Below are 461,373 nucleotides of genomic sequence, written 5' to 3'. Positions count from 1 at the left end.
CACCCCGCCGGCGCCCTCGACCACCAGCGGGCCATCCAGCTGCGGCAGCGCCAGGTGAGCCGGGTCGATCTCAACCCCTTCGGCCTCGGCCGACAGATGCGGCGAGGCGGGCAGTTGCAACCGGTAGCCCTCAGCCAGGACTGTGCCAGCAGACAGGCGCGCGACGAACTCGCTGTCGGTTTCCTCTTCCAGGCCCGACTGCACCGGTTTCCAGTAACTGGCCTGCAGCGCCTGAACCAAACCGGCAGAGAAAACAGTTTTGCCAATGCCAGTGTCCGTTCCGGTCACCACCAGTGTCTGGCTAACAGCCCTCATGCCACCTGCTCCAGACCCGCTGGCTGTTGCTGCAAACGCGCAAGCTCTGGCGCCAGTCTTTCAAACAGCTCGGTGATAATGCCTTTGGTCAGGGTGCCGGCCAGCGAGATCCGCAGCCGCGAAGTGCCCTTGGGCACTGTCGGCGGGCGAATGCCACGCACGTCAAAGCCCTGCCCCTGCAGATGCTCGGCCAGCGCCATGGTCCGCCTGTCATCGCCAATCACCACCGGCAGGATCTGGCTTTGAAAGCCGGTGATACCGCAGAGCCGCGCCGCCTCGCTGTGGGCATGGGTGATATGGTCCCAGGCCCGGTTGCGCCGCTCAGGATTCTGCGCCAGATCCCGCAGCGCCACCCGCACCAGCGCCGCATTCAGCGGCGAAGGCGCGGTGGCAAAGATAAAGCCGCGCCCACGATTGATCAGGAAATCAATCAACACCTGGGCGCCGCAGATCAAGGCCCCGGAAACGCCCAGCCCCTTGCCGCAGGTGTGCAGCGTCAGCACAGCAGGGTTCTGGGCATAGTCATGCGCCAGCCCGCGCCCCAGATCGCCAAACAGACCGGTTGCATGGGCCTCATCCACCACCAGAACCGCCCCTTCGCGCCCGGCCAATGCGGCAAATTCCGCCAGCGGTGCCAGAGTGCCCTCCATGGAATAGACCGACTCGATGGCGATCCAGACCTGGCCGGCGCCACCTGCCGCGCGCCACTGGGCGATCTGCGCCGCCGCATCGCTGGGGTCATTGTGGCTGAATTTACGCGTCTCCGCCCGCCCCAGCCGCATACCATCATGGGTGCTGGCATGGATCAGCGCATCATTCAGCACCAGGTCGCCGCGCTGCGGCAGGGTGGAAAAAATCGCCTGATTGGCATTAAAACCGCCGCCCATGAACAGCGCCGCCTCACTGCCAAAAAACGCCGCCGCCTCGGCTTCGAGCAGGGCGTGCTCATCAGCATTGCCGCGCAACAGCCGCGAGCCACCGGCGCCAACCGGCACCCCCCGCTCCAAAGCCTCCAGCGCCGCTGTTTTCAGGGTCTGGCTCTGCGCCAACCCAAGGTAGTCGTTGGAGGAAAAGTCGTGCCCGGCGCGGGGGATCAAGCGGCGAAATCGCCCCTGATCCCGCAGCTCCTGCAGCCCGGCGGCATGTCGCGGAAAACCCTGGCTCATGCCGAGACCACTTCGCCGTTTTCGGCGGCGCTGACCGCGCATGTTTTGCTCTGGTTTTCGCTATGGCTGCCGTCGCAACCCACGCCCATGGCGGTGATGCCCAGACGATCAAACAGCATCTGGTCTTTGTCCTCTTCGGGGTTGTCGGCGGTCAGCAGGGTGTCGCCCACAAAGATCGAATTGGCCCCGGCAAAGAAACACATGGCCTGCAGCTCATCCGACATGTCACTGCGCCCAGCGGAGAGGCGCACGTGGGATTTTGGCATCAGGATCCGGGCCAGGGCGATGGTGCGGACAAACTCAATTGGGTCCAGCTTGGCCACATCGGCCAGCGGCGTGTCTGGCATCGGGATCAGCATGTTGACCGGCACCGAATCCGGGTGTTCCTCCAGCGTCGCCAGTGCCAGGATCATGTCGATACGGTCCATCTGCTGCTCACCCATGCCGACAATGCCCCCAGCGCAGACCTTCATCCCCGCCTCGCGCACCCGGTTCAGGGTGTCAATCCGGTCGGCAAAGGTGCGGGTGGTGATGATTTCGGAATAGTAGCGTTCCGAGGTGTCGATATTGTGGTTGTAATAGTCCAGCCCCGCATCACGCAGGCGAAAGACCTGACTGTCATCCAGCATGCCCAGGGTCATGCAGGTCTCCATCCCCAGATCTTTCACGCCCTCGATCATGGCCTCAAGCGCGGCCATGTCGCGATCCTTGGGCGAACGCCAGGCCGCCCCCATGCAATAGCGCGTGGCGCCGCCTGCCTTGGCCTTGCGCGCCTCGGCAATCACCCGCTCCACCTCGATCAGTTTGCTGGCTGACAGCTTGGCGCCGTTGCGGGCCGACTGCGAACAATAGGCGCAATCCTCGGCGCAGCCGCCTGTCTTAATGCTCAGCAGTTTGGATTTTTGCACCTGATTGGGATCATAGTGCTGACGGTGCACCGACTGCGCCTCAAACAACAGATCCATGAAGGGCTTGTTGTAGATCTCTTCCGCCTCGGCGCGGGTCCAGTCGTTTCGAATAGGGGCAGCGTCCAGCATGGGCTCTCCTGAGGGTCACAGTGTTGCGTTTGAGCGGCCCTGAGGCGCGCTATATTTTTATAGATAATAATCACAGGAGCGCAAAGAAAATATGTTGCAGCGCGGCATTACCGGCAACAGATAGGTATATAAGCTTGTTATTGCTTAGTTATTTTTATCTATCAAAATTCATGTTGACGGCAACCCATCACCTCCCCTAGGTCTTAACCCACGCAGGGGAGTCCCACCGAGGGGACTGAGAGGCTGACAGGGCAGAGCAATCTGACCGGCGACGCGACCCTTAGAACCTGACCCAGTTGACACTGGCGTAGGAAGCTAGGACGCGCCGCCAACGGGCTTTTGCCTCTTTGGTTCTGCGCCCGAACCGGGAGGACCGTAGATCCTCCCCGCGCCTCCCTGCCATGCCTCATCTGGTGACTTTTTTGAGTATTGGCTCGAGGAGCACCAAAATGAACGTAAGCCCGCCAAAGATCACCCCAAAGGTGACAACAGGCGCCCTGCCTGCATCGCGCAAGATCTATGTGCCCGGCGAGATCCACGCCGATATTCGCGTGCCTATGCGCGAGATTTCCACCCATCCCACCGCAGGTGAGGCGCCGCTGCCGGTCTACGACAGCTCTGGCCCCTATACCGATCCCGACCAGCAAACCGACATCCGTCAGGGCCTCGCGCAGCTGCGCCGCAGCTGGATTCTGGCGCGGGGGGACGTTGAGGAATACCAGGGCCGCGAGATCACCGATGCGGACAATGGTTTTGTCGCAGGCGACCGCCTGACGCCGGAGTTCCCGGTCAAACCCGCGCCGCTGCGCGCCAAGGACGGCAAGGCGGTGACCCAGCTGGCCTATGCCCGCGCCGGCATCATCACGCCAGAGATGGAATTCATTGCCATCCGCGAAAACCAACTGCGCGAGACCTCACCCTGCCACCGCGACGGCAATGACTTTGGCGCCAATATCCCCGATTATGTGACGCCGGAATTTGTCCGCCAGGAGGTCGCCGAAGGCCGCGCCATCATCCCGGCCAATATCAACCACCCCGAGATCGAGCCGATGATCATCGGCCGCAATTTCCTGGTGAAGATCAACGCCAATATGGGCACCTCGGCGGTTTCCTCCTCGATGGAAGAGGAAGTGGACAAGCTGGTCTGGTCGATCCGCTGGGGCGCGGATACGGTGATGGACCTGTCCACCGGCCGCAACATCCACAACACCCGCGAATGGATCATTCGCAACTCTCCCGTCCCCATCGGCACCGTGCCGATGTATCAGGCGCTGGAAAAGGTGAACGGCATTGCCGAAGACCTGACCTGGGAAGTGTTCCGCGACACCTTGATCGAACAGGCGGAACAGGGGGTTGATTACTTTACCATCCATGCCGGCGTACGGCTGCATATGGTGCCAATGACGGTAGAGCGCGTCACCGGGATTGTGTCGCGCGGTGGCTCGATCATGGCCAAATGGTGCCTGCATCACCACAAGGAGAGCTTTCTCTACGAGCACTTTGAGGAAATCTGCGACATCTGCCGCAAATACGATGTCTCCTTCAGCCTTGGCGATGGCTTGCGCCCCGGATCAATTGCCGACGCCAACGACGAAGCGCAATTTGCCGAGCTGGAAACCCTGGGCGAGCTGACCAAGATCGCCTGGGCCAAGGATTGCCAGGTGATGATCGAAGGCCCGGGCCATGTGGCCATGCACAAGATCAAGGAAAACATGGACAAGCAGCTGGAGTGCTGCGACGAGGCGCCCTTTTACACCCTGGGGCCGCTGACCACCGATATCGCGCCGGGCTATGACCATATTACCTCGGGCATTGGGGCGGCGATGATTGGCTGGTTTGGCTGCGCCATGCTCTGCTATGTGACCCCCAAGGAACACCTGGGCCTGCCCGACCGCGACGACGTCAAGGTTGGTGTGATCACCTACAAAATCGCCGCCCATGCCGCCGATCTGGCCAAGGGCATGCCCGGCGCCCAGCGCCGGGACGATGCGCTGAGCCGCGCCCGGTTTGAATTCCGCTGGGAGGATCAGTTCAACCTGTCGCTGGACCCGGATACTGCCCGGGACTACCACGACCAGACCCTGCCAAAAGAGGCCCATAAGGTGGCGCATTTCTGCTCCATGTGCGGGCCGAAATTCTGCTCGATGCGGATCAGCCACGACATCCGCGCCGAAGCCCAGAAGGAAGGCATGGAGGCCATGGCCGCCAAGTTCCGCGAAGGCGGTGAGCTTTATGTGCCTGCCCCAGCTGACAAAGCGCTGGAACCGGGCGCATGATCACCATCGCGGGGGCGGGGCTTGCCGGCCTCGCCACCGCTTACGAGCTGTTGCAACGCGGTGCCAAGGTGACGCTGTTTGAACGCGGGCCAGGCCCGGGTGCGGCCAGTGTGGCGCGCTTTGCCGGCGGTATGTTGGCGCCCTTTTGCGAAGGCGAAAGCGCCGAAGAAGAGGTTGTCAGCCTCGGCAGCCGCGCCTGTGACTGGTGGGCCAAGATCACACCGGTGCATCGGCGCGGCACGCTGGTGGTTGCGCCTGCCCGCGACCGGGCCGAACTCAGCCGTTTTGCCCAACGCACCCGGGGCCACCAGCTGCTGGGCGGCAGTGATATCGCCGAACTGGAACCCGCCCTGGCAGGTCGCTTTGCCGGTGGCTTGTTCTACAAGGACGAAGCCCATCTCGATCCGCGCCGCGCGCTGGTTGACCTTGGCACCGCCGTAGAAACTCTCGGCGGACAAATTCGCTATGACACCCCGGCTCCACCGCGCGTGGATCTGGACTGCACCGGCATGGCCGCCGCCCTGCCAGACCTGCGCCCGGTGCGCGGCGAAATGGCGCTGCTGCACTGCCAGGGGGTCGAGATCAACCGCACCCTGCGACTGCTGCACCCGCGCATTCCCTTGTATCTGGTGCCGCGGGGCGACCAGCATTTTATGATCGGTGCCACCATGATTGAAAGCGCATCCACCCGCGCGCCCAGTCTACGATCGGTCAATGAGTTGCTCAGCGCTGCTTTTGCGCTGCACCCCACCTTTGGCGAGGCCAGCGTGGTTGAGCTCGGCGCTGGTCTGCGCCCCGCCTTTGCCGACAACCTGCCCCGCCTGAGCGAACAGGACGGCGTGCTGCACCTCAACGGGCTGTACCGCCACGGCTTTCTTCTGGCACCAGCCATGGCGCGCCGTGCCGCCCAACGGTTGCGGCCACAGCCCGCAGACCTCTTGCCCCTGGAGACCTCTGGATGAACATTACCGTAAACGCCAAGCCGCATGACATCTCTGCCACCACGCTGGACGCCGCCCTGCACGAGCTGGGCCTGACCAGCCCGGCACTGGCCACCGCACTGAACGGCAGCTTTGTTTCGCGTGCGAAACGTGTTGATACCCCGTTAACCGAAGGCGACCGGATCGAAGTTCTGGCGCCGATGCAGGGAGGCTGAGCAATGCAGTTTTACGGCATCACGCTCAGCTCTCGGCTGTTTCTGGGCACCGCGCAATACCCCTCCCCCAAGGTGCTCTGTGAGGCGATTGCCGCCAGCGGTACCGAGGTCATCACCCTGTCCCTGCGCCGCGAAACCAGCGATGGTGCCGGCACCGGGTTCTGGCAGATGCTGCGCCAGACCGGCGCTCGTATCCTGCCCAATACCGCCGGCTGTCACAGCGTGCAGGAGGCGGTGACCACCGCTCAGATGGCGCGCGAGATCTTTGACACCGACTGGATCAAGCTCGAGGTCATTGGCCATGCCGACAGCCTGCAACCGGATGTCTTTGGCCTGGTGGAGGCCGCAAGGATCCTTAGCGACGATGGCTTTAAGGTCTTTCCCTACACCACCGAAGATCTGGTGGTGGGCGAGCATCTGCTGCAGGCGGGTTGCGAGGTCCTGATGCCCTGGGGGGCGCCGATTGGATCTGGCCAGGGGCTGCGCAATCCCGATGGGCTGCGGGCCATGCGGGCGCATTTCCCGGACACGCCCTTGGTGGTGGATGCCGGCATTGGCCGCCCCTCGGATGCGGCGGCGGCGATGGAGCTGGGGCTGGATGCGGTGCTGCTGAACACGGCGGTGGCCAAGGCCGGGGACCCGGTCGGGATGGCCCGCGCCATGGCCCAGGCGGTGGCAGCCGGTCAGGCCGGCTATCAGGCAGAACCCATGCCGCGCCGCGACATGGCTGTGCCCTCGACCCCGGTTTTGGGACTGGCAGAGCTGACATGAAGGACGATCAGGCAATGGAACGGTTTTATCTCATCGTCGGCCACGTGGGCCGGCTGGAATTGCTCGTGCCGCAGGGGGCCAGATTGGTGCAGCTGCGGATCAAGGACGCCTCCGAAGCCGAACTGCGCCGCCAAATCGCCCGCGCCCGTGATTTCTGCGCCGTGCACGGCGCGCAATTGGTGGTCAATGATCACTGGCAGATCGCGCTGGATCTGAACTGCAGCTTTGTGCACCTAGGTCAGGAGGACATGGAAACCGCCGATTTTGCCGCGCTCAACCGTGCCGGGGTGCGCTATGGGCTGTCCACCCATGACGAAGCAGAACTGGAGCGGGCGCTGCGCCATGATCCCGCCTATGTGGCGCTGGGGCCGGTCTATCCGACCCTGCTGAAGAAAATGAAATGGGGGCCGCAGGGGCTGGACCGCGTCAGCCGCTGGAAACAGATCGCGGGGCAAACCCCGCTGGTGGCCATCGGCGGCCTAACGCCCGAGCGCCTGCCCGGAGTGTTTGCTGCCGGCGCCGATAGTGCAGCGGTGGTGACGGATATCCAGCAGGCGCCAGACCCGGAAGCGCGTTGCCGCCAATGGGCAGAGGCCTGCGCCTGATGTCGCGCTACGCCCGCCAAATGGCCCTGCCCGAGGTCGGAACTGCCGGTCAGGCACGGCTGGCACGCGCCCATGTGCTGGTGGTGGGCGTTGGCGGGCTGGGCGCGCCGGTGTTGCAGTATCTTGCCGGTGCCGGTGTCGGGCAGCTCACCCTGCTGGACCCAGACCGGGTGGAGGAGAGCAATCTGCACCGTCAGGTGCTGTTTACCATGGCCGATATCGGCCAGCCCAAAGTCACCGCGGCGCAGGCGCATCTGATGGCCAGAAACCCAGGCCTGACAGTGCACCCCCTCGCCGAGGCTCTGAGCGCGGCAAATGTGGCGCGGTATCTGGGCGACAGGGATCTGGGCCACGGGGATCTGGGCCACGGGGATCTGGGCCACGGGGATCTGGGCGCGGTGGATCTGGGCGCGGTGGATCTGGTGGTGGATGCGGCGGATAGTTTTGCCACCTCCTATATCCTGTCGGATGCCTGTCTGGCGCGGGGCTTGCCGCTGATCTCGGCCTCGGTGCTGGCGCAACGGGGCTATGTCGGTGGCTTTTGTGGCGCGGCGCCCTCGCTGCGCGCCCTGTTTCCAGAGCTGCCAGAAAGTGCCGCCAGCTGCGCCAGTGCCGGGGTGATGGGACCGGTGGTGGGCGCCATTGGCGCGCTTCAGGCACAGATGGCGCTTAAGACCCTGCTGGGCCACAGCCCCGCGCCGCTGGGCCGGGTGATGCAGGTAGACATGGCAGACCTGACCCTGAGCAGTTTTGACTTTAGCTCTGCCTGCGAACCCGCAGATCCCCTGCGGTTCACCAGCCCCGAGCTGATCCCGGCGCAGGCCCAAGTGATAGATCTGCGCCCCGTTGAAGAAGCGCCCCAGCCTGCTGTCACCGGGGCGCGGCGCTGCCTGCCCGATGACCTGATTGCTGCAAATAGCATCGCCGCGGCCCCGGCCCCTGCCAGGCTTGAGCCCGGGCTGCCAACAGTTCTGTGTTGCCGATCCGGCGTCCGGGCATGGCGCACGGGGCGCGCGCTACAGGCTCAGGGTTTTAACCAGATTGAAATTCTCGCCGTTGGTGACCCCGCATGAGCCGCATTCTGGTGGTGGCCGGCACCGACAGCAGCGGCGGTGCCGGCCTGAGCCGCGATGTGGCCATGGCCCAAAGCCTGGGCTGTTCGGTTGCACCGGTGGTGACTGCCGTCACGGTGCAGACCAACTCGGCGCTGATTGCCACCCAGCCAATCCCACCGCAGATTATCGCAGATCAGGTCACAGCCGCCTTTGATCCGGCGGGACAGATCCCACGCGCCATCAAGATTGGCATGATCGGCACCCCAGAAGCAGCCCGGAGCCTGGCACAAGCGCTGCCCGCCCAGGTGCCAATTGTGCTGGATCCCGTCCTAAAAAGCTCCTCTGGCGGCGACCTGATGTCTTTGGAAGCCCTGACGCCCCTGCTGCCAAAAGTGACGGTGTTGACCCCCAATCTGGAGGAAAGCGCCCGGCTTGCCGGCACCTGCCACCGCCCCCAGGATCCGCCAGAACTGGCCGAATTGAAAATGCGGGCGCAACGTATTTTGGCGTCAGGTGTGGCTGCGGTATTGATCAAGGGTGGACATGGCCAGGGCACCCACAGCACGGATCATTTATTTACCGCTGACAACCATCAGATGTTTTCAGCCCCACGTCTGCCCAGAAGCAAGCGCGGCACCGGCTGCAGCCTGGCAACCGCTCTCGCCTGTGCGCTGGCGCAGGGCGCATCTGTGGCAGAAGCCTGCGCCCAGGCCAAGGCGCAGATGACCCTTTGGTTGAGCAATCCAGGTTAAGCCAGAAGCCCCATTATCGCGGCAAAATCCCAGGATCAGCCGGATTGGCCGTTATTTTCGTCCTGGCCAATGCGCAGCATGGTCAGGGTGCGCAACAAAACCGATTTACTGATAGGTTTTTGCAGAAAATAATCCATCCCCGCAGCCAGACAGGCCTCGCGGTCGGATTCAAAGGCATTGGCGGTCAGCGCAACAATCACTGGCTGCTCGATCTCAAGAGCGCGAATTTCCCGAGTTGCCGCAAGCCCGTCCAGCTCGGGCATGGACATATCCATCAAAATGATATCCGGCGCCATTTCCTCCTGACACAGGGTAACCGCCTGTCGGCCATTATGGGCTTCGCTCAGGGTGATGCCCAGATCGGCCAGATACTTGCGGACCAGCAAACGGTTGGTCCTGTTGTCCTCTGCCAGCAAAACCCGGCAGCCTGCCAAAGCTGCAGTGTCCATCATGGTCTCAACCCGAGAGGCGCCGCTGGAATTGACCGCCTTGGCCAGTTGAACTTTCAAGCGAAAGCACGAGCCCTTTTCCTTGAGACGACACAGATCAATGCCGCCTCCCATGCGCTTGGCCAGGATGCTGGAAATCGTCAATCCGAGCCCAGTGCCGCCAAAGGCCCGCGTGGTGGCCGCATCCGCCTGCTTGAAGCGATCAAAAATATATTCGGCCTGGTGGTCTGAGATACCAATGCCTGTATCATCCACCGCAATCACCAGATTGTAGGGGTCGTCTGCGCGGCAGGTGACGCTGATGTCCACGCCGCCCTCAGAGGTGAATTTCACCGCATTGCCGATAAGGTTCACCAGAATTTGCCGCAAACGGCCATCGTCACCATGCACCCGTTCCGGCAGGTTGTCCGCAAAACTCACCGACACCCAAAGGCCTTTTTCCCGGGCTTTGGGCCGCAACAGATTGACCGCGCCAGCCACACAGTTTTGCAGATCAAAATCAATCGGACTGATCGCCAGGCGCCCCGCTTCGAGACGCGACAGGTCAAGAATATCGTTGATGATTTTAAGCAGCGCGTTGGAGGAATCCTGAATGGTGCTCAGATATTGTCTTTCCTCCGGGCCCAGATCGAACTCCGACATCAGCTCCGCCATGCCCAGAATGCCATTCATCGGCGTGCGGATCTCATGGGACATGTTGGCCAGGAATTCCGATTTGGCGCGATCGGCACTTTCAGCCGCGATCTTGGCATCATTCAGATCATTGTTGCGCTGCAACAGCGCCGTATTTGCCTCGATCAGCTTTTCGCGCAGTTGCACGTCCTGGGTCACATCCAGATTGACCCCGACCATCCGCAGCCAGCCATCGCTATCGGCATAGGCGGTTCCCATACTGCGGATATGGCGCACCTCCCGGCTGGGCAAAATGATGCGGTATTCCGATCTGTAGCTGCCCCCGACGTGACAGGCATTGCGGAATTCAAGAACCGTCTTCTTATGATCGTCGGGGTGCAGGCAACTCTCCCAGGTGTCAATCGACAGCGGATCATTGAGCTTGAACCCATAGATTTCGCGCAGGTTTGGATCCCAGACGGTTGTACTGTTCTTGGTATTCAGCTCCCAAATGCCGATCTTTGAAATATCCACCGCAATCTCAAGCCGCCGCGACAGGGTCTCCAACTGCCGTTCGCGCCGCTTCAAGGTTCGAATGGCATCGCGCCGTGCTACCGACAGACGACTGATCAAATAGATTGGCACGACAATAAATCCGCCGGCAATAAAAACCAACAGGCGCCATGGCCAGGGATTGGCCCTGCTGGCCGACCACCCTCCCTTGGGGCGCGCTGCAATCTGCCAGGATCCGACCGGCAGCGGGATATCCAAAAGGACCGGGTTATCGGTAAAAACGGATGGGTCGCCAAAAAACTGCGCCCCCGTAACCCCGGTGCCGTCCCGTCCCCGTATGGCAACGTCGATGCCCAAGTCGGGCGACTTGAACCCATGTGCCTCATACAGGCCTTCGACCCGCATGACGGAGGACAAAATCCCCCAGAACCGGCGGTTTTCCCCAGTTCCGACAAAGACCGGAAAGCGGCCAATAAAGGCCTCTCCGCCCTGCACCAACTGGACCGGACCCGCCAAAACCACTGCGCCGCTGTCGCGGACTTTATAGGCAGCCTCTCGCTGGCCGGCGTTTTGGTTGTAATCCAGTCCCAGGGCCGTCTCGTTGCCGTGCAACGGGTAGATCATCGAAACCACAAGATCCGGCGCCGCTGCAACATGGCTAATGCCCGATTGCGTGCCCATCACCTTTTCACTCAGTTGCGAGAACCTCTCCTGAGACATGTCCGGCTCGGTGGACAACACTGCAACCAGCCCGCGCACCAGCTGAAGATCCGCATTGAGCGCCCCTTCAAGACTGACCTGCAGCTCGTTGACTTCGCGGCGCACATCGGCCCGCAGGGCTTGATAATGAATCGTGTTGTTTTGTTGTTCTGAATAGTAGCCCGCAGCCAGAACCATGACGAGGGCGACCAGAACCGGGATATGGGCCCGTCTCACTAGCCCGCCAATGGGTTTTGCAGAAGAACCTCTCACGGAACAGACACCACTCAACCTTACCCATTTTGGCCCTTCATAGAAAAGACCAAACCAATTCACCATTATCTATCGTTCGTCATGCAAGCTGCCGCACAGATGTTCATATCTGCTTAAAAACGCTTCCATTCAACGAAATTCTTTACTGACCTAATCCTACTGCAACATTTACATGTCACAAAAAGCAGCCCGTTTATCAGGTGAATTCATCACCACCCCCCCTGCGGCCATTGCCCCGACCGGCCCCTAGTGGCGCTGGATGTCCAGGCTGGCGCGCAGCCCCTGGCTGCCCTGATCGAACTGCAGCTTGCCGCCATGCTGTTCTGCGACGGTGGCAACGATGGTCAGCCCCAGGCCAAACCCGTCAATGGCAGAGCTGTTGGCACCGCGCTGAAACGGGGCCAGAACCTCCTGAATCTCGGCCACGGTCAATTCAGATCCCTCGTCCTCAACCGTGATCACCGCCCGCTCCGCGCTCGCCTCCAGCCGCACCACGGCGCGGCGACCGTATTTCAGGGCATTGTCCACCAGATTGGTCAGGGCGCGCTGCAACAGGATGGGCCGCGCCGTCACCAGCACCCGACGCGCATCCGGCAAGGCGCCCTGCCCCGCGCGGGCTGAAAACAGCGACTGCGCCCCCTGAACCACCTCGGGCTGCATCCGCACATAGCTCACTGGCTTGTCCAGATCCTGATAATCCGCCACCAGCGCCTCCACCAGCGCGGTGAGCGAGATCTGGCGCGGCACTTCCAGGCTGAGTTCCGAGCGGGTATAGGTCAGCACGCTTTCGATCATGCCGGTCATACTGTCGATATCCGCCTCCAGCTTGCGGCGCAGGGTCTGGTCCTGGATCAGTGCCGCCCGCAGGCGCAAGCGGGTGGCCGGCGTGCCCAGATCATGGCTGACCGCCGACAGAACCGTGGCGCGTTTTTCGATCTGCGCCCGTGCTCCGGCCAGATGATCATTCACCGCCGCGACAATCTCCTGCAGCTCTGCCGGGCCGGGGGCGGAGTAGCTATCCGGCCCCCCCAGCACCCGCGGCTGACGCAGCAGCCGGGCAAAGGCACCAAACCGCGCCGAGGTTTCGCCACTTTGGCTGAGCACAATCGCCAGCCCCACCGCAGCCAGGATCACCGCCAGCAGGCGCAGATCCGTCGGCGCCGCCTGACAGCCCCAGTAGGAAGCCCCCTCGACCTGCCGCCAGCCCCTGTCGCCATATTGGGCAAAGACCAGCGGATCGCTGCAATGGCGTGCCAACAGGCGGGTGACCGCCCCCAGCTGCTGCGCCGCCGTTTGCCGGGGCGCGGTTTGCAGATCGGCAACCCCGTAGCGCAGGCGATCTGACACAATCATCAACCGCAACACCGTGCCGGTGCTTGCCCCCATGCCAGGCCCAAAACCTGACCCCAACCCCAACGCCCGCCCTGTTTCCCCCAAGATCGAGATCTCGGTAACAAAACCGCCGCCCGGCACCTCGGGGCGTTGACCGCGCGGATGGTCGTTGGCCACGTCTGACTGCAGCGACAGAGCCTGGATCTGCAGTCCTGCGGGCGCAGGCGCATTGCCCTGCAGGGCCTGATACAGCAACACCCCCGCCATCTGGCTGCGGGCCAGATGCTGCTCCCAGGCGCGGGATGATTGCAGCCACAGGAATGCCGCCCCCAGGCCAATGGCAAAGCCGCCAAAGATCCACAGGCGCGCCTGGGTTTTCAGATCCCAGATGCGGCTCACGCGGTCTGCTCTTCCGCCACATCCACGGCCAGGACATAGCCAATGCCGCGCGCGGTGCGCAGCATCTGCGGATCTTTGGGGTCGCTTTCGATCTTGGAGCGCAGCCGCCCCACCAACATGTCGATTGCCCGCCCGGAGCCGTCGGGCTCTGCACTGCTGCCACTGCTGCCACTGGCAAAACCTTCCAGCAGGCCCGCCTGGATTTCCTCGCGTTTCAACGGAATATGCGGGTTGGCCAGAAACACCTTGAGCAGGCTGGTCTCCCGCTGCGACAGCGCCACCTGAAACCCCTGCGGCGAGAGCACCTCGTCGCGTTTGCCGTCATAGGTCCAACCGGCAAAGCGAAACAGCGCCAGCCGCCGCCGATGCACCAGCGAGGCACTGCGGTTGGCCCGCTGCAAAACCGCCCGCACCCGCGCCAGCAGCAGATCCGGGTTAAAAGGCTTTGCCACATAGTCATCCGCCCCGACCTCATACCCCGCCATGCGCTGGTGATCCTGAGACAGCGCCGAGACCAGAATGATCGGCACATCCTGTTCGCTGCGCAAGCGGGCACAGATCTCGACGCCGCTTTCCGATCCCAGCATCACATCCAACAGGATCAGATCCACCCGCCCCGCCTGCATCAGCGCCCGGATCTCCGCCTCATTTTCGGCGGCATGGGCGATAAAGCCGTTTTGCTGCAAAAACTGGGTCAGCATGGCACGGGTCTCCGCATCATCATCCACCACCATAAGCCGGGGTATCGTCATAGCCTCTTACTGCCTCTTACTCTCTCTGCCTTTGCCTGCCAGACTGCCCCATTTTTGCGGCCAAAGGTACAGCTAGGTAACAAGTTGTAACGGAAGTGACGGATTTCTGCGCTCTGACCACTGCAGTGGTCGGCTCAACCATTGCGACAGCCCCCTCCGTCAGCGCAGGCTAGGGCAATACCGTCGCCTTCAGTGGCGGCATCTGCGCCACTGCATCTTGGAGGAAGAGGTGGCGTAGTTCAAAGGGGCTGGTTGAGCTCTTGACGATTTTAGGGAGGAAGACAAAATGAAAAGATCCGTATTTACGGCCGCGTCCACGCTGGCGGTTGTCGCTGCATCCGCAGTATCCATGGCCCAGGCCGGTCCGGAGGCAGAGGTGCTGCATTGGTGGACATCGGGCGGGGAAGCCAAATCCGTCGCCGTTTTGCAGCAGGAATTTTCCGCCAATGGCGGCACCTGGACCGATATGCCAGTGGCAGGCGGTGGTGGCGATGCCGCCATGACCGCACTGCGGGCGCGGGTTCTGTCCGGCAATGCCCCCACTGCGGTGCAGCTGAAAGGCCCCGCCATTCAGGAATGGTACGAAGAGGGCGTTCTCGCTGATATCTCAGAGGTGGCCGAGGCCGAGGGCTGGGACAAGGTGCTGCCAGCCTCCATTGCGGCCCATATGAAATGCGAAGGCCAGTGGTGCGCCGCGCCGGTGAATGTGCACCGGGTGGACTGGCTGTGGGCCAATGCCGAAATCCTCGCGGCCAATGACATTGCGATGCCAACCAGCTGGGACGACTTTAACGCCGCCGCAGACAAGCTGATGGCGGCCGGAGTGATCCCGCTGGCTCATGGTGGCCAGGCCTGGCAGGATGCCACGGTATTTGAAGTTGTCGCCCTTGGCCTTCTGGGCCCGGATGGGTTCCACCAGGCCTTTGTCGATCTGGACCCTGAAATGCTGGGGTCGGATAAGATGGTCGCGGTTTTTGACCAGATGCGCAAAATGCGCGGTTATGTGGACAGCAATTTCCCCGGTCGCGACTGGAACCTTGCCACCTCGATGGTGATGAACGGCGAAGCGGCATTTCAGATCATGGGCGATTGGGCCAAGGGCGAATTCCTTGCTGCTGGCAAGGTACCGGGTGAGGATTTCCTCTGCGCCTCGGCACCGGGGGAAGGCTTTCTCTATAATGTTGACAGCTTTGCCATGTTTGATGTCAGCGGCGACGACAAACAGCAGGGTCAGGCCCTACTGGCCAAGCTGATCGTCGGCCAGAATTTCCAGAAGGTCTTTAACCTCAACAAGGGCTCGATCCCGGCACGGGTTGATGTTGCCATGGACGATTTTGACTCCTGTGCGCACCTGTCATCGGCGGAGATGACCACCAGCTCCAAAGACGGCTCCCTGCTGCCCAGCTATGCCCATGGCATGGCGATGCGCGGCGCCCAATCCGGGGCGATCACCGATGTGGTTACCGCGCATTTCAATTCCGACATGTCCTCGGCTGAGGCGGTTGAAATGCTGGTCGCCGCAGTGGAAAACTCGCTGTAATATCACCCGACCAAACGACCCGCTCCACTCACATGAGCCGTTCCGCCCGGGCAATTTTGCCAGGGCGGGACAAAACATAAAGGCACGATCCAATGCGCGCATGGCTGGAACGCCAGATCCCCAAGATGGTACTGGCCCCTTCGTTTGTGGCGATCCTCATCTTTGTTTATGGCTTCATCGCCTGGACAGCCTGGATCTCTCTGACCCGTTCAAAACTACTGCCCAAATACGATCTCTATGGGGTCATCCAGTATAAGCGGCTGTTTGCAGCACCGCGCTGGGACACCGCCATGGACAACCTGTTCCTGTTTGGCGCGCTATTCATCTGCATTTCCATGGCACTGGGACTGCTGTTGGCAATCCTGCTGGACCAGCGCATCCGCGTCGAAGGCGTGCTGCGCACCATCTATCTGTACCCCATGGCCCTGTCGATGATCGTCACCGGCACCGCCTGGAAATGGATCATGAACCCCGGCCTGGGGATCGAGGCCATGGTGCGGAGCTGGGGCTATGAGGGCTTTCGCTTCAACTGGGTAATTGACCCCGATATGGCGATTTATGCGGTGGTGATTGCCGGCGTCTGGCAGGCCTCTGGCTTTGTCATGGCGCTGTTTCTGGCCGGGCTGCGCAGCGTCGATGGGGAGATCATCAAGGCGGCGCAGATTGATGGCATTCCCGGCTGGCGGATCTATTCGGCCATTATCCTGCCCTCGATGGCACCGATCTTTCTGTCGGCCTTTATCGTGCTGGCCCATCTGGCGATCAAGAGCTTTGATCTGGTGGTCGCCCTCACCGGGGGTGGCCCTGGCTATGCCACCGATCTGCCCGCAACCTATATGTATGCCATGGCCTTTTCGCGTGGCGACATTGGTCAGGCGGCGAGTTCCGCCATGGTGATGATGGGCGTGGTCTTTGCCATTGTTGTTCCCTATCTCTATTCCGAACTGAGGGCGAAACATGTCTGATTTTTCTGCCGCTCCTGCCGTGTCACCACCCCTGCGCCCGGGGCAAATTGCCCTGCGCTGGCTGCTGTTTTCCCTGCTGGGCCTGTTTGCGCTGTTCTACCTGATGCCGCTTTTTGTCATGCTGACCACCTCGCTCAAAAGCCTGGAAGAAATCCGCAGTGGCAGCCTGGTGGCGCTGCCCCGCGAAGTCACGTTTGACGCCTGGCGCACCGCCTGGTCCGAGGCCTGCACCGGCATTCAATGCGAAGGCCTGCGCCCCTATTTCTGGAACTCGGTACTGCTGGCGGTGCCAGCTGTGTTGATCTCGACCTTTCTGGGCGCCGCCAACGGCTATATCATCGCCCAGTGGAATTTTCGCGGCGCCAATCTGATCTTCTCGGCGATGTTGTTTGGCTGCTTCATCCCCTTTCAGGTGGTGCTGCTGCCCATGGCCCGGATGCTGGGGCTGATGGGGCTGGCGGGGACAATTCCGGGGCTGATCTTTGCCCATGTGGTCTACGGTATCGGCTTTACCACACTGTTTTTCCGCAACTTCTACGTCACCATCCCCGGTGATCTGGTGAAAGCGGCCAAGGTTGACGGCGCCGGGTTCTTTCGCATCTTCTGGTCGATATTCCTGCCGCTGAGCCTGCCGATTATCGTCGTCACAGTGATCTGGCAGTTCACCCAGATCTGGAATGATTTCCTGTTTGGCGTTAGCTTTAGCCAGGCGGGCACCCAGCCGGTGACTGTGGCGCTGAACAATATCGTCAACTCCACCACTGGCGTCAAAGAATACAACGTCGACATGGCCGCCGCGATCATTGCCGGTCTCCCCACCCTGTTGGTCTATGTGGTTGCAGGAAAATACTTTATTCGCGGCCTCACCGCCGGCTCTGTAAAAGGCTAATGCTATGACCCCGATCCTGGACATCCAGTCCCTCAGCAAAAACTACGGCGCGGTGGAAATCCTCAAGGAGGTCAATGTCGCCATCAACCCCGGCGATTTTCTGGTGCTTGTCGGCCCCTCGGGCTGCGGCAAATCCACCCTGCTCAATTGCATCGCCGGGCTGGAGCCGATCTCAGGCGGGTCGATCCGCATTGGCGGGCGCGACATGACCCAGGTCAGCCCCAAAGACCGCGATATCGCCATGGTGTTCCAGTCCTATGCGCTCTACCCCACCATGACGGTGGCCAAAAACATCACCTTTGGCATGAAGGTGCGCGGCATAGATGCTGCCACCCAGGCCCGCAAACTGGCCGAGGTGGCGCAGCAGTTGCAGATTGAGCCGCTGCTGGATCGTCGCCCCGGCCAGCTGTCAGGCGGCCAACGGCAAAGGGTGGCCATGGGGCGCGCCCTGGTGCGCGATCCAAAACTGTTCCTGTTTGACGAGCCGCTGTCGAACCTGGATGCCAAGCTGCGGGTCAGTATGCGATCAGAAATCAAGAAACTGCACCAGAACCTGGGCGCTACCATGGTCTATGTCACCCATGACCAGATCGAGGCGATGACCCTGGCCACCAAAATTGTGGTGATGAAGGGCGGCGTGGTGCAGCAGATCGGCACCCCAGCCGAGATCTATAACCACCCGGCCAATCTGTTTGTCGCCGATTTCATGGGCTCGCCCGCGATGAACCTGATCCCGGCGCGCACCCAACGGGCAGGCAGTGGCATCCAGATCGAAATCGCCCGCCCCGAGGGCGCCCCGATGGTGCTGCAAAGCCCGCATTCGCAAGACCTGCCTGAGGATGTCATCCTGGGCCTGCGCCCCGAAGATATCGCCGAAGCCGGGTTCCGCAGCGGTGCATCGGTTCAGGCCGCCCAGTGCCGCATTGATCTGGTGGAACCGGCCGGCGCCGACACCTATGTGGTCTCGGAATTGGGGGGCAAACAGGTCACCGCACGGCTGCATGCCGAAACCAAAGCCCAGCCTGGCACCCTGCTGGATCTGGCCTTTGATCTCGGTAAGGTGTCCTTCTTTGCGCCGGATACCGGCGAGCGGTTGAACTAGATGCGGCGTCTGGTTGCGGATCTTGGCGGCACCAATTGCCGTCTGGCGCTGAGCACGGCAGCAGGCCAGCCTTTGCAGGCGGTGCAGAGCTACCGGAACGAAGATTTTGCCAGCTTTTCAGATCTGCTGGAGCGCTATCTCAGGGATACAGAGCAGACCGCGATTACCGAGATGGTGATTGCGGTTGCCGGTCCGGTCAATGGATCTGCGGGGGACCAACATGCCCAGGTAACCAATCGCGGCTGGGATCTCTCCTCACGGGATCTGTCCCAGGACATGGGCAATATTGCGGTCTGTTTGCTAAATGATCTCAGCGCATTGGGGCATAGTCTTGCTGAGCTGTCGGAACACGACCTGGCTGAGATCCAGCCACTAAGCACGGCAGATCCCCAGGGGCAAAAGCTGGTCATCGGGATCGGCACCGGGTTTAATGTCAGCCCGGTGATTGCCACGGATCACGGCGTTGTCAGTCTGAAATCTGAATTTGGCCATGTCGCCTTGCCGCTGGATCTGTATCAGGCGCTGCAGGCGCAGATCGGCGCCAGAGCCACTGATTTTACCACCATAGAGTGCTGCTTTTCCGGCCGTGGCTTTGCGGCGCTCTATGCGGCCTGGGCACCGGAGGCCCCGCCGCTGCACAATGCCGCTGCGATCATGGCAGCCGCCTCTCACAATGATAGCGTCGCGGCCTTTACCGGGTTCTACGCAGAACTCCTGGCGCTGCTGAGCCGCAACCTCATCAAGGGGTTTTTGCCCCGTGGCGGGCTGTATTTTGCCGGAACCCTGGCCCGGAATCTGCTGACGAGCCCTGCCAAATCCGCCTTTGTGCGGGCCTATGGGCGGCCAGATCCCCAGTTCCCAGACCTGACCGCCCCGGTGTTTTGCATCCTTGATGACGGCGCTGCCTTGAAAGGCTGCGCCGGGGTTGCGCTGCCAAACCGGTGATCTCTGGCCTCCTGACCTGCATAAACCAGCCGGGGTGCCGCTACACCGCTGCCAACTACCCCACCGCCTGCTCTGCCTGTGCCCCTTGCTCTGCCCGTGGCCCTTGCTCAGCCTGCGCCCCCTGCTCAGCCTGTAACCCCTGCTCTGCCTGCGCCAGCCAGAACAACAGGTCGGGGGTGCAGTCTTTGGTGTCTTTTGCAGGTGCCAACAAAGACAAGGCCCTGTGAAACTTCCCTTGCTTGGCCAGGCAAATCCCCAAGGCAATAGAGATATCCGATCGGGTTGCACCAAGTTTATTGGCGTGCACCAACACCGCCGTTGCCTCGTCCATGCGGTCCACCTGCTGCAGGAGCTCCGCATAGATCACCTCAAGCTCACGTATCCGCTTACCGGCCAAATGAGTGCTGGCACTGGCGCGCGCTATCTCGACCTCTGCCAGCGCCGCCTGCGGGTCCTGCAACCGCAGCAACGCCTGCGCCCGTGCCCCGTGCCAGGCCAGAGCAGGAACCCCCTTGGGTGGCAGCAAGTCAGCAGTCTCGATCCAATCCGCCAGCATATCAGTGCACTCTTTCCCCATATCCAAGGCCAGCTGATCGGCAACCAAGGCCGCCCAGGGGTGGTTGGGGTGCTCTCGACTGATCCCACAGATCAGATCCAGGGCTGCCTCCGGCTCACCTTTGGCCAAAAGATGCGAGACCCGGCGCCGGTCTGCGGCTCCCGGCTGAGGCGCAACAATACAGTCCGGCGGTTGCTGCCCCAACACGGCCTGCAGGGTTGCTGCCGCCTGTTGATGCAGCATTTCGTCATGTGTGGCGGGCACCATATGAACGGCAACCTCGCCCTCGACAAAATCCTCCCAGCCTTGAGCGATCATGGCCAGCGACAGCAGGCCAGGACGATCCCCGCGTACCAGTGTCATATCGCCCGCCCAGGGGGCAAAAACATGGGCACGCCGCCGTTTTTCAGCCCGAATAGCCTCCCCGCCCCAGGTCGGATCCACCGGCCACAGTCTGCGAAACACCGGCCCATGATCGATAACCGTCAGGCTGGCAGGCGCAAACCCCAGCGCTGCAAGCTGGCGCGCGGTTTCAAATGCCTCGGCGCCGCCATAGGAAAACCCGGTCAGATGCAGCTTGGCCTCGGGATAGCTGTGATCCAGAACCCTGGCATAATAGCGCGTGTGATCCGCAAAGCTGCGCGGGGTGGCCAAGGCCGCAGCCACAGGTCTTTGCATCAAATAGCAGTTCAGGTCTTGGGGCGCCTGGGCCATCATATCCGTCAGATTTGGCCCTGTCGGCACCAGGCCGGGCAAAAAGACAAGCGGGTCAGGTCCACTGCCTGCTTTGGTGCAGACCAGGGCTTGGTGCAAATCCAGCGGCGCCGTCTTTGCCAACAGCGCCTGCAACCCTCTGGGGGTCGGGCTGGCAAAGGCCTCTGCCACCGGCAGGTGACAGCTGGTCAGCTCGCGGATGCGGGCAAGCAGGGTAATCAAGCGCAGCGAATTACCGCCGGCTGCAAAAAAGTCCTGATCGTCACTGGCGGGCGGCTGCCCCAGAGCCTGTTGCCATCCTTGCAATATGGCCGGGGCCAGCTCCGCCCTGATGCCCCCTTCTGCACCGCCTTGCCCGCAGCAGTCAGCGTTCAATTCTGGGGCATCTGCCGCATTCCGGGATGTAAAACGGCTCGCAAAGAGCGTCTTGGCACGACGCTGCAGCGCTCTGCGGTCCAGTTTGCCCGAGGAGGTCAGCGGCAGCGCATCACACTGGGCCACCAGCCCCGGAACCCAGGCCGAGGGCAGATTGGCCTGCAAGTAGCGGCGCACCGCAGTCTCTGTTGCGGCCTTTTGCGGGAGGTAAAAAGCGACCAGGATGGATTTATCGTTGATCGTGGCGGCAAACACCGCAGCGCCCGTCGCATAGTCGCTGGCCACCAGGAGATTTTCAATCTCCCCCGGTTCCACCCGCTGGCCGCTGATTTTCAACTGATCATCCAACCGCCCCGCGTAGCTGAGCGTCCCATCCCCGCGCAACCGGCCCTGATCTCCGGTGCGGTACCAGCGCTCAGGCTCTGCCCCCAGACTGGTGGCCAGCGGGAAGCTCTGCGCTGTGCGCGCAGGGGATTTGTAATAGCCGGTTGCAACCCCGGCGCCGGCGATCCAGATCTCCCCCAGACGTCCCGGCCAGACAGGCTGGCCCGAAGGATCAACCACCGCAAGACGATAGCCGGGAAAGGGTTGGCCAATCGGCGATCCAACCGGGAGTATGGAACTGTCGCCCGTGGTCTGTGGCAAGACTTCCTGCCAGGTGGAAAACACCGTGGCTTCGGTCGGCCCATAGACATTGTACAGCCGCCCCACCCGGGGCAGGATCTGCGCCGCTAACCTTGGGGGCAGCGCCTCTCCTCCTGCCAACGCCGTGAGCTGCGGCATGTCGGGCAGACCGGCCTGCAACAGCATCCGCCACAAAGAGGGCGTGGCAAAGAAATGATGCGGAGCGGTGTCGCGCAGGCACTCAACAATATGCCAGGGATCCCGGCGCAGATCTTCTTCGATCATCACCAGTTCGCCGCCGGTTCCCAGCGGCAGCAGCACCTCATAAATAATACTGTCAAAGGTGGTGGCGCTGGTCGACAGCAGCCGATCACCAGAACGCGGCGCAAACACCTGGCCCACCGCAGCCAGGTAATTGGCCAAAGCCCGATGCGGGACCGCCACGCCTTTTGGTGTGCCGGTCGAGCCAGAGGTGAACATGACATAGGCCAAATCTTCGGGGGCCAAATCTTCGGGAGCCAAACTCTCGGGCGCCAAATCTGCAAAGGGGGCAGCGGCTTTGGCGGCCTCCTCCGGTTTGAGCGCAGGGAGTTCAAGGGCCTGCGCCAAATCGGCCTGTGCGATCAGATGTTTGGGCGCCGCCTGTTGCAGGATCCGTTTCAGCCGCTCCGGCGGATCCTGCGGCGACAGGGGCACAAAGGCGCGCCCGGCCCGCAAAATCCCGATAAGCGCAGCGACAAAATCCGCCCCCCGGGGCAAAGCCAGCGCCACCAGATCACCCACAGATCCCGGGGCCTGCACAAGTGTCCGCGCCCAGGCGGCGCTGGCACGGTCAAGATCCCCGTAGCTCCAGCGCAGCTCGCCACAGCGCAGGGCGGGCTGGTCCCCATAGTGATCAAAGGCGCGGGCCAGCAGCTCTCCCACCGGCGGGCTTGGGGCGACGGCGTCACAGGAAAGCACCCGCGAACGCCCCTCCCGGGCTCTGACCTGACGCAGCAGCGCCTCAATTGGGGCCTTGGGGTCCTGCAGCCCGGCGTCCAGCGTCGCTGTGATCAATTCGACAATCCGGGCGGCAGTGGCGGCGGTAAACCGGGCGGCATTCCAGGCCAGCTCCCCCGCGCAGCCCTGCGGTGTTTTTTCCAGATTCAAAGCCAGGGGAAAGGGCGTCGCCTGGTTCGGAACAGGCCGGTAGTGAACCTCGCAGCCAGGCAACAGCAGGTTGCGGGTTGAAAACCCACGATAGTTCAACACCGCCTGAAAGCGCAGTGCCGGGGCCTGCATCTGCTCTGCCGCCACAGCGCCCCCCTGGGGGATGCCCTGCGCCAGAGCCTGCTCCAGGGTCTGCGCCAAAGCAGCCTGTTCCGCCTTACAGACCTGCGCAAACGCCGCCCCCTGCGCCAGGGGGGTGCGAATGGGCAGGGTATCGACAAAGGCGCCAAGCATCCGCTGAACCCCCGGCCCATTGCGGGTCATGGCGGTATTGCCCAGGTAAAAGTCGCGCTGGCCAGACATCTCAAACAGCGCAAGTCGAAAGGCTGCCAGCAGCACAGATATGGGCGAGACATGCAGGGATTCCGCCAGCGCCTCAAGGGCAGACCAGGTCTGCGCGCCGATCTGCAGCGGCGTGCTTTTGCCACCATAGGAAGGCTGTGTCGGCGGGGCAAAGTCAAAGGGCAGCGACAGCTCTGGCAGCGGTGCCAATGCGGCCGCGTTCTGCGCGACAGCCGCCCCCTGGGGCCGCTGTTGCAGATCTCGGGCGTAATCGGCAAAATCATAGGGGGGGCGATCCGCTTTCCCGCTGAGATTTGCACCAGTATTTGCACCAGATTTTGCACTGGAAGACTGCCCATAGAGCTGCCCCAGCTCCTCGCAGAACTGCCCCACTGACCAGCCATCCATGATCGCGTGGTGATAGACCAGATGCAGCAGCCAGACCTGATCGCCAACCCGGTAGGCCCGCAGACGCAACAGCGGGTCGGCGCCCAGATCAAAAGCCCGCAGGCTTTCGGTGGCCATGATCGCCTCAGCCTTCTTTTCCGCCTCGCCACAAGATGGCATGTCGCCAGGCTGGCGCAGATCGACCTGGGCAAAATCAGGGTCTTTCTGTTCCGAAATCGCCATCTGCAAAGCGCCGTCGCGCAGGTGCAGGCCGCAGCGCAGGCAGTCGTGCTTTTCAGTAAGGGCAATAAGCGCCTGATGGCATCTGTCTGGCTCAAAATCGCCGTCAATGCGCCAGGAACGGCTGACGTTTGCAACCCCGCAGCCAGGCGCCAGCTGATCCATGCACCAGAACCCCTGCTGCACCTTCGGCGCGGTCACCAACAGGTCGCCGGGGGGGCGGCGACGCGGACCCTTTGCCGTGGCTTTGGACCGGCTCAACAGTCGGCGACGCAGGGAGGCCCGCAGAGAAGTCATTTCAATCGCCATCCCTGACCCCGTCTATTTTTGGTTGCGGCACGTCAAAGACTTGCCCCATCGGAACCGAAATCACCGTTGGGCCTTTGGCGTTCAGCGCCTCAGCCATCGCCCTTTGAAGGTCCTGTTGTGACCGCGCGGTGATACCCCTGACACCCCAGCCCTGGGCAATTTTGGCGTAGTCCACCGCAGCGCCGTAGCGGAGGACATCCGGGCTGTCTGCCGCCAGCCAATTGTCCTGAAAGCCGCGCCCATTGATGCCCCCATTGTCAGCCACCACAATGACCAGTTTGGCCATGCACCGCTGGGCGGTTTCCAGCTCGCTTGCCGCCAGGGCAAAGCCCACATCGCCCACCAGCGCGACAACCGGACGCCCCTGGCTGTGGGGGTGGTCCTGCACCTGCAGCGCACTGCCCAGCGCAAAGGGAATGCCCAACCCGATGGTGCCATTCTGCCCCGGCGTCATCCGGGAAAAAGCCTGCTGCACCGGCCAGAAATTATGACCACTGGAAAGCGCAAGTCCGCTGTCCAGGAGTGTCACCGCATGCTCAGGCACCCAGCGTGCCAGCTGCACGCAAAGCTGGTTCATCCGGCCTGCCTCGCGGGCCGTTGCCCCCTGCTGGTGCAGTTTGGCAAACCCGCGCTGATGGGCCTGGGCCAGATCAGCGACCCAGCCCGCGCGGCCGGGGGCTGGCGTGGCGGCCTGAAGCAGGGCCAGCAGATCGTCAAACCGGGGCGCAAGCTGCGCAACTGTCACCTGATCGCCCAGCGCACTGCCGGCGCCAAAGCGCCAATCCAAATCCGCGCCACACAGCACCAAATGATCGCAGTTTTTCAACGCCTCGTCCTTGGCCAGGAACAGGCTCAGCCGATGCCCGTCCGGCAGAATGCCCCGCGCCATATCGGTGGCCAGCACCGGCAGCTGCAACTGTTCCAGCACGGCCTGCAGCGCCCCGCGTCGCTCTGGCGTCAGTGTAGAATGCCAGCGCAGGTCTTCGCCCAGGATCAAAACCGGTCTTTTGGCATGGTCGAGCTGCGCAGAGACACCAATCGGCTGGGCTGGTTTGCTGTGTCGCAGTGCCACAGGCGCGTCGTGGTGACGGGCGTTCAGCACAGTCGGACCCACCTCGACAAAGACCGGCCCGCAGGGCTCGGTCTGCGCCTGTTCAAGCGCCCGTGTGATCCCCGCAAAAAGCCCGTCGCGATCGCGCAGCTGCATCACAGCCTTGCAACAGGGCGCAACCGCCCTGGCCCCGTCAAAGTTTTGGAACATGCCAAAGCTTTGGAACATGGCCCCGCCCTGATCGCCGCCCGCCTCAGCGGGGGCTGCCTGCGCCTGCGACGGCTCAACCACCCCGCCAATCAACAGCATCGGCCAGTGATTACTCTTGGCATCCGACAGGCTGGTAATGCAGTTGGTCACCCCCGGACTGGGCGAACATATCGCCACCGCGCAGAGCTTGCCTGCTTGGAAATTATGCGCCAGGGCGGCACTTAGCGCACCAAACTGGCTGCGGCAGCCAATCACCGTCAGCCCGGTGTCAACACAGGCCCCCAGCGTGGCGTACATCGGATTGCCCGGCAGGGAATAGACATGGGTGATCCCGCCGGATTTGAGCGCCGCAGCGATGGCCAGATGGCCATTGGGAGCAAGGCGGCGAGCGAGCCCCTGGCGCAGGGCGCCTTGCCGCCTCTCGCGGCCACCCCCGCCTGTTGTTGCCCCAGCCGCGTCTTTCACACCGTCTTTCACACCGTCTTTCATACCGTCTTGCACACCGGAGCGTCAGCGTCAGGCGCGGCCAAACCACTCAAGGCCTGCTCCAGCTGCGCAATCTCCTGCTCAGACAGCAGCCCCAGCACGTATTCCGACAGGCCACTTGGTGTCGGGTGGCGAAAGATCACCGTTGGCGGGATGTAACAGCCCAGCAGCTCGCCCAGTGTGACCGAGAGCTGCACCCCAAGAATGGAATTGCCACCGCAGTTGAAGAAATTATCATCCAGCCCCATACGCTCCAGGTTGAGAACCTCGGCGGTGAATTCGCACAGGATGATCTCTACCGCACTGCAAGGCGCCCGAAAGCCACTGGTGAAATGCGACTGCAACGCCTGCCACATCTGCAGCCGCTGCCGTTTGCCCGTCGCCCCGACGGGAATGGCATCGACCACTGCGATCTGGCTGGGGACCTTGTAGTCGATCAGCCGGGCAAACAATTGGGTGCGGATTGCCTCCGGGGTGAGATCTGCGTCGTCGCCCAGGCAGACTGCCGCCACAAGATCCTCACCAAGGCTTTGATGTGGTTGCGCAAAAACCACTGCATCGGTGATGCCGTCGATTTCGAGCAGAGCCTCGTCGATTTCGCGCGGAGAGATCTTTTGCCCGCCGCGATTGACCAGCTCCTTGCACCGCCCGGTGAGGGTCAGGTAGCCCTCATCGTCCAGCTGCCCCAGATCACCGGTCCAGAAACCGCCCTGCTGGAAGGCTTCGCTATTGGCCTGTGGGTTTTCCAGGTATCCCGGCGTCACCCCGCCGCCCTGGATCACCACATTGCCTACGGTGCCCGCCGCCAGGGGCTGGCCCGCATCATCCAGAATGGCAATGCTGGTGCCCCGCGCCAGGCCCACTGTGCCGGGTTTGCGTGTTCCGGGCGGCAGCGGGTTGGAGGCGATCTGGTGGCTGGCCTCGGTCATGCCATAAGCCTCGATGACCGGGACCCCAAGACAGCGCTCCAGCCGGGCGATGACCGACGCGGGCAAAGGTGCCGAAGAGGAGCGCATAAAGCGCAGCCTGTGCGACAGCGGCGCCGATCGCTTTTCCAGGTGCTGGATCAAGACCAGATGCATGGTCGGAACCGCAGAAAACCAGGTGGCCTTGTGGCGTATCAGATGGTCGACAAACCGCTCTGGCTGGAATTTTCCACCCAGGACAACGCGGCCCCCCGAAACCAGCGCGGCCCCGAGGCAGGCCATCAATCCATGGATATGAAACAGCGGCATGGCGCAGAGCGAGGTATCCTGATCGCTCAGCTCCAGCGACTGGGCGATATTGCCGCAGGAGATCGCCAGATTCTCCTGGCTCAGCTGCACCATCTTGGGGCGCGCCGTGGTGCCGGAGGTATGCAGGATAAGCCCCGCTGCGCCGGGCTCAGACATGGCTGGCAGATCGGACCCCGGCGGGGGGGACTGAAACAGCGCGTCATCAAGCGTCAGGCTGGCAAGACCCGCAGCGGCAACTGCGGCATGGGCTGCGGCGCTGGCGCCCTCTCCCAACAGCACCAATCCCGGCTTGAGATCCTTGAGATAAAACAGAAATTCTTCGGTGGTGTAGTCAGGGTTCAAAGGCGCCGCCACATGGGCGTGCAGGCAGGCCAGAAACCCCAGCGTTGCATGCCGGGCCAGCGGAGCAATGATGGCCACAGGAGCAGCCGGCGCGCAGCCCGTAGCGCCGATGCGCAAAATGACCTGATCCAGTGCCGCAAGACAGCGCCCGCCGGTCAAGGGGCCCATCTCGTCGCAAATCAGCGCAGGCTGGTCCATGCGCTGCAAAAGCCCAGCGCGCAATTGTGCTCCAAAATGTACCACAGCCCCCCCAAATTTAACGATGCAATGCCGCAGGACGAAGAAATAAATTGAATAAAATTCTCCTATTCGCCGTACCTTGAAAAATCAAGAGATCCGTTCCTAAACCCGTGTTTTGTGTTAACTTTGGTTAACAACTGGGCCGGGATGGTCATAGTTGCGCCAGTTGATCTACTGTTCTTTTGCAGGGCCTGCGCCGATCTTTCGCTGCATCAGCCATTCAAAAAGCCCCGGCGACACTCGATTGATGATCGAGGACAATCGCGCCACCCGCCCCACGGGGATGACGCTTTTACCCCGCTTCAGCCCCTTAAGGATCTCTGCAGCGGCCTCTTCGGGGGTCATGTAATCCACCCCGTCCACCGCCGACCCTGGGCGGGCAATGCCATTGGTTTTGGCCTCGGACCGGCCAATATTGGTCGCCACAAAACTGGGCGCGGCGATTGCCACCCGGACCCCGTATGGCTTTTCTTCGCAGCGCAGGGATTTGAAGAACCCCTCCAGCGCGTGTTTGCTGGCGGCATAGGCGGTGCGGTGCAACAGCGGGCTAAACCCGGCAACCGATGAGATCGCCAGATGGGTGCCCTTGGCCCGGCGCAGGTCCTTGAGCAGGGCCTGGGCCATTTCCGTGGCCGCAAAGTAATTGATATCAAACACTTTGCGATGCGCCTCTGGGCTCAGATCGGCGCAGGCGCCAATCCAGGTGATGCCCGCATTATAGACCACCAGATCAATTGAGCCCTGATCGTCACGGATCTGCTCACACAGCGCGCCCATGGCGGCGGCATAGGTCAGATCACAGCCAATGATTTGCCGCCCCTTCACTGCAGGCAGGGCCGCAAGCGCAGGTCCCGGCAAGTCGATCAAAACTGTAGACCAGCCCGCCTGCCGCAACCCGGCATCCAGGGCCAGGCCCAGCCCCCCTGCTCCGCCGGTGATAATAGCCGTTTTGTTGTGGTTCCCGTTTGTCATCACAGCCCCGCCGCCTTTTGCCACAACGCAAAAACCTCGGCGCTGGTCAGATCCGGCACATAGCCAAACCGCGTCTTCAGGGCGCTGTTATCCAGCACCGGACGATATTGCAGGAACCGCACCTGAGCCGGACCATAGCGCGACAGTTTCAAAGGATGAGCGATGGCCAGCGCCACCTTAAGCCCCCAGGCCGGCAGGCGCAGCACTGGTTTATTCATCGCCCGCGCCAGATCCGAAACCCCCAGCGCCCCGTCGCCGGCCACGTTGAAGATCCCCGGCGGCCCCTCTGCCACTGCCCGTTTCAGAATCCGTGCCAGATCGCGGGTCCAGATAAAAACAAAGGGACTGTCACAGCCCGCAATGGCCAGCAGGCGTGGTTTGTGAAACAGCGCGGTGATTTGGTTCTCCAGCCCCGCCCCCAGAACGGTCCCAACCCGCAGCACCACCTGCTCCAACGCAGGGGTCTCGGCGCGGGCTGTCGCCAGCATTTCTTCGACCTGGCGCTTATGGTCCGAATAGGCGAACTCGCGGTTGCCCCGGACGGGATCGCTCTCAGTCAGTGGCTGCGCATTGTCCGCATGATAGCCATAGGCCGCCCCGGAAGAGGTCACCACCAGACGTTTGACCCCGTGGCTCACACAGGCCGCCAACACATTACGCGAGCCAACCACATCGACCGCCTGGGCAAAATCACGCGTCGTTGGCGCAACAATGGAGGCCAGATGGATCACCACATCCGGGCGCTCTTGCCCGATCAGCCGATCAGGATCATCGCCGCGCACATCCAGCGGTTCAAACCGGATCCCCGCAGGCAGAACTGCCGGCGACCGTATATCTGTCGCCACCACCTCATAGGGGCTGCCCGCGTCCTGCGCCAACGCGTGCAGCAGGGCCGAGCCAACATCTCCTGCCGCGCCAGTGATCAGAACCTTTGTCATCGTCTTGCCTCCCGCCGGGACATGATTTGGGCCAGGCAGAGACCGGACACCGCGTGCCAAATCCCCCAAAGTGCCGCCACCACGGCCATGCCGCCCAGACCGTTAAAAAAGCCAAAGATCAGCACCAGCCCCAGGCCCGAGTTCTGAATGCCGGTCTCGATGGTGATGGCACGCCGATCATAGTCGCTCAGCCCCGCCAGCGAAGCGGTGCCATAGCCCGCAGCCAGCGCGATGGCGTTATGCAGCACCACCAGCCCGCCCACAAAAGGCGCAAACTGCAGAAAGAAGGCCCAATTCGCCGCAAGCGCCAGCACCACAAAGGCCAGAAAGATCAGCATCGACAGGTTCTGCATTGGCCGCCGCACCCGGTCGGCCAATGCCGGGCGGCGACTGTTGAGAAAGATCCCCAGCACCAGCGGCAGCACCAACATCAGCGACACCGTTATCGCAATCTGCACCGGGTCAATCTCCACCCGGTTCAAAATCTCTCGCGTCGGCGCGTAAAGCTGGCCCCAAAAGGCGATGTTGAGCGGGGTGATAAGGATCGCCCCAACGGTGGCAAAGGCGGTCATCGACACCGACAGCGCCGCGTTACCCCCGGCCCGATGGGTGATGAAGTTTGAGATATTGCCACCCGGACAGGCGGCAACCAGGATCAGCCCCAGCGCAATAGAGGCCCGAGGCTCCACAATAAGCACCAGCAAAAAGCTCAGCGCGGGCAGCACGATAAACTGCGAAATCAACCCGGTCACTACAGGTTTGGGAGCCCGTGCCAGTCGGGCAAAGTCGCTGGGCTTGAGATCCAGCGCGATGGAAAACATCACGATGGCAAGAATGGCGTTCATCACCATCAAGCTGGCACCGCTGAAGTTCAGAACAACTGTATCAAGATCGGTCATGCCCGCCCCCCGGTCAGGGCCGCGATCCAGCCGGTGACGGCCTTGCGGTAGGTTGCCTTGTCCACGTAATAGGCCATACGCGCCAGTTTCAGGTAGTTCATGCCGCCGGTTGCCCGCTCAAACCCTGCGGATTTTTCCCGTTTCAGCTGCGCCGCCCCCGCAGAGCCATCCCGCAGCCCCTTGATATAGCGCGCCACCATTTCCGCCTGTTCATGGCGCCCCTGCCAGCCCAGCCCCGAGGCCTCGACCATGCCCAGCATAAACAGATCGTCGCGTTTGGGATGCATGCAATTGAGGTAGAGATGTGGTGCCGCGCCTTGCCAGTTCAGCAGCTCTTTGTCGATAAAAGGGTAGTGCAGCAAATAACCGGTGGCGGTCAGGATCATGTCATACTCCGCCTGTGAGCCATCGGTAAAATGCACCGTTTTGCCATCGATATGGTCGATATCAGGGCGCACAGTCAGGTCGCCGTGGCCCGCATGAAACAGGATCAGCGAATTCACCACCGGGTGGCTCTCATAGAGCGCATAATCCGGTTTGGGAAAGCCGTATTTCTGCGGATCGCCAACAAACCATTTCAGGATCATCCCATCGACCCGGCGCTTTAGCCACATCGGCAGGCGAATGGCACCGCCCATGGTATCCGCCGGCTTGCCAAAGACGTATTTGGGCACAAAATAGTATCCGCGCCGCATCGAGATATCGCAGCTCACCCCGTGATGAATGGCATCCACGGCAATGTCGCAACCGGAATTCCCAGCCCCGACAATCAACACCCGCTTGTCGGCAAACTGGCGCGGGTCGCGGTACTGGGCCGAATGGATCTGCTCCCCGTCAAAGTGACCTCTGAAGCTGGGTAGATTGGGTTCTGCCAGAGTGCCATTGGCGATCAATACGCCGGCAAAGACCGCGCTGTGCTCCTGCCCCTCGCCATCGCGCCAGGTCACGCGCCAGCCATCGCCGCTGCCCCCCAGGGGATCACAGGACAGCACCTGACAGTTAAAAGCGTAGTCTTTGTAGAGATCATAGTGACGGGCAAAATCGCAAAAATAGCGGCGCATTTCCCAGTGCGAGGGGTATTCAGCAACATCTTCGGCCATTGGAAAGTCGTGAAATTGAGTCATCTTTTTGGACGAAATCAAATGCGCGGTTTCATACATGGTCGATTGCGGCGCATCGATGTCCCACAGCCCCCCCACGTCCGAATGCAGCTCGAACCCCTGAAAGGGAATGCCCTGTTCTTTCAACAGTTTTGCCATGGCCAGCCCCATGGGCCCCGCCCCAATCAGTGCAAACCTATCCGCCGCGACGCTTTCTTGCGCCGCGCTTGTCTGTGCCGTCATCATTTTTCCTCCCTGGTGCGCCATCAGGCGCTCTTTTAGATTGAACGACCGTTAAAATTAGGGCAAGATATTTCTGCCATGACCGAAAAAGTGAAAGAAAATCAACGACAACGTGCGCCGAGCAAGCGCTCTTTGGCGACTCGTGAGCGCATTTTTGATGCCGCAGAGCAGCTGTTTTCAGAGCGTGGGTTTGAAGGGGCTTCGATTCGTGACATCGCCCGCGCCGCCGATGTGCAGGGGGCCCTGGTCAATCATCACGGCGGCAGCAAAGAGGCGCTGTTTGCCACTGTGGTCACCCGGCGGGCGCAGGAACTGGCCCGGCTCAGACAAGATGCCCTGGCCTTAGCCAAAACCGAAGGTCCGCTCACCCTGCGCCGGATTCTGACCTGCTTTATTGCGCCTTTCATCGACAAGACCCTGAACGGCGGCGCCGCCTGGTCGGCCTATGGTCGGCTGATCGCCCATGTCTCGTCGGATGTGCGCTGGCAGCATATTGCGCAGAGCTGTTTTGACCCAACCGTCAGGGTCTTTCTTGCGGAGATTGCAGCAATCCTGCCCGAGAGCTCGCAGCAAAAGATCAGCACCCATTTTGTCTTTATGGTCTCTGCAATGCTGTCCCTTTGCACCTCGCGCTGGCGAATTGCAGGCCTCGCAGACAGCGAACCCCCGCAGGATGCAGCCAGGGACCTGGCTACGGATCTCACCGCGCACTTGTTGGCCTTTTGCGAGGCGGGATTTAGATCCTAGGGCCAGGCACCCGGCCCCACACAACGCGCCAGTGTCAGTACGAGAACCTGTGCAAGAACCCGCGCCTAAACGGCCATTGCCGCCTGTTCCGTCCAAACATGGTCCAGCGCCAGCAACCTGCGCTGAACCCGGCCTGGGTAGTCGGTGACAATGCCATCAACGCCCAAAGCAATCATCCGGTCGATGTCTGCCATCTCATTCACCGTCCAGACCGCAACCCGCAGGCCCAGGGCATGTGCCCGCGCCACCTGCGCCGCGGTCACATCCAGGTAATAGGGGCACCACAGCGCGCCACCTGCCTGTGCCACCAGGTCAGGCGGGCTGGCGTCGGCCTCAGTCAGACCGGGGATCGCAGGGGTGGCGTGATCTTCGCCGATATCCGCTGCATTTTGCGGCATCTGCGTGAGAAAAGAGGTCGGCATTTCAGGTGCCTGGCGGGCACATTCCGCCAAAAGCGCCCAGTCAAAGCTGTGCATCAAGGTGCGCTGCGTCAGCCCCAGGGCGCGAACGTCAGCCACCACCGCCGCCACAACGGCGGCGCGGGCCGAGGCATCCTGTAGTGTCTCAGGGTCGGATTTGATCTCCAGCATCAGATGCACATCCTGATAGCCCGGCTGGGCAATCAAGGCACAGAGATCGCTGAGACGTGGAATGCGAGCGCCATAGAGAAAAGCTTGATCGGGAAAGCGCTGGCCGTATTCGCTGCGGCCATCCAGCCCGCCCACATCCATCTCGGCCAGATAGGCCCAATCCAGATCTGACACCCTGGGCTCTGCCCCCTGCAGCCAGTTGCCGGCCCCGTCCCGCACGATCGAGCCCGTCAGGCTGTGATTATGGGTGATCACCGGCACCCCGTCGCGGCTCATCACCACGTCGAATTCCAACAGGCGCACCCCACAGTTCAGGGTAAAGGCAAAGCCCTCCATGGTGTTTTCCGGCATCACACCGCGCGCACCGCGATGCCCGATCACCCGGATCAGACCATCGCCACCGGTAAAGGCCGCCAGCTGGGGGAACTGCATCACGCCTCCAGCCGTTTTTCGGTCTTGGGATCAAACAGGTGCAGCAGCTCTGGTGCGGCAGAAAACCGATGCTGCGCACCGGTCTGGGTAGACACATGCCCCGAAACCGAGGCCACCATGGCGTGGGTGGTGCCGCTGAGCATACCATGCAACAGCGTATTGGCGCCCAGTTGTTCAACCATATCCACATCAATGGCAATGGGGCCGTCTTCATCCGCCACCAGGTGCTCTGGGCGAATGCCCAACAAAACCGACCCCGCCTGTGCCTGTGCCTCAGACAGCTGCGGCGCCGCAAGTTTGGCGCCATTTGGCAGCCCCATGCCGTCGGCCTCAACCGTGGCGGGGATAAAGTTCATCGCCGGACTGCCAATGAAACCGGCCACAAAGACCGACGCCGGGCGGTCATACAGCTCAATCGGGGTGCCGAATTGTTCCACATAGCCACCATTCAACACCATCAGGCGATCGCCCAGGGTCATCGCCTCGACCTGATCATGGGTCACATAGATCGAGGTCACGCCAAGGCGCTGCTGCAGTTTGCGGATTTCCAGCCGCATCTGCACCCGCAGTTTGGCATCCAGGTTCGACAGGGGTTCGTCAAACAGGAACACCTGCGGATCGCGCACGATGGCCCGCCCCATGGCAACCCGCTGACGCTGGCCACCGGACAATTGCCGGGGTTTGCGGTCAAGGTACTGACGGATTTCCAGAATATCGGCGGCCTCTTCAACACGCTGATTGATCTCAGCCTTGGAGAGTTTGCGGATCTTCAGCCCGTAAGCCATGTTTTCACGCACGCTCATATGCGGATAAAGCGCGTAGTTCTGGAACACCATGGCGATATCGCGCTTTGATGGCTCCAGCTCATTCACCCGCCGCCCCGCAATTGCGATCTCGCCAGAGGTAACAGTCTCCAGCCCCGCCACCATGCGCAGCAGGGTGGATTTGCCGCAGCCCGAGGGGCCAACGATGACGATGAATTCGCCATCTTTGATCTCGCCCTCAACATGGTGCAGCACTTCGGTGGGACCATAGGATTTGGTCAGGTCGGTCAGTTTAATTTCAGCCATTGAGGGGCGTCCTATTTATCGGTTTCCGTCAAGCCCTGCACAAAGAGCTTTTGCATCGAGATGACGACAAAGATCGGTGGGATCATCGCCAAAAGGGCGGTCGTCATGATGATATTCCATTGCGGGCTTTGCTCGGCCGCCTCCAGCATCTGTTTGATCGACATGACGATGGTGGTCATCGAGGTATCCGTGGTGATCAGCAGCGGCCAAAGGTACTGGTTCCAGCCAAAGATGAAGAGGATCACAAACAGCGCCGCGATATTGGTGCGCGACAGCGGCAGCAGGATATCCCAGAAGAACCGCATCGGCCCTGCCCCATCAATGCGCGCACTTTCCAGCATCTCATCCGGCACCGTCAGGAACACCTGACGGAACATGAATGTTGCCGTCGCAGAGGCAATCAGCGGGATCGACAGCCCCCAATAGCTGTTCAGCATGCCAAGGTTGGCCACCACCTCAAAGGTGGGCAGGATCCGCACCTCAACCGGCAGCATCAGGGTGATGAAGATCATCCAGAAACAGGTCATACGGAAGGGAAAGCGGAAATAGACGATGGCAAAGGCCGAAAGCAGCGAGATGGCGATCTTGCCCAGCGCAATCATCATCGCCATGGCCAGACTGTTGAACAACATCAGCCAGACCGGCGCGCCTTCGCTGCCGCTCAGCCCAGAGCCAAACAGCGTCTGTTTCAGATTGTCCCACAAATGCGTTCCCGGCCACAGGGGCAGCGGCACCTGGTTCATACGGAACTGATCATGGGTGGCGGCGACAAAGGTGATCCAGATCGGCAAGGCAATGGCGATGACGCCAAGCACCAGCACAAAATGGGTGAGCAATGCGGTAAGTGGACGATTTTCAACCATCAGTATTCCACCTTTCTTTCAACATAGCGGAATTGGACAACGGTCATGGCAATGACCAGCACCATCAGGATCACCGACTGCGCCGCAGAACCGCCGAGATCAAGACCCACAAAGCCATCGTTGAAGACCTTGTAGACAAGGATCGTGGTAGAGGAGCCAGGCCCGCCTTGGGTCACGGCATGGATGATGCCGAAGGTTTCAAAGAAGGCGTAGACCATGTTGATGACCAGCAGGAAAAACGTGGTGGGCGAGATCAGCGGCAGGATGATGGAAAAGAACCTGCGCCCCGGCCCGGCGCCATCAATGGCGGCGGCCTCGATGACACTGTTCGGGATCGATTGCATGGCGGCGAGATAGAACAAAAAGTTATAGGCCACCTGTTTCCAGGCGGCAGCCATGACCACCAGCGCCATGGCCTGATTGCCGTTCAGGTAGTGGTTCCAGTCGATGCCGAAAAAGTCCAGAAAATAGGGAAAGATCCCCAGTGTCGGGTTGAACATAAACACCCACAGCGCCCCGGCCAGAACCGGCGCAACCGCATAGGGCCAGATCAGCAGGGTGCGGTACATCATGGCGCCGCGCACCACCCGCTGGGCAAATCCTGCCAGGATCAGCGCCACCCCCATGGACAGCGCCGCCACCAAGAGCGAGAAAATGGCCGTCCGCCAAAAGGCATCCAGATAATGCTGGTCCCCCCAAAGAGCCTGGAAGTTCTCAAACCAGACAAATTCGGACCCCAGGCCAAAGGCATCCTCAATGAGAAACGACTGATACATCGCCTGGCTGGCGGGCCAGATAAAGAAAACCAGCGTAATCGCCAGCTGCGGTGCCACCAGCAGATAGGGCAGTGGCGAAGAAGGAAAATGGACGCGTTTCAGCATGGAGTGCCCCGTGTAGTGCCCGGTAGAGAGTGGTGCCCGGTAGAGATGCGCCGCTTGCAGCAGCGCGCAAAACGAGACCATGCCGCCCGAGGGGCGGCATGGCTCAGATCATCACGCAGTGCTTATTTCGCGGAGCGTTCGAACTTGCGCAGCAGGGTGTTGCCACGCTCGGCCGCTGCATTCAGCGCGTCGGTTGCAGACTTGTCGCCTGCCCAAAGGGCTTCCAGCTCTTCGTTGATCACGTCACGCACCTGAACAAAGTTGCCAAAGCGCAGGCCGCGGCTGTTCGGGGTTGGTGTGTTCAGGCTCAGCTGTTTGATGGCGATGTCGGTGCCGGGGTTGGCTTCATAGAACCCCTGCTCCTTGGACAGCTCATAGGCGGCTGTGGTGATCGGCACATAGCCGGTTTCCTGGTGCCACCAGGCCTGCACTTCTGGCGAAGACAGGTAGGTCAGGAACTTGGCAGTGCCTTTGTACTCTTCGTCCTCGTGACCGGCCAGAACCCACAGGGTTGCGCCACCGATAACAGAGTTCTGCGGTGCATCGGCCAGGTTGGTGTCCAGCGGCAGCATGGTCTGACCAAATTCAAAACCGGCCTGGCTTTTCATCGAGCCATAATAGGCAGAGGAGTTCATCCACATGCCGCATTCACCATTGGTGAACATCGGCAGGCTGTCGCCGCGACGGCCACCGTATTTGAACAGGTTGCCTTCGGTCATCGAGGCAATGTCGTCCAGACGGGCAGCAACCGCAGGGTTGTTGAAGTTGAACTCAGTGTCGAAACCGGCAAAGCCGTTTTCCTTGGTACCCATTTCCATGTTGTGCCAAGCCGAGAAGTTCTCGATCATCACCCAGGACTGCCAGCCAAAGGAGACACCGCATTCCATGCCGTTGTCGACCAGTTTTTGTGCCGCAACCTTCACATCATCCCAGGTTTCTGGAACCGATGCACCCGCCGCGTCCAGCGCGTCTTTGTTGTACCACATGACCGGGGTGGAGCTGTTGAAAGGCATCGACAGCAGCTCACCTTCGGGGGTCTCATAGTAGGACACAACCGCAGGCAGGAAGGCGTCGCCATCAAAGGGCTCGCCGGCGTCTTTCATCAGCTGCTCGACAGGATAGATCGCGCCCTTGGCTGCCATCATGGTGGCGGTGCCGACTTCAAAAACCTGCACGATCTGCGGGTGTTCTTTGGCACGGAAGGCCGCAATCGCGGCAGTCATGGTTTCGGTATAGTTGCCCTTGTAGACAGGAACGACCTTGTAGTCGCTCTGCGTGGCGTTGAAATCTTCGGCGATTTTGTTGACGCGTTCGCCATTGGCACCGCCCATAGCGTGCCACCACTGAACCTCGGTTTCGGCAAAGGCAACACCAGCGGTCGAGGCCAGGATGGCCGACGTGCAAAGAAGTGATTTGATAGACATATGAGATCTCCCCGTTCATCTGATGCCCAAAGAGTGAGCAGAAACAGGCATAATGCAAGTGAAAGTTTTTTGACATCAGGCATAACACAATGTTATGAATAGCCTCAGATATTCCGTAAATTTGAGGCTAAGCCATTGAAATTCAAGCTGAGGCAGTTGGAGGCTTTTCAGGCCGTTGCGCAGACGGGGTCGGTCACCCGTGCTGCAAAAACTTTGGGCATCTCACAACCCGCCACCAGTCGGCTCTTGTCAGACTTTTCCAACTCGGTCGCGATCGAGCTGTTCCAGCGCAAGGACGGCATGCTGATTCCCACCAGCGAAGCGCGCTATCTGCTGTCCGAAGTTGGCCGGGTCTTTGACAGTCTGCGCCATCTAGAAGAACTCAACCGTGACTTGACGGATCGAACAGCCGGGCATCTGCGGATCGCCTGCCTGCCGGGCTTTGCCAGCTCTCATCTCCCCAAACTGCTCGCCAAGTTTCTGCAGCAACGTCCGGGGGTGAATCTCACGCTTGAGCCGGACCGCCCGGAGCGGATCCTGGAGTGGATCATAGGCGAACAATATGACTGTGGCATAACAGATGGGTTCACGGGCCATCCAGCCGTTGAGCACATTGATATTGCGATCAAAACGGTCTGTATTTTTCCACGCGGTCACCGGCTGGCCAAGCTGGAGCAGATCTCGCCGATGGATCTGGCGGATGAAAAAATCATTCACGCCCGCAAAGGCAGCCCGTTCTTCAACAGCCTGTCGCAGGCCTTTGCCGACCATGGTGTTCTGTTGAATTCCTGGGTCGAGGTCCGCCAGTTCTCAACCGCTTGCCTGATGGTGGCCGAAGGTCAGGGGGTCTCCGTTGTCAGCGCCCTGGACGCCGATCAGTTCAAATCAAAAAACGTCCAGTCCAGACCCTTTGACCCCGAGATCTCTCACTGGCTGTCCATTCTGCGGCCTGTCTCTGGCAGCAGGTCGCTGCTGTCGCTGGACTTTGTCGATACCTTCTTGGAAAGCCTGCAGCCCTATATCGCCGAGACCGCGTCGCGCTAGCCCACGGGCGCCCAGCCTATAGCCTAGGACGCCGCGTCGGGGGTGTCTGGGTTGGGAGTGCCTGGGTCGGAGTTATCTGGGCAGGGGCTATCTTGGAGGGTTGCGGCATCAGGGGAAAGCGCCTGCATGTCGCGCCACAGGCGGTTCAGCGTCGGTTTGCTGTTCTCCTTGTCCCGGTAAAGCCGGATCTCCAGCGCGTGGCAGTGTTGCGGGCCACCAACGATCTGCATCCGCCCCTCTGCCAGCTCTTCCTTGCACAGCTCCCGTGGCAGCCAGCCCAGGCCAAAGCCCTCGAGCACCATTGCCTTGACAGAATTGGCCAGCGCGCTTTGGTTCACCACCAGCATCTTGGGGCCGTCAGCATTTTGCCGCAGGGCGTGTTCCACCACCGAGCGCAGCGCCGAAACCGTCCCGTAGGACAACAGCGACACTGGTTTCTTGGGGGGGGCGTCAAAATGGTGCAACGGCCCTTCCGGCCCGGTCTTGGACACCGGCACAAAGCTGTCTTTGGTCAAGGTGATATAGTCACAATTCCCCAGCGCCAGCGGCGCCAGCGCATCCATGGACGGGTGCCAATAGGTCAGGATCACATCGCAATAGCGCTGCTGCAGGGCGGATACAAACTGATCCGCCGCCCAGCCGGTGGAGTTCAAGTCAATCTCCAAGCCCCCCTCATCGACCATCGGGGCGATGTGGGTTTTGTAATGGGTCATATACAGCGACTGGGAGGTGGCAAAACGAATGACATTTTCGCCAGCCGCATCAATGATCTGGCAGCGTTCCAGCGTCTCGTCATAGGTGCGCAGCATCACCCGCGACTGGGCGAGAAACACCTCCCCCGCCGGGGTCAGCGACAGCGGCAGGGTTTGGCGATTGATCAGCTTGACGCCAAACTCCTCTTCCAGCGCCCGAATGCGCCGAGAGAAGGCCGGTTGGCTGACATTGCGCTCTTCCGCCGCGCGCGAGAAATTCTTCTGCGCGACCAAAGCCTCAAAGTCTCTGAGCCAGGCTATGTCCACTGTGTCATTCCGTTCTGCGCCGTTTTGACCCTAGCCGTCCAGCCGGTCTTCTTCGACGGCATGGCAGGCCACCAGGGCGCCGTCTGGCTGCAGCTGGGGACGAGGTTTTTCATTCTGGCACCGGCTATTGGCATGGGCACAGCGACTTTCAAACGGGCATCCCTGGGGCAGGTTGATCGGTGTCGGAATTTCGCCACGCAATCGGATGTGGTTGGGATGGTCGTCTTTTAACTGCGGAACCGCCGAAAGCAAAGCACGGGTATAGGGGTGCTTGGGGTTCTCAAACAGTGTCGCCGTGTCCGACAGCTCACAGACCGAGCCCAGATAGAGCACCGCAACCTTGGTGCCAAAGTGCTGCACCACGCTCAGATCATGGGTGATGAACAGATAGGTGAGGCCGCGCTGGTCCTTGGCCTCCAGCATCAGGTTCAGCACCTGCGCCTGGATCGACACATCCAGCGCCGAAATGGGTTCATCGGCGATAATGAATTCGGGATCCACCGTCAAAGCCCGTGCAATGGCAATCCGCTGGCGCTGACCGCCAGAGAATTCATGGGGGTAACGCCCAGCCCAACTGGGATCCACACCCACCGAGCGCATCACCTCCGCCACCTTGTCGCGCACCTCGCCCCTGGACAGGGCAGGATTGTGATAGCGCACGGGTTCCTCCAGCGCCTGCTGGATGGTCATGCGTGGGTTCAGCGATGCATAGGGGTTCTGAAAGATCATCTGCATCTTTTTGCGCAGCGGCATCATTGCCCGGCGCGAGCGATTATCAATGCGCTCCCCTGCATAGTGGATCTCACCACCGCTGGGCGTCAGCAGGCCTGCAATCAACCGGGCCACGGTGGATTTACCACAGCCGCTTTCCCCCACCACACAGAGCGCCTCTCCGGCGGCGACCTCCAGCGAGATATTGTTGACGGCATGGACTTCGCGCTTTTCCTGAACCAGCTTGCCGCCCTTGAATTTCAGGGTTTCCAGAAAGCCACGGTCCAGCTCAAAGCGCTTTTCCAGGTTGTCGATCTTCAACAGGGGCTGAGGCGTCGTCATCAGTTCATCTCCTCAGCTTTGTCGCTGTGCAACCGGTTGACCTCGTGGCAGGCCACCTGAACATGGGTGTATTGCACCGGCTTTGGCGCCTCGGTGCGGCAGTGATCCTGCACATATTCGCAGCGCGGACTAAAGGGGCAGCCCTTGGGGATTGAGGTCAGCGAGGGCATATTGCCCGGGATCTGTTTCAACCGTTGGCCGGGTTTGGTCTGCTGCGGCAGCGCGTTGATCAGCCCCTGGGTATAGGGGTGCTGTGGGTCGTTGATGATCTCGCGGGTGCGGCCAGCTTCGATGATGCGCCCGGCATACATCACCAGGGTGCGTTCGGTCATCTGGCTGACCACGCCCAGGTCATGGGTGATCAGGATCAGGCCTACCTTGTTGGAGTCGCACAGCTCCAGCAACAGCTCCATGATGTCGGCCTGAATGGTCACATCCAACGCCGTTGTCGGCTCATCGGCGATGATCAGCTGCGGATCCAGCAGCAGGGCAATGGCGATGATGATCCGCTGGCGCATACCCCCCGACAGCTCGTGCGGGTATTGATCCAGACGCTCCTCTGGCGACGGGATATAGACCTCCCGCAGCTTCACGATGGCGATCTGTTCCGCCTCCGCCTTGCTGAGCTTGCGGTGCGCCATCAGCGTTTCCACCATCTGCTGGCCAATGGTCAGCACCGGGTTCAGCGTCACCATCGGATCCTGAAAGATCATCGCCATCTGATTGCCGCGAATGCCGCGCATCTTGGCCTCGGACATCTCGGCGATGTCGTCGCCCTGAAACAGGATCTGGCCACTGTCAATAAAGCCAGGGCGGCTGAGCAGGTTCATCAGGGCAAAACCGGTGATGGATTTGCCCGCGCCGGATTCCCCGACGATGCCCAGGCGTTCGCCCTTGGCCAGATCAAAACTGATCTGATTGAGAGCGGTTACGGTATTGTCGCGCATGGCGAATTTAACGCTCAGGTCGCGCACGGAAAGCAAGGACATTGCGCTTATCCCTTATACAGTTTGGGGTTCAGGGCATCCCGTAGCCAGTCGCCCAACAGATTGATCACCAGCACCAGAACCACCAGCACGATGCCGGGAATGGCGGTGATCCACCAGCTTCCCGAAAAGATATAGTCAAAGCCGGAAGAGATCAGCGATCCCAGCGACGGCTGGCTGGGCGGCATGCCAAGGCCAAGGAAGGACAAGGACGCCTCGGAAATGATCGCATTGGCCACCTGCACGGTGGAGATCACAAAGATCGGTGACAGCGAGTTGGGCAGGATATGGCGCACCATGATGCGCAGCGGGCCAAAGCCCAGCACCCGGGCGCTGTCGACATATTCCTTTTTCTTCTCGGCCAGAACGGTGGCCCGCACCGTACGGGCATATTGCGGCCACTCCGCCACGCCAATCACCGCAATCAGGAAATAGATCGCATACTGGTTGAAGGTCTCAGAGCCAAACATCGCCTGGGTCACCGCCAGAAAGATGATCGCCACCATCAGGGTGGAAAACGACAGCTGGATATCGGCCAACCGCATCAGCAGGCTGTCGATCCGCCCGCCCACATAGCCGGCAATCAACCCGATCGAGATACCAAGGAAAGCCTGCAGCCCCACCGCACAGATGCCAATCAACAGCGACAGGCGCGTACCATAGAGGATAGTCGACCACAGATCGCGGCCCTGATCATCGGTGCCCAGCATGAACTGCGCATCAGCCCCATCGACCCAGACGGGGGGATATTCGCTGTTCATAATGTCGATCTGCCCCGGATCATAGGGATCAAAGGGCGCAATCAGCGGCGCGCAAAACGACATCACCGCAATCACCATAAAGACGGCCAGCGACACCATGGCAACCGGGTTGCGCCGGAAGCTATAGCCGATATTGGAGTTCCAGATCTGCGCCCAGCGCGATGGTTCGGCGGTGGTATTCAGGCTGCTCATGCGCCCATCCTCGCAAGATTGACGGTGGGATTGACCAGCCCGTAGATCAGGTCAACGATTGTATTGGTGACAACAAAGATAAAGCCAACAACGATGAGATAGGCGACGATCAGCGGGGTATCGACACGGTTCACCGCCTCCAGGAACATGAAGCCCATGCCCGGCCACTGAAACACGGTCTCGGTCAGGATGGTATAGGCCACCATGGTGCCGATCTGCACCCCGCCGACGGTGATCACCGGCAGCAAAGTATTCTTCAGCGCGTGCACAAAATAGATCCGCCAGGGCCGGATACCCTTGGCTTTGGCGTATTTCACATATTCGCTCTGCAGCACTTCCATCATCTCGGCCCGGATCAGGCGGACAAACAGCGGCAACATGATCGAGGCCAGCGCGATCGAGGGCAGCAGGATATGCATCCAGCCATCCACCGTGGCAAAATTGGTGTCCCAAGAGCCAAAGACATGCACCACGTCCCCGCGCCCATAAGAGGGAAACCAGCCGTATTCGACTGAAAACACATAGATCATCAGGATCGCGGTCAAAAACACCGGGATCGAAATACCAATGATCGAAATCCCCATAACCAGACGGCTGATGATCGTATTGGGATAGATGGCGGTATAGACGCCCACCGGGATCGACAGGCCGATGATGATGACAGCGGCGCCCAGGACCAGCTCCATGGTGGCGGGCAGCTTTTTCAGGATCACATCCAGCGCCGGCTCTTTGAAGAAATAGCTGGTGCCCAGATCACCCTGCAGCGCATTGCCGGCAAAGCGCAGATATTGGGTGAGGAAACTGTCGTTCAGCCCCAACTCGTCGCGCAGCTCCTGGCGAACCTCTTCGCTGACGGATTGTCCGACAAGCTCTCGCAGCGGATCACCAAGGTTATCCTGAATGGCAAAACCGATCAGCGAGATGACAAACATCACCGCGATGGCCTGGAACACGCGTTTCACAAGGTAAGCAAACATGCTTTGGCACCTTCCTGGGGCAATTGGTAGTGGGGTCGTTCGGCCTGGAACGAAGAAGAGGGCCTGAGACAAATGGCAAAGGGCATCAAACCTCGCCTCCCTGTGCAGTCAGGAAGCATACCCTTGGCAAACTGTCTTGGAAAGAAGCCGGAACAGGTCACAATGACCCGCCCCGGCTGAAAGTTGGAACGTTCCTTAATCGACGACAAGGTCACCAAAGTAAGGGAAGTTCAGCGCGTTCACGATGGATTCAGCGTGAACACCTTTGCGCGCACCCCAAGCGAGGTTCTGCCAGTGCAGCGGGATGAAAGCGGCCTCGTCATAGAGGATGGTTTCCATCTGCTGCAGCAGCTCGGCGCGTTTTTCAGAATCGGTTTCCGAATTGGCCTTGGCCATCAGCATGTCAGCTTCTTCGTTGCAGTAGTTGCCCGAGTTATACTGCCCATTGCCGGTTTCTTCATTGAAGCAATGGCTCAGGAACTGGTGGAAGTTGGCCGAGTCTTCGGTATCCGAGTGCCAGCCGATCATCATCATATCTGCTGCGCGCTCGTCAAAGGCGGGCCAGTACTGGGCCTTTGGCATGGTCTGCAGGTCAACCTTGATATTGATCTTTGCCAGCATCGAGGCAACCGCCTGAGCGATCTTGTCGTCGTTCACATAGCGGTTGTTGGGCGCCATCATGGTCAGCTCAAACCCGTCGGCATAGCCCGCTTCGGCCATCAGTTCCTTGGCCTTGGCAACGTCAAAACGTGGGGTCAGATCAGCATTGTGACCCAGATAGCCAGCCGGGCTTGCCTGGGCGCCAACGGTGCCAAAGCCACGCATGATGCGATCGACGATACCAGCATTGTTGACGGCATAGTCGATGGCCTTACGGACGCGGGCATCTTTCAGCGCTTCGACACGGTCCTGGTTCATCTGGAAGGTGATGATCCGGGTGCCGGGCATGGTGATCAGGTTGGTGCCTTCGTTTTCGTCAACACGGGCCAGATCGGTGGGCGGAACCGGCGCGATGAAATCAACATCGCCAGACAGCAGGGCGGCCACACGGGTGGGGCTTTCCTTGATCGGGGTCAGGATGATCTGATCCACGTTGCCAGCGGTTTCGGTATCCCAGTAGCCGTCAAAACGGTCAAAGACCATCTTTACGCCCTGCTCCCGCGAGGTGACCACAAAGGGGCCGGTGCCGGAGACATTGCGCGAGGCGAAGCTATCGCCGTGCTTGACCAGCTCAGCGCGATCCTTGCCGTCGTCAGTGGTGCCCGAATAGAATTTGCTGTCCATCGGGAAGATATAGGTCACCGTGTGCAGCACCAGCGGATAGGGCTCCGAGGTGATCAGATCAAAGGTATTATCGTCGATCACCTTCACATCGGTGAACAGGCTGAAGATCCCCTTGAAGTCGGGGCTTTCTTTCAGGCGGTCAAAGGTCCAGTCGACATCCGCTGCGGTCAGCATGTTGCCAGAGTGGAACTTTACACCTTCGCGCAGGTGAAACCGCGTGGTGTTTTCGTCGATCTGCTCCCAGCTGGTTGCCAGACGGGGCTCAAACTGCAGGTCCTGGGTCCAGCGGACCAGCGGGTCAAAAGACATATGCGAGAACTGCAGCGTGCCCCCGGACAGTTGCTCATGTGGGTCCAGTGACACCGGATCGGCGTCATAGGCGACTTTGACTGTGACTTCGGCCTGAGCCACGGCGCCAAAGGCGAGCGACATCACACCAGCCGCAGCGATGCGGATAAATTGGTTCATTCTTCCCTCCATGTCGGACGCCTTGGTTGGCCTCCTGAAACAGTGAGAGATACCTAAGCCATGGCGCCCAACAGGGGCCAATGCCAATTTCAAATCACCCATGCAAATCCGGAATAGAGCGCATATCGCGCAGGCGCCAAACAGCAAACAGCGCCCTGCATACCACGATGCAAAGCGCTGTTCTGAATAGGCTATACCCCAAACAGGACGATGTGCCCCCTGCCTGCCCCCGGCGTCTGCGTTGGCCGATCTACCGCTAGACTGAGACCTTCGGCAGCACCTCTTCGCGGCTGGTGCTGGCCTTATCACCGTCAAAGATCACCTCGCCCCGGCGCAGCACCACGATGTGATCTGCCAGCTCATAGGCAAAATCAAAATACTGCTCCACCAGCACAATGGCCATGTCGCCGCGATCGCGCAGCAGCCGGATCACTTCGCCGATCTGCTGGATCACATTGGGCTGAATGCCCTCGGTTGGCTCATCCAGAAGCAAGAGTTTGGGCCGGGTGATCAGCGCCCGTGCAATGGCCAGTTGCTGCTGTTGCCCACCGGACAAATCGCCCCCGCGCCGATCAATGAAATCCTTCAGGATCGGGAACAAATCAAACAGCTCATCCGGGATGTGATGGTCGGATTTGGGCAGACAGGAAAACCCGGTTTCCATGTTTTCGCGCACCGTGAGCTGCGGAAAAATCTCGCGCCCCTGCGGCACCACGGCGACGCCTTTTTGCGCCAATTTATGCGCGGGCATCGCAGGTAGTTCTTCGCCATCCAGAACCATGCGCCCGCCCGAGCGCAGATGCTGGCCACAGATCGCCCGGATCAGGCTGGTTTTGCCCACCCCATTGGTGCCCATTACACAGGTCACCGCACCCGCCTTGGCCTCTAGCGAGACCCCATGCAGGATTTGGGAGTGACCATAATGCAGGGTGAAATCGTCGAGTGTCAGCATCTCTCAGCGCCCCAAATATACATCAATGACCTGGCTGTTTGCGGTCACGTGATCCAAAGAGCCTTCCGCCAGAACCGCCCCCTCGTGCAAGACCGTGACGCGGCAATCCAGCCTGCGCACAAACTCCATGTCGTGTTCCACCACCACAACAGCGCGGGTTTTGGCGGCCTCCACCAGAATGGCAGTGGTTTGCTCGCGCTCAGCCGGGGTCATGCCAGCGGCCGGTTCATCCACCAGTAACAGGCGCGGCTCTTGCGCCAGCAACATGCCAATTTCCAACCACTGTTTCTGCCCGTGGCTCAGCTCGCCGGATTTACGCCCCAGCGCATCTGACAGGCCAATCTCAGTGGCCAGTTCATCAACCCGCGCCAGGTCGGCGGCGGTGGCGCGATAAAACATCACCGCAAAAGGGCTACGGTTGGAGCGCAGCGCCATCAGCAGATTTTCCAGCACCGTCTGGTCCTCAAACACCGTGGGTTTCTGGAACTTGCGCCCAACGCCCTCACGGGCAATGCGGGCCTCGCTCATCCCCAAAAGCGAGATATTGCGCTCGCCCCATGTCACCCTGCCCTCGTCTGGTTTGGTCTTGCCGGTGACGATATCCATGAAGGTGGTTTTGCCCGCCCCATTTGGACCGATGATCGCCCGCATTTCCGCCTGACCAATGGCAAAGCTGAGGTTGTTGATTGCCTTGAACCCATCAAAGCTGACGGAGACACCAGAGACTTCCAGAAGCATGCTCATTCATTCGCCTCCTTTTCGCGCAGGGCGCCGGCGCCCGGTCCCAGATCGGCACCGTGACGGTCGGGTCGACGCCGCTCGCTCCACAAATCAACCAGCCCACCAATGCCGCGTGGCGCAAACAGCGTCACCAGAACAAAGCTGAGTCCCAGCACAATGAGCCACCAATCGACCCATTTCAGGGTATAAAAGCCAAGATTCACATCCGGTGCCTGACCGCCGGTAAACCAGGACGACACCAGGCTGACAAAGATGGCGCCGATCACCGCACCGTACAGGCGGCCTCGGCCACCAATGGCCACCCAGACCGCCAGATAGATCGAGGCAACAGGAGCAATTTCCGCCGGGTTGATAATCCCCGCCTGCGGATAATACAGCGCCCCGGCGATACCTGCGATAATGGCGGTGACAGTAAAGATGAACAGCTTGTAGCCCTCGACCGAGTAACCAAGAAAGCGCACCCGCGCCTCGTTGTCGCGAATGCCACGCAGCACCGAGCCAAACTTGCCCGAGACAATCCAGGCGGCAAACAGATAGCCCAACGCCAGGGCCGCCGCCGAGGCCCAGAAAAACCAGATCGACATGGTGGCCTGTGGCACATGATCCAGCCCCGGCAGGTTCTGCAGGCCTGACAGCCCATTGTTGCCGCGCAAGCCGCTATCGTTTTGAAACAGATACAGCGCCAGCCCCAGGGTCATCGCCTGGGTCAGGATCGACAGATACACACCGGTAACGCGCGAGCGGAAGGCCAGCCAGCCAAAGACCAGCGCCAGCACACCCGGCACCGCCACCACCAGCACAAGCTGCAGCAGCAGACTGTCAGCAAACATCCAGATCAGAGGGAACTCGCTGGATCCCACCACGCCGAAGATCTGATTGCCAATGGCATCGACAACCTCGCTCTCGGTGGCGGGGATCGGGGCCTCGGCCAGCGACGAGACAACAATCGCTTGCGTGCGGGCATACATCAGCCACATGCCGATCATGTAGCCGCCCAGGCCAAAGAAGGCAAAATGGCCCAGCGACAGGATACCCGTGTAGCCCCAGACCAGATCCATCGCCACCGCCACCAGGGCCAGACACAGCGTCTTACCCAGGGTTTTGACAAAGCTGGTGGAGATCACCCCGGCCCCTGCCCCTTCGGCCAACAGGGTCACGCCCAGCACGAACAGGGCCAGCACAGCCAGAAACACCAGGGTCGAGGGGTTACGTTTGAAGAAAGTGTCGGACATCGCTTAATCTCCCGCCGCCCGGCCTTTGAGGGCGATGATCCCTCGTGGGCGAAATTGAATGAAGACGATGATAAAGACGATCATATAGGTCTGTGCGGCCAGTGTGTTTGACGGGTTCAGCCACTCGACTGTATAGGGCGGTTGCAAATTAGGCCACGGTAGCGCCGGTATTTTGCCGGGGCGGGCGGCGCAAAAGTCGTCCACTTTTGCTCTCACTGTCTTTGCAGGGAGGGCCGGAGGATTTTCACCGTGGAAGTATATTTAGCCGTGCGCCGCGCGCATTTCGATGAGGGGCGCAGCAAACGTTCGATCGCCCGTGATTTTGGCCTTGCCCGTGGAACGGTCGACAAGATGTGCGCGTATTCGTCTCCCCCTGGTTACCGCCGGAGCCAGAAAGTTCGGCGCCCGAAGTTGGAAGCCTTCACCGATACAATTGACCAATGGCTTCTGGAGGATCAGAACCGTCCGAAGAAGCAACGCCATACGGCGAAGCGGATCTTTGAACGGCTCCGTGAGGAAGAAGGCTTTACCGGCGGTTATACGACCGTGAAGGACTATGTTCGGGGGCATCGTCAAAAAGCGCGGGAGATGTTCATTCCACTCGCCCATCCTCCGGGTCACGGGCAGGCCGATTTCGGTGAGGCCGTTGTCATCCTGGGGGGCGTGGAACAGAAGATCCACTTTTTTGCCTTTGACCTGCCCTACAGCGATGCATGCTATGTGCGGGCCTATCATGCGGCGACAACAGAAGCCTGGATGGACGGGCATGTTCACGCCTTTGAGTTCTTCGGGCGCGTGCCGCTCTCGGTGGTCTATGACAATGACAGCTGCCTTGTTGCGAAGATCGAAGCCGGAGGGCGGCGTCGGCGGACGCAGATGTTCACGGAGATGTTGTCACACTACCTTTTTGATGATCGCTACGGCCGCCCGGGCAAGGGGAACGATAAAGGCAATGTCGAAGGTCTGGTGGGCTGGTCCCGGCGCAACCTGATGGTGCCGCTGCCGGAATTCCCTGATCTGGACAGCTTCAATGTCTGGCTCGAAGAACAATGTCTGACACGGCAGTCGGCTGTCTTGCATGGGCACCGGGAGACGATCGGGGAACGGCTGAAGCGGGATCTGGCTGCCATGTCGCCACTCCCTGCAATGCCTTACCAAGCCTGCCACAAGGCAACGGGCCGGGTCAGCTCCCAATCTCTGGTGCGCTACAAATCCAATGATTACTCGGTTCCCAGCACCTATGGCTTACGGGAGGTGACGATCCGTGCGTTTGTGGATGTGGTCGAAATCGGCTGTGGTGGTGGGGTCATCGCCCGTCACGCCCGCTGCTACGAGCGCGAACAAATGATCTTCGACCCTGTGCATTACTTTGCCCTTCTGGAGACGAAGCCCGGGGCCTTGGACCAAGCCGCCCCTTTGGTCGATTGGGAGATGCCCGACGAGCTGCAAACCCTGCGTCGCCTAATGGAAGCGAGACATGCCCGCCAAGGGCGCCGAGAGTTCATTCAGGTGCTTCGGCTCCTGGAAAGCTTTGATCTGCCGACTTTGTGCGCGGCGGTGCGGGTGGCGTTGCAAAAGCGGGCGATCGCCTTTGATGCGATCAAGCATCTGGTCCTGTGCCAAGTGGAGCGCCGCCCCGCTCGGCTCGATCTGTCCCTCTACCCCTATCTTCCCCGGACTGCGGTTCAGACGACAAAAGCCGCGAGTTACATGGCGCTCCTGTCGGAGGGAGCCGCATGACGGAAGTCCCGGACCTTCTGCTGGCCCATCACCTCAAGAAGCTCAAACTGCCCACCGTATTGCGCGAATACGAGAAGCAGGCGCGACAGTGCGCCGCCGAGGGGAAGGATCACATCCAGTTCCTCCACAGATTGATCGAATTGGAACTCATCGATCGGGAGCGGCGTATGGTGGAGCGACGGGTCAAGGCGGCGAAGTTCCCGGCGCCCAAAAGTCTGGACAGTTTCGACTTCCAGGCAATCCCCGCCCTGAACAAAGCCAGGGTGTTGGACCTCGCCCGTTGCGGATGGATCGAGCGGCGCGAGAACGTGATCGCTCTGGGGCCAAGTGGCACGGGCAAAACGCATGTCGCTCTTGGCCTTGGACTGGCCGCTTGTCAGAAAGGGATACCGGTTCGCTTCACCACCGCGGCGGCTCTTGTCCATGAGCTGATTGAGGCCAGTGACGAGAAACGGCTCCTGCGCCTGCAAAAGCAGATGCTGGCACCCAAGCTGCTGATCATTGATGAATTAGGCTTCGTGCCATTGAGCAAAACCGGCGCAGAACTCCTCTTCGAACTGATCTCGCAGAGATACGAACGCGCCTCGACATTGATCACCAGCAACCTCCCCTTCGAGGAATGGACTGAAACGCTCGGATCAGAACGTCTCACCGGCGCACTTCTTGATCGGCTCACCCATCATGTCTCCATTCTCGAGATGAACGGTGAAAGCTACCGCCTCGCACAGAGCCGAAAAACAACCCAGAACAACTGATCAGGAATTGCCCCTCACGGGGCAATGCGCCCGGGAACCCGCTTGCTATGTGAGGAGCCGCAGGTCCCCGGGCGCCTCTAAAATCAAACAAACGGCTCAATCCAAACTGGCCTACTTTTACGCCGCCCTAATGGACCAATTTTGCGCCGCCCTTGACAACTCGACGCCTTTTTGGAAAAAGCCAATCATGGTGGCCCCTGCCAGGGTGCCCCAGATATTGCCAACGCCGCCAACAACCACGGTCATAAAGCTCTGCACGATGTAGTCCGAGCCGAGCTCTGACGTAACCTTGGCAAACAGCCCGATGGCGACGCCCGCGATGCCGGCAATGCCGGACCCCAGCCCAAAGGTGAGCATATTCACCCGCTCCGGGTTGATCCCCATGGAGCCGGCCATGGCCCGGTTCTGCGTCACCGCACGGGTTTCCAGCCCCAGCCGGGTGCGCCGCATGATGAACAGGAACACGCCCAGAAAGATCAGGGCCAGCATGAAGATGGCGATGCGAATATAGCTGATCGACACCACATCGTTGATGATCCAGGCACCATCCAGCCAGCCCGGCGCGGTCAGCGGACGCGCCTGGGTGCCAAAGATATTCTTGGCCAGCTGCTGCAGCGCAATCGAGATGCCAAAGGTGGCCAGCAGGGTCTCTAGCGGGCGATTGTAGAGCCAGCGAATAACCAGCCGCTCCATCGCCACCCCGGCAGCAAAGGTCACCGCAAAGGCCAGCGGCACCGCCACCAGGATCGACACCGTATGGTTGGGGATCACCTGCTGCACCACATAGCCGGTATAGGCGCCCATCATGATGAATTCCCCATGGGCCATATTGATCACCCCCATCACCCCAAAGGTAATGGCCAGACCAATGGCGGCAAGGAAATAGATCGAGGCCAGCGACAGCGCATCCAGCGTCAGGTCCACCGTCTGACCAATCGCCACCTGGGTGGAAATGCTCTTGAGCGCCTCCTGCGCTGCACTGGTAATAGCCGCCGCAGGTTCATCGTAGATTTCGGCAAACACATGCGCGTTCAGGCTCTGGGTGATTTGTTCAGCACTGACCAGCGCCGGGGCCAGTTTGGCCGCAACCAGCGCCCCATAGGCACGTGTCCGCGCGTCCTCTTGGTTCAACTGCGCCAACGGCACCCCGCCGACCCGGCCGCCGTCGATATGGGCTGCCAGCGTGGTGCGGATCTCATCACTTGAAACACGGGCCGGGGCCAGTTTGGCCGCAACCAACAGGTCGTAGGCCGCATCCTGTGTCAGCGCATCCTGCCCCGGTTCCACCCGGCGCGCGACATTCAAACCCGCAGGGATATCCCCGGCAAAGGCGCGCAGCTGGGTCGAAACCAGCGGGTTCAGCGTCGCCCGCACATCCAGCCCCAGATCCCCGGACAGGGATTGAATAGTGGCGACGCGGCGGGTCTCATCCGTGTCATAGGCAATGGTCAAAAGCTGCTCAATGCGGGTTTTTCGCGCTTTCAGAACCGGATCTGTCTCGCCGGGGATCGAGGCGCGCAGCGGCGCCAGCAGCGCGCCAGCGGGGGCGCGCTCAATGGCCAGCAATGCTTCCTGGCGGCGGGAAGGATCCGGGTCCGACAGCTGAAACTGCACCAAGGCGGTGGCGATCAGAGCCCGAATGCCGCTGTTGGGTTTGATCTGTTTCAGATCCGATTTGGCCGCATCCCCGATGGCCTCTCCGGTATCAAAATCAAACAGGCGATAGCTTTTGCTTTCCAGCTTTTCGCCGCGAAAGAACAGCCCGTCAGACTTACGCATCCACAGGGCCTTGACCTGCCAGGCCTGCAGCACGGCCTGCGCCTGGGGCAGCCCGCTGTCAGCGATCGCTGCAATCGCCGGGGCAATTGTCTTGCGGGAACTCTTCAGGATCAGCGCGCTTTGCTCTTGTAAGAGGCTCTGCATTGCTGCCGGTTGCGTCAAATTTGTCTGGGGGGAGACCTGCTGCGCCAGGGCAGCGAGGCTCGATAGAAGGACCAGAAGGCCCGCCAAAAAGGAAGTTCTCATGATGCTGGTGCCTTCAATGTCCCGCAGAGCCGAGGGGCCCTGCGGGACTGTTACGATCAGTAGTTCGAGTTCAGCTGAACGCAGGTTTTGGTTTCGGTGTTATACATGCCGCAACCGATGTCTTTCCAATCAGACATCAAGACCGCACTGTCAGGCAGGAAGTCGGTCCAGGCATCGCCGGGGACTTCGGTGGTCTGGCTGATGATGTCAAACTGGCCGTCTTCCTGGATTTCACCAATCAGCACTGGCTTGGCCAGGTGGTGGTTGGGCAACATCACAGCAGTGCCGCCGGTCAGGTTGGGGAATTCCTGCCCATACATGGCCGTCCGCACCGCATCCACATCGGCGGTTTTTGCCGCTTCCACCGCGTTCACCCACATGTTGAAGCCAATGTAATGGGCTTCCATCGGGTCATTGGTGACGCGCTCGTCGCCCATGGTGGTTTTCCAGGAGTCGATAAAGGCGGTGTTGGCCTCGCTTTCAGCCGACTGGAAGTAGTTCCAGGCCGCCAGGTGGCCCACCAGGTTCGAGGTATCCAGACCCGACAGCTCTTCTTCGCCAACCGAGAAGGCAACCACGGGGATGTCATCCGCCGAAATACCGGCAGCGGCCAGTTCTTTGTAGAAACCGATGTTGGCGTCGCCATTGATGGTGGAAATCACCCCAACCTTTTTGCCGTCTGCGGCCAGCGCCACAACATCTGCAACGATCTTGGACCAGTCAGAGTGACCAAAGGGGGTGTAGTTCACAAAGATGTCTTCGCTGGCGATGCCCTTGGACTGCAGATAGCTTTCCAGAATGTTGTTGGTGGTGCGGGGGTAGACATAATCGGTCCCCAACAGGGCAAATTTTTCAACACCCAGCTCTTCGAGGAAGTAATCCGTCGCCGGGATCGCCTGCTGGTTGGGCGCCGCACCAGTGTAGAACACGTTCTTGGAGCTTTCTTCGCCCTCATACTGCACCGGGTAGAACAGCAATCCGTTCAGCTCTTCGATCACCGGCAGAACCGATTTGCGGCTGACGCTGGTCCAGTTGCCAAAGATCACATCCACATCATGCACCGTCAGCAACTCGCGCGCCTTTTCGGCAAACAGCGGCCAGTCGGAGGCCGGATCGACAACAACGGCTTCCAGCTCACAGCCCATGACACCGCCGGCAGCGTTCTGCTGGTCAATCAGCATCAACATGGTGTCTTTCAGCGTGGTCTCGGAAATCGCCATGGTTCCGGACAGAGAATGCAGCACGCCCACTTTATACGTGCAATCCGCTGCCAGAGCTGGCGTGCTGAGGGCGGCGACAGCAGCTGTGGCTGCCAAAGTGGTTTTTAGATTGATCATGTTTATCTCCCGGCGGAGGGGGGTCGGGGGTGCTTGCGTCAACGCGCCTCTTTCCGTACCCAGTCCCCGCAACCTTTGTTGCACCCGTGTGACGGCCGGTCAGAGCTGCAATTCGTCTGGTCGTCACACACCCTTCAAAAACAATTGCTCCTGGCAGGCACATACAGTGCTTCTGCATCGCAGCAATTGAAGCAACGTGCGGCGCCGAGTTTTCCCGCGCCATACTGTAAATTGATCAAAAATTGGGCTGTACGGCGCTCTGCGCGCTAAAAAACAGGCAATGCGTTTTTCAAAAGCGGAATTTTGCAAGTTTTTGTGGAGCCTCCGATCGAAACTGCCGAAAAAAAAGGCAACCGACTTGCGGCTGACATGCTGCTGTCGCCCGAAAGATCCGGCCTGAAGATCTGGCCAAAGGATCTGACCCGATAAAGGAGACCGGCATTACTCTGACCGCCGACATATCGCAGCAAGCCGCCCGGCCTGTGCCCCCTGCCCGCCCCAGCCAACCGCGGGCGCAGGGCGCTGTTGACCTTACGGTCAAGCAGACGTCGCGGGGGTCGGTGCTGCGGGGGCTGCGGCAGTCTGGCTCGTTCAGGTGTTTGTTTCCACGAATAAAAACCACAAGCCTCGAGGCGGTTCTGATCAATACGGCCGGTGGCATCACCGGCGGCGATGACATGCGGATCACTGCCGGTGTCGGGGCCGGTGCTGCCTTAACTCTGACCACCCAGACGGCTGAACGCGCCTATCACGCCCAGCCCGGTGAAGTGGGGCAGCTGCAGACCAAACTGAACGTCGCCGCAGGGAGCCATGTGAACTGGCTGCCACAGGAAACCATTCTGTTCCAAAGCTGCGCCCTGTCACGCCACCTTGACGTGGAACTCGCCCCGGATGCCACCGCCCTGCTGGTGGAGCCGCTGGTCTTTGGCCGCCTGGCCATGGGAGAAACGGTGACACAGGGGCGCTTTCATGACCGGATTGTGCTGCGCCGCAATGGCACCGAGCTCTACCGCGACGCCATGCGCTTTGACGGTGACATGCAGGCACAGCTGGACCGCCCGCATGTGGCCGCCGGGGCCCGGGCGCTGGTCTCGGTGATCTATGTGGCGCCGGATGCCCGCGGCCAGCTGGCCCCCTTGCGGGCCATGTTGCCACCCCAGGCCGGGGCCTCGGTGATTGGGGATGACCTGTTGCTGCTGCGCATTCTCGCGGCTGACGCCTATGAGCTGCGCCGCAGCCTGATCCCGATCCTGAACCGCCTGACACAGAACTGCCCACCACAGAACCGCCTGACACAGGGCACCCTTCCCCGATGCTGGATGATCTGACATGAACCTGACCCCCCGAGAAAAAGACAAACTGCTGATCGCCATGGCCGCCGAGGTGGCCCGCCGCCGCCTGGCGCGCGGCGTCAAGCTGAACCACCCCGAGGCCATCGCCCTGATCACCGATGCGGTGGTCGAGGGCGCCCGTGACGGCCGTTCCGTCGCTGACATGATGGAGGCCGGCGCCGAGGTCATCAGCCGCGACCAATGCATGGAGGGCATCGCCGAGATGATCCATGACGTGCAGGTCGAAGCCACCTTTCCCGACGGCACCAAGCTGGTGACCGTTCACAACCCCATTCGCTAATGTCCCATTTGGAGAAGCCCAAGATGAAACGACTGCTTGCTCTCACCCCAGCCCTCACCCTCACCGCTGGTCCTGCATTGGCCCATCTAGATCCGACCGAGCATGGTTCATTTGTTGCGGGCATGAGCCACCCGGTGTTTGGCGCAGACCATATCCTGGCCATGGTCGCCGTTGGACTGTGGGCGGTGATGCTGGCCGGCAGGTCAGAGGACCGTCGCGCCTTGGCAGCGCTGCCGGTCGCCTTTGTCGCTGCGATGGCTGCGGGCTTTCTGCTGGCAATGGCGGGTGTTGGCCTGCTTTTCGTGGAGCCGATGATCCTCGCCTCTGTGTTGGTCCTTGGCGGTCTCTGCGCACTGGCGCTGCGCCTGCCGCTGACAGGCGCTGTTGGCGTGACCGCGCTTTTTGGCATGTTTCACGGTCACGCCCATGGGGCCGAACTGGGAAGCGCTGAGGCGCTGCCCTATCTGGCCGGTTTCGCCATCGCGACCGCGCTGCTGCACGCTGTGGGTGTTCTGGGCGGGCTTGGCCTCGCACAGCGCGCACCGCTGGCCACCCGCCTTCTGGGCGGATTGGTCGCCGCAGCAGGCACCACACTGATGATTGCAGGCTGAGGAGGGAAAAAGCCATGATCCCCGGAGAAATCATCCCCGCCGCAGGCGATCTGACCCTGAATGCAGACCGTGAGGCGGTAACGCTGATGGTGGCGAACACCGGCGACCGCCCGGTGCAGGTTGGCTCGCACTACCATTTTGCCGAAGCCAACCCAGCGCTGGAGTTCGACCGCGAGACCGCCCATGGCCATCGCCTGGACATTGCAGCGGGCACCGCCGTGCGGTTTGAACCCGGCCAGCGCCGCGAGGTGCAGCTGGTGCCCTTTTCCGGTGCCCGGCAGGTCTTTGGCTTCAACCAAAAGATCATGGGCGCGCTCTGACCGCTGCTGCCCCCTCTCAGGCGCGTGCCACTGCGCTCTACACCAAACTGTTTTGCTGAGGTTTCAACCCCATGCCCACCCAGATTTCCCGTGCCGATTACGCCGCCATGTTTGGCCCGACCACCGGCGACAAGCTGCGCCTTGCCGATACGGACCTGATCATCGAGGTCGAGCGCGACCTGACCGCCGAGCGCGCCTCGGGCTCAGGAAATGCGCCGCTCTATGGCGAAGAGGTCAAATTTGGCGGCGGCAAGGTGATCCGCGATGGCATGGGGCAATCCCAGGTGACCCGCGCCGCCGGCGCGGTGGACACGGTGATCACCAATGCGCTGATCATCGACCACACCGGTATCTACAAGGCCGACGTGGGGCTGCGGGACGGGCGCATTGCCAAGATCGGCAAGGCAGGCAACCCTGATACCCAGCCCGGAGTGGATGTCATCGTTGGCCCCGGCACCGAGGTCATCGCTGGCGAGGGCCGCATCCTGACCGCAGGGGGATTTGACAGCCATATCCATTTCATCTGCCCACAACAGATCGAAGACGCGCTGCATTCCGGCCTCACCACCATGCTGGGCGGTGGCACCGGGCCAGCCCATGGCACCCTGGCCACCACCTGCACCCCCGGCCCATGGCACATTGGCCGCATGTTGCAATCAGCCGATGCCTTTCCCATGAATCTGGCCTTTGCCGGCAAGGGCAACGCCGCGCTGCCCGCCGCCCTGGAAGAGCAGGTTTTGGGCGGCGCCTGCGCCTTGAAACTACATGAGGACTGGGGCTCGACCCCGGCCGCCATCGACTGCTGCCTGTCGGTGGCAGACGCCTGGGACGTGCAGGTGATGATCCATACGGATACCCTGAATGAAAGCGGCTTTGTCGAACATACCGTCGACGCCATCAAGGGCCGCACCATCCATGCCTTTCACACCGAAGGCGCCGGTGGCGGCCATGCGCCGGATATCATCAAAATCTGCGGCGAAGAGCACGTTCTGCCCTCCTCGACCAACCCGACGCGCCCCTTCACCGTGAACACGCTGGAGGAACATCTGGACATGCTGATGGTTTGCCACCATCTGGACAAATCCATTCCCGAAGACGTCGCCTTTGCCGAAAGCCGCATCCGCCGCGAAACCATCGCCGCCGAAGACATCCTGCACGACATGGGCGCGTTCAGCATCATCGCCTCCGACAGCCAGGCCATGGGCCGGGTGGGCGAAGTCCTGATCCGCACCTGGCAAACCGCTGATAAGATGAAAAAACAGCGTGGCCGCCTGGCGGAGGAAACCGGCGACAACGACAATTACCGGGTGCGACGCTACATCGCCAAATACACCATCAACCCGGCCATTGCCCATGGGATATCCCATGAAATCGGCAGCCTGGAAGAGGGCAAACGCGCCGATCTGGTGCTGTGGAACCCAGCATTTTTTGGCGTCAAACCCGAAATGGTGTTGCTGGGGGGCTCTATCGTGATGGCACAGATGGGCGATCCCAATGCCTCAATCCCGACGCCACAGCCGGTATATTCCCGGCCGATGTTTGGCGCCTTTGGCCGCGCCGTGGAAAACGCGGCTGTTACCTTTGTCTCTGCGGCCGCGCAGGACGCTGGCATCGGCCAGAACCTGGGGTTGGCGAAACAAACAGTGGCGGTGCAAAACACCCGCAACATCGGCAAGAAAGATCTGCTGCTGAACACCGCCACCCCGGTGATGGAGGTGAACCCCGAAACCTATGAGGTGCGCGCCGATGGGGAGCTGCTGACCTGCCAGCCCGCCGAAGTGCTGCCCATGGCACAACGCTATTTCATGTTCTGAGGAGGCCACAATGGACCTGCCAACCGCCCGCGAAGTGATCCACAGCCACCATGGCGACGACCAGGTGACGCTCACCTATGATGCACGGTTTTTGCGCCGCAAGGTTTTGACCGCCACCTCTGGGGCGCAGTTCCTGGTGGATCTGGCGCAGACGTCCTCTGTGGGTGGTGGGGATGCGTTCAAGCTCTCTGACGGGCGGCTGATTGAGGTCATCCCCGCCACTGAAACCCTGCTGGAAGTCACCGGCGATCTGCCCCGGCTCGCCTGGCATATCGGCAACCGCCATACCCCCTGCCAGGTCGAAGACAACAGGCTGCTGATCCAGATGGACCATGTGCTGCGCGATATGCTGGAAAAACTGGGCGCTGATCTGCGCGAGGTCGAGGCACCCTTTACCCCCGAAGGCGGGGCCTATGGCCACGGACGCACCCATGGTCACAGCCACTAGCGCCCAGATCCTCACCCTCAGCCAATGGCTGTCACCGGCCTATCCGGTAGGCGCCTTTGCCTACAGTCACGGCCTGGAAGCGGCTGCGGACCAGGGCTGGCTCCGCGATGGCAGCGATCTGGAGGCCTGGTTGCAAGAGGTGCTGGAGCATGGCGCCGGGCGTTCGGATGCGCTGTTTCTGGCCGCCGCCTGGCACGCGAATGCGGCCGCTGATCTGGTCGCTGACCTGGCCGCGATCGACGCCACCGCCTGTGCCTTTGCGGCGTCACAGGAACGGCTGTTGGAAACCCGCCAGCAAGGCCGCAGTTTTGGCCTTGTGACCGAGGCGATCTGGGGGGCGCAGCTTGCCGGGCTCACCTATCCGGTGGCACTGGGGGCGGCGGCGGCGGCTGAGGGCCTGCCGCTGGAGCTGACCCAGGTGATGTATCTGCAGGATTTTCTGTCCAATCTGGTCGCGGCGGGCCAGCGGCTGCTGCCGGTGGGCCAGACCGAGGGGCAGCAGATCCTGCAGCGGCTCAGCTGCCGCCTGCCCGCCATTGCGGACCAGACCTGCGATGGCGATCTGAGCCAACTGTCAGCCACCGCCTTTCTGGCCGATATCGCCGCGATGAAACACGAAACTCAACGATCAAGGATATTTCGCACATGACGAGCCCCAATGGCCCTCTTCGTATTGGCATCGGCGGACCGGTTGGCGCCGGCAAGACCACGCTGACCGCAGCCCTGGCCGAAACCCTGCGGGACAAGCTTTCCATTGGTGTGATCACCAATGATATCTACACGCAGGAAGACGCCGAGGCGCTGGTGCGCATGCAGGTACTGCCCTCGGACCGGATCATCGGGGTGGAAACCGGCGGCTGTCCGCACACCGCGATCCGCGAAGATGCCTCGATCAATCTGGCAGCGGTGGCTGAAATGGTCGACCGCCACCCGGAGGTCGAGGTCGTGCTGATCGAAAGCGGCGGTGATAACCTGTCGGCCACCTTCAGCCCCGAGCTGGCGGATCTTACCATCTATGTGATCGACGTGGCCGCGGGCGAAGAAATCCCCCGCAAGGGCGGCCCGGCGGTGACCCGTTCGGACATTCTGGTGATCAACAAGACCGATCTGGCCCCCCATGTGGGCGCCAGTCTGGAGGTGATGGAGCGCGACGCCGCCCGCATGCGTCAGGGGTTGCCGACCTATTTCACCAACCTGAAGGCCCGCGTCGGTGTCGATGAGGTCTGGCAAGAGATCCGCAACATCGGCGGCCTGCCCTCGGCGGCGTAGTACCCCGCCATATGCGCAGCTGACCCAACGTGACACTGGTGCTGAGCGACAAAGGAGGTCAGCCTGTGAGACAGGACACAGCACCACTGGGTCAGGAGGCCAGCATGTTTACCGTACATCATCTCAACAACTCACGTTCGCAGCGGGTTCTTTGGCTGCTGGAGGAACTGGGCCTGCCCTATGAGATTGAACACTATCAGCGCGATAGCGTGACCAATCTGGCGCCCCCTGCCCTGCTCGCCAAACACCCCTTGGGGAAATCCCCCATGCTAGAGGTAGACGGGCGGATCATCACCGAAAGCGGCGCAATTGTTGACTATCTCTGCGCCGGCTTTGGGCCGCAACTGGTGCCCGACCGCGACACCGACGCCTATATCAGCCATCTGGAGCTGATGCATTTTGCCGAAGGCTCTGCGATGACGCCCATCCTGTTGCAGCTTTATGTGGGCAAACTGGGCGAAGCAGGCGCGCCGCTGGCACCGCGTATCACCCAACAACTGGAAAGCCACTTTGTTTATATGGAGAGCCTGCTGCGTCCCTCTGGGCATTTTGTTCAGGATGAGCTGTCCGCCGCAGATATCATGCTGAGCTTTCCCGCCGAAATCGCCATCGCCCAGGGCCAGGGGAAAAACCTGCCAAAACTGGCGGGCTTTGTGGCCAGTATGCAGGCGCGGCCGGCCTATCAGCGGGCGCTTGAAAAAGGCGGCGCCTACGCCTTTGCCTAGGGTCGGGACCGATTGTTTCTGAGCTCCAAGCCCTGGTGTGCCGGGCCTGCTTGGGGCTCGGCTTCCTGCCTTTCATCTCTGGCCACAGTAGTCCCCGGAATCCGGGAGACTGCACTACCGTGCACTCTGACCCTGCGTTTGGCCAATTTGCGCCAGCACTCGCAAAAGTTGTGACCAACCCCTTAGCCGGTCAGCTGACCCGGCACTTCAGATTCTGCTGATCCGGTTCGCCCAATCATCCCCGACGCCCATGCGCTCTGTGTCACTGGCACCGCCAAACGATCTAACGGCTCTGGCAGGTTTCGCCCCCTCACCCGCGTCTATAATTTGAACACAAAGCCTGGAATGAACACGAGGGGCTGAACCGGGCAAACCTAGCGCGGCGGGTCAGGCACAGGGGCAGCCCAGCCGCCGTGCAAAACACGGCCCCCTCCTGCCGGGTCTTGCGGCTAAATCAATTTGCCCACCCGTGTACCAGCCTGTCGTGCAACAGATTTAGCCTCCCTGCGAGGGTTCCCAGCAGGTCGCTGTCTACGGGGTATCTGGTCAAACGGAACCGATCTGCACTGCGCAAACATTTCTGCGCGGCCACCACAAACCGTCGCGTGGAAAAATTCTTCCTTTGGTTTTATTCAATTACCACTTTACCCGCAGCCTTGCTGCACTGCCCATTGATGCTTTTTGCACGAGGTGGCCCCCCATCAGGATCCTCAACAAAGCGCGTGGTTGCGATTGACGGGCTTGATCATGGGGCACCCAAAGGGCAACACTTAACGAAAGATGGAAACACGGTCCTGCTTTCGGTGCGAGGTATTTCTACCACCCTGTGCCGATTAAGGGACCACTCACCTTTTAATCCTACGCTGCGCGCAGGAGTTCGTGTCTATTTTAAGGGGTTGTTAACGGTTGCTACCGGCGCTTGGTTTGCCAAACAAGGAACGATGTGAAGGACACCGCAAGGACAATGCGAATGTTGAAATTATCACCAGACCTTAAGGCTTCGGTGTGCGCCCAAAACCAGCTGGTCCGCGAAGACATGCCGTCTCGGTTTGCTTCGATCACCGTCATTTCGCTCTTGTCGCTCTACTACCTTCCGTTTCAGACGGTTTGCTTTTTCTATGTCGCCATCGCCCTCATCGAACTTGTCGGATTGTATGTGTATAACAAGCTAAGGCGCAAGGTGACTCTCGCCGGGGTTGTTCTTTTTTCCCTCTCAGCCTTCGTTGGCATCTTGCTTTTCAATGCCATCCCGATCCTGCTTTTCCTGGAACCCGACGCCTTTCCCAAACTCGCTGGTGCCATGTTATTGGTGATCGCGCTCAATCACAGCGTGGTGGCCCGCTCTGAGTGGATGTTCTTTGGCCTGCTGACCGCTTTGCCAATCATTTGCGCTGTCGGATATATGATTGTCAGTTTTCTTCACTCCTTTGCCAGTCCGGTTGAGATTGGCATCGCCGTTGTCATTCTGGTGCTTGGGGCGGGCTATGTCGCCCACAGCATGCGGGCGCTTAACAAAATGACCGATCGTCTGCGCCAAGCCCTGAGCGCCGCTGAAGCCGGAAGCCGTGCCAAGAGCAGTTTTCTCGCCGCCATGAGCCATGAGATCCGCACCCCGCTGAACGCGATTTGCGGCATGGCAGAACTCATCGACGAAGAGGACACAGATCCAAAAACAAAACAGGAGCGCAGCCTGTTGCTGCGGCAATCCGCCCAGGCGCTGACTGGTATTTTGAACGATGTTCTTGACCATGCCAAAGTGGAATCCGGTCATATCGAAATCAATGTCACCGCAGCCTCGCCCCAGGTTGAAATCACCAGTGCGGTAGAGATGTTTCGGGCCCCTGCCCGGGCCAAGGGCCTGCAGTTCAGCCTGAATTTTAGCGAGGATCTGCCACGCTACGCTGAATTTGATGCCTTGAGACTACGGCAAGTGATTGGAAACCTGGTGTCCAATGCAGTCAAATTTACCGAGACGGGGCATATCAAGGTTCAGGTGTCATCGCAGCAGGTTGATGCGACCTGCGTTCTGACCGTCCAGGTTTCGGATACCGGGCGTGGGATCGCCGCAAATCAGATCCCTCATCTTTTTGCTGAGTTTTATCGGGCCGTGGATAAAAACGCGCCAACGGTCCCGGGCACCGGCCTTGGGCTTTCGATTGCGCGTCGGTTCGCCCGGATGATGGGGGGAGACATTTCAGTTCGTTCTGTTCTCAAGGCGGGAAGCTGTTTTTCTTTTACCAGTCAGCTCAAAATCCTGGAAGAGCCACAATCCCCGCCGGAGTTTCCCAACGCCAAACACATCACAGACGACCCGCAAGCGCTTGACCACGATCTAGGCGTCAAATCCATATTGCTTGTCGATGACACCCAGTCCAATCGCATGGTTGTGCGCTCCTTTCTGAAAAAGAGCAATGTCGAGATTATCGAGGCCGAAGATGGCGCCAAAGCATTGAAATGCCTCGAACAGCGCCCTGTGGACCTTGTTTTGCTGGACATGAAAATGCCAATCATGGATGGTGAAGAAACCTTGTTGGAAATGGCGCGGCGCGGCGGCCGAATTGCTGCAACGCCGGTGATCATGCTCACCGCCAATGCCGCAACCGAAGATCGCCAACGGTTCCTTGCGCTTGGGGCCTTGGGCTATATCGCCAAGCCCGTAAAGAAATCGGTCCTGTTGTCTGAGATCCGCAGCGTTTCAGCCGTCAGCCATGAGGCAAAAACCGCGCTTTAAACCGCTGACATCCCGCCTCAGGGCCTCATAAATCTTAAAATGACCCTATGTAAGTTAATGTAATATTTACGATTGCCTGTAAAAGTTGTTTTAAATTTTAGCAAATCCCCAAGACTGAGTCTTGAGAGATTCTAACAAATGGGTAGGCACCCAAATGCAATCGACAGAGATCACCTTTGATAACTTGGGTGAAACCGGTACATTATTCACGGCGCTTCTGCGCGCACGGTATCATCACTTCATCGAAACGCGCGGTTGGAAACTTCCCAATACGCGCGGGCTCGAATTTGACCAGTATGACACCCCGGAAAGCATCTATTGTACCATACATGATGCGGTGGATGCCCCCTCCTCGAACGGCATCGCGATGTGCCATGGTGGTTATTCAACCACCACCAAAGAGAAAGGGAGCACCCATGGAAGAAGATATCATCATTGGCGTTGATCTGGCAAAGAACGTTTTCCAGCTGCACGGCGCGCGCCGGGATGGACAGGTTGTGTTTCGGAAGAAATTGAGCCGACCACAATTTGCCAAGTTTTGCGCCGAACATCCACGCAGCCTTTTCGCCATGGAAGCCTGCGCGACAGCCCATTATTGGGCACGCGAACTGATGTCGTTGGGTCATGAAGTGAGGCTCATTCCACCGATCTATGTCAAGCCATTCGTAAAGCGCCACAAGAATGATGCGGCAGATGCGGAGGCCATCACCGAAGCTGCGCTGCGGCCCAACATGTCCTTTGTCGTGCCAAAATCCGCTGAAACCCAGGCACTGACCATGATGATGCGCACACGGGACCAGCTGTTGGAGCAACGCACTGCAACCGTGAACGCCTTGCGCGGCCATCTTGCGGAATTCGGGCTGATTGCACCTGTTGGGTTGAAGAATGTTGAGCGGCTCCGGGAGCTGGTCGATGTCCATCCTGATCTTCCGGAACTGGTCGTGACGATGGCCAAGTTGCATTTCAACCGCATCGACCAGCTCTCGGAAGAGGTCGATACGCTCACCGGGCGGATCAAGAGCCATTGCGCCGACAGTCCAAAGGCACGACGGTTGCAAACCATGCCCGGCATTGGGCCGATTGCCGCGATGGTGATCGAAGCGTTTGCGCCAGACATGAAGTGCTTTGAAAAAGGGCGGGACTTCGCGGCTTGGCTTGGTTTGGTCCCCAAACAGCATTCGACGGGAGGCAAAACCCGACTTGGACAGACCAGTAAAATGGGTCAAAAGGACATTCGCCGCGCGCTGATTATCGGCGCGATGAGCTGCATTGCCGCCGCCGCGCGGCGCGGCAAACGCTGCCATCCTTGGCTACAAGACAAGCTGGACCGCAAACCAAAGATGGTGGCCGCTGTGGCACTCGCCAATAGAATGGCCCGCCAGATTTGGGCGATGATCACCAGAGAACAAGGCTACCAGTCAAATCAGGAGGTGGCCGCATAAGCTTCTGTCCCGCTTGCATTAAGTGGGCAGATGGCAAGGAATGCTCTGAAGTGATGGACGTCGATTGAACAGATCCTGATTGGAAAGCCAGATAGGGGTAGGGCGCTTACAGCCCGCGGAATCGAATTGGACCCAATCAGCGAACTGACCATCATGGCCCGCGGCGCGTAAAAGCCGCAACACGAGGCCGAATACACGACCGCAATCAAATCGCTGGAAATCAGCTCAGGAAATCCTTGCAAAACCGGGGGCATCCATACATGATGGGCTGACCGTTTATGGCGGCCTGCGGGTGACGCCCACTACCGCCCATAACATCAACGCCAGCTACATGCTGCGCGATGCGCAGCTTGGCCTGTTACCGGATATGCCGACGAACCTTCTTGACGAACCTGCACCACAGGATCCCGGCACATGGGAGGTCAGCAGAGTTTTTGTGACCGATACCCTGAGCAGCCGGGACCGAATGCGGGTGAGAAGTGAAATCGGCTTGGCCCTCGCCCGTTTGGCAGAGACCTGGAAGTTTGACTCCTATATCTGCCTGACCTCTGTCGCTGCAGGCTTGCTCATGCGCCGCACGGGTCTCACAATTTCGCCGGCAGGCCCGCGCCTCGAAGTCGGTGGCGAAACCTGCCAAGCCTATCACCTGAAGGTGGACGCCAAGAACGTGCGTAGCCACGCAGCCTGATCTATCCACCCCAGATTTCTCCGCTCCAGATTTCTCCTGTCCTGGGCGTAAAACGAGCCCCGCAGCCCTGTCGCAGCGTTGCGCACATCGTTTGGTGCCATTGGATACATGGCTGTTCTCAGTGGAAATCCCGACTTGGGAACAACCGCTTTGCCTGCTCGCGCGGGTGACGGGCGGAGGTTTTGTAGCCTCCTCTGGGGGCGCCGTCCGCCTGGGGCTGGGTGATGCCCACCGCGTCATCGAGAGGGTGACCCAACTCAGAAAGCCGGTGGGAGAGGTCCTCGATATGATCGGCGATGAGATGCACAACGATGCCTTCACGCTCCAACCGGCCTGTCACCCGCAAAAGCCGCCCCCCCATGACCACCCGCCGAAAGCGTTTATAGACCTTGGACCAGATCACCACATTGGAGACGCCAGTTTCATCCTCAAGGGTCAGGAAAATCACGCCAGACGCGGTGCCGGGGCGTTGGCGTGTAATGACGAGGCCGCAAACACTTGTGCGTTTCAGGGGGGCCTCGGGCAAACGGTCATGGGGCGTCAGATCGGGGATCATCGGGCGCAACAGCTCCATCGGGTGGGCGCGTAACGTGAGCCGCATGGAGACATAGTCTTCGACAACTTCTTCTCCCAGATGCATGTTGGGCAGATGCACCTGGGGCTCGTGAATGCCCTCTCCGTCCATTGGATTGGCAAAAAGCGGCAGTGGTTTAGCGGCGCGGATCGCCCGGACCTGCCACAGGGCATCACGCCGTGTCAGCCCCATGCCGATAAACCCATCCGCCTCTGCCAGCCGTTCCAATACCGAGGGCGCAACCCCCGCACGCAGCCAGACGCTTTCGGGGTCCTGATAGCCGTTGCCCCGCGCCGCCCTGATCCACCCCGCATCCTCCTTGCGAAACCCTTTGATCTGGCGAAACCCAAGGCGCAGCGCCAGCGCCCCATCGGCGCGCCGTTCCAGACTGTTGTCCCACTCGGAGTAATTGACGCAGACCGGTCGCACCTCGACGCCATGATCGCGCAGATCACGCACGATCTGGGCGGGTGCATAAAACCCCATCGGTTGGGAATTCAGCAGCGCGCAGGCAAACACCGCCGGATGATGGCATTTGAACCACGAGGAGACATAGGTCAGCATGGCAAACGCAGCCGCGTGGCTTTCGGGAAATCCGTAGTCAGCAAAGCCCTCGATCTGCGTAAAACAGGCCTCGGCCACCTCTTGCGGATAGCCGTTGTCCAACATGCCCTGCACAAACCGGTCGCGATGCTCACCGATGGTGCCCATACGCCGAAACGACGCCAAAGAGCGGCGCAGTTTGTCGGCCTCTTCCGCCGTGTAACCCGCGCCGACCACCGCGATCTGCATCGCCTGTTCCTGAAACAGCGGCACCCCAAGGGTTTTGCGGGTTACCTCTGCAAGTGCGGGACCAAAGGGTTCGGGGGCCTCTAGCCCCTGCCGCCTGCGGATATAGGGTTTGACCATGCCCCCCTGGATCGGGCCGGGGCGCACAATAGCGACCTCAATCACCAGATCATAAAATGTCGCGGGTTTCATCCGGGGTAAAAAATTCATCTGCGCCCGGCTTTCCACCTGAAACACCCCCACCGCATCCGCCCGCTGCAGCATCTCATAGGTGGCACGATCCTCCTGCGGCACGGTGTCAAGAGCCAGCTGCCGCCCCTCGAACTCCGCCAAAAGATCAAAACAATTATGCAGGCAGGTGAGCATCCCGAGAGAGAGCACATCGATCTTCAGGATGCCCAGCGCATCAATGTCATCCTTGTCCCACTCAATCACGGTGCGATCCTCCATCGCGGCATTCTCGATGGGGCATAGCGCGTCGAGCCGCTCATGGGTGATGATGAACCCGCCGACATGCTGGGACAGGTGACGCGGAAAACCGATGATCTCGCCAATGAGTTTGAGCGTCTGCGCCAGCCGCAGATCCGTCGGGTCCAGACCCAGCGCTCTGACCCGGTCCATGTCCACCCCCGCATTGGTCATGCCCCAGATATCGCCCGACAGCCGCGCCGTCAGGTCCTGGGACAGGCCCATGACCTTGCCCACCTCGCGGATTGCAGCGCGGGTGCGAAAGTGGATCACCGTGGCACAAAGCCCCGCACGGTGTCGGCCGTATTTCTCATAGATCCACTGGATCACCTCTTCGCGGCGCTCATGTTCGAAATCCACGTCGATGTCGGGCGGCTCGCCACGGTATCGGGAGATGAAGCGTTCAAACACCATGCCGATCATGTCCGGGCTGACATCGGTGATGCCCAGCAGGTAACAAATAATGGAATTGGCCGCCGAGCCCCGGCCCTGACACAAAATGCCACGCGCGCGGGCTTCCTGCACGATATCATGCACCGTCAGGAAATAGGGCGCGTACCCCAGCTCACCAATCACCGACAGCTCCTTTTGCATCAACTGGTGCACCCGCGCCGAGGTACCCTCCGGATAGCGCCGGCGCAGCCCTTCCTGGGCCAGGCGCGTGAGCCGGGCCTGCGCGGATTCACCTTCGGACATCTCGTCGGGGTATTCATAGCTCAGGTCCGACAAATCAAACCCACAGCGCGCGGCAATTTCCAGCGTCCGCTTCAGCGCCGCCGGATGCCGCTGATAGAGCCGCGCCATGTCGCCAGCACCTTTGAGACGGCGCTCGGCATTGGGCAGGGCCTTGGTGCCGATCTGGTCAATCGGGACGCCGTCGCGCAGGCAGGTGAGCACATCCGCGAGCTGTCGGCGTTTGCCGTGATGCATCAGCACATCCCCCACCGCCACCATCGGCGCAGAACAGCGTAGCGCCATGGCAGCACAAGCATCGAACCAGGCCTGATCGGAGCCGTCATAGCGCGGCGGCGCAGCAAAAAAGACCGCGCCGGGAAACCGCCGCCCCAGTCGCTGCACCGGCTCCTGCGCGCGGCTCAGATCCGCAGGCGGCAGGGCAATGAGGATCATCCCCAGGCAGCCCGCCTCCAAGTCTTGCAGATCCAGGTGACACTCCGCCTTGTCGGCCCGCCGCTTGCCAAGGGTCAAAAGCCGCGACAGGCGGCGGTAGGCGGCACGGTCTGTGGGCAGAGCCAGCCAGTCCACCGGGCAATCCCGCAGCACCAGACGGCTGCCGACGATCAGTTTCGGCAGATGCGGTGCTTGGGATGTATGGGGCACCTGAGGCAAGGGCAAATCCTGCGGCTGCCCGACCTGTTGGCGCGAACAGGCATCCACCTGATGCGACGAGCGCACCCGCAAGCTCTGACTCGCCTCGTCGCGCAGGGTTTTCAACGCTGAATAGGCCCGCACCACGCCAGCCAGCGTGTTGCGGTCAGTGATGGCGATGGCTTCCAGACCCAGCTCCGCCGCGCGCAGCACCAATTCCTCCGGATGCGAGGCACCGGTGAGAAAGGTGAAATTTGTTGTCACACACAGCTCCGCATAGCCCGCCTTGTCACGGTGCCAGAGCATGGGGTCAAAGCGGCGGGCCTCCCCCTGCCCCTTGTCACGCCCCCCCTGGGTCATGTGAATTCACCCTGTGCAAACCAGCCCGGGTTCTGCGGGGTATAAAACAGCCAGAGCCGCCGCCCTTCGCGGGTGTCCACCTGCCAATAATCACGCAGGCCCGTGCGCCAGGTGTCATCCGAGAGCCACCATTCCGGCGCGATCCGTTCGGGGCCGATGGCACGGCCCGTTGTGAGCCGCATCCGCCGCCAGCGAAACTGAACCGGGGGCTGTGGTCCACGGGCCGCGATCGGCTCGGGGGGGAACAGGCACAGCGGGCGCGGACGCGGTGCGACCCAACCAGTCTCGGGCTTGCTAAAGGCAGCGGGCGCAATGGAAAAGGCGCGTTCGGGGATATGGCTGTCGGCGGGCAGGAAGCGCTGGATATTCTCCAACCCAATCCGGGTGCCGATGCGGGTGATCAGATCGTTGAGTTGGTCGGGAGAGCTCTGGCCGCTGCCAATCTGTTGGGCGGGGAGCGGCTCGATCAGCGTCGCCTCAATCCGCATTTGGTCGATCCCGAACCCGGCGTCGACCTCGCCCACGCCGCGCTCAAACAGCGGCAAAATACGGCTCGGGTCGCGCATCGGCGCGGCCAGGCGCAGCTCGACCTGCTGGTGCCCCTGATCAACCCGCCGCAGGGTGAGACAAAGGCGGCGCGCGCCCATTTCCTGGGCTTTGAGCTTGTCGCACAGCGGCCTGAGCAGCCGTGCGGTGATGCCCATCACGTCCTCGGTCAGGCCAATCGGGTCAGGCAGGCTCATCCGTGTGGCAAACTGCGGCGCCACGCTTTCGGGCATGATCGGCTCAGAGACATGCCCCATCGCCTGATCCAGCCGCAGCATCAGGTCGGGGCCAAACCGACGGGCCAGCGGAGCGCGGGCCGCCACAGTGAGATCGCCGATACAACGCAGACCAAGACGTTGCAGCGCCGTGACCATCTGATCGTCAATCCGCAACGCAGCAACGGGCAAATCGGTGAGCGTGCTCTGTGCCGCGCCGTAATGTGCCCGCGCCCAGGCCGCGCCACGGCTCTCCCCCAGCCCAAGGCGCAGCTCCAATCCCGCACGGCTGGCCCGCGCCCGCATATCAGCCAGCATCATAGGCTCACCGCCCCAAAGATGGGTCGCGCCGCTGACATCAAGCACCAGACCATCCACCCCCTCATAGCCCACCCAGGGGCAATAGCGCGTCGCCCAGCGGCGCAGGCTGGCAAGGAAAGCCCTGTCGAGATCAGGACGGGCCGGCTGGCTGATCAGATCGGGGCAAAAGGCGCGCGCATCAGCAAAGCTCATCCCGCGGCCCAGGCCGGCCTGTTCCGCCGCCCGATTGAGGCAATAAATCCGTTCGGTATTCTTGGCCTTCAGCGTCAGCGCAAAAGCCCCGTCCACCGGGCGCGCCCGCAGAACCCGGTCGCTCGCCAACCGGGGAAACCACATCGAGACGACTCGTTTGCTGATCCCATCGCACATGCCAGGCTCCCAATGTTCCTGATTTGTTCTTGGTAATTTCCCAGCGCTTCAGAGTCGAGTCTTCTTGTTCAAAATCAAAAACCGGACGGGCGTGCCAGCGGGTTTCCGCAGCATTCGACCCCATGCCTTCCGGGATAATGCACAGCCCCGTCGTACCCCCCGCCTTGGCCGCCAATTGCAACCGCCGCCCCTCGCGCAGATCCAGCGGACGGGTTATTTCGAGCACCACATGGGGCAGCGCCCCGTCTTTGAGACCCTCTTCGGCCACCGCAAGCGCGTCCAGCTGATCCTTGGGGCGGGCCAGCAACATCTGCGCCGGATCAAAGAGCGGCAGCATCCCCTGTGGCGTCAGGGTCTCGGACAGCCACGCTTGCCGGATCCAAAGCACAGGCCCCCGTGCGGCCAGCACCGCAAACCCCATGGCTCCGGCCCCGCAGACCTCATGGACGCGGGCACGGCGCAGGGGAAAAACATTGTGAAACTCGACTCGCATGAATGCGAACATAAAGGGAACAAATGGGCACATCAATAACCCTGCTCTGGTGCAACAAAGTCGCCCAGTCCGCCACCTGCAGTGCCGCGCGCCAAAACCTCACCATGCGACTGTTCTCAAGCGATCCGCTTTGAACTCGCTTCTTGACAGAGCGGACAATGCCGGACTAAGTCGTGAGCATTCTGGTCCGGCTGGGAGATCACCCGGATAATAGGGAACACGGTGAGGTGTAGCCAATAGGCGCCTAATCCGTGACTGCCCCCGCAACTGTGAGCGGAGAGCAATGCTGCAAAATGCCACTGCCCCAATAGGGCGGGAAGGCGCAGCAAAGCCTCGACCCGCAAGTCAGGAGACCTGCCAGAATGATCACCCTATCCCGGTGCGGGGCGCGCTGTAGATAACGGTTTTCCGTAGTGGTGGCGTTTTCACCGTCTGCGGAGGCACGTCCTCTCAAAGGCTCTCATTTTGAACGAGCTGTCCGCTATGGGCAGCTGCTTGGCCTGTGCTTTGACACCAGGCCGGGAGGAATTGAACTATGCGCAAGGCACGCCTGTCCTTGGCTGCGGCTCTGGTCGCGACCCCCGCTATTGCATTGGCCCAAGACTCTGAGGTCATCGACCTGGGCGAAATCATCATTTCTGGTGGCTTCACGCCTATTGAGGCACAAAGATACGGCCGCTCGGCCTCGGTTCTCACCAGCGAAGAGATCCAGGAACGCGGCATCACTACCGTCCAGGACGCCCTGCGGGCAGTGCCCGGCCTGATGGTCAATGGCTCCGGTGACAGTTTCACTCAAATCCGCATTCGCGGCGGCGAAGCCAACCACACCCTGATCCTGATTGATGGTGTTGAAGCCTCTGGCGGCGATAGCGAATACATCCTGTCCGGTCTGGACACCGCCAATATCGAACGCATTGAGGTCCTGCGGGGTCCACAATCAGTGTTTTATGGCTCCAACGCCTCGGCTGGGGTGATCAACATCATTACCAAGACCGGCGGCATCGGCACCGAATACGGTGGCAGCGCCGAGGTTGGATCTGACGGCTACCGCGCCTCTGCACGGGTATCCACACGCTCTGAGCGTGGTGGCATCTCTTTCAGCCTGGCCCATGACCAAGACGATGGCTACGACACCTCCGGCGATGGCGGCGAAGAAGATGGCATTCGTCGCACGACGCTTCAGCTGAAAGGCGACTACCTAGTCACGGAACGATTGAAACTCGGCTTCAACCTGCGCAGCTCGGACGAACACTACGACAGCGACAGCACCTCCGCCATCGCAACCGATGCGGCCGGTTATGTGGTGGACGATCCAACCCAATTCAGCGAGCGGGACGAGAGCCTGGCGCAGGTCTATGCCGAGTTAGACACCTTGGGGGGGCGTTTGAAACATCGCCTGTCTTTGGAGCGCACCGATTTTGACAGCGCCAGCAATGGTGGCACCCCAACCGAGACCACGACAGAAGCAGCCAAATATCTGCTGAGCTTTGGTCTGGATGGGCAGCCTGTTGATCAGGCCAATCACCAACTGAACGCGATGCTGGAATGGGAAGAGGATTCCAGCAGCAGCAACCCGCTTTATGCGCGCCGCACCAACTCATTCGCCTTGGAGTACCGTGGCAGCTTTGCCAATGGCCTGGATCTGCAACTTGGCGTGCGGCGCGACAATAACAGCGCCTTTGAGGATGCAACCAGCTGGACCGCCAGCGCCTCATATACTTTTGCGGGCAGTGGCATCCGCCTGCATGGCTCGGCGGGGACAGGCGTGGTTAACCCCTCCTATTTCGAACTCTTTGCCAATGTGACGTATGGCACAACCACCTATCTCGGCAATCCGAACCTGAAACCGGAAGAAAACCGCAGTTTCGACATCGGTGTCGAGGTCCCATTCCTGCAGGGGCGCGGGCTGGTTGACGTGACCTACTTTGACGAGACCCTGACCGGTGAGATCGAAAACTATGTGGTAAACCCCACCACCAGATCCTACCGCAACCAGGCAGGTGACAGTGACCGAAAGGGCGTTGAGCTCGCCGCCAGTCTCGACGCCACAGACACCCTCGACTTGCGTCTGACCTACACCTATCTGGACGCCAGCAATCCCGATGGCTCAGTTGAAGTGCGCCGCCCGGAACATGAGCTGCTGCTGAGCGCCACCCTGCAGGCCTTTAATGGCCGTGGCTCCGTAACGGCTGACCTCCGCCATGTGGCCGGCAATTGGGACAGCCAGTTCTTTGGCTCCTACGCCACCGCCCAACTACCAGACTACACCACCGTGGATCTATCGGCCCAGTATGAGCTAACAAACAACGTGGTATTGACAGGCCGTGTCACCAACCTGTTTGACGAGGATTACGCGGATGTCTGGGGCTATGCCAAACGGGGCCGTGCCGCCTATATCGGCGTAAAGGCCTCGTTCTGATCCATGCGCAAACTGCCTGGCATAGCACTGGCCCTGTTTTGGGCCGCCACTGGCGCCTTTGCCGGGCCCGCGCGCGTGGTTTCAATGAACCTCTGCACGGATCAGCTGGCCATGCTGCTGGCGGCCCCCGGGCAGCTGGCCTCGGTTTCCTATATCGCGCGCGACAAGCGTGCCTCGGCCATGGCGGACACAGCCATGGCCTATCCGGTCAATCATGGTCAGGCAGAAGAAATCTACCTGATCAAGCCCGATCTGGTCATCGCCGGTGCCTATTCAACACGGGCAACAACCGACATGCTACAACGTCTTGGCGTGCGCGTTGAGGTCTTCCAACCCGCCAACTCCCTACAGGATGTACGCAATCGCATCCGCGAAATGGGCGAGGTCTTGCAGCGACAGAAGGCCGCCGCAGACCTGCTGTCGGAGTTTGACAGGCAGCTAACAGACCTGCTGCCCGGGCCCGGGCCGCAGCCGCGTGCCGCGCTCTATGCTGCCAACAGCTACACCTCTGGGCCCAAAACCCTGGCCGGACAAATCCTGGCGTCCGCAGGGCTCAGCAATATTGCTGCCGAACTTGGCTATGAGCGCTCTGGAAAGCTCCCCCTGGAAGTGCTGGCCATGGCGCAACCCGATCTTCTGGTGACGACCTCCCCCTATCCGCGTGCCTCGCGCAGTGAAGAAAACCTAGCCCACCCCGTGGTGCGGCAACTGATCGCCCAAAGTGCCTCTGGACAGATGCGTGATGCGGATTGGGTCTGCGGCACGCCGCATGTGCTGCGTGCCATCGAAAAGCTGGCTCAGGAACGCCGCCATTTGCTGGAAAAGGAAACCCTGCAATGACACGATTGATACTGTCGCTTTTGACTGCTGTTGTGGCCTTGTTCCTGGTGTCACTTTCCTTGGGGCCTGCCGATGTGAGCCTGGGCGAAAGCCTGGCTGCGCTGTTCGACGACAGCTACGGCCCCTTGACCTTGGTGATGCAGGAAATCCGCCTGCCCCGCGCCATTCTGGCCGTTGTCATTGGTGGCGGACTTGGCCTGACCGGAGCCGCAATGCAAGGCTATCTGCGCAATCCGCTGGCGGAACCTGGTCTGATCGGTGTCTCCTCCTCTGCGGCCCTGGGCGCGGTGCTGGCGATCAACACCGGGCTGGCGGCAGCGCTGCCCCTGGGCCTGCCGCTGGCGGCCCTGGCGGGTGCCCTCGCAGGTGTTTTCCTGGTTATGTCCCTGGCCGGACCACAGGGCGGGTCGCTGTCGCTGATCCTGGCTGGCATTGCGATTTCAGCCCTGGCAGGCGCGCTCACGGCGCTGGTGCTGAACCTGTCGCCCAATCCCTTTGCTGCAAATGAGATCGTGTTCTGGATGATGGGCTCCCTGGCCGACCGCTCGATGGTGCATGTCTGGCTGGTGCTGCCCTTCGTGGGTGTTGGCATCGCGATCCTGCTGACATTGGCGCGCGGCCTGGATGCGCTGACGCTGGGGGAGGACGCGGCGCAGACCCTGGGGATGAACCTGAACCGGCTGCGGCTCTTGCTGGTCATCGGCACCGCCAGCATTATTGGTGGCGCTACAGCGGTTGCCGGGGCCATCGGCTTTATCGGTCTGGTGGTGCCGCATATCCTGCGCCCCTTTGTGGGGGGGCAACCCTCACGGCTGCTCTGGGCCTCGGGCCTAGGCGGCGCGGTCATGCTGCAGCTGGCGGATATCGCCGTGCGGGTAATTCTGCCCGCGCGCGACCTGAAACTCGGCGTGGTCACCGCTTTGGTGGGGGCGCCGTTGTTTCTGCATCTGATCTACAAGACCCGGAAGGGCCTGGCATGAGCTTGCTATCCGTTCAGAACCTGTCTGTGACATTGCGCAACCGCCCGGTGCTTCAGGATGTGTCCTTCGACATCAAACCGGGTGAGTTTGTGGGCCTGCTTGGCCCCAATGGCACCGGCAAGACCAGCCTGATGCGCGCCGCCCTTGGGTTGCTCCCCGCAACCGGGCACAGCTCACTCGCCGAGATGAGCACCTCAGAGCGTGCCAGGGCGGTGTCCTGGATGCCGCAATCGCGCGAGATTGCCTGGCCGCTCCCGGTGGAAAAGCTGGTCGCCCTTGGCCGCTTGCCACATCTCCCCCAAGGGCTGCGACTGCCCGCCGCCGACCAGGCACTAATCGATCAGGCGATCAGTCGGATGGGGCTGGAGTGCTTCCGCCAGCGCGCCGCCTCGCGGTTGTCCGGTGGCGAACAGGCGCGCGCCCTGATTGCCCGCGCCCTGGCCCAGGATACACCGCTGTTGATGGCGGATGAGCCCGCCGCCGGGCTGGACCCGGCGCATCAGATTTCCACCATGGAGGTCTTTGCCGCGCTTGCCGACGAGGGCCGCTCGGCCCTGGTGTCCCTGCATGATCTGGGATTGGCCGCCCGCCACTGCACCCGGCTGATCCTGCTGGCAGAAGGGGGCATTCTAGCTGATGGCACGCCGGCCCAGGTGCTGACGCCGGATCTGATGGCCCGCGCTTTTGGCATTTCGGTCTGGCATCAAAACACTGCCGAGGGCCCTGTGTTTCAGCCGCTGGAGGTGCTGTGATGGGCCGCGTCACACTGCAACGCCCCTGGATCGAGTTTGATCTAGGCGCTGACATGCAGGTGCTGAGCTGGGCGGTAAACCGTCCGGGTTTTGCCACTGCCCGCCACATTCTCTGGCGTGAGGTCCGCAACCGCGATCTGCCTCCCGAGCTGGAAGTTGAGGAGTGGTTCGCAAGCGAGCTATCCGCGCGCGGCAGCCAAGACGCAGTCGCCTTTCTGACCTCGCGCGATGTGCGCCACTATTGTGAGGCCATGGCGGAGGTGGAAGGCATATCTGCCCATGCCGTTGCTACCGTTGGCCTTTCCAATGCCGAGCGTGTGGGCAGCCGGGTGGATTACTCTGACCGCAACTGGGGCACCATCAATGTGGCATTGCACCTGTCTGAAGGGCTGAGCCAAACCGGGCTGATCGAAGCCATGAGCATTGCCGTTCAAGCCCGCACCGCCGCCGTGATGGAGGCCGCTATTGACCTGCCCAGCGGAACCGCAACGGGCACCGGCACCGATTGTCTCGCCGTCGCAGCCCCCGCCGGAGCGACCCCCTATGCCGGGCTTCACACCGCCATTGGCGAAGCGGTCGGAAAGGCCGTCTACCAGGCCGTCCATCGCGGCGCTCTGGACTGGAAATCAACCAACAGCAGGAGAGCAGAACATGCCTGAGCTTCAACAGATCTTGAAAACCGCACTGACGCAAGAAGACTGCGGCTGGAACATGGGGTCCTTTGGGGCCATTGGCGAATTCCACCATGTCTGTCAGTTACACCTGTTCTTTTCCGTGAGTCACAGCTGAATTTTTCCGCTGCGCGCAGGCTCTCCGACTTAAGGCCTTTAAGCCTCTGTATTTAAATGGTAAATTTTGCAGCACGGGGCAATTATGCCACGTTTGGAGCTTGGCTCATTGGAAGAGGTCGGTCAGATGCGCTTCGACATCGGTTCTTAGGTAAATCCTTCCAAAGGCCTGTCCCTGTGGCGCAAAAGGCTGAAGCCCAGAAGAATTGATTCTCGCAAGTAAGGTGTTTCGGTGCAGACCTGTTTCCTCAACTAAGCTTGTCAGGCTAATAAAACGACGATGGAATTCTTCTATGTCTGCAGGAGACAGATAGTAGCCCTTCCGACCGTTCTCCGGTCGAGTAATTTCTCTTGAGGGCGAATGTCCGCTGGCAAGGAATGAATGAAACACACCTTTATCTCGAACACCCAAAGTCCGCGCAAACTGTGCAGCAGGGATCAAGCCTGTTTCATCTATATGTGATGACACCCGGGAAGATTGAATGACTTTAGTGGCTTTCATTCCATCGATTTCACGCTTCAAAACGACGATACCGTGATACTCACGGGGTCCAGGCAGCAATCCGGCGCTAAGTTTTCCTTCTTGAATGGCCTCAATAATCGCCCGAACAGTTAGACCTGACCGCTTCTTGGCCTGCTGTATGGTTTCCCATAGAGCGTCGTCAACTGATACGACGTCGGTATAGCTGAGGAGGTGGTCTAGGAATTCAATACCATCTTGTGGCAGGAACGGTGATTTGACGGATGCAATTCCAGTGTGAGTGCGCAGAAGGCCCTCTTCTTCTAAAGTACGTAATTCATGCCTAGTGGCACCTATTATCTTCCTCATCTCGATCGGCCCTATCAAAGTCGGCAGTTTCGACAGAAGACTCTCGTATTTTTGCGCGTCGAAGAGCTTGTGAATGGCTGGTCTGGCATCGTTTGCCTCCAATGCCCCGGCTTCCACCAAGAATTGTTCCAATAGGGCTTGCCCTATGCCTGTTTCTTTTGCAGCCGATCGAAGAGAATGAAAACGTCTTTGGGGAATGGCCTCACCAAGCAAAATAGTGCCACTGGGAAATGCCCAGTTTCCCAAAATGCAGTTCCTTAAAAGCTGCCGAAAGGACACAAAGCTGTCATCATCCGAATACTCCCGCGACAGCCTCGAATACAATGCTCCGAAGGCTTTGTAGGGTTGATCTTTCTCGCCGGATGCATTCGCAGCCAAGGCATTAAGAGCCTTACGAATTTCGTCCTCACCCTTGCTTGCGACCTCAAATCCTGCCGCATATGCGGCGTGTTGTTCAATTTCGTAATCTCCACTTTTGTCGTCACTGGCTTTGTTTGACAATTGGTGGCCCAGTAAACTGCAGAATGTGGTTGCCGCGAAAAGCGTCTGTGTTGCGAGCCACGTCTGATCCTCGCCGGTTTGAAGACGGAGCGCGAGCCAACGATCAAATTCGGTCGGCTGAATTTCAGGTTGATCAAGGCGACCATTCACAATGGCGTCTTTCACCTCTCTTAGCCTCTGACTGATATCATAGCGCGCGCCGGGTCGATTTTCCTGCCATAGTTGGATTAAGGGCTGCCGATGTTTGATACAGACTTGTACTGCTTGGAACTGCCAGTCCCCACGCATCACCATTTCCCCGACTGGATCAGCTTTGTTTTGTGCTGCATCCTCCCTAAGACAGACTGGACACCCCCTGACTATTGGATTGCGGATAGCTCGAGAGACGATTATCTCGCCCCGATAAGACATGCGAACGTTTCCGGCTTTTTGCCCCGTCCAGGAGAGTAAGTTTTGTCGATCGAAACCGCTCAATCCCGCTAGGTCGAAAAGACGTTCGAGGGCCTCCGGATTTTGGTCGATGATTTTCCTCTGGGCAAACCCCATATCTACCGCGAAATCAGCACTTCTGAGGCCGTTGATCGCGGCCATTCGAGCAAGAAATGAAGGAATGGTTTCTCGATTTTTGGGCGCAACTCGGAGAGGTAGGGGTGGGTTCATCGGTTTCTTTCAAGGCAACTTGAACACACTGCCAGCAGGAGTGTGAAGAGTCGAGGCGCGGTGATCGTGAAATAAGAACGGACCCATAGATGCGGCGTGGCATCCGCACGTCCTCTGGGACCTCGGTTCCGCAAAAACAACCCGGAGCGCCGTTCGGTTCCCGCGCGGCAGATGGGCGGTATCAGCCCTAAGGGGACCCATCTTTACGCAGACCCTCCCCGGTGCAGTATCTGAAAGGCGGGAGGGGAGGTGTGAATTCGCTGCGCTTGCGATGGCACACTGTCAAACACATGAAAGCGGCCATTCTGGGCTTAGGTTCAACACCCTGCCATTCCGCACCATCCACTAAGGTCAGCAATGCGCAGGAAACGGACGGAACAGGTAGACCCAATTAGTCGGAAATTGTGTTTAGGTGGGAGCACCCTTGCCAACGCATTGAACCAAAGGTGTATTATTGGCAGGTGTCAAATACTCAAGTATAGTTCAAGCAGCTCAACTATAGACTAGGAGGTCTTTTGTCTTATCGCGAACTAGGATTTAGCTCGGACCCTTTCAGCAACAAGGCGCTTCAACAAGATGATCTCAGTGAGAGGTTAATGGTGGATCGCGAAAGTGAAGTGAGTAAGCTTCTCCGAAGAATCCAAGAATCCAGCAAAATTCCGACCATAGAAGGTCAAAATGGCGTCGGTAAGACAAGTGTCTTGAACATAGCCCTTCATCGAGCCTTTTCTCGATCGAAAAGCAACAAGGATGAGCCATTGCTCATTCCATGCCGCTGCTCGTTCCAAATTGGCAAAGATAAGAGCGCTGAAGATTTCTTGGATGAGCTTTACCTTCAGGTTGCCCTTACCCTGATTGAACAGGAAGATAGCCTCCGCGCCCCACCTGGATACAGCAAGGCGCCAAATGAGAAAAGAATTAAAGCGTATATCGATAGTCCGATAATAAAAAGTTTCACCGCAACAATTATGGGAAACGGGGGAGGCTACAACGCGGCTCCGAATGCCAGCAAGGGTTGGGACAAAGTAGGTTTTAGAGCCGCTGTTGAAGATTGGCTTCGCCTGCTGTTTCCTTCAGCTGAGACCGGCGCTGTTGTTTGTGTTCTTGATAATCTTGAGCTTCTTCACTCTTCGAAGTCTGCCAGAGAAGTTATCGAAACGCTAAGGGATACCGCATTTTCAATTGATGGGCTCAAGTGGATTTTATGCGGCTCTTCGGGAGTCGTGCGTGGCATTGCGGCGTCACCGAGATTGGTCGGCTGGTTGCACAAGCCTCTAAATATTCAGGAGCTCAGCGACACAGTCGGTGGAGAGGTTTACGATAAAAGGGTCAAAGGATTTCGCATAAAAGAAGATGCCGAGCTGCCCTTGACGCGCGCTAACTTTATAACACTCTTTGACATGTTCAATGGTAATACAAGATTTGCACTAGACGAAGCTGGTGAATTTTGCACATGGGCGTTTGATGAGCTTGAGGATGCTGGTAGAATAGCGAGCGACGCTTTTGAAAGATGGATGAGTGAAGAGTTGGAAGCAAATCATGCTGAAATCTTTGTATACTTTGAAGGGAGAGATGAGGAGGTATTTGAAGCGATCTGTCAGGTGGAGATTTTTACTCCTGGAGAACATGAGAGCTTAGGCGTAAGCGATAAGCGCGAATTCCTGAATATTTTGGATAAATTCGTAAAGTTCGGCCTCATCGTTTCAAGTTTGGATCAGGATGCACCAGAGGACGCTGTATTTGAGATTACCCCAAAAGCGCTAAAGCTACAGTATTTTTTGGCTCAATAACTTTCGGGAAAATGGTGGATACGCTTCGCCAATGAAAGTCAGCTACGGGCTGACACCGGTCATTCGCCCTGCGTGTGATGACAAGCAAGGGGCGATCACATTTCAAGCAGGACGACTTTTGAAGGGCTTTGTTCTATGGCCGAAGCCCTGAAGCTTCCCGCCGAAATCCTCTGCAAACACCGTGGCAAACCAAAGATAGCACTTGATTGCGCCCGCCGACCAGGCAGGGCATCATCGGTCGGTAATTAGCATAAGACGGCCTGCCTATGTCCAAAAAATCCCTCAATCAAGCCAACCTCGAGAAACTTGGCGCCGCAAAACTGGCCGCGCTTGTGATGGACTTGGTCCAAGGGAATGCTGCTCTGCAACGCCAGGCGCGCATGGAGTTGAGCGCCGCTCAAGGGCCGAAGGAAGTGGCTTCCGATATTCGCAAACGGTTCGCCTCCCTTCGACGGTCTACAAGCTATGTCGACTGGCGCAAACAAAAAGCGCTGTCCAAGGATCTCAGCAGCCTTCTGAACATGATCGAAACCACGATTTCTCCTGTCGATGCGGATGAGGCGTTTGAGTTGCTCTGGTCTTTCCTTCTTCTGGCGCCTTCCATTCACGAACGCACGGACGACAGCAATGGGACAATCGGGGGGATCATGGGCGACGCGGTAGATCAAATCGCAACGATCTCGCCCAGGATTTCCACCAAAGGTGCTTCCCTCGCTGAGCGTATGCTCGATGCGATCGTGGATTCTGGCTATGGGGAATTTGACGGGATTATTCCTGCCCTGTCAGATGCCTTGGGCCAAGACGGGCTGGAACACCTCAAAGCCCTGGTGAATGCCTGGGCAGAAACCCCGCTAACCCGTGATGAGTTGGACCGGTATCGGGGATATGGCTTTTCCTCCAACCCAGAGGACAGCATTCGCCGAAACCGGGACCTGACCCGTTCCGTCATCCTTGCCGACATCGCCGACGCGCAAGGCGATGTCGATGCCTATATGGCACGATACACACCAGAGCAGCTGACCTATGGAACCATTGCACCTGATGTGGCGCGCAGGCTCCTTGAGGCAGGGCGAGCCCAAGAGGCCTATGACCTGATCCTCAGCGCCCGTGCGGCTGAAGATGGGAAACCCTTCCGGATGTTCCGCTACGATCTGGACGTGGTCTACGAAAACTGCCTTGAAACCCTTGGATTGCGGGATGACCTCAAATCCCATCTCTGGGATACATTCGAGCAAACCCTGAGCGCAGCAAGCCTTCGGAAATACCTGAAACTGTTGCCCGACTTCGACGACATTGAGGCTGAGGACAAAGCATTAAATCTGGCGGAGGCTTATCCGTCCCTTGGCGGTGCAATCAATTTCTTGATCGAATGGCCGGCTCAGGATCGGGCGGCAAAGACCGTGTTGTCCAGGGCGGCGGACCTTAACGGGGATTCCTATCATACCCTTACGAAAGCGGCTGATGCATTGGAAGCGGACCATCCCCTTGCCGCAACGCTGATGCGCCGTGCCATGGTTCAGGACACACTGGATGGTGGAAAATACAAACGATACCGGTATGCCGCCCGCCATCTGGCGGAATGCCAGTCCGCAGATGCGGCCATTGAGGATTACGGCGATATCCCTACGCATGACACCTTCGTGAAATCTCTTCGCGACAAACACGGGCGTAAATACGGGTTCTGGTCCCTGGTTGACGAGTGAGGCCGATCACTCGGCCAGCTCAGCCAGGAAATCATCAATAGGAACTGCCTTCATCCCTGCTCGCCTCGGTCCATCAATATCCGCCGAAGTCGTGTCCCCGACGAACATGATGCGATCTGGGGTGAGACCTGATGCGTCTGCCACCAATGCATAGATTGCTGGATCAGGCTTCATGCAGCCCACCTGGCAAGACAAGACGCGGAATTTTGGCTCCAGATCTGCAAATTGCTTCAATACAAGCATGTATTCGGGGCTGAGGTTGCTGCATATGCCATAAGGGATCGGCAGCTCACGAAGAGCCGCCAACACCCCTGGTCTTAGCCGTGCCGATATCACTTCACGGGCGATCGCAAACTGAGCTTCTAAAAGATGAGCGATCGTTGCGCCGCCCTCGATTTCCTCGTTGATTTCCGCAAGCGACAACCCGGTGGTCATCGTAAGCCGACGAAACCTATCGACCTTCTGGCGCGGCATGCGGCGCAGCATCGACGCGAAGGGGCGCCGACGATCCGTGATCTCGATTAAGGTGCCGAACAGATCGAAGCAGATACAGTCGATCCCCTTGAGCATTTGGTCTGTTTTCAAAGGCTGTCACTCGCATCTGTCTTGAAGGTCGACCCTATTCGACGCAAGATAGAAGCCCACGGGAGTGCCCGTCCGTTGCGTGTCCGCAGCAAGTCTCTATCGATAAGCTTTCTGCTCATAAGTGTCGGTATGGATATCATGACTTGTCGGCCAGTCTTGGACTGATACAGTAAGACCATAATCTGGTTGCATATTGAATCTGTGCGCATAGGAGGCAGGGTGAACGACGGCAATAGCCCAATCAAGTGGTCAATTGAACAAAGGTTGACGTTCATCGAGTTTCGCCTGCTGTGGGAAGGGCGCGTGAACCGCAGTGATCTTATGCGTCAGTTCAGTATATCCAAAAACCAGGCAGCACTCGACCTTGGGCAGTATCTGACACAGGCGCCCGGCAACATGGAATACAACCGACTCAGCAAGACATACGAACCCACTGACCGTTTTTCTCCGCAATTTTTAGAGCAAGATACCACGTCTCTCATGAGCGTTTTCAGGTCTCCTGACACTATTAAACTACCCCGCTGACACGGGTTCGTCAAAGATATAGCCTGTGCAAGCGCTGGAGACGGTGGCCGAACCGATGATTGTCATGCTCTCATCCGCGGATTGGTTACCGCCTGACCAAATTCGATACGGGTTACCTCTCTCTAAGAACGGATATGTTTCCCAACGTAGTCCGAGGATTTCCCTATCAATGGCCACCGTCTCCAGCGTACTGCACAGGCAGTATGAGCCGCCGCATTACGCGGGCAACGGCGTCTTGCGTGCGATGTCCCACATAAAGCCCGCGAGTTCGCGCGCGATGGCTGCGAGCACGCGCGGCTGAGGTTTGCCAGTGTTCGACAGATGGCGGAACCGCTTGCAAAGCCGCGTCTGCGCCTTCCAGCCGATGTCCTTGATCTCCTGTGGCAGATGCGCTGAACGCTTCAGGAACGGCTGCCCCTCCTTGGGTGGGTGGCGATAGGACCATCCCGCTTCGACAAGCATCGTACGGGCTAAGGCGTTCCCAGTCTTTGTCAGGCGCCCGCGCCGCGTCGTGTTGCCGCTGGAATGCTCGCTTGGGACCAACCCGAGCCAGGCCATAAGCTGGCGTGGATTTTCAAAGCGGGTGATGTCGCCAATCTCTGCAACCACGGTCGCTGCGATGATCGTGTTCACGCCGCGCAATGCGCGAAGGCCATCGACGACAGGGGCGAAGCGCCACGTCTGAACCGCTTCATCGATCGCTTGATCCAGCGTCGCAACGCGGGTCTCCGCTTGGTCGACAGCCCGCTTCAACTCCTCGAAGGCCAGCTGCTGGTGCGAGAAGCGGAAGCGGCGGAGTTCGGCCAGCCAACGGCGGTGGCGCTTCGTCCAGTAACTGCCATTCTCGTATCGCAACCCATGCCGAAGCAGGAAGCTGAGCAGTTGCTGCTTAGCCACCTTCACGGCATCCATCGCCTGCTTGCGGGTGCGGATCAGGTCGCGCATGGCTTCCTGCTCCTCATCCGGCGTCCAGATCGCCGTCAGCTCACCGGCGCGCCACAGCCGTGCCAGCATTTCAGCGTCCCGACGATCAGTCTTCACCCGATCCCCGGCCTTGCGAGGGATCATCGCAGGCGCGACAACCGCGCATTCAAACCCGAGCTTGGTGAGATGACGATGCAGACCGTAGCCGCAGGGGCCCGCCTCGTAACAAAAGCTCGGCGTACTTCCCGCAGCCGCCAGCTGCTTGGTTAGCCGCAAAACAGAATCTGAAGTATGCGCGATCGTTCCGAAAAACCGGATCTCACCACCGCGACCATCCTCCGCAACCGCAACCACAATCGTGTCTTTGTGGACGTCCAGCCCAACGTAAGTGGTTTTGTTCATTTGCATTCTCCTTTCGAACTACTTCGTGTTCGTCAGGAAACCACACTTGCGGCCCGCGCGCCGCAAAACGCTCATCTGGTCTTATTTTACCCAACTTCGGTCCGTCTCCGAAGGCATTGTCGCGCGCGAAAACTCTTGGATCGGCCTGTTTCCGGATTTGGGGTCCTTTCCTATTCCGATGCGTGGCGTGCCAGTAGCGGTCTTGCAGAACGTTTTGCGTGCCATCCGCAGCGAGACTTCAATCGAGATCAGCTATCAGTCTCTGTCCCGTCCTGACCCCGTTTGGCGGTGGATCGCACCGCATGCGATCGGGTATGACGGATTTCGCTGGCATGTCCGCGCTTGGTGCGAAATCGATAACGTCTTCAAAGACTTTCTGTTTTCGAGGATCCGCGACATTCGCGGCACGCATCCGGCTGCAGTCAAGAGTGCTGAGGATGTCGACTGGCACAGCTATGTTGAAATGGTCATTGGCCCCCATCCGGATTTTTCAGATAGTCAGAAGGCGGTGATTGCAGATGATTATGGCATGGTAGATGGCCGCATTCTTCTCACCGTTCGCAAAGCTCTTCTTTACTACGCCTTGAAGCGATTTGGTTTAGATATGGATCCATCGACACGTCGCCCGGCAGATCAGCAGATCGTGCTGCTCAACCGCACTGAACTGTTTCCTTCCTCCAATATACAGACTGGACCCAAATGACCTCGGATTTGACACTTCCTAAAATTGACAAGGATGTGCTGCGTCGCCTTCAGGTGCGCGCAGCCGTAAATGACCGCAGTCTACAAGCGGAAATCCTCGACATTCTGACGACTGCCGCCAATGAAGATCTGCCAGCGGAAGCCGTCATGCGGGCAATCACTCAAACTACATCTCACACCGTTACCGACTGATCGAAAAGACCCCCTCAGATGACCACATTGGAAGACATCAAGCCTGGAGCTCTGATCAACGGCATTGTCCCTGACAAGCCGGTCGAAGTGGTGACCTCTCAATGGGTTGGTGCCAATACATTAACCGTCATCTTTCGGGACCGAGACAGCGGGGTTGCCGAGCGAACGTTGTTTCGGGATGATGAGGCTCGACTTTCTGTTGCAGCTACAGGCCGAAATTGGTCGTTTGAGGCAGATGGGGAACTCCTGCGCTTGGTGACCGAGGCGACCCGGATCCAACTGGCCCATCATTTTGACCCTTATCTTGCGATTCATACCAGCCGGGTGATGCCGTTGCCGCATCAGATTTCTGCCGTCTATGGAGAAATGCTACCGCGTCAGCCGCTTCGATTTCTTTTGGCCGATGATCCGGGGGCAGGAAAGACGATTATGGCAGGCCTGTTGATCCGGGAAATGGCCGCGCGCAGCGATCTTGACCGATGCCTGATTGTCGCCCCTGGAAGCTTGGTCGAGCAATGGCAAGACGAATTGGGTAATAAGTTTGGTCTTGAGTTTGAAATCCTGACCAGAGACATGATCGAAGCCTCTCGGTCCGGCAATGTGTTCAGCGAAAAGCATCGGCTGATTGCTAGGCTGGACGTATTGTCTCGAAATGAGGATCTGCAGCAGAAATTACTTGATGCCGATGAGTGGGATTTGATCATTGGCGACGAAGCACACCGTATGTCGGCTACCTATTTTGGCAATGAAGCCAAATATACCAAGCGCTACCAATTGGGCCAGTTGCTCGGGAAGGTTTGCCGCCATTACCTTCTGATGTCAGCGACACCTCACAATGGCAAGGAAGCCGATTTCCAGCTGTTTATGGCCCTGCTGGACGGCGATCGGTTTGAAGGCAAACCCCGCGACGGTGTTCATAGTGCCAATGCCGAGGACATGATGCGTCGCCTCACGAAGGAAGAATTGCTGCGTTTTGATGGACGCCCGCTCTTTCCAGAACGCCGTGCTTATACCATCAAGTACGACCTCTCCTCGCAGGAGGTTTTGCTTTATGATGCCGTGACCGAATATGTTCGGGAAGAGATGAACAGGGTTGCACGGTTCGCAGAAACCGATGGTCGCAAAAAGAACAATGTAGGCTTTGCGTTGCAGATTTTGCAACGCCGGCTCGCCTCATCTCCTGCCGCAATTTACCAATCTCTGAAGCGTCGCCGCGAGAGGCTGGAAGCTGAGCTGAGCGAGGTAATGTTGCAGGGACGGGCACAGGGTCTGCGCGGCGCCTATGAGGATGTCATCCCTGACGATTTCGACGAGATGGAAGAATATGATCCTGCAGAACTGGATCAGGTCGAAGATACTCTGTCGGCTTCTGCCACAACAGCTGAAAATGCTGAACAGCTCAAAATTGAAATCGCCACACTGCAAGGTCTGGAGGCTCAGGCATTCGAGGTTCTTAAATCCGGGGAAGACACCAAATGGACCCAGCTTGACCGTATTCTTGATGACGAATTGATGCGGGACGAAGATGGCAATCGACGCAAACTGATTATCTTCACCGAACCCAAAGACACGTTGTTTGAGAACGGCGGTGCAAAATTAGACCACGGTAGCGCCGCCATATTGGCGGTGCGGGCGGCGTAAAAGTCGTCCACTTTTTCCCTTCTTGCGGCCGCAGGGAGGGCGAGGAGATTTACACCGTGGAACTTTACAGGAAGGTCAGGCTGGCGCGCAGCGAGGGTATGAGCCAGCGGGAGCTGGCGCGTCATTTCAACATATCGCGCGACAGCGTTCGCAAGATGTTGGCGTTCTCAACGCCGCCTGGATACCGGCGCACGAAGGAGATCAAGCGTCCGAAGCTTGATGGATTTACGGAGATCATCGACGGCTGGCTTGAAGGGGACAAGAATGTGCCCCGCAAGCAGCGCCACACGGCGAAGCGGATCCACGAGCGGCTCAAGGCGGAGCACGAGTTCACTGGCGGCTATACGATCATCAAAGACTACGTTCGGCAGCGTGAACGGCGCAGCCGTGAGATGTTCGTGCCTCTGGCACATCCGCCGGGCCATGGGCAGGCCGATTTTGGCGAAGCGGTCGTTGTGATCGGAGGCGTTGAGCAAAAGGCCCACTTCTTCGTCCTGGATTTGCCGCACAGCGATGCCTACTTCGTGCGGGCCTACCCGGCGGCCACGGCGGAGGCCTGGATGGACGGACATGTGCATGCCTTTGCCTTCTTTGGCAGGGTGCCGCAGTCGGTGCTTTATGACAATGACCGCTGCCTAGTCTCGAAGATCCAGCCGGATGGTACCCGGGTACGCGCCAAGCTGTTCAGCGGGTTGCTGTCACACTACCTGTTCCGAGATCGCTACGGACGGCCCGGCAAAGGGAATGATAAGGGGAATGTTGAGGGAATGGTGGGCTATGCTCGCCGTAACCACATGGTGCCGATCCCCCACTTCCCGGACTGGGAGAGCTTCAACGCTTATCTCGAAGAGCAGTGCCGCGCCCGTCAGGGCGACATCTTGCGGGGACATACGGAGACGATCGGCGTGCGCTTGCAACGGGATCAGGCCGAGATGCGCCCCTTGCCAGCCGCTCCCTTTGAGGCCTGCGCACAAGCCAACGGTCGGGTGAACTCCCAATCTTTGGTCCGCTACGACACCAACGATTACTCGGTCCCCGTGGCCTACGGCCATCAGGATGTCTGGGTGCGGGCCTATGTCGATCAGGTGGTGATTGGCTGCCGTGGAGACGTGATCGCGCGCCATCCGCGATGCTACGCGCGCGAGGACATGGTGTTCGATCCGATCCACTACCTCCCGCTCATCGAACGCAAGATCAATGCTTTGGATCAGGCCGCGCCCCTCGCGGAATGGGACTTGCCCGAAGAGTTCGACACGCTGCGCCGTTTGATGGAAGCGCGCATGCTAAAGATCGGTCGTCGCGAATATGTGCAGGTCCTGCGCTTGCTGGAAAGCTTCGGCATGGATGACCTGCACGTCGCCGTAAAGCAGGCCCTGAAGATGGGCGCGGTCGGCTTTGATGCCGTGAAGCATCTGGTGCTGTGCCAGGTCGAGAAGCGTCCACCACGGCTCGATCTCGACGTGTACCCCTACCTGCCACGGGCGCAGGTCGAGACGACATCAGCGGCCAGCTACATGTCCCTGATGTCGGAGGCTGCGGAATGACCCATGTCCCCGAGATCCTGCTGGAACATCATCTCAAGACGCTGAAGCTTCCGACGTTCCTGCGCGAGTATCAGAAAGTTGCGCGCCAATGCGCTGCCGAGGGCTTGGACCACGTCCAGTTCCTGACGCGCTTGGTCGAACTGGAGCTGATCGATCGCGAGCGACGGATGGTCGAGCGCCGCATCAAGGCGGCCAAGTTCCCGGCCACCAAAAGCCTCGACAGCTTCGACTTCAAGGCGATCCCCAAACTGAACAAGATGCAAGTGCTGGAGCTGGCGCGCTGCGACTGGATCGAGCGGCGTGAGAACGTGATCGCCCTTGGCCCAAGCGGCACGGGCAAAACCCATGTCGCCCTCGGCCTGGGGCTTGCCGCTTGCCAGAAAGGGATGACGGTCAGCTTCACCACCGCCGCAGCCTTGGTCAACGAACTGATGGAAGCGCGTGACGAGCGCCGCCTGCTTCGGGTTCAAAAACAGATGGCCAACGTAAAACTGCTGATCATCGACGAATTGGGCTTTGTCCCTCTCTCCAAAACCGGGGCCGAGTTGCTCTTTGAATTGATCTCGCAACGCTACGAGCGTGGGGCCACGCTGATCACCAGCAACTTGCCCTTCGATGAATGGACGGAAACCTTCGGCACCGAGCGCCTCACCGGCGCGCTTCTCGACCGGTTGACCCACCACGTCAACATCCTCGAGATGAATGGCGAGAGCTATCGCCTGGCTCAGAGCCAAGCGCGAAAAGCCACCAAAACCCCCTGATCGAAAATCCATGGCTTGGCCCTCACGGGCCAAGACGGCCAGTCAACCGCCAGCTATTTGGGGAGCGCGGTTGACTGGCCGCCTGCGCTCTGCGCACCCGTCACGCACAACACCAAAGTGGCCTACTTTTGCGCCGCCCAATGGTCTGATTTTACTCCGCCGTTGACAGAAAGCGTTCTCGCTCAGTCGATCCAGACCCGCGTTTTGCGCGGACGGTACCCTATTGCCGATCGAAAGAAAGGATCCCAGCCTTGATCTTGAATATTTGGAAAACCAAGACACCTGCGCCCGTCGCCCAAGCGATGCCCTCGCCTGCAAGACAAGGAGGGGGTCGTGTCTGAGACCGATACACTGATCCCGGGCTCTGCAAAGCTTCGGGAATATTTCGAACAGAAACTGCAGCGTGACTGGAATGGCGCGCGCCCCGGCAAGGATCCGTCCCGCAAACCGCCCGCTGTCGCAGCCACGCCGGACGACGCCCTTCATGGGCTGATGATCCTTCGATTGTACCGCGCCATGCACGATGCCGGGCTGGAAAGTCTGGACGTGCCAGCTGGCTTCATCCTCGAGATTGCCGGGGCGACAGAACCCGATCGCGACCGGCTGTTCGTCCTTTTGCCGGATATGGACCTGTGGCCGGAAAATGCCGAGCCGGCGATCGTGACCGAGCGATCAGCCGGGGGGCGGCCGGGGTTTCACAAAATGGTGGATCGACGCCTATTGGAGGGCGCGGCTGTCATTGCGCTTTCGGCCCGGCGGGAAAGCCTGGCCTCAGAGCAATCATCCTTGGTCTTGTCCGCGCTCACTCTGCCAGCCGTCAATAGCAGGATGATTGCTGAGGTCCTGCGCCAGATTCATGCGGCCAGCCATGTCGAGGTTTCGCTCAAAGACAGGGAGATTGCGAAGCTATCCGCCACGCAGCTTATTCCAGTTTTCGCGGCGCCGGATGTCAAACAGGCGATTGAGCAGCTGCAGCTCGTTCTTCAGACTGCCCGGCCCAAGCTGCATGGGTCACTCGATGATGTCTACGGCCAACCTGAAGCCGTGTCAGCGATGCGGCAGGTCATTGTCGACATCGAAGAGTGGCAGGCCGGTCGGTTGGACTGGCAGGAGGTCACAAAAAGTTTTCTGTTGCTTGGGCCACCGGGCACCGGGAAAACCCTGATTGCAACAGCATTTGCCGGATCGGCCGGAGTTGGTTTCGTTAAGACGAGCTACTCGGACTGCCAGAAAAATGGGCACCAAGGCGATATGCTCAAGGCCCTCAATAATGCGGCTGAAGAAGCCATTCTGAAGGCCCCTGCAGTCTTCTTTGTCGACGAAATTGATAGCTTCTACAACCGTGACAACAGCGAGAACGGTTACATCATTGGAGTGGTCAATGGTCTTCTGACATTGATTGACGAGCTGTCGGCAACGCCAGGCGTCATTTTGATCGCCGCCAGCAATGATCGTGATCGCATCGATCCAGCTGTCGTCAGGCCAGGACGCTTCGACAAACATATTTTTGTCAGGCCACTCGATCGCGATGGCGTCCGTCATTTCTTGCTAAAAGAGCTTGGCGGGGTTTTGGATGAAAGCGCCACCTCAGGGTTTGTCGACCAGCTTGCTGGCGCCACCGGTGCGCAACTGACCGCTCTGGTGCGGGATGCAAAGACCCGAGCGCGCGCATCCCGCCGACCGCTTGATTTCTCTGACATTCAGGCAGCGGCTGACGTCATGCTGCCGACCCTCGGCCTCGATCACGTCTGGCGGATCGCGGTGCATGAAGCTGGGCACCTTCTTGCTGGTCATCTCCTCGGCCTTCCTGTCGCGCGCCAAGTGCGCGTCACCGCTCGCGGGGGGCATGTTCTGATCCCGGAAGTTGCCGTCGAAACGAAAGAAACTGTCGAAGCACGGATGTCAGTGCAATTTGCCGGTTTTGCAGCCGAGTGCATCTTGCTTGAAAAACCCTCTTTCGGAGCGGGCGGCTCAATGGTCAGTGATATCGCGCAGGCAACAAAACTTGCGATACGCTCTGAGGTCAGCCACGGCCTTGGCAAAGACATCTCATGGCGTGATGGCAGGACGCCTTTGGACCTGTTGCCAAAGCCCATTCAGAGACGTGTTGAGGCCGTTCTACAGAACGCAAGGACGGCAGCTTTCGAGCTTTTGCAGGCCAACAAGCCTGCACTTTTGGCTCTCGCCAAGATTTTGGAACAAAGGCGTGAATTGGATGGGGCGGACATTATCGACGTTCTTTATGAAGCAATGGGGCGTCAGCATGACAATTGACGAGCAACCATTCGATCCCCTTTGGCCTTTGCAAGATGAAATTCGCTTGGTCCGCAGTCTGCTTGGATCAGGTGGGGGTGGTAACGACAACCCAGCAATCGAGCTCGGCCGATGCTTGCGTTTCATAGTCAATGAGTACAGACTTGACGCGCGACGCGACCGGGCAGAGCCCCCGACGTTGCTGGATATTCTGGACACCCTGGAAGGGCTCAGCACGACGCCGCCAGCGGCAGACGTCCTCGCAAACGCGCCGCTGCTGGAGGACTGGTCCCCCGGCAGCGGGGTTGACGGCTGTGCCCGCCTATATGGCAGCGTGACAGGCCATCCGCGTCTGCGTGACGGTGCCAGGATCTTTACATCGCCTTACCTAAGGCTCGATTGCAAGAATGGCTGGGCGCGCAGTTGGAGCCGGTTTTATCGACTCGGGACATACAATCGCAGCTTTATGGGCGAGTTGATCCTCGACGAGGTTTTAGACCCGCATACGCGGTCGATTGAAATCCCGACAAGGTGACGACTTGAAGGGGATGAGTGATCTTTCCCTGCATTGCGAGGGGCCTGTATGCGTGGAGCATTGGGGGGGCAAAGTGCGAATGACACGTGGCCACGCAACGCAGCAATGACGGGTGAAGTGAAAGGCGTTTTTTCGCAACAGGTAATTTTCCGTAGGTGCCAGGAGGAGGGATAGCCTCGAAGTCCTTACACTGCCTTGTCCCACCTGCGAATGCTTCACTCAGGAACTGTTTTTCGCTTATGAGAACAACATGAGCGGATTGACTGAGTTTGAAGTCGCGCGGCTGCGCTGGATGGAACTGAATTTACGGCTTCCGGACGCCGGGGTGCTGAACACTTTTCCAGATGAGTTGGCTTGCCATGCTCGCCTTGTTGAAATCAGGTGGCCTAACGGCGTTCATTGCCCGAGGTGTCATGAAGAGTTCATCGGTTTTCTTGAAGGTCGGCAAACGTTTCACTGCCAGACCTGTCTTTTCCAGTTTACGTCAAAGTCTTACAGCTTACTTCATCGCAGCCGCGTCAGTTTGACGAACTGGTTCCAAGCGACCGAGACGATCATCCAAGCGTATTCGCATGATGCGATGGGCGTATCGTTGACTGGTAAATCCCTTGCCAGCCAGTTGGGGATTTCTTACGCGGCCACGTGTCGCTTACGGGGCCTGATTATGGGCGACATCGCGAAACACGGCCATGACAGCCTGATTGCCCGCTGTATCTGCATCGAATCAATTTCTAGTCCAGAAGGGCTTTCCGAGGGGTCGGAGGCATATTTTCTTTGGATCCACGACCAATATACGCTCCGGTCAGAACGGCTGCGCAATTTCTGAGCTCATTCTTTGCGCTTTTTCGCATCCCGTTTTGACCGCGCGGTAGGCCCTCCCTGCATGCGAAAATATGCGACTATTGAGTTAACGAGATTCTCTATCCACAGATATCCGACATCAAGAGGGCTATTTCGCCCCAAATCTTGTTCCAGTTTGAGCGGAACCTCGATATTTTGTGGATGACACAAATGCGAAAAAAAAGGGAGACACGCTGCAGGCATTCAATCGCACCATCGGCATTTTTGCGAATAAAAAAATCGCTGAAATAATTTCCAATAGACCGAAAAACCCTATTACAATCAAATGCTTGCAAAGCAAGTCCGGATCGGACATCCAGTTTATCAATAATCAAAAAAGACCCAAATCAAGCCTCGTACGGGAGCCGACAAAGAACAGAAGAAACAGCAGAAAAGAAAACGCACGTCACTGACGTGACGCGCGCAAAGTCGGGGCAGATACCGCCCGTAGATCACTTGCCAAAAAGGGCCATGGCAAGCGCGGAACTCCCCGAAATCAGATGAAACAAGTCGGAACCATGATTCCGGCAACGGAGAGATTATGGCCGAAAAGGACAACAGCACGGCTCAGATAGAGAGAGAAAAATGGAATGCGTTCGGGAACGTGAGCGTTATTGACGGCGTCGATCCTGAAGCGGGCGAGTTCAAAATCTTCCCGTCCCCTGATCTCAATGTGGGGTACGAGGGATTGGACCAAATCCTTCCTTATGATGGGCTGCGCAACACAGTACATCGGAGCCATTGGTCAAAAACCGGAAAGCTTTCTGGTCGTACCGAGGACGATGATAACCTGCCACGTCCCGTCGGCTTCGAAAGCAGCTTGGAGCGATCAACGGCGATCTCTTGCTTAATCCATCCAAATACATGGGGTCTAAAATGCCAGCCGCTAAAGGTCATTTTCGATAAGCCAATCGATGAGGTGAAGTCTAATACCCTCGATTTCTTACTGACCCGCAAAGACGGTTCGAAAACGTACATGTTTGTACGCAACGAAGACAGCCTGGGGCACCCGAGGACTGCATTGATCTGCGAGGCAATTCGTGAAAAATTGCCCACCGGTGTTGGCTTCGCTCAAATTTCCGAAGCAGCTTATCCGGCACCAGAGCGCGGAAACCTTGAGAGGAAACTCATTGCCAAACGCGTTCCAGATGCTGAGGCCGATCAACGTCTGGCGGAAGTCCTCCAGGACCTTAGAAATTCAGATTGCTTCACCGTAGAAGAGCTTGTTGTGCGTTGCCGGATGGGGCCGCGTCTAGCGGATGACGGACGTGCTTTTGACGCAGTTCTCCGGGCGATTGCAGACAGAAAACTGGCCGCTTCTAGGTTTGAAACAACCGACTATCCAACGATCTTACGGTGGCCGGAATGAGAGCTATGCGGGAGTTTGGGTGATGGCGTGATTTGAAGGGCGGCGTATTGTGGCGGTGTAAAAGCCAGCCAGAACCTCACAAGGAGCAATACGCCATGAAGAACGATACAGACATTCTGCCATTTCGCCAATCGGATTCGATCACAGATCCATTGACCGAGCTTGCGCGGGAAGGGGCGCGGCGCATGCTGGCGGAGGCATTGAAAGCCGAAGCTGATGCTTTTGTCGCCAGTTTCGCCGATGACCGACTGGAGGATGGCCGCCAACGGATTGTGCGGCATGGATTTGGACCAGAACGTCAGATCCAGACGGGGATTGGCGCACTGGATGTGCAGCGACCGAAGGTGCGCGACCGGAAGGCGACCCCTGATGCAGCCTCAAAAGTCCGCTTCACGTCGAACATATTGCCCAAATGGGCGCGCCGCTCGGTCAGTCTGGATGCGCTTTTGCCGGTGCTTTACCTGAAAGGTATCTCAACCGGCGATTTCCAGGAGGCGCTGTCAGCCATTTTAGGGGCTGATGCACCCAACCTGTCGCCCAGCGTACTGGCCCGCCTGACAGCGGGTTGGCAGACAGATTATGACAGCTGGGCGCAGCGAGATCTATCGGCTCGTCACTACGTCTACATCTGGGCGGATGGTGTCTATCTTCAGGCGCGGATGGAAGAAAATGCCGAGTGTATGTTGGTGATCATTGGCGCGACACCGGAGGGTAAGAAGGAACTGCTCGGCTTTCAGGTCGGCCTTCGAGAGAGCACGCAGAGCTGGCACGAGTTGCTGACTGACATCAAGAAGCGCGGACTGTCCGTCGCGCCCGAGATCGCGGTTGGCGATGGGGCCATGGGCTTCTGGAACGCGCTGGATAAGGCGTTTCCAAGCACAAAACACCAGAGATGCTGGGTACATAAGGTGAAAAATGTGCTGAACTATTTTCCCAAGCAAATGGGACCCGGCGTGAAGTCGGATCTGGACAACATTCAGCACGCCGACACCCGTGCTGCCGCAATATTTGCCTTGGATACTTTCAAAGACAAATATGGCGTGAAATACGAAAAAGGTGTGGCCTGTCTGATCAAGGACAAGGACGCGATGCTGGCATTCTTCGACTTCCCGGCCGAGCATTGGGGCCATCTGCGCACCTCGAATCCCATCGAGAGCGTCTTCGCAACGGTGCGGCATAGAACGGTGCGCACCAAAGGCGCACTCTCGCAAAAGACCGCAAAACTGATGGTCTTCACCCTCATCCAGTCCGCATCGAAAACATGGCTGCGCCTCAAAGGCAGAAATCAGTTGCCAAAAGTCATCGAAGGAATCAAATTCAACGACGGCGTCGAAGTGAAGAATGACGCCAAAAACCGCGCCGCCTGATGACGCGCGTCACCCAAATTCAAGCATAGCTCCCGGAATGAATGCTGTCGTCCAATCATTTCATTTTCAACCGGGCACCTTGATCGCCTACGACGGTTATCAAGTGGTTGTCGTCGGAGCGGTCAAAGGAGGGGTTACTGTCCGCGATAGGTTTGTTGGTAGGGACGAAAAGCCCCAATACATGGTCATCACGGACGAGAAGATCCACGAACTTTTGACTCGCTTGGATGTCGAGATTGATCAGGATTTCAGCGCAGAAGCCCCCTCAATCGCAGAAACTATGGTTGGGCACCATGCCCAAGTCTCTTTTGAAAACCGCTCAGCGAAAGACAAGCGAGCTGCGTACCAACGTGAAGCTTGGTGCCTAGCCGCCAGGGCGGTTCTGAAAGGAGAGCCTGCCACTTACACCGAAAAGCAAATCCAGGATAACTACGATGAAATCAAAGCGCGTGCTACTGATCGGCAACGATTGAACGCACTAGGTTCAACCACCAAGAACGGAGAATTCAAAGCACGTGGTTGGGGGGCTAAGTCGATCAGCAATTACTGCCGGACTTACTTCGAGGTGCCGTACGCAAAACGGCATCCGCGGCTGTTGATCAGCAAACCACCTGTCAATAAAGGGCGTCTGCAAATGAGCCTCGCCTGCAGTGATCTTTTGGATCAATGTTGTCAGGCCTATCTCAACACAGCACAGCCTTCGAAAACATCCATATACGAGCTGGTAAAGAAAAAGTTTGCGGCGGCACAGAAGCAGAGCGCCCAGAATGGCCGCAACCAAAATTTCACGGTGCCCCACAAAAACACGGTTTTCAAGCGACTGAATAAATTTTCAAAGCTGCAGTTGGTGGTTGGACGGGAAGGCTACCAGGCTGCCCAGAAACAATTTTCACCGACACAACATGGTGTACGCGCCCTCAAGCCCGGTGAAATGATCGAACTCGACTTCTGGCAGGGCGATGTGTTCACATTCAGCAAACAAAGTAAATTCTGGGGCATTCTGACGCCAGATGTCCAAAAACTGCTCAAAGACGGAAAGCGGCGCGGCAAGAAAAAACAGCGGCAAAGGCTGTGGATCTGCATTGCTGTAGACGTGGCAACACGCGTGGTCCTCGGTGCAGGAATGGCCGAAAAGCCAAATTCGGCAACGGTCATTGATGTTCTTGACCAAATTATGCGCGACAAGACCGATATCGGTCGATTGGCGGGATGCACTTCGGTTTGGTCGCAACGTTGTGGTATCGGAACGATCATCGTGGATACCGGGCCAGAATTTTTTAATGACGAGGTGCAGGAAGCTATCCTTGCCGCTGGCGGCTCATTCATCTTTGGCCGCGCCGGCGTTCCAATGGACAAGCCTTTCGTCGAGCGGTTCTTTGGTGGGCTAAGGACAACGCTGGCAGACGAACTGCCGGGCAAGACCGGGTATTCTCACACCTGTCTCGCAGCATATGATAAAGAAGGTATGGCTGTCTTCAATGCAGAGGAATTTCGGCATCTGTTGATCCGGCATCTTGTCGATCACTATCATTTAGAGGTGCATGATGGGCTCTTGGGCAAGCGTCCAATCGATGCTTGGAGGGATGCTCAGAAATACCGTGCCGTGCCACCTCCACCTTTGCGCGTGCGGCGCAATGCGACGGGCTTGAAGCTGACGCGCATGCTTACAAAAGAGGGAGTTCGTATATGCGGTATCCCATTCGGCGATGCCTCGCTCTTCCCAAAGCATATCAGTCAAGGCAAGCGATTGGTCGAAGTTCGACTCGACCCAAACGATTTACGTGAAATCAGTATCAAGATTGATGGCCAGACAGTGCATCTTGAAAATCAGCGTAAAGATCTCGCACATCACACGATGCGTACATTGATGGCGGCCATAAAGGAGATGACGGCAACAAATCCCAAAGGAGCTATGCTTGAATTTGGGTGACGCGCGTCATCAGGCGGCGCGGTTTTTGGCGTCATTCTTCACTTCGACGCCGTCGTTGAATTTGATTCCTTCGATGACTTTTGGCAACTGATTTCTGCCTTTGAGGCGCAGCCATGTTTTCGATGCGGACTGGATGAGGGTGAAGACCATCAGTTTTGCGGTCTTTTGCGAGAGTGCGCCTTTGGTGCGCACCGTTCTATGCCGCACCGTTGCGAAGACGCTCTCGATGGGATTCGAGGTGCGCAGATGGCCCCAATGCTCGGCCGGGAAGTCGAAGAATGCCAGCATCGCGTCCTTGTCCTTGATCAGACAGGCCACACCTTTTTCGTATTTCACGCCATATTTGTCTTTGAAAGTATCCAAGGCAAATATTGCGGCAGCACGGGTGTCGGCGTGCTGAATGTTGTCCAGATCCGACTTCACGCCGGGTCCCATTTGCTTGGGAAAATAGTTCAGCACATTTTTCACCTTATGTACCCAGCATCTCTGGTGTTTTGTGCTTGGAAACGCCTTATCCAGCGCGTTCCAGAAGCCCATGGCCCCATCGCCAACCGCGATCTCGGGCGCGACGGACAGTCCGCGCTTCTTGATGTCAGTCAGCAACTCGTGCCAGCTCTGCGTGCTCTCTCGAAGGCCGACCTGAAAGCCGAGCAGTTCCTTCTTACCCTCCGGTGTCGCGCCAATGATCACCAACATACACTCGGCATTTTCTTCCATCCGCGCCTGAAGATAGACACCATCCGCCCAGATGTAGACGTAGTGACGAGCCGATAGATCTCGCTGCGCCCAGCTGTCATAATCTGTCTGCCAACCCGCTGTCAGGCGGGCCAGTACGCTGGGCGACAGGTTGGGTGCATCAGCCCCTAAAATGGCTGACAGCGCCTCCTGGAAATCGCCGGTTGAGATACCTTTCAGGTAAAGCACCGGCAAAAGCGCATCCAGACTGACCGAGCGGCGCGCCCATTTGGGCAATATGTTCGACGTGAAGCGGACTTTTGAGGCTGCATCAGGGGTCGCCTTCCGGTCGCGCACCTTCGGTCGCTGCACATCCAGTGCGCCAATCCCCGTCTGGATCTGACGTTCTGGTCCAAATCCATGCCGCACAATCCGTTGGCGGCCATCCTCCAGTCGGTCATCGGCGAAACTGGCGACAAAAGCATCAGCTTCGGCTTTCAATGCCTCCGCCAGCATGCGCCGCGCCCCTTCCCGCGCAAGCTCGGTCAATGGATCTGTGATCGAATCCGATTGGCGAAATGGCAGAATGTCTGTATCGTTCTTCATGGCGTATTGCTCCTTGTGAGGTTCTGGCTGGCTTTTACACCGCCACAATACGCCGCCCTTCAAATCACGCCATCACCCAAACTCCCGCATAGCTCATCCCAAAGACCGTAAGTTCTATGAATATGTCTTGGCCAAACACGCAAATTGGCAGTCGGAGAAAATCCGAGTGGGAATTGAGAAGCATGGGCTGCCTTCTACGGACATCACCGTCGAAAAGATCAACTGGTTTGAAACCACTCACTGCTTGCGGCTTCAGATCATGGCCAATCCCGAGAAAGCTATGTCCGCCGACATTGACGCGGTGCTCGAAGGAAAAACCGGCAAGGGTATTTTTACCCCCGAGGATATTCACCGCGAGAAGGCCGAGGCGGCTCGTCTGAGCCCTGCTGATAAATGTGATGATGAGCTTCAGCCAGAGAGTGTTTCGACCGCCGATGTGCCAGAGGAAACTGCCAATGATATGGGCGCCTCGTCTGGAAATAAAAACCGGAAGGCGACCGGTTCATCACCTAAGAAGGTGCAGCCTAAGCCCGAAATGTCCTCGCAGGGACGATTTACAGGACCTCCTAAAGGAAAGGGAAAGTTTAAATGACCGCAACGACGACCACGACCGTAATGTCACGCAAGCAACGCAATGTCTTTCTTAAGTCCCAGTATTTTGAAATGCCACGAGCGGGCAAGCTTGACGAGCTGATTGAAGAACTTGCTGATGATTTCGACGCCGGAAAATTGACTGGTGAACGCTTCGAGGGCGCAGGTATCGTCGTGATTGGCGAAAGTGCATCAGGCAAATCGAAAGAAATCGACGAGGCAATAAAGCGGCTAAAGACGAAGCTGCCGAAGATGGAGTGCGGGTTGGAGAATCGCATTCTGCAAGAGGCATTAGTTGGGGAAACGACCTGGAAAGCGCTGGGATTGCAGCTTCTTGAAAAACTTGGATATCCGCTTGCTGCCAGTCGGACAGAACATGAAATCTGGTCACGCGTTCGAAGCCAATTGAAAGGCCAAGGCATTTGGCTTGTTCACATCGATGAATGCGAGACTGTGCCGAATTTTGTGCCTGACGCGTTTTTTTACGCCATTGGGAAGCGGTCTTCGAACATGATGGCAAGCTGACTTCTGACAGCGTGCCATTCGCGCACCGAACGCTTCCATTCGGTGGATGTAGCATTGAGCGCCAGATAGATCAATTTCGCTGCTGCCTCATCGCTTGGGAAGTGACCGCGGGTTCGGACGGCGCGCCGGATCTTCGAATTCAATGCCTCAATGGAATTCGTGGTGTAGATCAGCCTGCGCACCTCGGGCGGGTAGTCGAGGAACGGGATCACCTCGTTCCAGGCCCGGCGCCAGCTCGGTGCGATGGCCGGATACCGCCTAGCCAGATCGCTCTCCTCGAACTCTGCCAGAGCGGCCTCGGCCGCGTCGGCATCCACCGCCGTGTAGATCGTCTTTAGCGCCGTGGCGACGGCCTTGCGGTCCTTGTAGCTGGCAAAGCTCATGGAATGGCGCAGCAGGTGAACGATGCAGGTCTGGACCTGGGTCTGGGGAAAGGCCGCTTCGATGGCCTGCGGGAAGCCCTTCAGCCCATCCACGACGGCGATCAGGATGTCCTGGACGCCCCGGTTGCGCAGATCGTTCAGGACCTTGGCCCAGAACTTTGCGCCCTCATTGGCCTGGAACCACAGGCCCAGAACGTCGCGTGTGCCGTCGGGCAGAACCGCGAGGGCCACGAAGACCGCCTTGTTCGAGACGGCTCCATCGCTGCGGATATTGACCCGGATCGCGTCCATGAAGATGATCGGATAGCAGGGTTCCAGAGGGCGGTTCTGCCAGGCGGTGACCTCCTCCATGACCGCGTCGGTAATCGCGGAAATCAGGCTGGGCGAGGCTTCGATGCCATAGATTTCCTCGATATGCCCCTGGATCTCGCGGGTCGTCATGCCCCGGGCATACATGCTGATGATCTTGCGATCGAACTCGGGAAAGCGGCGCTGATACTTAGCGATCAGCATCGGATCGAAGGTGCCGTTCCGGTCGCGGGGGATGTCCAGAACGACCTTGCCGCTGTCGGTGGTCACGGTCTTCTGACTGCTGCCATTGCGCCGATTGGCCGGCTGATTATACCCCTCAGGGGCTTCCTCGGCGCGTTCTTCACCGAGATGGACGTCCATCTCCGTGCTCAGTGCCCGTTCCGCCAGCGCCTTTGTCAGCTCGGACAGAATGCCGTCCTTGCCAAACAAATCACCAGGCGCGCGGCCTTCCATCAATCGGTCCAAGATCTCTTTATCGATGCTCATACGTGGGTCTCCTCTTCGAGCAGTTACCACGTCAGCGCACAAAATTCAGGATAGTCCCATGAATGCCAGCATATGTTTGAAACGCTCGGCGAAACGGAAACCAAAAAGGTCATCAACTCCCTCAAGACGTTTATGAAGCATCGGGACTGGCCGGTTGCACTCATCCTGAGCGGCATTCCTAAATTGCTCGATAAAGTCAACCTCGACCCGCAGTTCAGAAACTTAATGACGCCCTTCACGCTTGCTCCGTTGGATCGCAACTCAGACGACCTCTACGAGATAGATACGGTCGTGTATTCCCTCGGAGAGGCGCTCGGAATTGATGTCGACGCCCTGCGTGATACGGACGTTTATCAGAGGATATCCTTCGGTCACGAGGATCTTTACGGCAAAATTTTCAGATTCATTTTTTACGTATTCAAGAAGTTGCCAGAAGATGAAGCCACGCTTACGATCGACCATCTTGCTGAAGCATACGAGAAGTACACTGGGTGCACCCCGGGTCATAATGTTTTCATCCGTGATGACTACATGGAGTGTAATGTCAAAGAGCTGATGGCTGGCATGGATGAGTGAGGCCTGCGGGCGACCTTTGACCAAATCCGGACAGCCCGTGCTTTCGCACATATCCAATGCGTTCGATCCTCTAGCTCAAGCATTGGTGTTTCGGGCCCAGTTTTGAAACGAGCCCCCTTTCTAAAAATTTTATTCGCCTTCGCCTGCCTATTGGAACTTCATTGTGACGTTCAGTTGGCGGCAATGACTGAAGCTTGCGTGCCTTAACAACGCGAACTGAGCTGGCCGTTTTGTGCTTGCTTTGACTATCAGTTCGATCTTTTCGAAAATACGTCATCTGAAGACTGATTGCCCTCATAAACAGGAGGGCATTGTGCTACTAGAAACCGGTCAATTTTTTTCGCAAACTTGCATCCAGAGAAAGCTCGTCGTATTCTACATCTGCGAAAAAAGATTTTTTGCGTGACTGGTTTTTTAAGAAAAAAACAGGTGGAACGCGGAAAAACTGAGGGGTGACTCAAATTAGATTTCCCTTTAAAATCAACAGGCAAAAATTGGGTCACGGAAAAGAACAGGTGTAACTGACAATGTCTATGGCGATCCGGCGCCAACCGACCATGCCGGGCTGATGCAGCTCACCAGTCGCGGCGGCGTCCGTATTGACAGACTGGAGGGGGTGCGCCCGGTGGCCTATGAAACCCTCAGCCCCAAACCTCATCGCTGGACCCAGGCGGTCTCGCTGTGCCTGCCCACAGAGGATGCGGCAATGCACCAGCGCGACGTGTTGACAGCGCTTGGCCCAGACACCGACGCCCTGCGCATGGAGGATCGCAGTGCCGAGCTCTTTGATATGGGGCTGGGCCAGTATCAGGCTGATTTTTGTATCCGTACTGCCGACCCCGAGCTTTTGGCAGTGCTGAACCAAAACGCGGGGCGGTCGCTTTTTGAACAGGGCAATCCGGCGCTGGGGGCCATTCTGAAAGCCCATCCACATCGCGTGGTGCTGACCCAGATCGGTCGCGTCGAAGTCTATCAGATGATCGGCGGCCCCGACACCGGCGGCAAATCTCCTGAAGGGCCACACACACATGTGCTGCCCAAGCTCCTGAAAGCCGATCGCACCCATTCCGCCAACACGCCTATCCCCGAGGGCTGGGTGCCCTGCTGCGGTGTACATCCCGAAAACCCGGTCATTGGGCGCCTTGGCGAGGACAAGCCCTTCAACCGTACCGCCTTTGACGCGTTTCAACAGCTGCTGGGCGACTGGGGCGCCCAAGATTACTGTCAGGGGAAAGCTGCGGTTTGGCAGTTGCTGCAGTCAGGAACCCCTGCTGACCGCGCCCAAGAGCCACAAAGCCGCGAAGGCCGGGCTGGCTGGCGCAATGGGATCCGTCAGTGGCACGTGCTGCAGGGATCCAACAGCCTGACAGAGGACTATGCCGCACAGTTTGACCGGGGTGCCGATCAGGCCGACCCGGAAAACCCAGGTCACTAAACTAGGTCACTCACGGAGAGCACGATGTCCTTTGCCCCTCTTTTTGAATTCATGGCGCGCGGTGGCCCTGCCCTTTGGGTGATCGCGGCTCTCTCGGTCCTCACCCTTTCCCTCTTGCTGTGGCGGGTGGCAGAGCTGATGCAAGCAGGCCTTTGGCGCAGATCACAGGCTGAAGCCTGGCTCGACCTCTGGCGCAGGGGCAACGCAGCCCCAAACAGCGCCGCGCGCACGCCACGGGATCGGGTGACGCAGGCTGCGATGCAGGCCGTTTTGACGCCGGCGTTCAGCACCGAGATGGCGGAAAAGGAAGTCACACGCATTGCCAAGGGGGAACTGGCCGTCCTGCGCCGGGGGCTGCGCCCATTGGAATTGATCGCCACCATTGCGCCTCTGGTCGGCTTGCTCGGGACTGTTTTGGGCATGATCGGAGCCTTCCAGGCTCTACAGGACAGCGGCAACGGTGCCGACCCATCGGTGCTGGCCGGCGGGATCTGGGAGGCGCTATTGACCACCGCTGCCGGCATGGCCGTGGCCATTCCCGCTTCGGCGCTCGTGTCCTGGGTTGAGGGTCTGACTGAGCGCGAACAGGCCGCCATGGAAGACATTGCGACCCGTGTTTTCACCAGTTCGGCCACCCGACCGATCCTGCATCAGGCTGCTGAATGACACTGATTTTTGGAACACCACGGGCCAAAAGACGCCTGAGTCTTGCGCCGATGATCGACGTGGTTTTCCTGCTCTTGGTGTTTTTCATGCTGGCCTCGCAGTTCGGCCACGACCGAGCGGTGCCGCTGGCAATGGCGGGCGGGAGCGCCGCCTATTCTGGCCCGCCGCGTCTGGTTCTGGTGACAGCTGACGGGCTGCGGCTGAACGGAATTCCGGTGCAAACCGAAGCCTTGGTAGAACAGATGTCCAAGCTCACCCGTGAGAAATCGGATGCAATCCTCCTGCAACCTGACGCCAGCGCCTCGCTGCAGCAGCTGATGGATGCGGCCGAAGCGCTAACAGGGGCCGGGTTTACCCAGCTCGTGGTCATGGAGTAAGGGCGATGGATTTCTCGCGCCCCCAAAAGCGGCAAACAGGTGAGCCGATCCTGCCGATGATCAATGTGGTCTTTCTGCTGCTGATCTTTTTCCTGCTGTCGTCACAGATCGCCCCACGCGCGCCCTTTGCGGTGGCGCCACCGCAGCTGGAAACTGGTCAGCCCTCTGGCTCAGAAGCCTTGCTGTTCATGGCAGCGGATGGCCGTCTACATTTTTCCGGTGCGCAAGCCGAAGACGCCATGACCGCTGTTTTGGAGCAGGCTTCGGAACTGGAAACCCTCTCCCTCCGTGCTGATGCCAAAGTGCCGGCCAGAGAGGTGGTCCTCCTGATCTCCAAGTTGCGCGATGCTGGCATCCGATCTGTTACTCTCAGAGGGACCAGGCCATGAGTCGACCGGCCCTGTTTCCCATTTGCCTGGGCACAGCCTTGGCGCTGCATATTTTGCCCTTTCTGGTGCTGGACAACGGCGGTTCAAGAGCGGCGGGTTCTGGCAGTGGCGGCAGTGGTCAGGTCACATTGGCTGCAGCCTCTCAGCAACTCGTGCAACAAGCCAAGCAATGGAACCGCCCGCCGGATGTCCCGGATGTTTCCCCGGCAATTGCCACTCCTGAAGTGGCAAGCCAACCCCAGTTTGCAACGCCCCCTGCGCGCCCTGAGGCGCCCTTTCCCGTATCCCATCTTTCCCCGCCTTCGCCCCCACGTCCGGCAACGCCCTTCGCAGATGCAAGCCCGACCTCTTCGGCGTCTCCATCGCCGCCAGCAAAGCCCATCGCACCAGAAAAACCTACGATCACAGCATCAGCGGCCCGCCAGCAAGAGCAAGCTAAAGGCAAACAGCAGCAAGAGATCAAGGGAGATGCAGGGGCGCAGGCCACCACAACCGGTGATCCGAGCCGCGCCACCACCAATCTAAAAAACCGCTGGGGGGCTGCCATCATTGCACGCATTCAGCGGCAGAAACGCCCTCCGCGCGGGGGCGGACGGGGCACAGTCCGCTTAAATATCTCGGTTTCAACCAAGGGACGTCTGATTGCGGTTTCCCTCGCCCAAAGCTCTGGCCACGCTGCAATAGACCAGGCAGCATTGGGGGCGGTTCGAAAAGCCCGCTTACCGCGTTCTCCCAAAGCGATTTCTCCAGGAAATTACAGCTTCACCTTCCGCATGGTCTTCACCGACTGAGAAATACAGTTGCTAGTCACCCTCCTTACGTCGCTTCGGTACCATCGCGAATGACAATCACGCCACGGCCAGTGGTTTTCTTGCGGTGCGCTCCTCGCGCGGGGCTCGGGCACTCTGCTTGGGTTGCGAGGGGGCTTGGGGACCAAGTGTCGTTCCTTTGGGTCAGGAGCCAAGGGAACGAGCCTGTTTCCTGACCTCACGAATGGGGTCATTTATGCGCCCATCCCCCCAAAGCACGACCTTTGGGCTAAGCATGTAAAAGCCTATGCTAAGCCAGCGAAGCCGAAGTTGAGCACTTTTCCGAACGCGGCGCTTCAGAAAGTGGTCGCGTTCGCGGGGGAGGCAACCCATCGCGCAGATGCAGCGACGGCAGGCGTCCCAGTGGTCTTTGTGCTATCAGATGACGGAACGTAACCCGATATTGGAGCAATTCGTGCCTATTGTGGAGACCGGCTTTGCTCCTAAAAACCTACAACTGTAATACCAACAGTCCCAGTAATTCTGCCCAGGGGGGGCGCGGGCAAGGTCATGCGGCTCAAACGGCGTGATAGCGCCAAGGAAGAGGCGTGACACAGCACTCAAGGACACCAAAATGACACCATTCATTTTCAACACCACCAAATCTCTGGTTTTTGAAACCGGCGCATCGGCACGCCTTTCTGAGGTGGCAGGACAAACGCTGGGTAAATCGGTCTTGCTGGTGACAGATCCCGGACTGCGCCAGCTGGGGCTTGCGGATCCCGCCATCGCCTCACTTGAAGCCGCCGGACACAGCGTTGCGGTTTTTGACAAAGTAGAGGCCGACCCGTCGCGTGACACGCTACTGCAGGCGGTGGAGTTTGGACGCGAAGCCGGGGCGACCGGTGTCTTGGGCTTTGGCGGTGGTTCATCCCTTGATGTGGCGAAACTGGTGGCGCTGTTGCTGGGGTCGGGTGAGGATCTGGACGAAGCCTGGGGTGTTGCCCAGGCCAAGGGCCCACGCCTGCCGCTGGTTCTGGTGCCCACCACCGCTGGAACCGGGTCCGAGGTTACGCCGGTCTCGATCATCACGGTGGGGGCCGAGGAAAAGCGCGGCGTCTCTTCACCGGTCATCCTGCCGGATATTGCGGTGCTGGATGCAGACCTGACTGTGGGTCTGCCCGCCCATATTACCGCCGCCACCGGTGTCGACGCGATGGTACACGCGATCGAAGCCTATGCGTCAAAATCGGCCAACAACAACCCTCTGTCCAAAATGCTGGCGCGCGAAGCCCTGCGCCTGCTTGGCGCCAACATCGAAACCGCCGTATTCAATGGTCAGGACAAAGATGCACGCGGCGCCATGTTGCTGGGCTCGATGCTGGCAGGTCAGGCCTTTGCCAACTCGCCGGTGGCTGCGGTACACGCGCTGGCCTATCCCATCGGCGGCACCTTCCACATCCCACATGGGTTGTCGAACGCCCTGGTTCTGCCTCATGTGCTGCGCTTTAACGCGCCCGACGCCCATATGCTCTATGCTGAGATTGCCGCAGACGCCTTTCCACAGATCGCCGCGATCGAAGGCAGCCAGGCACGCTGTGCCGCCTTCATTGACGCACTGGCAGATCTGTCCAAACATCTGGGCATGAAAACCCGCCTGCGGGACGTGGATATCCCCAAAGAGGCCATCGCCAAAATGGCATCGGATTCGATGGTCCAGCAGCGTCTTCTGGTCAATAACCCCCGCGAGGTCACCGAAAGGGACGCATACAACATCTACGAGGCCGCCTGGTGATGGGAGACAAGGCACCGATCACCACCCGCGCGGATTACCCCGCGTTCTATCCGCTGCAAACCCGCTGGATGGATAATGACGTCTATGGCCACATGAACAATGTGGTCCATTATTCTCTCTTTGACACTGCGGTGAATGGATGGCTCATCGAACGCGGTCTGTTGGACCCGCGCAATTCTGGAACCTATGGCCTGGTGGTTGAAACAGGTTGTAAGTACTATTCAGAAATGGGGTTTCCCGATAAGGTAACAGCCGGTCTGCGGGTGGCCCGGCTGGGCTCCAGCTCAATCAAATACGAAGTCGCCCTATTCCGCAATGACGAGACCACGGCCACCGCCGAGGGGTTTTTTGTCCATGTCTATGTCAATCGCAAAACCCACCGTCCGGCACCAATCGAAAGCCACCGCCGGGTTGCATTCCAAAGTCTGATGAAAGACGACACCTGATACACCTTTGACCCTCTGCTGACCATCTGCGCGCCCCTGTGCTTTGGCTGGCAAGGCGCAGACCAAGGGGCTGAACAGTGCGCGACACTGGACTGCGGCCTTCGCACTGCTGCTCCCTCCCCCTCCAAATTTCGCTGCAAATCTGTCGCAATGACCGGCTTGCACGCGGCAAGCTGCGCGCTTGGGCTGTGTGCCCAGTGTGATCGCCAGACTTTGCAATAGTCACAACCTGCGCTTCGCGGACCTTTGCACCGGGGACAGCGGCGCCCCCAAGACTCCAAGCACAAAAAGGGCTGCGCCGTGGCGCAGCGGTGCCTGACATTTTCTGGGCTGGACCACGCAAAGGCCAGGCAGAGACCGCAGGCTCATGGGGGCTATTTTGACGCGCTCTATACGCACATTTTGGAGCTGACACCGACCAGGCCCAGATCATGAGGTAAAAATGTAAGCGGCTGTGAAATATACCTTTTTCGAACCTGTCGGCATAAACTTACCGTAAATCATTTTGGTTCAGTACTCGAAAAATATCACAATGAGAATCTCCGGGGAAATCAAAAGCTAAGATGGAAAAACAAATTTTTGAACGAACATTCCGGTTGCTGATCGCCGGGGGGATGATGATATCGGCCATGGTGCCGACGTAAGGGCAGGCTTTTACCGACTCTGATTTCAAGTACTCAGTAACCCAGTTTGGAAAATGCCAGGTTCTGGAACGCATTCAACCGAACACACCGTTCGCCGGCGTATACGTGGCCAATAGTAGCGGCAGCCCTTTGGAGATAGCCGGGGGGGGGTATTGGTATAATGGCTACAAAAATTCTTCGTATCCAAGCATTTCAGAGGCCACTCTTGCAACATGTCTAGAAACCTCAGCCTCAAATTTTACAAACCTGCAGCAGACTGGGGCTGACGTCAGTTTTGCAGATGATACATACATCGGGTTCTCCTTTACGCTGACCCAAGCCAACACGTACTTCACAGCTGGGAACTTCGAGTTTTCTTCAGCGGCCACATCAATCCCGGCACCTCCTGACACCACGGCCCCGATCCTGAGCGCACCATCCGCCCAGAATCGCCCGACGGACGCAGGCCTCACGACTGCCTCTTTTGACGTAACGTCGCTCGGCTCCGTTAGTGACAACGTCGATAGCAGCCTCTCAATCACTTATAAGGTCGGCTCTACGATACTCACCGGTGCCTATGTTTTCCCGCTGGGGGCCACCACGGTGACCATGGATGCGCAGGACAGTGCAGGCAACAATGCCACGCAACAGAGCTTTACCGTAAGGGTGGAAGATGGTGAGGCTCCAGTTTTAACCGGCCCCTCGACAGCACCGACTGCCAACACCGACAGCGGTAAAGCGACCGCCTCCATCGATGTGACAGGCCTTGGGTCGGTCAGCGATAATGTCGATAGCAGCATCACGATCACCTATAAGGTGGGCGCCACCCCCCTGACCGGCGCGTTTGATTTTCCGGTGGGGGCCACCACCGTGACCATGGATGCGCAGGACGCCGCAGGCAATAACGCCACGCAACAGAGCTTTAGCGTCACCGTCAGCGATAATGAGGTCCCTGTTCTGACCGCCCCGAGCGCACAGGTCGCCGATACCGATAGTGGTAAAGCAACCGCCTCTATCGACGTAACCAGCCTTGGGTCTGTCAGCGATAATGTGGATAGCACTCTGAGCATCACCTACAAGGTCGGCGCCACCACATTGACCGGCGCCTATGACTTCCCGCTGGGGGCGACCACGGTGACCATGGATGCGCAGGACAGTGCAGGCAATGACGCGGTCCAGGTCAACTTTACTGTGACCGTCAGTGACGCAGGGGGGCCAGTGTTGGTCGCGCCGAGCGCGCAGACGGCAAACGCCGAACCCGGCAAAAGCACCGCCTCCATCGATGTAACCAGCCTTGGGTCGGTCAGCGATAATGTGGATAGCACTCTGAGCATCATCTACAAGGTCGGCGCCACCACATTGACCGGTGCCTATGACTTCCCCGTGGGAGTGACAACGGTGACCATGGATGCGGCCGACAGCGCGGGCAATGACGCCACCCAGGTCAGCTTTACCGTGACCGTCAGTGACGTGGATGTACCAGTGCTGACCGCGCCAAGCGCACAGACCGCGGATACCGACGACGGCGCCAATACTGCATCCTTGGATGTGACCAGCCTTGGGTCGGTCAGCGACAACGTCGATAGCAATCTCGCAATCACCTACAAGGTGGGCGCCACCACCTTGACGGGGGCCTTTGATTTCCCCGTCGGTGAGACCACCGTCACCATGGATGCCACCGACAGCGCCGGCAATAACGCGGTCCAGGTGAGCTTTACCGTGACTGTCACCGATGTTTCTGCACCGCCTGTACCAACAGTGGCCGATGTAACGGTCAACGCTGACCGCACACTGACCGTCACCGGAACCACGGAACCGGCTGCGATCGTCACCGTCACCTTTCCCGATGGCAGCACCGCCACAACTGTCGCCTCTGGCGGACTGGGATCTCCCCTGCGCGCCGCAGCGCCCGTAAACGGTGCCAGCCTGGCCCAGCCCACGGGCAGTTTCTCGGTGGTGTCGGCCGCGCCGCAACCCAGCGGCAACGTCACGGTCACAGCAACCGACGCCAGCGGCAACACCTCAGGCTCCAGCCTGACAGTGGTTGATACAACTGCGCCCGATGTGGTGATCAGCGGCGGGCCAGAACGCTTGGAACGCAATGCGAGCTTTGACGTCACCATCACCTTTAGCGAGACCGTGACCGGCTTTGCGGCAAACGACATCACCGCATCCAATGGCTCCGTCACCGCCCTCACCGGCAGCGGCGCGGTCTATACCGCAACAATTGCTTCGACTGGCGCTGGCAGCGTGAGCCTCTCTGTTGCGGCAGGCGCAGCGGCGGATGCGGCGGGCAATGTCACCACCGCCTCCAACACGCTGGTGATTGCAGATACCACGGTGGAAGAAACCCAAAAGACCATCGCCAGCTTTATGTATAACCGCGCCAATCAGCTGATCGCCAATCAGCCCGACCTGACCGGCTTTCTGAGCGGCACCGGCGACAGCGCCGATGGCAGCCTGAATATGGCGGTCAACGACATCACCAAGCGCTTTGCTACTCTCAGGAAGGCTTTAAGGATAGAGAGACCGGGTCTGGTGTTTCACTCCACTCGCAAGTGGTTCATCACCCAATGCGAGCGTACCGGTGTCCCTGAGCACTTCACAGCGTCCCTAGTTGGGCATAAGTCCGCTCGATCAGAGAATGGGATCACTTACAGTATCTATTCTGCGGGTATCAGCGATGAGCAGAAGCGGGACATCGTCGACCAGATCAGGTTGCCAGCGAGTTTATCCCCATGAGCCGGATACCGGACATCGAAGCATTCGAAGAGAGGGCCGCTATCGCTGAGTACGATGGCGGTCTTTCTCGTTCTAAAGCTGAGGATCTGGCTGCCCGAGGACAGGGCTTCAAAGACGCCGAAGCCTACTGGCAGTGGCTGGCTGACTACGTAGTGACCAAGAAGATCCCCTAGCGAAGAACAACAAAAATCAACCTCATCCAGGCATCCTTTCGTGACGCCTGGATGGGGAAATCACCCTTAAAATCAACCAAAAGTTGTATCTTTTCATATCAATAGGTTAGCAATAGGGGCCGTTAAAGATAACAGAGCATCTGCAGAGATCGTCTCTCGTATCCACTGAAAGTGGGCTCACTTTGGCCCACAGTCCAATCCCCCAGTAAATCAATTTAGCGCGACAGCCATAACAGTGGTTTTCGCGACCGAAAGGAATGCAAACATGAATGCACTTAACCAAGAGCAGCAGTTAGTAGCTGAAGCCATCAAGAATATTCAAGCCGGAGGCCGATTGGTCGTTTCCGGGCGAGCTGGTAGCGGCAAAACCTATGCAATCGCTAACTCTGTCGCAGGGCGAAAAGTGCTGTATAGGGCGGTTGCAAATTAGGCCACGGTAGCGCCGGTATTTTGCCGGGGCGGGCGGCGCAAAAGTCGTCCACTTTTGCTCTCACTGTCTTTGCAGGGAGGGCCGGAGGATTTTCACCGTGGAAGTATATTTAGCCGTGCGCCGCGCGCATTTCGATGAGGGGCGCAGCAAACGTTCGATCGCCCGTGATTTTGGCCTTGCCCGTGGAACGGTCGACAAGATGTGCGCGTATTCGTCTCCCCCTGGTTACCGCCGGAGCCAGAAAGTTCGGCGCCCGAAGTTGGAAGCCTTCACCGATACAATTGACCAATGGCTTCTGGAGGATCAGAACCGTCCGAAGAAGCAACGCCATACGGCGAAGCGGATCTTTGAACGGCTCCGTGAGGAAGAAGGCTTTACCGGCGGTTATACGACCGTGAAGGACTATGTTCGGGGGCATCGTCAAAAAGCGCGGGAGATGTTCATTCCACTCGCCCATCCTCCGGGTCACGGGCAGGCCGATTTCGGTGAGGCCGTTGTCATCCTGGGGGGCGTGGAACAGAAGATCCACTTTTTTGCCTTTGACCTGCCCTACAGCGATGCATGCTATGTGCGGGCCTATCATGCGGCGACAACAGAAGCCTGGATGGACGGGCATGTTCACGCCTTTGAGTTCTTCGGGCGCGTGCCGCTCTCGGTGGTCTATGACAATGACAGCTGCCTTGTTGCGAAGATCGAAGCCGGAGGGCGGCGTCGGCGGACGCAGATGTTCACGGAGATGTTGTCACACTACCTTTTTGATGATCGCTACGGCCGCCCGGGCAAGGGGAACGATAAAGGCAATGTCGAAGGTCTGGTGGGCTGGTCCCGGCGCAACCTGATGGTGCCGCTGCCGGAATTCCCTGATCTGGACAGCTTCAATGTCTGGCTCGAAGAACAATGTCTGACACGGCAGTCGGCTGTCTTGCATGGGCACCGGGAGACGATCGGGGAACGGCTGAAGCGGGATCTGGCTGCCATGTCGCCACTCCCTGCAATGCCTTACCAAGCCTGCCACAAGGCAACGGGCCGGGTCAGCTCCCAATCTCTGGTGCGCTACAAATCCAATGATTACTCGGTTCCCAGCACCTATGGCTTACGGGAGGTGACGATCCGTGCGTTTGTGGATGTGGTCGAAATCGGCTGTGGTGGTGGGGTCATCGCCCGTCACGCCCGCTGCTACGAGCGCGAACAAATGATCTTCGACCCTGTGCATTACTTTGCCCTTCTGGAGACGAAGCCCGGGGCCTTGGACCAAGCCGCCCCTTTGGTCGATTGGGAGATGCCCGACGAGCTGCAAACCCTGCGTCGCCTAATGGAAGCGAGACATGCCCGCCAAGGGCGCCGAGAGTTCATTCAGGTGCTTCGGCTCCTGGAAAGCTTTGATCTGCCGACTTTGTGCGCGGCGGTGCGGGTGGCGTTGCAAAAGCGGGCGATCGCCTTTGATGCGATCAAGCATCTGGTCCTGTGCCAAGTGGAGCGCCGCCCCGCTCGGCTCGATCTGTCCCTCTACCCCTATCTTCCCCGGACTGCGGTTCAGACGACAAAAGCCGCGAGTTACATGGCGCTCCTGTCGGAGGGAGCCGCATGACGGAAGTCCCGGACCTTCTGCTGGCCCATCACCTCAAGAAGCTCAAACTGCCCACCGTATTGCGCGAATACGAGAAGCAGGCGCGACAGTGCGCCGCCGAGGGGAAGGATCACATCCAGTTCCTCCACAGATTGATCGAATTGGAACTCATCGATCGGGAGCGGCGTATGGTGGAGCGACGGGTCAAGGCGGCGAAGTTCCCGGCGCCCAAAAGTCTGGACAGTTTCGACTTCCAGGCAATCCCCGCCCTGAACAAAGCCAGGGTGTTGGACCTCGCCCGTTGCGGATGGATCGAGCGGCGCGAGAACGTGATCGCTCTGGGGCCAAGTGGCACGGGCAAAACGCATGTCGCTCTTGGCCTTGGACTGGCCGCTTGTCAGAAAGGGATACCGGTTCGCTTCACCACCGCGGCGGCTCTTGTCCATGAGCTGATTGAGGCCAGTGACGAGAAACGGCTCCTGCGCCTGCAAAAGCAGATGCTGGCACCCAAGCTGCTGATCATTGATGAATTAGGCTTCGTGCCATTGAGCAAAACCGGCGCAGAACTCCTCTTCGAACTGATCTCGCAGAGATACGAACGCGCCTCGACATTGATCACCAGCAACCTCCCCTTCGAGGAATGGACTGAAACGCTCGGATCAGAACGTCTCACCGGCGCACTTCTTGATCGGCTCACCCATCATGTCTCCATTCTCGAGATGAACGGTGAAAGCTACCGCCTCGCACAGAGCCGAAAAACAACCCAGAACAACTGATCAGGAATTGCCCCTCACGGGGCAATGCGCCCGGGAACCCGCTTGCTATGTGAGGAGCCGCAGGTCCCCGGGCGCCTCTAAAATCAAACAAACGGCTCAATCCAAACTGGCCTACTTTTACGCCGCCCTAATGGACCAATTTTGCGCCGCCCTTGACAGGTGCCCCGGTTCTCCGGCACCCCGTTCATTGCCATTTCCCAAGAAACGCCAAGATCCTCTGCAGCGATGCGGAAGCGCTGCGACTTGAAGGCATTGCCACCATCAAACACGATGAGTTCCGGCGTGCCAAACATATCCCAGGGCGTCAACGCTTCGGCGGCGTTGCTCCAGGCCCCCTTGTTAGTCGTAATCATCTGGAGAAGTTGTACAGCTGCCTCTGCATTTGGCTTACGGCTCAATACCATGCCAACGATGCAACGGGTTGCGTAGCAAATCGCTGCCGTCAGGGTCCAGCGGTCTTTTTTCTTGCGCTTTTTTGCACCGACCTCGTTCTCCGATCCATCGACGTAAAGTCCAAGCGATAGCTTTTCCTCATCTGTCAAAAGCGAATAGATCTCGCTCTTAGTCAACAGCGTCATGACATCAACCGTCCATTCGTCGATCTCAACACGCTCAAGCGGACGTGTGACATCAAGGCCGTTGGTGACAGGGCGGAACTTCTTGCGCGCGGCTTCTTCTCCATTACGTGCGACTTCCACCCGAAACGGATCAAGACCACGAATGGCGCGGCGGACGGTTTCGCGGCAGGGAATGGGCAGCGCCTGCAAACCTGTTTCGGCGCGTTCCTCGTTACGGTCACGAAAAGCCAATTCCACATTTTCGGCGATTTGCTTGATTGTTGGCTTATCGCGGGAGAGGTACCCACGCACCTCCTTCATCATCAGACTGATCTCTTCGGGGCCCATACGGCGGCCACCGATGCCGCGCAGCGACATCTCGTCGACCAGACCCAGCATGCCAAACTCGGCATAATCGGCGAGCCACCGGCGGAGCGTGCGTGGAGCTATGCTTGAATTTGGGTGACGCGCGTCATCAGGCGGCGCGGTTTTTGGCGTCATTCTTCACTTCGACGCCGTCGTTGAATTTGATTCCTTCGATGACTTTTGGCAACTGATTTCTGCCTTTGAGGCGCAGCCATGTTTTCGATGCGGACTGGATGAGGGTGAAGACCATCAGTTTTGCGGTCTTTTGCGAGAGTGCGCCTTTGGTGCGCACCGTTCTATGCCGCACCGTTGCGAAGACGCTCTCGATGGGATTCGAGGTGCGCAGATGGCCCCAATGCTCGGCCGGGAAGTCGAAGAATGCCAGCATCGCGTCCTTGTCCTTGATCAGACAGGCCACACCTTTTTCGTATTTCACGCCATATTTGTCTTTGAAAGTATCCAAGGCAAATATTGCGGCAGCACGGGTGTCGGCGTGCTGAATGTTGTCCAGATCCGACTTCACGCCGGGTCCCATTTGCTTGGGAAAATAGTTCAGCACATTTTTCACCTTATGTACCCAGCATCTCTGGTGTTTTGTGCTTGGAAACGCCTTATCCAGCGCGTTCCAGAAGCCCATGGCCCCATCGCCAACCGCGATCTCGGGCGCGACGGACAGTCCGCGCTTCTTGATGTCAGTCAGCAACTCGTGCCAGCTCTGCGTGCTCTCTCGAAGGCCGACCTGAAAGCCGAGCAGTTCCTTCTTACCCTCCGGTGTCGCGCCAATGATCACCAACATACACTCGGCATTTTCTTCCATCCGCGCCTGAAGATAGACACCATCCGCCCAGATGTAGACGTAGTGACGAGCCGATAGATCTCGCTGCGCCCAGCTGTCATAATCTGTCTGCCAACCCGCTGTCAGGCGGGCCAGTACGCTGGGCGACAGGTTGGGTGCATCAGCCCCTAAAATGGCTGACAGCGCCTCCTGGAAATCGCCGGTTGAGATACCTTTCAGGTAAAGCACCGGCAAAAGCGCATCCAGACTGACCGAGCGGCGCGCCCATTTGGGCAATATGTTCGACGTGAAGCGGACTTTTGAGGCTGCATCAGGGGTCGCCTTCCGGTCGCGCACCTTCGGTCGCTGCACATCCAGTGCGCCAATCCCCGTCTGGATCTGACGTTCTGGTCCAAATCCATGCCGCACAATCCGTTGGCGGCCATCCTCCAGTCGGTCATCGGCGAAACTGGCGACAAAAGCATCAGCTTCGGCTTTCAATGCCTCCGCCAGCATGCGCCGCGCCCCTTCCCGCGCAAGCTCGGTCAATGGATCTGTGATCGAATCCGATTGGCGAAATGGCAGAATGTCTGTATCGTTCTTCATGGCGTATTGCTCCTTGTGAGGTTCTGGCTGGCTTTTACACCGCCACAATACGCCGCCCTTCAAATCACGCCATCACCCAAACTCCCGCATAGCTCGCGTGCGTGCGCTCGGAGGCACACTGAAGTCTTCCGAGGGTTTGCCTTTTAGGTTCCCATTATCTGCCAACTCCGAGGCGCGCCCCATCAGCTCATACATACGTGCCTTGATGCAGCTGTCGGTGATCTTGAAGGACGGATCCTCACGGCGGAGATCGTAAAATGCCTCGCAATACGCCTCCTTTTTGGTGACGCGGCGGCGCGGCGCCCCCATCAGGCCGCTGATGGAAACCTCACGGCGCATTTGGCGTTTTTGCGCCGCCATTGGATTGTAATAGTCACGCTCGACGCGAATCCGGCCAACAGAGCCAAGACGGGCCAGTTCTTGGTGAGAGTATTGCTTGGCCAGTTCAGGACCATCATCGCGGAGAAACACATACCCGACCTCGGTGCGCGTGTGCACCTTGTAGGCAATGCCCTCAATTTTGATGCGATCATATGTGCCAAAGACAAAGCTGGCGTTTTCTGTCGAAAATGAGAGATCCATTTTGAAATCCTTTCGTAGGTATCTCGAGCGGCCACGGCCGCGATTTTTGGAAGGGGTGATCAGACCAGAGTGCTCTGAAGCCGCGAAGGCGGCAGGGTATCAGGCATACGGGTGCACCATGCGATCTGAGACGTGCCGAAAAACCGCTCGATCATTCCGCGGTCGGAGGGCAAGGCTGCGCGCGTAAACTGCCCACCGTGTTCAGGGGAAATGCGATCGACTGCGCTGAATTGATGCCAATGCGTCTTGGTCATTGTGGTTCCTTTTCTTGGCCGTAAAGCTTGGAAGGCCGCGTATTTTTGGGGGGCGGTTGCGCCTGCCCGGCGTCTCCGGACAGGCATGGAGTGCGCAGCGGTTACGCGGCTTTCTCGACCTTGAAGCTGAGAATAGTCCGAGTTTCGCTGCAGAAAGTCGTGTGCACGATCAGACGCACCCTCTTTGCAACCTGCGTTTTCCCGCCGCGGCGAGCATCGGGGGAAAACAGGGCTGCGAGGTCGGCTTGCCACTGATCAATTTCAACGCGTTCCAAATGATGCTGGGAACGATGTCCCTTTGCAGTCGGGCGGAACTTCTTGTCTGCGGCAGCAGCCCCATTGCGGGCCCGTTCAACCTCATAGGGGTCCAAAGACCGGATGGCGCGGCGCACCGTTTCCCAGCTGGGAGGAACAAGGCCTGTCCGCCCTACTGCCGCAGGTTGGCAGTTGCGACGGTGAAATGCCTTGCAGACAGCCTCATGGATCATGTGGGCCGACGGTTTGGCAGGGGAGAGATAGCCCTGCACCTCCTGCATCATCAGGTCATGTGCTTCCAGAATTGGGTTCGAATGTGTCGAGGTGTTGGTCATGATTAAAACTCCTTCGCTTTGAAAACTTGCGATGTGTGGGCGATCCGCTCGTGGCGGACCATTTCGAGGTGGCCGGAACGGATCAGGCGAACCAGGGCGCGGAAGCCCATCCCCTCCAACCCTGTGGCAGAGACGAGATCATCCAGAGTGCAGACGCCCGTCATGCGACCGACAACATCCGCTGCGACGGGATCGGCAAAGAGATCAGGACGGCGCACCGCGAGAAACTGGCGGGCATTGTGCCATTCGACCGGGCAGACATCCTCTTCGGTGAAGAGACGCAGGTCATCGAGAACACCCTGAGCAACGGCCTGTGTCTTGATCCGGGCGAGTTTCAATTGGTATTCGGGGCCCGCATGGGCTGTCGGGCGCACAGCGTATCCGATGACCTGGCCATTCGCCTGTGTCTGGACGAGATCGATCCAATGCGGCACCAATTGCTTGCCTGGTGCGTTGTTCGGATTGATCCACTTGAAGAGCACCTGCTCGACGAGAGAGACCGTCTCCGGACGGGCGTGAAGGATCAGCGTGGCCTTGCGCTCCAGGTTGCTTTCCTGGCCCATGCGACGCTCAGGGCCATCACCCCCCGGTCCATCACCGAGGACCAAGCCCCCGGTGAAATGATGTGTGGAGCCAACTTGGGTGTCGCGATTGCCCTTGCTGAATGCGGGGAGGCGAATGCCCCCTGCTGGGTACGGATGAGACATGGGGATGCCCTCTTGAGTTTTGCAAAACCGAGGCCCGGGCATTCGGGCATCGGGAGGGGTCTTCGGCGGTGCTCTGGACAATCCGGGTCCGGTCACGTCCCGGGCTTAAGCGGCACGTTGCACTGAGAAGATCCGATGTGGAGGGCGGGGAGATCCTTGAAGCCGAGAGCCGTTTCGGCTATGGCTTTAGATGTCTCTGGTGGATCACTCCGCCTCGTAGAACGCTTGTCCTGTTGGCGCAGGACAGGCGTTTTTCTTTTTAGGTCGTCATGGTCAGGTCCTCCTCTTCGGTCCAGGTCAGGGTTTGCCCTTGGGCTTGCGGCGATTTCTTAGCCCCTGAGTCAGTGCTCTGGAAGCCGCTCTTCAGGGATGGAAATTCTTCGTGAAATCCTGTATCGCGCGAGGGATGTTTGCGAAAAATCAAAGCCTTAAAGGATCCTCTACACAAAGCATCATCACCTGGCGGCAGGCACATGTTGTGGCAATCACCCTGATCTCGAGTGGCGTCAGATGTAGGACACAAGATTGTCTTGCCATCGTCGCACAGCACCAAATGAAGCCGAAAATTTTCGCACTTTTGTTCCTGAGCCCCTTCGGGAATCGATTTTCCAAGTCCGGCGCGCAACTGCGACGGTTTGACACACGTCAACCGCTGCCCTTTGGGATCGACGACATCAAAATCCGAAAAACCCGCGCCCTCTGGTGAGCGAAATTCACGAATCGAGCACAAAGATTGCGCGCTGGAAAACAGCGATTGATGGGAATCTGTGTGGGTCGGACAAGCCATCTTTCTTCCTCAAGGCATGCACAGGCTCCTTGCCCATGCGGTTATTCAAGTTTGAGGATAGATACGATGCGTCTGTAGTCGGACCGCACATCCCCCGTACCAGGTTGAGACCGGTGGGGCAGACTGTCAGCTCTCCAAAGTCTGGGGAGGCGACAGTCGACCCGGGTCAGGTCAACCTATTATTCGCGCTATTCGCGATACGGGGACGATATGTGCGTAAGTCATCATGGGAGGCAGATTACCGAAAACAGCTGACTTTTTGCAATCAGATCAGACGGCACCGTTAGCACGGCAGGCAGAAAGCGTGGCCGTCAAAACACAGTTTTCGAAATAAGAATTGGCAATACTTGCAGGACCTTGCACAGCCATGGCAGATTTTCCCTATCGGGCTTGGGTATGCCCACCTCCTCCCCGATAGGGAATTTGTTTGGGTTTCCGAAAAGCAATAATTTGCGCCTTTTTTCGGTCGTTTTGGAAAATGCTGCGCCAGAACACAAAGTCCTTGACATGTTTTGTGTGACTTCTTGCCAGATGGCGCCGCGAAAATACTCAGCGAACGTGGACGAAGCATATCGTCAAGCCTCCGAGGCCCTCTCTTGGAAGGTCAACACACCGCCATGACGCACCAGCCACCAAAGGCAGCAATGCGCAGATAGTAAACGTTGCAAAGTCGGTTACCGACGGCGGCCATTGAAACGCGACCGGCCCAATCCGGACCTTCATCAGTACATCCGATGCCGCGGTGCAGCTTCGGCAAAGCCGGCATTGGCATCCTACGCACTGCGTTCCACCAAGTAGTGACGAGGGTCCTTTGTCCTTACCGCCCCAGCGGCTAATTTCGAGGTGCTGAAACGCCTGCGGTGAACTGGCCTAACACTATTCAAGTTGACCTGGATGCCCCGCCACGACGGTCAGCATGCCGAGCAGAATCTGCATACACATTTAATTTGGAGCGTGATAAGCTTTCGTCATGATTAAAAGCACTACACTCAAGAGATCGGCAACCACCGGACGCTTCGTGACCAAGCCGCTAGGCAAGGGCAAAGCCACGAAGTTTGCCAAGGTCGAGGGTGTTACGACCAGCTCAAAATCGGCCATGACACTCAAGACTTATTCCGATCGTGGGCTCAAAGGCGACGCACTTCGCTCGGCGATTACCGGTTCCTTTACGATGAAAAAAGGGAAATGAGCCGGTACGACGTCGGAGAGGATCCCCTCTGTTATCCCGGCACTGGCGTTCTACGGAATAAGGCAGACCTGACAGATCAGGATGAGAGCTATGCTTGAATTTGGGTGACGCGCGTCATCAGGCGGCGCGGTTTTTGGCGTCATTCTTCACTTCGACGCCGTCGTTGAATTTGATTCCTTCGATGACTTTTGGCAACTGATTTCTGCCTTTGAGGCGCAGCCATGTTTTCGATGCGGACTGGATGAGGGTGAAGACCATCAGTTTTGCGGTCTTTTGCGAGAGTGCGCCTTTGGTGCGCACCGTTCTATGCCGCACCGTTGCGAAGACGCTCTCGATGGGATTCGAGGTGCGCAGATGGCCCCAATGCTCGGCCGGGAAGTCGAAGAATGCCAGCATCGCGTCCTTGTCCTTGATCAGACAGGCCACACCTTTTTCGTATTTCACGCCATATTTGTCTTTGAAAGTATCCAAGGCAAATATTGCGGCAGCACGGGTGTCGGCGTGCTGAATGTTGTCCAGATCCGACTTCACGCCGGGTCCCATTTGCTTGGGAAAATAGTTCAGCACATTTTTCACCTTATGTACCCAGCATCTCTGGTGTTTTGTGCTTGGAAACGCCTTATCCAGCGCGTTCCAGAAGCCCATGGCCCCATCGCCAACCGCGATCTCGGGCGCGACGGACAGTCCGCGCTTCTTGATGTCAGTCAGCAACTCGTGCCAGCTCTGCGTGCTCTCTCGAAGGCCGACCTGAAAGCCGAGCAGTTCCTTCTTACCCTCCGGTGTCGCGCCAATGATCACCAACATACACTCGGCATTTTCTTCCATCCGCGCCTGAAGATAGACACCATCCGCCCAGATGTAGACGTAGTGACGAGCCGATAGATCTCGCTGCGCCCAGCTGTCATAATCTGTCTGCCAACCCGCTGTCAGGCGGGCCAGTACGCTGGGCGACAGGTTGGGTGCATCAGCCCCTAAAATGGCTGACAGCGCCTCCTGGAAATCGCCGGTTGAGATACCTTTCAGGTAAAGCACCGGCAAAAGCGCATCCAGACTGACCGAGCGGCGCGCCCATTTGGGCAATATGTTCGACGTGAAGCGGACTTTTGAGGCTGCATCAGGGGTCGCCTTCCGGTCGCGCACCTTCGGTCGCTGCACATCCAGTGCGCCAATCCCCGTCTGGATCTGACGTTCTGGTCCAAATCCATGCCGCACAATCCGTTGGCGGCCATCCTCCAGTCGGTCATCGGCGAAACTGGCGACAAAAGCATCAGCTTCGGCTTTCAATGCCTCCGCCAGCATGCGCCGCGCCCCTTCCCGCGCAAGCTCGGTCAATGGATCTGTGATCGAATCCGATTGGCGAAATGGCAGAATGTCTGTATCGTTCTTCATGGCGTATTGCTCCTTGTGAGGTTCTGGCTGGCTTTTACACCGCCACAATACGCCGCCCTTCAAATCACGCCATCACCCAAACTCCCGCATAGCTCTCAGGATGAGCTTGATCAGTTCGAGCAACTGATGTTCTTGACCAGGTCCGAGGAACCCGTGCCCGAAGGTGCGCTCGACTATGCCCACTACCGGGCGATCCATCACCATTTTTTCCAAGACGTCTACAGCTGGGCGGGACAGACAAGACAAATTCGCACCGCCAAGGGCGGAAATTGGTTCTGCTATCCTGAGTACATCGACAATGAGATGAACCGGATTTTTCGCGAACTCAGCGAAGAAAACCATCTGTCCGACACGAACAGTATTCAGGACTTCGCTGCGCGTGCGGCCCATTACATCGCCGATATTAATGCTGTCCACCCGTTCCGGGAGGGCAATGGTCGTTGCCAGCTCACTTTGCTCGATATTCTCATGCAGGTCGCAGGGTTTGAGATGATCGAGGACAGGATCGATGAGGAGGAGTTCATGGATGCCATGATAGCAAGCTTTGCCGGAGACGAAACCCCGCTGGTGAATGCCATTATCAAGATGGCAGGCTGACGTGGACGATTTGTGGCGCATGTTGTTCCACAATCGTGGCCCCCCCACCGTCCACCCTTGCGCTTCGTGCAAAACAATAACCGAGAGCTATCGTCACCGTAGAAACGGCCCTTGGAAGTTCGCTGCGTCTTGAGTGAATGACTGCTAACGGTGAGGTTTCTAAAATATAGGGCGTAATTCTTGTCATTGACGTTCTAGGGCTTGTTGACGTTCACCTGATTTGAATGATTGTTGCTGCAATTGAGATGAAAGCGGCGAAGCTCTGATCTGTTTTGCATGACCGCAGCGCAATGCCCCTGTTTTCCTTGAGCTTCCCAAAGTAATTCTCGATCAGGTGCCGCCATTTGTATGTTTCCTTGTCGAAGTTTGCGGGGAAACGCCGGTTCGATTTTGGAGGGATGACAGGGGTTATGTCCTGCTTTTCGAGAGCATACCGCAGCCAGTCGGCGTCCAAAGCGCGGTCAGCAAGCAGGTGGTCGGCACAGAGCCGCTCGATCAAATCCGGCACGGCGCGCAGGTCATGCGCTTGCCCGGGCATCAGCCTGAAGTCGACGAGGTTGCCCAAACTGTCGGTCAGCGCCAATATTTTGGTGGTGATACCGCCGCGCGAGCGCCCTATGGCCTGGCTGAGAGTCCCCCTTTAGCGCCCTGGCCCGAGCGGTGGACCTTGACGATAGAGCCATCGATCATCGCGTATTCGAGATCGGGGGCAGAAGATAACGCTCTAAACATGTTGTAAAATACATCGGCTTTGACCCAACGCCGGAAGCGTTTGAAGACTGAGTTCCAATGCCCAAACTCGGCAGGCAATTCACGCCACTGAGCGCCTGTCCGCACAATCCATAAGACCGCTTCCATGAACAACCGCGCATCGCCTCCGGTCTGGCCAGGATCAGTGTGCTTGCCAAGGCAGAAGGGTTCGATGATCGCCCAATGGGCGTCGGTCAGGGCACGTCGGGTCAAGGCTGCTCTCTTATGTTTGCAACCTTGAATCAGAACTCATGCCAATTGGAAATCCTGAACGTCAACAGCCCCTAGCGAATACGAATGATTGAACAAAAAACCGCTGCCACCTGAAAAACACTGCATATAGAGTAATTTTAAAGAGCGTCTCTTAATAAAATACCACATCTGGTACTTGAAAACCGTGCATCGGCTTCACATCTGACAACGAGCATTTGAAAATCAATGAGGCAAATAATGTCGGCTCAAAAACTTACTTTTTTTTCGTGCGACAACGGAGACGCCTCCCTTATTGAGGCCCACGGCTGGGTCATCATGACGGACGTAAATTATCGTGCCGACGCCAGTGACGAGGACAGCGACACGCTGGATTTCGCGCCCAAAGTCAGAAGCGCTTGCAATGACGATAAGCTGGATATTTTTGTTCTGACCCATCCTGACGAGGATCACCTCAGTGGCTTTGGCGACATCTTCCATTTGGGCAAACCAGAAGACCGCGACAGTGACCCAGACGAAGGCGATGTTCTGATACTGGTAGACGAGATTTGGTGTAGCGAATACTCCGCCAACCCAAACTACACGACAGACAAATCTGTCAAGGGCGGCGCAAAATTGGTCCATTAGGGCGGCGTAAAAGTAGGCCAGTTTGGATTGAGCCGTTTGTTTGATTTTAGAGGCGCCCGGGGACCTGCGGCTCCTCACATAGCAAGCGGGTTCCCGGGCGCATTGCCCCGTGAGGGGCAATTCCTGATCAGTTGTTCTGGGTTGTTTTTCGGCTCTGTGCGAGGCGGTAGCTTTCACCGTTCATCTCGGAGCTATGCGGGAGTTTGGGTGATGGCGTGATTTGAAGGGCGGCGTATTGTGGCGGTGTAAAAGCCAGCCAGAACCTCACAAGGAGCAATACGCCATGAAGAACGATACAGACATTCTGCCATTTCGCCAATCGGATTCGATCACAGATCCATTGACCGAGCTTGCGCGGGAAGGGGCGCGGCGCATGCTGGCGGAGGCATTGAAAGCCGAAGCTGATGCTTTTGTCGCCAGTTTCGCCGATGACCGACTGGAGGATGGCCGCCAACGGATTGTGCGGCATGGATTTGGACCAGAACGTCAGATCCAGACGGGGATTGGCGCACTGGATGTGCAGCGACCGAAGGTGCGCGACCGGAAGGCGACCCCTGATGCAGCCTCAAAAGTCCGCTTCACGTCGAACATATTGCCCAAATGGGCGCGCCGCTCGGTCAGTCTGGATGCGCTTTTGCCGGTGCTTTACCTGAAAGGTATCTCAACCGGCGATTTCCAGGAGGCGCTGTCAGCCATTTTAGGGGCTGATGCACCCAACCTGTCGCCCAGCGTACTGGCCCGCCTGACAGCGGGTTGGCAGACAGATTATGACAGCTGGGCGCAGCGAGATCTATCGGCTCGTCACTACGTCTACATCTGGGCGGATGGTGTCTATCTTCAGGCGCGGATGGAAGAAAATGCCGAGTGTATGTTGGTGATCATTGGCGCGACACCGGAGGGTAAGAAGGAACTGCTCGGCTTTCAGGTCGGCCTTCGAGAGAGCACGCAGAGCTGGCACGAGTTGCTGACTGACATCAAGAAGCGCGGACTGTCCGTCGCGCCCGAGATCGCGGTTGGCGATGGGGCCATGGGCTTCTGGAACGCGCTGGATAAGGCGTTTCCAAGCACAAAACACCAGAGATGCTGGGTACATAAGGTGAAAAATGTGCTGAACTATTTTCCCAAGCAAATGGGACCCGGCGTGAAGTCGGATCTGGACAACATTCAGCACGCCGACACCCGTGCTGCCGCAATATTTGCCTTGGATACTTTCAAAGACAAATATGGCGTGAAATACGAAAAAGGTGTGGCCTGTCTGATCAAGGACAAGGACGCGATGCTGGCATTCTTCGACTTCCCGGCCGAGCATTGGGGCCATCTGCGCACCTCGAATCCCATCGAGAGCGTCTTCGCAACGGTGCGGCATAGAACGGTGCGCACCAAAGGCGCACTCTCGCAAAAGACCGCAAAACTGATGGTCTTCACCCTCATCCAGTCCGCATCGAAAACATGGCTGCGCCTCAAAGGCAGAAATCAGTTGCCAAAAGTCATCGAAGGAATCAAATTCAACGACGGCGTCGAAGTGAAGAATGACGCCAAAAACCGCGCCGCCTGATGACGCGCGTCACCCAAATTCAAGCATAGCTCCATCTCGAGAATGGAGACATGATGGGTGAGCCGATCAAGAAGTGCGCCGGTGAGACGTTCTGATCCGAGCGTTTCAGTCCATTCCTCGAAGGGGAGGTTGCTGGTGATCAATGTCGAGGCGCGTTCGTATCTCTGCGAGATCAGTTCGAAGAGGAGTTCTGCGCCGGTTTTGCTCAATGGCACGAAGCCTAATTCATCAATGATCAGCAGCTTGGGTGCCAGCATCTGCTTTTGCAGGCGCAGGAGCCGTTTCTCGTCACTGGCCTCAATCAGCTCATGGACAAGAGCCGCCGCGGTGGTGAAGCGAACCGGTATCCCTTTCTGACAAGCGGCCAGTCCAAGGCCAAGAGCGACATGCGTTTTGCCCGTGCCACTTGGCCCCAGAGCGATCACGTTCTCGCGCCGCTCGATCCATCCGCAACGGGCGAGGTCCAACACCCTGGCTTTGTTCAGGGCGGGGATTGCCTGGAAGTCGAAACTGTCCAGACTTTTGGGCGCCGGGAACTTCGCCGCCTTGACCCGTCGCTCCACCATACGCCGCTCCCGATCGATGAGTTCCAATTCGATCAATCTGTGGAGGAACTGGATGTGATCCTTCCCCTCGGCGGCGCACTGTCGCGCCTGCTTCTCGTATTCGCGCAATACGGTGGGCAGTTTGAGCTTCTTGAGGTGATGGGCCAGCAGAAGGTCCGGGACTTCCGTCATGCGGCTCCCTCCGACAGGAGCGCCATGTAACTCGCGGCTTTTGTCGTCTGAACCGCAGTCCGGGGAAGATAGGGGTAGAGGGACAGATCGAGCCGAGCGGGGCGGCGCTCCACTTGGCACAGGACCAGATGCTTGATCGCATCAAAGGCGATCGCCCGCTTTTGCAACGCCACCCGCACCGCCGCGCACAAAGTCGGCAGATCAAAGCTTTCCAGGAGCCGAAGCACCTGAATGAACTCTCGGCGCCCTTGGCGGGCATGTCTCGCTTCCATTAGGCGACGCAGGGTTTGCAGCTCGTCGGGCATCTCCCAATCGACCAAAGGGGCGGCTTGGTCCAAGGCCCCGGGCTTCGTCTCCAGAAGGGCAAAGTAATGCACAGGGTCGAAGATCATTTGTTCGCGCTCGTAGCAGCGGGCGTGACGGGCGATGACCCCACCACCACAGCCGATTTCGACCACATCCACAAACGCACGGATCGTCACCTCCCGTAAGCCATAGGTGCTGGGAACCGAGTAATCATTGGATTTGTAGCGCACCAGAGATTGGGAGCTGACCCGGCCCGTTGCCTTGTGGCAGGCTTGGTAAGGCATTGCAGGGAGTGGCGACATGGCAGCCAGATCCCGCTTCAGCCGTTCCCCGATCGTCTCCCGGTGCCCATGCAAGACAGCCGACTGCCGTGTCAGACATTGTTCTTCGAGCCAGACATTGAAGCTGTCCAGATCAGGGAATTCCGGCAGCGGCACCATCAGGTTGCGCCGGGACCAGCCCACCAGACCTTCGACATTGCCTTTATCGTTCCCCTTGCCCGGGCGGCCGTAGCGATCATCAAAAAGGTAGTGTGACAACATCTCCGTGAACATCTGCGTCCGCCGACGCCGCCCTCCGGCTTCGATCTTCGCAACAAGGCAGCTGTCATTGTCATAGACCACCGAGAGCGGCACGCGCCCGAAGAACTCAAAGGCGTGAACATGCCCGTCCATCCAGGCTTCTGTTGTCGCCGCATGATAGGCCCGCACATAGCATGCATCGCTGTAGGGCAGGTCAAAGGCAAAAAAGTGGATCTTCTGTTCCACGCCCCCCAGGATGACAACGGCCTCACCGAAATCGGCCTGCCCGTGACCCGGAGGATGGGCGAGTGGAATGAACATCTCCCGCGCTTTTTGACGATGCCCCCGAACATAGTCCTTCACGGTCGTATAACCGCCGGTAAAGCCTTCTTCCTCACGGAGCCGTTCAAAGATCCGCTTCGCCGTATGGCGTTGCTTCTTCGGACGGTTCTGATCCTCCAGAAGCCATTGGTCAATTGTATCGGTGAAGGCTTCCAACTTCGGGCGCCGAACTTTCTGGCTCCGGCGGTAACCAGGGGGAGACGAATACGCGCACATCTTGTCGACCGTTCCACGGGCAAGGCCAAAATCACGGGCGATCGAACGTTTGCTGCGCCCCTCATCGAAATGCGCGCGGCGCACGGCTAAATATACTTCCACGGTGAAAATCCTCCGGCCCTCCCTGCAAAGACAGTGAGAGCAAAAGTGGACGACTTTTGCGCCGCCCGCCCCGGCAAAATACCGGCGCTACCGTGGCCTAATTTGCAACCGCCCTATACACCCAGCCTATTTTGTTGAAAAACTCCGCAGCCTAAAAAGCGGCTCGCAAATTTGGAACACCATTCTCTCATGCGGCCTTCCCGCAAACTATGTTTGGCAAGGGCGGCTTTCGCAGGAAAGCGTTCTGCCGATTTACCCTTACTTGGCCGGACACCGACTTTTTCGATAAAATCAGCCCTATTGGGACATTCATTCTGCAATTGCATCGGATATCCCGTTCTGCAGGTCGGGCGGAACAACAGACCTTCGCTGCGAGGTGATCGGAAGGTCTGCTTTTGAAGTTATCATTGTCGTGTTTGAGGCCGGCGGTGCCGTGCTGTCTGCGGAGGCAGCAGAGCCATGAAGCTTTGCGGAAGGGTGCTGTCCTCATGCTAGGGGATTCGGTTACTCTGGTCACACGCCAACAATTACTTGTTTGTGGTGCAGTAGTTGCAGACGCTCTGGAAAGCCTGCCATGGCACGGACCGGTCAACGGCGTCAGAAAATCAATTGCGTAACAGAGCGAACCAATCATTTGACAACATTGCGGTTAGGGCAATTCCGGTTTTGGCGGCGGCACGCGCATCGTTCCAGATTGTTCGCCAGGGCATCCGTCCGGAAGTTCCAGACAGTCGCACTTGTCTTTGATTGGGGCCGCAGCTTCAGGGCCGAGTTCCGCGAGAACATTACCCTCGTGTTCGCGGCACTCAGCCAGTGTGAGACCATCGAGACCGCCAATTGTCGGAATCTTCGCACAGGCGGATCGAATAACTGAGGCGTCGACGTCTGGCAGGTTGGCGAGCCGCCGCAATTCTTCCATTTCAACGGCCGTCTGACAAGCATCGTGAACTTCAAGAGCGGTCACGCTGACGATGGTCAGGGCGCCGACAACAGGTACGCTTTCGAGTGGCATGGACGCGAGGTTGCGAGCGGCGTTGACGCCCGAGCGTTGAACGATCCGGTTGGTAAGGCTGTCGATACGCTTGACCGTTGTGTTCGGCAAGCGAGGTCTTTTGCGCAGGTCTTCGAGTTTGCCTGTCACCACTTCCATGCGTTGGCGGGATTGATCCAGTTCGATCGTGGTTGACTTGAGACGCGATTTTGACAGAGTGAGTTCATCCGCAAACTTGGTTGCCTTGCGTTTTTCCACGTCCAAGTCCTCCTGAAGTTGCTTAATGCGCACCTCGCTTGCCTCAATATCTATGTCGAGTTGGGCCACGCGTTGGCGCTCGACATCCAGTTCGCGGCGTAGACTTTCCGAACGAAAACGGGCGGCTATTTTCTCGGCTTCCAGCTTGGCCGCACGCCGTTGGGCGGCTTTTTCACCGGCCCGTGTCGTGGCAAATTCCGAAGCCGCAGCCAACGCTGGTTGAATCGCAAGCCGTTGAGCTGCGGTCAGCATCATGTTGGCCAGGGGCGCAAAGGCAAAGGTCAGCAGGTTGAAGCCAATCGCGCAGACCACGACAAGCAGGACAACCGTGGTTCTTGTCAGTCTGAAAAGGTGTCTCAGTCCTGCGAGCATTGTTCGTGCACACTCCAGTAAGTCTCGTCTTTTTTCAGGGCGGGATTGAAGTCATGACCGGTCAACGCCGTAGTCCCCGTCTTCGAAGAATGACAGGGATCTTCCGAATGAGACAGCATGAGCGTAAAGACCTCGGGGTTGTTCGTGTAGTAGGCGGCCGAGATCAATGGGGTCACATCGTCATCGCGATCGGCATCGACATCGGCACCCGCAGCGATCAACCTCTGCGCAATGGAGAATTCGTTAGATTTATTCTTCGAAACGACATGAAGGGCGGTGTTCCCAGCGAAGTCTGTCTCTTCAACGCTGGCGCCTGCTTTCAACAGGACGTCGATTTCGGCAAGGCCCGCACCGACAGCGGCCCGTTGCAACGGTTTACGCCCCTCGCTGTCGCTGGAGTTCACATCGGCACCACCTGCCAAGAGGGCGGCGAGAATCTGTGCAGCTTGTGAGCGATCAGCTGCCAAGTGTAGAGCGGTATCGGCGCAGGTGCGTGGGTAAAAGCATGTGTCTGGCGGTATGTGCTTATCTACCTCGCTGCCCCAGACCAGCAGGAAGGATATCACGGAGCCCTGCATTGAATCCCTGGCGGCGACGTGCAGCGGCGTAAGCCCGTCTGCGGTGGTCAGGGAAGCATCCGCGCCTGATCTCAGCAAAAAAAGAACGGTCTCGGGTGCTGCTACCGCGGCTGCAAGGTGAAGTGGGGATTCACCGATGTCCGTACGTTCTGTCATGCTGCGGCCTGCAGCTAGGCAGCCTTGGGCGGCATCGGGCTTGGCAGTTTTCCAGAAATCAGTGACCAGCCAGTCAGGGCATTCCTCACTGAAGGCTGCGGTCGAATAGGGGAAAGTTGCAAGCAATGCAGGCAAGAACAGCCGTCTGTAATGCATGTATTATTTCCAATGATCGTCGAGTTGGTGAACTGACCCTGTGGCGCAAGCTGATATATTGTCAACTGGGATTTCCGGATTGGCATGGCTTTGTTGCACAAATGGGGTTAGGGATTCCCTGTGTGAATCCAGTGTGGTAGCTGGCGAGTATGAGTAGTTGGTCCCCTACGAAGTACAAGGCTTGGAACTGGCCTTCGTACAACACAGCGCTGAAGCAGCGCGGTTCGCTATCGATCTGGTTTGATCCCGAGGTGACCTGGTACGCGGCACCGACCGGCAAGCGCGGTCGGTAATACGAGTTCAGCGACGCGGCGATACAGGTTTGTCTCACGATGAAGGTTTTGTTCGGCATGCCTCTTCGCCAGACGACCGGGTTCGTCGAAAGCCTGCTGCGGTTGGCGGGCCTTGACTGGAAAGTGCCGGACTTCAGCACCCTGTGTCACCGCCAGAAAACCCTTAGCGTCGCCATCCCTTATCGCGGAGGAACGGGTCCTTGCACCTGCTGATCGACGCGACTGGGATCAAAGCCGAGGGCGAGGGAGAGTGGAATGCCCGCAAGCATGGCGGGTCAAAGAAGCGCCTTTGGCGCACCGCTTACGATGTCTCTGAAAATCTTGCCGAAGGTTTTGGCATTGCTCAGAAGGCAGCGATCTCGCTGACTATGGCCTTGGTGAATAAAGGGGGGCCGGAGCCACGGGTTGAGGTCGTCCTGATCCCGGGCGGGGCGATATTGCCCAATCGTGAGCTACCGGAGTTTTGCACACAATAGCCGGAGTTTTGAGAATCCTTGATGCCTGTGGTGCACGGCGTTTCGGAGGGCCATCGCGTTTAGCAGCAGACGGACAAGGCTTTGGCGAGGGTATGAAGTCGGCAGCGTGATGATGATTCGGGTTTTCTTCTCGACGATGGTGGCGGGCAGTTATCAGGTCCGATTATAGTTCGTTTTTGCGAGTTACTTGCATACATTTTCTTGTAACCTATTCAACTTGCCAGTCTCCTCTGGCAACAATTCCAGCCCATGGGTGGATACTACTCGTCGAAAACGCGTCACATACTGACATTGGTAGCCCGCGAGTGGGGGAAGCCAGTTCAGTGGCCCATTCGCCCCTTTCTCGCGGTTTACCCCTCGGTCAACAACCATGAGGTTGGCCTTATCGTTTGCAAAAGCCTCTCGTTTTTCAGCCGTCCAAGAATGTGCGCCTCGATCCCAAGCCCATTTCAGCGGCACTAAGTGATCAACGTCAACTTGGCGAGCATCCGTAAAGGTCTTTCCAGTGTAAGGGTCATACCACTTACCTCGAACAACGGTGCAGTTGTTGCGAGCCAAAGTTGTCGCGCCTGTAGACAGCTCTTGCAGAAGCTCTTGTCGGGTGTTTTGGCAGTCGTTATCGGAATCTGCCCATCCGCCGAATAGAGATCTGTCATAGCGGGCTATCTTGGCTTCCGTCCCGATTTCTTCCAGAAGAGACTGCCGGTTTGGTGTCGCGCTGAACACAACACGGCGGGACGCTGCGTGATCCTCTTCCCCATTTGCCAAGACAGGGCGGACAGATGAGTAGCCGACCGCAATCAGGTGTTTGCGTGACCAATCCAGCAGCTCAGGGTCCTTCACGTAATCAAGGCACGATCTCAATACCGCCTGAGACCTCAGTTGGCTCAAGTTAAGATTTCCCAGATATGCCGCGCGCGGTGACGATCCGGACCGCCACTCTGATGACGCGTGGCCTTCAATCTTCACTTCAGAAATGTCGATGCCTGACTGCTGCAAGGTTGACAGCCACGGCTGACACGCTTGGGCCAGGAATTGTTTGAGACTTGGTCTGATCGTAGCGCTACCCTGCTGGAACAGAACGCCGTCCGGCAGGATGATGGCGCCGGTATCATCAATGTAGCCTCCCATACCAGAGACGATGCCGCCGAGCTCGGATCGTAAGGTGCCGACCAAAGCGGCCTCTTGCGCCTCGGCGTCTCTAATCTTTTCAGAGATTCCCTCTAAAGTCTGACCAGCTTTTTCTAGATCTTCAAGAGCAGCAGCAGTCGCGATCAATTCTTCAACGGATTTACCACTAGCCGCCAATGACTCAAGGATTTGGGCTGTTTTCAAAATCTCATTCAGGTCATGCCCGGCTTCATTTACCGCATCGATTGCGTCAGAAGCCGCCCTAATGTCATCTATCGATTTGCCGGAGTTTTCCAGAGATTCAATTATCTGTGCGGTCTGCAAGAGCTCCTCGACGGACTTCCCACTCTTATCGATAAGTTTGGATACCTGACTTGATGCTATCAGCTCCTCCACAGACTTCCCTGCTTCGACAAGGTCTTCCAGAATCGCCATCTCACTCAGCATCTCTTTGGCCTTCTCAGCCTCGACCATGTCCGCCAAATCACGCTGCATGTCTTCGGGAAGCTGCTGGACCGCATCTATAAGACGCAGAACCTCATCCTGATCTACAAAACGCCACTTATCTTTTGGCTTCTCAACAGAAGCCGGAGTTGCGAAATCGATCCCCTGATCCTTCAAATTAATGAATGCTTCGATGGAGCCATCTTGCGCCGACACCAGAACGGTCTGCCTCTGCTCATAAGTGAGCTCTTTGAAGGCCACTACTTCTGGCGTGTTTTGCTTCTCCACTTCCCATTGCCAGAACGCAAACAACAGCAGAAGTGCAAAGGCAATCAGAATGAAAGCTTCAGCAATGGTCAGCCCCATAATGGCGCCGCGGCGATAATTCCGATCAGAGTGTTGAGCGTCAGACATTAGGTATCAGACTTTGTATTGGTCCATGGACCAGAACGAAGTTTGACAGTGAACGGCTTATCTACAACCGACTGGAGGTTTTCTGGATTATCCAAAGGTGGGGCAACGCCAGCCTCAAAAGGCGCATCCTCTGGAAGTCCATCCGGAGAGAAGCGTGGAAGCGCGTCCAAACGTTCTTTTAGTGCGTCAAGCGCCGGGCCTATCCGTTTTGACATGGAATCCGCAGATCGCCTAGTGACCTTGATGTGTTCCAACATAGCTTCGGTGTGATTTTTGACCTGGGTCTCTGCGGAAGCCAATTCGGCGTTGAGCTGTTTTCGGCGTGCAGCCAGCTCCTCATAGGACTCAGTTTCCTGTTCGTTAAGGAGATTTTTGAGAGCCTTAATGTCGGCTACCAATTCCTGAATTGCCTTCTGAGATTCTTTGTTGGCTTCCACCATTGATGCCGTGATTTCGCCAATCGCCTTTTGAGACGCCTCAGTGAAGGCAGTCTCTATATTCTTGGAAAGCTGATCCGCCGCAGCTTGAAGGGCTGCTTGATGGTCTTCCACGAAGCTCTCTGTGGAGTCCCGAAGGCGCTTGTCGCGTTCGGCTGCATATTGAATTGATTCCGTGGAGAATGCCTTCATCTGCGACAGCACCCCTGAGAGGTTCTTGCGGAAATCACCGTAGGACTTATTGAGATCAGAGCGAACAGCTCTGTCCTTGGCGACGAAATCCGGGCGCATCTGCATCATCAGGACGCGCAAAAATACTCCAAAAATTGTAGATGACAAGGCCACACCGAAACCGGAAATCACTTCCGGAATATCTACCGGTTTCCCGCCTGTCGTTGATGGGTCAGCCATTTGATAAAGGGTGAAGGAAAGGCTCGCCAATGTGAACAAAAATCCCAAGTAATAGCAGTTGTCCCCAATAGCCTCCGGCTCAATCTTAACCCGGCCTCCAGCCCATGCGACAAGCGCATAGGAAACTAGGACAATTGCAGAGAAACCTGCTGCAAGAAATGGATGGGCCCCAGCGAGTTTCAGAATGATCCCGCCAACGATCCCGACGCCGAAAGCAATAATAAAGGCAGCCCTGTCTAGGTTCTCTCGAGGGCTGACGGCATGCATCTTTGTGTCTCGAATGGCCATTACAGATCTCCCAGAGAACTGACAGATGGAGGCCGACTGCCCTGCCTGTCAAAATAGCGGGTCCAGAAGCCTTCGGTGATCTCGTTGGATGGCGTTCTTCCTGAACGAGGGATACGCAAGATTTCTATGGTGACGCCGGCCAGGTTACCAGCCATACGCCCCTCTCCATTTTTCCCGACAAAGTAATCCCATCCCTGACCACGATAAAAACTCAGATTATCGCTGTGTTGCAGCATATCAGACACAATGATGATCTTGCGGTGGCCTCTGGCTTGCGTGAAACTCGGTGTTGTGGAAACCAATGACTGGAGAGCTTCCATAATCGGAGACTGGTTTTCAGAAGCGCCGGTCAACATGGTTTGCAATGTAGCTTGAATGGGTGCCGTGAATTCACGGTCATAACGTGCCGCGATAATCGCCGGGTTTTCATAGAGACCATTCGCATCTTGTCCAGACGCCGGCTTACATTTGGCAAACATCGCACCCCAGCGTGAAGGGTCTTCGCTAACGATCCCCAGCGCAATCATAGTGTCCACAGAAGAGCCAGACACTTCATTTGCGAGAATTGTCTTGAGTCGCGCTTGCTGGGTTTCACTCAGAGGGTCCGTCAGATCCAACAGGACGGACGTGACATTTTGTGGACCACCCGAATGACATAAGGTGGCTTCATCAATTTTGCCCTTCGCAATTAAATTCTGTGCGACAACCGCCACTCCCACGACCAGACCCAGACAGCCTATGATGGTGATGATCCACAACACATTGTTGTTGGACTTCCTGCCGCGTCCGCCAGAACGACGCGAAGGCTTACGACGGGTACGGCGTTTTGCCATCAATCAGTCTCCTTCTTGTTGATGGCCTCGGGTTTCCCGTTTGTTCCAAAACGCGCAGCGCGGTCTATGTGGGTTCCTTCCAATTCGTCGATTTCGTAGTGCGCCTTTACGGCTTCATGAAACACCTCAAAGATCTCCTGGATCGATGTGTTCACCAACTCACCCACCTCTTTGGCCTGCTCCTCTGCTTCCTGGCGACGTTCAATTTCTTCATCGGGAACTTTGAAGGGTTCGAAGGTGTACGAGGTGTTAAAGTATGCTGGCGGATCGTCGGTGCGGGCGGCTTTGTTGGCATCGCGATAGACAGCGAGAATATAATTGGCCGCGATGTTGCACTGCTCCAAGAACGGATTCAAATTTGATTGAAGGGCCTTCTGGCCATAAAGGGCATCCACAGAATCGTTGATGTTGCGATGAACTTCATCATTGGCAGCACGAAGTCCGTTGACTGCATCATCGCGATGCTCTGCCAGCGTCTCGATTGAGTCTTCTAGGTAGTTTACATACTCTTCTCTGGCACCCACGACATCAGCCGCGACCTTGGAGTAGCCAGGATATGGGTCCGAGTGGTTATACCCCTTCAAAAAAGAAATGATGGAAATGAAGAGGCCTAGGAGGAACAAAACGTAGGACTCCATGGTGTATAGACTGAAAGGGCTTGATTGGATTGTCTGAATCGCGGTCGTACCAGCTTCACGCCATTCACCATTGCGCTCAACTGCATCCCTGAAGTGGGCGACTCCAAGGTTGTAGACTAATACAAACCCCAGCCAGGCCAGAAAGAATCCTAAGCCCACCAGCTTTTTGAAAAAATTCACAAAGCCACGGCAATTGATGTACCGGCTTGCCATACCGAAAATGGTTGAGAGAGCAACATTACCAAGAGAAACTAAGAATGCTGCCATCAGGCCACCAAGCAGACCTAGAGTGTTCTTCTGCGCGAACAGATAAGCGTTTCCGACCGACTCCAGAATGACCATCACAAATGCCAGACCAAACAGGGCGATTAGGCTGCCCGCTTCTTTAGCAGGCCGCTCCAACTTGTTTATTTCTCTGAATCGATTGCGCCAGCGATAAGTCTCCTGAACCCGTTCACGAGGCGTGACCATCATGGATTTCCATTTTGTCACTTCCTCAGCGAATTTTGCCTTGGAATCGTTGGCTTCGGTCTCCACAAGCATTCGGGCTGAGACGGCTTTGTTTAACCGTTCAGCATATACGCGGCGATTTGTTTCGTAGTTCTCCAACCCCCGACGTCGTAGATCCTCGACCCGGGAAACAGCCTTCAATTCCATATGATCGAGTGTCTCGGCCGAAGTCTCGGGCTGGTTCGCCGCCCCTCTGGAGGTAGCTTCCTTTTTAAGATCAAGGTCTTTGACCAAACGGTCCTTGTCGATATCGGGAAACACAGCAGAGCTCGGAAGGAACTCATCAGACCGAAACAAATCGCTTATCGGCTTAAACATCGATTTCTCCATTCCCACTTCTTATGCCTAATTTTACTCAAACCCCGCAGAATATATTCGGAGCAATGCCCGAAAGGTGGTGACGGCATGATCTGGCGGCTGGTTGAATTTGCTTGATGCCGTCGACGAAGGCAATGCCTTGTATGATTTCAGGCATGCGGTTCGAGCCGTCGAGCTTTCGCATTTTCCCCGTGCTGCATCGCCGAACTTTACGCCATCGAAAAGGACATCTGAGATATATCCCTTGGTCAACGCCTGTCGGCACGACAAGCGCTCCGCCCCTCTGGTCGCGGTCTTTGGCCCTTGGCTGACAGCACAGCGCATGCGCGTCTCTCCAACCTTGCGCATCCACGTCACGCAGTGCCCGGCACCGCCGTGTTATTTTCCCCGAACCGGTCCATTCAGGGCGCTGCGCAGCCCTTTTGAACAACCAAATTCAGTAGAGATGGAAAAAGTCGACAATTGCGGTGCGGCAGCCTGCGCCCTCGGAAATTTAGCTTGAAATTCAAGGTTTCAGCCTATTTCATAATGACCTAATCAGACATCAGGCCTTTAAATGACGACGTCGATCCTCATCAACTGCCCCGATCCTAAAATTCTGAAGGAGCTGAACTTTGCGTTCCCCCTTCGGAAGATGACGGCGTACATTAATAAGCCTGACGTGTCGGCGGACTTCAAAGCGGTACTTTGTGGTCTGGTAAAAGTGAACTGGTCGGTCGGATCAACGGTGGTTGTGATCGGTCACAAAATCCCTTCGGTTGCTCTCGAGATCGTAACGACATTTTCCGGCACACTGTTCGGCGTCGCCGTGGCCTCGATCGTCACTTTGATTATCGGGACCATTCTATTTGCCGGGCCGCTCTTCGCAGCATTTGTAGGCCCGATCATGCTGGCGACAGGTTTGACGATGGGAGATTTGTCCGAATTGCGGTCCTCGGCTTGGTCGACGAATGTCACAGCCCTGAAAGAGCAACTCGCAGCCGTGAACACTGGCCGATGACCATGGAGCGTTCTGGCGAAACAGGTCGGTTCGATGGTGTTGGTCGAGTGGTGGCCGAACCTTCTAAATTCAAGGCTAAGCTCAACATTGGCGAGGATGCTTACGCGTCGTTGCAGGCCGCCCGGCTGGTCGGCGACCTCTGGCAGGTCGGAACAGCCGCGACGGCGGGCGGGCTGGCGGCCAGTTCATCCGCAGGAGCGGGCACGTTCTTTGGCGGTGGCTGGCTTGCAGCAATTGGCATAGGTGCGGCGGTGACGCCCGTCGGTTGGGTCGTCGGGGCTGCAGTTGCTAGCGGAGCCGCCTGCTATGGTGTCTTGCGCCTTTATCGCGGTTATGAGGGCGCGCGCATCAGGAAAGTGCCGGCATTCATTAACACGCCTGTCGATGTGCTCGGCGCGGCGCTGTTTGACCTGATGGGCTCGCTGGCGATCCGCGTCGCACGGGAAGCAGAAGATGTCGACGATGCCGAGCGGGCAGCGATCGCAGATTATTTCGTTGCCGAATGGGGCCTCGATCCCGCTTATGTCGCGGCCGCCTTGCCCGTTATCGAACAGAGCGCGGAGGGCCGCACCGTAGACGAGATCGCAGAAGTCTTGGCCATCTACAAGCGTGACAACCCCGACTGCAATTTCGACACTCTTAGGGGCGAGTTGCTGGCTTTCCTGACCGAGATTGCAGCGGCTGATGGCGTGCTTCACGATGCCGAACTCGCCGCAATCGCACGGACAGACCGGATATTCCAAAAGGCCGCAGGCGGTTGGTCCGAAACGGCGCGCTCGGCCCTCGACTATGTCACAGCCGCGCCGTCCTATCTGTGGTCCAGCGTGAAGGACGGCGTGTCAGCCATTTGGGACGGCAATACGGGGGCGTCGCACAGTCCAACACTCGTGGATCGTTCGATCCCCGTCCTGTGGCTTTTGGGGAAAACCGGCGCCGGCAAATCGTCACTCGTGCAGGCCATGACTGGCAAGGACGCGGCAGAGGTCGGAAACGGCTTCGCCTCCTGCACCCGCACAGCGGACGCATACGATTATCCCGAGGGTGATCCTGTACTGCGCTTTCTCGACACCCGCGGGCTGGGTGAGGCAGGCTATCGCCCGGACGCGGATCTTGCGTCCAATGGCGATGCCTCGCAAATGGTCCTCGTGCTCTCGCGTCTTGACGATCCGGTGCAGGGCAACGTTGCTGACGCGCTGGCGAAGGTGGTGCGCAAGAAGCCCGACCTACCCGTGGTCGTTCTCCACACCGCGGCAGACAAGGTTCCCGATCCGCTCGAACGCCGGCGGGGTCAATCCGCGAACCAGTCGCAGTTTGAAAATGCCGCCAAGCGCGATCTGCCGTGGCTGGAACTCGACATATCGGCGCCGTCGAGTGCCGATATGTCCGAGCTGAAGCAGATCTTGGCCAACACGTTACCCTCCGTCGCGTTGCTTATGGACCAGCGAAAGGCCAGCGATGCCGAAGAGGCAGCCTTTCTCGCGTGTCGTGGAACCATCCTGCGATATGCCGGGATGGCGACAGCCTCGGGGGCCGTACCTGTGGTTGGGGCAACCACCGCGCCTGCGTTGCAACTCGCCCTAGTTACGGCGCTTGCGAACAGTTACGGTCTGCCCTGGGACCGCGACCGATTGATCGCCTTCATATCCGCGCTCGGGACGGGCGTGGTCGGTGGGGCGCTTGTCGGCATCCTTGGCCGCGGCCTTGCCGGGTTGATCCCTGTCGCAGGTCAGACGGCGGTGCCGGTTTTGACCGCAAGCTATGGCTTTGCCTCGACCTATGCGGTGGGTCGCGCGGCGGCTTATTGGATGTATCACACCAAGGCTGGCCGGACGGTCGATGAACAGTCTTTGCGGGACCACTACCTTGCCGCCTTCTCACGGGCCAGGGTGAAGGAGGGCGACAGTGCTGCCGGTTGAGGTGATCCTAAAACGTATGGCGCGTAGTCCCGCACTGCTCACCGTCATCATCTATGCCCTGCCTTTGGTGGCGTTGATTTTCCTCGGGGTCATCTGGTTGGCCGAGCATGACTGGCTTCTGCCCTTCGTCGGGATCACATTAGGCCTGGTCGTACTGCTCAGGCTTATTCTTATAATGCTCCGACGCCTGCGGCAGGCGCAGGGTACCGCGCCGGTAGATGCTAACCATGGCCCGATCGTCACCGCCAACCCAGAATGGACCGCGCGGGAGCTGGCGGTTTTCAATGGCCTATGCGCAGAAATTGCTAGGGAACCCCACCCTTGGGGAGATATGCGGCAGCTTTCCTTTGATCTGGTCGAGAAAGCAGCGCAGCAGCTGTCCGCAGGTCAAAAGGGCGCTCTTGATTTCTCGATCCCCGAGGCGCTGCTGCTGACTAATCGCGTTATGATCCGTCTGCGCCGCAATCTGCATGACTTGGTGCCATTTTCCGACCGGATCAGCCTGAAGACTGTCTTCTGGATCTGGGAAAACAAGTCTTGGGTCCGGCGCGGTGCCACTCTGGCCGGTTGGGCTTGGCGCGCGAAACGCCTGATAACCAACCCGCCGGCCGGCATCATGCAGGAAATCCAGGGGGCTGTGACCAGCGGTGCAGATGGCGGTGAGATGAAGAATTTCAGCGTGGCCATCGTTCAGCAGATCATTCTGGAAGAGGTCGCGCGCGCCGCGGTGGACCTGCATTCTGGTTACCTGCGGTTTACGGATGAGGAATTACTGAAGGTTGAGCTCGGCTCCGTCAATTTTGATAAACAAATCCTCGCTCTGCCGGACGAACCGATACGTTTACTTGTGATTGGTCAGGTGTCAGCAGGAAAATCGACAATCGTTAATCGTTTGGCGGGAGTCGAAGTCGCCGAGACTGACATGGCACCAACAACGCCCGACCTGACCCACCACGCGCTGGACATCGGCGGGATAGCTTATTCAGTGATCGACACTCAGGGCATCGACGGCAGTGAAAGGGTTGCCGAGACGCTGCTCGCGCAGGTGCTTGACTGTGACCATGTGTTATGGATCCTCCGCGCCAATCGCCCCGCACGCGCCCCGGATGTCGAGTTGCTCCGACAGATCGAGGTGGCTTTCGCAGCCCGTCCCCTACGACGGATGCCGCCTGTTACCATCGTGGCGAATGCTGTCGACGAACTGCTTCCGGACTGGCCCTACCCAGAACATCTTTTTCCGAGCGAAGAACAGTCGACCATTGCCGCAGCGAGCGCCGCCATCTGTGCCGATCTGACCTGCCGCGAGGTTATCCCTGTCGTCTCCGAAGGGACAGTCTGGAACCTCGACCAGCTGATCTCAACCTTAGCGCACAGCGCAACGGACGCCTTGGCGACGCAGCGCAATCGCCGCCGCATTACGGGGACCGAGACCAGCGGCAGCTTCACGAAGGAATTATCGCGCGGCACATCTGGGCTTTGGGAGACTGGACGGATTGTGACCGGTAAGCTGTTCGGCCGGTGAGGTAACCTTGGCTAGAGCGTGTTGCGCTCAATCGGTTTCATACCCGGCAGCCTTGAAGAAGTTGTAGCATTCCTCTTCGGTGAAGAGATCGCAGACATTCCCAGCGGCGCGCCATAGATCATCGTATGTCCTGGCGGCGGCGCGCCGGATCATGGCCTTGAGTTTAGCAAATGCCATCTCGATCGGGTTCAGATCGGGACTATAGGGTGGCAGAAACAGAAACCATGCGCCAACGGTGCGCATGGCCTCTGCGGCCTTGGGGCTTTTGTGCGATGACAGGTTGTCCAGTATGATCACGTCGCCCTTTCTCAGGGTCGGGGCGAGTTGGGTCTCGACGTAAAGCTCGAACATCTCGCGGTTTATTGCGCCGTCGATAACCCATAGTGCGTCGAACCGATCATGGCGCAGAGCGGCGATGAAGGTCTGAGTGTTCCAGTGGCCGAGCGGCGCGTGGTCGATCAGGCGCGCGCCTTTTGCAGACCAGCCTGTTGTCTTGGCCAGTTCGCTTACCTCTTAAACGGTACGACATTTGAACCACCGTTGACAAAAGCGATTGCGCCTTCGCGGCGAATTGTGCTGATCGTCTCTTCGAATGCGGCTCGGTCGTCTTCAAAAAGATCGTCCCAGACGATAGATGTCCCGTCTTCGGTCACAACTTCCAGCGACCAGCCGTCACCCCCTTCGAGTTTGTAGATGTTTACCTCGAACGGCACTCCATCCTCAACTATGCGCTGCGAGGCGCTGGAAATAACAAGGTTCGGTTCGCGTTCCATCTAAATACCTCTTTGGTCTGTTACAGATGATAGAAGCACTAATCACGGAAGCCAATGCCCGCAAAGCGGGATGCGGTCGCAGCATTTTGAGCAATCAACGAATGACCGCGGTGGGCCGTCTTCGGGCGTAAGGAAAAGGATAAGAGCAGTTAGGCTGTCCGACATCGGTGGATCTCCAGTACTTGCGAAAATGGCTTGTTTTCCATGAGACTATCGCGCGAGATTCGCATTTGCGCGCCAGATTCCACAGGTGCGTGTCACTTTTGCTCTGAAATCGATAGGATAACGCATGCTTTACGACCGGATCATCAATCAGGGAACAATAAACGAACCTGGCGGAAAGCCCGATCCGCAATTCGCTTTGCCGTCGACAGTGAATTGGATGAGGGCACTTAGAATTTTGATTGAATATCAAGGAATCAATTTCGGTACTGCGGCTTCTTTCTATTCCATGCAGGGAAAGAGGAGAATGGGCACGCTCGAAGAGAACACAGTTCTCGAACAACTGTTTCTTGGTCTGCATCACCTGTCGGCGATTCAGCAATTCCGCGGTGGTGCGACGTCTGCCGACTATTCGCGAGTGGGCATCCTTGCTTGGTACTAAGTGTTCCATCCCGGATGATCACATAGCCCCTCGTCGTTCAGCGCTTTTCATGGCACGCTGGGTTCTGACGGAGGCGCGGGACGGGAGAGCGACATGCTGATCAAGCTTCACAGCCAAGCAACGACGACGCCGAAGGTCAGAGCTGCGATACAAGCCAGCGATGAACCAGCTTGGGTTCTCGCGGAACGCCACGGGACGACAGAGCAAACTGTTTGGAAGTGGCGCAAGCGCAATAGCGTTGAAGATCGCAGCCATACGCCACACCGTCTGCAGACCACGCTTACGCCCGCGCAGGAAGCCGTGGCCGTGGCGCTGCGCAAGACGCTGCTGGTGTCGCTCGATGACCTGCTGGCGGTGGTGCGGGAGTTTCTGAACCCGGATGTCTCGCGCTCGGGGCTCGACCGCTGCCTTCGCAGGCATGGGGCGGGCAATCTGCGTGACCTGCAGGCCAAGGCGGCGCGGCCCAAACACAGCGGCTTCAAGGCTTACGAGCCCGGCTACATCCACATCGACGTGAAGTATCTGCCCCAGATGGCTGACGAAACTTCACGCCGCTATCTGTTTGTGGCCATCGACCGCGCGACGCGATGGGTTTTCATCCGCATCTTCAAGGCAAAGACTGCGGCGAATGCTCGGCGCTTCCTGCGAGACCTGGAGCGCGCCTGCCCAATCCGCATCCGCACGATTCTCACGGACAACGTCCTATGTAGGGAAGATTTGGCTGCTTAGGTCAGCAGGTCATGGGGCACCCGGCATTCCGGGTGCCCTGGTAATTTTGCCCAGACGGGCTCTGCCGTCAAGAAATGATCTCTTCCATAGCAAACACAGGGTACGCGCACTGGCGGCCCTCACCGTCCTTAATACGAGATTCCAAATCCCAAGCAGAAGGCCCGAACATTATCTACGAGGTCAGCAAGCTGCCTCCACGGCTCATCAGAGAGAGGTCCTTCCGCCTGGGCTCACCCCCTCGAAGAAGGGGCGATAGGGTTCGCCGTGATTGACCACGGCGTGTACGGTGCGCGCCATCTTGGCCGCGATCGCGGTGTAGGCCTTGCGGCGCAGATGGGCATTGTGTCGATCCTTGGAGATGTATCTCTCGAACTTGTCACGGAAGCTGTTGGTCCGCTTGAGAACGGCGGTCTGGCCGGCCATCCAGAGCGTGCGCCGCAGCTGGGCATTGCCGTACTTCGAGATGCGGCTCTGACCACGGAACATGCCAGACTGGACGGTTGCGAGGTCCATACCGCAGAACTTCAAGAACTGTCGATGATGCCGGAACCGACGTAGGTCGCCTGCTTCGGCCAAAATGGTCATCGCGTTAATCGGGCCGATGCCGGGAATGGTGGTCAACAGCTGATAATCGGGCAGGTCAGACAACAACTCGACGGCCCGTGCCTCGATCACATCGCGCTGCCGCACGAGGCTGCGCCCCTCGGCAAGAACGAGGCGGAACATGCGCACTGCGTCAGAATCCGCATGAACTGGTAATCCGACAGAGTTGACCGCGGTGGCGTAAATATCTGAAAGTAATTGCTCTTTGGACACTTTGCGGCCAACAACATCCCAGGCGTCGGCGATGAAGGCCTCGCGGCTCATGGCCGAGATCATGTGTGGCGATGGATACTTCTCCAGGAATGCCAGGAACCAATCCGTCCGCGCACTTCGGTGAAATCGTTCGGCCTCGGGAAAATACAGTGGCAGGTAGTGGGTGAGAATGCGGTGCCACAGCTCGGTCTTCGATCGAGAGACGATCTCGTGCGTTTTTGACAGCTCCTGGATGTCAATGGTCCCGACCACCATCGGATCATGAAAGAATTTGTAAACGGCGGAGCAATACTCGGCCACGGTAGCGGTGCCGTTGTGGTGTCGCGGGCGGCGTAAAAGTCGTCCACTTTTGCCCTTTCCGAGAGGGGAGGGTTTGGGGATTTACACCGTGGATTTGTATTTGAAGGTGCGTCAGGCTCATTTTCAGGATGGCTTGAGCGGACGCCAGATCGCCCGGGATTTTGGGATCAGCCGGGACAGCGTTGCGAAGATGTTGGCCTATTCGGAGCCGCCCGGGTACCGGCGGACGGCACCGATCAGGCGCCCGAAGCTGGATGCGTTCACCGACCAGATCGACCAATGGCTCACCGAAGACAAGGTCCGGCCGCGCAAGCAGCGTCATACCGCGAAGCGCATCTTTGAGCGGTTGCGCGATGAGTGCGGGTTTGATGGCGGCTACACGATCGTCAAGGATTACGTCCGGACCAGGAAGCGGACCGGCAAGGAGATGTTCGTGCCGCTCAGCCATCAGCCGGGACATGCGCAGGCGGATTTTGGCGAAGCTCGAGACTGTGCCGAATTTTGTGCCTGACGCGTTTTTTTACGCCATTGGGAAGCGGTCTTCGAACATGATGGCAAGCTGACTTCTGACAGCGTGCCATTCGCGCACCGAACGCTTCCATTCGGTGGATGTAGCATTGAGCGCCAGATAGATCAATTTCGCTGCTGCCTCATCGCTTGGGAAGTGACCGCGGGTTCGGACGGCGCGCCGGATCTTCGAATTCAATGCCTCAATGGAATTCGTGGTGTAGATCAGCCTGCGCACCTCGGGCGGGTAGTCGAGGAACGGGATCACCTCGTTCCAGGCCCGGCGCCAGCTCGGTGCGATGGCCGGATACCGCCTAGCCAGATCGCTCTCCTCGAACTCTGCCAGAGCGGCCTCGGCCGCGTCGGCATCCACCGCCGTGTAGATCGTCTTTAGCGCCGTGGCGACGGCCTTGCGGTCCTTGTAGCTGGCAAAGCTCATGGAATGGCGCAGCAGGTGAACGATGCAGGTCTGGACCTGGGTCTGGGGAAAGGCCGCTTCGATGGCCTGCGGGAAGCCCTTCAGCCCATCCACGACGGCGATCAGGATGTCCTGGACGCCCCGGTTGCGCAGATCGTTCAGGACCTTGGCCCAGAACTTTGCGCCCTCATTGGCCTGGAACCACAGGCCCAGAACGTCGCGTGTGCCGTCGGGCAGAACCGCGAGGGCCACGAAGACCGCCTTGTTCGAGACGGCTCCATCGCTGCGGATATTGACCCGGATCGCGTCCATGAAGATGATCGGATAGCAGGGTTCCAGAGGGCGGTTCTGCCAGGCGGTGACCTCCTCCATGACCGCGTCGGTAATCGCGGAAATCAGGCTGGGCGAGGCTTCGATGCCATAGATTTCCTCGATATGCCCCTGGATCTCGCGGGTCGTCATGCCCCGGGCATACATGCTGATGATCTTGCGATCGAACTCGGGAAAGCGGCGCTGATACTTAGCGATCAGCATCGGATCGAAGGTGCCGTTCCGGTCGCGGGGGATGTCCAGAACGACCTTGCCGCTGTCGGTGGTCACGGTCTTCTGACTGCTGCCATTGCGCCGATTGGCCGGCTGATTATACCCCTCAGGGGCTTCCTCGGCGCGTTCTTCACCGAGATGGACGTCCATCTCCGTGCTCAGTGCCCGTTCCGCCAGCGCCTTTGTCAGCTCGGACAGAATGCCGTCCTTGCCAAACAAATCACCAGGCGCGCGGCCTTCCATCAATCGGTCCAAGATCTCTTTATCGATGCTCATACGTGGGTCTCCTCTTCGAGCAGTTACCACGTCAGCGCACAAAATTCAGGATAGTCCCCGAAGCTCTGGTCGTGATAGGCGGGGTGGAGCAGAAGGCACGTTTCTTCGCCTTTGACCTGCCGCACAGCGATGCGTGCTATGTTCGGGCCTATCCTGCCGCGACCACCGAAGCCTGGCTGGACGGGCATGTCCATGCCTTTGCCTTCTTCGGCGCAGTGCCGCAGTCTATCCTCTACGACAATGACCGCTGTCTGGTCGCCAGGATCATGCCGGACGGCACCCGTGACCGCACACAACGGTTCAGCGCGATGCTGTCGCATTACGTGATCCGGGATCGCTATGGCCGTCCCGGCAAGGGCAACGACAAAGGCAAGGTCGAGGGACTGGTCGGCTATGCGCGGCGGAACTTCATGGTGCCGATCCCGTCCTTTCCGGACTGGGACGCGTTCAACGCTCACCTGGAAGAACAATGCCGCAAACGGCAAGGCGATGTCTTGCGTGGCCACAAGGCCAGCATCGGCGCACGGCTGGACGCCGACCTGTCTGCAATGCGGGAATTGCCTGGGGCGCTCTTTGAGGCCTGCGATTTGCAAAGCGGTCAGGTCACATCGACATCCGTGGTGCGCTACCGCGGCAATGATTACTCTGTGCCGGTCGCTTATGGTCACCGTGAGGTCTGGATCAAGGGCTTCGTGACCCGTGTTGTCATTGGCAGCGCCGCCGAGGTGGTCGCGGATCATCCCCGTTCCTACGACACCGGTGACATGGTGTTTGACCCACTGCATTACCTGCCGCTGATTGAGCATAAGATCATGGCCTTCGATCAGGCTGCACCCCTGCAGGGCTGGGAGTTGCCGGAAGCCTTCGCCACGCTCCAGCGGTTGTTGGAGGCCAGACAGGGCAAGACAGGCAAGCGCGAGTATGTGCAGGTTCTGCGCTTGCTGGAACGGTTCGAAGTCGACGCCCTGCATCTGGCCATCAAGGATGCGCTGAGAATGGGAGCAATCAGCTTCGATGCAATCAAGCATCTTGTCCTGTGTCGGGTCGAGCGAAGGCCCCCGAGGCTGGATCTCGATGTCTATCCGTTCCTGCCCAGGACCAGTATCACTACCACCTCGGCGGCATCCTATATGAGCCTGCTGGCAGGGGGTGGTGCATGACAGACGCCCCGGAATTACTGCTGACCCATCACCTCAAGACTCTGCGTCTGCCAACCTTCCTGCGCGAGCATGACAAGCAAGCGCGTATCTGCGCCGCAGAGGGCGTGGATCATGTGCGCTATCTGGCCCGGTTGACCGAGCTGGAACTGATAGACCGGGAACGGCGCATGGTGGAACGCCGGATCAAGGCCGCGAGGTTCCCGGCAATCAAAAGCTTGGATAGCTTCGACTTCAAGGCGATCCCGTCGCTCAACAAAATGATGGTGTTGGAGCTCTCCCGCTGCGAATGGATCGAGCGCAAGGAAAACGTCATCGCCCTCGGCCCGTCTGGCACCGGCAAGACCCATATCGCCCTCGGCCTAGGCCTGACCGCCTGCCAGAAAGGACTGCCAGTCGCCTTTGTCACCGCCTCCGCTCTCGTCCACGAGATGATGGAGGCCCGCGACGAGAAACGCCTCCTGCAACTCCAACGCAAACTGACAAAGGTCAAGCTGCTGATCATCGACGAGTTGGGCTTCGTGCCGCTCAGCAAGACCGGTGCCGAACTGCTCTTCGAGCTGATCTCGCAGCGCTACGAGCGCGGTTCAACCCTGATCACAAGCAATCTCCCATTCGAAGAGTGGACGGAAACCTTCGGCACAGAACGCCTGACCGGCGCACTTCTGGATCGGCTGACCCACCACGTCAATATCCTGGAAATGAACGGCGAAAGCTATCGGCTCAACCAAAGCCGCGCCCGCATCGCAACCGCCGGAACATGATCCTCACAGAATTGGCCTGACGGCCAATGCGCCTTGGAACGTGCTTGCTAAATGAGAGCCGCACGCTCCAAGGCGCTCGCGCCCAGATGGCCTACTTTTGCTCCGCCACAGTGGCCGGGTTTTACTCCGCCGTTGACAGGCAACGCAAATTAATGATTGGAATTGCATTGGCGTTAGCGTCAGCCAACACTTCGGCCGCCTCATGGTAGCTACGTGCAAGATCAAGAACCTGCAAATTGGGAAGTGCAGTCATTCTCACAAGTATCTCTCCTATGATGGACTTGCTGCCTGCAAGACTTTGGTGCGATACGTAGCGTTCAGAAAGGCGGGCTTCAACCGCGGATCGCTTCAGTCGGGGTGAAGGTCCGCTGTCGGCAACCGCTCAAACTTTGCAAAGCGCGCTATCTGCGCATAGCTGCCACTCGACCAGCTTACCTCCCCGGCATTCCTGACAGAAACTATCAGATGGCGGCAGTCAGCCCTAAATGCCCCACCAGCCCTGAACTCAGATTCTTGTTCCCCCTGGTGTAAAAAACGCAGGGGAATTCTAGCATGCTGCCGCATTTTGATAGGAGATATACGTTATTGGAATCTGAAATAATTACTCCTCAAGCTCTTTTTCAAGCTCATGCCTTCGTTCAATGGTTGCTCTTACTTTGCATATTTCCAGATCAGGGCCGCGCGTAGGACCCGCGGCGAAAACTCCGAAATAATATTCACATTCACTATCCGCGAAATTCTTCCAAATTGCGTGTCGTTCTTGCAGAATTTGCAGGGCCGCGGCGTTTTCTAGCCCCAAATCTACAAGCTTACGCTGCAATTTCTGTTCAACGCCTGCCAGCAACTGTTCTTGATGCTCCCTTTCGTCCGAAAGGCAGTCCAGCCACTCCTCGCTTATGTTTGAGACCTCGCTTGAGCAATTGGCAAAGGCCGGGCTCAAAAAGCTTCTGGTTTCTGCAATGGCTGCAAATCCGACAACACAAAGAGTTATCGATCCAATGACCCCAACTGCTTTTACAAGAAAATGTTCAGGCGAATTCATTTTGCCAACCACACTGCGAAATCTGAGTTGCATGACCCAACTTCGACGTCGACGTTGCCAGCGTCAACTATGCAGGAGTTCTCATCAATGAGCATTTTAAACTGGTTGTCCGGCAATGGATGAAAATACATTTTCGTGGCCTCGGACCAACTGTCTGTAAAACGATACCCGTTGCGATCATCGAGCTCTAGGAAATACCGTCCCTGATAAATGACAAGCAATCCAGTTTCTGTGGTTCCAAACGCCAGCTTCTGTGCGCCGTCCTTAAGGTCGAAATTCCAATCAAAACCACGTCCGGTCACTCTGTTTGACACATGGTAGTAATCACCCATTATGGGTTCAAACGCCTCAATGATATGAAAAGGAAGAGCTTCGTGTTCTTGGGAAGTCAGGTATGCTTTGGCGAATTTCGAGGTCAGCGCCGACATCTCGTGAATGACATAGCCGCTGCCGTTCACCGGTGGGATATCCCAATTTTGCGCGGGATTACCCACTTCGCACTCGGCAAAAATAACTTCCGAGGATTTTGCGTGCGGTCCGCACGGAGCCTCTTCTGCCGTCAGGCATAGCCCATCAACCGATATCAACCGATGATTGTTAATGAGGAACGGATGGGCATCTAGGCAGCTATTCGCAAAATGTAGTGAGTTTTCTTTCACATACAGCTGACATTCCCCAAGTGGAACGTCCTCCCGCCCACCTTGCCGCTGTTCTGCGCTCCTATCAAGCCTCTTGGACCCATGGTGCCGTTGTTCGGGCATCTGACGCGCGAACTGAGCACGATTTCCGGTCTCGGGGGCGAGGTTGATCCGGATATTGGTCTGACCGACCCCCGTATGGATAGACCGGTTGAGCCGCTTTTGTTCAGGTTTTATGATTAACGATGTTGTCATTAGGGAACCGGCGGTGCGCGCAGCCGATGTATGGCCGCAAGGATGCGGTTGAACAGATCGCCGCTGACAGCCACCTCGGCCAGTTGGAAGGTGATTGCACGGGCGTGACGCACAACCCTCGCACCAATCTTGATCAATCGCGTCTGCAGGCTTGTCAGTGACCAGTCGGCTATCTCATCAGGTAGATCAGTGCCCTGTAGGAAGGCACCGATATTGTAAGCCAGTGCATGGAGTTGCAGCCGCACCTCGTTCTGCGCCATGCCTTTGCAGGACAAACGGGTCCAGTTGATCGCCTGCTTGCCTTCCTTGATGTATTGCTCGGCGGTGCCGCGTTGGTTGTAGAAGCGGATGATCCAGTCGGGTTCCATCGGCATGTTGGTGACCACGAAGCCCACGCGCGGGAACAACTCGCTGGGATGCCATTCCACCTTGGCGATGACACGACGAGGTTTGTCCCAAGATGCCGCCTGATATTGGAAGTCGCCGTAGATGCGCTTCACGCCTTTTGGCGGACGACCCACAGGGCGCTTGAGCAGATGCGCAATCTTGCCCTGAAGAACGCGATTGGCCCGAAGGCGGATGGCGTAGAAATAGTTTTCCAGTTCCAGAGTTTTGTATAGCTCCGGGATGGCGAACGCAGCATCCCCCCGGAAGAACCGCATCAGGTGACGATCCGCATATCGCGCGATGACGGGCTTCAGAACCTCTTCCCACCCATCTGCGCTGTGAACATTGCCGGGGCGCAGGGCGCAGCGTTCCAAATGGCCAAACTGGTTGAAGACGAACAGCGGGTGATAGCACATGCAGCCGAAATGCCCGTTCCAAGCGGTGCCTTCTTGCGCGCCGTGGGTGGGACTGACTGAACTGTCCATGTCGAGCGTGATCCACTTGGGCGGTTTGCGATTGTGAACCCGGTCGATCCAGTGTCCTGATAAATCCGCCAGCACAGTGCGATTGTCGGTTGCCGCCAACACCTCGGTCTCGAACCGTCCCATCTGGCTCGCAGACGCGGCCTTGGCCTCAACGGCACGCCCTCCAACGACCTGCCGCATCACCGGATCAAGCGATAAACGGTCCGCGTCATTAACATCATCATATCCGGCCAGCCGCCCAAAGACCGACTGGCGCAACAAGCCGACCAGTGAGTGCAGGCGATTGTGGCCAGTTCGCGTGTCTCTCAGAAATCCGCCCGCAATGTCGTGCAGGCCGAGCACTTCATCCAATTCCCTGAACAACAGTAATCCACCGTCCGAGCTGATCTTGGAACCATGAAACTCCAGCCGGACCCGGCGGTCAAAACTGAGCCGCCCATCACCCGTTTCGCGTGCACCCTCTGGGTGATCCATAATCCACCACCTTCAGCCAAATTAACATACTGAAATATAACACATTAGTGGCCGTTGGAGGCGCGAAAACGTCAAGTTACTTGGGAAATGCGGGTACAGACATCCGGCATCCGTTTCTAAATTGACATAACCCGCCTCGGCACTGAAAGCACTGATCGCGGTCGCGGCCAGGAAGCTGAACGCTCGTAAAGAAACCGAAAGGTGTTTGTATTTTGTAAGTTTCACGCGATCTTTTTCCGATTTAGATGTCTTGTCGAGACTTGCTATCCTGCAATCACCAGGCAGGATCTGCCACCGGCCTATCAGCAACCCATTGAAAACACTAGATGCAGAAAGTGTCGCGGCCGGCGGATCTGCCACCGCGGCGGGTCATGCTCTGCCAGTGAAATCTTCGCCATCCCACTTTTTGAATGGATTCCTCAAGAGCGTTGGGTTCCATAAACTGCTTGATACCGAGCGGTATCAATTTGGAAAGCCTCTCAGGAAAGATACGCCCTTGTAACATTTCTCCGGATCCTGTACAAAAGATACAGACCGGTAACAATACGAATTCAATAGAAGTAAGCTACCGAGGTGTAGCATGAGGTGCATGCCATGGAACTGAAGACCGCCGAACAGCGTCTGGCCCGCCAGTTCGGCGAGAGCCTGCGCGCCCGCCGGAAGATGCTGGGGTATACTCAGGATGATCTCGCGTCCATGATCGGCGCCAACAGACGCTTCATCAGCGAACTGGAGCGCGGAAAGGGCACCAGCTATCTCGGCCCATCCTTGGCAGCCGCCGAAGCCCTCGGTATCAACATTTCCACCCTCTTCGAAGAGCGTCGAAGTACATCAGCCTCATCTCTTCCGAAGGCGTAACCCATGGACATCTTCTTCGAGAAGTACATTGTCGGCAGGATCGATACGGCAGCAACTCCGTCACCGGTATTCCGTTACGATCCAGCATGGCTTTCCCTGCCAGGTGCCTTCCCAATGTCAACGACCTTTCCCCTGATGGAGCAACCCGTCGGCTGGGACGTCCTGGCCCCATGGTTGATCAACCTCCTGCCGGAAGACGCTGACGCACTGCGCATGATGGCCCGTATCCTTGACGTTCCTCACACCGATGTTCTGGCCCTGCTCGAACGGGTTGGTCGGGATACGTCGGGGGCACTTTCCTTCGCGCAGAGAGGCACCACCGGTGATACGGTCATTCCAATCGAAACGGACGCTGCACTTGAGAAGATCCTGAATGAACTGCCTGCCAAACCATTCCTGGCCGGCGATGAGGGGGTCTCCATGTCCCTCGCAGGCGTACAGTCAAAACTCTCCGTCCGCCTGCTCGATGACGGCCGACTTGGCATTCCCGTAGACGGCGCCCCTTCCAGCCATATTCTGAAGCCCGATAATCCGGGTCGCCTCTGGGGCAGCGTCCACAACGAGGCATTCTGCCTGACCCTGGCTCGCCGCGTTGGACTGTCTGCGCCGGTCGTCACTACAGGACAGGCCGGAGAGCGGCAGTTCCTTCTCGTGGAAAGGTATGATCGAGTAAGGGAAGAAGACCTGCTTCGCCGCTTGCACCAGGAAGATTTCTGCCAAGCCTTGGGACTTCCGCCCGGTGCGAAGTACCAGCATTCTCAGCATCGCGGCCCGAAAGCCAGCTTCTCGCGCATGATGGATCGCCTGCGGGAAGTGGGTGGCGGCTCTCAGGTCATGCAAATGTGGGACATGTTGCTGTTCAACGTCCTGAGCGGGAATACCGACGCCCACCTGAAGAACCACTCCCTACTCCTGTCATCAGATGGGGTGAAGCTCGCTCCCATCTACGACGTGATGTGTGCCGGTGTCTGGCCCAACATCACGCGAAATCTGGCATTCGATGTCGGTGGCAAGCGCGTAGGAGATTACGTCGAAGGGCGCCACTGGCGCCGCGAAGCGGAGGCCTGTGGTCTCGCACCAAGACGAGCCCTGGCGCGTGTGGAGGATATGAGCAACAAGGTTCGAAACGAGCTGCGTGCAACGGCGGAGGACGTTGCTGCCATGCCGGCAGGATATCATGGCATCCTGGAAGGTGTCATGGAGGAGGTCGACCGCAGGTGCAAAACAGTTTTGAGCACCTTGGCGAAGTAGGCGCTGTCGCGATACGTTTTATGAATTTTGTCGCGATCAACGTATCGATACCGGTCACGCAAAATCAATGACTTACGCAGAGGTGGCAGAGATAGACCCGTAAGGTGGCGGTCGAAATGCCCAAAGTGGCAAATTTACCCCGGGCATTTCAGCGGTGCATTTGCACCGCCCTTTGTTCATTGAGTGCCGGACTTCCAGTTGTCTCCTGACCGCATTTTAAAAATGCGCTTTTTGTCGCAAAAGCGCAATTTAGATGTCGGACGTCACCCACAACAAGGAACTTTACCTGCTTCAGCCACATTTCGAGTGACCGCAGCTGCGGCAGGTCATGCAGCCTTCGATCATCTGCATGTCGAATTGTCCACAGCTCGGGCAGGCCTTACCGCGGGGGGCGTTCAGGTTCACCACCTCCGCCTGCGGGTCGGATTTCAACCCCATGCCTTCGCCCTCAAGAAAGCCTGTCTTGACCATATGAGTCTCGATCACCCCACCAATGGCCGCCAGAATTGAGGGAATGTATTTGCCCTGCACCCAGGCCCCACCGCGTGGATCAAAGACCGCCTTCAGCTCTTCCACCACAAAGGAGACATCGCCGCCGCGCCGGAACACCGCCGAGATCATCCGGGTGAGCGCCAAGGTCCAGGCATAGTGCTCCATGTTCTTGGAATTGATGAAGACTTCAAACGGCCGACGGTGATCGCTGATGATAATGTCGTTGATGGTCAAATAGATCGCATGTTCCGAATCCGGCCATTTCAGCTTGTAGGTATGCCCTTCCAGCGACTGCGGACGGTCCAGTGGCTCCGACATGTAGACCACTTCGGCACCGGTCTCGCCCTGCGCGCTGGCATGGGGTGCATCTGCGGTTTCACCAGGAGCGGTATCAGCGCTTTCAGAGACAGACAGAACTGACCCGGTCACATCGTTGGGGCGATAGGTGGTGCATCCCTTGCACCCCTGATCCCAGGCCTGCATGTAGACGCCCTTGAAGTCGTCAAAGGAGATGTCCTCGGGGCAGTTGATGGTCTTGGAGATCGAGCTGTCGATCCATTTCTGTGCTGCGGCCTGCATCTTGACATGGGCCGCAGGTGGCAGCGTCTGGGCGTTGACAAAATAGTCGGGCAGTGCGGCATCGGTGCCAAATTTTTCCCGGTACATCTGTACTGCGTAATCGACGACTTCTTCCTCGGTGCGGCTGCCGTCTTTCTGTAAAACCTTGCGGCTATAGGCATAGGCAAAGACCGGTTCGATCCCCGAAGAGACATTGCCCGCATAGAGGCTGATGGTTCCGGTGGGCGCAATCGAGGTCAGCAGCGCGTTGCGGATACCGTGTTCGCGGATGGCATCGCGCACGTCCTCATCCATGTTCATCATATTGCCCGAGGCCAGATAGGCTTCGGCATCAAACAGCGGGAAGGCGCCCTTTTCCTTGGCCAAATCCACCGAGGCCAGATAGGCGGCGCGGGCGATCGCATGCAGCCAGCGGTCGGTCTGACGCGCCGCTTCGTCCGAGCCATATTCCAGCCCCAGCATCAACAGCGCATCGGCCAGCCCCGTCACGCCCAGGCCAATCCGGCGCTTGGCCTGGGCCTCGGCGGCCTGGGCCTCCAAGGGAAACTTCGACACATCCACCACATTGTCCATCATACGCACAGCGGTGGCGACCAGCTCCTGCATGGCGCCTTGGTTCAGCTCGGCAGAGGCCTCAAAAGGGTTGGAAACCAGGCGCGCCATATTGATCGAGCCCAGCAAGCAGGCGCCATAGGGCGGCAGCGGCTGCTCACCGCAGGGGTTGGTGGCACAGATGTTTTCAATATAGCTGAGGTTATTGGCCTTGTTGATCCGGTCAATAAAGATCACGCCGGGCTCGGCATATTCATAGGTCGCCTGCATGATCTTGTTCCACAGATCCCGCGCCTGCACGGTGTGGTAGATTTTACCATCGAACTGCAGCTCCCAGGGACCATCCGCCTTGACGGCTTCCATGAAATCATCGGTGATCAGCACCGACATGTTAAACATCCTCAGACGGGCCGCGTCGGATTTGGCGGTGATAAAGGCCTCAACATCCGGGTGATCGCAGCGCATGGTCGCCATCATCGCACCGCGGCGCGAACCTGCGGACATTATGGTGCGGCACATGGCATCCCAGACATCCATGAACGACAAAGGCCCAGATGCATCTGCCGCCACGCCTTTGACATCCGCGCCGCGCGGGCGAATGGTCGAAAAGTCATAACCGATGCCGCCCCCCTGCTGCATGGTCAGCGCCGCCTCTTTCAACATGTCAAAAATACCCGCCATGCTGTCGGGTACGGTCCCCATCACAAAGCAGTTGAACAGGGTCACCTGACGCGCGGTGCCGGCCCCAGCGGTAATCCGGCCTGCGGGCAGGTATTTGAAATCTTCCAGCGCCTCGTAGAACTTCTCTTCCCAGACGGCGGGCTTGTCCTCGGCGCGGGCGAGATCACGGGCAATACGACGCCAGCTATCCTCCACGGTCACATCGATGGGGGTGCCGTCCGCTTCCTTGAAACGATACTTCATATCCCAGATTTGTGCGGCGATGGGGGCAGCAAAGCGGCTCATATAGTGATTCCCTATTGGTCGATGTTCGCAGTTGAGTGGCGGCTTCGATACTACAGGCGGATACAAATCCTCAACGGTGAAATCACGGTTCGTTGAGAAATAATTACTGAGTGTACCACAATATCTTGCTCGCACCAAATTTCAAAACACTATATAAGGGTTGGGCTCTGGACGACTCTGTGGGGAAGCTGTGGATAACTATGTCAATCTGGTGAAGCTCTCTGTTGGCACAGAAAGCGTCGAAAACCTGCAGGACTGGCAGGACATGACCGGGCTGCGACTGCCCGAAGGACTGCCGCGTCACGTCACCCGCATGTGGCCCAAACGCGAGGCAGAGATTCTCGCTGGTGGATCAATCTATTGGGTCATCAAGGGGCAGATCCAGTGCCGCCAGCGCATCCTGCGTATGGATGAGGTGATCGGCGAGGATGGTATTCGCCGCTGCGCCATTATCCTTGACCCCAAACTTCACCGCACCCAGACCGCCACCAAGCGCCCCTTTCAGGGCTGGCGCTACCTCAAACCCGAAGACAGCCCCGCCGACCTGCCAGAGGGGCGCAGCACAGAAGAGCCTCTGCCTCTGGAGCTCTCCCAGGCTCTGGCCGAAATCGGCGTGCTCTAATCGGCAGAAAGCCACAGGGTCCTCTCTGGTGTCCGGATTTTGCGGCATGCACCACAGCACCACCCTGCGCAACAGGGTTTAGCCGTGCGGCCACAAGGGTGTGCATTGCTCTCGATCTGCGCAAAACATGTCTCAGTACGAAAAAGCGCCGCGCGATAGCGCGGCGCCGGGCCCAACGGGAGCCCGGTGCACTTTAGTGCATGGGCGACGGGCGGGAGCCCCCCTTTTGGCCTTCAAACTCAGCGTTCCCTGGTCATTCCCCGGTCAACCCCAGCTCAGCCGTGGATCAACTCTGACAGCGCCTTCAGCGCGACGCGTTCCGCTTCCGAATAGGAGGCCACACGGCTGCGCCACAGGGTCGCCTGGCTTTGCAGCACCAAGCCATCCGACAACAGCTTGAGGTGATTGGCCCGCAGGGTCTCGCCGGTGGAAGTAATATCGGCCACCATCTCTGCGGTTTCATTCTTCACCGTGCCTTCAGTGGCGCCCTGGCTGTCGACCAGCTGATAATCTGCCACACCGGCCTCGGTAAGGAACTCACGCACTAGGCGGTGGTATTTGGTGGCAATCCGCAGGCGGTGACCATGGGTTTTGCGAAAAGCCGCCGCAACCGCATCCAGGTCATCCAGCGTATCCACGTCGATCCAGCACTGCGGCACCGCCAGGATCAAATCCGCATGGCCAAAGCCAAGTGGCTCCAGCTCTTCCAGCTGTTGCTCCCAGAGCGGCAGTTTTTCCTGCACCAGATCGGTGCCGGTCACCCCTAGGTGAATGCGACCTGCCGCCAGCTCCCGCGGGATTTCCCCCGCCGAGAGCAGCACCAGCTCCATGCCTTCAACCCCTTCGATGGCGCCGGCATATTCCCGTTCCGATCCAGTCCGCGCCAGGGTCACGCCCCGTTTGGCAAACCAATCAAACGTCTTATCCATCAGCCGCCCCTTGGACGGCACACCCAGTTTCAGGCTCATGACTGACCCTCCTCGAGCATCAGCATCAGATCCGGGCGCAGCACGCCCCCAACAGCGGGGATTTCACCGCCATTCCCCAATTGCCGCGTCAGCGCATCATAGCGCCCGCCACTGGCAATGGGAGGCAAATCCGGCCGCACTTCGGCATAGAACCCAAAGACAAACCCGTCATAATATTCCATCGAGGTGCGCCCGTAGGAGGCCTCAAAATCCAGGCTGTCAATATCAATGCCCCGCGCCTTGAGCGCCGCAATCCGCCCGTCCAGACGATCCAGGGCCGGGTTGATTGCAGGCAGGTCCACCGCTATGTCGCGCATCTGTTCAATGGCAAAGGGTACGGTTTCGCGTACCGCCATCAGCGCCTCAAGCGCCAGCAACTCGTTTTCCGCAATGGGCGGCGCCGCAGCATCAGCCCGCAGCAGCGCAATGCGCGCCTCCACTTCCGCTTCGCTGCGCTTGCCCAGAACCGTCGTCTCCCCCGTCAGCCCGCTTTCCGAGGACAGCAGTTTCAACCGGCTTTCCGGCACCGCACTGCGGCCGGCATAGCGGTCCAGCAAAGAGCGAAACCGCCGGGGACGCCAGATATGGCGCATCAGGGCAGATTTACGGATCTGCGTGGTGTTCAACCCCTCAACCGCAGCCATCAGAATACCAATATCGCCGGTTGCCGCCCGCAGGGGCAAGCCACGCAATTGCAAGGCAATCAGCGCAAAGACCTCGGCATCGGCGGCAGCAGGGTCATCGCGGTCAAACACCTCATAGCCCACCTGTAGGTATTCGCTGGCCCGATCCGGGTCGTGTTCCTGGCGGCGAAACACTTCGCCCGCGTAGGTATAGCGCGCGGGCTCGGCCCCCTCCCGCATATGCATCTGCACCACCGGCAGGGTGAAGTCCGGGCGCAGCATCTGCTCGCCACGCACCGCGTCCGAGGTCACATAGGCCCGCGCCCGAATGTCCTCACCATAGAGATCCAGCAGGGTGCCGGCCGGCTGCAACAGAGGTGGCTCCACCACCTGCGCCCCTGCGGCCTCAAAGTTCATGCGCAGCCGTGCGGCCCGCGCCAGTGTTTTTGAGCGATCCATCATGGTCTAGCCCTGGCTCTCTAGAATTTCGCGCACCTTGGCGACCAGTTCGCCGCGCGGCACTTCAAACTGGCTGGGACGCTCTTTCCACTCTTCCAGCGTGGCACTTTCAGCGATCTTGGCGCCCAGGATCAGATCCTTGATCTGAATGACGCCATTTTCCTTTTCGTCGCCGCCTTCGATCACCGCGATGGGGGAATTACGCTTATCCGCATATTTCAGCTGATTGCCAAAATTCTTGGGATTACCCAGGTAGACTTCGGCACGAATGCCGGCATTGCGCAGCTCGGCCACCATCGCCTGATAATCCGCCATGCGGGCTTTATCCATCACTGTGACCACAACAGGCCCCGTGGGCGTGGCACTGAGGCGGCCCTTTTCGCGCAGCGCAGCGAGCAGGCGATCAACGCCAATTGACATACCCGTTGCCGGTACTTCCTGACCGGTGAAACGTTTCACCAGATCATCGTAGCGCCCGCCCCCGGCAACAGAGCCAAACTGCCGTTTGCGCCCCTTGTCGTCAAAGATCTCAAAGGTCAGCTCGGCCTCGTAGACCGGGCCGGTGTAGTATCCCAGGCCCCGCACAATCGAGGGGTCAATCTCAATCCGGTCAGAGCCATAGCCACCGGCGGCCATCAGATCACCGATCTGTTCCAGCTCGCCAATGCCTTCGGCCCCAATTTTGCTGTCACCAACAGCATCGCGCAAATTGGCGATGGTACTTAAAAGGTCATCCCCTTTGGCTGTCAGGAAAGAGATCACAGGCCAAACCTGATCCTGAACCAAACCAACGCCATCAATATACGCCCCAGAGGCATCTAGCCGACCTTCCGTTAGAAGTTGGGCGACCCCTTCCCCTCCAACTTTGTCGAACTTGTCAATTGTACGCATCACGGCGGCCTTTTGATTCTCATCTTTGACGCCGATGACATCTAGAACACCATCTAGGACCTTGCGGTTGTTGACCCGCACCAGATAGTCACCACGCGGGATGCCGACGGTTTCCAGCGTATCAGACAGCATCATGCAGATTTCGGCATCTGCCGCCATAGACGCCGTACCCACGGTATCGGCATCGCACTGATAGAACTGACGGTAGCGCCCGGGACCAGGTTTTTCATTGCGCCAGACCGGCCCCATCGCATAGCGACGATAGGGGCTGGGCAGGTCATTGCGGTGCTGGGCATAGACCCGCGCCAGCGGCGCTGTCAGGTCATAGCGCAGCGCCATCCAGTCGCCCTTGTTGCTGTCGGGATCGTTTTCATCGACCTCCTGCCAGGCAAAAACACCGGCGTTGGGGCGTTCAACATCGGGCAGAAACTTGCCCAGCGCTTCGACGGTTTCCACCGCCGCGCTCTCCAGCGCCTCGAACCCGTAATGATGATAGACACCCGCGATGGCACGCAGCATTTCGGAACGCTGTGTCACCTCTTCGCCGAAATAGTCACGAAATCCCTTGGGCGTTACCGCCTTGGGACGGGGCTGTTTCTTGATCTTGGCCATGAAAAGGCCTCCTCACGGGTGGGTTTGGGTCATTTACTCGCCGCGCGGTCTAGCCCAAGCCGTGCCTGTGAGCAAGGCAACAGGTTCGACCACACCGGGTCAAGCCCAAGTGATCTGGCGCTGCCTAGCTTTTCAGCATGACAGGAATGCGACAGCCCCTGCGCCGCAGCGGGTACGGGCAACAAAGATCAAATCTGCGAAAAATCGCCGGACCGCCCCAGCCCAGAGGCAAAGCGCTGCGCCCCGTCGCGTCCCTCTGTCAAAAAGGCCTTGGCTGACCGCCACTCGCGCCGCAGCGCCGCCGCCAGCTCTTGCGAAGGCATCCGCGCCGACAGATGATCCGCCCGCATGCAGGCCTGCGGAAACCGGGTGAGCTCCTGCGCCAGGGCCTGCGCCATATCCAGGGCTTCCCCCGTTGGGGCAAGCCGGTCGGCAAAGCCAATCCGGTGGGCCTCCTCGGCGGGCAGGGTGCGACCTGTCAGGATAAGATCATTGGCGCGGCCCTGCCCCAAAAGCCGCGGCAAGCGCACGGTGCCGCCGTCAATCAGCGGCACTCCCCAGCGGCGGCAATACACCCCGGCAAAGGCATCCTCCGCCATGACCCGCATATCGCACCAGGCCGCCAGCTCCATGCCACCCGCCACAGCCGGGCCTTCAATCGCAGCAATCACCGGCTTTGACAGCATCAGCCGCGACGGCCCCATGGGGCCGGGACGGGGATCAACAACGGGATCGCGCCAATCCGCCTCGATATCCAGCGCGGCCAGCCACTCATCCGATGCGCCGCCGCCTGCGGATTTGAGATCAAACCCCGCACAGAAGTAGCCGCCCCGACCAGTCAAGACTGCGACTTTTGCCGTCTCTTCGGCCTCAAAGCGCAGAAAGGCCGCATAAAGCGCGCGCGCAGTAGCAGGCCCCACCGCATTACGTATCTGCGGGCGGCAAATGGCAATTGTCATCACGCCGTCGCGCTGGCTGATGTCTACTGGTGGCATTTCATCTTCAGTTGCAGCCATGGTTGTGTCCCTTGCAGCTCATTGGCATCTCTCTTTGAGCTGAGCCTGCGCGTCTTCCCCATGGACCGGCAAGAGGAAGGTGCTTATGACGTTGCGCAGCTATGGAGAAACACATGCAAGCCTTGGAAGAAAAGATCGCCCACCTGACCCGCACCGTCGAAGAGTTGAGCGACGTGGTCGCCAGCCAACAAACCGAGATTGACCGCCTGTCCAAACGGGTACGGATGCTGATGGAGCGCGAAGCTGGACGCGAGCAGGGCAGCGGGGGCGCCCATGTGTTCGGCGACGAGCGCCCACCGCACTACTAGGAAGGCGGTACCCGGTTACCAGTGCCGGGAGGACGGTGAAGCAGGCACCGCAGGCGGCACCCTAAATCTCCTCAACCTCCATCACCCCTTCCAGTGATTTCAACGCGCCTTTGATCTGCGGGTTGATCGGGAAGGGCTGGCCCAGGTCCATTTCGACATCGCCGGGCAGGCCAGGGTCCTGTAGATAGAGGTAGATCGCCCCCGGGCTGGCGTTGCGGGCGGCGGATTTGGCGTCTTCCAACACGGTGGCGACGGTTGTGATCGCATTCGCATCGTCTAGATAGATCCGCAACGAGGACCGCCCGGCATCGGCAATGGCCGCGTCCACCGGTCCGGCAGAGCGCATCAGGAGTTTCAGCTGGTCGCTCTCCATCGTGGCCTCGGCGGTGATCACCACCTTGGAGCCGGTTTCGAGAAATTCACGTGCCTTTTCCAGCACATCCGAAAAGATCGTCACCTCATAGCCGCCGGTGGTATCCGACAGTTGAGCAAAGGCAAACCGATTGCCGCGGGCCGATTTGCGCTCTTGCCGCCCTGCAACCACCCCCGCCATTTTGGCCATGAAAGGTCCGCGCGCAGCCTTGACCATGACCTCATCCAGGGTCATCACATCCTTGCGTTTCAGGGCCGGCATGTAGTCGTCCAGCGGATGGCCAGACAGATAAAAGCCAATGGCCTTGAACTCTTCAGACAATCGCTCAGCTGGCAGCCAATCGGGGGTATTGGCCAAACGTGGTTCCGGCAGATCATCGCCGGCCTCGCCAAACAGGGACACCTGGTTGGAGTTCTTCTGTTCATGGATCGCGTTGGAATAGTTCACCAAGCCCTCGAGGCTGTCAAAGACCCGGCGACGGTTGCGGTCCAGCTGATCAAAGGCCCCGGCGCGGGCCAGCATTTCCAGCGGGCGCTTACCGATCTTTTTCAGGTTCACCCGGCGGGCAAAGTCGAACAGATTGACAAAGGGGCGCTCAATCCCGTCCTCAATGCGGGCCTCCGCCACCAGCCGCATCACATCGGCACCGACGTTTTTCAGCGCGCCCAGCGCATAGACCAGCTCGCCGTTGACCACATTGAACGTCGCCAGCGAGCGGTTCACACAGGGCGGCACATAGGGCAGACCAAGGCCCTTTTTGACCTCTTCAAAATAGATCGCCAGCTTATCCGTCAGATGGATGTCGCAGTTCATCACCCCGGCCATAAATTCAACCGGGTGGTTCGCCTTCAGCCAGCCGGTCTGATACGAAACCACCGCATAGGCCGCCGCGTGGGATTTGTTGAAACCGTAGTTGGCGAATTTCTCCAGAAGGTCAAAAACCTCCGAGGCTTTTTTGGCAGGCACACCGTTTTCGCCGGCACCTTTTTCAAATTTGGGCCGTTCGGCGTCCATCGCCTCTTTAATCTTTTTACCCATGGCGCGGCGCAACAGGTCAGCGCCCCCCAGGCTATAGCCTGCCATCACCTGGGCAATCTGCATAACCTGTTCCTGATAAACAATAATACCCTGAGTTTCCTCCAGGATGTGGTCGATCAGGGGATGCACGGATTCGATCTTTTTGAGACCGTTTTTCACCTCGCAATAGGTGGGGATGTTCTCCATCGGGCCGGGACGATAGAGCGCCACCAGCGCCACGATGTCCTCAATGCAGGTGGGTTTCATCCGTTTCAGCGCGTCCATCATGCCGGTGGATTCCACCTGGAACACCGCCACGGTCTTGGCCGAGGAATACAGCTTGTAGGTGGGTTCATCATCCAGCGGGATGGCGTTGATTTCGTTCACCGCGCCCTCGGGCGGCTCATAAAGCGGGGTGCCGTCGGCTGCGGTGTGCAGATCGCGCCCCGACTGTATGATCAGATCCACCGCGTTCTGGATAACCGTCAGGGTTTTCAGGCCCAGAAAGTCGAATTTCACCAGCCCGGCTTGTTCCACCCATTTCATGTTGAACTGAGTTGCAGGCATGTCTGATCGCGGATCGCGGTAGAGCGGCACCAAGGCATCCAGCGGCCGGTCGCCAATTACCACCCCCGCCGCGTGGGTCCCGGCCGAGCGCAGCAGCCCCTCGACCTGCATGCCGTATTTCAACAGCCGGTCCACCACCGGTTCGTTCTTGGCCTCTTCGGCCAGGCGCGGTTCTTCTTTCAGACTGTCCACAATGGACATCGGCTTGACGCCTTCGACCGGGATCAGTTTCGACAAGCGGTCCACCTGGCCATAGGGCATCTGCAAGACGCGGCCCATGTCACGCACCGCCGCCTTGGACAAAAGCGCACCAAAGGTGATGATCTGGCCAACCTTGTCGCGGCCGTATTTTTCTTGCACGTATTTGATCACCTCTTCGCGGCGATCCATACAAAAGTCGATGTCGAAGTCGGGCATCGACACCCGTTCCGGGTTCAAGAACCGCTCAAACAGCAGCGAATAGCGCAGTGGGTCCAGGTCGGTAATTGTCAACGCATAGGCCACCAAAGAGCCCGCACCAGACCCCCGCCCCGGCCCCACCGGGATATTGTGATCCTTGGCCCATTGGATAAAATCCGCAACGATCAGAAAGTAGCCGGGGAAGCCCATGCCCTCGATGATATTAAGCTCAAAGTCGAGCCGCGCCTGATATTCCTCAACGGTGACCGCGTGGGGGATCACCGACAGACGCTGTTGCAGGCCTTCATTGGCGATCCGGCGCAACTCAGCCACCTCGTCATCGGCAAACTTGGGCAGGATCGGATCCCGCAGATAGGCTTTGAAGGCGCAGCGCTTGGCGATTTCAACGGTGTTTTCAATGGCCTCGGGCAGGTCCGCAAACAGCGTGACCATTTCCTCCTGGCTTTTGAAGTAATGCTGCGCGGTCAGGCGGCGACGGGGTTCGGATTGGTCCACATAAGCGCCCTCGGCGATGCAGATCATCGCGTCATGGGCCTCATACATTTCTGTATTGGGGAAATAGACATCATTGGTGGCCACCAGCGGCAGGTCCATGGCATAGGCCATTTCCACATGGCCGCGTTCACTCAGCTTTTCTGCCTCGGGCTGGCCGTCTTCACCGGGATGGCGTTGCAGTTCCACATAGAGCCGGTCGGCAAAAATCGCCTTGAGCCGCTGCATCAGCTCTTCTGCCGCCGGGCGTTGCCCCTGGCGCAGCAGCCGCCCCACCGGTCCATCCGGTCCGCCGCTCAGGCAGATCACATCACCCGCGTTTGTCGCCAGTTCCTCCAGCGTCACATAGGGCAGTTCGCTGCCCTGGCGCAGGTAGAGACAGGAGTTCAGCTTCATCAGATGCTCATAGCCGGTCTCGCTCTGGGCCAGCAGCACCAGCGGCGCCGGCGGCTGCGGACGCTCCCCCGGAGCAGGGTCGACAAAGCGCAGATCCACCTGACAGCCAATGATCGGCTGCACCCCCGCATTGCTGGCAGAGACCGAGAACTCCAAAGCCGAGAACAGGTTGTTGCTATCGGTCACCGCAATGGCCGGCATCTCGTGCTTTTTGCACAGATCCGGCAGCTTTTTCAGGCGCAGGGCACCTTCAAGCAGGGAATATTCCGTATGGCTACGCAGGTGAATGAATCGAGGAGCATTTGTCATGGGGGCCAAGCTATCCGATCCCCGGCGCAAGGATAAGAGCTGTTATTGCGCAAAAATATCTGGGGCACAGGCTGCTGCCGCGTTAATAAAGCGGCGTGAATTTGGACAAACAGGTCGCAATGTGATGCTTATTGCACCCATGACACCCTGAAAAATTAAGGGTATTATCAAATCAAGTTTGAAAGTCCTACTCGAACTCCCCCACCCTGAGACCGTTTTTCGGGGGTTTTCCGTAGGAAGTGCTTTAAAAATAACAGCATGCCCCTAGGGCCCGTGGACATTCAGGATTCCCAACCGGTCTGAATTCTGATTCAAGCTTCCAAAATGGAGGTTTGAATGAACGAAGAGCGGTTTGTGTTGACAGATGACGTCTGGCTTCGCCTCGCGCCGCACTTGCCTGGCAAGGAGGGCGATGCGGGTGTGACGGGCAAGGATAATCGTCTGTTTCTCGAAGCCGTGCTATGGCGTGTGCGGACAGGGTTGCCGTGGCGTGACCTGCCTGCTTATTTCGGCAACTGGAACAGCGTGTTCCGACGGTTTCGCAGATGGGCTGAGGGCGGCGTATTCGAGCGAATTTTCAAGGAAATCAGTGGGGATCCAGATTTCGAATACGCAATGATCGACGGCACGATTGTTCAGGCTCACCAGAAGGCGAGCGGCGCAAGGGGGGGACTCAAAATCAAGCCATCGGGCGGTCGCGTGGCGGATTGACCACCAAGATCGTTGCTTTGGTCGACGCCCTAGGAAACCTGGCTGACTTCGTACTCCTGCCTGGTCAGGCTCACGACATGAAGGGCGTCGAACCGCTCATCGATGGCGTGGCCTTTGATGCTCTCTTGGCCGACAAGGCATTTGATGCCGATTGGCTGCTCACAGAACTCGATGCGCGCGGTGCCACCGCCATCATCCCACCGAAAGCGAACCGCAAGTTCCTGCGCGATTACGATAAACACGCCTACAAATGGCGGCACTTGATCGAGAATTTCTTCGCAAAGATCAAGGAATTCAGAGCCATAGCGACCCGGTACGAGAAAACAGCGTCCAGCTATGCTGCCAACTGGCATCTCGCAGCTGTCATCATCGCTTCAAGATGAATGTCCACGGGCCCTAAAAGGAGTAATAATCTTGCGCGACCAAATGTAACAGAACAGAGTCACTTTTTCTTGCCAGAACGAGCTGCTGCTTCGTAGGTTAATCGCAGCAAGCATATGCAAAGGCCCGCCAGACTTTCTACGTCGCATCGAAAGCATGGCATTTGGGGTGGTTCACGTAAGGCGACGGGTTTCACACGATGACAATCACCTTTCATTTGAACGGTGAAGAGGTTGTGCTCGAGGATCTTGATCCCTCGGCCACTCTGCTTGACTTTTTACGCGAAGAGCGCGGACTGACGGGGACCAAAGAGGGCTGCAACGAGGGCGACTGCGGCGCCTGCACCGTGATGGTAACGGATAGGTCGGGCTCCAAGCCGTTGAATTCCTGCATCCTGTTCCTGCCGCAGCTCAACGGTAAATCCATTCGCACTGTAGAAGGTGCGGCGGATGCCGATGGCACACTGCACCCCGTACAAGAGGCTATGATCAGCCATCACGGCAGCCAGTGCGGCTTTTGCACCCCCGGTTTTGTCATGTCGATGGTCACCGCGCATAAAAACGGCGCGACGGATCATGATGTGCAGCTGGCCGGCAACCTGTGTCGCTGCACCGGCTACGCGCCGATCGTCCGCGCCGCCGAGGCAGCTGCCGATCAGCCGGTGCCCCAGTGGATCACCAAGGAGCCCCTGCCCCAAGCCACCGAGGCGGCCAATATTCCGCAATCATCAGATGCATTGGCACAGCTTTACGCGGCCAAGCCCGAAGCCCGGCTGGTGGCTGGGGCCACCGATCTGGGCCTTTGGGTCACCAAGGGGCTGCGCGATCTGGGGGAGATGATCTTTCTCGACGGCTGTGACGACATGAAACAGATCACGCTGACCGACCAGGAGATCCGCTTGGGTGCCATGGTGGACATGAACCGTATGCGCGAGGCGATTGCGCCGCTGCACCCCTCTTATGGGGAAATGATCCGCCGCTTTGCCAGCCAACAGGTGCGCGCCGCCGCCACCCTTGGTGGCAATATCGCCAATGGCTCGCCCATTGGGGACAACCCACCTGCGCTGATTGCCCTGGGGGCGCGCCTGCATCTGCGCCAGGGCGACAGCCGCCGCGACATCGCCATTGAGGACTTCTTTATAGACTACGGCAAACAGGACCGCCGCCCCGGTGAGTTCGTCGAAGCCGTTAGCATTCCGCGTCAGCCAGACCGGTTGCGGGTCTATAAGCTTTCCAAGCGCTTTGACCAGGATATCTCAGCCGTGCTGGGGGCGTTTAATGTCACTGTATCAGGTGGTCTGGTGACCGCCGCCCGCATCGCCTTTGGCGGGCTTGCCGCCACACCAAAGCGCGCCGCACATCTGGAGGCGGCGCTGACTGGCCAGCCCTGGAATGAAACCAGTGTCACAACGGCTATGGCCGCGCTGGCGCAGGATTTCACCCCACTCAGCGATATGCGGGCCTCGGCGGAGTACAGGCTGGAGACCGCAAAGAACATGCTTGCGCGCTATTTCGATGACATCAACGGCAACAGCCACTCAGTTCTGGAGGTGCAGGCATGAGCGTTGCAAAACCCCTGCCCCATGACGCGGCAAAACTACATGTGACCGGCAAGGCCCGCTATGTGGATGACACCCCCCTGCCGCGCGGCGCGCTGCATCTGGCCTTTGGGCTGTCGACAATTGCCAAAGGACGCATCGACAAAATGGATCTGGCAGCGGTCAAATCCAGCCCCGGTGTGGTGGCGGTGCTGACGGCGCCGGATCTGCCCTTTAGCAATGATGTCTCCCCCTCGATCCATGACGAACCACTGCTGTCGGACGGCACGGTACACTATCTGGGTCAGCCGCTGTTTTTGGTGGTCGCCACAAGCCATCGCGCCGCCCGCGTTGCTGCGCGTCGGGGGACGGTTTCTTATAGCGAAGAAGAGGCGCTGCTGACCCTGGATGCCGCCCTGGCCGCCAACAGCCGCTTTGAGGAAGGCCCACGGATCTATCAAAAAGGCGATGCTGCAGCGGCCATAGCGCAGGCCCCCCACAAGGTTGAAGGCACGTTTGAGCTGGGTGGGCAGGAGCATTTTTATCTGGAAGGTCAGGCCGCCCTGGCGCTGCCACAGGAAGACGGGGGCATGCTGGTGAATTCCTCAACCCAGCACCCAACCGAGATCCAGCACAAGGTGGCCGAGGCCATTGGCCTGCCCATGCATGCAGTGCGGGTCGAGATCCGCCGGATGGGCGGTGGTTTTGGCGGCAAGGAAAGCCAGGGCAATGCCCTGGCCGTGGCCTGCGCTGTCGCCGCGCGCCAGACCGGCAAGCCCTGCAAAATGCGCTATGACCGGGATGATGACATGGTGATCACCGGCAAGCGTCACGCCTTTCGGATCAGTTATCGGGCGGGCTATGACGAGACGGGCCGCCTGCATGGGGTCGAGTTCACCCATCTGGTCAACTGCGGTTGGGCCCAGGATCTGTCGCTACCAGTGGCAGATCGCGCCATGCTGCACAGTGACAATGCCTACGCCATTCCCGCCATCCGCATCGAAAGCCACCGGCTGAAGACCAACCTGCAAAGCGCCACCGCCTATCGCGGCTTTGGCGGGCCACAGGGTATGGTGGGGATCGAGCGGGTGATGGATCACATCTCTTATGCGTTGGGCGCGGATCCTGTCGCAATACGGCGGTGCAACTACTATGACGCGCCTGACGAGAAGCCAGAGGGGGGCGCTGCCCCCCGGTCTGCGACCGCCCCCCGAGGTATTTCAGGCAAGATGAATACACGCGACAATACCACGCCCTATGGGATGGAAGTCCGCGATTTTGAATTGCACACTTTGACAGATCAGCTCCTGGAAAGCGCTGATTACGCGGCGCGGCGGGCTGAGATTGCCAAGTGGAACAAGGGGCAGACCGATCTGAAACGCGGGCTTGCCTTTTCGCCGGTGAAATTTGGCATTTCCTTTACCCTCACGCATCTCAACCAGGCGGGGGCCTTGGTGCATGTCTATCAGGATGGGTCGGTGCATCTGAACCACGGCGGCACCGAAATGGGCCAGGGGCTGTTCCAGAAGGTGGCGCAGGTGGCTGCCAGCGGTTTTGGGATTTCCGTGGATAAGGTGAAAATCACCGCCACCGATACCGCCAAGGTGCCCAATACTTCGGCGACGGCGGCTTCTTCCGGATCGGACCTGAATGGCATGGCGGTAAAAGCGGCCTGTGATACCATCCGCATGCGCATGGCCGCATTTTTGGCTGAACAGCATCAGTTAGCTGTGGAAGACGTCGTTTTCTCAGGCAATCTGGTTCGCGTTGGCAGCGAGGAGATCACCTTTGATGAGGCCGCAAAGCGCTGTTATGAGGGGCGGATCAGCCTTTCGGCAACTGGATTTTACAAGACACCGAGCCTGCAATGGGACCGGATCAAAGGCCAGGGGCGACCGTTTTTCTACTTTGCCTATGGGGCCGCGCTGACTGAGGTGGTGGTGGATCGTCGCAGTGGCGAAAACCGCATCCTGCGCTGCGATATCCTGCATGATGCAGGCGCCTCGCTGAACCCGGATCTGGACATAGGTCAGGTGGAAGGCGGCTATGTGCAGGGCGCCGGCTGGCTCACCACAGAGGAGTTGGTCTGGGACCAGCGCGGCGCCTTGCGCACCCATGCGCCCTCGACCTACAAGATCCCGGCCTGTTCCGACCGACCGGATGTGTTCAATGTGGCGCTGTTTGCCGGCGAGAACCGTGAGGACAGTATTTACCGCTCTAAAGCGGTCGGTGAGCCGCCCTTTATGTTGGGGATTTCGGCCTGGTTGGCGATCAGCGATGCGGTGGCGCAGTTTGGCAACAGCTACCCGGCGCTGGCGGCACCGGCGACGGCGGAAGAAGTCTGGCGCCAGACCCGGAGGCAGCGCGATGGGGTTTGATCTGGACGCGCTTCGTGCCGCCCTTTTGCAACATGGCCGGGTTTGCCGGGTTGTGATTGCCGCCATTCGTGGCTCATCGCCGCGGGAGGTGGGGGCGGCCATGCTGGTTTGGGACCAGGGACAAAGCGGCACCATCGGCGGCGGCGCGCTGGAGTTTGAAGCGGCAGAGACGGCACGCAAGCAAGACAGGAAAACCCGTCTCAGCACCCATGCCCTGGGACCGGATCTGGGCCAGTGCTGCGGCGGATCGGTTACTCTGGTCAGCGAGATCTATGACATGGAGGATTTTGCGCGACTGGACACGGAGGTCATTTTGCGCCCCGTCACGCCGGAGGCCGCCACAAGCCCGCCACTGGCCGTGAAGCGCCAGCTGGCGCAGCTGCGGGCGCAGGGACAACGCCCGCAGACACAACTGATGGATCACTGGATGCTGGAGCCGGTACATAAGCCACAGCAAGATCTGTGGATATGGGGGGCCGGTCATGTGGGGCGCGCCCTGGTTGATGTGCTGGCGCCCCTGCCGGATCTGGCAATCACCTGGGTGGATACAGCAACGACGCGGTTTCCGGCGCATGTACCAGCGGGCGTGACCATTCTTCCCGGCCAGGACCCGAGCCTCCTGTTGCGTCATGCACCGGTAAATGCACAGCATCTGGTTCTCACCTATTCCCATGAGCTGGATCTGGCGCTATGCCACGGTCTGCTATTGCATGGGTTTTCCTTTGCGGGGCTTATCGGCTCGGCCACCAAATGGGCGCGGTTTCGCAGCCGATTGGCAGCCCTGGGTCACAGCCCGGCCGAGATCGCCCGCATCACCTGCCCAATTGGCACCCCTGCCCTGGGCAAACACCCGCAGATGATTGCGGTCGGCGTCGCGGCAGAGCTGCTGGCGCGGGCGGCACGCAGAGAGATAAAAGAGGAGCGGCGCGCGTGACTGAGGTACTCTTGAGCCTGAAAGGTCTGACCAAGGCCTACCCCGGTGTGGTGGCCAATGACGCTGTCTCCTTTGATATCGGCGCGGGCGAAGTTCACGCCCTGCTGGGAGAAAACGGCGCTGGGAAATCCACCCTGGTCAAAATGATCTATGGGCTGGTGAAACCCGACAGCGGCGAGATGACCCTGCGTGGCGCACCCTTTGCCCCCGGTGAGCCGCGTCAGGCCCGCGCCGATGGGATTGCCATGGTGTTTCAGCACTTTTCCTTGTTTGATGCGCTCAACGTTGCAGAAAACATCGCGCTGGGGATGGAAAACCCACCTGCGCTGCGCGATCTGGCCACCAAGATCCGCCAGGTCTCAGAGGCCTACGGCCTGCCGCTGGATCCCTATCGCACCGTTGGCGATCTGTCCGCCGGGGAGCGCCAGCGAGTGGAGATCATTCGTTGCCTGTTGCAGGACCCAAAGCTGCTGATCATGGATGAACCCACCAGCGTGTTGACCCCGCAAGAGGTCGAAATCCTGTTTCTGACGCTGGAAAAACTGCGGGCTGAGGGCACCTCGATCCTTTATATCAGCCATAAGCTGGAGGAGATCCGCAGGCTCTGTGATCACGCCACCATTTTGCGGCTGGGCAAAAACGTCGGCGAATGTGTTCCCGCCGAAACCTCGGCCAGTGAAATGGCGGAACTGATGGTGGGATCAGCGCTGACTCCGCCAGAGCGTGGAGACCGCGATTTTGGGGCTGTGGCGCTGGACATTTCCGGGCTGTCGGTGCCGTCCCCCACAGCTTTTGGCACCGCGCTGCGCAATGTGCATCTGACCGTGCGCCGTGGCGAGATCCTCGGTATTGGCGGTGTGGCTGGCAATGGCCAGGACGAGCTGCTGTCAGTGCTCTCTGGCGAGGTCCAGACTGAGGCTGATGCGGTCAAACTGGGCACCGATCCCATTGGCCAGCTTGGGCCGGTTGCGCGGCGCGCGCTTGGCCTGTTGACCGCGCCCGAAGAACGCCTGGGCCATGCTGCCGCCCCTGATATGAGCCTGACCGAGAATGCCATGCTCACCGGAGCCACCCGTGAGGGGTTGGTAAAGAACGGCTTTCTCAAATGGGGCGCTGCCAGGGACTTTGCCACGCGGGTGATCAAGGACTTTGACGTGCGCACGCCGGGGCCGGAGAATGCTGCCCGCTCGCTGTCGGGTGGTAATCTGCAGAAATTTGTCATTGGCCGCGAAGTGCTGCAACGCCCTGAGGTTTTGGTGGTGAACCAGCCCACCTGGGGGGTTGATGCCTCGGCGGCGGCTGCCATTCGTCAATCGCTGCTGGATCTGGCCGCAGGCGGCTGTGCCGTCATCTGCATCAGCCAGGATCTGGATGAGCTGATGGAAATCTCTGACAGCTTTGCCGCCCTGAATGAGGGCCGCCTGTCAGCGCCGCGTCCTGCTGCGGGGTTAAGCGTGGAAGAAATCGGCCTGATGATGGGCGGCGCCCATGGCATGGAGGTGGCACATGTTTGACAGCCTATGCCGTGAGATCGCCTTTGGCGGGAATATTTGGGGAAAGATAAAACAGGGGGCCGCGCAATGATCCGGCTAGAGAAACGACCGCAGCCGTCACGGGCCTGGTCACTGGCCACGCCGCTGTTGGCGGTTCTGGCCACCATGATTGCCGGGGGCTTGCTTTTTGGGATCCTCGGCAAGGATCCGGTAGAGGCTATTCGCACCATTTTCTGGGAGCCGCTGTTTGGCGAGTTTGCCTTTTATTACCGCCCGCAGCTTTTGGTCAAAGGCGCGCCTTTGGTGCTGATCGCCATCGGTCTGTCGCTGGGGTTCAAGGCCGGTATCTGGAACATCGGCGCCGAGGGGCAGTATATCATGGGCGCCCTGTTTGGCGCCGGTGCGGGTCTTGCCTTTTATCCAACAGAGGCCTGGTACATCTTTCCGCTGATGGTCATCGCAGGGGGCTTTGGCGGTTGGATCTGGGCAATGATCCCGGCCTTTCTAAAGGTGCGTTTTGGCACCAATGAAATCCTTGTCTCCTTGATGCTGGTCTATGTGGCGGAGCAATTTCTGGCCTCTATGTCATTGGGGTTGCTGAAAAACCCCGAAGGTCACGGATTTCCCGGTTCGCGCAACCTGCAACAATATGACAGCGCCTATAACGCTGACCTGATTGCAGGCTCTGGCATGCACTGGGGCGTGGTGGCAGCGCTGATTGCGGTGATCTTTGCCTATGTGCTGCTGAACCGCCATATCACCGGCTACCACATCCGCCTGACTGGAGAGGCCCCCCGCGCTGCGCGCTTTGCCGGGGTCAATCCAAGCCGGTTGATCCTGTTCTGCCTTGGCACTTCCGGCATGTTGGCTGGTCTGGCAGGCATGTTTGAGGTCTCCGGCCCGTCGGGGCAGGTCAGTATTGATTTTAACGTCGGCTACGGGTTCACCGCTATTATCGTCGCCTTTCTGGGGCGTCTGCACCCCGTGGGCATCCTGCTCGCTGGGGGGCTGATGGCGCTGACTTACATTGGTGGCGATATTGCACAATCCAACCTGCAGCTGCCCTCGGCGGCGATCCAGGTCTTCCAGGGGATGCTCTTGTTCTTCCTCTTGGCCTTTGACCTCCTGACCAATTTCCGCATCTCTCTTGGCAAACCGGAGGTCGCGTAATGGATCTTTCTGCAATTAATCCCGTCCTGCTCATTGCCTCGCTGATGGTGGCGGCAACGCCGCTTCTGTTTGCTGCCATTGGGGAATTGGTAGTGGAGAAATCCGGGGTGCTGAACCTGGGCGTTGAGGGGATGATGATCATTGGCGCGGTGGCGGGCTTTGCCACGGCTGTGGAAACAGGTTCACCGCTGCTGGGGTTTGTCGCCGCGGCTGGGGCTGGCGCGACCCTGTCTGTCCTGTTTGCTATTCTCACTCAATACGCCCAGGCCAATCAGGTGGCTTCTGGCCTGTCGCTGACGCTGTTTGGCCTCGGCATGTCTGCCCTGTTGGGGCAGTCCTATGTGGGGGTGAAACCGCCTCAGATGGAAAAGCTGGACATTCCGGTGCTCAGCGATCTGCCGGTTGTCGGCCCGATCCTGTTTGGCCATGACCTCATGCTATATGTGGCGCTACTCTTGATTGCCGCTGTTTGGGCCGTGATCAAATTCAGCCGGATTGGTCTGGTGCTGCGTGCGGTGGGGGAAAACCATGATGCCGCCCATGCCCTGGGGTATAAGGTGGTGCGCATCCGCATCATGGCGATCCTGTTTGGGGGCGCCTGTGCGGGGCTTGGCGGTGCCTACATCAGCCTGATCCGGGTGCCGCAATGGACCGAGGGCATGACCGCAGGAATCGGCTGGATTGCCCTGGCTTTGGTGGTCTTTGCCAGCTGGAAACCCTGGCGTGTGTTGCTGGGTGCCTATCTTTTTGGCGGTGTAACCGTTGTTCAGCTTAATCTTCAGGCTGCCGGCGTTGCCATCCCGGTGGAGTATCTGGCAATGTCGCCCTATCTGATCACCATTCTGGTGCTCGTTATCCTATCGGCCGATAAGAGCAGCGCACCCGCTGCTTTGGGTCGCAATTTCCACGCTGCGCGCTGATTTATTGGCGGGCGGCCTACGACTTGCCCGGGGCTACGCCCCTGGGCACAACTAAAACCAAAACGGGGGATCCCTTTGATGAAACTGACCAATCTTATGACCAGCGCCGCAATGGCCTTTGGTCTTGCAACCGCAGCCCTGGCTGACGACCCGACCAAAGTCGGCTTTGTCTACGTCGGCCCTGTCGGCGACGGCGGCTGGACCTACGAGCACAACCAGGGCCGCAAGGCGGTTGAGGCCGAGTTCGGCGACAAGGTCGAAACAGTCTATGTTGAAAACGTTGCCGAAGGCCCCGATGCCGAGCGCGTGATCACCCAGATGGCGCTGCAGGGCGCTGACCTGATCTTTACCACCTCTTTTGGCTACATGGACCCCACCATCAATGTTGCGGCCAAATTCCCGGATGTAAAATTCGAGCACGCCACCGGCTACAAAAACGCGGATAACGTTTCGACCTATTCCGCCCGTTTCTATGAGGGTCGCGCGGTTCAGGGCACCATTGCGGGCCACATGACCGAAAGCAATATCGTGGGCTACATCGGGTCCTACCCGATCCCCGAAGTCATCCGCGGCATCAATTCGGCCTATATCCACGCCAAGAAAGTAAACCCTGACGTCACTTTCAAGATCGTCTGGGCCTTTACCTGGTTTGACCCCGCCAAAGAAGCCGACGCCGCCAAGGTTCTGATTGAACAGGGCGCCGACGTGATCCTGCAGCACACCGATTCTACTGCGCCTCAGGCTGCGGCCCAGGCTGCTGGCAACGTCATCACCTTTGGTCAGGCCTCCGATATGGCCGAATACGGTCCAAAACCCCGCGTCTCCTCCATCATCGACGACTGGGCGCCTTACTACATCGCCCGGACACAGGCCGTTATGGATGGCACCTGGGAAAGCAAGAGCACCTGGGATGGGATCGGCGCCGGCATGGTTGGCATCGGTGAAATCTCCGACGCGGTTCCTGCTGACGTGAAAGCTGCCGCCCTGGCAATGAAAGCCTCCCTGGCGGATGGCTCCTATCACGCCTTCACAGGCCCGCTGAACAAACAGGACGGTTCTGCCTGGTTGGCAGAGGGTGAAACCGCCGATGACGGCACCCTGGCTGGTATGAACTTCTATGTTGAAGGCATCGAAGGCGATATCCCACAGTAAGCCTTTGCAGCATTGCGACTAAGACGGCCCGCCCTAACAGGCGGGCCTTTTTGTTAAGACGCCACCTCACCTACTATTGGTAAAGCCCCTGTTAAGGCTGGGTAGACCTTTTGATCAACCTCATCGTAATCGCCTTGCGCGGGACAGAGCAGCCTATGTGAGACCGGAGGCAACAATAGCCCCCAGCGATCCTTCGCGGCCTGTGCAGCAACATGTCCACGGTTTAGCATGACGATTCCAAGAGCAAAGTCCGCAGGGAATGCAGCCGCGGGTTGGCGCCGACGGCCACCTTGCGCTTAGGCTGGCGGGCTGAAATAGGTTGCGGCAAAGGCGGTAAACGCCTGAGTGATTGGCCGCTTCAGCGCCGCGCCGCGATGGGCAAGGGCGATCTGATGCCGCGGAGGGCACCCGGCGAGGGGCACGCGGATGACCGGACTGCCATCATAGCAGGGTCCGTCTGGCAGGTCCGTCGCCAGCAGGCCGACGCCAAGCCCGTTGGCCACCATTGACCGCAGCATTTCGATCGAGCCGGTTTCATAGGCCACCCTCACCGGGACAGTTGCGTTTTGCAACAGAGACAGGAAATAGCCGCGACTGTGAGGCAGGTTCATCAGGATGACCGGCTCCTGCGCCAGATCTTGGGCGCGGACGCTGGGCTGCTGTGCCATCCTGTGACCCTGCGGCAGCAGCGCATAGGGCTCCGCTGCCATCAGAGGTGTGATGACAAAATCCGACGGAATGCCAAAATCATACAGCAGCGCCAGGTCAATCCGGCCTTCGCTGAGCCAATCGAACAGCGTTTGCAGGTCGCCTTCAAGGATGCGGACTTCGGCGTCGGGGCGAGCGTCCAGAAAGCGGCGCACCAGCTGCGGCGCATAGCGCGGGCCGAGGGTTGAAAACACCCCCAGGTTCAGGAACTCCGGCGTGCCCTCACCACCGCTCAGCATCCAGCGCGCCTGTTGCTCCAACTCGCGCAGCTGGGCAAGCTTGTGCTGCCCAAACGGGGTCAGCTCCATGCCGCGGCCGGGGATGCGGACAAAAAGCTTCTGGCCGAACACCTCCTCGCAGCGGGCGATCGCCAGCGACACTGAGGGCTGCGAGGTGTTCAAAGCGCGGCTTGCTGCAGCGGTGCTGCCGGTATCCGCGACGGCCAGCAGTATTTCGACCTGGCGAAAGTTCAGTGGTATATTCAAATGGGTATACCCCTCATACCTACATTGTATTTCCAGATATACCTATTCGAAGGCTATCCACCAGCAGGCAATTGATGGTGAATGTATGTTCGAAAATGACAAACTAGCAGGCTGCAGGCCGCTTGAAGGCGTCCGGGTGTTGGATTTCTCGCGGGTTCTGGCCGGACCGTATTGCACAGCGCTGATGGCAGACCTGGGCGCAGAGGTGATCAAGGTTGAGCCCCCTGCAGGCGATGACTACCGCCACATCGGCCCGTTCAAGGAAGGCGAGAGCCTGCTGTTCCAATCGGTGAATCGCGGCAAGAAATCTATCGTTTTGGATCTGAAATCCAAAGACGGCGCGGCAGCCGCTGCGGCGTTGGCGGCGCAGTGTGACGTGCTGGTGGAAAACTACCGCCCTGGTGTGATGGAACGGTTCGGGCTGGGACCGGAGAACCTCTGCGCAGCCAATCCCCGCTTGGTCTATGTTTCTGTGTCCGGGTTCGGCCAGACTGGCCCGAACCGGCTGCTGCCGGCCTATGACATCATCATCCAGGCTATGAGCGGGCTGATGGATATGACCGGTGCCGAGGACGGCCCGCCGATGATGGCCGGAGAAGCCTTTGCTGACGTGTCAGGCGGCATGTTCGCCGCCTTCGGGGCGATGGTGGCGCTGTTCGACCGCACCCGCAGCGGCAAGGGACGGCATGTTGATCTGGCGCTTTATGATGCGCTGGCCTCGATGATGCCGGTGGCGGCCTGCCGGGCACTGATGGCAGGTGAGACGCCCAAGCGGACGGGCAGCAAACACGCGCTGTCAGCCCCCTTCGGCACCTATCCGGCCGGGGATGGAAGTTTCACCGTCGCGGTGCTGAATGACCGGCTGTTTGCGCGTTTCGCAGCAACCATTGGCGCGCCGGAGCTGGCAGAGGACCCGCGTTTTGCCAGCGATGCCTTGCGGCGGCAAAACGAACCTGCGCTGGCACAGCATATCGAAAGCTGGTCTGCGGCCCGCAGCGCACAGGATGCGGTGGCGGTTCTGTCCGAGGCGGGCATTCCAGCTGCGGCCCTGTGTACGGTGCCCGAGGCCTGGGGCTCAGCGCAGGCGCAGGCGCGCGGGCTGGCCTCGACGGTAGAGCACCCTGCCCTTGGCACCCTCACGGTGCCGGAACAGCCGGTGCATTTCAGCGGGGCGCCAAGAGGCGGACGCCAGTCTGCGCCCGCCCTGGGCGCCCACACTCAGGACATTCTGCACCAACTGCAACAAAAACAGGGAGAGCCCCAATGAGCCTTGACCTCAAGAGCGAAGAACAGGCCGTCATCGACCAGATTGAACGGTTTTCCAGCGCGGTTCTGGTGCCTGCCGCTGCGGCCATCGATGCAAAGTCCCAATTTGCAACCCTGCACCTTTCAGCCCTGGCTGAGATGGGCATCATGGGGATGAACCTGCCCGAAGCCCATGGCGGCATCGGTCTTTCCGGGCCTGCGCTCTATCACGCGGTGGAGACGATCGCAGGGGCCTGCGGCTCTACGGCCTCGATGCTAACGGCGCATTTCTTGGCGACAGATTCTCTGTTTCTGGGTGCGGATGAGGCGCTGAAGCAGCGCATTCTGCCCGCTGCGGCGGCGGGCGAGGCTTTGGGGGCCTTTGCCCTGACGGAACCCATGGCCGGCTCCAACCCGGCGGATATGCGCAGCACCGCCACACCCGACGGCGACGGCTACCGGCTGAAAGGGGCCAAATGCTTCATCTCCAATGCGGGGGCTGCAGATTTCATCGTAGTCTATGCCAAGACTGACCCGGCAGTGGGCGCGCGCGGGGTCAGCGCCTTTGTGGTCGAACCAGCCAAGACCGACGGGATGGAAATCGGCACGCACGAGGAAACCATGGGCCTGCGCGGTGGCCATGTGTTCCCGATCTCGTTTGACTGTCACGTGCCCGCAGAAAACCGGCTGGGTGATGAGGGCACGGGGTTTCGCACCGCAATGAAGGTGCTGGACAACGGCCGTATCGAAGTCGCCGCGCAGGCCACCGGCATTGCCCGCGCCGCCTTGGATGCAGCTGTGTCCTATGCCAAGGAGCGCGAGGTTGGCGGCCAGCCGATCAGCACCTTCCAAGGGCTGCAGTGGATGCTGGCCGACAGTGCCACCGAACTGGCTGCGGCGCGGGCCTTGGGCCTGCAAGCCGCCCGCAAGCGCGGCACTGGCGAGCGGTTTTCCTCAGAATCCGCCTTTGCCAAACTATACGCCAGCGAAGCGGCCTGGCGCATCGCAGACCGGGCGCTACAGATCCACGGCGGCTACGGCTACACCCGCGACTTTCCGCTGGAACGCTACCTTCGCGACTTGCGGATCTTCCGGATTTACGAAGGATCCTCGGAGATACAGCGAACCATCATTGCCCGCGACCTTCTGCGTTAACTTTGAGGTGAGCCTCCTGTCTGGGTGCGCCTCTGTTGAAAGCTGCATCGGCACAGCGAAAAACGGGGAGGCATTGTGAAGCCCTGCTGTGCCGACTGCGTTGAGACTTCTGTTTGCGACTGGCCCTTGCAATGGTGGCTTTTCTCAAACCTTGGTCGCCGCGCCACACCACAGGGTGCCTCCCGGTAATGCACCAGTACCGCCCAAATGCCCAGGCGGCGTGTTTGGGGCCAATAGCAAGGTCACCCCAAAAGACCTTGCGACAGAACCTTGGCTCTTTTCCCCGTACCAAGGACGTGGCAGGTTGCCCGCATGACACAAATACTGACCTCCCCCGATGGAACCCCTGCCAGCCGTTTTGCCTTTGGCACCATGCAATTTGGCGGCCGTGCGGATGCAGCACAATCTGGCGAAATCTACGCCGCCTGCCGCGCCGCTGGCATCACCCATTTTGATACCGCCTGGGTCTACACAGACGGCCGCAGCGAAGAGATCCTGGGGGACCTCATTCGGGCAGAACGGGATCAGCTGATCATTGCCAGCAAGGTTGGCTATACGGGCGGCGCCGGGGCTGAAAACATGCAGGCGCAGTTTGACACCAGCCGCAAACGGCTAGGGCTGGACTGCATTGATATTCTCTATCTGCACCGGTTTGATGAGCAAACTGATCTGCGTGAAACCCTTGGCTGGTTTGGCGCCCGCAAAGAGGCCGGGGATATCAGCTATATCGGCCTGTCGAACTTTGCCGCCTGGCAGGTGATGAAGGCGCAGATGCTGGGGGCTGACCTGGGCTTTGCGACGGATATCCTGCAACCGATGTATTCGCTGGTCAAACGCCAGGCAGAGGTGGAAATCCTGCCCATGTGCACAGACCAGAACATCGCCATTGCCCCCTATTCCCCCCTGGGTGGCGGCTTGCTGACCGGGAAGTATGCCAGTGGCGGTCAGGGACGCCTGAGCGAGGATGCCCGCTACAACAGCCGCTATGGGCAGGCTTGGATGCATCAGGCTGCCGAGGGGCTGAGCGCATTGGCAAACAGCCTTGATGTCTCCCCCGCCACACTGGCGGTGGCCTGGGCGGCGGCCCACCCATCGGCACCGATGCCGATCATTTCAGGGCGCACCGCTGAACAGATTGCGCCCTCGCTTGCGGCCCTTGATTTTCAAATCGACGCCGCGCTGTATGACCAGATCGAAGCGCTCAGCCCGCGTCCCGCCCCGGCGACAGACCGGTTGGAAGAGCAGGAGTTGGGTGCATGAAATGTGATTTCCTGATCATTGGCGGTGGTATCGCGGGCAGCAGCGCCGCTGCCCGTCTGTCAGAGCTGGGCCATGTGGTGCTGCTGGAGATGGAAGACGCTCTCGGCTACCATGCTTCCGGGCGCTCCGCCGCCATGTTTGAGGAAAATTATGGCCCCGCCTCTGTGGTGGCTTTGAACACGGCCAGCGCCAGCTATCACCAAACGGCCAATGGCGGCTATCTCACCCCGCGCGGCTTTATGTTGGTCTCTGGTCCCGGTCAGGAGCAGCAGTTTACCTCTGACATCCAGCAGCTCCACCTCGATGAGATCAGTTTTGCCGAGGCACAGGCCCGCGTGCCAATCCTGAACCCAAAGACCGTCACCCATGCCGGGTTGCACGAGGCGGCACAGGATCTGGATACCGATCGTATGGTCCAGGACTTTGCCAAGGCAGCCCGCAGCAATGGCGGCAAGGTCATCACCCGCGCCAAGGTCACCAGTATTAGCCGCAGCGCAGGGGGCTGGCAGGTCGAGGCAAGCGGCGAAACCTATACGGCCAAACAGCTGGTCAACGCGGCAGGCGCCTGGGTGGATGAAATTGCAGCCATGGCCGGTGTCGCCCCCATTGGCATTGCCCCGCGCCGTCGCTCAATGGCGCGGCTGCCCGCGCCCGGGGGCCATGACGTGACCAAATGGCCGATGCTGATGGGCGTTGGCGAAACCTGGTATGCCAAGCCCGACGCGGGCAAGCTACTGGTCTCGCCGGCGGATGCAGATCTGGTTGCGCCACATGATGCCTATGCCGATGATATGGTGCTGGCCGAAGGGCTGGCCCGCTATGAAGAAAGGGTCACCACCCCTGTGACCCGGGTCGAAAGCAACTGGGCCGGGCTGCGCAGTTTTTCCCCCGATGGCACATTGGTATTGGGGCCGGACCCGGACCAGCCCGATTTTATCTGGTGCGCGGCCCAGGGCGGATATGGCTTTCAAACCGCCCCTGCGGCCTCGCGCTTGCTGGCGGACCTGCTGGGCGGCACCACCTCAGAGCTGGACGCCGCAACCCGTGCAGCCCTCTCCCCAGAAAGGCTCCGCTGATGCCCGTTCGATCCACTCCCGGCACTGCCTCGATTGCCAATCCCCAAGGCGGCAAGCTGTTTGCCCCGTCAGCGGCGCGCAACCTGGATGTGCTGGCTGACCTGCTGGAACAGGTCGCGCCGCCCTCGGGTCGCACCGCCCTGGAGCTGGCCAGCGGCACCGGCCAGCATGTGGTCGGCTATGCCACCCGCCTGCCGCACTATATCTGGCACCCCACCGAAGCTGACCCCAGCCGTTTGCATAGCATTGATGCCTACATAGGCGAGGCAACGCTGGAAAATGTGCGGGCGGCCAAGGCGCTGGATGCCACCGCCGCAGGCTGGAGCGCTACGCAGGAGCCACAGGACCTGATTGTGCTGTCAAACCTGATGCACCTCATCAGCACGCCCGAGGCCCGCTGCCTGCTCCGCGAGGCGGCAAACACCCTCACCCCCGGGGGTCGTATGGTGATCTACGGGCCGTTTTTGCGCGCGGGCGAGCTCACCAGCCCCGGCGATGCGCAGTTTCACAGCTCGCTCAAAGCCCATGACCCCGAGATCGGATACAAGGATGATTTTGATCTTCTGGACTGGGCCCACGAGGTTTGGTTGAGCCCGGTTGAGGTCATTGAAATGCCCGCCAATAATCTGGCACTGGTCTTTGCCAAAGGTACCGCCTGACACTGCGTCTTTGCTGATTTTTCCCATGACCTAGATCAAGGTTGCGCTGACCAGAGCCGCCTACACCTTCGACAAGTTGAATATTTTTCGAAGGACATGCCATGAGCTGGTCGAACAAACTGGAAAGCACCCGCCAAGGGCTGCGCAATCTGAACAAATCCATTCCGGACACTGCGCAGGCCTTTGGTGCGCTTGGAAAATCCGTAAAACAGGGCGGCGTTCTGGAATTCAAACACAAAGAATTTGTCGCCCTGGGGATCGCCGTTGCGGTGCGCTGTGACGATTGCATTGGCCTGCATGTGGAAGCCCTGATCAAAGCCGGCGCCAGCCGCGAAGAAGTCTCTGATGTGCTGGCAATGTCGATCCAGATGGGCGGCGGGCCCGCGATGATGTACGCAGCCAAGGCGCTGACCTGTTTTGATGAACTGACGGCCACCTAAAAACCTAAAAGGCGCCAAGGCACGTCAATTGGCAGGCCGCACCAACTCCGCAAGTTCAAAGCAGATCCGCGGTGGATTTTCTTGGGAAGGTCTGCCGCCACCAAGCCAGCCATAGCCCGTCACTTTTCCGCGCTGGTCCTGTTGGTCTTCCCCGTGTTGTCTGCTGAAAGAACCTGTGATTAACTTTCTCCTTGGGGGAAGACCACAATGCAGCAGACCAAGTCAGGCCTTTATATTCGGACACTTGGCAGTCCCGGTGTCAGCTGGGCTGGCGAGCCAGTGTTTCAGGGAAAGAAAAAGGCCACCGCGCTATTGGTGTACTTGGCGCTGCAGCCAGAACAGCGCGCCCTGCGGTCGAAGCTGGCAGAATTGCTCTGGGAAGGCAGCGAAGAGGGCCGCGCGCGCTCCTCGCTGCGCCAATGCCTGTCAGAAATCAGACGCGAAGCGCCTGACCTGATGGCGACCGCACTTGAGGTCAACACAACAGACATTGCGCTGCGGGCGGATTTTGTTTCGTCAGATATTGGCGATCTGATTGCGGCGCTGGCGCAGAAAATTCCGGGACAGCATCTGGAAGCTGGCGCCGAGTTTAGCGATCTTTTCCTGATGGGATTTGGCCATATTGGTCAGGGCTTTGAAAACTGGGCGCGCGAGTGCTGCCAAAGCTGCGAAACGCAACTGATTGCGCGCCTGTTTGATCTGATGGAGGCCCCTCAGACCCGCGCCGCCGAAGCCCTGCGCGCCGCCCGTATCATCTGCCGTCTCGATCCCCTGAACGAGGAAGCCAGCCGTTTTGCCATGCGCAGCTTGGCTGAGCGCGGCGAAACCGGGGCCTCTTTGCAGATCTATGGCCAGCTTTATGACCGCCTCGACGAGGCCCTGGCAATGGAGCCCTCGGCAGAGACCCAGGCGCTGGCGGTTGCGATCAAAAACGGTGATCTGCAGCACGCCAAGCCGAAGCCCCCGCGGACACAGCCGCGCGGTGTGTCCTCTGCGGCGTCATCCATCGCGCCAAACCGGGAGGGGCCGCCAAAACTGGCGATTTTTCCCTTTGTCGATCTGGGGCCTGTCCCCGTTGAGAGCTATTTCCTCCATGGGATCCTGGAGGATACCGTGTCGCTGCTGGCACAGCTGCGCGAATTGCAGGTCTATTCCAGCAATACCACCCGGCAATTCCAGGGACTGCCCGGCGCCCCCGGCAGCCAGCCGCCAGAACTGGACGCCGACTATGTGGTGACCGGCAGCGTTCGCGGCGCAGGTGATCGGTTTCGCATCACGGTACAGCTGGTAGATACCCGTACGGGGCTGGTTGAATGGGCCAATACCTATGCCGCCCATGCCTCGGAACTGTTTGAAATGCAGACCGATATTGCCATCAACCTGACCCATCAACTGCTACCCTCGGTCTCGGCGGCGGAACTGCGGCGCACCGAAGGCAGCCTGCCCGAAGACCTGTCGGCCTATCATCTGATGATCCGGGGGCGTGACATCGCCTTTCATCTTGATCCGGCCACCTTCACCACCGCCAAATCCCTGCTGGAAGAGGCCTGCGCCCGTGATCCCCGCTATGGCATAAGCCGGGTTGCCCTGACCGATTGGCACTCTGTTTTGCTTGGTCAGGGCTGGTCCAAAGACCCCGCAACCGATGGCAAAGCTCTGCAAAATGCGACCGAAGAAGCGGTGCGGCTCAGCGGTGAAAGTGGCCGTGCGCTGGCCCGCTATGCCCATAATCAGACGGTGCTGTTTGGCTATGCGGAACAGGCGATCGAGATCTGTGGTAAGGCTTTGCGCAACGCCCCCAATGATGCCGAGGCGCTTTTGTGGTCCTCCCCGACGCTGACCTTTTCTGGTCAGCCAGAGCAGGGTATCAACAACGCCCGCACTGCCATTCACCTGTCGCCCTGTGACCCCTATCTGTTCAGATCAGAGCATTTTCTCAGCATCGCCCATTTTGCCGCCGGCAACTACGCCGAGGCCGTGGCCGCAGGGCGGCGCGCCCAAAGGCTGAATCCCAATTATACCTCCAACCTGCGCATGACCGCTGTGGCCCTGGCCGAAACCGGAGATCTGGCGGAGGCCGGCAAGATTGCGTCTGAGATCAAACGGTTGGATCCCGGTTTTCGCATTGGCCAATTCCTGAAAAAGCAACCTTTCCAGGATCAAGCCACCGGCCAGAGATACGCCGCCCGCCTCCGCGAGATTGGCCTGCAAGACTAACCGATCTCACGGGCTCTTCACGCCAGGCTGACGCAGTGCTTTCCAAAGTTAATCTGGTCGGGCGTTCTATTCTAGAACCAGGGGCCGGAGTGGAGGGTAACATGACACATGGATATCGCGATGGCGCAGTTGACGGGGCCGTAGACGGCGCAGTGGATGGGGCTGTTGACGGGGCGGTAGATGGCGCTGTTGCCGCCGGATCTTACGCCCCTTATCGCTCTGCAGGAAAAGCTGCCGGACTGCCCTTTAACGAGCCTTTGGGGCGCAAAGGTGGCGTGCCTTTTAGCTATCTCGGCGGTCAGGAATTTCCCGCCGATGCCTGGTCGCCGCAGCTCGAAATCAAGCTGATCCTGCAGCGGTTTGCCAAAACTGGCTGGGACGAAGGCGATAGTGCCATTCAGGTGGATAACCCTGATGACGGCGATCTGGCCTTGCGCCGCGAAGTGCATGATCTGATTGCCATGCGCAACAACCACAGGGCCCATCGCGCCGCAGAGATCGTAGCGCAGGTCGCCAATAGCGAGGCCTATTGGTCAAACATGTTGATGATGGGGGCAGGCAACCGGCCCGCGACACAAAAATTGATCATGCTGGCAATGCAGGCCGGACAGATGGTTGCGCTTCATTTCAAACATAAGATTGGCCGCGCCCGCCCGGTGCAGGTCTGCCCAGCGCTGATGCCCCTGGTCCCAACCCCGCCGCATGCCTCCTATCCCAGCGGCCACGCCACCCAGATGACCCTGATTGCGACGATGATTGCCGCTTTGTTTGACGACGGCGAAGCGCATGCCATGGCCCGCTATGCCGCTGCACTGGCGCAGCGCATTTCCGAAAACCGCGAAATCGCCGGGGTGCATTTTCGCAGCGATACCCAGGCTGGGCAGCAATTGGCAAAGGACACTTTTCACGGCTTCCTCAAGGAGATGCCGGAGGTCAAAGCCCTGCTCGCCGAGGCCCGCGCAGAGTGGTCCGGGATCACCTGCAGCTTTGCCCCTGATCCTGAGACCCTCCCGGATCTGGAGGGCGGCACCTCCTTGAGCCGCAGGGTATCCAACGCTGTGGCCAGCAGGCTGGCCAATGACCTGCCGGATTTGATTGCAGCGGCCCTGAACAGCGACAGCGAGGCTAAAAAAGCGGAACGCCCAGACAAGCCATTCAAGGACCAGAAAAAGAAATCCCCTTGATCCCAGCCATGGCCAGGCTCGGCCTGTTTTGCCCCCGATCCTCTCCCCGTTCCCCCGCTCATGGAGGCTGCCATGCCTGATTTTCCAACGCCCTTGGGACGCTTTTTTGCTGGGTTCACCCCCCCTGAGTCTCTGGACCAACTGTTTCGCGCGCCTGGATATGCCGAATGGGTCCATCGTTGTGCCCACCTTGGAGCAAGCAGCGCTGAAAGCGCCCTGCGGGCGCAGGTGATTGATCTCGAAGCAGGTATGTCACCCCACTGGGATCCCCGGGATCAGCGCCCGCGCGGGACCTGCACCGCCTTTGCCGTCGCAGCCTGCGTCGATATCCTGCAGGCCCGGCGGAGGGAACAACCGGTCCTGCATTCGCCGGAATATCTTTATTGGCACATGCGTGCGGCCATTACCGCCGAGGAAGCCGCGGTTCTGCCGGACTATGCCAGGGGCGCCACCAAATTGAAGCAGGCGCATAAGGTGCTCGCCGCCCGTGGAATATGTACCGAGGCCCTGGCCCCCTACCAGACCAGCGACCTGCAGAACGGGCTGTTTTCTAAACACGCCCCCCCTGAGGCCGCCGAGGCAGATGCCGCAACCCGACGGTTTTGCACGGTAAAATATGAGGATTTTGAAAACGGCCCTGTTGCTGAAACCACGGCTGACAGTATCCTGCAAGAGCTGAGCCAAGGGCGGCCGGTGGCGCTGGGCCTGCCGGTGTTCAAGCTGAAGAACTCCCACAAGAACAACTGGACCTACAACGGCGCATTGAACTCTGGCATTGTATTTGACCCGGTGGCCCGCCCGGACCTGGTGGACCGTGAGGTGCGGGTTTCAGGCCATTGCGTCTGTGTGACCGGGTTTCAGCCCGGACCAGAAGAGCTAGGGGGCGGCTGGTTCATTTTCCGCAACAGCTGGAATGGCGATTTTGGAAAATACCCGGACGACCCGCTGGCGGGCTATCCAGGGGTTGGACGCCGGGGCAATGGCGCGGTCAGTTTGGACTATGTGAACGGCTATACCGTGGAATATCTGAGCCTGATCCCGGCTGACTAACTGGGAGGGAGCAGCCCCTAGGCCCATCTGCGATCCAGGAAAAACCCCGCTGTGATCCAGCCATCGCGTATCTCGGCGGCGTCTTTCCACGCCTGTTCAACCCTGTCCGGGGGCTGCCCAAGCTGGTGCGCCACTGTCGCCAGGGCTGTCTGCACCGTTCCGCCCTGGCACATCGCGTGCAAGAACACAAAATGGGCAAAGCTCACCGGGATGGTATGGGTAACATAGTCCTTGCGCAGAACCGCCAGATAAACCTGCTCCCGCTGCGGCGGCTGCGGCGCGCGCCCCTGGCGGACCGCGTGATAATATGTCCCGACAGGAAACCCATAGGACGCGACCGACAGGCTGGGTTGCACCACAAGCGCGGCGTCTGGCGTCGCCAGCTCTGCCAGGTGCAGATCCTCTGCTCCGGCGCAGTCAAAGGTGGAAAAAACCTGCCGCTCAAACCGGGTGAGGTCGATAATGAAATCCACCCAAAGTTCGGGCACGGGGGCACCAAGATCGGGGCGATTGACCTGCAAAAACCCTGCAAACCGGCGACCTAGATCATACAGAGTATAGCTTTCGGGCGGGTCCTGGCGAATGTATTCCGCAACAAAATCATTGAACAACCCCTCCCCTAAGGCATAGCACAGCGCCGGAAACTGATCGCGCATACAGGCCGCGATCCGCAGGTTGTAACTGTTTTGATAGATCTCCAGAGCCGCCGCAGCAGACAGCCTGGATGTGGACTGCACCCGGTCCTCAATTTCCTGGGGCGGCGTATGTTGCGGCTGTAGCAACGCCCCCTGCATCCACTTTTGCAGGTCAAGCAGCTCAGGCGGGGCGCTCACCCCTCTTCCAGCTCTACTGCTCCGGGCATAACATCCGGCACCAGGAAACTGACTGGGTTGGATACCGCCCGGGTTTCAGCCAGCGGAGCAGGCGCGCCGGTCAGAGACGCAAAACCGCCATTCATATAGGCTTTGGCCTTGAGCAACTCTCCATGGCAGACCTCAAAGGCGGGAATATTGCCGTCCCACTCCAACAAGGTAGAGGCCCCATTGCTGCGCTGCCAGGCCAAGGCAAACAGCGCCCAGACCTCCGGGCGCACTGGTTGGTCATGGGTATCAATCAAATGGCTGCCACAATCCGTATGCCCCGCCAGATGCATCTGCACCACACGGGCCCAGGGGAAGCTGTCAAAGTAGTCCACCGGGTCGCTTTCGGCGTTGAAGCAGCTCACAAAGACGTTGTTGACGTCCAAAAGCAATCCGCAGTCGGTGCGGTCACAGAGGGCACGCAGGAATTCAGGCTCGGACAGAGTATTTTCGCGGAAATTCAGATAGGTAGAGGGGTTTTCCAGGATCAATGGACGCCCCAGCACCTCTTGCACCCGGTGCACACGGGCGGCGATATGGTCCAGCGTTGCCTCGGTCAGCGGAACCGGCAGCAAATCATGCGAGTTCAATCCCATGACGCCGGTCCAGCACAGATGATCACTGATCCACTGCGGCTGCACCTCTTGGGCCAGATGTTTCAGCCGCTGGAGGTAGTCCATGTTCAAAGGATCACTGCTGCCAATTGACAGCGACACCCCATGCAGCACCACCGGATAACGCTCGGCCACTTTGCGGATCACCTGACGCGGACGCCCACCGGAATCCATAAAGTTCTCCGAGATGGCCTCGAACCAGTCCACCTCCGGCCAAGTGGTCAGGATATGGTCAAAATGAGTGTTGCGCAGCCCCAGCCCCAGGCCAAGCCTGGGCAGTTTTGCGATCTCTGTCGGCGGTTGTGTCACGAACAGCTGCCTCCCCCCGACAGCCCGCTGGCGCCACAGGCGGCAAAGCTGTTGCAGTTTTCCGTGATCCAGGATTCCGTCGGGCCGGTGTCGCTAAACGGCGCTGGTGCCGCCCCGAGCTTTTCACCCGATTGCTTTTGCGCATAGGCTTCCTCAAACACCTGGCGGGCCCGGTTCCAGACGCTCATCCCCTTGTGGTCACCTTCGGTGATAAAGCGTTCGGCATTGATCGGGGCCGCACAAGACCCCATCGAGCGGCAGTCGTTCTGGCCCGGCTGGTCCATATCGGGCCCCCAACCATACAGCCCACAGCCGCCCTGATTGGCGCAGTTGTTATTGGTATGGCAGGAATGGATTTCGGTGGTGGCGCAAAACCCCTGCCCGGCACAGCTGTTTGGATTATTGCCATTGGGCCCATGAATGCCGTAACGATCCTGCCCTTTGCAGGAATTCAGCCCCAGACAGGCGTGCAGTTCTGCACCTTCCGGCAATTCCAGCGGCGCCCCCGCTTTGCCATAGGGAGTGTCTTTCCAGTTAAAGGGCGGGGGCACCACAGCTGGCAGATCGGTCTGCGATGTCTTGGCGTTGCTGTGCTTGGTCTCAGACATGGGTTTGTCCTTTCGGCATCTTTAAGTGGCGTAACGGCCAGTTCATTTGCAGCTTTTCAGGCCGGAACAGACCTGAACTACAGGTGCAGATTGCGACCTAGGTCTGTGGCCAATAGGCGCTGACATCAGGCAGGTGCATACCCTCGCCATCAGTGGATGTTTTGTTGATTGTCAGGGCCACCAGCGGCGCCACAGACCCGTTAAGTGCACTATTGCCCGCCGTCGCAAGCAGCGCCTCGGCGCCAAGCTGCGCCAGATTGGCAAAGGCCTCCTGGCGTACGCCCAACCCCTGCCCCGCTGGGCCAAAGCCAAGGTTATCAAAACTGGGCGCCAATGCGACGGTCCGACCATCCGTCAAGGTCACCTCATAGCCACGCATCAGGGCGATGAATTTATCCAGAATCCAGATCATCGAGCGATGCAACGCGATGTTGAAAAAGTACTTTTGATGGGGAACGGTGCCATCCTTTGAAACCTTGTCAGCCCCCGGCTGGTCCGGCGCGACATAGTTCGGTTCGATCTTGTAGATGGTTTCGGACAGGATCAGCATGTACTGGAACAAGCCACTACAAAAATCATTCAGCGCCGTTGCGATCGGATCATGGGCATAGTCCGCGCGCGTCGGATTGGCCGGGTAGTCAAACAGCAGTTCTTTGGCTTTGAGCCCCTCCGCGCTCCATTTATTCGCCTTGCCCTGCACCGCTTCCGACAGCCACTGCAGGTCGATCTGTTCTTCCATCCAGGGCGGCAGGCTTTCCAGGCTGTGCGAGAAATCCTCAAACTGCATCTGCAACTCAAGAAACTTGTTAAAATGGCTCTGCTCTGCCTGCGAGGCTGGGTCATCCCAGTTTGCCTCGCTACCGCCGGGTTTGGCGGAATATCCCTCGCCCTGCTCACAAATTGTTTCCAGCGCCAGCATGACATCCTGGCGACTGGAAATCGTCATCAGCTCAAAAGCGCCAGAAACCGTATGCCCCTTGTGGTCCTCAACCGGGCGCACCGGCGCATCAGAACTATCCGCCGCATCGGCATAGACAGTGACCTCTGCGGCACCGGGCAGCCCCGCTGGACAGCCCGAGCCGCCCCCCGGAGCAGTCGGCGCCGGTCTGGAAGGATCAAAGGCCTGTTTGGGATAGATGGTGTCGATATTGTTCGGCGCGTAATTATAGGGCTGGATTTGCTGCTTGGGATCTCCGGCCTGAAAATCCCCATCGTCAAAATAGGCAGAGGCCACAATGCAGCGAATAAAGGAATAGAACTGGCCAATCGAATTCCAGTTCTGATCCATCGGCCAGCCGTGTTCATTCAAAAACGCCAGGGCCTCCTTGCCGGGCATCTGGGACAGCTCCCGCACCAGATCCGGCAAAGCCTCGGCCGGGATTTCACTAAAGAACGGGTTATGGGGATATTCGATCTGCAGGAAGTGCCACAGCTGGGCCGAGCAGAAAGGCCGCAGCGGGATCCCGCCCTTGGACTGTGGGTCTGGGCCTTCTGGCACCACCGGATTATGATGCGGCAAGAGCGCAGGATAGCTTTGCGGTGCCGCTTGGTAAAGCTGCGGCGGCTGGCCTGTCAAAGCAAAATAAATATTGCTAGACAAAGACATGTGCAGCATCTCTTCGACAGCAACCGACATGATGACGCCGCCCGCCTCATTGGCAAAAATCTGCGCGGCCTCCAGGTCTTTGCCCTGTAGCTTGGTCCGATTGATCGAGTAATAGGTGTACAAATACAGCGGAATAGTTGCCAGTTCGACCTGGATGGCGGCCTGCAGGTCCGCGATCAACCGCGCCTTTAGCGTGTCCTTATCCCCCAGCACCCCTGCATTGATGATGGCAACCATCATGACCTCTGCCTGCGACAAATCAAACGCTTCGTGCATGTCCTGCACGTGTTTCAAACTCGCATCTACATCCATTTGGGTGCCCCAATTTATCAAACAATGAGTTGGCTCTGACAGCTGCGCCGCGCACGACGCTGTGCAATGGGTGCACAGTTCCACCTGAGGTAGAGTTAGTCAAATATTTTCGCACACGTTTTGAGGGATGGCCTGTTTCCCCCATTGCAAAAGCTCTGGCCCCTGCGCCGCCCATTTTGGCCGGGACATGTCTGCCCTCAGCAGCGGCGATCTGGGGTTTGGGGAAGTCGGCTGATCAGAGGGCGGCGCTGGCCAGAAAGCAAAGAGCCCAATGCCGCCCAGCTGTTTCAGCTTTTGCGCGAAGTCGCGCGTGGTCTCATCGTGCCTTACCAGGCATCGACATAGCGATCACTGGGGATGGTGGGACCTGACGCCGCGATAACCCGCCCGATTTCCTCACGCGTCAGGGCAGGATCAATCACCGCGTCGAATTCCAGCAGGCTCGCAGCGTTCAGGGCTGAGCCGTTTTGGTACAGCTCCGCAACCAGGCGCTGGTATTCTGCCTCGCGCGCCACCGGATCCGAAATTGCGGCCAGGTGGTCGCGGTGGCCCAGCTTTACCGCGCCCTCCAACCCCATGGCGCCCACCTCGCCCGTGGGCCAGGCGCAACAATAATGCGGCCGGTCAAAGCCGCCGCCCGCCATCGCCATCGCCCCCAGGCCGTAGGCCTTGCGCAGAATGACGGTCACCAGGGGTTGGCCAAAATGTGCGCCAGCAAGGAACAGGCGCGAGATATGCGCCACCTGCCCGGTCTCTTCGATCGCTGGCCCCACCATAAATCCCGGAGTGTCGCAGAGCGTCACAACCGGCAGCCCCCAAGCGTCGCAAAGTTGCAAGAACCGCGCGCCCTTGTCCCCTGCGGGCGCATCAATGGCGCCGCCCAGATGCAGCGGATTATTTGCCAAAATCCCATAGGCTTGCCCCTTGATACGCACAAACCCGGTGATCATGCCCTGACCAAAATCCCGGCGCAGTTCCAGGAAACTGTCCGCATCGGCCAGCGCCTCAATGGCCTGACGCATGTCATAGGCGCGGCTGCGATCGGCGGGCACAACGCTGCGCAGGGGGATGACCGGCGCGGTTTCTTGCGGGCAGGCTTTTGCAGCCGACAACCCCAATAGCGCCTTTGCGGCGGCGACCGCCCCGGCCTCGTCCTGGCGCAACAGGTCGATGACACCATTGGCCTTTTGCGTTTCAGAGGGACCAATCTCCTGTGGCTTTACACTGCCCAAACCGCCGCCTTCGATCATCGCCGGGCCACCCATGCCGATCCAACTGTTGTCGGTGGCAATTCGGACATTACACAGGCCAAACATGGCTGCATTCCCGGCAAAGCACATCCCGGCGGCGATGCCGATCTTGGGGCCCCGATGGGCGGCAAAGTTGCGAAAGGAGGGCACGTTCAACCCGGCCACCACCAGCGGTGCCACATCGTAGTCATTGGGGCGCCCGCCGCCACCTTCTGCAAAGAGCACGATAGGCAGATCGTCCCGCCCAGCGCGTTCAATCAAGCGGTCCATCTTGCGGTGGTGATTGTAGCCCTGGGTACCAGCAAGCACCATGTAATCAACCGCCATTGCCGCAACAGCGCGCCCGTTCACCGTGCCTGTGCCGCAAATGATCCCATCCCCCTGGGTGCGCGATTGCAAATCCGCCAGGGGGCGTTTTGTACGCTGTGCAGCCACGGCCAGGGCTCCGTATTCAGTGAAGGACCCTGGATCGAACAGATCCTCGATATTTTCGCGCGCTGTACGGCCGCCATTTTGCTGACGCTTGGCAACCGCCTGTGGTCTGCTGCTATCCGCAAGCCCCGCCATGCGTGCCTCAAACTCGGAAAACTCCAGCCGCAGCCCTTGCTCTTGCTGCTTCACCTGCAAAGAAACCTCGCCCGGCTCCAGGCTCACCAACGGTTCGCCGCCGCGCAGTTCATCCCCTGGTGACACATGCAGGGCCGTCACCACGCCGCTTTCATCGGCGCGGATTTCGTGCTGCATTTTCATCAGCTCGGTCACAAGCAAAACAGTGCCTGCGGCAATCTCATCCCCGAGCCCCACGCGAATTTCAGAAACGATGGCCGGGTTTTCAGCTTTGATGGTTTTCACGTCAGTCCTCTTAGATTTTGGCCTCTTTGGTTGTGGCCAACTGGGTTTTACCTCTGGGATTTCTGGCCTTTTTGGCTTTGCCCCCGCATTTCTGTTGCGCTGGGTTTGGCCCCAGCATGCGCCAGTTCCGGCGCCCTGTGCAAAGGACGTCCCGTCACATCATAATCAGGATTATCCAATCAGCTAAAAGCGTTGACTTGCGCGGCGGCGATGATCACCTTTGGCGGAAATCCTAGGGTCCGCCCTTCCACGTCACAGCAAACTGAGAGGTCGCACCATGCAGATCACCTCCATGATCAAACGCGCCGCCCAGATCAATCCCAATGGGATTGCAACCATATTCCAGGACCGTCAGCAAAGCTGGAGCCAAATGCTGGACCGTGTTGCCCGCCTGGCCGGCGCCCTGCAGGAGCTGGGGATGAAACCTGGCGACCGGGTGGCTTTGGTCTCGCTGAACTCGGATCGGTTCATCGAATATTATTTCGCCGTGGTCTGGGGCGGCGGCGCCATGATGCCGATGAACATTCGCTGGAGCGCCGCCGAATGCGCCTATGCGCTGAACGACGCCGGGGCCGAAATTCTGATCTGCGATGACGCGTTCAGGGATCTCGCTGCCGAGGTAAAGCCGCAGGTCACCGGGCTAAAGACGCTGATCTACGCCGGAGACGGCGCAACGCCAGAGGGTATGGAAAACTACGAAGACCTGCTCGCCGCCGCTGCGCCTGCCGCTGATCTGGAGCGCAGCGGTGATGATCTAGCAGGCGTTTTTTACACCGGGGGCACAACCGGTTTCCCCAAAGGTGTGATGCTGTCCCACACAAATTTTTATGTCGGGGCCGTCTCAAATGCCCATGACATCAACATGCACGACAGGACAGTCTATCTGCATGCTGCCCCGATGTTCCACATTGCCGATCTGCTGTGGTTCAGTGCCATCACCCTGATGGCGGGGACCCATGTCATCATCCCCATGTTCACCCCTGAGGGCACTCTGAAAGCGATTGAACAACACCGCCCAGACCAGACCCTGCTGGTGCCGGTGATGTTGCAGATGGTTCTGCAAAGCGACAAGCTGGCGCAGACGGATATCTCCTCTTTGCGCCAGATCGCCTATGGTGCCTCTCCCATCACCGAGGCGGTCCTGAAAGACGCCTTTGTGAAATTCCCCAATGTCTCGTTTTTGCAGGCCTTTGGCCAAACCGAGCTGAGCCCGGTCGCGACCATTTTGCCCGCCGAATACCATGTGTTGGACGGCCCCAAAGCAGGCAAGCTGCGCTCTGCGGGTCGCGCCACGCGGGTGTGCGAGATCCGCATTGTGGATGACCACAACCAAGAGGTCGCGCGCGGCGATGTTGGTCAGATTGCGGTCAAGGGGCCGACCACCATGCTCGGCTATTGGAATAAGCCAGAGGTGACCGCAGAAACCATCATTGATGGCTGGGTCATGACCGGGGATGCTGGCTATATGGACGAAGACGGCTTTGTCTTCTTGGTGGACCGGGTGAAGGATATGATCGTCTCAGGCGGCGAAAACGTCTATTCTGCCGAAGTCGAGAATGCTCTGGGCCAGCACCCCGCCGTCGCCACCAGTGCGGTCATCGGCATTCCCAGCGATCAATGGGGTGAAAGCGTGCATGCTCTTGTCATCCTGCACCCTGACGCAACCGTCACCACCGAAGAGTTGCAGGCCCACTGTCACCAGCTGATCGCCGGATACAAATGCCCGCGTAGCATCGAATACCGTACAGAGCCCTTCCCCCTGTCTGGTGCAAACAAAGTGCTGAAAACCGAGTTGCGCAAACCCTACTGGCAAGGAAAGCAACGTCAGATCTCGTAACCGCGCCTTGGCACGGGTCCCGGCCTCCCCCCTGTTTCACAGCGAAAACCAAGGCCGGGATCTACGCGCACCCTTCGCGAAACGGCAGGGATGCGGTGGAGCACTGGGAAATCAACATAATTTCAAGGCACTCAGCGCCCCTAGGAATAGGCAAATATATCGGGCAACCCTTGATCAACCTCGCAACGCAACAGTTGGTAGCCAATTCCGGCGGTGCCTTGGAAAAAGCCAGGCAATGCTCCCCCCTGGGGCCAGCCAAACTCCAAATCGCCGCTGGCCGCCCGGCCCCATAACCGGCGACTGGCCCGACCGGCATCCGCAGCCCACTCCGGGCGTCCGCAGACGTCGGCGCTGCGCTGCAGGATAGAAACCCGGGCCGCCTCTCCAAAACACAGATCATCCAGCGCGAGCCCAGAGTGACTGCCGAGCGCCACCATCTGCCGTTCAAGCCAGCTGCGCAAATCCAAATCCTCTGCACCAGGGACGCTCAGCGCTTCTTGCACGGCAATGCAAAGCCCTATGCGGCCGGTTTTCCAGCTTAAATCCTCCTGCAGGGCCTGATCCTGACGTAAAGCAAAACTGAGACCGCGGCGGCCATAGTCCCAAAGCTGCGTATCCTGCAGGTGGCGTGCTGCGCGCATGAGAGCGGTCGCGACCCCTGCGCTGCCATGGGCAAAACCATGCCCCCCGCGGCCATAAGGCGACGGCCAATAGACCCCGCCCGCCTGATCAGGAACCGCCGCCGTGACAATCCGCGCCGCACAATCTTCAAGCGTGCGCTGCACCCGGGCATCGCCGGGGTAATGCTGGTCCAGCGCCAAACATGCGTTCACATATCCCGACAGGCCGGCAGAGAGACCGTAGTCCGCTTTGGTGGTGCTGTGTGTACCGCTGCTGCGGTGGGCCTCAACCCTATAGAAGATATCCCGTGCCACATCGGCCAGATGATCTTGACCGCTGATCCGCGCAAGCTGCACCAGACCATAGATCGCCGACCCCACCCCGGTGCCGCACCCCAGCCCCGGTGCCATCAGCATACGCACCGTCGCCGCCCGGTCTGCGCTCTCAAGCAGGTTTGAAATCCCGCTGAGCCCCGCCTGCAAATAATCTTTGTTGCCGCTCTGTCGGGTCAGCGCCGCCAGGAACAAGGCAATGCCAAGCGCGCCATCAAACACCCGCTCGCGCAGGGGGGACAGACGCCAGGCGCCGATGCTTTCCTTAAACACCGGCGCATGCCAGGCAAGCGCCCCCTGCGTGCCGCGAATGGCCTGCGCCAAAAGATCATCACCCAGGCGGCCCAGCACCACGCCCAAAGGTGGATCAGCAGCAACCGGCCTGTTGGTTTCGACGCTCTGTTGCGGCCTATGTTGCGCCCAGGCAGAACACTCCGGCCCCGTCCGTTGCTGACAGGCAAAACTTGTGAGGATCTGTTGCCTTTGCAGCGCCAGGTCTTTGTCACCCAGCCGGTCAATCCGCGCCTTTAGGTTCTCCATGGCAGAGGCTGGAAACACATCCCGAACCTCAGTTTTACATGGCAGTTGGATGGCGCGGCCATTGGCGCCGGCGTGCAGCACCGGCACGTCCATATTCATCAGTTGGGCAAGCTCGCTTTTGACAACGGGAACCAGGCTATCCGCCGTCGCCGGGTCCTGCAAAAGCGATTGAAACAGGCTCTCCATAGACAGCTGCGCGGCAATGCCATTGCGCAGATTGGCCGGCGCGCACAGGCGGGTCAGCCGTTCGCTATAGGCACGGCTCTGCCGCAACACCACCCGGGCGCGCAGGGACTGTAGCTTTTGAACCAGCGCATCAGGCAGCTCCGGCGCGCTGCGCAGCGCGTGGTAGGCATCTGAAAACCCCTGCAAGATATCATCAACATAGTCTGCAGACTGCACAATCCTGCCATTATGGCGCACCAGATTTTCCATGCGCCGCTCAACCGGTGTGATCTTGCGCACCAGCCGCATCAGGTCCGAATTCGGGTGCAAAACCACCAGGTCTGGCGTTTGTTTTTCGGGACCCCCTGCCCCCCCCAAAGCACTGATGTCGACCCGCTGGCCCTCAAAGGCGTCATTCCACTCCGGCAGCATCGAGCTCCGCAAGACGGTCTCAAATACCATGGCACGCACAGCGGCAACACCTGCCGGGGTCTGATCAACGCTGGGCGCTGGCCAATTGGTCATCAGACATTCCTGATCAATGATGACCGGCACTGGCCCCGCCGCAATCAGGTTATCACGGTGAATGTCTGCGCCGCCCAACAGGTACTGGCCAAACAACAGATGCCCGCTGGCGCGAAAGAAGGACGCAACCTCTGCCGCATCACCGCAGGCCGCAGATACGGTTTCCCTGCTCCAGCCATATAGACCACGATCCAGATTTTCCCCAGTGGCGGGCGTGGGAAGGCCAAGCAGCCCGGCCAAATGTACCTGGAAGGCTTCAAACACCAGCTCTGGCTGCAGCGATTTTGGTTTATAGAACACCGCCGGTCCGGCCTGCGGCACCAGTTTCACACAGACCTGGCCACCCAGATGCGGATCAGAGCCCGCCAATTCCAACCGGGCGGGCCCGACAAATCCAAACGCCTGCTTCAGCAGTGGCAGGTCGGCCACCAGACGGTCACGCAATGTGCGGGTAAATGCGATCCCATGTTGCAGAACCGTAGCCAGAAGCCGCGCAAGCACGGGGTATTTCTGAAAAAGCCTCAGCAAACCCGCCCCGTCCTGAAGGGAGGCGACAAAGGCGTCATAGGCGTGATGCGCGCCCGGCAGCACCATGGTCCCAGCCAACCGCGGGTGGCGAAAGATTTGAAATTCCGCCGTCAAGGCCTGCACGGACACATCGCATAGACGGCTGAGCAAGGCGTCCTGCAGCACCGCAGGGCTGTCGCAGCCCAGCGCCTTGGAGATATCCTCATAGACGGTTTTTAAATGCTGCGTCGCGTAGTCGGAAAAACCTGCCAGAACCTCGGCAAAAGGATGGGCCGAATGGGTGGCAGGGGCTGGGCTGGCCCCTGCATCAGGGCGGGGATTAGCCAACACATCAAACAACCGCTCCGCCCACTCCGGCCACTGACTGCGCGGCATGGCTGGAGGATCGCCCAGATAGGTCTCCAGCCGCGCCCGGGCAAGCCCTGACCACGCGAGACGTTTGTCGAAGTCTGCCGGATCGCCCTGACCACAGATCTGCCGCCAGTTCTGGACCATTTCGGCCTGCTGGTGCTGTGGCCAGGGCTGGTCCAGCGCTACGGGGTTTGCCAACCGCTCTTCCAGGGTCTGGGCGCGGGCGGCGATTATTGCCACCTGCTGCACCAGATCCACAGCCCTGTCGCAAACCGCTGCAGGCTGGGCTGCGGTCATGGGGTCAGCTGCGCCTTTAGCGCCGGAACAAGACGCGCCTTTGCCTGCCAGACATCTGGCTGAGTATAAATGGTACGGAAAAATGCAGCGCTGTTGGTGGCGTTGAAAAAGTTCCCGGTGAGGCTGATCGAGGCCTCAAGAGCCACTACGGCATGAGCCCACCCCATGGGAATAATGAGTGTCTCGCCCGGTTCAAGCACCACCTGAAAATCCGGTGCATCCCCCTGCGCCGAATGGCCCGGCGTCCAGAGATCAAACCGTTTGCGCCCGCAAATCTGCGCGTTCCAGGCATGGGTGTTCAGCGTGTCCAGATGCCGGGGCGTATAGGTCCCCGCCGGGCCGATGAACAGCCAGGAAAACCCGCGCAGCGCCCACTGCGCCATCAGCGCCTCGCTGGAGCCATCAGCGGCGTCAATCCCGCTGGCCTCCGGCATCCAATTCTCTACCGTCTCCGAGACATCAAAATCGGCGGATAACTCCGGATGATCCACAAAAGGCGACCAATAGGGGGAATACCAGGGGGTTTCGGCCTGCTGCCCTGGTAAAAGATCAACCGAAGGGTCGCGCACGTAGTCCAGATAGCGGCCAAAGCCGACCTTGTGGAGGTTCTTTGAGCCCAGGTAATCAGTCACTATGACCCGCTCATCGCCATAGGTTGTTGCAAAATAGTCAAAGCTCCAGCGATCCATCGCGGGCCAGCCATCGGTCAACCCCGTCAGCAGTACAGGCTGGGTGCTGCCCTGGCTGAGGAAGGCGCGGTTTAATTCAGAGGCCAAAATCCGCGTGCGACGCGCGATCGTTGCTCCCTGCCCGCCTGCCTCTGGCGCCTGCGGGCTGGGTAAAGCGGCACTCACCATAGGTCAGATCCTTCCAGAAGTGTGCAGGGATAAACCGAGGCCAGCATGTCCTTTACCCGGGCCTCGATGAATTCGCATTGGTCGCGGGGGGTAAATCCGCTGATCTGTGAACGGGCGATCAGGATCAAGGCCGGGGCCTGCGTCTGGCGTGACAACATCGCCCCCAGCCTGTCGATCTCGGCCTCAATCTCTGCGGTGTTGCGCACCAGCGGATCAGAGCTCCGGGGCGGCAGCATGTCATATTCCAGCCAGTAGCCCTGTTCATCGTGACGGGCCTCAACCCGGTGCGAGGGCGACAGGCGCAGCGGGTGGTGGCGGTTGGTGGAGACCTGTTCGTAGGTGTCCCGGGTGACGCTGATGCGAAAGCCGTTGTCCGGCATGCTGTTGCAAGAGAAGTAATCCAGATCAATGCCCAACACCCAGGGAGCGGCCTCCGGGCCCGGCCGGTCGGGCATCTGGACCTCGGTATCAACAAAATGCAACGTCATCGACTTGCGGTCGTCATTGCCCACCTCACTGGCCTCAGGGCGCTGCGCCAGGGTGATCATCTCGCGCCGTTGCTCATCCATGGTGGCGATCCACAGGTATTTAGTGGGCAGGGCTGAATGAGGTCGCCCCCCGGCAATGGCAGCCTTGGGCGCAAGCCAGAACATCTCATCCAGCAGCCCCAGATAAACCCCGGCCCAGATAAAGCTGGCGATGGTGATTTCGGTCTCCACCAGGTCTTTGATAGCCGCAACCGTCAGCGGCGTGCCGCCAATCGTCCGGCTGAGCTGTGGCACCACCAGATCCTGATGTTGATCCACATGCAAAAGGCGCGCAGGTGCGTTGCCCAGCAGGGAATTCTCGCGCGCCCAGGCCAGCGCAATCAGGGCCTCGTTGTGCTCTTCAAACCCGATCACCGGGATGGGGGGGGGCCTGTCTGTCTGCTGTAAAGGTGTCGTATGGTCCGCCATGTTCAACATAGATCCTTTGCCACAAGATAGCTTTGATAGAAGCTGTCGATATAGGGCGCGATCCGACGCCTATAGACAGTCATCATGGCCGTGTTGCGCTCATCCACATCAAAAAGAACCGTCGGATGACTTTGGTGCAGGCTGCTGTTGACGTGACGCCCCAGGGCCGCTGCCATGATCCAGGCGCCATTGCCCCGAAAGGCGGTCTCGGCATGGCAGAAACTGCGGCTAAACCGGATGCTGCCTGGCCGCTGAGGTACAAAATGGCAGGCCAGCCAGCCCACCACGCGCCCATCTGCGGCGCGCAGGCCCAGACTGACCGGGGCGATATTGCCCTCATCCCAGAACGGGGAGACATCCTGCGGGTAGCGCCCAGCTGCTATTTCGGCCTCGACAAAGGCGCGGTCCGCTGGCGTCAGGTCGCTCCAGTCAAAGGCGGTAGCATTGCGCGGTCCCCGGCTCAGCACCCGCTGCGCCCAGGCCTGTTGCAACACCTGCTGCGGCGCCGTTTCTGCAAACAGTATTCGGGGTGCCGGTTCCGACCAGCCTGTACTGCGCAGCAAGGCTTTTAATGCTGTAACCTGGGGCATCCGGGACACAAACGACAGGCAAGCCCGTTTGGCCCCCTGTATTTCGGCTTGTTTCAGAGCCCGTTCCAGAAGCGCCCTGGCGATGCCCCTGCGGCGAAACTCGGGGGCTACAGCCAGCGACAAAACCGTGGCGTTGGGCTGATCGATCTCAACCAGAATGGCGCCCAGAACCCGCCGCGTTGCACTGTCACCTTGCGCCACAGCCACCAATCGGATGCGTGCTGGATCTGTCCCGTTCAGGTGATTTCTAAAATGCGGAAAAACCACCGAAGCCGCCGATTGGGCCAGCCACGGATCCAAGGGTTGAATACAATAGGGCGGACAGGGCGACACTGCAGGCGTGGAAAACGGGACTGTCACAGAACGACCCTCAGGAAAAATCTGGGCCGGGCCTCAGCAAGAGGCGCGGCGCGTGATCCGGCCGGGCGCTGACGCGGCCAGCCGGAGCGCTTGATCAGTCGCGGATTACATAATGGTAACGGTACAGCTGCGACCACCACCAGCGACAGCTTCCAGATCCGCATCGGACAGATCTTCGCTCACCGGGTCGGGCAGGACCAGGGTCAGATCAGCCCCCTCATTTGCCACCAGACGCAGATTAAAGCCTTCAGGCAGCGCCTTGCCGGACACGGTTTTGATTGCCGCAGCAGGATCTGCAAGGGCGCTTTGATAAAAGTTCGCATCGCTTGCGCAGCGCTCCAACAAAGCGGAAATGGCAGTGTGTTGGTCTTCTTCGGTCCAAGTCGACATAATACGTTCCTTACGTGAAGTTTAAAAAAGACCCCTGCCCTAAGGCGGCATGACAAATATGCCCACTGGAGCAAAAGGCGCTGTTGTATTGTGGGGAGACGATAAAATGAAAAGGGTTAATTAGTTTCAAAGGCGGCATTGCAATGCCCGCTTTTTAAGGACTGCCGCAGTGTTAGTTCCTGCAGGCCGCCAAAATCAGACAAGCTGGCGCTGTGCCAGGGCAGCAAATTTGCCATCCTGCGCCATCAGGCTGTCATAGTCGCCAACCTCGACCACCTTGCCATGATCCAGCACGATGATCTTGTCGGCTTTCACCACCGTGGACAGCCGATGCGCCACAACAATGCGCGTCGCCGTCATCCCGTCCAGCGTTTCTGTCACAATGGCCTGTGTCCGGTTGTCCAAAGCACTTGTCGCTTCATCCAACAACAGAACCATGGGATTGGCTGCGATGGCCCGCGCCAGCATGATGCGCTGCACCTGGCCACCAGACAGACCACCCGAGGATTCAACAACCCCGGTTTGCAGCCCCATGGGCATCTGCTGAATGTCGTCTGCCAGTCCAACCTGACGAATGGCCCTGCTCACCTGCTCCATCGGCATGCCAAAATTGGTGCCGACAATATTGTCATAGATCGAGCCCGGCAGCAGTTTGGCATCCTGCATGACCACCCCAAACTGGCGGCGCATCAGGCGTTTGTCGATCACTCGCAAATCGATTTGGTCCAGGCTGACAGATCCTGACTTTGGCGTCTCAAACCCCATGAGCAACCGCAGCAGGGTCGATTTTCCGCAGCCTGAATCCCCAACCAGCGCCACATAATCACCCGCCTTGATTGTCAGGCTCAGCCCATCCAGGATCATTGGCCCCTGGTCTTTGTAGGCAAAGCGCACATTGGTGAGCGAAAACGCCCCCTGCAGCGCGCCGGGGTCGGTGCCGCCCTGACTGTTTTCCGGGACCTCCTGCAGAATGGGGGCTGCAAAATCATAGATCGGTTTAAAGCTGGCAAGCTGCGTCGCCGTGCGGGTCAACTGGCCTAAGCCCGTCATAAAGCTGGCAAAGCATGTCAGAAAACTGACCAGACTGGCGGTAGAGAGCGCACTGTCACTCCCGCGTTGTCCAATCACCACAAAAACCGTCAATGTGGCCGTTGCCAGGAACGATCCGCTAAAGGTTTCCATTAGCGCCGCCATGCGTTTTTCCCGGTAGGCCGCTGATTGTTGCAGCTGAAAAGCCTGTGTCCAGCGCTCAAACGCCGGCGCCTCGGCAGCAGCAAAACGCAGTTTTTCAATGCCCTGCGCTATATCCATCATGCGCGCAATAACCGGGCCACTGGTCAGGATCTGACTGCGGGCGGCGGCTGTCTCGGCCCGGCCCAGCAAGGCGGCAATGGCGATAAAAACCGCCGCCGCTCCGAGCGCGGGCAGGACAAGTCCGGGGGCAAAATGAAACATCAGGCCAAAGCTCAGAAACGAAAACAGGCCCGACAGGACACCGGTGATCATACCATTGGTCACCAGACGCTCCAATCGGCTGATCGCCAGGGCGCGCTGGGTCAGCTCACCCGATGCGTACCTGCGAAAGAACCCGGTGGGCAGGCGCAGAATCCGGTCCATGACCGATCCCTGGATGCAAAGCGTCGCACGGGTTTCAATCCTGGCAGCTGCAATCTGGGAGATAATGCCGATGGCAAATTGCACCATCGCCACCAGCGCAAGGATCACGCCAAGCTGCACCAACAGAGCCTGACTTTGCTGCGGGATGATCTGCCCAACCAGAATGCCCGCACCAATTGGCAAAACAAGCGCCAGCAGGCTCATGGCCAGGCTCACCCCAAAGACAGTCCAAAGATCCGAGGCGCAGATGCGAAACACCCGCCCGATCAAGCCCCAGCCATTGACCGGCTGATCTGGCAGCGGCCAATAGAGGAACAACCCCTGCCCCTCCCATTGGGCTGCCATCTCGGGACGAAACTGCCGTTTATCCCCATTGGCATCCATCACCACATAGGATCTGTTTTCGCGCATGAGGGTGAAAACCTGGCCAGCCTCATCAAAGACAACAAAGTCACCGGAATCCTTGCGCCACCAGTGGCCCGTCAGCGTGATTGTGCGGTAGCGGATATTGTTGGCATCGCACAGGGCGCAGATATAGTCCCGCCCGGCCAGATCTTTGCCAGGCTCAAACGCAGTCAGGTCATGCCCTGCCCGCTGGGCCAAATGCGCGATCTGGGCAAAGCCAGCCGCCATCTGGGCAGGGCTGTGTCCCTGCCGAACTGTGGGAGATTTGGCCGACAAGGACGCGGTCAGCCGCCCAAAAGCACGATCCAGACGCGCCGTATCCTGAGCAACCTGCAGCACCCGCCGCTGGACCTGGGCCTCCGCTCTGCTTTGCATCCCGTCAGCAATGGTCTGGGCAAGGTGCCCATTGGCCGCTGCAATGGTGGCAGCGGCCAATGGCAGTGCCAAAAGCGCCTCAGTATCACGGACGAACACAGTGACTGAATTGCCATCCGGGTCCGGGCTGTCATCTTGTGGGAAATGCGGTCTCGGCAGCGCCTCTGCGCAATCAATGTCTTTGACCCATGTAATGCCCTGCGTCATCGCAGGGTGATCTGGCTGCGTGCCCTGCTGGGCGTAGCCCGGCGCAATCGCGTTGAGACGCGCCAACCAGATATCTAGGTTCAGCGCGTGCAGCAGTCTTTGCTCGGCATCCGCATCCGGGGCGCAATAGTCAGACAGCTCTACCCGGCACAGCTGCAGATCGCCGCGCGCCCGGCCAAACAGGCGCTCCCTGCTGCCGTCCAGACCAAGAATAACCTCGCCCTCAACCAGCTCCGCTATGGCCTGTGACTGGTCTCCGCAGCCAATATAGACATCCAGGCGCCCGCTTTTGACCAGAAAACACCGGTTTGCCCCCTGCAAAGAGATCTGCGCGCCGTCGCCGCAGGCCACCATATCCTGATCATCCGCCTGCAATAAGCGCCGTGCAGCGGGGTTGGGCTGCGCGCTCATGCGGCGATCATCCTCTGATAGGGACCCTCCACATCACGCAGACCTTGGTGGGTGCCCCGTTGCACCACGCTGCCATGATCCATCACCAGTATCTGATCGCAATCACGAATGGTCGACAACCTGTGGGCCACGATCACACAGGTGATCCCCAGCCGGGCAATATTCTGCATCACCTTTGCCTCGACAATGGGATCGAGCGCACTTGTGGCCTCATCCAGAACCAGGATGGAGCCATCCCGCGCCAGCGCCCGGGCGATCTCAAGCCGCTGGCGTTGGCCGCCGCTCATGTTGCGCCCGCCTTCTTCCACCTGCGTGTCATAGCCGTTTTCCGTGCCGGCAATGAAATCATGGATTTCAGCCGCCTGGGCCGCTGCAGTCACCTGATCGTCGGAAATGGTTTCATCCCACAGGCGGATGTTGTCGCGAAAGCTGCCTTCAAACAACACGATGTTCTGGTCAACAACGGCAAGGGAGTTTCGCAAGACCGCACGCGGCAGATCTTCGATTGATGTCCCGTCAAAGTCGATGCGGCCGGACCAGGTGGAATAGGCGCCGGTAATCAGTTTGGCCAAGGTCGATTTTCCGCTGCCGGAGCCGCCGACAAGGGCAACACGTTGCCCCGGCGCCACCGCAAGATCGAGATTTTCGATCAAGGGCGGGGACAAGCGGCTGTAGCCAAAACTGACATCCGACAATGAGATAGCGCCGTTTAACCGCGATGCGCCCGCAGGCTCCGCCGGGTTGCGCCGCTGGGAAAACTCACTGGCCTCCGGGTGGTCGGTAATATCCCTGAGCTGGTTCAACGGTCCCTGCAATTGCTGCAGCTCCTGCACGTTGCTCATCAGCCCCTGAAAGGGCCTGTCCATCGCCGCAAGCAGGGCCTGAAACGCCACCAGCGACCCCACGGTCAGCTCCCCGGCCATGACCTCAAGCCCGCCGATCACCAGTGTCAGGGCCTTGCCAAAGAAAGACACAAATCCCGGCGTGACCTGCAGCACCGATTGCCGAAGGGTCAGCTCAGCCTGTCCGTTCACCACATTGGCGTGGGTGCCGGCCCAGCCTTCAAAATATTTGGCTTCGGTGCCCGAGGACTTGATGCTTTCGATGGTCTGCACCCCGACCATGGTCTTGCCGGTGAGTTTCATAAACTCGATCATCGTCTTGATCGAAAGCTGATCCATACGCTGCTGCACCACCCAGATCAGCAGCCCACTGCCTAGAACCAACAGGCCCACCACCGCCGCCATCTGAAGGCTATAAAGCGCCATCACTGCGAGGAAAAAGATCAGGGTGGTCCCCTCCAGCACGGTCGAAAGCAGAGTTTTGCCAGCCAGTTGCGCAATCCGTGCGGCCATCTGCCCCCGCCCGGCCAGAGCCCCGGAAAACCGTTGCTGAAAGAACGGAAGCGGCAACCGCAGCAAACGCCAGGCAAGCTTGGCGTTCAACGACAGGGCCAGTTTTGCTTCCAGCTTGGCGCTCAGCAAACTGCGCAGGGCCATCAGCCCGGACTGAAGCGCAATCACCGCCAGCATCATAACCGCAAACCAGAACAGCCAGTCGTCCTGCCCACCCATCAAAATGTCGTCGACAAAGGCCTTGCTGAAGGCGGGAATAGCCAGCCCGGGCACAATCAATGTCATCCCACAGAGCAGAATAAGCTGGGTGGCCGTGCGATCCCATTGCAGATAGCCGATCAGCGAAGACAGCTTGCCTGGCGGGCCTGCCTGGCGTTCAAACGCCTCCCCCGGTTCAAGCAACAGGGTGATGCCCGTGAACATCTCATCAAAGGCGTCATGGTCGACAATGCGCCGCCCGGCAGCGGGATCATTGATGCGATACCGCCGCGCCGAGACCGCTTCCAGAACCACAAAATGGTTCATATTCACAAAGATGATCGCAGGCAGGGGAATTTCGGCCAGGCGCGGCAGTTCAAGCCGTTTGGCGCTGGCGGTCAGGCCATGGCGGCGCGCCCCCTTCAGCACATTGGCCGCCGTGGCCCCATCCCGGGAGACGCCACATTCAATCCGCAAATCCTCAAGCGGAATGTGTCGGCCATGATAGGCCAAAACCATGGCGAGCGAGGCTGCGCCACATTCCTCGGCTTCGATTTGCAGGATTGTGGGTGTTTTGACCCCTTTCATGGCTCAGCCCTCAAGCCGAGACATGGGCTGCGGCGGCGCGGCAACCACCGGGGTCGGGGCGATACTGTCCACGGCGGGCAGGATCTCATCCAGTTTGGGGAACACAAAGCTGGCGATCCGCTTTCGGTCAACCACAAAACTGGCCTCTGTCAAAGTACCGGGATGGATCACGAAGGCCGGCCCTTCGCCGCTGGACCAGGCAAGCCCGCTGGCCGTGCTTGGATCAGGTTGAAGGCGCACCAACACTTCGCGAACCGGCCCATTGGCCAATAGCACTGCAACCAATTCTGGATTCTGTACACGCTTTAGCAATTGCGCCTGCGTCGCTGGCAGGACCGAGGCCTCAATGATCTGACCCTGAATAAATCCATCACGTTCCAGTTCAACGGATGCAGGCACCACCTGAACCGCTGCCCCGGTTTCCAGCCTTGCTGCCTGGCTGGCATCCACATAGAGCACGGCCAGCAAAGCCGGTGCCTCTGGCTGGTCGCTGGCGACGGGAGCCGCATCCGGCAGGATTTCAAAGAGAATTTCATTGGCGCTGACCTGATCACCAATGCTTTTGGTGCTTTCCGTCACAATACCTGCCGCCAGGGCGCGGATCTCGACACTGCGCTGATAATCCGCCTGCAGGTCTTTCAGCCTTTCCCGCTCTATGTCCGTTTGGTTTTCTTGCGCGGTGACATTGGCTGTCGATTTATGGATATCTGCCAAAACTGTCGTGCGGGTGGACGAAAAATCGTATTGCGCGGCGCTGAGGCTTTGGCGGGCGTCTTCCAGGTTCTGCAGGGTCTCCAGAAGTTTCTGTTCGACAATCAAGCCCTTATCAAAAAGCACCTGTCGCTCTTGTTTGAGTTTGGCCAATCGCGCAATTCGGTCACGCAAATTACTGGCCTGATCCTGGTGAAAGGCATCGGCATCAGCAAGCTCCGCCCGGAGCGATGTCACAAATTTCTGGTGTGCCTTGCGCGTTTGCGCCAGCATGGTTTCACGCCGGACCAGAGCTGCCTTGCCCTGCGCAATGGCTTCTTGCATCTGGAAATTTTCCAGGCGCGTCAGTAAATCCCCCGCCTGCACCCGGTCTCCGACCCTGGCCAATTGCCCGACCACGATACCAGCCCCCTGGGTGCGCGCTGTGACGATCTCCCCCTCTGTCAAAAGAATGCCGCTGCCAACAACCTTGACCGGGGCTGTCGCAACCAGCGCCCAAAGCAGAAAAGCAAAAACGCTTGCCACAAGCAGCAGCGAGGCCAGCCAACCAAGCGGCGGCACCACGGTCAACATCGCGTCCAATTGCTCAGGCGACCGCGCCTTTTTGAGGGCGGACTTTCTAATCTTGTCCGATAACATGTCTGGCCTTCAAAGCGGTTAGCTATTAAATTTCTGAGGATTCAGATCACAGTAGGCCTTGTTACCTTGCGATAAGTTTAATCACGGGCTGAAGTGGTCCCCGCAGGCCGGACCGTTGGCTAAGGTGGCGTTGCAAGCTCTGCGGTGCAGCCCGTCATTCCCGAGTTCCCCGGACAGCATTGGATCAGAACTTTACGGAGAAAGCCCCTTCGTTTCAGCCGTTGAATTTGCGGGCTGTGGTCAATAAAGAAAACAGTACAAACTGAAAACCATGGAGAGTGGTGCTCTTCCGGGTTCGGAAATGAGTAGAGTGTGAAACAGGCTGTGGCTGAACTAAGGGTCGATTTTGTCAGCGGGTCCGTCGCGCACCGCCTGCGGTTCGGTGGCGGCCGTGGTCAAGACTTGGCAAAAGCTATGGGGCTGCGGGCGGGAAAAACGCCAACGATCGTTGATGCAACTGCCGGGCTGGGCCGCGATTCATTTCTCCTGGCCTCTCTGGGTGCGCAGGTGACCTTGATAGAGCGATCGGAGAAAATGCATGCCTTACTGGCGCAGGGTATGCAACGCGCCGAGCAAGAAGGCGGTCAGTTTCGCGAAATTATCAGCCGCATGACCCTGTTAAAGGGCGACTCCAAAGATTTGATCCCCGCGTTATCCTGCGACGCAATATTAATAGACCCGATGCACCCTGAACGGAAAAAGTCAGCGCTGGTGAAACAGGATTTGCGTCAGGTTCGAGAACTGGTCGGCACCGACGATGACGCAGCCGAACTGGTTCGCATAGCGATTGAACACGCGCAAAAACGGGTGGTTCTCAAGTGGCCTGCAAAAGCAGATCCGATAGCTGGGGTTCAGAAATGCACCCACCAAATTCGCGGTAAAACCACGCGATATGATGTTTTTATGGTCGGCTAAGCAAGGCCATGTCGCCCAACTGTTGCAACACCCAGGGCCCGCCCCCAGACCGGATCGGCGAGCGCTGCTATACCAGCCGCCCCCGGTTTTATCTGCAGGTTTTCCAGTCTGACCGTGCCCTGAGGCCAGCCATCAAAACAGACTAAAGGACTTCGATATCGATGGTTCGGAACTGGTCAAGCAGGGCTGTGGCAGCGGTATGGTTGGTGATCACCGTTGAGATCTCTGCCACGTCCCAAGCACGGACGCGATTGGTGGTGCCCAGTTTTGTGTGGTCAGCCAGCGCCACTGTCCGCCGCGCCTGCGCTGCCATCGCGATGGAGACTTCGGCCTCCTGCAGGTCATAAAAATATGATCCTTTTTCCGGGTGCAGAGCAACCGGGGCGGAAAAGCACAGATCGACCTCAAAACGCCGGATTTCTGACAGGGTAAGCTCGCCCACAGTTGCGGGCACATCTGCGGCGATCCGCCCCCCCAGCAGGATCACATCCATTCCGCCAGCCTGCAAGGTGGTGGCAATGTCCAGCGAATTGGTGATGACGGAAACCCCCGGAACCTTCACCAGTTCGCGGGCAAAGACAGCGGTGGTTGATCCGGCATCCACCATGATCGTCTGACCGGGCTGAATCAGGCCGACGGCCTTTTTTGCCATTTCGGATTTTGCCCGGATCTGGGTCGTCATCCGTTGGTGAAATGGATCCTCGGAGCGGGCCTCTGGCAGGATGGCACCGCCGTGGACGCGTACAACTTTGCCGATTTCTTCCAGGTCGAGCAGATCACGGCGCACGGTTTCGCGCGAAACACCCAGCATCCCGGCCAGATCATTGGCGCTGACCTGCCGGTTGGCCGTAAGCATCGACACAATCCGCTGGTGACGCTCCTTTGCCCACATCAGACCGTCCCTTTGCTCCGACTGCGACGCCCCATCAGCGCCAAGGTTGCCTTCATTGACAAGACCGCTACACAGACCACCGCCATCACGCAAGTGGAGAAGGCTGCGGCCTGCGACGTCAGCCCGGCATCGTCCAAGCGCATGATCGTCACGGCGGCGACGCTCAGGTTTGGCGTGGTCAGGAAAACCACAGCCGAAAGCGTCACCATGGAGCGCATGAAGAGGAAGAAAAAGACAGAAACCAGCATCGGCGCAATAAAGGGTGCCACGATGTCGCGCGCCGTGCGACCCAGCCCAGCGCCAAGGCTTCCAGCGGCTTCTTCCAGCGCCGAGGGCAATTGGCGAAACCCTGTCATCACTGTCAGGAACCCCTGTGTGTGGTAATGGTAAAAGTTGACGATGGCGATCAGCGCAGCGGTGCCATACAGCAGGTAAAGCGGCGTCGCAGTGGAGTTGAAAGTCAGGATATAGGCCAGCCCCAGCACCATGCCCGGCACGGCGGCAGGCATCGCCGCAAGGATCTGGATCGGCTGGGCAAGGCTCTGTGGCAGGCGGCGCAGGCCGAGGCCCAGCATGAACACCGCAATGGTGCCGCCCACAGCAGCTGCCAAAGAGACAAGGATCGTCATCCAAAGTGACGAGTACCCCCCTGCCAGGGTGATGTTGTAGTGTTTGAACGACAGTGACATATTGTAGGGCCACAGCTTCACAAAGCTGGCATAGACCACGATCCCGATCACAGCGACAATGGCTGCACAGATCACCAGCGAGACAGCAGCCATGCTCAGGTCGCGCAGCGGTGCAAAGCTGGGCTGGTATGCGACCTGCCCGGTGGTCTGTCCGGCCTGCTGCCGCTTCATCGCTTGGCGTTCGATACTGTAGGAAATGACTGTGGGCAGCAGCAACATGATGCCAACCACGGCGCCCATGTTAAAGTTCCTCTGACCAACGACCTGGCTGTAGATCTCTGTGGCCAATACGGAATAATCGCCGCCGATCACCGCAGCATTGCCAAAGTCGGTGATTGTGATGGTAAAGCAGACAAACGCTGCATTCAGCACCCCAAATCGCGCGGCTGGCAGGGTCAGATCGCGAAACTGCCGCCAGGGCGACGCCCCCATGACCTCTGCGGCCTCATAGGTGCGGGCATCCAACAGGACCAGAGCCGCGCCAATGATCATTACCGCCTGCGGCAGTGCATAAAGCGTATTGGCGATCAGTAGCCCCCAAAACCCATAGATCTCGATCTCAACCCCAAGCGCCCGGCTGATGACGCCATTGCGCCCCAGCAAAAAGATAAGCCCCAGCGCCTGCACCAGCGACGGCGCCAGCAATGGCAGCACGATCACACTGCGGATCAGCCATTTGCCCCTGAAGGCGCAGCGATATAGCCCATGGGCAATGATGAAGCCCAGAAAGACACTGAGCACCGTGGTGGCGCCCCCCATCGCCAACGAATGCCGCGTCGCCCGCCAGAAACCGGCAGAGCCGAGGACCTCGGTATAATTGCCGATACCATAGCTGTCTTCGACAGTAATGGAGCGCAGGAAGACGATCGCCATCGGGTAGGCGAAAAACAAAATCAACCCAAGCAACGGCAGGCCTACGCAGGCAAGTGTCAAAAGGCGATCGCCGTCAAAGTGACGGTGCAATGCGGGGCGGGAGGTCTGGTCGGTGGTGTTCATGCTGTAACGGTCTTTGGCTGATCCACGTCATCAAGAACCCAGGTACAGGCCTGTGAGGCGATGCTCAGATTTACGGAGTCTCCAGTACCACAGGGGGCCCTGCCGTGTGTTTCGACCAGGAGAGCTCCGGCCGGGCTGTCCACTTCCAGGCGCTGCAAATTGCCCAGAAAACTGATGTTTCGCACTGTGGCGGTACCGTTGCGATCAGGTGTCAGGACGATCTGTTCGGGGCGGATACAGGCGAGATATGTCTTGTTGTCGGCGGGACAGGTGGACATCAGTTCCGGGAAATGCTGTCTCACCTCTTGGGTCGACAACAGGTTGCTGCTGCCCATGAACTCCGCCACAAACCGCGTGGCAGGACGGTGGTACAGATCTTCCGGCGTGCCTGCCTGCACGACGATGCCGTGGTTCATACAGATGATCTTGTCGGCAAGCGCCAGGGCCTCTTCTTGATCATGGGTCACCATAAGCGTTGGAATTTCCAGGGACCGCTGCACCTGGCGGATCTCGTCACGCAGGGTGGCGCGGACCTTTGCATCCAGCGCCGAAAGTGGTTCGTCCAGCAACAGCACCCGTGGATCGACGGCAATCGCCCGCGCCAATGCGATCCGTTGTTGCTGCCCGCCAGACAGCTGGCCGGGTAGCTTGTCAGCCACCTGTGGCAGTTTCACCAGATCCAAAAGCTCCGCCACCCGTTCCGCAATTTCAGCGGCGGGAATATCGCGGATCTTCAGACCATAGCCGATGTTTTCTGCCACGCTCATGTTTGGAAACAGCGAATAAGACTGAAAAACGATACCAAAGCCACGCTTGCGGGCAGGCAGGTCGGACAGCGCCGCCCCCTCCAGGGTGATTTCTCCGCCATCCAGATCAGCCAATCCAGCGATCAGCCGCAGCAGGGTGGTCTTGCCGCATCCAGAAGGGCCCAGAAGGCAGACAAATTCGCCCTTCTCGATCTCGATAGAGACGCGATCAAGCGCGGTGAAGGTACCATAGGTTTTTGTGGCGTCACGGACGGTTAAATACATAGGGGATCTTTCCTGGCGTACGGGCGGCTGGGTACCGGCCCGGGTAGACGTGGGGCGACCCGGGCCGCCCCAGTGTTTGGCTCAGCGACCGAACTTCTCTTTCCATAGAGCCTTCACAGAAGACTGCTGCGTCGAGGCCTTAACAAAATCCACATCCGCGAGGATCGTTGAGATATCGGCAGGCAGGCCAGCCGCCTCTGCGGCTTTGGAGGCATCAACACCTGGCACTGTGATCAGGGCTTTGTAGGTTTGATACAGCCCGATGGCCTCATCCGACATGGTCCAGTCCAGGAACGCCTTTGCGGCCTCCTTGTTGTCCGAACTTGCCATCAGGCCTGAGGCTTCCAGCTCATAGCCAACGCCACCTTCGGGAAACACCATGGCCAGCGGATAGCCTTCCTCGATCGACTGCATCGCGGTAAAGGCCAGCGAGATCCCGACGGTGTATTCCCCCACGCGGGCCGCTTTGCACGGCTTCGACCCAGAGGAGGTATACTGCGCCATGTTTGGATCAACCGCTTCGAGCTGGGCCCAGCCGGCCTCTTCTCCCATGCCCTGTAAGACAGCGTTTACATGCAGGTAGCCGGTGCCGGAAGAGTTTGGATCAGGCATCACCACCTCACCTTTGAAGGCCGGATCTTGCAGATCCGTCCAGCTGGTTGGCATCGTTAGCCCCTTCTCCTCCAGCCGCGCAGTATTGACGCAGAAGGCGCCCATGTAGCCAATCGGGGCGAACCATTTGCCATTTTCGCCTCGGAACGTGTCGGGCAGCACCTCGACACCCGAGGCCTGATAGGCTTCCAGCATCTCAAGGATCTGTGGGTCCATCATGGCGCTGACCGCCCAGCCCCAAATCACGTCTGCCTGCGGATTGCCCGCTTCGGCCAGCAGCCGCGCGCCGAGCTTGCCGGTGGAAAGACGCAGAACGTTGATCTTGGTATCAGGCATAGCGGCCTGCGCTGCGGCAACATATGCGGCGATCTCTTCTTCTTCCAGCGCGGTGTAAACCGTCAGGTCATCGGCAAGGGTGGGTGCGGCAAAGCCAAGGGCTGCCAGCGAGAGTGCGGTGGTCTGCATCCAGGTTTTCATCGTGATCTCCTTGTTGGTCCATATCTGTTGGCCCGGACCTGTATCCGGAAAGCTGCGGGTCCTTGTGATGACCCGTTCTGATTGCCCCGCTCTGTTTTTAAACTTGGGGTTATTTGTGTAGTCTTGCGTTTTTGTGGCATTTGTCTACAACAAATTCTCAACACCGATGCCCACAGCCCGCCAACCCGCGCAATTGAGGAATTTTTATGCAGATGATGACGACTCTTTCTGAACCGGAGATGCTGGCCCAGTTTGCTGATCGGTTGGCCAATACCACCGATGCCATGGCCATGAGCTATTTCCGCAACCCGCTGGACATCGAGTCAAAAGCGGACGATTCGCCCGTTACCCAGGCGGACCGCGCCATCGAAGAAGAAATGAGGCGGCAGATCACGGAGACCTTTCCAACCCATGGGATTCTCGGAGAAGAACAGGAATCCATACGGTTAGAGGCCTCCCATTTGTGGGTCATTGACCCAATCGACGGCACAAAGAGTTTTCTGTCCGGCATGCCAACCTTTGGAACGCTGATCGCCTGCATGACCGATGGCAGCCCCGATCTGGGGGTTGTTTCAATCCCGCCCACCAGCGAACGCTGGGTCGGTCAGCGTGGCAAGCCCACCCTGCTCAACGGCAGAGCCTGCAAGACCAGCGCAAAGGCGCAACTTGCCGATGCGATCCTTTATACCACCAGTCCCGACAGCTTTGACTCAGCGGGTTTGGCGCAGTTTGAGACCCTGTCCAAACGGGCTGCACTGCGGCGGTTTGGCGGCGATTGCTATGGCTACGGACTGCTGGCTTCGGGGCATGTGGACCTCCTGTTCGAGATGAACCTGCAACCCTATGACTACATGGCCCTTATCCCGGTCATAGAAGGCGCAGGCGGCGTGATTACCGACTGGGATGGACAGCCGTTGACGCTGGCCTCCGAGGGAAAAGTCATCGCAGCCGCCAGCACCACACTCCACGCAGAAGCGCTGGCAGCTCTGCGCAGCGACGGCCCAAACCGCTAGTCCCGCCCCATGTTTGATCCCAAGGACTGATCATGTGATCCGTTCGAATTCATTCCAGCGGGGCTGCGAGCAACGCCCCCACAGATCAGACTACGGTGGCTCTGCCGCTGTGCAGTAGATCGGGATGGGAATGGGGCCATGACCTGGGGCATATCTGCGGCCCGCCACGCCACCACAGCCGAGCGTTGCAGGGCCAATGACAAGGGTGAAACCATCGCTGCACACCCCTGTAAAATGCGCCAACATGGCCCCCATTCCACCCCGCTTGTTCGTCAAAACACATCTGCCCAGCGGCCCATTGATTTTCGCGCCTAATTGTCGTTTTGCCCCTTGCGAACAAAAGGGAACAGAAATAGAAGATGTCCCAGACTGTGTGGCAGGACACCACGTGCCACAGTTAAGTCCTTGAAAAGGCGAGTTGGCGGAGTGGTGACGCAGCGGATTGCAAATCCGCGTACACCGGTTCGATTCCGGTACTCGCCTCCAAACAATCTTCTTGAAGAAAATTCCCCAATGCTTCCAGTATATCCCATGTGTTACAGGGGCTTGCCGGATACCTCGTGCGTTGGACTATGTGAACCCTGACTTAGCCGGGGATGGTTTCCTTGCAGGCTACTCAAAGTTCAACCATAGGTCCCCTGCCTTGTATCCACCCCGGATCAAGTACCCCGGATCATTGACCTCAGGATGCTGCTCTGCCCAATCGCGGTATCGGTCATTCGTCACGACTTTGGCTCCCAGATCAAGCGCAGCGGTCAAAATTGCGGGGTCTGCGGGCGATCCTTTTGGGACCACCATCACACGTTCCTCTGGCAATCCCAAAGCCTTCGCCAGCGCCCCGTCATGTTGGTATTTCCCACACAAGAGGTAACCAACGTTGGCATCAAATACGACGCCGGGTGTGTATCCCGCCGCGCGAAGCTCCTGGACCACCTCCCGGAGCGTCTCGATTTGGGGAGTTCCGTCACGCCAATACATGACGTTTGAACCGTCCAAGATCACCCAGCGCTTACTTCGCTTCGTGAGAGCTCTTAGGGCAAGAATCAGGCTGGCAAGAAAGGCCGGGCCCGTGACCAGGACGAACGCGGAGAAACCAGAAATGAGCAGGGTACCGACAAGCGCAATACTTGAGACGACGAGTAGTAAATACGGGGTTTTCATGGAAGCTTCGTAGCCCGCTTTTCTGGCCATTTCCAGCCTCTTCGCCAGCCAGAGCCCTCCAGCAACCGCAAACCTCCGCCAGTTCCTCGTTCTGCCCGTTGCTCTGCTTGGACGGCCCCCGACCTACCCGGTAGAGGGTGTTCAGCGAGGGGCAGCGGTGGGGCCTGTCCAAATCACAGCTCAGGTTGAAGCCCGCCGTTAAGCCCCCCCATCCGTCGTATCTTTTGTCCGCCGCTGGGCCCTCGCCTGGATGCTCGGCTCGACAGCGCCACCGGTTTTGGCAGCGATCGCAAGCCACTGTTTTCCCACCGATCACCGCTTGGTTGACCACACAGGAGACAAAGCGCGCCGCCGTGCTCTATTCTATGGCGCGGATTTGGTCGCTCAGCTTGGCAATAGTTGTCAAACGCTCTGCAATGCTTCTTTGAAAACTGCCGAGCTGATTGATGATGTCATCCAGGGTTTCCCCATCTTTGGGCAACCGCGCAGCTTCGATTTTGCAAAGAACCCTTGTGGTGCTTAGTCCCAAAAACTGTCGGTGCATCACATTGCAAGCATGTTGAATTCTGTCAGCTTCGAAATTGACTTGCTCGCCGCCTTTACAGGCCTGCTCCCTCTCTCTTTTGATAAGATTTGCAAGGATCTCACGCTCTTTCGCAATATCGGCCGTCCCCAGCGCCCGCCGCTCTTTGGATAGGAGATCGTCACATTCTTCCAAGATGCGGGTCATGCCCTCAACAAACAGACGGTTGGTCACCGCGACTTTAATCTTGTGGAAATTGCTGTTTTCTCCCATGACGTTGGCCTCGAACCAGTTCGACATCTCAGAAGACATACTGCCATAGTTTTGCGATAATACGGTAACAGGGCCACCTGCTGGCTCGATGCGAGATGCGATCACTCTCAGATTATGAGGAATGGTCCGCATTGCATCAAATTCCCCAATCAGGCTTTTGGTTTCGGCAACTAGCGCATTGGCATCTGACACAGTTTGCTGCAGTTGCAGGATCTTTGGATCCGGAGCTGTATCGAGGCCGGCAGAACGCGAAAGCAGCTCTTCGGTTAGAGCGGCGGTGCAAAATTGGTGATAGTTTTCATACCCTTTTGAAAGCACCCATTTATTCAACAACTCCGCACTGTCGCTCGGAGACAGATCACCGTCCCCTTCGGCCTGCAGTAGCTCTGCATAGGCATTTTTGACCTCGGTGAACATTGCGCTGCTGGGGCGAATACGCGCAGAGAGGTATCCACCGGGGCAAGGGACAATGACCGCAAAAACCCAGTAATGCAGGCCGTCTTTTGTTTTGTTCTTGACGTAGGCACCTATGCTCTCGCCCCGTTTCAGGGTTTCCCACAACAGGTGGAATACACCTTTGGGCATATCTGGATGCCGGATGATCCGGTGCGGGGCACCGAGAAGTTCGTCCCACTCATAGTGAGCAACCCGCTTGAACACATAGTTGGCTGCTTTGATCACACCGCGTTCGTCTGTTCGCGAGATAAATACTTCGTGAAGACCAAAGGGAGCTTCTCCCTGTGTCGGTCGAGCATGTAGGCGGCGGTCGTTGATTGTCACTTTGACGTTCCATTTTCATGATAGCTCTCTGCTAAGATTACTTAGAAATTCTTCCAAATTCTTTAAAAGGATTGCGGGCGCTCAACCGTGGTGAGCAAGCGGGGCTTGGCGCAAACCAAACCATTGAAACAAAAGGAGTTCGCAATAAAACTACCGATGATCGCCTGGGTCATCCGACTTGCCATGATGGCACGAGCCCATAGATGGAGGCAGCCCAATGCCTGAGTATAGCCCCAGCCCCACTATCGGCGCGCGCTGGCGATCCTGCTGGGGGCCTTGGCAATCACGTTTTTACTGGGCGAGAGGCTAGTTGCTTCGGTAAACAAAGGACATTCTCCGTTTGACACCTTTTGGTGGCGGCGGGAAGGGATCGGCGTTTTGAACCTGCCTCTTGGCGGCACGAGCCAGCTCTTGCGTGCCTGTATTGCTGATAATTTCAACCCCGGCCAATGAGCCATCAGGATTTATCTCAAACAGAACCTGAACAACGCCTGGAACCGAAACCCGAACCGAGACGGCTCGGTTGAGATGAAGCAAAACCCGGCCGGCATAATTGGTGGTGCTGGCGTTGCCGGTATTGCGGCTCGACTGCAGGCCAAAGCCTTCGGCCAGGGACCCACCGCTTTGCCCGGCAAAGGGATTGGTTTCACCGTTTTGATAGGCGCTCAGAGGCGATTCAATCAGTGGTGGAGACCGAAGAGCGCTCAGGTCAGTTGCGGCCTCTCTCTCCCCTGTGGGCGCGACCTGGGAGCGGCGGCGCGACAGCTGTGGGCGCAACGAAACGGCAACGGCCTGATCGGTCTCACCTTGCGCTATGTCCGTTCTTTCAGGGGGGCTGCCTTCCGCCTCTGGGTCACTCAATGGCTCCAGTGTTTCAGGCGCAGAGGCTTCTCCCAGGGGAATTGTGGGAACCATTGAGGGCACCGGCGACGGGGTAACAGGCAGGCTGGGCGGGACGGAAACCGACAAGGCCGCGCGAGGCTGCGGCGCAGGGGGGACTGGCGGGGCGGGTGTTGGGTCAGGCACTGTCGGTGCTACTTGCTGCGGTTCGGCAAGGCTGTCCTGCTGGGTGCCAGAGGGGGCGCGTGTCTGGGGCTCAGCAATCTGGTCCGGCGCCTGTTCGCCAGCTCCAGATGCTTGCGACGTCACCTCCTCTGCCCTGCCTGTGTCCGGTGTAAAACTGCTCTGCGGTGTCTCGGATGCAACAAGCGCCTCACTGATCGGCGGTTTTGCACTTTCTGGCTCCGGGACATCGGCTGGCTCCGGCTTGGGCACATCGGCGGGTTCCGGCTCGGGCGGCGGAGTTGTTTCAGCAGGGGGTGGCTCTGGCTGCGGTTCGGTAAAGTCTTCAAAGGCGTTGCCAACAGCGATGGCATCCTCCCCCCCCTGCTCAGACGGCTGCGGAGCCGGCCTAGTCTGCACAGCATGCAAACCGCCAAAATGCAGCAGCAGCGACAGCAGCAATGCGGCAATCGCGATAACAGTGGAGCCTCGGATCATTCCAGGGACCGCACAGTCACGAGAAAAACGCCGGGCGCGCCCAGACGGCGCAATGCGCCGGTCACCTCAATCAAACGCGCCCCTGGCACGGCGCGGTCCGGGACGATGCGCACCGGCTTGGCCCCATGGTCAGCCATATATGTCTGAGGATCAGTCACAGCGCCCCGGAAGCTCAATCTGCCATCCTGGTGCAACACCAGCGCATCCGGCGGCTCACGCCCTTCCAGGCCAGAGGTTTCCACCAACTGTAAATTGCTGTCCAGCGGCGGCGCAACCGTGCCGGCGATCAGGAAAAAGATCAGCATCAGGAAAACCACGTTGATCAGCGTGATCGTCGAGTCGCGTTTGCGGCCTATGCGGGGGCGCCTGATCATGGGATCATTCCAGCACCATGACGGACAGCCCCTTGCGGCCACGCAGATGCACCAACAGATCCACCACCCGCTGCGCCGAGGTATCGGCATCAAGACTAACCAGCACCTGCCCGGTTTCAACCTGTGCAGCCAGTTCTTCCAAAGTGACCGATGCGCCATTCAAAACAAGGCGTGAGGCCCCAAGCTGCACAAAAACCCTTTGATCGGGTTGTGTCTGTGGCGCCGCGGTCCCGGCGGTCGCCTGGCCCAACTCGATTTCACCAAAGGTTGAAAAGGTCGAGGTCAACATGAAGAACAGCAACAGCAAAAAGATCACATCAATGAGCGGCGTCATCGACAAGGCACGCCGGACAAAGGGGGCTTGGTTACGCATCGAAAGATGTGGCGACTTGTGCCTCGGCGGCCCGGACCTGGCCCGTAGACTGAGACCCGGCTTGGCCAGCGGCCAACGTTTCTACCTGCGTTCCTGCCTGGCCGGGCACCAGAACGGTTTGCAGGGCTTTGTCGGCAAACACTCTTTCGCGTGCTGTTCGGCTTTCAAACCAGGCCAGAACCATAGAGGTCGGCATGGCCACGGCCAGCCCGACAGCGGTGGTCAGCAGGGCCACCCAGATCCCTCCGGCCAGCAACGACGGATCAACCGAAGAGCCCGCACCTTGCAGGTTCTGGAAGGCCTCGATCATACCAAGAACCGTGCCAAACAACCCCAGCAAGGGCGCAAGCTGGGCAACGGTGTCGAGAAACCGAAAGCCGCGTTCCAGCCCGGCAAGGGCCAGCCCTGCTTCGGCTTCAAGTCGCCCCTCAAGATCAGCCTGGCCCTGGGCCTGCATTGCCGCACGCAACAAAGGCGCCAGATAGCTGCGGCTCTCTGAGATCCTCAGCTGCGCCGCCTGTCGCTCCCCGGCATCCCAGGCCTCCAGAGCGTCTGAGAGCACACGATGGCGGCCAACGCCGCAGACGGCAAACTGCCAGAGCTTGTACAGCGTCACCCCAAGCGTCAGTACAGACACCGCAATCAGGATCAAAACCACCGGACCACCAAGGGCGAGGATCTCGCGGATGACATCAAATGACTTCATCCCAGCAACTCCACTGTTTGCCGACTGCTCAGCGAAAGCGCCTTATCGCAGATCTTACTTTCGACCCCATCGATGAGGCAGGAGTTAGCACCGTTGATCAGCACCTGCCCCACCGTGCTGCAGGCCATATTTGGCAGCTCAAATTGGCGCACCCGAGGCCGGTTTTCAGGCAGTTCGCGAAAATCAAAAAGCGACAGGCTCACCACGCCACCTGAGGTGTCAAAGATCACAGTTTCAAAAATGCTCTGGTCGATAAGCTGGCCTGTCTCATTGCGCACCAGGAAAGTCAGCCGACAGGCTGCCCCCACATCCTGGAGGGCGTTCAGCTCCAGGAAAAGCGGCGATGCTGCCTTCTCGGCGGGTTGGGCCAATACCACACCTGGAAAGACGCTGAGACAGAGCACCAAAGAGGCGATATGGCGACGCAACATATGTTGGCTCCTGATTGTGCAGTGTTGAACCTAGCAGCAGTTGCCGGGTGCTGGCCTTGGGCGGCAGCACATCATTATTCATCTTATCCAAGATGGGGGTCAAGGGTAAGGATCCCTTACCATTTTGCGAAACGGGGAGACTGACCAAAAGCGGCAGACGGGAGCGCTGACCTAGGGGTCAAACCCATTCATCCGGCATGTTCAGCCACCCCACTGGATCAGCGGATTGTGGCCGAACCCGCTGGGGCGGTCCGCAAGCGTGACAGGTCCGATGTATTGGGGCAGCCCACCGGCTCTGGAAACCAGGCCGATAAGGCCGTCACATTCAACTTGGACCACTCAAGTGGCGCGGATCAGGGGGCCGTGCGACTTGAGTGCTGGGCTCTCACGCAATACCCAATATACGGCGTGCTTGGCTTGCTGTTGCGACCGGTCTGTGATGCTGCGCGCAGATATCAGCGACACGTTGCACCAAAGCGGCATTCGACGGCGCAAGCTGCATCTTGCTGAGGCGGATGTTGTCCTCTAGACCTGTGCGCGCATGGCCGCCTGATGACACCGACCATTCATTCAAGACGAGCTGATTTGCACCAATCCCGGCTGCACACCACTGCGCCTTTTCGCCAAACAGCCGTTTGACGGTCTGGACATAAAAGTCAAACACCTGGCGATCTGCGGGCATGGCGTTTTTCACCCCCATGACAAATTGGACATACGGGGTATCTTTGATCTGGCCGCGTCTGTGCATGTCTGCGGCCTTCAGGATGTGGGACAGATCAAAGGCTTCGATCTCTGGCTTGATGGAATAGGACAGCATTTCTGCCGCCAGCCAGTCCACAAGCTCTGGCGGGTTTTCATACACCCGCGTCGGGAAATTGTTTGACCCCACCGAGAGCGAGGCCATGTCGGGGCCCAGCGGCAGCATGCCTCCCCGTGTTTGACCTGCGCCAGACCGCCCCCCCGTAGAAAACTGGATGATCATGCCAGGGCAGTGTTTTTCCACCCCGTCTTTCAGGGCCGCGAATTTTTCAGGGTCACTGGACGGGGTTTCGTCGTCATTGCGCACATGGGCATGCACGATGCTTGCCCCCGCCTCAAAAGCCGCATGTGTGCTTTCGATCTGCTCTGAGACGGTGATCGGCACGGCCGGGTTATCTGCCTTGCGCGGCAAGCTCCCGGTAATCGCGACACAGATGATGCAAGGCGTGCTCATGTGCTTGGCGCCAATACAAAATCATGGACCACTTCGTAGTAAGGTCCAGCAAATCCAGCCTCTGCGATGCGGGCCGGGTCTTTGACCAGCTCAAACTTGGCGAGCAGACTTTCTTTCACCCCAAAAACCGCATCCGAGTGGATATATGGGTCGTCTGGATCAAAGATATGGGTGATCAGTGTCTCAAAACCCTCCGCTTCGAGGATGTAGTGCAAATGCGCGGGCCTAAAGGGGTGGCGCCCGAGTTTTTCGAGCATTTGACCAACGGGTCCATCATCGGGAATGGGGTAGAATTTCGGCTTTACCCCTTTGAAATGATACGATCCATCTGCCCCAGTGCGAAACACCCCGCGCAGGTTGAAGTCGGGCTGCAGCCCCTTTTGCTGCACATCGTAAAAGCCTTCATCATTTGCCTGCCAGACATCAATCTTGGCCCCCTTGATCGGAGCGCCATCGGTGCCAAGGATGCGGCCCTTGACCAACATCGGCTCGCCTTTTTCATCAAGGCAGATGTCAGACCCCATTGGCAGCTCGGGCGCATCCGGCACATGGAACGGGCCAAGCACGGTGGACTCTGATGCGCCTGATGGTTTTCTGTTGTTGATCGCATCGACCAACATTGAAACCCCAAGGCTATCCGACAGCAGGATAAACTCCTGTCGCCAATCATCACAGGTGTGCCCTACTTTGGTGAGGAACTGGATCGCTTCGAACCACTCTTCCTGCGTTGGTTCAATCTCTTTCACGGCAGCATGCAGATGTTTGGTGATCGCGCCCATAACGTCAGCAAGACGTGCGTCTTTTGCCTGCGCATTGCGACTGATCACAACCTCGGCGGAGTTTTCTTCGGTGAAATAGCCCTGTTCTTGTGTGGACATCATGTTTTCCTATCGTGCCAGAATTGCAGTCAGAACGCGGGTCAGCTCCGCCACGGGATCGTCCGCCATCGCGTCATTGCGCCAGCAGACATGTTGATCGGGGCGGGTCAGGATGCAGCCGGCATCGCCCACTTCACGCGCCCGCGCCCAATCGCCAGTATGATCGACATAGTCCTGACGCGGCCCAATTACATGCGCCTCCAGCTTGACGCCCAAGGCCTTGGAAACTTGTTCTGCAGCCTCTGCCCAGGCCCTCCCGCCAAGGCCAGTGAAGAGCGTGAAGGCCCCACCACCCGCGAGGTCGAGCGTTGAGTGTTTGTCGCCTTTTTGATCAAACAGCCAGGCATGTGGAATGCGTGCGCCCGGCCAGGTGGTTGGCTGATAATGAAGGTCCGCATCCAGTGCAAAATCAGGTTCGATCTGACCATCGGTCACTGTCGCAGCTGAGGCATAGCGCTGGTTCATTTCAACACCATGGGCATCAAATTCATACTTCTTGAAGGCAATCGCTGAATTTAACGCCGCGCGTTGTGCCTCTGCCTCTGGTGTCGTGCCACATCGGGCATCCATGTTGGCCTTGATCTGATCAATGTCCAATCCCCCGGTCATGCCGAGGGCTTCAAAAATTGGGCCAAATTCACCGATAGACTGGTTTGCACGGGTCACGATCTGTTTGGCCACGGGAGCGCGCTCGGCGGTGTAGCTGTCCAGCAAGCTCTCGCCTGCTTCGCCTTTGACCACGGCGGCCATTTTCCAGCACAGGTTGAATGCGTCTTGAATGGAGGTGTTCGAGCCAAGCCCATTTGAGGGCGGATGCCGGTGCGCCGCGTCCCCCATGATGAACACGCGTCCTTTGGACATCTGCGTGGCGTAGGTATCGTTTACTGTCCAGGTGTTGGCGCTGATGAGGTCAATCTCAAGCTCTGGATCACCAACCAATTGGCGGGCCACATCCGTCGCCATCGCTTCGTCCACCACCGGGGCAGGTTCGTTGATGTCATAGCCCCAAACGATCAGCCATTCATTCCAGGGGCGGATGGCGCGGATCAGACCCATACCGATCCCGCCAACATTGGCACCGGGCTGCATTACCCAATACAGAACCGAAGGACGGTGGGCGACATATTTGGTCAGGTCAGCGCGGAAATAGATATTCATCGACCCGCCAACACCCATTTTTCCTTCAAAGGGCAGGTCTTCGTTCTCGGCCACCAGAGAATTGCCGCCATCTGCGCCAATCAGGTACTTTGAGCGAATAGTGATCTCCTGGCCTGTCATGCGATCAAGGCAGGTGGTTGTCACCCCTTCGGCGTCTTGAACGTGGGATTTATACTCTGTGCTCATCCGGGCGCGGCTGCCGCGCTTGCAGGCCGTTTTGAACAGGATCGGCTCCATGAAGGTCTGGGGCAGATCGTTCATAAAGGTTGGCGAAGACAGCAAGTGTTCCGCCTTGGACAAAGGATGCGTCCCCCAGGATTTCATGCGGCCGATTTCTTCCCCCGCAAGGCTTTCGCAAAACACATTCTCCCCCATCAGGCTCTGGTCCATCGCATTGAGGTAGACTTCGCTCTCCACCTCTTTGCCCAGATCGCGCAGCACTTCCATTGTGCGCTGGTTGGTGATGTGCGCGCGTGGCGTGTTTGCCAGCCAGTGATACCGGTTGATGACGATATTCTCGACACCGTAGCTGGACAACAGGGCGCCGCTTGTGGAGCCAGCAGGCCCGGTACCGATGATCAAAACCTCTGTCGTGATATCTGCCATGAGTTTATTTCTCCTCAAGTTTGAGTCTGCCACCACTCAGGCGGCGGCGTATTGGAAAAAGGTGAAGCCCGGTGCGTTCGGAGACGAGCCCCCAAAGGCCACGTGGGGCGACCAGCATGATCGCGATGGCCAGCACACCAAGGGTCATAAGATACCAGCTGCCAAAATCAGCGAGCAGGGATTGCAGCGCAAAGAACACAAGCACTCCGAGGATCGGGCCCTCAATGGTGCCGATGCCGCCGATGACAACAATGAAAATCACATAGGCCGTCCAGTCGGTGACGCTAAAGGCCGCGTCTGGGCTGATGCGGGCTTTTTGCATATAGATCAGCCCCCCTGCGAGCCCGGTGCCAAAAGCAGAACTCAGGAACACGATCCATTTCATCCGCCCTGCATCCACGCCAACGGATTCTGCAGCCTGGGTGTTGTCACGCACTGCGGCCAACGCAAGCCCGCGCCGTGTGCGCAGCAGCCAGTAGATGCAGCCGATTGTCGCAAGAGCCAGCACCAGTGCCAGCCAATAGGCCAGGATATCGCGTGCCGCTGCTGAGCGCACATCAAGTGTCTCTTTGATGAGATCAACGAACCACATGTCGCGGGTTGCATCACGGGGCAAGGATGTACCGGTGCCACCGCCCAGGGTTTTCCATTGGGCAACCAGCAAGCGCACCACTTCGGCGATGACCCAGGTACCGATGGCAAAATAGGCGCCATTGAGGCGGAAAGCGAAAAACGCGGTGGGTACAGCGATCACAAGTGCTGCGATGCCTGCAAAAAGGATCGCGGGAACTGGATCAACGCCCCAAAGGATCACCGCGCCGAACAGCGCGTAGGCGCCCATCCCGACAAGGGCCTGTTGCCCAATGCTCACCAGCCCGCTGTAGCCCGCAAGCAGGTTCCAGAACTGCGCCAGAACCAGCATTGTCAGGATGAAAAACATGTCCTGAATTGCGCTGCGGCCCGCAAAGAACGGCAGCGCGATCAGCACGGCGATCAGGACAACGCCAAGGATGGCGGCAATCCGCGAAGCGGGGGTTTGAGTTGTTACAGAATATGCCATCAGTCATTCGCTCTCGGAAATAGGCCGCGGGGTCGCAAAAGCAGCACCACAAGAAACGCAATGTGCCCGGACAGGATTTGCCATTCGGGATTGATGGCCGCGCCCAGCGTTTGGGCCACGCCGATGATGACCCCACCCAATAGCGTGCCCCAAAGCGAGCCAAGACCTCCGATGATAACGGCCTCAAAGGCATAGATCAGGCGGGCGGGGCCGATATTGGGGTCAAAATTTGCACGCAGGCCAAGGTAAAGCGCCGCAACTGTGACGATCACCAGTGCAATGCCTGTAGCGGTGGCAAAGATGTTCGCAGGCTTGATGCCCATCAGGCTGGCGGTGGTTGCGTCATCGGATGTGGCACGAAAGGCGCGGCCAAGCTCGGTTCGGTAAAACAGCTGGTTCAGCCCAACAATCACCAAAACAGCAGAGCCAAAGGTCAGCAAGGGCATGACACCCAGAGTGATCGGCCCAACGTCAAGTGAGGCCGTTGTCAGCGCATTTGTCGGCAAGCGTTGGCTATCAGCAGAAAAGCCTTCCAGAAGCGCGTTTTGCAGCGCAATCGACAGACCAAATGTCACCAGTAATGGCGGCAGGATATCATCGCCCAGCGTTCGGTTCAGCAGAAACTTTTGCAGCAGATAGCCAAATGCAAACATTACCGGCATGGCGATAAGGGCTGCGATAAACGGTGAAAGGCCCAGCAAGGTCACCAACACCAGAATAAGGTAAGCGCCCATCACAATCAGATCGCCATGGGCGAGGTTCACCAGGCGCATGATCCCGAACACCAGGCTCAGGCCTGAGGCAAAAAGTGCATAAAGGCCACCCAGCAGGATGCCTTGAATGATTGTATCGATCCAGATCAATGGCCTGCTCCAAAATATGCGTCGTGAATGTCGTCGCGTGACAGGCTGTCGGGCGTGCCCGTCAGGGTGATACGCCCCTCCATCATGCAATAGACCCGGTCGGCGACGGCCATGGCCTGCGCGATGTCTTGTTCCACCACGATCAACGATGCGCCCGCCGTTTTGATCTGCGGAATGGCTTGGTAAATGTCCTTGATGACGACGGGCGCCAGCCCGAGGCTGATTTCATCGCAAAGCAACACCCGCGGGTTGCTCATCAGGGCCCGGCCAATGGCGACCATCTGTTGCTGCCCACCCGAGAGCGCCGTCCCCGGAGTGTTCCGCCGTTCTCCCAGGATCGGAAAGAGTTCATAGACAGTGTCCAACGTCCAGTGCCCCTTGATTTTGCGCCCATAGGTGCCGATCAAAAGGTTCTCCTCGACGCTGAGGGAGGGGAAAATTTTACGCCCTTCAGGCACCATCGCGACGCCTTGGGACATGATTTCATCTGCGGGCTGCGTACCGATTGGGATGCCGTCATAAAGCACCGCTTTTGGCTCATTGCGTAGAACACCGGCAATTGAGCGCATGAGCGTCGTCTTGCCAGCACCGTTCGCGCCGATGATCGCAATGGTTTCAGCCTCGCCCAATTCGATATCAACGCCAAAGAGCGCTTGAAAATCCCCGTAGTGGGCGGTCAGGTTCTGCGTGCTCAACAGACTCATTAGACTTCGATCCCCAGATAAATTTCTTGGACTTCCCGGCTTGCCATGATCTCATCCGGATCACCGAGCCCGATAACTTTGCCGAAATCCAGCACCAGCAGGCGCTCCACCACCGAGGTCAGCGCGTGCAGCACATGTTCAATCCAGATGATCGTGACGCCTTGCGCATGGATGTCCTTGATGGTGCGGATCAGCGCCTGACATTCGCCTTCGGTCAAGCCGCCTGCGATTTCATCCAGCAACAACAGTTTGGGCTGCGTCGCCATGGCACGGGACAGTTCCAGCCGTTTGCGTTCCAACAGCGACAGCTGCCCCGCAGGCGTGTTCGCTTGGGCGATCAGTTCCGTTCGCTCCAGAACCTCGGCGCAATCGTCACGCACCGCAGCTTCGGACATGTTGCGCCCATGGGTCGCGGCAACCAGGAGGTTCTCGTAGACTGTCAGCTTTTCAAAGGGCTGCGGGATTTGAAAGGATCGCCCGATCCCTGTCAGGCAGCGCTCCATCGCCGACACTTTGGTCACGTCGCGCCCTTCAAAATGAATGCTGCCCTGGTTGGCACGAATAGTACCGGTGATCAGGTTGAACAGGGTCGATTTACCCGCCCCATTTGGCCCGATGATGCCCAGCGCCTGCCCCTGCGGAACATCAAAGCTGGCATCATCCGTCACCGTCAAGGCGCCGAAACTTTTGGTAACTGATTGGAGCGATAGGATCGACATGGCTTTATCCAAGGCCCCAAAGGAAGGGGCCATCTAACAAGAGGAGAGAGAGGCACCCCGCCAGGGTCGGCGGGGCGCAGATGCAGAAGCTTTAGGAAATTTCTTCCATTGCTCCGCCTGTCGGGATGTTTGGATGTTTGGAATTTTCCACAATCACCAGCTCGTAACCGCCGCTATCCTTGAGGCGCCACTGCCCACCGACGAGCGGTGTCTTGGCCACGTTCTGCGCCGCAAAGGGCGGCAGGCCTGCACCATCAAAGGCGATGCGCCCAACCATTGAATCCAGTTGCGTTGCAGCAATGGCAGAGGTGACTTCGTCAGGGTCGCGGCTGTCTTCTACGCGTCCCATGACGTTTGCTGCCATCTCGAACAAGGCATGGGCAAAGCCAATCGGCTGGGTCCAGGACTTGCCTGTCGTTGCCGTATAGCGCGCTGCAAGGTCGCCTGCGGATTGCCCTGTGAGCGATGACGCAAAGGGATGCGACGGGGACCACCAGACTTCGGAACTCAGGTTGTGACCATGATCGCCCAGTGCTTCCACGGCTTGCGGGAACAGGATTGCTTTGCCAATACTCGCAGCCTTTGGGTTGAACCCTTGCTGTTTCGCCTGCGTCCAGAAGGTCGTGAAGTCTGGCGGAATGGGGACACCTGTGACGATCTCGCAATTGGCAGCTTTGAAAGCATTGATTTGCGCGCTGAAATCATCTGTGAGGTTCTGATACCGCCCCGTATCTGTCAGGCTGAACCCTTGGGCGTCCAGTACGGGCGGGAAGCCCGCATTTGGGTCCCCCCATGCATTGCCGTCCCCATCATTGGGGAAAATGGCCCCGACTGATTTGTTGGTATCAAGCTGGTTCCACATGGCGGTGAAGGTGGAAATGACATCCTCTAGCCCCCAGAAAAAGTGGAAGCTGAAGTCAAACGGCCGCCAGCTGTTCGGATCACCAGGGTTGCCCTGCTGGCCGATGAAATAGGGCTGCCAGGGCGCCACGGTAGAAATCACCGGGATCTCTTCGGACTCGCAGGTTGTGGCAACGGGATTGGTGGTTTCCGGTGTCGAAGCCACAAGCATCATATCGATTTCGTCATCAATAATCAGCTCTTTGGCGACTTCGGCGGCACGGTTTGGGTTGGACTGGCTATCCTTGACGATCACCTCGAAGTTTGCGCCAGACTCGGAATTCAGGAAGCCGTCGATGATGAAACTGTCGGCATCCGAAAAGGCAGCCAAGGGACCGGACTGAGGGCTGACATAGCCAAGCCGGATTTTTGCGCCCTGCCCCAGCGCCGGGGCAGCAAGCCCCCCGGCAGCCAGCGTCAGGCCGGTTGCGGCGGATGATTGAAGTAGCTTACGACGTGATAGCATAATGTCCTCCCAAACATCGTGATACTTATTGAATTGGTGCGTCTCCGGCCCAGGCAGCCTGCAACAGCGCGCGAATGTCATCGCGGGTCACGGGCTGTGGGTTTGGATAGGGTTTTGTGGTTGCCAGATCTGCGGCGTGATCAAGATCGCGCTGTTGCAGGCCCAAATCGCGCAAAGCGGTTGGTGCGTTCATCTTTTGGGCAAAAGCGTGCAGCGCTGTTCCAGCATTTTCGCCGCCCAGAAGATCACAAATTGGCTGTAATTCGCGCCCGGCGGCGCGGGCATTGTAGGCAATGGCATGGGGCAGAACGATCGCATGAGTTTCTGCATGGGGCAGATTGAATGCGCCCCCCAACGTGTGGCAAAGTTTGTGATGCAGGGCCATGTCGACCCGCCCCAAAACGGTCCCACAGGCCCACGCGCCGCGCAGAGTTGCTTCGCGCGCCACGAGGTCAGACGGCTCCCTGAGCACCCTGGGCAGACCATCAATGAAGGCTTCAAGCCCCTGGATCGCCATTGCGGTTGTTTCACCCGTTCGATTGGTCGCATACAGCGCCTCTGCCGCGTGGGCCATCGCATTTAGCGCCGATGTGACCGTCATTGGCACAGGAAGCGTCCTCACCAACTCAGAATCGTACAGGATGACCTCTGGCAAAACGCTTGGGTCGCTCAGGGTGGTTTTGACACCATTTTCCGTTTGGCCGAGGATTGGCGTGCATTCACTGCCTGCATAGGTCGTTGGGATCACGATCTGTGGTAGGCTGGTTCTAAATGCAATCGCTTTGCCTAGCCCGGTGGTTGATCCGCCACCGATGGCAATCAGGCAATCTGTTTGCGTTTCAGCAACCTGGGCCATCGCGGCCTCTGTGACATGAACAGGGGTATGCATTTCTGCTTTGCAAAAGACCCCAACCGCCAAAGGCCCAAGCAATTCGGCAATCTCCAACGCCGCGTCGCTCTGTAGCGGCGTGGCCAGAACCAGCACCTTGGATGCGCCGATCCGCTGGACTTCGGCGGCGACGGACATGCGCTTTGCCGCCCCAAAGACAACGCGAACAGCTGTGTCCGAATTCTGAATTGGCTGTGCCACGAGGTCTTCTCCGCTCATTGTTTCGCCCATATTAGATGCAAAAACTGAGCGGTTGATCGAATATCAGACAATCAATATACCTTTAGGTTATGAAGATTGATCCAAATCACCTGCATATGCTGTCTGCCATCATCGACGCGGGCGGGTTGAGCGAAGGCGCTGCCGCACTCAACAAGTCTCAACCAAGCGTTTCTCGTTCTTTGGCGATGCTGGAGAAAAGGCTTGGAGCGCGGTTATTCGAAAAGGGAAAAAGACCCCTGAGGCCGACAGAGCTTTGCCTGACGCTGGCGGAACAGGGAAAAGTGGTGGCAAAGGCCAGTGAGGCAGCCCAAACCGCTGCAGAGCTGTATTCCAGAGGCAAGGCTGGAACCGCACGCATTGCGGGCACACCAATTTTTATGGACGGCGTTATCTCTGGAATGCTTGCTTCTTTTCAAACAGCCTTTCCCGATGTCACCATTCATCAAACCTATGGGTATTTACCTGAGCTTAGCGAACAGCTCAGCGCTGGCCTGATCGATTTGGCAATCTGCCCGGTCAATGCCAATGCGGTGCCACCGAAGTTGAGTTTCAAGCCAATTTTGCGCGGTAGAAATGTAATAGCATGTGCGCCATCCCACCCGCTCGCACGTAAATCAGCGTTCAAGCTGGAAGATATTGCGGCCTACCCCTGGATCGCGCCACCTGCCGGAAGCCCGCTCTATGAAGACCTGCGCATGGCTCTGCAAAGCATCGGGATTACGGACTTCCGGGTCAGCTTTACCGGTGGCTCGCTTGCATCAATATTCAGCGTGATGGCCGGATCAAATTCTCTCACTGTTTTACCGTATTCCGTCGTCTTCATGCAAAGCACAACGAAGATCATCACAGCGCTGCCGGTGAAACTGGAACACCCCGAAAGAGAGCTTGGGCTATTGTGGGACCCTGACCGCCCTCTTCGCCCGGCAGTTAAACGGTTCCATAAATTCCTCGAAGCCGAATTTACTGGCTTGGCCCAGCGCATTGATGAAAAAGGCCGCCAAGACGTTTGGCGACGTTGATCTGGGTTTAGCTTATGCCCCGGAATGCTAAGGCATGCCCCGGGCGGGGGCTCCAACGCAAGGTGTTGCGATTGAAACGATACCCCCGATCAGTGCCCGCCTTAGCCAAACCGCTTGCAGCAATGAAAGGTATTCCTTCGCTTAATGGAAGGTGGCCACCAAAACCGCAGGTGTTCACGCGGCATTTTCTTCTTCATCATCAATAGGTTTGCAGGTGATCCGGCGCATATCCTCGCGGGCCATTGGCAGGCCAAAGTAGTAGCCCTGGCTTGAGGTGCAATTTTCCTCACGCAGGAATATAAGCTCGTCTTCGCTCTCGACCCCTTCAGCGAGTACCGGAATGTCCAGTGCATCACCAAGCAGCAAGGTGGAGCGCACAATCGCGGCACGTTGCGGGTTCTTATGCACATCCTGAATAAAGCTGCGGTCAATCTTGATCTTGTCAAAGGGGAAGGTCTGCAACATCGACAGCGACGAATAGCCGGTGCCAAAATCATCCATGGCAATCCGAATACCCAGCGCCTTGAGTTTGTGCATCACCTTGAGCGTATGCGCCTGGTCGTGGATAATGCTGGCCTCGGTGATCTCCAGTTCCAAACGCTGCGGCAGCAGCCCGGTTTCGAACAAATTGTCCATCACGTTTTCCAGAAACGAGGGCTGTACCAGCTGCTGCGGTGCCACATTGACTGCAACACTATAGGGGTAATCCCATTGAGCTGCCTCGCGGCAGGCCTCCCGTAGAACCCAGGCACCGATGTCGCGCACCAGGCCGGTTTCCTCGGCGACCGGGATAAACTCTTCTGGCGACACCCGTCCGCGGGTCGGATGATTCCAGCGCAGCAGAACCTCGAACCCTTCTGGCGCCAGTGTTTCCAGCCGGTTCTGCAGCTGATACACCAGTTCGAATTCGTCGTTTTCCAGCGCCCGGCGCAGGTCATGGACGAGCTGCATCTTGTTGCGGTTGATCCGGCCCATTTCCTCATCAAACAGGCAGATTGGCCGGTCGGTTTCTGACTTGGCCCGATACATCGCCACATCCGATTTATGCAGCAACTGGGCTGCATCTCGCCCATCCTCCAGCGTCGTTGCAATCCCTATGGATGCCCCAACACGCAGAGAGACCTCTTCGAGGTCGATAGGCTCGACGATGGCCGCATGCAACCGTTTGGCAAAGCTCAGCACCTCTTCGATGCAGCGAAAGCCAACCTGTATGGCCACAAATTCATCGCCACCCGCCCGTGCAACATATTCGCCCTCCCCCAGTTGCATGCTCAATCGCCAGGCGACCCGGCGCAACACTGCATCGCCCATGGCGTGACCGTGCAGATCGTTCACCTCCTTAAAGAGGTTGAGATCCATCGTCAGCATTGCCACCCGCGCCGTTTCATCCTCGGCCAACTGTGTCGCCAAGTCGTCCATTTTGCGGGCCAGCCACATGCGGTTGGGCATACTGGTCAGGGGGTCATGCTGGGCTGCGTGTTCAAGTTGCGAGCGTGATTCACCCTCAAGATTGACCTCGATACTTGCCGAAGCAATGGCAATCAGCAGGATGATCACGGTGACACCAAAAATAAGCATCGCCATAGCGGTGTCCGAAATCGCCATGGGGGGCACGACTACAGACGAGTCGAGGCGGATCTCCACCGCGCTGTCAACGGCGGAGTAAAATCAGACCATTGGGCGGCGCAAAAGTAGGCCACTTTGGTGTTGTGCGTGACGGGTGCGCAGAGCGCAGGCGGCCAGTCAACCGCGCTCCCCAAATAGCTGGCGGTTGACTGGCCGTCTTGGCCCGTGAGGGCCAAGCCATGGATTTTCGATCAGGGGGTTTTGGTGGCTTTTCGCGCTTGGCTCTGAGCCAGGCGATAGCTCTCGCCATTCATCTCGAGGATGTTGACGTGGTGGGTCAACCGGTCGAGAAGCGCGCCGGTGAGGCGCTCGGTGCCGAAGGTTTCCGTCCATTCATCGAAGGGCAAGTTGCTGGTGATCAGCGTGGCCCCACGCTCGTAGCGTTGCGAGATCAATTCAAAGAGCAACTCGGCCCCGGTTTTGGAGAGAGGGACAAAGCCCAATTCGTCGATGATCAGCAGTTTTACGTTGGCCATCTGTTTTTGAACCCGAAGCAGGCGGCGCTCGTCACGCGCTTCCATCAGTTCGTTGACCAAGGCTGCGGCGGTGGTGAAGCTGACCGTCATCCCTTTCTGGCAAGCGGCAAGCCCCAGGCCGAGGGCGACATGGGTTTTGCCCGTGCCGCTTGGGCCAAGGGCGATCACGTTCTCACGCCGCTCGATCCAGTCGCAGCGCGCCAGCTCCAGCACTTGCATCTTGTTCAGTTTGGGGATCGCCTTGAAGTCGAAGCTGTCGAGGCTTTTGGTGGCCGGGAACTTGGCCGCCTTGATGCGGCGCTCGACCATCCGTCGCTCGCGATCGATCAGCTCCAGTTCGACCAAGCGCGTCAGGAACTGGACGTGGTCCAAGCCCTCGGCAGCGCATTGGCGCGCAACTTTCTGATACTCGCGCAGGAACGTCGGAAGCTTCAGCGTCTTGAGATGATGTTCCAGCAGGATCTCGGGGACATGGGTCATTCCGCAGCCTCCGACATCAGGGACATGTAGCTGGCCGCTGATGTCGTCTCGACCTGCGCCCGTGGCAGGTAGGGGTACACGTCGAGATCGAGCCGTGGTGGACGCTTCTCGACCTGGCACAGCACCAGATGCTTCACGGCATCAAAGCCGACCGCGCCCATCTTCAGGGCCTGCTTTACGGCGACGTGCAGGTCATCCATGCCGAAGCTTTCCAGCAAGCGCAGGACCTGCACATATTCGCGACGACCGATCTTTAGCATGCGCGCTTCCATCAAACGGCGCAGCGTGTCGAACTCTTCGGGCAAGTCCCATTCCGCGAGGGGCGCGGCCTGATCCAAAGCATTGATCTTGCGTTCGATGAGCGGGAGGTAGTGGATCGGATCGAACACCATGTCCTCGCGCGCGTAGCATCGCGGATGGCGCGCGATCACGTCTCCACGGCAGCCAATCACCACCTGATCGACATAGGCCCGCACCCAGACATCCTGATGGCCGTAGGCCACGGGGACCGAGTAATCGTTGGTGTCGTAGCGGACCAAAGATTGGGAGTTCACCCGACCGTTGGCTTGTGCGCAGGCCTCAAAGGGAGCGGCTGGCAAGGGGCGCATCTCGGCCTGATCCCGTTGCAAGCGCACGCCGATCGTCTCCGTATGTCCCCGCAAGATGTCGCCCTGACGGGCGCGGCACTGCTCTTCGAGATAAGCGTTGAAGCTCTCCCAGTCCGGGAAGTGGGGGATCGGCACCATGTGGTTACGGCGAGCATAGCCCACCATTCCCTCAACATTCCCCTTATCATTCCCTTTGCCGGGCCGTCCGTAGCGATCTCGGAACAGGTAGTGTGACAGCAACCCGCTGAACAGCTTGGCGCGTACCCGGGTACCATCCGGCTGGATCTTCGAGACTAGGCAGCGGTCATTGTCATAAAGCACCGACTGCGGCACCCTGCCAAAGAAGGCAAAGGCATGCACATGTCCGTCCATCCAGGCCTCCGCCGTGGCCGCCGGGTAGGCCCGCACGAAGTAGGCATCGCTGTGCGGCAAATCCAGGACGAAGAAGTGGGCCTTTTGCTCAACGCCTCCGATCACAACGACCGCTTCGCCAAAATCGGCCTGCCCATGGCCCGGCGGATGTGCCAGAGGCACGAACATCTCACGGCTGCGCCGTTCACGCTGCCGAACGTAGTCTTTGATGATCGTATAGCCGCCAGTGAACTCGTGCTCCGCCTTGAGCCGCTCGTGGATCCGCTTCGCCGTGTGGCGCTGCTTGCGGGGCACATTCTTGTCCCCTTCAAGCCAGCCGTCGATGATCTCCGTAAATCCATCAAGCTTCGGACGCTTGATCTCCTTCGTGCGCCGGTATCCAGGCGGCGTTGAGAACGCCAACATCTTGCGAACGCTGTCGCGCGATATGTTGAAATGACGCGCCAGCTCCCGCTGGCTCATACCCTCGCTGCGCGCCAGCCTGACCTTCCTGTAAAGTTCCACGGTGTAAATCTCCTCGCCCTCCCTGCGGCCGCAAGAAGGGAAAAAGTGGACGACTTTTACGCCGCCCGCACCGCCAATATGGCGGCGCTACCGTGGTCTAATTTTGCACCGCCGTTCTCATGCAATCGTTTTCCTATTCCACAAGCCTTGGTAAGATCACGGGAAGACAGTGAACAACCATATATTTGCTTAAATCACTAACAGAGAAGCCCCCCCATGCCGGACAACGACCTACCCCCTGTTGCAAGTATTTTTCCTGATGACTGGTATTTTTCCGAAGCCTTAGATGACCGTGTGACAAGCGCTGGCGTTTGTGCCTTTAAAACCCCGAACTATGACGAGTTTGACCAAAGTCGGCTAAGCGATAAGGACTTTTTCAAACGACTACTGCTTTCGGTGCGTGACTTAAATCAGGCTCGCAGCGCGGCGCAATTTCTACTGGAAGAAGTTGAATGGGAAGATAAATATCCTCTTGGGGAGCTGCGGCGTTTTCAGGCGTACGAAACATCACTAATCGTTGCCTATGCTAGACCCTTCAGTCAGAGCAAGGGGCAAGTCCCGCCCCTCTCATACGGACGGCTGGGAATAAAACTGCGGTCTTCCGTGAGCGAAATCCATAATGACCTCATCAACAAACGTAACAAGCTCTTCGCTCATAGTGATCCAGACATTGTTGAGCACTCCAATCTATGGGCCTATTCAGGAGAGCGGACGGACGGCTCTAAGTTTTCTGTACTATGCCCCCCCTCATTTAAAGAAGGTACATACCTAGACCTCCACGGGGTTTATCGAGTTGAAAATATCTTGTCTTGCCTTGCCGAAGCGGTGCTTCAGATGCTCCAAGCAATGCATGTTCACTTCCTCGACCTCATCGAAGTGAAAGACAGTACACGGCGAGCTGCCAAAAAACACTGATACACCCCAGCGAACCCGCTCGCATGAAACATAATCCAGCCTGACGGCCCCTTCACACCACCTCTTCCTTGAGGATGCGGTAAACACTGGCCCGGCCAATGCCCAGCCGCTTGGCAATCTCGGTGCCGCCCACGCCCTCTGCGTGAAGCTCTAGCACCTCTTTCGCTTTGGCCTTCGCGGTGGGCTTACGGCCCTTGTACTTGCCCGCTGCCTTGGCCTTAGCAATGCCCTCGCGCTGCCGTTCCAGCATGATCTCCCGTTCAAACTGCGCAATACTGCCCAGAAGGTTCAGCATCAGGCGGCCATTTGTGGTGCTGGTGTCGATGCCCATATCGAGGATGCGAAGGCTTGCGCCCTTCTTCTCCACCTCTGCCAGCAACTCCACCAGATGAGCCACAGAGCGCGCGAGACGGTCCAGCTTGGTTACCACTAGGGTGTCACCCTCGCGGATGTAATCGAGGGCCTGAGCGAGCTGCTCACGGGCCGCTACGTCCACCGAAGAGACCTGCTCCACAAACACCTTCTCACACCCTGCGGCGGCAAGGTCGCGCTGCTGAGCTTCAAGCCCTGCGGTCTGGTCGAGGGTGGAGGTGCGCGCATAGCCAACGATCATCTGTCTAGCCCTTCTGTCTCAATGAAATCTTAAACGATGTAAGGCGGGTGTCTCAAAATGTCAAACGGGTATTTTACGAGACAGAAATTCGGCTCAAGCTGAGACGCCTCAATAGACCTTGCCCCAATGAGACGCTGGACCTTTCCGCTGTCGCTTCCTAAGGTGTTGAAAATTGAATTGGAGTTATTGAAATGAAGGGACTTTTCTGGAACGCATTCGGAATAGCCGTAGTCTACCTTTTCACCCAGTCGGTCGATTGGTCTCTGTGGCTGTCCATTCCGATTGGTGCACTCGTCGCTGCTGTCGCCGTGATATTCACTGCCTACTTGATTACTAAGCCCGCATTTCCCAAGTAACTTGACGTTTTCGCGCCTCCAACGGCCACTAATGTGTTATATTTCAGTATGTTAATTTGGCTGAAGGTGGTGGATTATGGATCACCCAGAGGGTGCACGCGAAACGGGTGATGGGCGGCTCAGTTTTGACCGCCGGGTCCGGCTGGAGTTTCATGGTTCCAAGATCAGCTCGGACGGTGGATTACTGTTGTTCAGGGAATTGGATGAAGTGCTCGGCCTGCACGACATTGCGGGCGGATTTCTGAGAGACACGCGAACTGGCCACAATCGCCTGCACTCACTGGTCGGCTTGTTGCGCCAGTCGGTCTTTGGGCGGCTGGCCGGATATGATGATGTTAATGACGCGGACCGTTTATCGCTTGATCCGGTGATGCGGCAGGTCGTTGGAGGGCGTGCCGTTGAGGCCAAGGCCGCGTCTGCGAGCCAGATGGGACGGTTCGAGACCGAGGTGTTGGCGGCAACCGACAATCGCACTGTGCTGGCGGATTTATCAGGACACTGGATCGACCGGGTTCACAATCGCAAACCGCCCAAGTGGATCACGCTCGACATGGACAGTTCAGTCAGTCCCACCCACGGCGCGCAAGAAGGCACCGCTTGGAACGGGCATTTCGGCTGCATGTGCTATCACCCGCTGTTCGTCTTCAACCAGTTTGGCCATTTGGAACGCTGCGCCCTGCGCCCCGGCAATGTTCACAGCGCAGATGGGTGGGAAGAGGTTCTGAAGCCCGTCATCGCGCGATATGCGGATCGTCACCTGATGCGGTTCTTCCGGGGGGATGCTGCGTTCGCCATCCCGGAGCTATACAAAACTCTGGAACTGGAAAACTATTTCTACGCCATCCGCCTTCGGGCCAATCGCGTTCTTCAGGGCAAGATTGCGCATCTGCTCAAGCGCCCTGTGGGTCGTCCGCCAAAAGGCGTGAAGCGCATCTACGGCGACTTCCAATATCAGGCGGCATCTTGGGACAAACCTCGTCGTGTCATCGCCAAGGTGGAATGGCATCCCAGCGAGTTGTTCCCGCGCGTGGGCTTCGTGGTCACCAACATGCCGATGGAACCCGACTGGATCATCCGCTTCTACAACCAACGCGGCACCGCCGAGCAATACATCAAGGAAGGCAAGCAGGCGATCAACTGGACCCGTTTGTCCTGCAAAGGCATGGCGCAGAACGAGGTGCGGCTGCAACTCCATGCACTGGCTTACAATATCGGTGCCTTCCTACAGGGCACTGATCTACCTGATGAGATAGCCGACTGGTCACTGACAAGCCTGCAGACGCGATTGATCAAGATTGGTGCGAGGGTTGTGCGTCACGCCCGTGCAATCACCTTCCAACTGGCCGAGGTGGCTGTCAGCGGCGATCTGTTCAACCGCATCCTTGCGGCCATACATCGGCTGCGCGCACCGCCGGTTCCCTAATGACAACATCGTTAATCATAAAACCTGAACAAAAGCGGCTCAACCGGTCTATCCATACGGGGGTCGGTCAGACCAATATCCGGATCAACCTCGCCCCCGAGACCGGAAATCGTGCTCAGTTCGCGCGTCAGATGCCCGAACAACGGCACCATGGGTCCAAGAGGCTTGATAGGAGCGCAGAACAGCGGCAAGGTGGGCGGGAGGACGTTCCACTTGGGGAATGTCAGCTAAGATAAAGAACCGCATCGTCTATGGCGAATAGCCCCCCCCCCACCGGGGGAGTTTTTGCGGCCTACTATATGATCTCCGCTGCACGAATTTTTGCACAGAAATATTTGGAGGTGCCCGGTCTCCCGGATACCCCCTGCTTGCTGGGGCGACAGGCGGCGCTCTACTTCCGCCCAGTCAACCACTCCTTGATTTCATTGCTTGATGTCATGCCAGAACAAGCTGGCCTGTGTCGCATCCCGCGTTCGGGCCGCTTTCGCCTCACCTTCACGGGCACGTTCGGCCTCAGCCTTAGCAGTCGCCTCTTCCAGCTTCTTTTGCTGCGCCCGGTATGCGGCATGTTTCGCCTGCATCTGGGCCGCTACATCAGCCGCTGAGGGCCAGCCAAAGGTGGTGACTTGGCCCTGTTGGTTTGCCTTGGGGTCAGCCATGACGGCTCACCTTCACAAGCCCGCGCTGAACCGCTTCGGTCCACGGAACAACACCCATGCCGGGAATTTTGATCGAGACCACACCGCCTTCAAAACTCGGCTCTAGGCCAGCGTCCAGCAAAGCCTGCGGGAAGCCCTGGGATTTCCATGCGTCGGTTGCCTCATCGGTGCTCATAGCGGTCCATGCTGCGGCGTCTGCTTGTGCTGCGAGGTCTTGGAAGGCGGCGGTGCTGCCGGTCTTCAGCATCTCGGAGATAGCTGCATTGAAGGCGGGGCGGTTGTCCTGCCACAGCTCTTGCAGCTCGGCCTCATCCATGCCGGTGGCGGCGGTGACCTTTGCGGCGTAGGCATCGCGTACAGCGCTCAGCGCCTCTGCACTTTGCCCGCCTTCAAGCATCAGGTAATCCATCGTCTTCTCGGAGAACTGGCCCTCATTCAGGTCAGCTTCGATAGAAGAGATTGTGGAGGGAGATACGCGGGGCAGCACGTCATTGGTGAAGCTATCTGCCACGCTCTCAGGGGCCTCCACAGCGCCTTCAGGGGCAGCGTGAGGGTTTGCGTTATGGCCGCTCTCAGGGGCATTGAGCAGGCCCCGTGAGGGGTCCATGATAAGCCCATCGCGGACAGCCTGAGCGACCTTAACCTTGATACCGCCGATCTCGACCAGATCATTGGGGCGAGGGTTTCCGCCGGGGACCGGGAGGCCAGCTTCGGTGCTGAAGGTAAGGCCGGTGGAGGGGTCTGCGGTTGGGCGTACGGTGTGCTCTACGCCGCCGCTGCGGGTCATGCCGTGGCCGCTAGTAACCTCAAGAGAACCTCCGCCAACCGTTGCGGTGAAGCCCATTGGGCCAGATGCGAGGTTGCTGCCAGAGGGGTTTGCGGGGTCTACGTTGTGTCGATATTCGGTCATTGTCATTTGTCCATTCTTGATTTGAGGGTGTCGAGCTTGCAGCTCGCGTGAGCACTCCCCAGCAGCACCGGCCCGAGAAACAGAACGTGGGTTTGGTGGAGGTGGAATGGACAGAAACACCTGCATCGGTGCCGTCCGGGGAATGCTCGCGGGAACCGCAAGGGGATAGAGCGGGGCCAGTGAAGGCCCCGGCTGGGTCATTTGAGGGTCAGCGTCCCGTTCCATTTGGCCGGGGTGCGATTAGGGAATAGCGGGATGTATTCCTCCCGCGCCTTGCGCCTGCCAGCATTGAAGCTGCGGTTGCTGTAAGACGGGTCACGCCAGCGTTTGCTGTAGAGCCAATGCTTGGGGACGTTGATGGTTTTGCGACGGGGGTGGCTGTCAGCGTTCGTGGTCATGCTGCAATCGCTTCCGCATGCATTGACCGGCGGCGCTGCATCAGAGCTGCGCGCTCACGGCTCACCTTCCATGCAGACCACGGACAAGGCCGCAGCCTCAAGCATCCATCCTCGTAGACAGGGGGATGGTCTGGACCGAAGTATTCAGCCGGGAAAGCCAAGGCGTCATGGGCCGGGAGCGTGTTCTCCGGGTTGAGAACTTCATAAGAACGCTGCCCATAGACCTCCTGACAGTAGTGGTCGAGGCTATGACCTATTCCAATACGCCCGGTCCCATCCATATACCACGCCTTAAGCAAGTCGCGTCGGGTCAGCCACATCCGCAGCTCTGCATTGCTCCGAGCTTTTGCGATCAGTCGCTCCAAAAACTCGGCACGGTAACGCGGCGGCATCTCATATAGCGCGTTGGTCAAGTCAGTCAGCTTAGTCTTCCGCATCTGACTTCGCCGCCTTTCGTCCCAGTTGTGGGCAACCTTACGGGAGCCACGGGCAGCGTGGCGGGACTTGCGCTTGCGACAGTTGTCGCTGCAATACTTCTGGTTCTTGCGGCGTGGCGTGAACTCGGCGTCACAGGCGGGGCATTGAATTTGTTCGGTCATGGTCTGGTTCCTTGGGTTTGATGGATGATCGGGGAGGACAGCCCGTCAGCAGGCCCGCCAAGGGGCCCGACCAAAGGCGCTATCGGGCATGCGAGAGCTGCCCATCGCGTTCATCGAGGGGAGGGGGAATGGAGAAGATGACTTCTTCGTCCTACTGTGCGTGGTAATTGATTTTTCGCCTAGTAAGTCGAAGCTCACCTGTTCGCGTCACCAGTTACAGGCATCGCGATAATCGAGGGATACGTACAAGAAACTTTGTCTCCCTTCCCCAAGGGGTGGGTTAATCGACTTCTTACTTGACAAGTCAGAAACCCCTCAGGTCCACGCAATAAACATCCTGAGTTTAGAAACGGGTCAGGACGCCTCTTTATCCGGAGGTGTGTGAAAATTGATTTGGTGCCGAAAGCGCCTGAACGCTGAACTGCTAAAACGTCCCCCCGTATATGTAATAGGGGGCAACTTCGGGGGATGAACGGGCTGTGCTGGGGGGATGATGAATATCATCACACCTTCAATTCCAACCTCGGCGCAAGCCGGGAGCGAGGTGTTATGAACGTGCGGGAAATTCTGCTTGCTAGAAATGACCTAGCCTAAACTTTTCGGTCTCGTTCAGGCCGAAGACCACTGGCGCTTCACGCGGTGAGACCACTGAGGCAGATCAGATCATCATCTCACCTACATCTCATCCAACGGCGCAGCCGTGGAGCTATGCTTGAATTTGGGTGACGCGCGTCATCAGGCGGCGCGGTTTTTGGCGTCATTCTTCACTTCGACGCCGTCGTTGAATTTGATTCCTTCGATGACTTTTGGCAACTGATTTCTGCCTTTGAGGCGCAGCCATGTTTTCGATGCGGACTGGATGAGGGTGAAGACCATCAGTTTTGCGGTCTTTTGCGAGAGTGCGCCTTTGGTGCGCACCGTTCTATGCCGCACCGTTGCGAAGACGCTCTCGATGGGATTCGAGGTGCGCAGATGGCCCCAATGCTCGGCCGGGAAGTCGAAGAATGCCAGCATCGCGTCCTTGTCCTTGATCAGACAGGCCACACCTTTTTCGTATTTCACGCCATATTTGTCTTTGAAAGTATCCAAGGCAAATATTGCGGCAGCACGGGTGTCGGCGTGCTGAATGTTGTCCAGATCCGACTTCACGCCGGGTCCCATTTGCTTGGGAAAATAGTTCAGCACATTTTTCACCTTATGTACCCAGCATCTCTGGTGTTTTGTGCTTGGAAACGCCTTATCCAGCGCGTTCCAGAAGCCCATGGCCCCATCGCCAACCGCGATCTCGGGCGCGACGGACAGTCCGCGCTTCTTGATGTCAGTCAGCAACTCGTGCCAGCTCTGCGTGCTCTCTCGAAGGCCGACCTGAAAGCCGAGCAGTTCCTTCTTACCCTCCGGTGTCGCGCCAATGATCACCAACATACACTCGGCATTTTCTTCCATCCGCGCCTGAAGATAGACACCATCCGCCCAGATGTAGACGTAGTGACGAGCCGATAGATCTCGCTGCGCCCAGCTGTCATAATCTGTCTGCCAACCCGCTGTCAGGCGGGCCAGTACGCTGGGCGACAGGTTGGGTGCATCAGCCCCTAAAATGGCTGACAGCGCCTCCTGGAAATCGCCGGTTGAGATACCTTTCAGGTAAAGCACCGGCAAAAGCGCATCCAGACTGACCGAGCGGCGCGCCCATTTGGGCAATATGTTCGACGTGAAGCGGACTTTTGAGGCTGCATCAGGGGTCGCCTTCCGGTCGCGCACCTTCGGTCGCTGCACATCCAGTGCGCCAATCCCCGTCTGGATCTGACGTTCTGGTCCAAATCCATGCCGCACAATCCGTTGGCGGCCATCCTCCAGTCGGTCATCGGCGAAACTGGCGACAAAAGCATCAGCTTCGGCTTTCAATGCCTCCGCCAGCATGCGCCGCGCCCCTTCCCGCGCAAGCTCGGTCAATGGATCTGTGATCGAATCCGATTGGCGAAATGGCAGAATGTCTGTATCGTTCTTCATGGCGTATTGCTCCTTGTGAGGTTCTGGCTGGCTTTTACACCGCCACAATACGCCGCCCTTCAAATCACGCCATCACCCAAACTCCCGCATAGCTCGCAGCCGTGCCAAGGCTGTTCTGCATGGGGTCTGTTCTCGCTCAGTCCATTCTGATGTGGTCGAGACCCAGAACCAGAACATGCAGCCGTGTTGAGGGCTTCGCCCTGAGAGAGTTAGTTTGAAGATGATGTGGTCTTTCGTCCTAGCATGCCCGCTCGCATGGCCGTTATGGTTTCCCTTATAGTGGTGGGGGGACGTTTTTTGCCTTGGACGGCTTGGGGCCTCGATAGCCTTCTTCGCACCGGGCATGGTGTAGGTGCCCGTCTTGCGGATGGAAGGGAGCACCTCGCGGGTCACCCAATCTTGGAACTGCTTGGCTTCCTTCTTGTCGCTGCGCATGGTCAGCTTGTAGAGCCCGCTCTCGGAAACCAACATGATCTTCCGGGTGGTCTTTCGCCCTAGCTTGTCCTCCACCTGTATCGGATACAGGTGAGCCTCGTCCTCACCTAACTTGCGTACCGCGACGGTGACGATAGGAAGGCTGTCGCGCGGGCTCAGATACATCCCCAACGCCAGACAGACATCGCGGACCACGAACCACGGCTCGCCGCCGATCTCGACCACCCTCAGGTCCATTCCGTTGAAACTGTAGGTGACCACTGCGGACCCTGAGATGAAATCAGGGTGCTCCTTTACTCTGTGTAAGGGTATGTAGCAGTTTCACACCCTTCATCGGATATAGGGTGGACGCTGCGGGCACGCTATTTCTGAGCTATCGGTGCCCCTTATGTCCCATGGAAATTCCATGGGTCTTCCCGCGAATAGCTATCACCATGTAGATTAGTGCAGGTGACCACTGTGGGGGTGCTGGGCGACATGAATGGCTTCCCCGGTGGTGAACCTGCCGGGCGCCGTTAGAGGCCTGAGCGCGCATCAGGGCATCAGCGCATGGGCCTTTTCCATCGCCTCAGTTGCAGCTCTGAGCTTTGCCTCATCGCCGCCGTACACCCGATTGCCCACACCGCCCAAGGAATGACCAAGGATGCGGTGTTCGTCCCTCTCTGGAACGCCAGCGGAGACAAGTAAGTCCTTCATATTGTGGCGCAGTGAATAGACCACATGGCGTTTGTTCGTCGTGAACTTGCGCAAGTGCTTCATCAACGCCTGAGACACGGCATCTGGGCCGCCCTCATAGGCATAGCGCGGGAACAGCATACGTTCCCCCTTGGCGTTCTCAACAGCCTCTTTAGCGGCTTCCAGCGTGTCTCCAACAAGGGGAACCGAGCGTATAGAAACTTTGGTCTTTACGCGCCGGTCCTCATGCCACTGAACGCGAATGTGGGGATATGGGGCAGTGATTTGCACGTCCTCCACCCTCAACCCTACCACCTCCGCGCCACGGCATCCGGTGCCTTCTAGCAACCGCCAGATTATACCCAGAGCAGGCTCCCTGAGCTTACCCGTCATACGTTCCCGCATTGCCAGAATAACATGGCGTGGTAGCGGGTCGCGCTTATCCCACTCTGTCTCAGGTGCTGCATTGGCTTTAGCCACTTCAAGCCCATCAAAGGGGTTGTGAGCTTTTCCTTGAAGGTCATGCTCGGTGATTGCGACCGAGACCATAGCGCGCACCATGTCCAACTCACGCCGAACGGAGGAAGGCGACAGAAAGGTTCCATCCTTCTTCTTCGTGGCAAGCATCTCATCCCGCAGTTTGCGAGCATGTTCGCGCTTCAGGTCCACCAAAGCGATCTTGTTAAGGGGCCCAAGGGAGGTCTCAATACGCCTGCATATCCGTTCCAAGCGGTTCTTTTGGTTCCGCCCGTGCGCGCCTGCCATGCGCTCGACACGATAGACCTCTTTCGCATCTTGCATGGTAATCGGCGGCTCTTCGGCTTCTGGTGAAACGACCGCCTTGTAGAGCATGGGGTCGGCTTTCCGTGCCCGCAGGTCATCCGCGAGCACTTGGCGAGCTTCATGCTCATCACGAACACCGCGAATGCCAGCCATCAGTGCCTCAGCCTCTTTGATGCTCTCTCGCCAGTGCTCGACGGGGGAGAGCTGCCCCTCCTCGGCGGCTGTACGCTTGGCCTTTGCCACGATCTTCTCAAACTCAGCCAATAGCTTTGCGTGTTCGGTGAACAACTCGGCCCCTTCGCGGGCCTTCATCGCTACCTGAAAAACGCTTTCGCCAAGCACCTCGGCAACAGCTTGCGGATAGCGCCTGCGGAACCGTTTGCGGCCCCCTGAGAGTTCGTCAACGTATTTGAGCTTCATCACAACAACCATGCGAAATGTCCCCAAAGTGTCCCAATTTGTGTCTCGGGAGGGGTGCTAACGCCATGATATGCTTGAAAAACAACACCCTCAAGGGGATGTAATGGTGCGGTCGAGAAGACTCGAACTTCCACGGGTGTTACCCCACAGCGACCTCAACGCTGCGCGTCTACCAATTCCGCCACGACCGCACTGTCTAGGCTTGGTGTGCGGGTATTAGACGAGCCACGACGAGATGTGAAGAGGCAAAATCAAAGAAATTAGGTTCTTCATGCCCCGGCAGCAAAATTCGCCGGGTTCCCCAATTCTGGAAACAGTTCGGGGGAGCGGATTTGCTCCACTCCCCCTCTGACAAGATCCCCGATCAGGGGATAAAGCGTTATTGATTGGCCACTTGGGACGACAGGTACATATCCCCAGACATCTGGTCGTAATATGCCGGGAATTGTTCATGGTTCACTGTCGACGCCAACTGCTGGACATCGCGGCGAACCTGCTTTGCTAGATCATGCAGTGACATGCCCTGCTCCTGAAGACGCGGCAACAACGCCCGGGTAAAGACCGAATTGGGGTTCTCGTCGTCATCTGACAACCGATCCAACGCCGTTTGGCCGGCACCGGCAGAGTACAGGATGAACGCCCCTTCTGGTGGCTCCATGCGTACCAAACCGCGGGAGCCGCCAACGGCTCTCTTGCCATCCTGGGCAAAGGGGTTATTGCGGCAGGCGTCCAGAACCATAACTGTGGTTCGAGCACCTTTGCGCTGGAAAGTATCCAGGATTCGCCCTGCTGGGATGCTCTCGCCGGTGAGAAAGCTCTCGTCGCCGTAGTTCACCACTGGCACATCAGACGGCAACAGGTAGTTTCGCCCGTCCACCTCAATGCCATGTCCGGCAAAGTAGAACAGGACCTCATCCCCCGGCTCAATCTGCCCAGCCAAGGTTGACACAGCACTGTTGATTTCACGGCGGCTGGCATCATAAAGCGTCAGCACGTCAAAGCCTAGGTCAACCAACGCATTGCTGACGGCAGCGGCGTCGTTCCGGGCTTTTTGCAAAGATGCCAAGTTCTGGTATCCATCAACACCGATCACCAGGGCACGGCGCTGGGTTTGAGGCGCGGCATAGACCTGTTTGTCTGCTTCTGGCTGAACCACCGCAGCCGACACCGCCGCAACAGCTGCTGGTGAACTGAGGGCCGCCACGGCTACGCCCTGAGCCGCTGGAGCCTGTTGCTGCTGCTGGCCCTGGTAGACCTGCCCCTGCACTTGCTGGCCCTGGACTTGTTGGCCCTGATACGTTTGCCCCTGGACTGGCTGGCCCTGAAGTGGCTGACCTTGATAAACTTGCCCCTGGAAGACCTGTTGCCCCTGCAGCTGCTGACCCTGATAGGCTTGCCCCTGAACGACCTGCCCCTGATAGGCCTGACCGCCATAGCCCTGCACGGGTTGGCCCTGTACGACCTGACCCTGCACGGGCTGGCCTTGCCTTAGAATTTGCTGACCATTCACCTGTGGCTGTACGCCATAGGTTTGCATCGTCACAGGCGCCTGCCCGGCGTAGGTTCCCTGCGGTGGGATCTGTTGGCCATATTGCTGCGGCACGCCAACCATCGTGGTTTGAGGCATACCGTTCAGTTGTTGCACGGGGACGGGCTGCTGTTGCGCCTGCCGTTGTTGCTGCAACTGTTCATTCATGTAGATCTTCAGCAGGATCTTTGAGCCATCGGGATGTGCACTGGCCTGCTGCGTCGCCTGAAACCCGCTGGCAAGGGCCCGCTGACGCGCCGAGTTCAAAAAGCCACGCTCATATTCCGTCAATTGGCCGGTGGACGGGTAGCCCAGATAGGCCTGATACTGGCTGATCGCTGCGCGTGATTTACGCCCCATCACACCATCAGGTGAACCAGCAGGAAAACCAAAATAATTCAGCGAGGTCTGGGTTTCGCGGTTCTGCGTCCGGGCGGCAGAATTTCCGGTGCGGCGCGTGGTGGTGCGTTTATTGTTACGATTGGCCCCGCTGACAATTGCGCCGCCGATCAGGCCACCTAGAAGTGCTGCACCCAAATTGTCGGCAAACACCGGCCCAACGGATGACGTCGTGAACATCGCGGCAACCAAAGCAGTCTTTAGTGACTTTGAAAACATGCCACTCCCCTTTATAAAACAAGCAGTATGAATTAAGCTTAGCCCAGCTCGCGCCCCGCGCACGAGTCATTTTGGCAAAAAAAACACCTCTAAGGCTAAATACCTTGTCCAATTGGCGGGATCTTTGATGGTTGAATGGGTCACGTCGGACAATTTGGTCGATTATGACAGTGCTGTTTCCTTCATGGAAAGCCGTGCCGCAGCAATTGCTGCGGGCGATGCAGAGGAATGCATCTGGCTCTTGGAACATCCACCGCTCTACACTGCGGGGACGTCTGCCAAGATCGAAGATCTGACCGACCCGGATCGCTTTCCGGTTCACCCCTCCAAACGCGGCGGTCAATACACCTATCATGGTCCAGGCCAGCGGGTGGTTTATGTCATGCTGAATGTGGCCAAACGCGGCCATGACGTGCGCCGCTTTGTGCAGGAGTTGGAGGCCTGGGTCATTCTGGCTCTGGCTGAATTCAACCTCACCGGCCACATCCGGGCCGGGCGGGTCGGCGTTTGGGTGGAACGGCCCGACAAACCCCGGCGCGCGGATGGTGGTCTCAGTGAAGACAAGATCGCAGCTATCGGCATCAGACTGCGGAAATGGGTGAGCTTCCACGGGATTTCGATCAATGTGGAACCCGACCTGGAGCATTTTGGGGGTATCGTGCCTTGCGGCATTCAGGAGCATGGTGTGACCAGCCTGGTCGATCTCGGCCTGCCCGTTACCCTTTCGGACGTGGATGTCGCCCTGAAACGCAGTTTTTACGAAGTCTTTGCAGCAGAGATCGAATGATCAGCAGCTGCCTTTTCCTGCCTGGGGTTAGACAGCTATCCCGTTGCAAACGGACGCGATATCGCCACCTCTGACCTCATCCCCCCTGGCGAAACTGCGAAGGTGGGAGCGAAGACAAATCGTCAAGCGCCGAAAGCACCAGTTCCGGACAGGCATACAGCAGCACATCTCCCGCCCCGGAGCAGACGCGAAGCTGGACTTTCTCGGCGCCCAGCACCTGGGGATACAGCCCATTCTGACGGACCAAAGCTTCCTCTGCGCCGCACAGATACACCGCCTGGTCTGCATGACCGATCATTTGCTCACGCCAGTCCTCGGGCTGCAGCTTCAGGTCAGCCAGAATTCCCGCGCCGTACTGTTGCATGATCATCGACAGGCTCAAAGAAAGCAGGTCCTCTAGCTTTTTGCCCCGAAGCCGCTCCCAGCCCTTGCTGCCTGATCGCGCCTGGTTGCGCACCAGAACTGCAGCCCCCTGTCGCTGAATCGATTTGCTCCAGCCCTTTAGAACCAGGGGGATAAGGGGCGGCAAAAACTGGGCACAAAGCGCCAAAGAGCGGTGGTTACGGCGGTAGTCGCGGGCCTGGGCGAGCGGCGGAGCGGGAGCCACCCCCAAAAGCCCCCCCACTCTGCCGCGCAACCGCAACGCTGCCGCCCGCGCAAAGATAACGCCACTGCGATGCCCCAACAGAAGCGGTCGACGCAGGTTTTCCTGATCAATAAGCGTCTCAATCTGCGCCACAAAAGCGTCGAGCTGCTGGTGCTTTTCCGGCGCCGGATGTGAGCCACCATAGCCCCCCCGCAGGGGCGCATAGACCCGAAAACCGCCGGCGCGCAGCAGCGGCTGCAATTGCTGCACTCCTGCAATCCCATCCAACATACCATGCACAAATATAACGGGCTGGCCCGTCTCGGCCCCGAGTCTGAAGCACTGGGTCACCCGCCCCTGGCTGTCGCGGATTTCCACACTTTCCGGCAGACACACGCCACGAGAAATTGCCATATCGCGCGCATGTTCCTGCAATAAGAACCCGATAAGACGGACAAGCTCCGCAGCACCGGGCGCGCCGGCCTTGGCGGCAATTCTTACCGGGTCCTGCGCCTGAGACCGTTCCTGCTCTGAGCCGAGCACAAGGGTTCGCAGACTATGCACCTCGGCAGAGCTGAGCCCAAAGGTCTTGGCGATAAAGCTATCGGCACTGCGGGGCCAATCGACCTCTAAAAGTTCAACCGATATTGCGACAGGCGGGCCAGACGCGCCTGCGTCTGCGCCCATACAAACCGGGCGGCACAGAAGCTTCTTGTTCGGCACCGATGTTTCAAGAACCAAAATGTCTTGCCAGGAAAAATCCTGCGCTCTGATTCGATCTACGAACCCGTGCCACTCCCCGTCGACACGCTGTGCATGTCTCACCCAGGACAGCGTTTCCTGTTTTGCGCGCGCAAGCGGATCCATGTCCCTGACCGGCGGTGCCTGCGTTTCTAATAGCTCCGCCTCGAGCGTTACCAGGATCCAGATTTCATCCTCGCTGGCGGTCTTGCCCTCCCAGCCGGGGACGGTCGGGTTTGCCCATACCGTCGCCGGGTTTGGTCGCCCCATCTTTACCCACTTTTGTTCCAGAATTTCCAAAGCACGGGCAAAATGGCTCTGTATTTCCGGCGCTTCGAAGATCCGGCTGGGCCCATCTGCTATGGGGTTTGCGCCTAAAGCTGAGCCAGACTGATGCGCGACGCTGAACCTGTCAAAAAACTGCGGCCGCAAAACAGTTTCATAAATAGCCGCAGCAATTTGCTCTCTGGAGGGCAGGAAATCTGGCTGAAAATCGGTCACACGCACCTCACCCATTACAAAAAAGCGACACACAAATCAGGTGCCCAAAAACAATACCAGCCGCCGCCCAGCGGCCCTGCCCATTGACGTTAAACGGCGACACGCCCCGCTAAAATGCGCGAACCCCATCGCAACCAGAGTTCAGCACTGCATCAGATCAAAGGGGCACAAGTGCCACAGGCAAACTGTCGTTCAATGCCAGCCTTCAGTGATCTCAAATTTCAAAAAGCTGTAGTTTCATTTTGAGAAATACTACGCGACAAAATACTTAATCAACCCTGCGCTGAAAGAAATCTTAATATGATCGCAAACAGGACGGTATAGGATACCCGGTGCGCATCACCGGGTATTCATCTGATACCTTGTCGAAAGGAACTCACCAGCCCCAAACCTACAGGGTCGCTACAGCCTCGCGGATCTGCGCGGCATGGGCTTCGATCACGTCGCGTTCTGCCATTGTTCCAGGGGGGCGCATTTTGTCTCCCTCGTGGCGCGGCAGAATGTGAAAATGCAGATGAAAGACTTCTTGCCCGCCGGCCGCCTCATTAAACTGCTGCAGAGTGACCCCATCGGCCGAAAAGGCCTTGATCACGGCTTTGCTCAGTTTCTGCACCGTTTGCATGACCGCCGCCAGTTGTTCCGGGCTGGCATCCAGGACGTTGCGGCAGGGGGTTTTGGGGATCACCAACAGATGACCATCGGCACGGGGCATGATGTCCATAAACGCCAGGGTCTGCTCATCTTCATAGACGCGCGCCGCCGGGATTTCTCCGCGCAGAAGTTTGGCAAAAATGTTCTCGGGATCATAGGCAGTCATCTAGCTGGTCTCCATAGGTTGCTCGGATCTGTTTTGCAGCGCACTGTAGTGGGGTTTTGCGGTGCATGCGCTCCGTGGTCAAGCCTTTGGACTTTGGCGAGCCAAACGGCGCCTTTCCCAGCTGCGGCACCAGGCATTCAGGACAAATCAGCAAGATCCTAACAAATGCGGATGAAAGTGGGGAAAACGCTACAAAAAACAAGTGCCCGCGACAATTAATCTTGATCCAGATCAAACTCCGCCATTGAAGGCCACCACACGGCACACTAAAACCGCATATGAGTCTATGGCCACCCGGAGTGTTTCCTGGGGCCAGAAAGTTTTGCAACAGGAGGCACCTAATGGCAGACGCAGCCATTCATGGTCACGGCCACGAAGACGAGCGCGGATTTTTTACCCGCTGGTTCATGAGCACGAACCATAAGGATATCGGCATACTCTACCTCATCGTTTCGGCGCTTGTAGGTTTCATCTCCGTCGCGTTCACCGTCTATATGCGGCTTGAACTGATGGATCCCGGCGTTCAGTACATGTGTGCAGAAGGCGCCCGCTTCTTCGCGGATGCCTCAAGCGAATGTACCCCGAACGGTCACCTTTGGAACGTGTTGATCACCGCGCACGGCATCTTGATGATGTTCTTCGTGGTGATCCCGGCGCTGTTCGGCGGCTTTGGCAACTACTTCATGCCACTGCAGATCGGCGCGCCTGACATGGCCTTCCCGCGGATGAACAACCTCAGCTTCTGGCTCTATGTGGCTGGTACTTCGCTGGCGGTTGCTTCGGTTCTGTCGCCTGGCGGCAACGGTCAGCTTGGCTCTGGTGTGGGCTGGGTTCTGTACCCACCGCTGTCGGTCAATGAGGGCGGCTATTCGATGGATCTTGCGATCTTTGCCGTTCACGTCTCTGGGGCCTCTTCGATCCTGGGCGCGATCAACATGATCACCACCTTCCTGAACATGCGTGCCCCTGGCATGACACTGTTCAAGGTGCCGCTGTTCAGCTGGTCGATCTTTGTCACCTCCTGGCTGATCCTGCTGTCGCTGCCAGTTCTGGCGGGCGCGATCACCATGTTGCTGATGGACCGCAACTTTGGCTTCACCTTCTTTGATCCTGCCGGTGGCGGCGATCCAATCCTGTATCAGCACATCCTGTGGTTCTTTGGTCACCCCGAAGTCTACATCGTGATCCTGCCGGGCTTTGGTATCATCTCTCACGTGATTGCCACCTTCTCGCGCAAGCCTGTGTTCGGCTACCTGCCCATGGTCTGGGCGATCATCGCCATTGGTGTTCTGGGCTTCGTCGTTTGGGCGCACCACATGTACACAGTTGGCATGTCGCTGAACCAACAGGCCTACTTCATGCTGGCCACCATGGTCATCGCGGTGCCCACCGGCGTTAAGGTGTTCTCCTGGATTGCCACCATGTGGGGCGGATCGATTTCGTTCAAAGCACCAATGATGTTTGCCTTTGGCTTCCTGTTCCTGTTCACCGTTGGTGGTGTCACAGGGGTGGTTCTGTCCCAGGCCTCCATCGACCGCGCCTATCACGACACCTACTATGTGGTTGCTCACTTCCACTACGTGATGAGCCTTGGTGCCGTGTTTGCGATCTTCTCGGGCATCTACTTCTACTTTGGCAAGATGACCGGTCGTCAGTACAACGAGCTGGGCGCTCAGATTCACTTCTGGATGTTCTTCATCGGCGCCAACCTGACCTTCTTCCCCCAGCACTTCCTGGGTCGTCAGGGCATGCCACGTCGCTACATCGACTATCCCGAAGGCTTTGCCTACTGGAACAAGATCTCGTCCTATGGCGCCTTCCTGTCCTTTGCATCCTTCATTCTGTTCTTTGGTGTGATGATCTACTCGCTGCTGCGCGGCGCACGTATCACCCAGAACAACTACTGGAATGAATATGCTGACACTCTCGAATGGACCCTGCCCTGCCCACCACCAGAGCACACCTTCGAGATCCTGCCAAAGCAGGAAGACTGGGACAAACCCCACGCGCACTAAGGTGACGTAACAGACGCAGAAAGGCCCCGAAGCAGTCGCTTTCGGGGCCTTTCCTTTTGCAGCACGGCGCGCGCAATTGCCCGCTTGAAAACCTGTCTGCGACAGACATAAATAATCAAGCCCTCCGTTCAGACCACCCTCAGACCGCCCCTGACAAAGACCAAAGATGCCCTACTCCTGGATCACCCCTCCCCCAGCGTCCCCCGTGGCCGATGCCCCCGGCGAGATGCATCTGTGGCCGCACCAATCGCTGCCGCCCCAGGGCTACGCCCGCTTCATTGGGGTAACCGCGCTACTGATCGCCCTGCCGCTGCTATCCTTTGCAGGATCTATTGTGTTCTGGGGGCTGCTACCGTTTCTGCTGCTGGCGCTTTTTGGTCTGAAATATGCCCTAGACCGCAACCGCCGCGATGCGCAGGTGATCGAGGTCTTGACCCTGGACGCCACTGAGGCCCGCCTAGAGCGGCGCAATGCCAATGGCACCCAGCAAAGCTGGCAGTGCAATCGCTACTGGGTTGCCGTGGAGCTGCACCCCAAGGACGGCCCAGTTCCCAATTACGTCACCCTGCGCGGAGGTGGCCGCGAGGTAGAGATCGGCGCGTTTTTGTCCGAGGAGGAGCGCAAGGCGCTATATGATGAGTTGCAGAGAACCATGCAATGAGCGCAAACACCATCGTCAGCTTTGCCAGTGCTGTTTGCAGGGCACCACTCCAGCCTACATTCCCAATCGCTCTTTACAACCATTAATTGCTACCGTTTGTTTAAGGCAAGAGCACTTGGGAGTTTTCGATCTATGATTTTTGTCCGCTGTATCGTCGGCCTTTTCTGCACCGTAGCAGCCACTTCCTTCGCCTACGCGGGCCCGATCGAAGACTGTTCTCAAGAAAACAATCTGAGGCTTTCAGTCAGAGCTTGCTCGAAGGTCATCGAGTTGAATTTGCTGCCAGAAAAATCTGAAGTGACCTATTACTTTCGAGGCAATGCCCATCGTCGGCTCGGGAACACACGCCGCGCTCTGAAGGATTTGCACCGGTCCATAGAACTCAACCCGTCCTACAAGCATCCCTACATCGATCTCGGAATTATCAGCAAGAATCGATCAGAATTTCAGCAGGCTATAGAACACTACAACAAGGCATTGGAAAGCGACCCTCGGTTCGCAAAGGCCTATTATAATCGCGGAAATACTTTTCTTGGAATGGACAAGTACCAACTTGCACTTGCGGACTTTGACAAGGCTACAAAGCTGGACCCTGATTACATCTTTCCCTATATCGGACGTGCCTATTTGTTCCTAAAAATGGGAGACACGAAAACCGCGCTGGCTTCTGCAGAACATGCATTGAAGTTGTCTCCACGGAATTCATATGCTGTCGAAATCCGAACACGCATACTGGATGCGGCCAAGCGCAACTAAAAGACAAAGAAGTTGCGATTGGCGAGCCTCTTCTCGGCTCCGTACCAATAGCGGCACCCTATCTCAGCAGCCGCCGTCCTTGCACAGCTCGTCCTTGACCATGGGACCCACTTTGCCGAAATCCATCTGGCCGGTGAATTTGGCCTTCAATGCGCCCATCACCTTGCCCATGTCGCGAATCGAGGCTGCACCGCTTTCAGTCACTGCGGCCTTTACCGCAGCGCGGACTTCGTCGTCGTCGAGCTGCTTGGGCAGGAACTCTTCGATAATCGCAATTTCTTCCAGTTCACGTTCGGCCAGATCCAGACGGCTGGCTTCCTCATAGGCGCGGGCGCTTTCGTTGCGTTGCTTGGTCATTTTTCCAAGAATCGCCAGGACTTCGCTGTCCCCGAGGGCGATCTCGCCATCCTCGGCACGGGCTGCGATTTCTTTGTCTTTGATTGCGGCGTTGATCAGGCGCAGCGTGCTTACCCGTTGGGCAGCCTTGTCTTTCATCGCCCGTTTCAGAGCCTGGTTGACCAGGGTTCGCGTATCCATCGTTTTTATCCATGCAGAAGAAACCGGAAGTGGCACCTCTATCCAATCGACTGGCTCAGTTCAAGCGCCTGCTCTCCCACCTCGCCTTGCGTCAGGTCAACTGCATAGCCGTTTCAGCCGAGCCAAAACCGCAGGCGGCGTGCCTAGGGGCAGTTTACCTCATGCTTCTTGTCCCCCTTGCCTCTCTGCTAGGCTTGACCCCATGCCCGCCCGGCCCTAAAAGCCGATGAATTTCACCCTCAGGAGAGTCTCTGTCATGGCCGATACTGCACCGTCCAAGCCAACCGCATGTCTGGCGCTAGCCGATGGCACCGTCTTTTATGGAGCCGGGTTTGGCGCCACCGGTCGCTGCGTCGCCGAGCTGTGTTTCAACACCGCGATGACCGGTTACCAGGAGATCATGACAGACCCGTCCTATGCAGGGCAGATCGTGACCTTCACCTTCCCCCATATCGGCAACACCGGCGTCACCCCAGAGGATGACGAAACCGCAGATCCGGTTGCCGCTGGCATGGTGGTAAAGTGGGATCCGACGCTGGCCTCCAACTGGCGCGCCACCGAAGAGCTGACAAGCTGGCTCACCCGGACTGGCCGGATCGCCATTGGCGGTGTTGACACCCGCCGCCTGACCCGCGCCATCCGCCAACTGGGCGCGCCCCATGTGGCCCTGTCCCATGATCCCGAGGGCAACTTTGACGTTGAGGCCCTGGTGGCTGAGGCCCGCGCCTGGGCTGGGCTGGAAGGTATGGATCTGGCCAAAGAGGTCACCTGCGCCCAAAGCTATCGCTGGGACGAAATGCGTTGGGCCTGGCCCGAGGGGTATTCGCGTCAGGAGAACCCGGTGCACAAGGTGGTCGCCATTGACTATGGTGCCAAACGCAACATCCTGCGCTGCCTGGCTTCGGCTGGCTGTGATGTCACCGTTCTGCCGGCAACAGCCACGGCCGAAGAGGTCCTGGCCCATAGCCCAGACGGCGTGTTTCTGTCCAATGGTCCCGGTGACCCCGCTGCCACCGGCGAATATGCCGTGCCAATGATCACCACCATTCTGCAAGACACCACTCTGCCGGTTTTTGGCATCTGCCTGGGCCATCAGATGCTGGCGCTGGCGCTTGGCGGCAAAACCGTCAAGATGAACCACGGCCACCACGGTGCCAACCACCCGGTCAAGGAAAAATCCACTGGCAAAGTTGAGATCACCTCAATGAACCACGGCTTTGCCGTCGACGCCCAGAGCCTGCCCGAAGGCGTCGAGGAAACTCATATCTCGCTGTTTGATGGTTCCAACTGCGGTATTCGCATGGCAGGCCGCCCGGTCTATTCGGTACAGCACCACCCCGAAGCAAGCCCCGGCCCCCAGGACAGCTTCTATCTGTTCGAACGCTTTGCTGCAGCCATGGCGGAGCGTAAAGCCTCGTAAAGATTCTAATAATTCCCGGTTAAAACCGCGACACGGATAATGTGGTTAACACACTGTTAAGCCGCCCTCTTCAACCTCAGATGTGCAATGCATCTGGGGTTTTTATTTTGAGTGATCGAATGCGCGGTTTGCAGTCTCGCGGCTTTAAACGTCTTCGCCGCCCTATCTGGATTACCCAGCCAGGGACAGGGTCCTCTGTATTGGCTGCGCCAAAAGATACAGCGCAGGAAAGCGCGCGGCAGGTCTATCTGCGCGGGAAAAACCACCGGCGCGAGGATCCGCCTCCTGCCGCCAAACAGGGACGGCAAGCCCCCACCGGAGCGCCAGAATCCGCCCCCTTAGCCGCGCCTGCATCCGGTGCCGTCGCGCCGAAAGATCGCCCAGCACACCAACCAGCACACCAAAAAGAACACGCCGCGTCGCAGTCTGTCGCCGGGGTTTTCCGTGCCGAGGCACTGGCCCTGCGGTCTGTGGATCTCCGCAAACACAGGCCCAGCGCCCTCCTGTTGAATCGGATGCCCGCCAGTTTCTGGCTGCGTCACTGCGCGATTCCCTGGGTGCAACTCGGTGATACCATCGCCATTGCCTTTGCCTCCGCTGCAGAAGCCGAGAGCCAGCGACAAACCCTGAGCGCCTGTTTTGGCCCCTTCATACCCGTTCTCGCTCCGGCGGCGCAGATCTCACCGCTGTTGCAGGCCCATTTCAAAACAGCAATGGCCCGACAGGCGAGCAACAGTATCGCCCCCGACCTCAGCAGCAGAACGCTGTTCCAGCACTCCAAGCGCTTAAAGCAACTGCTGCCTGTCTCCGCGTTTCTCTGCCTCTCGGTACTGTTCCCGCTAACGGTCTTCTCCTTTTGCTGCGGTGCTGCGCTGCTTTTCTGCTGATGTTCACGGGGTTAAAGCTCTGCGGCCTTGTCGCGCATCTTGTTCCAAATCGGCACAGCAGCCCAGCATCGCTGCCGCTGCACAATCCACAGAAACAGTCCCCAGAGCACCTGCCAAAGATCTCGGTCCTGGTGCCGCTCTACAAAGAATCCGCCATCAGCTCGGCATTGCTCAAACGGCTGGCACGCCTCACCTACCCACAGGACCGAATGGAGGTCTTATTGGTTCTGGAAGCAGGCGACAGCCTCACTCAGCAAACCATTTCAGAGGCAACTTTGCCGCCCTGGATCTCAGCCATTGAGGTCCCCGCCTGGGGCGAGCTGCGCACCAAGCCGCGGGCGATGAACTATGCGCTGAACTTTTGCCAAGGTGAGATTGTCGGGGTCTGGGACGCCGAGGACGCACCACAACCGGATCAATTGCAAAAAGTGGCCGCAGCCTTTGCCGCAGCCTCACCCGAGGTGGCCTGCTTTCAAGGGGTTCTGGACTATTACAACCCGCGCGCCAATCTGATTTCACGCTGCTTCACCCTGGAGTATGCCAGCTGGTTTCGCATTGTTTTGCCGGGCATTGCCCGGCTTGGGCTGGTGGTGCCTTTGGGCGGAACCACCATGTTTGTGCGCCGGGCTGTGCTGGACAAGCTGGGGGGATGGGATGCCCATAATGTCACTGAAGACGCCGACCTTGGCGTCCGCCTGTATCGTGCTGGCTATCGCACCCAGATGCTTGCCACCGCCACCTATGAAGAAGCCAGCTGCCATATAGCACCCTGGGTGCGTCAGCGCTCTCGCTGGCTCAAAGGATTTATGGCCACTTATCTGGTCCATATGCGGCAACCGCTACATCTTGCACGGGGACTGGGCTGGCGCGGTTTTCTTGGCTTTCAGGCCTTTTTCCTTGGCACTATCGGCCAGTTTCTACTGGCGCCGTTCCTGTGGACCTATTGGTTGGTGTTCCTGGGTCTTCCACATCCCAGCACAGCTGTGCTGCCGGATATGCTCCTGTTTCTTGGCGTCTCATCCCTGATCAGCTTTGAAGCTCTGGGCATGGGCATAGCCGCATGTGGCGCTTTTGCCTCCGGTCGCCCCCGGCTGGCGCTCTGGGTGCCGATTTTGCCGCTTTACTATCTGATGGGGCCGATCGCGGTTTATAAAGCGCTTTATGAGCTGCTCTATAATCCGTTCTTTTGGGACAAAACCAGTCACGGCATGCATCCCCCGGATCGCAACGCGCAGGAACACGTCGCTTCGGATCAAGACCCATAGCAGACGGGCCTAAATCAGACGGGCCTAAACCAAACAGGCCTAAATCAGACGGGTCCAAAGCCGGCGGGACAGTAGCTTTTCACAGCCGCAATGCCGGATCTCTAAGACCTGAAGCTGGTATGGCGCGGTGACTGCTAGCGTCCCTGGCCACGGTCCCCCGCATCCTGTTTCAACCGGGTCATAAAGGCCACCGAGATATGATCCTTCAGCGCCTGACCTGCGGCCTTTTCATCGCGCGCCTCAATCGCCGCAACAATCTTTTTGTGTTCTGCCTGAGCAATTTCTCCCCGCCCCTCTGCCGCCAAAGAGGTGGTGGCCATAAGCGCCATGGAGCGATGCACCAGGTTGAGTTGCTGCACCAGATAGCGGTTGTGAGAGGCAAGATGGATCTGTTCGTGAAAGCGGCGGTTGGCCTTGGCCAGATCTGCAGGTTTATCAACCAGTGCGTCATCCTCACGCACCATGTCTTTCAGCACCCGCACTTCTTCTTCGGTGGCATGACGCGCAGCCAGGCTGGCCGCCAGCCCCTCCAACTCACGGCGCACCATATACAGCTCGGCCATCTGATTGTGATCCAGCGAGGCCACGATCAGTGAACGCCCGTCCCGCTCCAGCAAAGACTGGGTCTCCAGCCGCTGCAGGGCCTCACGGATCGGGGTACGAGACACCCCAAGCCGTTCCGCAAGGTCGCTTTCCACCAGGCGATCCCCCGGTTTGTAGACCCCCACGTCAATGGCTTCCAGAATAAGAGAATAGGCGTCTTTCTGGGTGTTGCGGCTCTGGTTCATCTGCTGTCCCATTCAAATGGTAGGTCTGTATTCCTACAGCTCACGCCTTGGCAATCAAGCCTTTGCCAGATTTTTGGGGCCAGAATACGACAAAAGTAGCCAAAGCAATTTCACCCGGTCTACGTCAGATCCTCATTGCAAAACAATTCCAGTCTGCCTAGGTGCTGCCCATGGTCAAAAAAGCTTTCTCTCATGTGCGCCACTGGGTCTTTGACCTGGACAACACACTATATCACCCCTCGGCCCGACTGTTTGATCAGATCGAGGTCAAGATGACCAACTATGTCATGGCAGAGCTGGGGGTCGACAAGGCAGAAGCAGACCATCTGCGCAGCAGCTATTGGCAAGAGCATGGTACCACCCTGGCAGGGCTGATGCGCGAACATGACATGGACCCTGTGCCCTATCTTGAGGCAGTCCATGACATTTCAATGGATCATCTGCCCAAAGACCCGGAGCTGGCCGCCTGTATCAAGGCCTTGCCTGGCAAACGTATTGTCTACACCAATGGCAGCGCCCCCTATGCTGAACGGGTGCTGGCCGCTCGTGGGCTGTCGGGGCTGTTTGACGGGGTTTTTGGTGTGGAACATGCTGATTACCGCCCCAAGCCCGAGCGCGCCGCCTTTGACATGGTGTTTGACAAGGCAGGCATTCACGCCGAAACCGCCGCCATGTTCGAAGACGACCCCCGCAATCTCTCGGCCCCTCATGCGATGGGGATGCGCACTGTCCATGTGGCGCCAGAAGCGCTTGGTCAGGCTGAGGCGCGCAGCCACATTCACCATCACACCGACGACCTGGCCGGGTTCCTCGCCAAGATCCTGTAAACAGGCCCGGCACACGCCCTCAAAACGGGGACACTCTGTCGCAGGAAGACCGGTAAAAGACCGGCAAACTGGCCTCAAATTCTGCCCCCAAAGGCCCTACATAGGCAGCGATAACAACGCTAAAGGATCGCGCGCATGGCCCTTGCCTATACTCTCCCTGACCGTCTGCCTCTGTGGCAACGTTTCCTCTTTGCCATTCCCCTGCTGGGGCGGATTTCAAAAGAAGTGGCCTATGGAGAAGAAGAGAATTTCTACTATGCCCTGGCCATTCTGATCTGCCTCTGGGGCAGCTCGATCCTGTTGTTTGGCATCCCCGGTCTCTACCTGCCGGCAGTGGCGCTTGTGCCGGTGATGTTTACCCTGCTTATCGCCATTTCGCGCGGCTAGTGGCCAAACTCGGCCCAAGGTGGCCACTGGGACCACATGCCGCTTGTCATTGCCCTGGCCTCGGTCCTATCTGAGGAAGAGAGACGAAAGGCAGGGCAATGGCTGAAACATGTGACATTCTGGTTTCTGGTGGCGGTGTCGCCGGACTGACGGCAGCGGCAGCATTTGGGGCTGCCGGGTTCAAGGTGATCTGTGTAGACCCGACCCCGCCGGTGACCACACGCGATGCTGCGGGGTCTGATCTGCGCACCACTGCCTTTTTGCAACCGGCGCAGGCGCTGTTGCAGCGGTTTGGCCTCTGGGAGCAACTGGCGGATCATGCGGCTCCCTTGCAGATCATGCGTATCGTTGATGCGGGCGGCGCCGAACCGGAACCCCGGGTGATCAAGGATTTCAACGCCGCTGATATTTCCCAACTGCCCTTTGGCTGGAACCTGCCCAACTGGTTGCTGCGACGCGAAATACTGGCCCGGATTGCGGCGCTTCCAAATGTGGAATTTCGCGCCGGCACTGGCACTAAATCGCTGTTCACCCGCAGCCATGAGGCCCGGGTCACCCTGAGCGATGGCGATCAAATCCGCGCCAAGCTGGTTGTCGCCTGTGATGGGCGCTCCTCGCCGATGCGCGCCGCCGCAGGCATTCCGGTAAAAACCACCCGTTATGGGCAAAAAGCACTGGCCTTTGCCGTTACCCATCCGGTGCCGCACGACAATGTCTCCACCGAGATCCACCGCTCTGGCGGCCCTTTCACCCTGGTGCCGCTGCCGGATTATCAGGGCAAACCCTCCTCTGCGGTGGTCTGGATGGAGCGCGGCCCGCGCGCCGAAGAGCTGCTGGCGCAGGCGCCGCAGGTGTTTGAAGCGGAAATGACAAGGCGCAGCTGTGGGCTGTTTGGCGACCTGACCCTGGCCTCACGTCGCAGTATCTGGCCAATCATCAGCCAATCCGCCGCGCGTATGGATGGCCAACGCCTGGCGCTGATGGCCGAAGCCGCCCATGTGGTGCCGCCAATTGGCGCCCAGGGCCTGAATATGTCACTGGGCGATCTGCGCGTGCTGCTGGAGCTGGCGGAGACCCGCCCTGAGGGTCTGGGGGACGCGCAGATGCTGAGCGCCTATCACAAGGCGCGTCACAATGAGATCATGCTGCGGGTGAAAGGCATCGACCTGCTCAACCGCAGTTCGATGATCGAGGCGCGCCCCCTGCGGGATTTGCGCGCCTTTGGCCTCAACGCGCTCTATTCCCTGGCGCCCGTACGCAAAACCCTGATGCAGATGGGACTGGGGGTAAAATAGAACCCGGTTTTCCCAAATGGGAAAACCGGTGCCTTCGGCGAAGGTATTTAAGGCAAGATGAAAGGGGCGGCCCGTGAAAGCCACTGGCCGCCCCTCACAGAAAGTAGCCCGGGTCAGAGCACCTTCAGAGCACCTGATCTACCGCCTTTTGCAGACGGCCAAGCGTCGCCTCGACATCGTAGAGCTTGTCGAGGCCAAACAGTCCCAGGCGGAAGGTGCAAAACTCGGTGGGTTCATCACATTGCAGCGGTACGCCTGCGGCGATCTGCATGCCAAGGGCGGCGAATTTTTTGCCGTTTTGCACTTCAGGATCTGAGGTGTAGCTGACCACGACCCCCGGAGCGCCAAAGCCCTCGGCGGCCACCGAGGTGACCCCCTTTGCGGCCAACATTGCGCGCACCTCATTGCCAAGCTGCCACTGGGCCTGACGCAGTTTTTCAAACCCGTAGTCTTTGGTTTCCAACATGGTATCGCGAAAGGCCTGCAGCGCATCCGTGGGCATGGTGGCATGATAGGCGTGGCCGCCATCTTCATAGGCCTGCATGATGGCACGCCATTGTTTCAGGTTCAGGGCAAAGCTGTCGGATGTGGTCTCCTCCAGCCGCGCCAGGGCGTTTTGTGACAACATCACCAAACCGGCCGAGGGAGAGGCGCTCCAGCCCTTTTGTGGCGCCGAAATCAGCACATCGACGCCATTGGCTCGCATATCAACCCAGGCACAGCCAGAGGCAATACAATCCAGCACCATCAGCGCGCCGACCGCGTGGGCGGCCTCGGCCATTGCGGCGATATAGCTGTCAGGCAGGATCACCCCAGCAGCAGTTTCCACATGTGGGGCAAAGACGATGCCCGGCTTTTGCGCGTGAATGGCGGCGGTGACCTCCTCGATTGGCGCGGGGGCAAAGGGCGACTGGGCCTCATTTCCGCTTTGTCGCGCCTTCATCACCGTGGTCGCAGCTGTCAGCCCGCCAGTTTCAATGATCTGGCTCCAGCGATAGGAAAACCAGCCATTACGCACCACCAGAACCTCTTGCCCCCGCGCGAACTGACGCGCCACCGCTTCCATCGCATAGGTGCCGCCACCGGGCACCAGGGCTACCGCATCTGCCTGATAGACCTCTTTCAACAAGGCATTGATGTCCAGCATCACCTGCTGAAAACTCTTTGACATATGGTTGAGCGAGCGATCGGTGAAGACCACCGAGAATTCATCCAACCCCTGAGGGTCCACGGTTTCCAAAAGTGCCATTGCTGTCTCCGATCTGTTTGCCGCTGCCCCGCACGCTATGCGCCGGACCCTTACCTGCGGACATACTAAATTCGCTGTCGGGCGAAAACCCGGCCCTGCGCAAAAGCTGTTTCAAATTCCCGAGACAACACGACCTAGCCCAATGGGCCGGGGCGGCGTTCTTCGCTCAGCAGAACATTGGCATCCACAGAGCCGACCCCGGGCAAAAGCATGACCCTGCGACGCAGCACCCGTTCAAAATCGGCAATATCCCGGGCGGTGACCCGCAACCGGTAGTCATACAGCCCCAGCACATGCTCCACGGTCTGGACTTCGGGGATGGCACAGACGGCGCGTTCAAAATCTTCCAGGCTGACGCGGCCTTTGGTGCCCAGTTTGACCCCCAAAAACACCGTGACGCCAAAGCCCAGTTTTTCGCGGTCCAGGTCCAGCCGACGCCCCAACAGGATGCCCAGCTCCTGCAACCGTTTGATCCGCCGCCAAGTGGCCGGCTGGCTGAGCCCAAGCGCGCGCCCCAATGCCCCGGCGGACTGATTTGCATCACGCGACAAGGCCTTTAACAGGCCAAAATCAATCTCATCCAGATCTGTCATAATGGCAGGCTTTCGTTGCTCTTGATCCGGGCCACATGCATCAAGGCTTCGATATCTGCGATATGTGGCAGGGTCAGAATGGCGCTGCGATAGATTTGCTGGTAGTGCCCCATGTCGCGCGCAATCACCGACAGGCGCACATCAACCTGGCCCAGAAAAGTCTGGATCTCCAGCACCTCGGGGATGTCACGCGCCTGGGCAATAAATTCGTCAAAGGCACGCGGGTTGGTCTTGTCCAGGGTGACCCGCAGCGAGACCTCCACCGTGTAGCCAAGGGCGCGCCAGTCGATCATCGCCCGGCTGCCCAGCAGAATGCCCCCCTCGCGGAGCTTTTCCAGCCGCCGCGACAGGCGTGACGGGGTTAGCCCCAGGCGTTCGGCAAGGTCCGGAATCGATTGTTCCGGGTCGCTTTGCATATGGCGCAATATGCGCCGATCCAGATCATCAAGCATGATTAAACCAATACTTATCAAAATGACGAATGACTACTGCAAAGTTTCCAGATTTTTTGCCAAAGGCAGCGCTGCATATCCCAGCCCGCGCCTTATGATGCCTGCAAACGACAACCAAGAGGAACTCTGATATGCGCGTATACTACGACCGCGATTGCGACGTTAACCTGATCAAAGACAAAAAAGTGGCCATCCTGGGCTACGGCAGTCAGGGCCATGCCCACGCGCTGAACCTGCGCGACTCCGGCGCCAAAAACCTGGTTGTTGCCCTGCGTGAAGGCTCTGCCTCTGCCAAGAAAGCCGAAGGCGAAGGCCTGAAAGTAATGGGTATCGCGGAAGCCGCAGCCTGGTGTGACGTGATCATGTTCACCATGCCCGACGAGCTGCAGGCCGAAACCTACAAAAAATACGTCCACGACAACATCAAGCCAGGTGCTGCCATTGCATTCGCCCACGGCCTGAACGTGCACTTTGGCCTGATCGAGCCCAAAGAAGGCATCGACGTGATCATGATGGCGCCCAAAGGCCCAGGTCACACCGTGCGCGGCGAATACACCAAAGGCGGCGGCGTGCCTTGCCTGGTGGCTGTAAACACCGACGCCACCGGCAAAGCGCTGGAAATCGGCCTGTCCTATTGCTCCGCCATCGGTGGCGGTCGCTCCGGCATCATCGAAACCAACTTCCGCGAAGAATGCGAAACCGACCTGTTCGGCGAACAGGCAGTTCTGTGCGGCGGTATCGTTGAGCTGATCCGCTGTGGCTTTGAAACTCTGGTTGAAGCTGGCTACGCGCCAGAGATGGCCTATTTTGAGTGCCTGCACGAAACCAAGCTGATCGTTGACCTGATCTATGAAGGCGGCATCGCCAACATGGACTATTCGATCTCCAACACTGCCGAGTACGGCCAGTATGTCACCGGCCCCCGCATCCTGCCCTACGAGCAGACCAAAAAGGCGATGAAAGAATCGCTGCAGGACATCCAGTCCGGCAAATTTGTGCGTGACTTCATGCTGGAAAACGCCGTTGGCCAGCCCACCATCAAAGCCTCGCGTCGTGCCAATGACGAGCACCAGATCGAAGTTGTTGGTCAGAAACTGCGCGACATGATGCCGTGGATTTCTGCTGGCAAAATGGTCGACAAAGCAAAGAACTAAGGCGCCCGCGGCATAGACCGCAGCCTGAACACGACGGGGCGCTCCAAGCAATTGGGGCGCCCTTATTTTTCGGTGTATTTCTGACCTTTCAGAACCTATGTACCCGGACCCGAAATTTTTGGCGCCGCCTGATCCCGGATGGCGCCCCCTCCCCAGCGCAACAGGAAATTTCAGATGAGCAACACCATTGGCGCCATCAACTGGATCAAACTACTTATCCTCGGCCTGATCTGGGGGTCCTCCTTTATGGCGGTCTCCATCGCGCTGGACGGTTTCGCGCCGATGACAATTGCCGCAACACGGATCACGGTCGGTGCGCTCGCCCTGTTGCTCATCACCGCCATAATGCGGATTGAGTTGCCCTCGCTCAACACCCGCCACGGCCGCACTGTCTGGCTTTGTGCGCTGGGGATGGGTTTCTTCAGCAATGCGCTGCCCTTTTCCCTGCTCAGCTGGGGGCAAACCTACGTTGCCAGTGGCTTTGCCGGGGTCTGCATGGCGGTGGTGCCGCTGTTTGTGCTGCCACTGGCGCATTTCCTGGTGCCCGGAGAGCGCATGACCCTGCGCCGCGCCCTCGGCTTCGCCATCGGGTTTGGCGGCGTGCTGACGCTGATCGGGTTCAAGGCCTTTGCCTCTGCGGGCAGTGATTTTGAATCTCTGGCCCGGCTTGCCTGTCTGGGAGCGGCGCTGTGCTACGCGATTGGCTCAATCATCACCCGGCTGTGCCCCGGTGTGAATATGCTCTCGCTCTCTGCGGCAGCGCTGAGCTGCGGGGCGGTGATGATCGTTCCGACCGCGCTGTGGCAAGAGGGCCTGCCCAGCCTGCCAGAAGCGCGCTCCCTGTTGGCTGTGCTGTATCTTGGGCTGGTTCCCACTGCATTTGCACAGGTGCTGCTGGTCCAGGTGGCGCGCAGCGCCGGCCCCAGCTTTCTGTCGACGGTGAACTATCAAGTTCCTGTTTGGTCGGTGTTTTTTGGCGCATTGCTGCTCAACGAGACCCTCCCGCCGCAACTCTTTGCCGCCCTGGGGTTGATCCTGGGGGGCTTGTTGCTCAGCCGGGCACCGGTGCATCGCCAACGCCCCTGATGCCGCCCAACAGAGGGCAGAAATTGCAATTGACCTGCCGGGTGCAAAACCGTTTTGTACAGGCCTGACAGAAGCGGAGAATCTATGCCAGATCGAATGGGAAAATACTGGCTGATGATTGCCACGCTTGGGTTTGTCTGGGGTGGGACGTTTCCGCTGATCAAACTTGCGCTGGACGGGATTACGCCCTTTTGGCTTGCTGCCGGGCGTATCGGGTTTGCCGCTGCTTTGCTGGGCGCTGTTTGGGCCTGGCGTGGCTTTACCCTGTTCAAGGGGGCGCGCAACTGGTCGGCGGTGCTGATTATCGGCGCCTTCAGCACAGCCCTGCCCTTCATGCTGATCAACTGGGGGCAACAACATGTCTCGGCCGGGTTTACCGGGCTGAGCATGGCGGCAATTCCGCTGCTCGTCCTGCCCCTGGCGCATCTCTTTATTCCCGGCGAACAAATGGTGCTGCGCCGCCTGGTTGGTTTTGTCATCGGCTTCGTCGGCGTGGCGATTTTGATCGGCGGCAAGGCCTTTGCCAGCAGTCATTCAGAGCTGGAACTCTGGGGACGTCTTGCCTGCGTATCAGCCGCTGGCTGCTATGCTGTCAGTTCGATCCTGACCCGCCGCCTGCCGCCGGTGGATCCGGTGGGGCTGGCTGCTGTTCTTTTGCTTATTGGCAGTGTGATCATCCTGCCCGCGGCCTGGAGCATCGAAGGCGCGCCGCCGCTGCCCGACCATCAGACGCTTGCACTTATTGCCCTGCTCGGGTTGATCCCCACCGCAGCGGCCAATCTGTTGCGGGTGATCGTGGTGCGCGAAGCGGGGCCAACCTTTATGACCCTCACCAACTATCAGGTGCCGATCTGGGCGGTGCTGCTGGGTGCAGTGTTCCTGAATGAAGCGCTGCCCGCTTCGATGATGCTGGCCATGGCGCTGATCCTGACCGGCCTGTGCATCAGCCAATGGGGGGCGCTGACCCGATTGTTCACCCGGTCCCAGCACAGCTAGGGCTAGGGTCTAGCGCGTTGCCTGCCACAGCCGCAGGGCCTGTGCGGTTTCCGCCACATCATGCACACGCAGCATCTGCACGCCTTTGGCCACACCAGCCAAGGCAACAGCAATCGAACCAGGCGCCCGTTTGTCCGCCTGCGGCTCCTGCCCGATATCGCCAATGAACCGCTTACGGGACACCCCCAGCAAGATTGGACAACCCAGCCCGTGAAACAGGCTCAACCCTTTGATAAGGGACAGATTATGCGCCTGTGTTTTGCCAAACCCAATGCCGGGATCAACCACGATCTGATCTCGCAAAATCCCCGTCGCCTCTAGCCGGTCCACCTGTTTTTCCAGGTAGTCATAGACGTCCAGCAGCACGTGATCATAACGAGGATCTTTCTGCATGGTTTCCGGATCCCCCTGCGAGTGCATCACGCAAACCGGGGCGCCCGCCTGGGCCGCGAGCGGCGCCAGGGCCGCATCATAGGTAAATCCCGAAACATCATTGACCAGCTGCGCCCCCGCCTCCAGGGCGTCCATGGCCACAGCTGCCTTGCGGGTATCAATCGAGATCGGCACATCAGATGTGGCGCGAATAGCGGCAATCACTGGGATGGTGCGGGCGATTTCTTCCTCTTCGGGCACAAAAGCCGCCCCCGGGCGGGTGGATTCCCCCCCGATATCAAGCATATCAGCACCCGCTGCCACCATACGCTGCGCCGCCTCCACACCAGCTGCAACGCCAATGTGACGCCCCCCATCGGAAAAACTGTCTGGGGTCGCATTCAGGATGCCCATGATTTTGGGGCGGGTCATATCCAGGCCCGCAATGGCCGCGCGCCGAAACGTCAACCGGTGGCGCACCTCAGCCGGGACCAGACCAACCGGTACAATCCGTGGCGGTGCCTCCCGGCTCAGCAATTCTACTTCTGAAAACCAAAGCGACCCGCCTGCAAGCGGCAGCGCGCCTTCGGGTCGTGTCTCTCCATGCCGCACCAGTGGCCGGTAATACATCACAACTGGGTTTGCTCCACATTAACGACGCGCAGTGGCACCTGCGGGCTCTCAGGAGACTCAGCGCCAATAACAATCATTTCGCCCGCTTCAAAGGTTGCCGCAAACCAGGCTGCCAATGCAACCGCTTCAGAAGGCGCTTCTGACGGACCATCCACCGCGTCCAAAACGATCTTTGACGGCGCCCAGACGCAGATCTGGCCATTTTTCATGGCCCAATCGAGCTCGGTCCGGGTGGCAACCACCACGCAGCGGTCGTCTTTGGCCGCCAGGCGCCAGGCATTTTGTTCGATAGAAAGTAAATCAATTCGACGCTGAGTCATTTTATGGCCGGTTTTGGGCACTTCCAGCGGATGTGCCCCGACGCAGAGAATCAGCGGTCGCTGGCGGCTTTCCATCTGGTCGATCCAGGTCTTGAAATTTGCGCTCTCGATCGCCGCGTTAGACAGATACATCAACCGAGGATGCGGCGGCTCGTCCTCCTCGACGCTGTGGTTCATCTGATCTTTGGACCGGGCAATTTCCACCCCCAGAGCGCCGGGGCCACGGTCCAGTTTTTCGATACGCACAAAAACCCGCACCGCCTGCGGTTCATGCAGGATCCGTTCTGCAACCCGTTCCGCCAATGTTTCCAAAAGGTTGAGCCGCTCTGCCGCCAGTTCATAGGCAATGGCTTCGGTCACTTTGTCATAGGACAGGATCCGATCCACATCGTCGTCCAGATCCGCAGGCAGCGGCGTTACCTCAACCACGACATTGAAACTGATCCGCTGGGTATTGCCCCGTTCGGCCTGAAAAGCGCCAATCTCAACCTCGACCATATGGTCGCGTAGGGAAATTCGGTCCAGAGGCCCCGGCCTGGCAGTCGCAGCGGCGCGTTCGGAGGGGTGTTCAAAGGCGAGGCGAACTTCTGAAGACATGGCAAACGGGCCTTTGGCTGGCAAGAGGTAGAACGTCATTCAACGCATAGTGCTTAGTCTAAGCGTTGATCCGTGCCTTAACAGGCCCGCTTACGTCCGACTAGGCCCTGAATGCGGCGCAGCATGGCTCCGCACTGTCAAAAATAGCCAGCCTCGGCGGCAGCTGGACCCCAGCACAGCATACCGACGGGCGTGCCCTCAGTCGTTAGAAGCGGTGCGGTAGCGGTCATCGCGGTAAAACAAATGTACGCCGATACGCGTGGTCTTGGTAAAGCTACGGCTCCAACGCGGGCTGACGGCATTGGTATGATAATACGTCGCCCCCTGGGTAAGGTCAGGCGCAGCACCGTCAATCACCATACGTGCAATCTTGGCCCCCCGCACATAGGCCGTTTTCTCCCGGATCACCTCTTCGCGGCCATCACAGGTATAGGTAAACTGGCACTGATAGCGTCGGCCGGTCCCCTGGTTGATCACCCCACACAGGGAGTTGGGGAACTGGGCGCTTTTCACCCGGTTCATGATCACTTCAGCCACTGCAAACTGACCTTTGACGGTTTCACCGCGCGCCTCAAAGTAGAGGGCTTCGGCCAGGCAGGCGAAGTTTTCTCCCCCAGTGGCCACGGGCTGTTCAGCCAGCCAGGACTTGGTAAAGGTGATATCTTCTGGGGCCGTTGTCTTGGGGCGAATTTTGAAACCAAGAAAGCTCGACAGACGGGAGCCTGGAACCGAATTGAGGGTCGATTGCTCACGCTTGAACAGAGCGCTCAAGCCGGTCTCGGCCTTGGCCATTTGTCCCGTCATTGTTGTTGCTACCGCCAGGGCAGCCAAGGTCAGGAATTTCATGTCAGGGGTCCTCAAATTTTCCACTTCCGCACAGCCTCCCCAGTCCAATGCGATCGCCTCCTTTAACCACATTCGGCTAAAACGTCCAGTTCCGGGGCTCCCGCCCCCCTGAGACGCCCAAAACCCCGATCACAGGCCTACCTATGTCGGGGTCGGAAAAAACAAATTTTTCCTAATTTTATGTGTATGTTGGAGAAACTGCGCCGGTTTTCTCGCCAATTGCCAGCTGTGCCGCAGCCAAGCGCACCACCGGAACCCGAAAAGGCGAACAGGACACATAATCAAAGCCAGCTTCACGGCAAAAAGCAATTGATTCGGGGTTGCCCCCATGCTCACCACAAATCGACAGGGTGACCTCGGGATTAGTACTGCGTCCACGCTGCACACCCAGCTTCAACAGCTCGCCAACGCCGTCCACATCCAGCACGTGGAAAGGATCCTCGGGAAAGACCCCCTGCTGCACATAATTGGACATAAACCGACCCGCATCATCGCGCGACAACCCGTAGGTCATCTGGGTCAAATCGTTGGTCCCAAAACTCAGGAACGAGGTATGCGGGGCGATCTCATCCGCGCGCAACGCCGCCCGCGGTGTTTCCACCATGACCCCAAGACGGTAGTCAAAGCTTTCGCCCTGTTCCGCGGCAACCGCAGCAGCAACCGCATCAATGCGCGCCTTGACCAGTTCAACTTCACGCTTGGCTGAAACCAGCGGGATCATCACCTCCGGCACCACCGGCGCCCCATCTTTTGAAGCCAAAAGTGTAGCTTCAAAAATGGCCCGCGCCTGCATGTCATAGATCTCTGGCACGGTGACGCCCAGGCGCACGCCGCGCAGACCCAGCATTGGGTTATACTCCGCCATTTCCTCGACCCGCCGGGTGACATCGCTCACCGGAATATCCAAAGCCTCAGACAGTTCGCGCTGGCCCGTTTTGCTGGTCGGCAGAAATTCATGCAGCGGCGGGTCAAACAGGCGGATGCAGACCGGCAAGCCCTCCATGATGCGAAACAGCTCCAGAAAGTCCTCACGCTGCATTGGCAACAGCCGCGCCAGCACCGCAGCCCGCCCACTGGAGGTTTCGGCAAAGATCATTTCCCGCATCACCGTCAGGCGCCCGGGATCAAAGAACATGTGCTCGGTCCGGCACAGGCCAATGCCCTGGGCGTTGAAATTGCGCGCTGTCTGCGCATCTGCCGGCGTATCGGCATTGGCGCGAATGTCGATATCGCGCGCCTCATCCGCCCAGGCCAGCAAGGCTTGAAAGGCATCGTCCTCCGCAGCTTCCAGCATTTCGGGCTCCCCCGCAAGGACTTCTCCGCGGCTGCCATCAATGGTCACGATGTCGCCAGCGTGAAAGACCTGACCACTGGCGGAAATCAGTCGTTTCTTGCGGGAATCAAAGGTCATGTTCGACGCCCCGACAATGCTGGGCAGGCCAAGCCCACGCCCGATCACCGCCGCATGGCTGGTCATCCCCCCCCTGCCCGTCAGAACCGCCACCGCCGCATGCATGCCGCGCACATCATCCGGCGAGGTCTCCCGGCGCACCAAAACGCAAGGCTCACCGCGGGCAGCGCTGGACTGCGCATCCGCCGCCGTAAACACCAACTGCCCCGTTGCGGCACCCGGGCTGGCAGCAATGCCTGCCCCGATCACATCCCGGGCTGCACTGGGGGCAACCTGCCGGTGCAACAGCTCGCTCAGCACATGGGCGTCCACCCGCATGACCGCCTCATGTGGGGGGATGATCCCATCCTGCGCCAGCGCCACCGCGATCCGCACCGCTGCGCGCGAAGACCGCAGCACCCGCACCCCATCCAGGATATGCAACGCACCGTTCTGGATGACAAATTCCACCTGCATTTCTTCGCGCAGGCGCACCCGCATCAGCGCGGCATCCGCCTTGATCCGCGCAAAGGCCTCTGGCGCCAGCTCCTCCAGCGAGGGCCCCCGCGCATCTTTTTCCAAGAACAGCGCCTCAGTGCCTGCTCCCAATGCCTCACGCCCCTGGCTTTGGCTCAGATAGCGGCCCGTCAGCTGCGGCAGCCCGGTATCGGAATCCACCAGCTGCAACACGCCAGATCCGCATTCCCCCTGGCCCAGACCGGGGATCATCTCTTGCACCACCAGCCCCAGACCGGCATCTGCCGGAGCCCCCTTGGCCTGCCGCAACAGCCGCGCCGAGGTGCCCTCCCAGGCCCGCGCCATTGACCGCAGCACCGCCGCCAGCTGTTCGCCGGGATCCTGTGGGAAAACCTCGTCCGTCTCGGCCTCATAGGCCTGCAGGATTTCGCGCAGCGCATCCGGCCCGCCGTCTTCGACGTCATCAAAAACATCCGGATCCAGCCGCGCCACATGCACCGCATAGGACTGCACAAACCGCAGATACAGCGAGGCAGCAGCCGCCTGCCCCAAGACCTCACTCAGGGACAGATAGCGGGCGTCGTTCATACCGATATTCAGGATCGCACTCGGCCCGCCCCAATCCGGCACCTCAGACGAGGGCCGCACACAGAGCAGTGCATCCTCCGAGAACTCCGCCAGAATGGCGCGAATGTCCGGCAACTCGCCCGCGGCCGCCTGCTGCACCGCAGCAAACGACAGGGCCACAGTGCGGGGAACCGGAAGATCCAGCCGCACCAAGCGCTGCAGGCATTTGGCACGCCCACCATGATTTGCGGCCTCAATTGGGGCTGTGGCGGTGATCAACGTAGAAAGCGGGATCTCAGACATGGTTTTTCTGCACTGCGGCACCTTTTATTTGTCTGCAGCATAATCACGCCAGCCACCTTCGCAAGAGCCAAGCCCAAAGCCGCAGCTGAATTTACCTCAGGCTCTCTTCCATGCCACAGCGCAAACCTCGCGCCACAATACCGGTTTAGAACGCCAATCGGGTCAAAGCGGGCTCAGCCTGAACGCCCCTTCAGGGCCAAAAGGCGTTAGAGAAGGCCGAGCCCCGCCTAAAACACGCCTCCGCACAAAAACAGGGGCCGCGCCAAAACGCAGCCCCCCTAAACTCTGGAAACTCTGATAATGCGCCCGACTTCAGGCTTCGATAAGAGACAGGTCCGCAACCTGGCCGCAGACCCTGCGGATTTGGCTCAGCAGGTTCAACCGGTTGCGACGGACAACTTCCTTCTCCGAATTCACCTGCACCGCTTCGAAAAACGCATCCACCGGCGCCCGCAGGGCCGCCATGCCGCCCATGGCGGCCGCGAAATCCTCGGCCTCGATGGCCGTGGAGATCGCTCCCTCGCTCGCAGCAAGCGCGGTGAAAAGAGCCTTTTCACTTTCGTCTTCGGCAAATTTCACATCGGCGCCATAGGAGTATTCCACCCCGTCCTTTTCCTCAGCCTGGGTCAGGATATTGTTGGCCCGCTTGAAGCCCTGCAACAGGTTGGTGCCATCTTCTGTCTTCATAAAATCTTCCAGAGCCCGGGCGCGTTTCACCAGCAGCGTCAGATCGTCATTACCGTCCATGGCAATGCAGGCGTCAATCACATCGTGGCGAATGCCCTGATCCCGCAGAAAAACCTTCAGGCGGTCATGGAAAAAGGACAACAGATCATCCGATAGATCCGGCACTTTTGTTTCCAGATCCAAGAAGGGCGCTTCGGCCAGGTCGCCAAGGCTCTCCTTGACCACCTTGAAGGAGGCACCAAAGACACCGTGTTCTGCAATTTCCTGCAGCAGCGATTCAATATCGGCAGCGGGCAAAGAGCTGTCCAGCGCGCTTTCGACCCGCAACAGATGGCTGTCAAAAAACCGGTCCAAAGGCATGCGTGCACCGTTCTCCAGCACCAGCCGGATCACCCCCAGCGCAGCGCGGCGCAGGGCAAAGGGGTCTTTGGATCCGGTGGGTTTTTCATCAATCGCCCAGAACCCGGTCAGCGTGTCGATCTTGTCGGCCAGCGCCACAGCCACCGAAACCGGCTCGGACGGCACATCGTCAGAGGGGCCCAGCGGCGAATAATGCGCCTCACAAGCATTGGCGACCTCCTGCGGCAGGCCAGCCGCCTGGGCGTAATAGCGCCCCATAAGCCCTTGCAGTTCGGGGAATTCATAGACCATCTCAGAGGACAAATCCGCCTTGGCCACCCGGGCTGCCTGTTCTGCCAGATCCGCATCGGCGCCCACCACCGGCGCGATCTCCCGTGCCAGAGCCGCAATGCGGTCAATCCGTTCCGACTGCATCCCCAGCTTGTTGTGGAAGGTCACATTGCTGAGCTGCGCGGTCCAGGCTTCCATGCCGGTTTCCGACTTGGCCACCCGCAGATCGTTTTCCCAAAAGAACTTGGCATCGGCCAGACGGGCGCTCAGAACCTTTTGATTGCCCGCCAGAATGGTTGCGCCCTGGTCTGCGGTTTCACGGTTGGCAACAGTGACAAAGCCCTCGATCCGGCCGGTTTTTGGGTTCTTCACCGAGAAAAACTTTTGGTGCTCGCGCATGCTGGTCTGCAGCACCTCCGGCGGCAGCTCCAGGAACTCAGCGTCGATATCGCCCAGCAGCACCACGGGCCATTCCACCAGGCTAGCCACCTCCGTCAAAAGCCCCTTGTCTTCGACCAGTTCCAGCCCACGGGCAAAGGCCTGGTTGCCGGCCTCCTGCCAGATCGCCTGGCTGCGTTCTGCCGGGTCCAGCACCACATTGGCGCGCTTCAGCTTGGCGGCGTAATCCTCAAACCCATTTACCGTGATCTCTCCCGGCGCCATAAAGCGGTGGCCCTGGGTTACATTGCCCGCGACAATTCCGTCGATCTCAAGCGGCACCACTTCGGATCCGTTTTCATCGCTGAGCTGACAGAGGATCGAATGTAGCGGCCGCACCCAGCGCAGAGATCCGGCGCCCCAGCGCATGGACTTGGGCCAGGGGAAGTTGCGCACCGTTGCTTCCAGCACCTCAGCGATGATTTCAGCCGCCGGCCGACCGGGCTTTTCAATCATAGCAAAATAAACAGCACCTTTTGGCGTATCGCGCTCTTCCAGCTGATCGCGGGTCAGCCCAGCGCCGCGCAGAAAGCCTTCGATTGCCTTGTCCGGTGCGCCAACCTTTGGCCCCTTGCGCTCTTCGCGCAGGGTTGGGCTTTCGGCCAGCAGGCCCTCCAGTGCCAGGGTCAGACGGCGCGGCGTCGAGAACGCGGCGGCGCCTGCATAGGTGAGACCTGCCTCGACCAGACCATCGGTCATGCGCTTTTTCAGATCCTCAGCCGCACGCGCCTGCATGCGGGCCGGGATTTCTTCGGAAAACAGTTCAATCAGCAGGTCGGGCATCTGGGGTCCTCAGAAGTTCACAATCGCCTGGATGACGATGGCATTGGCGATATCCACACAAGGCGCGGACAGCAGGGGAAGTACTACAAAAGCAACAGGAGAGGGTCCATAGGCTTTGCTCACTTCGGTCATATTCACAACGGCGACAAAGAGCGCCTGAGTCGATCTGCCAAACCCCACAGCTGACGCGCCAAGGCGGCAGATCGCTCCATTCAGTTATTCTGCAGGCGGAGTATTCTGCGGGCGCGGTGGGCAGGTTTCCCCAACAACGGTGCCATCATAAGCCTTTTCACCGCAGGCGTTCAGCTCATGCCAGGCATAGCCCAGCCCCTGATCGGTGACAGCCACGATGCGATCCACCCCGTAAGAGATATTCTTGACCGATACAAAGGCGGTGGCGGTCCCTGCCTGCAAAGCCTCCCCCAGGGCTTCGGCATCAAAACAGTCAAACCAGCCCGGCGCATTGCGCGGGATCTTTTGCTCTGAAACCTGAAACAACTGCGCCAATGCTTCAGGCTTCAGCGAAGTGCTGAAACAGGCCCGATAGCGGATAGGCGAGCTGCTGGCATCAATCGCCTGAAAATCCCCATAGGCGATCGGCAAGGGGGTGTCCTTGCCCAGCGGCAGCAGCACGACATCCTGGCCCGGCTTCAGCGTCACCTCGTCATAATAGCCATAGACCTGCAGGTAATACATCGCCCCGCCAGCTGCGAGGCCGGAGACCACAAGTACAATCGCAAGAAACTTACCCAACATTGGCAATCGCCCTTATTCTGTCGCCAGCCTCACACCGATGCCCCGCCCAGCAGTGCACAGGTGGGGCATGGCCCAATTGACACCCAAACCTGGGTTAGCCCGAAAAACCGCCCGCGCTGGTCTGTACAAAGGCGTCAGCACATTGTTTTGCGAGTGTGCGCACCCGGCCAATATAGGCCTGGCGCTCTGTCACCGAGATCACACCGCGCGCGTCCAGCAGGTTAAAGATATGGCTGGCCTTGATGCATTGATCATAGGCCGGATGCGCCATGATGATGCGCTTGCCGGTCTTGGGATCCACATGGTCCTGCGCCAGAATGGTGGCACATTCGGCCTCGGCCTCTTCAAAGTGGCGCAGCAGCACTGCGGTGTTGGCCACGTCAAAGTTCCAGCGGGCGTATTCTTCTTCGGTCTGTTTGAACACATCCCCATAGGTCAGCGGGATTGGCGCCTGCGGGTCGTTGAAGGGCATGTCCATCACATGGTCAACCCCCAGCACATACATCGCCAGACGTTCCAGACCATAGGTCAGCTCACCGGAAACCGGGTGACAGTCGTGGCCGCCAACCTGCTGAAAATAAGTGAACTGGCTGACTTCCATACCATCGCACCAGACTTCCCAGCCCAGCCCCCAGGCGCCCAGCGTCGGGCTTTCCCAGTCATCCTCGACAAAGCGGATATCGTGCATATCCATATCAATGCCAATCGCCTCTAGACTGCCCAGATACAGCTCTTGCAGATTGGGCGGGCTGGGTTTGATCAGGGCCTGAAACTGGTAGTAGTGCTGCAACCGGTTGGGATTTTCACCGTAGCGCCCGTCGGTGGGGCGGCGCGAGGGCTGCACATAGGCTGCGGCCCAGGGCTTGCTGCCCAATGAGCGCAGGGTTGTCGCCGGGTGAAAGGTACCGGCGCCCACTTCCATGTCATAGGGCTGCATGATGGCGCAGCCCTTGGCGGCCCAATAGCTTTGCAGCCGCAAGATGATCTCCTGGAAAGAGCGCGGAGTGGATCTGGTCGCGCCAGCTGTCATCATGCCCGTCTGGCCTACAGTCTGGCCCACGGTCTGACCGGTCGCCTGGGTGGCGGTCGGGGTGGCGGTCTGGGTCATATCCAAATCCCTCGTATAAGCAGCAAATGCGGCTTTCTTCCTATGCAAGCCCCCCGGCGGGGTCAACGGCTAGAAGCAGCCAATGCGGCGCAGATCAGTGACCAAGGAACCACAGGGCGTCTCAACATGACATTTTGTCGTGGCATTAAGGCCATAATCACCAGATTGCTGCATCAAGTGTGGAATTCCCCCCTGCAAGGGGCGTTTCCTTTGCCGCCACAAAATGCTTATCTGCGCGGCAATAATTTGGTTTACCGGGATAGGGTCCTGAGAATGAGAAAAATGATTGCCGCATTGGTCCTGTCGCTCAATGCGCTTGCCATGCTTCTAGCTGTACCAGCGCAAGCGCAGCAAAACCCACAGGACACAGTCTGGATCCAGGTGGCGGCACGCCCCACCCTGGCCTCGGCCAACCAAGAAGCACAGGTTTTTGCCGCCAAGATCCCTGATGTTGCCGGCTTCTCGCTTGTCGGTGGCTGGTATGGTGTCTTGATCGGTCCCTACACCCGCGAAGACGCGAATCGTGTGTTGCAGGTCTACCGCTCTGAAGGGCAGATCCCGCGCGACAGTTTTATCGCCCTGCCCAACAACCTGCGCAATCAGTTCTACCCATTGGGGGAAGACACTGCGCAGACCACCCAGCCAGCCCAGGCCCCAGCAACGGGTGCCACTGCTGAGGCGACAACGGCACCACAGACGCAGACCGCAGACCCCGTGGTGATCGCGGAACCGAGCCCCCCAGCCCTGCCCGACGAAAGCCCCGCCGAAGCCCGGCGCAGCGAGCGGACGTTGAGCCGAGATGAGCGCAAAGAACTGCAAATCGCACTCCAGGCCGCCGGGTTCTACAACTCGGCCATTGATGGCGCCTTTGGCCGCGGCACCCGCAGCTCCATGTCCGATTGGCAAGCCGCCAAGGGGTTTGAGATCACCGGCGTTCTGACCACGGCACAGCGCCAGATTCTGCTGGACGACTACAACGCGCCGCTGATCTCGGTTGGCATGCGCCGCATTATCGACACGCAGGCTGGTATCTCGCTGGAAATCCCCGCAGATGAAGTCACCTTTAGTCGATATGAGCCCCCCTTTGCCCATTACGACAGCTCCGGCGATCTGGGTGTCCGGGTGCTGCTGATCAGCCAGCGTGGCGACAAAAGCACGCTTTATGGCCTGTATGACATCATGCAGACTTTGGAAATTGTGCCCCTGGAAGGCCCGCGCGAGCGTGAAAACGACAGTTTCACCCTGGAAGGGCGCAACAGCCGCCTTGTCTCCTTTACCCAGGCCAGCCTCAAAAACGGTGAGATCAAGGGCTTCACCCTCATCTGGCCAGCCGGCGATGAGGCCCGCCGCAGCCGCGTTCTCTCCGCCATGCAGGCGAGCTTTGAGCGCAGCGAAGGCGTGCTGGACGATTCCGCAGGCGGCGATATTCAGCAGGACATAGACCTGCTGTCCGGTCTGGAAATCCGCAAACCCAAAATGTCGCGCTCTGGCTTTTTTGTCAGCAGCGATGGTGTGGTTGTGACCACCGCCGATGTGGTTCAGGGCTGCACCCGGGTCACCCTGGATTACGGCTACCGCGCCGAAGTTGTCAGCGCCGATACCCAATCCGGCATGGCGATCCTGCGGTCGACCCAGTCCCTGGCGCCGATCGCGGTGGCTGAGTTGAGCCCGCAAAGCCCACGGCTGCAATCCGAAATCGCCGTTTCCGGCTTTTCCTACGAAGGTGTGCTGGGAGCCCCCAGCCTGACCTGGGGAAAACTGGCCGACGTCAAAAGCCTGGAAGGGGATACCAGTGTTGCACGGCTGGCGCTTGCCGCCCAGCCTGGGGACGCGGGTGGCCCGGTGGTGGATGCCTCTGGTGCGGTGCTTGGCATGTTGCTGCCCCAAACAGCACAGGGCCGTCAGCTGCCCGCCGGGGTGAGCTTTGCGGCAAATGCCGAGACCATTCGCGGCGCCATGGAGGCCGCAGGTCTTGAGGTTCAGACCCAGCTCGCAGGTGCTGCCCTGCCAAACCAGGCCCTGGTGAACCGGGCCACCGGAATGACAGTTCTGGTCAGCTGCTGGGAATAAGCACGCTTAGCCTGATCTTAGACCATCCCCAGAGGCGGCACGGCGCTGGCTCTGGGGTTCACAACGAAAAGACGCTGGTGGACATCCCACCAGCGTCTTTTTTGTTGCCCTTGTGGTGGCCAACACCACCCACCAAAACCAGCCGCCGACCGCCTGTCAGTAGGCGTGAATACGCCCGTCCCAGGTATGAAAACAGCCTGTGATCTCTATGGTTAGTGCATCAAATTCCCGGATCAAGCCAGAGGCCGATTCCTCAACACTGATGTCGCCTGCCTCACCGCCCATTTCCGTGCGCACCCACCCCGGATGATAGATCCCAACAGCAATGCCTTCTGGCTTAAGATCGGTGGCAAGGTTGCGCCCCAAGTTCAGCACAGCCGCTTTGGAAGCCCGATAGGCATAGCTGCCCCCAGGTGCCCGCGCATGGCTGGCCATCTGCGACGAAATGATTGCGATCTTTGGTGCCGTCCCCAACCGCAGATTGGGCAACAGCGCCTGAACGGTAAGAAACACCCCGGTCACATTTGCGGCCATGCTCTGGCTCCAGATATCGGCTGTATAATCTTCCAGTGCCAGCCCCTTATCGAGATAGACCCCCGCGTTGCAGACCAGCAAATCAATCGGACGATCGCCAAGATGCGCCGCAAACTGTGCCTGTTGATCTGGGTCGGTCACATCCAGCGTCACCTCAGATGCGCCATCGCGGGCGGTTCCTGTCACCACATGGCCTGCCCCACTGTACTGAGACGCCATCTCGCGGCCAATTCCGCGATTTGCACCGGTAATCACTACATGCATAAGAATTTGCCTCTCACTTGGTCATACAGGTAATACTGTGGGTGGTTCATTTGTGAAGACCTTTAGTTGGTTTTGCGACTGCGCCCAAAGGGCAGCGGCACAACCGGGATCCCCTCTTCAATCAAGGCCTTGGCCTCTTCCGGCTTGGCCTCGCCATGGATTGCACGTTCCGGCGCATCACCCAGATGCATGGCACGGGCCTCGCTGGCAAAATCCTTACCCACATAATCAGAGTTTTCTTCCACCTTGCGGCGCAAATCGCCCAAGGCCTTTTGCATCTCTGCCGCCTCACTGCTCATCGGGGTGCTCAGCGCGCCCGGTCCACGTTCAGGGCCACGGTCTGGGCTGCTGTCAGGGCCAGCAGTCCCTGCAGGGGCATCACCCTGGGCGGAAGCAGAGGGCGTATTTTGATGCTCTGGCGTCGCTGGCAGGTTTTGCTCTGGCTCCCCCATACCAGACACCGCTTTGCGTCCGGTGCGCACCCGTGGCGCCATGATGGCTTTCTCGACTTTGCTACTGCCGCAATAGGCACAGGCGACCAGACCGGCTGCCGCCAATTTGTCAAAAGCGGACGCGGATTGAAACCAGCTGTCAAAGCTATGCCCTTGGGCGCATTTAAGGCTGTAGTTTATCATTCTCTTACTCGTAGCAGGCTTTTCTGATTAACGGGCGAACAAATACAAGATCAAGAGGGGAAATATGCCGCAGCCCCGTCCGGGTGTTGTCCTGATGCCCCGCCAAAGGCCGCTGTTTGTTTCCGCAACCCAACGGACCTCACACCTTTGGTGGCAAGCCTGGAGATCCGCGGCCGGTTTCGATCCTAGCCATTCACTGGCAAACGGCTGACAAAATTCGCCAGCAGCTCCGCCTCTGGCTGATCCGCCTCGATCGCAAGGCGGCGCAGGCCAAAATGCACCAAGGCGACCTCATGGTAGTAGCCGCAATAGACATAGTTCACCGTCGCCCCAGCAGCCGCCCCAAGGATGGGCACCGATTGAGCGGCAAGTTTTTGCCCCATCGCAGTGGCCAATCGCGGCGCCACAGTGGCAATGATCTGATTGAGCGCCTGGCCAGACAGGCTGAACCGCAAAGAGACAAAAGCGGTGTCGCTGCCATCATCCCGCGCCAGCGGTCCCGCCGAGGCAAAGACCCGCAGGCAATCAAACATGACGCTCTCGGCATTCGGGGCAAATCCTTCGGCCGCAGCGGCATCCTGGATCGTGCGTAGCAAAAAGGCGGTTGTGGCGGGCAGCTCGACCAGGGCTCCCGGCAATCCGGCAGCCCCGCCGGCTGCCCCCATCGCGGTGCTGACCAAACGGTTCACCCGACGCGATTGCCCCGGCACCACGCGTCGTGACTGTCGCGCAGCCTGCATCGCCAAATGCAAGGCCCGCTCAGTGGCCTGCCCCATCTGGGCGCGCGCCCCAGCGGGCATCTGCGCCAAAAAGCTCTCGACTTGCCCGCCGATCACATTCAGCAGGTTCACCCCCAGACCGCTTGCCGCCCGGTAGCGCCGCGCCAGGGCCTCCAGTTCGACCTCTATTTCACCGGGTGACAGGCTGCGGGACTGCTGCAGTATTTCGCTCATGTGCTTTGGCCCTCTCTGTCAAAGAGATTGGCTCCCGTCACGCCGGTTTCAAGTCCGTCAGGCCGTGAGCTCTGCTCCCTGCCAGCGGATAACCCGGCCCCGGACCCCTTCCCAGGCCCCGGATTGCGCGCCCAGCCCCAGCACCCGCTCCGGGTTGGTGGGAGGCGGCATTTCCACATCCGACAGCCGCTCAAAGCCAAAACGGCTGTAGTAGGGGGCGTCCCCCACCAGCATGACCCGGTGCCAGCCCTGCTCGGCTGCCTTGGCCAGGCTGTCACGGATAAGCGAGCCGCCCAGCCCCTCGCCTTGGTGGGTGGGATGCACCGCCACCGGCCCCAACAGCAGTGCTGTTACCGGATCGGACGTGCTGGGTAAATCGCCTGCAGCCGGGCTCGGGGGCTCGATATGGACGGGCCAGAATCGGATGGCCCCGGCCAGAATGCCCAATTCGTCGCGGGCGACCTGGCTCAACCCCGGAACAGGTGGCACGTCATCGCGCAGCCGGTAAGACGACAAAGCCTCTCGTCCCGGCGCAAAGCACAGATCATACAGCGCCTCCACCTCCCAGCGATCGCCGGGCTGTTCTGCCATGAGTTCAATCACGCCGTTTGCTCTCCGTCCCTGCCCTCACCTCAAGGGGCTGGAAATCGCCCTAGCACGGGCGTAAGTCTGGGGCAAACAATTGGAGTCGCGCCATGTTCTACCGCCCCGAAGACGGCCATGGGTTGCCGCATAACCCCTTTAATGCCCTGATCACCCCTCGTCCGATCGGCTGGATATCCTCCCGTGCAGAGGATGGCAGTAACAATCTGGCCCCCTATTCCTTTTTCAACGGCGTCGCCTATACGCCGCCGCAGGTGATGTTTGCCTCCACCGGTAGCAAGGACGACCAACCCGGCACCAAGGACAGCCTTGCAAACATCGAAGACACCGGCGTGTTCTGTGTCAACATCGTAGCTTATGAGATGCGTGACGCGATGAACGCCAGTTCCGAGATGCTGCCCAAAGAGGCGGACGAGTTCTCCCATGCAGGTCTCACAGCGGTGGAATGCGACACCATCAACTGCGCCCGCATTGAAGGTGCCCCCGCAGCCCTGGAATGCAAACTAACCCAGATCGTCACCCTGCCCGGTGTGGCAAACCGCGTCGCCTTTGGCGAGGTCACCGGCATTCACCTGCGCGATGACTGCCTGCGCGATGGCATTTTTGACGTCACAACCTTCCACCCCCTGGCCCGTATGGGCTACCGTGATTATACCGTCGTGCGGGATGTGTTCTCGCTGGCGCGCCCTGATGATTGAGCCCCACTGATGCCCCTCCCAAATCCCGCCCTACGCAATCCCATTGTCCTCCCCGATGGCCAGGCCCATGCCGGCACCGTGATGCTCTCGCAGGCCATCACCCACCCCAACTTTCAGGTTGGCGACTTCAGCTACGCCTCGGACTTTGCGCCGCCGCAGGACTGGGCCAGCCACCTTGCGCCCTATCTCTTTGCCGGCGCCCGCGAACGCCTGGTGATTGGGCGGTTCTGCCAGATTGCCCATGGGGTGCGTTTTATCACCGCCTCCGCCAATCACGCGCAGGATGGCATCAGCTGTTATCCGTTCCCGGTGTTTGATCCGGCACAAATGGCCGGTTTTCAGCCAGACACCCGCGACACCGTGATCGGCAATGATGTGTGGATTGGCTATGGCGCCCTGATCCTGCCCGGCGCCCGTATCGGCGATGGCGCTATCATTGGCGCCGGGTCTGTGGTGCGGGGTACTGTCCCGCCCTATGGCATTGTCACCGGCAATCCGGCCAGCCTGCAACGATTTCGCTTTTCCAAGCCTCAGATCGCCCGCCTGTTGTCGCTGAAATGGTGGCACTGGCCGCAAGAGCTGCTGGCTCGCGCCGAACCTGCGCTGCTGGCAGGAGATCTGGAGATGCTGGAAAGCCTCGCCCCCGACTGACAGGGCCTCCAGCTTGTCAGGGCCTCCAACACCAGCAGCAGCTCCAACCTGCTGTTTGGTCCAACACTTCAGAGGCCTGTCTCTAAAACAAAACAGCCGCGCCCCATCTGGGGCGCGACCGCTCTACAACAGCAGGGTGGCTTGGGACGCTAGTGCCCCCCCAGGACCCCGGTCTTGACAGAATAATCCGCCGCCACCTGATACTCTGGATCGTCGTCGCTATCGATCATCAAATGGCCCGCTTTGGTCAATAGCTCATGGCAGTCTCGGCTAAGGTGCCGCAACATCAGCTCCTTACCCGCCGCCTCATATTTGCCCGCAATCACCTCAATGGCTTGCAGCGCAGATTGATCAACCACGCGGCTGCGGCCAAACTCGACAATCACCTTGTCCGGGTCATTCTCGACATCAAACAGCTCAATAAACCCGTCGGTAGAGCCAAAGAACAGCGGCCCTTCGATCTCATAAACCTTGGCCCCCGCTTCGCTTTCGGATTGCCGGGTGATCGCATGAATGCGGCGCGCGTTGCTCCAAGCATAGGCCAGGGCCGAGACAATCACACCCACTACAACCGCAATGGCCAAATCGCTCATCACCGTCACCACGGTCACCAACACAATCACAAAGGCATCCATGGGCGGAACTTTGGTCATGATCTTCAGGCTGTTCCAGGCAAAGGTTCCGATCACCACCATGAACATCACCCCAACCAGCGCCGCCAGCGGAATCTGCTCAATCAGCGGCGAGGCCACCACGATAAAGGCCAGCAGGCACAGCGCCGCCACAATGCCGGCAATCCGGGTACGACCGCCAGATTTCACATTGATCATCGACTGGCCGATCATGGCACAGCCGCCCATACCACCAAAGAAGCCGGTGATCACATTGGCAGTCCCCTGCGCGATACATTCTTGGCTGGCGCCCCCCCGCTTGCCGGTGATTTCACCCACCAGGTTCAGGGTCAGCAGGCTCTCAATCAGACCAATGGCGGCCAGAATGACCGCATAGGGCAGGATGATTTTCAAGGTTTCCAGATTGAACGGCGCCAGCATGTCACCATAGATGCCGAGCCCGGAGCCAAAGGGGTTGTGAATGGACGGCAAAGCCCCCTTGATCGAGGCCATATCCCCCACCCGGGGCACATCCAGACCAAAGATAATGACAATCCCGGCCACAATGCCAATCCCGGCCAATGGCGCCGGAATGATCGAGGTGATCCGTGGCGTCGCCCAGATGATCACCATGGTCAGCCCAACAAGGCCCAGCATCAGCATCATCGGCATGCCCGACAGCCACTCAGCGCCCCCTGTGCCCGGCACTTTGAACTGGGTCATCTGAGCGAGGAAAATCACAATCGCCAAGCCGTTGACAAACCCCAGCATCACCGGATGCGGCACCAAGCGGATAAATTTCCCCCAATGCATCACCCCAGCAATCACCTGCAGGATACCCATCAAAACCACAGTGGCAAAAAGATACTCAACCCCGTGCTCTGCGACCAATGCCACCATGACAACCGCCAGTGCCCCGGTGGCCCCAGAAATCATCCCCGGACGCCCGCCAATCAGCGCCGTGACCAGCCCCACCAGAAAAGCAGCATACAGCCCCACCAGAGGATGCACCCCAGCAACAAAGGCAAAGGCCACCGCCTCGGGGACCAGAGCCAGGGAAACAGTGAACCCTGACAGGATCTCGGTGCGCACGCGGGCAACTGACCAGCCCTCGTCCTGCATGATCGAAAGGTTCGGCGGGGAAATATGATTGGCCAGCAGGGCCATGGCGGCGCGTCTCATGGGGGATACCTGTGATTGGAGGAGCTTGGTGTTCGCTGCCCGCCCCTAGCGGAAATTCGCCGATTGCACAAGGGCAGAGCCCTTCCTGCCGCGCCCGCAACCAAAGGCAGGTCCGCAAAACGTCACTTCCAGGCAGCAATCGCCAGCTGCGCTGCCAACCGCAGCCCCAGACACTATAACAGACAGCATCACCAGCGTTGGTGAAACCTGGCTAGGGCACGCGGCCGTTGACCCCGCCAACAAAAACACCGCCCCCCCTGCGCACGGCACCCAACCTTTCATCTTGCCAAAAATACCTCCGCCGGAGGCGCAAACACACTGCAGCCACAGTCCCGGCAGTTGTCAAACCACATCTGGGCAGGCACAACCCTGTATAGCGCCAGTAAAGTGGAAAAACAGGAGTGTAGCACGTGACACAGGACACCATGATCGCCGTCATAGGCGGCTCGGGCATTTACGAAATCGACGGGCTGGAAGCCGCTGAATGGGTCTCTGTCGACACCCCCTGGGGTGCGCCCTCGGATCAGATCCTCACTGGACATCTGGATGGGGTCAAAATGGCCTTTCTGCCGCGCCATGGCCGTGGCCATGTGCATTCACCGACCGAAGTCCCCTACCGCGCCAATATTGACGCGCTCAAACGGTTGGGCGCGACAGATGTGTTTTCCGTCTCTGCCTGCGGATCGTTCCGCGAAGAAATGGCGCCGGGGGATTTTGTCATCATTGACCAGTTCATCGACCGCACTTTTGCCCGTGACAAAAGCTTTTTTGGCACCGGCTGCGTCGCCCATGTCAGCACCGCCCACCCCACCTGTGCGCGGCTCTCTGATGCGGCCGAAGAAGCCGCCAAATTGGCCGGGGTCACCGTGCATCGCGGCGGCACCTATCTCTGTATGGAGGGGCCGCAGTTTTCCTCCATGGCCGAAAGCAAGATGTACCGCGAAAGCTGGGGCTGCGATGTTATCGGCATGACCAATATGCCAGAGGCCAAACTGGCCCGCGAAGCAGAGCTCTGCTATGCCTCCATCGCCATGGTCACCGATTATGACAGCTGGCATCCTGAGCATGGCGCGGTGGATATCAGCGACATTTTGGCCACCCTTCAGGGCAACTCCAACAATGGCCGCGACCTGGTGCGCCGCCTGCCCGCTCTGCTGGGCAAACAACGCGACCTTTGCCCCCATGGCTGTGATCGTGCCCTGGAGTTTGCCGTGATGACGGCACCTGACAAACGCGACCCCGCCCTGCTGGCAAAACTGGACGCGGTGGCTGGGCGTGTCTTGGGCTAGTCTGCCGCCAACAGACCCCCGGCAACACCACAGAGGGGGCGGTTTTTTTTCGACCGCCCCCTTTATTTCCCACGGTTTCATCCCTTGATAGACAGCACGCGTCCCCAAGTTTTTTGACGAGATAATAACAACATGCGTCTTCACGGATTGGATATCGCCCGGTTTATTGCCTTTTGCGGCATGGTGCTGGTGAATTTTAGAATTGCAGCCCAGGTGAGCCCAGGCAACGATTTCGCCTCACTCCTAACCAATGCGCTGGAGGGACGTGCCGCCGCCCTCTTTGTCATTCTGGCCGGGATCGGTCTGACCCTCAGCCAGCCCCCCAAACGGGTTGTTGCAGCCCGGGCCGGTGCGCTTTTTGTCTTGGGCTTGGCAAATCTCACCATCTTTGAGGCGGATATCCTACATTTTTACGCCCTGTATTTCCTGGTTGCCCTGCCCTTTCTAAACGCTGCACCACAGCGGCTTTTGCTGGCTGCTTTTTCCGCAATGGCGCTTGGTTTTGCCGGCCTGATTTTGCTCGACTATGAGGCCCATTGGAATTGGCAGACCCTCGCCTATTCGGATTTCTGGACCCTGGAGGGCTTTCTGCGGCACTCGTTTTTTAACGGCTGGCATCCGGTGTTTCCCTGGGTCAGCTTTGTGTTTTTGGGCATGTGGATCGGGCGCCAGGATCTGGCACAAAAGGCAACGCAAAACCGGTTGATCCTGTGGGGGCTGGCCGCCAGCCTGCTTGCCGCACTCCCAGGTGTGATTATCAAGGATCCACAACTGGCTGAGCTCCTGGGCACCGCCTCACTGCCGCCGGGCCCCTGTTACCTGATTGCCGCCAGTGGCAGTGCCTGTGTGATGATCGGAGCCCTGTTGCGCCTGGAAGGCCTGCTGGATCGGTTCGGCCTGGCCGAATGGCTGGCAGCGCCGGGGCGTATGGCGCTCAGCCTCTATGTTGCCCATATTCTGCTGGGCATGGGCACGCTTGAAGCCATGGGACAGCTGGATGGGTCGCTGTCGCCAGAGGCCATCTTTGGCTTTAGCCTCGGCTTTTGCGCTCTGTCGATGATGCTGACCTGGGTTTGGACGCTCCTCACTCCCCGTGGCCCCCTCGAAGCCCTAATGCGGCGGGTCTCTGAAATTTTCCGTTGACCTGCCTCAAAGCCGCTGTCTTTGCTGTGCTGAGCGTGCAGAGAAGAGAGGGATACAATGGACGTCACACTTTGGCTGGCCTTTGCCGCCGCCTCTGCAGCCCTGCTGTTGATCCCCGGCCCCACCGTGCTGCTGGTGCTGAGCTATGCCCTGTCCAAGGGGCGCCCGGTGGCCATGGCCTCTGCTCTGGGCGTGGCCTTTGGTGATCTGATCGCTATGACCGCATCCCTGGCCGGGCTTGGCGCCTTGGTCATGGCCTCTGCAACCCTGTTCACCGCGCTGAAATGGGTCGGGGCGGCCTATCTTTTGTGGCTGGGGGTCAAGCTGTGGCGCAGCGCCTCTGGCAGCAGCGGGTTGGAGCACCTGGCCAGCCCGGATGCGGTCACCGCGCGCGGGGTTTTTGGCCACATGGCTGTGGTCACCGCGCTGAATCCAAAATCCATTGCCTTTTTCATCGCCTTTGTACCGCAGTTTATCCGTCCAAGCGAGGCGCTGGCACCGCAGTTTCTGGCCCTGATTGCCACCTTCGTGGCCCTGGCCGCTGTCAATGCCATGGCCTATGCGCTGCTGGCGGATCGGTTGCGGCGCTGGATCGCGCGCCCCACGGCAATTGCACACCTGACCCGGGTCGGTGGCGGGGCGCTCATCGCTATGGGACTGGCCACCGCGCTGCTGCGCCGCCCGACCTGACGTTCCCGCGGGGGGCAGCCTGCTTGCCCCTTGCACGCGGGGACAGCTTGCGCCAAACCCTGCTGGCCAAACCCCGGTGACCGTTCCTGTTGGCCGTCCCTGATGGCTGGGACGCAACAGAGACAAAGCCGTATCGTCGCCGACCTGCCAAGACCTGCCCAAGCAAGAGAAAGCCCCCCATGCCCAAAAAAACCGCCGTGAAAGACTACATCCGTACCATCGTTGATTTCCCTCACGAAGGGATCATGTTTCGCGATGTCACCACGCTTTTTGCCGACCCGCGCGGATTTCGCATGGCCATTGATCAGATGCTGCACCCCTATGCTGGAGAGCGGATCGACAAAGTGGTGAGGCTGGAGGCCCGTGGCTTTATCATGGGTGGCGCCATTGCCCATCAGCTCAGTGTTGGGTTTGTTCCCATCCGCAAAAAGGGAAAATTGCCGGGCCGCACCCTGAGCCAAGATTACAAGCTGGAATATGGCGAAGCCATTGTGGAGATCCATGAAGACGCGATCCAGCCCGGTGAAAAGGTTCTGGTGGTGGATGACCTCCTGGCCACCGGCGGCACGGCCTCTGCCGGCATCAAACTGATCGAACGCCTGGGTGGAGAAATCATCTCCTGCGCCTTTATCGTCGACCTGCCGGATCTGGGCGGTCGCAAGATTCTGGAAGACCTTGGCATGGATGTACATGTTCTGTGTGAATTTGACGGCGAATAGACAAAACATCTGCGAATAGGCTGTAGAGCCAGGCACAGGACCGCCCACCGGCACGCCAGTTTACAGCAGCCGGGGGGCTCCCGCCCGTCAGGTCTCCCCTAAAGGGGAAACCTTCCCGTTGGGCATGGCCTTTTTGGCTCAAAGAGCCAAAAAGGCGCGCCGCGCGTCAGCGCGGCGCCGGGCCCAAGCAGCCCTTCCTCCGAATAGGAGGGAGCAGGCTGCGCGGGAGCCCCCCCTTTTTCTTGTTTCATGTTGCTGGTTCTCTGGTTTCAAGGCTCCAGTGACGGGAAGACTGCGCCAGGGTTCATGATCCCCCGAGGGTCCAGTGCCTGTTTGATAGCCTGCATCATTGCCAGCTTCACCGGGTCACCATAGGACTGCAGGTCGGCAACCTTCATCCGGCCCAAGCCATGTTCTGCGCTAAAAGACCCACCCATATCCTGCACCAGATCATGCACCACGGTTTTCACTGCACCACGCAGGTCGTCATAGTCGCTGCGCGACCGCCCCTCTGCGGGAAAGACATTGTAGTGCAGGTTGCCATCGCCCAAGTGGCCAAAACAGTTGATGCGCATATCCCCCTCCCCCAAAGCAGCAATTGCTTCGCCCCCGCGTCGGATAAAATCGGGAATAACCGAGATCGGCACCGAAATGTCGTGACTTGAAATCGACCCAACCAGACGGTTCGCCTCCGGAATTTGCTCGCGGACCGCCCAGAGTGCCTGAGCCTGCGCTTTTGACTGCGCAATCACCCCATCCTCAGCCAACCCAGCCTCAACCGCAGCTTCAAACAGATCGGACAAGGCAGCAACCGGATCCTGCCCACGGGCCAACCCCAGATCAATCAGAACCGACCATTGCGGCGCTTGGGCAAAGGGTTGGCGCAGCTGCGGCAGGTGCTGAGCAAGAAACGCCAGCCCTTGCCGGTGCATCAGCTCAAAGGCGCTCACGGCCTCGCCCAGTTGGTCCCGCGCCAATGCCAGCAGCGCGATTGCCGCCTCTGGCGACGGCACCACAAACAGTGCCACACCCTGATGGGCGGGGATCGGCGACAGCTTGAGCGCCGCAGCCGTGATCACCCCCAGAGTGCCCTCAGAGCCGATCAAAAGGTTGCGCAGGTCATAGCCGGTATTATCTTTGCGCAGCCGGGTCAGCCCGCTCCAGATCTCGCCACTTGGCAAAACAGCCTCCAGCCCCAGGCACAGGTCACGGGCATTGCCATAGCGCAGCACGTTAACCCCGCCTGCGTTGGTGGCCAGGTTGCCACCGATGCGGGCGGTACCCTCCGCCGCCAAGGACAACGGAAACAGCCGCTCCTGCGCCAGAGCAGCCTGCTGTACATCAGCCAAAATAGCGCCGGCTTCTGCCAGGATAACGTTTTCCTGTGGATAGACAGCACGGATCCGGGACATGCGTTCCAGTGAGATCACCAGGGGCGCTGCCCCCTCCGGCTTCACCTGGCCGCCAACCAACCCGGTGCCGCCCCCGTAGGGCACCACCGGCACACGGGCGGCGTTGGCGGCGCGCAACAGCGTTGCCACCTCTGCGGTGCTGTTTGGTTTGGCCAATAGCCCCGCCTGTCCCTGGTAGCGCCCGCGCGGCTCCTCCAGGTATCTCGGCGCGCAGGGGCTCAACACCCCCTCAGGCAAGGAAGCGGTCAGGCTGGCGGCGAAGGCGGCATCTGCAGGTGAATAGCTCATGCCCCTGCATCTCTAATCCCAGCCCCCGTGGCAAGCTTTTCTCGCCGACCTATCCCGGTTAAGAAGCAGATCATCGGTTTGAAAAACGCCAAAATGCGCCACGGGGTGCCAGACTGGTTGCCAGACGGGTTTCCAGTCTGCTGGCACTGGGAGCACCCGCGCCGCGCGCTTGCGCGGCGCCGGGCCCAACGCTTATGTGACAGACCCGGGCCGTCAGGCAGGGGGCTATCGCAAAAGGGGCGGGAGCCCCCCCTTTTATCCGCAATCAGGTCTGATAAGACACCCAGCCAATATCTTCCCCCATCGGTAACAGCAGCTACCCCGCCTGTGTGCGGCCCCGACGGTCATGGCGCAGAGCGGCATATAGAACATGGGTGCGCCAGCGTCCGGCAATTTGCAGATAGGACTGGGCAACACCTTCGTATTTGAACCCGGATTTTTCCAACAACCCGCGCGAGGCGGCATTTTCCGGCAGGCAGGCCGCCTCAATCCGGCTGAGATCCAGCTTGCCGTAGGCATAATGCACCACGGTGCCAATGGCCTCGCGCATATAGCCCTGACGCCCAAAGGGCTGACCGGTCCAGTACCCCAGCGTGCCGGCCATGGCCGGGCCGCGGCGGATATTGTCCAGGGTAATGGCGCCGACAATTACCTGATCCTCGCGCCGGATCAGAAACAGCGGTAGCGCCGTCCCCCCAGAAACCGAGCGCTGCGCCCAGTACACCCGGTTGGTAAAGCTCTTGCGCCCCAGATGATCGGGCGCCCAGGCGGGCTCCCAGGGGGTCAGGTAGTCGCGGCTTTGCAAGCGCAGCGCCGCCCAGGCCTGGAAATCGGAATGCACCGGTGGGCGCAGCGTCAGCCGCTCGGTCTCAAGTCGAAGTTTGCGACGGCTCAGCAGCATCAGGCAACACGGCGCTCCTGCAGCGCGGCGAGGCTGGGGGCGCCCTCAACAGGCCCATAGAGCGCCATCGCCGCCGGGGCGCGCACCGCAAGCTGTTCGGCCATGGCGCGCACATCGGCAGTGCTGACGGCATCAATCAGTTTCACCGTCTCCTCCAGCGCAGGCACCCGGTTCCAGATCTGTACCAGACGTGCCAGACGTTCGGCGCGGTTGGTGGGGCTTTCCAGCCCCATCAGCATACCTGCCTTCATCTGCGCCCGGGCCCGCTCCACCTCGGCATCCGACATGTCTGTTGCGGCGCGCTTCATCTCATCCACGGTGATATGGGCGAGTTCTTCGACCTGATCCGCAGAGGTGCCGGCATAGATCGTGGTGCTGCCGGTATCGGCATGGGCGCCAGCCTGGGCAAAGATGGTATAGCAAAGCCCGCGTTTTTCCCGCACTTCCTGAAACAGGCGGCTGGACATACCGCCACCCATGACGGCCGAATAGATCTGCGCCGTATAGATAGCGTCATCGCGGTAGCCGGGGCTTTCAAAGGACAGGGCAAAATGCGCCTGCTCCAGATCCTTGGCGTGACGGGCCTCACCGCCAGTGAACTGTGCAGGCTCCATCACCAGTGCTGGCCGCGCCGTCATGTCGCCAAACAGATCCTCCGCCAGTTTGACCAGTGCGTCGTGATCCACCGCGCCGGCTGCTGACAGGATCATCTGCCCCGGGCCATAATGCTCCGATACAAACTGTGTCAGATCCTCGCGGGTGAAGGCGCTGACCCGTTCAGCCGGGCCCAGAATGGTGCGGCCCAGCGGCTGGTCGTGATAGCTTTCTTCCTGCAGCCAATCAAAGATCACATCGTCCGGCGTGTCCAGCGCCTGGCCGATCTCTTGCAGGATCACGCCGCGCTCCACCTCGATCTCGCGCGGGTCAAACACCGGATTGCGCAGAATATCCGCTAGCACGTCCAGCGCCAGCGGCACATCATCCTTGAGCACCCGCGCGTAATAGGCAGTCACCTCGCGCGAGGTGTAGGCGTTGATATAACCGCCCACATCCTCCACCGCCTCGGCGATCTGCAGGGCGCTGCGCCGCTTGGTGCCCTTGAACGCCATATGCTCGAGAAAATGCGCAATGCCGTTCTGCTCGAGGCGTTCATTGCGGCCACCGGCGGTCACCCAGATACCGATCGAGGCCGATTGCAGACCCGGCATGGCCTCGGTGACAATGCGAAAGCCATTGGCGAGTTGGTGCTGTTGGACGCTCACTGAATAGATCTCATTATGCGATGTTCTTTCTGATGTGGTCTTCGATGGCCGCCAGATCATTGTCGATCCGGCTCAGCCGTTCCTCACGCTCATACAGATCCGCCATACGGTCCGGCAAGTCCGGATATTGACCAGAGGCCTTTTCCACCGCTGCCGGGAATTTTGCCGGATGCGCTGTCGCCAGGGTGATCATAGGCACATCAGCCGCCCGTTGCTCTGCTGCGACCTTTACCGCAACCGCGCCATGGGGGCACAACAACTCACCCGAGGCCGCAAGCTCGGATTTGATGGTCGCCAGGGTTTCCTCTTCCGAGGCACGGCCCGATTTATAGGTTTCCGACAGGGCCTGCATGGCGCCCTGGCTGACCTCAAAACCGCCGTTCTTCAGCTCCTCCATCAGCTGCGCTACAGCGCTGGCGTCTTTGTCATAGGCAAAATAGAGCGCCCGTTCAAAGTTGGACGAGACCTGGATATCCATTGAAGGCGAAATCGACGGGACAGTATCGCCCTTGTGGTAGCCCTGACCTTCGAGACAGCGGTGCAGAATGTCGTTTTGGTTGGTGGCCACCACCAGATCCTTGATTGGCAGGCCCATCTGTTTGGCAATGTAGCCTGCAAAGATATCGCCAAAGTTACCGGTGGGCACGGTAAAGCTCACCTCCCGTTCCGGTGCCCCAAGGCTGACAGCGGAGGAGAAGTAATAGACCACCTGCGCCAGCACCCGCGCGATATTGATCGAATTCACCCCGGCGAGTTTCACCCCGTCGCGGAACTCAAAGTCGTTGAACATGTCTTTGACCCGGGCCTGGCAATCATCAAAGTCCCCCTCCAGCGCCAGCGCATGTACGTTCTGATCCGCAGGTGTGGTCATCTGGCGGCGCTGCACCTCGGACACCCGGCCATGGGGGTACAGGATAAAGACATCCACGTTGCTGAGCCCGCGAAAGGCCTCCATCGCCGCAGATCCGGTATCGCCAGAGGTGGCGCCGGCAATGGTGACGCGATCGTTGCGGCGCTGCAGTGCCACCTGAAACAGCTGACCAATCAGCTGCATGGCAAAGTCTTTGAAGGCCAGCGTCGGCCCGTGGAACAGTTCCAACAGGAAGTGATTTGGCGCCAGCTGTTTCAGCGGCGCGCGGGCGGCGTGGTTGAACCCGGCATAGGCGCGTTCGATGATGTCACGAAATTCTTCGTCGGTGAAACAATCGCCCAGAAAGGGCTTCATCACCCGAAAGGCAGTTTCCTCATAGGACAGGCCGGAGAGGGCGGCGATCTCATCCCGGCTGAGGGTTGGGATCTCGGCAGGCACATACAGCCCCCCGTCACGGGCGAGACCGGTCAGCATGGCCTCTTCAAATGTCAGCTCGGGCGCCTGCCCACGGGTAGAGATATATTTCATCGCTTCAGCCTTCGGATTTGGCGCGCGAACGCCATAGAAAAGAGGCAGTCATCGCGGCCCAGATAAAGGCCAGCGAAAACCAGGTGATCGCATATTGCAAGTGGTTGTTCGGAATGCCCTCAGCCGTCACAGCCTGTGGTGTCACGGATGTTTCGGGCGTGATACTGCGGGCAACAATCAAAACCGGCTCGGTGCCCAGTTGTTCAGCCATATAGGCAAGGTCACGTGCATAAAGGATATTGGTATCGACTTCCGGCGCCGGCGTGGTCCAGTCGCCCTCATCCGGCCACAGAAGGTTCCCCGTCACCAAAACCGCTGCGGAGCTGCGGCGGGTATCCTTGTCAGCCGCCGGAACAAAGCCCTGATCCAGAAGCAGACGGCGTCCATCGCCTGTTTCCAGGGCAGAGATCACACGATAGCCCGTTTCGGCCTCTTTGGTGACCCAGAACACATGCAGTTCCTGCGTCCCCAGCTCCCCCGCTGCGGTGACGGCACGGTAGCGGTCTTGAGCTTCGGATGGCGTCAGCGGGACATCCACAGGCGTCGCTGCGATGCGGGTCTGAATGACCTCCAATAGATCCGCTTTCCAAGCCAGACGCTGCACCTGCCAGGTGCCCAGCCCCAGCAGGATCGCCAGTCCAAGCCCGCCAATGGCGGAAAGGAAAATCAGTCGCTGCATGTCAGTTCCGTTGCCACAAAAAACAGCGCATGAGTTGCCCCATGCGCTGTGCTTGATACGGTCTGTTGCGTCGTTTTGAAACCTCAAACATGTACCCGGTACATTCCACCGGGCACTGGATTGATGATTACAAGCCCGAGGTGCCCCAGACATAGACTGCGAAGAACAGGAACAGCCAGACAACGTCCACGAAGTGCCAGTACCAGGCTGCGGCCTCAAAACCGACGTGCTGCTCGGGGGTGAAATCGCCCTTCATCGCACGGATCAGGCACACAATCAGGAAGATGGTGCCCAACAGGACGTGGAAGCCGTGGAAGCCAGTTGCCATGAAGAAGTTGGAGTAGAACTCATCGCCGCCAAACTGCCAGCCTTCGTGCAGCAGGTGGGCGTATTCGTAGCCCTGTAGGAAGGTGAAGAAAATGCCAAGCACGATACCAATGGACAGGCCCTGGATCAGCGCCTTGCGGTCATTGTTGTGCACCAGCGCGTGATGCGCCCAGGTGACGGCACAGCCCGACAGCAGCAGCACAAGCGTGTTGATCAAAGGCAGGTGGAACGGGTCCACCCCGTAAATCTCTGGCTTGGCATATTCGGTGCCAAAGTATTCTTCCATTGGGTACATGGCGTGTTTGAAGAACGACCAGAACCAAGCAAAGAAGAACATCACTTCGGACATCACGAAGAGAATGAAACCGTAGCGCAGCCCGATGCGGACCACTGGGGCGTGATCGCCCTGGCGGGCCTCGACGACCATCTGGGACCACCAGTCAAAGCTGACATAGAGCACCATGACGAGACCGCCCCAGAACATCCAGGCCGTGATACCCTGCATCCACAGAACAGCACCAAAGAGCATGATGAAACCACCAACAGCTGCCAGAAACGGCAGAATTGATGGAGGCAAAATATGAAAATCGTGATTTTTAGCGTGTGCCATTTAAGTGTCCCTCACCCGTCGGCCTGGTTCGTAGTAAGATCTGCCCCGGTGTTGTCCCCGGTATCGAGGGCGGCATAGCCCTCGGGCAGATCGATTTCATAAAACGTGTACGAAAGCGTTATCGTATGCACGAATTTCCCGTCCCGGTCGGTAACGATTTCCGGGTCGACAAAGAAGGTCACGGGCATTTCCACCCGCTCCCCTGGTTGCAGCACCTGCTCGGTAAAGCAGAAGCAGTCGATCTTTTCAAAGAACGCGCCTGCGGAATAGGGCGTCACATTGTAAGAGGCCTGGCCGGCAATGGGCCGGTCCGTTGGATTGTAGGCCTCGTAAAAGGCCAGACCAGTATCACCGATCTGAATTTCCATTTCGCGCTGCACGGGTTTGAATTCCCAGGCAAAGTCGCGTTCTTTGGAACCGTCAAACCGTATGGTGACCGTCTTATCCAGAACCGTATCAGAGCCGCGCTCGGCCACGCCAGTGACGCCACCAAAGCCGGTGACACGGCAGAACCAGTCGTAAAACGGCACCGAGGCCCAGGACAATGCGCCCATAGTGACGACAACACCCACCAGCTGCAAAACTGTTTTTTGTGGCCCCTGCAGCGCCATCAGTTCTGCTCACTTTGTGTTTGCGGGAACTGGAACCCGTTCGAGGTCACCTTGACGATGGTCAAGGCCAGCACCAGCACCACAAAGCTGCCCAGCAACAGGCCAACGCCCATATTGCGGCCAAAACGGCGTTTGTGCAGGTCGTGTTCTTTGTTCAAAGCCATCTTACCAGCCTCCCAATCCATAGGGTTTCAGCGATGCTTCTACCAAGATGGCGCCAAAATGCAGGAAAAGATACAGCAGCGACAGCTTGAAGAACCTGCGCTCCGCCTTGAAGTTATCCTCTTCCGAATTGGTTTCATCGCGGCGGAAAATCTTCCAGGCGCCGAGCAGGAACAAGGCATTCATGACAACAGCGACGGCAAGGTAAATCGGCCCGCCGATGCCAGAAAAGGATGTTCCAATGGCCAGAATGGCCAGCAGGATCGTATAGACCAGGATATGAACCCGGGTGGCGCGGCGGCCATGGGTCACGGTCAGCATCGGCACGCCCGCATCATCGTAATCCGAGCGCATGAACAGGGCCAGGGCCCAGAAATGCGGCGGCGTCCACATGAAGGTCAGGGCAAACATCAGCCAGGGCTCAACCGACATGGTGCCGGTGGCGGCAATCCAGCCAATCACCGGGGGGAACGCCCCCGCTGCACCGCCAATTACGATGTTCTGTGGCGTCGCCCGCTTCAGCCACATGGTGTAGACCACCACATAAAAGAAAATGGTAAAGGCCAGGAAGGCACCGGCAAAGACATTGGTCGCCAGCGCCAACATGATCACCGACATGCCCGATAGTGCCAGCCCCAGGCTCAGCGCCTCGCCCGCCTCGACCTTGCCGGCGGGAATGGGGCGCGATTTGGTGCGCTTCATCACCTGGTCGATGTCTGCGTCCCACCACATGTTCAGCGCCCCGGAGGCCCCGCCGCCGATCGCGATAAACAATACGGCACAAAAGCCAATCACCGGATGCACGCCGACAGGGGCCGCCAACAGGCCAACAAAGGCCGTAAAGACAACCAGTGACATCACCCGCGGCTTGAGCAGGGCGAAATAATCGCCAAAGCTGGCCTCGTCTTCACGGGGAGTGCTGGCGTTGATGCTTGCGTCGCTCATCATAGACCCTTTTGTCGACCAGAAATGCGCAGAACCCTGCGCATCTCTCTGGTTTCAATCCCCTTCCGAGCGCCCTTCAGCGCGCCGGGGGAGCAGATTGGTGAGGCGTGCCTCAGTTGGAAGCAACCTGATAAGACTGGGGCAGACCGGCGTATTCGTCGATCGCACCTTGCAGCCACGCGTCATAGGCCTCTTGGCTGACCACTTTCACAGTGATCGGCATATAGGCGTGGTCCTTGCCGCACAGCTCGGAACACTGACCAAAGTAAATACCTTCCTTGTCCGCCTTGAACCACAGCTCGGCCAGACGGCCAGGAACCGCATCCTGCTTCACGCCAAAGGCGGGAATGGTCCAGGAGTGGATCACATCGGCACCGGTCACCTGCATCACAATGGTTTTGCCAACCGGCACAACAACCGAAGTATCTGTGGCCAGCAGGAATTCATCTTCGTTGAAACCCGCATCCACCAGCTTGGCGCGCATCGCATCGTCCAAGACAAATGGGGTTACATCGGCATCTGCAGCGCGGACTGTTTCATCCAATGTAGAGGGGTTGCCCAACATGTAGCTTTCAAAACCAAAGCCGTGGTCGACATACTCATAGCCCCAGTACCACTGGTAGCCTGTCACCTTGATGGTAACGTCGCCTTTTGGGATTTCCTGTTGGCGGAACAGTTCGGGCAAGGAGAACGAGCCGATGAAAACCAAAACCAGGATTGGGATCAGCGTCCAGGCGATTTCGATAGGTGTGTGGTGGGTAAAGGCGGCAGGTGTTGGATTGGCGCGACGGTTGAACCGTACAATCGCATAAAGCAGCAAACCCGCAACAAAAACGCAGACCACGGTGATGATGACAAGAATCATCCAGTCGAGTTTGTGGATACCCTCCGCCAGTTCAGTCCCCGCTGGCTGGAAGTTCAGGCCGCCGTTGGTTGGCTTGCCAATTGTTTCTAGTGCTTCTTGCGCCATGGCTGGAAGACTGGAAAGGCCAGCAAAAAGGCCCGAAAGCATCAAAGCATTCTTCATATCATGTCCTGATCGTTTGTGATCGATTTATTCTTACAGCCGATTGCGCCCCATGGAGAGTTGATTCCACAAATCGCGCTCGTACCCGTTGTCTTTGATGCTGCTTAAAATCATATTCAGGCGTACAGATAAAGAGGCAGGCGAGCGTCAAAGCGTCGCTTTCTTGATTTAGATCAAAAAAACCTGAGGTCCGTGACATGGAAAACCCAGCCTTTCGACCCTTTGAAACCCTCCTCCCCGAGGATGAGGCCCTGCCAATCCTGCGCGAAACCCTTGCAGGCGCCGAAGATGGAGAGATTTTTGCCGAGCGTCACAAATCAGAGGCCCTGATGTTTGACGATGGTCGCCTGCGCAGCGCCAGCTATGATGCCTCCGAAGGGTTTGGCCTGCGGGCGGTCAACGGTGAGGTGGCTGGATACGCCCATTCCACCGAGGTTTCCATTGCCGCCCTGAAACGGGCAGCACAAACCGCGCGACTGGCCGTGGGGGATGGCGGCGGCACCTACGCAGATGCCCCCCAGGCGACCAACAAACGGCTTTATACCGATGCGGATCCGATTGGCGATCTGCCCTTCCCCGTCAAGGTCGAGACCCTGCGCGAGATTGACGCCTATGCCCGTGATCTAGATCAAAGAGTGGTGCAGGTCTCCGCCTCGATTGCGGCCTCGCTGCAGGAAATCGAAATCCTGCGCGCCGATGGGGTACGGGTGCGCGACACCCGGCCGATGACCCGGCTGAATGTGTCGGTGATTGTCGAACAAGACGGGCGGCGCGAAAGCGGCTCGGCCGGCGGCGGAGGCCGTGTTGGGCTGGACGGGCTGATAGATCCCGCCGCCTGGGCCGACAAGGCCAAAGAGGCGCTGCGCATTGCCCTGGTCAACCTGGAGGCCGTCCCCGCCCCGGCGGGCGCCATGGAGGTGGTGCTTGGCCCTGGTTGGCCCGGCATTTTGCTGCACGAAGCCATTGGTCACGGGCTGGAAGGCGATTTCAACCGCAAGGGCAGCTCTGCCTTTGCCGGGCTGATGGGGCAACGCATTGCCGCCCCCGGCGTCACCGTGCTGGATGATGGCACCATCGCGGACCGGCGTGGCTCGATCACCGTGGATGACGAAGGCACCCCATCACAAAAGAACACCCTGATCGAAGACGGCATTCTGGTGGGCTTTATGCAGGACCGCCAGAACGCCCGCCTTATGGGGGTTGAGCCAACCGGCAACGGGCGACGCCAAAGCTACGCCCACGCGCCAATGCCCCGGATGACCAACACCTATATGCTGGGCGGCGAAACAGACCCCGCCGATCTGGTTGCCGGCGTCAAAGACGGCATCTGGGCCGTTGGGTTTGGTGGCGGCCAAGTTGATATTACCAACGGCAAATTTGTCTTTTCCTGCACCGAAGCCTACCGGGTGGAGAACGGCAAGGTGGGCGCTCCGGTCAAAGGCGCCACGCTTATTGGCGATGGCGCCACCGCGCTGAAACAAATCCGGGCACTGGGCAATGACATGCAGCTGGACCCGGGCATGGGCAACTGCGGCAAGGCCGGACAATGGGTGCCGGTTGGCGTGGGGCAACCCAGCGTGCTGATGGATGGGCTGACGGTTGGCGGCTCCGCAACTTGAGATCACGCGCCGTGCTTTACGGCAGGCGACTTTCTCAACCCCAGCCCGCCGCTCGCAAAGGCCAAAACCCGCCCCCTAAAGGGCGGAAAAAAGCTATCATAAATCGCGAGGATACGCGGGTTCTTTACCAAAAACGCGGCCGATCTGGGCGCGTTTTTTTGGAATTTTTGCGGGCTATTACAAGGAAAAACAGGCAAGCTGGCACCAGAAGCACGAATCTTTACTGTTAGTTTTCAATGCCCTGCAAAGGGTTTTCGTAGGATCTCTAAAAATCACGCTCAGGCTGTCGAAAATCTTTGGATAATTTTCAAATATTCACCGCCTGTTAACTGTTTCCAGGGTATCCCTTTAACTGCAAATAGGCGGAGCAACGGATGACCGAGGAAGCACATTCTTCCACTCACCCCCCACTCCCACCCACCACGGAAGATAGCTGGTTTTCCAAGCTTCGCCTTTTGCGCTCTCGACGCGTAGGCCCGGTGACGTTTCACCGCCTCCTCGCAGAGCATGGTTCAGCGCAGAACGCGCTGGATGCGTTGCCAAAAATGGCACGTGCCGCCGGAATGTCAGGATATGAAATATGCCCTGCAAGTGCGGTCACCGCAGAAGTAAACGCCGCAAAAGCCGCCAAAGCGCGGCTTTTGTGCTTTGATGCTCCGCTCTACCCCCCTGCCCTCTCGCAGCTTAGCTCAGCGCCACCGCTGCTCTGGGCGATTGGCGATTTGCAGCATCTGACCCGACCAATGATTGCCGTGGTCGGCGCCCGCAATGCCTCCTCTTTGGGGACCCGCATGGCCCGTAGTCTGGCCCGGGATCTGGGTGCAGCGGGATTTACCGTGGTGTCAGGTCTGGCGCGGGGCGTGGATACTGCGGCCCATCTTGCCAGCCTGGAAACCGGCACCATTGCGGTTCTGGCCGGGGGCTGTGATGTGATTTATCCCTCGCAAAATACCGACCTGGCCCAAAATATTGCCCGCAAGGGCCTGATCCTGTCAGAACAACCCATGCAGCGCACACCCCAGGCCCGTGATTTTCCCAAACGCAACCGCATCATTGCCGGTCTCGCCCAGGCCGTCATCGTGGTAGAGGCCGCCGGTCGATCCGGCAGCCTGATCACCGCCCGTGACGCGCTGGATCTGGGGCGCGAGGTCATGGCGGTCCCCGGTCACCCCTTTGACGCCCGCGCTTTTGGCTGCAATGCCCTGATCCGCGACGGCGCGGTGCTGGTACGCAACGCCGAAGATGTCATTGCAGCGCTGCCCCCGATGCCATCTGCGGCAACTGGCGGCGTGTCAACCGCTGCACCACCCGCGCCTGAGGTCTCCAAACCCGCGGCATCTGGCCGCAAGGAGACTGTGACAGAAAAACTGACGCAGCTTTCGGCCCTGACCCAGGCTCTGGCGGGGGTGCCGACGCCGCCGCCGGAAAAGCGCAGCCTGAAAGAAACAGCGGCCTTGCATCAGATGATTCTGGCCGGCCTCGGCCCCAGCCCGACGGCTTCCGACCAGTTGATGCGCGATCTGGAGCTGACACCGCAGGCTTTCACCCCGGCGCTGACCGAACTGGAGCTGGAGGGCAAGATCAGCCGTATTCCCGGCGGCCTGCTCACCCGGCGCAACCGCGGGGACAAGAGTGGATAGCCTGCTCCGCAACACCCGCCCGCCCCGTGTCTTTGCGCCCCCCGAGAGGGGCGAAAAATCACCCCAAACATGACGTGGATCAGGTCAGAAAACGCCCCTGACAGCAGTCACACCTCCTGCGTCCAATGCTCTCTCATTGACATTCTCCCCTTGCGCCGCTGAACTTGCGCAGCCATAGAACGCCCGTTAGTGCACTTAAGAGGCCAAAGAATTACATGCCAGTTGTTGTTGTCGAATCCCCGGCCAAAGCCAAAACAATCAATAAGTACCTGGGGTCAGACTATACCGTTCTGGCCTCTTATGGCCATGTGCGCGACCTGCCCGCCAAAAACGGATCGGTCGATACCGACAACGAATTTGAGATGACATGGGAGATCGGCAACGACAGCCGCAAACATGTCAAAGCCATCGCCGATGCGCTGAAAGAAGACAACGAACTGATTCTCGCAACTGACCCCGATCGCGAAGGCGAAGCGATCAGCTGGCACCTGCAACAGGCGCTGACCAAACGGCGCTCGATCAAAAAGGATACGCCCGTCAGCCGGGTGACCTTTAATGCCATCACCAAAGAGGCCGTGGCCGAGGCCATGCGCAATCCGCGTCAGGTGGATATGCCCCTGGTCGAAGCCTATCTGGCCCGCCGCGCGCTCGATTATCTGGTGGGGTTCAACCTGTCGCCGGTTCTATGGCGCAAACTACCCGGCGCGCGCTCGGCCGGGCGGGTGCAATCGGTCTGCCTGCGCCTGATCGTTGAGCGCGAAATGGAGATCGAGGCGTTTAATCCGCAGGAATACTGGTCGGTCAAAGCCAATATGACCACCCCGCGCGGTCAGGATTTTGAAGCCCGCCTCACGGTACTGGGCGGCGATAAGCTCGACAAATACAGCCTGGCCAATTCCACTGCCGCCGAACTGGCGGTGCAGGCAGTATCCAGCCGCAACATGGTGGCTCAATCGGTAGAGGCCAAGCCCGCCTCCCGCAATCCATCTGCCCCCTTCATGACCTCGACCCTGCAACAAGAAGCCAGCCGCAAATTTGGCATGGGCGCCAAGCAGTGCATGAACGCCGCTCAGCGGCTTTATGAGGCGGGTCTCATCACCTATATGCGGACCGATGGCATCGATATGGCGCCAGAGGCGGTGCAGGCCGCGCGCGATGAAATCAAGACACGCTACGGGGCGGAATATGTTCCCAGCTCCCCGCGCATCTACAAGAACAAGGCCAAGAACGCGCAAGAGGCCCACGAATGTATCCGCCCCACCGAAATGGGCCGCGACGCCAAAAGCCTGAAGGTCTCGGAAGAGGACCAGCGTCGGCTGTATGATCTGATCTGGAAGCGCACCCTGGCCTGCCAGATGGCCGGTGCCCGGCTGGAGCGCACCACGGTTGATCTGGGCTCTGACGATGGCCAGGTGGTACTGCGCGCCACCGGTCAGGTGATGCTGTTTGACGGCTTCCTCCGGGTTTATGAGGAAGGCCGCGATGACGTGGTCGACGAAGACGACAAGCGCCTGCCGCAGATCATGCAGGGCGAAGCGATGAAGTTCTCCGCCACCATGGGGCCACAGGCCGACAAGGCTGGCAAAGACGCCTCGATCCTGTCGGACAACAAGGCGGTTCTGGGGCTGCAGCACCACACCCAACCACCGCCGCGCTTTACCGAGGCAACCCTGGTCAAACGGATGGAAGAGCTGGGCATTGGTCGCCCCTCTACCTATGCCAGCGTCATCACCACAATTCAGGACCGCGAATATGTCCGCAAGGACAAGAACCGGCTCTACCCCGAAGATAAGGGCCGCATCGTTACCATCTTCCTGCTGAACTTTTTCCGCACCTATGTGGGCTATGAGTTCACCGCCAATCTGGAAGGCGAGTTGGATGACGTCAGTGCCGGCGGGCGCGACTACAAAGACATCCTGAGCAAATTCTGGCGCGATTTTTCGGCTGCGATCTCAGAAACATCGGATCTGCGGATCTCGGAAGTGCTGGATGTGCTGGACGAAACCCTGGCGCCACAGCTGTACCCGCCGCGCGAAGACGGAACCGATCCGCGCGTCTGCCCAAAATGCGGCGCCGGCCAGCTGCACCTGAAGACCTCGCGCACCGGTGGCTTTGTCGGCTGCGGCAACTACCCCGAGTGCAACTATACCCGCCCCATTTCGGGTGAGGGCGCCGAGGGCTATGAAAAGGTTCTGGGGGAAGACGACGGTGATGAAATTCATCTCAAGTCCGGCCGCTTTGGCCCCTATGTGCAACGCGGCGAGGCCACGCCCGAGAACAAAAAACCACCGCGCTCCTCGCTGCCGAAACAGGGCAAGGAATTCCTGGCCGGCTGGGGTCCAAATGAGGTGACGCTGGAACAGGCTGTTACCCTGCTGACCCTGCCGCGTGAAATTGGCCCCCACCCCGAAGGCGGCGTTATTGCGGCCAATCTGGGCCGGTTTGGCCCCTATATCATGCACCAGCTGCCGGATGAGGAAAAACCCGTTTACGCCAATCTGAAAGAGACACTGGATGTCTTTGAAATCGGCATGAACCGGGCGATGGAGATGATCACCGAGAAGCGCAACAATCCGGGCCGCGGTCGTCGGGCAGCCGCCAAGGCGCTGCGCGAGCTGGGTGAACATCCCGACAGCGGTGGCGCCATCCAGATCATGGATGGCCGGTATGGGCCGTATGTGAAGTGGGAAAAGGTCAATGCCACGATCCCGAAAGAGGTCGAGGTGAAGGATGTGACCCTGGAACAGGCGGTGGAATGGATTGCCGAGAAGGCTGGTAAATCGGGGGCAAAGAAAAAGGCCCCGGCCAAGAAAAAAGCACCTGCCAAAAAAGCGACAGCCAAAAAGCCCGCAGCGAAGAAGCCTGCGGCCAAGAAGGCTGCACCAAAGACCGCCGCCGCAAAGGCCACCACGACAAAGGCCACAGACAGCAACTAACCCCTATCTGTCAGCCCCAAGGTCGCAGTTTGGGGGCGCTGCCCCCGGCCCCCTTTTGTGGGGGGGGCCTCCCCCGAGGTATTTTCGGTAAGATGAAACCCAGCCGTTGCAACGCCTGCTGCTGTAGGATGCGGCGGGCGGGGCCATTTGTCAGACCGGGCTGCTGGCTCCGTAGTAATACGCGCGCTGATCAGTATTATTGACTCCGCGCCGCCTCGGGGCCAGAACCGGGGCAACTGGCTGTTGATGGGAGAACTCAATGAAGAAGATCTATTCCAGCGCCTCTGAAGCACTTGATGGGTTGCTTCATGACGGCATGTTCATTGCGGCGGGTGGCTTTGGCCTCTGCGGCATTCCCGAGCTGTTGCTCGATGCAATCAAGGAGGCAGGCACCAAGGATCTGACCTTTGCCTCCAACAATGCGGGTGTCGATGATTTTGGCATTGGCATTTTGCTGCAGACCAAACAGGTCAAGAAGATGATCTCTTCTTATGTGGGGGAAAACGCTGAATTTATGCGTCAGTATCTCAGCAATGAGCTGGAGCTGGAATTCAACCCGCAAGGCACCCTGGCTGAGCGCATGCGCGCCGGCGGTGCTGGCATTCCCGGGTTCTACACCAAGACCGGCGTAGGCACCGTGATTGCCGAGGGCAAAGAGCACAAGGATTTCCCCACCGGCGCCGACGGCCAGCCTGAGACCTATATCATGGAAGAGGGCATTTTTGCCGATCTCGCCATCGTAAAGGCCTGGAAAGCTGACGAAACCGGCAATCTGGTGTTCCGCAAGACCGCGCGCAACTTTAACGCGCCTGCTGCCACCTGTGGCAAGGTTTGCATTGTTGAGGTCGAAGAGATCGTGCCCACAGGCAGCCTGGAGCCCGACAGCATTCACCTGCCCGGCATCTATGTGCATCGCATCATCAAAGGTGATCACGAGAAACGCATCGAACAGCGCACTGTGCGCCAGAAGGAGGCCTGATCCATGGCATGGGACCGCAATCAAATGGCCGCCCGCGCAGCGCTGGAACTGCAGGACGGCTGGTATGTGAACCTCGGCATCGGTATCCCGACCCTGGTCTCCAACTATATCCCCGAAGGTGTCGAAGTGACGCTTCAGTCGGAAAACGGCATGCTGGGCATGGGCCCCTTCCCTTTTGACGGAGAAGAGGACGCCGATCTGATCAATGCCGGCAAGCAGACCATCACCGAGCTGCCGCAGACCGCCTATTTTGATTCCGCGCAGAGCTTTGCTATGATCCGCGGCGGCAAGATCGCCATGGCCATCCTGGGCGCGATGGAAGTGGCCGAAAACGGCGATCTGGCAAACTGGATGATCCCGGGCAAGCTGGTCAAAGGCATGGGCGGCGCCATGGATCTGGTGGCTGGCGTTGGCCGCGTTGTGGTGGTCATGGATCACACCAACAAACATGGCGACAGCAAGGTGCTGAAAAGCTGCACCCTGCCCCTGACCGGTCAGAAAGTTGTCGACCGCATCATCACCAATCTTGGTGTGCTGGATGTGGTTGAAGGCGGCTTGAAAATCGTTGAATGCGCCGATGGCGTCTCTGAGGAAGAGCTGCGCGCCGCCACCCAGGCCACCATCGTCAACTAAACCCAAAGGGTCCGTCATTCCGCGCTTTGGTGAGGGACTGCTTTGTTAGAGAGGGCTCATCTCATTTTGAGATGAGCCCTTTTCGATTCTCGACAGGACCTAAAGGCGTGGATGCCGACGCAAAACCTGACCTTGACGTAAGGCAAGGGGTCTTCTGAGCAGAGCAGGAAAAATGCTGGGTATGTCGTTTTTAATGCGCCTTTTTCGACGGCATAAAGTCGCTGTGAACACATTGCGGGCAAAATTAACTTGCCAAGCGACACAGGTAGTTTATCCGAAGGCACATATTCAAAAAACACGGCAGGCGCATGACAAACTCCAATGACCTTCCCAAACCGCAGTCTCCTGAGCGGTCTTCGCGCGATTGGGTGAAGATTTTGGCAAAATATCGCGAGCCCAACGAGCTGCGCAGCGGCTTTGAACTGGGGGTCAGCGCGATACCGTTCTTCCTGCTTTGGGCGCTGGCGTGGTGGGCTTTGTCATACAGCTACTGGCTGGCTTTTGCGATCTCGGTGGTAAATGCTGCCTTTTTGCTGCGCCTGTTCACAATCCAACACGACTGCGGCCATGGTGCCTTTTTCAAAAATCGACAGTTGAGCGACTGGGTTGGCCGGATCTTGGGAGTTTTGACCCTCACCCCCTATGATGTCTGGCGCCGGACCCATTCTGAGCACCACAGCGCTGCGGGCAATCTCGACAAGCGTGGCATGGGGGATGTGCACACCCTCACCGTGGCGGAGTATCAGGCGCTGTCGCCTTTTGGCAAGTTGCACTACCGGGTCTATCGCAGCCCGTTCACACTGTTTGGCCTGGGGCCAAGCTACCTGTTCCTGCTGCAAAACCGCATCCCGCTGGGTCTGATGAACAGCCTGCGCTACTGGACCAGTGCCATGGGCACCAACCTGGCCATTCTGGCGGCTCTGGGCGCAATCTGGTACTTTGGCGGCCTGTTGCCCCTGTTGCTGATCTTCCTGCCCTCAACCATTCTGGCGGCCACCGCAGGTGTCTGGCTGTTCTATGTGCAGCACCAGTTTGAAACCACCCACTGGGAAAACGCCGGCGATTGGCAGCTGCATGATGCGGCGCTCAATGGCAGCTCTTACTATGTCCTGCCAGCGGTCTTGCAATGGTTCACGGCCAATATTGGCATTCACCAGGTCCATCATCTCTATAGCCGTATCCCCTTTTACCGTCTCACCGAGGTGATTAAGGATCATTCCGAGCTGGCGATGAAAAACCGGCTGACCATCCGCGAAAGCCTGGCCTGCGCTCGCCTGCATTTGTGGGATGAAAACAGCAAACGCCTGCTGTCGTTCTCGCAGGCGCGGGCCCTCTACGGGTAAACGCCCAATCAGATGGCACATCCATCATGCGGGGCCCATGTGGCCCCGTTTTTTGTGGGACCTTTGTGTATATCAAGACAGCAGGTGATGCCTGCCTGTGCGACAGATCGCTATGAGATCTGCCGAGGCTCTCTCATCATGTCTAGCCGTCATTTCATTTCACCGATCGAAACACACAGCCATCGCTGATCAGCTCTGGCGGTGTCAGGCACAGCGCCCGCGCCACTTGATAGGCCGCAAGCACCTTGGGCACATAGTCACGGGTTTCGGCAAAGGGTGGCACGCCTTGATGAGCCCGTACTGCCCCTTCGCCTGCGTTATACCCCGCCAGCGCCAGAACCGCGTCCCCGGAAAATTCGTCAAGCAGCCAATCCAGGTATTGGATGCCGCCACTGATGTTCTGATCCGCCACCAAAGCATCCGACACGCCAAAGCGCGCTGCGGTATCCGGCATCAGCTGCATCAGCCCCTCTGCCCCGGCGCTGCTCACCGCCTCCGCCTTACCTGCGGATTCCACCGCGATCACCGCCAGCACCAGCGCCGGGGACACCTGGCTATCCGCTGAGGCAATCAAGATCGGCACGGCCTGTTCCTGGATGATTTGCTGCATCAGCTGCAAACCAGGTGCGGAAACCGGAGTTGGTGCGGTCCTGAGCGCCGTCAACGCCAGCTCCAGGCGATTGTGCGTCGGCTCCCCCGCGATCCCGGCTGGAACCCGCTGCCAGAACCAGCCATAGCGGCCAATCTCCCCCGCTGCAGCAGCTGCACTGGCTGCGGCCTGCGGTGCGTCAGCAGCCAGTGCAGGCGCCGTCTGTGGTTCCTGGATCTGAATGGTGATCTTTGGCGGTGTGCCGGGCTTGGGCGCAGCAACGCGTCTGGCTTCAAAGGTTGGAAAAGGCTGCGGCACGTTCCTTGGTGTGCCCGCATCACTCTGTTGGGCAGCGGTCTCTGACACCCCGAGGGCCAGAACAAGGGGGGCAATGAAAAATGTCATCCCCAATAGAGATCTCTTGGTCATTTCACCGCTCAAAACTTAGGTCTTTTTTCCGGCAGACTCACCGATCCCGGCGCAAAAAGCCAGTTTTACCGCCTCAAATCTGGCAGTTTCGCCATATTTGCCGCCTTCCGCCCCAGCAAAGCCCCGAGGATTGACAAAGGGTAAATCCTTAAATCGTTCCATTACAGACACTTACCTGCGATCTTGCCAAAAAGTTAAAATTGGGCAGCGATTTTCAGAATCCGGCCCAATTCCTGCCATGCTCTCCCGGCTATATGTATTCATCCAAGCGACACAGGGTCGGTGAGAGAGAGAGACAGACCCTGAAACGACGTCGCCGGGTAACGCAAAACCTTAGATATCCCTGGAGGGACAACACAATGATCAAATTCATCAAAAACTTCCGCAAAGACGTCTCTGGCGCCGTGACTGTTGACTGGGTTGTTCTGACCGCTGCTGTTTGTGCCCTGGCTGGCGCTGCTTACACCGCGATCGAAACTGGTTCCGGCAACCTGACCGCAGACACCAGCACCTACCTGAGCGGCAAAACTGATACTATTGGTGTTGCTGGTCAGTAATTGACCTTAGCGCGCTAGTATTATCGACGATTGCTTGGGGCCGTGTCTTTGCAAAAGGGCGCGGCCCCTTCCCGAAGCTACATATGAGCGAGGGTTAAATGAAGAAAATTTGGTTGTTTATAGCTAGCGACGACGGTGCTGTGACTGTTGACTGGGTCGTGCTGACTGCGGGAATAATTGGCTTAACAATGTTCGCTTTCAACTCGATGCTTGATGGCACTCTGAGCTTTACAGACGCGGTGATCGAGTACCTGTCAAACTGGGACTTCAGCTAACGCACCCCCATTGGCCAGGCCAAAGGGCTGCACTATTGTCACTGTAAGACTTATCACCTTACCGGTTCTGCCCTTGGCTAGAGCCGGTTCCAAAAGAGAAAGGTCACACAATGCGCGCAGTATTTGGATTAGTCCTTATAATCGGGGTCGCCCTCGCTGGCGGCGCTGTGATGATGGCAAAGAACTACATCTCCGCCTACCAGAACGAACTTGCCCGGGAACGCGCCAATCGTGGCGAAGTGATCCCAACCACAGACGTTTTTGTGGCCAACAGCCAGTTGAAATACGGCGAACGGCTGACCAAAGACCTGGTGCGCAAGGTGCGTTGGCCCAGTGAATCTATCCCCGAAGGTGCCTTTACCTCGCTGGAAGCCCTGTTCCCCCCGGCCAATCCTGGTGATCTGCGGGTGGTGTTGCGGACCATGGAAAAGGATGAGGCCCTGCTGGCAGCCAAGCTGACCAATCCTGGTCAGGATGCCGGCATTACATCGCAGTTGCGCCGTGGCATGCGGGCTTTTGCAATCAGCGTTGATGTGTCCTCAGGTGTGTCTGGATTCCTGCGTCCCGGCGACCATGTGGATGTCTACTGGACCGGCAGCGTGCAGCATGGAGCAAATCGCGGCGGACAAGAGATCACCCGGCTTATTGAACCCAGCATCGAATTGATCGCAGTGGACCAAAGCGCCAGCAGCGAAATCAACGGAGCCACAATTGCCCGCACCGTGACCGTAGCCGTGCAGCCGGAACAGGTGGCCGCATTGGCACAGGCTCAAACGACAGGACGACTGTCACTGTCTTTGGTTGGCGCCGGTGATGATACGGTGGCCTCGGTTGTCGAAGTGAACCAGCGCAGTCTTCTGGGGCTTGGGGAGCAACTGGCGCCAGCGCCGGTCGAACAAAAACGGGTCTGCACCATCCGCACCCGCCGTGGCGCCGAAGTGGTGGAAATCCCGATCCCCTGCACCAACTAAGGCGCAGTGCAAAAAGCAGTGCCCAAACCAGCGACTTCCGGCCAGATCGTCTAGGCCTGTTGATTTGGGAAGGGCTGTGTTCTCAACCAATTAACCTCCAGCACCGGGCTGTCCTTTGGGATGGCCCGGTTTTTCTGTTGCCGCTGCCCCACAGGGAAATAGCTGTAACTCTCCGCCAGAAGCCTTTGATTCTTGCAATAATTCGCAAATTGCCGCAGAGTGTCGCCAAACAACGGGCAAAAAGACCCGAAAATGAGGCGTGATCGGAAAGGCAGGTCACATGAGAATTCGTGGATTTATGGCGGCAGCTCTCACTGGGCTATCGCTCCTCTGTATGGCTGTGCCAGAGGTGTCTCTGGCCAATGGGTTGCGCGTGGTCAAACGCGGCACCTCTGTTACTTTGGATGTGCCGATGAACCGCGCGGTGGTGGTCGAAAGCGATGACCCCTTTGCCGAGCTGAGCATTGCCAACCCCAATATCGCCGATATCTCTTCGCTGTCCGACCGCACCATCTATGTGCTGGGAAAATCCCCCGGTCTGACCACCCTGACCCTGCTGGATGCCTCGGGCAAGCTGATCACCAATGTAAATGTACGGGTGGCTGCAGATGTCTCGGAGTTCAAACAACGCCTCCGCCAGATCCTGCCGGGTGAGCAAATCGAAGTGCGTACCGCAAACGACGGGATCGTTCTGTCCGGCAATGTCTCCAGTGCGGCACGTCTGCAACGTGCCCTGGATCTCGCCGAACGTTATGCCCCCGAACGGGTGAGCAACCTGATGAACGTCGGCGGTGTACAGCAGGTCATGCTAAAGGTGCGCTTTGCTGAAATGCAGCGCTCCGTGTCCAAAGCCCTGCATTCCTCGGTTGCTCTCGGCGGCAGCAGCGGCACCTCTGGTGAAACCGGCCAATGGCTGCAAGGGACCAACGGGCTCGGCAATCCCGTCGAAGTCAAAAACGGCATTGCCGGGGCGCTTGCCTTTCAGTTCGGTGTCGGATCACTTCAGGTTGGCCTGTTGCTGGAAGCCCTGGAGCGCAAAGGCGTGGTGCGCACCCTGGCAGAGCCAAACCTGTCTGCCCTTTCCGGGCAAGAGGCCAAATTCCTTGCCGGTGGCGAATATCCTATTCCCGTCGCCCAAGATGGCGGCACCGTCTCCATCGAGTTCAAACCCTTTGGTATCGAGTTGAACTTCGTTCCACGGGTCGTGGATGGCGATCTGATCAATCTTGAGCTCAAGGCCGCTGTTTCTGCGGTTGATACCAGTAACTCGATCACCGCAAATGGTCTTGACGTGGCCGCGTTCTCGCGCCGCGAAACATCGACCACTGTCGAGTTGCGTGACGGTGAGAGCTTTGCTGTTGCCGGACTGGTGCAGGATGACTTTTTGGATCAGACCTCACAGGTCCCGTGGATTGGCGATGTTCCAGTGCTGGGCGCCCTGTTCCGCAGCGCCGATTATCAGCGCAATCAAACAGAGCTGGTGATTATTGTCAGCGCCCACCTGGTCACCCCCACCCGTGGCGAGGCCCTGAGCCTGCCAACCGACCGCATCAAACCCCCAAGTGAGTCCGAGCTCTTTCTCTTGGGCCGCACGGTTCATTCCCAAAAAGGCCCTGCCAGTGAAGTTGCCAAGCAAGACTTCAACGGCTCTTACGGCTATGTGATGGACTAAAGCAAAGGATGACCGGGAAAATGATCAAAAGCGTAGCGATCCTGGGGCTGTTCCTAAGCGCCACAGCCTGTAGCCACAATCAGGCGGGTGAACCGCTGGACAGCAGCCTGATGGGCGCAGCCACCGCCAATAACACGGCGATGATGCGCGGCGAAGGCGAATATGCCATTCAGCTGGCCGCCCGGTTTGCCGAAGAAGTGCCAACCACTATCAATTTTGGCTTTAATGAGGCCCGCTTGGATGGTGAAGCCCGCGCGGTGCTGGATCGCCAAGCGGCATGGATAAAGCAATTCCCCGAAGTCCGCTTCCGGGTCTATGGCCACACGGATGCCGTTGGCGGCAACAGCTACAACAAACGGCTTGGCCTGCGCCGCGCCCGCGCTGCCGTCAACCACCTGGTGAGCCGTGGCATTGATCGCCGCCGCCTGGAGGCCATGGTGTCGCAAGGGGAAAGCCAGCCGCTGATCCTGACCCAGGAACCGGAGCGCCGCAATCGCCGCACCGTCACCGAAGTAAGCGGCTTCCTGAAACGCCACCCTTCGGTGCTGGATGGCAAATATGCGCAGATCGTCTATCGCGACTACGTCGAAAGCGCCGTTGTCCCCACAACACTGACCGCTGAGCAATCTCTGCCCACCGCTGGGGAATAATCTGGCCCTAACGGCCCGCCAAGTTCTTAGAGTTTTAGGAACCCTTAACAATTCCCAATAATTGGGGCTTTTTGGCCCCAATCTCGCCCAGATCTTCACCGACATTGATCCTCAGAAGCAGTCAGGCAATCCGTCGTTTGCCAGACCGCTTTGGAACCAAGAGGATGATGTCGATGAGCGGTGAAATGCCACAAACTGAAACAGCTGCCATTGTTGCCTGCACAATCAGCCGCGACGTGCAGAATTTCGACCTCTTGATTGAAGACATGGAAACAGCACTGGGCGAGGCCTGGGGCGATCTTGGGTTTAACGAAACCCTGGCCTTTTTTGCCCAGCCCGAAGCCGAAACCCTGGAATTTGTCGCCCTGGCAATGGACAGTGAAGACGAAGCCAACCTGGCGCAGATGGGCGAAATCATCACTCAGGCCAAGGCCCGCGACATCAAGGTGATTCTGATCGCCGAGGAAGTCAGCCCCGCCGCCCTGCACACCCTGCTGCGACAGGGGGCCGATGAGTTTATTCCCTATCCGCTGCCAGAGCGCGAATTGCAGGCCGCCATTGACCGGCTCAGCACACCCGAGCCCGAGCCAGCAGCGCAAAACAATCCACATGCTCTGCAACCGGATGCCCGCCGTGAAGGCGCGGTTATCGTCTGTCACGGCTTGGCCGGTGGCACTGGCTCGACCACGCTGGCGGTGAACCTCGCCTGGGAGCTCGCCGAGATGAGCAGCCAAAAGGCACCTTCGGTTTGCCTGCTGGACTTTGACATGCAGCAGGGATCGATTTCGACCTATCTCGATCTGCCGCGCCGCGAGGTCGTGATGGAGATGTGGAGCGAAACCGAAGAGATGGATGCCGATATTTTTGGCCAGGCGCTGCTGCCCTTTGAGGAAAAACTGCAGGTTCTGACCGCGCCCAGTGACATGATCCCGCTGGAATTCATCTCAGTGGAAGACATCGAACGGGTGGTGGAAATGGCCCGCAGTCATTTTGATTTTGTCATCATCGACATGCCCCATACGCTGGTGCAGTGGTCGGAAACCATTTTGCAGATGGCCCATGTCTATTTTGCTCTGATCGAGCTGGATATGCGCTCGGCCCAGAACGCCCTGCGCCTGAAACGGGCCCTGCAATCCGAAGGCCTGCCCTTTGACAAACTGCGCTTTGCCCTGAACCGGGCACCAAAATTCACCGACCTCAGCGGCAAAAGCCGGGTCAAACGCATGGCCGAAAGCCTTGGCATCTCCATTGACCTGCAACTGCCCGATGGTGGCAAACCAATCACCCAAAGCTGCGATCACGGGCTGCCACTGGCAACATCAAACGCCAAGAACCCCCTGCGCAAGGAAATCGCCAAACTGGCCCGCTCCCTGCACGACTTGGGGGCCAGCGAGGCCGAGGCAGCAGCCTAGCCTCTACCGTCCCATTTTACTGAGTACCCGGGGGGTCTCTCATGTTTTCGAAGTACAAGAAACAACCATCCAAGCCAAAGGCCGCAGCACCGGTCGTCGAAGCCGCTGCAGCAGCGACGCCCAGCCCGGCTGCAAAACCCAGCCTGCGGCGTCCGATCACCCGCGTTGCTGCCGAAGCCTCCGCCCATGACAAGGAGCGCAAGCGCCAGGAACGTCTGAGCGAGATCAAGGTTCAGCTGCACCGCGATTTGCTGGAAAACCTCAACCTGGCTGCCCTGGAAACCGCCCCGGAAGCAGAGCTGCGCGGCGAAATTTCTGCCATTGCCGCTGAAATCCTTGAAGAAAAGGGTATCGTGCTCAACCGTGAAGACCGCATGACGCTCAACAAAGAGCTCTATGATGAGGTAACCGGCCTGGGCCCGCTTGAGACGCTTTTGCAGGATGAAACCGTCAGCGACATTCTGGTCAACGGCCCGCACCAGATTTTCATCGAACGCAGCGGTAAACTGCAGCTGAGCAACATTGCCTTCAAAGATGAAAAGCACCTGATGCGGATCATCGACAAGATTGTATCGGCTGTTGGCCGTCGGGTGGATGAGAGCAACCCCTATGTGGATGCCCGTCTGGCTGATGGCTCGCGCTTCAACGCCATGGTGCCGCCGGTTGCGGTCGATGGCTCATTGGTGTCGATTCGGAAGTTCAAAAAAGACAAGCTGGGCATTGATGACCTGGTTGAATTTGGTGCCTTCACCGAAGAAATGGCCGCTTATCTTCAGGCTGCCGTTTCAACCCGGCTCAATGTGATTGTGTCAGGCGGGACCGGGTCTGGTAAAACCACCACGCTCAACGCGCTTTCGTCCTTTATTGATAACGCCGAACGTATTCTGACGATCGAGGATACTGCGGAACTTCAGCTGCAACAGACCCATGTGGGACGGATGGAAAGCCGCCCGCCCAATGTTGAGGGCAAAGGCGAAGTCTCGCCGCGGGATTGTCTGAAAAACGCCCTGCGGATGCGTCCGGACCGGATCATCGTCGGGGAAACCCGTGGCGAGGAAGTCATCGACATGTTGCAGGCGATGAACACTGGCCACGATGGATCCATGACCACAATCCACGCCAACTCGGCGCGCGATGGCATTTCCCGACTGGAGAACATGATCGCCATGGCCGGCATGGAAATGCCGATCAAGGCGGTGCGCAGTCAGATCTCTTCTGCGGTGAACGTCATTGTACAGGCCTCGCGTCTGCAGGATGGCTCGCGTCGGATGACCTCGATCACCGAAATCACCGGCATGGAAGGCGATGTGATCTCGATGCAGGAGCTGTTCCGCTTCCAGCGCGTCGGCCTGACCCCCGACAACAAGATCATCGGCCATTTCACCGCCACCGGCGTGCGCAGCCACTATTCCGAGCGCTTCCGTCTTTGGGGCTATGACCTGCCATCTTCAATTTATGAACCCAGCCAAGTGGAGGTCTGAAGATGCAACTGAGTGCAGAACCGGTCATCTATATCCTGATCTTTGTCGGTGTGGTGGTGCTGGTCGAAGGCATCTATCTGGTTGCCTTTGGCAAATCCATTCGGCTGAACAATCAGGTCAATCGCCGTCTGGAAATGATGGAAAAGGGCAGCAGCCGCGAACAAGTGTTGGAGCAGCTGCGCAAGGAACTGGGCCAGCATGGCAAATCCAAGACCATCCCGCTCTATTCCATTCTGGCCGAAAAGGCGCAAAAGGCGGCCATCGCCTTTAGTCCCAAACAGCTGATGATGATCATGGCAGGGGTCGCCACCCTTGCCTTTTTTGGCCTCAGCATCGGCACCAATACCCCCCTGCCCCTACGGGTTCTGGCCGCGATAGTCATGGGTGTGGGCGGGGTGTTTTTCTGGGTCAACCGGAAGGCCAGCAAACGCATGGCCATGATCGAAGAGCAACTGCCAGATGCGGTGGAGCTGATGGTGCGCAGCCTGCGGGTGGGCCACCCGTTCAACTCGACCGTGCAAATCGTCGCGCATGAAATCGAAGATCCCCTGGCCACCGAATTTGGCATCATTGCCGATGAAAGCGCCTATGGCCGGGATATTGGTGAGGCCTTGAAAGAAATGGCCGAACGGCTTGATATTCAGGATCTGCGCTTTTTGTCCGTTGCGGTGACCATTCAGCAGCAATCAGGCGGCAACCTGGCTGAGGTTCTGGCCGGTCTGGCCAAGGTGATCCGAGCCCGGTTCCGATTGTTTCGCCGGGTCAAGGCCATCACAGCCGAGGCACAATGGTCAGGTAAATTCCTCTCGGCCTTCCCGCTGCTGGCCCTAATGGTCACCCTGCTCCGGGATCCTACCTATTACGACGAAGTGATGGGGCACCCTTGGTTCATTCCAGCCTGTTTCTTTGTCGGCATCATGTTGACGGTGAACCTGTTTGTGATGCGCCACCTAACCAACATCAAAGTGTGAGGAGGAGACCATGAGCATCTTTGCCAATATCGAAACCTATCTCACGGATCAGTTTGGTGCCTTTGGTCCGCTGCTGGTGCTGGGCCTTTTGGGCTTGCTGATGGTGGTCATTGCAGCGCTTCTGCTGCTCAACCAGCCCGAAGATCCACTGAAGAAACTGCAACGGGACCTGTCCACGGACAGCCGGAAAACACCGCAAAAAGAACGCCTGCGTCAGCACAACCGCAACGAACAGTTGCAGAAATTTGCCAGTTTCCTGGAGCCACAGAACGCCGAGGAACTGTCGGCGATGGAGCTGAAACTGCGCCAGGCGGGGTATCACTCAAAGGATGCTGTGCGGATTTTTCACTTCGCCCAAATGGCCTTTGGCCTCATCGGGCTCGCTGCGGGTCTGTTCTATGTCTACGTGATGAACGCCGGTTTTGAATTCGAAACCCAGGCGCTGGTCATTCGGATCATTGGCCCAGGTGGCGCCGGCTATATGCTGCCCAGATATTGGGTCACCCGCCGCATTGCCGAACGCAAAGAAGAAATCGAATCCGGTTTCCCGGATTCTCTGGACATGATGCTCGTCTGCGTTGAGGCAGGTCAGTCACTGGATCAATCCATTGTCCGCGTCGCTTCCGAGCTCAAGGCCTCCTACCCGCAGCTTGCCTATGAATTCGACATTGTCGCCCATGAGATGAAGGCCGGTAAAGACAAGGAAAAGGTGCTACGCGACATGGGCACCCGCTGTGGCGTGCAGGATATCTCCTCCTTTACCACCGTGATGATCCAATCTGCCGCCTTTGGCACCTCGATCGCCGAGGCACTGCGGGTCTATGCCGCGGAAATGCGGGACAAACGCGTGATGCGGGCCGAAGAGGCCGCAAATAAGTTGCCAGTGAAGATGACCCTTGCCACAATGATGCTGACGGTTCCACCGCTGCTGATCATTCTGGTTGGCCCATCGGTGCAGAACATCACCAATATGGGCAATGCAGGCAACTGATGATGACGAAATTCGAACGGGGTATCCCTGTTCGCCAATATGTACCGCGCGCCGCCGCCTTTGCTTTTGCATTGGTGGCGGTTGGCTGTTCTCCGGCGGGCCTCTCACAGAAAAATTCCAACAGCTGGGCACCAGGCATCGACAGCCGCCAAGAAGGGGAAGACCCGCTCGTGGTCGGCCACCGTTTGATGGCTGCCCAGGAATACGACCTCGCGCTGGATGCCTTTACCCGCGCCACATTGGACCATGGGTTGACCCCGGAGATCCTGTCCAGCCTGGGCTCGGCCAATCTCGGTCTTGGCCGAATGGGGCAGGCAGAGGAGCTGCTACGGCGCGCGGTCAAACAGGCCCCCGACTGGGCCGAGCCCCATAACAACCTAGGCATTGTGCTGATGGAACGGGGCAAAACCGCTGAGGCGGTGCAGATCCTCAAGCGGGCCTTTGCGCTGAACAATGGCGAAAGTGACGCAATCCGGGATAATTTGCGCTTGGCTCTCGAAAAAAATGAAAATACCCCTCATAGTGACGGGCAAAGCACAGAAAACAACGCGTACAAGTTGGTGCAACAAGGCGGGGGAAGCTATGCGCTTCACAAAAACCCCGACCTCTAGAGGCTGAGCAGAAAAAGGACGCAGGAACATGCGCCACGTATTTCTAGTATCTGCATGTCTGGCAGGCGCCGTTGCGCTGTCAGCCTGTGGTAAACAGGACGGTGAAGAAACCGTCGAACGCGCCCTTCAGGACGTAAATGTCATTGATGAAACCAATCTCAATGATGTGATGTTGACCGTGGCCGATCCAAATCAGGCGGTGAACTATTTCCGGGACAGTGTGAAAAGCAACCCCGAACGGATCGATATGCAGCGTGGTCTGGCGATCTCTTTGATCCGGGCCAAGCGCAACACCGAAGCCGCCGCAGCCTGGAAAAAGGTTGTTGCCATGCCCGAGGTCACCAGTGAAGATCGTCTTGGGCTCGCGGACTCGTTGATCCGTATCGGCGATTGGGATCTGGCAAAAGCCGCCCTGAATGCGATCCCCCCGACCCATGAAACCTACCAGCGCTATCGCCTGGAAGCCATGGTGGCCGATGCCAATCAGGAATGGAAACGCGCCGATAGCTTTTATGAAACCGCTGTTGGGCTCATCACCCGGCCTGCCAAGATCATGAACAACTGGGGCTATTCCAAGCTGACCCGTGGCGATTACAGCGAAGCAGAGCGTTTGTTTGGCGAAGCAATCCACCAGGACCAAAGCCTGTTCACCGCCAAAAACAACCTGGTTCTGGCCCGTGGCGCCCAGCGCAACTACGATCTGCCGGTGATCTCCATGACACAGACAGAACAGGCCAAGTTATTGCACACACTGGCACTTTCGGCAGTCAAACAGGGCGATGTCAAAATTGGCGAGGGCCTGTTGCGCCAAGCGGTTGCCACCCATCCGCAGTATTTTGAAGCCGCCGCCAAGGCGCTGAGCGCTTTGGAGAACAGCTGATCATGCAGCTTATGGCCGGATCGGCAGAGGTGGCGCGTTGGTTTTTGCCCTTTGTGTTGCCGCTGTGTTTTGCGGCTGCCTACACCGACCTGTCCACGATGCGCATTCCCAATTGGATCAATGACATCCTGGGCGCGGTCTATGTGATCCTGGGGCTGTTTATCATGCCGACCTGGGCCGACTATGGCTGGCAGCTGCTGCATCTGCCTATTGGCGTTGCCATCGGTTTTTTGTTTTTCTCGGCTGGCGTCATGGGCGGGGGAGACGCCAAATTCATTGGTGCTGCCGCGCCACTGGTGGTGCTGGCCGACCTCCCTGCCCTGATCATGATCTATGCAGCAAACCTGCTGGCCGCCTTTGCGACCCATAGATTGGCCAAACACACGCCGCTCAGCCGCCTGGCGCCGCAATGGCAAAGCTGGAGTGTCGGCAAGAACTTCCCCATGGGCTTTTGCCTTGGCGGCACTCTGGCGATCTATCTGACCCTGGTGGCATTCTTTGGACAATAGTGCCGCCAGGGTTTCGAAAAATCTGCGCCCGTAAAATCGCCAAGAGCGCGCAATGAAGCCTAAAAAAACGGGTTCAGGCGCAGATGTCGCAATGGCGTATCAGGTTCCAAAAGCAACCCGGTCATACCGGTGTGTCCCACCTGAAGCAGCAGCCGAAGGCATCTTTACGACGTTTCCAGCCTGGGTGTTAAACTTATCCACCTGCTGCGCCAGATTTGCTGCATCGTTTGCCAGAATTTGGCTGGCCGCCGTCGTTTCTTCCACCATGGCTGCGTTTTGCTGCGTCACCGCATCCAGCTGACTTACACCGGTATTGATTTCTTCAAGTGTGATCGACTGTTCCTGTGCACCGCGAGCGATATTAGACACATGCCCGGAAATATTGCCGACATTCTCGATAATCGCATTCAGCTCAACCCCGGCTTTCCCAACCAGCTTAACCCCTTGGCTCACATGATTGGAACTTTCTGAGATCAGCTGTTTGATTTCTCCAGCCGCCTCTGTGGATCGTTGCGCCAGCGCCCTAACTTCTGAGGCAACCACGGCAAAGCCACGTCCGGCGTCGCCTGCGCGGGCCGCTTCGACCCCGGCATTGAGCGCCAGAAGATTTGTCTGGAAGGAGATGTCATCAATGACTGAAATGATACGGGAAATTTTGTCCGAGGATCCCTGGATTTGATCCATGGCCACGATTGCGTCTTGCACAACCAGGTTGCTGCCTTTGGCTGCCGCAGTTGCGTTGGCAACAATGTCTTCGACCTGTTTTGCGCCCTCAGCAGCAGAGCGTACGGTGGCTGTCAGTTCTTCAAGCGCAGCAGCGGTTTGTTCCAGGGTTGCCGCCTGGGTTTCTGTGCGGTTGGACAAGTCCGATGTTGATCCGTTGATTTCGTGAGCTGTGGAGGACACAGCCACTGACACGGATTTGACAGTATCCATGGCCTGTGAAAGCTGTTTCATTGCCTGGTTCAGCGAGCTGCCCAGAACGCTCAGGTCTTCCATGCTCGATACCTGAACATGGTGTGCGAGATCCCCACTGGCCATTGCTGCCAAACCATTGGCGATGTCTTCGGTATCTTTTCTGCGTTGGGTCACATCCGTGGCGAGCTTGATAACGTAGTCGACAGTTCCGTCAGCGGCCAGAACAGGAGCGTAGGTGGCTTGGATCCAGATTTCATCTCCGCTCTTGGTCACCCTTGGAAACTGATCGGTGAAAAATTCACCCGCAGCGAGGTCCTTCCAGAAAGCGCTGTAGCTCTCTGTCTTGACGTACTCAGGGTCGACAAACATTGAATGGTGGTGGCCAACGATCTCATCCAGATCGTAGCCCAGCGCAGATAGAAAATTGTCATTGGCCTTCAGGATCGTTCCATCTGTCTTAAACTCAATAACCGCTTGAGTACGGTCGATAACGTCCATAAAGGATCGTTTTTCTGCCAGTTCCATGACTTCTGCGCGTCTTTTTGACCTGAACATTTTCATCAACCTTTTCCCAAGATAACAACACTTTACAAATGAGCAGTATGTGAACACTGCGCTGAGAAGTAGTAGCACTCCTTACTTCACCTCAGGGTAGAGATTTTGGCGTATTTGACCCCTCTTTCGTATAGGAGCGAGAGCTGTTTCCCCTAATAAGTACAGTCAGGCCATGACCACAGCTGTACATTTTAAGAATCATTTGGACAAAATAGACCTTTGCGAACCAAATACAGCCGAGGCCATTTTGGTTAATGTCAAGCTCTCCCATCCCTTGCACCATTGTGTTGTCGACAGAACCTCGGAACGCTGTATTTCCCCCCCCCAGCCGCGCTGACGATGCCCCCTGCGGCTGGCTTCAGCTATTGGCTGCAATCCATTTCAAATCTGCCCTACTCCACCGCTAAATTGCTCTGGCTTTGCCTCAGTCTTGCCGCAGTGGTGAATAGACTGTTGCGCAAGCCCCCCCTGCCCTGTGCAGGCCCCGGCACCTTCGCGATCAGATGAGCAGGCCACCAGATGAACATGCAAAACAGCCCCGTCACTGCACCTCCAACCCCCAAGGGATTAGAGCAGATGCAGCTACCCATCGTGATGATGCGGGACATCCTGCTCAAGACGATTTTCCGCAAGAACGTCAATGTGGTCAGCGAAGTGGCCGAGGCGATCTGCCTGCCGATGCCGGTAACACAAGAGCTGATCGACATGGCCCGCGAGCAAAAACTGCTGGAGGCCACCGGCACGCTCAACGCCAATAGCGGTAATGAGATGGGCTATCAGCTGACCGATGCGGGCAAGGCGCGTGCACAGGACGCGCTGAGCCAATCAGAGTATTTTGGCGCCATGCCGGTGCCGCTGGATGTCTACCGCGAACAGATCAAACGCCAGTCGATCCGCAATATCATGGTGACACGGGATCAGCTGGTCAGCGCCATGGGCCATCTGGTGCTGCCCAACAGCCTGCTGGACCATCTGGGGCCCGCCGTCAGCGCTGGCCGCTCGATCCTGATGTATGGCCCGCCCGGCAACGGTAAATCCTCGATCTCCAACGGGATCCGCGACGCCCTGGGCGATCACGTCTATGTGCCGCGTGCTATTGAATATGCTGGCCAGGTGATCACCGTCTATGACCCAATCGTGCATACCTTGATCGAAGAGGCGCCAGAGGATCCAAACGCCCTGCGCCGCCCCAAACGGTTTGACAGCCGCTATGTGAAATGCGAACGCCCCACGGTGATCACCGGCGGCGAGCTGACGCTGGATATGCTGGATCTGGTCTACAACCCAACGGCCCGCACCTATCAGGCGCCGCTGCAACTGAAATCCGCCGGTGGCATCTTCATCGTCGATGACCTTGGCCGCCAGGCGGAACCGCCGCAGACCTTGGTCAACCGCTGGATTGTGCCGCTGGAAGAAAACAAGGATATCCTCGCCCTGCAATCGGGGGAAAAATTTGAGGTGCCCTTTGACACCCTGGTGATCTTTTCCACCAACTTTCACCCCAATGAGATCTTTGACCAGGCGGCGCTGCGGCGGATCTTCTTCAAGATCAAGATCGACGGCCCTAGCCAGGAAAACTTCCTCAAGATCTTTGCCATGGTGGCGCGCAAACGCGGTATGCCCCTGGACGAGACCGCGCTGGTGCATTTGCTGAAAGCAAAATACCCGACCATCGACAATGTCTACGCCAACTATCAGCCGATCTTCCTGATCGACCAGATGATTGCGATTTGTGAATTCGAAGGCATTCCCTATCAGATGTCACCAGATCTGATCGACCGCGCCTGGGCCAATATGTTTGTCAAAGACGAGCATATCGTCAAATGACGGTGGCATCCTTGGCCCGTCTCGGTGTTGCTTTGCTGGCAGGTCAGACAGCCCTTGGGGCCTCCTTTGCTTTGGCGGACACCCACAGGCAAGCCCTGGCCGCCCAGGTGGAAGCCGCTGGCTTTCATGAGACCGCAGAACGCCGACATTAAGTGCGCCTGCAGCATTGTAGCCTCACCACCTATGTCTATGAAGACTGGCAGGACCACGGCAAGGTCCTGTGGTCTTCCTTTCTGCTCAACCTGAAGGATCTGCAGCTGCAGGACCCAGACCGCGACGGACACCGCTCCGCCTGGATCCCCGATTATGGCGATGGAAAAGGCGCCGCCATCATGGTGTTCACCATGGCAAAAGGGTCTTTTGCCCGCCACGAAATGGCAATGCGCCGCACCCCTAAACCGCCCTTCACCCCCTCCCCCAGAGAGGGGGCAGACAGCTATGTTTACAAGGACAAAACCAGTTTCTTTATTCTGCATGAGAAGCTGGAGAGCCCTGAAAAATCGAATACTTTCGTATCTCTGCTTGAACAATACCGGATCGAATACTGCTTTCCTGTTAGCTGAGCCCTGCCCCTGCAGCCATTTGGCAGCGCCGCTGCAGACTGCCGCAGAGCCGGGCCAAACGCCGCGCTGCAGCGGCCAAGGGGTGGTTATTCGCCCGCGGTAAACAACACATCAATCACCTGCATTTGCACCCCGCGCGCGCCACCGGTGAGCTCTGCCATGGTGGTGGTGCGATCGGCCTGCAGCCCTGCTGCCGCCAGCGCCTCCAGTCCCGCATCCAGCTGCTGGCCGCTCAGCGCGATGACCGTGGCAACATCCGACTGCGCCACCGCCTGCATGAGATGGCGCACCGGGCTGCCATCGCTGGAAACCGGCCAGAAGGACAGCGCCAGAACCACCACCCCCAGCCCGATGATGCCCTGGCCGATGGGACGTTTCAGATAGCTGGTAAAGGGACGCCAGTTCAGCACCAGATGCGCCAGTACGCCCCCCACCATCAGCCAGCCGCCCCATTCGTGCAGCAGTTTGTTCAACGTGCTATCCAGATGAAAGAACATCAAAATCCCCGTCATCCCCATAAAAAGGAAGGTTGCGACGGTCAGTGGCGTGGCCCATGTGCGTAACGCAGACATCATTAAGCTCCTGTATTTGACTTGCTTTAGGTCTGAACGCAGCGCCACCAGGTTTCCGTCGCGCCTCTTTGCCAGAATGGCGCACAAATTGCCGTGCCGTCTGGGGCCTCTGTCTTAATCCGGTGCCACTCCGGCCCAAAGGGAAAATGACTGCGGCCTGACCTTTGGGCGGCACAGCACTTGCCGCCTCAGCTGCCGCAGGCCCGGTCGCTATTCAGCGGCGTCCGCGCCCCTGGGGGCCAGTCTATCCTCCAAGGGGATTTCTGTCAGAAACAGCGAAATCAAGCAGGCCAGACAGGCCATCACGGCCGCCGCCCAGAACAGAGGATGCAAAGCCTGTGCGATGCCACTCACCACCATCTCGCGCAGCTCAGGCGGCATTGCGGCAATGGCATCCTTGCTAAGACTGCGCGGATTTACCCCGCCAAGCGCGCCGCCCAGCTCCCGCGTCAGACCTGCAGCAAAGACCGCACCAAACACTGCTGTGCCCACCGAGCCGCCGATCATGCGAAACATATTGGCGCTGGCCGTGCCCACCCCCACCATAGAGACAGGGACTGCGTTCTGGATTGCCGTCACCCCGACTGCCATCACAGGTCCAATCCCCAGCCCGGTCAGAACCATGGATACGGCGATCCACCAATCGGCCGTCTGGGTGGTCATCTGCGCAAAAGAGGCCATGGCTACGGCCAGCACCAGCGTAGACACTGTTGGCATCCGGCGATACCGCCCGGTCCGCACCATGATACGCCCCGAAATAGTCGAGCCCAGAATGATGCCGATCATCATCGGGAAGGTGAACATGCCCGACAGCGCCGGCGACATGCCCTTGACCACCTGCATGAAGAAGGGGACAAAAACAATCGTCCCGAACATCGCAGAGCCGACAATCAACCCCACTGCGTTTGACACCAGGAAGGTGTTGATCCGAAACAGCCCAAGGGGCAAAATCGGCTCTGCCGCGCGTGTCTCGATCACCGCAAAGGCCAGCAACGCCACAGCCGTCGCCAGCAAAAGCCCCAGCATCTCGGCACTGTTCCAGGCCAGAACGCTGCCCCCCAGGCTTGCCGAGATGACCGCCAAGGACAGCAGCAGGGCCAGGCTCAGCCCCCCCGCGTAGTCAATTGAGGGACGCCGACCAGTCGGCACCGAGGTCAGGGAGCGCGAAAGCACCACAAAAGCTGCCAGCCCCAGGGGCAAGTTCAACAGAAACAGCCACTCCCAGGCAAAATGCTGCACGATAAAGCCCCCGGCCAAAGGCCCCACCACGGTGGAGGCCGCAAAAACGCCGCCCAGAAGCCCCTGATAGCGGCCCCGCTCCCGCGCCGGCACCATATCGGCCACGGTGGCCATCGACACCACGATCAAACCGCCGCCGCCAATCCCCTGTACGAACCGCCCTGCGACCAGCGCCCACAGGTTGGGCGCCAGCGCGCAAATCAACGACCCCAGCAAAAACACCGCAATGCCGCCCTGCATCACCGGTTTACGCCCAAACAGATCGCCCAGCTTGCCGCAGATGGGCGCCCCCACCGTTGCCGCCATCAGATAGGCCGTAATCACCCAGGTAATCTGCGCCAGCCCCCCCAGCTCACTGAGGATGGTGGGCAGCGCGGTGGTCACCACGGTCTGCCCCAGCGAAGCAATAAACAGAACCGAAGCGATGGCTCCGATCATCAGTTTCAGCTGCCGGTCATCCAGGGGCGCGGGAGGACTTGGGATTGGTCCGTTCACATGATAATCCTTGCTCTGGCCGTGGACTGGAAAGATGCCATCCCAACGGACTGCTTGCGATCTGTCCTGCAACGGCTCATCTGTTGGTGGCAGATGTATGATATTAGCAATTACATGTCAACGGCATGTATTTTTCACATGACGATCCCAGCGGGCGTCAGCAACCGGGAGGGCGGAGCTATAGGCGGACGCGACACTGAACTGACGCAATTTCTGGAACAGGCCGGAATTGACAGCCGGACCGGAACAGCCGCACTGGAGGTCGATGGCGTCCTGCAGCACTGGCGGCGCCGGGTGAACAAGCGCGAACTGGGCGCGGCGGCCCTGGCGGCCTTTGGGCTGGACGATGAAATCGATCTAGCGCAGCTGGATGTAATGATGGCGATCTGGGCCCCGGCCAGCGCCTTTGGCGGCGACGACGAAACCGAAGAGGTAATGGTGGCCACCATCGCCACCCGCCTGCGCATAGACCCCTCGCGCGCCTCGCGCGTTGTCAGTGACCTGATTGCGCGCGGGCTGGCCAGGCGCACCGCCAGCCAGCGCGATGCCCGCCGCACTCTGGTAGAGCTGACAGACCGCGGCACTGCCATCATCGAGGCTGTGCGCCGCTTCAAGTTTCTGATCCTCGGGGAATTCCTGTCCGGCTGGAGCGAGGAAGAGCTCGCGCTGTTTGTACCGCTGTTCGAACGCTTCGCCGCATGGACGGAAGAGGCCGGCCCCATTGGCCGAACCCGGTTCCCGGAGGAAATCAAGGCCATCGCCGAGCAACTTGCCAAGGATCCCGACACCACCTGACAACCTGCCGTAGCCCCCAGCCCAGGAGCGGGTCACGATGCGTAAGACAATGCCCCTGCTGTCACCCTGCGGCTATGCAGGGCTGCACCGCCCGCAGGCCATTGCGCGCTTGATCGGCACGCAGCGTCACCTGCGCAGGCGCCCTGTCCTGCTTTAGGCTTGGCGTTTGAACATTCACGACTTGCAACAAAAGGACCCGCCTTTGGAACAGCGCATTCGCGACAGCTTTGCCCGTCAGAGCATGATGGAAACCCTCGGGGCCAGTCTCAGCAGCATTGCCCCCGGAGAGGTGGTGATCACAGCCCCCATCCTGGCCACCAGCCGTCAACAGCAGGGCTTTGCCCATGCTGCGCTGACCTTTGCCATAGGGGATAGCGCTGCGGGCTATTCGGCGCTCACCCTGTTGTCACCAGATCAGGAGGTGATGACAGCCGAAATCAAGGTCAACCTACTGGCCCCCGGCGCCGGGGACTATCTGCGCGCCACGGGCCGGGTGATCAAACCGGGGCGCCGGCTTGTTGTGGTCAGCGCCGAGGTGCATGCCGTCACCGGCCAAGAGGAGAAACTCATCGCCGTGCTGCAAGGCACCATGATACCGGTTGAGCCCTAAAGGAGGGCTCTAGAAAAGGCCCGCCGCCTGCGCGGCCTCTTTGTAGCTGCGGCTAACCGGTACCTGCTGCCCATCGGCCATCTTGAGAAAATCACGGCCCTTTTGGCGGCTGTGCCCGCGCACCTGCGCGCAGCTGACCCAATGGGAGCGATGCACCCGCACCCCAACCTCAGCCAGCTCGTCAGCGGCATCGCCAAGTCGCAACAACAGGGTGTCGCTGCCGCGATCGGTGACCACCAGTAAATAGTGATCCTGCGCCTCCAGCCGGATCAAAGCGCCGCGTTTGTCCAGTGGCAAACGGCGCTGGAACAGAACCGCCGGGTCAGGTTCACAATCAGCACCGGGATCAGGCGGTGCCGCCGGGTTGTCGGGCTCAGCTGTCGGCGGGACCACCGGCGGCACAACCGGCTGGGCATAGCTGCGGGCCAGAAACACCGCCGCCTCAATCATCAAAACAACACTCAGCGTCACCAGGGCCAAAAAGCCAAAATCGGACCAGCCGCCCCAGTTTGCAAAGATCACCATATTCATGCCGTGGGCAATCGCCGCCAGCGCCAACCCATAGGGCAGCTGGCTGGCAAAGCGCAGGATCTGTGGCCGACCGCGCAACAGATGCAATTGCAACCGGGTCAGACAGATCGACAGGCCCACAATCACGGCCCAATATCCAAGGCGCCCCCCAAACCCCAGGCCTTCAAAGGTGCCAAAGGGTCCGGCCGAGGCGGCAAAAATCGTCACCAGAACCCAGAGCAAAAGCAGCCAAACTGTCATCGGTTGTTGGCGCATCGTGAATGACATTTCCACAAAATTCCCTGCATTTCACGAAGCCATCCGGCCTCTGGCGTAAATCACTTTGCCGATATTGCGCTGAAATTGCCATGGGTTGAGGGCAGATATCAACCATGGACCTCCAATGACACTTTCACCGCTTTTCTCTGTGCCCTGGCCCATTCAGGTTCACGCCTGTGCCGCCCTGGCCCTTATCCCGCTGACCATCGCCCTGTTCACCCTGGTGCGCGGCAATCGCCTGCACAGGGTCCTTGGCTGGGCTTGGGTTTTGCTCATGGCCTGCGTCGCCCTGTCGAGTTTCTGGATCCAGGAGATCCAATTGATTGGCGGCTTCAGCCCCATCCACCTGTTGTCTCTGGTGACCCTGGTGTCGCTGGTCGTGGCTGTCTCTGCCGCGCGCGGCAAGCGCAGGGGCAGGCACCGCCGGGTGATGACCTGGCTCACCTATGGCTCTTTGACGGCGGCTGGCGTTTTTACCCTGCTGCCTGGGCGGCTGATGCATGCCGTTGTTTTTGGTCTTTGAACAAGGAATATGATGATGAACTTTCTAACTGAATTTCTGCCTGGCATCGTGACCGGCATTATAACGGGCGCCCCGATCTGGATCTGGCCGCTGCTGTTTTTGCTGATTGGACTGGGGATTTTCTGTAGCCGGGACCGCAAAATTTCGATCCTGCCCTATTTCCTGATGCCACTGATAGCGCTGACCACCGTCCCTACCCTGATGGCGCAACAACGCCCCGAGCTGGCCGTAACCGCCTGGGGCCTGGCCTATCTCTGTGGTATCCTTGGCGGGTATCGGCTGCAGGGGCGCTGGATCATCACCCGCACCGGGCTGCGGGCTGAGGTCACCGGAGAATGGCTGAGCCTCTGCGTCATGATGTTGTTGTTCTGGGCCAACTTTGCCAATGGCGTCTTTGCCGCTGTGGCGCCGGACCTGACCGCAGGGCTGGTCTATCAGATCCTGTTCCCGGCCCTGCTGGGGCTGGCCTCTGGCAGTTTTCTGGGGCGACCCCTGCGCATCCTGACCTGGCCCAGCACCAGAGGCGCAGCTTTGGCCTGAAACAACACAGGGCCCCCTGTTTAGGGCGCCCTGCTGGTTTTAAATCCAAAAGGTCGGCAGGATCAGGCGGTCAGGCCTTCGGGCTCTGCCAGACCATTGGCGCGGCAGCAGGCGGTAACCGTATTGGCCAAAAGGCAGGCAATGGTCATCGGGCCAACGCCACCGGGAACCGGGGTGATGGCACCGGCACGTTCCGAACAGCTGGCAAAATCAGCGTCGCCGACCAGCTTCATCTTGCCTTCGCCCTTTTCCGGCGCCGGGATGCGGTTGATACCAACGTCGATGACGGTGGCGCCTTCTTTGATCCAGTCGCCCGGCACCATTTCAGGGCGACCCACAGCGGCCACCACGATATCGGCACGGCGCACCACCTCTGGCAGGTCTTTGGTACGGCTGTGGGCGATGGTGACGGTGCAGCTATCGCCCAGCAACAGCTGAGCCATCGGCTTGCCGACGATATTGGAGCGGCCAATCACCACCGCATCCATGCCAGAGAGGCTGCCGTGATAGTCACGCAGCATCATCAGGCAGCCCAGCGGGGTGCAGGGCACCATGGACTTTTGTCCTGTCCCCAGCAGGCCGACGTTGGAGATATGGAACCCGTCCACGTCTTTTTCCGGCGCGATGGAATTGATGATCAGGTCTTCGTTCAGATGATCGGGCAACGGCAGCTGCACCAGAATACCATGCACGGCAGGATCATTGTTCAGCCCATTGATCACCGCCAGCAAATCCTCTTCCGAGGTATCGGCCTCCATCTTGTGCTCATAGGAGTTCATGCCGACCTCAACAGTCTGCTTGCCCTTGGAGCGCACATATACCTGAGAAGCGGGATCCTCGCCCACCAGTACCACGGCGAGGCCGGGGGTGATACCGTGCTCTTCTTTCAGGCGGGCGACGTGACCGGCCACTTTTTCGCGTACTGTGGCGGCGAAAGCTTTGCCGTCAATGATGTTAGCTGCCATTGTTGTCATCCTTATCGTGATTCAACGTTTGTGTTCTTGACGTTCTGGCTCGATGGAAACTCCTGCCCAGCGAAGAAAACGCTTCCAAATAGCCAAGGATGCTATTGCACCAGCGCACATGCCGAGCTGCCCTCCTAAAGCTCTTTGGAAAGTCAGGCCCAATGTTGATTGCACCCAGGCTCCAAGGACACCACCTAGAACAACAAACACCAAAGAAACAAATATCAGTGCGATGGCAACAAAGGTGATCTTGGCACCCTTTTCCTGACTGCTTTCAGGAGTTTTCGAACGATCGCGTCCTCTCATGCTTCATGGATCACGCGAGCTTCTCGCATGATCGACCATTCCACCAACTGGCGCCAGAGATCCTCAATCAGATCCGGGTCCAGTCCAGCTTGCCCTGCCTTGGCGCGGGCATTTGCGATGACCTCTTCGACACGTGCGGGGATCCTTGCGGGCCAGCCATTAAGCGTCTTCAACTCGACTGCCCGATCGATATAGCCAGCGCGTGTTGCCAGCAGCTCTACCAGCATTTTGTCCAGATCGTCGATCTGGCCACGCAGCTCGTTCATATCAGCGCAGTGTTGCGGAGGGATCAGATGTGTCATCACTAAAAACTCTTGCGGCCCGAGAAGGTCTCTCGGGCCGCAGATTGCGCATTTTGCGTCTTAGAACAAGCCTTCGATCTGGCCGTCGTCATTTAGGCAGATATTCTCTGCTGCAGGAGTGCGGGGCAGACCCGGCATGGTCATGATCTCACCGCAGACTGCGACGATGAAACCAGCCCCAGCCGAAAGGCGTACTTCGCGAACCGGAACCGAATGGCCAACAGGCGCGCCGCGCAGGGTTGGGTCGGTCGAGAAGGAGTACTGGGTTTTCGCCATGCAGACCGGCAGGTTGCCGTATCCTGCCTCTTCCCATTCTTTCAGCTGGTTGCGGATCTTGTTGTCAGCCAGCACTTCGTCCGCGCGGTAGATGCGCTTGGCAATGGTGTCGATCTTGTCGAACAGTGACATGTCGTCAGGATAGATCGGCGCAAAGTTGGCAGATCCGGTATCGACGATTTCAACAATTTTCTCGGCCAGCGGCGCGGAGCCTTCCGAACCCAGCTCCCAGTGGCGCGACAGAACCGCCTCAACACCATGGGTTTCTGCATAGGCTTTGACCGCGTCAACTTCGGCCTCGGTGTCAGTGACAAAGTGGTTGATGGCAACAACAACAGGCACACCAAAGCTTTTGATGTTCTCGATGTGGCGGCCCAGATTGGCACAACCATTGTTCACCGCCTCGACGTTTTCAGCGCCCAGATCGGCCTTGGCAACGCCGCCGTTCATCTTCATCGCACGCACGGTGGCAACCAGAACCACAGCCGACGGCGCGATACCGGCCTTGCGGCACTTGATGTTCATGAACTTTTCTGCACCAAGATCAGCACCAAAGCCCGCTTCGGTCACAACGTAGTCGCAGACTTTCAGCGCGGTTTTGGTGGCGATGACCGAGTTACAGCCATGGGCGATATTGGCAAAAGGACCGCCGTGTACAAAGGCTGGGTTGTTTTCCAGGGTCTGTACAAGGTTTGGCTGCATCGCGTCTTTCAGCAGCACGGTCATGGCGCCTTCTGCTTTGATGTCGCGGCAGTAGACGGCGGTTTTGTCGCGGCGGTAGGCCACGATGATGTCGCCAAGACGCTTTTCCAGGTCTTTCAGGTCGGTGGCCAGGCAGAGGATCGCCATGACCTCGGAGGCCACGGTGATGTCAAACCCGGTTTCACGTGGGAAACCGTTGGACACGCCACCCAGGGAGGCGGTGATCTGACGCAGGGCGCGGTCGTTCATATCGACCACACGACGCCAGGCGACGCGACGGATGTCGATGTCGCATTCGTTGCCCCAGTAGATGTGGTTGTCGATCATCGCTGACAGCAGCGAATGCGCCGAGGTGATGGCATGGAAATCGCCGGTAAAGTGAAGGTTCATCTCCTCCATCGGCACAACCTGTGCATAGCCGCCGCCAGCAGCGCCGCCCTTCATGCCAAAGTTTGGCCCCAGCGAGGCCTCACGGATGCAGACCATGGCGTTTTTGCCAATACGGTTCAGGCCATCGCCCAGCCCCACGGTGGTGGTGGTCTTGCCTTCACCCGCAGGCGTCGGGTTGATCGCGGTCACCAGGATCAACTTGCCATCGGTACGGTCCTGCACCGAGTTGATGAACTCCTGGCTGACCTTGGCCTTATCGTGGCCATAGGGCAGCAGATCACCGCTCGAAATTCCGATTTTGGCACCAATCTCTTGGATCGGGAGCTTATTCGCCTCGCGGGCGATCTCGATGTCACTCTTGTAGCTCATGGCCTGGTTCCTGAATGTGAGAAAACGAACACCGGCCTGAATTTACCGGTTCTGTCTCAGATTTAGTCAGAATGTGGCAGCTTGCGCGCGTGGTTTCCGACATTTTCCGGCCGTGAAGCGGCGTCCCCCCAAAGTTTGAGGGAACGAAAGTTGCCAAAACGAAAGTTCTGTCCCCGATGGGTTGCCCCTAGGGCGCCCAGGCGCGCTGATCTGGAACAAACAGCTGCAGGCTGTCGCCGCGTTTCAACTGCCCCGGGCGCTCAACCCAGGCAGTGATTCCCCGGCGCCCACGCGCCGCAGGTTTGAACTTGGGGCCAAAACCTGCGTGATCTTTGTCAATTTCGCGCCCCGGAAAGATGCAGGGGCGGTTCTCCATGTCCACGGTCAGGGTAACCCCATCCGGCCCCTGCAGCCGTGACGCGGGCGGCACATAGGTGAAATCCGGGATACCACGCAGCACCAGGTTGGCCCCCAGGGCGGCAGGATCGACCCGTTGCAACCCCATATCCGCCGCGATCAGCGCCAGCTCCTCCTCTGACAGGATGCTCAGCTGTCTCACGTTCCGGATGGTGGTCCCTTCTGGGTAGAGGTTGCGCATACGCACACAAGAAGCGCGTTTTTCACCCTGGTGACGTTCCCCGCTCACCCCGTGGAAACCAAGCGTCAGAGCCGCCACTTGCGTGGACGCAATACCGCTATCGGCACCGGTTTCCCCAGCCCAGACCACTTCACCTTTGAATTCTGTTTCCAACAATACCGGCATGTCTCGCCCCTTTTCCCCAGATACCACGTAGGCTTTTGTTGGCGACAATAAGACTATCCCCAGCAAGAGGAAGCCCTCTTTCGGGTCGGATCGCTTAGCGATCCGACCCGGGCGCAGCGGCGGCGGGCAGCTTTAGCTGCCCGCCGCCGCTGCGCCACCCCCAAAGCCAGCCAAAGCGTAGATCGTTAAAGAACACCGCCAAACGAAAAAACCCGGGACGCCAATGCAGCATCCCGGGGTTTATTACGTTTAGTGCGGTTCAAGGACCTCAGGAAGTTGGTTCCGGCTCCAGGCCCGAATCAGTTTCCCCATCTGAGGAGGGTTTCTTGGGCTTGGCTTTCGGAATGGCTGTGACCGAGGAACTTCCCTGATCCTCATCCGAATCGTCGCCCTTTTCATGCGGCGGCTCGCCCTTCATCACCCGCTTGATCTCATCTCCGGTCAGGGTCTCATATTCCAACAGCCCCTGCGCCAGGCGCTCCCATTCGTCCTTATACTCTGTCAGGATCTCAAAGGCGCGGTCATAGCCGTTCTGAATGAAGGTACGGACCTCTTCCTCGATCAGCTCTTTGGTATGAGCCGATACAGAGAAGCCGGTGGTATTGCCGCTGTAGCCCTCATGGGCTTCAGCATAGTCAATGTTACCCACCTTATCGGACATCCCCCAGCGCATGATCATCGCGCGGGACAATTGGCTGGCCTGCTGGATATCGCCCGCAGGACCGTTCGACACATGGTCTTCGCCGTATTTGATGATTTCAGCCGCCTTGCCTGCCATGGTCATGGCCAGCTTCTGATTACACTCATCCTTGTGCCAGTTGAGGCGATCCATCTCCGGCAGCGACACAACCATGCCCAGGGCTCCACCACGGGGAATGATCGTCGCCTTATAAACGGGATCACATTCCGGCAGTTTCAAGCCAACAACCGCATGGCCTGCCTCGTGATAGGCGGTCTTTTCCTTCTGGTCCTGGGTCAGCACCATCGAGCGACGCTCGGCCCCCATCATCACCTTGTCCTTGGCGGCTTCAAAATCCTCCATGGTGACAAAGCGACGGCCAACGCGAGCTGCCATCAGGGCAGATTCATTGACCAGATTGGCCAGATCCGCCCCCGAAAACCCAGGTGTGCCGCGGGCAATAATGCGCAGATCCACGTCAGGCCCCAGCGGGGTCTTGCGGGCATGCACGCCAAGGATCTTTTCCCGGCCTTTGATGTCGGGATTGCCAACGGTGACATTGCGGTCAAAACGACCCGGACGCAGCAAGGCAGGATCCAGCACGTCTTTACGGTTGGTGGCAGCCAGGATGATGACGCCCTCATTGGCTTCAAACCCGTCCATTTCAACCAGCAGCTGGTTCAACGTCTGCTCACGTTCGTCATTGCCGCCACCATAGCCGGCGCCACGATGGCGGCCCACGGCGTCGATTTCATCGATGAACACAATGCAAGGCGCGTTCTTTTTGGCCTGCTCAAACATGTCGCGCACCCGGGATGCACCCACGCCAACAAACATCTCAACAAAATCAGAACCGGAGATGGTGAAGAACGGCACACCGGCCTCCCCTGCGATGGCACGGGCCAGCAGGGTTTTACCAGTACCGGGAGGGCCCACCAGCAGTGCCCCCTTAGGGATCTTACCGCCGAGCCGCGAGAATTTCTGCGGGTTGCGCAGGAACTCGACGATCTCTTCCAGTTCCTCCTTGGCCTCATCAATACCAGCAACATCGTCAAAGGTGACGCGACCGTGCTTTTCCGTCAGCATCTTGGCCTTGGATTTGCCAAAGCCCATGGCCCCGCCTTTGCCACCGCCCTGCATCCGGTTCATGAAATAGATCCAGACACCGATCAACAGCACAAAGGGCAAGAGGGTGATCAGGAAAGACTGGAATCCAGACTGCTGCTGCTTTTCAGCGCGCACCGGAATGTTGTTGTCGATCAGCAGCTTTGTGACTTCCGCATCCGACGGCCGGATGGTCACATACTTCTGACCATCGGACTTGGAAAAGCGAACCTGCTCGCCATCCAGAACCACGGTGCTGACCTGACCAGCTTCCACCGAGGTGACAAAATCCGAGAAAGAGCGCTCATTGCTCTGCATCGTACCGCCTGAGCCACTGAACAGATTGAACAGCGCCAGAATCAAGACGAACAGAACAACCCAGAAGGCGATGTTACGTGCGTTACCCAAGGAATATCTCCTAATATCCGGGCATCCTCTCAGGACGCCCTCGTTGCGCATAAAATAAGGAACATTCAGGCAGGTTCAATGCGATAAAAGCGATGCGAAGAACTCTTCTGCACTATTTATCGGTTCTGCACTGCATCCATTGGCGAATCCAGCCAGTGGCGCGGCCATCAGATTGCCCTCCCGCCACAGCGATGGGGTGACTTCCAGAACCGGCGCAGGACAGCCCTCTGCCCGCCAGTCGGGGCAGAGCTTCACCCCCGCCGCACCCAGGGGGCGCACCTCGCAAGACTCTAATTTTCCTGCAAAAACCCGCCAACGCTGATCCCACACCTCACCAGGATCGCCAGCCGCCTGTTGCACGGTGGCAGCTTCCCGGCAAATCCAGATTTTGTCCCGGTGGCTCAGGATGCGGCAGCCCGCCAGGGTGGATGAACCGCCCCGTTGCGCAATAGCGACAGCTTCGATCATCGGCTGTCGCCTCGGCGCGTATTGGCCACCAGAAACCCATAAAAGTGCCTGAACCATCAACCGATGCGAGATCTCATCCGGCAGAGTTCGAAATTTTCGCAGCTCAAAAACCACCGCACCGGCCTTGATTTCAGCAAGATCCCGCGCTGTTAAGAAGGCATACCACCCCAAAGCGGTCTGCGCCTTACCCATGTTCTGCGCCACGGTGACCAAAGCGGGCACTGTCAGTCCCAGATCTTCCAGAACAGCCAGCGCCTTGCGGGTTTTGATCCGGTCATAAGTGTCATCTTCGTTTGACGGGTCTTCAATCCAGCTCCGTCCCATAGCCCGCAAGTAGCGCCGCAGGTCGCTGCGGCGCAGACCCAACAGCGGCCGCTGCAAGGAGACCCCATCCTGTGTTCGCCGCCGCGCCATACCGGCCAGGCCATTCACCCCAGCGGCCCGCTTCAGGCGCATAATTACCGTTTCAGCCTGATCATCCGCGGTGTGGCCAAGCGCTAAAACCGGAATGCCGTTTTGCCGCGCCCAGGCGGTCAACAGCGCGTACCGGGCGCGGCGTGCCTGATCCTGCAGGTTCCCTGTAGGCTCAGGCCCCTCGCCCCAGGTCAGAAGGTCATGGCGCAGACCAAGCTGTTGCGCCATCTGCGCAACCTCTTCGGCCTCTTGCCGTGATTCGGGGCGCAACTGATGATCGACGGTTGCCACCATCAGCTCGACCGGGTCATCGCAAAAGCAGTCTTTGAGAAGATGCATCAGCGCGACGGAATCGCCGCCGCCGGACACCGCGATGCCGATGCGCGCAGGCAGCGGTGGGGGAAACTGCTGGCGCAGGGCACTCACCAAATCATCCCTGCCCAAACCGCCAGCCGCATTGGGCTGCGTCAAGAGCATCCCAACGCGGTCATTTCGGCCTCAGCCGGCGCGACCATATCGCCCCCCGCAAACCGCACGCCCACCTCTGACAGGGTAATGCAGGCCTGATCAAGCTGCCCAAGCCGCCCCAGGGCGGCGCCCAATTCAAACAGCGCCTTTGGCGCGGTCTGGCCATTTGCATCGCCAGTAAAGGAGGCCAGATAGGCGCGCGCCGCTTCCCGCGTGTCCCCCAGCCCGTCCAGCGCCTTGCCACGGCTGAAATCGGCTTTTGGTGCCAGCGGGCTGCCGGGATAAGACTGGGTGAAGATTGCAAATTTTTCCGCCGCCACCTGGTAGGAGCCCGCGTCCAAATCCTGCATTGCCCGGTCAAAATCGGCCTGTTCCCCAACCGCCAGTTCGCTGCCGCTGTCAGTGGCCGCCTGGCCGCCGCCCGATGTGCCGCCAGCCGCCAGGGCTTCTTCGCCGCCCAGGGTGCTGGTCTCGCCCAGGGCTCCGATATCGCCCCCTTCCAGCTCAACCAGGCGGAATTCCAGATCGCCAATCCGGTTGGTGCCATCGGCAACAATGCGGTTGATGCGATACTCTAGCTGCTCGGTCTGCGCCGTAAGCCGCTGCAACCCAGCCTCAATTGCCCCAACCCGGTCGAGAACAGAACTGCTGGCGGCCACGGTGGAATTCACCCCGCCTGTGGTCGACAGATCGCGCTTCAGACGCTGGATGTCCACGTGCAACACGGTCAGCTCCTGACGGATGTCCGCCAGGGTTTGCTGATCCTGTGCAAAGGCCGGTGAGACCAGAACCGAAGTCCCAAACAAAGCACCGACAAGAAAGGCCGCTCGCATCAGACGCATCATGTTACCCCGTCAATCCACCCGCCAGCACGGTGACGGCACGGCGGTTTTTGGCATAGCAGCTTTCGGCAGAACAAATCTCCAGCGGGCGTTCCTTGCCGTAGCTGACCACTTGGATCCGTGAGCCGGCAATCCCCTGCGAGATCAAATACTCCCGCGCGGAATTGGCGCGACGCTCCCCCAGGGCCAGGTTGTAGATCCGCGTCCCCTGTTCATCGGCATGGCCCTGAATGGTGACGGTGTAATCTGGATTGGCCGTCAACCAGCGCGCCTGGCCTTGCAGGATGGCTTCCGCTGTGGGGTTCAAACTCGACTGATCCACCAGGAACAGCACACGGTCCCCGATGGTTTCTTGAAAATAGGCGGGGCTGGCCGGATCCAGGTTGGAGCCAATGCCGCCAGGACCGCCTGCGCCGCCCGCTCCGGTATCGTCCCAGGAGGTGTTACTACAGGCTGAAAGCCCCAAGGCCGCAACAAGCACAAATGCCTTCTTAAAACCGCTCATGACAGTGTCTTTTCCTTTGGTTTCTTAGCCCTAATCTATCACAGAGATTGGGCCGATTCTATGCAGGTCTTCCAGTCTTGCGTTTTCATGCCGGTTCGCCCTTTGACCACCGGTTATTTTTGCAACGGTGACCAGGCCGGGTCCGAGGCACCATCCGGGGTGCGCACCGGTTTCAGGTTCCGCCCCAGAATATCCACCGAATACAGCAACGCCCGGCCATTGGCCCCCTGGGTTTCGCGGGTGAACATGATCACCCGGCCATTGGGGGACCAGCTGGGCCCCTCATCCAGGAAAGAGGCCGTCAGCAGGCGCTCTTCGCTGCCATCCAGCCGCATCACACCAATGTGAAAGCGGCCTTTGCTTTGTTTGGTAAAGGCAATCAGATCTCCACGCGGCGACCAGACCGGGGTGCCATAGCGCCCCTTGCCAAAGCTGATCCGGCGCGCTTCACCACCACCTGCCGCCATGACATATAGCTGCGGCGTACCCGAGCGGTCGCTTTCAAAAACAATCTGGCTGCCATCGGGCGAATAGGACGGCGCGGTCTCGATTGAGGGCGCATTGGTCAGACGCTGACGCGCCCCGGTGGCGATATCCATGGTATAGAGATCGGTATTGCCGCCCTCGGCCTGCGAATAAACCACCGTATTGCCATCAGGCGCAAAGCGCGGCGCAAAGCTCATGATGCCCTTGTCTGCCGACAACACCCGGCGCTGCACCTTGCCCACATCCAGCACATGGATCTGCGGAAAGCCGCTTTCATAGCTGGTATAAAGCACCCGGTCGCCAGTGGGCGAGAACCGCGGCGCCAGCACCAGGGCGGCGCTATTGGTCAGATACTGCACGCCTGCGCCATCATAATCCATAATCGCCAACCGTTTGCGGCGGTCGTTTTTGGGGCCTGTTTCGGAAACAAAAACCACCCGGCTGTCAAAATAGCCGCTTTCGCCGGTGATCCGGCTATAGATGGCATCTGCCACCTTATGCGCCATGCGCCGCCAGCCATCTGTGGTGCCGTTGAATTGCAGGCCCGAGCCCAGCTCCTTGTCGGCAAAGACATCATAGCCGCGAAACCGCACGGTCAACTGCTTGCCATTGACCGAAACCGAACCGGTGATCAGCGCCTGGGCATTCACCGCTTTCCAGTCGGCGAATCGCACCGGCGCGTTAAAATCACTCACTGTGGAGATATGCGCCGAAGCGGGAATTTCGCGAAATAACCCGGTGCCGCTGAGATCCGCCGCGACCACCCGGGTGATCTGATTGGCCAGTTCGGCCGCTGCCGGGGTTTCGGGCAGAAAATTGGGCACCGCATAGGGCAAGGGTTCGATCACCCCATCGGTGATTTCGATCCGCAGCGGCCCGTCCTGGGCCTGGGCTGCGCTGCCAGTGGTCAGCAGGGGCGCCGCCACAAGAAGAAGGCTTGCCAAAAGGCCTGTCAGGGTGCGCCTCATGTGCGTCGCGTCCTTTCCGAGGTGAGTATCAGTGCGGTCTATCGGGGCAGTATCGGGGCTTGGGGGTGTCAATGCAGGGGGAAAATCCCCCCTCCCCCTGTCATAGTCGAGCCCCGGCCGAGGCGTGATCAAATTTTGGTGTCTCATTTGATGCGCATCTTTTCTGGATTAAAGGTCATGACGATGTCCCGCCAATGGTCATATTTGTCGCTGGGCAGTTTAAACCCCTTGGCGCCACAGCGGATGATTGCCCGGCGCGCCGCCTCATAGGCCTGTTTGGCCGCCCCGGTTGAGCCCCCGGTGCTGGAAACCATGCGGATGGTGCCGGTTTTGGGCCGCCCGTCCGGATCCAGCGAGACCGAAACCTCGACCGTGGTTTTCAGCGCCTCGGTGGACAGCGAGCCGACGTTCCAGCATTTGGAGACCGAAACCCGCAGCGCGTCTTTTTCCCCCACCGTCAGCGGCGGGCCAGCGGGCTCTGGTGCTGCCACCTCGCCACCACCTGCAATGGCCGCTGCCAAAGCATCCTCAATCGCTGCGGACTGGTCCTCTTCTTGCGGCGTCGTTGGCGTGGCCGGTGTGGGTTCGGCAACCTCGGCAGGGGTGACTTGCGGCCTGGGCCTTTGTGGCCGTGTTCTGGGCCGGACCGAGGTTACCGGCGCGGTCACAGGTGGCGCGGGCTCTGCCTCGTCGCTTTCATTGGCTTCAGTGACAATCCGGTCACTGGCAGCCTCGGGGGCGGTGGCTTCCTGCACCTCTTGTTCGCTCAAGGCGCCCTCATCCGGGCTCACTTCGGGCTGCACCAGATCGTCAATTGCCACTTCCTGTTCTGGCGCCTCCACCGGCACCGGGGCCACCCGGTCAGCCGGGCGGACCTGCTCTGGGACCACAGGGCTGGGAACAATCGCCGGGGCGTCCGTTGCCTGCTCGGGCGGGGTTTCCGGTTCTGGCAGCGTATCGGTGATCTCTGGTTCCGGCTCTGGCTCTGGCAGCGCCGCCACTGGCGTTTCCACCACAGGGGCCGGGGTGGCCTGCGGCGCAGTGGTTTCGGGGCGGGTTTCGGGCCGGGTTTCCGGGCGGACGGACACCTCGGGCGGTTCCTGCGCCGGGTCAGGTGGCGTCAGGTTGCTCGGGGTTTCGGTAACCTCAGGCGCCTGGATCTGCTGGCTCAACCGGGCGAACTCATCAGCCGAGATCACCGCAACCTCTTGTACCGGAACCGGCAAAGGCTCTGACGGCAGCCAGGCGCCAAAGGCAGCCCAGCCCACCAAAAGGCCGTGCCCCGCAAGAGAGATTTTGGTTCCGGTTTGCAGGCCCATAAAACTGCCTCAAGCTCCCGCTTATTGATCCGCGCTGCTGGCTGGCGCGCCTGTGGGGACGGGTCCAGCTGTCGGCTCGGGCCCGGCCACATCCGTCACCAGACCAACATTGGCAAAGCCGCCTGCGTTCAGCGCCCCCATCACCTGCATCACCTCGCGGTAGGAAATCCCGCCATCGGCCCGCAGATAGATGCGCTCAGAGCTGCGTTCTGCCGCAATGGCGCGCAGTTTGGAGACCAGCTCAGTCCGCGCCACCGGCGTTGTCTGGATCTGGATCTCACCGCCCAGGATCATCGTCACAGTCAGCGGCTCTTCCTGCTCACTTGGCAGCGCGCCCGCCTCGGTCTTTGGCAGATCCACCGGCACGCCAACCGTGGTCAGCGGCGCCGCCACCATAAAGATGATCAACAACACCAGCATCACATCGACAAAGGGCGTGACGTTGATTTCGGCCATGGGCCGCGCCCGGCCACGCCGCCGCCCACGCCGCCGCGTCTCCGAAGAGTTCTGTTGAACCGCTGCGCCCATGGCTCAGGAATCCAACTGGCGGCTGAGGATGGTGGCAAATTCGTCGGCAAAAGCCTCGTAGCCACCCAGAATACGATCGCTGTCGGCGCTCAGCTTGTTGTAGAACACCACCGCCGGGATCGCCGCCAGCAGGCCAAGCCCGGTGGCCAACAGCGCCTCGGCAATACCGGGGGCAACCACCGCCAGATTGGTGCTTTGCTGCTGCGCAATTTCGATAAAGGCAGTCATAATGCCCCAGACCGTGCCAAACAGCCCGACAAAGGGCGCGGTAGAGCCAACGGTGGCCAACACCGACAGCCCGCGCTGCAGGTCTTCGGTCTCTTTGGCAATGGCCACATCCATCGAGCGGTCAATCCGCGCCTGAGCGCCGGGAATAAGCCCGCCATCGCTGCGATGGCTGCGCCGCCATTCCGCCATGCCAGCGGCAAAAATGCGCTCTGAATGGCCCGAAGGCTCCGGCCCCAATTGGTCAAACAGCCCATCCAGCGGCTCGCCGGACCAGAACGCCTGATCAAACAGCGCTGCCCGGCGGCGGGCCTGACGGTAGTTGATCAGCTTTTGCACGATAATGGCCCAGGACCAGATCGAGGCTGCGGTCAGCAACAGCATCACCAGTTTCACGGTAAAGGTGGCCCGCGCGAAAAGACCCCACATGGAGAAATCAATCTCCTGCGCCAGCGCCAGAGTTTCTGCTTCCATTTGCCTGCTCAATTCTCTGCCGGATCGCTCCGGTCTTACGTATTTGCCGCGCGCCCCAGTTCAGGAGCCCCGAGACGTTCTGCTTGTTGCCATCACTCACGATCAGCCGTCTGTTGCGGCCTTATTTACAGGCACGCTAGCGGAGTTCAGCCGTAAAAGCCAATCAAACAGTGCACAAAGGCGGTAATGTTACAGCAATGCGCGAATCTCTGCCGGAAGCCGCGTTGGCCGCCCGGTTTCAGAAGAGATACACACCGCCGAAACATGGGCCCGAAACAGCGCAGTTTCGCCGCGTTTGACCAGTTGCCCCATATTCAGCCGCGCCGGTGTCAGTTTGGTCACCTCGGTCTCAATCAGCAGCTCGTCGTCGTATTTTGCAGGCGCCAGGTAATCCGCCTCAATCCGCTGCACCACCCAGATCACCCCGGCATCGCGCATGGCGTTTTGATCATTGCCAAGGCCACGCACCCAGTCGCTGCGTGCCCGTTCAATGAACCGCAGATAGTTGGCGTGATAGACGATACCGCCCATGTCTGTATCTTCGTAATAAACGCGGACCGGAAAGGTATGGATCATTGGGTGGTGCTCCTGTGGTTCCCGGCAACCTAAAACAGGCCACCGTGCGTCAGCAAGATGATTGCGCAGCTCTCCCGCGGGGCGAGGCCATTGACCCGGCGCCTTGGTCGCGTAGACTATCCCAGCAGCCTTTTGACCGTTCGTTTTGCGGCACAAACCTCAAGCCTGCGTTTTTCTTTTTATGTATAGGTTTCACAATGGGTACAAAATTCATCGATTCATCAGCTTGGAAAAAACTTCTCAAAACGCATAAACTGCGCGACACCTCCCTGGCCCCTGCCATGTCCTCTTATTGGGATTGCAAACCTCCTGCCTATGAGGGGCGGCTGATTGCCTTGGAAAAAATGAAGACAGGTGCCACCAAGCTCAGCAAAGACGCCAAGTACAAAGCCGTCGCCGAGGTGGTAGAATTCCTCGGTTATCTGCTTAAAGATATCGAAGCGGAGCTAAAAGTCACCAAACGGGACAAGGCCAAACACGAAGCCAAGGAGAAAAAGCTTGGCGCGCGCGAAGTCGATCTGCAATTCGTCTTTGTAGATTTTCTCGGCTCTCCAATGCTCAGCCAAAAGGCATTTATCGAAATCAAGGCCCCCGGGCGCGACGACATCACCCTGTCAAAACCGGTCAAGGGCGGGGTGGTCAGTTTCAAGGGCATAGAAATCATGCCCGTCGGCTCGCTGCGCATCATGACAGTATCAACCGGAAAGGCCTCTCATATCTCCAGCGGCGTGACCACTTATAAGCTGGGAACGGCAAAAAATCTGACCGTCAGGTGTGAAGAAGACTCCAAGATCAGAAAGATCTCAGCCGGTAACTCTGCTCAGGTTGCCAAAAAGATCGGCAGCAAAGCCACCGCAGGCGCTGACTTTAAAATTCTAAAAGTCGGCGGCGAAGTTTTTGTAGAAGGTGAGACCGTGACAGCGGGCAACAAATCCGTTTCCTGGGAGGTGCGGGTGCCAACCGGCGCATTCAAGCTGAAAGTAAAGTAGCACTTGAGGCGACCTGTCGGATCGGGTGGACGCGCAAACAGGGCGCTGCGTAGACCGCAGCCCCTATCCCTGAAGTCGCGCAAACAGCCGCAGCGCATGGGAGAGGTCATTGGCCGAAGGCGGCATCATCCGGTCATAGCCAGCCGCAATGATGGCTGCTATTTCGGGGCGCAGGATGGTCGCGCCAGTTTCTGGCAGGATGGCCAGCGGCGAGGTCTCGGCAAAGGCCTGATCCCCCCACAGCAGGATAACCTGCGCCGCCTGGCTCAGCGCCAGGGTTTCAGCTGGCAGTTCAGCCATGGCCCCCTGCATGCGCAAAAACACAAAACTGGCCTGAATGGCGCCGGTGTCATCAAAACGAAAGGCGCGATACTGGCTGGCGTCGGCCGCTTGCAGCCGCGCCACCAATGGCGCCAGATCCGGGATCAGGCGGCCGAGGTCGGGCACATCCAGCAGCTCTTCCCAGTCGCGAAAGAAAAAGAACATCAGGTTGGAGCCAAGCTCCGGGTCGGTTTCCGCCATCGGATGACCCGCCAAGGTCGCCACGGCCTCAATCGCCCCCTTCACCACCGTCAGTGTCTCCTCCTGCACCCCAAATACGATGGGCGCGATGGGACGCCCCCAGCGGGCAAACCCGTAGGAGCCATCGCTGCGGGTAAACAGGGCTTGGATTTCTTCCGGGGTCAGGTCCAGCGACATGGCGGCACTCCATCAGATTAGGTATATGAGATACAAGCGGGTTGCCGCTCTATGCCCGCCGCAGCGCAAAACGGCAAGCCCGCTCAGCCGCGCAGGCAGCCTGCCCCGATATCGGCCCAGACCTGCGGGTCAAGGAGGCCGCAAGGCCCCGCGCAGCGGCCTGTCCTTGAGGCGCCAGCTGCAAAACAATTGAATGCGGCCTCACGGGGCAAACCCGCCCCTTGAGGCCTTCTCAGCAACTCAAACCCGTTTCTTCAGGTCCCGGCCTCCCTGGCGCGTTGTGTTTACTGGCCCAAAAGAAGCCTTCGCATCAGCTCCCTGCCAACCCGCACAGAACAGATCGAAGCCCGGCAAATCTGCCATCTCATCTTCCAGAAAACGACGCGAGGCGGTACCGCCCCCCTGCCAAATCACCCTGCCTGCTGGTGACCGTGCTGCCTCTCAGCGCCTGTGACGTCCAAACACCAAGGCCACGCAAACACCAGAGACACGCAAATTGACGTGTCTCGCATGGGGCAATTGCGGTTGCTTAGCCAAACAGATCCGTCGCGCGCGGCGGCGGGGCGATGCCCAGATGGGTCCAGGCCTTCTGCGCCAACATCCGCCCCCGCGGGGTGCGCTGAATCAGTCCTTGTTGCAACAGATAGGGCTCAATCACATCTTCCAGCGAGTCACGGCTTTCACTCAGCGCCGCTGACAGCGTCTCGATCCCCACCGGGCCACCGCTGTAGTTTTCGGCAATCAGCCGCAAATAGCGCCGGTCGGCGCCATCCAGCCCCAACCTATCCACACCCAGCCGCGTCAGGGCCCCATCCGCCAGGTCTCGGGTGATGCGCCCATCGCCCTCGACCACCGCAAAGTCCACCACGCGGCGCAAGAGCCGCCCGGCGATCCTTGGGGTGCCGCGTGCGCGCCGCGCGATCTCACGGGCGCCCTCCGCATCCGCAGGGGTGCCCAGTTTGCGGGCATTGCGGCTGACGATCTCAAACAGCTCATCCACCGTGTAGAATTGCAAACGGGTGGGAATGCCAAAGCGATCCCGCAGCGGCGTGGTCAACAGCCCCATGCGTGTCGTCGCCCCCACCAGGGTAAAGGGCTGCAGCTCAATGCGCACGGTGCGCGCCGCCGGCCCCTCGCCAATCACCAGATCCAGCTCAAAATCCTCCAGCGCGGGATACAGGATCTCCTCCACCACCGGGTTCAGCCGGTGGATCTCATCAATGAACAACACATCCCGCGCTTCCAGATTGGTCAGGATCGCCGCCAGATCGCCCGCCTTGGCCAGCACCGGCCCCGAGGTCATGCGAAAATTCACCCCCAGCTCCCGCGCCACGATCTGTGCCAGGGTGGTTTTGCCCAGACCAGGAGGCCCGTGAAACAGGGTGTGGTCCATCGCCTCACCACGGCGGCGCGCACTTTCGATAAAGATCCGCAGATTGGCGCGGGCCTCAGCCTGGCCAATAAACTCAGACAGTCCCTGGGGACGCAGGGCGCGGTCGCCATCGCTCGCGCCATCCTCAGGAATCGGCTCGGGGCGCAGGGTTGGGTCAGCGTCGATCATCTGGGCCTCTCTGGGGTTGGCGACATGCTATTGTCTGGCCTTCTATTATCTGGCCTTTGGATCCGGTTGCGTCCGCACTCAGGGGCGGGCCTTCCGGTAACACGATGCACCTCATCCCTTTGGGGCCAGCAGGCGCAGCGCGGCGCGGATCAGCGCCGCCTCATCGGCCTCCGGGTTGTCACCCGCCGCCTCAGCCACAGCCGAGGCCGCATCCGCAGGGCTGTAGCCCAGATTGCCAAGCGCCGACAGCGCCCCGGCAGAGGCCGCCGCCGCGCCAGAGGGTTTCTTGGCGGCGGATTTGCGCGCGGGCTTTGGCGCCGCGGCGGCAGCCTCAACCGGCTCCACCACCGCGTCAAGATCAGGCCCCTCCATCGCATCGGGCAGGCTGCCGCCCATGGCCATGACGCCGGGGGCCTTATCCTTGAGATCCAGCACAATACGCTGCGCCGTCTTCGGCCCCACACCTTTGGCCGCTTTGACGCTGCCCCAATCCCCCAGAGCAATGGCGCGGCTGACCCCATCCGGCCCCAGGGTGCCAAGGATCGCCAGCGACACCTTGGCGCCGACCCCCTGCACCGAGGTCAGCAGCCGATGCCATTCCTTTTCCACCAGCGAGGTAAAGCCATAGAGCTGCATCAGGTCTTCGCGCACCACCATATCCGTATAGAGCGCCACAGGTTCCCCAACCCCCGGTAGCGTCATCATGGTGCGTTCGGAGCAATAGACCAGATAGCCAACTCCGCGCACGTCGATCAACAGATGGTCGCTGGTGCGATAGTCCACACGGCCCGTCAGTTTGCCAATCATGCCCGCACCTCCTTGAGCTGTCTTTGCTGGGTGCCACCGTAATAGGCGTGACAGATGGCAATCGCCAGAGCATCCGCCGCATCGGCGCCTTTGGGATCGCAGCCCGGCAGCTGCAGCTTCACCATATGGATGATCTGCTCCTTGCTGGCATGACCCACGCCCACCACCGTCTTTTTCACCCGGTTGGGCGCGTATTCGCCGGTTGGCAACCCCGCCTTGGCCAGGGTCAGCAGCGCAACCCCACGCGCCTGCCCCAGTTTCAGCGTCGCAACGCCATCCTTGTTCACAAAGGTCTGTTCGATCGCCGCCTGGGTCGGCTGATAGGCCGCGATCACCTCGGTGACCTGATTGTGCAGCGACAACAGCCGCTCGCCCAGATCATCCCCATCAGAGGTACAGACCCCATTTGCCACATGGCTGAGCCGACTGCCCTGCGATTCGATAACACCCCACCCGAGGTTGCGAAGCCCCGGATCAATTCCCAAAATGCGCATGTTCTGCCCGGCCTTTGCCTATGTGTTCAAAGTATTTTTCCACCAATTAGCACAAAAGGCGAACATCGCCAAACGCTTTCCCAGCGCTGCGCACAGCCCCTATGATGCCCCCGCAGCGACAAGACTGCGTGCAAACCCCCAAAACCTGTTCCAAAACCGACCCTTTGCCAAGGCAGCTGCGACATTTCCAAACACTGGGTAAAAAGGCGCAGATTAGCCTTATTTTTAAAGACCAAAGCTATGCTTTCCGCGCATAGGACGCATGCAATTTTCGCTACTTGCGCGGGCAAAATTTCCTCCCTAAATGCGCAAAATCGCATCAACATCCCGTTGCTGCAAAACAGTTCACTCAGATACGAAGGATGAGGATATGGCTGCTTTTGACACGACCCGCACCACCTATGGCTCCACCGGCCTGTTTGGCCGTATCGGCATTGCCTTTGTCGCCCTGACAAGCTCCGTAATGACTTGGAATGATGCCCGCACTTCCAAGAATGCATTGAATGCTTTGTCCGATCGCGAATTGGCAGATATCGGCCTGAGCCGCGCCAATATCGAAGACATCGCAACTGGCAAGCCCGTCTTCTAAGACGCACAGAAACGGTCTTATCGGTCATCCTGCGTTCTCCCCGTCAGGATCACACATCCCACCGCCGCGCGCCATCCTGGCCGCGGCGGTTTTGGTTTGCCCAAAGGCGCGGCACAGTCCCGCAAGACAGCAAAAAACCGCCCGGCAGAGCCGTAGCGGTTTAGAGGCGCGTTGAATATTCGCCCTGCTCGATCTGCACAGCCCAACCAGACTGGTGCTGTCAGACTGGCCCTCTCAGACTGGCCCGTTTTAGACTGGCTGTTGGCAGAGTGGTTGCTCGCGGACTGGCCAAATTCAAACTGGCCGAATTCAAACTGGCCAGGTTCAAACTAGCCGAATTCAAACTGGCCAGGTTCAAACTAGCCAGGTTCAAAACGGCCGGCAAGCGGGGCGCGAACTGCCCCGTCAGAGTATGAGAGCTTTAGCGCAGAATAGGCCCGGCCTGTTGCGCCGCCCAGACAGAGACTGGATCAGACTGCATAATCACCGCGCCCAGCTGCTCTATGGCGCTGCCCTCGGTCAGCTTTGCCACCCGTTCATCATAGGTGTCAAAGCCAAGAGCCGCCATCAGGAAGGCCTTGAACAACAGGAAGGCCGCGACAATCAGGATAAGGACTTTTCCGGAGGTGTTAGACCGGATTTTGCGGGGCTCGATTACAATCAGCCCGTCAGACTTAACGCGCGCAGTCGCACCCTGCGAAAAGCCAGCATGCTTGCTCTGCAAACGGGCCACACGACCCCGAAATTCTTGATGTTGAACACTCATAAAGTTGCTCCGAACTGGCCCCCACCAGCGGATAAAACTTTATAGAATCTTAACGATGTGATTCCAAGGGAATTACCTAAAATTAGGCATAAACCTTCGTAAAATCAGCCGTTTCGCTGCAAAAGCAGTGTGGTCCATTCACCAATCACATCGCGTCGCACAAGATTGGTTCCATTCTCGGCATAAACAGAAATGACGCTATCGGCCTGCTCGTTGAGAATGCCGGAAAGAATAGCATAGCCCCCGGGGCGCAGATTGGCGCAAAGATCCGGTGACAGCGCCACCAGCGGACCTTTGAGGATATTTGCAAAGATCAGATCATAGGGCGCCAGTTCTTTCAGTCCGGGGTGGTCAAAACCTGCGGCCTCCAGACAGGTGACAGCGCCTTCCATGCCATTGGCCTTGAGGTTGGCCTCGGCCACATCCACCGCCACTTCGTCAATATCGCTGGCGACAAAATCGCCCTGCCAGACGCGCGCGGCGGCCATGGCCAGAACCGCAGTGCCGCAGCCGATGTCGGCCACTTTGGCGCCGACAAACCCTTCTGAAATCAGATGGTCCAGCGCCTTGAGGCAGCCCAAAGTTGTGCCATGGTGGCCAGTGCCAAAGGCCATCGCCGCCTCGATGAGCAGCGGAATGCGCCCCTCGGGCACCGTATCGGCGTCATGGCTGCCATAGACATAGAACCGCCCGGCCTCTACCGGTGCCAGCTCGCGGCGCACATGGGCCACCCAATCGGTTTCCGGCAGCTCGGAGACGGCAAATTCCTTGGCGCCATGCAGCGTCGCCAGCAGGGCCAGCCCCGCCTGGTCCGGCGCTTCGGTGAAATAGCCGCCGACCTCCCATAGGCCCGATCCGTCCTCGACTTCAAAAACGCCAACCCCGGTGGGTTCCGGCATCAGGCTTTCCATCGCCTCGCCCAGAGCTTCGGCTTGGGGTTTGCCAGGCAGGGTGGTCAGGGCGGTAAAGGTCGGCATGTCAGATCTCCAGCTGCAGTGCTCTGCGCCTAGGCCCAAGGCCGCCAGAGGTCAAGAGCAGAGCCACGTTCCACTGCTCTGTGCGCTGTTTTCTACAGTCCGCACTGCTACTGGGCGGTTACTGGGCGGCAACGCGGCTGCGATATTTGGCAAAAATCGTCTCATTGCCCGGCGCCGGATGGCGCGGCACCAGACAGGACAGCCCCAAAGACACCAGCGCCATCGCAGCTGCCAAGGCAAAGACCAGCGAGGGAGAGATCACCCAGAGAAGCCCCAGCAATACCGGCAAAAAGACCGCTGCGATATGATTGATGGTAAAGGCCACAGCGGCCGTCGGCGCGATATCTGCCGGGTCAGCGATCTTCTGGAAATAGGTCTTCAGCGCCAGCGCCAGGGCAAACAACACGTGATCCACCACATAAAGGCAGGAGGCCAGCAAGACTCCCCAGCCAAACCAGTAGATGCCGCCATAGAGCGCAAAAACCAAGGCAAGGCCGGTGTATTCGATGATCAAGGTGCGGCGCTCGCCAAAAGCGGCCACAAACCGCCCCAGCAATGGCGCCAACAGAATATTGATCACCAGGTTGATCAGGAACAAGCCGGTGACTTCATGCACGTCAAAGCCAAAGCGCTCCACCATCATAAAACCGGCAAAAACGACAAAGATCTGACGCCGCGCCCCGGCCATGAACTGCAACAGGTAATAGAGCCAATAGCGCTGCCGCAGGATCAGCTTTTTGTTCTGCGGCGTGGGCGAGTCAAACTGCGGGTAGACCAGCAGGCACAGCATGGCAATCAGCGTGGTCACGCCGCCAGCCGCCATAAAGACCATATTATAGCTGAGCTCAAAACTCTCCCACAGCAGCACAATCGCCCCATACACCACAAAGGTTGCCGCCGATCCGGTGGCAAGCAGCCAGCCCAGCATCTGCGGCGCCCGGTCCTTGGGCAGCCATTGCAGCTGCAGCGACTGGTTCACCGTCTCATAATAGTGAAACCCGATCGAGCTGAGCAGCGTGATCATCAAAATGCCGCCCAGCGAAGGGAACCAGGCGGTCAGCATGGTGGCAATGCCCAGCATCATCAATGAGATCAGCCCAAGCACCTGCTCGCGGACGAACAGGATGATGGCAATCACCCCCACCGCCAGGAACCCCGGAATTTCGCGCACCGTATGCAACAGGCCAATATCGGCGCCGTCAAACTGGGCCACCTCGATGACAAAGTTGTTCAACAGGGCAAACCAGGCATTAAATGCAATAGGCATGCAGATCGCCATCACAAACAGCAATGTTGTCGGGCGACGCCACAGCGGCAGATCACGGGCCGCATCCAGGGAGAGAGGTTTAAACATGCCTTTCCTTTACGCCTCTTTTTCCGCCAGCGCGAGACCAAAGCAGCCGCCGCACATACTAGCCCGCATCGACGCGAGCTATGCGGGAGTTTGGGTGATGGCGTGATTTGAAGGGCGGCGTATTGTGGCGGTGTAAAAGCCAGCCAGAACCTCACAAGGAGCAATACGCCATGAAGAACGATACAGACATTCTGCCATTTCGCCAATCGGATTCGATCACAGATCCATTGACCGAGCTTGCGCGGGAAGGGGCGCGGCGCATGCTGGCGGAGGCATTGAAAGCCGAAGCTGATGCTTTTGTCGCCAGTTTCGCCGATGACCGACTGGAGGATGGCCGCCAACGGATTGTGCGGCATGGATTTGGACCAGAACGTCAGATCCAGACGGGGATTGGCGCACTGGATGTGCAGCGACCGAAGGTGCGCGACCGGAAGGCGACCCCTGATGCAGCCTCAAAAGTCCGCTTCACGTCGAACATATTGCCCAAATGGGCGCGCCGCTCGGTCAGTCTGGATGCGCTTTTGCCGGTGCTTTACCTGAAAGGTATCTCAACCGGCGATTTCCAGGAGGCGCTGTCAGCCATTTTAGGGGCTGATGCACCCAACCTGTCGCCCAGCGTACTGGCCCGCCTGACAGCGGGTTGGCAGACAGATTATGACAGCTGGGCGCAGCGAGATCTATCGGCTCGTCACTACGTCTACATCTGGGCGGATGGTGTCTATCTTCAGGCGCGGATGGAAGAAAATGCCGAGTGTATGTTGGTGATCATTGGCGCGACACCGGAGGGTAAGAAGGAACTGCTCGGCTTTCAGGTCGGCCTTCGAGAGAGCACGCAGAGCTGGCACGAGTTGCTGACTGACATCAAGAAGCGCGGACTGTCCGTCGCGCCCGAGATCGCGGTTGGCGATGGGGCCATGGGCTTCTGGAACGCGCTGGATAAGGCGTTTCCAAGCACAAAACACCAGAGATGCTGGGTACATAAGGTGAAAAATGTGCTGAACTATTTTCCCAAGCAAATGGGACCCGGCGTGAAGTCGGATCTGGACAACATTCAGCACGCCGACACCCGTGCTGCCGCAATATTTGCCTTGGATACTTTCAAAGACAAATATGGCGTGAAATACGAAAAAGGTGTGGCCTGTCTGATCAAGGACAAGGACGCGATGCTGGCATTCTTCGACTTCCCGGCCGAGCATTGGGGCCATCTGCGCACCTCGAATCCCATCGAGAGCGTCTTCGCAACGGTGCGGCATAGAACGGTGCGCACCAAAGGCGCACTCTCGCAAAAGACCGCAAAACTGATGGTCTTCACCCTCATCCAGTCCGCATCGAAAACATGGCTGCGCCTCAAAGGCAGAAATCAGTTGCCAAAAGTCATCGAAGGAATCAAATTCAACGACGGCGTCGAAGTGAAGAATGACGCCAAAAACCGCGCCGCCTGATGACGCGCGTCACCCAAATTCAAGCATAGCTCCATCGACGCACATAAAAGGGCCTACAGTGTTGGGCATCGCAGAAGTCTAAAACACCGACGTCCACAGGGCCACGCACGGGCAGCGCGCCTATGACCTAAATCAAATCACAAATCAGAATGTGTGTATATAATACGGCATTTACTTCTTACGGAGGCTAGGGTCATGGATCTGCTTATTCTCATCGAAATCCTGGCCGAACGCCTGGGAGAAGCGCCTTTGGCGGGGCTTTTTGGTCTGCTGACCGGCGTGACCTTTGGCGTCGCTGCCCAGCGCTCTCGCTTTTGCCTGCGCGCTGCCACGGTAGAATTTGCCCGCGGCGGCATGGGGGATCGCATGGCAGTCTGGCTGCTGACCTTTTCAACCGCCGTGGTCTGGGTCCAGGGTGCCGAGCTCCTGGGGCTTATGCGCAGCGCCGATGCCCGCATGATGGCAGTGCCCGGCAGCTGGTCCGGAGCCATCATCGGTGGTTTGATCTTTGGTGTTGGCATGGTGCTGGCGAGGGGCTGTTCCGGTCGCTTGCTGGTGCTGGCTGCCACCGGCAATCTGCGCTCTGTTGTCTCTGGCCTGATCTTTGCCGTGGTGGCACAGATGAGCCTCTCTGGCATGTTATCGCCCCTGCGCGACAAAATCGCTGCGCTCTGGGTCACCTCAGGCGGGCGCAACATGGATCTGTTGGTGGAAGCAGGCCTGCCCAACTGGGGCGGGCTGGCGCTGGGGCTGGCAATTGCGGTTGTCGCTCTGGTGCTGGCGCGCCGCAGCCAGATCAGCGCCTCCCGACTGATTTTTGCCTCCGGGGTCGGCTTTGCCGTGGCTCTGGGCTGGGTGCTGACCTACGGGCTGTCGCAGGTGGCCTTTGATCCGGTGCAAATCGAAAGCGCCACCTTCACCGGCCCCTCCGCCCATACCCTGATGTTCTTCCTTGATCGCAACGCCATTCTGGAATTCGACATCGGCCTGGTGCCCGGCGTGTTCATCGGCGCCATGCTGGCCGCCTGGGCCGCCGGAGAGATGAAGCTGCAAGCCTTTGACGATGCCGCCACCATGCGCAAGGCGATGATCGGTGCGGTCCTGATGGGGTTCGGCGGCATGCTGGCGGGCGGCTGCGCCATCGGTGCCGGGGTGACCGGCGGGTCAATCTTTGCCGGCACCGCCTGGCTGGCGCTGTTCTTTATGTGGGTCGGCGCCATGGCGACGGATTTATTGGTCGATCAGCGCGGAGCGCAACCAGCCACCTGATCACCTATCTGGATTGCAGATAGGCGAAACGCTCTGCCAGCAATCCAGAAATTTTCCTGGCCTCCCCACGTTCCAGTTCCAGGCCAAACCCCAAGGTAAGATTGCCATAATCGAACTTAACGCTGCCGTGCCTAAAACCAGAGAGGATCCAAGGCGGCTGTGATCTGCCAAAAGACGTCGATGGAGCCTCATCTACCGCCCGCAAATCTGTGATGTAGTCTGCTTTACAGCTCCTGCTGCGCTGAAAGACACCAATCTTGCGCGCAATCTCGATACCCTGAGAAGTCACTGTCACAACCTCTTTTCCGGCCAACATCCAAGCAACGAAACTTATCGCAAACATGCCACCCACGGTCCATGTGCAAAGCCAGAAAATCAAGAACAGCCCCCCAGATCCAGCCGAGCCCGACGCTAAGGTGGTAAAGGCCGCGATCCAGCCAAAGGCCCAGCCGCAAAGCCAGAATGACAAAAACAGCGCTATTAGGATTCTCCGCCTGGCCGGCACCACAATGCGCAGGCCTTCCGGTGTCTCATAGACGGTAGCTCTGCTCATGTTGGGATCGAGAAAATCTTGGTTCATCAAAGGGCCTAAATACCTTTCCTAGACGGGAATTCACACTTCACCCACGCGTTAAACAAGAGCCAGCCGCTGTGGTCAACGCGCGAGAATGGGAGGTTCAAAAGAAATTCTGCGGGTCGATATCAATGCTCAGCCGCAGATCGCCCTTCATGCGAAAGGGCTGGACCCAACGGCTCAGCGCCTCCTGCAGCGCCACACCCTTGGCCGCCTTGACCAGTAGCCGCACCCGGTGGCGACCGCGCACCCGGGCAATGGGCGCCGGCGCCGGGCCATAGAGCTGCGCCCCCACCTGGCGCAACGGACCATCGTTGCGCGCCAGCGCATTGCCCAGATCAAAAACCTGCGCCAGATCTGACCCCGACAGGATAATTCCCGCCATGCGGCCAAAGGGCGGCACTCCGGCCTCGCGGCGCTGCGCCGCTTCGGCGCGCCAGAATTCCTCTTCATCGCCGGTCAGGATGGCGCGGATAACCGGATGCTCTGGTTGAAAGGTCTGCAACAGGGCCTCACCGGGGCGTTCCGCCCGGCCCGCCCGACCCGCCACCTGCCGCATCAATTGAAAGGTGCGCTCCCCCGCCCGCAGGTCTGATCCCTGCAGGCCAAGATCCGCATCAATCACCCCCACAAGGGTCAGCAGCGGAAAGTTATGCCCCTTGGCCACCAGCTGGGTGCCTAGGATAATATCGGCCTCCCCCGCTGCGATCTCCTCAATCCGCGCCTTCAGCGCCCGCGCCGAGGCAAACAGATCCGAGCTCAGCACCGCAATGCGCGCCTCAGGAAACAGCGCTGCCGCCTCCTCCCCCAGACGTTCGATACCCGGACCGACCGGCGCCATCTTGCCCTCCACCTGACAGGAGGGACAGACCTCGGGCACCGGCTTGGTCTCGCCGCACTGATGGCACATCAGCCGTTTCATAAACCGGTGTTCCACCATGCGGGCATCGCAATTGTCGCAGGCCACCTGGGTGCCGCAGGCCCGGCAGATCGTCACCGGCGCAAAGCCACGCCGGTTCAGAAACAACAGCGACTGCTCACCGCGCTCCATCCGCAGGGCCATCGCCTGCCTCAAGGTCGGAGAAATCCAGGTGGCCGGCGCCAGATCCTCAGCCCGCATATCCACCGCCTTCATGACCGGCAGCACCGCCGTGCCAAAGCGCGCCGTCAGATCAACGCGCTTGTACTTTCCGGCCTCCGCATTGCTCCAGGTCTCCAGACTGGGAGTGGCCGAGGCCAGCACCACCTGCGCCGAGCACATCGCCGCGCGCAGCACCGACATATCGCGGGCGTTATACAACACGCCTTCTTCCTGCTTGTAGGCGGTGTCATGTTCCTCATCGACAATGATCAGGCCAAGATCGCGAAACGGCAAAAACAGCGCCGAGCGCGCCCCGATCACCAGCTGCGCATTGCCCTGGCCGACCATGCGCCAAACCCGGCGGCGCTCGGTCATGGTGGCACCGGAATGCCATTCTGCCGGGGTGGCGCCAAAGCGCTGCTCCACCCGTTTCAAAAACTCTGCCGTCAGGGCAATTTCCGGCAGCAGTACCAGGGCCTGCCGCCCCCTGCGCAGACAGGCCGCCACCGCCTCCAGATAGACCTCGGTCTTGCCCGACCCGGTGACGCCTTTCAGCAGGGTGGTGCCATAGCTGCCGCTCTGTACCCCTTCGGACAGGGCAGCGGCGGCGCGGCTCTGGTCTTCGGTCAGATCCTTGCTGGGACGGTTGGGATCGAGGGCCGGATAGGGCAGATCGCGGGGCGTTTCCTCTTCGCGCAGCGCCCCCTGCCCCACCAGGCCTTTGACCACCGAAGGCGTTACCCCGGCCATATCCGCCAGCTCCTTGGGCGTAAACGCCATGCCGCCGAACTCTTCCATCACCGCCAGCACCTTGGCCCGCGCCGGGGTCATCCGGTCCGGTTGCCCGTCGCCCAGCCGCAACACCTTGCGCATGGACGGCGGGTCCGACAGGCCGGGCGCGCGGGTGGCCAGCCGCAGCATCATCGACATCGGGGTCAGCGTATAATCGGCGGCCTTGCTCAGAAACTGGCGCATCTCATCGCGCATCGGCGCCAGATCCAGCACCCGGATGACACTGCGCAGCTTGGCCGAATCAAAATTGCCGCCCCCCGCGCCCCAGATCACCCCCAGAACTTTGCGCGGCCCCAGCGGCACCTCGACAAAGGCACCGCGAAAACAGCCGCCCTCGGGGGCGCGATAATCCAAAAGCCGATCAAGAGGTTGCGCGGTCAGCACCGCCACCCTGTCGCCCTGATGGAAAAATTCCTGCCCGCTCACCTGTACCGCCTCCAAACCTCGGGGCTTTTTAATGCCCGCGCCATGCGCTAAAGGCTAGCGCAATCCAGGCCAAACTTTCCCAAAAGGATCCCCGCCGATGAAATTCTTTGTAGATACCGCCGAAATCGACGCCATTGCCGAGCTCAACGACCTTGGCATGGTGGATGGTGTGACCACCAACCCCTCGCTGATCAAAAAATCCGGCCGCGACATTATCGAGGTCACCAAAGAGATCTGCGCCATGGTCACCGGCCCGGTTTCTGCCGAGGTCACCGCGACAGACGCCGAAACCATGATCGCCGAGGGCCGCAAACTGGTCGAGATCGCCGAAAACATCGCCGTCAAAGTGCCACTGACCTGGGATGGCTTGAAGGCCTGCAAGGTCCTGTCCGACGACGGCCACATGGTCAATGTGACGCTCTGCTTCTCCGCCAATCAGGCGCTGATCGCCGCCAAGGCCGGTGCCACCTTCATCTCGCCTTTCATTGGCCGCCTGGACGATATCAACCTCGACGGCATGGAGCTGATCAACGATATCCGCCAGATCTATGACAACTACGGCTTTGATACCGAAATCCTCGCCGCCTCGATCCGCTCGGCCAACCATATCCTCGACAGCGCCCTGATTGGCGCCGATGTGATCACCGCGCCCCCGGCCGTGATCAAGTCCCTGGCCAACCACCCGCTGACCGACAAGGGCCTGGCCACCTTCCTTGAGGACATCAAGGCAGCCGACATCAAAATCCTGTAGCAACAGCGCCAGGACTTTTGGGGTCGCCGGGATTTTCGGGGTCCGGGATTTTCGGGGTCAAGGGGCGCCACTTTGGCGCCCACGCGCCAGCGTGGCTCGCCCTTGACGCCGCAAATTCCCTGACAAAATAGATGCGGCGCGTTTAAGGGCAGTCCTGCCCTTAAACCGCTTCTCAGCCCCTTTTCCTTCTTTTTTGCGCCGGGCGCAGCCCGGCGCCCGGCGCAACTGGGGCAAGGGATCTTTGATCCAGCAGCCCTGGGCGGGAGCTCCCCTTTTGGGGGGGCTTTTTTTCGGCCTTTTCCCGCCCGTAACACATTTTTAGCCACTCTGTTCGAAAACCCGTGTTATAACCCGGTCTCAAAGCCCAACAGAGGTTCAAGAATGAGCAGCACCACAGCCAAACTAGACACGCCCCTGCGCGATGCGATTCTGGCAAAGCCAGACGCGGTTCTCGAAGATCAGGGCCTGATGGATGCCCTGGTTTCGGCCAATGAACGCGCCATGGGCTCCAATATCGTTGACCTGCGCGGCATCGCCATGGAACGGATGGAGGCCCGGCTGGATCGGCTGGAAGACACCCACAGGTCGGTGATTGCGGCGGCCTATGAAAACCTCGCCGGTACGAATCAGATCCATCGCGCTGTTCTGCGGCTGCTGGATCCCACCGATTTTGAGGGCTTTTTGCAGGCGCTCAATGGCGACCTGGCCGAGATCATGCGGGTAGATTCGGTTTCTCTGGTGCTGGAAACCCTGCAGGACGATGGCGGTGCCGCAGCCGCGCGCATGGGCGAGATGCTCAAGGTGGCCAACCCCGGCTTCATCGACAGCTATGCCGGATCGGACCGCGGCGGGCCAGCCCGTCAGGTCACTCTGCGCCAACTGCAGGGCGGCACCAGCCAGATCTATGGCGACAAGGCCGAATGGATCCGCTCCGAGGCCTGCCTGCGGCTGGATCTCGGTGCCGGTCGCCTCCCTGGTCTGTTGGTGCTGGGGTCGGAAGATCCGCATCAATTCACCCCGCAGCACGGCACCGATCTGTTGACCTTTTTTGCCGGCGTCTTTGAACGCGCCATGTGCCGCTGGCTGGCATGAGCCTGGCATGAGCCGCCCTGGCCTATCCCGGCGCCCCAGCGGCCTTGGATCTGCCGCGCGGCGCTGCGTGCCACCAAATTATGTGAACTCAGGTGCTTTGGCGCGGCCTATGCCGGGTGGGATGCTGAGGGGGGGGGGCCAAGATGAGCACGCCAGAGGTGCAGATGTTGATCTCTCCGGCTTGCCGTGATGCGCTACAGCTCTGGCTGCAGGGCATCAGTGCGCTGGACGGGGCTGCGGCCAATACCATCAGCGCCTATCAGGGCGATCTCAGCGGCTTTCTTGCCTTTATGACCCGGCACACTGGCGCGCCGCAGGGGCTTGGCGCGCTGGCGCGGATCACCACCTCGGACATGCGCGCCTGGATGGCACAGGAGCGCAACTCCGGCACCGGAGCGCGCTCGCTGGCGCGCAAACTCTCTGCGGTGAAAAGCTTTTATCGCTGGCTGGCAGACCGGGAAGGGTTTGAGCCCACCGCCGTTTTGGCAGCACGGGCGCCAAAGTTTCAAAAGAAACTGCCCCGCCCGCTGGACCAGGATGCCGCCCGCGCGGTTATTGAGACCGTCGAGCTGCAGTCCGGCACTGATTGGATCGCGGCGCGAGATGTCGCCGTGGTAACGCTGCTATACGGCTGTGGGCTGCGCATTTCCGAGGCCCTGTCCCTGACCGGCAAGGCCGCCCCCCTGCCGGCCAGTCTGCGCATTCTGGGCAAGGGCGGCAAGGAACGGCTGGTGCCGGTCATCGACGCTGCCCGCGAAGCCGTGCAGCGCTACCTCGCCCTGTCGCCCTATCCCAAAGACGACGACGGGCCGCTTTTTCGCGGCCTGCGTGGTGGCGCGCTGAATCCCCGTCAGATCCAGGGCGCCATGGCCCAGGCCCGGGCGCAGCTGGGGTTGCCTGCCAGTGCCACCCCCCATGCCCTGCGCCACAGCTTTGCCACCCATCTGTTGGAAGCCGGCGGCGATCTGCGCTCCATCCAGGAACTTCTGGGCCATGCCTCGCTGTCGACAACGCAGGCCTATACCGCTGTGGATACCGCCCATCTGATGGCGGTCTACAACCGCAGCCACCCCAAGGCCTGATCTGGCGCTTGGCGATACGCCCCGGACCTCAGGCTGATCGCGAATACTGCCCCCTCAAACAGGCCCCTCAAACTGGCCTGCCAAACTGGCCCGGAGATCCGGCCTGTTATAGTTTTTGGAACACACACCACGTAAAGGCCTGCGCCTGCCCCGTCGGGGTGCCATGGGCCTCGAGCCAGCTGTGCAGCAAATCATAGCTCTCCCCCAGCTGGCTCTGCAGCCCGTCGGGCGCACAGCCGGCGAGAACCACATGACCTTTGTGCGGCACCGCAGCCCCCAGGGCCTGCAGGTAAGCCTGGCGATCCTGGTCCTCGGTCAGAAAGCGAAACACCGCCCGGTCGTGCCAGATGTCCCACTGCCGGTGGGGCTGCCACCGGGTAACATCTTTTGCGATCCAGGCCACTTTGCGCCTGTCAGCACCAAGCCGGACACGGGCCAAGGTCAGCACGCGTTTCGACAGATCCAGAACCGTCACATCATGGCGGCGCTGCTCCACCAGGGTGCCCGCCAGACGAGAGCTTCCGCCGCCGATATCAATGATCGACAGGGCTTGGCCACCACAGAGCGCAATCGCACTCAAGGATGGCGTCGGGTCGTTCTGAAACCAGCTTACCGATTCGGTTTTCCGTGCCTCATAGATCCTATCCCAATGATACGCACCTTGCCCCATTAAAAGCCCCGTCTTTTGCTTGCTCTATGGCACTCTAGCAAATAAATTCCATTATTGGAATTTGATTTATGCAGCAGCGACCCCGGAGGAAAGGGGGCGGTGACATTGCTAAAATTCGAGATAAGTTCTGCCTCCGGCTGCATCTGTGGTTAACGCCTTGCCGCTTATCTGAAGCCTCCTCTTGCTCCAGAAAGGATGCTCAGTTGACTGTACAGACTCTTGCGTTTCATCCCGCCCCTGCTTGCCCCGCCCCGGCCCCGTCGCAGATCCACATTCCGCGTCTGCCCCATCGCATCCGCCGGTCCGATCTGCCCCAGCCAGATTCGCCCAAGGCAAAAATGATCTTGCTCGCGGCGCAAAATGAGGCCCACGACACGGTGATGATGGGCCTACAACGTCAGGAATACCCCACTTGGTTGCACTGAGGTCTTGCAGGCGTCGGTGAAATTCGCCATCACGAGATTATGACACCACAGTTTCGCGCCCTCTCCGTTCACCTGCTCACCGCCACAGGTGCTGTTTTTGCAATGCTCTCCATGCTGGCCGCAGCGGAGGCCAAATGGAGTTTGATGTTCGTTTGGCTGGTTGTGGCCTTTGCGGTGGATGGCGTTGATGGACCATTGGCGCGACATTATCAGGTTGGTCGCTATGCACCGCAATTTGACGGCGTGCTGCTGGATTTGATCATCGACTACCTGACCTATGTCTTTATCCCGGCCTTTGCCCTGTTCCAATCCGGGCTGATGTCGGGCTGGACTGGCTGGTTTGCCATTATTGTCATCACCTTTGCCAGCGCGATGTATTTTGCCGACACCCGCATGAAGACCAAGGACAATTCCTTTTCCGGCTTTCCAGGCTGCTGGAACATGCTGGTGCTGGTGATCTTTGCCCTGGAACCCAGCCATTGGACCATACTGGTGCTGGTGACCCTGCTGTCTATTGCCATGTTCCTGCCCCTGAAGTTCATTCATCCCGTGCGCACCGAGCGCTGGCGCCGGGTCTCGCTTCCGGTCGCCCTGGCCTGGACCTTTTTTGCCGGCTGGGCCGCCTGGGTGGATTTCCACCCGGAAAGCTGGGCGCATTGGGGCTTGGTTGTGACCTCTGTCTATCTGTTGTTTGTCGGCATTGCGCAGCAGATCTTTCCGCAGCGTGACTGACCTTCTGACTGGCCTCCCGCTTTGCGTCCTGCCGAAGCCAGCCCCTGTTTGCAGCGGTGAAATGTAAAAGGGGCCACTCCCTCTGTGCTGTGACTGAGTCAAAGCACATGCCCGCCGGAACGTTTGTGCAAAGACACAATCCAGAGGTCGTATTGGGGGCGCGCAAAGCCTCAGATCAGTAAGCTGGCAGCGCCTTCGTGTTTGAGCAGGGCTATTTTTGTCTCAATCCCCGTGCCACCGGAAAACCCGCCCAGGCCCTCTGCCGCCAGAACCCGGTGGCAGGGAATGATTACCGGGATTGGATTGGCGCCACAGGCATTGCCCACGGGTTGAGGCGGGATGTTCAGCTCCTTGGAAATATCGCCATAGGTCCTGGTCTGCCCCATAGGAATTGCCAGCATTGCCGCGCAGACCGCCTGCTGGAACGCCGATCCGGCAATATGCAATGGCAGATCAAAACGATGCAGCTCCCGGGCAAAATAGGCTCTGAGCTGGTCTATGGCGCGGTCCAGGAGCGCGGTTCTGGATTGTTCCTGCGGCCCCCAGCGCAGGCCGGTTATCGCCCCATCGGTCTCTGTCACGCTCAATATTCCGACAAATGTATCAATCTGGGCCGACGGCATTGCAGATGCTCCGTAAGGATAAGGACGGTTTCCTGCACTAGGGCACAGATTTGGGGCGTAAATACAGAGTAAATTCGCTCTTTCGTATAGGTCGCTAACCTAATTCCTCCGAACCGTGACCCAAGGGGGGGCGTCAAAATTGATAAAACTCTGTTAAAACAAGTTCAGAAAGAATGAATGGGTTAAGATGATGATCTCTGCAATTGGTTCAAATCTCAATGTCAGCAACCTTGCCGCCTCTTACAAGGCAGGCGTTCCTGAAATGGATGCAAGTCTTAATGAAGGTAAGACCCAAGGAATGGATCGGGCCATCCAGCGTGAAACAGCGCTGAAGGCGGCAGAGAATGCCCAGCAATCCGAAACGGGCACCCCCCAGTCAGCGGGCCCGGCCCTGGAAGCGGCAAGAAACAAGGCCCTGGGCCGTGTCAGCTATAGCGAACAGGCAATGTTGGCGCAGTTCCTGGCTCTGACCTCGAACCATGCCCCGGGTCCAAAACCTGTCAGCAGCCTGATGGCAGAAGACAGCTATCGCGCCGCGCGCAGCCAAGCTGTGGCTGCGGTTGATGGAGCCTCTCTGTAACGCCCTCCACATCAGAACCCTCCCGCGTATTACGACCTCTCTCTCCTTCCCCTCCAGACAAGAAAACCTGCCGCGCATGGCGCGACAGGTTTTTTTTGTTCGCCCGGCCCAAGCTGCGAGTCGCACCGCAGATTGGGGGCCGTTTTATGGGTGGCCGGCAGCACCAGGCTGCCAGACACGTTTTGAGTTCAGACCCTTATACGATTGGGCCCGTATATACTGAGGCGCGCCTCAGCTCAGGGCTGTATCGCAGCGGCCGCAGAGGCCGGCGTGGGAATGGCTGCCAACATCCGGCAGGATTTTCCAGCAGCGCTGGCACTTGTCGCCTTCGGCTTTTTCAAAGACCACCGAGATACCGTCGACTTCGGGCATACGGAAGGCCTCTGCCGGCGCCGGGTCAGTGGTGAGGGAGATGTCGGAGGTGATGCAGATATCGGCAAAGTTCACCGATTTCAGCAGGGCCAGCACCTCTGGATCACGCACATGCACCACCGGATTTGCCTCCAGCGAGGCACCAATCACCTTGTCGATACGCTGCAGTTCGAGTGCAGCTGTCACCACCCGGCGGGCCTGACGGATCTGCGCCCATTTGGCCGAAAGCGGCTCGTTCAGCCAATCCGCCGGGGTATCAGGGATATCGACCAGATGCACCGAGCTGTCCTCGCCGGGGAAACGCTCCAGCCAGACTTCTTCCATGGTGAACACCAGGATTGGCGCAAGCCAGGTGGTCAGACGGTGGAACAGGATATCAAGCACGGTCCGGGCGGCGCGGGCATTCAGCGTGTCGCCGTCACAATACAGCGCATCCTTGCGCACATCAAAGTAGAAGGCGGAAAGGTCGACGGTGGCAAAGGTAAAGATCGCCTGCCACACCCCGTTGAAATCAAAGGCTTTATAGCCGCTGCGGACCTGGTGATCCAACTCCGCCAGACGGTGCAGCACCCATTGCTCCAGCTCGGGCATATCCGCAGCATCAACGCGCTGATCATCGGTGAAATCATGCAGCGAACCCAGCATATAGCGCATGGTGTTGCGCAAGCGACGATAGCTGTCGGCGGTGCCTTTCAGGATCTCAGGGCCGATGCGCTGATCCGAGGTATAATCGGTCTGCGCCACCCAGAGCCGCAGGATATCGGCGCCGTACTGTTTGACGATCTCCTCAGGCACGATGGTATTGCCCAGAGATTTGGACATTTTGTTGCCCTTGCCATCCAGGGTAAATCCATGGGTAACAACGTTTTTATAGGGCGCGCGGCCCTTGGTGCCGCAGGCCTGCAACAAGGACGAATGGAACCAGCCCCGGTGCTGGTCGGTGCCTTCCATATAGACATCGGCAATGCCATCTTCGGTGCCGTCTTTGCGGTCGCGCAGCACAAAGGCATGGGTCGAGCCGGAATCAAACCAAACGTCGAGCACGTCGAACACCTGCTCCCACTCGTCCGCATTGTAATCCGATCCCAGGAAACGTTCCTTGGCACCGTCCAGATACCAGGCATCGGCGCCTTCGGTTTCAAAGGCTGCAACGATACGGGCATTCACCGCGTCATCGCGCAGCAAAAAGCCCTCATCCGTGGGCAGCAGCCCCTTTTTCACAAAGCAGGTCAGCGGCACGCCCCAGGCGCGCTGGCGCGACAGTACCCAGTCCGGGCGGGCTTCGATCATGGAATAAAGCCGGTTACGACCCTTTTGCGGCGTCCATTTCACCAGCTCGTCGATCGAGCGCAGGGCGCGTTCGCGGATGGTTGTGCCCATCTCGTCCTGACCGTCGCCCACCGCGCGATCCACGCTGGCAAACCACTGGGGCGTGTTGCGATAGATGATCGGTGCCTTGGAGCGCCAGCTGTGCGGGTAGCTGTGCTTGATCTTGCCACGGGCCAGCAAGCCGCCGACCTCGACCAGCTTGTCGATTACGGCCTTGTTGGCATCGCCCTCGCCGCCCTTGCGGTTGAGGATGTATTTGCCACCAAAGAACGGCAGATCGGCGCGAAAGCCGCCATCGTCCATGACGTTATAGGTGATGACCTGCTCCAACATGCCCAGATCACGGTAGAGCTCAAATTCCTCCATACCGTGGCTTGGCGCGCAGTGCACAAAACCGGTGCCTTCTTCATCGGTGACAAAGGGCGCGGCGCGGAAATCACGCGGCGCATCCCATTCACCGTTGCTGCCGTCGGCGCCAGCCAGCGGGTGCGACAGTTGCAGCGGTGCCAGCTCATCCGCTGGCACGGTGCGCACGCGGCTATACTGGCCCTCGGCCAGGCGGGCGCGGGACATCACGTCAGCGGCCAGTTTGTCGGCCAGGATGAAGCGATCGCCTTTGGCGGCCCAGCATTCTTCCGGCGCGTCGGTGACCTCGTAGAGGCCGTAATCAAAGCTGTCGCCATACACGACGGCCTTGTTGGACGGCATGGTCCAGGGGGTGGTGGTCCAGATCACCACATGGGCGCCTGCCAGGTCTTCAGATCCGCCGGTGACGGCAAACTTCACCCAGACGGTAAAGCTCTCCTTGTCGTGGTATTCCACCTCAGCCTCGGCCAGGGCAGTTTTTTCCACCGGCGACCACATCACGGGTTTGGAGCCCTGATACAGCGTGCCATTCATCAGGAACTTCTGAAACTCCGCCGCGATCACCGCCTCGGCATGGAAATCCATCGTGAGGTACGGATCAGCCCAGTTGCCGGTGATGCCCAGGCGCTTGAACTCTTCGCGCTGGATATCCACCCATTGGTCGGCAAAGGCGCGGCATTCCTGGCGGAACTCCACCACATCCACGGCATCTTTGTTCTTGCCCTTCTTGCGGTACTGCTCTTCGATCTTCCACTCGATCGGCAACCCGTGGCAATCCCAGCCCGGCACGTAGCGCGAGTCAAAGCCCATCATCTGGTGCGAGCGCACGATCATGTCCTTGATGGTCTTGTTCAGCGCATGACCAATGTGCAGATGGCCGTTAGCGTAGGGCGGGCCGTCATGCAGCGTGAAAGGCGTGCGCCCTGTCTTTTCGCGCAGCCGGTCATAGACGCCGATCTTGGCCCAGCGCTCCAGCCAGTGGGGCTCGCGCTTGGGCAGGCCTGCGCGCATGGGGAAATCGGTCTTTGGCAGGTTCAGGGTCTGTTTGTATTCGGGGGTATCAGCAGTGTCGGCGCACATGGGTGGCGTCCTTTGGATAATCGGTTCGGAAATCGGGATATTCGGTTCGGCGCGATGGCTCAAGCGCCTTTGCCCGGCGTCTCATGTGATCAGAGCGCCGGGGATATAATTCGAATAATGATGGCCAGGATATTGGACATGCAGGCGTTATAGGCCGACTACGCCCCGGGGTAAAGCGGGGTTCTACCAACGCTGAATGTCGCAGCCCAAGGTTTGATTTCTGGAAAATCCGCTTGCACCGACATGCCTGCGACACCCTGCCAGAGGCACAGAGCTTCAAAAGCCTATATCGGGGCGCGCCAGCATCAGCCAGACGATGGCCAATACGGCTGCAAAGGCGGGAAAGCCGCAGGCAAACCAGATGCGAAACAGGCGATGGTATGTGGCTGGGAGCCCGGCCCCTGTGGTCGCCGCCGCGCGCGCAAGATTGCGAAGCCGGATTTGGATCCACACCACCGGCAGCCAAAACAGCCCCGTCAGCAGATACAGGCCCAGCGACAGCAGGATCCAGCCTTCCCACAGGCTCCACCCCAGCGCATGTGCCAGCAAAGCACCGGTCACCGGCTGCACCACCACGGCCGTGGTGGTAAACAAGAGGTCCGCCAGCACAACCACCCCGGCGGTATGGGCAATTATCCGGGGGTCCGCGCTGCGATGCGCCATCACCATAAAGAAGGCAATGCCAGCGCCGGTGCCAAGCAGGGTACAGGCGCCCAGCACATGCAGCCAGCGCAGGATCAGGTCATACTCCACCTTAACGCTCCTGCAGCAGTTGATGGGTGATCAGGGCCAGCATCAGCCCCGGCAATGTCTTGACCAATGGCCCCAGTGGATCGCTCCACATCTGCGGCGTCACCAGGCTGGCAGCGCCAAGGTAAAACAGCGTCACAGCCACCATGCCAAGACAGGCCTGCCGTGCCCAGGGGCGCCACAACAGCGCCAGGGCCAGGGCGATATCAACCCCCGCCCAAAAGGCCACGCTGGTGCGGGACAGGCCGGGGCTCCAGCCAGCTGCTGTCAGATGCAGTGCTGCGCTGTCGAGCTGCCACAGGGCGATGATGCCGGATAAAAACCAAAACAGGCTCAGCAGCGCCACCGCAAAGGGCATACAAAGCAGCATCCGCGCTTCCAGCCGGTGCTCCCGCCCCGCCCGCATCTCGCCCAGGATCTGTGGCAGGGCAGCCACCCCCTGCCCGGTCGCTTGGCGGTAGGGGGCGGGATCGCCAGCGATGCCCTGTTCCAGCACCTGAACCGCAGTGTGGCGCAGCGGCGAGCACCAGCCCAAATAACCCAGCACATCCGCCCCCCGGGTGGTCAGCCACAGCAGCGGGCGCGGCAGCAAAATCTGCCAGCGCGCCGGGGCAAAACCCAGCCAGGCCCGGGTCTGCCGCAGGATCTCTTGCAGGCTGTGCGGCTGATCCTCCACCAAATCATAGCTGCCCGGCGGCAGCGCGGCCCGCGCCGCCTGACAGACAGCAGTGGCCACCGCCTCCAGACCGACAGATTGGATTTGTGCCCGCGCCAATGCCACAGGTTGCACCACAGGCATGGCCGCCAGCATCCGCAACAACGCAGTGCCGCCAAAAGCACCCTGACCAAGAACCAGCCCAGGTTTCAGCACCCAGATATTGGTGCGGCCGGCCTGTTTCACCACCGCCGCATCTGCAGCCGCCTTGCTGCGCATAAATTCTGTGGCGCTGTCAGCACTGGCCCCCGCAGCAGAAATCTGCACCAGGCCAGTCCCCGTGTCGCCACAGGCCACCGCCAAAGCGGCAATCGCCAGATGCTGCACCTGGTCCAGCTCTGCCGTCGAGGCCTGCAATTGCCCCGCTGCGTTCACCACCAGATCATAGTTCCTGATGACCGCCAGCCAGTCCTGCGCCTTTGCAAAACTGCGCAGATCTCCGGGGACAAACGCCACCCCAGGCACGACGCGCTCTGCCATTTTGGCATCACGGCCAAAGACCGCAACCGCGCAGCCCGCCCGGATCAGCGCCCGCACCAGCGCGGCGCCAATAAACCCATAGCCTCCCAGGACCAAAACCCGAGGTCCTGTACTGGGGGTGGTGCTCTTGGCCATTGTCATAAATTTCCATTGAATCAGCCCCGGCAAGCTGGCGCAGCGCCGGGGTTTTGTCCAGCGCACAAGGCCGCCTGTGACACCTGCGCACACCAGTTTAGGAAAGTCCGAAGCAAGATTACCAGACCGCTAATTCGTTTCGCACGCGAAACCTTTGGGGCAGTGCCTCTCCAGGCCTGGCTCAGGCCTGAAACAGACAGCCCACCCCATAGGCCAATGCCGCAGCTGCGCCGCCAATGGCCAGGGTCTCTGCCCCCGAACGCCACCAGGGCGTCAGGGCCCAATGGCTTTTGAAGGCGCCAATGGCAAAAAAGGTCACCAGCGTCAGCCAGACCGAAATGGTAAAGGCCGATCCCAGCCCCAGCAAGAAGGGTAGCAACGGCACCATTCCCGCCACCAGAAAGGCCGCAAAGGTAGCCAGCGCCGCGCGCATTGGGTCAGGGTCCACCGGGCTGACGCCATATTCGCCCTCCATCATCAGGTTGATCCAGGCCTCTTTGTCGGCGCAGATCGCATCGGTCGCCGCCTCCAGAACCGGCCCCGACAACCCCTTGAGCCGCAGGATCTCCCGCGCCTCGCCGCGCTCACCTTCGGGGTAGGTTTTGATGTGGTTCTCCTCGACCTGACGCAGGCGTTTGAGATCGTCCAGTTCCGCCTTGGTGCCGGAATAATTGCCCGCCGCCATCGAAAACCCATCCGCCAGCACATTGGCCAGCCCCAGTGCCACGAGAACAAAGGGCGACAACCCCGCACCCGCCACCCCGGCGACAATTGCGAAGGTGGTGACCGAGCCATCAATGGCACCGTAAACCACATCCCGCAGCACCCCGCGCCCCGGAGGCCTGCCGATGCGGTCGCTGATTTCCTGCGGGCTGTGACCGTGATCGACCATGGCGGGCTCCTTCTGTTAGGGCTCCTACATCTAATGGATCCCGGCGCCTGTGCCTTGCGACAGATCAACGCCGCCCCTACCCATCAGCCAAGGAAACCCCTATGTGAGGGCAGCAGCGGGACCGGCCGCTGGGCCAAGACCGCAAGCGAGACAGCCCCATGACCAAGACCTCCCAGACCGATACACCCCAAACCGCCAATCACCCGATGAAGCGCTTTGACATCAGTGGATCAGAAATCGACCGTGTGGTGACCCTGTTCTACATCCGCATCCGCGCGCATTCAGAGCTGGGGCCCATTTTTGCCCGCTATGTGGCAGATGCAGACTGGCCCGCGCATGAGGCCAAGATCGCCCGGTTCTGGCGTAATGCGATCCTGCGCGAAAAGAGCTATAACGGCAACCCGATGCGGGTGCATGTCTCGCGCCCCGAAATCCAGGCAGAGCATTTCCCACAGTGGCTAGGTCTGTTCCACGAAGTGCTGCGGGCCGAGCTGCCCGCGCCGATTGCGCTGCAATGGGGCACCCTGGCAGACCGTATCGGCGAGGGCTTTCGCACGGGGATCGTGGCCATGCGCCAACCCAAGGACGGGCCGCCCAAACTCTTCTAAGGCACAGCGACGTCCAGACCGGCTCCAAACCTGAAGTCAGGGCTGACCCCAAATTGCCCAAAGTTGAGAATTGAAAAATTATCGCCCCATATTCCGGTTATATCCGCGATAATTGTTAGAAAAATACCACTAAAGAAACGCAAAATAGCCGTGACAGAGCTGCCACCGCAATCTCAATTCTGTGAATAAATACGCCCCGCCTGTGGATAACACCTCTCCACCTGTGGAAAACAGCGCTCTTACAGAGCCTCGCGGCTCCCATGGCGCAGCTGCCACCTGACCCAGCTTTTTGCGCAGGTCACCGGCCGCTGAGCGGGTGACGACCAGCCAGGTGATGCGGAGACAGGCAAAGCAACGTATCCCGGTTATCGCTGATACCCACAGCCAGCGCCTGTCCGCAGCTCAGCTGAAGCAAAGGGTAAAGGCCCTTAATATCATTATGATTTTGGGTCCCTCCTAGCACTGTGCACAGGTATTTCCACAGGGTTTTCCACAGCAAAGATCACCCTGACCTGTGGGCTTGACTTGGCCTGTGGGCCTGACGCGGCCTAAGCTACGCAGAACAAGCGGTTGAATTATCGCGACTTTTACGGTTCCGGGGCCTGATCGCGGCGAAACAGCCCGGCCAAGGCGCCTTTGATCACCCGCCGGGTCGCGGGGCGATGCGCCCGCGAGAAGGGCAAGGGGCGGCAGACCTCCATGGCAGCGATGCCAACACGGGCCGACAGGGCGCCATTGACCACCCCTTCGCCAAAGCGGCGTGACAGCTTGGACAGGACCGAGCCGCCCAGCACCGACTCCAGAACATCATCCCCCGCAGCCACCGCTCCGGTGGCTGCAAGATGGGCCAGCACCGCGCGGGTCAACCGCCAGGAGCTGAACAGCCCCGAGCGCCCGCCATAGATCTGCGCCACCTGACGGATCATCCGCACCGAGGCCAGCAGCGCCACGGTGACATCGGCCAGCGCCAGCGGCACCAGCGCCGTCACTGTGGCAACCTGACGGGCGGCGGCCTCGACCTCTTGCAGGGCACGGGCATCCAGTGGCGCCAATAGCTCTTCTTCTGCCAGCACCAGCAGGGCATCGGCGTCCAGCACCTCATCCTGTCGCTCTGACAGCCGGGCCAATTGCCAGGCCATATCCGGGCGCCCGGCATAAAAACGCTGCAGCTTGGCCACATGTGTCTTGGCGGCGGCAAGGTCGCTATGCGCCAGCGCTGCCCCCTGACGCAGCCCATCGACCCGCTTCAACCGGGCCAGCGCTGCCAGCTCGCGCAGCAGCATCACCAGAGCCAGGATCAGGGCCAACACCAGCCCGGCGCTGACCGCCCAGCCCAAAAGCGGCATCCGCGCCACCAGCCCAACGGCAAAATCCCAGGCCGCCAGGGACACCACCGCGCCCAGCAAGCCCAGCACCAGCCCCCAGAACCACCGCGCCAGCCGCGAGGGACGCCGGGCCGCCAGACGCGCCGCCTGCTCCATCGCAGCAGGGGGCGCAGACTGGTCCAGGTCCGGCAGAGCATCCGGCACCGGCGGAGCGGCGGCCACATCCGGGTCCTGGGGGCGGGCATCCTGCTCCAGATCAAACAGTACCGGTTTCTGGCTCATCCCTGTTGCTCCTGCTTTTGGGGGGCGTGCGCGTGGGTCTCGGCCTGCCATTCCATGCGGACATCCGGCAGGCCTTCGTCGTTGCCGCTGCCGTCGCTGCGGTCCGTTTCAAAGAACCCTTCGCGCTGGTAAAAGCGCCGGGCGCCGGTATTGGCCGCAAGGGCCCGCAACCACAGCGCCGGCTGTGCCGCCTTGGCCTGTCGCAACAGGACCTTGCCAACCCCCTGCCCCCGTGCGTCCGGTGCCAGATAGAGGCTGCAGATCTCGGCGCCGTCGCGGGCCATAAAGCCAACCACCCGCCCGTCATGTTCAGCCACCGTGACCCAGCCGTGCCCAATCATTACCTCGCAAAAGCCAATGGTTTCCGCCTCGGAGTACAGCACAGGCATCCACGGGGTGTAGAGCGCAAAGCGGTGCAGAATCCAGCCCGTGGGACCCGCATCCAGCGCCGAGGCCGGACGTAGGCTGACAGCAGGGAGTGGAGAGTTCACAGGGCGTCTCCGATCAGGAATTCTGCGGCTCGGTCCAGCCGGATATGGGGCGGCCCATCCCCCGGCTTCAGGCTCAGCGGCGCCGGGGCAAACTGCATCGCCTGATAATCGCCGTCCAGCCAGTGCCGCGCCCCCTGACGCGCCGGAGACAGCAGCTGCGCCGGATCCGTCGGCAGGGCGCCGGGGTAAAAGGCCGCCTGCTTACCGGTCTCCAGCAACCGCCCGCGCACGCAGGCCAGCTCTGCCCCATTGTGAGGGCGCATCTCTTCGGTGGTGGCCCGCAGCGACGCCAGCGCCAGCGCCGCGGTTTCGGCCCCGGCGAACTGCGCCCGGTCGCGGGCATCGCTGGTCAGGGCTTCGATGATGGCGGTCATCTGTGGGTGTTGCAAATGGTGCAAATGGTCGGCCTTGGTGGCGGCGAAGAGGATTTTCTCAACCCGCTTGCCGCGCAACAGCGAGGTGAGGAACCCATTGCGACCGGGGCGAAAAGCCGCCAGCACATCGCCCATGGCCAGACGCAGATCTTCCACCGCCTGCGGCCCGGCGTGAATGGCGCTGAGCACATCCACCAGCACCACCTGACGGTCGATGCGGGTGAAATGATCGCGGAAAAACGGCTGCACCACCTTGGACTTATAGGCCTCGTAGCGGCGCTCCATCTCGCGCCACAGGCTGCGGCGCGGCGCGGTCTCTTGTGGTGGCAGGGGGCCAAAGGTCAGCACCGGGGAGCCCTCCAGATCGCCGGGCAGCAAAAACCGCCCCGGCGAGCAGTCATAAAACCCGGCGCGCCGCGCCGCGTTCAGGTAGCGGGTGAATTCCGCCGCCAGCGCCTGTGCCTGTGGTTCATCATGGGGCGCCGTGGCCTCGACCGTGGTCAGAGCTTGCAGGAAATCCGCCGCCACCTCGCGGGCGGGCAGCCGGTCCAGCACCTCGGCGGACCACTGGGCATAAGATTTATCCAACAGCGCCAGATCGAGCAGCCATTCGCCGGGGTAGTCGACGATATCCAGATGCAGCCGACGCGGCCCCTGAAAGCCGGACAGCAACCCCGCAGGGCGCAGGGTGAGGCTGAGGCGCAGCTCAGACACCGCGCGGGTGCTGGCAGGCCAAGAAGGCTGCGGGCCGGTCAGCGCCGCCAGATGGTCCTCATAGGCAAAACGCGGCACCGTATCGTCGGGCTGGGGTTGCAGATAGGCGCTGTCGATACGGCCCATGCGCGCCGCATCCAGTTGCAGCATCCGCCCACGGTTCAGCAGGTTGGCCACCAGCGAGGTGATAAAAACCGTCTTACCCGCCCGCGCCAGACCCGTGACACCCAGCCTGAGCGTCGGCTCAAAGAACCGTGAAGACACAGTGCTGCCAAGGCTGTCCAGCCCGCGTGCCGCGCCCTCGGTCAATGTCGATAATACCACCCGGCCCACCTGCTGTTGTTTGCTTGGCTCAAGATAGGCAGGTGGTAGCGGGTTTTCCAGTCTGTCTGAGCACTTGCCTCAGCCCTGTTGCCGGGTTACTTGCCCGCTCATGCCTCGTTTTGCTCTCAAAGTTGAATACCACGGAAAGCCCTTTGCCGGATGGCAGCGGCAGAAAGATCAGCCCTCGGTGCAGGGCGCGATCGAAGATGCGCTCGCCCGGCTGGAACCCGGTCCCCATACCATTGCCGCGGCAGGCCGCACAGATACCGGCGTGCATGGGCTGGGACAGGTCGCCCATTGTGATCTGCAAAAACCCTGGACTCCCTTTCGCCTGTCGGAGGCGCTGAATTTTCACCTGAAGCCCGCGCCCGTGGCGATTGTGGACTGCGCCGAGGTCGACCCGGAGTGGCACGCAAGGTTTTCCGCCATCGAGCGGCAGTATCTGTTTCGCATCCTGATCCGCCGCGCACCCGCCACCCATGACGCGGGCCAGGTCTGGCAGGTCAACAATGATCTGGATGTCGACGCCATGCAGGAGGCGGCCAACCACCTGCTTGGCAACCATGATTTCACCACCTTCCGCTCGTCGATCTGTCAGGCGCAAAGCCCGCAGAAAACCCTGGATGAGCTGCGCATCGAGCGGGTCATGGGACTGTCTGGCCCCGAGGTGCATTTTCACGTGCGGGCGCGCAGTTTTCTGCACAATCAGGTGCGCAGCTTTGTCGGCACATTGGAACGCGTCGGCGCCGGCGCCCGGGAGCCGCAGGATGTGAAATCCGCACTGGAAGCCTGCGACCGCGCCGCCTGTGGCCCGGTCTGCCCCGGCCATGGTTTGTATCTGGCCCGGGTTGGCTATCCGGTGGATCCGTTTATGGCGCCCGGTCATAGCTCCAAGGACAGGCAGTCCGGTTCTTGAGCCGCTCTGGCTTGAATGCCTGCCAGCCGTTCATCGCTTACAATGGTGGTGTGCTGCCCTAGCGGGCTGCTGAAAACGCCCAGTATACCTGCGTCTGCGTCTGCGTCTGCGTCTGCGTCTGCGTCTGCGTCTGCGTCTGCGTCTGCGTCTGCGTCTGCTACGACCATTTAAGTAGAGCCAGACACAACCGCGTTTGTCATGTTTCAGCGTCTGATAGAGCGGTTTCTTTTCCCTGCTTGCCCTCCAGGACCATGCCGATGGCGGCCAGAAGCTCTGCCCTGCCAACAGGTTTCATCAACCGACAGTCTTCTGGCATCAGCCCATTGCCGTGGATCATTGCCTCACTGGCATAGCCGGACATAAAGACAAATGGGACAGTGGGGTCGACCGCCCGGATCTCTTTGGCAAGATGGGTTCCCTGGAGCTGCCCCGGCATGACAATATCGGTGATCACAGCGTCGAAGTCTCGCAAGTCAGACCAAGTGGCAAATGCCTCATCTCCACTTTTCGCCGTGGTCACACTGTATCCGGCTTTGGTCAGCATTTCTGCAAGCGGCTTTAACAACTCGGCATTGTCTTCCACCAGAAGAACTTTGCTGTGATCTGCCCTCGCAGACCGGGTTTCCACCACCGGCATCGCGTCAAAGGAGGCAGCCTGACCTGCTGCCTTGAAGTACAATTTGAATGTCGTACCAGTGCCGATTTCAGAATAGACCTGTACCGCCCCCCCTGATTGTTTAATGAACCCGTGCACCATAGAGAGCCCAAGACCTGAGCCTTTACCAACTTGTTTGGTTGAAAAGAACGGTTCGAATATCTCTTTGAGATGCTGAGGTTCGATGCCGGACCCTGTGTCTGAGATGGCCAACATGATGTACCGGCCTGGCTTGATGTGTTCATTTCTCTCACCCAGGTATTCATCATCTAATCGAACATTTGCGGTTTCAATCGTCAAACGACCGCCATCGGGCATCGCGTCTCTTGCGTTCAGCAGAAGGTTAAGAAGGGCGCTCTTTGTGAGCGCATCATCGGCTAAAAATGGCCAAATAGATCCCAGCAGAGATGTTTGAATTTCAATGTTGGCGGGCAGCAGACGCTCTGCCCAAGTCAGCACTTCTCGAACGACGGAATTCCCGTCCAAGAGCTGAGGCTCCAGGTGTGATTTTCGCGCAAAGCTGAGCACATTCTTCGTTATCTCAGCACCCCGTTTTGCAGCCTGAATCGCACTTGTGCGATAGCGAGAGTGGCTCTCTTGCTGGTCCGTTGTTTCCATCAATTCAAGATTGCCAAGGATGACCGCCAAAATATTATTAAAATCATGCGCCATCCCACCGGCCAAATTCCCAACAGCCTCCATTTTCTGAGATTGCCGAAGCTCGTTTTCCAGATCAATTGTTCTTGAAATATCCTGGATAATCCCAACAAAACCATAAATTTCGCCCTGACCATCAATAACGGGCTCTCCGGTATTCACAACGGACAGTTCTGACCCATCTGCAATTCTTATTTTATGAAAGCAGGTATAGGGTTCCCGCTGTTGGCCGGATTTAGACATCCGGCTCTCCAGTTTTGCCCTGTCCGCATCAGACATTAGGGAAAAGAATTTCTCCAGCGTATCGGGACCCTCGGAGCTTGAGAAAGCTAGAATTTCTCGCATTGATTTCGAGGTTTTCAGCGCGCCGTTTTTCAGCACCTTCCAGTGGCCTAATCTGGCAATTCGTTCAGCCTGCAACAGTGTCGCTTCACTCTCGCGTGCCTTTACCCGCGCTTTTTCAGCGGTCTGCAGAAGCCGAACCAGCGTTACTGTCAATAACAGCAATGTGAGCACGAAGGCGGCAAAGCAGCCCCCACCTACGGTCACAAGAAGCCACCTACGCCCCTGCATTGCGTTGATTAACTGGAGTTCAAAGGCGCGTATGTTCTCAGCGGCGTCAATGTCCGACAGACGCACGCGGGCATCGACTTCAGCTGCAGATTTTCCCGTCAGCTGCAGCTGCCTGGCTTCATCGATCATCACGCGATAATCTGACAATGTGTCCTCCAGAGAGGCAAAATCGGCCTGCAACCCCACCGATTGCGCCGTGAGGCTGATCCGCGTGAGAGTGGCCACTATTTCATCATAGTTACGTTCCGCTTTGGTAAAATATTCCTCATCCCGGCGCAGGACACCATTTTTGAAATTGTGAATAAACCCATCATATCCAAGAGATCTCTCCAGCCGTATAACCTGTTTCGGCAATACATAGATGGCTCTGTCGAGTTCAACCGCTCTGCTGACAAGAAAAACTGCTGACAAGGCAAATATTACTGCGGCAAAACCAGCAATCTGCAATCGGCTCTTGACCAAGGTCATAGCGGCATTCCTCGCAACGTTTCCACATTCACGAGACAGATTGTTCTGTGACTTGTCAAGTTTCGGGCTGAACAGGCAATTAATACGAAGCGCTATTTTGTGCAGATATTCAACACGCCAATAGGGTGTATATTGAAAATCTCAGGCCTCTAAACCTAGGGTCAGGACCCATTTATCCTACGCCGTCAGCGGTAATCTAACGTCATTTGCAACCTCTTGCGCCGCTCGCAGATGTAACTGTTCCGTCCCGGATGATCACATTGATCCTCGCCGATTGGCGCTTTTTATGGCACGCTCGCTGCTGAGGGAGATCCGAGACGGAGGCACAGATGCTTGTTCGACTGCATAGCGAGGCGACGACCACCCCGAAAATCCGCGCCGAGATCCAGGCCAGCAATGAGGCTGCATGGGTTCTGGCTGACCGACACGGGATTTCGGAGCAGACGGTGTATAAGTGGCGTCACCGTGACAGCGTGGAGGACAAAAGCCACACGCCACATCGCCTTCAGACAACCCTGACACCTGCGCAAGAGGCCGTGGCAGTATCTCTGCGCCAGACGCTGCTGCTTCCCCTGGATGATCTTCTGGCGGTGGTGCGGGAGTTTTTGAACCCAAATGTATCTCGCTCGGGGCTGGATCGTTGCTTGCGTCGGCACGGGGTGAGCAACCTGCGTGAGCTGAAGGGCAAGGCCCCCAAGCCCAAGCACAGCACCTTCAAGGCTTACGAGCCAGGCTATATCCACATCGACGTCAAATACCTGCCTCAGATGCAGGACGAGACCAAGCGTCGTTACCTCTTCGTCGCCATCGACCGTGCCACACGGTGGGTCTTCATCCGTATTTTCTCAGCAAAATCTGCAGCTAACGCCAGGCGCTTCCTCCGGGATCTGGAGCGCGCCTGTCCTCTCAAGATCCGCACAATCCTGACAGACAACGGTAAGGAGTTCACGGACCGCTTGTTCGGAATGCGTAAGCGCTCTGCGACAGGGAAGCACGAGTTTGACAAGCTTTGCGCCGAGCTGGGCATCGAGCATCGCCTGACCCCACCGAAGTCGCCGCAAACCAATGGTATGGTCGAACGGTTCAACGGACGCATCGAGGATGTCTTGCAAGGCCACCATTTCAAATCAGGCGAAGATCTCGAACAGACCCTCGAGCGCTACGTATGGCTTTACAACCAACAGCTACCACAATCAGTCTTGGGCAGCAAAACGCCCTTGCAGGCCATGAAAGACTGGTACAAACTCAAACCAGAGCTGTTCAAGAAAATTCCTTACCAGCTTACGGGACGTGACATGTAACCACTATTGGCGTGATGCCCCAAACCCTTGAGGTTTTACAAAAGCGCTGCCAGGCATGCTGAATGAATAGGGCCTGATCCTAACCTTTGGGCGGATGTAGAACCAGGGTTTGCAGGGCTGTGGCCACCGGGCCTTGTTCGTCCTGCAAAACCGATTGCGACATACCAATGCCACTACTGTGCCAATGGGAGATCGATTCTGAGGCATGCCAATCGCCAACGGGCTCGCGGTGCACATTGAGAGTGAGGTCGGTATTCATAAAGCCCATCTCGCTGGGGGCCGCATTCCAGGAGATGCCATTGCCACAGTCCGCCAGCGCACAGAGCGACTGGATCGGCGATTGCTGCTCCCCCTCCAGCAGGGTGGTGGTGCGCATCCAAAGGGTCTTTGGACCGGGCTCCAGGCCAAACTCAGGCGGATAGGCCACATCCAGAAATTCACCAAAATAGGGTTTGTCATGCAGACCTGCGCCAATGGAAAACCGCCCCGGCACGGCCTCGGCGCGGTTCAACGGCAGCACCGGCGCGGTTGGCACCGGTCCCAGATCTTTACGCACCAGATGCATCGAGGTGCCCAGCGCACACAGGTTGTTGTCGAGATCATGTACGGTGATCTGTGTCGTCGCCAAGGTGCGGCTGTGGCGCGTGGTTTCGGCCGCAACCCGCAGCCCCGCCAGTGGCAGCGGGCGCAAAATATCCAGCGTCAACCGACAGAGCATCTTGTCGGCGCCCACCTCGATCTCGGCGGCGCGAACCGCCAGGCCGGTGACCGGCCCGGCATGGCAGTGATCCGCAGACCAGGGCCCCCGCGCCGGATCGTTGCCCACAAAAACGCCTTCAGAGTTTTGCGAAAAGAACGGTGCCGCCGCGAGCGCCTTGGAGGTCATGGATCAGACCTTTTCCTGAGTGTATTTCTTCAGCTCAACCCGCGCCACCTGGCGACGGTGCACCGCATCCGGGCCATCGGCCAGACGTAAGGTGCGCACATGAGTCCAGGCCGTGGCCAGCGGTGTATCCTGGCTGACGCCCTGACCACCAAACATCTGCACCGCCTCATCAATGACTTTCAGCGCCACCCGTGGCGCAACCACCTTGATCTGGCTGATCCAAGGCGCCGCCGCACGGCCATCACCCTGATCCATGTACCAGGCAGCCTTGAGACACAGCAGGCGCGCCATTTCGATTTCCATGCGGCATTCCGCAACGATATCGTAATTGGCGCCCAGATGGGCCAGCTTCTTGCCAAAGGCTTCGCGCTGCAGCGACCGTTTGCACATTTGCTCCAGGGCGCTTTCGGCCTGACCGATGGCGCGCATGCAGTGGTGGATCCGTCCAGGCCCAAGGCGACCTTGGGCGATTTCAAAGCCGCGACCTTCGCCCAGCAGGATACTATCGGCTGGCACCCGCACATTTGTGAAGCGGATATGCATATGGCCATGGGGCGCATCGTCGTGGCCGTAGACCTCCATCGGGCGCAGCACTTCGATACCGGGGGTGTCTGCGGGCACCACGATCATCGACTGACGCTGGTGCTTGGGCTGCTCTTCGCCAGCGGTTTTCACCATGACGATATAGACCTTGCAGCGCGGATCCCCGGCCCCCGAGGCCCACCATTTTTCGCCGTTCAGCACATAGTCGTCGCCATCGCGCACGCAGGCCATCGACACATTGGTCGCATCCGAAGAGGCCACATCGGGTTCGGTCATCAGATAGGCAGAGCGGATCTTGCCCTCCAACAGCGGCGCCAGCCACTGCTGTTTCATCGCCTCGGTGCCGTAACGCTCAAAGACTTCCATATTGCCGGTGTCCGGCGCGGCGCAGTTGAACACCTCGGCGCCCAGCGGCGTCTTGCCCATTTCCTCGGCAAAATAGGCGTATTCCACGGTGGAAAGCCCAAAGCCCTTGTCGCTGTCGGTGAGCCAAAAGTTCCACAGCCCCGCTGCTTTGGCCTTGGCTTTCAACCCTTCGAGGATCTCAGCCTGGCGGACGGTATATTGCCAGCGGTCGCCTTTGCCGATCTCGGCTTGATATTCGGCCTCCAGCGGCATGATCTCATCGCGCACCATGGTGGCAACCCGCTCCAACAGCTGGCGATTCTCTGCCCGCATGCCAAAATTCATATCCATAGAAATTCTCCTCCACTGCCACTTTCGCTCTTGCGAAAACCATGGCTTAGTCGCGCAACAACTGTCCAGCGCAATGACGGGACGTCATTGAGTCATAATAGAAATTATACGGAAGGAACCAGCATGGCGTTATTGGTCAATATTGGACATGACGGATGGTATCGCGACCGCGAACTGGCAGCTGAGCTGCGCAATTTGTCCCCCGGGGCTGACATCCGCACCCTGGAAGAGCCCGGCGATCTGGCAGAGATCACCATGTTGGCCGTCTCCGGGCTGGCCGACGATCTGCCGCCCCAATTGCCCAATCTCGCATTGGTGCAAAAACTGGGGGCTGGTGTGGAAACCATCGTCGCCCACCCGGCTCTGGCGCCACATGTGCAGGTCACTCGGTTAAAACCGCTGGAACCCGCCCGCGAGATTGCCCAGTATTGCCTTGCCTATGTGCTGCAGGGGCAGCGCAACATTCTGGCCCATGCGGCCAATCAGGCCCGTGCCAGCTGGGAATCGCTGGAGCCAAAGCAAAACCACAAGACCCGCGTTGGGGTGCTGGGTATGGGTCATATCGGTGGCGAAACCGCCGCTCTGATGCGCGATCTCGGCTTTGAGGTGCACGGCTGGAGCCGCTCTGCCAAAGACATGGAAGGCGTCACCTGCCACCACGGGGCGGAAACGCTGGAGCCGATGCTGGGCATCTGTGACTATATCTGCGCCATCCTGCCCTCTACCGGCGAAACCCGTGGGCTGATCAATGCGCAGACATTGGCCGCGATGAAACCGGGCGCCACCTTCATCAACGCCGGGCGCGGCGATTTGGTGGATGAAGCGGCGCTGATTGCCGACCTGGATCGCGGTCATCTGGGCCATGCGGTGCTGGATGTGTTTTGCACCGAGCCGCTGCCCGAGCAGAATCCGCTGTGGGCGCACCCTCAGGTCACCATCACGCCGCATATTTCGGGCTGGCACCTGGGCGAGGCGCTGCAGGATGTGGTGGAAAATTTCCGTCGTCTGGGCGCCGGCGAAGATCTGCTGCACGCAGTGGACCGGCAGCGGGGCTACTGACCCCGCCGCCAAGGCGTCGCTAAAACAGCATAGATTTGAGAGCCGCAAACGCCGGGCCAAATCGCAGCCAGCCCCCCAGCCCGGTCTGGGTGGGCTGGCCATCCTTCCAGGTTGCCGCCACGGATAAGCCCTGCCAGTCCGCCGTCAGCGGGTTGCCGTTGAACAGGGTGAAATCCGCGCGTTTGCCGACCTCAATCGTGCCAATCAGCGCCTCCTGCCCCAGCTGCCGTGCCGCCTGGCGCGTCATCGCCGACAGAGCCTGATAGCGAGAGACCGCCTGATCCGGCGCAGTTATGGTCGCGCCTGAAACCGAGGTCCGGTCCACCGCCGTGCGCAGGGTGCGCAACGCGCCAATCGGCGAGGCCGGATGGTCCCCATGCAGCGTGGTAATCACCCCGGCGCGCATCGCCGTCCCCACGGGCATGTAGCGCTCTGCCCGGTCCCCCACGATATCCGGCAGCGCATCGCCGTAGTAAAAGATGTGGTCGACAAAAAAGCCGAGACTGATGCCCAGCGCCTTGGCCCGCTGCATCTGCGCGGCGGTGATCAGCGCATTGTGCTCCAGCCGATGCGGCAGACCAGGGTTTGGCCCGGCAGCCTCAAACGCATCCAGCACCTCGTCAATGGCGCGTTCCCCCTGGCTGTGCACGGCAATCTGATGCCCGGCGCTTTGCAGGGCGGCGACCTTGGCGGCAAAATCGCCAGGGTCATGGTTCACCGGCCCCAGATGGCCGTGGGGGATATGCATCCGCTCCGAGGTAAGATCGCTGTGCTCATAGGCATCGGCAAAGGCTGCACCACCGGTAAAGGGCGAACCATCCATCCAGAACTTGGTGCCCAGAACCCGGAAATCATCATTGCCTCCCAGTGCCTTGCCCTGATGCGGCAGCAGATAAAGATAGGCCCGCAGAGGCGCAGCCGTGGCACCGATATGACGCAACAGCCCCACCGGATCCGGGTGTTTGCCCACCGCCCCGGTGATGCCAATGGTGGTATAGCCTGCCTTGGCATAGGTGGTGTATTCCTTACGCACCAAGAGCTCGATGACTGCCGGATCGGCCGCCGGCATGGCGCCGAGGATGGCGTTCACCGCCTCCAGCTCGCGGAAGGCACCGGTGGCCCGGCCTGCGGCGTCGCGGATGATGCCCGCTTGCCCCGCCTGTACGTCCTGCGCGTCCTGTGAAACCAAATCAATACCAGCGGCTTGCATGGCAGCGGTATTGGCAAAGACCTCATGCAGCATCTGGGTGATCACCACCAGAGGGCGGTCCGGCGCAATGGCGTCCAGCTCTGCCAGGGTTGGCGCTGTGAGATCAGCGATGGCCACCGGATCCCAGCCATAGGCCACCAGCCAAGGGGTCAGCGCCCGACCATCTGCTGCCTGCGCCAGGGTTTGCATCACCTCGGCGCGACTGCTGTGGGTAAAGCCGCTGACATCCACCACCGCCCCCAAAAGCGCCGTGGCAATCGGGTGGGTATGGGGTTCGATCAACCCCGGCGTCAGCACCTTGCCCGCTAAATCATGCACCGGCGCGCCACTTTCTTGCAGCTGTGCCAAGGTGCCAACTGCAGTGATCACGCCATCCTCTACCAAAATCGCCTCGGGACCGGGCACCTCGGCCGCTGTGGCCATGGGAAGGATCTCCCCTCCGGTCAGGATCAACTGGGATGCGACGCGCTCGGGGCGCAGGAGATACCAGATCAGCCCCGCCGCCAGCAGCCCCAACAGCAACAATCCTTTGAGCACGCGCCGCAGCCATTTCATCGCACACATCTCCCCGTCCCTTTGGGCGGCAGGATTGGGGCGGTGCTGATTCCAAACAAGGCTGACGTCGCGGGAAGGTGCCTACAAAGAGGAGAATGCCCCTGTACCCTCTCAACCGTGGCGCAGCTGCAGACACAAAACGGGCCCCGAAGGGCCCGTCTGATATACCTGCCTGATTTACATGCGCTGGCGGTTTGGCCTACTCCGCCGCTTCAGCGTAGTCTTCCAGCGGGGGACAGGTACAGATCAGGTTGCGGTCGCCGTAAGCATTGTCAACGCGGTTGACCGGCGGCCAGTATTTGTCGACCCGGAAGGCGCCAGGGGGGAAACAACCCTGTTCGCGGCTATAGGGGCGATCCCACTCTTTCACCAGATCCTCCATAGTGTGCGGCGCATGTTTCAGCGGGTTGTTCTGCGCATCGATTTTGCCGTCTTCGATGGCCTGCACTTCGGCCCGGACCGACAGCATGGCATCGACAAACCGATCCAGCTCCGCCTTGGTCTCTGACTCGGTGGGTTCCACCATCAGGGTGCCGGCCACAGGCCAGCTCATGGTGGGGGCATGAAAGCCGCTGTCCATCAGCCGTTTGGCCACATCATCCACCGTCACCCCCGCGCTCAGGTCAAAGGGACGCGTATCCAGGATGCATTCATGGGCGACACGGCCCGTTGGCCCCTTGTACAGCACCCCATAGGCCCCCTCCAGCCGCTTGGCGATGTAGTTGGCGTTCAGAATGGCCACCTTGGTCGCCTGGGTCAGCCCAGCGCCGCCCATCATCAGGCAATAGGCCCATGAGATCGTCAGGATCGAGGCAGACCCGTAGGGCGCTGCTGAGACCGGCCCCGCATCTGCGCCGCCCCGTTCTGGGTGTCCCTGCTCCGGGTGTCCCGGCAGATGCGGGCTCAGATGGGATTTGACGCCAATTGGGCCCATGCCGGGACCACCGCCACCATGGGGAATGGCAAAGGTCTTGTGCAGGTTCAAATGGCTGACATCGCCGCCCAGGTCGCCGGGACGGCTGATCCCCACCATGGCATTCATATTGGCGCCATCAATATAGACCTGACCGCCGTGATCATGGGTGATCTGGCAGACCTCATGCACGGTTTCCTCAAACACCCCATGGGTCGAGGGGTAGGTGATCATGCAGCCCGCCAGATTATCGGAGTGCTTTTCCGCCTTGGCGCGGAAATCATCCAGATCAATATCGCCATTCTCCGCCGATTTCACCACCACGACCTTCCAGCCCACCATCTGGGCCGAAGCCGGGTTGGTGCCATGGGCCGACATCGGGATCAGACAGATATTGCGATGCCCCTGCCCCTGGGCGCGGTGATAGGCAGCAATGGTCAACAGACCCGCATATTCGCCCTGCGCGCCGGAATTGGGCTGCATCGAGATCGCATCATAGCCAGTGATCTGACACAGCTTGTCCGACAGATCCGTTACCATCTCAGCGTACCCTGCCTGCTGCGCGGCGGGGGCAAAGGGGTGGATATGGGCGAACTCGGGCCAGCTGAGCGGCATCATCTCGGCGGCGGCGTTCAGTTTCATGGTGCAGGAGCCCAGCGGAATCATGGCGCGATCCAGCGCCAGATCACGATCCGCAAGACGGCGCATATAGCGCATCATCTCGGTCTCGGCCCGGTTCATGTGGAAAATCGGATGGGTGAGATAGTCGGATTCGCGGTGCATATCCGCTGGTACACGGTATTCCGGCGCCAATTCGTCATCCGCACGGGTGATGCCAAAAGCGCGCCAGACCGCCTCGGTGGTGTCCCGCCGGGTGGTCTCATCCAGGGTGATGCCAACGCGGGTCTCACCGACGCGACGCAGGTTAATGCCCTCGTCGAGGGCCGATTTCATCACCGCCGCCTGCAGCGGCCCCACATCAACAGTGATGGTGTCAAAGAAGCCTTTGGGATCGACCTTAAAGCCCGCCTCTTCCAGCCCACGCGCCAAACGCACGGTCTTGCGGTGGATCCGCTGGGCAATCGCCTTGAGCCCTTTGGGACCGTGGAACACCGCATACATCGAAGCCATCACCGCCAACAGCGCCTGCGCGGTACAGACGTTGGAGGTGGCTTTTTCGCGGCGGATATGCTGCTCGCGGGTTTGCAGCGACAGCCGGTAAGCCTGGTTGCCCTGGGCATCGATCGACACCCCGACAATACGCCCCGGCATCGCCCGTTTATAGGCGTCGCGGGTGGCCATATAGGCCGCATGTGGCCCGCCTGCGCCCATTGGCACGCCAAAGCGCTGGGTCGAGCCAACAGCAATATCCACCCCCATGGCGCCCGGCTCTTTCAGCAGGGTCAGCGCCAGTGGGTCTGCCGCCACCACGCCAATCGCACGGGCGGCGTGCAGCGCCTCCATCTGCGGGGTAAAGTCACGCACATGGCCGTAGGTGCCAGGATACTGGAACAGGGCGCCAAAGACCTGATCGGCCTGCATCTTGTCCGGGTTTCCGACAATCACTTCGATATCCAGTGGCTGTGCCCGGGTCTGCACCACGGCAATGGTCTGCGGGTGGCAGTCCCGATCAACAAAAAACGCCTTTGCCTTGGATTTGGCCAGCCGCTGCGCCATGGTCATCGCCTCGGCCGCCGCAGTGCCTTCATCCAGCAATGACGCATTGGCGACTTCCAAACCGGTGAGGTCGGAAATCATCGTCTGAAAGTTCAGCAAGGCCTCAAGCCGGCCCTGGGAAATTTCGGGCTGATAGGGCGTATAGGCGGTGTACCAGGCGGGGTTTTCCAGAATATTGCGCTGGATCGCCGGGGGCGTCACCGTGCCATGGTAGCCCTGCCCGATCAGTGAGGTCAGCACCTGGTTCTTATCCGCCACTTCGCGCATGTGAAACAGCAGCTCGCGCTCGGACAGCGGGCGGCCAAACTCCAGTGCTGCAGCCTGCCGGATTGAGGCCGGAACCGTGTCGTCGATCAGCGCCTCCAGGCTCTCGGCACCGATAACGTCCAGCATGGCCTGCATCTCTTCGGGAGAGGGGCCAATGTGGCGACGGTTGGCAAAATCATAGGGAAGATAGTCGGTGGGAGTGAAAGGCATCACATAGGTCCTGTCTGTTCAGGGCGGGTCAAAGCGGTTCGGTGCAGGGCGCGACAGCAGATCGCGGACACAGGAAATGCGTTCGGGCAAACCCGTCTGCCTGATCCAGGCGATCAAGCCAATCTGCAGCTGCTAAGCAAAACCCGCCGAACCAGGGGTGCGACGGGCTGTAGATCTTATCCGATGAAGGTCTTGTAGGCGGCTTCTTCCATGTAGTCGTCCATCGGCGACAGGTCTTCGACCTTGAGCTTGAAGAACCAGGCATCGCCCTGTGGATCGTCATTCACCTTGCCGGGGGTCTCGGTCAGGGCCTGATTGACCTCGACCACTTCGCCGTCCAGCGGCGACAGGATGTCAGAGGCGGCCTTCACCGATTCAATCACCACGATTTCATCGTCTTTGGCAAATTCGTCGCCAACCTCGGGCAGTTCAATAAAGACCACATCCCCCAGCTGCTCGGCAGCATGGGCGGTGATGCCCACGGTCACAATATCGCCGTCCACGTCCAGCCATTCGTGTTCTTCGGTAAATTTCATCGCTCTCATCCCGTTATGCTTGCCCCGGAGCACCTTGCCCGGTGGTTTGATCTGGCCTTCCCGCCCCCAAAGGGAGCCGGATATTCGGGCCGGCTTGATCAGTGGGATCTGGTCAAGTCTCTCCGGCATCCCCGCGCGCGCACCCTGCCCGCCCGGTTCGATGCCCCCTCTGTCCGCTTGCCTGAGATCGTTATCCCTTCGGCGGCGCGGGCTCTCCCCGCGCTCTCTCCAGAGTCTTTCGTGCATAAGGTCCCTGCTGCCTGAGAGTTTCCGGGGCGGTTGCTCCTTCGGCACCGGGCTTACGCAGGGGCCCAAAAGCCCAACAGCGCCGCGACGGTTCTCCCATATACACAAGGCCACAAGTACCAGCGCGCCGGGGCGCGTTCAAGACGCAAATACGCCCCAGCTTGTCGCTTTTACTCATAACTATCTTGAGCGCCGTAAAAGGCGCTTCAGAACAGGTTGAAATACTCCGCCTGCTCCCACTCGCTGACGGTGTTGAGGTAGCGTTCCCATTCAAACCGTTTCAACTGTGCCAGGTAGCTGACAAACTCGGGCCCCAATGTGTCGGCAAACAGATCGGAGCTGGCAAAGCTGTCCAGCGCCTGCCCCAGCGAGCGCGGCAGCCGCGCGGCGCCGGCATCATAGGGGGAGCTGGTCGGCGCCGGGGCCTGCAGGCCCGCCGCCATCCCGGCAGCGCCCGCCAGGATCTGTGCGGCAATGGCAAAATAGGGATTGGCCGAGCTGTCAGGGGCGCGGTTTTCAATCCTTGAGGCGGCGTCTCCCGGCTGCATCAGGGCGCGCAGCATGGCGCCGCGATTGTCCTGCCCCCACTGGATGCGATCCGGCGCCAGTTGATAGGGCTGGTAGCGTTTATAACTGTTCACCGTTGGCGCGATCATCAGGGAGGAGGCCGCCGCATGGGTCAACAAACCCGCAATCCAGCCCGAGGCCTGCGCAGTCAGACTGCCATCCGCACCCGGCTCAAACAGATTACGCCCAGAGCAGCGCTCCAGCAGCGATTGATGCAGGTGCCAGCCATTGGCCATGGCGTTGTCCAGACGCGGCTTTGCCATAAAACTGGCGTGCAACCCGGCGCGGGCACAAAGCTCTTTGACCATGGTACGGAACATCACCATGGCATCGGCCTGCTCTAGCGCCGGCAGCGGCGCAAAGGTGAATTCAAACTGGCTCGGCCCCATCTCGATCTCGACCGATCGCACCTGTAGCCCCAGCGCCTGCGCATTGCGACGGATGTCATCCAACACCGCCTCACAGTCGCTGTAGCGGCTTTCGGTCAGGAACTGATGGCCCTGGGTCAGATTGCGGGTTGCCACCGGTGCGCCCGGCATGGTGCTTTGGCTGTGGTCCAGCGCCGCATCCAGCCGTTCAAAGATCTGAAACTCCACCTCCAGACCAAAAATCGCCTCCAGCCCCTGCGCATCCAGATCGGCAGCGGCCCGGCGCAGCACCTGGGCTGAGGAAAAGCTGATAGGGCTGCCATCGGTCTGCACCGGGTCGCACAGAATCCAGGCGGAATGCGGCGACCAGGGCAGCACTCGAAAGGTTTCCGGACGCGGCACCAACAGCACATCCCCGGCGCCGCGCATTGGCACAAAGACGCCACCATCGCCCTGCTCGGCCTCCCAGACCGCAAAGGCCGTGCGGTGTGACGTATCCTTGAGCAGCAGGGTCGAGGGCATGTTCAGCCCAGAGCGAAACACCCCCTCAAAGGCCTCCGCAACCAGGGTCTTGCCGCGCAGGATACCGTGCTGGTCGACAAACAGCACCCGCAGGGTTTCAATGTTTTCCGCCCGGGCCTTGGCCAGGACATCCTCTGCCAGCGCCAGCGCCTGCGGGGCAAGCAGCCCCATCCGTGCCAAGCGCCCCGTTGCAAGCCCTGTCGCCAGATCTTCAGCCATTGCACATTTCACCTTTTATTGCGGCACCAGCCCCCTGGCTGCCCCCGTGGTCCGTCTATCACCCTGCACTGATTGGTCGTCTAGACCTTGGCATCCCAGGAACAGGCGCCGCGACGCTGAAGATCAGCTTCCTGTGCGGCACGTTCCCAATCGCCATCCGGCGCAATCGAGTCATTGGAAACTGGCCCGAAAACGGTGGCAAGGTCCAGCCCGCCATACATCGGCAGATCCTCATCGCGCCCCTCTTTTACCGCAGCAATTGCAGCGCGCAACTGGCGACGGTAGCGGATGATGCCAACATCGGTCTTGCCCAAGTGTTCCTGCGTGCGGTCCTGAATGGCGCCCATGCTTTCAACCGCCCATTGGTCATGCACATTGATATCCAGCCCCATGCCGGTATAGGTCTCGCGCTGCTGCTCCTCCGGATCAAAGCCGTAGTTGTTATGGCGACCTTTCAGCGGCGCATAGTCCGGCAGGCGGTGTTCCTTGAGACGCTGTTCGCGCATCAGCGTCTTGTTCACCGGTTGGTCAAAACTGGTAAACATGGAATACCAATAGCAGGATTTGTCGTCGATCGGCACATGCCACTGGGTAATAGTCATCTCGCGCGACATCGGGATGCAGATCGCCTCCGGGAAGATCTGGTTGGTGATACGCACATGAGTGCGCCCATCGCCCAGATCGCGCAGGGCGGTGATCTTGAGCCCATGATCCGCCTCTTCGGCGGTGATTTCAGGGCGGGGGAAATCGCGCAGCAGCTTGGTCATCGGGATTTCGGTATTGCCAGCGGTGTCGCGGAACTGCTTGCCATAGGCCTCTGCCGGGTCTTCGTCCTGCAGGAACCGGTGCAGGAATGACGCATGCGCCGGGTCAATCCCCACCTCCATCGCCTGCAGCCAGTTGCAGTCCCACAACCCCTTGAAGGCAAAGACATGGCTGGAGGGCGCGCGGAAACAGTCCAGTGCGGGAAAGTCCGGCGGCGTGCCCGGCCCCATATAGGCCCAGATGATGCCGTTCTTTTCAACCACCGGGTAGGCGGTGCTTTGGATCTTCTCATGCATCCGGCTGCCCGCCGGTTCGCCGGGTTGTTCGACACATTGACCAGCGCGGTTGAAATGCCAGCCATGGAACGGGCAGCGCAACCCGTTGTCCTCCAGGCGGCCAAAGCACATATCGGCGCCGCGATGTGGACAGTGGCGCCCGATCAGGCCCAGCTCGCCCTCACTGTCGCGAAACAGCACCAGATCCTCCCCGAGCAGCCGCACCGGCACCACGGGGCGGACACCTTCCAGCTCATCCACCAAAGCCGCCGGTTGCCAGTAGCGCCGCAAAACCTCCCCGGCATCGCTGCCTTTGCCAACACGGGTGAGGCTATCGTTCAATTCCTGGCTGATCATGGCTGGCTCTATCCTTTGGCGTTGCGCACTGTGGATGGCGCTTTCGCGCCCTTGACAAAGTTCGTTAAACGTACTTATGTTTTTACATACGACCAATTTTTGTTGTGTGTTCCGACCATTGTCAAGGTCACAGCCAATAATCATTTTTGACAAGCGACAGGTTACATGACCAAACCAGTACAAGACCGAAATATTTCTTCCAGTTTTTCCAAAGGCCTGGCCGTTCTGGCCGTGTTTGATGCGGCCACGCCCAGCATGACCCTGGCAGAGATCGCCCGGCGCACCAACCAGGATCGCGCCACAGCGCGGCGCGGCGCGCTGACGCTGGTACAGGCGGGGTATCTGCGCCAACAGGGCCGCATGCTGTCCCTTACCCCCAGGGTTCTGGCCCTGGCCGGCGGCTTTTTGCAGGCCAATCAGTTTGGTCGCCGAATTCAACCCACCCTGAACCAACACGCGCGCGATCTGAAAAGTGAACTCAGCCTGGCGATACTGGATCAGGATCGGGTGCTGCTGCTGGCGCAATCCACCACCGAGAGCGGACCGGTCACCTTTGGCTTTACTGCGGGCGCGCATATCCCGCTGGTGCATACCAGCCTTGGCAGGATGCTGCTGGCCTGCCTGCCCCAGGAAGAGGCCGCCGAGCTGCTGCACCGCGTGGAGGTCCCGCGTCACACAGAGCAATCGATTCTGGACCGGGAGGTGATTATGCAACAGATCGCCGAGGCCCGCAGCTGCGGCTACTGCATCACCGACAGCGAGTTTGAACCCGGCATAGCTGGCTACGCGGTGGCGCTGTCACGACCCGGCAATACACCGGTGGTGCTGGGCAGTTCTGCGGCCAGTGGTCTACACCCAAACCGCCGCAGCGACGCGCTGATACAGGGGCTGCAGATCTGCGCCGCTGAGCTGCGCCAAACCAATGCCGTGGACGATCTCTGATCCAGCCTGCCCCAGATCCTGAACAGACCCTCGGCGTCTTTGGGTTTGTTGTTTTGCCATTTCCGGGCTTTTGTTCCGGACGCTGTCCAAAGCGGCCGCTGCACTGCCATTGCGGTGGCCGTTTTCAAAAAATTACGAAGGTAGTTATCGCCCTTGTGTTGCTTGGAGCGGCGCCCGGACACCCGCATATTGCCTGTGATCTGCCCCGATGGCAGCGACGGTATCGAGCAAGGACGCACCATGAGCCAAAGCAGCTATTTCACTCCCAAAGGCGGCCTCCCCGGCCAGCAGCAGCTGCTCACCGGGCGTGCGGTTTTCACCGATGCCTATGCGGTACTCCCGCGCGGCACCATGCGCGATATCACCACCTCTTTCCTGCCCGGCTGGACTGGCATGCGCATGTGGGTCATCGCGCGCCCCATGAGCGGTTTTTCCGAGACCTTCTCGCAATATATTGTGGAACTTCAGCCGGGGGGCGGCTCTGACTGCCCTGAAACTGATGCCTCAGCCCAGAGCGGACTGTTTGTCACCGAAGGCACACTGCAGCTGACCATAGACGGCGCAGAACATAGCCTCACTGCGGGCAGCTTTGCCTATCTGCCCGCTGGCAGCGCCTGGCAGCTGCACAACAGCAGCAAAGCCAGTGCCAGTTTCCACTGGATCCGCAAGCGCTGGCAATCCGCCCCCGGTCTCGACAAACCCCGGGCTTTTGTCTGCAACGAGCAGGACATCGCCCCCAATGCGATGCCCGACACCGAAGGCCGCTGGGCCACCACCCGGTTTATGGATCCCGAAGACATGTCCCACGACATGCATGTGACAATTGTCACCTTTCAGCCCGGCGGCGTCATCCCCTTTGAGGAAACCCATGTGATGGAGCACGGGCTTTATGTGCTGGAGGGCAAGGCGGTTTACCTGCTGAACAAAGACTGGGTCGAGGTCGAAGCCGGGGACTTCATGTGGCTGCGTGCCTTCTGCCCACAGGCCTGCTATGCCGCCGGACCGGGGCCTTTCCGCTACTTGCTGTACAAAGATGTCAACCGGCACATGCCCCTGAGCCTGTAAGCAGAGCCCGTCGCCTGTCCCGTAGCCTGCACCCTGTAGGCTGCGCCTGCCCCGATGGCCAGCCCCCCAAAGCCTGTGCGGCCGGACTGGAAACAACCCCTGGTGCGGTCATAGCCCCTGCCGGGTTCTTTGTGCCGCGGGCAGAGATCACCATTGCAAAGCGCCGATGCGACGCTAGGCTGGCGGCAGATTTCTTTGACCGCCGGAGCTGTTCCTGATGATCCCCCGCCCCCTGCCCCATCCCCTGCTCTATCCCCGCCCCCGTCCACTGCCGCGCGCGCGGACCGCTGCCCAAGCCCTGACGCTTGGTCTGTGCCTGACGCTCGCCACCTGCCTGATGCCGACCGGGTCCGGGGCCAAGGAGGCATCAGCGGCAAAACACGTCACCGTTCTGGGACGCAACTGGGTTGTCGCTCCCGCGGAACAGGCGCCGGGGCTGTATCGCGCGGTTCGGCTCAACACCGAGCTACAGCCCAATCGCCCGCCTGCGGTGCTCAGCGCCCGCCAGGCAGTGCGGGCCTTTCGCAAAGCAACCGGCTGCAGCGCCAATCTCGACTCGCTGTATCGCAACATCACGGGGGCCTATTTTGCCACCCTGATCTGTCCCCGTAAATAATATCACCCATGTAGCCACCAGGCGCCGGTTTGATCTTGATCGGCCAAGGTAAATCCCCTGAACAGATCCCGGTGCACTGCCCCCATCCCCGGGGGAGCCGGAACGCTAAAGAGTTGCGCTTATGAAAATTGCCATCAATGGGTTTGGCCGCATCGGTCGCGCCATTTTGCGCCAGATCCTCACCACGACGCGCGGCGAGGCCGTCGAGATCGCCCTGATCAATGACATCGCCCCCTTGGATATCTGCGCCTATCTGTTTCAATACGACAGCACCTTTGGCCCCTTCCCCCATGCGGTGACCCATGGGGACGGCACGCTGAGCGTGCTGGAGCAGAAAATCCCGTTTCGCCATGAGGCCGATCTCACCCGGGTCGATCTGTCCGGGGTGGATGTGGTGCTGGACTGCACCGGCATTGCCCGCAGCTCGGATGTTGCGCAGCGTGGCCTGGCGGCGGGGGCCACGAAGGTCTTGATCTCAGGTCCCTCGCCCGCCGCAGAGCAGACGGTGGTCTATGGCGCCAATGAGGACCAGTTGGGAGCGGCGCGGATTGTCTCCAACGCCTCCTGCACCACCAATGGGCTGGCCCCGCTGGTCAAACTGGTGGATGAGATCGGCGGCATTGTCAGCGCCCATATGACCACCATCCATTGCTACACCAACTCGCAGCCCATGGTTGATGCGCCACGGGGCGATTTTGCCCGCTCGCGGGCGGGCGCCCTGTCGATGGTGCCAACGACCTCCTCGGCCACCCATCTGATCGACGAGGTGCTGCCGCATCTCAAAGGCCGGATCAGCGGCGCGGCCGTGCGGGTGCCCACCGCCAGCGTATCGGCGGTGGATCTGGTGGCGCAGCTGCACAGCCCGGTTGAGGAGCACCGTTTCATCGCAGCCCTGCAGGCCGGTTGCGCGGCATCCGAAGTGCTGGGCTGGACCGACATGCCACTGGTGTCGTCAGATTTGCGGGCGCGGCCAGAATCCCTGGTGCTTGCAGCGCCGGAAATCCGACGGGTTGGCGACCAGCAAGTCAGGGTCTTTGGCTGGTATGATAATGAGTGGGGCTTTTCGGCGCGAATGCTGGATGTCGCCCGCCTGATGGCCCGCCCCTAAGAAGCCAAAGCCCAGCTCTCCCGCCCGTCGCTGCCGCAGCACAGCTGCAGCGCTCCCGTTGGGCCCAGCGCCGCGCTTCGCGCGGCGCGGCCACGCCCTATGGAAAAAGCAGTTTCTTGCCGCATCCTGGGTCAAGGGCAGCCTTGGCTGCCGCGCGCAAGCGCGGTTCACCCTTGAGGCAGGATGCGGCGCCACAGGCTTGAAAGGGTTCTGAAGGGGCAAACCCGCCCCTTCAGAACCTCTCAGCAAAAGAAAAGCGCCGCGCGTCAGCGCGGCGCTGGGCCCAACTAAACTGGTCCAATCTTTGATTGGTTCAGTTTGGACGGGAGCTCCCCCTTTTTTGGTTTCTAAAAACCCTACTCTCCAGGCAGGCTGCCATCACCATGCCCTGCCATGCCGCCAGAGACTTCTTCGGTGGCTTCATCCGCCAATTCTGCAGGCAGGACCAGGTTCAAGACGATTGCAATCAATGCAGCCGGTAGCAAGCCACTGGTCATCAGCACCTTCAGCGTGCCCGGCAGATATTGCACCGCCCCCGGCTCCAACTGCAGCCCCAGACCAACCGACAAAGATATGGCAAAGATCACCATATTGCGCCGGTTCCAGTTCACATCGGACAGCATCGAAATCCCGGCAGCCACAACCATGCCAAACATCACGATGACACCGCCTCCAAGCACCTCAATCGGAATGGTGCGAATGATCGCTCCGACCTTGGGCACCAGACCACACAGGATCAGGAACAGCGCCCCGATGGTGACCACATGGCGGCTCATCACGCCGGTCATGGCGATCAGTCCGACGTTCTGGCTGAACGAGGTATTTGGCAAACCTCCAAAAATCCCGGCCACTGCCGAGCCAATACCATCGGCAAAGGTAGCCCCGGTGATTTCCTCTTCCGTGGCCTCCCGCTTGGCGCCACCACGGGTGATCCCGCTGACATCACCAACGGTCTCTACTGCTGACACAAAGGCCATCAGACAAAAGCCCAGAATGGCTGCAAAAGAGAACTCAAACCCGTATTTGAACGGCACCGGCAGGGCAAAACTTGCCGCCCGCGACCAGCTGCTGCCAATCGCCTCGACCGTCACCATGCCCATCATCAGCGCGTAGATATAGCCCACAATCAGACCCAACAGCACCGCCGAAACCGACAGCATGCCGCGGGCAAAAAACTTAAGCCCCAGGGTGGCAAAGATCACCACCAAGGCCGCCGACCAATTCAACAAGGAGCCATATTCAGGCGTGCCAATCGCAGGCACCCCGCCGGCCGCATACTGAATGCCAACCTTGACCAGTGCCAGACCGATCATGGTCACCACCAGCCCTGTCAGAGCTATGCGGGAGTTTGGGTGATGGCGTGATTTGAAGGGCGGCGTATTGTGGCGGTGTAAAAGCCAGCCAGAACCTCACAAGGAGCAATACGCCATGAAGAACGATACAGACATTCTGCCATTTCGCCAATCGGATTCGATCACAGATCCATTGACCGAGCTTGCGCGGGAAGGGGCGCGGCGCATGCTGGCGGAGGCATTGAAAGCCGAAGCTGATGCTTTTGTCGCCAGTTTCGCCGATGACCGACTGGAGGATGGCCGCCAACGGATTGTGCGGCATGGATTTGGACCAGAACGTCAGATCCAGACGGGGATTGGCGCACTGGATGTGCAGCGACCGAAGGTGCGCGACCGGAAGGCGACCCCTGATGCAGCCTCAAAAGTCCGCTTCACGTCGAACATATTGCCCAAATGGGCGCGCCGCTCGGTCAGTCTGGATGCGCTTTTGCCGGTGCTTTACCTGAAAGGTATCTCAACCGGCGATTTCCAGGAGGCGCTGTCAGCCATTTTAGGGGCTGATGCACCCAACCTGTCGCCCAGCGTACTGGCCCGCCTGACAGCGGGTTGGCAGACAGATTATGACAGCTGGGCGCAGCGAGATCTATCGGCTCGTCACTACGTCTACATCTGGGCGGATGGTGTCTATCTTCAGGCGCGGATGGAAGAAAATGCCGAGTGTATGTTGGTGATCATTGGCGCGACACCGGAGGGTAAGAAGGAACTGCTCGGCTTTCAGGTCGGCCTTCGAGAGAGCACGCAGAGCTGGCACGAGTTGCTGACTGACATCAAGAAGCGCGGACTGTCCGTCGCGCCCGAGATCGCGGTTGGCGATGGGGCCATGGGCTTCTGGAACGCGCTGGATAAGGCGTTTCCAAGCACAAAACACCAGAGATGCTGGGTACATAAGGTGAAAAATGTGCTGAACTATTTTCCCAAGCAAATGGGACCCGGCGTGAAGTCGGATCTGGACAACATTCAGCACGCCGACACCCGTGCTGCCGCAATATTTGCCTTGGATACTTTCAAAGACAAATATGGCGTGAAATACGAAAAAGGTGTGGCCTGTCTGATCAAGGACAAGGACGCGATGCTGGCATTCTTCGACTTCCCGGCCGAGCATTGGGGCCATCTGCGCACCTCGAATCCCATCGAGAGCGTCTTCGCAACGGTGCGGCATAGAACGGTGCGCACCAAAGGCGCACTCTCGCAAAAGACCGCAAAACTGATGGTCTTCACCCTCATCCAGTCCGCATCGAAAACATGGCTGCGCCTCAAAGGCAGAAATCAGTTGCCAAAAGTCATCGAAGGAATCAAATTCAACGACGGCGTCGAAGTGAAGAATGACGCCAAAAACCGCGCCGCCTGATGACGCGCGTCACCCAAATTCAAGCATAGCTCGCCCTGTCACCAGCGGCGGCAGCGCAAAGCGGATCTTGCCGATCACCAGCCCCAGCAGACCATGGAAGATACCGCCAATCAGCACCCCACCATAGAGCGCCGCCAGGCCATCGACGCCCTTGCCCGCCACCAGCGGGATCATGATCGGCAAAAAGGCAAAGGATGTCCCCTGCACAATCGGCAGCGCCGCCCCCACAGGTCCCAGGGTCACAGTCTGCAACAGGGTCGCCACCCCGGCAAAGAGCATCGACATCTGGATCAGATACAGCAGCTCCGGAAAGTCCGGCGAATTGGAGCCAAAGCCAAAGCCCGCCGCCCCCGCCACGATGATCGCCGGGGTGACATTGGAGACAAACATTGCCAGCACATGCTGGATGCCCAGCGGCACCGCACGCGCCAGCGGTGGAGTGTAATTCGGATCCCGCAGTTGCGCAGGTGTTCCTAAAGCGCCATCAGCCATTTTCATATTCCCTCGTTCTGTTGGTTTTCAAGATCGCCACCTTCTTTGGGTGATCCCTCTCGTCGTTGTCAGCTTCGCTCCACCACAAAAGGCGTCTCGAACCAGTGTTCCTGCAGGTTGGCGCCAGCACCAATGCGATCCACAACCGCAAACAGCCCCGGCGCCTGCAAAGGTGTCAGAACCCCGTGCCAGGTGCCGCGGTGAAAATTCACCGCCTGTCCCGGCTGGGTCTCAAAGGCCAGTGGTGTGCCGGGCGTGCCGCCCGCATCCGGGGCGACGATCACCAAAAACCCGTGTTCGCTCATCGGAATAAAGGCCTGACTGCCCTGCGGGTGGCGCTCCATCATCGTCAGCGCCAGCGGCAGGGTGCGGGGTTCCGCATTGAACAGGCTCAGCCCCGCCCGGCCGTCACAGAAATCCATCTGCGCCAGGTCATGGTAGCGACCGCAAAGCCCCTGATTGATGATCTTGTCCGGCGCGCCAGTGACCTGCAGCAGATCGCCAAAAGGGGCAAACCCCGCTGCGCTTATCGGCTGAATGGCGATCTTGTTCTCCGGTGCGCTCATGCTGGCACCAGATCGCGCAGGCGGAACTCGGCAATGCGCTCCACCTGCTTGCAGGCTTCGGCAAATTCCTCGGCGCGGCTGTTGTCGATGCGCCGTTCAAAGGCCGCCAGGATCGAGGCCTTGTCGTAGTCCCGCACCGCAATGATGAAGGGAAAGCCGTGTTTGTCCACATAGGCGCTGTTGAGCGCACTAAACCGCTGCCGCTCCGCATCTGTCAGCGCATCCAGCCCAGCGCTGGCCTGCTCCGTGGTGCTCTCTGCGGTCAGTCGTTTGGCCGCCGCCAGTTTTCCCGCCAGATCCGGGTGCGCGGTCAAAACGCCCAGGCGTTCGTCCTCGCTGGCAGAGCGGAACATCCGGCACAGGGCATTATGCACCCCCCCTGCGGTGTCATGCGCCGGGCCCAGCTCCAGCCCATGGGCGCGCTCGGCAATCCAGGGGGAGTGCTCAAAGATACCGCCAAAGACCTCGACAAACCGCGCAAGATCCATCTGGCTGGCGCGCTCAAAGCGCTGATGCGGATGCATCTTGGCCCAATGGTCGGCGATCTCGATGCGGCGCGGGCACCAGACATGATCAAAGCCCTGAATATACTCAAGAAACTTCTTCAACCCTGCCGCCTTGCCAGGGCGGCCAATCAGCCGACAGTGCAACCCGACGCTCATCATCTTGGGCGCGCCATTTGCCCCCTCGGCATAGAGCAGGTCAAAGGCGTCCTTCAGATACTGAAAGAACTGTTCGCCAGTGATATAACCTGGTGCGGTGGCAAAGCGCATATCATTGGCTTCCAGCGTGTAAGGGATCACCAGCTGGTCGCGCGCACCGACCTCCAGCCAATAGGGCAGATCGTCATCATAGGTGTCCGAGACATAGTCAAAGCCGCCCTCTTCTGCCACCAGCCGCACCGTATTGGCGCTGCAGCGGCCAGTGTACCAGCCACGCGGCCGCTCCCCGACCACTTCGGTATGCAGTCGCACCGCCTCGGCAATGGCCGCGCGCTCGTCTTCCGGGGCCATATCTTTGTGCTCGACCCATTTCAGGCCATGGCTGGCGATCTCCCAGCCGGCAGATTTCATCGCCGCCACCTGCTCGGGAGAGCGCGCCAGCGCCGTCGCCACGCCATAAATTGTCAGCGGAATCCCGGCAGCGGTGAACATGTCATGCAGCCGCCAAAACCCAGCCCGCGCGCCATATTCATATATCGATTCCATATTCCAGTGCCGTTGCCCCGGCCAGGGCGCAGCCCCGGCAATATCGGACAAAAAGGCCTCGGACGCGGGGTCGTCATGCAGGGTGCAATTCTCGCCGCCCTCTTCGTAGTTCAGCACAAATTGCACCGCCACCCGGGCCGCTCCCGGCCAGGCTGCGTTTGGAGCCTGCGCCCCGTAGCCAATCATATTGCGCGGATATCTGTTCATGCGCTGCGTCTCTTTCTTAACCTCTGTCCACCGCTCTGTCGTCAAAAACGGCAAAACCGGCCTATTCTCTCTTGCTATTGTAAAAGGCGCGGCTTCTTTTTCAAATATTCCCGAATACACTGTCAAAGCAGCGGTGTTTGCAGCAAAATCCATAGTCATGCAGGAAAATGCAGCACACATCTCACGGAGCGCCTCTGAAATGACCGGATATCTGACCACCCATGTTCTGGACACCGCCCAGGGCAGCCCTGCCGCCAATCTGCCCATCACTCTCTACCGGATCGACGGCGACAGCCGCCACCAGCTGGCCCAGATGAATACCAATGCCGATGGGCGCACCGACAGCCCCATCCTACCCCAGGACCAGTTCACCCCCGGCACCTACGAGCTGGTGTTTGACGCAGGCGCCTATCTGCGCGCCAGCGGCCAGGCCGGTGATCAGGCCAGCACCGATCCCCTTTTTCTCGATCAAGTGCCCATTCGCTTTGGCATCAGTGATGCAGAGGCCCATTATCACGTGCCCCTGCTGCTCTCACCCTTTGGCTATTCCACCTATCGCGGCAGCTGACCCACGCACTTTGCCCCGACCCTCTGTTTTGACCGGGTCAAGGGCGGCGCAGCCGCCGGGCTCTGCCCGGCTTGCCCTTGAGGCGGGCAGAACAGGTTTAAACTCGACGGGGCGTCTTCAGAGGCAGACTGCCTCCTGAAGCGCTTCTCAGCAGTTTTTCTTTCTGCGCCGCGACAGCGGCGCCGGGCCCAAGGCCGGGACGGGCCCGGCAGGGCATGTCACCGGAGGCGGGAGCCCCCCCCCTTAACAAAGCTGAGCGGGAGCCCCCTTTTACTTCACAGGCGAGAGCTTCCCTTTTGGCCTCGCGACATTAGTTTTCGCCTGATGCGCAAACGGCAACAGATGCCTCGGCGGCGCGCACCGAGGCGCCCATGCGTTGGGTCATAAAATCCATAAACAACCGCGTCTTTGGGTCCTGGTGACGACGGTGGGTATAAAGACAGGCCATCTGCACCGGCACCGGCGGGCTCTGCTTCGCCACCGCCACCAGCGCCCCCGAGATCAAATGCTCCGCCACCTCAAACACCGGCTTGAGGGCAATGCCTTCCCCGGCCAGGGCCCAGTCTATCAGCACATCGCCATCGTCACATTCATAGCGCCCGGAAACCGCAAAACGTTTCGGCCCATCTTCACTTTGCAACATCCACTGAAACTCGCTGGCACCAGGGTAGCGCAGGTTCAAACAATTATGCGCCCCGCCAACCAGATCCTCGCCCCGCTCAGGCGTGCCGTGGCACGCAAGATAATCCGGCGCCGCACAGAGCACCCGCTGGCAGTCAGCAATCTTGCGAATGCGCAGGTTGCTGTCCTCCGGTTGCCCCAAAAAAAACGCCAGATCCAGCCCTTCGGTGGTCAGATCCACCGTCCGGTCCGACAGCCGCAGGCGCATGTTGATCTCTGGGTATTCTGCCAGAAAGGCTGGCACCTCCGGCGCCACCAGCCGCCGCCCCGCCCCCAAGGGAGCCGCCACAAACAGGGTGCCGCGCGGCGTATCCGTCAGATGCATCACCTGGGCCTCGGCCTGATCCACTGCCTCCAGCACCGAAACCGCGCCGGAATAAAACGCCTGGCCCTGTTCGGTTGCGGTCAGATTGCGGGTGGTGCGCTGGAACAGGCGCACCCCCAGGTAATCCTCCAGCTGCGAAATCCGCGCCGAGGTCACCGCCGGAGAAACCCGCAGATCCCGCCCCGCCGCCGACATCGAGCCCAGCTCATAGACACGCACAAAGGTTCGGATATTATCGAGATAAGACATGGCGCCTCCGGTTGCCTCACGGCATTCTTCTTGTTTTTTTGATACAGCTTGGAAGTTTACTGGAATACCGAATAAAGATGCGCTTGCCTAGGGTGGCCACGGGGGAAACCATAGGGAAATCTATGGACCCCCCTGAACAAATCTCAACGCTGCACAAAGACGACACCACACAGACCATATGAGGGCACGGGCATGTATGAAATTCTGATGATGTGGGATTGGCTGGGCTTTGCCATTCGCTGGCTGCATGTAATCACCGCAATGGCCTGGATTGGCTCTTCTTTCTATTTCATCGCCCTGGATCTGGGCCTGCGCAAGGCGCCCAATCTGCCGGTTGGCGCCCATGGCGAGGAATGGCAGGTGCATGGCGGCGGATTTTACCACATCCGCAAATTTCTGGTGGCCCCGGCCGAGATGCCGGAGCATCTGATCTGGTTCAAATGGGAAAGCTACACCACCTGGCTGTCGGGCTTTGCCTTGTTGATGGTGGTCTATTGGGTGGGCGGCGAGCTCTATCTGATTGATCAGGCCAAGGCCGAGCTGACCCTGTGGCAGGGCATAGCCATCTCGGCGGCATCGCTGTCGATTGGCTGGCTGATCTATGATCGCCTGTGCAAATCCGGCCTGTCCGAGCGCCCCACCCTGTTGATGGTACTGCTGTTTGGCCTGCTGGTGGTGATGGGCTATGGGCTCAACCAGGTCTTTACCGGCCGCGCCATGATGCTGCATCTCGGGGCCTTTACCGCCACCATCATGACCGCCAATGTGTTTTTCATCATCATGCCAAACCAGCGCATTGTGGTGGCGGATTTGCAGGCAGGGCGCACCCCGGACGCCAAATATGGCAAGATCGCCAAGCTGCGTTCAACCCATAACAACTATCTCACCCTGCCGGTGATCTTCCTGATGCTGTCGAACCACTACCCGCTGGCCTTTGCCTCTGAATACAACTGGCTGATCGCCGCCTTGGTATTCCTGATGGGGGTGACCATCCGGCATTATTTCAACACCAAACATGCAGGCACTGGCAATCCCACCTGGACCTGGCTGGCCACAGCGTTGCTGTTCTTGGGGGTGATTATCCTGTCCACTCTGGGTCTGGAACAGGAGGGCGAGGCCGATGAGGACAGCGCCGCACTGACCGGCACCGCGCTGATCATGGCACAGGCCGATGGCTTTGAAGAGGTCCATGAGATCGTCCTGGGCCGGTGCAGCATGTGCCACGCCCGCGAGCCCTTCTGGGATGGCATTCGCACCGCCCCCAAGGCGGTTTTGCTGGAAACCGAAGCCGATCTGGCCCGCCAGGCCAAGGCGGTGTTTCTGCATGCCGGCATGACCGACGCCATGCCCCCGGCCAATGTCACCTTTATGGAGCCAGAGGATCGCGCCGCCATTCGCCGCTGGTTCAAAAACGCCCGCATGTAGCGCGGCTTTCACCTGCCTGCAGCCTGGCTTTCAGATAAGCTTGCACTGCGCGCCACAGGTCGACTTGCGCGGCTTCCTGCCCGCGATGCCAAACTCTGCTCAAATCCCTCTTGGGACTACTTTACCTCACGCTGCTCTGTGCTAGGGTCACCATGACATCCTGAGTGGCGGCCCTGCCTGTTGCCACGTACCCGGGATCGTTCTGTCTGCGCCCAATTCCTGCACGCTGCCCGGAGTGCCCATGTTTTTCAAATTGCCCCTGCGCTCTGCCCCGCAAAGGGCCCTGCGCGCAGCCGCTTTGGGCCTGTGTTTGACCGCCCCCTTTGTGCCCACTGCGGGCATCAGTGCCGAAGTCCAGCTCACGGCGCCCGGCGCTTCAGAGGCGCTGACCCAGCGGTTGCAAGGGGCCTCCAGCGTTCTGGGAGCCGATCCGCAGATTGATGCGCAGGAACTGCTGGCCGCCGCCCTGTCGGACTATCGCACTTTGGTACAGGTGCTGTATGACGCCGGGCATTTTGCGCCGCAGGTCACCATCCGTCTCGACGGGCAAGAGGCCGCCCGCATTGAGCCACTGAACGCGCCGCGCCAGATCAATCAGGTGCGCATTACCGTGATCCCCGGCCCCAGCTTTCGCTTTTCCCGCGCCGAAATCACCCCCTGGCCCAGCAACAGCGATGTGCAGCGCCCCGCCGGTTTTGCCGTCGGTCAACCCGCTACCACCGGGGTGCTGCGCGATGCCGGCGCCGCCGGGCTGTTGGCCTGGCGCAGGGCTGGCCACCCAAAGGCCCGTCTGGCACATCAGGCGATTACCGCCAACCATCGCGCCAATACGCTGGACGCCCGCCTGACCATGGCCCCTGGGGCAAAATTGCGGTTTGGCACGCTGCGTCTGGCCACCCCCAGCGCCGTGCGCACCGAGGCAGTCCAGCGCATCGCGGGCCTGCCAACCGGCGCGGTCTACCATCCGGATCTTGTGGCCAAATCCGCCACCCGCCTGCGCCGTACCGGTGCCTTTTCCTCGGTCACCCTGCGCCCCGAAGACCAGCCCAACCCGGACGGAACGCTTGATTATATCGCCACGGTCGAGGACATGCCGCCGCGGCGGCTGACCTTTGGGGCCCAGCTCAGCTCCTCTGACGGGATCGAGATCACCACCAGCTGGATGCACCGCAATCTGTTTGGCGGCGCGGAAAAACTGCGCTTTGAGACCCGGCTCAGCGGGCTGGGGGGCAGCAATGACATCGACGGGCGCATTGCCCTGCGACTGGACCAACCAGCTACGCTGGGGCCGGATGACAATCTGTTCTACCTCATTGAGGCCGAACGGCTGGACGAAGAACATTATACCGCTACCCAAGCCCGGGGCGGTATTGGTCTGCGCCGGGTCTATTCCGATCAGCTGTTTGCCGAAGCGGGCTTTGGCTTTAACACCATCCTGGCCGAGGATGCCTTTGGCAAACGGCGCTTTAAATATGTCGCCGGTTTTTTGCGGGCGGAATATGACCAGCGCAACAGCCGGGTGAATGCCACCAGCGGCTATTTCATCAATGCCCGTCTCACCCCTTTTCTGGGTATAGACGGCACCGACGATGGGCTGCAGATCAAGCTCGACGGGCGGATTTACCACGGGCTGGGCGGCAGTGATCGTCTGGTTCTTGCCGGGCGCGCCCAGCTAGGATCGGTGATTGGCCCCTCGCTGGGCAATACCTCCCCGACATTGCTGTTTTTCTCCGGCGGTGCCGGATCGGTGCGCGGCCATGAATACCAATCTCTGGGCGTGCCTGTGGGCGCCAATTCCGCCGGGGGCCGGGGCTATCTGGCGTTTTCGGGCGAATTGCGCGGCAAGATCACCGACAAGCTCTCGCTGGTTGGCTTTTTTGACATTGGCTATGTGGACAGCGATGCCTTTGTCTCCAGCACCTCGCAAAGCCATTCGGGCGCCGGGTTTGGCCTGCGCTATGATGTGGCCGGAATCGGGCCGCTGCGGGTGGATTTTGCCTATCCGGTGGATGGCGGCACCGAGGATGGATTGCAATTCTACATCGGTATAGGGCAGGCTTTTTGATGCGCGTTTCGGTTCTGTTTCCCGCCGCTCTGCTGGCCAGCTCTGCGCTCATCCTGCCCTTAGTCTCGCCACTGGCAGCGCAGGACACCACGCCCGAAACCCCGCCTGAGCCTGAGCCCAGCTATCTCGAAAGCTTCCTCGAAGAAAACCTGTCCGCAGACAACCAATACATCACCGTAACCGGGCTGAACGGTGCCTTTTCCTCGCAGGCGGTGATCGACGAAATCACCGTCGCCGATACCGAAGGCGTCTGGCTGCGGCTGCGCGGCGCTGAGCTGGACTGGAACCGCCTGGCCCTGCTGCGTGGCAATTTGTCGATCAATCACCTGAAGGCCGCCGAAATTGCCGTGCTGCGGCAACCAAAGCCGCTGCCGCCGGATCCCAGCCTGCCCAGCCCCGAGGCCACCCCCTTTCAATTGCCGGACCTGCCGGTCGCGATTGAGCTGGGAGAGATCAGCGTCGCCCGCATCCTGCTGGATGAGACGCTGTTTGGCTTTGCTGCCAGCCTCAACCTGCAGGGCGGGCTGAAATTAGCCGAGGGCAGTCTGACAACCCAGCTCGAGGTGAATCGGCTCGACAAACCCGGCGACCGGCTGAGCCTTGAGGCCGGATATGCCAAGGACAGCCGCCAGATCACCCTTGATCTGGCGCTCCAAGAAGCCTCGGGCGGCTTGATCTCCACCGCCTTGGCGCTGCCTGCGGCCCCCAGCCTGCAGCTCGATATAAAAGGCAGCGGCCCGGTCGAAGATTTCACCGCCCAGATTGCCCTGTCCTCCAACGGCAGCAACAGACTGGCGGGCCAGATTGAACTGACGGCTCTGGCCGCGCCACCCGAAGCCGGGACAGGCGCCACCGGAACTCCCGATGCTGGCGCCGCAGCGGCGGGCATTGGCTTCACCGCCGATCTTGGCGGCGATATCGATGCCTTGCTGCTGCCGGACTATCGCCCCTTCTTTGGTCCTGACCTGCAACTGGCTCTGCGGGGCAGCAGCACCTCCACAGCCGGGCTGGTGCTGGACAGTTTTGCCCTGCGCAGCCAGGCCCTGCGGCTCAGCGGGGCACTGGCCATGACCCCCGCGGGACAGCTGGACACCGCCAATATTCGCGCTGCAATCACCCCGCCCCCTGGGCAGGCTGCGGTGCTCTTGCCCTTGCCCGGCGCCGATACCACCCTGGCTGGCACAGAAATTCTGGCGCAGAAAACCAGCGACGGCCCCTGGTCCCTGAGCGCCGAGTTGACCCAGCTCAGCCATCCTGAGGCGCTGATCGAAACCGCGCTGATTACGGCTCAGGGGCGGCTGTCACTGGATGACAGCGGCGCGCAGCAGCTCGACGGGGATGTCACCGCAGAGTTGCAGGGGCTGAAACTGCGCGATCCAGCCCTGGCCGCCGCAGTGGGGCGCGAGGTTTCTCTGTCCAGCCATCTGACCACCCAGGGCGCGGCGGCATTTTCGCTGCATGAGCTGCTGTTGCAGGGACAGGACTATCAGGCCAGCGGAGATCTGGGCTTTGCGGGGCTGGAAAGCGGCCTGCAGGTCACCGGCGACCTGCGCGTCGGTGCCGGCAATCTGCAGCGGTTTTCTGCTCTGGCAGGCCAGCCCCTGTCGGGCGCCGTGCAAGGCCAGATCCAAGGCGCGCTCACGCCGCTTTCCGGCGCCTTTGAGGCCGATATGGCGCTACAGGGCCAGGGCGTTTCTGCCGGGATTGACGTTCTTGATCAGCTGACAGAGGGCACTCTGGCGCTGACCTTCAAGGGCGGGCGCGATGCCGCCGGGCTGGAGATCAAACAGTTCACACTGCTGAGCGGGCAAATCTCAGCCGAGGCCAGCGGCACCCTGGACAGTCGCGCCGGCAGCCTGCATCTGCAGGCGGGCCTCAAGGATCTCAATCCACTGGTGCCGCAGGTTTCCGGGGCGCTGACCCTAGAGGGCGACCTGACCCGAAGCGGCGACAGCCTGTCGGGGCAGCTCCAGCTCAAGGGGCCACATGCGTCCTTTGCCCAGCTCCAGGGCCGTGCCCAGCTGGACGGCGCGGCGGATGTCACCTTTGAGGCCTCACTGGAAGAAATGCAGCGCTTTGTTCCCGAACTGCCGGGCAGGCTCAGTGCGACAGGAGAGGCGCGACGCCGTGATGGCCGCTGGCAGATCACCAGTGACGCCAAGGCGCCTTCGGGGGCTGAGGCACGCCTGGCCGGCAGCTTTGACGAAAGCAGCGGGCTGGCCGATATCACCGCCAAGGGTCAGGCCCGGCTGGAAGGCGCCAACCCCTTTATCACCCCAAATCTGCTGAGTGGCACCGCCGCCTTTGATCTGGCACTAAAAGGCGCGCCCACGCTCGCGGCCCTGAGCGGCAGCATCACCACCCGTGGCGCCGCAATGGCGCTGCCTGCTGCGGCCCAGCGGCTCGACGATATCAACGCAACGGTCACGCTGCAGAACGCTGGCGCGCAGCTGCAGGTCTCGGCACGCCCCCGGGATGGCGGCAACCTGCGCCTGACCGGCCCCATAGCTCTGACACCCCCGTTTGATGCTGCGCTCAAGATTGGCATATCGGATGTCACGCTGACCGATCATCTGAGCTATGAAACCCTGCTGAACGGCGCGCTGTCTTTTGCCGGTCCGCTGGCGGGCAACAGCCGTTTGAGCGGTCGGATTGATATTGGCGAAAGCAATATCAACCTCAACACCGCCGGGGGGGCAATCTCGGCGGCGCCCATCCCGCCAATCCGTCACATCGGCGAATCGCGCCCGGTTCGGCAGACCCGCGCCCGCGCTGATCTGATCCAAACCACCGCAAGCACCGGATCCAGCAGCAACATCGCCCTGGATCTGTTGATTGACGCGCCAAACCGCATCTTTGCCCGGGGCCGTGGGCTCAATGCTGAACTGGGCGGCCGCATCCAGCTGCGCGGCAGCACCGCCGCCCTGGCCCCTGCCGGGCAGATCAGCCTGAAACGTGGCACCTTTGACATCCTTGGGCGGCGTCTGGAACTGGACGAAGGCCGCATTACCCTGCTGGGGGATCTGAAACCACATCTGGAGTTCCGCTCCTCTGCCAGCACCGCCACTGGCAGTGCAACGCTGGAAATCGAAGGCCCCCTGGATGCGCCGCAAATCAAGGTCACCTCCGACCCGCCGCGCCCCAGCGAAGAGGCCCTGGCGCTGCTGTTGTTTGGCGACAACATTGATGATCTGTCCCCCCTGGCCCTGGCGCGCCTGGCCAAATCTGCGCTGGATCTCAGCGGGCGTGGACTGGGCAACCAAAGCCGCCTGCGGGACGCAACCGGCGCTGACAACGTCGAGGTCGGGCTCGACAATATCGGCTCGGGCCTGTTGGGGCTGGGCGGCTATATCGGCGAGAAAGCCTATACTGATTTCAACGTCAACACCGAGGGCGACAGCGAGCTGAGCATCAACATCGACCTCACCGATTCCGTCACCGTGACCGGCACTGTCGACAGCGAAGGCGAAAGCGGTTTTGGTCTGTTCTTCAAGCGGGATTACTGATTTTCTGGCCCCCGCATACCCCACGCCATCAGCGCTCCGCCCCGGCGGCGCAATTTCGACACATGTCTTCGTTAAGCCTGCAAATGCTTTTCCAAACCGGAGCAGCCGCTTAACCTGGCCCTAAAGCCCCGACACGCTGGACAGATTGCATGAGTGAACACCCACCGCAGCCCGCCTTCGCTGCCCGTATCACAAAGCGCCTCAACTCTGCGCTGCACCGCGCCCGTTTTTTTGCCTCTCAGCCCCATGCGCATGGGCCAAAACAGCGGATCGCCGCCGCCGATGAGGTGGTTCTGGTCGCGCTGGTGCGCGATGGCGTCACTCCCGCCCCTCATCCCCATGCCTCAACCGGGCTGCGCCTGGCGCCCCCCGCCTATAGCGCCTATGTAGCCACGCACTCAGGCAGGTCTCACAATGACAGAGGGGCCGCATAATGACGGTGTCCGCCCCGAACAGCGCGCCTCTCATCAGCGCCGTGGTGATAGGCCGCAACGAAGGCGCGCGTCTGCTCGCCTGCCTTGCCTCGCTGCAACCGCAGATACACCGGCTGATCTACGTCGACAGCGGCTCTAGCGATGGTTCGACCAAAGCGGCGCAGGCGCTGGGGGTCGAGGTGGTGGCGCTGGATATGTCGCTGCCCTTCACTGCCGCCCGTGCCCGCAATGCGGGGCTGGACCGGTTGCAGGGCGAACAGGGGTTTGTGCAGCTGGTTGATGGCGATTGCGAGGTGGACGCCAACTGGATTCCCCAGGCCGCGGCGTTTTTGCAGCAGCACCCAGAGGTGGCCGTGGTCTGTGGCCGCCGCCGCGAGCGCTTTGCAGAGGCGTCGATCTACAACCAACTGTGCGATGCGGAATGGAACACGCCCATAGGTGAGGCCAAGGCCTGCGGCGGCGATGCGCTGATGCGGCTGGAGGCGCTGCGCGCAGTGGGCGGATATCGCGCCGATCTGATCGCAGGGGAAGAACCCGAAATGTGCCTGCGCCTGCGCCGCAAGGGCTGGAAAATCTGGCGCATTGATACGGAAATGACCCTGCATGATGCGCAGATGACCCGGTTTGGCCAATGGTGGAAGCGCAGCCGCCGGGCCGGCTATGCCTTTGTCCAGGGGGCCGCGTTGCATGGGGCCTCACCGGAGCGACATTGGGTCACCGAAACCCGCCGCGCCCTGCTCTGGGGTGGGGTGCTGCCGCTGGCTCTTCTCTTGGGCACTGTGGCGATCTCCCCCTGGGTCCTCGTGGTTGCAGGGCTATATCCGCTGCAGCTGCTGCGTCTGAGCCCGCGCATGGGACTGCGGCCTGCCTGGTTTTCGCTGCTGGGGAAATTTGCCGAATGCGCTGGCGTGGCAGAATACTCCTGGGACCGCGTGCGGGGAAAAAACCGCAAAATATTGGAGTATAAATAGGTTCTGACCGCCCGGCCCCTTGCCGCATTTGTCACTGAACACAGAGCCCAAAACAATGCGCTACAGCGCTGGCGCGTCAGAGCCAGCGCCGGGCCCAAGGCTGCCAAGAGGGGGCAAAGCCCCATCTGCAGGCGCGGGAGCCTCCCCTTTGCCGGGTCCCAGCCCGGTTCTATTTATGCGAATAGAGGAGGCTACAGTTTGGGCCGGTTGCGCAGGGCCTGCCAGATCTGACCAGGCAGAATGGCAAAACACTTGGCATAGCGTGGCACCATCCGGCCTGGGCTGCTCAAGGCGCGCCACAGCCATTCCATGGCAATCTTGCGCACCCAAAGCGGCGCCCGTGTCTGATGGCCACCCAGAAAATCCAGCCCCGCGCCAATCGAGGCAAAGCCAACCAACGGGGCCGCGCTGCGGCCGCGATGGGCCAGGCGTTCCTGCTTGGGTGCGCCCAGGGCCAGAAAACACAGGCGAATGCCCTTGCTGTTCAGGTTTTCGAGTATTTTACCGGCTTCATCGCCCTGTGGGTCAAAAACCCCCGAGGGCGCATGGCACCAGGCCAGATCCAGCCCCGGCACCTCTGCCTCCAGATGTGCCGGGGCATCGCGCAGTGCCACCTCGGTACTGCCAACCAAGGCCACCGGCACCCCGGCTGCAGCGGCCAGACGGCAAAGCGGCAGAACCAGATCAGACCCCGGCATCAGTTCAACCGGGCGTTTGGCCAACTGCGAAAGCCAGACAATGGGCCGCCCGTCTGCCACCACCAAATCCTGTCCGGCGTAGGCTTGCAGAAACTCTGGCGAGTCAGCCAGTTTAACCAGATGATCCAGGTTCACGGTTGCCAGGGCAAAGCCTTCGCCCGCCGAAAAGCGCCGCAAAACCTCGCTCTCCAAGGCGGCCCGGGTGGGCAAATTCACCGTGATACGCTGGCCTTGAAACTCAAAAAACACCTGTTCACTCCCACGCTGACCCCAAAAACCGAGATCCGCCAATTTCCAAGCAGCGCTGCGCAAATACCCCGCAAAAGACCGTGGCTCAAGCCACTCTAACATAACCGGCTGAATATAGCCGTTTGCGCCCCCTCATTTATCCCTTTGGCTATAATATGCGCGGAATTTCCCGCGACACCGCGCCAAGACCGTTGTAATCTGATGGGGTATGACTTGCGGCAAAGCGGCGCAAAAAGTGCGCAGTCTTGCTCACCCGTCCTGCTCACCGGTCCAGGTCATCAGGTCATCAGGTCAGGCCCCTAAATAGGTAACAATTCTGACCACACTCTCGTCACGCCGCCCCCCTGCGGTCACCAAATGCCCATCGCCCTGCCGCAATTGGAGACTAGGGCCCGTGGACATTCATCTTGAAGCGATGATGACAGCTGCGAGATGCCAGTTGGCAGCATAGCTGGACGCTGTTTTCTCGTACCGGGTCGCTATGGCTCTGAATTCCTTGATCTTTGCGAAGAAATTCTCGATCAAGTGCCGCCATTTGTAGGCGTGTTTATCGTAATCGCGCAGGAACTTGCGGTTCGCTTTCGGTGGGATGATGGCGGTGGCACCGCGCGCATCGAGTTCTGTGAGCAGCCAATCGGCATCAAATGCCTTGTCGGCCAAGAGAGCATCAAAGGCCACGCCATCGATGAGCGGTTCGACGCCCTTCATGTCGTGAGCCTGACCAGGCAGGAGTACGAAGTCAGCCAGGTTTCCTAGGGCGTCGACCAAAGCAACGATCTTGGTGGTCAATCCGCCACGCGACCGCCCGATGGCTTGATTTTGAGTCCCCCCTTGCGCCGCTCGCCTTCTGGTGAGCCTGAACAATCGTGCCGTCGATCATTGCGTATTCGAAATCTGGATCCCCACTGATTTCCTTGAAAATTCGCTCGAATACGCCGCCCTCAGCCCATCTGCGAAACCGTCGGAACACGCTGTTCCAGTTGCCGAAATAAGCAGGCAGGTCACGCCACGGCAACCCTGTCCGCACACGCCATAGCACGGCTTCGAGAAACAGACGATTATCCTTGCCCGTCACACCCGCATCGCCCTCCTTGCCAGGCAAGTGCGGCGCGAGGCGAAGCCAGACGTCATCTGTCAACACAAACCGCTCTTCGTTCATTCAAACCTCCATTTTGGAAGCTTGAATCAGAATTCAGACCGGTTGGGAATCCTGAATGTCCACGGGCCCTAGATCCATCTCATGCCTAATGCACTTGCCTCATTGATGCTGCTGCTCTGGCCTGTGGTCAGCCTGGTGCTGTTCCGGCGCTTGCCGCTGGAGCGGGCCATTTTGTGGTGCATTCTGGCGGGCTACCTGCTGCTGCCCCCGGTGGCCGAGTTCGACCTGCCGCTGGTGCCGGATATGGACAAATTCACCATTCCCTCGATCATGGCTTTTGTCCTGTGCATCGGGATGATGGGCAAAAAAGTACCGCTCCTACCCCGGCACCCCTTGGCGAAATTGCTGACCCTGTTGTTTACATTTGCGGTGATTCCCACGGTGATGACCAATGGCGATCCGGTAATCTTTGAAGTGCTGGCAGATGCCGACCCCATTGTCTTTATCACCGATATGCTGCCCGGGCTCAGATGGCGGGATCTTGGATCGGTGATGATCAACCAGGTGATCATCCTGATGCCCTTCTTGCTGGCGCGGCGCTATCTGTCCTCGCCAGAAGGACAAAAAGAGCTGTTGCTCGCCCTTTGCATCGCCGGACTGGCCTATTCGATCCCGTCGCTGATCGAAATCCGTCTCAGTCCGCAGATCAATATTATGGTCTATGGCTTCTTTCAGCATGATTTTGCGCAAACCATGCGCCTGGGCGGCTTTCGCCCCATCGTCTTTATGCCCCATTCCCTGTGGCTGGCCCTGTTCATGTTTTCCGCAGTGCTGGCCGCCGTGTCCCTGGCCCAGGCTGCGAAGGGGCGGGACCGCCTGCGGCTCGCCATCGCTGCGGCCTATTTGTTCTTCGTTCTGTTCCTGTGCAAAAGCTTTGCCTCGCTGGCCTATGGGCTCAGCTTTGTGCCGCTGGTGGCGCTGGCCTCGCCGCGCTGGCAAATCCGTGTCGCCATCACTTTGGCGGCCCTGGCCATCACCTACCCCATGCTGCGCAACCTCGGGGTCATTCCCACCGAGGCCATCCTGGCCCTGGCCGAGGCCATCAGCCCCGAGCGGGCGCAATCACTGGGCTATCGCTTTGATAATGAAGCAATGTTGCTGCAACGCGCCGCTGAAAAGCCCTGGTTCGGCTGGGGCGGCTGGGGCCGCAATCTGGTGCGCGAGCTGGAAACCGGCGCTATTGTCTCGATCCCGGACGGCCATTGGATCCTGCTCTTTGGCACATTGGGCTGGTTGGGCTATCTGGCCGAGATGGGATTGCTCTCGCTTTCCATACTGTTGCTCGGGATCGAGATCCACCGCCGCCGCCGCCAGCAGATCTCCCCCTATGCCACGCCAATCGCGCTGATCCTTGCCGCTACCATGGTGGATATGATGCTCAATGATACTCTGGTGCCGATGACCTGGCTCTGTGCCGGATCGGTTCTGGGCTATGCCGAACGGCTGCGCTACCCGGGGCTGTTTGAAAAACCCCGTGCCCTGTTTGCAGGCAGGCAGGTCTTGATGCCGCAACCCCTTCCCCCCGGAGCACGCAAGCATATATAATGCCTTATTGTTTTCGCTTTAATACCCGTTTTCAACACCAAGCTTTCACAGCTTTGCCGCAGTGATGCACCAATTTCGCCTTGGGTAACAAGGAATCGTAACCGCAGGCAGATCAGCTGGCCCCAGCCGCCGAACTGCCCACCGCGTGCGCCCGGACCGACCCAACAGATATTTGCCTCTCCTGGGGCACCGGACTCTGCCCATTGGCATGGCAGGGATTGCAGGCAGGAGAGGCATCCCAGATTTGCCAAATGTAGAGGCCAAAGTTTGTCGTGGTAAAGACAGCAGATCAGAGCTCAGGCGCGCCGCAATACAGCGGCGATATCGCCATTGTCGGCATGTCGGTCAATGTTCCCGGCGCCGAGGGCGTGCAGACCTATTGGAACAACCTGCGTGATGGCATTGAATCCATCGTGCCGCTGGACCGCGATGCCCTGCTCGAGGCGGGTGTTCCCGCCGCCACCCTGGCCGATCCAAACTATGTACCCCATGCCGCCCTGCTGGAGGGCTTTGCCGATTTTGATGCCGAATTCTTTGGCTTCAGCCCCAAAGAGGCGGCCATTCTCGACCCGCAACACCGCAAGTTTCTTGAGGTCGCCTGGGGCGCCATGGAAAACGCCGCCCATCCGCCCGAAAGCCTGTCAGAGCCCATCGGCGTCTATGGCGGCTGTGGTATGGGCAGCTATTTCTATTTCAATATCTGCTCCAACCCTGGTCTGGTGGATGACGTGGGCATGTTCCTGCTGCGCCATACCGGCAACGACAAGGACTTTCTCACCACCCGCGTCAGCCATATCTTTGATCTCAAAGGGCCTTCGGTCAATGTCCAGACCGCCTGTTCCACCTCGCTGGTGGCGGTGCATTACGCCTGCAAGGCGCTGCGGGCCGGCGAATGTGGCATGGCGCTGGCCGGCGGTGTCACCATAGATATGCCCCAGGGGCGCGGCTACCTTTATAAAGAGAACGAAATCCTGTCGCCCGATGGCCATTGCCATGCCTTTGACCACCGCGCCCAGGGCACTGTCTTTGGGTCTGGTGCGGGCGCCGTTGCCCTGCGTCGGCTTGAGGATGCCCAGGCCGATGGCGATCACATCTGGGCGGTGATCAAGGCCAGCGCCATCAACAACGACGGCGCCGACAAGGCCGGCTATCTGGCGCCCTCGGTTGGGGGCCAGGCCAGCGCCATCCGCCAGGCGTTGGATGCGGCGGATATTTCAGCCGAGACAATTGATTACGTGGAATGCCACGGCACCGGCACCTATCTGGGCGATCCGATCGAGGTCTCGGCCCTGACCGAGGCCTTTCGCGACAGCACCGAGGCCGAAGGCTACTGCCGCATTGGCTCGGTCAAAACCAATATCGGTCACTTGGACACCGCCGCCGGCATCGCCGGGCTGGTGAAAACCGCGCTGGGATTGAAGCATCAGCAGATCCCGCCCTCGCTGGGCTATGAGGCGCCTAATCCGGCCATTGATTTTGACAGTTCCCCCTTCAAGGTCAATGACCGCCTGACGCCCTGGACCTCGCACAGCGGACCGCGCCGGGCCGGGATCAACGCGCTTGGCGTTGGGGGCACAAATGCCCATGCCATTCTGGAAGAAGCTCCTGCACGGGCGCCCTCCGAGGAAAGCGATTTCCCCTTCCATGTGCTCTGCATATCAGGGCAGTCCAAGGCGGCGCTCAACGCCAATGCCGCTGCCCTGGCCGATTATCTGGAGGCCAACCCGGAGCTCGATCTGGCCGATGTAGCCTATACCCTGAAACAGGGACGACGGGGGTTTGGCAAACGCCGGGTGCTGGTGGCGGAAACCGCGACCCAAGCCGCCGCGCTGCTGCGGGCCGGCGATCCGCGTCAGGTTTTTGACCATGATCAACTGGGGGACGCCCCCGAGGTGGTGTTTTCCTTCCCTGGCGGTGGGGCGCAATATGCTGGCATGGCGCGGGATCTCTATGAAACTGAGCCGGTCTTTGCCGATTGGATGGACCGGGGGCTGGATCATCTGCAGCCCCAGCTCGACCACGACATTCGCGCCCTATGGTTGCCGAACCCCGGCGATGAAGCCGCTGCCAATGCCCAGCTGCAACGGCCCTCGGCGCAATTGCCGCTGATTATGATCATTGAATATGCGCTGGCGCAGCTCTGGATCAGCTGGGGCATTCGCCCGGCTGCCATGGTGGGCCATTCCATGGGGGAAAACACCGCCGCCTGTCTCGCCGGGGTGATCTCTTTTGAGGACTGTATTGATCTGGTGCTGCTGCGCGGACGGCTGTTTGACCAGGTGCCTGCGGGCGGCATGTTGTCGATTGCCCTACCGCTGGCCGAGGTAGAGGCGCTGATCGGCGATGATCTCGATATTGCCAGCGTCAATGCGCCCAACCTCACCGCCGTCTCCGGGCCGCAACAGGCGCTGGACGCCCTGGCCGCACAGCTCGCTGCGCGTGAGGTGGATTTCCAGCGCATCCAGATTGATATCGCGGCGCATTCACGGATGCTCGACGGTATCCTGGCAGAATATCGCGCCTTCCTCGCCGGGTTGTCCCTGGCGGCGCCACAGATCCCGGTGATATCCAACCGGACCGGTCAGCCGCTGACGGCTGAACAGGCCATGGACCCCGATTACTGGGTTGGCCAGCTGCGCAATACGGTGCGGTTTGCCGATTGCATCGCCACCCTTGCCGCCACACCGGGGCGGGTGTTCCTGGAGGTCGGCCCCGGCAAGGCGCTGAGCGCCCTGACCCAGATGTCGCCCACTGTGCAGCCCGGACAGGTGCTCAGCGCCCTGCGCCACCCAGAGCAGGTTATCATGGATGACGCCTATTTCTTTGGCGTCATTGGTCGGCTTTGGGCCTGCGGGGTTGAGGCCGACTGGGATCAGATCTGGGGCGAGGCGAAGCGCCATCGCCTGCCGTTGCCCACCTACCAGTTCCAAAGAAGCCGCTATTTCATCGCGCCGGGCACGCAACAGCAGCAGGAAGACGCATCGCCGCCCCGGCGCCATGACGCGATCAGCGACTGGGGCTACCGCCCCGCCTGGCGTCCCCGGCTGGCCGATTGCGCCTTGGATGTGGACACAGACCTGGGCGAAACACCGCAGACCTGGATGATCTTTGCCGATGACTGCGGGGTGGCCACTGCGACAGCCACCCGACTGCGCGCTGCCGGTCATCGCGTCAGCCTGGTGCGGCCTGGCGACACCTATGCACGGCTTGCCCCGGACGACTATATCCTGCCCCCCGAACAGGGCAGGTTCGGTTATGGCGCTCTGCTTGCCGATCTGGCAGAGGCCGATGCCATGCCCCATCGCATCGCCCATTTCTGGCTGGTCACCGGCGAGGACGTACAGGTTCGTCCCGGCTCCTCCGTCTTTGACCGCAACCTCGAAATGGGGTTTGCCTCTGTCACTGCCCTGGCACAGGAGCTGGGCAGCCTGGATCTGGATCACCCCGTCCATCTGAACGTCTTTACCACGGGCGCGGCGCAGCTCGGTGCTGAACCCCTGCCCTACCCGGAAAAGTCGATGATTGCCGCTCCCGCCGGGGTCATCCCACGGGAATTCCCCGGGATCACCTGCGCGACGGTAGATATCGAACTGCCCGCCCAGCCCGGACTTATCGCCACTTTGCGCGGTGCCCTGCCCACAGATCTGACCCCGCGCCTGCTGCAAGAACTGATGGCCGGCCCCGCCAATACCGTGAGTATCTGGCGCGGTGACAAACGGTTTGAAAAAAGCTGGCGCAGCCAGCCCCTGCCCGAGGTCCCAGCCGCGCCAACAGCGGATCTGGCCGGGTTCAAACCCGGTGGCAGCTATCTGATCACTGGTGGTTTTGGCGGCATCGGCCTGGCCACGGCGGCGCATCTCATGCGTCACTATGATGCCAAGGTGGCGCTGATTTCGCGCCAGGGCCTGCCGCCGCGCGCCGACTGGCCGCGCTATCTGGCCAGCCACAGCCCCGCCAATCGCATCGCCCAACGCATCCGCGCCGTGCAACAGCTGGAAGACATCGGCTCAGGCGCCGTGCTGCCCTTAGCCGCAGACATCTGCAACAGCGCCGAGATGCGCAGCGCCCTGCGCAAAGTCGAGACCGAATTTGGCCACCTCAACGGGGTCATCCATGGTGCCGGCGTCATCGACGACGGACCGATCCTGGCCAAATCAGAGGCGCAGATCGCCCGGGTTCTGGCCCCCAAGGTCACCGGCCTGCGGGTGCTCGACGATCTGTTCCCCGACGGCAGCCTTGACCTGATGCTGCTGTTTTCCTCCTCCTCGACGGTCACCCGGCCCGCCGGGCAAATCGACTATGTCGCCGCCAATGAATATCTCAACGCCTATGCCGCCCATCGCCAGGGCGATCAGACCCGGGTTGTCGCCATTGACTGGGGTGTCTGGGCCGATACCGGCATGGCCGCCGAAGCCATGGCCGCGCGTCAGGGCGGCACCGCCCCATCTGAGCGCCAAAGCTGCGCCCAGCCCCTGCTGGACGAGACCGGATTCGACGCCTTTGGCAATCCGATCTTTGCCAGCCAGCTGGACGCAAACCAGTCCTGGATGTTGAATGAGCACCGCACCAAAGGCGGCACCGCGCTGGTACCCGGCACCGGCTATATCGAATGGATTGCCGAGGCGCTGGCGGCACAGGACCTGCAAGCGCCGTTTGAGATCAGGGACCTCACCTTTTTGCGGCCCCTGGTGGTCGCGGAACCGCCCCCGCGCGCGGTGGTTTTGCGGCTGCAGGCGCAGGATACGGGCTATGATTTTGCCACCCACAGCGCCCTTTCTGCGGGGGGCTATGCGCTCAACGCCGAGGCCAAAATCACCCTGCTGCCCGACTGCAAACACCCCGACAGCAAGCAGCCGCCATCGCTGGATCTCGCCGCCATCCAGGCCCGCTGCCCGCAGGTGGCGCACGCCACAGCCGACAAGCCGCTGCATTCCCCGCAAGAGGCACATCTGGATTTTGGTCCCCGCTGGCAGGTGCTGCAACAGACCGCCTTTGGCCCCGCTGAAACCCCGACAGAAGGTCTGGCCCATCTGCGTCTGCCCCCGGCGGCGCAGGATGATAACTGCCTGCTGCACCCCGGTTTGATGGATCTGGCCACCGGCTGGGCCATCTCCCTGGCGCCGGGCTATGAGGGCCGCAATCTTTGGGTGCCCCTGGGCTATCGCAGCATCCTGGTGCGGGCGCCTTTGACCACAGAGATTTGCAGCCATATGCGCCTGCGTTCTGGCGCCACCAGCGACAGCGCAGCTTTTGATGTCACCCTCACCGACACTGAGGGTCGGGTCCTGGTTGAGATTACAGATTTCCAGATGACCCGGCTTGCCGGAGGCTTTGAAGCCACGCCGCCCCAGACCAATGCCGACCATAGCGCCGAGGCCCTGGGCCTTGTGGCCAGTGCCGCGCCGCAGCCTCTGTCGGAAGACGAACGCCGGTTGCAGCTGAACCTGGCCAATGGCATCCGCGCGGCCGAGGGCCCAGAGGCGATGGTGCGCGCGCTCGCGACAAACCGCGCGCAAATTGTGGTCTCTTCGCTGGATCTGCCGTCATTGATTGAACAGACAACCCAAAGCCGTGCAGAGGCCGCGGCCGATGAGAGCCAGAGCTTTGAGCGCCCCCAGCTGGATACAGACTATGTGGCGCCCTCCACCCCGGTGCAAGAGCACCTGGCAGCCCTGTTCCAAAGCCTGCTCGGGGTCACGCAGGTTGGGGTGGCGGACAGCTTCTTTGAACTGGGTGGCCATTCGCTGATCGCGGTGCGGCTCTTTGCGCAGATCAAACGCCACTATGATGTGGACCTGCCGCTGTCGACCCTGTTTGAGGCCCCCAGCGTTGCCGACCTGGCTGACCTGTTGATGGCGCGCGGCGCAGGTGCGGAACAGGGAGATGCCGCACAGGGCGATGCCGCGACCCAGACCGACCAGGAGACCGCTCAGAACACGGCGGCGGCCCATTCCCATCTGGTGATGCTGCACCCCGGATCCGGCACCGGTGCCGCGCCGTTCTTTGTGGTAGCCGGAATGTTTGGCAATGTGTTGAACCTGCGCCATCTGGCGCTGGAACTGGGCGGCGAGCGCCCGATTTACGGCCTGCAGGCCCGTGGATTGATCGGCGAGGAGGCCCCGCATACCAGCATTGCTGCAGCGGCCACCGATTATCTGGCCGAGATCAGACAGATCCAACCTCAGGGGCCTTATCTGCTGGGCGGCTTTTCGGGTGGTGGCATCACCGCCTATGAAATGGCCCAGCAATTGCAGGCAGCCGGCGAAGATACGGCGGCGCTGGTGTTGCTCGACACGCCCCTACCAGTGCGCCCCAGCCTGAAACCTGTCGACAAGGCGCTGATCAAATTGCAGGAGCTACGCCGCAAAGGCGCGGGCTATTTGCTGGAATGGGCCAAAAACCGCATCCTGTGGGAGCTGAGCAAACGCCGCCAGCCCCCGGCAGAAACCGGTCAGGCGCCTGCTTTCAACAACCGCAAGATCGAGCTGGCCTTCCGGCACTCGGTCGAAAACTACGCGCTGCAGCCCTGGAATGGCCCGCTCACACTGCTGCGCCCGCCACTGGACCGCCATTGGCAGGTCTCGGGCGGCAATTGGGTCAGCTGCGAGCGGGAATATGTCTTTGCCGACAATGACTGGACCAGCTGGGCGCCCAGACTGGAAGTGATCGAAGTGCCTGGCGACCATGACAGTATGGTGCTGGTGCCCAATGTGAGCACCCTGGCCGCGGCCCTGAAGCCCCGGCTGGCTGGTGTTCCACCTCAGGCAAAGCCAACCCCCGATGACGCCAACCCGCAGCGGTTCTATTCGCGAGCCGCGGAATGACCCAGATGAACACAGGCAGCATTCTCACCATTATCCTGAACTACCGCACCCCGGAGATGACCCTCCGGGCTGCCGAGGCTGCCCTGGTGGAGATGGCGGATCTTTCAGGTGAGGTTCTGGTGATCGACAATGGCTCGGGGGATGGCTCTTGGGAAGCGCTGCAGGCCGGGTCGGCGCAACGTGGCTGGCAGCACAGTGACAAGATCAGGCTGCTGCAATCCCCGGTCAATGGTGGCTTTGGTGCCGGCATGAACATCGGCTTTGCCGCTGGCCTGTCGGATGGCACCGCCCCCGATTATTATTACCTGCTGAATTCGGATGCCTTTGTGCAGGGGCAGACCATGCGCACCCTGCGTGATTTTCTGGCCGATCACCCCGGAGCCGGGCTGGCGGGGTCTTTTGTGCATGGCACCGATGGCACCCCCCATCGCACCGCCTTTCGCTTTCCCTCGATCGCGGGTGAGTTCGAAATGGCCGCACGGACCGGTATCTTTACCCGGCTGCTGCACCCCTGGGTGGTGGCGATGGAGATGCCGCAGACACAAACCCAGGTGGATTGGACCGCTGGTGCCAGCCTGATGATCCGCCGCCAGGTGATCGAAGAGATCGGCGGTTTTGACGAGACGTTTTTCCTCTACTTCGAAGAGACCGACCTGTGTCGTCGCGCCGCCAAGGCGGGCTGGCGGACCCATTACGTGCCGGACAGTCAGGTTGCCCATCTGGGCTCTGCCTCGACCGGCATGAAAGACTGGGACCGCACCCCAGCCTATTGGTTCCAGTCGCGCAGCCATTATTTTGCCAAATCCCATGGCCGCGTCTATGCCGCCCTTGCCACCCTGGCCCGCATTGCTGGCACCGGTCTTTACGCACTGCGCCGTCTGGTGCAGGGCAAGCCGCAGGCCGATCCCAATCATTTCCTGAAAGATCTTATCTCACATTCCCTTGCGCCTGTGTCGCACAAGCCCTCACCCCCATGTGAAACGCGCCTTCACTCCCCGGTTTCGGAGGATCCAAAATGAGCCAATTTTCCTGTGTCGTCATCGGCAATGAATCCCTATTGATCGGCTGCGCCGAAGCCGTTCTGGCCCGTGGCCACCAGATTCAGGCGGTGGTTTCGACCGACAGCGACATCCGCGCCTGGGCCGAGGGCAAGGCGCTGCCCGTGCTCACGGACGCAACTGAAATCACTGACGCGTATGATTGGCTGCTCTCGATTGCCAACCTGCGGGTGATCCCAGATCCAGTGCTGGCCATGGCGCGCAAAGGTGCGGTGAATTTCCATGATGGCCCGCTGCCGCGCTATGCCGGTCTGAACACACCCAATTGGGCGATTATGGCTGGCGAAGCGCAGCATGGCATTACCTGGCATGTGATGGAGGGCGGCATTGATGAGGGCGATATCCTCGCCCAGCGCCTGTTCGACATTGCCGAGGATGAGACCGCCTTTAGTCTCAACTCCAAATGCTACGCCGCTGCCATGGACAGCTTTGGCGAGGTGCTGGAGCAGCTGAGTACGGATGCGCTGCATCGCCAGCCACAGGACCTGTCCCAGCGCAGCTATTTTGCCCGGGATCACCGTCCCGCTGCAGGGGGGATTCTGGATTTTTCCCAGACCAGTCAAAACCTGAGCCGCCTTGTGCGCGGGCTGGATTATGGTGGCTATTGGAACCCACTTGGCAGCGCCAAACTGCTGCTGCCTGATCAGGTTTTGCGCGTGGGTAAGGCCACCCCTACTGAGGGTAGCGGTCCGGCAGGCACCCTGCTTAGCGTGACTGGCGCGGTTGTCACCGTTGCCACCGCTGATGGTGCCATTGCGCTGGAAAATATCACCACACTTGGCGGCGAAAGCCTCGATCTGCCGACCCTGTTTACAGCCGGCCAACAGCTCCCGACGCTGAATGATCAAGCGGCCAATGACGTCGCCACCACCTTGGGGCAGAGCCAAGGCAGCGAGGCCCATTGGCGCCGTGCTTTGGCCGCCATGCAACCCGTCACGGTGCCGCTGGCCGCTCGCCATGACAAACCTGCAGGCACCACGCGCTACCCGCTGACCTTGCCACAAGAAGCCGGTGTTGATCTCACCGAAACCCAGATCATCGCCGCAACCCTGGCTTGGGCGCTGCTGGGCACGAGCTATGCTTGAATTTGGGTGACGCGCGTCATCAGGCGGCGCGGTTTTTGGCGTCATTCTTCACTTCGACGCCGTCGTTGAATTTGATTCCTTCGATGACTTTTGGCAACTGATTTCTGCCTTTGAGGCGCAGCCATGTTTTCGATGCGGACTGGATGAGGGTGAAGACCATCAGTTTTGCGGTCTTTTGCGAGAGTGCGCCTTTGGTGCGCACCGTTCTATGCCGCACCGTTGCGAAGACGCTCTCGATGGGATTCGAGGTGCGCAGATGGCCCCAATGCTCGGCCGGGAAGTCGAAGAATGCCAGCATCGCGTCCTTGTCCTTGATCAGACAGGCCACACCTTTTTCGTATTTCACGCCATATTTGTCTTTGAAAGTATCCAAGGCAAATATTGCGGCAGCACGGGTGTCGGCGTGCTGAATGTTGTCCAGATCCGACTTCACGCCGGGTCCCATTTGCTTGGGAAAATAGTTCAGCACATTTTTCACCTTATGTACCCAGCATCTCTGGTGTTTTGTGCTTGGAAACGCCTTATCCAGCGCGTTCCAGAAGCCCATGGCCCCATCGCCAACCGCGATCTCGGGCGCGACGGACAGTCCGCGCTTCTTGATGTCAGTCAGCAACTCGTGCCAGCTCTGCGTGCTCTCTCGAAGGCCGACCTGAAAGCCGAGCAGTTCCTTCTTACCCTCCGGTGTCGCGCCAATGATCACCAACATACACTCGGCATTTTCTTCCATCCGCGCCTGAAGATAGACACCATCCGCCCAGATGTAGACGTAGTGACGAGCCGATAGATCTCGCTGCGCCCAGCTGTCATAATCTGTCTGCCAACCCGCTGTCAGGCGGGCCAGTACGCTGGGCGACAGGTTGGGTGCATCAGCCCCTAAAATGGCTGACAGCGCCTCCTGGAAATCGCCGGTTGAGATACCTTTCAGGTAAAGCACCGGCAAAAGCGCATCCAGACTGACCGAGCGGCGCGCCCATTTGGGCAATATGTTCGACGTGAAGCGGACTTTTGAGGCTGCATCAGGGGTCGCCTTCCGGTCGCGCACCTTCGGTCGCTGCACATCCAGTGCGCCAATCCCCGTCTGGATCTGACGTTCTGGTCCAAATCCATGCCGCACAATCCGTTGGCGGCCATCCTCCAGTCGGTCATCGGCGAAACTGGCGACAAAAGCATCAGCTTCGGCTTTCAATGCCTCCGCCAGCATGCGCCGCCCTTCAAATCACGCCATCACCCAAACTCCCGCATAGCTCGCTGGGCACTGGCGCAGATCAGGCCGATATCGCCTTTGCCACACCGCTGGCGGCACAGGGCTCGGCAGCACAGGTGGTTTCCGAGTGGATTCCGCTGCAGGTGACACGCGATTCATCTGTTAACGGATTAGCGACTCAGATAGATATAGACGTAGCAAAGGCTCGCAAGTTTGGCGGTTTTGCCCTGGATCTGGTGGCCCGCGCCCCAGAGCTTTGCGCGCAAGACATGCCGGCAATCGGGTTCTCAGCGGATCGGGATGCTGCCCTGCCAGGCTGCATCGCCACCGTTTCGCTGGTTGAGAGCGCCTTGGCGCTACATGTAGATGACACCTGGCTCGATGCTCAGGCCGCGGAGCTGCTCGCCGCGCGGCTTGAAAGCGCGCTGGGTGTCATCGCATCTCTCCTCTGCTCTGGCAGGGATTGCCCCCTGTCTGATCTGTCGATCCTACCGGAAACAGAACGCCGAGTGCTGCTGGAAGACTGGAACCAGACCGCCTGCGATCTGCCTGCCGAAGAAACCATACAAGCCGCATTTGAGGCCCAGGTTGCCCGCACGCCAGAGGCCACAGCCCTGGTGTTTGAAGGCGAAAGCTACAGCTACGCAGGCCTCAACGCCCGGGCCAATGCCCTGGCCCGCCAGTTGCAGCAGGTCGGCGTCAAACCCGGCGCCCATGTGGGGCTCTATATCAAACGCTCCGCCGATCTGATGGTCGGGGCGCTGGCAGTGCTCAAGACCGGCGCCGCCTATGTGCCGCTGGACCCGGCCTACCCCCGGGACCGGATCGCCCATTACCTGTCGGACAGTCAGGCCAGCGTTGTCGTCACGCAGGACGCGCTGCGCCCAGAGCTGCCCGCAACCCAGGCCAAAATCGTCACTGTAGATAGCCTGCCAGTGGATGGCCCGTCAGCATCAGAGGCTGTGACGACAAACGTCACCAGCGCCGCAACCGGCGCAGATCTCGCCTATCTGATCTACACCTCCGGCTCCACCGGCACCCCCAAGGGCGTCATGGTACGCCAGGACAATGTGGCCAATTTCTTTGCTGCCATGGATGCGCGCATTCCTCACAAGGCGGGGGATGCCTGGCTGGCGGTGACCTCGCTGTCTTTTGACATCTCCGTGCTGGAGCTGTTCTGGACCCTGTCACGCGGTTTTAAACTGGTACTCTCCAGCGATGAAAGCCGCCTGGAGCTGTCCAATGGTCCCATTGCGACCTCGGACCGGCGGATGGATTTTAATCTGTTTTACTGGGGCAATGACGATGGCCCTGGCCCGCGCAAATACCACCTGCTGCTGGAAGGCGCCAAGTTTGCCGATGCCAATGGGTTTAACGCGGTGTGGACACCTGAGCGCCACTTCCATGCCTTTGGTGGCCCCTACCCCAACCCTGCCGTGACCGGGGCCGCGGTGGCGGCGGTCACAAGCAATCTCAGCGTGCGCGCCGGGTCCTGTGTGGCACCGCTGCACCATCCCGCCCGTGTGGCCGAGGAATGGTCGGTGATCGACAACCTGACCAATGGCCGTGCCGGGCTGGGCATTGCTGCGGGCTGGCAGCCCGATGATTTTGTGCTACGCCCGGAAAACACCCCGCCGGCCAACAAACCGGCGATGTATGACTGTATTGAGACCCTGCGCAAACTGTGGCGCGGTGACGAGGTGGAGTTTCCCCGCAAGGATGGCTCCATGCATGGTGTTGTCACCCAGCCGCGCCCGGTATCGCGGGAGCTGCCGGTCTGGATCACCACCGCTGGCAACCCCGATACCTGGCGCGAGGCAGGCGAGATTGGCGCCAATGTGCTGACCCATCTGTTGGGGCAGAGCATCGAGGAAGTCGGCGGCAAAATCCGCATCTATCACGATGCCCTGCGCGCGGCGGGCCATGATCCGGCGGATTTCAAGGTCACGCTGATGCTGCACAGTTACCTGGCAGAAACCCGCGAAGAATCCCGCCGCATCGCCCGTGAACCGATGAAGGATTACCTGCGCTCGGCCGCCGGCTTGATCAAGCAATACGCCTGGGCCTTCCCCGCCTTCAAACGGCCCAAGGGGGTCAATAACGCCTTTGATATGCAACTGGACGGGCTGAGCGCGGAGGAGCTGGAGGCCATCCTGGAGTTTGCCTTTGAGCGTTATTTTGAGGAGTCTGGCCTGTTTGGCACCGTTGAAGACGCCCTGGTCCGCACCGAGCAGTTGAAACGCATCGGCGTTGATGAGATCGCCTGTCTGATCGACTATGGCATTGCGCCAGAAGTGGTGCTGGAGGGATTGAAGCCGCTGGCCGAAGTGCTGCGCCGCGCCAATACCCCGCAAGAGCTGGCACCGGATGACTTTTCCCTCTCGGCGCAGATGATGCGCCATGGCGTCAGCCATATGCAGTGCACCCCCTCGATGGCAAGGATGCTGGTGCAGGATGATGAGGCCCGCATGGTGCTGGGGCGACTCAAGCATCTTTTGGTGGGCGGCGAAGCCCTGCCGGGGGATCTCGTCGGCGCCTTGCAGGAGGCGACGCCGGCGCAGCTGCACAATATGTATGGCCCTACTGAGACCACCATCTGGTCCACCTCGACCCCTCTGTCTGGTCAGTCTGATCTGTCTGGCGGCACCGCCGTTATCGGCACGCCGCTGGCCAATACCCAGGTCTATGTGCTGGACGCCGCCCAGCGCCCGGTGCCCATGGGGGCGGCGGGTGAGCTGTATATTGGCGGCTCTGGTGTCACCTCGGGCTATTGGCAACGGGCTGAGATGACCGCAGATCGCTTTGTGCAGTTGCCCTTTGCAACCGGCCCCCTTTACCGCACTGGCGATCTGGTCCGGTGGACGGCTGCGGGCCAGCTGGCCTTCCTGGGGCGCACCGATCATCAGGTGAAGATCCGTGGCCAGCGCATTGAGCTGGGTGAGATCGAAGCCGCCCTGGCCAACCAGCCCCATGTCACCGGCGCGGTTGTGGTCGAGCGACAGTTGGGCGATAGCGCGCAACTGGTGGGTTACATCACCCAAGACAGCGACAAACCGGCGGATCTGAACGCGATCAAGCAGAACCTGTCCCGCCATCTCGCCGCCGTCATGGTGCCCTCTCATCTTGTGGCGCTCGATGCCTTCCCGTTGACCCCGAACAAGAAAATCGACCGCAAGGCGCTGCCTGATCCGAAATTGGGTGCGCCCAAAGCCCCCCAAGCGGCGGCAGAAGTGGCACCCCTTGGCGCTGGGGTGCAGGCCGAGATTGCCAAGGTCTGGTCCCGAATTCTGGGCGTAGACGGTATTGGCGCGCAGGATAACTTCTTTGCCCTGGGCGGCCATTCGCTGCTGGCGGTGCAATCGCACCGCGACATTCGGACGGCACTGGGGGTCAACAAACTGTCGATCACCGATATCTTCCGCTTCCCAACCCTCGCCGGGCTCGCCACCCATATCGAGACCCTTGCAGGCGGCAGCACAAAGCCCGATGATCCGGTAGAAGACGAGGCCGCGCAGGCCGCCAAATCCGACACCATGTCGAAACGGCGGGCGATGCGGGCAAACCGCAAAGCACGAGCAGGATGACGGCAGAAAGTTCACCACAGGAAATGGCCCGGCTGGCCTTGGTGCGCCCGCTCTTTGACAGGGATGTGGAGGTGGCGCTGGTCAACCCGCTGGCGGATCCGCCAGCGCCCTTTGCCGCCGAGACCGCCTGTTTGTCCCCCAATGCGGTGGACAAACGCCGCCGCGAATTTGCTGCCGGGCGCGCTGCCGCGCATCAGGCGATGGCGCAGCTTGGCCATGCCCCCGTTGCCATTCCCGTGGCCAAGAACCGCGCCCCCCTCTGGCCCTCCGCGCTGGTCGGATCGATCACCCATACCCGCAGCTGCGCCATGGCTGTGGTCGCCGCCAAGGGCCCGGTTCAGGGGCTGGGCATCGATGTGGAAGAGGACAAATCCCTGGCAGATGAGCTTTGGCCCGCGATCTGCTCGGCGCAGGAACAGGATTGGCTGCGCCAACAGGACAATCCCGGCCAACTGGCCAAACTGGTGTTTTCCGCCAAGGAAGCCGCCTATAAGTGCCAGTTCACAGTCAGCGAAAGATTCTATGGGTTTGACGGGATGGAGCTGACAATCGACCTTTCGGAGTGCCGGTTTTCGGCCCGTTTCTGTGCCGATCAGCCGCCTTTCACCTGTGGCGACCACATCTCAGGGCGCTTTGCCATTGGGGCGGGTCTGATCGTCACCACGGCCGAGCTGCGGAGCTGATCCATGATATCACGTCGCGTCCTTTTGGCGGTGCCCGCCCTGCTTGCTCTCTGGCCACTGGCCCGCTGGTGGCGGCCCAGCGCGCTGCCGCCAGTGCCGGTGCTGGCACCGCCCCAGGGGCCATTGCGTGTCTATCATCTTGGCCATTCCCTGGTGGGGCCGGACATGCCACATATGCTGGCGCAACTTGCCCCTCAGGGGCATCGCTGGAACAGCCAGCTGGGATCCGGCACCAATCTGAAACAGCATTGGGAACCGGACCTGGCGATCCTAGACTTTGAAACCAGCAATCAGCCGCCTGCCTTTCGCGCGGCACGTGAAGCCATAGGCTCCGGCGATTATGATGCCGTGGTGCTAACAGAAATGGTCGAACTGCGCGACGCCATCCGCTATTTTGACGGTGCCGAATATTTTCACCGCTGGGCCAGTCTGGCCCGCGCTGGCGCCGCCAAAACCCGTGTCTACCTGTATGAAACCTGGCACCACCTGAACGACCCGGAAGGCTGGGACAGCCGCATTGCCAGTGACCTCGATCGACTTTGGCTGCAACAGCTAACAGGGACCGACAGCCGCGCGGCGCCCGACCGCCCCGCCTATCTGATCCCGGCAGGACAGGTCATGGCCGCAGTTGCCCGCGCCGCTGAGGCGGGCGAGATCGACGGGCTGAATGCCCGCGAGGATCTGTTTGCCCGCAGTGAAACAGGCGCGTTGGATACCATCCACATCAATGATCTGGGCGCCTATGTGGTGGCGCTCACCCATTTTGCGGTGCTTTATCAACGTGCGCCCCTGGGGCTGCCACACCAGCTCAGCCGGGCGGATGGCAGCGCCGCGCAGAGCCTGTCGGCGACAGCCGCAGAACAGGTGCAACGGATCGTCTGGCAGGTGGTCTTGGCCCAGCCCCGCACAGGTCTTGCCCTGGCGGCGCAGGCAGGAGGTGGGGCATGAACCTTGAGGCGCTGATCACCTCGGTGGTGATGGTCGGGCATTCGCTGTTTGGCCCGGACAATCCGCAAATGCTGCAACAGCTACTGGCGAAACAGCCGGGTGCAACCGCACCGGTCACGGTCGAGGCCCAGATCATCAATGGCGCGCCGCTCAGCTACAATTGGCAACACGCCAAAAACGCCGAAGGCATCAATGCCCGCCAGCGGCTGACCGCGCCTGTGGATGCGGTGATCGTCACCGAGGCAATCCCGCTGGCCAATCACTTGAAATGGAGCAACTCCGAAGAAGCCGTGACCCAGTTCTATGAGCTGGCCCGCAGCGCCAACCCGGATGTGCAGTTCTACCTGCAAGAGACCTGGCACAGTCTCAACAGCGGCACTGGCACCGAGGTGCCCTTTGACGAAGGCGCTGCAACCCCGTGGCGGCAGCGGCTCGAGCAGGATCTGCCACGCTGGCAGGCTCTGGTCGATGATGTAAACGCAGCCACCGGCGGCACCGTGCGCCTGCTGCCTGCAGGCCAGGCCATGGCCCGGCTGGATGATGCCATCACCGCCGGCACCCTGCCCGGGCTGCAGTCCATTTCGCAGGTATTTTCCGACGATATCCACCCCAATGCGCTGGGGTTTTACTACCTCAGCCTGGTGCAATATGCGGTGCTGACCGGACAGGACCCACGGGGGCTGCCCCATCGGCTGCAAGACCGCTGGAGACAGGGTTACACCGCCCCGTCTGAGGCTTTGGCGCGGCAGCTTCAAAGGCTGGCCTGGGCCGCTGTCGGCGGCAGTGATACCGCCTCTGCGGCTCTGCCCGATGAGCCCGCGCCGCTGCCCAAGGAGCCTGAGCTGGCCCAGTTGAACAGCCCAGTCCCGGAAGAACTTCCACAGCAGCGGCACGCTGTGGCGCCCCAGGCCCCCAACCGCCAGCCCATTGCGATAAACCTGATGTCGGTGGCCGATTGGAGCACACAGGCACCGTTTCTGGATCACTTCAAGACTGCGCGTCCCTGGATCGGGCATCTGCCCGGCCAGTGGGGCGGCGCCAGCGAGGCAGATCTGGCACAGGCCGGCTATCTGGACGCGGCGGGCTGGCCCACTGCGCTGCCGCCCGAGCTGGGCTCGATCGGGACGGTGATCCTGACGGACCTGCCCGAGAGCGCGCATAGTTTGGCCGGGCGCTATGTGCTGCGCTTTGACGGCGAGGGCATCGTCGAGGTCTCGGGACGGGCGCGCAATCAGCGCTATGGCAAGGGCGAGGTCTCGTTTGATTTCACCCCCGGTCCCGGCCCGGTCGAAATCCGGCTGCAGCGCATCGGCGAGGGGGGCGACTACCCGCGCAATATCACCGTGGTCAAGGAAGAGCACCTGCCGCGCTATGCCGCTGGCGAGATTTTCAACCCGGACTGGTTGGAGATTTTGGACGGGTTTGCCGTACTGCGCTTTATGGATTGGATGGGCACCAATGATTCGCGCCTCACCGGCTGGGAGGACCGCCCCCTGGTCAGCGATTACAGCTGGAGCCGCAAGGGTGTACCGCTGGAGGTGATGCTGGCGCTGGTAAATGAGCTGGGCGCCGATGGCTGGTTCAACATGCCCCACCGCGCCGATGACAGCTATATCCGCAATTTTGCCCGCGCGGTTAAGGCGGGGCTGGATTTTGATCTCAAAGCCTATGTCGAATATTCCAACGAGGTCTGGAACTGGCAGTTCGACCAGGCGAATTGGGCCGATGCACAGGCGCAGGCGCGCTGGGGCGGCAAGGATTTATGGGTGCAATTCTACGGTGGCCGCGCCGCAGAGGTTTCGCAGATTTGGACCGAAGTCTTCGGCGCGGCATCACCCACACGTTTGGTGCGGGTGTTGGCCACCCAGACCGGCTGGCTGGGGCTGGAAGAGCAAATCCTGACAGCGCCGCTGTGGGTGGCCGAAGCCGCCGACCGCGAGGCTCCTGCTGCCTATTTTGATGCCTATGCGGTCACCGGATATTTTGGCGGCATTCTGGGGATAAAGGAACGCGCCCCAATCCTGCGGGCCTGGATCGCCGACAGCCAGCTACACGCCCGCACCGCTGCTGCCGCCCAGGGGTTAAGTGGGACAGAGGCCGAACAATTCATTACCGACCACCAATATGATGTTGCCAGCGTCCAGGCCGCCGCCGAGCTGACCGATGGCCTGGTCACCGGCGACGCCACTGATACGCTCAGCGATTTGTTAGGCCGCGTTTTGCCATACCACCGTGCTGTTGCCGATCAGCATGGGCTGGATCTGATCATGTATGAGGGCGGCAGTCATGTGGTTGGCATTGGCCCAATGACCGAGGATGAGGTGCTCACCGGGTTCTTTACCCATTTCAACTACACGCCCGAGATGGGAGCACTCTATGTAAGGCTGCTCAGCGGCTGGCAAGAGCTGGGCGGCACGCTGTTTGTTGCCTATGCGGATGTGGCGGTTCCCGGCAAATGGGGCAGCTGGGGCGCCCTGCGGAGCCTCAGCGATGACAACCCGCGCTGGTCTGCATTGGAATCCGTAAAATGAGCGCCTTCCCTGCCCCAACAGACCCGCAAACAAGCCCGCCAACCGCCGCCGCCCAGCCACAGGTGAGCGTGTTGATCCCAGCCCATAACGAAGCCAGCTACATCGCGGACTGCCTTGCGGCGCTGTTTGCCTCCGCACTGCCTGCGGGGATGCAGGGCGAAGTTCTGATCCTGGCCAATGGCTGCACCGATGCCACCGCCAGAATTGCAGCGGCGCAGGCTGCCCCCCCCCAGTGGCAGCTTCGCGTGATCGAGCTGCCAGAAGGAAACAAGCTCAAGGCGCTGAATGCAGGCGATGCGGAGGCACGCGGAGCGGTGCTGGTCTATCTGGATGCCGATGTCATCGTTGATCCCGCCTTGATCGGTCAGATCACCACTGCGCTTGGCGACGCCCAGATCCTGACCCAAGCCCAGTCCCAAGCTCAGCCCCGGTATGCCAGCGGCACCCCTGTCATCGCCCCCGCCCAAAGCGCCTTGACCCACGCCTATGGCAGGTTTTGGATGCGCCTGCCTTTTGTCCAGACCGGCACCCCTGGCTTTGGCCTGTTTGCGATGAACCGCGCCGGGCGGGCGCGCTGGCAGGACTGGCCCGATATTATTGCCGATGATACCTTTGCCCGGCTGTCCTTTACAGCGCAGGAGCGGATTAAACTGCCCGCGCGCTACTCCTGGCCAATGGTCGAAGGGCTGCGCAATCTGACCCGGGTGCGGCGGCGACAGAATGCGGGCGTCGCAGAGCTGAATGAAAAATACCCCCAGCTGCTGGCCAATGATGACAAAACACCGCTCCCTGCGGGGCAGCTGTTCAAGCTCTTGCTGCAGGATCCCATCGGCTTTGCCGCCTATGCGCTGGTGTCTTTGGCGGTAAAATCTCCACTGTTTCGCAGCCGCCAACGCTGGACACGCGGACGCTGATCCCTCCGCGCCCCTTCTGAGGCGCCTGCCATGACACGCTGCGCTGCTACCGGCGCTGACGCGCCGCGCTTTAGCGCGGCGCCGGGCCCAAGCGCTTTGGTGGTTTCGTCAGAAACAATCAAAGCGCGCGGGAGCCCCCCTTGCCCTGGCAGGCCTCCCGGAACAGATCAGCCAGCTTACCCGCCTCGATATCGCTGTCGTGGCGCTCCAGAACCCGCTCACGTGCCGCCGCGCCCAAGCTCGCCATCTGCGCCGCAGGAACCTGTGCCAGTTCGGCAATGGCTGCGGCCAGGATCTGCGCATCGCCCGCCGGGACCAACCAACCGGTCTTGCCGGGCAAAACCAGCTCTGGCGTGCCGGCAATATAGGTCGCCAGAACGGGACGGGCTGCGGCCATGGCCTCCATCACCACCATGGGCAGGCCTTCGGCAAAGGAGGGCATCACCAGGGCATGAGACGCGGCCAGCTCTGCGCGCACCCCCGCCTCGGACAACCACCCAGTCAGGGTCACGTTGTTCTGCAATCCAGCGGCGGCAATTGCGGCTTCCAGATCGGCGCGCATCTCGCCATCGCCGATCAGCACCAAATGCACCTGCGGATGCGTCTGCACCACCTCAGCCATGGCGCATATCAGCACCATCTGGCCCTTTTGCTCCACAAAGCGGCCAATCGCTGCCAGCCGCAGAGCCCCCTCCGGCAGCGGTGCCGGGGTTTCAAACCGCGCCGGTTCAATGCCGCAATGCACCACCTTCAGCCTGTCCCAGGCCGCAAAATCGGCCCAACGGCTGAGCTGGCTTTTGCCAAAACTGCTGATCGCCACGGCAAAGCGCGCCCGGTTGATCTTTTCTCCCAGGGAGAGTGCCACAGGGGCGTCAAACTCCTCCGGGCCATGGGTGGTGAAACTGTACCCCGGCCCGCCCAAGGCCTGTGCCAGCAGCGCCACCGCCGTGGCATTGGTGCCAAAATGCGCATGCATGTGATCAACGCCCTCGGCCCGGCAGAGCTCCGCCACATAGCAGGCCTCCGCCAGATAGATCAGGTGCCGCAAGACACCAGCCTGTGACACCCGCCCCAGCCGAATGGCAAAAGCCATTGCCCGTAGGAACACCGCCGGTGCCGCCACGCCCCGGCGCAAAAGCGCCAGCAACAAGGGCAGCAGACCCCGATGCAAAACATACTCGGTCTGCGCCGCCTCCGCCCTGTCACCCGGATCCACCAAGGGCGCGGATCCGGGTCGCATGGCCAGGCGCAGCACGGCAATCCCCTGACGCTCCAGCGCCTGAATTTCCCGACGGATAAAACTATGGGAGGGCTGCGGGTAACTGTTCAGAACATAAGCAACTTTCAAAGGCCTATACTCCAGTCAGCCAGTTGGTTTTGGCCAAGGTAGCGGCTCGGTCCCGGCTTGCCTAGAGGGCGCAGGCGCCCGTCATCAAAACCAAATCGATGCACGATACCAATGCGGATTGTCTGGCCTTTTTCGCCACAGACAGCCCTTTTGCCGGCCAGGGCTGCGCAATCGCTTTTGCTGGCAGCCTCAATCAGTGACCGAGCTGGTGCGCTGTGGCAAATGGATCTTTTTGTCCACGGCCTTTTGGTTTTTGATCTCACAGGGAAACCGGGCGATTTTGGGGAAATTTATCTCGCTCAAGGTGCTGCGCATCTACAATATCGGCTTTTTCTTGCCAGTTTTCCCATGCTGCTGGGCCATCCGGTCAATCAGCGGCTGAAGATTGTGATGATCTCGCGGGCTATAGTGCCGGCGGTGATCACCATGACCTATGATCAGGCAGCCCTGCCAGATCAGCGGCGCGCCAGTTTCTGTGGCAGCAGCCGTCGCCAGGCGCGCATAATGCCCCACAGCCCCCGGCCCCGTGGTTTGGTCTCCAACACCGGGATCGACGCCACCGGCGCCAGACCGGTTTCGCGCTCCATCTGCGCCGCAGAGCGCAGCACTGGTGCGCGCAGTTCCAGCACAAAGGCAAAGGCCAGCCCTGCGAGAACGCTGGCAATGCCGCCCATCAAAGCCTTGTTTTTGCGCGCCGAAGTTGACGGGTAATCAGCAAGCCCTGCGGGTTCCAGCACCGTCAGGCGTTCGCCCTGGCGCGAGGTTTCCAGACGAAAGCCCACTTCGGCCTCGTTACGGCGGGTCGACACGACCTCCAGTTCGCCTTGCAAGGCTTCCATCTGTCGACTGTAGACCCCCAGCTGCCGCTGCACCTCCGGGGTGGTTTGCAGCGCTGCTTCCAGCTCATCCTTGCGTTGGCTCAAAAGATCCCGTTGCGCATCCAGAGTGTTGAGCTTGTCCTGCGCGTCGGCCAGCACTCGGCGTGCGGTTGCCGGGCGTTCCGAGGCGCTGGCCTGATCGGCGGTGCGCCGGATCAGGATCTTTTCGCGTTCGATATCCAGCAGGCTTTCGTTGATGGTTGCCACTTCGCTGCGCCGAAACTCCACGGTGCCAGGCTGGGCCACGTCATTGGCGGCGTGAAAGGCCGAAATCTCATCTTCCAGCGCCGACACTTGACTGGCCAGGGCCGCTTCCTTTTCGGCAAAAAAGCTCAGGGTTTCGCGCGCCTGGGCAATTCGGCTGCTGACGCTCAGCTCGATGGTGCGGCGGCCAAATTCGCTGGCCACCTGCTGCGCCTGTTGCGCCGTCGGCATCAAGGCCGTGATGGTCAGCACTGAAATGGTGCCGTCATCGGCAAAGCCTTCGCGCACCGCTGCCACGCCGGTGATGCTCACGGCCTGGCGCAGCATCACTACTTTTTCAGTTGGTGTGAGACTGGGCAGATCGGCATAGAGCGCAAATTTGTCGATGATATCCAGCAGAGTGGCACGGGCCATCAAGCGCTGTTCGATCAACTGCATCCGCCGCGCCGAGGAGCCTTCGACTGTGGATTTGGCCAGATCGTCAGCGATGGTTGGCCGCGTGACCTGGATCACTTCGGCGCTGTGGTACATATGCTGTTGATTGAGCGCCACCCAGAGCGACAGAATGCTGCCCGCCGCGATGACATACAAAATGACCGCAGCGCGGCGGCGCAACATATCCAAAAAATCTGCCAGCGAATAAATCGGGCCCATGGGTCAGCTCACCTTGTCGTCACATCTGTCATCCTGCCAGCCTTTGCCCCATCAGGCCAGCGCGCAGCGGTTGTATTCACCAGACCTTACAGCACAGCAACCGGGCAAAACTGTGGCTCTGACCGGGCGCTGCAACGTGGAAATGAGGGTTTTAGGGGGTAACTTGCGTCTTGTCGGACTGTTGCGCCTTGTTCAGCACCACGCCAAGCAAGGGCGCGTGCCCTGCCAGCATCTTTTCGCAGGCGGCAAGTTCGGCAGCGGTGGTCCGGTCGCCATCGGAAATCAACAGCACCCCATCCACCTGCGGCAGAAAAGCGGTGACATCATCATGCTCCAGCACCGGCGGCAGATCAAACAGCACCGTGTCGGCCTGGGTCTCGTCGATCATGGTGGAGATCACATCTGCGGCGCGGCGATCATGCAGGATATCCGAGGCATTGTGATCGGGATGACAATTGCTTCCCACCGCCAGCGACTCGGACAGGCGTTGCAATTGCTGGCTCAGCGGCACCTCTCCGGCCAGGAAAGCCGCCATATCGCCATGTGGCGGAATACCCAGTGCAGCGGCGATGCCGGGATTGCGAAAGTTCATATCCATCAACAGGGTACGGCTTTGCGGCACCCGCGCCAGGCTCAGCGCCAGATTGACCGCGCAAAAGGTGGTACCGCCGCCTGCAGCAGGGCTGGTGACCGCCACCCGTTTCCAGCCATGGGCCTTGAGGCTGTGCAGCAACCGGGTGCGCAGCAAATCAAAGGCCCGCGCTGTCGGCGAGGCCCGAAAGGCGCTTACCAGCGGCAGGCGTGACGGTTTTTGCCCGAGAAAATCAAAGGGAACCTGCGGTATCTGCAACCAGGGATCAAAACGGGTTGGCAAACCGATGGGGGGCTCCTGCGGCAGGTCAACACGTGCCTGCCGGTCCAGTTCCAACCGCGGTTTGGCCCGCGCAGGTCGCGCGGGCTCTGTGCGGGGCTTGGCCGCGACAGCAGGCTGCGGGTTGTCCAGTTGCGGCGCAGGCTCCTGGTTTACCTCCTGGGCCGGATTCGCCCCTTTGACCGGGGTTGCCCCCTTGGTCTGAGCGGTCTCCCGAGTTCTGTTCTGAGCGGCCTTTGGGGCCGAGTCTGGCTGTTTTGACGGGGCAGAAGGGGCCGGAGTTGGCTCTGCGCTCACCGGGTTTGCGGCTGCGTCGACTGTTGGACCAGCCTGTTGCCGCGCTGCTGTGTTGCGGCGGCGAAACGTCTTGTACCCCTTTTGCGTCATACGGTCCTCACCACCCCTATCCAAGGCAGGCGTTGTGTTGTTCGGATCATCTCCTGCACCCCCTGGACGGGTCGGAGTGCCATCAGAGGCTGATACAGCAAAATGCTTCATGCGTCATCTCCTGACAATTCCAACGTCGCGCCCCCGCCCTGTCGTATCCGGCCCACTGGTCCCAGCCGTCTCGCAGTCAAAGGCAAAGAGATTAATATCCAGTGCCCCACCTTGCCCTGCGCCCCGGCCAGCGCGCCAGGCTCCGGTTGAATGTCCCGGATTAATATCCGGTCCCCTTGGCAACGACGCCAAAGGTGCGCCAAATAAGGTTCAAGTCTTGCTGCACCCCCATTTGACGCAGGTAATCCACATCAGCCTTGGCCCGCGAGGCAAAGCTGCTCTCGTTGCGGGCCGAGACCTGCCAGATCCCGGTGATGCCGGGCTTGACGGCAAAATAGGCGGCGGCCTCACCATACAAAGCCAGCTGTTCGGGCAGCATCGGGCGCGGGCCAACCAGGCTCATCGTGCCGGTCACCACATTCCAAAGCTGTGGCAGCTCATCCAGCGAGGTCATGCGCAAAAACCGCCCGACACGGGTAATCCGCGGATCATATTTAAGCTTTTGGGTTGTTTCCCATTCCTGGCGGAGCTCTGGATCGCTGTCCAGGTAGCTCTGTAAGCGGGCATCCGCGTCCCGCACCATGGTCCGCAGTTTATAGATACGGAAACGCTTGCCATGCTGCCCCAACCGATCCTGGCTATAGAAGGGCAATCCGCTTTCCAGCCAGAGCATCACAGCAGACAGGACAATAATCGGCAAGGCGACAGGCAGCGCCAACAAGACCAAGCCCAGGTCCAACAGCCGCTTGCCAGCCAAGGCGTAGCCAGAGTTCTTACTGCGCGCAATCGCCAATGCCTGGCTGATTCCGGTGCCGACCGCAGGAACAGCGGTAGCAGGCACGGCAGCACAGATCAAAGAGGATCGCCCAGTGACGCGCACGCCAGACAGCGCCAGCCCGGGTGCGGTCAACGCCTGCTCCGTTGCGTTTGATACAAAATCTTTCATCATCACCCCATGCGCTCACAGCTCAAGCTCCGGGGAAACCCCAGGGCCGTCAGCTCTTTGTATTTTCAAAACCCGCAACAACAGCGACGCGGGTAATGTCATCACGTTCTGGGTGTTGCCGAACCATGCCCCCACATGTTTCGCCCCTGATGAATGCCGGAGTTGAATACCCCTGTGGCTCTTTCAACCCGCATTTCCCAAGTAACTTGACGTTTTCGCGCCTCCAACGGCCACTAATGTGTTATATTTCAGTATGTTAATTTGGCTGAAGGTGGTGGATTATGGATCACCCAGAGGGTGCACGCGAAACGGGTGATGGGCGGCTCAGTTTTGACCGCCGGGTCCGGCTGGAGTTTCATGGTTCCAAGATCAGCTCGGACGGTGGATTACTGTTGTTCAGGGAATTGGATGAAGTGCTCGGCCTGCACGACATTGCGGGCGGATTTCTGAGAGACACGCGAACTGGCCACAATCGCCTGCACTCACTGGTCGGCTTGTTGCGCCAGTCGGTCTTTGGGCGGCTGGCCGGATATGATGATGTTAATGACGCGGACCGTTTATCGCTTGATCCGGTGATGCGGCAGGTCGTTGGAGGGCGTGCCGTTGAGGCCAAGGCCGCGTCTGCGAGCCAGATGGGACGGTTCGAGACCGAGGTGTTGGCGGCAACCGACAATCGCACTGTGCTGGCGGATTTATCAGGACACTGGATCGACCGGGTTCACAATCGCAAACCGCCCAAGTGGATCACGCTCGACATGGACAGTTCAGTCAGTCCCACCCACGGCGCGCAAGAAGGCACCGCTTGGAACGGGCATTTCGGCTGCATGTGCTATCACCCGCTGTTCGTCTTCAACCAGTTTGGCCATTTGGAACGCTGCGCCCTGCGCCCCGGCAATGTTCACAGCGCAGATGGGTGGGAAGAGGTTCTGAAGCCCGTCATCGCGCGATATGCGGATCGTCACCTGATGCGGTTCTTCCGGGGGGATGCTGCGTTCGCCATCCCGGAGCTATACAAAACTCTGGAACTGGAAAACTATTTCTACGCCATCCGCCTTCGGGCCAATCGCGTTCTTCAGGGCAAGATTGCGCATCTGCTCAAGCGCCCTGTGGGTCGTCCGCCAAAAGGCGTGAAGCGCATCTACGGCGACTTCCAATATCAGGCGGCATCTTGGGACAAACCTCGTCGTGTCATCGCCAAGGTGGAATGGCATCCCAGCGAGTTGTTCCCGCGCGTGGGCTTCGTGGTCACCAACATGCCGATGGAACCCGACTGGATCATCCGCTTCTACAACCAACGCGGCACCGCCGAGCAATACATCAAGGAAGGCAAGCAGGCGATCAACTGGACCCGTTTGTCCTGCAAAGGCATGGCGCAGAACGAGGTGCGGCTGCAACTCCATGCACTGGCTTACAATATCGGTGCCTTCCTACAGGGCACTGATCTACCTGATGAGATAGCCGACTGGTCACTGACAAGCCTGCAGACGCGATTGATCAAGATTGGTGCGAGGGTTGTGCGTCACGCCCGTGCAATCACCTTCCAACTGGCCGAGGTGGCTGTCAGCGGCGATCTGTTCAACCGCATCCTTGCGGCCATACATCGGCTGCGCGCACCGCCGGTTCCCTAATGACAACATCGTTAATCATAAAACCTGAACAAAAGCGGCTCAACCGGTCTATCCATACGGGGGTCGGTCAGACCAATATCCGGATCAACCTCGCCCCCGAGACCGGAAATCGTGCTCAGTTCGCGCGTCAGATGCCCGAACAACGGCACCATGGGTCCAAGAGGCTTGATAGGAGCGCAGAACAGCGGCAAGGTGGGCGGGAGGACGTTCCACTTGGGGAATGTCAGTTCAAGCTACCGCATTCCGTGACAAGAATAAATCTAACCGAATTAATGAGAATTATAACCAAAGCTTAGCGATTACGGCAAAAAGGGGCCTTGCCTAGCCAATAGCGGAAACAATCTAGCCTTTTGATTATAAACTATCCCCAAATACCGCCGCAACCATGAAACCCTGGTTCTGTTTTTCGACGCCAAAATGTCTGATTCTGTGTCGCCGCATCGCCCCTTGGCTGCTTGTCCTTGCCCTGTTCGGTCACAGGTTTCCTCTAGCAGTTTGAAACCCGACGCGTGCACCAGTATGACTGCAGGGCAAATTCCGGTGCTCAGCCTCGGATATGGCCAACTGCCGGTTTGCACCGCCACAGGTACAAAAGGATCGTCAAACAATGGGCGCATCACATCGCCAGACAGATTGCACCGCCGCTCTGATTGGCGATGCCGAAATTTCCCTCTGGAGCCTTGCGGCCGGGCAGATGGTAAAGCAACACAGCTTTGCCCGCACAGCTGCGCCCCCTGAGCAGGATTTATCCGCTGCGCTGGGTCAGGCCCAGGTGCCAAACTCGGACACGCCCAATTCGGCCCCGGTTTTGGTCTGCGGTCTCCCCCCCGCCTCTGCGGCGGTCGCGGTCCCCGCCACACCGGGGGACCTGCCCCTCACCCAACTGGCTCTGGATCGCTGGCAGCTGCTGGTGCTTCCCGGCCTGCAGCAAAAGACCCCGGCAGGCCTGATGCAAGAGAGCACCGCGCAGATCGCCGGCTTTGTGGCGCTCAATCCCAAATGGGACGGGGTGATCTGCCTGCCTGGCGAGGTGACACATTGGGTTCAGGTCAGCGCCGCTGAGGTTGTCAGCTTTCAAAGCACCCTGACGACCGGTCTCTATTCCGCCTTGGCAGCGCGCCTCGAAGTGCCTGCGCACTGGTCCGAAAGCGCTTTGGCACAGGGCGTTGCCGATACCATGTCGCGCCCCGAACGCTTGGCCACCCGGCTGGCCGAACTGCGCGCCAGTCAGCTTGCCCCAGAGCCCAATACGACAGAAGCCGCCGGCTTGTTGTGGGGCTATCTACTTGGGGCAGAGCTGGCCGCCGCGCGGGCCTATTGGCTGGGACAAAACCTCGCCTTGGTCGCCCCCGACCACTTGGCCGCCCCTTATATGGCCGCCTTCGCGGCACAGGGCCTGCCTGCCACCCAGGCCCATCCCGATCGGATGGCGATCGAAGGGTTGATGCAAGCCAGGCGACAAGCGGAGAAAGCGGCGCCTGCTCCCTAGGAGGAGGAGGGTCAGTCCGCTCAAAAGAAGCAAGATTTCTGCGCCAGCTACAGACTGGGGCTTGTCCACCTCACGGTGCAGCGCCGCCGCCCGGCGGGGCGGCGGCGCTGGGCCCAAGGGGATGCAGTCCCCCAAAGGGGACAAATCTGCGCGGGAGCCCCCCGTTTTTTGGGCAGAAGCTTGCGGGCTTCCGCTCCTGGCTCTCAAACGATCTGACTGCGCGATCTGACTTGGGACTTATGCCTTGTGACGTGCCCCCTTTGCGGGTGGTGTTTCAGCCGGACCGGCAAAACACTGGGCGATTGCCATCCAACGCGCGGCAGTGCCTCCCTGGGTCTCAAGGTCAGTATCGGCGATGTTGCGCACCTGGGTCACCACCTGGGCAAACTCTACCGCAGACCCGCGCACCACGTTGTCCTGTTGCGGATCATTCCAGGTCCAGACGGCACCAGAAGGACCGGTCAACTCAACAAATGGGGCGGGCTCGGGCACCGGCTCTTTGCGGTTGAGAAAGGTCCAGCCATAGGTCGACACCCCCAGATGGGCGATATTGCGGATGCGGTCCTGCTCCTGCCGCTCTACCCCCAACAGATCAAACACCTCCTGACCATGGGCCCAGGTCTCCATCTGGCGCGCGGTGATCGAGCTCAGCGCGCTCATCTCCGGCCCCACCCATTTCACCCGCGCTTTGGGGTCAGCCTGCGCAAAGGCATCAGCACAGCTCTCGGCCCCGGCCTGCCAGGCTTCAAACAGGGCGCGGCCTGACAGACCGTCAAGCCAGGGAAACTGACACTGCAAAATCGACATGCCGGCCTGCATGTTCTTCACAATTGGGCCGATAAATGTCGCAAAGGCCGCTTCCCCCTGCAGCGAGGTTTCAGCCGCCACATTGAACAGATGCAAATGCCCAAGCACATGGTCGATGGTCCACTCCTTGAACAGGGTAACCCGGTGCAGATCCGCCTCGGGCAGGTCCTGTAACACAGCAGCCAGAGCCTGGCTCTCAGCTCGGAAATCTTCGGCTTGTTGCATGTTTCGTGCCCTCTCTTGATCAAATTCCGCTGCGTCTGATCCAAATTCATGTGATTGAACAGACCAACCGTTCTGTTTAACGATTCGTCAAAAGGATATGCTGATGTGCCCAGGAACCGAAGACCAACCGAACGTCACCTCCAGCGACAGCCCGCCCATGCGCGGCAACCCGGCGCGTGTGGCCCGCACCCGTGGCAAAATCTTTGATGCCGTGATCACCGCGCTCGACGAGGTCGGCTATTCGGAATGCTCCATCAACCGGGTGCAAACCCTGGCCGGGGTCTCCCGTGGTGCGCTCACCCATCATTTTCCCTCCAAAGAAGAAATGATGGTGAAAACCCTCGAACACCTGCTGGCGCCGGTGCGTGGCGCCTCGGAGCCAAATGACCAAGAGGCGAACCTGCTGCGCCCCTCTGATGCCGGGAGCAGCCTGCAGGACCAATTGCATGCGCTGTGGAGCCGGGTGATCAACACCCGCGAAGGCCGCGCTTTGATGGAAATTCTGGTGGCGGCCCGCACCGATCAGGTGCTGAACAGCCGCATTACCCCCGCGCTTTGGAGCTACAACGACGAATTCAACCGCAATATCGCCAATCTCTACCAGGCCGCCGACGGCCATGAGGATGAGCTAACCCTGCTCTGGTCGATCTGCCGGAGTTTCATGCGCGGCTTGCACAGCCAGGCGCCTTTTGAGCGCGATCCAAAAATCATAACCAAGATGGTGGCGCTATTTGGCCGCATCATGGCGCCGCATTTGTCTGCGCGCAGCCCTAATGGAGACACAGATGCAGAATCCCTTTGAAACGTCAGAGCACCGGGCCTTTCGCGATACCATCCGGGCCTTTGTCGAAACAGAAATCCAGCCCTATTGCGACGACTGGGACGAGGCAGGCACAGTCCCCTGGGAGCTGCATCAGAAGATTGGTGCATTTGGCGTCTGGGGGTTTGGCATTGACGAAGAATATGGCGGCCTTGGCTTTGACGATTGCTTTTTGCGCGTGGCCTACAGCGAAGAAATGGCCCGCTGCGGTGCTGGCGGAGTAACTGCTGCTCTGGCCGGGCGCACCATTTCAGTTGAACCGATTGCGCGGCTGGCCGATGAAGAGATCCGCCAGCGGGTGCTGCCGGAAATCCTGTCCGGGCGCAAAGGCTCCTCATTGGGGGTCACCGAACCCGGGGGCGGCTCGGATGTGGCCAACCTCAAAACCACCGCCCGGCGCGATGGCAATCACTGGGTGATCAATGGCTCCAAGACCTTCATCACCGGCGGCATGACCTCTGACTATTTTGTCATCCCGGCCCGCACCGGCGGTGCTGGGCTGGATGGCGTTTCCCTGTTTTTTGTCGAGGCGGATACCCCTGGCTTTTCCCGCACGGCCCTGACCCGCAAGATGGGCTGGTGGTGTTCGGATCAGGCAACGCTGTTTCTGGATGAGGTCCGCGTGCCTGCCAGCAACATGATGGGGGAGGAAGGCACCGGGTTTCTGGCCATCATGAACAATTTCAACATGGAGCGGATCAACCTGATTGCCGGGGTTCTGGGCATGATGAAGGCCTGCCTAGAGGACAGTATCACCTGGGCGCAGCAGCGCGAGACCTTTGGCAAAAAGCTGATCCGTCATCAGGTGATCCGCCACAAGATCGCCGAGATGTCGGCCCGCATTGATGCGGTTGAGGCGACACTGCGGATGATCTGCTGGCAGGTCAATCAGGGCGATATGCCAGTGGCCGAGCTGAGCAAGGCCAAATTCTTTGCCACCAAGGCCTGCGAATACTGCGCCTCTGAGGCGATGCAGATCCTGGGCGGCGCCGGATATCTGCGCGGCAACCGGGTGGAGCGCATCTACCGCGAGGTCAAGGTCATGGCCATCGGCGGCGGATCAGAAGAGATCATGCGCGATCTCGCGGTGCGCCAGATGGGACTGTGATGCCGCAAGCGGATTAGCCGTCTGCGATGGCCTGAAAGGCGCGCCCGGCAGCCTCAAAATTTCGGGCCAGGGGCGCGGTCAGTTTTGACTGCGCCGCATAATAGGCCCCAACCCGGCAGAGTTGGCGCGCATAATCCGGGTGGACCCCGGCATCATCATATTTGATCACCCGTGTTTTGCTGAGCCAGCCGCGTTTTTTGACTTCCTTCTGGATCAATTTCAGCCGCTGCACCGCATGCAGAGTGACATAGACAGACAGATAATCCAGGTAGTCAGCGATGTCATAGCCAGAACCATGATCATAGGTGTCGATCATCACATCAGCCATTTTATCTGGCGACACCGGCCAGGTTTCGTCGGCAATGAGCCAGGCAAAATCCTCGGCGCCATGACGCAGGCCGGCATATTCAAAATCAAACCAGCGCACAAAGCCATCATCGCCAATGGCGGCATTGCCCGCCCGGCAATCCCATTTCAGAAATTGCCGCCCCGGCTGATCCATGCGTTCGGCTACGGAAACAAAATCAAACTCCTTGGGGATACCCATGGAATAGGCCTGCAGGGCATCAACGGATCCCACCAGATTGATGATCCAATCCCGGTTCGAGCCCAGATGCGGCAGCATCTCTGCCAGATCGGTCTGGCGGGCGGCGGCGTGAATACGAAAGATCGCAGCACAGGCCTCAGCTGCCAGTTCCACCTGGTCGCTCTCATTATGCTCCAACACTTCGCTGCTCAGCCGGATTTCGCCAGTGTCAGACTGAAACAGCACATCTTCATTGACGCCCAGAACCCGGGGGATGTCGTCGCAGTGGGGCCCCAGCTTTTCCAGCACATAGGCTTCCAGATGGGTGCGGCGAAAATTCTCCCGCAGAGTGGCAATGGCTCTGTCCTCGCCAAAATGCAGTCGCATAGAGGAGCGGGACTTGCCGCCCGGCGTGGTGATCCGGTCCGGGGTTTTGCCCAGGGTCTCTTGTGCTTTTGCGACAATATAGGCCGCGCGCTCATCAAAGCTTGTGTCCGCCACCAACTCCACCCTCTCAGTTCTTTAACACACCCTGCCGAAACACTCTGCGCCCCGGACAGCACTGGTAACTCCTTAGGCGCAGAAGATGGCAATTTTCGGGAAATTTCAGGCCCCCTAACAGGCCTCCTAAAAAGCAGGCGATGGCGATGTGCGTAAACCGCTCTCGCCGCCTTGGGCTGGACTGGACCTTTGCCGCCCCGTGCTAGCGCGACTCACTTTGACTTGGCGTTTCTTGCAACAGTTGGGCGCGGCTCTCTTGCATTGTTTCCGGATTTACGCGGCAATGGATCAAATTTGCCAAAAATGCGGCGAAAATTTGGCTCAAACCCACAGCTATTCTAATTTCACGGGATGCGTGCCACGTGGGGTCACGGCGGCATCGAGCGACATTGTGTTAAGAGGTGTTAGGTATGAGCTGGGGACATTTTTCTGGTTGGGGCGGTGGGCGCTCGGCATGGGGTGGGCACAGCGCCTGCCAAAGCAAAAGCTACCATGACGGCGGTGTGCGCGATGGCGGATTTGACCGCTGGTATAGCGACAAACTCTCCAATCACTTTGGCCGCCATGGCGGTCGCAAACATTGGCAGCGGGACGAAGACGAACATGGATCCGGCACAGGCGGGTCAGGCACCGGAGGCAGCCACGGCGGCCGCGACCACGGTGGCAAGAAGTGGTGGCAAAACCGCGACGACGACGACAACGGCTCCGGGACATCTGGATCCGGTGGCTCAGGCACTGGTGGCACGGGCGATCAGGGCTGTGGTTTCGGCGGTGGCCACGGGGGGCATGGCGGTCATGGCCGGTGGGGCAAAAAGTGGTGGCAGCATCGCGACGAGGATGAAAACGGATCTGGCACAGGTGGATCTGGTACAGGTGGATCTGGTACAGGCGGCTCCGGTACGGGTGGCTCCGGTACGGGCGGCTCCGGTACAGGTGGCTCCGGTACAGGTGGCTCCGGTACAGGTGGCTCCGGTACAGGTGGCTCCGGTACAGGTGGCTCCGGTACAGGTGGCTCCGGTACGGGCGGTTGTGGCACTGGTGGGTCTGGGACTGGCGGTTCGGGAACCGGCGGTACAGGGACTGGCGGCACAGGGACTGGCGGCGATAACGGCGGCGGTGACGGCGGTAGCGACGGCAAAACCACCCTTAGTTTTGAAGTCGGCGGCAATGGCGATCCCAGCGTCACCGTGGAAGTCACCCAGACTCCCCAGGGACAGCTGTTCATCAACCTGCAACCCACCTCCTATGATGGTGAAGTGGCGGATATCGACGGCATGTTCTTCAACATGAACGATGATTCTGATGTGCCGGGATTGAATTTCTCGCCGGATGAAAACGCTATTCCTGTTACCGGCCACCTGGCAGAGGCCAACTCTGTCAACACCCTGGACGATGGTCTTACAGTGCCGGAGAACTACGACGGAATGGTGCAGTTTGGTCAGGCACCCGACAGCACAGATGGCACGGTGAACAATGCCAACTTCACGCTCTGGTCAGATGCTGGCCTGACCCTGGATGACATCGACCTCAGCTCAATCTCGCTGGTTGTGAGCAACCCGGATGGCAGCCAGGATGTGCTGTCTGGCGGCTATGACCCGGCAGCGGCGGCCTCTGATAGCAGCAGCTATGCCAATGGCGGTGTATCAGATGCAGGGTTGGAGTCCTGGTACGCAGCCAATACTGCCCCAACAGGCAGCGACGACGGTGGCGAAGACGATGACAACTCTGTCTTCGCAGAGATCATGGCGCTGATGAACCAGCCGATCGACGACCTGCCAGAGGACTGTGAACAAGAAGAAGCGGTGGAAGCCGACTGTCTGGTCTAGCACCTGACAGGATCACATCACTGCCAAAGGGGGCGCATCACTGCGCCCCCTTTGCTATTTGTGCCTGCTCTTTCACTGTACCAAACGGCCCTGCAAAACGCTCATAACTGATCAGGTCTGCGACACTCAGCCCCGGCGAATGCCGAGCGTGGCCCCCAGCCGTTCGGGACGCGCAAGCGCGGCGTGATCCGCCTGCAACTGCGCCAAGCGCGCCTGCAGCCAGTCGGGAAACACAGCCGAACGTTTGCTGGTCAGGTCAACATGCATCGCCAGGACTTCCTGGGTGGCGCAGACCTGCCCGTCCAACAGAATTTCTGACCAAAAATGCAGCCGCTTGGTGTCGTGATCAATGAGCTGAAAACTGACCGAGAAGACCTGCCCCAGCCGCAGCTCCTGCAGGAATTGCATATTCGACTGCAGCACAAACATGCCCTGGGCGGCGGCACGCACATAGGCCTCGCCATTGCCTATGTGGTTATCAAACATCTGATCAATCGCATTATCAAAGGCCAGACCATAATAGGCGACGTTCATATGGCCATTGTAGTCGATCCACTCTGGCAAAACTGATCGTTCTGTCACCACAATGGGTGCTGGATAAGGGCCATCATGCCCCTGCGTGGGTTGTGTTGTCATGGCTGTCCTGCCCCCTGTTGCTCGGCCTATTGCTCGACCTGACGCCCGACAGTGTGCCCGGCATCATTGCTGTCGGCATAGCTGCGGCCAACATCCCTGCCCCGGCGCCAAGGGTAAAGAGAATCCCCACGTCACAGTTGCAGAAGCCGTTGCGTTTCTTGAGCAAAAGCGCCCGTTCAGCGCAGGGGAGCAGTTTTGAACAGGCGGATTTTCAGCCCGCCATGGGCCACCGGCGCCCCCAGGGGCAACAGCGGCAGCCCCGTGGCCTTGGCCAGCCCGGTCTCGCTGGTGACAATGCCAACCCGCCAACCGGAAAAGCGCTCCATCAGGGTTTTGCCCAGCGCGCCATAAAGCGCAAAGAGCAGTTTCTTGTTGCCAATCCGCGCCCCATAGGGCGGGTTGACGATCACGAGCCCCGCAGGTCCATCGGGCGGCATCAGATCGCTGACCGCGTGGTGGCTGAACTGCGTGATAGCCGACACCCCGGCACGTTCGGCATTGGCGGTTGCCATCTCAACCGCACCGGCGTTGCGGTCAGATCCATAGAAATGCAGCGCCGAGACATCCACCTCCTGCGGTGTCAGCTCTGCTTTCAGCGCCGCATAGGCCTCGGCGTCAAAGCTGGCCATCTGTTCAAAGGCAAAGCTGCGGCTGCGCCCCGGCACCAGGCCCAGAGCGATCTCTGCCGCCTCAATCACAAAGGTGCCAGAGCCACACATGGGGTCGACCACCGGCTCACGCCCGTCAAAGCCACAGTCGCGCAGAAACAGCGCTGCCAGGTTTTCCCGCATCGGCGCCTTGCCAACAGCGGATTTATGGCCGCGTTTGTGCAGCCCATCGCCAGAGGTATCGACACTGAACTGGCACATGTTGTCGTCGATCCGCAGCTTCAACGTCAGTGCTGCCTCTTTTGACAGGGTGGCGCCAAAGCTTTCAACCAGCGCCTTTTCCACCCGCTGCGCCGCGGCGCCAGCATGGTAGATCTTGGACTTTTTGTTGGTGGTGACCTCCACCTTGACCGGCACGTCCCTGCGCAGCACCTCACCCCAGGGGAACTTGCGCGCGCGCTTGTCCAGCTGGGCCAGATGAAAGGCGCGAAACTCCCCAATTCGGGCCAGCACACGGGCAGCGCCCCGCAGGCTCAGGTTGGCGCGCCAGACCTCGCGCCAGTCCCCCTGCACGGTGACGCCACCGGGCACGGATTTGGCAGCGGCAAAGCCAGCCTCGCGCACCTCAGCCAGCAGGGCCACCTCCAGCCCTGGGGCTGCGGTCAGAAAGATCTCGAATGTGTCTATATCGCTCATCCGGCTCTCTTACCCCGGTTTGCCCCTCTGGGCGATGGCTATTTTCCCCTCTCTCCGATCAAAGCCAAGGGTCTGTTTGCCGCATTGCGGCAAAGACTCGCCGCAGGCCTTGCGCCCAAAGACGTCACTATCGTGGGATTGATGGATCAAAAAATGGTCATTAAAAATACATTATTTTCAACGAGATAAGGTAAAACTAAATTTTTAGTTTGACAACTATGACGCCTATATGAAAGCTAAATACCAGTCAGATGCGAGAGAGCGTAGCTGGCCTTACAGACTTTTAGGGAGGAAAAAGATGCGCAGGTATCTTTTGTCCGCAGCAGCGGTATGCGCCGTGGCTGCGGGACAGGCGGTTTATGCCGATGAAGCAGCCGCAGTTAAGTGGATCGATGAGGAGTTTCAGCCCTCGGTCCTGACCAAAGACGAACAGATGAGCGAGATGCAGTGGTTTATCACCGCCGCCGAGCCCTTCAAAGGTATGGAGATCAACGTGCTCTCCGAGGGCATCCCGACGCATTCTTATGAGTCGGAAGTTCTCACCAAAGCCTTTGAAGAAATCACCGGGATCAAGGTCAATCACCAGATCCTGGGCGAAGGCGAAGTGGTGCAGGCGGTGCAGACCCAGATGCAGACACAGCGCAATCTTTATGATGCCTATGTCAATGACTCGGATCTGATCGGCACCCACTCGCGGCTGCAACTGGCCCATAACCTGACGGATATGATGGCGGGTGATTTCAAGTCGGTGACCAACCCCGGCCTGGATCTGGATGACTTTATGGGCACCCAGTTCACCACCGGTCCCGATGGGGATCTGTATCAGCTGCCCGACCAGCAGTTTGCCAACCTGTATTGGTTCCGCAAAGACTGGTTCGACCGCGCCGATCTGCAAGAGGCCTTCAAGGCAAAATACGGCTATGATCTGGGGGTTCCGGTCAACTGGTCCGCCTATGAGGACATCGCCGAATTCTTTAGCGAAGACGTCAAAGAAATCGACGGCACAGCGATCTACGGCCATATGGATTACGGCAAACGCGCGCCGGATCTTGGCTGGCGGATGACCGATGCCTGGCTGTCGATGGCCGGTGCCGGGTCCAAGGGTGAGCCAAACGGCGTGCCAATCGACGAATGGGGCATCCGCATGGAGGCCGGAACCTGTAACCCGGTTGGCGCCTCTGTCACCCGTGGTGGTGCTGCAAACGGTCCGGCTGCGGTCTATGCGATCCGCAAATGGGACGAATGGCTGCGCAAATATGCACCTCCCGGTGCCGCGTCTTATGACTTTTACCAGTCTCTGCCCGCGCTTGCGCAGGGCAATGTTGCCCAGCAGATCTTTTGGTACACCGCCTTTACCGCCGATATGGTAAAGCCGCAGTCCGAAGGCAACAACACCGTCGACGAAGCAGGCAAGCCGCTGTGGCGGATGGCGCCTAGCCCACATGGCCCCTACTGGGAAGACGGCCAGAAGGTTGGCTATCAGGACGTTGGTTCCTGGACCTTCCTCAAGTCGACGCCGCTGGAGCGCTCGCAGGCAGCCTGGCTTTATGCTCAGTTTGTTGTGTCCAAAACTGTCGACGTGAAAAAGTCCCACGTGGGTCTGACCTTCATTCGTGACAGCTCGGTCAACCACGAGAGCTTCTCGGAGCGGGCTGAAAACCTGGGCGGTCTGGTAGAATTCTACCGCTCGCCGGATCGTGTGGCCTGGTCGCCAACCGGTGTGAACGTGCCTGACTATCCAAAGCTGGCCCAGATCTGGTGGCAGCAGATTGGCGACGTGAACTCGGGGGCCTTTACCCCGCAGGAAGCCATGAACCGTCTGGCCGAAGAAATGGACATCACCATGGCCCGGATGCAGCGTGCAGACGAGCAGGCTGAGATCTACGGCGGCTGCGGTCCGCGTCTGAATGAGGAAAAAGACGCTGAGTGGTGGTATGCCAATGGCGGCGCCAAGCCACCGCTGGAGAACGAAAAACCTGCCGGTCAGACCGTCAACTACGACGAGCTGGTCGCCCGCTGGGCCTCGCAGTAACCGCTCCTCCCCGTCGGGCCTGATCGCCTTTGGCCTCTGGCCCGACACTTTGCCTCGGAACGGTGTTCTTACACTGCTTCGGGGCGCTTTCTCCCCCGCTACGTACAGACACGGCCCCTGTCAGTTTTGCTGCAGGGCCGGTTGCCGGAAAGTTAAATAACGATGGCACTAGAATTAAGAAACGTGACCAAGCGCGTCGGCGCGGTCACCCATATCAAGGAGACATCCTTGATGCTGGAACCCGGTCACTTCAACGTCCTGTTGGGCGCCACCGGTTCGGGCAAGACCTCCCTTATCAAGCTGATGGCCGGGCTGGACCCGATGGCCAGCGGTCAGGTGCTGATGGAGGGCGAGGATGTTTCCCGCCTGAGCACCCAGAAACGCAACATCAGTCTGGTGCACCAGTTTTTCATCAACTACCCGCATATGACGGTCTATGAGAACATCGCCTCGCCGCTGAAAGTGGTTGGAATGGCGAAGTCCGAGATCGCGGATCGTGTCGCGGAAGCCGCCAAAATCCTGAAGCTGGAGCCGATGCTGCACCGCCGCCCGCATGAGTTGTCCGGCGGCCAGCAACAGCGCTGCGCCCTGGCCCGGGCCATTGCCAAGGAAAGCCGCGCAGTGTTTCTGGACGAGCCGCTCGCCAACCTTGACTACAAACTGCGCGAAGAGCTGCGTGACCAGCTGCCCGAGCTGTTTGCCGGACGTGGCGCCGTGGTGGTCTATGCCACTTCGGAACCCGAAGAGGCGCTGTTGCTGGGCGGCAAAACCGCCTTGATGCGCGACGGGCGCGTCACCCAGTTTGGCCCCACCGCTGAAATCTACCGCAACCCCGGCAATCTGGACGCGGCGCGGGTTTTTTCTGACCCGCCAATCAATACCGCCACGGTGATCAAAGAAGGCACCACCGCCCGCATGGGAGACCGGGTGAGCTGGCAGCTGAGCGGCACCGCCGCCGGGCTGAGCGATGGCGCCTATTCCCTTGCCATCCGCCCCTATCACGTCCTGCCCAGCGCCAGCAAAAAGGCCACTGTGCGCCTTGATGGCCGGGTACAGGTGACCGAGCTGTCAGGCTCGGAAAGTTCTGCGCATTTCGATCTTGGCCTTGGCGGCACCGCAGGCGGCGAAGCCCACGCCAACTGGGTATCCCTGTCGGCGGGGGTGCACCCCTACGAGATTGGCGAAATGCATGATTTCTACATGGACCCTTCGGCGTGCTACTTCTTTGCACCCGATGGCTCCCGCGCAGCCTGAGGTTCAGGAAAATGGCAAAAATTACACTCTCCAAGCTGCGACACAGCTATATGCCCGCCCCAAAATCCCCGTCAGACTATGCGCTAAAGGAGATCGATCTGGATTGGAGCGACGGCGGCGCCTATGCGCTGCTTGGCCCTTCGGGCTGTGGTAAATCCACCCTGCTCAACATCATTTCCGGCCTGTTGGTGCCCTCGGAGGGCCAGATCCTGTTTGACGGTCAGGACGTCACCGCCCTGCCGCCGGATCAGCGCAACATTGCCCAGGTGTTCCAGTTCCCGGTGATCTACGACACCATGACAGTCTACGACAATCTCGCCTTCCCTTTGCGCAACCGTGGCCGGGATGAGAACACCGTGCGTGACCGGGTGATGGCCATTGCTGAGATGCTCGAAGTCACTGAAATGCTGGACCAAAAGGCCGCCGGCCTGTCCCCCGACAACAAACAAAAGATCTCCATGGGGCGTGGGCTGGTGCGCGAAGACGTCAATGTGGTGATGTTTGACGAACCCCTAACGGTGATCGACCCGCATCTGAAATGGAAGCTGCGCTCAAAGCTGAAAGAACTGCACCAGCGCGTCAAAGCCACGATGATCTATGTCACCCACGACCAGACAGAGGCGTTGACCTTTGCCGATCAGGTGGTGGTGATGCAGGACGGCGAAGTGGTTCAGATCGGCACGCCTGTCGAGTTGTTTGACCGCCCCGCCCATACGTTCGTCGGCCACTTCATCGGCTCACCGGGGATGAACATCCTCCCCTGCGAACTGCAGGCAGGATCTGCCCATTTTGCCGACCAGCCCATCGCGCTGGAAGGCCCAATCCAAGGCGAAGCCAATGGCAAAACAGAAATCGGCATCCGGCCGGAATTTGTCTCTCTGGCGGACACCGGCCTGGCCGCAACAGTGACCAAAGTGTCGGATGTGGGGCGTCATACAGTGGTGGAATGCCAGACCAATGGCAGCCGCATCAATGCCGTGATCGAGGGCGCAGGACCTGCAGTTGGCAGCCCGGTGCATCTCGATTTTCGGCGTGACCAAACCCGGCTTTATGTGGATGGCTGGCTGGCCACCACCCCCGACACCGCAGCGGAGGCGGCACAATGAAAACCGAAAATCAAAAAGCCTGGTTCTTTGTGCTGCCCGTGCTGGTGCTGGTGGCCTTTAACGCGCTGATCCCGATGATGACCGTGGTGAACTACTCGGTGCAGGAAACCTTTGGCGACAATGTGTTTTTCTGGCAGGGCCTGGATTGGTTCGAACAGATTCTGCGCTCTGATCGTTTTCACGCCGCCCTGGGACGTCAGTTTCTCTTTACCTTCCTGATCCTGATTATCGAGGTGCCGCTGGGCATTATCATCGCCCTGTCGATGCCGCGCAAAGGCTTCTGGGTTCCGGTCTGTCTGGTCACCATGGCGCTGCCGATGCTGATCCCCTGGAACGTGGTGGGCGCCATGTGGAACATCTTTACCCTGCCGGACATTGGCCTGCTTGGCTATTTCCTCAACCACGTGCTGGGCATCTCTTATGACATGACCCAGAACCCGCTGGCGGCCTGGGTCACCATCGTCACCATGGATGTCTGGCACTGGACCTCGCTGGTGGTGCTCTTGGCCTATGCCGGCCTGGTATCGATCCCCGATGCCTATTACCAGGCAGCCAAAATCGACGGCGCCTCCAACAGGGCTGTGTTCCGGTTTATCCAGCTGCCCAAGATGAAAACCGTCCTCACCATCGCCATCCTGTTGCGGTTCATGGACAGTTTCAACATCTACACCGAACCCTTTGTGCTGACCGGTGGTGGCCCCGGCAACTCCACCACGCTGTTGTCGATTGATCTGGTGAAAATCGCCCTGGGTCAGTTTGACCTCGGCCCCGCCGCCGCCATGTCGCTCATCTACTTTGCAATCACGCTTCTGGTCTCCTGGCTGTTTTACACGCTAATGACCAAAGACGACCTGAACTAAGGAGGGTTTGAGAAATGCAAAAACGCTTTATCATCCCCATTGTCTATATCCTCTTCCTGATGCTGCCGATCTACTGGCTGGTCGCGATGAGCTTTAAGACCACCAATGAGATCCTCTCGGGCTTCTCGCTGTTCCCGCAGACCTTCACGCTGGAAAACTACGCCACCATCTTTACCGATCCGACCTGGTATTGGGGCTACATCAACTCGATCCTCTACGTCAGCATCAACACGGTGATTTCAGTGGCCGTGGCGCTGCCGGCGGCCTATGCCTTCTCGCGCTATCGCTTTTTAGGCGACAAACAGCTGTTCTTCTGGCTGCTCACCAACCGGATGGCGCCGGCGGCAGTCTTTGCCCTGCCCTTCTTTCAGCTCTATTCGGCGGTGGGGATCTTTGACACCCATCTGGCGGTGGCCCTGGCCCATTGCCTGTTCAACATCCCGCTGGCGGTCTGGATTCTAGAAGGCTTCATGGGCGGCATCCCCAAGGAGCTGGACGAGACCGCCTATGTAGACGGCTATTCCTTCCCGCGTTTCTTCGCCACCATCTTTATCCCCTCGATCAAGGCCGGGGTCGGCGTTGCCGCCTTCTTCTGCTTCATGTTCTCCTGGGTCGAGCTCTTGCTGGCCAAGACCCTGACGGCGGTGGCCGCAAAACCTATCGCTGCCACCATGACCAAAACCGCCTCAAGTGCCGGCTATGAGCTGGGCCTGCTGGCAGCAGCGGGCACATTGACAATCATTCCGGGGGCCATCGTGATCTGGTTCGTCCGCAACTATATCGCAAAAGGTTTTGCGATGGGGAGAGTATAATGCTGTCATGGATGGCCTGGACCTGGCCCACTGCTCTGGTTTTTATCGGTATTTTCTCTGCCATTGGGGTGCTTGTACTGCTGGAAATCCGCTCCCCCGGCGGCGACCTGCGCAAAGGTGTGCTGGGGCTCTCCACCACCCGTGGGGACCGTTTGTTCATCACCCTGTTGGGCACCAGTTACATCTTCCTCGCCTGGCTTGGATTGGTCGGCATGCCGCTTTGGTACCCGCTGGGGCTGGCCATTCTCTGGGGCATCTTCACCTTCTGGAAGGTGTAACACCGCCCCTTTGGGATGTGCGGGTCAAGGGGGCCAAAGGCCCCGCGTCAGCGGCCCGCCCTTGACGCGCAAGCCTGAACAAAATTGCGAACGGCCTGAAGGGCAGTCCTGCCCCTTCAGGCCTTCTCAGCCAACATACAACAGCACGCCCCAATCTCGTCGGCCTAGACTGATATATCACCCCGCCTCTGGCAGAAATAGGCGCGCGGAAGCGCTCAATTTGGCAACGCCCAGATGGAGCCAACATCTGGCTTGGATCCATGGCGCCCAGGTCTGCTAAAGAAATAGTTTTCAAACTCCCCCCTTTCCACTAGCATTGCTGAAAGACCAAAATGGACCGGACATCAGACGACATGCGCAAGAAACAGGACAATTCACTGCTAACCGAGGTTGAGCTTGAATTCATGACCGTCGTCTGGGCTACCGGGGGCGGTACTGTAAGGGATATCCTTGCGGTGCTGAACCAGGCACAGGAACGCGCCTACACCTCGGTGGCGACTGTGCTTAAAATCATGGAACAAAAGGGCTTTCTTAGCAGCGAAAGGGCAGACCGTTCGCTGATCTACCGCCCCGCCATTCCCAAAGCAGAGTATCAAAAAACCTCTCTGAAAAACCTTTCGAGCAAGCTGTTCAACGATACGCCCGCGGCCTTGGTCGCCCGTCTTGTTGACGATGAAGAAGTTACCGACGACATGCTCGTTGAGATGCGGGCGCTGCTGAACGAAAGGTTGGGGGACAATGGAAACTGACGCGCTGATCAATAGCTATCTGGATCTAAATCTTCTGGTGCTTGCAGGCACCCTGCTTTGGCTGGCGGCGCGAAAACTTCTGTCTCACTCTCATCTTGCTCATGCCTTTGGGGCGCAGCTGCGGCTGATGAATGTCCTCACCCTGCTGCTGGCGCTATCGCCCTTTATGATGTTTGCCTTTACCCATCTGGTGATGGCCCATCCGCCCAATCTCTCCGATCTTCTGGTGTCGCAGTTTCTGCAGGGCAATGTCAGCATGAGCGCCAGCAGCTTTGAAACCCTCCTGGGCCTGCGCGAAGACACCGTGCGGGTGCTCTCCTCCCAGCAACTGCTCTGGACCCGGCTATTGACCACGGCGCTGGCCATCGGCGGGCTGATCTGTGCCGCCCAACTGGCCTCCTCGATCTATCGCCTGCGCCGGGCGCTTAAGCGCAGCTTTATCTGGAAAAACATTGGCGCCACCCAGATCCTGATCTCTGACGAAACCCCGGTTGCCTATTCGACCCGCGGGCTGTTCAGCCGCTATGTGGTGCTGCCCTCGGCACTGCTGAGCCAGCCGCAGGATCTGAAACTGACCCTGGCCCATGAGCTACAGCACTTCCGCCAGCGCGATATCGAATGCGAAGTCCTGCTGGAGCTGCTGCGGCCGCTATTGTTCTGGAACCCCGCTTTTTACCTGTGGCGCCGCGAGGTCCGGCACCTGCGCGAATTTGCCTGTGATCAGGCCTTGATGGCGCGCCCCGGCCTGGATATCCGCGCCTATTGCGAATGCCTGATCCGCGCCTGTGCCCAGGCTGCGCAGGAACGCGTTTTCTTTACCCGCCGCAGCCCGGCTGTTGCCCTGGTGGACCGGCGCGAAACCCGTCGCGATTCAACGCTGCAACAACGCATCATTGCGGTGACCGCCCAACAACCCCATGGTGAAACCGGCTTTGGCTGGGCCATGGTATCAGGCCTGATGATCGCATCGGTGCTGGCCACCGCCATGCTGATGCAACGCCCCGGCGACTGGAGCCATGATCGGCTGATGCTCTCGACAATTGTCAATCTCGAACGCATGGCCAGCCGCAACGCAGCCCCCAGCAGCTCAGTGGCCGGTCGCAATATCCTGCAGGGCAGCTTTATCCCTGCCGGACGCTAGGCGCTGCCCCATGCGGCACACCACGACGATCCTGCTCAGGCGCCCATGATGCCTATCCGAGGTCGGGAAACACCGCCGTTTGCTTGACTGTGCCATAGACAAAACTGGTCTCAATTGATCCCACCCCGCCGATAGGATGGATCTTGTTGCGGATAAAATGCTCATAGGCATCCAGCCCCGCCACCAGAACCCGCAGTTGATAGTCCACCTGCCCGGTCATCATGTGGCATTCCAGCACTTCCGGCATCGCCAGGACCTGACGCTCAAAGGTCTGCACCACCTCCTGGTGGTGCCGCTCCAGCCGGATCCGCACAAAGATCTCCATGCCCAGACCATAAAGCTTGGCATTTGCGCGGGCGGAGAACCCGGCGATCACCCCAGATTTTTCCAAATTCCGCAGCCGCCGCAAACAGGGGGATGGCGACAGGTTGACCGCCTCGGCCAGATCCTGATTAGACATCCGCCCGTCCCGTTGCAGGGCTCGGATAATCTGCCGGTCTTTTTGATCCAATGTCGCCAAATCAGCCTCCAGTTCCGAAATATTGGCAGACTATGCCAATAAATACCAAAATCATGGCATAATTCGCAATTTCATCACGAAATAACAAGGGCATCATAGCGCCAGACCCGCGACAGGAGCCTGCGATGACCCATCCTACCGACACCACGCCCGGCTTTGCCACCCGCGCAATTCATCACGCTTATGATGCACAGGCCAATGAGGGCGCCTTGACGCCGCCGCTGCATCTCACCTCGACCTTTGCGTTTGAAACGGCCGAAAGCGGTGGCGAAATGTTTGCAGGCGATCGCCCCGGGCATATCTATTCCCGCATCTCCAACCCTACCCTGGATCTGTTGGAGCAACGCATTGCCACGCTCGAAGGTGCCGAAGCCGGATTGGCGCTGTCGTCAGGCATGGGGGCAATCACCTCGACGCTCTGGACCTTGCTCAGCCCCGGTGACGAAATCCTCGTGGACAAAACGCTCTATGGCTGCACCTTTGCCTTTATGCGGCACGGGTTGCAGAAATTTGGCATCACCGTTTCCCATGTGGACATGACAGATCTGGCCCAGCTGCAGGCGGCGATCAGCCCACAGACTCGCGTGGTCTATTTTGAAACCCCGGCCAACCCCAATATGCGGCTGGTTGATATTGCCGGCGTCAGCCGCATTGCCCATGCCCATGGCGCAACCGTTGTAGTGGATAACACCTATGCCACCCCCTATCTGACCCGCCCGATTGAGCTGGGCGCCGATCTGGTGCTGCATTCGGCCACCAAATATCTTGGCGGTCATGGGGATGTTGTCGCCGGGTTGCTGGTCGGGCGGGCCGAACAAATCCAAGAGATCCGCCTCACAGGTATGAAGGACATGACCGGAGCCGTCATGGCGCCGTTTAATGCAATGCTGGTCCTGCGCGGGCTGAAAACCCTGGCGCTGCGGATGGAGCGCCACAGCAGCACCGCCGCCGAAATCGCCGATTGGCTAGAGGCACATCCGGCCGTGGCCACAGTTCACTACCCTGGCCTGCCCAGCTTTGATCACTATGACCTGGCCTGTCGCCAGATGGCCCTACCCGGCGGCATGATTGCCTTTGAACTAAAAGGCGGCTTGCCCGCGGGGCGGGCGATGATGAACCGGCTGAAAATGATCACCCGCGCGGTGTCGCTGGGGGATGCGGAAACGCTGATCCAGCACCCGGCCTCGATGACCCATTCCACCTATGCGCCGGATGAGCGTGCCGAACATGGCATCACCGAAGGTCTGGTGCGGCTGTCTGCCGGGTTGGAAAATGTCGCTGATATCCTGCAGGATCTGGAACAATCCCTGGAGTTTGTGCAGGAACAGGCCGCCTGAGCGCGGCCTAAAGACCATCTATTACACCGGTTAGAACCGTTGCGGGGACAACGCCGCAAGCGAGATTTCAGGTGGGCGGGCCATCACCAGGTCCGCCACCAATTCCGCCGTCGCCGCCGATTGGGTGAGGCCCAGATGACCATGGCCAAAGGCATAGATCACCGCATCTGAAGCGGAGGAGGTGCCAATCACCGGCAGGCTGTCGGGCATGGAGGGACGGAACCCCATCCACTGGGTGCCGCCCGTGCGATCCAGCTCCGGCATAAAGCGGCAGGCCTTTTTCAGCAGCACATCAGCGCGTTTGAAATTGGGCGGCAGTTTCAGCCCGCCCAGCTCAACCGCGCCGCCAATACGCACGCCGCCATTGATCCGGCTGGCAACAAATCCGTGGCTGCCAAAGGTCACATGGGTTCTAAGGTCAAAGGCCCCGGCAGGCAGGGTGGTGTTATAGCCGCGTTCGGTTTCCAGCGGCAGCGCATCCCCGAGGCCCCGCGCCAACTGATGTGACCAGGCGCCGGCGGCAAGGACCACGCGATCCGGGGTAACTCTGTGACTGCCCAAATCCAGCGAGACCGAACCCCGGTCCGCACTCAGCCCTTTGACTTCCTGAACCTCGATACGACCACCGCGCGCCATGAACTGCCCGGCCAGGTATTCGCACCATGTCTTTGGGTCCACCGTGTTTATCCAGTCCGGCGTATAGCCAGCATGGGTGAATTGTCGGCTCAATCCCGGTTGTATCTCGGCGATTTCATCCGGGTTTTGCAGCAGCTCATAGCGAATACCGGCCTGACCACGTGCCTCCCAGGCTGGCAGGCTGGCCTGGTATTGTTTTTCGCCCTCAAACAGTTGCAACTGGCCATCGCGCTGGATCAGAAATTCGCCATCCGTATCGCTGATCTGACGCTCCAACGCCGCCCGCGCCAGCCCCATCAACGCCGATTGCGCCGCCATGGACGCGGCGTAACGATCGCGCCAACTGGCCCGCCAGAACCGCAGCAGCCAGGGCGCCAGCTGCAGGGCATAGCGCGGCGGGATCGACAACGGCCCCATGGGATCCAGCAGCCATTTGGGGGCCTTGCGCATCATCCCCGGCGTCGCCAGTGGAATGATTTCACTAAAGGCAAAGGCCCCGGCATTGCCCGCCGACGCCTCTGCTGCCAGCCCTTTGCGATCATAGATCGTCACCTGATGGCCGAGACTTTGCAGGCGCAACGCAGTGCTCACCCCAACAATGCCAGCACCAATCACAGCAATCGTCATGCTGCCCTGAGAAGACGCTTTTGTCGCCGCCGCTTTGCCCATCGGATGCCTCTCACGTTGTGCCAAATCACTACAGGCACATCCCGGTGCCTATAGTGGGGTTATCTCGCGATGTCAGGGCAGTGTATAGGCCGTCTTTACCCGCGTGTAGAATTCAGCAGCATAAGAGCCCTGTTCGCGGGCGCCATAGCTGGATCCTTTGCTGCCGCCAAAGGGCACGTGGTAATCCACCCCGGCGGTGGGCAGATTGACCATCACCATGCCCGCTTCAGCATTTGCCTTGAAATGGCTCGCCTGTTTCAGCGAGGTGGTGCAAATTCCTGCGCTCAGACCAAAGGCGCTATCATTGGCCAGCGCCAGCGCCTCATCATAGTCGCGCGCCCGCAGGACCGAGGCCACCGGGCCAAAGACCTCTTCGCGGTTGATGCGCATGTCGTTGCTGGTCTCACTCACCAAGGCAGGCGCCATGTAAAAGCCCTCCTGCGCCAGGGTCAGGCGCTCCCCGCCAATGACAGTGCCGCCCTCGTCAGCTGCGATCTTCAGATAGGACAGGTTCTGCTCCAGCTGTCGCGCATCCACCACTGGCCCCATCTGAATGCCCGCCTCCAGCGCATTCCCAACCTTCAGCCCCTGCATCGCGGAGGTCAAAGCAGCGACAAACCGATCATGGATGCCCTCGGTAACGATCAAACGGGACGAGGCGGTGCAGCGCTGGCCAGTGGAGAAGAAGGCCCCGTTCAGACAGGCCGCAACCGCCAGATCCAGATCAGCATCATCCAGTACCACCATGGGGTTTTTGCCGCCCATTTCCAGCTGCACCTTTTTCAGGGTCTTGGCACAGGAGGCCGCAATTGCGCGGCCCGTCGGCACCGACCCGGTAAAGGACACCGCATCGACATCGGGGTGGTCGACCAGATGCTGGCCGACACTTGCCCCCTTACCAAAGACGATGTTGAACACGCCTTCAGGCAGTCCAGAGCGCGAGATGATTTCGGACAGGGCCCAGGCACAGCCGGGGGTGAGCTCGGCGGGCTTTAGCACCGCGGCATTGCCATAGGCCAGAGCCGGCGCAATCTTCCAGGCGGGGATGGCGATGGGGAAATTCCACGGTGTGATCAGTCCGACAACTCCAACCGGTGCGCGGGTCACATCGACCTCGACACCGGGGCGGACCGAGGCCAAGCGATCACCGGTCTGGCGCAGGCATT

390 protein-coding genes, 2 tRNA genes, 17 pseudogenes and 3 riboswitches (2 of these 412 cut by a window edge) are annotated in these 461,373 nt (G+C 59.4%); of the genes and pseudogenes, 200 read left to right on the top strand and 209 right to left on the bottom strand.

Going from position 1 to position 461,373, the window contains the following annotated elements:
• The 3 genes in view from bioD to bioB are tightly spaced (each overlapping or abutting the next) and all read right to left on the bottom strand, a layout consistent with a single transcriptional unit that may run on beyond the window.
• Positions 1–315: the 5' end (the start) of a dethiobiotin synthase gene (gene bioD, locus JZI28_RS05045; protein WP_375699436.1), read on the bottom strand. 363 nt of this gene lie to the left of the window's left edge; 315 of the gene's 678 nt are visible here — the first part of the coding sequence; the start codon lies at positions 313–315; the stop codon falls past the left edge of the window.
• Positions 312–1,481, bottom strand: a complete 1,170-nt coding sequence (locus tag JZI28_RS05040; protein ID WP_375699435.1) for an 8-amino-7-oxononanoate synthase — start codon at positions 1,479–1,481, stop codon at positions 312–314. Before JZI28_RS05040 ends, bioD begins: the two co-directional genes overlap by 4 nt.
• Positions 1,478–2,518, bottom strand: a complete 1,041-nt coding sequence (gene bioB, locus JZI28_RS05035; protein WP_375699434.1) for a biotin synthase BioB — start codon at positions 2,516–2,518, stop codon at positions 1,478–1,480. Before bioB ends, JZI28_RS05040 begins: the two co-directional genes overlap by 4 nt.
• 204 nt (positions 2,519–2,722) lie before the next feature.
• A riboswitch (TPP riboswitch) is annotated at positions 2,723–2,849 on the top strand.
• Between the two features lie 118 nt (positions 2,850–2,967).
• Here bioB and thiC point away from each other — a divergent pair.
• From thiC to JZI28_RS05000, 7 genes are read left to right on the top strand one after another with little or no spacing between them, the layout of a single operon-like run.
• Positions 2,968–4,794, top strand: coding sequence for a phosphomethylpyrimidine synthase ThiC (thiC, locus tag JZI28_RS05030; protein WP_295450526.1), 1,827 nt, complete (start codon positions 2,968–2,970; stop codon positions 4,792–4,794).
• A complete protein-coding gene (locus JZI28_RS05025; protein WP_375699433.1) occupies positions 4,791–5,756 on the top strand; it encodes an FAD-dependent oxidoreductase in 966 nt (321 codons plus the stop codon). The genes thiC and JZI28_RS05025 overlap by 4 nt, the downstream gene beginning before the upstream one ends.
• Positions 5,753–5,950 carry a sulfur carrier protein ThiS gene (thiS, locus tag JZI28_RS05020; protein ID WP_297341200.1) on the top strand — a complete coding sequence of 66 codons (198 nt, stop codon included), beginning with the start codon at positions 5,753–5,755 and terminating at the stop codon, positions 5,948–5,950. Before JZI28_RS05025 ends, thiS begins: the two co-directional genes overlap by 4 nt.
• A 3-nt stretch (positions 5,951–5,953) precedes the next feature.
• On the top strand, positions 5,954–6,721 hold the full coding sequence (locus tag JZI28_RS05015; protein WP_375699432.1) for a thiazole synthase: 768 nt from the start codon (positions 5,954–5,956) through the stop codon (positions 6,719–6,721).
• A 14-nt stretch (positions 6,722–6,735) separates the two neighbouring features.
• Entirely contained in the window at positions 6,736–7,326 is a 591-nt protein-coding gene (locus JZI28_RS05010; protein ID WP_295450642.1) for a thiamine phosphate synthase, read from the top strand.
• Positions 7,326–8,399: a ThiF family adenylyltransferase gene (locus JZI28_RS05005; protein ID WP_375699431.1), complete on the top strand. Its 1,074-nt coding sequence runs from the start codon at positions 7,326–7,328 to the stop codon at positions 8,397–8,399. The genes JZI28_RS05010 and JZI28_RS05005 overlap by 1 nt, the downstream gene beginning before the upstream one ends.
• Entirely contained in the window at positions 8,396–9,133 is a 738-nt protein-coding gene (locus tag JZI28_RS05000) for a hydroxymethylpyrimidine/phosphomethylpyrimidine kinase (RefSeq protein ID WP_375699430.1), read from the top strand. The genes JZI28_RS05005 and JZI28_RS05000 overlap by 4 nt, the downstream gene beginning before the upstream one ends.
• A gap of 35 nt (positions 9,134–9,168) precedes the next feature.
• Here the strand turns inward: JZI28_RS05000 and JZI28_RS04995 are convergent, their stop codons facing one another.
• The 3 genes from JZI28_RS04995 to JZI28_RS04985 form a co-directional block, all read right to left on the bottom strand.
• Entirely contained in the window at positions 9,169–11,643 is a 2,475-nt protein-coding gene (locus JZI28_RS04995) for a response regulator (RefSeq protein WP_375699429.1), read from the bottom strand.
• Between the two features lie 282 nt (positions 11,644–11,925).
• Positions 11,926–13,410 (bottom strand): sensor histidine kinase, encoded by a 1,485-nt coding sequence (locus JZI28_RS04990; protein ID WP_375699428.1) that lies wholly within the window; start codon positions 13,408–13,410, stop codon positions 11,926–11,928.
• Positions 13,407–14,162: a response regulator gene (locus JZI28_RS04985; protein WP_375699427.1), complete on the bottom strand. Its 756-nt coding sequence runs from the start codon at positions 14,160–14,162 to the stop codon at positions 13,407–13,409. Before JZI28_RS04985 ends, JZI28_RS04990 begins: the two co-directional genes overlap by 4 nt.
• 286 nt (positions 14,163–14,448) lie before the next feature.
• On the opposite strand from JZI28_RS04985, the gene JZI28_RS04980 reads away from it, so the two are divergent.
• From JZI28_RS04980 to JZI28_RS04960, 5 genes are all read left to right on the top strand, one after another.
• Entirely contained in the window at positions 14,449–15,702 is a 1,254-nt protein-coding gene (locus JZI28_RS04980) for an ABC transporter substrate-binding protein (RefSeq protein ID WP_297341772.1), read from the top strand.
• Positions 15,703–15,794: 92 nt separating this feature from the next.
• Positions 15,795–16,667 (top strand): sugar ABC transporter permease, encoded by an 873-nt coding sequence (locus JZI28_RS04975; RefSeq protein ID WP_348154702.1) that lies wholly within the window; start codon positions 15,795–15,797, stop codon positions 16,665–16,667.
• On the top strand, positions 16,660–17,556 hold the full coding sequence (locus tag JZI28_RS04970; RefSeq protein WP_295450508.1) for a carbohydrate ABC transporter permease: 897 nt from the start codon (positions 16,660–16,662) through the stop codon (positions 17,554–17,556). Before JZI28_RS04975 ends, JZI28_RS04970 begins: the two co-directional genes overlap by 8 nt.
• A 4-nt stretch (positions 17,557–17,560) precedes the next feature.
• The gene (locus JZI28_RS04965) at positions 17,561–18,658 is read left to right on the top strand and encodes a sn-glycerol-3-phosphate ABC transporter ATP-binding protein UgpC (RefSeq protein ID WP_353399470.1); all 1,098 of its coding nucleotides are present in this window, start codon (positions 17,561–17,563) and stop codon (positions 18,656–18,658) included.
• Positions 18,659–19,603: an ROK family protein gene (locus JZI28_RS04960; RefSeq protein ID WP_375699426.1), complete on the top strand. Its 945-nt coding sequence runs from the start codon at positions 18,659–18,661 to the stop codon at positions 19,601–19,603.
• Between the two features lie 55 nt (positions 19,604–19,658).
• Here the strand turns inward: JZI28_RS04960 and JZI28_RS04955 are convergent, their stop codons facing one another.
• The 7 genes from JZI28_RS04955 to JZI28_RS04925 form a co-directional block, all read right to left on the bottom strand.
• The gene (locus JZI28_RS04955) at positions 19,659–24,287 is read right to left on the bottom strand and encodes an amino acid adenylation domain-containing protein (RefSeq protein ID WP_375699425.1); all 4,629 of its coding nucleotides are present in this window, start codon (positions 24,285–24,287) and stop codon (positions 19,659–19,661) included.
• Between the two features lies 1 nt (position 24,288).
• The gene (locus JZI28_RS04950) at positions 24,289–26,049 is read right to left on the bottom strand and encodes a thiamine pyrophosphate-binding protein (RefSeq protein ID WP_375699424.1); all 1,761 of its coding nucleotides are present in this window, start codon (positions 26,047–26,049) and stop codon (positions 24,289–24,291) included.
• The gene (locus JZI28_RS04945) at positions 26,046–27,866 is read right to left on the bottom strand and encodes an AMP-binding protein (protein ID WP_375699423.1); all 1,821 of its coding nucleotides are present in this window, start codon (positions 27,864–27,866) and stop codon (positions 26,046–26,048) included. The genes JZI28_RS04950 and JZI28_RS04945 overlap by 4 nt, the downstream gene beginning before the upstream one ends.
• A 168-nt stretch (positions 27,867–28,034) precedes the next feature.
• On the bottom strand, positions 28,035–28,835 hold the full coding sequence (locus JZI28_RS04940; protein ID WP_375699422.1) for an SDR family NAD(P)-dependent oxidoreductase: 801 nt from the start codon (positions 28,833–28,835) through the stop codon (positions 28,035–28,037).
• Positions 28,835–29,773 carry an SDR family oxidoreductase gene (locus JZI28_RS04935; protein WP_375699421.1) on the bottom strand — a complete coding sequence of 313 codons (939 nt, stop codon included), beginning with the start codon at positions 29,771–29,773 and terminating at the stop codon, positions 28,835–28,837. Before JZI28_RS04935 ends, JZI28_RS04940 begins: the two co-directional genes overlap by 1 nt.
• Entirely contained in the window at positions 29,770–30,672 is a 903-nt protein-coding gene (locus JZI28_RS04930; protein ID WP_297339225.1) for a bile acid:sodium symporter family protein, read from the bottom strand. The genes JZI28_RS04935 and JZI28_RS04930 overlap by 4 nt, the downstream gene beginning before the upstream one ends.
• Positions 30,669–32,015, bottom strand: coding sequence for a flavin-containing monooxygenase (locus tag JZI28_RS04925; RefSeq protein ID WP_375699420.1), 1,347 nt, complete (start codon positions 32,013–32,015; stop codon positions 30,669–30,671). Before JZI28_RS04925 ends, JZI28_RS04930 begins: the two co-directional genes overlap by 4 nt.
• A gap of 78 nt (positions 32,016–32,093) precedes the next feature.
• On the opposite strand from JZI28_RS04925, the gene JZI28_RS04920 reads away from it, so the two are divergent.
• Entirely contained in the window at positions 32,094–32,762 is a 669-nt protein-coding gene (locus JZI28_RS04920; RefSeq protein ID WP_375699419.1) for a TetR/AcrR family transcriptional regulator, read from the top strand.
• Positions 32,763–32,827: 65 nt separating this feature from the next.
• Here JZI28_RS04920 and JZI28_RS04915 read toward each other — a convergent pair whose 3' ends face one another.
• The 5 genes from JZI28_RS04915 to ugpB all read right to left on the bottom strand — a co-directional run bounded on the left by JZI28_RS04915 (position 32,828) and on the right by ugpB (position 38,022).
• Complete coding sequence (locus JZI28_RS04915) at positions 32,828–33,784, bottom strand: glycerophosphodiester phosphodiesterase family protein (RefSeq protein WP_353399500.1); 957 nt, start codon at positions 33,782–33,784, stop codon at positions 32,828–32,830.
• On the bottom strand, positions 33,784–34,854 hold the full coding sequence (locus JZI28_RS04910; RefSeq protein WP_375699418.1) for a sn-glycerol-3-phosphate import ATP-binding protein UgpC: 1,071 nt from the start codon (positions 34,852–34,854) through the stop codon (positions 33,784–33,786). The genes JZI28_RS04915 and JZI28_RS04910 overlap by 1 nt, the downstream gene beginning before the upstream one ends.
• 11 nt (positions 34,855–34,865) lie before the next feature.
• Positions 34,866–35,717 (bottom strand): sn-glycerol-3-phosphate ABC transporter permease UgpE, encoded by an 852-nt coding sequence (ugpE, locus tag JZI28_RS04905; protein WP_295450470.1) that lies wholly within the window; start codon positions 35,715–35,717, stop codon positions 34,866–34,868.
• A complete protein-coding gene (gene ugpA, locus JZI28_RS04900; protein WP_295450467.1) occupies positions 35,717–36,598 on the bottom strand; it encodes a sn-glycerol-3-phosphate ABC transporter permease UgpA in 882 nt (293 codons plus the stop codon). The genes ugpE and ugpA overlap by 1 nt, the downstream gene beginning before the upstream one ends.
• A 122-nt stretch (positions 36,599–36,720) precedes the next feature.
• Positions 36,721–38,022, bottom strand: a complete 1,302-nt coding sequence (gene ugpB / locus JZI28_RS04895; RefSeq protein ID WP_297339230.1) for a sn-glycerol-3-phosphate ABC transporter substrate-binding protein UgpB — start codon at positions 38,020–38,022, stop codon at positions 36,721–36,723.
• 135 nt (positions 38,023–38,157) lie between these two features.
• Here ugpB and JZI28_RS04890 point away from each other — a divergent pair, with 135 nt between their 5' ends.
• Positions 38,158–39,066: a LysR substrate-binding domain-containing protein gene (locus JZI28_RS04890; protein ID WP_295450461.1), complete on the top strand. Its 909-nt coding sequence runs from the start codon at positions 38,158–38,160 to the stop codon at positions 39,064–39,066.
• A gap of 23 nt (positions 39,067–39,089) precedes the next feature.
• On the opposite strand, the gene JZI28_RS04885 is transcribed toward JZI28_RS04890, so the two are convergent.
• The 9 genes from JZI28_RS04885 to urtC form a co-directional block, all read right to left on the bottom strand.
• Positions 39,090–40,085 (bottom strand): LysR family transcriptional regulator, encoded by a 996-nt coding sequence (locus JZI28_RS04885; RefSeq protein WP_375699417.1) that lies wholly within the window; start codon positions 40,083–40,085, stop codon positions 39,090–39,092.
• A gap of 30 nt (positions 40,086–40,115) precedes the next feature.
• Positions 40,116–41,138 carry an ABC transporter ATP-binding protein gene (locus JZI28_RS04880; RefSeq protein ID WP_348154727.1) on the bottom strand — a complete coding sequence of 341 codons (1,023 nt, stop codon included), beginning with the start codon at positions 41,136–41,138 and terminating at the stop codon, positions 40,116–40,118.
• Positions 41,138–42,127: an ABC transporter ATP-binding protein gene (locus tag JZI28_RS04875; protein WP_295450455.1), complete on the bottom strand. Its 990-nt coding sequence runs from the start codon at positions 42,125–42,127 to the stop codon at positions 41,138–41,140. The genes JZI28_RS04880 and JZI28_RS04875 overlap by 1 nt, the downstream gene beginning before the upstream one ends.
• Positions 42,128–42,132: 5 nt before the next feature.
• The gene (locus JZI28_RS04870) at positions 42,133–43,077 is read right to left on the bottom strand and encodes an ABC transporter permease (protein ID WP_349387842.1); all 945 of its coding nucleotides are present in this window, start codon (positions 43,075–43,077) and stop codon (positions 42,133–42,135) included.
• The gene (locus tag JZI28_RS04865) at positions 43,074–44,054 is read right to left on the bottom strand and encodes an ABC transporter permease (RefSeq protein WP_295450450.1); all 981 of its coding nucleotides are present in this window, start codon (positions 44,052–44,054) and stop codon (positions 43,074–43,076) included. The genes JZI28_RS04870 and JZI28_RS04865 overlap by 4 nt, the downstream gene beginning before the upstream one ends.
• A 195-nt stretch (positions 44,055–44,249) precedes the next feature.
• Positions 44,250–45,806, bottom strand: a complete 1,557-nt coding sequence (locus tag JZI28_RS04860; protein ID WP_348154734.1) for an ABC transporter substrate-binding protein — start codon at positions 45,804–45,806, stop codon at positions 44,250–44,252.
• 256 nt (positions 45,807–46,062) lie between these two features.
• Positions 46,063–46,758, bottom strand: coding sequence for an urea ABC transporter ATP-binding subunit UrtE (gene urtE, locus JZI28_RS04855; protein WP_375699416.1), 696 nt, complete (start codon positions 46,756–46,758; stop codon positions 46,063–46,065).
• Between the two features lie 3 nt (positions 46,759–46,761).
• Complete coding sequence (urtD, locus tag JZI28_RS04850) at positions 46,762–47,502, bottom strand: urea ABC transporter ATP-binding protein UrtD (protein ID WP_375699415.1); 741 nt, start codon at positions 47,500–47,502, stop codon at positions 46,762–46,764.
• Positions 47,499–48,731, bottom strand: coding sequence for an urea ABC transporter permease subunit UrtC (urtC, locus tag JZI28_RS04845; RefSeq protein WP_348154744.1), 1,233 nt, complete (start codon positions 48,729–48,731; stop codon positions 47,499–47,501). The genes urtD and urtC overlap by 4 nt, the downstream gene beginning before the upstream one ends.
• 240 nt (positions 48,732–48,971) lie before the next feature.
• On the opposite strand from urtC, the gene istA (JZI28_RS04840) reads away from it, so the two are divergent.
• A complete protein-coding gene (gene istA / locus JZI28_RS04840; protein WP_375700067.1) occupies positions 48,972–50,471 on the top strand; it encodes an IS21 family transposase in 1,500 nt (499 codons plus the stop codon).
• Positions 50,468–51,226: an IS21-like element helper ATPase IstB gene (gene istB / locus JZI28_RS04835; protein WP_274841184.1), complete on the top strand. Its 759-nt coding sequence runs from the start codon at positions 50,468–50,470 to the stop codon at positions 51,224–51,226. Before istA (JZI28_RS04840) ends, istB (JZI28_RS04835) begins: the two co-directional genes overlap by 4 nt.
• A gap of 117 nt (positions 51,227–51,343) precedes the next feature.
• Here istB (JZI28_RS04835) and urtB read toward each other — a convergent pair whose 3' ends face one another.
• Both urtB and urtA read right to left on the bottom strand, forming a co-directional pair.
• Positions 51,344–53,251, bottom strand: a complete 1,908-nt coding sequence (urtB, locus tag JZI28_RS04830) for an urea ABC transporter permease subunit UrtB (protein ID WP_375699414.1) — start codon at positions 53,249–53,251, stop codon at positions 51,344–51,346.
• 56 nt (positions 53,252–53,307) lie between these two features.
• Positions 53,308–54,588, bottom strand: a complete 1,281-nt coding sequence (urtA, locus tag JZI28_RS04825; RefSeq protein ID WP_295450433.1) for an urea ABC transporter substrate-binding protein — start codon at positions 54,586–54,588, stop codon at positions 53,308–53,310.
• 599 nt (positions 54,589–55,187) lie between these two features.
• On the opposite strand from urtA, the gene JZI28_RS04820 reads away from it, so the two are divergent.
• The 13 genes from JZI28_RS04820 to JZI28_RS04760 all read left to right on the top strand — a co-directional run bounded on the left by JZI28_RS04820 (position 55,188) and on the right by JZI28_RS04760 (position 66,268).
• Entirely contained in the window at positions 55,188–55,916 is a 729-nt protein-coding gene (locus JZI28_RS04820) for an urease accessory protein UreD (RefSeq protein ID WP_375699413.1), read from the top strand.
• A gap of 1 nt (position 55,917) precedes the next feature.
• On the top strand, positions 55,918–56,220 hold the full coding sequence (locus JZI28_RS04815) for an urease subunit gamma (protein ID WP_278921113.1): 303 nt from the start codon (positions 55,918–55,920) through the stop codon (positions 56,218–56,220).
• Between the two features lie 23 nt (positions 56,221–56,243).
• A complete protein-coding gene (locus JZI28_RS04810; protein WP_348154754.1) occupies positions 56,244–56,831 on the top strand; it encodes a HupE/UreJ family protein in 588 nt (195 codons plus the stop codon).
• Between the two features lie 14 nt (positions 56,832–56,845).
• Positions 56,846–57,151: an urease subunit beta gene (locus JZI28_RS04805; RefSeq protein ID WP_375699412.1), complete on the top strand. Its 306-nt coding sequence runs from the start codon at positions 56,846–56,848 to the stop codon at positions 57,149–57,151.
• A 71-nt stretch (positions 57,152–57,222) separates the two neighbouring features.
• Complete coding sequence (ureC, locus tag JZI28_RS04800; protein WP_375699411.1) at positions 57,223–58,965, top strand: urease subunit alpha; 1,743 nt, start codon at positions 57,223–57,225, stop codon at positions 58,963–58,965.
• Positions 58,966–58,975: 10 nt separating this feature from the next.
• Positions 58,976–59,413 (top strand): urease accessory protein UreE, encoded by a 438-nt coding sequence (locus JZI28_RS04795; protein ID WP_348154761.1) that lies wholly within the window; start codon positions 58,976–58,978, stop codon positions 59,411–59,413.
• Positions 59,397–60,062 (top strand): urease accessory protein UreF, encoded by a 666-nt coding sequence (locus JZI28_RS04790; RefSeq protein ID WP_375699410.1) that lies wholly within the window; start codon positions 59,397–59,399, stop codon positions 60,060–60,062. The genes JZI28_RS04795 and JZI28_RS04790 overlap by 17 nt, the downstream gene beginning before the upstream one ends.
• Positions 60,059–60,682, top strand: a complete 624-nt coding sequence (gene ureG, locus JZI28_RS04785) for an urease accessory protein UreG (RefSeq protein WP_297341281.1) — start codon at positions 60,059–60,061, stop codon at positions 60,680–60,682. Before JZI28_RS04790 ends, ureG begins: the two co-directional genes overlap by 4 nt.
• Positions 60,683–60,786: 104 nt before the next feature.
• Positions 60,787–61,407, top strand: coding sequence for a glutathione S-transferase family protein (locus JZI28_RS04780; RefSeq protein ID WP_295450410.1), 621 nt, complete (start codon positions 60,787–60,789; stop codon positions 61,405–61,407).
• A gap of 970 nt (positions 61,408–62,377) precedes the next feature.
• Positions 62,378–64,138: an ATP-binding protein gene (locus tag JZI28_RS04775; protein ID WP_375699409.1), complete on the top strand. Its 1,761-nt coding sequence runs from the start codon at positions 62,378–62,380 to the stop codon at positions 64,136–64,138.
• A gap of 154 nt (positions 64,139–64,292) precedes the next feature.
• Positions 64,293–64,583 (top strand): hypothetical protein, encoded by a 291-nt coding sequence (locus tag JZI28_RS04770; protein WP_375699408.1) that lies wholly within the window; start codon positions 64,293–64,295, stop codon positions 64,581–64,583.
• A complete protein-coding gene (locus tag JZI28_RS04765) occupies positions 64,555–65,580 on the top strand; it encodes an IS110 family transposase (RefSeq protein ID WP_375699407.1) in 1,026 nt (341 codons plus the stop codon). Before JZI28_RS04770 ends, JZI28_RS04765 begins: the two co-directional genes overlap by 29 nt.
• Before the next feature lie 292 nt (positions 65,581–65,872).
• On the top strand, positions 65,873–66,268 hold the full coding sequence (locus tag JZI28_RS04760) for a hypothetical protein (protein WP_375699406.1): 396 nt from the start codon (positions 65,873–65,875) through the stop codon (positions 66,266–66,268).
• Positions 66,269–66,386: 118 nt separating this feature from the next.
• On the opposite strand, the gene JZI28_RS04755 is transcribed toward JZI28_RS04760, so the two are convergent.
• From JZI28_RS04755 to JZI28_RS04745, 3 genes are read right to left on the bottom strand one after another with little or no spacing between them, the layout of a single operon-like run.
• The gene (locus JZI28_RS04755; protein WP_375700079.1) at positions 66,387–69,731 is read right to left on the bottom strand and encodes an error-prone DNA polymerase; all 3,345 of its coding nucleotides are present in this window, start codon (positions 69,729–69,731) and stop codon (positions 66,387–66,389) included.
• Positions 69,732–69,781: 50 nt separating this feature from the next.
• Complete coding sequence (locus tag JZI28_RS04750) at positions 69,782–71,059, bottom strand: DNA polymerase Y family protein (protein WP_375699405.1); 1,278 nt, start codon at positions 71,057–71,059, stop codon at positions 69,782–69,784.
• A complete protein-coding gene (locus JZI28_RS04745; protein WP_375699404.1) occupies positions 71,046–71,762 on the bottom strand; it encodes an ImuA family protein in 717 nt (238 codons plus the stop codon). The genes JZI28_RS04750 and JZI28_RS04745 overlap by 14 nt, the downstream gene beginning before the upstream one ends.
• A 133-nt stretch (positions 71,763–71,895) precedes the next feature.
• Positions 71,896–72,106: riboswitch (cobalamin riboswitch) on the top strand.
• A gap of 158 nt (positions 72,107–72,264) precedes the next feature.
• On the opposite strand from JZI28_RS04745, the gene JZI28_RS04740 reads away from it, so the two are divergent.
• The 6 genes from JZI28_RS04740 to JZI28_RS04715 are packed head-to-tail and all read left to right on the top strand — an operon-like array spanning position 72,265 to position 77,509.
• On the top strand, positions 72,265–74,148 hold the full coding sequence (locus JZI28_RS04740; RefSeq protein WP_375699403.1) for a TonB-dependent receptor plug domain-containing protein: 1,884 nt from the start codon (positions 72,265–72,267) through the stop codon (positions 74,146–74,148).
• A gap of 3 nt (positions 74,149–74,151) precedes the next feature.
• Complete coding sequence (locus JZI28_RS04735; RefSeq protein ID WP_375699402.1) at positions 74,152–74,988, top strand: ABC transporter substrate-binding protein; 837 nt, start codon at positions 74,152–74,154, stop codon at positions 74,986–74,988.
• A complete protein-coding gene (locus tag JZI28_RS04730) occupies positions 74,985–75,968 on the top strand; it encodes a FecCD family ABC transporter permease (protein ID WP_375699401.1) in 984 nt (327 codons plus the stop codon). The genes JZI28_RS04735 and JZI28_RS04730 overlap by 4 nt, the downstream gene beginning before the upstream one ends.
• Positions 75,965–76,720 carry an ABC transporter ATP-binding protein gene (locus JZI28_RS04725; protein ID WP_375699400.1) on the top strand — a complete coding sequence of 252 codons (756 nt, stop codon included), beginning with the start codon at positions 75,965–75,967 and terminating at the stop codon, positions 76,718–76,720. The genes JZI28_RS04730 and JZI28_RS04725 overlap by 4 nt, the downstream gene beginning before the upstream one ends.
• The gene (locus tag JZI28_RS04720; RefSeq protein ID WP_375699399.1) at positions 76,720–77,379 is read left to right on the top strand and encodes an adenosylcobinamide amidohydrolase; all 660 of its coding nucleotides are present in this window, start codon (positions 76,720–76,722) and stop codon (positions 77,377–77,379) included. Before JZI28_RS04725 ends, JZI28_RS04720 begins: the two co-directional genes overlap by 1 nt.
• On the top strand, positions 77,372–77,509 hold the full coding sequence (locus tag JZI28_RS04715) for a DUF6925 family protein (protein WP_375699398.1): 138 nt from the start codon (positions 77,372–77,374) through the stop codon (positions 77,507–77,509). The genes JZI28_RS04720 and JZI28_RS04715 overlap by 8 nt, the downstream gene beginning before the upstream one ends.
• 105 nt (positions 77,510–77,614) lie before the next feature.
• Here JZI28_RS04715 and JZI28_RS04710 read toward each other — a convergent pair whose 3' ends face one another.
• Entirely contained in the window at positions 77,615–79,498 is a 1,884-nt protein-coding gene (locus JZI28_RS04710) for a TniQ family protein (RefSeq protein WP_375699397.1), read from the bottom strand.
• A 515-nt stretch (positions 79,499–80,013) separates the two neighbouring features.
• Here JZI28_RS04710 and JZI28_RS04705 point away from each other — a divergent pair.
• Both JZI28_RS04705 and JZI28_RS04700 read left to right on the top strand, forming a co-directional pair.
• The gene (locus JZI28_RS04705; RefSeq protein WP_375699396.1) at positions 80,014–81,288 is read left to right on the top strand and encodes a hypothetical protein; all 1,275 of its coding nucleotides are present in this window, start codon (positions 80,014–80,016) and stop codon (positions 81,286–81,288) included.
• 266 nt (positions 81,289–81,554) lie between these two features.
• Positions 81,555–82,991, top strand: a complete 1,437-nt coding sequence (locus tag JZI28_RS04700; RefSeq protein WP_375699395.1) for a DUF6880 family protein — start codon at positions 81,555–81,557, stop codon at positions 82,989–82,991.
• Positions 82,992–82,997: 6 nt separating this feature from the next.
• On the opposite strand, the gene JZI28_RS04695 is transcribed toward JZI28_RS04700, so the two are convergent.
• Positions 82,998–83,576, bottom strand: a complete 579-nt coding sequence (locus JZI28_RS04695; protein WP_375699394.1) for an HAD family hydrolase — start codon at positions 83,574–83,576, stop codon at positions 82,998–83,000.
• Positions 83,577–83,795: 219 nt separating this feature from the next.
• Here JZI28_RS04695 and JZI28_RS04690 point away from each other — a divergent pair, with 219 nt between their 5' ends.
• Positions 83,796–84,101, top strand: a complete 306-nt coding sequence (locus JZI28_RS04690; RefSeq protein ID WP_375699393.1) for a hypothetical protein — start codon at positions 83,796–83,798, stop codon at positions 84,099–84,101.
• A 216-nt stretch (positions 84,102–84,317) separates the two neighbouring features.
• On the opposite strand, the gene JZI28_RS04685 is transcribed toward JZI28_RS04690, so the two are convergent.
• Positions 84,318–85,427: an IS110 family transposase gene (locus tag JZI28_RS04685; protein ID WP_375699392.1), complete on the bottom strand. Its 1,110-nt coding sequence runs from the start codon at positions 85,425–85,427 to the stop codon at positions 84,318–84,320.
• Between the two features lie 46 nt (positions 85,428–85,473).
• On the opposite strand from JZI28_RS04685, the gene JZI28_RS04680 reads away from it, so the two are divergent.
• From JZI28_RS04680 to JZI28_RS04630, 11 genes and pseudogenes are all read left to right on the top strand, one after another.
• Positions 85,474–86,130, top strand: a complete 657-nt coding sequence (locus JZI28_RS04680; RefSeq protein ID WP_375699391.1) for a WYL domain-containing protein — start codon at positions 85,474–85,476, stop codon at positions 86,128–86,130.
• Between the two features lie 8 nt (positions 86,131–86,138).
• Entirely contained in the window at positions 86,139–86,321 is a 183-nt protein-coding gene (locus JZI28_RS04675) for a hypothetical protein (RefSeq protein ID WP_375699390.1), read from the top strand.
• 27 nt (positions 86,322–86,348) lie between these two features.
• A complete protein-coding gene (locus tag JZI28_RS04670; protein ID WP_375699389.1) occupies positions 86,349–87,962 on the top strand; it encodes a DEAD/DEAH box helicase family protein in 1,614 nt (537 codons plus the stop codon).
• 98 nt (positions 87,963–88,060) lie between these two features.
• Positions 88,061–89,506, top strand: a complete 1,446-nt coding sequence (gene istA, locus JZI28_RS04665; RefSeq protein WP_066601477.1) for an IS21 family transposase — start codon at positions 88,061–88,063, stop codon at positions 89,504–89,506.
• Positions 89,503–90,267, top strand: a complete 765-nt coding sequence (gene istB, locus JZI28_RS04660; RefSeq protein WP_375698424.1) for an IS21-like element helper ATPase IstB — start codon at positions 89,503–89,505, stop codon at positions 90,265–90,267. Before istA (JZI28_RS04665) ends, istB (JZI28_RS04660) begins: the two co-directional genes overlap by 4 nt.
• Before the next feature lie 504 nt (positions 90,268–90,771).
• Positions 90,772–92,541: an AAA family ATPase gene (locus tag JZI28_RS04655; protein WP_375699388.1), complete on the top strand. Its 1,770-nt coding sequence runs from the start codon at positions 90,772–90,774 to the stop codon at positions 92,539–92,541.
• Between the two features lie 178 nt (positions 92,542–92,719).
• The gene (locus tag JZI28_RS04650) at positions 92,720–93,055 is read left to right on the top strand and encodes a DUF6634 family protein (protein WP_375699387.1); all 336 of its coding nucleotides are present in this window, start codon (positions 92,720–92,722) and stop codon (positions 93,053–93,055) included.
• Between the two features lie 250 nt (positions 93,056–93,305).
• Positions 93,306–93,881 carry a transposase gene (locus JZI28_RS04645; protein WP_375699386.1) on the top strand — a complete coding sequence of 192 codons (576 nt, stop codon included), beginning with the start codon at positions 93,306–93,308 and terminating at the stop codon, positions 93,879–93,881.
• A 555-nt stretch (positions 93,882–94,436) separates the two neighbouring features.
• The gene (locus JZI28_RS04640; RefSeq protein WP_375699385.1) at positions 94,437–95,264 is read left to right on the top strand and encodes a hypothetical protein; all 828 of its coding nucleotides are present in this window, start codon (positions 94,437–94,439) and stop codon (positions 95,262–95,264) included.
• 54 nt (positions 95,265–95,318) lie between these two features.
• A pseudogene (locus tag JZI28_RS04635) lies at positions 95,319–96,631 on the top strand (IS256 family transposase); the annotation flags it as partial.
• Positions 96,632–96,668: 37 nt separating this feature from the next.
• Positions 96,669–98,561, top strand: a complete 1,893-nt coding sequence (locus JZI28_RS04630) for a hypothetical protein (RefSeq protein WP_375699384.1) — start codon at positions 96,669–96,671, stop codon at positions 98,559–98,561.
• Positions 98,562–98,570: 9 nt separating this feature from the next.
• On the opposite strand, the pseudogene JZI28_RS04625 reads toward JZI28_RS04630, so the two are convergent.
• Positions 98,571–99,883 (bottom strand): annotated as a pseudogene (locus JZI28_RS04625) (IS256 family transposase); the annotation flags it as partial.
• 125 nt (positions 99,884–100,008) lie between these two features.
• Between JZI28_RS04625 and JZI28_RS04620 the strand changes: the two are divergent.
• Positions 100,009–100,434 (top strand): hypothetical protein, encoded by a 426-nt coding sequence (locus JZI28_RS04620; protein WP_375699383.1) that lies wholly within the window; start codon positions 100,009–100,011, stop codon positions 100,432–100,434.
• The gene (locus JZI28_RS04615) at positions 100,431–100,958 is read left to right on the top strand and encodes an AAA family ATPase (protein WP_375699382.1); all 528 of its coding nucleotides are present in this window, start codon (positions 100,431–100,433) and stop codon (positions 100,956–100,958) included. Before JZI28_RS04620 ends, JZI28_RS04615 begins: the two co-directional genes overlap by 4 nt.
• Here JZI28_RS04615 and JZI28_RS04610 read toward each other — a convergent pair.
• On the bottom strand, positions 100,916–102,139 hold the full coding sequence (locus JZI28_RS04610) for an IS256 family transposase (RefSeq protein WP_107818396.1): 1,224 nt from the start codon (positions 102,137–102,139) through the stop codon (positions 100,916–100,918). The genes JZI28_RS04615 and JZI28_RS04610 overlap by 43 nt on opposite strands.
• Before the next feature lie 72 nt (positions 102,140–102,211).
• Here JZI28_RS04610 and JZI28_RS04605 point away from each other — a divergent pair, with 72 nt between their 5' ends.
• The 12 genes from JZI28_RS04605 (at position 102,212) to istB (JZI28_RS04550) (ending at position 114,883) form a co-directional block, all read left to right on the top strand.
• Positions 102,212–102,715 carry a hypothetical protein gene (locus JZI28_RS04605; protein ID WP_375699381.1) on the top strand — a complete coding sequence of 168 codons (504 nt, stop codon included), beginning with the start codon at positions 102,212–102,214 and terminating at the stop codon, positions 102,713–102,715.
• A 568-nt stretch (positions 102,716–103,283) separates the two neighbouring features.
• Positions 103,284–104,150, top strand: a complete 867-nt coding sequence (locus tag JZI28_RS04600) for a DUF6925 family protein (RefSeq protein ID WP_375699380.1) — start codon at positions 103,284–103,286, stop codon at positions 104,148–104,150.
• Between the two features lie 24 nt (positions 104,151–104,174).
• Positions 104,175–104,816 (top strand): MotA/TolQ/ExbB proton channel family protein, encoded by a 642-nt coding sequence (locus tag JZI28_RS04595; protein ID WP_295455730.1) that lies wholly within the window; start codon positions 104,175–104,177, stop codon positions 104,814–104,816.
• Positions 104,813–105,193 (top strand): biopolymer transporter ExbD, encoded by a 381-nt coding sequence (locus tag JZI28_RS04590; protein ID WP_353402743.1) that lies wholly within the window; start codon positions 104,813–104,815, stop codon positions 105,191–105,193. The genes JZI28_RS04595 and JZI28_RS04590 overlap by 4 nt, the downstream gene beginning before the upstream one ends.
• Positions 105,194–105,198: 5 nt before the next feature.
• Positions 105,199–105,582: an ExbD/TolR family protein gene (locus tag JZI28_RS04585; protein WP_375699379.1), complete on the top strand. Its 384-nt coding sequence runs from the start codon at positions 105,199–105,201 to the stop codon at positions 105,580–105,582.
• Complete coding sequence (locus tag JZI28_RS04580; RefSeq protein ID WP_375699378.1) at positions 105,579–106,373, top strand: cell envelope integrity protein TolA; 795 nt, start codon at positions 105,579–105,581, stop codon at positions 106,371–106,373. Before JZI28_RS04585 ends, JZI28_RS04580 begins: the two co-directional genes overlap by 4 nt.
• Positions 106,374–106,965: 592 nt before the next feature.
• Positions 106,966–108,126, top strand: coding sequence for an iron-containing alcohol dehydrogenase (locus tag JZI28_RS04575; protein WP_295455738.1), 1,161 nt, complete (start codon positions 106,966–106,968; stop codon positions 108,124–108,126).
• Complete coding sequence (locus JZI28_RS04570; protein ID WP_375699377.1) at positions 108,126–108,572, top strand: acyl-CoA thioesterase; 447 nt, start codon at positions 108,126–108,128, stop codon at positions 108,570–108,572. The genes JZI28_RS04575 and JZI28_RS04570 overlap by 1 nt, the downstream gene beginning before the upstream one ends.
• A 749-nt stretch (positions 108,573–109,321) precedes the next feature.
• On the top strand, positions 109,322–111,937 hold the full coding sequence (locus tag JZI28_RS04565; protein WP_375699376.1) for an HYR domain-containing protein: 2,616 nt from the start codon (positions 109,322–109,324) through the stop codon (positions 111,935–111,937).
• Between the two features lie 438 nt (positions 111,938–112,375).
• Positions 112,376–112,540, top strand: coding sequence for a hypothetical protein (locus JZI28_RS04560; protein WP_375699375.1), 165 nt, complete (start codon positions 112,376–112,378; stop codon positions 112,538–112,540).
• 88 nt (positions 112,541–112,628) lie between these two features.
• Positions 112,629–114,128, top strand: a complete 1,500-nt coding sequence (gene istA, locus JZI28_RS04555) for an IS21 family transposase (RefSeq protein ID WP_375700067.1) — start codon at positions 112,629–112,631, stop codon at positions 114,126–114,128.
• The gene (gene istB, locus JZI28_RS04550) at positions 114,125–114,883 is read left to right on the top strand and encodes an IS21-like element helper ATPase IstB (RefSeq protein WP_274841184.1); all 759 of its coding nucleotides are present in this window, start codon (positions 114,125–114,127) and stop codon (positions 114,881–114,883) included. Before istA (JZI28_RS04555) ends, istB (JZI28_RS04550) begins: the two co-directional genes overlap by 4 nt.
• 83 nt (positions 114,884–114,966) lie before the next feature.
• On the opposite strand, the gene JZI28_RS04545 is transcribed toward istB (JZI28_RS04550), so the two are convergent.
• The 7 genes and pseudogenes from JZI28_RS04545 to JZI28_RS04515 form a co-directional block, all read right to left on the bottom strand.
• The gene (locus JZI28_RS04545) at positions 114,967–115,941 is read right to left on the bottom strand and encodes a transposase family protein (RefSeq protein WP_375699374.1); all 975 of its coding nucleotides are present in this window, start codon (positions 115,939–115,941) and stop codon (positions 114,967–114,969) included.
• Positions 115,916–117,228: pseudogene (locus tag JZI28_RS04540) on the bottom strand (IS256 family transposase); the annotation flags it as partial. The pseudogene JZI28_RS04540 and the gene JZI28_RS04545, both read right to left, overlap by 26 nt.
• A gap of 31 nt (positions 117,229–117,259) precedes the next feature.
• Complete coding sequence (locus tag JZI28_RS04535; protein WP_375699373.1) at positions 117,260–117,769, bottom strand: hypothetical protein; 510 nt, start codon at positions 117,767–117,769, stop codon at positions 117,260–117,262.
• A 59-nt stretch (positions 117,770–117,828) separates the two neighbouring features.
• The gene (locus JZI28_RS04530) at positions 117,829–118,023 is read right to left on the bottom strand and encodes a hypothetical protein (protein ID WP_375699372.1); all 195 of its coding nucleotides are present in this window, start codon (positions 118,021–118,023) and stop codon (positions 117,829–117,831) included.
• A gap of 101 nt (positions 118,024–118,124) precedes the next feature.
• Positions 118,125–118,613, bottom strand: coding sequence for a hypothetical protein (locus tag JZI28_RS04525; RefSeq protein WP_375699371.1), 489 nt, complete (start codon positions 118,611–118,613; stop codon positions 118,125–118,127).
• 2 nt (positions 118,614–118,615) lie between these two features.
• Positions 118,616–119,320 carry a hypothetical protein gene (locus JZI28_RS04520; RefSeq protein WP_375699370.1) on the bottom strand — a complete coding sequence of 235 codons (705 nt, stop codon included), beginning with the start codon at positions 119,318–119,320 and terminating at the stop codon, positions 118,616–118,618.
• A gap of 259 nt (positions 119,321–119,579) precedes the next feature.
• Positions 119,580–120,107 (bottom strand): hypothetical protein, encoded by a 528-nt coding sequence (locus tag JZI28_RS04515; protein WP_375699369.1) that lies wholly within the window; start codon positions 120,105–120,107, stop codon positions 119,580–119,582.
• A gap of 970 nt (positions 120,108–121,077) precedes the next feature.
• Here JZI28_RS04515 and JZI28_RS04510 point away from each other — a divergent pair.
• On the top strand, positions 121,078–121,296 hold the full coding sequence (locus JZI28_RS04510) for a hypothetical protein (RefSeq protein WP_375699368.1): 219 nt from the start codon (positions 121,078–121,080) through the stop codon (positions 121,294–121,296).
• Between the two features lie 117 nt (positions 121,297–121,413).
• On the opposite strand, the pseudogene JZI28_RS04505 reads toward JZI28_RS04510, so the two are convergent.
• Positions 121,414–122,726, bottom strand: a pseudogene (locus tag JZI28_RS04505) (IS256 family transposase); the annotation flags it as partial.
• On the opposite strand from JZI28_RS04505, the gene JZI28_RS04500 reads away from it, so the two are divergent.
• Positions 122,701–123,282 carry a Fic/DOC family protein gene (locus JZI28_RS04500; protein ID WP_375700078.1) on the top strand — a complete coding sequence of 194 codons (582 nt, stop codon included), beginning with the start codon at positions 122,701–122,703 and terminating at the stop codon, positions 123,280–123,282. The pseudogene JZI28_RS04505 and the gene JZI28_RS04500 sit on opposite strands and share 26 nt — an antisense overlap.
• Positions 123,283–123,493: 211 nt before the next feature.
• On the opposite strand, the gene JZI28_RS04495 is transcribed toward JZI28_RS04500, so the two are convergent.
• Positions 123,494–124,245 (bottom strand): IS5 family transposase gene (locus JZI28_RS04495; protein WP_375699367.1). Its coding sequence is split into 2 segments (ribosomal slippage): positions 123,494–123,912 and positions 123,912–124,245, totalling 753 coding nucleotides; the frame shifts between segments, so codons are not numbered across the junction.
• A 315-nt stretch (positions 124,246–124,560) separates the two neighbouring features.
• Between JZI28_RS04495 and JZI28_RS04490 the strand changes: the two genes are divergently transcribed.
• Complete coding sequence (locus JZI28_RS04490) at positions 124,561–124,869, top strand: hypothetical protein (RefSeq protein WP_375699366.1); 309 nt, start codon at positions 124,561–124,563, stop codon at positions 124,867–124,869.
• Between the two features lie 242 nt (positions 124,870–125,111).
• Positions 125,112–126,424, top strand: a pseudogene (locus tag JZI28_RS04485) (IS256 family transposase); the annotation flags it as partial.
• Here JZI28_RS04485 and istB (JZI28_RS04480) read toward each other — a convergent pair.
• The 4 genes from istB (JZI28_RS04480) to JZI28_RS04465 form a co-directional block, all read right to left on the bottom strand.
• A complete protein-coding gene (gene istB, locus JZI28_RS04480) occupies positions 126,343–127,161 on the bottom strand; it encodes an IS21-like element helper ATPase IstB (RefSeq protein ID WP_375699365.1) in 819 nt (272 codons plus the stop codon). The pseudogene JZI28_RS04485 and the gene istB (JZI28_RS04480) sit on opposite strands and share 82 nt — an antisense overlap.
• Complete coding sequence (gene istA / locus JZI28_RS04475; RefSeq protein WP_375700067.1) at positions 127,158–128,657, bottom strand: IS21 family transposase; 1,500 nt, start codon at positions 128,655–128,657, stop codon at positions 127,158–127,160. The genes istB (JZI28_RS04480) and istA (JZI28_RS04475) overlap by 4 nt, the downstream gene beginning before the upstream one ends.
• Before the next feature lie 640 nt (positions 128,658–129,297).
• Entirely contained in the window at positions 129,298–130,269 is a 972-nt protein-coding gene (locus JZI28_RS04470; protein WP_375699364.1) for a hypothetical protein, read from the bottom strand.
• Positions 130,254–131,159 carry an ankyrin repeat domain-containing protein gene (locus JZI28_RS04465; RefSeq protein ID WP_375699363.1) on the bottom strand — a complete coding sequence of 302 codons (906 nt, stop codon included), beginning with the start codon at positions 131,157–131,159 and terminating at the stop codon, positions 130,254–130,256. Before JZI28_RS04465 ends, JZI28_RS04470 begins: the two co-directional genes overlap by 16 nt.
• A gap of 149 nt (positions 131,160–131,308) precedes the next feature.
• Between JZI28_RS04465 and JZI28_RS04460 the strand changes: the two are divergent.
• Positions 131,309–131,748 (top strand): annotated as a pseudogene (locus tag JZI28_RS04460) (IS5 family transposase); the annotation flags it as partial.
• A 363-nt stretch (positions 131,749–132,111) separates the two neighbouring features.
• Here JZI28_RS04460 and JZI28_RS04455 read toward each other — a convergent pair.
• Genes JZI28_RS04455 through JZI28_RS04440 form a run of 4 tightly spaced genes read right to left on the bottom strand, consistent with a single transcriptional unit; the run spans position 132,112 to position 137,364 of the window.
• On the bottom strand, positions 132,112–133,917 hold the full coding sequence (locus JZI28_RS04455) for a DUF1524 domain-containing protein (RefSeq protein ID WP_375699362.1): 1,806 nt from the start codon (positions 133,915–133,917) through the stop codon (positions 132,112–132,114).
• Positions 133,917–135,053, bottom strand: coding sequence for a hypothetical protein (locus JZI28_RS04450; RefSeq protein ID WP_375699361.1), 1,137 nt, complete (start codon positions 135,051–135,053; stop codon positions 133,917–133,919). The genes JZI28_RS04455 and JZI28_RS04450 overlap by 1 nt, the downstream gene beginning before the upstream one ends.
• On the bottom strand, positions 135,053–135,886 hold the full coding sequence (locus JZI28_RS04445) for a hypothetical protein (protein WP_375699360.1): 834 nt from the start codon (positions 135,884–135,886) through the stop codon (positions 135,053–135,055). The genes JZI28_RS04450 and JZI28_RS04445 overlap by 1 nt, the downstream gene beginning before the upstream one ends.
• Entirely contained in the window at positions 135,886–137,364 is a 1,479-nt protein-coding gene (locus JZI28_RS04440) for a DUF1761 domain-containing protein (protein WP_375699359.1), read from the bottom strand. The genes JZI28_RS04445 and JZI28_RS04440 overlap by 1 nt, the downstream gene beginning before the upstream one ends.
• Before the next feature lie 91 nt (positions 137,365–137,455).
• Between JZI28_RS04440 and JZI28_RS04435 the strand changes: the two genes are divergently transcribed.
• Genes JZI28_RS04435 through JZI28_RS04420 form a run of 4 tightly spaced genes read left to right on the top strand, consistent with a single transcriptional unit; the run spans position 137,456 to position 141,790 of the window.
• Positions 137,456–137,854 carry a hypothetical protein gene (locus JZI28_RS04435; protein ID WP_375700138.1) on the top strand — a complete coding sequence of 133 codons (399 nt, stop codon included), beginning with the start codon at positions 137,456–137,458 and terminating at the stop codon, positions 137,852–137,854.
• A gap of 54 nt (positions 137,855–137,908) precedes the next feature.
• Positions 137,909–138,352 carry a hypothetical protein gene (locus tag JZI28_RS04430; RefSeq protein ID WP_375699358.1) on the top strand — a complete coding sequence of 148 codons (444 nt, stop codon included), beginning with the start codon at positions 137,909–137,911 and terminating at the stop codon, positions 138,350–138,352.
• Positions 138,349–140,268: a TerB family tellurite resistance protein gene (locus tag JZI28_RS04425; protein WP_375699357.1), complete on the top strand. Its 1,920-nt coding sequence runs from the start codon at positions 138,349–138,351 to the stop codon at positions 140,266–140,268. Before JZI28_RS04430 ends, JZI28_RS04425 begins: the two co-directional genes overlap by 4 nt.
• Entirely contained in the window at positions 140,255–141,790 is a 1,536-nt protein-coding gene (locus JZI28_RS04420; protein WP_375699356.1) for a GTPase, read from the top strand. The genes JZI28_RS04425 and JZI28_RS04420 overlap by 14 nt, the downstream gene beginning before the upstream one ends.
• Before the next feature lie 27 nt (positions 141,791–141,817).
• On the opposite strand, the gene JZI28_RS04415 is transcribed toward JZI28_RS04420, so the two are convergent.
• Entirely contained in the window at positions 141,818–142,249 is a 432-nt protein-coding gene (locus JZI28_RS04415; protein WP_375700077.1) for an IS630 family transposase, read from the bottom strand.
• 47 nt (positions 142,250–142,296) lie between these two features.
• The gene (locus JZI28_RS04410; RefSeq protein ID WP_375699355.1) at positions 142,297–142,563 is read right to left on the bottom strand and encodes a hypothetical protein; all 267 of its coding nucleotides are present in this window, start codon (positions 142,561–142,563) and stop codon (positions 142,297–142,299) included.
• A 289-nt stretch (positions 142,564–142,852) separates the two neighbouring features.
• Here JZI28_RS04410 and JZI28_RS04405 point away from each other — a divergent pair, with 289 nt between their 5' ends.
• Positions 142,853–143,167 (top strand): hypothetical protein, encoded by a 315-nt coding sequence (locus tag JZI28_RS04405; protein WP_375699354.1) that lies wholly within the window; start codon positions 142,853–142,855, stop codon positions 143,165–143,167.
• A gap of 93 nt (positions 143,168–143,260) precedes the next feature.
• Positions 143,261–143,866, top strand: a pseudogene (locus JZI28_RS04400) (IS481 family transposase); the annotation flags it as partial.
• A 234-nt stretch (positions 143,867–144,100) separates the two neighbouring features.
• Here the strand turns inward: JZI28_RS04400 and JZI28_RS04395 are convergent.
• Positions 144,101–144,985 (bottom strand): annotated as a pseudogene (locus JZI28_RS04395) (IS110 family transposase); the annotation flags it as partial.
• A 160-nt stretch (positions 144,986–145,145) separates the two neighbouring features.
• Here JZI28_RS04395 and JZI28_RS04390 point away from each other — a divergent pair.
• Positions 145,146–145,496: pseudogene (locus JZI28_RS04390) on the top strand (IS21 family transposase); the annotation flags it as partial.
• Between the two features lie 36 nt (positions 145,497–145,532).
• On the opposite strand, the gene JZI28_RS04385 reads toward JZI28_RS04390, so the two are convergent.
• Complete coding sequence (locus JZI28_RS04385) at positions 145,533–146,756, bottom strand: IS256 family transposase (protein ID WP_107818396.1); 1,224 nt, start codon at positions 146,754–146,756, stop codon at positions 145,533–145,535.
• A 59-nt stretch (positions 146,757–146,815) separates the two neighbouring features.
• On the opposite strand from JZI28_RS04385, the pseudogene istA (JZI28_RS04380) reads away from it, so the two are divergent.
• A pseudogene (gene istA / locus JZI28_RS04380) lies at positions 146,816–147,916 on the top strand (IS21 family transposase); the annotation flags it as partial.
• Entirely contained in the window at positions 147,913–148,677 is a 765-nt protein-coding gene (gene istB / locus JZI28_RS04375; RefSeq protein WP_243252177.1) for an IS21-like element helper ATPase IstB, read from the top strand. The pseudogene istA (JZI28_RS04380) and the gene istB (JZI28_RS04375), both read left to right, overlap by 4 nt.
• Positions 148,678–149,278: 601 nt before the next feature.
• Here the strand turns inward: istB (JZI28_RS04375) and JZI28_RS04370 are convergent.
• The 3 genes from JZI28_RS04370 to JZI28_RS04360 are packed head-to-tail and all read right to left on the bottom strand — an operon-like array spanning position 149,279 to position 151,958.
• Positions 149,279–149,719 (bottom strand): lysozyme inhibitor LprI family protein, encoded by a 441-nt coding sequence (locus tag JZI28_RS04370; RefSeq protein ID WP_375698170.1) that lies wholly within the window; start codon positions 149,717–149,719, stop codon positions 149,279–149,281.
• Positions 149,716–150,612, bottom strand: a complete 897-nt coding sequence (locus JZI28_RS04365; protein ID WP_375698171.1) for a hypothetical protein — start codon at positions 150,610–150,612, stop codon at positions 149,716–149,718. The genes JZI28_RS04370 and JZI28_RS04365 overlap by 4 nt, the downstream gene beginning before the upstream one ends.
• Positions 150,612–151,958, bottom strand: a complete 1,347-nt coding sequence (locus tag JZI28_RS04360; protein ID WP_040176196.1) for an IS1380 family transposase — start codon at positions 151,956–151,958, stop codon at positions 150,612–150,614. The genes JZI28_RS04365 and JZI28_RS04360 overlap by 1 nt, the downstream gene beginning before the upstream one ends.
• A 594-nt stretch (positions 151,959–152,552) precedes the next feature.
• On the opposite strand from JZI28_RS04360, the gene JZI28_RS04355 reads away from it, so the two are divergent.
• Together JZI28_RS04355 and JZI28_RS04350 are read left to right on the top strand one after the other, a co-directional pair.
• Complete coding sequence (locus tag JZI28_RS04355) at positions 152,553–152,816, top strand: helix-turn-helix domain-containing protein (RefSeq protein WP_375699353.1); 264 nt, start codon at positions 152,553–152,555, stop codon at positions 152,814–152,816.
• Between the two features lie 3 nt (positions 152,817–152,819).
• Positions 152,820–154,067 carry a type II toxin-antitoxin system HipA family toxin gene (locus tag JZI28_RS04350; protein WP_375699352.1) on the top strand — a complete coding sequence of 416 codons (1,248 nt, stop codon included), beginning with the start codon at positions 152,820–152,822 and terminating at the stop codon, positions 154,065–154,067.
• Positions 154,068–154,358: 291 nt separating this feature from the next.
• Here JZI28_RS04350 and JZI28_RS04345 read toward each other — a convergent pair whose 3' ends face one another.
• Positions 154,359–156,656 (bottom strand): adenosylcobalamin-dependent ribonucleoside-diphosphate reductase, encoded by a 2,298-nt coding sequence (locus JZI28_RS04345; protein ID WP_375699351.1) that lies wholly within the window; start codon positions 156,654–156,656, stop codon positions 154,359–154,361.
• A 190-nt stretch (positions 156,657–156,846) separates the two neighbouring features.
• Between JZI28_RS04345 and JZI28_RS04340 the strand changes: the two genes are divergently transcribed.
• The gene (locus JZI28_RS04340; protein ID WP_297341411.1) at positions 156,847–157,278 is read left to right on the top strand and encodes a DUF1489 family protein; all 432 of its coding nucleotides are present in this window, start codon (positions 156,847–156,849) and stop codon (positions 157,276–157,278) included.
• 275 nt (positions 157,279–157,553) lie between these two features.
• On the opposite strand, the gene hisG is transcribed toward JZI28_RS04340, so the two are convergent.
• The 4 genes from hisG to JZI28_RS04320 form a co-directional block, all read right to left on the bottom strand.
• A complete protein-coding gene (hisG, locus tag JZI28_RS04335; RefSeq protein ID WP_295455769.1) occupies positions 157,554–158,246 on the bottom strand; it encodes an ATP phosphoribosyltransferase in 693 nt (230 codons plus the stop codon).
• Positions 158,243–159,331, bottom strand: coding sequence for an ATP phosphoribosyltransferase regulatory subunit (locus JZI28_RS04330; RefSeq protein WP_295455770.1), 1,089 nt, complete (start codon positions 159,329–159,331; stop codon positions 158,243–158,245). Before JZI28_RS04330 ends, hisG begins: the two co-directional genes overlap by 4 nt.
• Before the next feature lie 3 nt (positions 159,332–159,334).
• Positions 159,335–160,831 carry a histidine--tRNA ligase gene (gene hisS / locus JZI28_RS04325; protein ID WP_375699350.1) on the bottom strand — a complete coding sequence of 499 codons (1,497 nt, stop codon included), beginning with the start codon at positions 160,829–160,831 and terminating at the stop codon, positions 159,335–159,337.
• Positions 160,832–161,019: 188 nt separating this feature from the next.
• Positions 161,020–161,847 (bottom strand): crotonase/enoyl-CoA hydratase family protein, encoded by an 828-nt coding sequence (locus JZI28_RS04320; protein WP_375699349.1) that lies wholly within the window; start codon positions 161,845–161,847, stop codon positions 161,020–161,022.
• Between the two features lie 113 nt (positions 161,848–161,960).
• Between JZI28_RS04320 and JZI28_RS04315 the strand changes: the two genes are divergently transcribed.
• On the top strand, positions 161,961–162,155 hold the full coding sequence (locus JZI28_RS04315; RefSeq protein ID WP_295454406.1) for a SlyX family protein: 195 nt from the start codon (positions 161,961–161,963) through the stop codon (positions 162,153–162,155).
• A 61-nt stretch (positions 162,156–162,216) separates the two neighbouring features.
• Here JZI28_RS04315 and dnaE read toward each other — a convergent pair whose 3' ends face one another.
• Positions 162,217–165,729, bottom strand: coding sequence for a DNA polymerase III subunit alpha (gene dnaE / locus JZI28_RS04310; protein WP_297340794.1), 3,513 nt, complete (start codon positions 165,727–165,729; stop codon positions 162,217–162,219).
• Between the two features lie 336 nt (positions 165,730–166,065).
• Here dnaE and JZI28_RS04305 point away from each other — a divergent pair.
• The 8 genes from JZI28_RS04305 (at position 166,066) to JZI28_RS04270 (ending at position 176,405) form a co-directional block, all read left to right on the top strand.
• A protein-coding gene (locus JZI28_RS04305) for an IS5 family transposase (RefSeq protein WP_375698075.1) occupies positions 166,066–166,823 on the top strand; the annotation gives its coding sequence in 2 pieces (ribosomal slippage) (positions 166,066–166,393 and positions 166,393–166,823; 759 coding nt in all).
• Between the two features lie 197 nt (positions 166,824–167,020).
• Positions 167,021–168,382, top strand: a complete 1,362-nt coding sequence (gene xdhA, locus JZI28_RS04300) for a xanthine dehydrogenase small subunit (protein ID WP_375699348.1) — start codon at positions 167,021–167,023, stop codon at positions 168,380–168,382.
• The gene (gene xdhB, locus JZI28_RS04295; protein WP_375699347.1) at positions 168,379–170,736 is read left to right on the top strand and encodes a xanthine dehydrogenase molybdopterin binding subunit; all 2,358 of its coding nucleotides are present in this window, start codon (positions 168,379–168,381) and stop codon (positions 170,734–170,736) included. The genes xdhA and xdhB overlap by 4 nt, the downstream gene beginning before the upstream one ends.
• Positions 170,726–171,670 (top strand): xanthine dehydrogenase accessory protein XdhC, encoded by a 945-nt coding sequence (xdhC, locus tag JZI28_RS04290; RefSeq protein ID WP_375699346.1) that lies wholly within the window; start codon positions 170,726–170,728, stop codon positions 171,668–171,670. Before xdhB ends, xdhC begins: the two co-directional genes overlap by 11 nt.
• On the top strand, positions 171,667–173,184 hold the full coding sequence (locus tag JZI28_RS04285) for an ABC transporter ATP-binding protein (RefSeq protein ID WP_375699345.1): 1,518 nt from the start codon (positions 171,667–171,669) through the stop codon (positions 173,182–173,184). Before xdhC ends, JZI28_RS04285 begins: the two co-directional genes overlap by 4 nt.
• A gap of 66 nt (positions 173,185–173,250) precedes the next feature.
• Entirely contained in the window at positions 173,251–174,333 is a 1,083-nt protein-coding gene (locus tag JZI28_RS04280) for an ABC transporter permease (RefSeq protein ID WP_297340828.1), read from the top strand.
• On the top strand, positions 174,333–175,253 hold the full coding sequence (locus JZI28_RS04275; RefSeq protein ID WP_297340827.1) for an ABC transporter permease: 921 nt from the start codon (positions 174,333–174,335) through the stop codon (positions 175,251–175,253). Before JZI28_RS04280 ends, JZI28_RS04275 begins: the two co-directional genes overlap by 1 nt.
• A gap of 78 nt (positions 175,254–175,331) precedes the next feature.
• Positions 175,332–176,405 (top strand): BMP family ABC transporter substrate-binding protein, encoded by a 1,074-nt coding sequence (locus tag JZI28_RS04270; protein WP_375699344.1) that lies wholly within the window; start codon positions 175,332–175,334, stop codon positions 176,403–176,405.
• Positions 176,406–176,701: 296 nt separating this feature from the next.
• On the opposite strand, the gene JZI28_RS04265 is transcribed toward JZI28_RS04270, so the two are convergent.
• The gene (locus tag JZI28_RS04265; RefSeq protein ID WP_375699343.1) at positions 176,702–177,598 is read right to left on the bottom strand and encodes a LysR family transcriptional regulator; all 897 of its coding nucleotides are present in this window, start codon (positions 177,596–177,598) and stop codon (positions 176,702–176,704) included.
• Between the two features lie 85 nt (positions 177,599–177,683).
• On the opposite strand from JZI28_RS04265, the pseudogene JZI28_RS04260 reads away from it, so the two are divergent.
• The 10 genes and pseudogenes from JZI28_RS04260 to JZI28_RS04215 form a co-directional block, all read left to right on the top strand.
• Positions 177,684–178,757, top strand: a pseudogene (locus tag JZI28_RS04260) (CaiB/BaiF CoA transferase family protein); the annotation flags it as partial.
• The gene (locus JZI28_RS04255; RefSeq protein ID WP_365322540.1) at positions 178,726–178,872 is read left to right on the top strand and encodes a CxxxxCH/CxxCH domain-containing protein; all 147 of its coding nucleotides are present in this window, start codon (positions 178,726–178,728) and stop codon (positions 178,870–178,872) included. The pseudogene JZI28_RS04260 and the gene JZI28_RS04255, both read left to right, overlap by 32 nt.
• Positions 178,862–179,998, top strand: a complete 1,137-nt coding sequence (locus JZI28_RS04250) for an acyl-CoA dehydrogenase family protein (protein WP_375699342.1) — start codon at positions 178,862–178,864, stop codon at positions 179,996–179,998. The genes JZI28_RS04255 and JZI28_RS04250 overlap by 11 nt, the downstream gene beginning before the upstream one ends.
• Before the next feature lie 312 nt (positions 179,999–180,310).
• The gene (locus JZI28_RS04245) at positions 180,311–181,258 is read left to right on the top strand and encodes an aldo/keto reductase (protein WP_375699341.1); all 948 of its coding nucleotides are present in this window, start codon (positions 180,311–180,313) and stop codon (positions 181,256–181,258) included.
• Positions 181,255–182,334 carry an NAD(P)/FAD-dependent oxidoreductase gene (locus JZI28_RS04240; RefSeq protein ID WP_375699340.1) on the top strand — a complete coding sequence of 360 codons (1,080 nt, stop codon included), beginning with the start codon at positions 181,255–181,257 and terminating at the stop codon, positions 182,332–182,334. The genes JZI28_RS04245 and JZI28_RS04240 overlap by 4 nt, the downstream gene beginning before the upstream one ends.
• The gene (locus JZI28_RS04235; RefSeq protein ID WP_375699339.1) at positions 182,334–182,993 is read left to right on the top strand and encodes a DUF938 domain-containing protein; all 660 of its coding nucleotides are present in this window, start codon (positions 182,334–182,336) and stop codon (positions 182,991–182,993) included. The genes JZI28_RS04240 and JZI28_RS04235 overlap by 1 nt, the downstream gene beginning before the upstream one ends.
• A 101-nt stretch (positions 182,994–183,094) precedes the next feature.
• Entirely contained in the window at positions 183,095–183,433 is a 339-nt protein-coding gene (locus JZI28_RS04230; protein WP_297340288.1) for a carboxymuconolactone decarboxylase family protein, read from the top strand.
• Between the two features lie 207 nt (positions 183,434–183,640).
• Entirely contained in the window at positions 183,641–185,650 is a 2,010-nt protein-coding gene (locus tag JZI28_RS04225) for a BTAD domain-containing putative transcriptional regulator (protein WP_375699338.1), read from the top strand.
• A 101-nt stretch (positions 185,651–185,751) separates the two neighbouring features.
• Positions 185,752–186,834, top strand: a complete 1,083-nt coding sequence (locus JZI28_RS04220; RefSeq protein ID WP_375699337.1) for a phosphatase PAP2 family protein — start codon at positions 185,752–185,754, stop codon at positions 186,832–186,834.
• A gap of 72 nt (positions 186,835–186,906) precedes the next feature.
• Positions 186,907–187,884 carry a hypothetical protein gene (locus JZI28_RS04215; RefSeq protein WP_375699336.1) on the top strand — a complete coding sequence of 326 codons (978 nt, stop codon included), beginning with the start codon at positions 186,907–186,909 and terminating at the stop codon, positions 187,882–187,884.
• Between the two features lie 17 nt (positions 187,885–187,901).
• On the opposite strand, the gene JZI28_RS04210 is transcribed toward JZI28_RS04215, so the two are convergent.
• The 5 genes from JZI28_RS04210 to JZI28_RS04190 all read right to left on the bottom strand — a co-directional run bounded on the left by JZI28_RS04210 (position 187,902) and on the right by JZI28_RS04190 (position 194,295).
• Positions 187,902–188,717: a putative DNA-binding domain-containing protein gene (locus JZI28_RS04210; protein ID WP_375699335.1), complete on the bottom strand. Its 816-nt coding sequence runs from the start codon at positions 188,715–188,717 to the stop codon at positions 187,902–187,904.
• The gene (locus JZI28_RS04205; RefSeq protein ID WP_375699334.1) at positions 188,714–189,667 is read right to left on the bottom strand and encodes a DUF692 domain-containing protein; all 954 of its coding nucleotides are present in this window, start codon (positions 189,665–189,667) and stop codon (positions 188,714–188,716) included. Before JZI28_RS04205 ends, JZI28_RS04210 begins: the two co-directional genes overlap by 4 nt.
• Positions 189,664–190,275 (bottom strand): hypothetical protein, encoded by a 612-nt coding sequence (locus JZI28_RS04200; RefSeq protein WP_375699333.1) that lies wholly within the window; start codon positions 190,273–190,275, stop codon positions 189,664–189,666. The genes JZI28_RS04205 and JZI28_RS04200 overlap by 4 nt, the downstream gene beginning before the upstream one ends.
• A 97-nt stretch (positions 190,276–190,372) precedes the next feature.
• Entirely contained in the window at positions 190,373–192,193 is a 1,821-nt protein-coding gene (locus tag JZI28_RS04195) for a ferritin-like domain-containing protein (RefSeq protein WP_375699332.1), read from the bottom strand.
• Between the two features lie 326 nt (positions 192,194–192,519).
• Positions 192,520–194,295 (bottom strand): carboxyl transferase domain-containing protein, encoded by a 1,776-nt coding sequence (locus tag JZI28_RS04190; RefSeq protein ID WP_375699331.1) that lies wholly within the window; start codon positions 194,293–194,295, stop codon positions 192,520–192,522.
• Positions 194,296–194,572: 277 nt separating this feature from the next.
• Between JZI28_RS04190 and JZI28_RS04185 the strand changes: the two genes are divergently transcribed.
• Positions 194,573–196,132 (top strand): long-chain-fatty-acid--CoA ligase, encoded by a 1,560-nt coding sequence (locus JZI28_RS04185; RefSeq protein WP_375699330.1) that lies wholly within the window; start codon positions 194,573–194,575, stop codon positions 196,130–196,132.
• A 140-nt stretch (positions 196,133–196,272) separates the two neighbouring features.
• Here the strand turns inward: JZI28_RS04185 and lanM are convergent, their stop codons facing one another.
• The 8 genes from lanM to JZI28_RS04145 form a co-directional block, all read right to left on the bottom strand.
• Positions 196,273–199,491: a type 2 lanthipeptide synthetase LanM gene (gene lanM, locus JZI28_RS04180; RefSeq protein WP_375699329.1), complete on the bottom strand. Its 3,219-nt coding sequence runs from the start codon at positions 199,489–199,491 to the stop codon at positions 196,273–196,275.
• A complete protein-coding gene (locus tag JZI28_RS04175; protein WP_375699328.1) occupies positions 199,488–200,345 on the bottom strand; it encodes a cupin-like domain-containing protein in 858 nt (285 codons plus the stop codon). Before JZI28_RS04175 ends, lanM begins: the two co-directional genes overlap by 4 nt.
• Positions 200,342–201,304, bottom strand: a complete 963-nt coding sequence (locus JZI28_RS04170; protein WP_375699327.1) for a UPF0489 family protein — start codon at positions 201,302–201,304, stop codon at positions 200,342–200,344. Before JZI28_RS04170 ends, JZI28_RS04175 begins: the two co-directional genes overlap by 4 nt.
• Positions 201,305–201,306: 2 nt before the next feature.
• Complete coding sequence (locus tag JZI28_RS04165) at positions 201,307–202,254, bottom strand: GNAT family N-acetyltransferase (RefSeq protein WP_375699326.1); 948 nt, start codon at positions 202,252–202,254, stop codon at positions 201,307–201,309.
• Positions 202,255–202,359: 105 nt separating this feature from the next.
• A complete protein-coding gene (locus JZI28_RS04160; RefSeq protein ID WP_295454456.1) occupies positions 202,360–202,644 on the bottom strand; it encodes a hypothetical protein in 285 nt (94 codons plus the stop codon).
• 195 nt (positions 202,645–202,839) lie between these two features.
• Positions 202,840–205,659: an ATP-binding cassette domain-containing protein gene (locus JZI28_RS04155; protein ID WP_375699325.1), complete on the bottom strand. Its 2,820-nt coding sequence runs from the start codon at positions 205,657–205,659 to the stop codon at positions 202,840–202,842.
• Positions 205,656–207,800: an NHLP family bacteriocin export ABC transporter peptidase/permease/ATPase subunit gene (locus JZI28_RS04150; protein ID WP_375699324.1), complete on the bottom strand. Its 2,145-nt coding sequence runs from the start codon at positions 207,798–207,800 to the stop codon at positions 205,656–205,658. The genes JZI28_RS04155 and JZI28_RS04150 overlap by 4 nt, the downstream gene beginning before the upstream one ends.
• Positions 207,801–207,803: 3 nt before the next feature.
• A complete protein-coding gene (locus JZI28_RS04145) occupies positions 207,804–209,150 on the bottom strand; it encodes an NHLP bacteriocin system secretion protein (RefSeq protein WP_375699323.1) in 1,347 nt (448 codons plus the stop codon).
• A gap of 312 nt (positions 209,151–209,462) precedes the next feature.
• Here JZI28_RS04145 and JZI28_RS04140 point away from each other — a divergent pair, with 312 nt between their 5' ends.
• The gene (locus JZI28_RS04140; RefSeq protein ID WP_375699322.1) at positions 209,463–210,065 is read left to right on the top strand and encodes a class I SAM-dependent methyltransferase; all 603 of its coding nucleotides are present in this window, start codon (positions 209,463–209,465) and stop codon (positions 210,063–210,065) included.
• A gap of 142 nt (positions 210,066–210,207) precedes the next feature.
• On the opposite strand, the gene JZI28_RS04135 is transcribed toward JZI28_RS04140, so the two are convergent.
• From JZI28_RS04135 to JZI28_RS04120, 4 genes are all read right to left on the bottom strand, one after another.
• Positions 210,208–210,957 carry a DeoR/GlpR family DNA-binding transcription regulator gene (locus JZI28_RS04135; RefSeq protein ID WP_375699321.1) on the bottom strand — a complete coding sequence of 250 codons (750 nt, stop codon included), beginning with the start codon at positions 210,955–210,957 and terminating at the stop codon, positions 210,208–210,210.
• Complete coding sequence (locus JZI28_RS04130) at positions 210,957–212,642, bottom strand: ABC transporter permease subunit (RefSeq protein ID WP_375699320.1); 1,686 nt, start codon at positions 212,640–212,642, stop codon at positions 210,957–210,959. The genes JZI28_RS04135 and JZI28_RS04130 overlap by 1 nt, the downstream gene beginning before the upstream one ends.
• Complete coding sequence (locus JZI28_RS04125; RefSeq protein ID WP_375699319.1) at positions 212,639–213,673, bottom strand: ABC transporter ATP-binding protein; 1,035 nt, start codon at positions 213,671–213,673, stop codon at positions 212,639–212,641. The genes JZI28_RS04130 and JZI28_RS04125 overlap by 4 nt, the downstream gene beginning before the upstream one ends.
• Before the next feature lie 81 nt (positions 213,674–213,754).
• Positions 213,755–214,762, bottom strand: coding sequence for an ABC transporter substrate-binding protein (locus tag JZI28_RS04120; protein ID WP_295454470.1), 1,008 nt, complete (start codon positions 214,760–214,762; stop codon positions 213,755–213,757).
• A gap of 212 nt (positions 214,763–214,974) precedes the next feature.
• Here JZI28_RS04120 and hisN point away from each other — a divergent pair, with 212 nt between their 5' ends.
• Together hisN and JZI28_RS04110 are read left to right on the top strand one after the other, a co-directional pair.
• Positions 214,975–215,775, top strand: coding sequence for a histidinol-phosphatase (gene hisN, locus JZI28_RS04115; RefSeq protein WP_375699318.1), 801 nt, complete (start codon positions 214,975–214,977; stop codon positions 215,773–215,775).
• A 412-nt stretch (positions 215,776–216,187) separates the two neighbouring features.
• Positions 216,188–216,261 (top strand) — tRNA-Cys (locus JZI28_RS04110).
• 126 nt (positions 216,262–216,387) lie between these two features.
• Here the strand turns inward: JZI28_RS04110 and JZI28_RS04105 are convergent.
• The 16 genes from JZI28_RS04105 to JZI28_RS04030 form a co-directional block, all read right to left on the bottom strand.
• Positions 216,388–216,966 carry a hypothetical protein gene (locus tag JZI28_RS04105; RefSeq protein WP_375699317.1) on the bottom strand — a complete coding sequence of 193 codons (579 nt, stop codon included), beginning with the start codon at positions 216,964–216,966 and terminating at the stop codon, positions 216,388–216,390.
• A 328-nt stretch (positions 216,967–217,294) separates the two neighbouring features.
• A complete protein-coding gene (locus JZI28_RS04100) occupies positions 217,295–218,512 on the bottom strand; it encodes a PAS domain-containing protein (protein ID WP_375699316.1) in 1,218 nt (405 codons plus the stop codon).
• 306 nt (positions 218,513–218,818) lie between these two features.
• A complete protein-coding gene (locus JZI28_RS04095; RefSeq protein WP_375699315.1) occupies positions 218,819–220,012 on the bottom strand; it encodes a TonB family protein in 1,194 nt (397 codons plus the stop codon).
• Positions 220,009–220,386, bottom strand: coding sequence for an ExbD/TolR family protein (locus JZI28_RS04090; RefSeq protein WP_375699314.1), 378 nt, complete (start codon positions 220,384–220,386; stop codon positions 220,009–220,011). Before JZI28_RS04090 ends, JZI28_RS04095 begins: the two co-directional genes overlap by 4 nt.
• A 4-nt stretch (positions 220,387–220,390) precedes the next feature.
• Complete coding sequence (locus tag JZI28_RS04085) at positions 220,391–220,759, bottom strand: biopolymer transporter ExbD (protein ID WP_353400427.1); 369 nt, start codon at positions 220,757–220,759, stop codon at positions 220,391–220,393.
• On the bottom strand, positions 220,752–221,465 hold the full coding sequence (locus JZI28_RS04080) for a MotA/TolQ/ExbB proton channel family protein (protein ID WP_375699313.1): 714 nt from the start codon (positions 221,463–221,465) through the stop codon (positions 220,752–220,754). The genes JZI28_RS04085 and JZI28_RS04080 overlap by 8 nt, the downstream gene beginning before the upstream one ends.
• Complete coding sequence (locus tag JZI28_RS04075; protein ID WP_375699312.1) at positions 221,462–221,896, bottom strand: hypothetical protein; 435 nt, start codon at positions 221,894–221,896, stop codon at positions 221,462–221,464. The genes JZI28_RS04080 and JZI28_RS04075 overlap by 4 nt, the downstream gene beginning before the upstream one ends.
• 385 nt (positions 221,897–222,281) lie before the next feature.
• Positions 222,282–223,109, bottom strand: a complete 828-nt coding sequence (locus JZI28_RS04070; RefSeq protein ID WP_375699311.1) for a 3-keto-5-aminohexanoate cleavage protein — start codon at positions 223,107–223,109, stop codon at positions 222,282–222,284.
• Positions 223,106–223,987, bottom strand: coding sequence for an intradiol ring-cleavage dioxygenase (locus JZI28_RS04065; RefSeq protein WP_297339458.1), 882 nt, complete (start codon positions 223,985–223,987; stop codon positions 223,106–223,108). The genes JZI28_RS04070 and JZI28_RS04065 overlap by 4 nt, the downstream gene beginning before the upstream one ends.
• Positions 223,988–223,996: 9 nt before the next feature.
• Entirely contained in the window at positions 223,997–225,751 is a 1,755-nt protein-coding gene (locus tag JZI28_RS04060) for an FAD-dependent monooxygenase (RefSeq protein WP_297339457.1), read from the bottom strand.
• Between the two features lie 4 nt (positions 225,752–225,755).
• Complete coding sequence (locus tag JZI28_RS04055) at positions 225,756–226,811, bottom strand: branched-chain amino acid ABC transporter permease (protein WP_375699310.1); 1,056 nt, start codon at positions 226,809–226,811, stop codon at positions 225,756–225,758.
• Complete coding sequence (locus JZI28_RS04050; RefSeq protein WP_297339455.1) at positions 226,811–227,674, bottom strand: branched-chain amino acid ABC transporter permease; 864 nt, start codon at positions 227,672–227,674, stop codon at positions 226,811–226,813. The genes JZI28_RS04055 and JZI28_RS04050 overlap by 1 nt, the downstream gene beginning before the upstream one ends.
• The gene (locus JZI28_RS04045) at positions 227,671–228,378 is read right to left on the bottom strand and encodes an ABC transporter ATP-binding protein (RefSeq protein WP_353400409.1); all 708 of its coding nucleotides are present in this window, start codon (positions 228,376–228,378) and stop codon (positions 227,671–227,673) included. Before JZI28_RS04045 ends, JZI28_RS04050 begins: the two co-directional genes overlap by 4 nt.
• The gene (locus tag JZI28_RS04040) at positions 228,378–229,097 is read right to left on the bottom strand and encodes an ABC transporter ATP-binding protein (RefSeq protein ID WP_349387790.1); all 720 of its coding nucleotides are present in this window, start codon (positions 229,095–229,097) and stop codon (positions 228,378–228,380) included. Before JZI28_RS04040 ends, JZI28_RS04045 begins: the two co-directional genes overlap by 1 nt.
• 91 nt (positions 229,098–229,188) lie before the next feature.
• On the bottom strand, positions 229,189–230,463 hold the full coding sequence (locus JZI28_RS04035) for an ABC transporter substrate-binding protein (protein ID WP_375699309.1): 1,275 nt from the start codon (positions 230,461–230,463) through the stop codon (positions 229,189–229,191).
• Positions 230,464–230,488: 25 nt separating this feature from the next.
• On the bottom strand, positions 230,489–231,571 hold the full coding sequence (locus JZI28_RS04030; RefSeq protein ID WP_375699308.1) for a maleylacetate reductase: 1,083 nt from the start codon (positions 231,569–231,571) through the stop codon (positions 230,489–230,491).
• Positions 231,572–231,642: 71 nt separating this feature from the next.
• Here JZI28_RS04030 and JZI28_RS04025 point away from each other — a divergent pair, with 71 nt between their 5' ends.
• Positions 231,643–232,593, top strand: a complete 951-nt coding sequence (locus JZI28_RS04025; RefSeq protein WP_375699307.1) for a LysR family transcriptional regulator — start codon at positions 231,643–231,645, stop codon at positions 232,591–232,593.
• Between the two features lie 174 nt (positions 232,594–232,767).
• Here JZI28_RS04025 and JZI28_RS04020 read toward each other — a convergent pair whose 3' ends face one another.
• The 3 genes from JZI28_RS04020 to istA (JZI28_RS04010) all read right to left on the bottom strand — a co-directional run bounded on the left by JZI28_RS04020 (position 232,768) and on the right by istA (JZI28_RS04010) (position 236,617).
• Positions 232,768–234,177, bottom strand: coding sequence for a putative bifunctional diguanylate cyclase/phosphodiesterase (locus JZI28_RS04020; RefSeq protein WP_375699306.1), 1,410 nt, complete (start codon positions 234,175–234,177; stop codon positions 232,768–232,770).
• A gap of 233 nt (positions 234,178–234,410) precedes the next feature.
• The gene (gene istB, locus JZI28_RS04015) at positions 234,411–235,175 is read right to left on the bottom strand and encodes an IS21-like element helper ATPase IstB (protein WP_375698424.1); all 765 of its coding nucleotides are present in this window, start codon (positions 235,173–235,175) and stop codon (positions 234,411–234,413) included.
• Positions 235,172–236,617: an IS21 family transposase gene (gene istA / locus JZI28_RS04010; protein WP_066601477.1), complete on the bottom strand. Its 1,446-nt coding sequence runs from the start codon at positions 236,615–236,617 to the stop codon at positions 235,172–235,174. The genes istB (JZI28_RS04015) and istA (JZI28_RS04010) overlap by 4 nt, the downstream gene beginning before the upstream one ends.
• 258 nt (positions 236,618–236,875) lie before the next feature.
• Between istA (JZI28_RS04010) and JZI28_RS04005 the strand changes: the two genes are divergently transcribed.
• Positions 236,876–237,574 carry a hypothetical protein gene (locus tag JZI28_RS04005; protein ID WP_375699305.1) on the top strand — a complete coding sequence of 233 codons (699 nt, stop codon included), beginning with the start codon at positions 236,876–236,878 and terminating at the stop codon, positions 237,572–237,574.
• A gap of 52 nt (positions 237,575–237,626) precedes the next feature.
• On the opposite strand, the gene JZI28_RS04000 is transcribed toward JZI28_RS04005, so the two are convergent.
• Positions 237,627–238,187 carry a recombinase family protein gene (locus JZI28_RS04000; RefSeq protein ID WP_375699304.1) on the bottom strand — a complete coding sequence of 187 codons (561 nt, stop codon included), beginning with the start codon at positions 238,185–238,187 and terminating at the stop codon, positions 237,627–237,629.
• A gap of 432 nt (positions 238,188–238,619) precedes the next feature.
• Here JZI28_RS04000 and JZI28_RS03995 point away from each other — a divergent pair, with 432 nt between their 5' ends.
• Positions 238,620–239,966 carry an IS1380 family transposase gene (locus JZI28_RS03995; protein ID WP_040176196.1) on the top strand — a complete coding sequence of 449 codons (1,347 nt, stop codon included), beginning with the start codon at positions 238,620–238,622 and terminating at the stop codon, positions 239,964–239,966.
• Positions 239,967–239,977: 11 nt separating this feature from the next.
• Here JZI28_RS03995 and JZI28_RS03990 read toward each other — a convergent pair whose 3' ends face one another.
• The 10 genes and pseudogenes from JZI28_RS03990 to JZI28_RS03945 form a co-directional block, all read right to left on the bottom strand.
• Positions 239,978–240,118, bottom strand: coding sequence for a hypothetical protein (locus JZI28_RS03990; protein ID WP_158441640.1), 141 nt, complete (start codon positions 240,116–240,118; stop codon positions 239,978–239,980).
• 270 nt (positions 240,119–240,388) lie between these two features.
• Positions 240,389–240,625, bottom strand: coding sequence for a hypothetical protein (locus tag JZI28_RS03985; protein WP_375698147.1), 237 nt, complete (start codon positions 240,623–240,625; stop codon positions 240,389–240,391).
• Positions 240,618–241,535 (bottom strand): hypothetical protein, encoded by a 918-nt coding sequence (locus JZI28_RS03980; protein WP_375698148.1) that lies wholly within the window; start codon positions 241,533–241,535, stop codon positions 240,618–240,620. Before JZI28_RS03980 ends, JZI28_RS03985 begins: the two co-directional genes overlap by 8 nt.
• 197 nt (positions 241,536–241,732) lie before the next feature.
• Positions 241,733–241,933 (bottom strand): hypothetical protein, encoded by a 201-nt coding sequence (locus JZI28_RS03975; RefSeq protein WP_375699303.1) that lies wholly within the window; start codon positions 241,931–241,933, stop codon positions 241,733–241,735.
• Positions 241,930–242,532, bottom strand: coding sequence for a hypothetical protein (locus JZI28_RS03970; protein WP_375699302.1), 603 nt, complete (start codon positions 242,530–242,532; stop codon positions 241,930–241,932). Before JZI28_RS03970 ends, JZI28_RS03975 begins: the two co-directional genes overlap by 4 nt.
• A gap of 735 nt (positions 242,533–243,267) precedes the next feature.
• A pseudogene (locus JZI28_RS03965) lies at positions 243,268–244,580 on the bottom strand (IS256 family transposase); the annotation flags it as partial.
• A gap of 31 nt (positions 244,581–244,611) precedes the next feature.
• Entirely contained in the window at positions 244,612–245,235 is a 624-nt protein-coding gene (locus tag JZI28_RS03960) for a Bro-N domain-containing protein (RefSeq protein WP_375699301.1), read from the bottom strand.
• A 273-nt stretch (positions 245,236–245,508) separates the two neighbouring features.
• Complete coding sequence (locus JZI28_RS03955) at positions 245,509–246,864, bottom strand: tyrosine-type recombinase/integrase (protein ID WP_375699300.1); 1,356 nt, start codon at positions 246,862–246,864, stop codon at positions 245,509–245,511.
• A 92-nt stretch (positions 246,865–246,956) separates the two neighbouring features.
• Positions 246,957–247,043: transfer RNA gene (locus JZI28_RS03950), tRNA-Leu, on the bottom strand.
• A 188-nt stretch (positions 247,044–247,231) separates the two neighbouring features.
• The gene (locus JZI28_RS03945) at positions 247,232–248,998 is read right to left on the bottom strand and encodes a caspase family protein (RefSeq protein ID WP_375699299.1); all 1,767 of its coding nucleotides are present in this window, start codon (positions 248,996–248,998) and stop codon (positions 247,232–247,234) included.
• A gap of 127 nt (positions 248,999–249,125) precedes the next feature.
• Between JZI28_RS03945 and lipB the strand changes: the two genes are divergently transcribed.
• Positions 249,126–249,785, top strand: coding sequence for a lipoyl(octanoyl) transferase LipB (gene lipB, locus JZI28_RS03940; RefSeq protein WP_348154353.1), 660 nt, complete (start codon positions 249,126–249,128; stop codon positions 249,783–249,785).
• Between the two features lie 76 nt (positions 249,786–249,861).
• On the opposite strand, the gene JZI28_RS03935 is transcribed toward lipB, so the two are convergent.
• Positions 249,862–251,382 carry an alpha/beta fold hydrolase gene (locus JZI28_RS03935; protein ID WP_375699298.1) on the bottom strand — a complete coding sequence of 507 codons (1,521 nt, stop codon included), beginning with the start codon at positions 251,380–251,382 and terminating at the stop codon, positions 249,862–249,864.
• Positions 251,383–251,505: 123 nt separating this feature from the next.
• Here JZI28_RS03935 and JZI28_RS03930 point away from each other — a divergent pair, with 123 nt between their 5' ends.
• Positions 251,506–251,700, top strand: a complete 195-nt coding sequence (locus tag JZI28_RS03930) for a hypothetical protein (RefSeq protein ID WP_297342043.1) — start codon at positions 251,506–251,508, stop codon at positions 251,698–251,700.
• Positions 251,701–252,004: 304 nt separating this feature from the next.
• On the opposite strand, the gene JZI28_RS03925 is transcribed toward JZI28_RS03930, so the two are convergent.
• Complete coding sequence (locus tag JZI28_RS03925; RefSeq protein ID WP_295447861.1) at positions 252,005–252,430, bottom strand: HIT family protein; 426 nt, start codon at positions 252,428–252,430, stop codon at positions 252,005–252,007.
• A gap of 341 nt (positions 252,431–252,771) precedes the next feature.
• On the opposite strand from JZI28_RS03925, the gene JZI28_RS03920 reads away from it, so the two are divergent.
• The 3 genes from JZI28_RS03920 (at position 252,772) to JZI28_RS03910 (ending at position 255,862) form a co-directional block, all read left to right on the top strand.
• Positions 252,772–254,445 (top strand): cytochrome c oxidase subunit 1, encoded by a 1,674-nt coding sequence (locus JZI28_RS03920; protein WP_375699297.1) that lies wholly within the window; start codon positions 252,772–252,774, stop codon positions 254,443–254,445.
• Between the two features lie 166 nt (positions 254,446–254,611).
• On the top strand, positions 254,612–255,106 hold the full coding sequence (locus tag JZI28_RS03915; RefSeq protein WP_295447856.1) for a DUF2244 domain-containing protein: 495 nt from the start codon (positions 254,612–254,614) through the stop codon (positions 255,104–255,106).
• 132 nt (positions 255,107–255,238) lie between these two features.
• Entirely contained in the window at positions 255,239–255,862 is a 624-nt protein-coding gene (locus JZI28_RS03910; RefSeq protein ID WP_375699296.1) for a tetratricopeptide repeat protein, read from the top strand.
• Positions 255,863–255,925: 63 nt separating this feature from the next.
• Here the strand turns inward: JZI28_RS03910 and JZI28_RS03905 are convergent, their stop codons facing one another.
• Complete coding sequence (locus JZI28_RS03905; RefSeq protein WP_375699295.1) at positions 255,926–256,399, bottom strand: GatB/YqeY domain-containing protein; 474 nt, start codon at positions 256,397–256,399, stop codon at positions 255,926–255,928.
• Positions 256,400–256,655: 256 nt separating this feature from the next.
• Here JZI28_RS03905 and carA point away from each other — a divergent pair, with 256 nt between their 5' ends.
• From carA to JZI28_RS03890, 3 genes are all read left to right on the top strand, one after another.
• A complete protein-coding gene (carA, locus tag JZI28_RS03900; protein ID WP_375699294.1) occupies positions 256,656–257,819 on the top strand; it encodes a glutamine-hydrolyzing carbamoyl-phosphate synthase small subunit in 1,164 nt (387 codons plus the stop codon).
• Between the two features lie 200 nt (positions 257,820–258,019).
• Positions 258,020–258,706 carry a hypothetical protein gene (locus JZI28_RS03895; RefSeq protein WP_375699293.1) on the top strand — a complete coding sequence of 229 codons (687 nt, stop codon included), beginning with the start codon at positions 258,020–258,022 and terminating at the stop codon, positions 258,704–258,706.
• Complete coding sequence (locus JZI28_RS03890; protein WP_375699292.1) at positions 258,706–259,971, top strand: glycosyltransferase; 1,266 nt, start codon at positions 258,706–258,708, stop codon at positions 259,969–259,971. The genes JZI28_RS03895 and JZI28_RS03890 overlap by 1 nt, the downstream gene beginning before the upstream one ends.
• Positions 259,972–260,105: 134 nt before the next feature.
• Here JZI28_RS03890 and JZI28_RS03885 read toward each other — a convergent pair whose 3' ends face one another.
• Positions 260,106–260,759 carry a GntR family transcriptional regulator gene (locus JZI28_RS03885; protein ID WP_297340165.1) on the bottom strand — a complete coding sequence of 218 codons (654 nt, stop codon included), beginning with the start codon at positions 260,757–260,759 and terminating at the stop codon, positions 260,106–260,108.
• 170 nt (positions 260,760–260,929) lie between these two features.
• Between JZI28_RS03885 and JZI28_RS03880 the strand changes: the two genes are divergently transcribed.
• The 3 genes from JZI28_RS03880 (at position 260,930) to JZI28_RS03870 (ending at position 263,268) form a co-directional block, all read left to right on the top strand.
• Positions 260,930–261,586, top strand: coding sequence for a pyrimidine 5'-nucleotidase (locus JZI28_RS03880; protein ID WP_375699291.1), 657 nt, complete (start codon positions 260,930–260,932; stop codon positions 261,584–261,586).
• Between the two features lie 135 nt (positions 261,587–261,721).
• Positions 261,722–261,973 carry a hypothetical protein gene (locus JZI28_RS03875; RefSeq protein ID WP_295447836.1) on the top strand — a complete coding sequence of 84 codons (252 nt, stop codon included), beginning with the start codon at positions 261,722–261,724 and terminating at the stop codon, positions 261,971–261,973.
• A 98-nt stretch (positions 261,974–262,071) separates the two neighbouring features.
• The gene (locus JZI28_RS03870; protein ID WP_297340166.1) at positions 262,072–263,268 is read left to right on the top strand and encodes a UbiH/UbiF family hydroxylase; all 1,197 of its coding nucleotides are present in this window, start codon (positions 262,072–262,074) and stop codon (positions 263,266–263,268) included.
• Between the two features lie 124 nt (positions 263,269–263,392).
• Here JZI28_RS03870 and JZI28_RS03865 read toward each other — a convergent pair whose 3' ends face one another.
• The 3 genes from JZI28_RS03865 to JZI28_RS03855 form a co-directional block, all read right to left on the bottom strand.
• The gene (locus JZI28_RS03865) at positions 263,393–264,517 is read right to left on the bottom strand and encodes an aminotransferase class V-fold PLP-dependent enzyme (protein ID WP_375699290.1); all 1,125 of its coding nucleotides are present in this window, start codon (positions 264,515–264,517) and stop codon (positions 263,393–263,395) included.
• Between the two features lie 134 nt (positions 264,518–264,651).
• A complete protein-coding gene (locus JZI28_RS03860) occupies positions 264,652–265,110 on the bottom strand; it encodes an Lrp/AsnC family transcriptional regulator (protein WP_295447827.1) in 459 nt (152 codons plus the stop codon).
• Positions 265,107–265,562 (bottom strand): Lrp/AsnC family transcriptional regulator, encoded by a 456-nt coding sequence (locus tag JZI28_RS03855; protein ID WP_297340168.1) that lies wholly within the window; start codon positions 265,560–265,562, stop codon positions 265,107–265,109. The genes JZI28_RS03860 and JZI28_RS03855 overlap by 4 nt, the downstream gene beginning before the upstream one ends.
• A 131-nt stretch (positions 265,563–265,693) precedes the next feature.
• Here JZI28_RS03855 and ilvC point away from each other — a divergent pair, with 131 nt between their 5' ends.
• The 3 genes from ilvC to JZI28_RS03840 all read left to right on the top strand — a co-directional run bounded on the left by ilvC (position 265,694) and on the right by JZI28_RS03840 (position 268,798).
• Positions 265,694–266,716, top strand: a complete 1,023-nt coding sequence (gene ilvC / locus JZI28_RS03850) for a ketol-acid reductoisomerase (RefSeq protein WP_009809277.1) — start codon at positions 265,694–265,696, stop codon at positions 266,714–266,716.
• Between the two features lie 174 nt (positions 266,717–266,890).
• Positions 266,891–267,802 carry a DMT family transporter gene (locus tag JZI28_RS03845; protein WP_353398655.1) on the top strand — a complete coding sequence of 304 codons (912 nt, stop codon included), beginning with the start codon at positions 266,891–266,893 and terminating at the stop codon, positions 267,800–267,802.
• Positions 267,803–267,886: 84 nt separating this feature from the next.
• Positions 267,887–268,798: a DMT family transporter gene (locus JZI28_RS03840; RefSeq protein WP_375699289.1), complete on the top strand. Its 912-nt coding sequence runs from the start codon at positions 267,887–267,889 to the stop codon at positions 268,796–268,798.
• 9 nt (positions 268,799–268,807) lie between these two features.
• On the opposite strand, the gene folP is transcribed toward JZI28_RS03840, so the two are convergent.
• The 7 genes from folP to JZI28_RS03805 all read right to left on the bottom strand — a co-directional run bounded on the left by folP (position 268,808) and on the right by JZI28_RS03805 (position 278,627).
• Complete coding sequence (gene folP, locus JZI28_RS03835) at positions 268,808–269,803, bottom strand: dihydropteroate synthase (protein WP_375699288.1); 996 nt, start codon at positions 269,801–269,803, stop codon at positions 268,808–268,810.
• The gene (locus tag JZI28_RS03830; protein ID WP_348154375.1) at positions 269,800–270,720 is read right to left on the bottom strand and encodes a dihydroneopterin aldolase; all 921 of its coding nucleotides are present in this window, start codon (positions 270,718–270,720) and stop codon (positions 269,800–269,802) included. The genes folP and JZI28_RS03830 overlap by 4 nt, the downstream gene beginning before the upstream one ends.
• Before the next feature lie 198 nt (positions 270,721–270,918).
• On the bottom strand, positions 270,919–271,566 hold the full coding sequence (locus JZI28_RS03825; RefSeq protein ID WP_375699287.1) for a cell wall hydrolase: 648 nt from the start codon (positions 271,564–271,566) through the stop codon (positions 270,919–270,921).
• A gap of 178 nt (positions 271,567–271,744) precedes the next feature.
• Positions 271,745–274,303, bottom strand: a complete 2,559-nt coding sequence (locus JZI28_RS03820) for a putative PEP-binding protein (RefSeq protein ID WP_375699286.1) — start codon at positions 274,301–274,303, stop codon at positions 271,745–271,747.
• A 312-nt stretch (positions 274,304–274,615) separates the two neighbouring features.
• Entirely contained in the window at positions 274,616–276,841 is a 2,226-nt protein-coding gene (gene glyS / locus JZI28_RS03815) for a glycine--tRNA ligase subunit beta (RefSeq protein ID WP_375699285.1), read from the bottom strand.
• 216 nt (positions 276,842–277,057) lie between these two features.
• Complete coding sequence (locus JZI28_RS03810; protein WP_375699284.1) at positions 277,058–277,597, bottom strand: DUF6446 family protein; 540 nt, start codon at positions 277,595–277,597, stop codon at positions 277,058–277,060.
• A gap of 94 nt (positions 277,598–277,691) precedes the next feature.
• A complete protein-coding gene (locus JZI28_RS03805; protein WP_375700076.1) occupies positions 277,692–278,627 on the bottom strand; it encodes a glycine--tRNA ligase subunit alpha in 936 nt (311 codons plus the stop codon).
• A 351-nt stretch (positions 278,628–278,978) separates the two neighbouring features.
• Here JZI28_RS03805 and JZI28_RS03800 point away from each other — a divergent pair, with 351 nt between their 5' ends.
• Complete coding sequence (locus JZI28_RS03800) at positions 278,979–280,775, top strand: trypsin-like peptidase domain-containing protein (protein ID WP_375699283.1); 1,797 nt, start codon at positions 278,979–278,981, stop codon at positions 280,773–280,775.
• Positions 280,776–280,931: 156 nt separating this feature from the next.
• On the opposite strand, the gene JZI28_RS03795 is transcribed toward JZI28_RS03800, so the two are convergent.
• The 4 genes from JZI28_RS03795 to JZI28_RS03780 form a co-directional block, all read right to left on the bottom strand.
• The gene (locus JZI28_RS03795) at positions 280,932–281,573 is read right to left on the bottom strand and encodes an SDR family oxidoreductase (protein ID WP_375699282.1); all 642 of its coding nucleotides are present in this window, start codon (positions 281,571–281,573) and stop codon (positions 280,932–280,934) included.
• 62 nt (positions 281,574–281,635) lie between these two features.
• Positions 281,636–282,208: a DUF1178 family protein gene (locus JZI28_RS03790; RefSeq protein ID WP_297341878.1), complete on the bottom strand. Its 573-nt coding sequence runs from the start codon at positions 282,206–282,208 to the stop codon at positions 281,636–281,638.
• 185 nt (positions 282,209–282,393) lie between these two features.
• A complete protein-coding gene (locus JZI28_RS03785; protein ID WP_375699281.1) occupies positions 282,394–283,161 on the bottom strand; it encodes an EcsC family protein in 768 nt (255 codons plus the stop codon).
• A 57-nt stretch (positions 283,162–283,218) separates the two neighbouring features.
• The gene (locus JZI28_RS03780) at positions 283,219–283,764 is read right to left on the bottom strand and encodes a GNAT family N-acetyltransferase (protein WP_375699280.1); all 546 of its coding nucleotides are present in this window, start codon (positions 283,762–283,764) and stop codon (positions 283,219–283,221) included.
• 92 nt (positions 283,765–283,856) lie between these two features.
• Between JZI28_RS03780 and JZI28_RS03775 the strand changes: the two genes are divergently transcribed.
• On the top strand, positions 283,857–284,462 hold the full coding sequence (locus JZI28_RS03775) for a flavin reductase family protein (RefSeq protein WP_375699279.1): 606 nt from the start codon (positions 283,857–283,859) through the stop codon (positions 284,460–284,462).
• Between the two features lie 9 nt (positions 284,463–284,471).
• Positions 284,472–285,113 carry a CatB-related O-acetyltransferase gene (locus JZI28_RS03770; protein WP_295447772.1) on the top strand — a complete coding sequence of 214 codons (642 nt, stop codon included), beginning with the start codon at positions 284,472–284,474 and terminating at the stop codon, positions 285,111–285,113.
• A 149-nt stretch (positions 285,114–285,262) separates the two neighbouring features.
• Here JZI28_RS03770 and JZI28_RS03765 read toward each other — a convergent pair whose 3' ends face one another.
• A complete protein-coding gene (locus tag JZI28_RS03765) occupies positions 285,263–286,906 on the bottom strand; it encodes a SulP family inorganic anion transporter (protein WP_295447769.1) in 1,644 nt (547 codons plus the stop codon).
• Positions 286,907–287,331: 425 nt separating this feature from the next.
• Here JZI28_RS03765 and JZI28_RS03760 point away from each other — a divergent pair, with 425 nt between their 5' ends.
• The 4 genes from JZI28_RS03760 (at position 287,332) to JZI28_RS03745 (ending at position 290,747) form a co-directional block, all read left to right on the top strand.
• Positions 287,332–288,195 carry an S-methyl-5'-thioadenosine phosphorylase gene (locus tag JZI28_RS03760; protein ID WP_375700075.1) on the top strand — a complete coding sequence of 288 codons (864 nt, stop codon included), beginning with the start codon at positions 287,332–287,334 and terminating at the stop codon, positions 288,193–288,195.
• Positions 288,196–288,327: 132 nt separating this feature from the next.
• Positions 288,328–289,338 (top strand): DUF418 domain-containing protein, encoded by a 1,011-nt coding sequence (locus JZI28_RS03755; protein ID WP_375699278.1) that lies wholly within the window; start codon positions 288,328–288,330, stop codon positions 289,336–289,338.
• A 57-nt stretch (positions 289,339–289,395) separates the two neighbouring features.
• Entirely contained in the window at positions 289,396–290,028 is a 633-nt protein-coding gene (locus tag JZI28_RS03750) for a LysE family translocator (protein ID WP_375699277.1), read from the top strand.
• Positions 290,029–290,207: 179 nt separating this feature from the next.
• The gene (locus JZI28_RS03745) at positions 290,208–290,747 is read left to right on the top strand and encodes an adenine phosphoribosyltransferase (RefSeq protein ID WP_375699276.1); all 540 of its coding nucleotides are present in this window, start codon (positions 290,208–290,210) and stop codon (positions 290,745–290,747) included.
• Between the two features lie 269 nt (positions 290,748–291,016).
• Here the strand turns inward: JZI28_RS03745 and JZI28_RS03740 are convergent, their stop codons facing one another.
• The 10 genes from JZI28_RS03740 to coxB form a co-directional block, all read right to left on the bottom strand.
• Entirely contained in the window at positions 291,017–292,447 is a 1,431-nt protein-coding gene (locus tag JZI28_RS03740; RefSeq protein ID WP_375699275.1) for an FAD-binding oxidoreductase, read from the bottom strand.
• Positions 292,448–292,763: 316 nt separating this feature from the next.
• A complete protein-coding gene (locus JZI28_RS03735; protein ID WP_295447753.1) occupies positions 292,764–293,348 on the bottom strand; it encodes a GNAT family N-acetyltransferase in 585 nt (194 codons plus the stop codon).
• Positions 293,348–294,610: a M16 family metallopeptidase gene (locus JZI28_RS03730; RefSeq protein ID WP_375699274.1), complete on the bottom strand. Its 1,263-nt coding sequence runs from the start codon at positions 294,608–294,610 to the stop codon at positions 293,348–293,350. Before JZI28_RS03730 ends, JZI28_RS03735 begins: the two co-directional genes overlap by 1 nt.
• 13 nt (positions 294,611–294,623) lie before the next feature.
• Positions 294,624–296,009, bottom strand: a complete 1,386-nt coding sequence (thrC, locus tag JZI28_RS03725; protein WP_375699273.1) for a threonine synthase — start codon at positions 296,007–296,009, stop codon at positions 294,624–294,626.
• A 4-nt stretch (positions 296,010–296,013) separates the two neighbouring features.
• Positions 296,014–296,688, bottom strand: coding sequence for an SURF1 family protein (locus tag JZI28_RS03720; protein ID WP_375699272.1), 675 nt, complete (start codon positions 296,686–296,688; stop codon positions 296,014–296,016).
• Between the two features lie 127 nt (positions 296,689–296,815).
• Positions 296,816–297,625 carry a cytochrome c oxidase subunit 3 gene (locus JZI28_RS03715; protein ID WP_349387276.1) on the bottom strand — a complete coding sequence of 270 codons (810 nt, stop codon included), beginning with the start codon at positions 297,623–297,625 and terminating at the stop codon, positions 296,816–296,818.
• A gap of 11 nt (positions 297,626–297,636) precedes the next feature.
• Positions 297,637–298,236: a cytochrome c oxidase assembly protein gene (locus tag JZI28_RS03710; protein WP_295447737.1), complete on the bottom strand. Its 600-nt coding sequence runs from the start codon at positions 298,234–298,236 to the stop codon at positions 297,637–297,639.
• The gene (locus tag JZI28_RS03705) at positions 298,236–298,400 is read right to left on the bottom strand and encodes a cytochrome C oxidase assembly protein (RefSeq protein WP_295447734.1); all 165 of its coding nucleotides are present in this window, start codon (positions 298,398–298,400) and stop codon (positions 298,236–298,238) included. The genes JZI28_RS03710 and JZI28_RS03705 overlap by 1 nt, the downstream gene beginning before the upstream one ends.
• 1 nt (position 298,401) lies before the next feature.
• Positions 298,402–299,343, bottom strand: a complete 942-nt coding sequence (gene cyoE / locus JZI28_RS03700; RefSeq protein WP_295447731.1) for a heme o synthase — start codon at positions 299,341–299,343, stop codon at positions 298,402–298,404.
• Positions 299,344–299,455: 112 nt separating this feature from the next.
• The gene (gene coxB, locus JZI28_RS03695) at positions 299,456–300,370 is read right to left on the bottom strand and encodes a cytochrome c oxidase subunit II (RefSeq protein WP_295447728.1); all 915 of its coding nucleotides are present in this window, start codon (positions 300,368–300,370) and stop codon (positions 299,456–299,458) included.
• Between the two features lie 197 nt (positions 300,371–300,567).
• Between coxB and tldD the strand changes: the two genes are divergently transcribed.
• From tldD to JZI28_RS03665, 6 genes are all read left to right on the top strand, one after another.
• Positions 300,568–301,989: a metalloprotease TldD gene (gene tldD, locus JZI28_RS03690; protein WP_297341164.1), complete on the top strand. Its 1,422-nt coding sequence runs from the start codon at positions 300,568–300,570 to the stop codon at positions 301,987–301,989.
• 374 nt (positions 301,990–302,363) lie between these two features.
• Entirely contained in the window at positions 302,364–303,629 is a 1,266-nt protein-coding gene (gene dprA / locus JZI28_RS03685) for a DNA-processing protein DprA (protein WP_375699271.1), read from the top strand.
• A 215-nt stretch (positions 303,630–303,844) separates the two neighbouring features.
• Positions 303,845–306,565: a type I DNA topoisomerase gene (topA, locus tag JZI28_RS03680; protein ID WP_295447719.1), complete on the top strand. Its 2,721-nt coding sequence runs from the start codon at positions 303,845–303,847 to the stop codon at positions 306,563–306,565.
• 259 nt (positions 306,566–306,824) lie between these two features.
• The gene (locus JZI28_RS03675) at positions 306,825–307,544 is read left to right on the top strand and encodes a CoA transferase subunit A (protein WP_297340385.1); all 720 of its coding nucleotides are present in this window, start codon (positions 306,825–306,827) and stop codon (positions 307,542–307,544) included.
• Between the two features lie 3 nt (positions 307,545–307,547).
• Complete coding sequence (locus tag JZI28_RS03670; RefSeq protein WP_297340384.1) at positions 307,548–308,177, top strand: 3-oxoacid CoA-transferase subunit B; 630 nt, start codon at positions 307,548–307,550, stop codon at positions 308,175–308,177.
• Positions 308,178–308,485: 308 nt separating this feature from the next.
• Complete coding sequence (locus tag JZI28_RS03665; protein ID WP_295447710.1) at positions 308,486–309,520, top strand: fatty acid desaturase; 1,035 nt, start codon at positions 308,486–308,488, stop codon at positions 309,518–309,520.
• Positions 309,521–309,674: 154 nt separating this feature from the next.
• On the opposite strand, the gene JZI28_RS03660 is transcribed toward JZI28_RS03665, so the two are convergent.
• Positions 309,675–310,538, bottom strand: coding sequence for a lytic transglycosylase domain-containing protein (locus JZI28_RS03660; protein ID WP_375699270.1), 864 nt, complete (start codon positions 310,536–310,538; stop codon positions 309,675–309,677).
• 359 nt (positions 310,539–310,897) lie between these two features.
• Here JZI28_RS03660 and JZI28_RS03655 point away from each other — a divergent pair, with 359 nt between their 5' ends.
• The 12 genes from JZI28_RS03655 to JZI28_RS03600 all read left to right on the top strand — a co-directional run bounded on the left by JZI28_RS03655 (position 310,898) and on the right by JZI28_RS03600 (position 321,518).
• On the top strand, positions 310,898–311,095 hold the full coding sequence (locus tag JZI28_RS03655) for a hypothetical protein (RefSeq protein WP_375699269.1): 198 nt from the start codon (positions 310,898–310,900) through the stop codon (positions 311,093–311,095).
• Between the two features lie 98 nt (positions 311,096–311,193).
• Positions 311,194–311,370 carry a hypothetical protein gene (locus JZI28_RS03650; RefSeq protein ID WP_348154417.1) on the top strand — a complete coding sequence of 59 codons (177 nt, stop codon included), beginning with the start codon at positions 311,194–311,196 and terminating at the stop codon, positions 311,368–311,370.
• A gap of 110 nt (positions 311,371–311,480) precedes the next feature.
• Positions 311,481–312,341, top strand: coding sequence for a Flp pilus assembly protein CpaB (gene cpaB, locus JZI28_RS03645; RefSeq protein WP_375699268.1), 861 nt, complete (start codon positions 311,481–311,483; stop codon positions 312,339–312,341).
• 280 nt (positions 312,342–312,621) lie between these two features.
• Positions 312,622–314,013 carry a type II and III secretion system protein family protein gene (locus tag JZI28_RS03640; RefSeq protein ID WP_375699267.1) on the top strand — a complete coding sequence of 464 codons (1,392 nt, stop codon included), beginning with the start codon at positions 312,622–312,624 and terminating at the stop codon, positions 314,011–314,013.
• Positions 314,014–314,033: 20 nt separating this feature from the next.
• On the top strand, positions 314,034–314,663 hold the full coding sequence (locus JZI28_RS03635; protein ID WP_295447692.1) for an OmpA family protein: 630 nt from the start codon (positions 314,034–314,036) through the stop codon (positions 314,661–314,663).
• A gap of 173 nt (positions 314,664–314,836) precedes the next feature.
• A complete protein-coding gene (locus tag JZI28_RS03630) occupies positions 314,837–316,075 on the top strand; it encodes a CpaE family protein (protein WP_375699266.1) in 1,239 nt (412 codons plus the stop codon).
• A gap of 41 nt (positions 316,076–316,116) precedes the next feature.
• Positions 316,117–317,556: a CpaF family protein gene (locus JZI28_RS03625; RefSeq protein ID WP_295447687.1), complete on the top strand. Its 1,440-nt coding sequence runs from the start codon at positions 316,117–316,119 to the stop codon at positions 317,554–317,556.
• 2 nt (positions 317,557–317,558) lie between these two features.
• The gene (locus JZI28_RS03620; RefSeq protein WP_297339310.1) at positions 317,559–318,527 is read left to right on the top strand and encodes a type II secretion system F family protein; all 969 of its coding nucleotides are present in this window, start codon (positions 317,559–317,561) and stop codon (positions 318,525–318,527) included.
• Positions 318,528–318,537: 10 nt separating this feature from the next.
• On the top strand, positions 318,538–319,518 hold the full coding sequence (locus JZI28_RS03615; RefSeq protein WP_297339309.1) for a type II secretion system F family protein: 981 nt from the start codon (positions 318,538–318,540) through the stop codon (positions 319,516–319,518).
• Positions 319,519–319,520: 2 nt separating this feature from the next.
• Entirely contained in the window at positions 319,521–320,129 is a 609-nt protein-coding gene (locus JZI28_RS03610) for a tetratricopeptide repeat protein (RefSeq protein WP_295447678.1), read from the top strand.
• Between the two features lie 28 nt (positions 320,130–320,157).
• The gene (locus tag JZI28_RS03605) at positions 320,158–321,009 is read left to right on the top strand and encodes a tetratricopeptide repeat protein (RefSeq protein WP_375699265.1); all 852 of its coding nucleotides are present in this window, start codon (positions 320,158–320,160) and stop codon (positions 321,007–321,009) included.
• Between the two features lie 2 nt (positions 321,010–321,011).
• Positions 321,012–321,518, top strand: a complete 507-nt coding sequence (locus JZI28_RS03600) for a prepilin peptidase (RefSeq protein WP_297339306.1) — start codon at positions 321,012–321,014, stop codon at positions 321,516–321,518.
• A 99-nt stretch (positions 321,519–321,617) separates the two neighbouring features.
• Here JZI28_RS03600 and JZI28_RS03595 read toward each other — a convergent pair whose 3' ends face one another.
• The gene (locus tag JZI28_RS03595; protein WP_375699264.1) at positions 321,618–322,961 is read right to left on the bottom strand and encodes a methyl-accepting chemotaxis protein; all 1,344 of its coding nucleotides are present in this window, start codon (positions 322,959–322,961) and stop codon (positions 321,618–321,620) included.
• Between the two features lie 549 nt (positions 322,962–323,510).
• Between JZI28_RS03595 and JZI28_RS03590 the strand changes: the two genes are divergently transcribed.
• From JZI28_RS03590 to JZI28_RS03580, 3 genes are read left to right on the top strand one after another with little or no spacing between them, the layout of a single operon-like run.
• Positions 323,511–324,818, top strand: coding sequence for an ATPase (locus JZI28_RS03590; protein WP_295447667.1), 1,308 nt, complete (start codon positions 323,511–323,513; stop codon positions 324,816–324,818).
• Positions 324,815–324,970, top strand: coding sequence for a hypothetical protein (locus JZI28_RS03585; RefSeq protein WP_375699263.1), 156 nt, complete (start codon positions 324,815–324,817; stop codon positions 324,968–324,970). The genes JZI28_RS03590 and JZI28_RS03585 overlap by 4 nt, the downstream gene beginning before the upstream one ends.
• On the top strand, positions 324,971–325,381 hold the full coding sequence (locus JZI28_RS03580; RefSeq protein WP_375699262.1) for a hypothetical protein: 411 nt from the start codon (positions 324,971–324,973) through the stop codon (positions 325,379–325,381).
• A gap of 86 nt (positions 325,382–325,467) precedes the next feature.
• Here the strand turns inward: JZI28_RS03580 and JZI28_RS03575 are convergent, their stop codons facing one another.
• A complete protein-coding gene (locus JZI28_RS03575; protein ID WP_353398564.1) occupies positions 325,468–325,953 on the bottom strand; it encodes a DUF4405 domain-containing protein in 486 nt (161 codons plus the stop codon).
• A 210-nt stretch (positions 325,954–326,163) separates the two neighbouring features.
• The gene (locus JZI28_RS03570) at positions 326,164–327,687 is read right to left on the bottom strand and encodes an MDR family MFS transporter (RefSeq protein WP_295447658.1); all 1,524 of its coding nucleotides are present in this window, start codon (positions 327,685–327,687) and stop codon (positions 326,164–326,166) included.
• Positions 327,688–327,825: 138 nt separating this feature from the next.
• On the opposite strand from JZI28_RS03570, the gene JZI28_RS03565 reads away from it, so the two are divergent.
• Both JZI28_RS03565 and JZI28_RS03560 read left to right on the top strand, forming a co-directional pair.
• Positions 327,826–328,482 (top strand): MarR family winged helix-turn-helix transcriptional regulator, encoded by a 657-nt coding sequence (locus JZI28_RS03565; RefSeq protein ID WP_375699261.1) that lies wholly within the window; start codon positions 327,826–327,828, stop codon positions 328,480–328,482.
• 202 nt (positions 328,483–328,684) lie between these two features.
• Positions 328,685–329,092, top strand: coding sequence for a PaaI family thioesterase (locus tag JZI28_RS03560; RefSeq protein WP_297339300.1), 408 nt, complete (start codon positions 328,685–328,687; stop codon positions 329,090–329,092).
• 9 nt (positions 329,093–329,101) lie between these two features.
• Here the strand turns inward: JZI28_RS03560 and JZI28_RS03555 are convergent, their stop codons facing one another.
• Positions 329,102–329,863, bottom strand: coding sequence for a LytTR family DNA-binding domain-containing protein (locus tag JZI28_RS03555; RefSeq protein WP_375699260.1), 762 nt, complete (start codon positions 329,861–329,863; stop codon positions 329,102–329,104).
• Positions 329,864–330,005: 142 nt separating this feature from the next.
• On the opposite strand from JZI28_RS03555, the gene JZI28_RS03550 reads away from it, so the two are divergent.
• Positions 330,006–330,404 (top strand): DUF2306 domain-containing protein, encoded by a 399-nt coding sequence (locus JZI28_RS03550; protein ID WP_375699259.1) that lies wholly within the window; start codon positions 330,006–330,008, stop codon positions 330,402–330,404.
• Between the two features lie 15 nt (positions 330,405–330,419).
• A complete protein-coding gene (locus tag JZI28_RS03545; protein ID WP_375699258.1) occupies positions 330,420–330,944 on the top strand; it encodes a hypothetical protein in 525 nt (174 codons plus the stop codon).
• 62 nt (positions 330,945–331,006) lie between these two features.
• Here JZI28_RS03545 and folD read toward each other — a convergent pair whose 3' ends face one another.
• From folD to ybgC, 14 genes are all read right to left on the bottom strand, one after another.
• The gene (gene folD, locus JZI28_RS03540) at positions 331,007–331,909 is read right to left on the bottom strand and encodes a bifunctional methylenetetrahydrofolate dehydrogenase/methenyltetrahydrofolate cyclohydrolase FolD (RefSeq protein ID WP_375699257.1); all 903 of its coding nucleotides are present in this window, start codon (positions 331,907–331,909) and stop codon (positions 331,007–331,009) included.
• A gap of 21 nt (positions 331,910–331,930) precedes the next feature.
• A complete protein-coding gene (locus JZI28_RS03535) occupies positions 331,931–332,215 on the bottom strand; it encodes a hypothetical protein (protein WP_297339295.1) in 285 nt (94 codons plus the stop codon).
• Positions 332,212–332,517: a chorismate mutase gene (locus tag JZI28_RS03530; RefSeq protein ID WP_297339294.1), complete on the bottom strand. Its 306-nt coding sequence runs from the start codon at positions 332,515–332,517 to the stop codon at positions 332,212–332,214. Before JZI28_RS03530 ends, JZI28_RS03535 begins: the two co-directional genes overlap by 4 nt.
• Positions 332,518–332,577: 60 nt before the next feature.
• Positions 332,578–334,254, bottom strand: coding sequence for a formate--tetrahydrofolate ligase (locus JZI28_RS03525; RefSeq protein WP_295447633.1), 1,677 nt, complete (start codon positions 334,252–334,254; stop codon positions 332,578–332,580).
• Positions 334,255–334,441: 187 nt separating this feature from the next.
• Positions 334,442–335,017, bottom strand: coding sequence for an MOSC domain-containing protein (locus JZI28_RS03520; protein WP_297339292.1), 576 nt, complete (start codon positions 335,015–335,017; stop codon positions 334,442–334,444).
• Positions 335,018–335,285: 268 nt separating this feature from the next.
• The gene (ftsH, locus tag JZI28_RS03515) at positions 335,286–337,208 is read right to left on the bottom strand and encodes an ATP-dependent zinc metalloprotease FtsH (protein ID WP_375699256.1); all 1,923 of its coding nucleotides are present in this window, start codon (positions 337,206–337,208) and stop codon (positions 335,286–335,288) included.
• 75 nt (positions 337,209–337,283) lie between these two features.
• Positions 337,284–338,567, bottom strand: coding sequence for a tRNA lysidine(34) synthetase TilS (gene tilS / locus JZI28_RS03510; protein WP_375699255.1), 1,284 nt, complete (start codon positions 338,565–338,567; stop codon positions 337,284–337,286).
• Positions 338,558–339,391 carry a tol-pal system YbgF family protein gene (locus JZI28_RS03505; protein WP_375700074.1) on the bottom strand — a complete coding sequence of 278 codons (834 nt, stop codon included), beginning with the start codon at positions 339,389–339,391 and terminating at the stop codon, positions 338,558–338,560. The genes tilS and JZI28_RS03505 overlap by 10 nt, the downstream gene beginning before the upstream one ends.
• Before the next feature lie 13 nt (positions 339,392–339,404).
• Positions 339,405–339,905: a peptidoglycan-associated lipoprotein Pal gene (pal, locus tag JZI28_RS03500; protein WP_295447621.1), complete on the bottom strand. Its 501-nt coding sequence runs from the start codon at positions 339,903–339,905 to the stop codon at positions 339,405–339,407.
• Positions 339,906–340,018: 113 nt separating this feature from the next.
• Complete coding sequence (gene tolB, locus JZI28_RS03495; RefSeq protein WP_375699254.1) at positions 340,019–341,359, bottom strand: Tol-Pal system beta propeller repeat protein TolB; 1,341 nt, start codon at positions 341,357–341,359, stop codon at positions 340,019–340,021.
• Between the two features lie 143 nt (positions 341,360–341,502).
• On the bottom strand, positions 341,503–342,672 hold the full coding sequence (locus JZI28_RS03490) for an energy transducer TonB (protein WP_375700073.1): 1,170 nt from the start codon (positions 342,670–342,672) through the stop codon (positions 341,503–341,505).
• A 27-nt stretch (positions 342,673–342,699) separates the two neighbouring features.
• Positions 342,700–343,206, bottom strand: coding sequence for a protein TolR (gene tolR / locus JZI28_RS03485; protein ID WP_375699253.1), 507 nt, complete (start codon positions 343,204–343,206; stop codon positions 342,700–342,702).
• 3 nt (positions 343,207–343,209) lie between these two features.
• Complete coding sequence (gene tolQ / locus JZI28_RS03480; protein ID WP_295447616.1) at positions 343,210–343,905, bottom strand: protein TolQ; 696 nt, start codon at positions 343,903–343,905, stop codon at positions 343,210–343,212.
• Between the two features lie 189 nt (positions 343,906–344,094).
• Positions 344,095–344,481, bottom strand: a complete 387-nt coding sequence (gene ybgC / locus JZI28_RS03475; RefSeq protein ID WP_295447613.1) for a tol-pal system-associated acyl-CoA thioesterase — start codon at positions 344,479–344,481, stop codon at positions 344,095–344,097.
• Between ybgC and JZI28_RS03470 the strand changes: the two genes are divergently transcribed.
• Positions 344,481–345,470 (top strand): hypothetical protein, encoded by a 990-nt coding sequence (locus JZI28_RS03470; protein ID WP_375699252.1) that lies wholly within the window; start codon positions 344,481–344,483, stop codon positions 345,468–345,470. The genes ybgC and JZI28_RS03470 overlap by 1 nt on opposite strands.
• A 63-nt stretch (positions 345,471–345,533) precedes the next feature.
• Here the strand turns inward: JZI28_RS03470 and JZI28_RS03465 are convergent, their stop codons facing one another.
• The 4 genes from JZI28_RS03465 to ruvC form a co-directional block, all read right to left on the bottom strand.
• Positions 345,534–346,169, bottom strand: a complete 636-nt coding sequence (locus tag JZI28_RS03465; RefSeq protein ID WP_375699251.1) for a hypothetical protein — start codon at positions 346,167–346,169, stop codon at positions 345,534–345,536.
• Positions 346,170–346,698: 529 nt separating this feature from the next.
• A complete protein-coding gene (gene ruvB / locus JZI28_RS03460; RefSeq protein WP_295447603.1) occupies positions 346,699–347,730 on the bottom strand; it encodes a Holliday junction branch migration DNA helicase RuvB in 1,032 nt (343 codons plus the stop codon).
• A 111-nt stretch (positions 347,731–347,841) separates the two neighbouring features.
• Positions 347,842–348,537: a Holliday junction branch migration protein RuvA gene (ruvA, locus tag JZI28_RS03455; protein WP_297341471.1), complete on the bottom strand. Its 696-nt coding sequence runs from the start codon at positions 348,535–348,537 to the stop codon at positions 347,842–347,844.
• Complete coding sequence (gene ruvC, locus JZI28_RS03450; RefSeq protein WP_295447597.1) at positions 348,534–349,031, bottom strand: crossover junction endodeoxyribonuclease RuvC; 498 nt, start codon at positions 349,029–349,031, stop codon at positions 348,534–348,536. The genes ruvA and ruvC overlap by 4 nt, the downstream gene beginning before the upstream one ends.
• A gap of 370 nt (positions 349,032–349,401) precedes the next feature.
• Between ruvC and JZI28_RS03445 the strand changes: the two genes are divergently transcribed.
• A complete protein-coding gene (locus JZI28_RS03445; protein ID WP_348153072.1) occupies positions 349,402–349,620 on the top strand; it encodes a DUF1127 domain-containing protein in 219 nt (72 codons plus the stop codon).
• A gap of 421 nt (positions 349,621–350,041) precedes the next feature.
• Here the strand turns inward: JZI28_RS03445 and JZI28_RS03440 are convergent, their stop codons facing one another.
• From JZI28_RS03440 to JZI28_RS03430, 3 genes are all read right to left on the bottom strand, one after another.
• Positions 350,042–350,386, bottom strand: a complete 345-nt coding sequence (locus tag JZI28_RS03440; protein ID WP_348153075.1) for a hypothetical protein — start codon at positions 350,384–350,386, stop codon at positions 350,042–350,044.
• Positions 350,387–350,490: 104 nt separating this feature from the next.
• Complete coding sequence (locus tag JZI28_RS03435; RefSeq protein ID WP_295447587.1) at positions 350,491–351,363, bottom strand: 50S ribosomal protein L11 methyltransferase; 873 nt, start codon at positions 351,361–351,363, stop codon at positions 350,491–350,493.
• A 118-nt stretch (positions 351,364–351,481) separates the two neighbouring features.
• Entirely contained in the window at positions 351,482–352,717 is a 1,236-nt protein-coding gene (locus tag JZI28_RS03430; protein WP_295447584.1) for an MFS transporter, read from the bottom strand.
• A 129-nt stretch (positions 352,718–352,846) separates the two neighbouring features.
• Here JZI28_RS03430 and JZI28_RS03425 point away from each other — a divergent pair.
• Positions 352,847–354,159: pseudogene (locus JZI28_RS03425) on the top strand (IS256 family transposase); the annotation flags it as partial.
• A gap of 195 nt (positions 354,160–354,354) precedes the next feature.
• Positions 354,355–355,428: a YeeE/YedE family protein gene (locus tag JZI28_RS03420; protein ID WP_375699250.1), complete on the top strand. Its 1,074-nt coding sequence runs from the start codon at positions 354,355–354,357 to the stop codon at positions 355,426–355,428.
• Between the two features lie 4 nt (positions 355,429–355,432).
• On the opposite strand, the gene JZI28_RS03415 is transcribed toward JZI28_RS03420, so the two are convergent.
• Together JZI28_RS03415 and JZI28_RS03410 are read right to left on the bottom strand one after the other, a co-directional pair.
• Complete coding sequence (locus JZI28_RS03415) at positions 355,433–356,008, bottom strand: hypothetical protein (RefSeq protein ID WP_375699249.1); 576 nt, start codon at positions 356,006–356,008, stop codon at positions 355,433–355,435.
• Positions 356,009–356,105: 97 nt separating this feature from the next.
• Positions 356,106–358,301, bottom strand: a complete 2,196-nt coding sequence (locus JZI28_RS03410) for a primosomal protein N' (protein WP_375699248.1) — start codon at positions 358,299–358,301, stop codon at positions 356,106–356,108.
• A 97-nt stretch (positions 358,302–358,398) separates the two neighbouring features.
• Here JZI28_RS03410 and fsa point away from each other — a divergent pair, with 97 nt between their 5' ends.
• The 3 genes from fsa (at position 358,399) to JZI28_RS03395 (ending at position 361,226) form a co-directional block, all read left to right on the top strand.
• Complete coding sequence (gene fsa / locus JZI28_RS03405) at positions 358,399–359,052, top strand: fructose-6-phosphate aldolase (protein WP_295447571.1); 654 nt, start codon at positions 358,399–358,401, stop codon at positions 359,050–359,052.
• Between the two features lie 381 nt (positions 359,053–359,433).
• The gene (locus JZI28_RS03400; protein WP_297341727.1) at positions 359,434–360,144 is read left to right on the top strand and encodes a DUF484 family protein; all 711 of its coding nucleotides are present in this window, start codon (positions 359,434–359,436) and stop codon (positions 360,142–360,144) included.
• Between the two features lie 143 nt (positions 360,145–360,287).
• Positions 360,288–361,226 (top strand): tyrosine recombinase XerC, encoded by a 939-nt coding sequence (locus tag JZI28_RS03395; RefSeq protein ID WP_375699247.1) that lies wholly within the window; start codon positions 360,288–360,290, stop codon positions 361,224–361,226.
• Between the two features lie 106 nt (positions 361,227–361,332).
• Here the strand turns inward: JZI28_RS03395 and JZI28_RS03390 are convergent, their stop codons facing one another.
• The gene (locus JZI28_RS03390; RefSeq protein WP_375699246.1) at positions 361,333–361,896 is read right to left on the bottom strand and encodes a class I SAM-dependent methyltransferase; all 564 of its coding nucleotides are present in this window, start codon (positions 361,894–361,896) and stop codon (positions 361,333–361,335) included.
• Between the two features lie 203 nt (positions 361,897–362,099).
• Between JZI28_RS03390 and JZI28_RS03385 the strand changes: the two genes are divergently transcribed.
• Together JZI28_RS03385 and JZI28_RS03380 are read left to right on the top strand one after the other, a co-directional pair.
• Complete coding sequence (locus JZI28_RS03385) at positions 362,100–362,321, top strand: hypothetical protein (RefSeq protein ID WP_295447561.1); 222 nt, start codon at positions 362,100–362,102, stop codon at positions 362,319–362,321.
• Positions 362,322–362,360: 39 nt separating this feature from the next.
• Positions 362,361–363,053 carry a phosphatidylcholine/phosphatidylserine synthase gene (locus JZI28_RS03380; protein WP_295447559.1) on the top strand — a complete coding sequence of 231 codons (693 nt, stop codon included), beginning with the start codon at positions 362,361–362,363 and terminating at the stop codon, positions 363,051–363,053.
• A gap of 170 nt (positions 363,054–363,223) precedes the next feature.
• On the opposite strand, the gene JZI28_RS03375 is transcribed toward JZI28_RS03380, so the two are convergent.
• On the bottom strand, positions 363,224–363,676 hold the full coding sequence (locus tag JZI28_RS03375) for a methylated-DNA--[protein]-cysteine S-methyltransferase (protein ID WP_295447557.1): 453 nt from the start codon (positions 363,674–363,676) through the stop codon (positions 363,224–363,226).
• Positions 363,677–363,863: 187 nt separating this feature from the next.
• Between JZI28_RS03375 and JZI28_RS03370 the strand changes: the two genes are divergently transcribed.
• On the top strand, positions 363,864–364,256 hold the full coding sequence (locus JZI28_RS03370) for a hypothetical protein (RefSeq protein WP_375699245.1): 393 nt from the start codon (positions 363,864–363,866) through the stop codon (positions 364,254–364,256).
• Between the two features lie 231 nt (positions 364,257–364,487).
• Here JZI28_RS03370 and ileS read toward each other — a convergent pair whose 3' ends face one another.
• The 4 genes from ileS to JZI28_RS03350 form a co-directional block, all read right to left on the bottom strand.
• Complete coding sequence (ileS, locus tag JZI28_RS03365) at positions 364,488–367,403, bottom strand: isoleucine--tRNA ligase (protein WP_375699244.1); 2,916 nt, start codon at positions 367,401–367,403, stop codon at positions 364,488–364,490.
• 276 nt (positions 367,404–367,679) lie between these two features.
• Positions 367,680–368,156 (bottom strand): DUF2269 domain-containing protein, encoded by a 477-nt coding sequence (locus JZI28_RS03360; protein ID WP_348153650.1) that lies wholly within the window; start codon positions 368,154–368,156, stop codon positions 367,680–367,682.
• A 1-nt stretch (position 368,157) separates the two neighbouring features.
• Positions 368,158–369,483 carry an SDR family oxidoreductase gene (locus JZI28_RS03355; RefSeq protein WP_375699243.1) on the bottom strand — a complete coding sequence of 442 codons (1,326 nt, stop codon included), beginning with the start codon at positions 369,481–369,483 and terminating at the stop codon, positions 368,158–368,160.
• A gap of 181 nt (positions 369,484–369,664) precedes the next feature.
• Positions 369,665–370,375: a VIT1/CCC1 transporter family protein gene (locus tag JZI28_RS03350; protein WP_375699242.1), complete on the bottom strand. Its 711-nt coding sequence runs from the start codon at positions 370,373–370,375 to the stop codon at positions 369,665–369,667.
• Positions 370,376–370,533: 158 nt separating this feature from the next.
• On the opposite strand from JZI28_RS03350, the gene JZI28_RS03345 reads away from it, so the two are divergent.
• Positions 370,534–370,983: a group III truncated hemoglobin gene (locus JZI28_RS03345; protein WP_375699241.1), complete on the top strand. Its 450-nt coding sequence runs from the start codon at positions 370,534–370,536 to the stop codon at positions 370,981–370,983.
• A 587-nt stretch (positions 370,984–371,570) separates the two neighbouring features.
• On the opposite strand, the gene JZI28_RS03340 is transcribed toward JZI28_RS03345, so the two are convergent.
• Genes JZI28_RS03340 through JZI28_RS03330 form a run of 3 tightly spaced genes read right to left on the bottom strand, consistent with a single transcriptional unit; the run spans position 371,571 to position 374,493 of the window.
• Positions 371,571–372,590: a YcjF family protein gene (locus tag JZI28_RS03340; protein ID WP_375699240.1), complete on the bottom strand. Its 1,020-nt coding sequence runs from the start codon at positions 372,588–372,590 to the stop codon at positions 371,571–371,573.
• Complete coding sequence (locus JZI28_RS03335; protein ID WP_375699239.1) at positions 372,587–373,081, bottom strand: GNAT family N-acetyltransferase; 495 nt, start codon at positions 373,079–373,081, stop codon at positions 372,587–372,589. The genes JZI28_RS03340 and JZI28_RS03335 overlap by 4 nt, the downstream gene beginning before the upstream one ends.
• A complete protein-coding gene (locus JZI28_RS03330) occupies positions 373,078–374,493 on the bottom strand; it encodes a YcjX family protein (RefSeq protein WP_297340780.1) in 1,416 nt (471 codons plus the stop codon). Before JZI28_RS03330 ends, JZI28_RS03335 begins: the two co-directional genes overlap by 4 nt.
• Before the next feature lie 109 nt (positions 374,494–374,602).
• Between JZI28_RS03330 and truA the strand changes: the two genes are divergently transcribed.
• The gene (truA, locus tag JZI28_RS03325) at positions 374,603–375,409 is read left to right on the top strand and encodes a tRNA pseudouridine(38-40) synthase TruA (RefSeq protein WP_375699238.1); all 807 of its coding nucleotides are present in this window, start codon (positions 374,603–374,605) and stop codon (positions 375,407–375,409) included.
• Between the two features lie 196 nt (positions 375,410–375,605).
• On the opposite strand, the gene JZI28_RS03320 is transcribed toward truA, so the two are convergent.
• The gene (locus JZI28_RS03320) at positions 375,606–377,762 is read right to left on the bottom strand and encodes an ATP-binding protein (RefSeq protein WP_375699237.1); all 2,157 of its coding nucleotides are present in this window, start codon (positions 377,760–377,762) and stop codon (positions 375,606–375,608) included.
• A gap of 329 nt (positions 377,763–378,091) precedes the next feature.
• On the opposite strand from JZI28_RS03320, the gene JZI28_RS03315 reads away from it, so the two are divergent.
• On the top strand, positions 378,092–379,063 hold the full coding sequence (locus JZI28_RS03315; RefSeq protein ID WP_375699236.1) for an IS481 family transposase: 972 nt from the start codon (positions 378,092–378,094) through the stop codon (positions 379,061–379,063).
• 79 nt (positions 379,064–379,142) lie between these two features.
• Here the strand turns inward: JZI28_RS03315 and JZI28_RS03310 are convergent, their stop codons facing one another.
• Positions 379,143–379,949, bottom strand: coding sequence for a thioesterase family protein (locus JZI28_RS03310; protein ID WP_348156733.1), 807 nt, complete (start codon positions 379,947–379,949; stop codon positions 379,143–379,145).
• 3 nt (positions 379,950–379,952) lie between these two features.
• Positions 379,953–381,188, bottom strand: coding sequence for an acyl-CoA dehydrogenase family protein (locus JZI28_RS03305; protein WP_375699235.1), 1,236 nt, complete (start codon positions 381,186–381,188; stop codon positions 379,953–379,955).
• A 123-nt stretch (positions 381,189–381,311) separates the two neighbouring features.
• On the opposite strand from JZI28_RS03305, the gene JZI28_RS03300 reads away from it, so the two are divergent.
• Positions 381,312–382,247: a 2-hydroxyacid dehydrogenase gene (locus JZI28_RS03300; protein WP_375699234.1), complete on the top strand. Its 936-nt coding sequence runs from the start codon at positions 381,312–381,314 to the stop codon at positions 382,245–382,247.
• Positions 382,248–382,266: 19 nt separating this feature from the next.
• Here JZI28_RS03300 and JZI28_RS03295 read toward each other — a convergent pair whose 3' ends face one another.
• The 5 genes from JZI28_RS03295 to JZI28_RS03275 form a co-directional block, all read right to left on the bottom strand.
• On the bottom strand, positions 382,267–384,012 hold the full coding sequence (locus tag JZI28_RS03295; protein ID WP_375699233.1) for an amidohydrolase: 1,746 nt from the start codon (positions 384,010–384,012) through the stop codon (positions 382,267–382,269).
• A gap of 199 nt (positions 384,013–384,211) precedes the next feature.
• Positions 384,212–387,079: an aminomethyl-transferring glycine dehydrogenase gene (gcvP, locus tag JZI28_RS03290; protein WP_297340538.1), complete on the bottom strand. Its 2,868-nt coding sequence runs from the start codon at positions 387,077–387,079 to the stop codon at positions 384,212–384,214.
• 176 nt (positions 387,080–387,255) lie between these two features.
• Positions 387,256–387,615: a glycine cleavage system protein GcvH gene (gene gcvH / locus JZI28_RS03285; protein ID WP_295447523.1), complete on the bottom strand. Its 360-nt coding sequence runs from the start codon at positions 387,613–387,615 to the stop codon at positions 387,256–387,258.
• 159 nt (positions 387,616–387,774) lie between these two features.
• Positions 387,775–387,857, bottom strand: a riboswitch (glycine riboswitch).
• 210 nt (positions 387,858–388,067) lie between these two features.
• The gene (locus JZI28_RS03280) at positions 388,068–389,537 is read right to left on the bottom strand and encodes a glutamine synthetase family protein (protein ID WP_375699232.1); all 1,470 of its coding nucleotides are present in this window, start codon (positions 389,535–389,537) and stop codon (positions 388,068–388,070) included.
• Positions 389,538–389,617: 80 nt separating this feature from the next.
• Entirely contained in the window at positions 389,618–390,934 is a 1,317-nt protein-coding gene (locus JZI28_RS03275; RefSeq protein WP_375699231.1) for a Rieske 2Fe-2S domain-containing protein, read from the bottom strand.
• Positions 390,935–391,099: 165 nt separating this feature from the next.
• Here JZI28_RS03275 and JZI28_RS03270 point away from each other — a divergent pair, with 165 nt between their 5' ends.
• From JZI28_RS03270 to JZI28_RS03255, 4 genes are all read left to right on the top strand, one after another.
• The gene (locus tag JZI28_RS03270; protein WP_375699230.1) at positions 391,100–391,876 is read left to right on the top strand and encodes an IclR family transcriptional regulator; all 777 of its coding nucleotides are present in this window, start codon (positions 391,100–391,102) and stop codon (positions 391,874–391,876) included.
• A 240-nt stretch (positions 391,877–392,116) separates the two neighbouring features.
• Entirely contained in the window at positions 392,117–392,941 is an 825-nt protein-coding gene (locus JZI28_RS03265; protein ID WP_375699229.1) for a bifunctional allantoicase/(S)-ureidoglycine aminohydrolase, read from the top strand.
• A 217-nt stretch (positions 392,942–393,158) separates the two neighbouring features.
• Positions 393,159–393,557 (top strand): hypothetical protein, encoded by a 399-nt coding sequence (locus tag JZI28_RS03260; RefSeq protein ID WP_375699228.1) that lies wholly within the window; start codon positions 393,159–393,161, stop codon positions 393,555–393,557.
• Between the two features lie 121 nt (positions 393,558–393,678).
• Positions 393,679–394,665 carry a type I glyceraldehyde-3-phosphate dehydrogenase gene (locus tag JZI28_RS03255; RefSeq protein ID WP_375699227.1) on the top strand — a complete coding sequence of 329 codons (987 nt, stop codon included), beginning with the start codon at positions 393,679–393,681 and terminating at the stop codon, positions 394,663–394,665.
• A 356-nt stretch (positions 394,666–395,021) separates the two neighbouring features.
• Here JZI28_RS03255 and JZI28_RS03250 read toward each other — a convergent pair.
• A pseudogene (locus JZI28_RS03250) lies at positions 395,022–395,999 on the bottom strand (solute carrier family 23 protein); the annotation flags it as partial.
• A 53-nt stretch (positions 396,000–396,052) separates the two neighbouring features.
• On the opposite strand from JZI28_RS03250, the pseudogene JZI28_RS03245 reads away from it, so the two are divergent.
• Positions 396,053–397,365 (top strand): annotated as a pseudogene (locus tag JZI28_RS03245) (IS256 family transposase); the annotation flags it as partial.
• Positions 397,366–397,377: 12 nt separating this feature from the next.
• On the opposite strand, the pseudogene JZI28_RS03240 reads toward JZI28_RS03245, so the two are convergent.
• The 3 genes and pseudogenes from JZI28_RS03240 to puuE form a co-directional block, all read right to left on the bottom strand.
• Positions 397,378–397,857: pseudogene (locus tag JZI28_RS03240) on the bottom strand (solute carrier family 23 protein); the annotation flags it as partial.
• Between the two features lie 68 nt (positions 397,858–397,925).
• A complete protein-coding gene (locus JZI28_RS03235; RefSeq protein WP_375699226.1) occupies positions 397,926–398,423 on the bottom strand; it encodes an ureidoglycolate lyase in 498 nt (165 codons plus the stop codon).
• Positions 398,420–399,838 carry an allantoinase PuuE gene (puuE, locus tag JZI28_RS03230; protein WP_375699225.1) on the bottom strand — a complete coding sequence of 473 codons (1,419 nt, stop codon included), beginning with the start codon at positions 399,836–399,838 and terminating at the stop codon, positions 398,420–398,422. The genes JZI28_RS03235 and puuE overlap by 4 nt, the downstream gene beginning before the upstream one ends.
• Before the next feature lie 199 nt (positions 399,839–400,037).
• Here puuE and uraH point away from each other — a divergent pair, with 199 nt between their 5' ends.
• On the top strand, positions 400,038–400,406 hold the full coding sequence (gene uraH / locus JZI28_RS03225) for a hydroxyisourate hydrolase (protein WP_375699224.1): 369 nt from the start codon (positions 400,038–400,040) through the stop codon (positions 400,404–400,406).
• 310 nt (positions 400,407–400,716) lie between these two features.
• Here uraH and JZI28_RS03220 read toward each other — a convergent pair whose 3' ends face one another.
• Positions 400,717–401,661, bottom strand: coding sequence for a LysR family transcriptional regulator (locus JZI28_RS03220; protein ID WP_375699223.1), 945 nt, complete (start codon positions 401,659–401,661; stop codon positions 400,717–400,719).
• Positions 401,662–401,853: 192 nt separating this feature from the next.
• Here JZI28_RS03220 and JZI28_RS03215 point away from each other — a divergent pair, with 192 nt between their 5' ends.
• The 5 genes from JZI28_RS03215 (at position 401,854) to JZI28_RS03195 (ending at position 410,062) form a co-directional block, all read left to right on the top strand.
• The gene (locus JZI28_RS03215) at positions 401,854–403,086 is read left to right on the top strand and encodes a urate hydroxylase PuuD (protein ID WP_297340453.1); all 1,233 of its coding nucleotides are present in this window, start codon (positions 401,854–401,856) and stop codon (positions 403,084–403,086) included.
• Between the two features lie 241 nt (positions 403,087–403,327).
• The gene (locus JZI28_RS03210; RefSeq protein WP_375699222.1) at positions 403,328–405,151 is read left to right on the top strand and encodes an autotransporter assembly complex family protein; all 1,824 of its coding nucleotides are present in this window, start codon (positions 403,328–403,330) and stop codon (positions 405,149–405,151) included.
• Positions 405,151–408,657, top strand: a complete 3,507-nt coding sequence (locus JZI28_RS03205; RefSeq protein ID WP_375699221.1) for a translocation/assembly module TamB domain-containing protein — start codon at positions 405,151–405,153, stop codon at positions 408,655–408,657. Before JZI28_RS03210 ends, JZI28_RS03205 begins: the two co-directional genes overlap by 1 nt.
• A 149-nt stretch (positions 408,658–408,806) precedes the next feature.
• Entirely contained in the window at positions 408,807–409,091 is a 285-nt protein-coding gene (locus JZI28_RS03200; protein ID WP_375699220.1) for a hypothetical protein, read from the top strand.
• Entirely contained in the window at positions 409,091–410,062 is a 972-nt protein-coding gene (locus JZI28_RS03195) for a glycosyltransferase (protein ID WP_375699219.1), read from the top strand. The genes JZI28_RS03200 and JZI28_RS03195 overlap by 1 nt, the downstream gene beginning before the upstream one ends.
• Before the next feature lie 191 nt (positions 410,063–410,253).
• Here the strand turns inward: JZI28_RS03195 and JZI28_RS03190 are convergent, their stop codons facing one another.
• The gene (locus tag JZI28_RS03190) at positions 410,254–411,009 is read right to left on the bottom strand and encodes a WecB/TagA/CpsF family glycosyltransferase (protein WP_375699218.1); all 756 of its coding nucleotides are present in this window, start codon (positions 411,007–411,009) and stop codon (positions 410,254–410,256) included.
• 402 nt (positions 411,010–411,411) lie between these two features.
• A protein-coding gene (locus JZI28_RS03185; RefSeq protein WP_375698792.1) for an IS5 family transposase occupies positions 411,412–412,168 on the bottom strand; the annotation gives its coding sequence in 2 pieces (ribosomal slippage) (positions 411,412–411,841 and positions 411,840–412,168; 759 coding nt in all).
• An 81-nt stretch (positions 412,169–412,249) separates the two neighbouring features.
• On the opposite strand from JZI28_RS03185, the gene JZI28_RS03180 reads away from it, so the two are divergent.
• From JZI28_RS03180 to JZI28_RS03165, 4 genes are all read left to right on the top strand, one after another.
• Positions 412,250–413,713, top strand: coding sequence for a hypothetical protein (locus JZI28_RS03180; RefSeq protein ID WP_375699217.1), 1,464 nt, complete (start codon positions 412,250–412,252; stop codon positions 413,711–413,713).
• 338 nt (positions 413,714–414,051) lie between these two features.
• On the top strand, positions 414,052–420,537 hold the full coding sequence (locus JZI28_RS03175; protein WP_375700072.1) for a beta-ketoacyl synthase N-terminal-like domain-containing protein: 6,486 nt from the start codon (positions 414,052–414,054) through the stop codon (positions 420,535–420,537).
• A gap of 5 nt (positions 420,538–420,542) precedes the next feature.
• Positions 420,543–421,556 carry a glycosyltransferase family 2 protein gene (locus JZI28_RS03170; protein WP_375700071.1) on the top strand — a complete coding sequence of 338 codons (1,014 nt, stop codon included), beginning with the start codon at positions 420,543–420,545 and terminating at the stop codon, positions 421,554–421,556.
• Complete coding sequence (locus tag JZI28_RS03165) at positions 421,553–422,680, top strand: formyltransferase family protein (RefSeq protein WP_375699216.1); 1,128 nt, start codon at positions 421,553–421,555, stop codon at positions 422,678–422,680. Before JZI28_RS03170 ends, JZI28_RS03165 begins: the two co-directional genes overlap by 4 nt.
• Before the next feature lie 19 nt (positions 422,681–422,699).
• Here JZI28_RS03165 and JZI28_RS03160 read toward each other — a convergent pair.
• Positions 422,700–423,887, bottom strand: a pseudogene (locus JZI28_RS03160) (IS256 family transposase); the annotation flags it as partial.
• Between JZI28_RS03160 and JZI28_RS03155 the strand changes: the two are divergent.
• The 5 genes from JZI28_RS03155 to JZI28_RS03135 are packed head-to-tail and all read left to right on the top strand — an operon-like array spanning position 423,866 to position 432,544.
• On the top strand, positions 423,866–427,468 hold the full coding sequence (locus JZI28_RS03155) for a MupA/Atu3671 family FMN-dependent luciferase-like monooxygenase (RefSeq protein ID WP_375699215.1): 3,603 nt from the start codon (positions 423,866–423,868) through the stop codon (positions 427,466–427,468). The pseudogene JZI28_RS03160 and the gene JZI28_RS03155 overlap by 22 nt on opposite strands.
• Positions 427,465–428,151 carry a 4'-phosphopantetheinyl transferase gene (locus JZI28_RS03150; protein ID WP_375699214.1) on the top strand — a complete coding sequence of 229 codons (687 nt, stop codon included), beginning with the start codon at positions 427,465–427,467 and terminating at the stop codon, positions 428,149–428,151. The genes JZI28_RS03155 and JZI28_RS03150 overlap by 4 nt, the downstream gene beginning before the upstream one ends.
• Before the next feature lie 3 nt (positions 428,152–428,154).
• Positions 428,155–429,099, top strand: coding sequence for a hypothetical protein (locus JZI28_RS03145; protein WP_375699213.1), 945 nt, complete (start codon positions 428,155–428,157; stop codon positions 429,097–429,099).
• Positions 429,096–431,630, top strand: coding sequence for a hypothetical protein (locus JZI28_RS03140; RefSeq protein ID WP_375699212.1), 2,535 nt, complete (start codon positions 429,096–429,098; stop codon positions 431,628–431,630). The genes JZI28_RS03145 and JZI28_RS03140 overlap by 4 nt, the downstream gene beginning before the upstream one ends.
• Positions 431,627–432,544 (top strand): glycosyltransferase, encoded by a 918-nt coding sequence (locus tag JZI28_RS03135; protein ID WP_375699211.1) that lies wholly within the window; start codon positions 431,627–431,629, stop codon positions 432,542–432,544. The genes JZI28_RS03140 and JZI28_RS03135 overlap by 4 nt, the downstream gene beginning before the upstream one ends.
• A gap of 118 nt (positions 432,545–432,662) precedes the next feature.
• On the opposite strand, the gene JZI28_RS03130 is transcribed toward JZI28_RS03135, so the two are convergent.
• The 4 genes from JZI28_RS03130 to JZI28_RS03115 form a co-directional block, all read right to left on the bottom strand.
• Positions 432,663–433,892, bottom strand: a complete 1,230-nt coding sequence (locus JZI28_RS03130; protein ID WP_375699210.1) for a glycosyltransferase — start codon at positions 433,890–433,892, stop codon at positions 432,663–432,665.
• Positions 433,893–434,347: 455 nt separating this feature from the next.
• Positions 434,348–435,628, bottom strand: a complete 1,281-nt coding sequence (locus tag JZI28_RS03125) for a DUF874 domain-containing protein (RefSeq protein WP_348153209.1) — start codon at positions 435,626–435,628, stop codon at positions 434,348–434,350.
• 151 nt (positions 435,629–435,779) lie between these two features.
• Complete coding sequence (locus JZI28_RS03120) at positions 435,780–436,997, bottom strand: exopolysaccharide biosynthesis protein (RefSeq protein WP_375699209.1); 1,218 nt, start codon at positions 436,995–436,997, stop codon at positions 435,780–435,782.
• 160 nt (positions 436,998–437,157) lie between these two features.
• A complete protein-coding gene (locus JZI28_RS03115) occupies positions 437,158–437,943 on the bottom strand; it encodes a sugar transferase (RefSeq protein ID WP_375699208.1) in 786 nt (261 codons plus the stop codon).
• 281 nt (positions 437,944–438,224) lie between these two features.
• On the opposite strand from JZI28_RS03115, the gene JZI28_RS03110 reads away from it, so the two are divergent.
• Complete coding sequence (locus JZI28_RS03110; protein WP_040176196.1) at positions 438,225–439,571, top strand: IS1380 family transposase; 1,347 nt, start codon at positions 438,225–438,227, stop codon at positions 439,569–439,571.
• Positions 439,572–439,582: 11 nt separating this feature from the next.
• On the opposite strand, the gene JZI28_RS03105 is transcribed toward JZI28_RS03110, so the two are convergent.
• Entirely contained in the window at positions 439,583–439,723 is a 141-nt protein-coding gene (locus JZI28_RS03105) for a hypothetical protein (protein ID WP_158441640.1), read from the bottom strand.
• Between the two features lie 455 nt (positions 439,724–440,178).
• On the opposite strand from JZI28_RS03105, the gene JZI28_RS03100 reads away from it, so the two are divergent.
• Positions 440,179–441,060: a 2-dehydro-3-deoxygalactonokinase gene (locus JZI28_RS03100; RefSeq protein WP_375699207.1), complete on the top strand. Its 882-nt coding sequence runs from the start codon at positions 440,179–440,181 to the stop codon at positions 441,058–441,060.
• Positions 441,061–441,297: 237 nt separating this feature from the next.
• Here JZI28_RS03100 and JZI28_RS03095 read toward each other — a convergent pair whose 3' ends face one another.
• Positions 441,298–442,092: a TIGR03084 family metal-binding protein gene (locus tag JZI28_RS03095; protein ID WP_348154894.1), complete on the bottom strand. Its 795-nt coding sequence runs from the start codon at positions 442,090–442,092 to the stop codon at positions 441,298–441,300.
• Positions 442,093–442,195: 103 nt separating this feature from the next.
• Here JZI28_RS03095 and JZI28_RS03090 point away from each other — a divergent pair, with 103 nt between their 5' ends.
• On the top strand, positions 442,196–442,894 hold the full coding sequence (locus tag JZI28_RS03090) for a TetR/AcrR family transcriptional regulator (protein WP_375699206.1): 699 nt from the start codon (positions 442,196–442,198) through the stop codon (positions 442,892–442,894).
• Positions 442,878–444,020, top strand: a complete 1,143-nt coding sequence (locus JZI28_RS03085) for an acyl-CoA dehydrogenase family protein (RefSeq protein ID WP_375699205.1) — start codon at positions 442,878–442,880, stop codon at positions 444,018–444,020. The genes JZI28_RS03090 and JZI28_RS03085 overlap by 17 nt, the downstream gene beginning before the upstream one ends.
• A gap of 13 nt (positions 444,021–444,033) precedes the next feature.
• Here JZI28_RS03085 and JZI28_RS03080 read toward each other — a convergent pair whose 3' ends face one another.
• Positions 444,034–445,047, bottom strand: a complete 1,014-nt coding sequence (locus JZI28_RS03080; RefSeq protein WP_375699204.1) for a hypothetical protein — start codon at positions 445,045–445,047, stop codon at positions 444,034–444,036.
• Positions 445,048–445,457: 410 nt separating this feature from the next.
• Between JZI28_RS03080 and JZI28_RS03075 the strand changes: the two genes are divergently transcribed.
• Positions 445,458–446,873 (top strand): hypothetical protein, encoded by a 1,416-nt coding sequence (locus tag JZI28_RS03075; RefSeq protein ID WP_375699203.1) that lies wholly within the window; start codon positions 445,458–445,460, stop codon positions 446,871–446,873.
• Between the two features lie 126 nt (positions 446,874–446,999).
• Here the strand turns inward: JZI28_RS03075 and JZI28_RS03070 are convergent, their stop codons facing one another.
• Complete coding sequence (locus JZI28_RS03070) at positions 447,000–447,509, bottom strand: thioesterase family protein (protein ID WP_348154880.1); 510 nt, start codon at positions 447,507–447,509, stop codon at positions 447,000–447,002.
• A gap of 176 nt (positions 447,510–447,685) precedes the next feature.
• Positions 447,686–448,813 (bottom strand): class I SAM-dependent RNA methyltransferase, encoded by a 1,128-nt coding sequence (locus JZI28_RS03065; protein WP_375699202.1) that lies wholly within the window; start codon positions 448,811–448,813, stop codon positions 447,686–447,688.
• 298 nt (positions 448,814–449,111) lie between these two features.
• Here JZI28_RS03065 and JZI28_RS03060 point away from each other — a divergent pair, with 298 nt between their 5' ends.
• The 8 genes from JZI28_RS03060 to JZI28_RS03025 all read left to right on the top strand — a co-directional run bounded on the left by JZI28_RS03060 (position 449,112) and on the right by JZI28_RS03025 (position 457,045).
• Positions 449,112–450,845 (top strand): ABC transporter substrate-binding protein, encoded by a 1,734-nt coding sequence (locus tag JZI28_RS03060; protein WP_348154874.1) that lies wholly within the window; start codon positions 449,112–449,114, stop codon positions 450,843–450,845.
• 162 nt (positions 450,846–451,007) lie between these two features.
• Positions 451,008–452,099 carry an ABC transporter ATP-binding protein gene (locus JZI28_RS03055; RefSeq protein ID WP_295447445.1) on the top strand — a complete coding sequence of 364 codons (1,092 nt, stop codon included), beginning with the start codon at positions 451,008–451,010 and terminating at the stop codon, positions 452,097–452,099.
• 11 nt (positions 452,100–452,110) lie between these two features.
• The gene (locus tag JZI28_RS03050) at positions 452,111–453,205 is read left to right on the top strand and encodes an ABC transporter ATP-binding protein (RefSeq protein WP_375699201.1); all 1,095 of its coding nucleotides are present in this window, start codon (positions 452,111–452,113) and stop codon (positions 453,203–453,205) included.
• Positions 453,202–454,065, top strand: coding sequence for a carbohydrate ABC transporter permease (locus JZI28_RS03045; protein WP_375699200.1), 864 nt, complete (start codon positions 453,202–453,204; stop codon positions 454,063–454,065). Before JZI28_RS03050 ends, JZI28_RS03045 begins: the two co-directional genes overlap by 4 nt.
• Positions 454,066–454,079: 14 nt before the next feature.
• Entirely contained in the window at positions 454,080–454,877 is a 798-nt protein-coding gene (locus tag JZI28_RS03040) for a carbohydrate ABC transporter permease (protein WP_295447439.1), read from the top strand.
• Complete coding sequence (locus JZI28_RS03035; protein ID WP_295447437.1) at positions 454,877–455,155, top strand: DUF2160 domain-containing protein; 279 nt, start codon at positions 454,877–454,879, stop codon at positions 455,153–455,155. Before JZI28_RS03040 ends, JZI28_RS03035 begins: the two co-directional genes overlap by 1 nt.
• Positions 455,156–455,508: 353 nt before the next feature.
• Positions 455,509–455,904, top strand: coding sequence for a BlaI/MecI/CopY family transcriptional regulator (locus tag JZI28_RS03030; protein WP_297340361.1), 396 nt, complete (start codon positions 455,509–455,511; stop codon positions 455,902–455,904).
• Positions 455,894–457,045, top strand: a complete 1,152-nt coding sequence (locus tag JZI28_RS03025; RefSeq protein WP_375699199.1) for a M56 family metallopeptidase — start codon at positions 455,894–455,896, stop codon at positions 457,043–457,045. The genes JZI28_RS03030 and JZI28_RS03025 overlap by 11 nt, the downstream gene beginning before the upstream one ends.
• Positions 457,046–457,097: 52 nt before the next feature.
• On the opposite strand, the gene JZI28_RS03020 is transcribed toward JZI28_RS03025, so the two are convergent.
• Positions 457,098–457,556, bottom strand: coding sequence for an Lrp/AsnC family transcriptional regulator (locus JZI28_RS03020; protein WP_375700070.1), 459 nt, complete (start codon positions 457,554–457,556; stop codon positions 457,098–457,100).
• Positions 457,557–457,690: 134 nt separating this feature from the next.
• Here JZI28_RS03020 and JZI28_RS03015 point away from each other — a divergent pair, with 134 nt between their 5' ends.
• Positions 457,691–458,902, top strand: coding sequence for a methionine gamma-lyase (locus tag JZI28_RS03015; protein WP_375699198.1), 1,212 nt, complete (start codon positions 457,691–457,693; stop codon positions 458,900–458,902).
• Positions 458,903–458,932: 30 nt separating this feature from the next.
• Here JZI28_RS03015 and JZI28_RS03010 read toward each other — a convergent pair whose 3' ends face one another.
• Both JZI28_RS03010 and JZI28_RS03005 read right to left on the bottom strand, forming a co-directional pair.
• Positions 458,933–460,165, bottom strand: a complete 1,233-nt coding sequence (locus tag JZI28_RS03010) for an NAD(P)/FAD-dependent oxidoreductase (RefSeq protein WP_375699197.1) — start codon at positions 460,163–460,165, stop codon at positions 458,933–458,935.
• 114 nt (positions 460,166–460,279) lie between these two features.
• Positions 460,280–461,373, bottom strand: the 3' portion of a protein-coding gene (locus JZI28_RS03005) for an aldehyde dehydrogenase family protein (protein ID WP_375699196.1). It continues 337 nt past the right edge of the window; 1,094 of the gene's 1,431 nt are visible here — the last part of the coding sequence; the start codon falls outside the window, past its right edge — the gene reads right to left on this strand; the stop codon is at positions 460,280–460,282.

This window comes from Pseudophaeobacter sp. TrK17, assembly GCF_042192375.1.
Lineage (GTDB): Bacteria > Pseudomonadota > Alphaproteobacteria > Rhodobacterales > Rhodobacteraceae > Pseudophaeobacter.
The sequence above is the reverse complement of the archived record's forward strand: the minus strand, read 5'-3'. Positions and strand labels throughout refer to the sequence as shown.

Excerpts from the sequence above, each read along its gene's own strand:
- JZI28_RS05040 (WP_375699435.1), bottom strand. The coding sequence starts at position 1,481 with ATGAGCCAGGGTTTTCCGCGACATGCCGCCGGGCTGCAGGAGCTGCGG.
- bioB (WP_375699434.1), bottom strand. The coding sequence starts at position 2,518 with ATGCTGGACGCTGCCCCTATTCGAAACGACTGGACCCGCGCCGAGGCG.
- thiC (WP_295450526.1), top strand. The coding sequence starts at position 2,968 with ATGAACGTAAGCCCGCCAAAGATCACCCCAAAGGTGACAACAGGCGCC.
- JZI28_RS05025 (WP_375699433.1), top strand. The coding sequence starts at position 4,791 with ATGATCACCATCGCGGGGGCGGGGCTTGCCGGCCTCGCCACCGCTTAC.
- thiS (WP_297341200.1), top strand. The coding sequence starts at position 5,753 with ATGAACATTACCGTAAACGCCAAGCCGCATGACATCTCTGCCACCACG.
- JZI28_RS05015 (WP_375699432.1), top strand. The coding sequence starts at position 5,954 with ATGCAGTTTTACGGCATCACGCTCAGCTCTCGGCTGTTTCTGGGCACC.
- JZI28_RS05010 (WP_295450642.1), top strand. The coding sequence starts at position 6,736 with ATGGAACGGTTTTATCTCATCGTCGGCCACGTGGGCCGGCTGGAATTG.
- JZI28_RS05005 (WP_375699431.1), top strand. The coding sequence starts at position 7,326 with ATGTCGCGCTACGCCCGCCAAATGGCCCTGCCCGAGGTCGGAACTGCC.
- JZI28_RS05000 (WP_375699430.1), top strand. The coding sequence starts at position 8,396 with ATGAGCCGCATTCTGGTGGTGGCCGGCACCGACAGCAGCGGCGGTGCC.
- JZI28_RS04985 (WP_375699427.1), bottom strand. The coding sequence starts at position 14,162 with ATGACGATACCCCGGCTTATGGTGGTGGATGATGATGCGGAGACCCGT.
- JZI28_RS04980 (WP_297341772.1), top strand. The coding sequence starts at position 14,449 with ATGAAAAGATCCGTATTTACGGCCGCGTCCACGCTGGCGGTTGTCGCT.
- JZI28_RS04975 (WP_348154702.1), top strand. The coding sequence starts at position 15,795 with ATGCGCGCATGGCTGGAACGCCAGATCCCCAAGATGGTACTGGCCCCT.
- JZI28_RS04970 (WP_295450508.1), top strand. The coding sequence starts at position 16,660 with ATGTCTGATTTTTCTGCCGCTCCTGCCGTGTCACCACCCCTGCGCCCG.
- JZI28_RS04965 (WP_353399470.1), top strand. The coding sequence starts at position 17,561 with ATGACCCCGATCCTGGACATCCAGTCCCTCAGCAAAAACTACGGCGCG.
- JZI28_RS04960 (WP_375699426.1), top strand. The coding sequence starts at position 18,659 with ATGCGGCGTCTGGTTGCGGATCTTGGCGGCACCAATTGCCGTCTGGCG.
- JZI28_RS04955 (WP_375699425.1), bottom strand. The coding sequence starts at position 24,287 with ATGACTTCTCTGCGGGCCTCCCTGCGTCGCCGACTGTTGAGCCGGTCC.
- JZI28_RS04950 (WP_375699424.1), bottom strand. The coding sequence starts at position 26,049 with ATGAAAGACGGTGTGAAAGACGGTGTGAAAGACGCGGCTGGGGCAACA.
- JZI28_RS04940 (WP_375699422.1), bottom strand. The coding sequence starts at position 28,835 with ATGACAAACGGGAACCACAACAAAACGGCTATTATCACCGGCGGAGCA.
- JZI28_RS04935 (WP_375699421.1), bottom strand. The coding sequence starts at position 29,773 with ATGACAAAGGTTCTGATCACTGGCGCGGCAGGAGATGTTGGCTCGGCC.
- JZI28_RS04930 (WP_297339225.1), bottom strand. The coding sequence starts at position 30,672 with ATGACCGATCTTGATACAGTTGTTCTGAACTTCAGCGGTGCCAGCTTG.
- JZI28_RS04925 (WP_375699420.1), bottom strand. The coding sequence starts at position 32,015 with ATGACGGCACAGACAAGCGCGGCGCAAGAAAGCGTCGCGGCGGATAGG.
- JZI28_RS04920 (WP_375699419.1), top strand. The coding sequence starts at position 32,094 with ATGACCGAAAAAGTGAAAGAAAATCAACGACAACGTGCGCCGAGCAAG.
- JZI28_RS04915 (WP_353399500.1), bottom strand. The coding sequence starts at position 33,784 with ATGCAGTTCCCCCAGCTGGCGGCCTTTACCGGTGGCGATGGTCTGATC.
- JZI28_RS04910 (WP_375699418.1), bottom strand. The coding sequence starts at position 34,854 with ATGGCTGAAATTAAACTGACCGACCTGACCAAATCCTATGGTCCCACC.
- ugpE (WP_295450470.1), bottom strand. The coding sequence starts at position 35,717 with ATGGTTGAAAATCGTCCACTTACCGCATTGCTCACCCATTTTGTGCTG.
- ugpA (WP_295450467.1), bottom strand. The coding sequence starts at position 36,598 with ATGCTGAAACGCGTCCATTTTCCTTCTTCGCCACTGCCCTATCTGCTG.
- ugpB (WP_297339230.1), bottom strand. The coding sequence starts at position 38,022 with ATGTCTATCAAATCACTTCTTTGCACGTCGGCCATCCTGGCCTCGACC.
- JZI28_RS04880 (WP_348154727.1), bottom strand. The coding sequence starts at position 41,138 with ATGACGACGCCTCAGCCCCTGTTGAAGATCGACAACCTGGAAAAGCGC.
- JZI28_RS04875 (WP_295450455.1), bottom strand. The coding sequence starts at position 42,127 with ATGTCCTTGCTTTCCGTGCGCGACCTGAGCGTTAAATTCGCCATGCGC.
- JZI28_RS04870 (WP_349387842.1), bottom strand. The coding sequence starts at position 43,077 with ATGAGCAGCCTGAATACCACCGCCGAACCATCGCGCTGGGCGCAGATC.
- JZI28_RS04865 (WP_295450450.1), bottom strand. The coding sequence starts at position 44,054 with ATGTTTGCTTACCTTGTGAAACGCGTGTTCCAGGCCATCGCGGTGATG.
- JZI28_RS04860 (WP_348154734.1), bottom strand. The coding sequence starts at position 45,806 with ATGAACCAATTTATCCGCATCGCTGCGGCTGGTGTGATGTCGCTCGCC.
- urtE (WP_375699416.1), bottom strand. The coding sequence starts at position 46,758 with ATGCTGACACTCGACGATTTCACCCTGCATTATGGTCACTCCCAAATC.
- urtD (WP_375699415.1), bottom strand. The coding sequence starts at position 47,502 with ATGAGCATGCTTCTGGAAGTCTCTGGTGTCTCCGTCAGCTTTGATGGG.
- urtC (WP_348154744.1), bottom strand. The coding sequence starts at position 48,731 with ATGTCCGACACTTTCTTCAAACGTAACCCCTCGACCCTGGTGTTTCTG.
- istB (WP_274841184.1), top strand. The coding sequence starts at position 50,468 with ATGACGGAAGTCCCGGACCTTCTGCTGGCCCATCACCTCAAGAAGCTC.
- urtB (WP_375699414.1), bottom strand. The coding sequence starts at position 53,251 with ATGAGAACTTCCTTTTTGGCGGGCCTTCTGGTCCTTCTATCGAGCCTC.
- urtA (WP_295450433.1), bottom strand. The coding sequence starts at position 54,588 with ATGATCAATCTAAAAACCACTTTGGCAGCCACAGCTGCTGTCGCCGCC.
- JZI28_RS04815 (WP_278921113.1), top strand. The coding sequence starts at position 55,918 with ATGAACCTGACCCCCCGAGAAAAAGACAAACTGCTGATCGCCATGGCC.
- JZI28_RS04810 (WP_348154754.1), top strand. The coding sequence starts at position 56,244 with ATGAAACGACTGCTTGCTCTCACCCCAGCCCTCACCCTCACCGCTGGT.
- JZI28_RS04805 (WP_375699412.1), top strand. The coding sequence starts at position 56,846 with ATGATCCCCGGAGAAATCATCCCCGCCGCAGGCGATCTGACCCTGAAT.
- ureC (WP_375699411.1), top strand. The coding sequence starts at position 57,223 with ATGCCCACCCAGATTTCCCGTGCCGATTACGCCGCCATGTTTGGCCCG.
- JZI28_RS04795 (WP_348154761.1), top strand. The coding sequence starts at position 58,976 with ATGGACCTGCCAACCGCCCGCGAAGTGATCCACAGCCACCATGGCGAC.
- JZI28_RS04790 (WP_375699410.1), top strand. The coding sequence starts at position 59,397 with ATGGTCACAGCCACTAGCGCCCAGATCCTCACCCTCAGCCAATGGCTG.
- ureG (WP_297341281.1), top strand. The coding sequence starts at position 60,059 with ATGACGAGCCCCAATGGCCCTCTTCGTATTGGCATCGGCGGACCGGTT.
- JZI28_RS04780 (WP_295450410.1), top strand. The coding sequence starts at position 60,787 with ATGTTTACCGTACATCATCTCAACAACTCACGTTCGCAGCGGGTTCTT.
- JZI28_RS04775 (WP_375699409.1), top strand. The coding sequence starts at position 62,378 with ATGTTGAAATTATCACCAGACCTTAAGGCTTCGGTGTGCGCCCAAAAC.
- JZI28_RS04770 (WP_375699408.1), top strand. The coding sequence starts at position 64,293 with ATGCAATCGACAGAGATCACCTTTGATAACTTGGGTGAAACCGGTACA.
- JZI28_RS04765 (WP_375699407.1), top strand. The coding sequence starts at position 64,555 with ATGGAAGAAGATATCATCATTGGCGTTGATCTGGCAAAGAACGTTTTC.
- JZI28_RS04755 (WP_375700079.1), bottom strand. The coding sequence starts at position 69,731 with ATGCTCTGGCACCGTGACAAGGCGGGCTATGCGGAGCTGTGTGTGACA.
- JZI28_RS04750 (WP_375699405.1), bottom strand. The coding sequence starts at position 71,059 with ATGAGCTTTGCTGATGCGCGCGCCTTTTGCCCCGATCTGATCAGCCAG.
- JZI28_RS04745 (WP_375699404.1), bottom strand. The coding sequence starts at position 71,762 with ATGTGCCCATTTGTTCCCTTTATGTTCGCATTCATGCGAGTCGAGTTT.
- JZI28_RS04740 (WP_375699403.1), top strand. The coding sequence starts at position 72,265 with ATGCGCAAGGCACGCCTGTCCTTGGCTGCGGCTCTGGTCGCGACCCCC.
- JZI28_RS04735 (WP_375699402.1), top strand. The coding sequence starts at position 74,152 with ATGCGCAAACTGCCTGGCATAGCACTGGCCCTGTTTTGGGCCGCCACT.
- JZI28_RS04730 (WP_375699401.1), top strand. The coding sequence starts at position 74,985 with ATGACACGATTGATACTGTCGCTTTTGACTGCTGTTGTGGCCTTGTTC.
- JZI28_RS04725 (WP_375699400.1), top strand. The coding sequence starts at position 75,965 with ATGAGCTTGCTATCCGTTCAGAACCTGTCTGTGACATTGCGCAACCGC.
- JZI28_RS04720 (WP_375699399.1), top strand. The coding sequence starts at position 76,720 with ATGGGCCGCGTCACACTGCAACGCCCCTGGATCGAGTTTGATCTAGGC.
- JZI28_RS04715 (WP_375699398.1), top strand. The coding sequence starts at position 77,372 with ATGCCTGAGCTTCAACAGATCTTGAAAACCGCACTGACGCAAGAAGAC.
- JZI28_RS04710 (WP_375699397.1), bottom strand. The coding sequence starts at position 79,498 with ATGAACCCACCCCTACCTCTCCGAGTTGCGCCCAAAAATCGAGAAACC.
- JZI28_RS04700 (WP_375699395.1), top strand. The coding sequence starts at position 81,555 with ATGTCCAAAAAATCCCTCAATCAAGCCAACCTCGAGAAACTTGGCGCC.
- JZI28_RS04685 (WP_375699392.1), bottom strand. The coding sequence starts at position 85,427 with ATGAACAAAACCACTTACGTTGGGCTGGACGTCCACAAAGACACGATT.
- istA (WP_066601477.1), top strand. The coding sequence starts at position 88,061 with ATGAGCCAGCGGGAGCTGGCGCGTCATTTCAACATATCGCGCGACAGC.
- istB (WP_375698424.1), top strand. The coding sequence starts at position 89,503 with ATGACCCATGTCCCCGAGATCCTGCTGGAACATCATCTCAAGACGCTG.
- JZI28_RS04645 (WP_375699386.1), top strand. The coding sequence starts at position 93,306 with ATGAGCGGATTGACTGAGTTTGAAGTCGCGCGGCTGCGCTGGATGGAA.
- JZI28_RS04640 (WP_375699385.1), top strand. The coding sequence starts at position 94,437 with ATGGCCGAAAAGGACAACAGCACGGCTCAGATAGAGAGAGAAAAATGG.
- JZI28_RS04630 (WP_375699384.1), top strand. The coding sequence starts at position 96,669 with ATGAATGCTGTCGTCCAATCATTTCATTTTCAACCGGGCACCTTGATC.
- JZI28_RS04615 (WP_375699382.1), top strand. The coding sequence starts at position 100,431 with ATGACCGCAACGACGACCACGACCGTAATGTCACGCAAGCAACGCAAT.
- JZI28_RS04610 (WP_107818396.1), bottom strand. The coding sequence starts at position 102,139 with ATGAGCATCGATAAAGAGATCTTGGACCGATTGATGGAAGGCCGCGCG.
- JZI28_RS04605 (WP_375699381.1), top strand. The coding sequence starts at position 102,212 with ATGTTTGAAACGCTCGGCGAAACGGAAACCAAAAAGGTCATCAACTCC.
- JZI28_RS04600 (WP_375699380.1), top strand. The coding sequence starts at position 103,284 with ATGCAGCTCACCAGTCGCGGCGGCGTCCGTATTGACAGACTGGAGGGG.
- JZI28_RS04595 (WP_295455730.1), top strand. The coding sequence starts at position 104,175 with ATGTCCTTTGCCCCTCTTTTTGAATTCATGGCGCGCGGTGGCCCTGCC.
- JZI28_RS04590 (WP_353402743.1), top strand. The coding sequence starts at position 104,813 with ATGACACTGATTTTTGGAACACCACGGGCCAAAAGACGCCTGAGTCTT.
- JZI28_RS04585 (WP_375699379.1), top strand. The coding sequence starts at position 105,199 with ATGGATTTCTCGCGCCCCCAAAAGCGGCAAACAGGTGAGCCGATCCTG.
- JZI28_RS04580 (WP_375699378.1), top strand. The coding sequence starts at position 105,579 with ATGAGTCGACCGGCCCTGTTTCCCATTTGCCTGGGCACAGCCTTGGCG.
- JZI28_RS04575 (WP_295455738.1), top strand. The coding sequence starts at position 106,966 with ATGACACCATTCATTTTCAACACCACCAAATCTCTGGTTTTTGAAACC.
- JZI28_RS04570 (WP_375699377.1), top strand. The coding sequence starts at position 108,126 with ATGGGAGACAAGGCACCGATCACCACCCGCGCGGATTACCCCGCGTTC.
- JZI28_RS04560 (WP_375699375.1), top strand. The coding sequence starts at position 112,376 with ATGAATGCACTTAACCAAGAGCAGCAGTTAGTAGCTGAAGCCATCAAG.
- istB (WP_274841184.1), top strand. The coding sequence starts at position 114,125 with ATGACGGAAGTCCCGGACCTTCTGCTGGCCCATCACCTCAAGAAGCTC.
- JZI28_RS04545 (WP_375699374.1), bottom strand. The coding sequence starts at position 115,941 with ATGACGCCAAAAACCGCGCCGCCTGATGACGCGCGTCACCCAAATTCA.
- JZI28_RS04535 (WP_375699373.1), bottom strand. The coding sequence starts at position 117,769 with ATGGATCTCTCATTTTCGACAGAAAACGCCAGCTTTGTCTTTGGCACA.
- JZI28_RS04530 (WP_375699372.1), bottom strand. The coding sequence starts at position 118,023 with ATGACCAAGACGCATTGGCATCAATTCAGCGCAGTCGATCGCATTTCC.
- JZI28_RS04525 (WP_375699371.1), bottom strand. The coding sequence starts at position 118,613 with ATGACCAACACCTCGACACATTCGAACCCAATTCTGGAAGCACATGAC.
- JZI28_RS04520 (WP_375699370.1), bottom strand. The coding sequence starts at position 119,320 with ATGTCTCATCCGTACCCAGCAGGGGGCATTCGCCTCCCCGCATTCAGC.
- JZI28_RS04515 (WP_375699369.1), bottom strand. The coding sequence starts at position 120,107 with ATGGCTTGTCCGACCCACACAGATTCCCATCAATCGCTGTTTTCCAGC.
- JZI28_RS04510 (WP_375699368.1), top strand. The coding sequence starts at position 121,078 with ATGATTAAAAGCACTACACTCAAGAGATCGGCAACCACCGGACGCTTC.
- JZI28_RS04490 (WP_375699366.1), top strand. The coding sequence starts at position 124,561 with ATGACGGACGTAAATTATCGTGCCGACGCCAGTGACGAGGACAGCGAC.
- istB (WP_375699365.1), bottom strand. The coding sequence starts at position 127,161 with ATGACGGAAGTCCCGGACCTTCTGCTGGCCCATCACCTCAAGAAGCTC.
- JZI28_RS04470 (WP_375699364.1), bottom strand. The coding sequence starts at position 130,269 with ATGCTCGCAGGACTGAGACACCTTTTCAGACTGACAAGAACCACGGTT.
- JZI28_RS04465 (WP_375699363.1), bottom strand. The coding sequence starts at position 131,159 with ATGCATTACAGACGGCTGTTCTTGCCTGCATTGCTTGCAACTTTCCCC.
- JZI28_RS04455 (WP_375699362.1), bottom strand. The coding sequence starts at position 133,917 with ATGTCTGACGCTCAACACTCTGATCGGAATTATCGCCGCGGCGCCATT.
- JZI28_RS04450 (WP_375699361.1), bottom strand. The coding sequence starts at position 135,053 with ATGGCCATTCGAGACACAAAGATGCATGCCGTCAGCCCTCGAGAGAAC.
- JZI28_RS04445 (WP_375699360.1), bottom strand. The coding sequence starts at position 135,886 with ATGGCAAAACGCCGTACCCGTCGTAAGCCTTCGCGTCGTTCTGGCGGA.
- JZI28_RS04440 (WP_375699359.1), bottom strand. The coding sequence starts at position 137,364 with ATGGAGAAATCGATGTTTAAGCCGATAAGCGATTTGTTTCGGTCTGAT.
- JZI28_RS04430 (WP_375699358.1), top strand. The coding sequence starts at position 137,909 with ATGACGACGTCGATCCTCATCAACTGCCCCGATCCTAAAATTCTGAAG.
- JZI28_RS04425 (WP_375699357.1), top strand. The coding sequence starts at position 138,349 with ATGACCATGGAGCGTTCTGGCGAAACAGGTCGGTTCGATGGTGTTGGT.
- JZI28_RS04410 (WP_375699355.1), bottom strand. The coding sequence starts at position 142,563 with ATGGAACGCGAACCGAACCTTGTTATTTCCAGCGCCTCGCAGCGCATA.
- JZI28_RS04405 (WP_375699354.1), top strand. The coding sequence starts at position 142,853 with ATGCTTTACGACCGGATCATCAATCAGGGAACAATAAACGAACCTGGC.
- JZI28_RS04385 (WP_107818396.1), bottom strand. The coding sequence starts at position 146,756 with ATGAGCATCGATAAAGAGATCTTGGACCGATTGATGGAAGGCCGCGCG.
- istB (WP_243252177.1), top strand. The coding sequence starts at position 147,913 with ATGACAGACGCCCCGGAATTACTGCTGACCCATCACCTCAAGACTCTG.
- JZI28_RS04370 (WP_375698170.1), bottom strand. The coding sequence starts at position 149,719 with ATGAATTCGCCTGAACATTTTCTTGTAAAAGCAGTTGGGGTCATTGGA.
- JZI28_RS04365 (WP_375698171.1), bottom strand. The coding sequence starts at position 150,612 with ATGACAACATCGTTAATCATAAAACCTGAACAAAAGCGGCTCAACCGG.
- JZI28_RS04360 (WP_040176196.1), bottom strand. The coding sequence starts at position 151,958 with ATGGATCACCCAGAGGGTGCACGCGAAACGGGTGATGGGCGGCTCAGT.
- JZI28_RS04355 (WP_375699353.1), top strand. The coding sequence starts at position 152,553 with ATGGAACTGAAGACCGCCGAACAGCGTCTGGCCCGCCAGTTCGGCGAG.
- JZI28_RS04350 (WP_375699352.1), top strand. The coding sequence starts at position 152,820 with ATGGACATCTTCTTCGAGAAGTACATTGTCGGCAGGATCGATACGGCA.
- JZI28_RS04345 (WP_375699351.1), bottom strand. The coding sequence starts at position 156,656 with ATGAGCCGCTTTGCTGCCCCCATCGCCGCACAAATCTGGGATATGAAG.
- hisG (WP_295455769.1), bottom strand. The coding sequence starts at position 158,246 with ATGAGCCTGAAACTGGGTGTGCCGTCCAAGGGGCGGCTGATGGATAAG.
- JZI28_RS04330 (WP_295455770.1), bottom strand. The coding sequence starts at position 159,331 with ATGATGGATCGCTCAAAAACACTGGCGCGGGCCGCACGGCTGCGCATG.
- hisS (WP_375699350.1), bottom strand. The coding sequence starts at position 160,831 with ATGGCCAAGATCAAGAAACAGCCCCGTCCCAAGGCGGTAACGCCCAAG.
- JZI28_RS04320 (WP_375699349.1), bottom strand. The coding sequence starts at position 161,847 with ATGGCTGCAACTGAAGATGAAATGCCACCAGTAGACATCAGCCAGCGC.
- JZI28_RS04315 (WP_295454406.1), top strand. The coding sequence starts at position 161,961 with ATGCAAGCCTTGGAAGAAAAGATCGCCCACCTGACCCGCACCGTCGAA.
- dnaE (WP_297340794.1), bottom strand. The coding sequence starts at position 165,729 with ATGACAAATGCTCCTCGATTCATTCACCTGCGTAGCCATACGGAATAT.
- xdhA (WP_375699348.1), top strand. The coding sequence starts at position 167,021 with ATGACAATCACCTTTCATTTGAACGGTGAAGAGGTTGTGCTCGAGGAT.
- xdhB (WP_375699347.1), top strand. The coding sequence starts at position 168,379 with ATGAGCGTTGCAAAACCCCTGCCCCATGACGCGGCAAAACTACATGTG.
- xdhC (WP_375699346.1), top strand. The coding sequence starts at position 170,726 with ATGGGGTTTGATCTGGACGCGCTTCGTGCCGCCCTTTTGCAACATGGC.
- JZI28_RS04280 (WP_297340828.1), top strand. The coding sequence starts at position 173,251 with ATGATCCGGCTAGAGAAACGACCGCAGCCGTCACGGGCCTGGTCACTG.
- JZI28_RS04275 (WP_297340827.1), top strand. The coding sequence starts at position 174,333 with ATGGATCTTTCTGCAATTAATCCCGTCCTGCTCATTGCCTCGCTGATG.
- JZI28_RS04270 (WP_375699344.1), top strand. The coding sequence starts at position 175,332 with ATGAAACTGACCAATCTTATGACCAGCGCCGCAATGGCCTTTGGTCTT.
- JZI28_RS04250 (WP_375699342.1), top strand. The coding sequence starts at position 178,862 with ATGAGCCTTGACCTCAAGAGCGAAGAACAGGCCGTCATCGACCAGATT.
- JZI28_RS04245 (WP_375699341.1), top strand. The coding sequence starts at position 180,311 with ATGACACAAATACTGACCTCCCCCGATGGAACCCCTGCCAGCCGTTTT.
- JZI28_RS04240 (WP_375699340.1), top strand. The coding sequence starts at position 181,255 with ATGAAATGTGATTTCCTGATCATTGGCGGTGGTATCGCGGGCAGCAGC.
- JZI28_RS04235 (WP_375699339.1), top strand. The coding sequence starts at position 182,334 with ATGCCCGTTCGATCCACTCCCGGCACTGCCTCGATTGCCAATCCCCAA.
- JZI28_RS04230 (WP_297340288.1), top strand. The coding sequence starts at position 183,095 with ATGAGCTGGTCGAACAAACTGGAAAGCACCCGCCAAGGGCTGCGCAAT.
- JZI28_RS04225 (WP_375699338.1), top strand. The coding sequence starts at position 183,641 with ATGCAGCAGACCAAGTCAGGCCTTTATATTCGGACACTTGGCAGTCCC.
- JZI28_RS04220 (WP_375699337.1), top strand. The coding sequence starts at position 185,752 with ATGACACATGGATATCGCGATGGCGCAGTTGACGGGGCCGTAGACGGC.
- JZI28_RS04215 (WP_375699336.1), top strand. The coding sequence starts at position 186,907 with ATGCCTGATTTTCCAACGCCCTTGGGACGCTTTTTTGCTGGGTTCACC.
- JZI28_RS04200 (WP_375699333.1), bottom strand. The coding sequence starts at position 190,275 with ATGTCTGAGACCAAGCACAGCAACGCCAAGACATCGCAGACCGATCTG.
- JZI28_RS04195 (WP_375699332.1), bottom strand. The coding sequence starts at position 192,193 with ATGGATGTAGATGCGAGTTTGAAACACGTGCAGGACATGCACGAAGCG.
- JZI28_RS04185 (WP_375699330.1), top strand. The coding sequence starts at position 194,573 with ATGCAGATCACCTCCATGATCAAACGCGCCGCCCAGATCAATCCCAAT.
- lanM (WP_375699329.1), bottom strand. The coding sequence starts at position 199,491 with ATGACCGCAGCCCAGCCTGCAGCGGTTTGCGACAGGGCTGTGGATCTG.
- JZI28_RS04170 (WP_375699327.1), bottom strand. The coding sequence starts at position 201,304 with ATGGCGGACCATACGACACCTTTACAGCAGACAGACAGGCCCCCCCCC.
- JZI28_RS04160 (WP_295454456.1), bottom strand. The coding sequence starts at position 202,644 with ATGTCGACTTGGACCGAAGAAGACCAACACACTGCCATTTCCGCTTTG.
- JZI28_RS04155 (WP_375699325.1), bottom strand. The coding sequence starts at position 205,659 with ATGAGCGCGCAGCCCAACCCCGCTGCACGGCGCTTATTGCAGGCGGAT.
- JZI28_RS04150 (WP_375699324.1), bottom strand. The coding sequence starts at position 207,800 with ATGAAAGGGGTCAAAACACCCACAATCCTGCAAATCGAAGCCGAGGAA.
- JZI28_RS04145 (WP_375699323.1), bottom strand. The coding sequence starts at position 209,150 with ATGTTATCGGACAAGATTAGAAAGTCCGCCCTCAAAAAGGCGCGGTCG.
- JZI28_RS04135 (WP_375699321.1), bottom strand. The coding sequence starts at position 210,957 with ATGTGGGCAAAGGAGCGTCACCAGCGGATTGTGTCGATGCTTACGGCC.
- JZI28_RS04130 (WP_375699320.1), bottom strand. The coding sequence starts at position 212,642 with ATGAACACCACCGACCAGACCTCCCGCCCCGCATTGCACCGTCACTTT.
- JZI28_RS04125 (WP_375699319.1), bottom strand. The coding sequence starts at position 213,673 with ATGTATTTAACCGTCCGTGACGCCACAAAAACCTATGGTACCTTCACC.
- JZI28_RS04120 (WP_295454470.1), bottom strand. The coding sequence starts at position 214,762 with ATGAAAACCTGGATGCAGACCACCGCACTCTCGCTGGCAGCCCTTGGC.
- hisN (WP_375699318.1), top strand. The coding sequence starts at position 214,975 with ATGATGACGACTCTTTCTGAACCGGAGATGCTGGCCCAGTTTGCTGAT.
- JZI28_RS04105 (WP_375699317.1), bottom strand. The coding sequence starts at position 216,966 with ATGGCCAGAAAAGCGGGCTACGAAGCTTCCATGAAAACCCCGTATTTA.
- JZI28_RS04095 (WP_375699315.1), bottom strand. The coding sequence starts at position 220,012 with ATGATCCGAGGCTCCACTGTTATCGCGATTGCCGCATTGCTGCTGTCG.
- JZI28_RS04090 (WP_375699314.1), bottom strand. The coding sequence starts at position 220,386 with ATGATCAGGCGCCCCCGCATAGGCCGCAAACGCGACTCGACGATCACG.
- JZI28_RS04085 (WP_353400427.1), bottom strand. The coding sequence starts at position 220,759 with ATGCGTAACCAAGCCCCCTTTGTCCGGCGTGCCTTGTCGATGACGCCG.
- JZI28_RS04080 (WP_375699313.1), bottom strand. The coding sequence starts at position 221,465 with ATGAAGTCATTTGATGTCATCCGCGAGATCCTCGCCCTTGGTGGTCCG.
- JZI28_RS04075 (WP_375699312.1), bottom strand. The coding sequence starts at position 221,896 with ATGTTGCGTCGCCATATCGCCTCTTTGGTGCTCTGTCTCAGCGTCTTT.
- JZI28_RS04070 (WP_375699311.1), bottom strand. The coding sequence starts at position 223,109 with ATGAGCACGCCTTGCATCATCTGTGTCGCGATTACCGGGAGCTTGCCG.
- JZI28_RS04065 (WP_297339458.1), bottom strand. The coding sequence starts at position 223,987 with ATGTCCACACAAGAACAGGGCTATTTCACCGAAGAAAACTCCGCCGAG.
- JZI28_RS04060 (WP_297339457.1), bottom strand. The coding sequence starts at position 225,751 with ATGGCAGATATCACGACAGAGGTTTTGATCATCGGTACCGGGCCTGCT.
- JZI28_RS04055 (WP_375699310.1), bottom strand. The coding sequence starts at position 226,811 with ATGGCATATTCTGTAACAACTCAAACCCCCGCTTCGCGGATTGCCGCC.
- JZI28_RS04045 (WP_353400409.1), bottom strand. The coding sequence starts at position 228,378 with ATGAGTCTGTTGAGCACGCAGAACCTGACCGCCCACTACGGGGATTTT.
- JZI28_RS04040 (WP_349387790.1), bottom strand. The coding sequence starts at position 229,097 with ATGTCGATCCTATCGCTCCAATCAGTTACCAAAAGTTTCGGCGCCTTG.
- JZI28_RS04035 (WP_375699309.1), bottom strand. The coding sequence starts at position 230,463 with ATGCTATCACGTCGTAAGCTACTTCAATCATCCGCCGCAACCGGCCTG.
- JZI28_RS04030 (WP_375699308.1), bottom strand. The coding sequence starts at position 231,571 with ATGAGCGGAGAAGACCTCGTGGCACAGCCAATTCAGAATTCGGACACA.
- JZI28_RS04025 (WP_375699307.1), top strand. The coding sequence starts at position 231,643 with ATGAAGATTGATCCAAATCACCTGCATATGCTGTCTGCCATCATCGAC.
- JZI28_RS04020 (WP_375699306.1), bottom strand. The coding sequence starts at position 234,177 with ATGGCGATGCTTATTTTTGGTGTCACCGTGATCATCCTGCTGATTGCC.
- istB (WP_375698424.1), bottom strand. The coding sequence starts at position 235,175 with ATGACCCATGTCCCCGAGATCCTGCTGGAACATCATCTCAAGACGCTG.
- istA (WP_066601477.1), bottom strand. The coding sequence starts at position 236,617 with ATGAGCCAGCGGGAGCTGGCGCGTCATTTCAACATATCGCGCGACAGC.
- JZI28_RS04005 (WP_375699305.1), top strand. The coding sequence starts at position 236,876 with ATGCCGGACAACGACCTACCCCCTGTTGCAAGTATTTTTCCTGATGAC.
- JZI28_RS04000 (WP_375699304.1), bottom strand. The coding sequence starts at position 238,187 with ATGATCGTTGGCTATGCGCGCACCTCCACCCTCGACCAGACCGCAGGG.
- JZI28_RS03995 (WP_040176196.1), top strand. The coding sequence starts at position 238,620 with ATGGATCACCCAGAGGGTGCACGCGAAACGGGTGATGGGCGGCTCAGT.
- JZI28_RS03990 (WP_158441640.1), bottom strand. The coding sequence starts at position 240,118 with ATGGTGCCGTTGTTCGGGCATCTGACGCGCGAACTGAGCACGATTTCC.
- JZI28_RS03985 (WP_375698147.1), bottom strand. The coding sequence starts at position 240,625 with ATGGCTGACCCCAAGGCAAACCAACAGGGCCAAGTCACCACCTTTGGC.
- JZI28_RS03980 (WP_375698148.1), bottom strand. The coding sequence starts at position 241,535 with ATGACCGAATATCGACACAACGTAGACCCCGCAAACCCCTCTGGCAGC.
- JZI28_RS03975 (WP_375699303.1), bottom strand. The coding sequence starts at position 241,933 with ATGACCACGAACGCTGACAGCCACCCCCGTCGCAAAACCATCAACGTC.
- JZI28_RS03970 (WP_375699302.1), bottom strand. The coding sequence starts at position 242,532 with ATGACCGAACAAATTCAATGCCCCGCCTGTGACGCCGAGTTCACGCCA.
- JZI28_RS03955 (WP_375699300.1), bottom strand. The coding sequence starts at position 246,864 with ATGGTTGTTGTGATGAAGCTCAAATACGTTGACGAACTCTCAGGGGGC.
- JZI28_RS03945 (WP_375699299.1), bottom strand. The coding sequence starts at position 248,998 with ATGTTTTCAAAGTCACTAAAGACTGCTTTGGTTGCCGCGATGTTCACG.
- lipB (WP_348154353.1), top strand. The coding sequence starts at position 249,126 with ATGGTTGAATGGGTCACGTCGGACAATTTGGTCGATTATGACAGTGCT.
- JZI28_RS03935 (WP_375699298.1), bottom strand. The coding sequence starts at position 251,382 with ATGGGGCGACCAAACCCGGCGACGGTATGGGCAAACCCGACCGTCCCC.
- JZI28_RS03930 (WP_297342043.1), top strand. The coding sequence starts at position 251,506 with ATGCGCGACGCTGAACCTGTCAAAAAACTGCGGCCGCAAAACAGTTTC.
- JZI28_RS03925 (WP_295447861.1), bottom strand. The coding sequence starts at position 252,430 with ATGACTGCCTATGATCCCGAGAACATTTTTGCCAAACTTCTGCGCGGA.
- JZI28_RS03920 (WP_375699297.1), top strand. The coding sequence starts at position 252,772 with ATGGCAGACGCAGCCATTCATGGTCACGGCCACGAAGACGAGCGCGGA.
- JZI28_RS03915 (WP_295447856.1), top strand. The coding sequence starts at position 254,612 with ATGCCCTACTCCTGGATCACCCCTCCCCCAGCGTCCCCCGTGGCCGAT.
- JZI28_RS03910 (WP_375699296.1), top strand. The coding sequence starts at position 255,239 with ATGATTTTTGTCCGCTGTATCGTCGGCCTTTTCTGCACCGTAGCAGCC.
- JZI28_RS03905 (WP_375699295.1), bottom strand. The coding sequence starts at position 256,399 with ATGGATACGCGAACCCTGGTCAACCAGGCTCTGAAACGGGCGATGAAA.
- carA (WP_375699294.1), top strand. The coding sequence starts at position 256,656 with ATGGCCGATACTGCACCGTCCAAGCCAACCGCATGTCTGGCGCTAGCC.
- JZI28_RS03890 (WP_375699292.1), top strand. The coding sequence starts at position 258,706 with ATGTTCACGGGGTTAAAGCTCTGCGGCCTTGTCGCGCATCTTGTTCCA.
- JZI28_RS03885 (WP_297340165.1), bottom strand. The coding sequence starts at position 260,759 with ATGAACCAGAGCCGCAACACCCAGAAAGACGCCTATTCTCTTATTCTG.
- JZI28_RS03880 (WP_375699291.1), top strand. The coding sequence starts at position 260,930 with ATGGTCAAAAAAGCTTTCTCTCATGTGCGCCACTGGGTCTTTGACCTG.
- JZI28_RS03875 (WP_295447836.1), top strand. The coding sequence starts at position 261,722 with ATGGCCCTTGCCTATACTCTCCCTGACCGTCTGCCTCTGTGGCAACGT.
- JZI28_RS03870 (WP_297340166.1), top strand. The coding sequence starts at position 262,072 with ATGGCTGAAACATGTGACATTCTGGTTTCTGGTGGCGGTGTCGCCGGA.
- JZI28_RS03865 (WP_375699290.1), bottom strand. The coding sequence starts at position 264,517 with ATGGCACTTTTGGAAACCGTGGACCCTCAGGGGTTGGATGAATTCTCG.
- JZI28_RS03860 (WP_295447827.1), bottom strand. The coding sequence starts at position 265,110 with ATGACAGATCTGGATGAGATTGATTTTGGCCTGTTAAAGGCCTTGTCG.
- JZI28_RS03855 (WP_297340168.1), bottom strand. The coding sequence starts at position 265,562 with ATGCTTGATGATCTGGATCGGCGCATATTGCGCCATATGCAAAGCGAC.
- ilvC (WP_009809277.1), top strand. The coding sequence starts at position 265,694 with ATGCGCGTATACTACGACCGCGATTGCGACGTTAACCTGATCAAAGAC.
- JZI28_RS03845 (WP_353398655.1), top strand. The coding sequence starts at position 266,891 with ATGAGCAACACCATTGGCGCCATCAACTGGATCAAACTACTTATCCTC.
- JZI28_RS03840 (WP_375699289.1), top strand. The coding sequence starts at position 267,887 with ATGCCAGATCGAATGGGAAAATACTGGCTGATGATTGCCACGCTTGGG.
- JZI28_RS03830 (WP_348154375.1), bottom strand. The coding sequence starts at position 270,720 with ATGTCTTCAGAAGTTCGCCTCGCCTTTGAACACCCCTCCGAACGCGCC.
- JZI28_RS03825 (WP_375699287.1), bottom strand. The coding sequence starts at position 271,566 with ATGAAATTCCTGACCTTGGCTGCCCTGGCGGTAGCAACAACAATGACG.
- JZI28_RS03820 (WP_375699286.1), bottom strand. The coding sequence starts at position 274,303 with ATGTCTGAGATCCCGCTTTCTACGTTGATCACCGCCACAGCCCCAATT.
- glyS (WP_375699285.1), bottom strand. The coding sequence starts at position 276,841 with ATGCCCGACCTGCTGATTGAACTGTTTTCCGAAGAAATCCCGGCCCGC.
- JZI28_RS03810 (WP_375699284.1), bottom strand. The coding sequence starts at position 277,597 with ATGTTGGGTAAGTTTCTTGCGATTGTACTTGTGGTCTCCGGCCTCGCA.
- JZI28_RS03805 (WP_375700076.1), bottom strand. The coding sequence starts at position 278,627 with ATGACAGCTGGCGCGACCAGATCCACTCCGCGCTCTTTCCAGGAGATC.
- JZI28_RS03800 (WP_375699283.1), top strand. The coding sequence starts at position 278,979 with ATGAGAAAAATGATTGCCGCATTGGTCCTGTCGCTCAATGCGCTTGCC.
- JZI28_RS03795 (WP_375699282.1), bottom strand. The coding sequence starts at position 281,573 with ATGCATGTAGTGATTACCGGTGCAAATCGCGGAATTGGCCGCGAGATG.
- JZI28_RS03790 (WP_297341878.1), bottom strand. The coding sequence starts at position 282,208 with ATGATAAACTACAGCCTTAAATGCGCCCAAGGGCATAGCTTTGACAGC.
- JZI28_RS03785 (WP_375699281.1), bottom strand. The coding sequence starts at position 283,161 with ATGAGCGAAATACTGCAGCAGTCCCGCAGCCTGTCACCCGGTGAAATA.
- JZI28_RS03775 (WP_375699279.1), top strand. The coding sequence starts at position 283,857 with ATGTTCTACCGCCCCGAAGACGGCCATGGGTTGCCGCATAACCCCTTT.
- JZI28_RS03770 (WP_295447772.1), top strand. The coding sequence starts at position 284,472 with ATGCCCCTCCCAAATCCCGCCCTACGCAATCCCATTGTCCTCCCCGAT.
- JZI28_RS03765 (WP_295447769.1), bottom strand. The coding sequence starts at position 286,906 with ATGAGACGCGCCGCCATGGCCCTGCTGGCCAATCATATTTCCCCGCCG.
- JZI28_RS03760 (WP_375700075.1), top strand. The coding sequence starts at position 287,332 with ATGATCGCCGTCATAGGCGGCTCGGGCATTTACGAAATCGACGGGCTG.
- JZI28_RS03755 (WP_375699278.1), top strand. The coding sequence starts at position 288,328 with ATGCGTCTTCACGGATTGGATATCGCCCGGTTTATTGCCTTTTGCGGC.
- JZI28_RS03750 (WP_375699277.1), top strand. The coding sequence starts at position 289,396 with ATGGACGTCACACTTTGGCTGGCCTTTGCCGCCGCCTCTGCAGCCCTG.
- JZI28_RS03745 (WP_375699276.1), top strand. The coding sequence starts at position 290,208 with ATGCCCAAAAAAACCGCCGTGAAAGACTACATCCGTACCATCGTTGAT.
- JZI28_RS03740 (WP_375699275.1), bottom strand. The coding sequence starts at position 292,447 with ATGAGCTATTCACCTGCAGATGCCGCCTTCGCCGCCAGCCTGACCGCT.
- JZI28_RS03735 (WP_295447753.1), bottom strand. The coding sequence starts at position 293,348 with ATGCTGCTGAGCCGTCGCAAACTTCGACTTGAGACCGAGCGGCTGACG.
- thrC (WP_375699273.1), bottom strand. The coding sequence starts at position 296,009 with ATGAAATATATCTCTACCCGTGGGCAGGCGCCCGAGCTGACATTTGAA.
- JZI28_RS03720 (WP_375699272.1), bottom strand. The coding sequence starts at position 296,688 with ATGCAGCGACTGATTTTCCTTTCCGCCATTGGCGGGCTTGGACTGGCG.
- JZI28_RS03715 (WP_349387276.1), bottom strand. The coding sequence starts at position 297,625 with ATGGCACACGCTAAAAATCACGATTTTCATATTTTGCCTCCATCAATT.
- JZI28_RS03710 (WP_295447737.1), bottom strand. The coding sequence starts at position 298,236 with ATGGCGCTGCAGGGGCCACAAAAAACAGTTTTGCAGCTGGTGGGTGTT.
- JZI28_RS03705 (WP_295447734.1), bottom strand. The coding sequence starts at position 298,400 with ATGGCTTTGAACAAAGAACACGACCTGCACAAACGCCGTTTTGGCCGC.
- cyoE (WP_295447731.1), bottom strand. The coding sequence starts at position 299,343 with ATGAGCGACGCAAGCATCAACGCCAGCACTCCCCGTGAAGACGAGGCC.
- coxB (WP_295447728.1), bottom strand. The coding sequence starts at position 300,370 with ATGAAGAATGCTTTGATGCTTTCGGGCCTTTTTGCTGGCCTTTCCAGT.
- tldD (WP_297341164.1), top strand. The coding sequence starts at position 300,568 with ATGGAAAACCCAGCCTTTCGACCCTTTGAAACCCTCCTCCCCGAGGAT.
- dprA (WP_375699271.1), top strand. The coding sequence starts at position 302,364 with ATGACCGAGGAAGCACATTCTTCCACTCACCCCCCACTCCCACCCACC.
- topA (WP_295447719.1), top strand. The coding sequence starts at position 303,845 with ATGCCAGTTGTTGTTGTCGAATCCCCGGCCAAAGCCAAAACAATCAAT.
- JZI28_RS03675 (WP_297340385.1), top strand. The coding sequence starts at position 306,825 with ATGAAGAAGATCTATTCCAGCGCCTCTGAAGCACTTGATGGGTTGCTT.
- JZI28_RS03670 (WP_297340384.1), top strand. The coding sequence starts at position 307,548 with ATGGCATGGGACCGCAATCAAATGGCCGCCCGCGCAGCGCTGGAACTG.
- JZI28_RS03665 (WP_295447710.1), top strand. The coding sequence starts at position 308,486 with ATGACAAACTCCAATGACCTTCCCAAACCGCAGTCTCCTGAGCGGTCT.
- JZI28_RS03660 (WP_375699270.1), bottom strand. The coding sequence starts at position 310,538 with ATGACCAAGAGATCTCTATTGGGGATGACATTTTTCATTGCCCCCCTT.
- JZI28_RS03655 (WP_375699269.1), top strand. The coding sequence starts at position 310,898 with ATGATCAAATTCATCAAAAACTTCCGCAAAGACGTCTCTGGCGCCGTG.
- JZI28_RS03650 (WP_348154417.1), top strand. The coding sequence starts at position 311,194 with ATGAAGAAAATTTGGTTGTTTATAGCTAGCGACGACGGTGCTGTGACT.
- cpaB (WP_375699268.1), top strand. The coding sequence starts at position 311,481 with ATGCGCGCAGTATTTGGATTAGTCCTTATAATCGGGGTCGCCCTCGCT.
- JZI28_RS03640 (WP_375699267.1), top strand. The coding sequence starts at position 312,622 with ATGAGAATTCGTGGATTTATGGCGGCAGCTCTCACTGGGCTATCGCTC.
- JZI28_RS03635 (WP_295447692.1), top strand. The coding sequence starts at position 314,034 with ATGATCAAAAGCGTAGCGATCCTGGGGCTGTTCCTAAGCGCCACAGCC.
- JZI28_RS03630 (WP_375699266.1), top strand. The coding sequence starts at position 314,837 with ATGAGCGGTGAAATGCCACAAACTGAAACAGCTGCCATTGTTGCCTGC.
- JZI28_RS03625 (WP_295447687.1), top strand. The coding sequence starts at position 316,117 with ATGTTTTCGAAGTACAAGAAACAACCATCCAAGCCAAAGGCCGCAGCA.
- JZI28_RS03620 (WP_297339310.1), top strand. The coding sequence starts at position 317,559 with ATGCAACTGAGTGCAGAACCGGTCATCTATATCCTGATCTTTGTCGGT.
- JZI28_RS03615 (WP_297339309.1), top strand. The coding sequence starts at position 318,538 with ATGAGCATCTTTGCCAATATCGAAACCTATCTCACGGATCAGTTTGGT.
- JZI28_RS03610 (WP_295447678.1), top strand. The coding sequence starts at position 319,521 with ATGACGAAATTCGAACGGGGTATCCCTGTTCGCCAATATGTACCGCGC.
- JZI28_RS03605 (WP_375699265.1), top strand. The coding sequence starts at position 320,158 with ATGCGCCACGTATTTCTAGTATCTGCATGTCTGGCAGGCGCCGTTGCG.
- JZI28_RS03600 (WP_297339306.1), top strand. The coding sequence starts at position 321,012 with ATGCAGCTTATGGCCGGATCGGCAGAGGTGGCGCGTTGGTTTTTGCCC.
- JZI28_RS03595 (WP_375699264.1), bottom strand. The coding sequence starts at position 322,961 with ATGGAACTGGCAGAAAAACGATCCTTTATGGACGTTATCGACCGTACT.
- JZI28_RS03590 (WP_295447667.1), top strand. The coding sequence starts at position 323,511 with ATGAACATGCAAAACAGCCCCGTCACTGCACCTCCAACCCCCAAGGGA.
- JZI28_RS03585 (WP_375699263.1), top strand. The coding sequence starts at position 324,815 with ATGACGGTGGCATCCTTGGCCCGTCTCGGTGTTGCTTTGCTGGCAGGT.
- JZI28_RS03575 (WP_353398564.1), bottom strand. The coding sequence starts at position 325,953 with ATGTCTGCGTTACGCACATGGGCCACGCCACTGACCGTCGCAACCTTC.
- JZI28_RS03565 (WP_375699261.1), top strand. The coding sequence starts at position 327,826 with ATGACGATCCCAGCGGGCGTCAGCAACCGGGAGGGCGGAGCTATAGGC.
- JZI28_RS03555 (WP_375699260.1), bottom strand. The coding sequence starts at position 329,863 with ATGACAGTTTGGCTGCTTTTGCTCTGGGTTCTGGTGACGATTTTTGCC.
- JZI28_RS03550 (WP_375699259.1), top strand. The coding sequence starts at position 330,006 with ATGACACTTTCACCGCTTTTCTCTGTGCCCTGGCCCATTCAGGTTCAC.
- JZI28_RS03545 (WP_375699258.1), top strand. The coding sequence starts at position 330,420 with ATGAACTTTCTAACTGAATTTCTGCCTGGCATCGTGACCGGCATTATA.
- folD (WP_375699257.1), bottom strand. The coding sequence starts at position 331,909 with ATGGCAGCTAACATCATTGACGGCAAAGCTTTCGCCGCCACAGTACGC.
- JZI28_RS03535 (WP_297339295.1), bottom strand. The coding sequence starts at position 332,215 with ATGAGAGGACGCGATCGTTCGAAAACTCCTGAAAGCAGTCAGGAAAAG.
- JZI28_RS03530 (WP_297339294.1), bottom strand. The coding sequence starts at position 332,517 with ATGACACATCTGATCCCTCCGCAACACTGCGCTGATATGAACGAGCTG.
- JZI28_RS03525 (WP_295447633.1), bottom strand. The coding sequence starts at position 334,254 with ATGAGCTACAAGAGTGACATCGAGATCGCCCGCGAGGCGAATAAGCTC.
- JZI28_RS03520 (WP_297339292.1), bottom strand. The coding sequence starts at position 335,017 with ATGCCGGTATTGTTGGAAACAGAATTCAAAGGTGAAGTGGTCTGGGCT.
- tilS (WP_375699255.1), bottom strand. The coding sequence starts at position 338,567 with ATGCTCTTGACGCAGCCCAATGCGGCTGGCGGTTTGGGCAGGGATGAT.
- JZI28_RS03505 (WP_375700074.1), bottom strand. The coding sequence starts at position 339,391 with ATGCGAGCGGCCTTTCTTGTCGGTGCTTTGTTTGGGACTTCGGTTCTG.
- pal (WP_295447621.1), bottom strand. The coding sequence starts at position 339,905 with ATGAGCGGTTTTAAGAAGGCATTTGTGCTTGTTGCGGCCTTGGGGCTT.
- tolB (WP_375699254.1), bottom strand. The coding sequence starts at position 341,359 with ATGAGGCGCACCCTGACAGGCCTTTTGGCAAGCCTTCTTCTTGTGGCG.
- tolR (WP_375699253.1), bottom strand. The coding sequence starts at position 343,206 with ATGGGCGCAGCGGTTCAACAGAACTCTTCGGAGACGCGGCGGCGTGGG.
- tolQ (WP_295447616.1), bottom strand. The coding sequence starts at position 343,905 with ATGGAAGCAGAAACTCTGGCGCTGGCGCAGGAGATTGATTTCTCCATG.
- ybgC (WP_295447613.1), bottom strand. The coding sequence starts at position 344,481 with ATGATCCATACCTTTCCGGTCCGCGTTTATTACGAAGATACAGACATG.
- JZI28_RS03465 (WP_375699251.1), bottom strand. The coding sequence starts at position 346,169 with ATGTCGCTGGACCTGACCCCGGAAGAAATCCAAGCCCTGTTTACCCGC.
- ruvB (WP_295447603.1), bottom strand. The coding sequence starts at position 347,730 with ATGATCGACGCTGACCCAACCCTGCGCCCCGAGCCGATTCCTGAGGAT.
- ruvA (WP_297341471.1), bottom strand. The coding sequence starts at position 348,537 with ATGATTGGCAAACTGACGGGCCGTGTGGACTATCGCACCAGCGACCAT.
- ruvC (WP_295447597.1), bottom strand. The coding sequence starts at position 349,031 with ATGCGCATTTTGGGAATTGATCCGGGGCTTCGCAACCTCGGGTGGGGT.
- JZI28_RS03445 (WP_348153072.1), top strand. The coding sequence starts at position 349,402 with ATGGCTGCTTTTGACACGACCCGCACCACCTATGGCTCCACCGGCCTG.
- JZI28_RS03440 (WP_348153075.1), bottom strand. The coding sequence starts at position 350,386 with ATGAGTGTTCAACATCAAGAATTTCGGGGTCGTGTGGCCCGTTTGCAG.
- JZI28_RS03435 (WP_295447587.1), bottom strand. The coding sequence starts at position 351,363 with ATGCCGACCTTTACCGCCCTGACCACCCTGCCTGGCAAACCCCAAGCC.
- JZI28_RS03430 (WP_295447584.1), bottom strand. The coding sequence starts at position 352,717 with ATGTTTAAACCTCTCTCCCTGGATGCGGCCCGTGATCTGCCGCTGTGG.
- JZI28_RS03420 (WP_375699250.1), top strand. The coding sequence starts at position 354,355 with ATGGATCTGCTTATTCTCATCGAAATCCTGGCCGAACGCCTGGGAGAA.
- JZI28_RS03415 (WP_375699249.1), bottom strand. The coding sequence starts at position 356,008 with ATGAACCAAGATTTTCTCGATCCCAACATGAGCAGAGCTACCGTCTAT.
- fsa (WP_295447571.1), top strand. The coding sequence starts at position 358,399 with ATGAAATTCTTTGTAGATACCGCCGAAATCGACGCCATTGCCGAGCTC.
- JZI28_RS03400 (WP_297341727.1), top strand. The coding sequence starts at position 359,434 with ATGAGCAGCACCACAGCCAAACTAGACACGCCCCTGCGCGATGCGATT.
- JZI28_RS03395 (WP_375699247.1), top strand. The coding sequence starts at position 360,288 with ATGAGCACGCCAGAGGTGCAGATGTTGATCTCTCCGGCTTGCCGTGAT.
- JZI28_RS03390 (WP_375699246.1), bottom strand. The coding sequence starts at position 361,896 with ATGGGGCAAGGTGCGTATCATTGGGATAGGATCTATGAGGCACGGAAA.
- JZI28_RS03380 (WP_295447559.1), top strand. The coding sequence starts at position 362,361 with ATGACACCACAGTTTCGCGCCCTCTCCGTTCACCTGCTCACCGCCACA.
- JZI28_RS03375 (WP_295447557.1), bottom strand. The coding sequence starts at position 363,676 with ATGCCGTCGGCCCAGATTGATACATTTGTCGGAATATTGAGCGTGACA.
- JZI28_RS03370 (WP_375699245.1), top strand. The coding sequence starts at position 363,864 with ATGATGATCTCTGCAATTGGTTCAAATCTCAATGTCAGCAACCTTGCC.
- ileS (WP_375699244.1), bottom strand. The coding sequence starts at position 367,403 with ATGTGCGCCGACACTGCTGATACCCCCGAATACAAACAGACCCTGAAC.
- JZI28_RS03355 (WP_375699243.1), bottom strand. The coding sequence starts at position 369,483 with ATGGCCAAGAGCACCACCCCCAGTACAGGACCTCGGGTTTTGGTCCTG.
- JZI28_RS03350 (WP_375699242.1), bottom strand. The coding sequence starts at position 370,375 with ATGGTCGATCACGGTCACAGCCCGCAGGAAATCAGCGACCGCATCGGC.
- JZI28_RS03345 (WP_375699241.1), top strand. The coding sequence starts at position 370,534 with ATGACCAAGACCTCCCAGACCGATACACCCCAAACCGCCAATCACCCG.
- JZI28_RS03340 (WP_375699240.1), bottom strand. The coding sequence starts at position 372,590 with ATGAGCCAGAAACCGGTACTGTTTGATCTGGAGCAGGATGCCCGCCCC.
- truA (WP_375699238.1), top strand. The coding sequence starts at position 374,603 with ATGCCTCGTTTTGCTCTCAAAGTTGAATACCACGGAAAGCCCTTTGCC.
- JZI28_RS03320 (WP_375699237.1), bottom strand. The coding sequence starts at position 377,762 with ATGACCTTGGTCAAGAGCCGATTGCAGATTGCTGGTTTTGCCGCAGTA.
- JZI28_RS03315 (WP_375699236.1), top strand. The coding sequence starts at position 378,092 with ATGCTTGTTCGACTGCATAGCGAGGCGACGACCACCCCGAAAATCCGC.
- JZI28_RS03310 (WP_348156733.1), bottom strand. The coding sequence starts at position 379,949 with ATGACCTCCAAGGCGCTCGCGGCGGCACCGTTCTTTTCGCAAAACTCT.
- JZI28_RS03305 (WP_375699235.1), bottom strand. The coding sequence starts at position 381,188 with ATGGATATGAATTTTGGCATGCGGGCAGAGAATCGCCAGCTGTTGGAG.
- JZI28_RS03300 (WP_375699234.1), top strand. The coding sequence starts at position 381,312 with ATGGCGTTATTGGTCAATATTGGACATGACGGATGGTATCGCGACCGC.
- JZI28_RS03295 (WP_375699233.1), bottom strand. The coding sequence starts at position 384,012 with ATGAAATGGCTGCGGCGCGTGCTCAAAGGATTGTTGCTGTTGGGGCTG.
- gcvP (WP_297340538.1), bottom strand. The coding sequence starts at position 387,079 with ATGCCTTTCACTCCCACCGACTATCTTCCCTATGATTTTGCCAACCGT.
- gcvH (WP_295447523.1), bottom strand. The coding sequence starts at position 387,615 with ATGAAATTTACCGAAGAACACGAATGGCTGGACGTGGACGGCGATATT.
- JZI28_RS03280 (WP_375699232.1), bottom strand. The coding sequence starts at position 389,537 with ATGGCTGAAGATCTGGCGACAGGGCTTGCAACGGGGCGCTTGGCACGG.
- JZI28_RS03275 (WP_375699231.1), bottom strand. The coding sequence starts at position 390,934 with ATGATCAGCCAGGAATTGAACGATAGCCTCACCCGTGTTGGCAAAGGC.
- JZI28_RS03270 (WP_375699230.1), top strand. The coding sequence starts at position 391,100 with ATGACCAAACCAGTACAAGACCGAAATATTTCTTCCAGTTTTTCCAAA.
- JZI28_RS03265 (WP_375699229.1), top strand. The coding sequence starts at position 392,117 with ATGAGCCAAAGCAGCTATTTCACTCCCAAAGGCGGCCTCCCCGGCCAG.
- JZI28_RS03260 (WP_375699228.1), top strand. The coding sequence starts at position 393,159 with ATGATCCCCCGCCCCCTGCCCCATCCCCTGCTCTATCCCCGCCCCCGT.
- JZI28_RS03255 (WP_375699227.1), top strand. The coding sequence starts at position 393,679 with ATGAAAATTGCCATCAATGGGTTTGGCCGCATCGGTCGCGCCATTTTG.
- JZI28_RS03235 (WP_375699226.1), bottom strand. The coding sequence starts at position 398,423 with ATGAGCGCACCGGAGAACAAGATCGCCATTCAGCCGATAAGCGCAGCG.
- puuE (WP_375699225.1), bottom strand. The coding sequence starts at position 399,838 with ATGAACAGATATCCGCGCAATATGATTGGCTACGGGGCGCAGGCTCCA.
- uraH (WP_375699224.1), top strand. The coding sequence starts at position 400,038 with ATGACCGGATATCTGACCACCCATGTTCTGGACACCGCCCAGGGCAGC.
- JZI28_RS03220 (WP_375699223.1), bottom strand. The coding sequence starts at position 401,661 with ATGTCTTATCTCGATAATATCCGAACCTTTGTGCGTGTCTATGAGCTG.
- JZI28_RS03215 (WP_297340453.1), top strand. The coding sequence starts at position 401,854 with ATGTATGAAATTCTGATGATGTGGGATTGGCTGGGCTTTGCCATTCGC.
- JZI28_RS03210 (WP_375699222.1), top strand. The coding sequence starts at position 403,328 with ATGTTTTTCAAATTGCCCCTGCGCTCTGCCCCGCAAAGGGCCCTGCGC.
- JZI28_RS03205 (WP_375699221.1), top strand. The coding sequence starts at position 405,151 with ATGCGCGTTTCGGTTCTGTTTCCCGCCGCTCTGCTGGCCAGCTCTGCG.
- JZI28_RS03200 (WP_375699220.1), top strand. The coding sequence starts at position 408,807 with ATGAGTGAACACCCACCGCAGCCCGCCTTCGCTGCCCGTATCACAAAG.
- JZI28_RS03195 (WP_375699219.1), top strand. The coding sequence starts at position 409,091 with ATGACGGTGTCCGCCCCGAACAGCGCGCCTCTCATCAGCGCCGTGGTG.
- JZI28_RS03180 (WP_375699217.1), top strand. The coding sequence starts at position 412,250 with ATGCCTAATGCACTTGCCTCATTGATGCTGCTGCTCTGGCCTGTGGTC.
- JZI28_RS03175 (WP_375700072.1), top strand. The coding sequence starts at position 414,052 with ATGTCGGTCAATGTTCCCGGCGCCGAGGGCGTGCAGACCTATTGGAAC.
- JZI28_RS03170 (WP_375700071.1), top strand. The coding sequence starts at position 420,543 with ATGAACACAGGCAGCATTCTCACCATTATCCTGAACTACCGCACCCCG.
- JZI28_RS03165 (WP_375699216.1), top strand. The coding sequence starts at position 421,553 with ATGAGCCAATTTTCCTGTGTCGTCATCGGCAATGAATCCCTATTGATC.
- JZI28_RS03155 (WP_375699215.1), top strand. The coding sequence starts at position 423,866 with ATGCCTCCGCCAGCATGCGCCGCCCTTCAAATCACGCCATCACCCAAA.
- JZI28_RS03150 (WP_375699214.1), top strand. The coding sequence starts at position 427,465 with ATGACGGCAGAAAGTTCACCACAGGAAATGGCCCGGCTGGCCTTGGTG.
- JZI28_RS03145 (WP_375699213.1), top strand. The coding sequence starts at position 428,155 with ATGATATCACGTCGCGTCCTTTTGGCGGTGCCCGCCCTGCTTGCTCTC.
- JZI28_RS03140 (WP_375699212.1), top strand. The coding sequence starts at position 429,096 with ATGAACCTTGAGGCGCTGATCACCTCGGTGGTGATGGTCGGGCATTCG.
- JZI28_RS03135 (WP_375699211.1), top strand. The coding sequence starts at position 431,627 with ATGAGCGCCTTCCCTGCCCCAACAGACCCGCAAACAAGCCCGCCAACC.
- JZI28_RS03125 (WP_348153209.1), bottom strand. The coding sequence starts at position 435,628 with ATGGGCCCGATTTATTCGCTGGCAGATTTTTTGGATATGTTGCGCCGC.
- JZI28_RS03120 (WP_375699209.1), bottom strand. The coding sequence starts at position 436,997 with ATGAAGCATTTTGCTGTATCAGCCTCTGATGGCACTCCGACCCGTCCA.
- JZI28_RS03115 (WP_375699208.1), bottom strand. The coding sequence starts at position 437,943 with ATGAAAGATTTTGTATCAAACGCAACGGAGCAGGCGTTGACCGCACCC.
- JZI28_RS03110 (WP_040176196.1), top strand. The coding sequence starts at position 438,225 with ATGGATCACCCAGAGGGTGCACGCGAAACGGGTGATGGGCGGCTCAGT.
- JZI28_RS03105 (WP_158441640.1), bottom strand. The coding sequence starts at position 439,723 with ATGGTGCCGTTGTTCGGGCATCTGACGCGCGAACTGAGCACGATTTCC.
- JZI28_RS03100 (WP_375699207.1), top strand. The coding sequence starts at position 440,179 with ATGGGCGCATCACATCGCCAGACAGATTGCACCGCCGCTCTGATTGGC.
- JZI28_RS03095 (WP_348154894.1), bottom strand. The coding sequence starts at position 442,092 with ATGCAACAAGCCGAAGATTTCCGAGCTGAGAGCCAGGCTCTGGCTGCT.
- JZI28_RS03090 (WP_375699206.1), top strand. The coding sequence starts at position 442,196 with ATGTGCCCAGGAACCGAAGACCAACCGAACGTCACCTCCAGCGACAGC.
- JZI28_RS03085 (WP_375699205.1), top strand. The coding sequence starts at position 442,878 with ATGCAGAATCCCTTTGAAACGTCAGAGCACCGGGCCTTTCGCGATACC.
- JZI28_RS03075 (WP_375699203.1), top strand. The coding sequence starts at position 445,458 with ATGAGCTGGGGACATTTTTCTGGTTGGGGCGGTGGGCGCTCGGCATGG.
- JZI28_RS03070 (WP_348154880.1), bottom strand. The coding sequence starts at position 447,509 with ATGACAACACAACCCACGCAGGGGCATGATGGCCCTTATCCAGCACCC.
- JZI28_RS03065 (WP_375699202.1), bottom strand. The coding sequence starts at position 448,813 with ATGAGCGATATAGACACATTCGAGATCTTTCTGACCGCAGCCCCAGGG.
- JZI28_RS03060 (WP_348154874.1), top strand. The coding sequence starts at position 449,112 with ATGCGCAGGTATCTTTTGTCCGCAGCAGCGGTATGCGCCGTGGCTGCG.
- JZI28_RS03055 (WP_295447445.1), top strand. The coding sequence starts at position 451,008 with ATGGCACTAGAATTAAGAAACGTGACCAAGCGCGTCGGCGCGGTCACC.
- JZI28_RS03050 (WP_375699201.1), top strand. The coding sequence starts at position 452,111 with ATGGCAAAAATTACACTCTCCAAGCTGCGACACAGCTATATGCCCGCC.
- JZI28_RS03045 (WP_375699200.1), top strand. The coding sequence starts at position 453,202 with ATGAAAACCGAAAATCAAAAAGCCTGGTTCTTTGTGCTGCCCGTGCTG.
- JZI28_RS03040 (WP_295447439.1), top strand. The coding sequence starts at position 454,080 with ATGCAAAAACGCTTTATCATCCCCATTGTCTATATCCTCTTCCTGATG.
- JZI28_RS03035 (WP_295447437.1), top strand. The coding sequence starts at position 454,877 with ATGCTGTCATGGATGGCCTGGACCTGGCCCACTGCTCTGGTTTTTATC.
- JZI28_RS03030 (WP_297340361.1), top strand. The coding sequence starts at position 455,509 with ATGCGCAAGAAACAGGACAATTCACTGCTAACCGAGGTTGAGCTTGAA.
- JZI28_RS03025 (WP_375699199.1), top strand. The coding sequence starts at position 455,894 with ATGGAAACTGACGCGCTGATCAATAGCTATCTGGATCTAAATCTTCTG.
- JZI28_RS03015 (WP_375699198.1), top strand. The coding sequence starts at position 457,691 with ATGACCCATCCTACCGACACCACGCCCGGCTTTGCCACCCGCGCAATT.
- JZI28_RS03010 (WP_375699197.1), bottom strand. The coding sequence starts at position 460,165 with ATGACGATTGCTGTGATTGGTGCTGGCATTGTTGGGGTGAGCACTGCG.